The organism is Aliarcobacter skirrowii CCUG 10374, from assembly GCF_003544835.1.
Lineage (GTDB): Bacteria > Campylobacterota > Campylobacteria > Campylobacterales > Arcobacteraceae > Aliarcobacter > Aliarcobacter skirrowii.
The window spans coordinates 57,672-519,044 of record NZ_CP032099.1 but is presented as its reverse complement, the minus strand read 5'-3'; the positions used below and the strand labels follow the sequence as shown (position 1 = coordinate 519,044).

Below are 461,373 nucleotides of genomic sequence, written 5' to 3'. Positions count from 1 at the left end.
CCTTTGTTAATTCAACTAAATATTGCATAGCTTCAATAGCCATTTGAATTATCTCATCATCACTTTTTTGAAAAACAACTCTTCTTTGAAACTCATTTGTTGGATTATATAAGTGAAAAATCCCATTTTTTACATTTTTCATAGCTTCTACACTTTTTTTAATCCACTCTTTTTTTGCAGGAATTAAAATCTGAATAGCCACATCATCTGGCACTAAATCCTCTTTTATTAATTTTCTAGTAAAGTTAAAATCAGTTTGACTAGCACTTGGATAACTAACCTCTATTTGTTTAAAGCCCATTTTTACTAAAGCTTTAAAATACTCCAATTTTTGCTCAACCGTTAAAGGATTTATCAAAGCTTGATTTCCATCTCTTAAATCTACACTACAATAAATTGGTGCTTTGGTTATAGTTTTATCTGCCCACTCTCTTTTGAAATTTTGCACAATAGGATATTGTTGATATTTTTTGAAACTCATGGTTTACTCCGTTATAATTTTTATTTTTTGATTTGTTTTTTTATGTTTTAAGTATTAGAAAGTTTTGAGGCAGAGGAGAGAAAAAGAGATAATTTGTTTTATAATATTTACATCCATGATAAACTCCTTTTTAAATTTTGCAAATTATAACTTTTACAAAAAATAAAATCTTGTACAAAATTAACATTTTGAAAAAATATTTTTTTGATACTCTTTTGGTGTAATTTGAAATATTCTTTTAAAACTTCTATTTAAGTGGCTTTGGTCAAAAAAACCACTATTTTGTGCTATTTGAGAAATAGAGATATTTGAAGATAATAACTCTTTTGCAAGATGAACTTTTTTATTTAAAATATATGAGTGAATTGGAAGTCCAAACTCTTTTTTAAATACTCGTATTAGATGAACAACTGTTAAATCAAACTTCAAAGCTAATTCATCTAATATAAACTCTTCAAGATAATTTTCATCTAAATATTTTTTTATATTCATTGCTAAAGTTGATTCTTCTTTATAGTTTTGTTCTGTTTGTTCAAAAGAAAAAAATGCAAGACAAAATAGATAAAGGTTTTCCTCTTTTTCTATCAAAGAGATTTTAATATCAAGTAAACAATCACATAATTTTATAAAACTTTTATAGATGTTTCTATTTTTGATTAACTCAAAAGCTGATGAGAAATTAAAATCTAAATTCTTTAAATAATCTTTTTTCAAGTATAAAATATATCCATCTTTTGATTTTTCATTTGTTGTTGCACTATGGGGAATTTGACTATTTATGATAGCTATTTCATTTGGTTTTACTGTTATTGAAGTGTCATTAAAAATAAGATTTAATGAACCTTTTTTTATTGCAGTGATTGTAAGTTCTTCATGTAGATGCATCTTTACACAATCTTTTATATCTTCTACATATCGTAATTCGATAAAGTCTAATTTTGGATTTTTAAAGATATCTGATTTCATGTATGAAAAAGTATGGAAAATCCATACTTTTAAGAAATTATGCTAATTTACTAGCAACTACTTCCCAGTTTACAAGTTTCCAGAAATTTTCTAAAAATTTTGGTCTTGCATTTCTTGTATCAATATAGTAAGCATGTTCCCAAACATCACATGTTAAAACTGGAGTTAAACCATCAGTGATAGGACATCCAGCATTTGAAGTTGTAACGATTTTTAAAGCACCACTTGCATCTTTTACTAGCCAAGCCCATCCTGAACCAAATTGTCCTATAGCTTTAGCTGTAAACTCCTCTTTAAATTTTTCAACGCTTCCAAAAGCTTTTGTTAAAGCTGCTTCAACAGAAGCTGGAATTGATCCTTGAGTTGGAGTTAAACCATTAAAGAAGAAGTCATGGTTAAATACTTGAGCAGCATTATTAAATAATCCACCTTCAGAATTTTTAATAATATCTTCAAGACTCATATCTTCAAATTTTGTACCAGCAATTAGGTTATTTAAATTTGTAACATAAGTATTGTGGTGTTTTCCATGATGATATTCTAAAGTCTCATCAGACATTAGTGGCGCTAAACTTGCATATGGTAATTTCATTAATTCGTGTTTCATAATAATTCCTTTTTAATAAATTTGAACTTTAGAGGATACAATATTTTATCTTTGTTTATAGTTAAAACTATTTTTATCCATATTGATATGGTTTTATATCAAATTCACCTAAAACAGAGTAGATATGGTCAAAAATATCTGATTGAATATTTTCATAATCTACCCAAACTGTTGTAGATGTAAAACAGTAAATCTCTAAAGGTATTCCATACTCATTTGGAGATAGTTGTCGCACCATTATTGTCATATCTTTATTTATATTTGGATGATTTTTTAAATATGTCAAAATATACGCTCTTAAAGTTCCAATATTTGTAAGTCTTCTTCCATTTATAGATACACTTAAATCAAATTTATTTGATTCGTTATAACTTTTTATCTCATTTACTTTCTCTTTTAAATATGGGGCTAATAGATTTGCTTTTTCAAGCCTTTTTATATCATCTTCATTCAAAAATTTAATACTATGAAGATCTATCTTAATTGCTCTTTTTATTCTTCTTCCACCTGATTCTCTCATTCCTCGCCAGTTTTTAAAAGAGTCAGATACAAGCGCATAAGTTGGAATCGTTGTGATTGTTTTATCAAAGTTTCTAACCTTTACAACATTTAAACCAATATCTATAACATCTCCATCAGCACCATATTTTGGCATCTCTATCCAATCTCCAAGCTGAACCATTTTATTAGTTGATAGTTGTAATCCTGCACTAAATCCTAAAATTGTATCTTTAAATACCAACATTAAAACAGCAGACATTGCTCCAAGACCACTTAAAATAGCAACTGGAGATTTATCTGCTAAAATAGCAACAATATAAATAACACAAACAATTCCAAAAACTAATTTTACACCTTGAATAACTGTTCTCATAGCAAAAAATGGTGTTTGTGTTGCTAAGTGAAGTGAACTAAATATTTTATCAATAATTGAATAAATCACCAACAAAGTAAAAATAGATATCCAAACCAGTGATAAAGTCATTAAAGTTTCATAAATATAACCACTTTCAACCCAAATTTTTGTCTGCCAATTTACAACTAAACCTTGAAATAGAAGTGATAATCTTTGGTATAAATTCTCTTCTAAAAGAGTAGATGTTATTAAATTTTGTTTTCTTTGATTAAATTTTATAATCGCTTTTAAAATAATTTTATGTAGTAATATATGAATAATAAGTGCTGTTATAGAGATAATTATTAAAATAGCTATGCTCATTACCAAAAATGTTGGTTCTATTCCAAAATCTCTTAAAAAATCTACTAAATATTTTTTCATTTTTTCTCCTAAAGGTAGTATTAAATATAAAGCCTTTAGGCTTTATATTTTAAGCAAATGCTGGTTCTAAGAAAGGAATAATCTGTTTTTTTCTACTTAAACATCCATCTAACCAAACTTTTCCATCTTCAAGTTTACAATTAAATGCTTTTTCAAAAATTGAAGTATCATTTGATGCAACCAATACTTCACTTCCCTCTTTCATAATATCAGTTAATAAAAGTGCAACTGTATGAAGATTTTGTTCATCTTTTACTTTTTTTATATCTGCCATTAAATCATCTTTGATTTTATCAAATACAGAACCATCTACAACTTCAAGTTGCCCTACTCCCACTTTAGATCCATGCATATCAAAGTTTTTGTAATCTCTCATTACTAAATCTCTTATTGGTGTACCTTCAACTTCAGATTTAACTTTAAACATCTCCATACCAAGTGCACCAAAATCTTCAATTCCACAAATTTTTGATAACTCTTTAACAACTTGAATATCAAGTGGTGTACAAGTTGGTGATTTAAAAATTACTGTATCACTTAAAATTGCACACATCATAATAGCAGCAATATTTGCAGGTATTTCAACTTTATGATAATCATACATCTCTTTTACAATAGTATTTGTACAACCAACTGGTCTAATCCAACACTCTAGTGGAGCTGAAGTTGTAATGTCGCCAAGTTTATGATGATCAACAATTCCAACAATAGTTGTTTTATCCAAATCTTGTGGAGCTTGAGCAATATCTGAATAATCTGTAATAAAAAGCTCATCACCTGCAAAAGATGTTTTTAAAACTGGCGCTTCAAATCCAAACTTATCTAAAATAAATTTTGTCTCTGGATTTAACTCTCCTTGTCGTGCAGGAGTTGCTGCTCTTCCAATTTTATTTAATAGATATGCTAAAGAGATAGCTGAACAAACTGAATCAGAATCTGGAATAATATGTCCACATGTATATAATGCCATAGGTTGTATCCTTTTTTTTATATTTTTTAATTTTAAGGCTAGATTTTATCTAAAAAGAGGTAAATTTCTTTTAAAATTAAAACTTTAATAATTTTAGACAGATTAATTTAACTATTTGTAATAAAAAGGAGTATTTTGAAACTTAATGTAAACTCTTTATGCCCTTGTGGAAGTTTAAAAAAATATAAAAAGTGCTGTAAAATTTTTCATGATAATATAAAAAACCCTTCAAACTCTTTGGAGCTTATGAAATCAAGATTTAGTGCCTTTGCTTTTTTAAGAAGTGCTTATATTATGAAAACAACTCATCAGCAAAACTGCGATTTCTCTTTAGATACTTTATCATGGAGAGATGATATTGAACAATTTTGTAAAAATACAATTTTTGAAAAGTTAGAAATTTTAGATTTTATTGATAGTGATTTTGAAAGCTTTGTTACATTTAAAGCAACTTTATCTCAAAACAAAAAAGATGTATCATTTATTGAAAAAAGCAGATTTTTAAGAGAGAATAATATTTGGCTTTATGTAGATGGAGAATTTTTATAAAATAGTACCTATTAGTTAAATATTATATTTTATCTTTTTGAAATATTTCAATTTTTCTTCTAAGTTCATGTAAATCGAATAATATTTCACCTATAATTTTATCTTCTTTTATATTTACACTCTTTTGTTTATTTTTGCTTGATATATTTTCAAGCTTTAAAATAAGCTTTTTTAAATTTTTATATGCCCTATTTAATACCATAATATATACTCTATTTTAATTTATTTTATCCTATAGGATAAAGACTTATGAATATTATCTTAATAAAGTTTAATATTTATTTAACCTATAGGATAATTTTTTGTTAGATGTAGATTTTAGTAACAGTTCAAAAGAAGAGATTGATAATTTTTATAAAACAATTTCTAATAATGTGAGAAAACATAGACTAGAAAAAGGGTTATCTCAAGAAAAAATAGCACTTGATATAGGTATAAAATCAATAGCTTTTTATTCTAATTGCGAGAATAATAAATATAATAAAAGATTTAATTTAGAGCATCTATATAAGATTGCAAAAGCTCTAAATATTAGAATAGAAGAGTTATTTAGTTATTAAAATTAAATATTTAGGAACTTCCCTAGCTCTCTATTTTTTATAAGTTTTTTATAGTTTTTAACACTTCCATGCATTGATATATAGATACCATTTTCACACTTTGAGTTTAAAAAGCCAATTGCTTGTGAAAAATTCAGAGTTGCTTCTATTTTGTTTATAGAAATTGGAAGCATAGCTCCTGTTAAAATTATAGTTTTATCTTTTATCTTTTCATCTAAATATTTTGCCGTTAAATCCATAGTATCTGTTCCATGAACTATAATGATATTTTCATTTTTAATGTTTTTTATAGTTCTTACTATAAGTTCTCTATCAACATCACTCATCTCTAAACTATCTTTAGAGATGATATTTAAAACATCAAAATCTATGTTATAGCAGTAACTTACAATATCATCTAAAGCAATACTGTCTTTTGGAACTTCTAACTCTCCAGTTATAGGATTGTACCTTTTATTAAAAGTACCTCCTGTGTTTATAACTGTGATTTTAGATTTTGTCATAGTTGTGAACCATATTTTTTGGTTGAAGAAGTTCTTCTAACTCCTCTTTTGTAAATAATTTTTGCTCCAACAAAATATCATAAACTCTTTTTCCAGTTCTTAAAGCCTCTTTTGCAACACTAGAGCTTTTTTCATATCCTAAGATTGGATTTAAAGAAGTAACCAAAGTGGCTGAATTTAAAACATTATTCATACAAACTTCAGGATTTGCTGTAATTCCCTTGATACACTTTTCAGCTAAACTCTCAAATGCTCTTCTCATCATATTTATAGATATAAATAGTTTATATGCAATAATTGGCTCAAACACATTTAATTGAAGTTGTCCATGCTCACTTGCCATTGATATTGTAACATCAGCTCCAATTACATCAAAAGCAACTTGATTTACAACTTCTGGCATAACAGGATTTACTTTTCCAGGCATTATTGAACTTCCTGGTTGCATTGGAGGAAGATTTATCTCATTTAATCCAGCACGAGGACCACTACTTAAAAGTCTTAAATCATTACAAATTTTTGATACTTTTATAGCAATAGATTTAAATCTTCCAGATATATGTACAAATGTACTTGTATCTTGAGTTGCTTCAATCATATCTCTTGCCATATAATAATCAGTTCCAGTTACAACTCTTAGATTTTTGATAACCAGTTCCTGATACTCTGGTTTTGTATTTATTCCAGTTCCAATTGCTGTTGCTCCAAGATTTACCTCTCTTAAAAGCTCTTGAGCTCTTGAAAGTCTTAAAATATCATCATCAATCATTGTTGCGTAAGTTTTAAACTCTTGCCCCAAAGTCATAGGAACTGCATCTTGAAGTTGTGTTCTTCCCATTTTTAAAATATCTTTAAATTCAACAGCTTTTTCATAAAAAGAGTCTCTTAAAATTTTTAAACTATCTTGCAACTTAAAAATTAGTTCATAAAGTGTAAGTTTAATTGCAGTTGGATAAGCATCGTTTGTAGATTGACTCATATTTACATGGTTATTTGGATGAATAATTTCATATGAACCTTTTTTATGCCCTAAAATCTCTAAAGCTATATTTGCAATAACTTCATTTGCATTCATATTTGTAGATGTACCTGCTCCTCCTTGAATTGGGTCAACTATAAACTGATCATGAAATTCACCAGCAATAATTCTATCACAAGCTTGAACAATAGCATCTTTTTGGATTTGTGTTAAATCTCCCAACTCAAAGTTTGTTAAAGCACAAGCTTTTTTAACTTTTGCAAGTGAGATAATAAAATTTGGGAAAAGGTTAATTCCAATTGTAGTAATATTGAAATTTTCTTTTGCTCTTAAAGTTTGAATACCATAATATTTATCATTTTCGATCTCTTTTTCACCTAAGAAATCTTTCTCTACTCTGTGTAAGTTATCCATTATAATCCTTTAAAAAATTTAAAGGATTATAGAATAATCCTACACAAAATAGTATTAAACTACTTTGTAATTAATTCATCAACAATTTTTACTAAATAGTTACTTGATATTTTTGCACTGCTATTTAAAAACTCATCAAAATCAAAATTTGCTTCACCATTAGCACTATCACTAATTGCTCTTAAAATAAAAAAAGGAACATTTAATGAATCACAAACAACTGCAACACTTGCACCTTCCATCTCTAAAGCATCAGCTTTAAAAGTAGTTTCAATAAACTCTTTTCTCTCATTTGAATGAACAAATTGATCACCTGTTGCAATGATTCCTTCAATAACTTTTAGATTTTGATTAAGTGCAACTTTTTTTGCAATATCTAAAAGCTCTTTTGAACTATCAACAAAAACTTTTCCACCTGGAACAAAACCATTAGGATGTCCAAAAGCTGTTATATCCAAATCGTGTTGGCAAAGTTTTGTAGCAACTATCATATCACCAATATTAAGTTTTGGATTTATTGCACCTGCAACACCTGAGAAAAGAAGAGTATCACAAGAGAATTTTTGAATTAAAGTGCTTGCTGTTAAACTTGCAAATACTTTTCCAATTTTAGAGTGTGCAATTACAATATCTAAGCCTTTATAATTTACCTCATAATACTTATTATCTGCATACTCAATTGTTTTATAATCTTTAAAGAACTCTAAAAGAGGGTCAATCTCCTCTTGCATAGCTCCCATAATTGCTAATTTAGTCATTTAAAGCCTCAATAGTTTCATTTAAAGTTTTCATGTCAGATACATTTAAAGTTGGTTTTTCAGAGCTTTTTTTATTTAAACCTTTTAAAACAGCCCCATTTCCAAACTCAATATATAAATCAACTTTGCTATCATGAGCCTTTATTGATTGTTTATATTTTACAGGGCTAATTAGTTGAGAAGCTAATAGTTCAATTGCCTCATCTTTTGTATTATAAACTTCAGCACTTACATTTGAAATAACATCTAAAAACTCATCATTTAAATACTCAAATAAGTAAGGTTTTAGATTTTCAACAGCACTTTGAAGTAGTTCACAGTGACTTGCAACGCTCATATCTAAAACTAATGCTCTTTTTGCACCAGCAGCTTTAAAAGTATCAACCAAAGACTCTAAATCAGCTTTAAGACCAGCAAGTACAAGTTGCCCATCCATATTGTAATTTGCTGGCCAAACTTTTTTTCCAGCTTCTCTTTGCTCTTTACAAATAGTCTCAACCGTTTCATCATCTAAACCTAATAGTGCCATCATTCCAGCACCACCACCACTGCAAGCCTCAGTCATAAAAGTACCTCTTTTATTTACAAGCTCAATTGCATCTAAATAATCAATTGCACCAGCAGCAACTAAAGCTGAAAACTCACCAAGAGAGTGACCTAAAACAAACTCTGGTTCAATCTTACATTTCTCTTTAAAAACTGCAAGAGCAATTGAACTAACTAATAAAATAGCAGGTTGAGTAAACTCAGTTTTTCCTAAATTATCATTCTCTTCAAATAGAAGTTTTTCAAAATCTATATTTAATCTTTCACTTGCTTTTTTTACCATATCTTTTGCAATATCACTATTTTCAAAAAAATCTCTTCCCATTCCAATTGTTTGACTTCCTTGACCTGGGAAAATAAAAGCTACCTTTTTCATTCTAATCCTCTTTAAAAAATTTAAATTTCAAAACTATTTTTTAAAACTAATTGAGTTCTAAAAAATAGTTTTGCCCAAATGCATCTCAACACTTGGGCAAAAAATATAGTTTATCTAATCTTTGTGATTAGTGACAACCACATCCACCGTGTCCGCCACCAGTTCCACATCCACCACCGTGTGAATGTCCATGATCGTGTTCATCTGTACCACAGCTTCCACCACCACAACATCCGCCACCCATAGCAGCAAATCCACCAACAACACCTGATTGAATCTCTTCATCAGTTGCATCTCTTAAACTTAAAATTGCTACGCTAAACATTAAAGTTCTTCCAGCCATTGGATGATTATAATCAATTGTAACATTTGCATCATCAAAAGATTTAACAACTACTTGAATAGTCTCTCCATGCTCACCTTGACCATAAAGACTCATACCTTCAACTAACTCAATTCCTGCAAATTGCTCTCTTGGTAGAGTTTGAACTGCTTCAGAGTTATACTCACCATATCCATCTTTTGGCTCAACTAAAACATCTGCTTCTTCATTAGCAGACATTTTTACTAACTTATCTTCTAAACCAGGAATAATTTGACCTTTACCAGAAACAAACTCTAAAGGAGCTTGTCCAACATTTGTATCTAATTGTTCACCAGTTTTTGCATCTTTTAGAGTATACTCTATACCTATAACTTTATTTGCCATTTTAAATATCCTTTTATAATTTGTTTAAATTTATTTTTGCCTCTTTTGCTTCTTGACTATTTGGATAAAAATCAATTAAAGTATTATAAAAACTTTTTGCATTAACCTTATCATTTAAGTTCTCAAAAGAGATTGCACAGTGTAAAAGTAACACTGGCATATAACTTGCCTTATCATACAATATTGCAGACTTTTTAAAATATGAGATAGCATCTTCATACTTTTTTCTCTTAAACCACATCTCTCCTAAATAAAAATTACTTTCAGCTGGTTTATAATTTAATTCAACCAACTTCTCAAATTTAGGAATAGCGTAAGTATACATTTTTTCACCAAAATCTTTCTTTGCATCTTCCATTAACTTTGCTTTTTCTTCTGCAGTTTTTGGTTCAATTATTGAATTACTATTTTTATTTTGAACTGTTTTTTTATTGTCATTTAGTCCTAAAGCCTTTTTTAAAGCCTCATACTCTTCTTTTGTAACAAATTGATTCATATTATTTTTAAATTCGTTTGATGATACATATTCAGAATTTATCTTATTTAAAAGTTCTGTTAAACTTTTTATACTCTCTTTTAAACTCTCTATATCACTTTGATTTTGAGTTAAAGATAAAGATGTAGTATTTAATTTTTTAGAGTCACCTTCGTAAACAGAACTCAATCCATCTAATTTATTAGATAGAGTCTCTAAGGTAGTATTTAATTCTTCAACTTTTGAAGTTAGTTCACTTATATTTGATTGATTTTTTAAAATATGTTTTTCTGTGTTTGTAAGCCCATAAGTGCTACTTTTAGTCGCCTCATAAACCGAAACCTCTTGGGCTACGGTTATTGAAGCTATTAAAGTAAGTAATAGAAATTTTATTTTCATATAGCTCTTATTTTTCTAACTCTTGCTCAACTCTTCTGTTTTTTGACCAACAAGATTCAGTTTGTTCTGTACAAACTGGATTACTTTCACCTAATGATTTAATAGTAATATTAGCTTTTACACCATTATTTACTAAAATATTTTTAACTGCATTTGCTCTTTTTAAAGCTAAAGCATAGTTATACTCATCACTTCCTCTTTCATCAGCATTTCCATAAACAACAACTGTTGTTCCTGCTTCTACTTTAGAAAGTTTTTTTGCATTGTTTACAGCTTTTTCTCTATTTTCATTTGTTAAAGTAAATTTATCATAATCAAAATACACATTCTCTATAAATACTCTCTCTCCAGCAATATTATAATAACTACCTTTTTCAGATTTCTCTAAAATAGTTCCCTCTTTTACACCATCTGTTGAAGTTGTTTGTGCAGAATCTTCAGATCCTTTTGCACTATTATTTGCATCTACTTCTTTTTGGCTACATCCAGCAGTAAATAGTAGTCCAATAACTAATAACGAATAAAGTCCCAGTTTTTTCATAATTTGTTCCTTAAAATAAATTTGACACAACATTCTACATAAAAAAACTTAATTTAAACTTGATTTCTACCAATCAATTGATTGAATTCTATTCCCTTTTAAAGGGAATAAATATGTTTTATCAAGGTTCAATCTTAGTATTCCAAGATAGCTTGAGTTATCAATTGTTCTTAAAAATAAAAGACTCTCTCCATCTTTTGAAAACTTTGGAAACTGATTTACTCCAGTTGCTGTTAATCTTTTTAAATCATTTGATTTAGTTGATGATAAATATAGATTAAAACTCTTTTTTTGGAACTGATTTTGTGAATCCCTACTAGAAAAAACTACTTTATCTTCGTATGTTGCAACTGAAGAGTTATTGTTACTATGAAAAACAAATCTCTCAACAGCACTCTCTCCTATTTTTTGAACAAAAATATTTGGATTACCTAATCTATCAGATACAAATGCAATTTTTTTATCACTATCTAAAAATTGACCACCAACATCTATTCCTGCATGAGTCGTAACTTTTGTTCTTTGTTTTGTTTTTAAATCATATAAAAATATATCAGCTTGCCCTTCAGGAGCTGCTGTTATTAAAATTTTATCTTCATTTTGATTGACATCAGAACAAACAATCATACCATCTGAGTCCATTATAAACTCTTTTGTACCTTTATATATATTTAATTTTACTAGTGTTGGTTTTTTGTAGTTGTATGTTGTATAAAATATTGTATCTTGTTTTGCATTTGCCCACTTTGGAAATAGATTTAAACCTCCACTTACAACTCTTGTTTTATAAGTTAAAGTATAATCTCCTATCATAATATTTGCTTTATTTGCACCATCATAAGCAGAAAAAACTACAAATTTTTCCATCCAATTTATACTTGGTGCTTTTATATAATCATTTGTTGCTATTGAAGTTTTATGTGCTAAAAAGATATATCTATCTTCTAAATCTGTTGTATAATTTTTTTCTAAAACTAAAATATTTTTATTAACATCATATAGTTTTGTCATTAAAACATAATTTCCATTTTGCTCTTTTTTAGAGCTTAAATTTAAAAATAGATCAATACCATTATTCTTTAATTCAATATAATTTGGATTACTTGAATAAGCAATAGAAGTTTCAAATGCACTAACTTCAAAGTTTCCACTTATATTTAAATCATCCACTACACCTTTTTTTATTTTACTTAAAATTAATCTCTCTTGAGTAGAAGTATCAATAGATATAGAAATTTTTGGTTTAGATGCAATTTGTTTTACTATTTGAAGTTTTGCATCAACTGCCCATAGTGTATTTGCCATTAAAAATATTGTAAAAATTATTTTAATCATTTTTATCCTTTTGTTTAAATTCAACTTCGATTCGAATATTACCCTTTTTTGGTTTCGGATAGTTAATGGTTTTTTGAGTATCTAAAAATTTTTTTAAAGAGTTATCAAAAATCTCATTATTTGAAAATCTTAAAAAACTATAATCAAAAGTTCCATTTGAATCTATAGATATAATTACAACAGCTTTTAACTCTTTAGATTCACTTATAGGAGTCCATTTTGATAAAAGATTATTTATCTCTTTCATATACTCATCATCTTCTTGATTATCTCCACTTGATGAGCTATTTAAACTTGTTGATGTTTTATTATTTTCAAAAACTCTATCTAAAGATATTGGTTCTCTTTTCTCTTTTATAAACTCAGGTCCTTTGAATCTTTTTGGATCAATAGATTTTTTAATATTATTAATCTTTTCATCTTCTGTTTTTTTAGCAGTTTCACTAAAATTTGCAAATAGTGATTTTGCATCAAATTCTTTATTTGAAACAGAAGCTTCTTGTTGTTTTATAATTTCTGGCTCTTTTTTAATCTCTTGTTTTACAATTTTAGAAGTTTCTATTTTTGAAGATTTGGTTTCAAACATTTGTAAATCAATCTGTATAGATGTATCTTTAAAACTATAAACTTTTGTATCTGAAGAAGTTACATAAAATGATACAAATATTATAGTTATAAAATAGAGAGAAAATGCAATAAGACCACTAAGAAAAAAAGTTGAACTATTTTTCATTTTATCCATCAGTTACCAAAGAGACTTTAGTAAAACCAGCCTCTTTCACAGATTTTAAAACAAAAATAACATCATCATATTTTAAATTTTTGTCAGCTCTTATAGATACTATACTCTTTTGATCTTTGTTTTTTGAAAATAATAAAAAATCATCAGCAAAAGTCTTAATATCGTAGTTTTTTTTATTTAATACAATCTTTCTATCTTTTGTTATTGTAATAGTAATATTTGAAATATCTTGAATATGTTTTGATTTGCTTCCTTGTGGAAGATTTATTGGTTCTTCAAACTCCATTACAGGAGCTGTTACCATAAGAATTGCTAGTAAAACTAACATAATATCAACTAAAGGTGTAATATTTAAGTCTGGTTTTTGGTTATAATCAAACAAATATTACCCTTTTGCTATTAGAATTTCAGATTGTGCTTTTAAATATACATTTAATTCATAAACTTTTCTAGATATTATTTGATGAAATGTGTAAGCAAATATTGCTACAAATATTCCAGCCGCTGTAGCAACTAAGGCTTCACTAATAGCTGGTGCAATAATAGAAAATGCAACTTTTGACTCATTTGTAAATTTAGCAAATGACTCTAAAATACCAACAACCGTTCCAAAAAGTCCAATAAATGGAGAAGTTGAAGAAATAATTGAAAGCCACGATAAGCCAACACTTGCATCTTTTATAGCATTTATTTCACATGCATTTAAAATCTCTTTTATATTATTTCCACCTGAACACTGATTTAATAATGATAGTGATGTAAATCTATTTTGTCCAGAAGTAAGTCCCTCTAAAACTCTTTTTTCATTTTCAATGATTCTGTTTAGAGTGCTATTTCTATATAAAAATATCCAAAAAACAACAATTAAGTATATTGACAGCAGTGCTAATACTATCAAAGTAATAGCACTACTATTTGTCAAATAATTTAGTAATGTAGAAATCATATTTTTTTAAAGTGCAAAAGAGTTAATTTTTGCCTCAACTGCAGCAACTGAAACATTAGAGTCTTTAACAGAGTTAATTAACTCTTTAGCAGCTTCAATATTTTTTGCAATCTCAGAATCTTTTCCACTTGTTAATGCAATAGCACCATCTACTAGAACATCAACACTATTCTCATCTACTTTTACATGTCCCCAATTAATAGCGACAGCTTCAGTAGAATCAATTTTTTCAATAATAATCACACCCACAGTTAAAGTAGATACCAGTGACGAGTGCATTGGAAGAACTCCAAACTCACCCTCTTTTCCAGGAAGAGTTACACTCTTAACGTCACCACTAAAAATACTACCACTTGGAGTAACTATTGATAATTTAATTGTATCCATATTAGACCCTTATGGTTTATTTCATTTTTTCAGCTTTTGCTAAAACCTCATCAATTCCACCAACCATATAGAATGCCATTTCAGGAACATGGTCATATTTACCATCTAAAATTCCTTGGAAACCTTCAATTGTATCTTTAAGCTCAACATATTTCCCAGGACTTCCTGTAAATACTTCAGCAACGAAGAATGGTTGAGATAAGAATCTCTCGATTTTTCTTGCACGTGCTACAACAAGTTTATCAGACTCTGATAACTCATCCATACCAAGAATTGCAATAATATCTTGTAAATCTTTATACTTTTGTAGAACTGATTGAACACCTCTAGCAGTGTTATAGTGCTCTTGTCCAATAATATCTGCACTTAAAATTCTTGAAGTAGAATCTAGTGGATCAACTGCTGGATAGATACCTTTTTCTGCAATTTTTCTATTTAAAACTGTAGTTGCATCTAAGTGAGCAAAAACTGAAGCAGGAGCTGGGTCAGTTAAGTCATCCGCTGGAACGTAAACAGCTTGAACAGAAGTAATAGAACCTTTAGAAGTAGATGTAATTCTCTCTTGTAGTTTTCCCATCTCACTTGCAAGTGTTGGTTGGTATCCAACAGCTGAAGGAATTCTTCCTAAAAGTGCTGACATCTCAGATCCAGATTGTGCAAATCTAAAGATGTTATCAATAAACATAAGAACATCAAGACCTTTTTCATCTCTAAAGTATTCAGCCATTGTAAGACCTGTAAGTGCAATTCTATTTCTAGCACCTGGTGGTTCACTCATTTGACCATAGCACAGAGCAACTTTGTCAAGAACGTTTGAGTCTTTCATCTCATGGTAAAGGTCATTTCCTTCTCTTGTTCTCTCTCCAACTCCAGCAAATACAGAGTATCCTGAGTGTTTAAATGCAACGTTATGGATTAATTCCATAATAATAACTGTTTTACCAACTCCAGCTCCACCAAATAGTCCTACTTTTCCACCTTTTGAATATGGTGCTAAAAGGTCAACTACTTTGATACCTGTTTCAAACATCTCTGTTTTTGTTGATTGCTCATCAAAAGCTGGTGCAGATCTATGAATTGACCATCTTTCAACATCTGCAGGAATTGCAGCACCTTCATCAACTGGATCACCAATAACATTGAAAATTCTTCCTAAAACTGCTTCACCAACAGGAACTTTAATAGGACCTCCAGTAGCAGTACACTCTTGACCTCTTACAAGTCCATCTGTCATATCCATAGCAATAGTTCTTACTCTACTATCACCAATATGTGCAGCAACTTCTAATACTAGTCTATCTTTAGTTTTGTCATCTAAAGTAACATCAATAGCTTCATTAATCTCTGGTAAATATCCGTCGAACTCAACGTCAACAACCGGACCCATTACCTGAATAATCTTACCTTTCATATAGGGCATCTCCTTCTTAAATTATTTTAATGCTTCAACACCACTGATAATCTCTATCAGCTCTGTTGTAATTGCAGCTTGTCTTGCTTTATTATACTCAACTGTTAAACTATTTACTTTCTCTTTTGCATTTTTACTAGCAGCTTCCATTGCTTGCATTCTAGCACTGTGTTCTGCAGCTAAAGAGTCAATTAGTGCATAATACATATTGAAATCAATATATTTATCAGTTAATTCTCTTAAAACTTCGTCATCATCATCTGGCTCAATATTCAGCATAGATGTAGTTTCAGTTATTTCAACTTTTTCTAAACTAATTGGTAAAAGTTCTCTTACTCTAATCTCTTGAGTAAGCATATTTAAAAATCCATTGTAAACAATGATTACTTTGTCAGTAACTTCATTTTTAAAATCTTCTACTGCAGCTTTTATGAAATCAGAAGCTTTTTCATAAGTTGGAGCCGATGATAATTCAATAGATTTTTGCTCTATGTTCTTACCTTGGAATGAGAAGAATTCAACTCCTTTTTTCCCAGCAGCTCTTAATCTTACATTTGCACCTAAAGATTCATAATCACTAATCATTTTACTTACAGTTTTAATAGTATGCATATTAAAACCACCACAAAGTCCCTTGTCAGCTGTTACAAAAACTATATCAACTGTTTTTGGAGTTGCATTTTGAACAAATGCTCTTCCTAGATTTCCATCTTCTTGAACTTTGCTAACTCGTGCTGCAATATCAGATAAAACTTCATTTATCTTAGCTGCATAACTTCTTGACTGTTCAGATAACTGTCTAGTTCTTGTAAGTTTTGCAGAAGATACAAGCTTCATAGCTTTTGTAGTTTTTTCTGTATTTTTAACACTTCCAATTTTTAATTTTATCTCTTTTAAGTTAGCCATAGACTAATCCTTAATTTGCATTAAATACAGTTTTAAACTCTTCTAATGCAGCTTTTAATTTTGACTCTGTGTTTTCATCAAGTTTTTGACTTGATTTAATTGCACTTAAAATATCTGAATATTTTTGCTCAATAAACAGATGTAACTCGTTTTCAAATCTTACAACATCTTTAACCGCAACATCATTTAAGTACCCTTTAGTACCAGCATAAATAATCACAATTTGTTTTTCAATAACAAGTGGTTTATTAACACCTTGTTTTAAAACTTCAACCATTCTTTGACCAAGTTCTAACTCTCTTCTTGTAGCTTCATCAAGATCTGATGCAAATTGTGCAAACGCTTCAAGTTCTCTATATTGAGCAAGTGAAAGTTTTAATGTACCAGCAACTTGTTTTGTAGCTTTAATTTGAGCAGCTCCTCCAACTCTTGAAACTGATAAACCAACGTTAATTGCAGGTCTAATACCTGAGTTAAATAGGTTTGTTTCTAAGAAAATTTGTCCATCAGTAATTGAAATTACGTTTGTTGGAATATATGCAGCAACGTCTCCAGCTTGAGTTTCGATAATTGGTAATGCTGTCATAGATCCAGCACCTTTTTCATCACTCATTTTTGCAGCTCTCTCAAGTAATCTTGAGTGTAGGTAGAATACATCTCCTGGGTATGCTTCTCTTCCTGGAGGTCTTCTTAAAATTAATGACATCTCTCTATATGCAACAGCATGTTTTGATAAATCATCATAAATAATCAGTGCGTGTTTTCCATTATCTCTAAAGAATTCACCCATTGTAACACCTGTATATGGTGCTAAGAATTGTAATGTTGCAGAATCAGCAGCTGATGCATTTACAACAATTGTATAATCCATAGCTCCAGCATCTTCTAATGTTCTAACAACAGAAGCAACTGAAGATGATTTTTGTCCAATTGCAACATAAATACAAACAACATTTTCACCTTTTTGATTTAATATTGTATCAATAGCAACTGTAGTTTTACCAGTTTGTCTATCTCCAATAATTAACTCTCTTTGTCCTCTACCAATTGGAACTAATGCATCAATTGCTTTAATACCAGTTTGTAATGGCTCGTGAACAGATTTTCTTGACATAATACCAGGAGCTTTCTCTTCAACATATCTTGTTTCAGTTGCGTTAATAGCACCTTTACCATCAATTGGTTCACCAAGTGCATTTACAACTCTTCCAACTAGTGCTTCACCAACTGGAACCTCAAGAAGTTCACCTAATCTTTTACAAGAAGTACCTTCTCTAAGACCTAAACCTTTTCCAAGAACAACGATACCAACTGAAGACTCTTCTAAGTTTGCAGCCATACCTTTTTCACCGTTCTCAAACTCAACCATTTCACCAGCCATAACATTTTTAAGACCGTAAACTTGAGCAATACCATCTGCATAAGATATAATCTTACCAGTTTCGTTTACATCTACATTTAATTCAAAGTTATCAATTCTCTCTTTAATAATTGAACTGATTTCATCTGCTTGAATTTTTGCACCCATTCAAATTTCTCCTTTATAAGTTCTAAACTGCTTTTAAAATATGATCGATTAACTGAGTTTTTAATCTATCTTTAGAGAAAGATATTTCAACACCTAGTCCATCTATATCAACTTTAATTCCATCATAATCACAAACATTTTGAGATAATGAAAGTTTCACATCAAATTTCTTACTAAATTGTTCTTCAATTGAACTAACACTTTTAGCTGGAAGCTCTTTATTTGTATAAATAACTCCAATAAAACTATTATTTAGTTTTGCAATTTGATTTTTTAATTCTGCTGCAACAAATGGAATAATATCTAATCTTCTCTTTTCACCAAGAAGTTTGATAAAGTTTTCCAAAGATTTTTCAGGTTTTTCAACCATCGATAAAATAAACTCTACTTTAGCTGTTTCATTTACAGTTGAAGATGCTATTATAGATTTAAACTTATCATTTAAAAAAGCTTTTGCAACACCATCTAGCTTTTCACTAAAACTCGTAATTTCACCAAGATCTCTTGCTTCAAGCAATGCTTTTACATATCTTTTTGCTATTAAATCCTTCATTATGCTACCTTTTTAAGAACAATGTTTACTAACTCATCTTGTGATAAATTAATAGTATCTGAATTTAATAGCTCTTCAAGAATTGAAGCTACAACATCTTTTTTTACTCTTGAAAGTTCAACTTTCATCATTTCATCAAAATTTTTATTTAAATTTGCAATTTCTGCTTCAACAGCAACTAAAACTTTTTGTTTTATCGCTTCTACATCAGATTTTGCACCTTCAACAATCTCAGCTGCAATTCTTTTTGCATCTTCTGATTTTTTAATTGCTTCTTGTTTTTTCTCTTCTGAAGCTCTTTTAGTATCTTGAACTTTATCAAGTTCAGCTTGGATACTCAAAGTTCTATTTGAGAAAAATGCTTTAATTCTATGAGCAAGTAAATACCATAAAATCGCTGCGAATATAACAAAGTTAACGGTTCTTTGAACTATATCATAGTTCGTTTCCGCACCTTCACTTGCAAACAATGCAACTGGAACCATAGCCATAGCTAATAATAATCCTTTTATCATTATCACTTCCTAAATCGAGTTTAGCTTGTTTTTCAAGCTATTATTAAATTGAGGCATTGATGACAATAAAGAGGCTTTTAAATTCTCTGCTTCACTTTGTAAGCTATTTTTAAATTCAGCTACTTTTGTATCTAAATTTAATTTTTCACTTGCAAGTTTAACATCAGCACTATCTTTAGCTTCTTTGTAAGCTTGCTCTCTAATAGCTGCTGCTTCTCTTTTAGCTTTTGAGATAATCTCATTAGCTTCCACTAAAAGCTCATCAACATCACTACTGTTTGATTTTGCTTCTTCTAAATCACTTTTAATTTGAGCTGATCTCTCATCCATGTGATTTAATAGTGGTTTGAATAGACAACTATTAAGTCTAGCAACAACTAAAAGAAAGATGATAGCTGTGCTAAGCATTAGTATAGGACTTATGTCTAACATTCATTCCTCCATATTTTTACAGTTTAGTTTAACTAAAACGCTTAAATTCTATCAGAATATTCTATAAGGAAATATTAAAAGTGTAAAAATTTATATTTTTTTTGTATTATTGTAGATTTAAGTAACTAATTATTCTATCAATATCATCTTGGGAATTAAAAGTTATTTTAATTGAGTTTTTATCAAGCTTTGCTTTTATTTTGTCATTTTTTAAAACTTCCAAGAAATTATTTAAAACCTCAGTATTGTAACTATTAGTAACATTTTTTTTCTCATTTATATCTTTACTAATTTTTTCTTCTTTTATATCTTTTATTAATTTCTCAACCTCTCTAACAGACAAATCTTCACTAATTATTTTATCGCAAAGTTGTTTTTGAATATTAGGATCTAAGCCTATCATTACTTTTGCATGACCAGCGCTTAATTTTCCAGAAGATAAAAATTGTTGAACATATGAACTTAACTGTAAAAGTCTTAAAGTATTTGTAATTGAAGCTCTACTTTTAAATACTTTTTTTGATAACTCTTCATGTGTAATATTATGTTCATTTATAAGTTGTGCATAACAAAAAGCTAACTCTATTACATTTAAATCCTCTCTTTGAATATTCTCTATTAAAGCATGCTCTCTTAATTTTAACTCATCAATGTTTGTAATAATCGCACTAATCTCTTCCAAAGATGCTAATTTGTGAGCTCTAAGTCTTCTCTCACCTGCAATTAAAGTATATCTTCCATTATCATTTTCAACAACAACAATGGGCTGTAAAAGTCCATGCTCTTTTATAGAGTCACTTAACTCTTGAAGTTTTGTCTCATCAAAGACTTTTCTTGGTTGATTTGGATTTGCATCAATTAATGCTACTTCAATCTTTTTAACACCACTACTATTTGAGTTTGAATTTGAATTTTCATAAGCAGTTTCAACTTCTCCTAAAAGCTCACCTAAGCCTCTTCCTAGTGCCATTTTACCACCTAATTTCATTTTTTCTATCCTATTATTGCTTTCGCTAAATTTTCATAAGCTTTAGTTCCAATACTTGTTACATCATAAAGCATGATTGGTTTTCCAAAACTTGGACTCTCTGCTAATTTTATATTTCTTGGAATTACAATATAAGAATCATCTCCTAGCTTAAATAACTTGCTTTCAAAATGTTGTGCCAAATCAGCAAAAACCTGTTTTGAAAGGTTGTTTTGCGAACTATACATTGTTGGTAAAAAACCTTTTATTTCAAGATTTTTATTTATAGTTTGTCTAACTAATTTTATTGTATTTAATAGCTGTGCTAAACCTTCAAGTGCAAAAAATTCACACTGGATTGGTATTAATACAGATGTTGAAGCACCTAAAGTATTTATTGTAATTGGTCCTAAAGCTGGAGGTGAATCTATTATTATATAATCGTATTCATCTTTTATAGTATCTATTTTTCTTTTTAATACAAGCTCTCTCTCTTTTGTATTTTTATAAAACTCTTTTTCAATACCAACAAGACCAATATTAGATGGAGCAACTTTTAAATTATCTATTTCAGAGTCTAAAATTATTTCAGAAAGCTCTTTTGTTCCAAGCATAACATGATATATATTATACTCATAAGTATCTCTATGAAAGCCTAAAGATGTTGTTGCATTTGCTTGTGGATCTGCATCAATTAATAACACTTTTTTCCCATCCAGTGCAAGTGCTGCACTAAGATTAACAGCTGTAGTAGTTTTACCTACTCCACCTTTTTGATTTGCTATTGAAATAATCTCTGTCATCTTAAACTAAATACCTTTTTATCGTTAATTTGTATAGAACCATCACCATTTAAAATTGCATTTTCAAGTGAAACTTTGATACCATCAATTGTTGCTTGAAATTTTTTTGAATGTCTAAATTCTACCTTAAAAAGACTAAAAATTTCCTTCCATTCAATTTTTTTAGAAATATTTTCAAAATACTCATTTAAAAGTTCTTCAATATCTATTTTTATATCCAATTTTCCAAAATCACTATTTGGTTCTTTTAAATTGATTCCAATACCACAAAAAAGAAGATCTTTTGTTGTTGAAGTAATTGCTCCACCAATTTTTTTATTTTCTATATAAAAATCATTTGGCCACTTTAAAAAAACTCTTGAACCTTGTTGTGCAAATAACTCTTTTAAAACATATGTAAAATATATACTAGCACTTTGCAAAGGTAAATCGTTTGGTAAATCGTTTTTATTTAAAACAAAAGAGAAAAATAGATTTCCAATAGCTCCTTGCCAACTATTTCCTCTACTTCCTATTCCATTAGTTTGTATATCTGCAACAACACAAATAGGCTCTTTGTAACCATTTTTGCTAACATAATCTTTTAAATAAAGTTGTGTTGAATTAACTGTTTTTAATCGTATAAATTTCATTTGCAAATTATATATAATTTTATTAAAAGAGTATATTAATTATAATCAAAACTTTTAAAGGAGAATTTTAATGCTAGACCCTGTTTTACCGATTGCTTTATATTTGTTATTTGGTTACTTATATAAAATATTTTTTCAAGATAATTCAAAACAACTTGTAGATTTTATTATCTATTTTTCTCTTCCTGCAATTGTTTTTTCAAAAATTTATCCTTTGGATTTAAATTTTGATCATTTACTTCTAATTTTAATGTTTAATGCAATTATTCTATTTAATTTATTACTATCTTTTTTAATTGGTAAACTTCTTAAATTAGAAAAAATTTATCTTGCTACTTTTATGATTATGGCAACTTTTGGAAATACCTCTTTTATAGGTTTTTCTTATATTGATGCTTTTTATGGACAAGATTTTATAGTTTATGGACTTATTTATGATATTTTTGGTTCATTTTTACTTTTAGTTTCTATTGGTATGTTTATAATTACTTGGGGAAGTGGAAGAAAAAATAGTATCTTTACTATTTCAAAATCAATCTTTTTATTTCCTCCTATGATAATATTTTTTGTAACTTTAATTGCAAAAAACTTTGAAATTCCAAATTTTTTAATACATACAACAGATAATTTAGGCTCAACTTTAGTTCCTATTGCAATGATTGCTATTGGAATGAAACTTCAATTAAAAAACATATTCTCAAAACTTCATATTGTAACAATAGCTGTAATTTTAAAGATGATTTTTGTTCCTATAGTTGTCTTATTTTTATTTAACTATTTTTATAATTTAGATGAAACTTGGATTAAAGTTACAATTATTGAAGTTGCAATGCCACCAATGACTATGGCAGCAGTTTTAGCTATAAAAGGTGGCTTGGATGAGAAAATTGCTATAAATAGCTTAGTATTAGGTGTTATTTTAAGTCTTCTAACAATTACACTATTCACAACGCATTTAGCATAAATTACAAAAGCATTTATATGCTTTTGTAATTACTCTAAAATATCTCCAACTTCCAATCTTTGACCTCTAATATACTCAACAGCATTTATAGCTTTTTTAGATGGAGCTTGAATTGTTTTAATTTTTAATGTTCCAGTCAAACATGCAACAATAATATAATCTTTTGATATCTCTAAAATTTTTCCAGCTTCATTTTTTGAACTCTCTTCAATAAGCTCAATATCCTTTATTTTTAGATCAGATTTTAAAAATATTGTTGGCCAAAAAGAGTAAGCTTTATATTTCAAAAATAGTTTTTTTGCATCAAAAAAATCTACTAATCCATCCTCTTTTTTTATTTTTTTACAAAAACTAGCTTCACAGTTGTTTTGTTTTAATGGTCTTATATTTTCAAAATTATTTAAAGTTGTAATTGTAAGTTTAGCTGCTAAAATTGATAGTTTTTCAAATGCTTCATCTACAAGTAAATTACTATTTCTTAAATATGAAAATCCCAAAATATCTCCACAATCAAGTCCCTCTTCCATAAACATAGAAGTAACTCCTAGATATTTATCATCATTTAAAATACCCTCTTGAATAGGACTAGCTCCCCTATAATTTGGTAAAATTGAAGCATGAAGATTTATACAAGGAGCAATATTTAAAATATCTTTTGGAAGAATTTGTCCATAAGCTGCAACAACAATAAAATCTGGTTTTAAATCCAAAATTGATAAATACGCAACTAAATTATCTTTTAGTTTTTTTGGTTGAAAAATAGGTATATCTAAAGAGTTATCGATACAAAACTGTTTTATATGAGGAGGTGTAAGAAGTTGTTTTCTACCTACTGGTTTATCCTCTTGAGTGAAAATTCCAACAACTTCATACTTACTTGCTAAAAGCTCTTTTAAAATCTCAGTAGCATAAGATGGTGTTCCCATAAATAAAACTTTTTTGCTCAAAATATATCCTTATTTTTTAAATAGTGTTCCACTATTATGTATATTATTTAATAAAAAATCATAAGCATTTTTTAAATCAAATCCACTACTTAGATACATAGGAATATTTTTTTGCATTAAAAAATCTGCTGCTTTTAGTTTTGTTACAATTCCACCTGTTGCAAATTTTGAATTAGCACTTGGTTTTTTATCAAGCTCTTCAGAGCTTATTTCATTTACAATTTTTTGAAGTTGTGCATCACTAAACTCTCTTGGATTTTTATTATAATATCCATCAATATCTGTTAAAATTGCAAGCATATCGGCTTTAAAATAGTGTGTTACATAAGCTGCTAATTGGTCATTATCCCCTATTAACTCTTCTGTTGAGATAACATCATTTTCATTTATTATTGGCAAAACACTGTTTTGAAGCAATATTTCCATAACATTTTTTGCATTTTGACTTCTTTTTCTTGAATCAAAATCATCTGCGATAAATAGCATTTGAGCAGCTATTATATTATATTTTGAAAACATCTCTTGATAAGTTTTCATCAATTTTGGCTGACCAATTGCTGCAAGAGTTTGTTTATTTGCTAAAACTGTTTTATCAAGTTTTAACTCTGTATAACCAGCTCCAACAGCACCTGAACTTACCAATATTACCTCTAAATTTTTCTCTATTTTTAATTTTGCAATAAGCTCAACTAAATTTTGCATTCTTTGAATTGCTAATTCATTATCTTGAGTTAAAACAGCAGTTCCAACTTTAATAACTAACCTTTTCATCTACTTTCCTTGCATTCCATATAGTGCAAATGTTAGAGCTTTTATATTTGTCTTATTTAAAGATGATATTGGTAAAACAAAATATGGTTTACTACTATCATACTTTGAGAATATTAAATCTTGCACAAAATATGGTAACTCTTCATCAAATTTAAACTCATTTTTATTACTAGCTTCTAAATTTAACTCATTTAAAAAGTTTTTAATATCCTCTTTTAAATCTTCTCCATAATAAGCATCTATTTTACTTAAAGCTATAGCAAAGTTTCTTTGTGACAACTCTTTGGAAAATTTTTGCAACTCCTCTTTTAACACTCTATATTGATCAATCATTGTTCTATAGTTTGCAACATCAATTACAAACAGAAGTGTTTTTGTTCTTTCAATATGTCTTAAGAACTCTAATCCAAGCCCTTTTCCTTCGCTAGCACCATCAATAATTCCTGGAATATCAGCCATAACAAATGAGCTATAATCTCCAACATTTACAACTCCTAGTTTTGGAGTTAAAGTTGTAAACTCATAGTTTGCAACCTCTGGAGTAGCATTTGAAGTTACAGATATTAAAGTAGATTTTCCAACATTTGGATAACCTACAAGTCCAACATCAGCAATTAATTTAAGCTCTAATCTTATATTTCTAGTAACTCCTGGAAGTCCTGGTTGAAAATATGTAGGTGCTTGATTTCTCGAATTTTTAAAGTGAACATTTCCAAGTCCACCTTTTCCACCCTCTAAAAAAAGAACCTTCTCTCCAGTTTCAAGCAAATCAAATAAAACTTCATTTGTGTCATCATCAATTACCTGTGTTCCTGGAGGAACAATTAAAACTAAGGGTTCAGCAGATTTTCCTGTTTTTTGTCTTCCCATTCCAGGTTGACCTTTGTCGGCTTTAAAAACTCTTCTTCCTTTATAAAAAGATAGAGTATCTGTATTATTATCTACTAAAAAGTAAACATCTCCACCTTTTCCACCATCTCCACCATCAGGACCACCCTGAACTATAAACTTCTCTCTTCTAAAAGATGCACAACCTTGCCCACCTTTTCCACTACTTACACTAAATCTTGCACTATCTATAAACATAGTTTTCCTTTATAAATAAAAAAAGGGTGTATGGCAAAGCATACACCCTTTTTCAAAAAGCTAAATCTCTTATTTACGAAGCAGCGTAAACAGAAACTTTTTTTCTTTTTTTATCTTTAATTTCAAATTTAACAACACCGTCAATTAAAGAGTAGATTGTATGATCTTTACCCATTCCAACATTGTTACCTAAATGAACTTTTGTTCCTCTTTGTCTAATAATGATGTTTCCAGCACTTACAACTTCTCCACCATATTTTTTAACTCCAAGTCTTCTACCAGCTGAGTCTCTATTATTTTGAGTACTACCTTGACCTTTTTTGTGAGCCATTTTATTTCTCCTTAAATTTGATTATTGCTTAAGCAGCAATTTTTGTAATTCTAATTTTTGTGAAGCTTTGTCTAAAACCTCTTTTAAGCTTAGAGTCTTTTCTTCTTCTTTTTTTATAAATTACAACTTTTTTCGCTCTGTTTACACCAGTTCCATCAAGAACTACTACTGCTTCAACTTTAGCATTAGATACTGCATCTCCAGTTTTTAATTCACCGTTATTTACAGCTATAACATCAGTTATCTCTAAAGTCTCTTTTGCAGCTTTTCCAGTGTAATCAATATCTAAAATATCACCTTCAGATACTTTGTATTGTTTCCCACCACATTTGATAATTGCGTACATCTTCTTTTCCTCTTATTTTTTACAAGCATAATTTTGGCTTAATTTATACTATCTTTTTAATTTAGAACGGGAATATTAGCTAAGATTTTATTAAAGTTAGTTTAATTTATAAATTAAATTTTGTAAGTTTTCCCTGTTTTAATTCATACAAATTATCTTTAATTTTTTTGATTAAATTGACTTTTTCTTTAAAATCAATATTTGTTTCATATGATAGGCTAAGAAGTTTATTTGAATAAAATTTATATAAAAGAACCAATAACTCTTTGTTTAATCTCTCATCATCGTAAACTTCAAGTTTATCATTTAATAAAATTTTATTTAATGAAACATCATTTATATCATTTAAAAGTGCTTTAAACTCATCTTCGTGATGTTCAAACATAGAGGGTGTTACTAAATCCAAAACCATATCTAATCTTTTTGGATTATCTAAAATCGATTTTATAATACATAGTTCTCCTATATCATAAGCTGTTAAATTTTGTTGATTTTTTCTAGTTACATTTTTTGAAGTAAAAATCATACTCTCTTTTATATTTAGTTTTTGAGCAATATATCTTTTATACTCCTCTTGAAACAAAATATCTAAGGTATTTAAATAATCATTTGAATCTTTTAGCGCTTTTTTCTTCTCAATTGGATTTGAGATATCATATGAATCTATTATATAATCTAAAACAAAAACTATAAAAGGTTTTGGCTCTAAAAACTTTTTCTCAAGCTCATTTATTTTATTATCTTTTACCATATCAGCTGGATCATTTCCATCTTCGAAAACTGCAACCCCTCCATCAAATCCACTTTGACTAAGCATCAAAGAGGCTTTAAAAGCAGCATTTAATCCAGCTTTATCTCCATCATAAGCTAAAATAATTTTTGGTTCACCTCTTCTTAAAAGTGGAAGATGATCTTTTGTAAGAGCTGTTCCTAAAGTTGCAACTGCATTTGAAAAACCTGCTTGATGAAGCATAATTACATCCAAATAACCTTCACAAACTATTAATTTATTTGTTTTATAGATTTTCTCTTTTGCTAAATGATAACCATATAAAAGTTTTGATTTATTAAATATTGGTGTTTGAGGTGAGTTTACATATTTTGCACCATGATTTGTTAAAGTTCTACCACCAAATCCTACAAGTTTACCATTTATAGAGTATATTGGAAAAATTACTCTATCTATAAATCTTGCATATAATCCACTATCTCCTTGACTAATAACTCCTAACTCAATAGCATCATTTAGGTTGTAGTGATTTTGTTTTAAAAAATCTATAGTTGAGATTGAACTAGATGCGTAACCTATTTCAAACTTCTCTATAAATGATTCAAAAACACCTCTTTGTTTTAAATAATCTTTTATTGAATCATTTGCAATAAACTGTTTTTGGTAAAAATTTTTAATAGCATCAATTACTTTTGTATCAGTTTGTTTAACACTACTCTCTTCATATTGAAGAGTAAAATTTGTAAGATTTGCTAACTTTTCAATAGCTTCTGGATAACTAAGCTTCTCATACTCCATTACAAATTTAATACTATCTCCACCAACTTGACAACCAAAACAGTGATATATCTGTTTTGATGGACTTACAACAAATGATGGTGTATCTTCATTGTGAAATGGACAACAAGCCTTAAAATTTGCTCCATTTTTTTTTAACTCAATATATTGCGAAACTATATCTACAATATCTAATTGATTTTTTAAACTCTCTATTGACTCTTTTTTTATCATGGTGCGAATTATACTCTTTTATTTTTTTATATGTACTTTTATGATAATATGATTTTTTAAAATTTAAAGAGGACTTCAATGGATAGTTTAATTTTGGGATATAGAGATCCAATCGTTGGTGTTATTTTTTTCTTTTTTCTTATTTTTTTAATATCATTTATAACTTACTCTTATGGACTTTATAAAGAGAGAGAGGGAAGAAAAGAGTATAGAAAACTATCAAAAAGATTTGAGCTTGGTAAATTAAAAGAGAATGACTATGTTAATTTATACAAAACTTATAATCTTCCTTTTGACTCTATTTTACTTTTAGCAAATACATTTTTACACAAAGGTGATTTAAACAGAGCAATTAGTGTATATTTAGCACTATTAGAGGTTGTTCAAGATAGAGTAAAAAAAGAGGAGCTACTTGAAGTTTTAGGAGCTACATATTTAAAAGGTGGTTTTTTACAAAGATCAAACGATATTTTTCTTCAAATTTTAAAATTCTCTCCAAGAAATAAAAATGCATTAACTAACCTTATTTTAGTAAATGAGAAGATGAAAAACTATACAAAAGCTAAAGAGATATGTAACTCTTTAGAGGAGTTAGAGGTTGATTTAAGTTTAGAAAAAATCTATTTTGATTATATGATTATTTTAAATGACCCTGTTTTAACAAATGAAAAAAGAACAAAAAAACTCTATGAATTATACTTAGATAACAAAGTTTTAGAGAGAGTTTTTCTAAATTTTATAATAAATTTTAATAAAGAGTTTTTTTATAAAAATATAAATGAGTTTAATTTTGAAGATATAATTGATATTTTATGGTATTTGCCAAAAGATGAAATTGATTTTAAAGCTATAGAAAACATACCATTTTTACAAGAACTTTATACCTCTAAAGGGTATATAAATAGTGTCGATTCTAGTTTAGATTTTGATTTAGATTTATTGATTTTAATAAATAGACATAAAGATAGAAAAAAAGGTGATTTAAATTTTGAATTTATATGTAGTTCATGTAAACAATCATCTCCATTTTATGATACAAGATGCCCAAACTGTCACTCTATTTTATCTTTAAAAGTTAAACACCATTTAGTAAAAGGTTTCATTAATACAAACCAATCACTACAATAAAAATAGTATATTTTTGATATACTTACAAAAATTTTAAAAGGAGCAATATGAGCGATTATTCAAAACTTGAAAAGTGTTTGGATTATCAGTTTAAAAATAAAAACCTGATAATCGAAGCACTTACACATAAAAGTTTCAAAAAACCATACAATAATGAAAGACTGGAGTTTTTAGGAGATGCTGTTTTAAACCTTATAGTTGGAGAGTATTTATACACAAAATTTCCAAACTCAAATGAGGGAGAGCTTTCTAAAATAAGAGCTAGTTTAGTAAATGAAACTGGATTTACAAGATTAGCAAATGAGATAAATTTGGGTGATTTTATCTTTATTTCGAATGCAGAAGAGAGAAATAAAGGTAGAACAAAATCATCTATACTTTCAGATGCTTTTGAAGCTATTATGGGAGCAATATACTTAGAGAGTGGCTTAGAGACACTAAAACCAATTATTTTAAATCTTCTTGAAAAATCTTACGATAAGATAAATTTAGATGTTTTATTTAGTGATTATAAAACAGCCCTACAAGAGATAACTCAAGCAAAATTTGCATCAATTCCTGAATATGTTATTGAAGGATCTTATGGACCTGATCACAAGAAAGAGTTTGAAGTATCTATTTGGATAGATGGTAAGAATTTTGGAAAAGCTAGTGGAAAAAGTAAAAAATTAGCACAACAAGCAGCTGCAAAAATTGCTATAGAAAAACTAAAAGAGGATTAATATTGAATACATTTGGACATAGATTTAGATTTACAACTTTTGGTGAATCACATGGAAAAGCCCTTGGTTGTATAGTTGATGGTGTTCCAGCTGGAATAAAAATTGATGAAGAGTTTATTCAAGGTGAAATGAATAGAAGAAAACCAGGTCAAAATGAGTTTGCAACAAAAAGATCTGAAGGTGATGTTGTTGAGATTTTAAGTGGTGTTTTTGAAGGTTATTCAACAGGAACTTCAATTGCAATGATTATTTTTAATGAAAATCAAAAATCAAGTGACTACTCAAATATAAAAGATCTATTCAGACCAGGACATGCTGATTTTACATATTTTAATAAATATGGGATTAGAGATTATAGAGGTGGAGGAAGAAGCTCAGCTCGTGAAACAGCAGCTAGAGTTGCAGCTGGAGCTATTGCAAAACTTCTATTAAATGAATTAAACATTGATGTAAAAAGTGGAATTTGTGAGATAGATGATATAAAAGCAGATAATTTGAACTTTGAAAATGCTAGAAATTCAGAAATTTTTGCACTTGATTCAAATGTTGAAGATGCTCAAAAAAATGCTATATTAAAAGCCAAAAACTCTCACAATAGTGTTGGTGGGGTTGCACTTATTAATGTAAAAAATTGTCCAGTTGGGCTAGGTGAGCCAATTTATCATAAATTAGATGCACAAATAGCAAATGCAATGATGAGTATAAATGCTGTAAAAGCTGTTGAAATTGGTGATGGAATATTGGCTTCAAGAGTTTTGGGATTTGATAACAATGACCAAATAAGAAAATCTGGATTTAAAACAAACCATAGTGGTGGAATTTTGGGAGGAATCTCAAATGGTGATGATATAAATGTAAAGGTATACTTCAAAGCAACTCCATCTATTTTTATAGAGCAAGATACAGTTGATATTTACGGAAATGAAGTAGAGTGTAAACTAAAAGGAAGACACGATCCTTGTGTTGCTATAAGAGGAAGTGTTGTTGCTGAATCCATGATGGCATTAGTTCTTGCTGATATGCTTTTATTAAATATGTCATCAAAAGTAGAAAATATTAAAAAAGTGTATAAAAACTAATTTATACACTTTTTATGTTTTATATTAAACCTTGAGTTATCCCAGCTTTTTTCTTGTAATCCATAATTTCTAACTCTCTATTTGCTGTAATTACGATATCTTTATCTACTTCATAATCAAGTCTAGGATCTCTTCCTTCATAATCAACAGAGTTTAAAATAACTTTTATTGAGTTAAGTCTTGCTAAAAATTTTGTATCACTTCTTATGATTGTCCATGGAGATTTTTCAGTATTTGTTCTTTTTAGCATATCATATTTTTTTTGAGTAAACTCTTCCCATCGACTTTGCATTTGTAAATCAATCTCACTTAATTTCCACTGCTTTAGAGGATTCTCTTCTCTCTCTTCAAACCTTCTTGCTTGCTCCTCTTTTGAAACAGATAGATAAATTTTTAAAAAGTGAATACCATGATCAATCAAATCCTCTTCAAATCTTTGAACACTATTCATAAATACTTCATACTCTTTTTGTGTACAAAATCCAAAAACAGGCTCTACCATAGCTCTATTGTACCAGCTTCTATCAAATATTACTATCTCTCCACCTTTTGGAAATTGCTCTACATATCTTTGAAAATACCATTGTGTTTTTTGAACATCTGAAGGTTTACCAAGTGCAACCACTCTATAATGTTTCTCATTCATATATCTAGTAATTCTTCTAATAGCTCCACCTTTTCCAGAAGCATCTCTTCCTTCCATAAGTATAATCATCTTTTCATTATGTTTTTCAAGATGCTCTTGAAGTTTAATTAACTCTACTTGATATGGTTTTAATATCTCATCTTTTGTTCTATATATAAATTTTGAATGTATTTCACTTAAAAAACTTCCATTTCCCTCTTCTAATTTTGCTTTAAACTCATCTAAACTCATATTTGCATTTAATCTACGACTCTTTTCATAAAACTTGTCAAATGACATAATTTCCCCTTTTTAAAATTTTTTTATTATACTAAAACTATTTAGAAACTTCCCCTATATGCTTCTCTACCGATTTTATTTTACTCTCTATTCTATTTTCTCCACTACTTCTTATATCAAAATTAAGAGTCGCATAAACTCTACTACATCCTAACTCTTCAAGTTTTAAATAACAAAGATTTACCAAATCTAAAAGCTCTTTTAATGTTTTTGCTTCAACTATTGTATTCATTGATGTTAATTGATATTTTAATCCACTATTTTTTATTATATTTAAAACTTCTGAAACCTCTTTACTTTTACTTCCAACTGTGTTTGTTGGAAACATTGCTAAACTCATTAAAACTGACATTAAGCATCCTTTAAATTAATATTTTAAATTGTTTTGCTAGTATATAAAAATTTCAATAAAAAGGATCTCTATGCAACTAGACGTAACAGCTGAAGTTATATTATCACAACTTGGATACTCAAATAATGAAGGGGCTTTAAAACAGGCTCAAAAAGCAATTGATGTTACAAAAGGTTATGAAAAATTTGCAAAACATATTTTAACTTTAAATGACCAATTAAAAAAACTAAATGCTTATGTTGGGTTATCAAATAAAACTGACTATTTTAAAATAAAATGTGATGAAGCTGATTCAAACGAGATTTTAGAAGAGTTTCACGATGTAGTTTGGAAGTGGGCAAAAAAATATAATGTAGATATAGAGAGATTGGATAAAAAACCAATCTACTATATCTTAGGTGTTAGTAACTAAAAAACTTTCTTATAAGCGTGACAATAAGGGAGTTTTCCTGTTTTATTATAGTAATTTTGATGATAATTTTCAGCTTTATAAAAAGTTACTTCAGGGTATAAAGTGGTTGTTACTTTGTACCCTTTTTTTTGTAAAGTAGCTATCAAATTTTGTGATATTCTTTTTTGTTCTTCATTGCAATAAAATATCGCCGAAAGATATTGAGAACCTATATCTGGACCTTGACCATTTGTTTGAGTAAAATCATGTATTTCAAAAAATAGCTTTGCTAAAGTTTCAAAATCAACAACACTCTCATCATAAATAAGCTCAACAGTTTCTAAATGACCACTAAATCCACTTGAAACAATCTCATATGTTGGATTATCTACAAATCCTCCCATATAACCAGAAACTACACTTTTCACACCATTTTGTTTTTGGAAATAGTACTCTACTCCCCAAAAACAGCCGCCTGCAAAATATGCTTTTGATTCTTTCATACTAAATCCTTTTTAATCTTGTTTTACAATAATATTTACAACTCTTCTTACATTTGGAGCAACAAAAACTATAATAGGAATTGCACAAATTGCAGCTTTAAAAAAAGCTTCCATCCATCTATAAAAAAACCCATCTACTAATCCTAAATTTATAAATGTAATAACAAAGCTCATAATGAAGCTCATTACAGTTCCCATAATTAAAGCAAATATATATTTATCATATTTTTTATCTATCATTAAAAATCCTTATATTCTATTTTTTAATAAATTTTAGTGACAAAGAATTAACACAGTGTCTAATATTTTTTGAAGTAAATCCTTCGTTTTCAAAAACATGTCCTAAATGTCCACCACAAGATGCACAAATAATCTCAACCCTTCTTCCATCGGCATCTAAAACTCTTTTTATAGCGCCTTCTACCTCATCATCAAAACTTGGCCAACCACAAGATGATTTAAATTTATCTTCGCTTCTATAAAGTTGTGCATCACACTTTTTACATAGATATACTCCATCTTCATAAAAATCGTTGTAAACTCCACTAAAAGGATACTCTGTTCCTTTTTGTTCTATTACATATCTCTCTTCATCATTTAATTGATTATATTTCATCTATTATTTTCCTTTTAAATAGTATTATATTTATTTAAAAAAATATTATAACTTTATCAATTTAAGGAGAAGGTAAAATGCAAAAAGAGAACCTACTAATAGTATGGTCAAATGCAGATATTGAAGTTGCAACTAATTTTCCACTTTTATACTCAAGTGTAGTTTTAGAGCGAAATTATTTCAAAACTGCTCATTTAATGCTTTGGGGTCCATCAATTTTACTTGTAAAAGATACTTTTATTCAAGAGAAACTAAAATATATCTTAAGTACAGGTGTAAAAATGAGTGCTTGTATTGTTTGTGTTGAGGATTATGGGGCGACAGAGGAGCTAGAAACACTAGGAATTGAGATAACTCACACAGGTGAGCTTTTAACAAATGCTCTAAAAGATGAGAGTTATTGCGTTTTAACTGTATAAAGTAAGCAAATATTTTGCTTACTTACTAGAGTTTTTTCTAATATTAGTGATACTTTTTCCACCAATTCCATAATTATCACAAGATACCTCTTCAATAATTACAACTGCACTTTTTGCACCTCTTCCATCAAAAGTATCTGCAAATAGTTTTGTGATTCCCTCTATTAATCTCTCTTTTTGCTCTTTTGTAGCTCCACCATCTTCATGTGTCATTTTAATATTTATAACTGGCATTTCAAACCTCCTTAAACCTATCTATTTTTTATCTCTAAATATTTTATAGCATCAATCATAGTATTAGTTATTTTAAATAACTCTTTTTTTGTAATTGTATAAGAAATAATTGAGTAAAAAAGTTTTCCAAAAGGACGAAGCCAAACACCATTTTGAACACAAAAATCTTGTAAAATTGAAGCATATTCACTACTTTTTAGCTCAATAACAGCAATAGAGCCAATAACTCTTACATCATAAACTATAGAACTATCTTTTAATACATTCAACTCTTTTTTAAAATGCTTCTCTATTTTTTCTACTCTTTTTTTCCAAGGTGAGTTTAAAAGTTCATCAATACTAGCACTTGCGACACTGCATGCAAGTGGATTTGCCATAAATGTTGGTCCATGCATTAATACACCAATAGAGCTTGAAGAGATTGTATCACTTATAGTTTTACTTGTAAGCATAGCAGCCATTGTTAAAGTTCCACCTGTAAGACCTTTTCCAATAGTTAAAATATCTGGTTTTATATTTGTATGATTAAATGCAAACATCTCTCCTGTATGCCCAAAACCTGTTGCTATCTCATCAAAAATCAATAAAATATCATATTTTTCACAAAGTTTTTTTGCCTCTTCAAGATATTTTGGATTATAAATTCTCATTCCACCAGCTCCTTGAACAACTGGTTCGACTATAAAAGCAGCTAATTCATCTTTATGTTTTTCTAATTTATCTTCTAAATCTTTTAAAGCTTCACTAAAATCTGATTCAAAACCTAAAGCTGGAGATGATGCAAAAATATTAGAACTTAGATAATCTCCATATAAAGAGTGCATAGAGTTTTTTGGATCACAAACACTCATTGCTCCTAATGTATCTCCATGATATGAATTTTCAAGAGCTAAAAACTTATATCTATCTTTACCTTTTGCTTTTTGATATAAAATAGCTGTTTTTAAAGCGACCTCAACACAAACACTTCCACTATCACAAAGAAAAACAGAGTTAAAACCTGTAAGTTCAACTAATTTTTGTGCTAAAGTAGTTGCTGGTTCGTGAGTTAATCCACCAAACATAATATGAGGCATAATTTTTGCCTGTTTTTTTAAAGCTTTATATATTTTTTTGTTATTATAACCATGAATTGCACTCCACCAAGAGCTCATTGCATCAACTAAAACTCTTCCATCTTCTAAAAAAATCTTACAGTTTTTTGTCTTTTTAACAGCCCAAATAGGAGTTTTTGATGGTAAAGAGTTATATGGATGCCAAATGTGATTTTTATCTATTTCTAAATTAGTTTTCATCTTTTTGCAATATCCAAAACAATTGTAAGTTTTGCTCCTTTATAAAGTTGTTGTTCATATGTAAAATCACAATTTACCATAAATATACTACCTTTCATATGTTTTGTAATAATTTCGCTTGACATATAAAGCCCTATTCCTGTCCCATTGTATTGATGTTTAGTTGTAAAATATGGTTCAAATATCTTATTTATTATCATTTCAGGAACACCTAAAGCATTATCTAAAAATTCAATATGCACTCTATCTTTTATAATTTTTAGATTTATTAATATCAATTTATCTTTAATATCTTTTTCAAAAAAAGCATCTTTTGAATTATTTATTGCATTTATGAAAACTTGAATAAGCTCTGTTTCATAACCATAAATATTGATTTCTCGCTCTTTAAATATCACTTTTATATCATTTTGTTCTAAGCTTAATTTTGTAAGCTCAATACTTTTTTGTATAGCCAAACTCAAAGAAAAAATTGCCTTCTCTTTTTGTGGTTTAAAAAAATATCTAAAGTCATCAATTGTTTGAGATAGATAGTTAGAAGTACTAACAATCTGTTCTAAAGCCTCATTTAGCTCTTTATTCTCTAGCATATTTAAATCATTTTTGAGCTTCAAAGTACTTGCTCTTGTACTAATTATAGATAGTGGTTGTCTCCATTGATGAGCGATATTCTCTATCATTTGACCCATAGAGATCATCTTTTGCTGTTGAGCTAGAATTCTATCTTTTTCTAAATTTATCTCTAACTCTTTTTTTATTTTATTTGCTAACTTTTTATTTACATCATGCAATCTTTTTGTTTTTAGTTTAACTAAACTTTTTAATCTTTTATTTGCATTTTTTAGAAGATATTGTCTATAAAAAATTACAAAAAATATTATAGAAACAATAAATAAAAATTTAAAAAGAGATGATAAATTATAATAGTCACCAAAATTTAAAATAAACCACTCATTTAGTTTATTACTATTTTTAAAAGCAATAAACTCTTCTACTTTAAACTCTTTTTGAATAAATCCCATAATATTGTATAAATCATATATTCTTTGTACTTTTTCCTCTTTTATATCTCCCAAAATATTATTATTTAAATATGCCAATTTTTTTAACTCATTTGCCTCAAAAATCAACTCTTCTAATCTTAAATCTTGAGTATTATACTTTGTAAATATAAGTCTGGCTGTCTCTTCGATATTATTAAATGCCTCTTCCCAACCTTTTAAACTAGCATTTCTAAATTTTAATGCAATATCTGGTTTAAAATCTATCATGCTTTTATTTGTATATAAAAAATCACTATACATATCAAATCCATAATCTCTAGGAGCAAAAGTTATGTACTCTATACCATGTTGATTTAACCAATATGGAGATTTTGAACTATATGCCGTCATTAAATCAACTTTATCATCTATTAAATCTTGAATATTATGAGAGTGAGGAATTAACTTTATATTTTTTATATCAATTTTTCTTGAAGTTAACATAGCTTTAAAAGAGACCTCAATAGAGTCATCACTTGTTATCATTAGTTTTCTATTTTTAAAATCTTCTAAAGATTTTATATTTGAACTTTTTTTAGCAATTATTTGAATAGGTGAGGCTTGAAAAAGTGCCATTAATACAACAATATTTTCATAGTTTGATTTATCTAAAATAAGGTTTTCTCTACCTATTGCAAACTCTATTCTCTCATCATTTACACTTTTTACAATATTTTTATCAAATGAAAATGGTAAAATTTCAACATCTAATCCAACTTCTTCATAAAACCCTTTCTCTTTTGCAACATAATATCCAGCATATTGAAACTGATTAAACCACGCTAGTTGTAATTTAACTTTTGTTAAATCTTTTGAAAAAAGAGTTGTATGAAGAAGTGTTATTAAAAATATAAAAAAACTAAAATTTTTCAAAATATACCTCATTTTTAATCTATACCAAAATTGGTATAGATTTTAGTGTAAAAAGTGTCTAATTCCTGAGAAATATAGAGCCATACCATACTCATTTGCAGCCTCTATAATCTCGTCATCTCTAATACTTCCCCCTGGCTCAATTACACATTTAACACCAGCTTTTTGTGCCTCATCAATACTATCTCTAAATGGGAAAAATGCTTCAGATGCTAGTACTGCTCCATTTACATCTAATCCCATATCACTAGCTTTTCTAAGTGCTGCTTTGCTTGCATCAACTCTGCTTGTCATTCCCATTCCAACAGCAACCATTGCAGAGTTTTTAACATACACAACACAGTTTGATTTTGTCAAACTTGCTATTTTGTAAGCTATTTCCATATCTTTTATCTCTTGAAGAGTTGCAGCTCTTGAAGACATAAGTTTAGAGTTTCTAACCTCATCATCTGCAACTTTATCAGCCTCTTGATATACAAAACCACCATCAACTCTTTTGAAATCAAAACTATCATTTGCTAGTTCTAAATATTTTGTTCCTTGTGAGAATAGTTTGATTCTTTTTTTAGTTTCAAAAACTTCAACAGCATCTGCAGTGAAATCTGCTGCAAAAACAACTTCAAGGAAAATTTCATTCATTTTTTCTGCTAACTCTTTATCAACTACTCCATTTACAGCAACAACTCCACCAAATGCACTAACTGGGTCGCATTTTAAAGCTTCAACATAAGAGTTTAATAGTGTATCTTTTATAGCAAATCCACATGGATTTCCATGCTTAACTATACAAACAGCATTATCTGTTCCAAAAGATGCAGCAATTCTAGCAGCTCCACTAATATCACCCATATTATTAAAACTTGGCTCTCCTTTGATTACTTTGAATTTATTTGAAAATTGAGATTCAAACTCATATAAAGCACCTTTTTGATGAGGATTCTCTCCATATCTTGTATCAAATACTTTAGTTCCAACAATAAACTGTTTTGCTCCAAAACCATTGTTAAATCTCTTATTCATATAGTTTGCAATCATAGAGTCATAAGAAGCTGTGTGCTCATAAGCTTTTATCATTAAATCTCTTCTAAACTCGTATGTATTTGTATTGTTTTTAAGATTATTTAGTACTAAATCATAATCAGCAACATCTGTTACAATAATTACACTATCAAAGTTTTTAGCAGCACTTCTAACCATTGCTGGTCCACCAATATCAATATTTTCAATAATCTCTTCAAAATTAGTAGTTTTTTCTATTGTTGCTTTAAATGGATATAGATTTACACAAACTAAATCAATACCTTCAACCCCTAACTCACGTGCTTGATCAAGATGAGATTGTTTATCTCGTCTATGTAAAATTCCACCATGAATATATGGATTTAAAGTTTTTACTCTACCTTCAAAACACTCTGGAAATTTTGTAACCTCATTTGCTTCAATTACAGCTATTCCCTCTTCTTTTAACTTACTATATGTTCCACCTGTTGAAATAATCTCATATCCAAGTTTTACAAGCTCTTTTGCAAAATTTACAACACCACTTTTATCACTTACACTAATTAATGCTCTCATAATACTCCTTCTTCTAATCTAATTTAAATAAAAAAAGCCAAACCTATTTTAGGTTTGGCTTTTTTAGAACTAATCTTTTTATTGATCTTGCTCTATAACTTCTTTGAATCTATTAAAATAGATTTTACTTAAATCACTAATATTTTTGTAAATATCATTTATAATAAATTTATCTGTTCCTGTTTTTCCAATAGCTACATAAGAAACTCTGTTTTTAGAAGCTAATTTTTCAAACTCTTCACAATTTTTTGGATTTACTTCAACTATTGCTCTACTTAATGATTCACTAAAAATATCTTTAGAATCATTTAAAGATATATTAGCTTCAACTCCAATATTTCCTACAACTGCCATTTTTGCTAAAGATATAGCAATTCCACCAAGATTTACATCTTTGGCACTTTTTAAAAGTTTTGCTCTGTTTGCTTCAATTACTGTATTCCATAAAGCTAACTCTTTTTCAAAATCAACTTTTGGATGAACTCCAGCAACTTTTCCATAAAGTTTTTTTAGATATAAACTTCCACCAAATTCACTATAAGTATCACCTAAAAGATATAGTACATTTCCACTTTCTTGAAGTTTTGAAGGAAGTACATTTTGTGCATCTTCATTTACTCCAACCATTGCAATTGATGGTGTTGGGAAAACACTAACTCCATTTGTTTCATTGTATAAAGATACATTTCCACCAATTACAGGAGTGTTTAATGCTTTACAAGCATTTTTAATACCTTCACAACTCTCTTTAAATTGCCACATAACCTCTGGATTTTGAGGATTTCCAAAATTTAGACAATCTGTAATAGCTTTTGGAACAGCACCAGTCATAGCAACATTTCTACCACTCTCCATAACAGCAGCTGCTGCTCCTAATTGTGGATTTATATAACAAAATCTTGTGTTACAATCAGCACTCATAGATAAAGCTTTACCAGTCTCTTTAATTCTAATTGTAGAACCATCCAAACTTCCTGGGCCTTTTATAGTATTTGTTTGAACCATTGAGTCAAATTGAGAGTAAATCCAAGATTTATCTACAACTTCCATATCACTAAACAACTCATCAAAAGCAATTTGATTTGAAATTTGTTTATCCATAGTTACATTTGCAATAGTTTTTAAATACTCAGGCTCACTTACAGGTCTATCTAAAACTGGTGCCTCTTCTGATACTGGTTGAACTGGAATATCAGCTACTTTTTCACCATGCCAAAATAGTTCCATGTTACCAGTATTTGTAACTTCTCCAATAACAGCAACATCTAGCTCCCATTTTTGGAAAATATCAATTATTTGTTGCTCACAACCTTTTTTAGCACAAATAAGCATTCTTTCTTGAGACTCCGAAAGCATAAAATCATAAGGAGTCATACCCTCTTCTCGTGCAGGAACTTTATCTAAGTGCATAATCATTCCACTACCACTTCTTCCAGCCATCTCAAATGAAGATGATGTAAGCCCAGCAGCTCCCATATCTTGAATACCAACAATTAAATCAGCTTTAAATAGTTCTAAACAAGCCTCTAAAAGTAGTTTTTCAGTAAATGGATCTCCAACTTGAACAGTTGGTCTTTTGCTTTCACTATCTTCTGTAAAAGAGGCACTTGACATAACAGCACCACCAAGACCATCTCTTCCTGTTTTACTTCCAACATAAATAACTGGATTTCCAATTCCCTCAGCTCGTCCATAAAAAATCTCATCAGTTTTTGCAAGACCTAAAGTAAATGCATTTACTAGATTATTTCCAGCATAACACTCTTCAAAACTTGTCTCTCCACCAATAGTTGGAACTCCCATACAGTTTCCATATCCACCAATTCCAGCAACAACACCTTTTAAAAGGTATCTATGTTTTTTTGCAGTTTCACTATTTCCTTCAATTGAAGCAAATCTAATTGAGTTCATACTTGCAACTGGTCTTGCACCCATTGTAAATACATCTCTTAAAATACCACCAACTCCAGTTGCAGCTCCTTGATAAGGCTCAATAAAGCTTGGATGATTGTGAGATTCCATTTTAAATACAGCAGCGTATCCATCACCAATATCTATTACTCCAGCATTTTCACCAGGTCCTTGAATAACCCATGGTGCTTTTGTTGGAAATCCACTTAAATATTTTTTACTTGATTTATAAGAGCAGTGCTCGCTCCACATTGCAGAGAAGATACCAATTTCAACATAGTTTGGCTCTCTTCCTAATATTTTTTTTATATTTTCAAACTCATCTTTTGTTAAAGAGTGTGCTAAAGCTATCTCTTCAATATTCATCTCTTTTTTTTGCATTTTTCGCCTTAATTTTTACAAATTTAAAGGCGATTATATCTAAAGTAGTATTAAAATAGTTTTTAATCCTCTGATAAAATCTCAACTTTTCCGTTTATAAGCTCTATATAAAGCTCTTTTTTACCAATAAATCTAACAGATGGACTAAAATACTCCTCATCCATTAAAATTTTATACATATTTTTACCCAAAGAGTTTGGATATGGTGAGATATCTATATTAAAAAGATTAATTACTTTCTCTTCATTTTTAGCAAATATTCTTCTTTTTTGGTTTGAAAAAGTTGAAAAATCACTTCTATCAGCTCTTTTAAAATCTTTTGAATAAAATGATAAATAAGTCTCTATATCAGAATCCTTCCAAGCATCTTTCCATTTAAAAATTGTACTTAAAACTATTGCTAGCTCCTCTTTAGGAACTTCAGGAACTGCTTTACTACTTGTAATTAAAATAGTGTTTTTATAATCAATACTTTTATCTAATAACTCTAATCTATCGTTTGAAATAGCTAAGCAACCCTCTGTATAAAGCTCTCTATCGCCATTTAAAGGCATTCCATGAATCCAAATTCCATGACCTGTTTTATTTAAACTTTTGTCAAATGTATCAGGATATTGAGTTACAAGTGCAAGGGGTCCATAAAAAGCTGGTAGAGAAATTCTTCTTTGTATAAGCTCATAAGATCCTTCTGGTGTTTTTTTGTCACCTTCTAATAGTTTATCACCAAGATTTTCACCAATTATCATACTATCGCTTGAAATTTTGATAAAATTTTTATCCTCTTTTTTATATAAAGCCATAGTTTTATCATTTTTATCAGCAACAATAATAAATTTTTTTGTCTCATAATAACCAAATCTAGTATCATGATTTTGTAAATATTTAAGCCAAGACTCTTTTTGTCTAAACTCTAATTTCAACTCATTTTCAACACTTTTTATCCCCTCATTTTTATAAATAGTAAAATAATCTTTTGCAAAAAGGTTTAGTGATAAAAAAATAAATAATAAAATTTTATTCAATAGTATCTCCGTAAATTTAAGTATCGGGATTGTATAATACTTGTCCTAATTTTTTGATAAAAGAAGAGTCTATTATATGCTTAAAAAAAAACTTATTATATTTTTATTACTTTTTAACTCACTTTTTGCATCTCAAGTGGAAGAGTTACTTTGGCCAAGAGGTGATACATTTTTAAACTTTTTAGAGAAACAAAATATTCCTTTAACTCTTTTTTACAATTTAGAAAGAGAAGACAAAGAGCTTTGTAGTGAGATTCAATCAAATACTAGATACTACTTATATACCAATAAAGATAAAGAGTTTGAACAAGTTTTAATTCCAATATCTTCTGATATTCAAATTCATATATATAAAGATGATGATAACTTTAAATTCCAAACTTTGCCAATTGCTTACACTGAAAAAAATGAGTTATTAGCTGTTCAAATAAACGAATCTTTATCAAGTGATTTACAAAAAGCAACAGGAGATATTGCAATTCCTGCACTAATAACAAACCTGTTTAAGCATAGCCCTGTTGATTTTAGAAAGATGAAAAAAGGTGATTATGTTGTTGTTGAATACTCACAAAAAGTCTATTTAGGAAAACTTCTTGGTCTTCCAAATATAAAATCTGTAATGGTTCAAATAAATGGAAAACCAAATTATAGGTTTAAGAATGAAAAAGATGAAAAATATTACGATGAAAAAGGTATATCTTATACAAAAACTTATCCATTTCAAATTCCTTTAAACTACTCAAGAATTTCAAGTCACTTTTCAAATAAAAGATATCATCCTGTATTAAAAAGATATAGAGCACATCTTGGAACTGATTTTGCAGCTCCTATTGGAAGAAATGTTTATGCTGCCGCTGATGGAAGAGTTACTTTTGTTGGAAATAGAGGTGGTTATGGTAAAACAGTAATTATTAGCCATGCTGATGGATATAGAACTTTATATGCTCATTTAAATAAATTTGCTTCAAATGCTGTTGTTGGAAGAACAGTTAAAAAAGGTACTTTAATTGCTTATGTTGGATCAACTGGAGTTAGCACAGGTCCTCATTTGCATCTTGGATTATATAAAAATGGTGTTGCTGTTGATCCTATGAAGACATTAAGAAAACCTAAAGTTGAAGGTTTAAGTAAAAAAGATAAGGCTACATTTATGGCTAATAGCAAAAAGACTATTGAGCTATTTAATAGTAAAATTGAATCAAACGATTCAATAAATCCAGATAAGTTAGATCGAATTTTTGATAGAAGCATTGTAAATATTTTTTAACTTACAATTTAATTTTTATTAACATTGTTCTAAAGTTATTTTTGTAGAATTTAATATTTATTTACAAGAAATTATTATATTAAAAAAGGTTAAAATGAAATATCTTCCAAAGTTAATCGATATTGCTACTAAAGCGGTTACTACTGTTTATGATACACAAAGTATTAATGACGCTATAGCTTTAATGTATAAAGAGAATCATAGAGAGATTATTATTTTATCAAATACAAAAAAAGGTTTTGGAATTATAAAAGCAAATGATTTAATTCGTTTAAAATCTGATAATATAGATTTCAACACAAAATTAAAAGATATAAAATATGATAAAATTTTCTCAACTCACTATAAAACTTCAATACCAGACGCTATTGAAGAGATTGGATTTAATGGAAACTCTCTTTGTCTTGTAGATGACGATGACAAACTTTGTGGATTTGTATCTTATCATGACATTATTTCAAGTGTTGATCCACAATTAATGCTTGAAAAACAGACTTTAAGCGATATGCTACTTAGTTCATTTGTGAAAAAAGCAGATATTAATGATTTAACAAAAGATGTTATTGAACTAATGGATGATACTATTTATGATTGTGTAATTATTTTTGATAAGAGCAACAGTGTTGGAATATTAACTACTAAAGATATTATTAAACTTTTTGGAGAATCTAAAGATTTAAATCTACCTGTATCAAACTATATGAGATCTCCTTTAGTAAAAGTAAAACATACTACAACAGTCTCTCAAGCTTTAGAATTTATTCAACAACAAAAATTTAAGCGTTTAATTATTGAAGATTTTGCTGGTAATGTTATAGGTCAAATAACTCAAAAAGAGTTACTAGCAAGAGTTTATTCAAAATGGGCAGATTTTCTAAGAGATAAAACAGTGCATCTGTCATCAATAAATTCAAAACTACAATCAAAAACTACACAGCTTGAACAACTTGCATCTACTGATAATTTAACATCTTTATATAATCGTGCAAAATTTGAACAAAAATTAAAATATGAGATTTCAAGAGCAACTAGATATGAAAATCAAGAGTTTTCTATTGTACTATTTGATGTTGATAATTTTAAAATTATTAATGATACATATGGACATTTAGCTGGTGATATGGTTCTTAAAAAAATTGCTGATGTTGTAAAAAATACAATCAGATCAACTGATTTTGCATGTAGATGGGGAGGAGAAGAGTTTTTTATTATATACCCTTCAACTAATCTAAAACAAGCTTTTGAGGCATCTGAAAAACTAAGAATTCTTATAAATAAGCTAGAATTTGATGATATAAAAAATATAAGTTGTAGTTTTGGAGTAACAAAATTCAACAAAAGTGATTCAATGCAATCAATTTTAGCAAGAGCTGATAAAGCTATGTATAAAGCCAAAAATAATGGAAAAAATAGAGTAGAAATAGAAGAGTAAAATTAATGTGATATAAAAATCACATTAATTTTTTGGAAGTAACTTTACAGGAACTATCTGAATATTTTCATAATCCCAAACATTTCCAATAACATAAGGATCATTTTCAAGCCAAGCTTCCAACTCATCATCATTTTCAAACTCAACAAAAAGTGTTGAACCAACCATTTTATCATTTTCAATTAATGCACCAGCAGTTATTATGTTACCTTTTTCCATAAACTCTTTTGCCATTTTAACATGTTCATCTCTAACTTTAACTCTTCTTTCATAAGCATCATCATAATCATATGCTATTATTAAATATTGCATTTTTTTCCTTTTTTAAAATTTTTTAGAAATTACTTGTTGCTAATAAAAAAGATGATGGATAGATAAATAGATTTAAATATCGAAAAATCATAGTTATATTTGCATCAAATGGAATTATACTACTTAGTTCATAATTTTTAGATAGTTTTTTCATAATCGATAACTTAAATGATATATCAACAAATTTTAAAATAACAATAAAACTCATCCAAAATCCAAAATTATTAAGAGTAATAGCTAAATAAATTGAGTAGAAAAATGATGGATGAAGTATAAAATATAAGAAAATATTTTTTTGGTAAACTTTGAAATTATTCTCTAATATTCCATATAATGTTGGTGCTTTTTGCCAATTTGTTTCAAAAAGTTCAATTGCAATAAAAAAGATAAATAGATAAAAAATTGTCATTTAAAAAAATAGGGCAAAGCCCTATTCCTTACTCAACTTCTGTAAATTTTACTTTTTGATCTTTATATAGACCTGTTCCAACAGGAATTGTTCTTCCTATTACAACATTCTCTTTAAGATCTTCAAGCATATCCATTTTTGCACTAATTGCAGCTTCTGTTAATACTTTTGTTGTCTCTTGGAATGATGCAGCTGAAATGATACTATCACTTGTAACAGCAGCTCTTGTAATACCAAGCAATAAAGGCTCAGCAATAGCTGGTCTACCACCCATTCTTACAATTTTTTCATTCTCAATTTTAAATCTCTTTTTAGAGATCATATCACCAACAATAAATTTAGTATCTCCACCATCAAGAATTGATACTTGTCTTAACATTTGAGATAAAATTACCTCTATATGTTTATCTGCAATATTAACCCCTTGAGATCTATAAACTTGTTGTACTTCAGATACAATAAAGTAATGAAGTGCTTTTTCACCCATAATTCTTAATACATCATGAGGCGATACTTGACCATCCGTTAATGCTTCACCAGCGTGTACAAATTCACCTTCATGAACAAGGATTTGTTTTCCTTTTTCAATTAAGTACTCTGTTTGTCCACCCATAATATCAGAGATTATTAATCTTTGTTTATTTCTTAGTGGTTTTCCAAAACTTACAGTTCCATCAAATGAAGCTAATACAGCTATACTTTTTGGTCGTCTTGCTTCAAATAACTCAGATACTCTTGGAAGACCTCCAGTAATATCTTTTGATTTTTGAGTAGCTTTTGGAGTTTTAGCAATAATATCTGCAACCTCTACTTTGCTTCCCTCTTGAATATTTAAAGATGCTTTTGACTCTAGTACATATCTAATAATCTCACCTGAAGCTGTTGCTAATAATACTGTTGGTTTATATCCACTTGGAATATACTCATTAACAACTAGCTTAGATGTTCCTGTTAACTCATCAAATTGCTCTGAAACAGTAACACCTGGAATAATATCTTCAAAAGTTACAACTCCAGACTCTTCAGCAATAATTGGGTTAGCATATGGATCCCACTCAGCTATAACAGTTTGTTCAGAAACTGTTGGTGAAGAAATTTGAGTACCTTTTTCAACTTCACTATTATCATTTAAAATTATTGATGAACCTCTTGAGATATAGTATCTTGCAGCTTCTCTATCTTCTTTATCTGCAACTACTGCAAAAAGACCTTTTTCTACAACTTTATCACCAGATTTAATATCATGTCTTCTCTCTAAATAGTCACCTATTAATTTATAATATTTAACAATACCTTTAGCTGCTGAAACAACTTTAGATGTAATTGGTGCTCCATCTTCAACTTTTAATTCAGCTGCAAATGGGATTCTATTTGGTACATTCCATCCATCTTTAATAATTTCAACTATAGAGTCATTATTATCTACTTCTTGACCATTTGCATGAGGAATATAAAGTTTTCCTTCAATTTTTCCAGAAATTCCTGCAAGCTCATTTACTTTTGCAACATCACTTTTTCTTAAGAAATACTCTTTTTTATCTTTACCATTTGATATTGTTAATACAATCTCATCATGAACTGTTTCAACTGTAACTTTACCTTTAAATGGTGCATTAATTTTTGGTTCAACTAATAAAATTCCAGCATTTCTTCTATTTGCAACAATAGTTTTTCCATCTTTTGTTTCATATTTTTTGATATTGTAGTATCTAATGAAACCTTCTTTATCAGCTTTTAACTCTCTTTCAGTTTGAGTAGCACTTGCAGTTCCTCCAACGTGGAAAGTTCTAAGTGTTAGCTGAGTTCCTGGTTCTCCAATTGATTGAGCAGCAACAACTCCAACAGCTTCACCTGGTTTTGCTTTTCTTTGCTCACCAAGGTTTAGTCCATAACATTTTGAACAAAGTCCATTTTCTGTTTTACAAGTAAGCGGAGTTCTAATAATTACAGATTTAACCTCAGACTCTTTTACTATTTTTGCAAACTCTTCAGTTATTAAAGTTCCTTCATTAAATAAAATCTCATTAGAGATTGGATCAATAATATCTTCAGCAATAACTCTTCCTGTAATTCTCTCATCTAAAGACTCGATTAACTCATTTCCAGATGTAATATCAGTAATTTCAATACCTTCATGAGTTCCGCAATCCTCTTCTGTAATTCTTACATTTTGAGAAACGTCAATAAGCTTTCTTGTTAAATATCCAGCATTTGCTGTTTTTAAAGCTGTATCCGCAAGTCCTTTTCTAGCTCCGTGAGTAGAGATAAAATACTCAAGAACGTTAAGACCCTCTTTAAAGTTAGAGATAATTGGTGTTTCAATAATACTTCCATCAGGTTTAGCCATAAGACCCCTCATACCTGAAAGCTGTCTAATTTGAGTTGCACTACCTCTTGCTCCTGAATCTGCCATCATATAAATAGAGTTAAACCCATCTTTATCTGCTTTAACTAAATCCATCATCTCAAGTCCAAGTTTATTATTAGCTTCAGTCCAGATATCAATAGTTTTATTATATCTCTCTTGCTCAGTTAATAGACCTTGAGAGAACTGTTTTTGTACCTCAATAACATCTTTTTTAGATTTTGTAATATGAGAAACTTTACTATCTGGAACAATAATATCATCAATTGATATTGAAATACCAGCAGTAGTTGCATATTTAAATCCTAGATTTTTTAAGTTATCTAAGAATCTTGGAGTTACTTCATAACCAGCTTCTTTATAGATATAATCTACTAATGCACCGATATCTTTTTTCTTTAAAACTTTATTCCATAAACTCATTGGAACAAAAGATGGTAGAATTTCGTGAATTATTAATCTTCCAACTGTTGTTTTTACAATTTTTCCATCAATTTTTGTTCTAATTTTTGCATGTAAATCAATTTGATTCATATCTAATGCAATTTTTACCTCATTTACATCAGTAAATAGCTTATGAGAACCTTTTACACCCTCTTTCTCTAATGATAGATAATATATACCTAAAATCATATCTTGAGATGGAACTGCAATTGCTCTACCACTTGCTGGTAATAAAATATTCATTGAGCTCATCATTAAAATCTTAGCTTCAGCAATCGCCTCTTGAGAAAGTGGTACGTGAACAGCCATTTGATCCCCATCGAAGTCAGCATTAAATGCAGCACAAACAAGCGGATGTAATCTAATAGCTTTTCCATCAATTAAAACAGGGTGGAAAGCTTGAATAGATAATTTATGAAGCGTTGGAGCTCTATTTAATAAAATTGGATACTCATCAACAATCTCATTTAAACATTCCCAAACTTCATTTGTTTCAGATTCAATTAATCTTTTTGCAGCTTTTAAAGTTGTTGCGTAACCTTTTTCCTCTAATTTTGCCATTAAATGTGGTTTAAATAGTTCAAGTGCCATTTTCTTTGGAATACCACATTGATCCATATTTAAATTTGGTCCAACAACAATAACAGATCTTCCTGAGAAGTCAACCCTTTTTCCAAGTAAGTTTTGTCTGAATCGTCCTTGTTTTCCTTTGATAATCTCACTTAAAGATTTTAAAGGTCTTTTATTTGCACCTTTAACAGCATTTGCTGTTTTACCATTATCAAATAAAGCATCAACAGCTTCTTGAAGCATTCTTTTTTCATTTCTAATAATAATTTCAGGAGCATCAAGTTCTGTTAATCTTTTTAATCTGTTATTTCTATTAATTACTCTTCTATAAAGGTCATTTACATCTGAAACAGCAAATTTTCCACCATCAAGTGAAACAAGTGGTCTTAAATCTGGTGGTAAAACTGGAAGCATTGTAAGCATCATCCACTCAGGTCTATTTCCACTATTTATAAAGTTTTCAACAACTTTTAATCTTTTGATTATTGTTTTTCTTTTTGCATCTGATTTAGTTGTTTGCATCTCATCTTTTAATAAAGTTAATAGCTCAAACAGATCAAGCTCAGCTAAAAGATCTCTAATAATCTCTCCACCCATTTTTGCTTCAAAACCAGTATGTTCAAATAGATCTGCAACAGTTCTATATTGCTCTTCATTTAAAATATCATATTTTTCAATTTTTTTAGTTCTTTCACCATCATAAAATGCTTCACCAGCACTATTTACAATGTATGCTTCATAATATAGAACTCTTTCTAAATCTTTTAATTTAACACCTAAAAGTGTTCCAATTCTTGAAGGAAGAGATGATACCATCCAAATATGAGCAACAGGAGATACTAATTCAATATGTCCCATTCTGTGTCTTCTAACTTTTGATGAAGTTACTTCAACTCCACATTTTTCACAAACAACACCTTTGTATCTCATCTTTTTATATTTACCACATAGACACTCATAATCTTTTACAGGTCCAAAGATTTTTGCACAAAACAGTCCATCTCTCTCTGGTTTTAGTGTTCTATAGTTAATAGTTTCAGGTTTTTTAACCTCTCCACAAGACCAAGATAGAATTTTCTCTGGACTTGCTAACTTTAATTGAAAAGCAGAAAAATCTTGTGGTCTTTCTAACTCTTTTATATCTATTGGTGATAACACTTTTTCATTATTACTCATCGTTTTCTACCTCTTCAAAAATCTCTACGTCTAAAGCTAAAGCTTTTAACTCTTTTGTTAAAACAAAGAATGTTTCAGGAACACCAGAAGCTGGAACATTTTCACCATTTGCAATAGCTCTATATGCTCTTGTTCTTCCTTCAACGTCATCTGATTTAGTTGTAAGCATCTCTTTTAGTACATTTGTTGCACCATAAGCTTCTAATGCCCAAACCTCCATCTCTCCAAATCTTTGTCCTCCAAATAGAGCTTTTCCTCCAACTGGTTGTTGTGTTACTAGTGAGTATGGGCCTGTACTTCTTGCGTGAACTTTCTCATCAACTAAGTGGTGAAGTTTTAGCATATACATGTAACCAACATTTACTCTCTCTTTCATTTTTTCACCAGTTTTTCCATCATATAAGATACATTTACCATCTGAGTCTATCTTAGCCATTTCAAACAGTTTTTCAAAGTCATAAGCTTCAACACCATCAAAAATTTGTGTTGCAAATTTAACACCTTTTGACCAATCTCTAGCATAATTTAACAACTCATCGTCACTTAATTTTTCAATAAATGATTTAGCATTCATAAGTTTTGCAACTCCTGCAATCTCAATCATTTTTGCTCTTAAATCTGAAATATATTCACCTTTTTTTGCATCATAGATTTGTTGGATCTGTTTTCCAAGTCTTCTACCTACAAGTCCTAAGTGAACTTCCATAATTTGTCCAATATTCATCCTTGAAGGAACCCCAAGTGGATTTAAAATAATATCAACTGTTGTTCCATCTTCTAAATATGGCATATCAACTCTTGGAACGATATTAGAAACAATACCTTTGTTTCCATGTCGTCCAGCCATTTTATCCCCAACTTTTATCTTTCTTTTTGTTGCAATATAAACTTTAACTTGTTTAATTACACCACTTGATAAAATATCATCATGCTCAAGAATATCAAGTTTCTCTTCATGCTCTTTTCTTAACTCTGCTTTTTGTTTAATAAAGTGCTCTTTAATATCATTATAAGTCTTTTCAATATCTTTGCTATATGAAGAAACAACTTTTTTCATAGCAAATCTATTTACACTTACTAAAACATCAAGTGTTAATGTATCACCTTTTTTATATGTAACACCATCAAGCTCTAACTCTTTTTCAAGTTTAGCTTTTGATAATAGATTATTAATTTTTAAAGCCTCTTCTCTATCAAGCATTAAAAGTTTATCAAGGTGTTTTTGATTTAGTTCATTTTTCTCTAATTCAATTTCAGCTTTGGCTCTTTCACACTTCTCATAACCTTTTTTAGTGAATACTTTAACATCAACAACTGTACCTTCCATCGATGTTGGACAATATAAAGATTTATTTATAACATGTCCTGCTTTATCACCAAAAATGGCTCTTAAAAGTCTCTCTTCAGGAGTTGGTTTAATTTCACCTTTTGGAGTTACTTTTCCAACTAAAATCATTCCAGAAGTTACATAAGTTCCAACTTTAACAATTCCAGAAGCATCTAAATGAGTAATTGACTCCTCTTTAACACCTGGTAAATCTCTAGTAATCTCTTCATTACCATGTTTTAACTCTCTACAATCAATCTCTTTTTCATAGATATGAACTGAAGTAAATGCATCTTTTTTAATTAATCTTTCACTTAAAATAATAGCATCCTCATAGTTGTATCCATTCCATGGCATAAACGCAACCATAGCATTAATTCCAACTGCAAGTTCACCTTTATCCATTGAAGGACCATCAGCAATTACTTGTCCAGCTTCAATAACATCACCCTCTTTTATAGCAACTCTTTGACCAAAAGATGTGTTATTATTTGTTTTAACATTTTTATTTACTTCATAGTGATCAATGAAAGCACCATTTTCATCTTCACCACTAATATAGATATTTTTAGAGTCAGCTTTCTCAACAACTCCACCTCTTAAAGCTTTAATTGCTTCCCAAGCATCTCTTGCAACAGTTTTTTCAAGTCCTGTTCCAACGATTGGAGCTGTTGGATTAATTAAAGGAACTGCTTGTCTCATCATATTTGAACCCATAAGTGCTCTATTGGCATCGTTGTGTTCTAAGAATGGAATAAGTGAAGCTGCAACACCCATAACCATTTGTGAAGAGATATCAATTAAATCAACTTTATTTCTCTCCATTAAAATAATTTCACCATTTAATCTAACTTCAATTAATGGCTCAACAATTTTTCCATTTTCATCAACTTTAGTTGATCCTGGAGCAATTACAAGACCCTCTTCTTGAGTTGCTGTATAATAAGTAATCTCATTTGAAACTACACCATCAACAACTTTTTTGTATGGAGCTTCAATAAATCCTAAATCATTAACTTTAGAGAAAGTTGATAAAGTATTAATAAGTCCAATATTTTGTCCCTCAGGAGTTTCAACTGGACAGATTCTTCCATAGTGAGTTGGGTGAACATCTCTTACTTCAAATCCTGCTCTCTCTTTTACTAAACCACCCTCTCCAAGAGCTGATAATCTTCTTTTGTGAGTAACTTCAGATAGTGGATTTGTTTGGTCCATAAATTGTGAAAGTTGCCCACTTGTAAAGAACTCAGTAATTGTTGATGTAATCATTTTTGAGTTGATTAAATCATGTGGCATAATATCTTCTAAAGTTCCACTTAGAGTTGTCATTTTATCTCTAATTGTTTTTTGCATTTTGATAAGTCCAGCGTGTAACTCATTTGCTAATAACTCACCAATAGCTCTAATTCTTCTATTTCCTAAATGATCTCTATCATCAATATGTCCATAACCAGCTTTAACTTTTACTAAATATTGAACAGTTTTAATAACATCTTCATAAGTAAGTGTTGTAACATATTCTGGAACATTTACACCTAATTTATGATTCATCTTCATTCTTCCAACTTTTGTTAAGTCGTATCTTTCTGGATCAAAGAATAGTTTTTTTATAAACTCTTTTGCAGCTTCTTTAGTTACAGGTTCACCTGGTCTCATAACTTTATAAATTCTAATAGCAGCTAAATCATTTTCATCATCAATTTGCTCTGTCTGTTTTAGAAGTTTTAAAGACTCTGCATCTGCTTTAAATGCATTAATAATAGATGCATCAGCACTACTTGATAAATCATTTGCAATTTCAAATGAATCAAATTTCAAATCAAGAAGTTTTTTAAGTTTTAACTCATCAAGATTTGTTAAAGCATCAAATAAAACCTCTCCTGATTCTGGATCATAAATTGTACTAGCCGTATGTCTATCCATTAAAAGCTCAAGTGGATACTCAATTAATTTTAATCCACCTTCAATTAATGCTTTTGCTTTTCTAGTTGTTAATCTTTTTCCAGCAGCAATAACTAAATTACCTTTATCATCTTTAATATCATAATCAATTCTTCCCATAAAATCATCAGGGTTGAACTCTGTTAAAAATTTATTATTTTTAATTTTAATATTAATTATTGGATAAAATAGTTTTACGATATCCTCTTTTGAATATCCTAATGCTCTAAATAGAATTGTAATTGGAACTTTTCTTCTTTTATTAATTCTTACATATAATATATCTTTTGCATCATATTCAAAATATAACCATGAACCTCTATCTGGAATAATTTGACCTGTATATAGAAGTTTGCTCTCAGTTGTATTTGATTCATCTTCTTTGAAAATAACACCTGGAGATCTGTGTAGTTGATTTACAACAACTCTTTCAACACCATTTACAATAAATGATGTTCTATCTGTCATTAGAGGAATCTCTCTTACATATAAAGATTGCTCTTTTATATCTTTAACACCAATTTTTTCACCAGTTTTCTCATCAATATCCCAAAGAGTTAATCTAACATTAATTTTTAAAGGAATTGAGTATGTAAGACCTCTAATCATTGTCTCTCTTACATCATATCTTGGTTTTCCAACTTCACTTCCTAAATAGTCTAAAGTTAGTCTATTTTGAGCATCATGAATAGGAAATATTGTTTTAAATACTTTTTCAATACCAGCTGATGATCTATCTTTTTTATTTACCATTAAAAAAGATTCATACGAATTTTGTTGTAGTTGTAATAAGTTAGGAATTTCGATTTTTTGTGGGTTTTTCGCAAAATCTACTCTGAGTCTATTACCAGATTTTAAAGAGTTTAACATTTGACACCTTGTTATAAAATTTGGTTTGTTTGCTTTATTCTATAAAGCACAAAAGCATCCATAAAGGATAAGGTTAAAATTCTTATAAATTTTAACCTTAGCCCTCAAAGATGCGGTACTATATATAGGGATAGAATCCCTATATAACGATATAAAAAGTTAAATTATTTAACTTCTACTTTAGCTCCAGCAGCTTCTAACTGAGCTTTAATTGCTTCAGCGTCAGCTTTAGAGATTCCTTCTTTAATTGTTGAAGGAGTTTGCTCAGCAGCATCTTTAGCCTCTTTTAATCCAAGACCAGTAATTGCTCTGATTTCTTTAATAACATTGATTTTTTTATCTCCTGAATCAACGATAATTACGTCAAACTCAGTTTTTTCTTCAGCAGCTTCAACAGCAGCAACTGCTCCACCAGCAACTGCAACAGGTTGTGCAGATACACCAAATTTTTCTTCAAACTCTTTTACTAACTCTGATAGTTCAAGAACTGATAAACCAGAGATAAATTCTAAAACATCTTCTTTAGAAATTGCCATAATTTTTCCTTTTTAATTTCTTATTTTATATATTATTATTGCTTAAATAATTAAGCCGCCTCTTCTTCTTTTTTTCTTCTAAGAGCATCAAGACCAATAGTAAAGTTTCTAACTGGTCCCATCCATACAGATGCAAGCATTCCAAGAAGCTCTTCTCTTGATGGTAATTTAGCAAACGCATTAACTCTAGAAGCATCACAGATTTCACCTTCGATGATACCAGATTTAATTGAGAATTTATCTTTTGTAGAAGATGCAAACTTATCAGCTACTTTACAAGCTGAAATTTGATCTTCTGACCATAAATAGATATTTGTTCCATTTAAATCAACATCACCAAGTTCTGCTGCTTTTACAGCTTTAGTTACTAAACTGTTTTTTACAACTTGAACTTTTGTATTATTTGCTTTAGCATCTTTTCTTAGAACTTCTAGTTCTTTATGAGTAAGACCTTTATAGTCGCAAACTACAACAGCCAAAGAGTTTTTGAACTCAGCAGCTAAGAAATCAATAATCTCTGATTTTTTATTTCTAGTCATTATATTTCCTCCTTTCAAAACATCATCCTAGGCGGGACTTACAAAAAGACGAGGAGTCTTTTTACCAGCTGTCTTCAGTTTTATTTCAGTGCTTTGAACACTCAAAAATATTGAACCAATTCAACACTTTTGAATGCAAAAAAGATAAGGAGAACCTTATCTAATTTCTAATAATTCCATATTATCTAAAATAACTGATGGACTCATAGTTAAACTAATAGCTGCATTAGTAATATATCTTCCTTTTGCAGTTGAAGGTTTTGCTCTATTAATAGCTCCAATGAAAGCTTCAGCATTCTCTTTTATAGCTTGCGCTGAGAATGAAACTTTTCCAATAGCAGCTTGCATATTACCTTTTTTATCAACTCTATAAGTTACTTGACCACCTTTTGCATCATTAACAGCTTTTGTAACATCCATAGTTACAGTTCCTGTTTTTGGATTTGGCATTAAACCTTTTGGTCCAAGAATTCTTCCAACTTTTCCTACAATTCCCATACAATCAGGAGTTGCAACTAAAACATCGAAATTAATATTTCCAGCTTGAATAGCTTCTGCTAAATCATCATTTCCTACAATATCAGCACCAGCAGCTTTAGCTTCATCCATTTTTGCACCTTTTGCAAAAACAGCAACTCTAACAGTTTTACCAGTACCATTTGGAAGAACAACAGCTCCTCTAATCATTTGATCTGCATGTCTTGGATCAACATTTAAATTTAGTGCAATTTCAACACTCTCATCAAATTTAGCAGATTTTAAATCTTTTACTAAATTACAAGCTTCTTCTAAAGAGTATTTTCTCTCTTCAACTTTAGAAGCTAATGCTTTATATCTTTTTGAAACTTTTGCCATATTTACTCCGCAATGTTAAATTTTTTGCTTCCACTTTTTTTAAGTCTTGTGGTTAGACTAGTTTTTTATAACTCTACATCAATTCCTATTGATCTAGCACTTCCAGCAACTATTTTTGCAGCTACTTCTTTATCGTCTGTATTTAAATCTTTAATTTTCATATCAACAATTTCCATAACTTGTGCTTTTGATAGTTTTCCAACTTTATTTTTAAGTGGATTATCGCTACCTTTTTTTACACCAGATATTTTTTTAATTAACTCTGTCATTGGAGGTTGTTTTACTTCAAATGTAAAGCTTTTATCTGTATAAATTGTAAGAACAACTGGTAATCTATAACCAGCTTTATCTTTTGTTTTTTCGTTAAATGCTTTACAGAATTCCATAATATTAACACCTCTTTGTCCAAGAGCTGGTCCAACTGGAGGTGATGGATTTGCTGCACCCGCAGGTATTTGTAGTTTTAAATAACCTTGAATTTTCTTAGCCATGCTATTCCTTTATTAAATTTTTAATGCTCAATGATTAGACATTAGGCAAAAAAACTCTAAAAGAAGCTAGTTTCTTTGCCTAATGCCTAAAATATATAATTATACGATTCTCTCTACTTGAGTATAAGAGATTTCAACAGGAGTATTTCTTCCAAAAATAGATACATTTAATTTTAATATACCTGAAACTAAATCAAAATCTTCAACTATACCATTAAAGTTAGCAAAAGGTCCTTCATTTATTCTAACCATTTCACCCTCATCAAAAGAGATTTTAGGTTTAGCTGCTGCTTTATTTTTAGCTTTTTCTAATATAAGATTTATATCTTTATCACTTAAAGCTGTTGGTTTTTTTGACTCTCCAATAAATCTTCCAACTTTTGGCATTGATTGGATTCTATGCCATAATGCTGTATCTAAATCAATTTTAGCGAAAGCATAAGCTGGATAAAGTGGTCTTTCAATAATTACTTTTTTACCTTTTTTTACTTCAATTAAATCTTCCGTTGGAACTAAAACTTCTAAAATTCTATCATCAGCCATTTCATCTTTTAACTTTAAAATAGCTTTTTTCACAGATAACTCACTACCTGAATAAGTTTGTATTGCATACCATTTATGTGCCATATTTTTCTTCCTTAGTTAATTATCATTGATAAACCAAGAGACATAGCACCATCAATTAAAGCTAGAAACAAGGCTATTACTGTAACAACAATAAATACTGAAATATAAGCAGTTCTTATCTGCTCTTTAATTGGAAATATTACTTTAGATAATTCAGCTTTTACACTGTTAAAATAGTTACTAGCTTTACTCAAAATAGACTTCCTCTTTATATAATTTATCTTTAACTCTCTAAAAAGAGAAGAACTCTCTTTAAAAAATCAAAAGTGGCAGGCCAGGAGGGACTCGAACCCCCATCACTCGGATTTGGAATCCGATGCTCTACCATTGGAGCTACTGACCTATGTAAAAAGCTTGAGATTTCTCTCAAGCTTTAATGACTAAGATTTTAACTTCACTTCTTTATGAATAGTGTGTTTTTTTAATCTTGGACAATATTTTTTAACTTCAAACTTTTCAGTATGAGTTTTTGGATTTTTCCAAGTAGTGTAGTTAATATCTCCACTCTCTTGGCATTTTAATCCTATTTTAATTCTTATTGCTGCCATAAAGAATCCTTATTTAATGATTTCTGAAACAACTCCAGCACCAACAGTTCTTCCACCTTCTCTAATAGCAAACTTTGTTCCTTTTTCAAGAGCAATTGGAGCAACTAATTCAACAGTCATCTCTACGTTATCACCTGGCATAACCATTTCAGTACCTTCCATTAAAGTACAAGAACCTGTAACATCTGTTGTTCTAACATAGAATTGTGGTCTATATCCACTAAAGAATGGAGTATGTCTTCCACCCTCTTCTTTTGAAAGAATATAAACTTCACATTTAAATGATGTATGTGGTTTAATTGTTCCTGGCTTACAAAGAACTTGTCCTCTTTCAACCTCTTCTTTTTTGATTCCTCTTAAAAGAATACCACAGTTATCACCCGCTTGACCTTGATCCATCTCTTTTCTAAACATCTCAACACCAGTAACAGTAGTTTTTCTAGTGTCTCCAAATCCTACGATTTCGATCTCTTCACCAACTTTAATTGTTCCTAGTTCAATTCTTCCAGTAACAACAGTTCCTCTTCCAGAAATTGAGAATACGTCCTCAACTGGCATTAAGAAAGGTTTATCAGTATCTCTTTCAGGAGTTGGGATATACTCATCAACTGCATTCATTAATGCAACAATTTTTTCTCCCCATGGTCCAACTGAACCTTTTTTAGCTTCTTCTAAAGCTTGGAATGCAGAACCAGCAACGATTGGAGTATCATCACCTGGGAAATCATAAGTAGAAAGTAATTCTCTAATTTCCATTTCAACTAACTCTAACATCTCATCTTTATCAGCTGGATCTAATTGATCTTCTTTGTTTAAGAATACAACAATATATGGAACCCCAACTTGTTTTGAAAGAAGGATATGCTCTCTTGTTTGAGCCATTGGTCCATCTGTTGAAGCGATAACTAAGATAGCTCCATCCATTTGAGCAGCACCTGTAATCATGTTTTTAACATAATCCGCGTGACCTGGACAATCTACGTGAGCATAGTGTCTTTTATCAGTTTCATACTCAATATGAGAAGTAGCAATAGTAATTCCTCTTTCTCTCTCTTCTGGAGCGTTATCGATTTGATCATAATCTCTCATCTCTCCACCATATTTTAAAGCTAATACAGCTGAAATTGCAGCAGTTGTAGTAGTTTTACCGTGGTCAACGTGTCCGATTGTACCAATGTTTACGTGCGGCTTATTTCTTGAAAACTTTTCTTTTGCCATAGTGTTGTTCCTCTTCTAAAATTATTTTATTGCTTATTGCCCTCTGAGTAGATAAGCCTTTTGGCTTCTCTATTCAGAGGGGATTTGCACAAAATGTGCCAAGTATTATATACTGTAAATACTAAAAACTAAATTAATGGGATTAAATATATTAATGAGTTATAAATATATGTGCAAATATAACTCAGCTCCCAGTAATCAATAAAAATGGAGCGGGAGACGAGACTCGAACTCGCGACAGTCTGCTTGGAAGGCAGAAGCTCTAGCCAACTGAGCTACTCCCGCAACATTAAACGTGGTGGTGAGAGAAGGATTTGAACCTTCGAAGCCGTAGGCGGCGGATTTACAGTCCGCAGGATTTGACCACTCTCCAACCTCACCTTATAAAAATTATTGCTCTGGTCAAGCGCTGTTTTTGAAAACTTACGCACGACAAAAATGGAGCTGGTGAAGGGAGTCGAACCCCCGACCTGCTGATTACAAATCAGCTGCTCTAGCCAACTGAGCTACACCAGCATCCATAAAATGGTGGTTCGAGACAGAATCGAACTGTCGACACAAGGATTTTCAATCCTTTGCTCTACCGACTGAGCTATCGAACCACTGAAATTGGAGTGAGATTATACTACCTAATATATTAATATTAACTTAAATTTTTTACAAATTCTTTGAATATTTCACCTCTTTGTGCATATGACTTAAACTGATCTAAAGATGCAGCTGCTGGGGATAAAATAGCAATACTATCATCTTTCATATTTTTATCTATCTTTTGAACTGCTATTTCTAAATATAGGCATTCAAATACTTTTATACTATTTTCTTTGCAAAAATCTACTATTTTTTTTGTATTACTACCTATTGCATAAACTACAATATCAAAATGTTTTATATTTTCAAATAGAGGGGAAAGATTTGCACCCTTATCATCTCCACCCAAAATTATATGTATATTTCTATTTTGAAAAGGAACTAAAGCATTTATTGTTGCATCAACATTTGTTGCTTTACTATCATCTATCCATACTCTATTTTTTTTATCTTTAAACTCTTCAACTTTGTGTTTATCGATTTTAAAACTATTTATTAAATCATAATCTACTTCATCAAATAGTATTTTACTTGTTGATAGAGCCATTATTGAATCTATTAAAAATGGTTCATTAAAATTGATTTTAGATTTATCTATTTTAAACTCTTCACATAAATCATCACTACAGCTATAATAAATAGTATGTGCTTTTGTTTTAATGTTTTCAAACTCTCTTGGTAAAATTACAATATCATTCTCAAACATAAGTTCAAGTGGTTTTAATTTTGCCTTTTTATACTCTTCATAAGTTCCATGCCAAGTAATATGATCTTCACTTATTGGTAAAAGTATATATATATTTGGTTTTGCTTTTTGTGTATAGTGAAGCGTAAATGATGAAGTTTCAAGTATCCATATTTTTTTAGATTTATCTAGTTTACTTAATGGAACTCCAATATTTCCACCACAAACAGAGTTATGTTTTTGTAATATATATTGACACATTTGAGTAGTAGTTGTTTTACCATTTGTTCCACTAATCCAAATTGAAAAAGGCATATCATCATAAAACAGATCATAATCACTAATTATATTTTTAGAAGCCTGTACCAGTTTATTATGTGGTGGAATTCCAGGGCTTACAACAGTAAGAGTATCTGACTCTTTATCATATATATCAAAATCGCTATCATCATAAATTTGTGATTCTGGAAATCTATTTTTTAAAGCTAATGCTGTTTTACCTTTACCTAATATTCTAAATTTTTTCATTTATCTAATCTTTAAACTTAATAGTGCAATTAAATTGGCCATAAAAGATATTATCCAAAAACGAACAATAATCTTATTCTCTTTCCAGCCTTTTTGCTCAAAGTGATGATGTATTGGTGCCATAAGAAAAACTCTTTTATGTCTTAATTTATAAGATCCTACTTGAAGCATAACAGAAACAGTTTCCAATACAAAAATAAAACCAATAGCTAAAAGCAAAATTTCAGATTTTGAAACTATTGCAAAAAATCCCATTAAAGCTCCCAAAGGAAGAGATCCGCTATCACCCATAAAAACTTCAGCTGGATAAGCATTAAACCATAAAAATCCAATCAATGATCCAACAATTGCGGCTCCTAAAATTGCCAACTCTCCAGCCTGAGATATACTTGGAAGCAGTAAATAGTTTGAAAAAACTATATGCCCTACTGTATATACCAAAATTGATAGAGTTGTAAATGCTAAAATTGATGGAACAGTTGCTAAGCCATCAAGTCCATCTGTAAGATTTACGGCATTTGATGAGCCAACTATTATAAACATCCAAAAAACAATTGCAAAAACTCCCATTTCAAATAGTGGATATTTATAAAATGGTATGTACAAATCACTTGTATGTCCAAAATAGAATATTAAACTTACAACTATAGCTGCACTTAAAAATTGTAAAACTAGTTTCATTTTAGCACTCAAACCCTCGCTATTGTTTGCTTTAGTAATTTTCTTATAATCATCTCTAATTCCAATTAGTGAGAATAAAGCTAGTGTTAAAAGTCCTCCAAAAACATAAAAATTATTTAATTTTGCTGTTAAAATTGTTGCAATTATTGCAGAAAATATAAAAACAACTCCACCCATAGTTGGAGTTCCTGCTTTTTGTTTATGAGCTTCTGGTGCTAAATCATAAATTGGCTGAGAAGCATTTTTACTCTTTGCCCATTTTATAAATTTTGGCAATAAATACATAGTTAAAACAAAAGCTACAAAAAAACTTATTCCTGCACGAATTGAAATATATTGGAAGATATTAATCTCAAGGTGTCTATAAAACCAGTAAAACAATTTAAACCTTTTTTGGATAAGATTGTGGGATTATATTATATAAAATATTTTAAAAGGTTTAAATAGATGAGTAATAAAACACTATTAATAATAACTGACGGAATTGGACATAATAGCTCTTGCAATTTTAATGCTTTTTGTAATGCAAAAAAACCAACATATGACTATCTTTTTAAAAATGTTCCTTATAGTTTAATTCATACATATGGGGAGTATGTTGGGTTACCAGATAATCAAATGGGGAATAGTGAAGTTGGACATATGACTATTGGAAGTGGAAGAGTTTTATATCAAGATTTAGTAAAAATTCATTTAGCTATCAAAAATGATACACTTAAAGATAATGTTATTGTAAAAAATACAATTGAAAAATCAAACAATATTCATCTAATTGGACTTGCTAGTGATGGTGGAGTTCACTCTCATATTGATCACATTATTGCTTTGGCAAAAATAGCTCAAAATAAAAATAAAAAAGTTTGGCTTCACCTTATAACTGATGGTAGAGATGTTGCGCCTGATTGCGCAAAAATCTATATTGAAAAAGTTATAAATATTTGCAATGAGAATATAAAAATTGCAACAATCGGCGGAAGATATTATGCAATGGACAGAGATAATAGATGGGATAGAGTAGAACTTGCTTATAATGCAATTGCAAATGCAACTCCTAAAACCAAGGATAATATTTTAGATTTTATAGATAACTCTTACAAAAATGAGATATTTGATGAGTTTTTAATTCCAACTGCACTAGATGGTTATGATGGAATTAAAGATGGTGATGGAGTTATTTTTTGCAATTTTAGAAGCGATAGAGCAAGAGAGCTTTCAAGTGTATTTGCAAAAAATGATTTTAAAGAGTTTGAGAAAAAAATATTAAATATTCAAATTGCGAGTATGACTTTATATGATAAAAATATTCCAATTCCTGTAATATTTGAAAAAGATAATCCAACAAATACTTTAGCGCAAGTTATTTCAGATGCTGGCTTAACTCAACTTCATACAGCAGAAACTGAAAAATATGCTCATGTAACATTTTTCTTTAATGGTGGAGTTGAAGAGCCATTTTTAAATGAAACAAGAGTTTTAATACCTTCACCAAATGTTGCAACTTATGATTTACAACCCCAAATGTCAGCTCCAAAAGTAGCAGAAGCTGTAAAACTTGCTATGAAAAATCAAACAGATTTTATTGTTGTAAATTTTGCAAACGGTGATATGGTTGGTCATACTGGAGTTTATGAAGCAGCTATAAAAGCTGTTGAAGCTGTTGATTATGAACTTGGGCTTATTTTAGAAGAGGCAAAAAATAGCAACTATAATATAGTATTAACATCTGACCATGGAAATTGTGAGATGATGAGAGATGAAAATGGAAATACTCTTACAAATCATACAGTTGGAGATGTTTATTGTTTTGTGATTGCACCAAATGTTAAAGAGGTAAAAACTGGAAGTTTAAATAACATTGCACCAACAGTTTTAAAACTTATGGGACTTGATATACCAAAAGAGATGGATGAGCCTTTAATATAATGATTGATATTAAAAAATTAAAAATCTCTTACGAGAATATTTCATTAGTTGATATATCATTTAAAATAAATAGTTCAATAGCTTTAGTAGGAGAGAGTGGAAGCGGTAAATCTCTTACTTTAAAAGCTCTTTTAAATATGCTTCCTACTAATTTAAGAGTTGAAAAAGAGATAGAGTATGAGTTTGAACTTGATTCAAATACAATTGGTTTTATTCCTCAAAATCCATTTTTATCACTCTCTACTATGACAAAAATAAAAGATCAAATGTTTTGTGAATTTAGTAAAGTAGAAGAAGTTTTTAAACTTTTAAACCTATCTTTGGATATTTTAGAAAAATATCCTTCACAAATTAGTGGTGGTCAAGTTCAAAGAGTTGTAATTGCAATAGCAATTAGCAGAGATATTAAACTTTTACTTTTAGATGAACCAACTACTGCTTTAGATTTTGAAAATAAAACAAATATTATAAACATAGTAAATAGTTTAAAAGAGCAACTTGGAATTAAAATTCTTTTTGTAACTCACGATATAGCAACAATAGAGAATATTTGTGATGATATAATGATTTTAAAAAATGGAAAAATTATTGAATCTGGTACAACAAAAGAGATTTTAGAAAATCCTCAAACAGCTTACACAAAACTTTTAATAAGTTCTAGCTTTAAAAATAAAGAATTTAGGAAATAAAATGTTAAAAAAATTTACAAAGATTATTTTTATACTATCTATATTTTTAGGTATTGCAATATTTGTTTTTTTGTATGATTTATATCAAACAATAAAAGATGATATAGATAAAGTTGTAAACTATAAACCAAAACTTAGCACTCAATTTTATGATAACAAAGGAAGACTTCTAGCAAATACATTTAAAGATGAAAATCGTGAATATGTAATTTATGATGATATTCCAGCTCGTGTAATTGAAGGATTAGTTGCTATTGAAGATACACAGTTTTTTGAACATTATGGAATAAATCCTGATGCAATTAGCAGAGCCATGATTAAGAATATTCAATCGGGTGGATATAGTGAAGGAGCTAGTACTTTAACTCAACAATTAATTAAAGTATTAGTTTTAACTAGAGAAAAAACTCTTTTAAGAAAGGTAAAAGAGGCTTTATTATCTTTAAGGCTTGAAACAATTTTAACAAAAGAGCAGATTCTAGAGAGATATTTAAATGAGGTATATTTTGGTCATGGTTATTATGGAATACAAACAGCTGCAAAAGGATATTTTAATAAAAATCTATATGAGTTAACTTTGAAAGAGATTGCAATTTTAGTTGGACTTCCAAGAGCTCCAAGTTTTTATGATCCAACAAAAAATCTTCAAATATCACTAACTAGAGCAAATCAAGTTGTATCAAGAATGCATACTCTTGGCTGGATTAATGATGAGCAATATGAAGAGGCTTTAAGTGAAACACCTGAAGTATTTAATCAAACACTTACACAAAATGTTGCTCCTTGGGCAATTGATTATGCTGTAAATGAGCTATCAACTCAATATCCAGATATTTTATATGGTGGATATAAAGTCTATTTAACTTTAGATTTAGATTTACAAAATATTGCTATTGATGCTTTAAATAAATCATATAATTTAGCAATAAATAGAAATGCAAACTATATTAAAGAGTTAGAGGAAAAAGATTGGATAAAAAATCCTCCAGCAGATGTAGAGTTAGATTATATTGATGATGAATTATTCAAAAAAGAGTTAAATGGTGCTTTACTTTCAATGGAAAATAGCACAGGTAAAATTTTGGCAATTGTAGGTGGAGTTGATTATAGTAAATCTATGTTTCATAGAGCCTATCAATCAAAAAGACAAGCTGGAAGCGCTATAAAACCATTCTTTTATCAAACAGCTTTAAACGAAGGGTATAATCCAGCTACACAACTTTTTGATATAAGTAGAACATACACATTTGAAGTTGATGGTGTTGAGCAAAGATGGTCACCAAGAAATTATGGAGAAAATTTTAAAGGTGTTGTAACTTTAAGAGAGTCTTTAATGCAGTCAAGAAATCTCTCAACACTAAATTTAGTAACAGATGTTGGAGTTGCAAGAGTTACAAGAGATTTAAAAAGATATGGATTTCAAAATATTGTAAATGATTTATCTATAACTTTAGGTTCTATGAGTGTAAATTTAGTGGAATTTTCTAGTGCTTTTTCAATCTTTTCAAATTATGGAACTCAAGTTAAGCCTTATATAGTTGATAAAATAGTTGATAGAAGCAATCAAACTGTAAATTTTGAACCACAAATAACTTTCCAAAATAGTGAAGAACAGGCATATTTATTAAGTTCAATTTTAAAAGATACAGTTGATAGCGGAACAGGAAGAAGAGCAAAAGTAGCTGGAATTGAACTAGCTGGGAAAACTGGTACAACAAATGATAATATGGATGCTTGGTTTTGTGGATATTCACCAACAGTTCAAACTATAGTTTGGTTTGGAAATGATAGCAATATGCCAATGAGAAAAACTGAAACAGGAAGTACAATAGCAGCACCCGCTTTTGCACATTTTTATAGAAAATATTTAGAAATTCATCCTGAAACACAAAGAACATTTATAAAACCACAAGGTGTTTATTCTACAATATATAAAGGGAAAGAGGAGTATTATACAAAAACTTCACCTCTTCCTGATGGTGATTCTGTAATAACTATAGATCCAAATAACCAAAATCAAATAGAGTTTTAATTCTATTTGATTTTAAATCTATTCAAATAGATTTTCAATAGCTTCTAAAGACTCTTTTTGCATCTCTAAATCCATATGAGCTGCATTTTTAACTTCTACTAATTCAACATTTAAACCTTTTTTCTTTGCAAGATTATAAAAATCTTTACTCATTTTAGGAGTTGAAACTTTATCATCACTACCATATATTAAAACTATTTTTGTATCTTTTGAGATTTTATCAATAACATCAACTGCTGAAATTAGACCTTTTTGTGGACTCTTTTTATGAATATCATAAACTCCTCCAGCACAAACTAAATTATCAACTAAATCTGGTTTAATCCCAATAGCAGTTGCACTTAGCATACAACCAGCACTATGAGCAATTATTGTAGTTTTAGTTGATTCAAACTCTTTTTTCAACTCTTCAACCAAAGCAATAAAAAAATCAACATATTTTTTTGTAGCTGCAAGGTTTTTCTGCTCTTTATTTCCAATAGCTTTATAGTTTTCACTTGTACTTTCAGAGTAACCAGGAAGCGCTAAGGCTATTGTTGAAACATCTGTTCTCATAGATATATCCTCAGCAAAAGGAGAGTATCTAGCAATAATGTCAGTTCCCTCGTCCCAAGTTCCATGAACAATTATATTAAGAGCATCTTCATCTGTAACAAAAGCTTTATAGTTTATACACTCATTTTTTACAAATACAAAATCTTCACCTTTTTTTAAACATTCACTTTTAGTAATTGCAAATAAATTTGAAGATAAGAACAGAATAAAAACAAAAATATTTTTTAACATAATTTATCCTTTTTAAATATTTTAATAAGCTACAATCCCTATATAGCCATCAACTTTTCTCTCAATAAGCTCAACAATTCCAGCTTGAGTATATGAAATACCATCCATAAAATCATCTTCAGTCCAATTCATACTTTGCATAGTATTTTTACATCCAATAAACTCTACATCATACTGCATTAAAGATTTAATTCTTGCTTGAGTATCTTTATCATAATCATTTTTTAAAACTCTCATTCCTTTACCATAAACAACAACCACAACTTTTAAACTCTCACTTGGATACTCTTTTAAAATATTATAAATAGAACCAATAGTTTGATTTACAGTATCTAAATCATTTACATATAAAGAGTATACAACCTTTCTTGGATTATCAAAACTTGGTTGCGGGTTACCAAAACTACTTTGCGAAAATGCAAAAACAAAAAAACAAAAAAATATAACTATTTTTTTTAACATATATACTCCTCTACTTTCATATTATTTAAAATAACTCCAGAGTTTAAAATTCTACAATAAACTCCTCTATGTTCTTTTAAAAGTTTGGGTAAATTATCATTAAATATAGCTAAATGGTTACAAACCGTACAAATTTGAGTTATTTGTATTATAGCCTCAGCTATTTTAAAACAAGTTCCAACTTCAAATTCATGTGGATCAAAATCTAATAAAACATTCTCACCCAAACTTCCATACTCTAAAAAAACACCATTATTTTTTGCTATCTCATAAGATTTAATACCAACTATCAAAACAGTTTGATCAAGCTTTTTACCAGCAAATTTATCAAACTCTATTCCATAATCTTTTATTAAATTTAAAGATTTAACCTTTGGTCTTGGAAGAGAACTTTGCTCTTTTGTTGCACTAAAAGTATCTATTACTTTTCCTAAAATTCTCATCTATTATCCATTAATAGTTTTAAAAAATCATCTTTTTTCCAAGCTCCTGGATATTGTGATAAAAGCTTTTTATTACTATTTATAAAGAAAAAGCTAGGAGTTATTCTTTTATACTCTTTTTGTAGATCAAAAGGTAAAGATGAACTATCCATATCAATCTCTAAAAATATATAGTTAGCATCTAATATCTTTTTTATACTAGAATCAGAAAAAACTTCTCTATCCATTTTTTTACAAAAATAACAACTATTTGAAGTTGCATAAACTATAATTTTTTTACCCTCTTTTTTTGCTTTTGTTAAAATAGTATCTTCATCTTTTTGTGAATACTTTGGCTCTTTATAGATATCTTCTTCTTTTATATTATCTTTAAATTCCATAAAATAAGTTGTTAAATTAAGGTAATCATCTTCACTTAATTCACCTTTCATACTACTTTTATTTTCATAATGTCCCAAAGCACTATCATCACAAATTGAGTTAAATCTATCTGGATTTTCTAAATATGACTTTAAATATATTCCTATCTCAATCTCTTGAAACTCTTTATCATTTTCATCACCAATTTTTTTTGAGCTATCGAACATTGCCCAAACCATTAAGTTTGCACTAGGAGCTTTTAAATTTAAAAGTGTATTATTTTTTTCAAAGAAGTTTTCTTTTAATAAGTTCATAGGAATATACTCTTTATGACAAGTAGCACACTTAGCATCAAAAACTTTTTTACCATCTTCAAAACTTGCAAATAAACTTATAGTCACTGCAAATAGAACAAATATTATTTTCATAATCTCTCCATAAATTTTTTAAACAAAACAATAAAACTATTGCTTTATTTAAAAAACATAAAGAAAAATCTTTATGTTTTCTATTTTAGATAATTCCAGGATTACCTTTTATTCCAACAATATCAGGAGTATCAATTTTTACTTTACTAATATGTTTAATATTTTTTAAATATTTCTCAACAGTTTCCCAAACTGGTTCACCCTCACTTTTTGCTCCAACAGTTGACCAACCAGAAACTCTGTAAGATTTATTAGCATCAATTTTTTTACCTGTTTTGCTTAAAACTATATTTGAAATTCTCTCTCCAATTTTTGCTTTTGGATCAATTTTATATGAAATTCCACCTGTTCTAACCATATCTCCACCTTGTTGTAAAAATGGATCTTCATTAAACAAGTTATCAGCAACATCTTCTAATATAAGTTTTAGTTCACTTCCTTTTATATCTCTAACATATGTTTCAGGATATGTCATAGCTGTTTGTGTCATTAAATCATCAAAAGTAATTGTTTGATTTGGCATAACTGAAGTTCCCCATCTAAATCCTGGAGATAGTGAAATTTGTGCATCATTTATCTCAATCAAAGCATCACAAATAATTTGATCCCAAGAACCATTGAAGTTACCTCTTCTAAATAGCGTCTCTTCAGTTGTAGCAATTGGTCTTGTAAGCTCTTTTAAATAAGGAAGTCTTACATCTTCAATATATTTTTTCATTTTTTTATCTTCAGGAATTAAATCTGAGAATATTGGAAGAAGTGTAAATTTAAAATCTTTGATTTTTCCATTTTGAATATCTAAATCTAAAACATTTAAGAATTTACCATTGCTTCCTGCATTACAAACATAAGTTGTACCTGATGAGTTTTTAACAGGATAAGCTTCTGGAACACCATCGTGTGTATGACCACCCATAATAAAATCAATTCCAGTTACAACCTCTGCCATTTTTTTATCTGTATCAAAACCATTGTGAGATAGAACGATAATAGCATCTGGTTTCTCATCTTCTTTAATTTGATCAACTAACTCTTGCATGCTATTTTCATTTATTCCAAATGTCCAATCAGGAATAAATCTTTGAGGATTTGCAATTGTTGTATAAGGGAAAGCTTGTCCAATAATAGCAACTCTAGCATCACCCATTTTTTTAATTGTATATGGTTTAAACGCGTGTCCACTATCTTCATCATAAGCTTCAGCACCATTCATCATAGCATCTTCTTTTACAAAAACATTTTGTGCTAAGAATTCTGCATTTAACTCTTTAACATTTTCAAGAATCTCTTTAGCTTCATATGTAAACTCCCAGTGCCCAACACAAACATCAACTCCAAGTAAATTTAAAGCTCCAACCATATCTTTACCTCTAGTCCATAAAGCTGTTGCACTTCCTTGCCAAGTATCTCCACCATCTAAAAATAGAGTTTTATCTTTTCCAAAACTATCTCTTAAAAAATCAACTACTGTTTTTATTTGTGCAAAACCACCTGTTTTACCCATAACTTTTGCATGCTCTTCAAAATTTACACATGAAAATGCATATTCAAGTCTTTTATTTCCTTTTATTCCATAGTAATCTAAAAATTTTTCACCAACAATATGTGGTGGTTTTCCTAAATTTCCATAAAATCCTAAATTAACACTTGGTTCTCTAAAATAAACAGGTAATAACTGTGCATGACAATCTGTCATATGTATAAATCTTGCATTACCAAATGGTTTTAATTTATAGTAATCTTCTAATTTTTTAGATGTTTCTACCATTCTTGTATGAGAGTTTGCAAATATAGGAGTTGCTCCTAAAGCTGCCATCATATATACAAACTCTCTTCTACTTAATTTACTCATTTAATATTCCTTTTATAAATAAAAAAAGTCAAGATAAAATCTTGACTTTTTAAAATTGGCTTTTTATAAATTTTTAATATTTATATCCATCACTAGGACTTGCTAATCGCCAAGTTTTCTTAGCTTCAGCCTCTTGAGTTAAAGCACTAATAGCAAAGCTACAAGCTCTCCAAGATGCAAACTCTATTGAAACTTTTTCCCCTGTTGCTTTTGCTTTGTTATCAACAATATCTATTTGATTTGAACCACTTTTTAAAGCTTTTTGAACAGCATCTATATATTGACTAGCTTTCATTCCAAATCTCATAAACTCAACACCATGATCAATAGCAACTTTATTGTATTTTTCAGCAGTTTGTATAACTTTCTCAACTCCATTTAATTTAACATCACACTCTTTTTTTACATCAAGCAAAGAGTAATCCTCTTTTGCTTGTGTTGATTGTGCTACTGTTTGTATCTCTTTTGGTGTAAGAAAAAAGTATATAGCAACTAACACTATAACCAATATTAAAAATAAAATCTTTTTCATATATTCTTCCTTATTTTCTTACATCAGGACCATCAACTGGCATCTCATTTGACATATAAGCTAAAAAGTATAGTAGTTCAATCATAGTTTGACTCTCATCTTTTGGTGGAACTTGACCTTGATCTACAACACAACCTGAAATTCTTCTCTCTAAAGTACCAATTTCTGCCCATCTAAGCCTGAAAACTGGAAAATGAGTAACTTGTCCAACAAGTGGAGATAAAACCTCATTTCTTACTCTATTACCAGAACCGTGAATATGACATGTTGCACAAGATAGTTTTAAATAACCTCTTTGATAATAGTAATACTCTTTTCCTCTTTCATAAGCATCTTTCTCTTCTTGACTATTAATTTGAATATCAAAAACTTTTCCAGCCTCTTTACTCTCATTTACAAAATAGGCTTGAAATTCGGCCATAGCACCTTTTTTTGTATTCCACTCTTTTTCACCATTTGCTCTTAAACAATCATTTACAGCTTTTGTTAAAGAGATTAACTCTTTTTTCTCTTTATCATAGTATGGAAATGTTCCAGCAATTGTTAAATCAGGAAAACAAGTCTGTAATGAGTTACCATTTGCAAATTTTTTTGTATATAACTCTTCACCTTTTTCAATAGCATCTTCGTAAGGAGGCATCTCTTTTAATGCCTCATATTGTAATCTTCCATCTTTTGAATATGCATAGCTTCCAATATTAAAATCCATATGTTTTAGATTTTTATCATATCTCTCTTCTAGCTCTTCTTGAGTAAAATAAGGAAAGAATTTACCATAATTTTTTGCTGGGTCTTCAAACTTAGCTTCAAAATATTTAATTGCAGCAACTCTATCTTTTTCTGCACCTTCATTAAAATTTGAACCACTTAAGTAAGAAGAAGATAAAAATAGAATTATAGTTGATCTTAGTAATTTACTAAACATATTATCTCTCTCCTTTATATAATCTTTTTATTTAATTTTTTCAACAGTTGTATCACTATTTCCTTTTAAATCTTTCCAAGATATAGTTATCTCATCTCCAGATTTTGCACCTTTAAATGAAAATTTAAAGTAAGGATCTTTTGATAAAAATTGACTAGAACTTACTTCATATACAACTTTATCTCCAATTTTAGCAACTAAATATGTAATAAAATTTGCCTCTTTTTTTGCTCTTTCAGCCTCTTGATAACTTAACATCTCATGTGATGCTAAAGCTCTAACTTCACAAATACCATTTTTATTTAATTTTGCTCTTATTTTTGTTGTTCCTGACATTTTATATCCTTTATATTTTATTTATTATTTTTATATATTTATAGCTTTGGTTGATTTAAATCACCCACCACATCCACCAATTGTAACTTTAATCTCTTTTGATGCTGAATATAGTTGACCACCTACATCTGCAATTACAGTAACAGTACCTGATTTTTGCATTTTAATTCTAAATGCATAGTCTAAAACCATATTGTCATTTACTGTAAACACAGCAACCGTACTCTCTGGATTTGCATCTTGGAATACTGCAATTTTACTTGCTTTTAAATCTGTTTTAAAAGAGATTGGAATAACTGCACCATTTTCAGCAATATCAGGAGCTGTTAATGAAATTCCACTTTGAGTTGTAGCAGTTTTTCCAAAAAGTTCTTTAACTGCTTCATCAAATTTTGTTGCAGTCCAAGCTTTTGGTTTTGTAGCTCTAAAATCTTCTGCACTTAAATGTGCTGGAACAGTTGCAACTGCAATTGCACCTAATCCTAATCCTAAAAATTTTCTTCTATTTAACATAATTTTTCCTTTATTTTAATTTATTGTTTTTAAATAAGCGACAACTGCTTTTATCTCATCATCACTTAACCAACCGTTTCTTCCAAATGCTGGCATTGCAGTTATAGGATCTCCTGGGTTTGTTGGATCAAAAATTTTACTATACAATGCCTCTTCTGGCCAAAGTGCTAAAAATTGCAATTTTGGACCCAAAGTTCCAGGCCCATCTAATGTTTTACCATTAGCATCATGACAAGCTATACAATTACCTTTTGTATTTGTCTTATATATAACTTCACCTTTTTTAATCAAATCAGTATTTTCTACTGAATTTGCATTTAAAATAGTTAAAAATCCAACAGATAAAACAGCTGCAATTTTTTTAATTAAATACATATTTCAACCTTATATTTTATTTGCTTGAATCAACCATATAATCTATAATTATCTTTAGCTCTTCATCGCTTAAATCTGTTCCACCCCTTGGTGGCATACTATTTATACCATTTATTCCATTATAATAAACTTGCTCAATTCCATTTTTAAGAAGTTTTTCCCAAGCATCTTTATCTCCAAGAACTGGTGCACCAATCGCTGCATTTGCATGACAAGCCGAACAACCAGCATTTTCATACTCAATTTGTCCTCTTTTCACTAAAGATTTATTAACTTTTGGTAGCTCTTTAACTGTTGAAAGAGGCTCATTTGCAGTTTTTGTTAAATCTTCATTTATTCTCATTACAAGATCCTCAACATCTCCTTCAATACAGTTACTCATACATCTTGTACCTTTACCATAAAGAGTTGGATCTGATAAAAACTTAGTCATATTCTCAACACCCTCTTTTGGGTTATGAGGAGTATTTGTTTCAGGATAGAATCCATTTACATTTGGCATAACAATTTTCAAAAACTTCTCTTTGTCTAAAACATAATCATCATCTAATGACTCACCATCTATTTCAATATTATTTATTGATAATAAATATGCAGTTAAAGCATAAGTTTCACTATTTGTTAAACTTTTTGGATGATTAAACGGCATAGACTCTTGAATATACCAAAAAAGAGTACTTGCATATGGCCAGAATGTTCCAATTGTTTTTTCAGGATTTTCTGGATTTGGATGCTCATCTGCTGGATTTAATCTCTGTTTTGTTAAAGATGTAATAGAACCACCAGCAAGTGCAGGATATCCACTTCCACCATATCCAAAATCACCATGACACATAACACATTGTGACTCATACAGATCCATACCCTCTTCAACACTACCTTGAGCTTTTTTTGGATTTCCATCTTCATCTAAAACAACTTCACCATGTTTCATATCAAACTCTGGTAAACCTGTTCCATCATACATTACATCTAAATCCCAAGCAGCAATCTCTTTCTTTGTAGCTTCTCTTCCTAAATTAAAACCTTCAAAACTTTGAGTATTTACATAGTACTGTGAATATTTTCCATCTTTTATTGGATATTTAACAGCACCATCTACAGAACTTTCATGCTTAGTTTCACTCTCACCACAAGCAACAAGAGCAAATGCTAAACCAACAGCTAAAAGAGAACTTTTAAGCTTTGTGATGTTTTCTAATTTGAACATTATTACACTCTCCTTTTTCTGTGATTTCCCAAGTTACTATTGCATTTCTGTGATAAACTGACTCAACTCCAACTGCACTTGTCTCTTCATCAATTGTAGGTTGAATATTTCCAAAATCATCATAAGCTCGGCTTGATAATAATAGAGGTTTTCCATCCCATTTATAAATATAACTAAATCTAGTCCAAGATTTTGGTAAAACTAAACCTTTAAGTTTTGCTTCAACCCAATTATCTCCACCATCAAAAGATATATCAACACCTTTAATTGTTCCATGACCACTCCAAGCAAGTCCTTCAATCTCAACCATATCACCTTTTTTCAAGCTTGTCCAAGGCTTTTCAGGACATGGTTTTGTAATTACAGAGTTTACTTCATTTACCCAGAAAAATCTAATTGCTTTTCCTGATTTTTGAAGCATTGTATATTTTGAAGTCTCCTCTTTTGCATGCCATGGTTTATCGCTAAACTCTAATCTATTTAGCCATTTAGTATTTAAATTTCCTTCCCATCCTGGAACAACAAGTCTTATTGGATAACCTTGTTCAGGTCTTAAAGCCTCACCATTTTGTCCCCACACAACCATAACATCATCAAGTGCTTTTTCAACTGGAATTGTTCTTGGATTTGATGCATTATCACTTCCAACAGCCAACATCCAAACAGCATCTTTTTCTAAACCAATATCATCTAAAATAGTTTTAAGCATAACTCCAGTCCATTGGGCACTACTCATCATACCTTTCATAAATTGTAAACTATTAAATTGTGGTCCTCTCCATTCAGGGCTTCCATTTGCTGGACACTCTATAAAATAAGTTCTTGTTTCACTTGGATATCTTTTAATATCCTCTAAAGTTAAAACAACTTCTCTTTTTACTTTACCATGAATCATCAATCTAAATTGATTTGGATCAACATGCGCTGTTCCTCCATGATTTCTTGTAAAGAATAGTCCATTTGGAGTTATTATTCCTTCACTTTCATGAATTGGACACATAGAAATTGATGCATAAGCATCACCTGAAGATAGAAGATTATGAGTTCTTCTAATATTATTATGCTCATACGGAGAAGGAAGACCATATAGATTTTTGTCTACTGGATCTCCTAGTTTTTGTCCCCATGGTGCTTCATTTATTATTGCGGGATCATCTGCTTTTAAAGAAACAGGTGACAATACACTAGCAGCACTTAAAGCTCCAGCAGAGTATATAGCAGTCTTTTTAAAAAAATCCCTTCTACTAGTAGTGGCACTAGTAGTTATAGATTTTTTATTTGTATCTAAAACTTCACTATTTTTCAAGCCAACCTCCTAAGAAATATTGAATATATTTAAAAATATTCAGAACATTGATTATATTTATTATAAGGTAAAAAAAAACTTAAATTATTAAATATTCTTATAGGAAAAAAATTAACAAACAATAATAAATAGCTTATAAATAGCATCTATAACTCATTGTTATATAGCTTATTTTATTTAATTATAATGCTATCTATTAATTACAATTTCTTCCTCATCAATTTTAAAAAATCTATATAATTTTCTTATAATTATCATTAAAAGTAATCCATCTAATAAACTTGCAATAATAAAAGAGAAGTATTCAGCTTGATTAATAAGTCCATAATTATATGAGATCATTGCAATTGCAACCATAAATGTAAGTGGCATTGAATCACTTAATGCAAAAAGAAGTGTATTTTTTGGTTTTAAATACTTTACAAAAACTAAATATGAACTTATTAATCTAATTGCTACAATTGCACTCATAATAAATATTGAATGAAGAAGTATATCAAAAGTGATCATATCAAGTTTTACAGTTGAACCTGTATATATAAAAAATATAGGTGCAAAAAAACCAAATCCAAAAGACTCTATTTTATGTAGCAACTCTTCTCTTTGATAAAAAAACATCTTAAAGAATAATCCAGCTGTAAAGGCTCCTAAAACAACATCGATTTTAAGAAGCAACATAATTGAAACCATAATTAGCAATAAAGATAAAGAGAATCTAATATCTTGGTCATGTTTATCTTTTTCACTATCTGGAATCAAATACTGTTTTAGCTCAGGAAACCACCAAAAAATCATATATGAAAATCTAAGAAGTAAAATTGTAACTACAACTACGGCAAAAATTGTAAAAATTGAAGTTACAAATCTTCCACTTAAACCAAACTCTGTCCATCCACTAAAAAGTGTAATTGCTAAGATGCTAACAACCTCTCCAACAACCCCAATAGATAGTGCTAAATTTAACCAAGGTTGCTCTTTTCCATACTCTTTTATAAGCATCATAAGCATTCCAAGTGAAAATATAGGAAGTGCTACAAAATAAGTTAATCCTAAATCAAACAACCAACAAATAAGACCTGATAGTGAGTATAATAGAACAAAATACATAACTACATTTGTTGCTAATGTTGCTTTTATTACATTTACAAGTTTGAAATTTATCTCTAAACCAGCTAAAAACATAAGATAAATAAATCCAAATTTTGCAATAAGTTGTAAAATCTCATCATCATAAATAAGACCTAAATATCCACACAACAATCCTAAACCTATCTCAATAACAACAACTGGTATTTTTAAAATCTTTGCAAATACAGGAGCTGTCATTATTATTGTACAAATTGTTATTATTAAAAGAATTTTCTCCATACTTTAAACCTACTTCTTATCCTCTTTTGTCTGCATTCCAGCCTCTATTAAAAACGGACTTACTGCAAAAGAGATTTTCTTAATTTTGTCATATTTTGCATAAGATAGATATAAAATATCTTTTGCTCTTGTCACTGCAACATAAAATAGTCTTCTCTCCTCTTCCAAGCTTCCACCCTTGCTCATAAGCTTTCTATTTGGAAATCTTCCATCCATTAAATCAATTACATAAACCTCTTTAAACTCTAAACCTTTACTTGCATGAATTGATAATAAATTTACACCATCACCTTCACTAAGCTCGCTTCCACCTAAAATCATAGCATTTAAAAATCTTGATAAATCGTTATAGTTTTTTGATAAATTTTTTAAAAGTGCTACTTTTTGGTTTATTTTAGCTATTGATTTTATCTTTACCATCTCATTTATGGTTCCATCTTTTTGTGTAGCTCTTTTTGTACATAGTTGCTCTTTTATTCTTGAGTACGCCATTGATGAACTAATTGATGTAATTTGGCTTTGCGGATTTTTTACTCTTTTTAACTGTTTTAAAAGTAGATATATTTCATAAATATATTTGGCTCCATCAACTGTTAATTTTGGATGTTTTAAAATAGGATTTCCTAAAAATGTCTCATCAAAACCACAAGTAACAAACTTTGCAACACTTCCAAGCTCTATAAAATCATCAAAAAGTCCTAATTGTTGACTCTTTCTTTTTGTTTCAAAAGGATTATTTATGCTATTTATTGGATTCAATAATCCTTGAATAACATTACCTTCTCCTAGTTTTAAAAGAGCATCAAAAATATCTTTTGCAACAGCTTTTCCAATACCTTTTCCATACTCTAAAATGTGAATAAATGCCATCATATCATTATTTGAAACTTGAAGAACTAATAAATCTAAAATATACTTTACTTCAATAGAATCAAAAAAACTATGTCCACCTTTTCTTTTAGCAGCAATTCCAATCTCTCTTAAATTTGCCTCAATTCCATCAGCACTTGAGTTATTTCTATATATTATTGCTATATCGTTGTGTGGAGTTTGCGTTTTTGAAATTAGCTGTGCAATATACTCATATTGAGAAAAAAGCTCATCAAAAACTAAGAGTTTTGGCTGATAAATATTTTCTGTTCGTACAACTTCAAGTTTTTTAGGATATATTCTATCATTGTACTCAATAACTTTTGTTGCTAAATCTAAAATTGGTTTTGTAGATCTATAATTTTTTCTAAGAGTAAAAACCTTAGCATCTTTATATCTATTTATAAAATTTGAGATTATTTTTATATCAGAGCCATTAAAAGCATATATACTTTGATCATAATCTCCTACACAAAATAGTGATTTTGACTTAAATGCATCAAGTAATCTTCCTTGTAAAGGGTTTGTATCTTGATACTCATCTACTAAAATCTCTTGGAAATTAAAACTGTGTTCTTGTAAAACTTCCAACATATTTGTAAGTAAATCATCAAAATTTAGATAACCAAACTCTTTTTTAAGAGTATTAAACTCATCAATTACATCTTCATAGATTAGTGAATAAATCTCATGCGCAGGACTTTTTTCATTTAACCAAGTTATAAAGTCTTCACTATTATTTGAATTTAAATATAAAGAGTATAAATCATATAAATATCCACCATCATATGGACTTGCTTCATCACTAGCTTCTACAAAAACTCTTTTTTCATATATTGATTTAAATAGAGTTTTTAGCTCATTTGGCTGTTTTAAAGTTATATTTAAATCTAAACTCTTTAGAAGTTTAAATGAAACAGAGTGAAAAGTTCCAGCCATAATCTCTTGAGCAATCTCTTTTGAAAAAATCTTTGCAACACGATTTATCATCTCACTTGCTGCTTTATTTGTAAATGTTAAAAGTAAAATCTCATTTGGTTTTATTCCACTATTTATTAAGTGTGAAATTCTTCCAACAATAGTTGAAGTCTTACCAGTTCCAGCACTAGCAATTACAAGATTGTTTCCAAAATTACAAATTGCTGCTTCTTTTTGTTCTTGATTAAGTGTTGATAAGGGCATTTAGAAAGCTTATATTTTTTGTTTATTTAGTAATGTCATTTTGAAATAGTATCATAAAAGATATTAAGGTTGATTTTTTTTGGCATAAAAAAAGCCCGCCTAGGGGAAGCGGGCTTTCTACACAAGGAAACATAAAAAAATTATCTATTTAAGAAACTTATCTTAAAATACATAAGCAAGTCTGTTTTTAACTTACCTACAAAAGAATTATAATTAAAAAAAGTTAACAAAAGATTAATTCAGACTTAATTTATGCTTTCCAATTAGATTTTTTTTCAACTTTTTTTTCATTTTCAACTAAAATAGTTATATACTTTAAAGACCAAATAACTAATGCAACTATCAATAAAAAGGCACTTAGCTCAATAAAAAATATATAATTAAAATCAAAATTTGAACTTATTGATGTAAAAACTCTAATTAATGCTAAAAATTGAACTGCAATAAATATTATCAATGCAAAAAGTTTTGTCTCAATTTTTCTTCCAGAGTGACCAAGTATTACTCTAGTTCCAAAGCCAACTAAAACTGTAACAAAATATCCAATAGCTAAAGTATGAATAACAATTTTTTCAAAATAAAAATTTGGATTTATAAAAGCAAAAACTGATTCAATAATAGATATGAAAAATGCAATAACTATCCAATACAAACCTAAGTGCAAAATCCAAACTATTGGTGGAGTTTTAAATGTTGGAAGTTTCCAAATAAAAAGTTCTCTTAAAATAAATAAAAATATTGGTATATCTATAAATAGATTTAATCTTGTATCTTCAAAACTCAAAACTAATACTTTTATTAAAAGTAATACAAAAAATATATCAAGCAATTTATTGCTTCTATTTATTTTATATTCTGGAACCATAACTCTTGTAAAAAAAGGTATCATTCTTTGAGATATTGTAAAAATTATCATAAATAAGAATAGATAAAATCCACTGTTTATTGCTATTTTTGAAAACAGATATGAGTATTTTAAATCAAATTGTGAAACTATAAAAAGTAGTTGGGATATCAAACCTGTACTAAAAGCTATTAAAACCCATTTTGTATCGTTTTTATCTTTTAATGTACTTTTTTTATGAATAGAATATAGAAGAAAAAAACTCATAGCTTGTGCAAATAAGATAAGAACTTGAAATAAAATAGTAAATTTGGAATAAAAAATTAAAGATAATAAAATTCCAATACTAGCTATAAAATAGATATAAAATTGTCTCATATAATCTTTTGATTCAATCTCTGCTTGCATCAAAAATTTTGGAAAAACAACAAATAAAAAACCTAAAAAAAACTGTATAAAAACAACAAAAATAAGTGTATAAGCATGATATGTTAAAACTGTTGAGTTAATATCTATTATATTTTTGTAAGAAAAAACAAAAAGTGTCATAAAAAGTATAAAAAAAATCATACCATTTGTAAAAAAAGGTTGATGTGGTTGAGAGATGAATTTTTTGTACCAAAGATTCATAAAAACTCCTAAATTTAAAATATAAACTATTTTAACTATTTATTAGAAGTTTTATCTTGATTTTAAGCAAGAAAATCTTGCTTAAAATTTTTAGTGACAACTTCCACAACAAGAAGTTGTACTTGAATCTTTTATTGCTTCTAAAACCTCATCATAGTTTGGTTCACTTGTAATTTCTGGAACAATTTGTTTATAAGTTACTTTACCAGATGCATTAATTATAAATATAGCACGTGCTGTTAAACCAGCTAAAGGTCCATTTGCTTGTAAAACTCCATAAGATTTTGCAAAAGCTTTTGCTCTAAAATCAGATGCAACTTTAAGATTTTCTATTCCTTCTGTTGTACAAAATCTTTTCATTGCAAATGGTAAATCCATAGATACAATAACAACTTCTACATTCTCTAGCTTTGCTGCTTCAACATTGAATCTTCTAGCTTCTGCTGCACAAACACCTGTATCAAGAGATGGAACAGCAACAACTACTTGAACTTTTCCTTGTTTACCACCAATTTGAATATCACTTAAATTTTCAGCAACTGCTGTTACAACTGGAGCTAAATCTCCAACATTAAGCTCTGCTCCACTTAAATTTACCTCTAAATCATTTTTAAATTTTACTGTTGCCATTTTATTTCCTTTATTAAATTTTAAATTTCATAGAAATTATATTAAAATAGGATAAGATTTATCTTAATTTATATCAAGCAAATTTTATCTTCTTCTAATCTTATCTTTTTATCATCAATTAGCTTTGTTAAAGTGGCTTTAAATGCTTTTTTACTCATAGCAAAAACATCTTTTATATTTTCAGCATCACTTTTATATGTAAAGTTTAAACTTCCACCATTTGCCTTTAAAATATCTAAAACTTTTTCTGTATCAACTTTTTGACCTATTTTTTGCAAACTAATATCTAGCTTTTCATCATCTCTAAGATTTTTTACATAAGCTCTTTTTTTATCACCTATTTTTAAATTTTCAAAAATTTCAGAGTGAAAAATCATACCCTCGTAACTATTATTTACAATAACTTTAAATCCTAGTGGTGTTTTTGAGTATAAAATTATCTCTACCTCATCACCTTGTTTTAAATCTTTTGGCTCATTTTCTAAAAAGTATTTTTCACTTGCAATTAATCTATTTGTTCTTTCATCAAATTGCATTTGTAAAACTTTATATGAACCAATATTATAAGTTCCTTTTTGTCTATTTTTTGGAACTAGCAAATCTTTTGCTAAACCAATATCTACAAAATAACCAAATTTTGCACTATCAACAATCTTTAAATTTGCAAATTCATTTAAATACAAATATGGTTTTAAAGTAGTTGCAACTAATCTATCTTCACTATCTGTATATATAAAAACATCTAGTAAACTATCAATAGCCATCTCTTTTTTTACATAAGCATTTGGTAATAAAACTTCCGTTTCATCTGCGCTTATTAGGTAAATTCCAGGTTCACTAACTCTATTTACTCTTAAAGTGTTTACAACACCTTGTTTTATTTTTTCATCTATTTTTTTCATTGGTTTTTCCGTTCTTTCTTTTTTATTTTCTATATTTTATTAGCTTTACAACTCCTAAAGCAACAACTGCGACCATTATTATACTAGCTCCTGAACTTATGTCAAAAATGTATGAAACTATAAGTCCACATAGTGTGAATATTGTAGCTAAAATTGAACTAATAATCATCATAGTTGAAAGTTTAGAAGAAAAAGCCTCGGCTAAATATGTTGGAATTGTAAGAAGTGCAATTACCAAAATAAGTCCAACAGCTTTTATAGCAGCAACTACGCAAAGTGCTGATAATATTAAAATTAGTGTATAAAAAAACTTAACATTTATTCCTCTTAAGCTTGCAAACTCACTATCATATGATACAGATAAAATCTCTTTATAAAAATATACAACAATTGCTATAATAAAAATATCTAAAAGAGTCATATAAATAATATCTTCACTTGAAACAGCAATAATACTTCCAAACAAATAGCTCATTAAATCTACATTGTATCCAGGAGTTAAATCCACAAATATAATTCCAATAGCCATTCCACTTGCCCACATCATACCAATTATTGCATCAATTCTGCTTCTATTTTTTAAAGTAATAATAGCGATTATTATTGCAGTTATTACAGCAAAAATAGTTGCCCCAAATAAAACTGGTATTCCTAAAAATATTGCTATTCCTATTCCTCCATAAGCGCTGTGAGCTATTCCACCTGTTAAAAAAGTAATTTTATTTACTACTACCAAAGTTCCAATTATTCCAGCTGCAATAGAGATTAAAACTCCAGCTATTAAAGCATTTTGAATAAAGCTATATTGTAAAATTTCTAACATTTTTTTCCTTCAAAAATGTCCCATTTTTTAAGGGAGAATTTATTTTAGTGTACATGGTTACAACACATTTGAGTTTTACCTAAAGCTGAAAGTAGTTCAACCTCACACAAATGATCATCAGCTAAAGTAACATTTTTTTGAACCTCTGCAAGGCTGTGATAAACTAATTTTCTATTTACATGAGCAACATTTTGTGCATAATTTAAAAGAATTGATAAATCGTGACTCACAACAACAATACAAATAGATTTATTTAGCTCTTTTAAAAGTTCATAAATCTCTTGTTGTCCTTGTACATCAATACTTGCAGTTGGTTCATCTAAAAGCATTATTTTTGGATTTGAACAAAGTGCACGTGCTATAAAAACTCTTTGCCTTTGACCTCCACTTAAATCACCTATCTTTTTATTTGCATAATCTTTCATTCCAACTTGATTTAAAGACTCTAATGCACAAGAGATTTCATCTTTTGAATATCCAAAAATTCTCTTTTTTGAGCTAACATGCCCCATTAAAACAACTTCTAAAGCAGTAATTGGAAAATCTATATTTAAATTTGTATTTTGTGGAACATATCCTATTTGACTATTTTTTATATATTTCTCTATTTTTCCACTTTGAAGTGGTAAAAGACCAAGAATTAGTTTTAAAAGAGTTGATTTTCCACCACCATTTGGTCCAATTATTGCTAAAAAATCATCATCTTTAATTGTTAAATTTACATTCTCTAAAATATCTGTTTTTTGATACTTAAAAAATAGATTTTTAATCTTTATTAAATCCACTTAAAACCTTTATTTGCAACTTTGTTGCAATAGTATCAAATATTGGATTAATTCTTTTAAATATCACCTTTAATATATGAATAAAAAATTCCTAAATATTCATGAAAGGCTAGTTCAACTTTTTTTATATTTGTTGCATTAAAATAAGATGAGGGATATGAACTTACAAAATATTTATGATTTGTTGGACTCTCTATAATATTTAAACCCTCTTTTTTAAATAAAAGCGAAGCTCTTTTCATATGACTAGCACTTGTAACTAAAATTAGTTTCTCATTTTTAACAATTTTTTTAGCTTCAATAGCCTCCTCTTTTGTATCTTTTGGAGTATCTAAAGTGATTATATCTTCAGCTTCAACACCTAAATTTATAGCTAATTTTTTTTGCATTTTTGCATGTGTATTTGGATCATCATAAGCATAACCACTTAAAATTAGTTTTATATTTTTATTACTCTCTTTTAGATTTTTATAGTGTCTTATTCCTTCAACTAATCTATTAATTGCTGTTGTATTAAGCTCTGAAGTGATTGCAAAATTTTCATTTGTTTTATGACCATTTCCTAACACTAAAATATATTTAGCATCATTTGGAGTATTGATTAGGGCTTTGTGTGAATTTTCAAGTGGAGCAATTATCATATTTGAGATAGTTTGATTTGAAATAAGCAAAAACCAAAAAATAGCCAAAAACAGAAAGATTTTTGCTCTTTTTTGTGAGTTTTTTAGCAAAAAAAATAAAGCTATAAGTAATAAAAAAACTCCAATTGGAATGGGAAGTAAAAAAGCTGAAACTATTTTTTTAAGTACAAACATCATCTATCTCTTTTTATATAATTTTAAAATATTATCTAAATAGAGGTTAGATTTACTTCTAATAATCTTTATTTTTAATTTTTGAAGATGATGTAATTTCTAGTAATTTATCTGATAGATTTGATACTTCATTTGATAAAGAGTCTATATTTGATGCAGTTTGCGCATTTTTTTGTGTAGTTTCATCAAGATTTGCTAGAGTTTGATTAATTTTTGATATTGCTAACTCTTGATCTTTACTAAAAATTGTAACATTTTCAATAATCTCTTTTGTAGAAGATATTTTTGAAGATAATTTTTCATACCCTTTTATCATATCATCTGCAATATTTTTCCCATCAGTTGCTTCAATATTTGCACTCTCTACTAGATTTTTTATGCTATTTGCAGCCTCTGAACTCTTAGAGGCTAAATTTCGCACCTCACCAGCAACAACTGCAAAACCTTTTCCAGCCTCACCAGCAGTTGCTGCTTCAACTGCAGCGTTTAGGCTTAAAATATTTGTTTGAAATGCTATTTGATCAATAATAACAATTGCTTCATTTATAGCTTTTACTTTTTTACTTATCTCATCCATTGAAACAAATGTCTGTTTAGCAGCTTTGTTTCCAATTTGTGCAGCACTACTTAACTCATCTGAAATTTGATTCATTTTACTAATATTTTCATTGTTGTGTTTTATATTTTGTGTTATTTGATCAAGCGAGGATGATGTTTGTTTCAAAGATATAGCTTGATTTGAAGATGATATTGCAAGCTCATTTGAAGAGTTAGCTAAGATTTTTGTATTTTTTTCAAGATTTTCTCCTGCATTTTCAATCATAGATATTAAAGAAGATATAGTTTTTGCTAAAAAAGTAGTAGATTTATAGAGTATTCCAAAATCTCCTTGCATAGTTTTTGTTTGATAATCTTCTAATTTAAACTCATAATTACCCCTACTATATTGATTTAATAAAAGATTTATACTATCAAGTTTAACTCTTGTGCTTTCTAACATTTTATTTATAATCTCAACTAAAGTTTGAAGCTCTTTTGTAGATGATTTTGCCTCTATTGAAACATTAAAATATCCCAAATTTACTCTTTGCATAACTTCTGTAATTTTTAAAATTACTTCTTTATCATTTTTTGTAATCTTATCAATTTTTAAAATCTGCTCATTCATATTTTTTGTCATTAAAGCAAACTCATCTTTTCCACTAATTTGATTTAATTTAATCTCATCTTTCTCTTTCATTGAGTAAAAGAAAAATTGATTTAAATTATTCTCAAATTTTTTAATAGCTTTTGTGATGTTACTTGTCATTAATAAAATTACTATAAAAATAGTTAAAATAAAAGCTATTAAAAATATTATAAATAAAATTATCTGTTTATCAAGTTTGATAGTTTTGTTTTCAATATATTTAAGAGTATCTTCTAATACTCTATTTTGTAATCCCATAAAAACCAAAATCTTCTCATTTGAACTATCTATCCATACTTTTAAATCAGATCCATAAATATTTTTTGATAAAAAATCAAAAGCATCTAAAGTTTTTTTATCAATACTTTTTGTATCACTTATATAATCACTCATAAAAGCTCTTTCCATGTATAAATCAATACTATTTTGAATATCTGCTAAAAACTTTTTCTCATCATCTTGTAAGGCAAATTTTCTATACTCTCTTATTGCTCTTAATATTTTTGTGTGATCACTTTGAATTTTATTTAAGATATTTTCATCATTTGTCAAAATCAAATTATTGTAGTGATAAATTAATCCACCAAAGCCAAAGCCTTGTATCATGATATTTATAAGCTCATCTTTTTTTGCTTTTAAAAATATAACTTCTCTTAAATTTTCTATATTTAAAAATGCTTTATTTTTAGTTTGTAAATTATAAAAATCCAATTGATTTTGTGTTAAATTTTTTTCCAACTCTTTAATATTTTCATCTTGAAAAGTAAGTAGTGAGATAAATCTATTATAATCATCATTTAAAATCTTTTTATATTTAAAAATATTACTAACCAAACTCTTCTCTTGATATATTTTTTCTATAATCTTAACGCTCAAAATATATGTTTGAGATGCGTTTAAAAGATCTTTACTATTTGAATATACTATTAACTCATCGAAAAAAGAGATTAAATCTAAAATTATTTCATTATAAAAAGTTTCAATAGCTTTACTATCAATACTCTGTTTAAATATATTCTCTCTCTTTTCTTTCAACAAAGTTAAACTATTTTTCAAAATCTCAATTTTTTCTAAAAGATGAGAATCATTTTTTGCTAAATTAAAATTATTTATAAAATCTTCCAGTTCTTTTTCACTATTTAAACTAAGATTTATCTGCTTATCTAAAACCTCTTTATTTGCTCCATAGCTATTTAAATATGAAATTGCAACTTCTCTTTCAATTTGTAGATTTTTTAAAACTTTTAATATCTCAACCGTAAAATTTATATATTTTGATGTTTTTTTCATATTTGAAACATTTTCTATTTTTTCAACAATTAAAAAAGATGTAAGAGTCAAAATCGCAATCATTGGAAGAACTAAAATTAAAAATATTTTGTTTCTTAATTTTAAATTTTTCATATACTTTTCCTAAAATTCTAATTTTTGGAAAATATATCCTAAAGATTTTAAACTAGCTTGATAAAAAATGAGTTGTAATCAAGATGTTATTAAATGGTAACCATCTTGTAATTTTAAGATTATTTGTAAATTATTCTTTTGTAAAAATTGCACTTGTATATCCTACCACTTTCGTTTTATCATTTGAGATATCAGCACTTGTACAGTAGTGTAGAAGTTTGGATTTTAAATTTTGTTTTATTCCTAATTTTATTATTGCTTCAATTGCAGTTTTTCCACAAGCCTCACAAAACTCTAAAGATTTTAAATCAAAATTTTTAACTGCATTTAAACAATTTATATCAAGTTTCATAGCATCATTTAAAGAGTAAAAGTGGCTTAAATCTGAGCTAATTACCAAAAGATTATTGCTATCTTTTAGTATATATTCATAAAGTTTTACTAAATCATCACTTGAGATATCACCATAAATTATCTCTACTATTTTTGCACTATTAAAATAGTATTTACAAAATGGAGCTTGAACCTCTGTTGAGTGTTCAAAACTACACTCCTCTTCAAAAGTTAAAAAATCAAAAGTTTTTAATAACTCTTTTGAATACTCTAAATCTACTTTTAAATTTCCAAATGGTGTCTCATAAAAATCATATAAAGATATACTTGCACCTTTGAACCAAACTTTATGAGAAGGTCCAATAATAACAACTTTTTTATAGTTTTTTAAAGATGCTACTTTAAAAGCTTTATTAGCTGTAAAACCACTATAAATATATCCAGCGTGTGGAACTAATATTGCAGATATATCTTTTAAATTTAAATCACTACTCTTTTCTTGATTAAACTTTTCAAAATATTTTAGTAACTCTTTTTTTTCATTTGGATAAAAGCTTCCACTAACTACACTTTTTCTAATACTCATTTTATCTTCTCAACCTCATAAATATAGATATCTGGTCTGAAATTTTCATCAACTTCAAAACCACCTTTATAACACAATTGTGAGAAAAAATCATCAAAATTTGGTAACTGTTGCCAAACTTGTGGTAAAAAAGTGCTTCTTTTAGCTTTAAATTCTAAAATAACACCATGTTTATTTGGAATAATTTGTTTTTTTAAATCATTTAAATCAAGATAATCAATCTTTTTAGGTTTTGTTAAAAGTGATATCTCTATATCTACTTTTTGAAACTCTTCAGCTCTTAGCTCAAAAAATCTAGGATCTTCAAATGCAGCCATGTAAGAGTTTGAAATTAAATCATCAAGTAAAGTTTTAGTTGCAACTAAACTTCCAATACACCCTCTTAACTCACCATTTAAAGTTAAGGTTACAAAAGTTGCTCTTTTTTCATTTAAAAAGCTAAACTCTTTTAAAAGTTTTTCTTTATCTATTTTAATTTTATTATCAAATTTACTTTTTATAGATTTTTTTGCAATATCTTTTAGTAACTCTTTATTCATATAAGCTCTTTTATTTTTTATTTTAAGTTTAATCAAATATCTCTTTAAGTTCTATTTTGATAAAAGTCTATCTTCAGAAATATTTATAATATTTATAAGATTTTATTAAGGTAATAGATGAGTAAAGTATATTTAACAGGTGCTGGTCCTGGTGATATTGAGCTTTTAACTATGAAAGCACACAATATTATAAAAAAAGCAGATGTAATAATTTATGATAAATTAGCAAATAAAGAGATTTTAAAACTTGCAAAAAAAGATGCTAAACTTATTTTTGTAGGAAAAGAGTTTGGAAATCATTTAAACTCACAAGATGAGATAAATGAGATAATTTATCAAGCTAGTAAAAAATATGAAATAGTAGTTAGATTAAAAGGTGGTGACCCTTTTGTTTTTGGAAGAGGTGGAGAAGAGGCTTTATACTTAAAAGAGCGTGGTGTAGCTTTTGAGATAATTCCAGGAATTACTTCAAGTATAAGTGTACCTGCATATGCTGGAATTCCAGTAACTCAAAGAGGTCTTACTTGCTCTTTTAGAGTGGTTACTGGTCATGAAGCACAAAACAAATCAAACTGCTTTATTGATTGGAGTAGTTTTAAAAGTAATGAAACTATAGTTTTTTTGATGGGTTTGCATAATATTGAGTTAATTAGTAAAAAATTAATCGAGATTGGAAAAGATAAAAATACACCTTGTGCGGTTATTTCAAATGGAACAACAAAAAATCAAAAAGTTGTAACTGGAGATATAGAAAATATTGTTTTAAAAGCAAAAGATATGCCAACTCCAGCGATAATTATTGTAGGAGATGTTGTAAATTTAAGAGAAGATTTAAATTGGTTTATGTAGTTTAATCTAGTTTATCTCTCTCTAAACAAGATTTTTCATAACCATTTTCACAAGATTTTTCAAACATTATTTTTGCTTTTTCTATATCTTTTTTTACGCCAAGAGCTAAAAGATAAATTTGTCCAACATAAAATTGAGCCAAACTATCCTCTTGTAAACTAGCTTTTTCATACCAAAAAAGGGCTTTTTTATAATCTTTTGAAACTTTTTTTCCATAAAAATAGATATATCCCAACATATTTTGAGCCTCTAAGTTACCACTTTTAGCAGACACATCAAAAAAAGATATTGCTTTGTTTATATCTTTTTTCTTTCCCAAACCATCGTAATAAATCATTCCTAAATTAAACTGTGCAAAACTATTTTTATATTTTGCATATTTTGAAAATATCTCAAATGCTTTTTTATAATCTTTTTTATCTAATGCATAAACAGCATCATCAACACCTTTTGAAAATAGTGTTAATGTACAAATAATAGTTATAAAAATAGCTTTTTTCATCTACTCTCTTTTGACTTTAAAAAATCTTTTACTTTCTTATCTAAAAATCTCATTCTCTCTTTTCCTTTTGGCATTGTAGTTCGTAGCTCTTTTAGCTCTTTTAAGAACTCTTCAATACCACTTGGAATTAAATTTTTTATATACTCTTTGAAATTTTTTGCAAAAGCTGGAGAAGTTCCACTTGTTGAAATTGCAATTGTTAAATCACCCTGTTTTATATATGCTGGAAAGATAAAATCGCAATACTGTTTATAATCTACACAGTTACAAAGAATTTTATAATCTCTTGTTTCAAAATATATGCTCTCTTGCAGTGCTTTATCATCAACTGCCGCTATTACAATATCAAAATCTTTTATATCACCTTTTTCATACTCTTTTACTGCAAATTTAAGATTTTGCTCATCAACTATTTGTTTAACTTCACTATTAAACTCTTTTGCTATTAAAGTTATATTTTTTGAAAAATTTAAAAGATGCTCCAACTTTTCTAATGCAATATTTCCTCCTCCAACTATTAAAACTCTTTTATCATCAAACTTTATGAAAGCTGGGAAATATGACACAATGTACCACCCTTAATTTTAAATTTAAGTTTGATTTTAACCAATAATTATTTATTAAATCTTAATTTACAAATAAAAATTTCAAAAAACTTTGAAAAAATAGATTTATATACTATAATGTTTTGTTTGAAAATTGGGGTAATCAAATAGATATTAAAGGATTGTAAAATGTTATTTTTAGAATTAGAAGCTCCTTATATTGCTATGTCAATTTTTATTTTATTTGTTATAGCTGTTATTACAACTAGAAAATTCTCTCCAAAAAATAGTTTTAAAATCTTTTTCCCTCTAGCTTTTATTATCTTTTCTATAGCAATATTTGCAAACTATAAGATGGTTACAAAAAGAATGTATGAAGTTGAAAAACTATTTTTAAATGAAAAGGCAATAATTTGTGAAAATAGAACAAATAAACTATTTTTAAAAAATGTTCTAGTTCAGATGAAAGATGGTTGGAGTTTAAGAGATCATATATTTGAAAATCCTGAATATTTTAAAAGTTTTCATAGTGCAAGATGTTTTGAATTTATTGAAAATATTGAAGAAAGTAGCATAAAATAAATTTTATAATTTTTTTATTAAATAAAATTTAGATAATATTCCCTTTATTTGACCTTTAAGGAAAAAAATGAGATCTAACACAAAAATAACACTTATAATCTTTTCAATTGTTGTATTATTAACTTCCATTATCGTTGTTTTAGTTGCAATTGGTTCTAGACAGATTGGATATGATGGTGTTAAGAAGAAAGCCTATTTGACTGCTGATATAGTTAAAAACTCTCTTACATCTCACATGGTAAATGGTAATATGTCTCAAAGAGATGTCTTCTTAGATAGTATAAGCCAACTAAAAAATGTACAATCTTTATGGCTAGTTAGATCAAAAAGTGTTAGTGAACAGTTTGGAAACTCTTCTTTGGCAAATGAAAACCCAAGAGATGATATTGACTTAGAAGTTTTAAAAACAGGTGTTGAAAAGATTGTAATAGAGGAGTCTTTATATACTGCAAATCTTAGAATTACAATTCCATATACAGCATCATCATTAGATAAACCAAACTGCCTTTCATGTCACAATGCAAAAGAGGGAGAGGTTTTAGGAGCTATATCTTTAAGCTTTGATATAAGCGAAGATAGAGGTTCAAATATAATGGTTTTATTATATATTATTGGAACAATATCTATATTTTTAATTATTTTTTTAATTTTTATTAGAAAAAGAATAACTCCATATACAAACTCTTTTGACTCTTTAGCAAATGTATTAAAAAAAGTTCACGAAGGTGATTACTCAATTCGTGCAAATGCTGGTGTATTAAAAGAGGATAAAGAGGTATCAAATTGGTTAAATGAACTAATTGAAAAACTTGAAACTGTACTAACAGGAATTGAAAAAAACTTAACTTCATTTGTTCACAACAGAGCTTCAAATATAAATCATGATAAGTTAATAAGTGCAAAAGAGATTATTGAAGATATTAGTGAAATTTATCACTATAAGAAAACTATTGAAAATGATTTAACTATTGATGATATCTATCATAGATTGGTTTTAGTTTTAAAAGAGAGATTAGAGATTGAGAATTTTTTAATATTTGAAACTGATTTAATAAAAGATATTAGAAAAACTATTTTTGCAACAGAAGGTATGATTGCTTGTTGTGATTTAAAACAAAATATAAAAGATGTTTGTAGAGCTGAAAGATTAAACAATATAGTTGCATCTGAAAATTTCCCTCAAATTTGTAGAGTTGCAAAATGTAAAAATAGCAATGAGAGTTATGTTTGTATTCCATTTTATATAAATGAGCAAAGAAATCTTGTAATACAAATTATCTCTAAAGATGAGGAGCAATCAAACTCTTTAAAGTATAAAATTGGAATTATTAAAAAATATCTTGAAGAGACAAAACCAATTTTAGAGAGTAAGATTTTAATGGAAGCATTAAGACAAAAAAATCTAACAGACTCTTTAACAGGACTTTATAATAGAAAATATCTTGATGAAATTGTAGAAAAAGAGCTATCTTCTGATATTAAAGATGGTGTTGTTTATGCAATTATGTTTTTAGATATTGACTACTTTAAAATGGTAAATGATACTTATGGACACGATGTTGGAGATGACATATTAAGAAAACTTGCAATTACAATGAAAAAATCAATAGGAGCAAATGAGACATTAATTAGATACGGAGGAGAGGAGTTTTTAATCTTAATGAAAAATGCAACTCAAGAGAGTGCAAAAGATTTAGCAGATAAAATAAATAAAGATTTCTCAAAAATTATATTTAATTATGGGGCTGATAACTTCTCTAAAACTGTAAGTATTGGATACTCATTCTTTCCAACAGATACAGATCAATTTTGGAAATGTATAAAATATGCTGATATATCTTTATATGAGGCAAAAGCAACTGGAAGAAATAAAGTTGTTAGATTTTCAAAAGAGATTTTAAAAAATGGTGATAAAACAGAGTATTAAAAAGTAATAAGACGAGATAGATTAAATCTATTTTGTCTCTATTTATACTCAATACTATTTATAAGTAATTTTTTATTTATAAATGGATCAACAATAGCTTCTATCTCATTTAAATTATATTTTAATGGGAAACCAATTTTAGAATTAGTTGCAGTTGTCTCTAAAATATAAAATCTTCTTCCATTTATATATAAAGCTTTTTTATTATTTAAGGCTTCTAAATTTACAACTACAAAGATATGTTTTGGAACCAAAACAAAATATGCTTCATAAGTTTTTGCTTTTAGTAGTGAAATCAAAAGATTTGATTTATCATCACAATCTCCAAAATTTTGCTCTACAACCTTTTTTGGACTTTTTGCAACATTTTCATTTATTTTATATGGAATATTTGTAACAAAATCAAGCATTGATTGCACTTCACAAATGCTACTTTTGCAATCTTTTGTTAAAAATTGTGCCAACTCTTTTGTAAAATCATCAACTCTTACTTGATTTACATAAGTAGAGTTTCCAATATCTATAAACTGATTTTTAACTATAAAAAAAGAGTTATATATTAGATAAAATAGATATATTAAAAATATTGTTGATATAAAAAATGATAAATTTTTTAAGATTTTACTATTTATTAACACTACAATCCTAATGAACCTTTTATTCCATCAAACATTAGTTGAGCAGACAAAGCTGCTAAAAAAAGTCCTGTAATTTTTGAGATAATTAATAAACCATCTTTTCCTATAAACTTCTCTATTAAACTTGATAAATATAGCATTGAACCTATTAATAATATTGCAGATAAAAGTGCTAAACTTCCTGTAAGAAGTTTTGAAAATTTATCAAACTCAGCACCCATAACAAGCAAAACTCCAATTGATCCAGGTCCAATAATAATAGGTAGTGCTAAAGGAACAACTGCTAAATCAGATAGATTTTTATCTGTTGGTTTTTGTCCATCTTTATTTCCATAAATAAGTCCAACTGCTGTTAAAAATAGCAAAGCTCCAGCTCCTATTTTAAAAGCATCTAAAGTAATACCAAAAACTTTAAAGATATGTTGTCCAAAAAATAAGAGTATCAAAGCTATAACAACAACAGAGAAAGTAACTTTTATGGCTAATTTTCTTTTTTCATTTATAGTAGCTTCACTTGTAATTGTTAAAAATACGCTAAGTACAAAAAAAGGTGTCATAATAAAAAACATCTTTAAAAAAGTGGCAATGAAAAAGTCCATTTAATTTTCCTAAAATAAGCTAAATTGTTAAATTTTGGCTTATTCTAGCTTTTATAATATGAAAGAGTGTTTAATCTTTTTTTATAAATTTTAAGAAAAATACTAAAAAGATTGAAAGAATAAATCCTGTTACAAATGCAACTGCAACTATTAGTTTTTTCTTAGGTTGATTTATAGGAGTATCTAAGATTGAAACACCTCCCCCTATTTGTTTTGTCATAATTTTATTTTGATAAAAAGTAGTTTCATTTTGATGTTTTTCTATAATAAAATCTTTTACTTTTTCTAAAGTTGAAATAATCTCATCTTTATTTTCATTTGAGTATTTAACTTGTAATAAAGATTGAGTTCCTTTAACCAAACTTGCATTAACTGGAAACTCTAAACCAATAATATAAGCTAAATTTTGAGGAGCTTCTATGATTTTATCTCCAAAATTTTCACTTTGAATTTTTCCAATCTAATTCCCCTTTGATCTATTTGAAGTTTGGATTCTATCTAAATACTAATTAAAACTTAATCTACTCTTCAATCATTGTATAGTGAAGCTCAAGTCCTTTTGAAGTTGCTACAAAACCATTTACATTTATCTTTCCATCATGAACCATTTTGTGATGAAGTTTACAAAGAGGAATTAGGTTGTATTTATGATTTGCATTTATATGACCTATAAATCCATCTTTATTTGCTTTTGCTTGTTCAGCTATATGATGAACCTCATCACAAGCTCGACCACAAATTATACAAGTGCTTGTGTAGAGATTGCTATTATATTTTGAAGATTGTTTTTGAGAAATTCTTTCAACTTTTGTGTAATCATCTGCCAATCTTTTTCTAATATCATTTGCAACACTTAAAAACTCTCTATCCATATGTAAAGATTTTGCAAACTCTAAACCATAAATTGATGAACCACTTCCATAATTTAACTTTCTATTAAAAATAAGTTTATCTTCATCATCAACATACATAACAGCCAAATGAAGGCAGATTATATTTTTGAGTTTTTCAATCTCAGGAATTGTAGGAAGTTGATGAAGATGAGTTGCAAACACAAACAAAGCTTCAAGTTTAGCCAATTTTAAAATAGAGCTTGCAACAATACTTAATCCACTTAAAGTCTCAGTGCTATGACTTATCTCATCACCTAAAATTAGTGATTTTTTATTTGCTCGATTAAATATATTTTTTAAATCCATCATCTCAACTGCAAAACTTGATAATCCTTTTGCAATATTATCAGCTCCACTAATTCTTGTAAAAATAGAGTCAAAAATTGAAAATCTCATAGATTTACAAGGTACAAAAAATCCAGCTTGAGCTAAAATCACACTTATTCCAATTGCTTTCATAAGTGATGATTTTCCTGAGCTATTTATTCCAAAAAGAAGTATTCCATGCATTTTATTGTTTTGTAAATTTATTGGGTTTGAGTTTTTATATATTAGATTTTCTAAATTATCTTTTGAAGTGTATGAGAGCTCTCCTAGTAAAATATCATTTGGAACATAAACTCCATAATCTTCATTTGCCTCAATTATTGGATGTCTTAAGTCAATTAACTCCAAAAAGTTCTCATCATCTTTTGTTTTAACTATTTTTGGGCAAGTGTAGTTATGTTTTTTTGCTGTTTTTATATTTGAAACTGTTACATCTATTTCAGCAATAAACAGAACTAACTCCTCTAAAAGTGTTGCAAATTTTTTCTCAAACTCCTCTATTTTCTCTTTAAAAACAAGCTTATTTATCTCAACAATTTTTCTAATATTATGAACATATTTATCAGATATATCATTCATAAATTCACAAGAGATTTTTATATTATTTGTTTGTGTTTTAATAGAGAAATCTTTAAAAAGTAAAAGTTTATCATCTATTATTAGGTGTGATTTTAAAAGTTCCTCTTTTATAAGATTGTATCTATTTTTTGTAATTGATATAAAAAAACCCTCTTTATCAAGACGATTTATTGTTACAAAACTCTTCTCATCTGTTTTAAAAAAACTTAATATATGAGTTTGTAAAAGTTCAAGTTTAAAAAATAGCTCTTCGTTTTCTTTATTTAACTCATCTATTAAAGAGTTTATACCACTTGTTATCATATTTGTATCAACATCTTTTAACATAAATCTAGCACTTACACTTAAATCAAATGTGCTATTAATTGAGTTTAAAAATATATTTATCTCTTCACTGCTACAAGGTGGGGTTACAAATTTATAATTCTCCATAAATTTAACTAACTCTTTTATACTAAGTAGTGAGTCATATAAATAGTTTAACTCAAATGGATGAAGCCTATTTAACTTGATTCTTCTTGTAAGCCTTTCAATATCATAGATATTTGCTAATTCATTTTCAATTGGATTGTGATAATCATATAAATCAAGTGATAGTTTATATCTTCGTAAAAGCTCTTTTGTATCTTTGATTGGATTTGTAACTCTCTCTTTTAAAACTCTTTTTCCCATTGCTGTTGAAGTATTGTTTATAAGTTTTATTAAACTTGGATTATGGCTTGTGTCTATAATATTTAGTTGCTCTAGGGCATTATTTCCAAGATATATATATCGACTTACATCAAGTTTTATTGGAGTTGAGAGTTTTTGAATAATTGCACTATCATGTGCTAATACAAAATCAATTAAAATAGCCAAAGATTCGCTTGAAAGTGGACTTAACTCCATATTTAAATGCTCAATTGGAGTTAAAAGTGATTCAATATTAAACACATTTTTAAAAAGTTCATTTTGATATGATATCTTTGGTCTATAAGTTCTTAAATGGTAACTTTTAAAGCTTAATTCTAAATAATCAATTATCTCTTTTTGATTTATATTTTTATCTACAATTGTAACTATTACTTCACTAGTTTTATGCATATTCATATAGTTAAATATCTCATCAAGTGCAAAAAATTTATCTTCATTCGTTCCAAAAACTTCATTGTAGTAGCACTTTGCTGTTGTTACATCGATTGCACTATAACCTATTAAGTAGTTTCCTCTTATTTGATCAACTACAATTGAAGTTATAAAATTCTCATCTTGATCAATTACAAAATCAAAATTTGTTCCAGGACTTACAACCACATCTAAGTATCTACTTACATTTGGAGGTATTCCTTTTTGTCTAATAATTGCAATAGTATATTTTTGCTCAGCAATAATTCTTGCTAAATGTTTCTCAAAAGATATTGCAGGAACTCCTGCCATAATAGGATTCTCTTTTGAGTTTTCTAGGATATTTTTATTTTTTCTAGTTAATTGAATATTTAAAAGCTCTGCTATCTCTTTTGCTTTTCCAATTTTTTCTTCATCATTATTTACTTCATAAACTTCAAAAAATGTACCTATCTCCATAAGTACTAAAGCATTATTTCCATACTTCTCTTCAAAAAGTTTTTGAAGTTTGAAATATGTAACTGTTAAAAGTTCGCTTCTATTTTCTAATAGTTCACTAACTTCTTCTCTCACTATCTTCGAACTCCAGTCCAATCTCTAATCATAGTTCTCTCTTCTTTTGTAAGATCCGCATCTTTATGAACTAATGTATATGCAGGAAGTGGCATAGATGCATGAACTGTTCTATAGATAGCTTTTAGCTTCTCTTCTTTCCTAATATAATTATAATCTTCCCAATTAGAAAAATTTAAAGCTCTAACTCCATTTGTAGTGTGTCTTATGACAACCCAAGAAAAAGGTGCAATATTTGAATACCATGGATACTCTATTTTATTTGAGTGACAATCAAAACAAGCTTTCACTAAAATATCTTTTATCTCTTTTGAAGCAACTATCTCTTTGCTACTATCTTCAATAAATTCAACTTTTTGTGGTCTTATAAACTGCATTAATACAAAAAGTATCAAACAAATCATTAAAAATCTAATCATTTTCAAAAACCATATTATATAACCTTCTTATTTCACTATTAAAAATATCTAAACTTATATTTCTGTTATATCTTTTAAACTCTTTGCCTTCAAAAAAAACCAATATTGTTGGACTTGAAAAGATATTAAAAAAAGATGCTAACTCTAAATTTGAATTACTATTTACTACTATTTTCTCAATTTTTGGAAAATTTCTTGAGATATTCTCTTCTATTTTTGGTTTTAAAACCTCACAAACCGAGCAGTTTTCTGCTTTAAAATATAAAACAACTGCTTGATTTTTTTTTAATATATCTAAAATCTTTTCTTTACTACTTAGTTCTCTCATAGTTTAGAAATTTTATATTTGATGACCACAATTTTTAGTAAGTCTATTTTTTTGCGATAAATATGAGTTTAAAGCTCCAATATATGCTTTTGCAGTTGCAAGCATTGTATCAATACTTAATCCATGACCTACAAAAGAGTTGTTTTTATCTTCAAAAGTAACTCTAACTGTAACTTTTGCTAAAGCATCTTTACCTTCACTAACAGATACAACTTTATAATCTTTTAACTCCCCTGCAAAACCAGTGATTCTATCTATTGTTTTAAAAATAGCATCCATAGTTCCATCACCTAAACCAGCATCTTTAATAATTTTATCTTCAAACTTAATTGAAACAGCAGCCATTGGTAAACCATCTGAGCAATCACTTATTTGTAAACCTACTAAGTCATAAATCTTGTCGTGATTTAAAGCTTCATCAGTGATTAACATTCTAACATCATCATCTGTTATATCTTTTTTCTTATCAGCTAATGCTTTAAACCTTTCAAATGCACTATTTAACTCATCATCGCTAACACTATCAAAACCTAATTGTGCAATTTTATCTTTAAATGCAGCTCGACCTGAATGTTTTCCTAATATTAAAGTGCTATCTTTGATAACTCCAACATCTTCTGGTCGCATAATCTCATATGTCTCTTGATGTTTTAAAACACCATCTTGGTGAATTCCACTCTCATGTGCAAATGCATTTTTACCAACAATTGCTTTATTTTGTTGTGGTTCAACTCCTGTAATTGTTGCAATTAATCTTGAAGTTGCATAAATCTCTGGAGTATTAATAGATGTATATAAATCACCAAAAACATCTTTTCTCACTTTTATTGCCATAACAGCCTCTTCTAAAGCTGAGTTTCCAGCTCTCTCACCTAATCCATTTATTGTAACTTCAATTTGTCTAGCTCCATTTAAAACAGCTGCTAAAGTATTTGCAGTTGCTAATCCTAAATCGTTGTGATTATGAACTGAAATTATTGCTCTATTATTTGCAAATTCGCTTAACTCTTTAACCATTGCACCCAACTCTGTTGGTAATCTATACCCAACAGTATCTGGTAAGTTAATTGTTCTAGCACCTGCACTAATAACCGCATCCATTACCTCTTTCATAAAAGGAATTTCACTTCTTCCAGCATCTTCTAAAGAGAACTCAACATCATCTACAAAAGTTCTTGCATACTCTACAGCTCTAACAGCTCTTTTTATAACCTCATCTGGAGACATTTTTAATTTATATTTCATATGAATTGGGCTTGTAGCTATAAATGTATGAATTCTATGTTTTTTAGCATGAGAAACAGCCATACCAGCCTGTTTTATATCATTTTCAATAGCACGGCTTAATGAACAGATGCTTGAATTTTTAATTGTTTTTGCAATTTGAGTAACTGCATCAAAATCTCCAGGACTTGCTGCTGCAAAACCAGCTTCAATAACATCAACTCCCAATTTTTCTAACTGTAAAGCAACTCTTAATTTCTCTTCTGTGTTCATAGAACAACCAGGGCTTTGCTCTCCATCTCTTAAAGTAGTATCAAATACAATAATTTTATTTTTATCCATAATATTTACCTTTTAAATTAACTTTTGATTATATCTTTTTTTAAATAAAAAAAGAAAAACAGATTTTTTAGAAACTTATTTAATTTTAAATTAAAATTTGAGTAGATTTAAGAGTAGTAAAGAAGAGTTTACACTTTTTAGAAAATTGCTTTTTGAAATAATAAATATTTTCATTTTACTCTCCTTTTTTTATTAAGTTTGGAAGTATAATTTATTTTTTTAATTTTGTCAAGGATAATTTTTATTATTTAGTAAAATTATTTATATTAGAGGAAAAACCTCTAATATTTAACTCTTTTATTTATTATTAGTTGAACTTTCATCTGAATCAATATTTGATTTTGTTTTTGAATCTTTATTTACTTCTGCACTATCCTTATTCAAAGCATCACTATGCAAATCTTCATCCTCGAAAACTTTTCCACCATGTTCTTTTATAATCTCTCTAACTCTTTCACCTGTAAGTACCTCTATTTCAAGTAGCTCAGAAGTCATTTGTTCAATTGCATCTTTGTTATCTCTTAAAGCTTGCAACACAACTTGATATCTTTCATTTAAAGTAGTTTTTACATGATCATCTAAATCTTTTGCCATAGCATCTGAGAAATCTTTTTGAGTTTGTCCACCTAAGAACTGATTTGTTCTTCTTTCTAATACCATAAGCCCAGCTATATCACTCATTCCATAAATAGTTGCCATAGACTTAATAATATTTGTAGCTCTCTCTAAATCATTTCCAGCACCTGTACTAATCTCTCCTATAAATACCTCTTCAGCAGCTCTTCCACCAAGTAAAACATCAACTTCAGCTATTAGCTCATGTTTTTGCATTAAATATTTATTCTCTTCAGGAGTATTTAGTGTATATCCAAGCGCTGCAAGTCCTCTTGGAACAATAGATACTTTATTTACTTTTTTAGCACCTTTTGTAATTTCAGCCATAACTGCATGTCCACTTTCATGATATGCAACTATTTTTCGCTCTTTTGGAGATATTCTTCTTGATTTTTTTTCAAGTCCAGCTATTTGTCTCTCAACAGCCTCTTTAAAATCACTTGGTTCTACTTGATCTTTGTTTGCCCTACCTGCTAAAAGTGCAGCTTCATTTATAATATTTGCTAAATCAGCACCAGCTAGACCTGCTGTCATTTTAGCAACCTCTTTTAAATCTACATCTTTTGCTACTTTTACATCTTTTATATGTACATTTAAAATCTCAATTCTTCCTTCATAATCAGGTTTATCAACTAAAACTTGTCTATCAAATCTTCCTGGTCTTAAAAGTGCTGGATCTAAAACTTCTGGTCTATTTGTAGCTGCAAGAACTATTACAGGAGCTGTTTCAGTAGAAAATCCATCCATCTCTGCTAAAAGTTGATTTAAAGTCTGCTCTCTCTCATCATTTCCACCCATTGGTCCGCCACTAGCTCTGCTTTTACCAATAGCATCAATCTCATCAATAAAAATAATAGCAGGAGCTACTTTTTTTGCTTGTTCAAATAAATCTCGCACTCTACTTGCACCTACTCCAACAAACATCTCAATAAATGCAGATCCAGAAACTGATAAGAACTGAACATCAGCCTCTCCAGCAACTGCTTTTGCTAAAAGTGTTTTACCTGTACCTGGAGGACCTACAAGTAATACACCTTTTGGAATTTGAGCACCAAGTCTTACATATCTTTCTGGGTCTTTTAAGAAATCAACTACTTCTCTTACCTCTTCTTTTGCCTCTTTATTTCCAGCCATATCATCAAATTTTACATTTGGTTTTTCAGAGTTAATCATCTTCTTTGAACTTCCAATTCCAAGAATTCCTCCGCTTCCACCACCCATAGATTTTTGCATTCTTTTAACCAAAAACATCCAAATTGCAAAGAATAAAAATATAGGTAAAACCCATCCAAAAAGAATATCAGATAAAACATTCTCTTCATTTATTCCACCATATGAAATACCCTTTTTCTCTAATTCACTAATTAGTGTCTCATCTGGAACAACTCTTCTAGCTGTATATGTAACTCTTTGCATACCATCATTTTTGCTAATAGCTCTAATTTGAGTATTTCCAATACCTACATACTCTATTTTTCCACTAGAAATTAATTTTTTAAGTTCTGAATATGGAACAGTTTTATTAGAACTACTTCCATAAGATTGCATTTGTGAATTTGTTGCACCTGATTCACTATCAGGGAAAATTGTTTTAAACACAAAAATTGTGATTAAAGAGAATGCAACAAAAATCAAAAGTGGGTTATTGTTAAAAAAATTGTTGTTATTGTTATTGTTGTTACTATTTTGATTTTTGTTTGAGTTGTTATTTTGTTGTTTATTCATAAATTAGATCTCCTTACTATTTTGTAGAATAAGTGTTATCCACTCATTTTTTTGAACTACTTTTAAAACTTTTAAATCGCTAAAACTACTTTTTACTCTACCTTCATACTTGTCTAATATTCCAGATAAAATTAAAATTCCATCTTCTTTTAATTTTGATTTTAAATCACTTGAAATCATAACTAAAATATCTGCAATAATATTTGCTACTACAACATCATACTTTTTATTTGTAATATTTACAGAACCTATCCATGAATCATTTATTTTTTCACCGTTTAAAGTAAAATTTGATTGAGTACTCTCTATACAAATCTCATCAGTATCACAAACATCAACAACTGCACCTTTTTTTGCTGCTGCAATTGCTAAAATACCACTTCCTGTTCCAACATCAAGTAATGTATCATCTTTTTTTACAAACTCATCAATTGCCAAAATACATGATGAAGTTGTTTCGTGATGACCTGAACCAAATGCAAGTGCTGGGTCTATTAGAATATCTATTTTTCCATCTTTTTTCTCTACCCAAGATGGTCTTACATAAAAATTACCAACCTCAACTGGATTTATAGAGTCTTGATATTTTTTTATCCAATCAACTGCATCTTTTTTTTCGTAAAAGATTTGGCACTCTACATCTATGGCTTTACTAAACTTTTCTATAGCCTCTTTTATATCTTCTAAACTATCTTCACTTCTAATAATAATTGATTTTTCACTCTCTTCAATAGCATCTTCAACTATACTCTCTACTAAATCTAAAAAAACATCATAATTTTTTTGAGGGAAAATCTCTAATTCAAAATATTGCTGTGTCAAAAATTTTTTTCCTTTTAAATTTTTTATTGTAAAAATGCGATATTTTATCTAAATAACTTTTTAATCAAATTAAATTTTAAAAAAGCTCTCTATTAAATCTCTCATTATATTTTTATCGCTTACTTGATTTACTAAATCTCTAAACTCATTTGCTCCTGTATAACCTTTTGAATAAGCGTGTAACAATTTTCTAAAAATTATAGCACCATAATCTCCGTGAAACTCAAGCATTTTGTCATAGTGTTCTAAAATAATCTCTTTTTTAATAGAGTTGTCAATATCTTCAAGCTCATGTTTTAATTGATAAAAAACCCAAGGTTTACCAATAGCACCTCGTCCTATCATAACACCATCTGCTTTTGTGTACTCTAAAACCTCTTTTGCTTTTTTATAATCTTTTATATCGCCATTTGCAATAACAGGAATTGAAATAGCCTCTTTCATCTGTTTAATTGCATCATAATCTACAGGGGCTTTATATTTTCCAGCTCTTGTTCTTCCATGAACTGATACAAAATCAACTCCACAAGCTTCAACTACTTTTCCTATTTCAACTGGAATTTTTTCATTAACTCCAAGCCTTACTTTTGCACTTGTATACTCTTTTTTTGAGTATTTTTTAATAGTACTTAAAATCTCTTCAAGCTTTTTTAAATCACCAAGTAAGTTTGAACCACTTCCATGATTAAAAACTTTTGGAGCAGGACAACCGCAGTTTAAATCAATTCCATCAATTCCATCAACATCATTTAAAATCTCAACTGCAGCTTTAACTAAATCAACACTATTTCCAGCAATTTGAACAAAATATGGATCTTCACTAGGAGCTTTTTCTACCATTTTAAGTGTTCTTGCACTTTTATAAACCAAAGCATTTGAGCTTATCATCTCTGAAATAGTAAGATCTGCTCCAAACTTTTTAACAACACTTCTAAAAGGTAAATCTGTATAACCAGCAAGTGGTGCTAAAACCACTAGAGGTTTTGAAAAATCAAGTTTTTTTTTCATTATTTATAAGAGATATTATCTAAATTGTAGTGTTTCCCTGCATCTTTTAAATCTAAAAGTGCCTTAAATGCTACATACTCATCTTCAGCAGAACCAACTAAAAACTCTCTTAATTTATCTATCATCTCAAATTTATTTAAAATATATAAGTAAGCTTCTGTTGCATCTTCATTTTGGCTTGAAAGTTTTTCAAAAAGCATTATTAAAGTATCTGGTTTTTCACTATCTTCATAAAGTTTTGCAAATTTAATATACTCATCTTTAGATAAATTTAAATCTTTTAATATCTTTATAATCTCTTCATATCCTAAAGAGAAATCATCTGTTTGAACATCTTTTTTCAAAATTGCACAAGCTAACTCTTTATCTAATTTAACTTCATTATAAACTTTTTTAACAGTTGTTAAACTCTTATCTGAAATAACTTTTAAAAGAGCCTCTTTTTGTAGTTCATAACCATATTTATCTTTTCTTTTTACAACTTCAAGAGCAAAATCAGCATCATTTGCAATTCTGTTTTTTATATTTTTTTCAAATAGTTTTGAACCTTTTGTGCTTTTTAAATCTTTTACATATAGACCATTTTCAATCTCATTTATAGTATGCAATATATCTTTTATATCTTCATTTGAAGCGTTTAATGTTGTTGTTTTTAGTTCAAAATCAACATTATGTAAAACATTTGATAACTCTTTAAAATCTTTTGTGATAAATGATACTTTTTTATCATCTTGAATTAATTTTGATTTTATTAAATCAAATGTAGATTTTATATCTTGTCTTACAAATCTATTTTTAAAGCTAATAACAATTGCATAAAAAATAATATGCAAATAGGTCATAACAGATAAAAATAGTATTGGAACAACAATCCAAAGCGAAACTGGTAGAGTTAAAGAGTTTCCAAACATTGTAAGAGTATATTCCCCTAATTCTAGGCTATGTACAAAGCCATATACAATAACCATAAACAAAATTGTAGCAATGATATAATTTTTAAGACCCATAGGTTCTCTTCCTTTTCTTTATTTTTAGATGTTTATTATACTTAAAACTTTATAAATTACTTATGATATGGATGATTGTTTATAATAGTTAATCCTCTAAATATCTGCTCACTTAAAACCAAAGTTGCCAATTTATGAGCAAATGTTAAATTACTAAGTTTAATTGTAGTATCACAAAGATCTAAAAACTCTCTTTGAAAACCGTATGCACCACCAATAAAAAAGTTTATTTGCATTTTATTTTCTAAAAGATTTGAAAAGGCGAAAGTATCGATATTTTTTCCTAAAACATCAAGAGCAACATTATAACCTTTTAAATATGGTTGATAAGTTTTTGTGTAGATTTTTTGTGCCTCTTCTTGACTTATATTTTGAGCTTTTGATATCTCATTATTAAAAATATAGTGAATATTTATCTTTGAGTATTTACTTGACATCTTTATGAAATCATTTATTAATTTATCAAAATCATCATTTGATGCCTTTGCAATCATATAAATATCTATTTTCAATTTAAAAAACCACTTCCAACACAGTTAAATCTAACATTTTCTATCTTATCTTCAACATTAACTCCACCAATTGCACAAACTGGGTGTTTTGATATTTTTGCAAGATAACTTAATTTTTCACCTAAAATATTTGATATATCTTTTGTGTTTGTAGTTTTGTAAGCTCCAAGTCCAATCATATCAAGTTCAAGATTGTTTGCCTCTAAAATTTCAAATTCATTATGAGTTGAAAGCCCTAAAAGTTTATCTTTTATTTTTGCTCTTAAAAGTTTAACAGCTATTTTTTTATCTTTATTAATTAAAGAGATATCCTCTTGTCCTATATGAAGACCATCTGCATAATCAATTAAGTCTAGTTTATCATTTATAATTATTGGAATATTTAGATTCTGTTTTAAATATATTAAGTTCTTTTTTTGAATATCTAAACTTGAATTTTTATCTCTATATTGCAAAAGAACTGCTTTGCTATTTTTTACTTTTTTAACAAAATCTTCTAAGCTTAATTTTTTTTTAATCAATGTTTCATAATCGCATAAAAGATAAAGCAAGTTAAAATCTTTGAGTTCATAACCCAAAGATTTTTCTAAATTTGAGAGCATTTTAGCTAATTTTCTTTTGTCCAAAAATTGTAAGAAGATCTGAAATAGTCTTTTTCATATCTTTTCTATTTACAACCATATCAATTGAACCTTTTTCTAATAAAAATTCAGCTCTTTGGAAACCTTCAGGCAGATCAGCACCAATAGTTTGCTTAATAACTCTTTGACCAGCAAATCCAATAAGAGCACCTGGCTCTGCCATAATAATATCACCCAAAAATGCAAATGAAGCAGAAACTCCACCCATTGTAGGATCTGTTAAAATTGAGATATAAGGAAGTTTTTCGCTATCAAGTCTTTTTAAAGCTGCACTTGTTTTTGCCATTTGCATTAAAGAAAAAGTTGACTCCTGCATTCTAGCACCACCTGATGCTGATACAATTATAACAGCCTCTCTTTTTTCAATAGCTCTATTTACGGCTCTTACAATTTTTTCACCCTCAACACTACCTAAACTTCCACCCATAAATGCAAAATCAAAAACTACAAGCTGAACAGGAATTGAGTTAATTGTACACTCACCACTAATAACACTTGAAACTCTTCCTGTTTTTGCAAGTCCATCTTCAACTCTTTTTTTGTATGAAAGTTTATCTACAAATTTTAAAGGATCATTTGGTTTTAGATTCGAATCAAACTCTACAAAGCTATTTTCATCTGCTAAAATCTCTATTCTTCTTTTTGCACCAACTCTTAAATGAAAACCACATTTTGGGCAAACATTATCTTGATTTTCTATCTCTTTGATAAACATTAAAGCGTTACAACTAGAACATTTTATCCAGTGACTTGGAGCTTCACTCTTTTTTGCTTGCTCTTTATCTTTATTATCAAATGAAATTTTACTAAATAGGTTTTTTAAATCCACAACCCTCTCCTTATTTTTCTAAAGCGATATTATATTCAAATATTACTAAATATTTTTAAATTTCTCAATTTCGTCAAGTTTTTCCCATGGATAATCAGGCTGTCCAACTTGTCCACGCGCAGCTACATCTGCATATAAAAAACTATCTTTTGATGGTTTATCTAATTTAAATTTTTCTGTAATCCATCTTGGAGTTAAAGGGAAATTTTCCATTACAAATGAAGATAAGATATCATCATTATATTTTGTATATGTTCCCATTGTATCAACAGCAACTGAAGTAGGACGTGCTACACCAATTGCATAAGATATTTGTACAATTGCTTTTTTAGCTAAATTTGCAGCAACTATATGTTTTGCAATCCATCGTGCTGCATAAAGTCCACTTCTATCAACTTTTGTATAATCTTTTGAAGATTGTGCTCCACCACCAATTGGTGCATATCCTCCAAAACTATCAACAATTAGTTTTCTTCCAGTTAATCCACTATCATGAAGTGAACTATGATTTACATATCTTCCTGTTGGGTTAATATGAATAATTGTGCTATTTTTATCATAAAGCTTATCAGGCAGACCAGAGTTATCAATTAACTCTTGAATAATTGCTCTTACCTCTTCGATTTTTAAGCTCTCATTTGATGGGGCTGAAACTACAATTGTATGAATTTTTTGAGGTTTACAATTTTCAAAATTCTCTTTTGTTCCATAATCAACTGTAACTTGAGTTTTGATATCAACACCAAATTTATCTTTATGCTCTAAAGCATATTTATAAACTGTATCGCAAAGTCTTCTTGCATAAACAATTGCTGAAGGCATAAATTCAGCAGCTTCACAAGAGGCAAATCCAAACATAATACCTTGATCTCCAGCACCTATCTCTCCAGTTGTTTGATCAACACCTTGACTTATATCAGGACTTTGTTGATTTAATAAAACTTGAACTTTTACATCATCTGGATGAAGTGCTTGCTCTTTTGTAAAGGCACTTTTTCCATCGTATCCAATTTTTGCTAATGCATCTTTTACAATCTTTTCATAATCATTTTGTGATAATTTTGCATTTGATTTTACTTCACCACCAATAACAACATGCTTTCCAGCTACAAAAACTTCACTTGCAACTCTACTGTTACTATCTTCAATAATTAATCTATCAACTATTGAGTCTGCAATAATATCAGCACATTTATCAGGGTGTCCAGGGCTTACTACTTCACTTGTAAATAAGTATTGTGATTTTTTTTCCATTTTTGTTTTCCATCCTTTGTTTTCCACAAGCTTTGCTTGAGTTGTTTTCCATCTTTTGTTTTCCATTTTGTCTTTTATAAGAATTAAAATAAAAATTTAAAGAGTTCGATTTGCTACAAATAGCAAAAAGTTTAGAATTTTAGCTAAATATTTCTTTTATCTACTTTTTTCTTTTAACTGTTTTCTAAAATTCTTTAATATATTTAGCTCATCTTTTAACTTTAATCTTCTCCTAACTCTTTAATAGTTAAATCTTGAATCCATAAAACTTTTGATACGCTTATTAATCGACTAATTATTAAATTAGCATGATAACTATCATTTAAAAGACTTGTTGCCATCTTTTTATCAATTCTTTTCTCTCTAATTAATATATCAATTCTTCTAGTTGCTATTACATCTAACCCTTTTAAATACTCTTTTAATAGCTCTGATTTTGATAAAACATCTATATCATCTTTACTATTTTTCATCTCATTTATAGTGTTTATACTCTTTGCTATTGCTTCTCTAATAAAGTTATATTCATCTTTTATATAGCTATTATTACTTGATATATACTTTCTTACATTTTTTTGAAGCTCTTTTGTATTTTTTACAGATTCAGCTATATCTCTACAAGCATTTCTTAAATCATTCAAATATAGTTTTTTTTCATCATCAAGCTCACTTATAAAATATGTAGAGTAATCTATAATATCACTATATAAAGATTTTATTCTACTTTCATAAAACTCATCTATATTTAAATCAATAATATCAGATGACTCTTTTACAATTTTATCAATATCTTTTTTCCCTAAATATCTATGTCTATGAAGCATAATTGCGTGACTTAAAACTTCACTTGCATTATCATATAAATGAATAGTCTCTTTTCTTGTAGCTTTCAGCGCTGCAAATGGTACTGCAACTACTTCCATATCAAGAAATTTTGGTTTAGTAATATAGCTCTCTTTCTCTTCAACAAATAGTTTTTTAAGAAAAATTACCAGCTTTGGAATAAAAAATGAGAAAATCAAAAGACCAACTAAATTAAATAAAGTATGAAAAACTGCTAATTTCATAGCCCAGTCATCACTTTTTATTCCCAAATATTTTGATATATAATCAACAAAATCAATCATAAGATATAAAGAGGCTAAAGTAATAACAGCGGTGATTCCTTTAAATATAAACAATCCAACTGCCATTCTTTTGCTATTTGCATTTGAAACTATAGCTCCTAAAGCTGCAGTTGTTGCTGTTCCTATATTTGCTCCAACTGCTATTGCCATAGCATTTATATATACAATTTGACCCGTTACCAAAGCTGTTACAGTTAGTGCCATTGTTGCACTACTTGATTGAATAATAACTGTTGCAACAGCTCCAATAAGAGTATAAACTATAATTCCAGCATATCCATCAATTGCAAATTGAGCTAAATTTATTCCTTGTTTTAAATCCTCAAATCCATCTTTCATATATCCAATACCCAAAAAGATAAATCCAAGACCTAAAAGAATATTTCCAAATCCTTGAAAATTTCTATTTTTATAAAATCTAAAAATTACACCAAAAATTATCATAGGAAGAGCAAAAGCAGCTATATCAATCTTAACACCAAGTGTTGAGACAATCCAAGTTGTAGCAGTTGTTCCAACTGCTGATCCAAATACAACTCCTAGTGCACCTGCAAGTGAGATGATTTTTGCAGATAAAAATGAGATTACAATAATTGCAATTAAAGATGAGCTTTGTAAAATTGCGGTTGCAGTTATTCCCAAAAAGATGGCTTTTGAGTTTGTATTTGTGCTATTTGCTATTAGTTTTTCTAAAATTCCACCACTAAAAAATTTAAATCCATCCTCCATAAATTGCATACCAATTATAAAAACGGCAACTCCAGCAACTATATACTTAGAGTCCTCATTTACATAAAGCAAATATGCCAATGAGATTAGAAGTATGTAGGAGAGATATTTTTTCATCTACTCAACTGTTACTGATTTTGCAAGGTTTCTTGGCATATCTACATCATTTTTAAGTCTTATTGATATCTCCATAGATAAAAGTTGAAGAACAATTAACATCTCAAAGAACTCAAGCATATAGTGTTCACAATCATCTATTTTTATAAAATCATCTGCTAGTTCAAAATCTTGTGAAGATATTGCACAAATTGTACTATCTCTTGCACTTAGCTCTTCAACATTTGATTTTATTTTGTCATATAACATATTTTTTGGCATAAGTGCAATTGTAAATAGTTCAGGATCTGCAAGAGCAATTGGTCCATGTTTCATCTCACCAGCTGCATAACCCTCAGCGTGTAGATATGAGATCTCTTTAAGTTTTAATGCACCCTCAAGAGCCAAAGGATAGAATACATCTCTTCCTATAAAGAAAAATCCATGACCATGAAGATATCTTTTTGATAATCTTTTTGCTTTTTCATGAATATTTTCATGAACTTTTAAAGATTTTGGAACCTCTCTTAAAGTATTAACCTCATTTTCAAGCTTATCTTTTGATATTGTTTTTCTAATTTGAGCAAAATATAGACTTAACATCCATAAAACAACTGTTTGAGTAGAGAATGCTTTAGTTGAAGCTACTCCTTTTTCTATTCCAGCTCTTGTTAAAATTGTAAAATCTGCAACTCTTGTCATTGAAGAGTTATCAACATTACAAACAACCAATGTTTTAAGTCCAGCTTTTTTTGCCATTTTTAAAGCTTCCAAAGTATCTGCTGTCTCACCACTTTGAGAAACTACAACAAAAAGTGTATCTTTTGTTAAAAGTGGATCTTTATACCTAAATTCACTTGCAACTTCAACACTACATTTTATTTTTGAAACTCTTTCAAAAAGATATGAAGATGTAAGTCCTGCATGATATGAAGTTCCACAAGCACAAATTTTAATCTCATTTATACCATCTAATATTTTTGAGTCTATCTCATCAAAATTTATCTCATTATCTTTCACACGACCTAACATACAATCACTTACAACAACACTTTGTTCATAAATCTCTTTTTCCATAAAATATCTAAAACCATCTTTTTGAGCAAACTGTTTTGATGTAGGAAGTTTTGACCAAACAACATTTTTACAAAAAAACTCTATTCCATTTTTTGAAGCAACTCCTCCAACTTTATCATCAAGATATACAACATCACTTGCAAATCCTATAAGTGCAGAATCAGAAGATGCAAATAAAACTTCATCTTTTTCTATTCCATGCCCAACAATCATTGGACTTCCAAGTTTATAAAAAAATATTTTCTCAGGCTCATCTTTTGTGATTAATAAAATAGCATATGCTCCTTCAAGCCTTTTTATAGTCTCTTGAAACGATTTTTTTGGATCTTTTAATTTATTGTTGTAGTGCTCAAAAAGATGAACAATAACCTCTGTATCTGTTTGAGATACAAATTTATGTCCCAAAGATATAAGCTCCTCTTTTAACTCTTTGTAGTTTTCTATAATTCCATTATGAACAACATAAGAGTATTGCCCCAAATGAGGATGAGCATTTACTTCTGTTGGCTTACCATGAGTTGCCCATCTAGTATGTCCAATTCCAAGGTTATATCTATCTTTTTTACTCTCATTAACTTTATCTTCAAGATTTACAAGTTTACCAACTGCTTTAAAAACATCAATTCCATTATCATTTAAAACAGCAATTCCAGCACTATCATAACCTCTATACTCTAACTCTTTTAATCCATCCAATAAAATTTTACAAGTATCATACTTTCCTATATAACCAACTATTCCACACATAAAAAATCCTTAAATCATTTTTAAAAATATAAGATTTTAGCCAAAAGTAGCTAAATATCTAGTTTGCTTAAAAGCCTATCGTGAATTTTTCCATTTGTTGCAACTATATATTTATCCTTAAACATATCATAAGTTGTCCCAGCAATATTTGAAACAGTTCCACCAGCTTCACTTAAAATTATAATCCCAGCACTAACATCCCAAGGTTTTAAATTCATCTCATAATAACCCTCATAAACACCTTTTGCAACCATACATAAATCAATAGATGCACTTCCAAGTCTTCTTAAATCTTGACACTCTGGTAAGATATTCTCAATTTTTTTTATCACATCTTTTAAATCTTTTGTATTCTCACCACTACTATATGGAAATCCTGTAGCTAGAAGTGATTTTTGTAAATCATCTTCAATACTAACTTTAATTTTTTTACCATTTAAAAATGCACCTTTTTTATTTTTAGCAAAATATAACTCATCTAAAATAGGATTATAAACAACTCCAATATAAGGTTTTTTATCTTTATAAACTCCAACTGAAATTGCAGTATGAGGTACTTTATTTACAAAATTTGTTGTTCCATCTATTGGGTCTATTATAATTGAACTACCAAATTCAACTAAGCTATTATCTGACTCTTCAGCAATAATATTAAACTCTTTAAAATATTTATTAAACTCTTTTTTTAAAAACTCTTCAACTGCCAAATCATATTTTGTAACTAAATCTTTTTTAGCTTTAAAGTTTACATCTTTTTTTGAATAGTAACCATCTTTTAGTATTTTTCCAGCCTCTTTTATAATTTTTACAAGTCGCTTTTCCATAATATTCCTAAAAATTTTTGGTCTATTATATCCAAAATATTTTTTTTGCCAATAAATAAAAAAGCATCCCAAAAATTGAGATGCTTAAAAAATTGATATAAAATATTCCCCGAAAACTATTTATATAGATAATTTCTCCTGTGTGGCGGATATTATATAAAAGAAATGTAAGAAAAATGTAAGATTTTTAAAATATTTAAATTTTTTTAAAAATATATCTAAATATATTTTGTCCTTTTTTATAATAAACATCATATCTAATACTATTTTTAATACATATATTGCTAACCATAAAAAGACCTAAACCAAGACCTCTTTTCGCTTCATCTTCTCGATGATTTTTATTAAATATAATATCTTTATTTTTTATCTCATTCCCAAAACTTCTAAACTCTAAAATAGCCTCTTTTTCATTTTCTAATAAAACTACATCTACTCTCTTATCTTTATAACCATATTTTATAGCATTTGATAAGTTATTATCTATAATTCTTTCAAGCTCTATATCATTTATATAAACATAAATAGATTTATCAATTTGTGCTTGAATTTTTTTAAAATTTACTTTACTAATTGTTGAAAAGAAATTTATTCTCTCAATTAATGAAGCTTTTAAATCTACTTTTTTAGGTTTATATGAGATTGTATCCGAAGTTAAAAGATATGATAAATCTTCATAAGAGTTTGAAAGCATATTTATAGATGCATCAATTTGCTCAATAAATGTATTCATACTACTATCTTTTTGAAACTTTTTTATCATCTCACTATTCATTAAAATATTTGTCAAAGGAGTTCTGATTTGATGTACTGTATCTGCAATAAATTTTTTATTCTCTCTTAAAAGATTACTATTTTGTTCCAACTCATTTGTAAATTTATCATATAAAACATTGTATTTTTTTGCAATTTTTGATAACTCATTATTGTAAGTTAATAACTCCTCTTCTACTTTTTTAGACTCTTTAATACTTTTTAAAATAGTCTCTATTGGTTTTGTAAATCTATTTTGAACAAATATAAAAATTAGAAAAAGTATAAAAACAATTACAAAAAGTGAACCTATATAGAGATTTTTTATATCTTTTAAAAACTCAACTCTATTACTTAAATCAATTTCAAGCTCCATAACAACATTTTCAAAACCTAAAAATTGAAACATATTTTTATCAAATATTGGGGCTGTTATAGTTAAAAGATTAGATTCTAAATTTTGAGTATGTGCAAAGTTTATGGCTGAATTTACAATTGCAGAGCTTGAAATATTACTATTTTCAATAATATCTAAAGAGTCATACAAACTTTTTTTTGTCTCATCTTCTAATTTTTTTAATAAATTATAGTATGAGTAGCCATCTTTATTTTTAAAAACTCTATATACTCTTACACTATTATTTGATTGAAGATTTTCAACAACAAAAGAGATTGAACTATTTTTAATTTGAGTATTTATAAAAGATAATTCCAAAAACTTATCTTTAGATAGTGAAGCATAAGCATATAATCTATACTCTAAATTTATTGGGTCACTATTTATAAACTTAGAAAAATATATATTTCCATCTAAACTCTTATTCATAAGAGCTTTAGCATCGCTTATATTTGTTAAATCCAAATTTAAATCTTTTAAATCAGTTGTTTTATAAATCACATAAGATCTATCTATTAAATATAGTTCAAAATCATAATTTTGTAAATTGTACTTTTTTTTCAAAAAAAGCTTTAGCTCATCTAAATCTCTACTGTTATCTTTTTTTAATAAAGTTAAAGCATCATTTGCAATATTAAGAAAAAGATCTCCTGCATCATTAAACTCAATACTTCTATTTAAAATAGAGTTTGATATAGCTTTTTTATGAAGTCTTACTTCACTATTTACAAATCTTTTTAAATCCTCATCATATTGATTTTTATAAGAGATATAATTTATAGTTAAAACAAAAAACAAAATTGCTGATAAAAATAGTATAAAAATATATAGTTGATATCTTAATTTCATTTTAAATCTTTTTTTATCTCAAATCTATATCCAACACCCGTTTGTGAGAAAATAAATTTCTCATCACTATTAAAATATTTTCTCAATCCATTTACAAGCTGTCTTAAAGGATAAATATCTTTTATATCATTCTCCCAAACATAATTTTCTAAAATCTCTGTTGGTACTGTTTTATTCAGATTTTTAAGCAAAATAGTTAAAAGTCTTCTCTCTTTTCTTCTAATTCTAACAAGTTTTGAATCTATTGTAAGCTCTTCTGAAATAAGATTATAAGATATATTTTTAGATATTTTAATAATATTATTATCTTCAATTTTTCCATAAATTTTATCAATTTTTATCTCTAACTCTTCAAGATAAAATGGTTTTTTTATATACTCATCACAACCATTTTTATAAGCTGTTTTAATATTATCTAACTCTAAAGATGCTGTTATTATTATAATAGCACTTTTTATATCTTTAGTTCTTATATATTTTAATATCTCTAGACCAGAAACTTTTGGAATATTAATATCTAAAATATATAAATCATAAAAATTTTTATCAATATAATCAAGCGCCTCTTTACCATCTTCTAAAGAGTCAACTTCATAACCTTTATATTTTAAAAAATTAGTAATAGTAGTATTTAATTGAATATCATCTTCTATAATTAAAATTTTCATTCTAGTATTCTATCCAACAATATATTTAAAGACAAAATAGATAAAATCTTTTATGAAAAATTTTATAAAAATAGAAGATAGTGTAGTAGATTTTGGTGATTGTAAAAATTGTGAAGCTAGATGTTGCAAAGGAGCTTTTGGTTCATTATTTTCACAAATACTAAAAGAAGAGTTTGAAGTTCTTTATCAAAACTTTCCAATACTATTTATTTTTGGTTCTAAAGGTTTTATAAAACCTATTATCTTAATATCAAATGGTTATGATTCATGCCCTTATCTAAAAGATAATCTCTGCTCAATTTACGAAAAAAGACCTAGTGTTTGTAAAATCTATCCATTAAGTCCAAATCTTGATAACTCAATTTATACAGATAGCTCTTGTCCTGAAGTTTTTAAAGGAACAAATAGTTTAGATATAGAAGTTGATTTTTTTTCAAATTATCAAAAAAGCTACTTAGATACTCACTTTGAGTTTGATAATCTAAAAATTGATGATTTTGAAGAGTTACTTTTTATAAAAAATATGAGATTTTTTAAATATATTGGAAAAGAGAGTTCAAAATATTTAGATTTTCACAAACTTTCCCTTGAAAATCTTAAAAATTATAGTTTCTATAAATAAAAAAAGAGAGTGAAAATTCACTCTCTTTAAAAACTATTATTTGATGATTACATCATTCCAGGCATTCCGCCCATTCCACCCATACCGCTCATATCAGGCATGCTAGGTTTATCTTCTTTAATATCTGTAACAGTTGCTTCTGTTGTTAAAAGTAGTGATGCTACTGAAACAGCATTTTGCATTGCAATTCTTTCAACTTTTGCAGGATCTACAATTCCAGCCTCAAACATATCTACATACTCACCGCTTGCAGCATTAAATCCTAAGTTCTCATTTGAAGATTTTTCAACCTCATTTGCAACAACTCCAGCATCATATCCAGCATTTAAAGCAATCTGTTTTAATGGTGCTTTAATAGCTCTTAAAACAATAGCAGCTCCGATTTGCTCATCACCACAAAGATCAAGTTTTACTTTAGCAGCTGCTCTAATTAATGCAGCTCCTCCACCAATTACAATTCCCTCTTCAACAGCAGCTCTTGTTGCACTTAAAGCATCATCAACTCTATCTTTTTTCTCTTTCATTTCAGTCTCTGTTGCAGCTCCAACTTTAATTACAGCAACTCCACCACTTAATTTTGCAAGTCTCTCTTGAAGTTTTTCTCTATCATAATCGCTTGTTGTATTTGCAATCTCTGCTTTAATTTGGTTTACTCTTGCAAGAACTGCATCTTTACTTCCACTTCCATCAACAATAGTTGTATTATCTTTATCAATTACAATTTTTGAAGCAGTTCCAAGTGCACTTAAATCTGTAGTTTCAAGTTTCATTCCCATCTCTTCAGATACAACAGTTGCACCTGTTAACACAGCAATATCTTCAAGCATAGCTTTTCTTCTATCACCAAATCCTGGAGCTTTAACAGCAGCAATTTGTAATGCACCTCTTAATCTATTTACAACTAAAGTTGCTAATGCTTCACCATCAACATCTTCAGCAATAATTAAAAGTGGACGTCCTGCTTTATTTACACCTTCTAGTATTGGTAAAAGCTCTTTTAGTGAAGAGATTTTTTTATCATATAGTAGAATAAATGGATTATTAAACTCTGTTGTCATTTTTTCAGGATTTGTAACAAAATATGGACTTAAATATCCTCTATCAAACTGCATTCCCTCTACAACATCTAGCTCATCCGAAATTCCTTTTGCTTCTTCAACAGTAATAACACCATCTTTTCCAACTTTTTCCATAGCTTCAGCAATCATTTTTCCAATTGCACTATCTGAGTTTGCTGAAATTGTTGCAACTTGCTCTATTTCTGTTTTATTTGCAACAACTTTTGAAGATTTTTTAAGCTCTACTAAAATAGCTTCACAAGCTTTGTCCATTCCTCTTTTTAAAGAGATTGGGTTTGCTCCTGCTGTTACATTTCTAAGACCCTCTTTGAAAATTGAGTGAGCTAAAACAGTTGCTGTTGTTGTTCCATCTCCAGCCTCATCAGCAGTCTTACTTGCAACCTCTTTTACAAGTTGAGCTCCCATATTTTCTAAAGTATCAGCAAGTTCAATCTCTCTTGCAACACTTACACCATCTTTTGTAATTGTAGGAGCTCCAAAAGATTTTTGTAGTAAAACATTTCTTCCTCTTGGACCCATCGTAACTTTTACAGCATCTGCTAGTTTTTCAACTCCAGCGAACAGTCTATTTCTTGCATTATCACTAAATATAATCTCTTTTGCCATCTTACATAACTCCTATAATATTTTCAATATTTAATACTAGATAATCTTTACCTTCTAGTTTAATTTCAGTTCCTCTATATTGTTCAAACACAACTACATCTCCAACTTTTACATCTTCAACTTTGCTTCCAATAGCAACTACTTTTGCAGTTTGAGGTTTCTCTTTTGCATTATCAGGAATAATTATCCCACTTGCAGTTTTGTTCTCAACCTCAGTTCTCTCAACTAGAACTCTTTCACCTAGTGGTTTAAAATTCATTTTCTTTCCTTTTATATATGATTTAAATTTTATTATTAGCTTAAAACTTAGCACTTACTAGTTTTAAGTGCCAAATTTTATACAATTTTTTCTTTTTTGTCAATAAACCTTTAGTCAATTTAACTAAGAGTTGTATTTTTTGTGTCTATTTATATAGTTTGTTAAAAGTTCTAAAAGAGAATCTTGTAGATTTTTATCAAAGTTATTTAGGTTTTGAAAACACTTATCTGCCAATTTATCAGCACTATTCATAGCCTCTTTAAGCCCTAAAAGATTTACAAAAGAGTTTTTAAAACTATCATTTTGTGTAGTTTTACCAGCAACTTCACTACTTTCAAGCTCATCTATAATATCATCTTGAATTTGAAACAAAAGTCCTAAATCTATTCCAAAATCATATAACTCATCTTGAGTTTGCTCACTATATGAGGCAATTATTGCGCCCATTTTAAGAGATGCTGCTATTAATTTAGCAGTCTTATTTATATGTAAAAACTCTAATTTTTCAAGCTCTATTTTTTGTTTTTCAAAAAAACAATCTATTGCTTGACCAATTATCATACCATTTAAGCCACCATTATGTCCTAAAAGTTTTATTAACTCAATTTTTATATCATTGTGAAGTGAAGCATTTGCTATTAGATTAAAAGCTTCACTATTTAAAGCATCTCCAACTAATATAGCAGTTACCTCATCATATTTTATATGAAGAGTTTGAAATCCTCTTCGCAAACTTGCATTATCCATTGAAGGTAAATCATCGTGAATTAGTGAGTATGTATGTAAAAACTCAACAGCAAGTGCCACTTTTAAACTATTATCAACTAAAAGTGGTTTTTTTGAGTTTACAACACTTAAAAGAAGCATTGGTCGAAATCTTTTTCCACCAGCTTTTAACATTTCACCCATAGCCTCTTCAAAGTGTGGATGAAAACTTTTTATAGTTGGGAGGTTAGATAGAAGATAATCTTCAAATTTATTTAATAAATCTTTCATCTATTTTTGACCTAAATTTCCTAATCCACCTAAATTACCCATCAAATTCATAGCCACTCTTTTTTTATTCTCTTCGCTTTGTTTTATAATATCATTCATACAAGAGATTAAAAGTATTTGCAAAGAGTCTTTATCTTCAAGAAGTGAGTCATCAATTTTTAAATCAACAACTTCAGAATTACCATTGATTGAAATTTCAACCATTCCACCACCTGCTTTTGCAGTAAATAGATTTTGTGCATTTTTTGCTTCTTGCTCTTTTGCCATATCTTGGAATTTATTTATCATATCTCCAAGATTTAGATTTTTTAAATCAATACCATCAAACATAGTTACCACCTACTAAATCATTTGTAATAAGTTCAATACTATTTTTATCATCTACTAGCACAACAGTTGGTTTATAATTTTTTAACTCTTCTTGGCTATATGTTGCATAAGCTATTACAATTATCTTATCTCCAACAGATACTTTTCTAGCAGCTGCTCCATTTAGACACATATCTCTTTTTCCAAACTCACCTTTGATTACATAAGTTTGAAATCTCTCACCATTATTAATATTTACAACATCAACTTTTTGACCAACTCTTAGATTACTAGCTTGCATAAGCTCTTCATCAATAGTAATTGAACCAACATAATTTAAATTTGCATCGCTTACAGTTGCTCTATGAATCTTACTGTATAACATCTCAAATGTCATATCATTTAATCCTTTTCATCTAATTTTCAAAGCTTATATATTATACTAAATTTCTAAAAAATCTTATTAAAGGAATAAAGTGAAAAAAGTTTTATTAATATCTTTACTTTGTACAATTTTATTTGCAAAAGATCCTATTGCAATAATAGATACAAATATGGGAATAATCAAAGTTGAATTAAAACCACAACTTGCTCCAAAAGCAGTTGAAAACTTTGTAACTCACTCAAAAAATGGTTACTACAATAATCAAATTTTTCATAGAGTTATAAAAAATTTTATGATTCAAGGGGGAGATCCAACAGGAACTGGAACTGGTGGAGAATCTATTTGGAAAAAAGATTTTGAAGATGAGTTTTCATCAAAAGCTATCTTTGATAAACCTTTTATTTTAGCTATGGCAAATAGAGGTCCAAATACAAATGGAAGTCAATTTTTCATAACAACAACTGCAACTTATTGGTTAAATGGTTACCACACAATATTTGGATATGTAGTTGATGGTTTTGATGTTGTAAGAAGTATTGAAAATGTAAAAACAAATGGAAGATATGGTGGAGATAAACCTATTAGTGATGTTAAAATAAATAGTATAAAAATAGAGGAGTAAAGAAGATATTAATCTTCTAACTCTTCTTTGCTAACAACTCTTTCAATATCCATAATAACAAGCATTTGATGATCTTCTACTCTAACATAACCTTTTAAATATTTAGAAGGAATAGCAGAACCCATTTCAGCAACAGGCGCAAGCATACTTGTATCAATTTTTTGTGTATCATCAACCAAATCTACAACAATTCCAACCATTCTTTTATCTTCAGTGATTACAATAATAATAGATGTATTTACATCATATACAATAGGACCTGTGTTAAATTTAATTCTAATATCTAAAATTGGAACAACTTCCCCTCTTGAATTAATCAAACCTTTTACCCAATCAGATGTATTTGGTAAAGTTGTAATATGATCAGGATAAGTTAAAATCTCTTTTATTTTTGGAAGTTCAATAGCATATTTCATTTTTCCTAATTCAAATGTCATAAACTCAGTAACATTTGAGCTACTTTTTTCTCTTGAGTTCTTGTTTTCCATCTTCTATCCTTGTTTAAATATTTTTGCAAAATTGCAATATTATACTTTTTGTTCACTTAAACTAATAATTTTTGCTATTGCTTTTGTTTTAGCTGTTTGAAGTTCTATATTGTCATCAATTTTTAAATCATCCAAAGAGACAATTTTATTATCTTTAGAGAGTTGAACAAAACCTATTTTATCTTTTTTTTCTGGATTATTCATTAAAAAAGATTGCTTTAAATTATCTAAGATATTTGAGAAAATATCTAATCTTGAAGTTAAAGTTCTTTTAAAACTATCTTCCAAAAGCTTAATTTGTGCATCAAAAAATGTTAGTTTTGACTCTATTGAGTTTTGTTTAAACAAAGATTTTAAATTTATTAACTCTTGCTCTTTTCTTTGAAGAGTGTTTTTTAATTTTGATTTTAAATCATTTACTAAACTATCAATATATAAAAGATGCTCATTTGTATCAGGAAGTGCAATCTCTATTGCATTTGATGGAGTTGCAGCTCTAAAATCTGCTACAAAATCGCTTATTAAATAATCTATTTCATGTCCAACAGCTGAAATTATTGGTGTTTTTGCTTCATAAATTGCATTGGCAACAAGTTCACTATTAAAAGACCATAAATCTTCAATACTTCCACCACCTCTTCCAACAATCATAATATCACAATTTAAACTATCAGCAAATTTTATATTTTTTGCTATATCTTCAATACTTCCATTTCCTTGAACAAGAGTGGGAATAAGTATTAACTCAACTAAATTCCATCTAACACTTGCAACTTTTTTCATATCTTCAATAGCAGCTCCAGTAGCACTTGTAACAATTGCTATTTTTTTTGGATATTTTGGCAAAGCTTTTTTAATACTTTGCTCAAAATAACCTTTTGCTTGAAGCTTTGTTTTTAGTTGCTCATAAGCTAAAGCCAAACTTCCAATTCCACTTGGCTCAATTTTTGTACAAAGAAGTTGATAGTTTCCTCTTGGAACAAAAACTGTTATATTTGCAGTAATTACAACTTTTAATCCATTTTCAAGTTGAAATTTTAGATATTTTGTATTTCCTTTAAACATAACACAAGATATCGTTGAGCTATCATCTTTAATTGAAAAATATATGTGTCCAGAGCTATGATTTACTAAATTTGAAATCTCTCCCTCTACTAGAACTTGCATAAAAGTAGTCTCTAGTAGAGATTTTATTTGAGTATTTAAAGTAGTTACACTAATAGGATTCATTAAACTTTTTTAGCAATTATTAGTGTTGAAATTTTCATAGAGAAAGCTTTTGTATAAATAGGCTCTAATCCAGCTTGTTTTAACTCTTTTTGTAAATTTTCTGTTGTTAAAAACTCATCAATAGAGTCTGGTAAGTATCTATAAGCCTCTTTATTTTTAGATATTAATCCACCAATAACAGGTAAAATCTTATCCATATAAAATGCTGTTAGATGATCAAGCAAACTCTCTTTTTTATTCTTAGTAAACTCACTAATTACAACTAATCCACCCTTTTTTAAAACTCTTGCAAACTCTACAAAAGCCTCTTGTCTTTGAACAACATTTCTAATTCCATAAGATATTGATACTATATCAGCACTCTCATTTTCTAGTGGCATTTTTGTAGCAAATGCCTCTATAAACTCAACTTCTGGAAGCTTCTTTTTACCAAACTCCATCATACCAACACTTGGATCTATTCCAACAATATTTTTTAAAGTAATATTTTTTTTAGCTGCATTTTGTTTCCAAAAAATTATCATATCACCTGTTCCACAAGCAACATCAACAATCTTTTCAATCTCTTGTTTTCCATAAAGTTCAAAAGTTTTATTACAAGCTTTATCTCTCCAACTTTTATCAATTCCCATTGACATAACTCTATTTGCTTTATCATAAGTTGGTGCAATGTTATTAAACATTGATACTATTTTTTCTTGTTTTTCCAAAATATTATCCTCTTTTTATATTTTATATTAGATATTTTCCAATAAAAATACCCAAAATTAAACCTATGTTTAATGAAACTGCAATTTTCATAATTGATAGCTTCTTATCAACATAAGGAATTCTATTTACTATCTCCTCTTGAACTTTTAAACTAGCTTCAAAGTTGATTGAAGCTTTATCTAAATTATCAACTGCTTTTTTTATTGCAAGTTCGCTAAACTCCATTCTCTCAACTAGCTCTTTTGCTTGTTTAAAGCTCATTTCACTCATTTTTTAATCTCTATCCATCTATCTAAATCACAAAAAATTTTGTTTAAAGTATTAAGCACATAATCTTTTGCTTCAGTTTGAATTCTTCTAAAAAATAGATACTTTCTAGCACTCTCAACATCACCTAACTCTTTTGCCTCAATAGCTTTTTTAGCAAAATCTGTATTATTGTAAGCCATCTCCCAAACTGTACTTCCTAAGTATCTACTCATAGTAATAATTTTGTCATTTTGAACTGGAAAATATTTTGGATCTTTTACAAAATCACAAATCACTGAGTTTGAGTCAAGATATTTGTGCCCAAAGAAGTTTATAAACTGCTCACTATAATAATCCTCATGCATAGATATAGCTCGTGTAAGAGCAAATATAATATTCTCTTCTGGATTTTTCTCTATTTTTCTAATTTTTTTCATAGTTGCAATTGCATTTTTTCCATCAAGTTCGCCATCACCTAAGGGTATAATCCACTTAACATTTCCAAAGCTTCCAACTTTTTTTATCTCATCAAGAACTAGTGCTGAAGTCTTATTTCCACCAACATCAACTATAACTTGATGATTATCATCCATTAAAATCAACTCATCAAGTTCATTGATTCTATTAGTTCCTAGCATTCTTTTTTCTACTATTTCAGTTCTTGTAAAAGATCTTGAATCGTTATTCTCATCATCTATTTCAATATAAGTTATCTTTTTGCCATGTTTTTTATACAAATATGGAGCAATTACCTGCATAGCAACAGTAGATTTTCCTACACCACCTTTTGTTTGTGGAATTATAATCATCTTATTTATCCTTTTGTAATACTTTTTTTAAATAATTTCTTTGAAAAAATGCTTTTGATTTTATCCAAAATATGATTAAACAACTATTGCATCTGTTTGGTAAATTTTACTACTATTACAAAACTTTTTAAGTTTAAAACTATTTGTTGCAACTCCATTTTCAATATCCACAACCATCATTTGCAATATTGCTTTACAAGAGTTTGGAACATCAAAGTGGCTACCAATTCCAGTTGTTGCTCTTTGAATTGGAGCTTTCTCATCCATTCCTATTACATTATCATAACAGCCTGTTAATCCTATATCTGTTAAATATGCAGTATTTTGAAAAATTTGCAAATCATCTGTTCCTACATGAGTGTGTGTTCCACAAATAGCACTAACTTGATTTTTAAACATCATAAGCATTACTCTTTTTTCACTTGTTGCTTCACCATGAAAATCTACAAATATATTTTTAACACCTTTTTTTATTAAATCATCAACAACTTTTTTAGCAAGATTAAATGGATTTTCAACAAGTGGCATTGAGTATTGTCCCATAAGATTTAAAACAGCAATTGTCTCAATATCTTCTTCAACTTGAACATCTTTTATTAATAATCCTGTTCCAACTACTCCATCTGGATAGTTATGAGGTCTTAAAATATTTTTATTTTCAAGTAAAACTTGCAAATCTTTTTTCTTGTCAAAACTATGGTTACCACCTGTGATTACATCAACTCCTGATGAAAAAAGCTCTTTTGCACTATCAACTGTAAGTCCAAAACCATGACTTGCATTTTCACCATTTGCTATTACTAAATCCAATTTATACTCAGCTCTTAAATGTTTTAAACCCTCTTTAATTATCTTTCTTCCAGGACGACCAACTATATCTCCTATAAATCCTATTCTCAAACTATATCCTCTTTTAAAATTTTTAATCTTATCTCAAAAATTGCACCAAATTCACCATTATAAGCATCTATTAATCCACCATTCTCTTCAATAATATTTTTAGCAATAGATAGACCTATTCCCATTCCACCTTTCTCTTTTTGACTATTAAACGGTTCAAATAGTTTTTTCATAGCTTCATTTTTTATTCCACCAGCACTATCTTTAAATCTAATAATAATATCTTTTTCAAAAGTTGAAACCTCTATTTTTAGCCATCTTTTATCATAATCTTCAATTTTTTCAAGTTCATCTAAAGCATTATTTATAATAATAATCCAAACCTGCTCAATTTTTTGTTTTTGACCATAAAAATAGAAGGTTTTATTAAATATTGTTTTATCATCCAAATCAAATAAAGTATCATTTAAATAGATTTTGCTTATATGTTTTGCTCTATTCTGTGCGATTGTAAGAGCTGTTTGAATTGTTTGATAGATATTTATCTTCTCTTTATTTGAAGCTTTTGAGTGCGTAACTTCTCTCATAGATTCAACAATATTTGCAATTCTATCTATTCCATCTTTTATTTTTTTACTATCTTGTAGCATTCTTTCTTTTATTTTTGTATCTTCTAAATCATTTATATCATAAGTCATTAACTCAAGATTTCCTTTTACATAAGTTAAAGGTGTATTTATCTCATGAGTAATTCCAGCTGCTAAACTTCCAATGTAGCTTAGTTTTGCACTTTTTATCTGCTCTTCAAGATGGATTTTCTCTTTTGCTTTACTCTTTGCTAACTCCTGTTTTATTCTTGTTTCAAGGTTTAAATTTAACTCTTGTAAAACTCTTTTATCTTCAAGTGAATTTACAATAAAAATAATCTGCTCTTTCTCTCTTAAAAGTCTTAAACTAAGCTCTAAATGAATTTTTGAACCATCTTTTTTTATAAAAATTTTCTCTATTTTTTGAACTTTTATTAAATCACTCATAGCATTTAATAATTTTTTTAACTCTTTTTTTGAATCTGATAATATTAAATTCAAAGGTGATAATCTAATTAACTCTATCTCTTCATAGCCCAAAAACTCACAAAGCTGACTATTTACTTTTATAAATTTAAAATCTTTATTTAAAAGTGCAATTCCACTATGTACATTTTCAAAAATACTATTATATATCTGAACTTGGTTATTTAAATTAAAATATAGATCTTCAATCTTCATCTTATCAGTGCTATCTACACAGATAATATCTAAATATTGTTCAAACTCATCATTTATAACCTCTACAAAAATATCTACAAAAAACCTATCGCCATTTTTCTTAAAACCCTGAATATTTTTTAGACTCAAACTCTTTTTTTCATATGATTTTTCTACAGTTTTTTTAATGACTTTTTTCAAATTTCTATTTATTAATCTTTTATACTTATGACCCAGAAGCTCACTTTTTGAATAACCCAAAAAGCTAGAAAATGCTGAACTAATATTTCTTATAACTCCATCAAAATCTACTCTTATAAATAGAATATATCTATCCATAATCTCACTATTTTTATTCAAAATGTCATTATACTCTTGATTTGAAATATCAAGTTCTTCTTTTTTTGTCTCTATTTTCTTATTATTTTCAGCAATTAATAAAGTAGTTATAACTAAAAATATAAGTGATAAAAAAAGCGTAACATATAGAAGATTTGAAAAATTATTAAATAGAAAATATTTATAACTCTCTTTATCTTTTTTTACTAAAAATAGATAAAAATCACTATCATTTAAATCTATTTTTTTATAGATAAAATCATTTAAATCTATTGATTCTTGAATCTCATATCTATTTAAAAAGATTAATTTTTCATTTTGATTAGTAAAGAAATCTCTCATATCAATTTTGAGAATAAAAAACTCTTTTTTTGCTCTAATTGCAAAATTTAAAATATTTTTATTATTTTCATCCAAAAATATATACTCTTCATTTAAATTTAGAGTTCTTAATGTTTTAAAATACTCTTTATTGTAGTTTGTCTGTAATTTTAAATTGCTACTTTGATTATTTTGTAATATATATCTATCTTTAGAGTTAAATCCCAATGACTTAAACTCTAAAATATTTTTATCATTTAAAACTCTATTTTTTATAAAATTAAAGATATCATCTTGAGTTTTTAAAGAGTCAATAGTTGACTCTACAATAGATATTTTTTGTCTATAAACATCTAAAAAATTTAAAAGTTTATCTTCTTGATTTTCTAAAATTGTCTTTGAAATTTGTTGATTATTTGTTTGAATATAACTGCTATGGTAGTTATAAAATGAGTTTAAAAAAAATGCAAATAAAAAGAGAAAAAATATCAAAAATGTAAAAAATATCTTAATGTAGAAAGCTAATCGCATTATTTCGCTTTTTTAATTTTTATATAATATGTTGTCTCTTTTTCACTATTTTTACACCAAAAAATAGCTCTATTTTTATCAATTAACAGCTTTGCCAAATGTATTTGTGAATCTAAATAAGTATCATCTATCTTATTTAAAATATCATCAAGAAACTCCCTTTTAGCTTCATTTTCAATATCTTCAGTAATTTTAATTGTAATCTCATCTAAAATTATTGTTGTAGAAATTTTTATATTTGCTTTTTTTATATCATAAGTATTTATCTGATCTAATATAAATAAAATTATATTTTGAATAATAGATTTTAGTTCAAAAGAGCTAATTTGTAAATCAATACTCTCATCAATATCAAAAGATAAATTTGTATTTAAATTTTTAAGATTCTGTTTTAAATTGTGATTAATACTAGTTAAAACTGAACTTAAATTTGCTCTTCTCTCACTTGAGAAGTTAAATATTTTTTTTGTATCATTTAATATAAAAGATAGATTATGAAGCTCTTTTTTTACTCTACTTTGTAAAATTTCAATTGAATTCTCATCAAAATTTTTCTCATCGCTAGCTCTATCTAATTCATAAGATATTTTCGATATTGACTGTTGCCACTGATGAGAGATAGAGTCCATAATTTTTGATAAAAATGATATCTTTGCATCATCTTTTATATCTTTATCAAGAAGTCTTAACTCATTTAATCTATTTGATAAATCCTCTTTTAAAAGTTTATTCATCTTTTCAAGTTGTTTTGTATCTGTAATATCTGTTCTAATTGAACTATAACCAATATGCCTATTTTTAATATCATATATAGAGAAAATTTTCAATCTTACCCAGTAGGTATTTCCAAATTTATCTCTATTTTTAATCTCACCTTGCCAAGTATGAAGTATCTCTAAATCTTTTTTTAACTTTTTATAAAAATTTTCAGATACATCATCATGTCTTAAAAGATCAATATTTTTTCCAATTATCTCATCCTTTGAGTAACCAGAACTTTTGCAAAATGCTTTTGAAGCACTTGTTATTTTTCCATCTAAATCAAAATCTATTTTTAAAATATGGTTATCAATAATATTTGAAAGCTCATCATATTTTAGTTGCAAAATATCTTTTTTTCTTTTTATTTGTAATAAATATGCCAAAATGAAAATCAAAATAACAACAAATATACTAAAAGAGATAAGTAAGTAGCCATAAAAATCATCTATCTTTGCAATTTTTTTATCTGATTTATTATAATAAACCAAATACAAAGAGTCTTGATAAAACTCTAAATATGATACAAATGCAAAAGTTAAAACATTTTTATTGCCATCTTTTTTAACAACAAATGTCTTATTTTCTCTATTTTCAAAAGCTTTTTCTAATTTTTTTATACTATTTTTATTTGTTAAATATAAAGAGAAATCTTCTTCTTGTAGTTTAGATGCAAATAGTTTTTTAAATTTAAATTGTGATGAGTTTTGTTCAAGTTTTTCCAAAACCAAATCTAAATCAAACTCTATGTTCATTATAGATATGAGGTTTAAATTTTTATCAAATATTGGTTTTGAAAAGACCAAATATCCCTCATCTGAGATATTTTTATATGCTTTTTGCTCTTTTTTACTATTTATAACTTTCTCAATTAGTGAAATAGTAAGTGGATCTTTGAAATTTAAAATTTGAACACCATCAACACTATAAAAACTAATATCAAAAACTCCCAAAGTAGTATAATATGAGTATTCAGCTTCAATTGCATCATAAAGAAGATTTTTAAGCCTCATCTCATTTTTTTCACTACTTATAATATCAACAATTTTATTACTTTTAATAATCTCTGTAAAATAGACAAATTCAGCGGTATCTTCAAGCTCTTTTAATAGAAGTTCATAATCTTTTAATATCTTATCTTTGATTTGTAAATTTACTTTTTCAAAATCACTATTTTTTAAATAGTTTAATGAAAATATAATTGTAATTACTACTAAAAAAAAGAGTATCACATACCTTATTTTATTCATTAATTAATTCTCATTTAGTATTTCTAATACTTGTTTCTCCAAAGCTTCAAGAGAACTAAATGGTTTCATTATATAGTGAGTTGCCCCCTCTTTATGAGATTTTAGAACTTTATCTAAAGTTGAATATGCTGTCATCATAATAACTTTTTGATCTTCGCCTTTGTCTCTAATTTTTTCTAAAACATCAATTCCATTCATTTGTGGCATCATAATATCTAAAAGCACTAAATCATATTTTGAACTATCATTGCTAGTTAAAAATGTAAGAGGATTTGAAAAAGATGAAACTTTGAATTTTGGATTTCTACTTAAAAATCTATTTAAAAGATCTAAAATCTCTGTTTCATCATCAACTATTGCTATACTAAATTTTCTATTTTCCATTTTTTGCTCCTTTATTAAATAATTTTGTTGCAGCATCTTTCATAACTGCATTGTTTTTCTCTTCCAAAATTTTATCTAAATATACAAACACTTTTTCACTAGCATTTTCAACTAACTCTATCTTCTCTTCAATTAGTTCTTTTGAACAAGATATCTCATTTCCTGAACACTCTTTTGCTAAAATATTTGCCTCTTTGTGTACAACTGCGTGAGGATTATCTAAACCTTTATATGAAGCCACAAAGCTAAACTCTTGTTTTCCAAGTCCTGTATTATACCATTGACCTAATCTACACTGCGTATGATCAACTGCTTTAAAGTTATTTGGATTTCCAAAAATCAATTGATATAGATTGTTTTTATAAATAACATGATCTAGTTTTGCAAGATTTATAAATATCTTATTTGAAATACTCTCAACTTCATAAACCGCTCTATTTGAATTTTTTTGGAAATTATTCATTAAACCACTTAGAGTATCAATTCTAGTTTTTGTCTCATTTACAACATTTATAACAACATCTGAACTAGTTTTTATCTTCTCTGTTTCATGCTGAATTGTTGTAACAACATCTTTTATCTGTTTAGCAGCATCAGCACTTCTACTAGCTAGATTTCGTACCTCTTGAGCAACAACAGCAAAACCTTTTCCAGCTTCACCAGCAGTTGCTGCTTCAACAGCAGCATTAAGAGATAAAATATTTGTTTGGAAAGCTATTTCTTGAATAATATTTATAACAGAAGCTATATCTTGACTCTTTACAACAAGTGAATTTACAACTTCATTTTCGCTTTCAATTTCACTGTGAAGATTGTCTGTATATGAAACTATCTCTTTAATAAGATTTAAACCTTTTGTTGAACCATATGCTGTCTCATTTGACTCTTTTTGCATAGATTGTAACTCTTCTAAAAGACTTAAATATGTAGTTTGAGTATCGCTTAAAGATTTTGTAACATTTTTATTGTGTCTTGCTAAAAGCCCACCCTCTTTATTGTCGTGAATTGATGTTTTTCTCAAAGCAACGAGTGTATAGTTTTTGAATTTTTTAGCAACAGCTTCAGCTTCGCACTCTTGTAAAATAACTCTATCTTCTCCTCTTTTAACTGCTTCAATAATAGGAGAAAAATCACTTAAATTTGTTTTAGTAACACTATTTGCAAAGAAAAGTTTATCATTTTCATCAAATACAGCCATTCCCTCTTCTATTGAAAGTGTTGATATTTTTTTAAAAAGTTCAATCTCTTCATCTTTTTTATTAAGTGCATTATCAAACTCTTTTTTAAGTTTATCAAACTCTTTTGTAACTAGCTCATCTTTTTGGATAAGTTCAGTTTTTAAAGCTCTTATTTCAAGTTCTAAGTTTTTAATTTTTTCATCTTTTTCTTTGTTGTTAAAAAACATCTCTTCTCCTAGGCTCTATTAAATTCTAAAGAGTAGCTAAAATATACTTAAAAATTATTTTGCTCTTTTGCGCATAAATAAGCTTGGGAAAATACAATTTGAAAATTAAATCCACCCAACTCTCCCGTTAAATTCAAACACTCTCCTATAAAATACAAATCTTTTTGTTTTAAACTCTCAAATGTTTTATGATCTATCTCATCTGTACAGATGCCACCTTTTGTAACTTCTGCTTTTGTATATCCAAAATTCCCAGCAGGAGCAAAACTATATTTTTTTAATATTTTCAAACTCTCAATCTCCTCTTTGTCTAATTTTGAACAAGGTTTATCATCTAAATTTATCGATTTTAAAAACTCTTGAGTAAACCTTTTTGGCAAAGGCAAGGCTGTTGATATATTTTTATTTCCCATTAAAAGTTTTTCAATATTAATATTTGGTAAAAAATCAATTGCTATTTTTCCCTTTTTCCAATACAAAGAGCTACTTAAAACAGCTGGTCCACTAAAACCTTTATGAGCAAAAAGTAGATTTCCCTCTATTTTTTTATCTTCAACAAATATATTTACAAATATTGAAAGTCCTGATAAATCTTTAAACCAAAACTGCTCTTTTTGAACTGTAAAACCTACAAGTGCTGGATTTAAATCAACTATTGTATGATCAAACTTTTTTGCAATATCAAAAGCGATAGTTGAAGCCCCCAAAGAGGCGTAAGATAAGCCTCCACTAGCAACTACAACTTTTTTTGCTTCAATAATAGCTTTATTTGTAGTTATTGTAAAAAAATTATTGTATGAAATATCCAAAACCTTTGTAGAGAGAAACTTTTTTATATGAGTTGTTAAAAGATTAAACATATCTATAACATCTTGACTAGAGTTGCAAAAATATGTACCCTTTACTATTTTTGGATTTATTTTTGGAAAGAGTTGATTTTTATTCAAAAATCTAAGCAAATCATCTTTTGAAAATCTTTTTAAAATATCTTTAGCAAAATCTCTATCTCCTAAATAGTTATTTTCACTTACAAACTCATTTGTAATATTGCACTTTGCCCCACCTGAAACTTTTATTTTTTGCCCTATTTTATCATTTGAATCTATTAAACAAATATTTTTAAATTTTTTCTTATCTAAATTTGAAGCAAACATCAAACCACTTGCACCTGCTCCAACTATTGCTATGTCGTAAATTTTATATCCTTTTTTATAGTAAAAATATTTTTACCATCTATATAATCATAAAGCAGATTATACCCGTTTGCTTTTAAAATATTAAATACAATATAAAGTCCCAAACCAAAAGATTCATTTGAAGTTTTTATAGAAAATGGCTCTAAATATTTTTGAAAATCACCTTTTAACTTCTCACCATCATTTATAAATAAAATATCATCGCCAATAGTTTTTATCTCAAGAGATTTGCTATTTGAGTATTTTATTGCATTATCAATTAGATTTTTTATAGCAATACTAAAGAGCCTAAAGTTTACAAAAAGCTTTATATTTTCGTAAGAGTTTTTTACCAAACTATCTTCAAGCATCAAAATATCTTTTGCCTCATCTAATAAATCTTCTAAAAAATAGCTCTTTTTTTCTAAAATTTTATTTTGAGATATTAACTCTTCAATAGTTGCAAACTCATTTATTAAGGCCTCTAAACGATTGAAAACCATTTTTAGTTTTTCACTATTCTCTTCATTTTGTTCAAGCTGTAAAAGAATTTTTCCTTTTGTGATTGGAGTTTTAAGTTCATGCATAATATTTCGTATAAATACATTTCTTGACTCTTTTATATTTTTTAATTTTTTTGCACTATTTTTAAACTCTTTTGTCAAAATTGTTATCTCATCATTTTTGCCACTACTTTTTATCTCAAAATCAAACTTCTCATCTCCAAGATTTATAACCTTATCTTTTAAAATTTTAAGAGGTAAAAGCTGTTTTAATGTTCTTATATATAAAAAAGTTAAAACAAAAAATAGAATAAAAAAGACAAAAACAAGATAGTAACTATTTGAAAAACTACTACTTTCAATATCTTTTATTAAAAAACTAACTTTTGGTCTTTCAAAAAGCAGATAGTTTTTGCCATCTATTACAAATATTTTAAAAACCTCTTTTCCTCTATTTCTTAAAAATATAAGTTTTTTATTTTTATTTTTTAAAATAGGTTTTATATCTTTATCAAAATATAACTCATAGTTCATATCTTTTAAAAAACTTTTAAAATTTTCATCTATATTGTGTCTTTGTTTTTCAACTACTTTAAAAAGTGGTCTATATTTATCTATTAACTCTTTATCTTTAAGATAGTTCTCATTTGTAAGTAGAAATATAAATGAAAAAACAAGAAGTAAAATTGTAATAACATAGTTTAAAGTGCTTGAGAATATTATTGAATCTTTATTCATTGTATAAATTTATACCCCATTCCTCTAATAGTTTGAAGATATTTTGGCTCTTTTGGATTGCTTTCTATTTTATGTCTAATTCTATTTATTATAACTGCAAGTGAACCACTACTTTCATAATCACTATTTAAAACATCTGAGTTTTCAAAAATATCATCACGGCTTACTATAAAACCCTCTCTTTTTATAAACAGACTTAATATTTCAAACTCAGCAGCTGTTAATTTAATATACTCACCATCTTTTGTAATCTCTTTTTTCTCCTCATTTAAAAGAAATGTTTTTTTGATATTTGGTTCATCTATTTGTATTGATTTATTAAATCTTCGCAAAATTGTTCTAATACGAACCTCTAACTCTCTTGGATCATAAGGTTTTGGTAAATAGTCATCAGCTCCTAATTTTAAAGCAGTAACCTTATCTGTAATATCACTTCTTGCACTTGAAATTATAATTGGTATATCAAATTTATTAACAAGCTCTTTGCAAACATCTAATCCATCCATACCAGGAAGTGTTAAATCTAAAATTATCAAATCAAATTTTTCTAGTTTTAAACTAGAAAGAGCCAAAAATGGCTCTTCAAAATTTACTACTTGAATATTAAACTGCTTTAAATAGCTACTTAAAACATTTGCTAACTCTAAATCATCCTCTATCATTGCAATTTTTATCATAGTTTAATCTTCAAATCTTTGTTTCATTTTCTCTTTTCTTAAATCAAGCAAAGTTCTTAACTGCTCTTTTTGTTTTGAATCTAAAACTTTATAAGCTTTCTCTATTATATTGGCATGTAACTCTTGATTTTTCTCTCTTTTATCTTTCATAATTTTAATAAATTTCTCTTTATCAAAACTATCTTTTGAAAAAGCATCACAAGGAAACTCTTGATTTTTTTTGCTATCTTTTATAATTTCATCAATCTTTGTTTTTTGATCTTTTGTTAAATTTAACTCATAAAAGATTCCCAAAATACCACTTTGTTGTTTTGACATTTTTTTACCATCTTTTTTATTTATTGGACAGTTTTGACTATCTTTTCTAAAATCACAATTTGCTCCACCTTGTTGTGCATAAAGCCCACTTACCAAAATTGAAGCTAAAGCTAAACTTGATACGATTTTTCTCATTTTTAATCCTTTTTTTAAGATAATGAAATTATTACATAACAACTTTAATGAATCTTAAATTTTATATTAACGAAACCTTACAATAAACAAATAATAATATCTGTTTTGATACAATCAAACGATTTAAAAAACAATTAAATAAAGAGAAACAATGAAACTATCATATATTAAAATTTTTGAACCTTTTGATTGGCATATTGGTACAGGAGAGTATTTAGATGAGCAAAAAGATCTGGAAGAAATCGTGTGGTTTTAAAATAATGTTGATTAAAGTTGCTACTTTTAATCTATTTCAATTTTGTTCAAATAACTACTCTTTTTATACAAAAAAAGATAGATTTACAAAAAGTGATTGGGAAGAGAAAAAATCTTGGATAAAAAAACAACTTCTAAAAATGGATTGCGATATTGTAGGTTTTCAAGAGGTTTTTTCGCAAGATGAGTTAAAAGAGTTGTGTTTGGAGCTTAGATTCAAAGATTTTGTAGTAGTTCAAACTCCTAAACTAGAAGAGAAAAACCAAGTTTTCAAATCTACAACAGTAGCATTAGCTAGTAAATTTCCAATTAAAAATATAGAAAAAGTAGAGACAAAAGATAGTTTCTCTTTTTCAAGAGAGCCTATAAAAGCATCTATAAAACTTGATAATGATTTAGAAATTGTTGTTTATGTAGCTCATTTAAAATCAAATAGATTAAATGAGTTTGAGTATAGATTTACAAAAGATTCAACACTTGAAGAGAAAAAAAGCAAACTTGATATTGCTTTAAAAAACAACTACTCTCTTTCACTAAAACAACGCCTTAATGAGGCAAAAACTCTTCACTTTGATATTAAAAAACAAAAAAGTGCATCTATTTTGCTTTGTGATTTAAACGATAGAGAGCATTCAATAACTATTGATGCACTTACAAACAGAAGGTTTTATATAAAAGAGCTTTTAAAAGATGATTTAGTTTTGTTTGATAGCTATGATTTTGCTTTAAAAAAAGTTTATAATCCTCATCCAGAGTTCAAAGGTTTTAAAAGAACACCAACAAGCTATTTTATAGGTAAAGGAAACACTCTTGATTTTATTTTTGTAAATAGATTTTTAAAAGATAAAATCAAAGATTTTAAAGTTTTTGATGAGCATTTACAAAAGAATCAAAATGGAAGTTTAAAAACAAGTGACCATGCACAAGTGGTTTGTGAAATAGAAGTTTAAATATAGAAATTAAAAAATCAAGGGGATAAAAAATTGTCAATGTTTCAAAAAACAGTTTTAAAAAGTATTAATCAAGATGAGAGTTTAATTGCTCTTCGTTGGGCTTCATTTCAAAAGTTTTTAGCAAAAGTTGAATATATAAAAACAGTAAAAGAGGAGAAGTATCAAGATGGTTTTTTGGTAGATATTTTTGAAAACTGCTTAGGCTATACTCTTGATATGACAAATCCAAAATCTTTTAATCTTGAGAGAGAAAAGAAAAACGAAACAGATGGCAAAAAAGCAGATGGAGTGATTTATGTAGATGAAAAAGTTGTAGGAGTAATTGAGTTAAAAGGACAAGATACAAAAAATCTTGACAAAATAGAGACTCAAGCATTTAACTATCACGCTTCGCACTCAAACTCAAAATATATAATAATCTCAAACTTTGATGAGCTAAGATTTTATGTAGATAAAAAGACAGCTTATGAGAAGTTTAATCTTTTTACTCTAAATTATGAAGAGTTTAAAAAGCTTCATCTTTTAATCTCTTATGAGAGTATAAAAGATGATATTCCTTTAAAACTAAAAGAGAAATCAAACAGCTTTGAGCAAAATATCTCAAAACAGTTGTATAAAGATTTTTCAAACTTTAGAACACTTCTTTTTGAAAATATTGTAAAAAATAATCCAACTATTGATAAACAAACACTTCTAAGACTCACTCAAAAACTTTGCGATAGAGTTGTTTTTATGCTATTTGCAGAGGATAGAAGACTTATAAATATAAATACGATAAATGAGATTATAGAAAAACACAATCAAGATATACATGGTTTTAGTCTATATCACTATTTTAAAATATATTTTGATGCAATAAATAAAGGAAATGATAAATTAAATATTCCACACTACAACGGTGGACTCTTTGCAGAGGATAAAACTCTTGATGATTTGATTATTGATGATGCTGTTTTAAAATCTCATCTTCCTATTTTATCTAACTACGATTTTGCAAGTGAAATATCTGTAAATATTTTGGGACATATTTTTGAGCAGAGTCTTACAGACCTTGAAGAGCTTCAAGCAAATATAGATAATGTAAACTTTGATAAAACAAAATCAAAAAGAAAAAAAGATGGTGTATTTTATACACCTGAATATATCACAAGATATATTGTAGAAAATACTTTAGGAAAAATGTGTAGTGAGAAAAGAAAAGAACTCTTAATCGGAAATGGGATTTTAATCCCATCAAACCCAAAAAAACTAACAAAACAAGAGCAACAAACAAAAGATAACTTGCAAGAGTATAAAAACTGGCTTCTAAATCTAAAAATCCTAGACCCAGCTTGTGGAAGTGGAGCTTTTTTAAATCAAGCTTTGGAATATTTGATAAATGAACACAAAAATCTACAAAATGACTTAGCTTTGATGGGCGATTTGTTTGCTTCATATATGGTAGAAGAGGAGATTTTGGAACACAATCTTTATGGTGTGGATATAAATGAAGATGCCGTGGAGATAGCAAAGCTAAGTTTGTGGCTACGAACTGCAAAAAGAGGAAGAGCACTTACAAAACTAGCAGACAAGATAGTTTGTGCAAACTCACTTTTAAATATGCCATTTAGTGAAAATAGTTTTGATGTGGTTATTGGAAATCCGCCTTATGTAAATGCAAGAAATATGGACAAAGAACAAAGATTACAAATTTCTATTAAATATCCTTTGTTAAGTGGTGCTTATGATTTATATTTACCATTTCTTTTACAAGGATTTGATTTAATAAAGGATAATGGATTATATGGATGGATAATTCCAAATAAGCTTTTAATATCAGAATATTCAAAAGTTTCACTTGACTATTTAAAATCAAATTCTTTACATACAATTATAAATATTTCAAAATTGCCTATATTTCAGAATGTAGGTGTATATCCTATAATTACTATTGGTGAAAAAGTTATAAATAATAATGAAACAAGACAATATGAAATTTCTAATATTGAAGATTTAGAAAATTTACAGCAATTTAGAAAAACAGAAAATATATTTAAAAGATATAGAACTATTAAAGATTTTGATATTTTATTAAATTCAGGAACTACTGGATTTGAAGCTCAAAAAATAATTCCATTGATTAATGAAGATAAAAAAGGAGTGAAATTTATTGTTAGTGGAACGGTTGACCCATATATAATTTTAGAACAAAATGTTCCATATATGAAAAATGTGTATAAAAATCCTTATATAAAATTTGATGAAGATATAATTGCTAAATCTAAATTTGATTTTTGGAATAAACCAAAAATTATTATTGCTGGAATGACTAAAAGGATTGAAGCAGTTTATATTGAGAATCCAACTGCCTTAGGAGTTGGAATATATGGTATATATGATTTTAAAAATTTTAACCCAAAATTTTTACTTTCTTTATTAAATTCTAAGTTTTTGACTTATTATCTAAATATAGAATTTAAAGATAAACATTTAGCAGGAGGTTATTTAGCAATTAATAAATCAACTATTGAAGAATTACCAATTGTTTATACCTATGAACAAGAACCATTTATTCAAAAAGCTGATTTAATGCTTGAATTAAATAAAAAACTACAAGAGCTAAAACAAAATTTTATAAACGAACTAAATCTTGAAAAAGTCCCTACAAAGCTACAAAAATTTGAAGAGTTAGATTTTGATGATTTTGTAAAAGAGTATGCAAAAGCAAAAAAATTAAAATTTGCTGATAAATTAGAAGAGAGAAATTTTAAAAACGAGTGGCAAAGACTTTTTGAAAATGATAAAAAAGAAGTCCTAGAAATCCAAAATCAAATCAATATTACAGATAAAGAAATCGACCAAATGGTTTATAAACTTTACGATTTAACTCCTGATGAGATTAAAATTGTGGAGGGAATTTGATTGAAAATAGAAGTTACATTTGATGATTGGGAACAATCTTTAAAAGAATCAATTCTAGAAAACTATAATAATTCTCAAATGATAGAATACAAAGATAGTAATGCTACTGAACTATTAGAAAAAGCTTTACAAATATTAAGAAAAAATCAACAAAGACTTGGCAAAAAAAAAGTTTTTTTATCAAAAGAAATTTTAGAAAATCCTCTATATGAAAAGTTTAAAAATATAATTGAAGAAATACAAATTAATTTTGAAAATGGCATTTTTGATAATATTTACCCAAGATTATCAAATAAACACAAAGAAAATATTTTTTACAATGATAATATGCTAAATATTTTAAATGTAGAACATTTTCATTTAGATGAAGATTCAAAAGCTAAAGAAATAGATGAACTTTTATTTGTTAAATATAATGAAAATAGAGTTTATTTTATAGATATTTTCAATCATAAAAATTTTTTAGATAAAGAGATAGTAGAAATTTTATACAATAATTGGAATGATGAAATTGAAGATTTGAATGTTTTTTCTTGTGAGAATAATAATATATCTGAAAAAATATCAAATAAAGAAAGATACGCTATTAATAAAAATAATGTAAATGTTCCATATGAAATATTTGATAAAAATAAAAATTGCAAAGTTTTAATTCGTATATCTGGAATTATGAGCAATGGAAAATCAAATAATGAATATATAAATATCATGTTTATTAAAAGAAAAATAAATTCTTTTGTTGAAAATATAGATTATTTTTCAAACTATTTTTTTAAATTCATTCAAGATAATGATAAAAACACTCTCACTAGCTTAATTTTCTCTGTTATTTGGTTAGATAGCTATGGAGTTTGTTTTTTTGAAAAAAATAGTAATATTAAATTTGATGTTTTAGAAGATGGATTTAGAATTTTTCATAATTAAACAAAAAGCTTAAAATATAAAAATCAAAATTTAATTACAAATTGCAATATTTCTTTATTTTTTTACTCTCTTTTGCTAAGATTTAAAAAATCTTTCAAGCAAGGAAACAAAATGCAAGATTTATCAAATTTAGTGGTTTACAATGATGGAGAACTAGAACTTAAAGTTTCGGTTGATAGTGAAACAATTTGGCTAACACAATTACAAATGTCTCAGTTATTTGATACAAGTACAGATAATGTTGGTTTGCACTTAAAGAATATATATTTAGAAAAAGAGCTAGATGAGAATTCAACTACCGAGTTTTTCTCGGTAGTTCGAAAAGAAGGAAATAGATTAGTAAAAAGAGAACTTAAGCATTATAATTTGGATGTAATTATTTGTGTTGGTTATAGAGTAAGCTCTTTAAGAGCTACAAAATTCAGACAATGGGCAACATCTGTGTTAAAAAACTATATTCAAAATGGATATGTTATAAATGGTGAAAAAATTACAAATGATAGATTTGTATCTTTAGAAAATGATGTAAATATTTTAAAATCTCAAATGAATAAAATTAATTCTAAAATAAAAGAAAATAGCTTGGAATTTAATCAAAACATATTTTTTGATGGGCAAATTTACGATTCTTACAGTTTTGTAAATGATTTGATAAAAGTAGCAAAGAGTGAAATCGTTTTGATAGATAACTATATAGATGATACAGTTTTTACTTTGTTTAGTAAGTATCCAAATATAAATTTTACAATTTACACTTCAACAATTTCAAAACAGCTAAAACTAGATTTCGAAAAATATTCAAAACAATACAAAAATATATCTCTAAAAACTTTTAAATCTAGCCACGATAGATTTTTGATTATTGATAAAAAAGAGATTTATCATTTGGGAGCAAGCTTAAAAGATTTGGGTAAAAAATGGTTTGCATTTTCAAAGATGAGTTTGAACTCTTTAAATTTAGATGACATTTTAGGTAAGCTAGAAGTGTGAAGATATACTAACTTAAAACTAATCTATAGTTTTTCTCAAAACCAAAAGTTTTAACTCTTCATTTGTAAGTGGTGACCAGTAAGAAGATTTTGGAAACTCAATAAACCTATTTGTATTTTGGTAACCTCTTCTAATATAGTAATCTCTTAGCTCAACTCTATTTGATATCACTTCCATCACAAAGCTTGATTTTTTCCAAAGTTTTTTAGAGCTCTCTTCAGCAAAAGCTAAAAGCTTTTTTCCCACTCCAAAACTTTGAAAATCTGGATGAACTGCAAAAAGCCCAATATGAATATCTTTATCTTCTAGCTTTGTTTGAATTGTTGCTACAATTTTTTCATCCAATAAAGCAATATATGTAACTATATTTTTATTTTTTAAAATCTCATTTAGCATATCTTCATTTACTCTAATTCCACTAAGCAAGTGAGCTTCACTTGTCCAAGAGTTTGGATTTTTTTCTCTATATGCTTTGTTTATTAGTTCTACAACTGCTTTTATATCATCTTTTTTTAATACTCTAAATTTTAAATCTTGTATATTTATTTCAGAATAAAAATCTAAAAGGTAGTGATATATAACTACATCTTTTTCATTCTGAATTCTTACTTCTTTTAATAATTTAATTTTTGTTGGTGTTGTTTCAATATTTTCAAAACAATGTTCTTTAATAATTCCTATTTTATCAAAGCCATTATAATCAAAGGTTTTCAAATAATCTTCATAAGAAGAACAAAGTTGAACAAAATCATTATGATATGTATAAACCATAACAATCATTAGTTTTGAACCATTTGCATTATATCCATTTAGTTTCTTCATATGAGTTTCAATAGTCGTTGTATCACAATTAAATAGTCTAAAAGCTTCAAATAAAAATAATTTAGTATCATTTTTATCATATACAATAATATCCCTTTCTCCAACATTACCCTTTAAATTTTCTCCACCCCTTGATTCGGGTAAAACTTTCCAAGATAAAAAATTCATTCTTTGATTAAGTAAAGAGCCAACCCAATCATTAATTATATTTTCAATTTCAAGGGAATCATTCTTTTCTTTATTTCTAAAAATATTTACTTTTCTTTCCAAAAGTTCACTTGATATTTGTTCCATAATATAAATAATAAATTCTTCACTATCAGGTTTATTAGAAAATATTTGAGATTGTTTATCTAATTCCATATTTTGAATTAGATTCCAATATTTTTTAGCTTCTGTTAAACCTAAAGTTAAAGAATCAAAACTTATTTTTACTTCAAAATTATTTTCCATCTCCATTCTTGTATGAGAATTTAATTCTTCCTCTAACTCTTTGACCTTTTTTAAAACCTTTTTATTATTTATATAAAAATTTTTAAATTCTTCTAAATATTTTTTTGCCTTAAACTCTTGATTATTATCTTTGAAAAACTCATATTTATATTTAAAAATATCAAAATCCATATCATATTGCTTTGGCATATCTTTTATTAACTGTGATAATTTACTAATATTTTTAGTTATTGTATATCCATAAATTAAAACTTGATATTCGTATATTGAATTTATATAAGATTGAAATGATTTCTGTTTTGATTCAAATATATTTAAGATATATTCAAATTTTGCTACTTTATTTTCATCTTCTTTATGTAAATTAAAATATGAATTAACCATATTTATTAAATAATTTGTTGTTAATTCTTTTTCACATAAAGTATTTAATATATCATATGCTTTATCATATTTTCCACTATCAAAGAAAATTAAAGCTCTTATAAACTCTTTAAAATTCTCACATTTTAAATATTTTGATTCAGTTCCCCAATTTTTATCATCTATAGGTATTTTATAGTTATTTAATTTTACAAATTTTTCTTTTGTTTCTAAATCTTTGTCATTTAATATTTCTAATAAATCTTTTTTGCAAACTACTTCATTAAACTCTTTTTGAAATTTTTTCATAAAACTATTATTAGATGTATTAAACTTTTTATTAAAAATCTCTTCTAACAAGTTAGCAAGTTTCAAATAATCATTATCAATAGCATATAACATTCCTATTTTTAAATCATTAAAACTTAATTTATCAGATTCAATTCCTTTTTGTATCATTACATTTAATTTATTATTTATAAACTCTTTTCTCTCTTCTAAAATAGTAGAACTTAATAGTTGAAGTAATATTCTTAGTTCATAAGAATCACATAATTTATTTACGAATGATTCAAAGTATTCTTTAGCAAATAAGTTTAAAAGCTCTAAATATTCATTCAATATTTCAAACTTATCATCAAATCTTATTATTGAAGATTCTACTTCAAATCCTAATTTTATAATTAATTTATTTATATACTTTTCTACTTCTTTATCTTGTGTTTTTTTATAAATTTGAAATAAAATTTTAAGATAAAATTTTGATAAATGTTCATAAATATAAACATCTGTACTATTAAGTCCATTTATAACAGAATTTAAATCAAATATATCTAACCATTTTCCATCATTTTTTGATGAATTAAAAAATAGAGAGAAATCTATATTTTTTAAAAAAAGGAAATCTATATACACTCTTTTATCATTTGTAATATTTGAGAAAGATTTTTTCAAATTATCTAAAATACTATTGCTTATTTTCTCTTTATAATTAAGACCATCAAAATTTTTAACTTTTATTAATCTATCAATACCTTTTAAGTAATATGATAATAAAAAATAATTCTTTTTATCGAAGTTTTCTTTTTTTTCAAAGTCCAATAATTGTTTTTTAATCAAATCTTTAATTACAATTGAAAAAATCTCTTCTTTTTGATAATTTGAAGTTTGTATTTCACTTTCTAATAGTTTCTTCAAAAATAACTCAAAAGTATAAAGTAATCCATATAAATGAGTTCTATCATAATAATTGACATATTTATCACAAATAAAATTTAATATAAAATATATTTTATTTGCTAAATCATTTTGATAAAAGGGGTTTTGTAAATGAGTAAAAACAATATCTAATAATTGCTGTGATAAGAGTTCTAAAAACTCTTTTGCATAACTTTCATCAATATTTAATCTATCCAACATATAAAAGTTGCAAAAACCAAAAATAGAATATTCATTATTTTTAAGTAAATAGCAATTTAACTTAATATTATTACTTGTTAATATCTCACCTATAGTGATATAATCATTTTTACACTCTTCCAAAAGTCTAATGATTCTATTTTTTTCAACTAAATTCGTATTAAATGTTTCCCAATTGATAATTTGATGTAATAAATTTTTAATAATAGGATTTCCTATCATCATTAAATTTTCATAATACTCATTTTCTTTTAACCAAAAATATAAATCTTCATTTGTTTCAAAACAATGAGGTACATTATCAACTTTTTTAAGCCAACGATATGTTTCATAATCTATATTTTCAAACTCTTCTTTCCAAGCATTATTTTGATTAGCTACGATATATTCTACAGAAGCATTTAAAAAATTATCTCTTATGAATGAACTATCAAAATCAATACTTAACCAAGCATAAATTTCTGAGAAAATATTTTTTTTAATTATTTCAATGTACTTATCAAATGTATCAATACCAAATTTATCAAATAATTTTTTATAAACATAACTTCCTAATAAACTAAATTGATGATGTTTAAAATCCAATTTTTTTTCTTTTATATCTATGTTATATTTAAAATAGTTTTCTAATCTATTAATTAAATATTCAAAAGGTAAATCATTTTCATTTATTATAATATCTGCTAAAACTTCATAATAATTTTCATTTAATGAAGTTAATTCTTTTGAATTATTAATAGAAGAATAAAGTAGAAGTTTTTTTTCATAATCATCTATTATTCTATTTAGATTATATCTATTCATATTCTCCTCTTTTTAAACTATTTCTCTCGCAAACTCAATAGCATTAGAAACAGCTTTTTTAGCTTGTGGAGAGTTTTTCCAGCAACTACTTCCTAAAATATCTGAAACTATATCTGTTATCTCTTCTACACTACTATTTGAAAGTTTTTCTAAAGAGTCAATTCCTATTTGTTCAAATCTCTTTATTACAGTTTCACCCACAAACTTTACTTTTAAAAGTTCTTCTTTTTCTTCTTTTGAAAATGCCATATTTTATCCTTTAAAAATCATTTATATAACTTGTATAATTTTCCATTTTTTATATTAAAATCATCATTGCACTTATAACCCAACTTTTTTAACAGTCCAATCAATACTTTTAAATACAATCCATGAGATATTATTAAAATAGTTTCATTTTTTTCATTTTCTATTTTAGATACAAATTTCATTGCTCTACTTTTTGTGTCTTTTTTTGTTTCATTTTTAGTAAAGTTAAAAAACCAAAGTATTCTTGATATAACTAACCAAAAGAATTTTGAAAATCTTAGTTTCGTTTTAGTAAAAGCAAAAGCTTCAACTTCAACTAACAAATCACTTATTTCATAATCAAGTTTTAAATAATTTGCTGTTTTAATAGCCCTATTTTGTGAACTAACATAGATTTTATCAAATTTTGGTAGATTTAGGTTTAAATATTCTAAATCAAAATTATCATACTCTTCTATCCAATGTGTAAATTCATTTGAATTTAATCTTTTATTTGTACTATCTTTTACTTTGAAATGCCGAATTATGTAAATAGTTTTCATATTTACTATTTATTTTTCCGATAAAAATGAAACATCAGGAAAAACATCTATCATTTCATCATAAGTTTTATTTTTTTCAAAGCTTCAATTACAACATCTAAAGGTTTAGAATAAATATATGGTAAATCAAACTCATCTTTTTCTAGTTTAAAAGCAAGTTGTTCCAAAGGTGGAGTAAACTGTGCATTTACACCTTTTTTATTTCCTCTTGCATCAACTTTATACCAACCAAATTCTTTTAGATAAATTGCATTTAATCCATGTAAACAATAAATATCTTTTTTATATTCACTACAAGATAATCTTTGATAGCAAAATCCCGTAGGAATACCATTTGCTCTTAAAAGTGCAGACAAAAGATGGGATTTTGCATAACACCAACCCGTTTTGTATTTCAAAACATCACTTGCTTTATAAGTTGTAATTTCATCTTTGAAATCACCACTATGATGAATATTATCTCGTACATACAAAAAACAGTTTTTTGCTATTTCTTCATCACTTTTACAATCTTTTGCCAACTCTTGTGCGAGACTAAAAACTTCTTTATTTTTAAAGTCAATTATTTGCGTCTCTTCTAAAAACTCTTTCATTTTAGATTTTCAAACTCTTTCATCTCAAGGTTTATAAAACTATCAATCATCGTTCTATAAACATTTTCAACAACTTCTTCATTTGCACCAGTTATTTTTGCTAAATTTTTTACTTTAGAAATAACCTCTTCCACCCTTGTTGGTGCTTTTACAGAATCGCTATCTTTTTTAAACTTTGCTGCTTGTTTTACAAAACTACCTCTTAAAGCAATTAGTTTTACTATTTGCTCATCAATATTATTTATGTTATTTCTTACTTCTCGTATATTTTTACAAATCATTTTCTGCTCTTTTTTTTAATTCTTCATTCATTTTTTCAAAACCTTTTATTGTATTTATAAAAGTTTTTCCAAAAAATGGAATTAGAATTCCATTAAATTTTTCCCCTTGAGTAAAAGTACAAGTACCATCATTATTCTCTTTTATTAAAAAATAATGAAGTCCATCAAAAATCCCACTTACAAAAACTTTACCTAACCAACAAAGTTCATTATTTTCTTTAACTTTTAAAATCTTTGGTTTAAAACTCATCATTTTATAATCATCTACCTTTATTGTGATTTTTAAATTTTTATTTATTTCAGCTTGCCCATTTGCAGAAATTATAAAAGAATTCCAATTTTCATACTCTTCAAAATTTATAAGTACATTCCAAATTTTATTTGCTGAAGCATTTATATTTATAGTTGTTTCTATCTCTTTTCTAAACATTTTAAAACCTTATTTATATATTTAAACTAAATTCTACTATGTTGCATATAAATTAAACATTTTAAAAGTTTAAAAATGATAAAAAATATTATGCTAATCAGAAAAATTTTAAAATCAGATATAAAAAATTGTGCGGAACTTTACAAAGAAATATTTAACCAATCATTATGGGAAGAGTCTTGGACTTATGAAGAAGCAAATAATAGATTAAATTATATTTTTGAATCAAAAGGTTTTGTAGGATTTATTGCAACTTATGAAAATTTAATTTGGGGTTTTGTATTAGGAAATATTGAACCTTATACAAAAGGGAATGCATTTTATCTTAGAGAAATGTGTGTAAAAACTCAAAAACAAAATAAAGGTATAGGAAAAGAACTAATTTCGCATCTTCATCATGAATTAAAAAATTTAAAAATAGTGAGAAGTTATTTAATAACTCAACAAAATAGCCCTGCTTCAGATTTTTATCTAAGAAATGGCTACTTTTATCAAAAAGAAGATGGAGTTTATGAGAGTTTTTTTTTAATTAAAAACTCTTAAGCTTTTAATATAATTATTAAATTGTATTTATATTAATCGTCTATTTTATTGAAACAAAAATCTCTACTTCATCTTCTTTTGCATATTTTTCAAAATCTATTTCAAAAGCTCTTTCATATTCGCTATTTTTTTCAAAATAAGCCCAAATCTCTTCCCACAATTCAACTACAACCATTGGAAGTTCACCCTGTTTTGTAAAAACTAAATATTTTTTATCTTCAATAACAATGGCATTTTTTGGTTTTGTAACTTCAACACCAACGGTTACTTTATAGTTCCCACTTGCATCTGATTCGTAGTTACTATAAACTCCATACATAAAATCACTATTTGCTTTGTCAAAAGTCTTTTTATAAATATCTTTTTGAAAATATTCTTCCCAAAGTCCAGCTATTTTGCCATTTTCTTCACTCATTTCAAACTCATTATTTGTAACTACACTTATTCCTGAAATCATTAATTTTTTGATTCTTGTAACTTTCATTTTTACTTTTTGTGTTTTTATTTGCATTTTTATTTTTCAACTCTTTTTTTCAACTCTTCATTCATAGCTTCAAAATTCTTTTTTGTATCTAAAATCATTTTTTTAAAAAATGGAATCAAAATTCCACTAAAATTTTCACCATGTATAAAAGTAGTTGTTCCATCTAAATTATCTTTTACTATAAAATAGTGCTCTCCATCAAATATTTTTGGAATAAATAATTTACCCAACCATCTAAGTTCACTATTTTCTTTATACTTTAAAATCTTTGGTTTAAACACCATTTGTGAACCATTTGCATTTACAACGATTTTTATAATTTCATTCTCTTTTAAATTGCCAGTAACTTCATAAATAGCTGGATTCCAGTTCTTATACTCTTCAAAATTTATAAATTCTTTCCAAACATTTTCTATATTTGATTCTATTAATATTTTTGTTTCAATACTATTTTTAAACATAATATTCCCCCCTAAAAATCTATTTTCTTAAATACTGTAAAGTCGCACTTATAATATCGTCATCATCTTTGCTTCTTGATTTTATTGTCTCTTTTATACCATCTTTTACAAATGTAACATTCATCTCATAAGAGCTTATTTGTTCAACTCCTTTTGACATAGCCAAAATTTTTATCAAAATCAGATCCATAAACTGTTTTGTAGGAGTATCAAGTTTTCCAAATCTATCTTCCATCTCCTCTTCAATAGCATAAAGGCTAGATGTATCATTTACACGGCTTAATCTTCTATAAAGTTCAAGTCTAATTCTATCTTCAACTATATAATCACTACTAATAAATGCACTAATAGCAAGTTTAATATCAACACTCTTCTTCTCATCTTTTTGCTCACCACTTAAAACTGCCAAAGTATCTTCAAGCATCTTAAGATACAGACCATAACCAATTTGCTTTATATGTCCACTTTGCTCAGCACCTATAATATTTCCACCACCTCTTATTTCTAAATCTTGGTGAGCAAGTGCTGTTCCACTTCCTAAATATGAGTTAGACTCTAATGCAACTAATCTTTTTATAGCTTCAGGTGTTATTTTGCTCTTATCTTCAACAACATAGTAACAATACCCCTCTTTGTTGCTTCGTCCAACTCTTCCTCTTAGTTGGTGTAAATCTGCAATTCCAAATCTATCTGCTCCATCAATTATTATTGAGTTTGCATTTGGTAGATGGATTCCTGATTCAACTATTGAAGTTGCAAGTAAAATATCAAACTCTTTATTTTCAAAAGCTTCAATTATTTTTTCAGCATCTACTGATTTTATTTGAGAGTGGATAATATCTACTTTGATATTTGGAATAAGCTTCTCTAAATCTTTTTTCTTAGCTTCAATAGAGGCTATGTTATTGTGAACATAAAATAGCTGTCCACCTCTTCTTTTCTCTCTTAAAACTATCTCTTTTATTAAACCATCACTATACTCTTTTACAAAAGTTCGCACTCCTAATCTCTCACTTGGAGGTGTTAAAAGAGTGCTCATTCCTTTTAGTTTTGATAAGGCTAGATTTAGAGTTCTTGGAATTGGTGTTGCACTCATAGAAAAAATATGAACATCTTCTCTAAGTCCTTTTAATTTCTCTTTTTGTTTAACTCCAAACTTATGCTCCTCATCAATTATCACAAGTGCAAGATTAGAAGTTTTTATATCAAGTAAAGAGTGCGTTCCTATTACAAATTTAACACTTCCATCTTCAAGACCTTTTTTAATACTGCTTTTCTCTTTTGCACTACTTTTTCCATCTAGCCTATAAACATCTATTCCAAACTCTTTAAATCTTTTTGAAATTGAGTGGTAGTGTTGAGATGCTAAAAGTGTTGTAGGACATACAAATATAGCTTGGTAACCACTATTTATAACTGCAAGTAGTGCATTCATAGCAACTTCTGTTTTTCCAAAACCAACATCACCACTTAAAAGCCTATCCATAACTTTACCACTACTAATATCAGCAAAAATCTCATTTATACTTCTAGTTTGATCTTTTGTATAAGAAAATCCTGCTTTACTTTGAAACTCACTAATCAAAAACTCATCTATATCTATTTTAATACCATTTACAAGCTCTCTTGCAGCTGCTAGTTTTATAATATCATTTGCAATTTCAAATAATCTATCTTTTACTTTCTCTTTTAGTTTTGCAAAACTTCCCTTCCCAAGTTTATCAACAATTGCATAACTCTCGCCATCTGCAACATATCTGTCAATAGTATCTAAATTTTCAACAGGTATTAAAAGTCTATCTTCTCCTTGATAGTTTATTACTACAAAATCTCTTTTAGCCCCCATAATAGTAACAGGTTCAATTCCTTTGTAAACTCCAATTCCATGTTTTTCATGAACTACAAAATCATTTAAAACCAACTCATCAATTACAAATTTAACCCGTTTTTTTCGCTTCTTTTTAATCTCTTTGTTTAATGAGATAATTACCTCATCACTACTTAAAAGATTTATTATCTCATGGCTAAAAATGTATTTTATATCTTTATCATCTAAGCTTAAATCAACAGCTTTTACTCTAGCTTCACTACTTGAAATAAGTGTGATTTTTTTATCTTTGTGAAAAGTTATAAACTCTTTTATATTTGATGGGCTTATCTCTTTGTATCTATCATCTTCAATAATTTTTGGAAGTGTTAGAAACTTATCTTTGTTTAATCTTTTCTCTTCAAAAATATATGCTTCATCAAGTTCACTTAAAGCATTTAAAGTTATAAAACTACTCATATTTTGTGGTAAATAAATTGCCATATCATCTAAATACCAAAATCCTAAAGAGTGAATATCTTTTATAAACGCATCACTAGAAATTGTCTCTATTTTTTCATTTAAATTTTCATAAGTAGCTGAATTTAGAGCCAAAAATGCAGGTTTTATAGTAAAACTCTCAATCTCATCTTTAAAAGATTTTTGATCTTCTATATCAAATTTTCTAATACTCTCAACCTCATCATCAAACAAACTTACACGATATCCAAACTCACTTCCCAAAGAAGCTATATCAAAAATATCCCCTCTTAAAGATACCTCTCCTTCACTTGTTACAATATCTACAAAGTAGTATCCCCAGTTGTAAAGTTTCTCTTTTAACTCTTGTAAATCTAGTTTATCTGCAAAGTTGATTGTAAAGCTATCAAAACACTCTTTTTTTGGAAGAGGAAAACTAATAGTTCTTATTGGAGAGATTAAGATTTTATTCTCTTTTTTGTACTCATAAAAACTACTTAAAGTTTTTGTTATATCTTGAAGCTCCTCTTTAAAAGAGAGTAAATCATCTTTGAAATTTGCTCTAAAATCTGGAAGTGTAAAAGGAGAAAAACCTAAAAATGAGATAATATCAGATGCTATTTTTGCCTCTTTATCATCATTTACAACTAAAAGTTCACACTCTTTTAATCTTTTTTGCTCTTTTAAATTTTTTAAATAGCTATAAATATTTTTCACTATTTTGCTTCACTTAATTCAAAATCATCTGTATTTTTGTCATATTTGTATGGAGGATATGGTGTTTCATTTAATAAAAAAACCAAAGAAGCATCTTCAAAACCACTTTTTTGTAAACCTTTTTTAAATACTTCCAAGATATAAGCTTTTGTAGCAAAAGTTGTAGTTGTTGAGTTTCCTGTATATACAAACTCCTCATTTTCTACTTTTATAAAACCCTCTTTTTTAACATGCTTCTCAAATTTCTCTCTATCTTGTAAACCTTTTATATCTAATAACACTAAAACATCTATTGTAATCATCATAAACCTTGCAAAAAAATTCCGAAATTTTAACATAATATAGATTTATGCTAAATTACTAATTTTTATTGTACAATTTAAGCCATCTTTACTTAAGGATTTTATATGAACTATGAACTTTTAAGCCGAGTTGCTATGCAAGATGCACAAAGATTAAAAAGTGAAAATGTAATCTTAATGAAAAAAAATCTGCTTTTAGAGCAAGAAAATAACAATTTAAAAGAGATGAATAATATTCTTGATAGAGAAAAAGATGCTTACAAACAAAGAGCTAGAGAGTTAAAAAAAGAGTTAAATGATTTAGCACTACAAAAAGATTTGCTTTTAAAAGAGAATAGTAAACTAGAAGATAAACTTGAAGAGCTAGTTGCTAAACTTGAACTTGAGAAACAAAAACCAAAAGATAATCAACAAAATAGAAGAAAAATATATATAGATAAGGATGATGAGCCACAAGAGAGCAATTCAGATGCAAGAAGAGCTGCTAGATTAAAATCTGTTGAGTTCTACTCTTAATAACTAAAAATGTAACCAATTTGCAACCTAAATCATCTAATATTCCTACATTTTGTAGGAGAAAAAGATGGTTAATATTCAAAAAGAGATTGAAAATAAGTTCCCAAATATAAAAACAAAAAATAGTCTGTTAAAAAAATCTTTGCTTAAAGTAGCAAAAAAAATAGTTCATGAAGATAGAATAAATAAGTTCTTATCACAAAATTCACACCTAAAGGGTTTTGATTTTGTTGATGCTGTTTTAGACTATTTTGACTTTGATTATACAGTTTCAAGCAACGATTTACAAAATATTCCAACAACTGGAAAAGTTGTAATTATTGCAAATCACCCTTTAGGTGGTCTTGATGCTTTGTGTTTACTAAAACTTGTAGGAAGTGTTAGAAAAGATGTAAAAATCTTAGCAAACGATTTTTTAAGTAGTTTTGAGGCTTTAAATTCGCTTTTAATCCCAATTGATAACTTCAAAGATAAACAGACAAAAGAGAGCATAAAAAGAGTTTATGAATCTTTAAATAACAATGAAGCACTTATAATTTTTCCAGCTGGAGAAGTAAGTCGTGCTACACCTAAAGGAGTAGTTGATAAAGCTTGGAGTAAAGGTTTTTTAAATTTTGCAAAAAATAGCAATGCACCAATTTTACCAATATATTTAGATGCAAAAAACTCTAAAACTTTTTATACAATCTCTTTGCTAAATAAGACTTTTTCAACTCTTTTATTATCAAATGAAATGTTTAACAAAAAATCAAAAAGTATAAATATAAAGATTGGAAAAATTATTCCAAATGAGAATATTATTCCAAAAGGTTTAAATAAAAAATTTATAGTAAATTTATATAAAAAACATCTTTATGCTTTAAATAAAGGCAAAAAATCATATTTTCAAACTCAAAATGCAATTGCTCATCCTGTAAGTAGAATTGATTTACTAAACGAACTAAAAAAATCTCAACTCCTTGGTCAAACAAATGATGGAAAAAGAATATATCTGTATGATTATGTTGAAGACTCTATAGTTTTAAAAGAGATTGGAAGATTAAGAGAGCTATCTTTTAGAAAAGTTGGTGAGGGTGTAAATAAAAAAAGAGATACTGATAAATATGATATTTACTATCAACACATTATTTTATATGATAAAAGTGAACTTGAGATTGTAGGAGCATATAGAATTGCAAATGCAAATTTGGTTTTTGAAAAATATGGCGTAAAAGGTTTTTACTCAAACTCTTTATTTAAATTTAATGATGATTTTATCTTTTATCTTCAAAATTCAATTGAACTTGGGCGTAGTTTTGTTCAACCAAAATATTGGGGAACTAGAGCTTTAGATTATCTTTGGTTTGGAATTGGTGCATATTTAAAAGCAAATCCAAATATAAAATATATGTTTGGACCTGTATCAATTCCAGCTTCTTTTCCCTCTATTGCAAAAGATTTAATGACTCTTTATTATAGCCACTACTACAGAAGCGAAAAAGAGTTAGTTCAAGCAAAAGATCCATACTTTTATACAAATCGTCTAAGCGATATAAAGGATTTTTTTGTTTTAGATGATAAAAAACAGGATTTTAAAGTTTTAAAATCTGCTTTAACAAATATGGGTGTTACAATTCCACCTTTATATAAACAATATAGTGAATTAACTATTGATGATGGTGTAAGATTTTTAGATTTTAGTGTTGATAAAGATTTTAATGATTGTATTGATGGATTTATTTTAGTTGAAATTGAAAAGATAAAAGAGCATATAAAGATGAGATATATAGTTTAGAAGTAGAAAATCTCTTTTCTACTTTTAAAACTATTTTTTACAATGTTCAGCGTAGTAGTTACCAAACTTTGTTTTAGTTCCATCTTTATGCTCGCCTGCACTATATTTTGTAACAACAGGATTACACTCATCAATCCATCTATTTATCTCATAAATCTTTACAGTTTTAAATCCCATTTGTTTAAAAGCTTGAGCTTCAATAGCTGCTCTTGATGCTGTGTTACAAACTACAACTAAATTCTGCTTTACAAAATTTTCATCATCGTCTAAAACAATATTTTCTAAAGCTTTTTCAGGTGCTTCTCTTCCAACTCTATAACTTCCTTTTATAGAAGCACCTGCCCACTCTTCCATAGTTCTTACATCAACAACTGCCCAATCTTTAGCTTTTAGAGCATCTTTTACCTCTTTAGTTGTTGCCATCATTCCTGATTTTTTTGCGTCACTTTTTAATTTTTTGCTTAGCTCATCATAGCTTACAAACTCAGCACTAAAAGCTGAAGTTAAAAGTATTGAAGCAAATACCAAAATTTTTAATAGTTTCATAGTTTCTCCTTATTTGAAATATTAAGAAGTTTATAGAAACTTTAGTTAAATTATAATAAAAAGTTATATTAGATTAATTAATAATATTTATAAAAAATATTATTTATAATGCATCTGTTTATAACCTTCAAGCCTTTTTTTATAAGTTGAGTTCAAAATTGGATTTTGGCTATCTAAAAAATCAATAGCCAAGCACTTTTGATTTCCCCTTCCAATTCTTCCAAGATATTGAATTAATCTTCCATAAAAAGATATTGGAGTTGCAAAAATAATTGTATTTAGATGAGGAAAATCTATTCCTTCTCCAAAAAATGAGCTTGTTGCAAGTATAAGTGAACTTGTTTTTACTTTTTGCATATTTTCTACTTGCTCTTTTTTATTTTGACTTCCATGAACACTTACAAAATCAATTTTTTGCTCTTTTAAAATATTCTCTAAAAGATTTAAGTGTTCAATTCTATCACTAAGCAAAAGAGTTTTTCTATCTTTATGCTCTTTTATTACATCAACAATTTGTCTATTTCTATTCTCATTTGTTACAAGCTCTCCTATTATTGTTGAGTAGTTATCGCTACTACTTACAAAATCTGTTTTTATAACTTTTAATATATTTGTATGTGTTTTTGGTTTTTTATACTCATAAGATATATCTCCTAATTGTTGGTATAAAATTGGATCTAACTCATCTTTTCTTCTAGGAGTTGCACTAAGCCCTAAAATATAAGTTCCTTTGAAATTTTTTACTATCTGCTCAAATGTAAGTGCTGGAATATGGTGACACTCATCTACAATTACTTGAGTATAGTTTTTGATTAAATCTGGAGAGTTATTTAAGCTTTGCATTGTTGCAACATCAATATTACTATTTAGTTTGTTTTGACCTTTTCCTAAATATCCAATATCACTCTTTTTATATCCAAAATAGTCAACAAATCTGCTAATCCACTGATCAAGTAGCATATTTTTATTTACAATAATCAAAGTTTTTACAGCTCTTAACTCAAATATTTTTGCTCCCAAAAGAGTTTTACCAAAACCAGGAGGAGCAACACAAATTGACTCTTGTGATTTTAAAATCTCTTTTATAGCATCCTCTTGCTCTGGTCTTAGAGTATATTTCACACTTTTTGTCTCAATTTTTTCAAAAACTCTCTCATCTTTTATTGAAAAATCTAATAAATTCTCTTTAAAATATTCAAATAAACTAATCTTTACACCTCTTGGAAGTGTTAAATAATCACTACTCTCTTCATACCCTTTTAGATATTTTGGAGTGTTGTAAAGTGGTTTTCTAAGTTGTGTTAGAAGTTTTACTTGAGGATTTAAAAAAGTAGCAAATGATTTTAGCTTACTAATAAAACTCTTTGATAAGTTTTTAATTGGAATCTCTATTCCACTATTTAAAACTATTTCAAATTTATTTATTGGAAAATTTATATGCTTTAAATCTTTTTGAATATTTTTTGCACTTAAAACCTGTGCAAAACTATAAATTTGCTCTTTTGTTGCTTTTTTAACACTTGATAGATATGACCATTGATCTTCATATATTTTCTTTGTATTTATATCTAAAAAAACTGTTCTGTTTTTTCTTCTATGCTCTAATTGTAAAGGCAACTCTATAAAGTTTCCTAATTTTTCATTTGTACAAAACTCACTATTTGGATAGATTTTAGCACTTATATTTGCTTTTTTTTGCAAAAAATATAAGAAAGAGAAAGATATTTTTGAAGCAATTTTCTCTTTAAAAAATATCCATGCAAAAACAGAGTTATAAGAGCTTAAACTATAAGAGGCTTCTATATTTAACTCTTGTAAAGCTCTTTGAAGTTTAAAAACATCTTCACTATTTAACTCTAAAGCAACATAAGAGCACTCTTGATTTTTATTTATTAAATATGATGCTAAAAAAAGATTTCCTCTTAAATGCTCCTCTAACTCTTTGTTTGTAAGTGGCAAAAAATCTTCACCCATAAAAGTGGCAGTTACAGCACTAAATCCCTCTTTAGCTCCATCACGACTTCGCCATTTTTTAGCATATATATCAGCTCTTGCAACAAATAATTCTCTAAAAAGTGAAATTTTTTCATCTTTTGAGAACTCTTTTTTTATATTTTGATTTTTTAAACTCTCAAGTTGTGCAATTCGCTCTTCAATATTTGATTTTTCTAAATATAGTTTTTCTAGCTCTTCTTCAAGGTTTTTCATAAGAAATTAGCTCCAAAAATCTCTCAACAACTAAAAATGAACCAAAAGCAAGATAGATTTTTTTATTATCAAACTCTAAACTCTTTATCTCTTTAATATCAAGTGATTTTAAACAACTTTCCAAAATCTCTTTTTTTACAACTCTCTTATCTTCCAAAGGTACAATATATACCTCATCTATAATTGGTTTTAAAATTGTCAAAACCTCTTTGTAATCTTTATCATCATAAGAGTTGTAAATCAAAGTTAATTTTTTATTTTTAAACTCTTCAAAAATCACTTTTGCAGCCAAAGGATTGTGTCCAACATCTATAAATATATTATCTTTTATCTTTTGACATCTTCCAAAAATTGGAGTTGAGTTGAAAATTTCAAGATTTATATCAATTTTTAACTCTTTTAAACATTTTAAAACAAGTGCTAAATTTCTTTTTAAATATGATGCAAATGTAAAGTTATAATCTATATTAAAATCTTCAACTCTTAAAATCTCTATATCTTTATTAAACTCATCTTTTAACTCAAGCTTAACACTATTTGCAACATCATAAACACTAGCAAACTCTTGATAACCAATAATCATCTTTGTATCAACCGAACGCATCTTTGTTCTTGCAATTTTCTCTACACTATCTCCTAAAAAAGATGTATGATCAAGTCCAATTGTTGTAATAAGGCTAAGATCATTTTTTACAACATTTGTTGCATCAAACTCTCCACCAAGCCCAGCTTCTAAAATTAAATAGTCACAATCTTTACTAATATAAAATGCCAAAAGTGTTGTGTATTCAAAATATGTAAGTTTTTCTAAAAGCTCTTCATCTAAAATATTTTGCAAAAACTTATGAGCTATTTCTAAACTCTCATCATCTATATCAAAACCATTTAACCAGACTCTTTCATTAAATTTTTTTATATGAGGAGAGCTATAGTGTAGAGTTTTAAATCCAATTTTATACAGATAGTGAGCTAAAAATCTTCCAGTTGTACCTTTTCCATTTGTTCCTACAATATGAATAGTAAAAGGAAGATTTATATGATTTAATAAAATATCAGCAGATTTTTTTATGTAGCTGTAATCAATTTTGTCATAATAAAGAGTTTTATGCTCTAAAAACCCTTTTAAGTCTAAAGTTTTTAAAGACATATTTTACTCAAAAGATGCAACTGCAACTCTTGATAAAATCTCAGTTACAGCCATATCACTTGCTTTACTAATTGCTTCAAATCTATGAGTATCATTTATCTCTCCACCTATATCAACAGCGAAATCATACTCTCCAGAAACTGTAAAACTTTTTGTTTTTGATTTCTCTTTATCAAAATACTTTACATTTATATTAACTTTTGCTTTGTAAAGTTTATTGTAACCATCTTTATCATATTGTAAAACCCCAAAGCTAACACTTCCAATGCTTAAATCCATTATTATTTCAGCTTCAAATTGATTATCTACAAGATTTGAATCTAATCTTTGAGATAATATTTTTGTTACAGCATCTTTAACTAAAACAGAGTTTCTAGGATCACTAGCTCTTATATCTGTTTTTACAAATATATTTTTACCTAGCTCCTCTTTTGCTAATTGTGCTGTTGGTCTATATCCACAAGAGCTTAGAATTAAAACTATTACAATATAAAAAGAGATTTTTTTAAGCACATTAGCCCTTTATTACAATATTTACAAGTTTATTTGGTACAACAATCTCTTTAACAATTGTTGCATTTTCTAACCATTTTTTAGCAGCTACTTTTGCAAGTTCTAAAATCTCTTCATTTGTAGCATTTATAGCAACTTCTATTTCGCATCTTTTTTTACCATTTATTGTAACCGCTAAAACTATACTATCTTTTGAAAAAACCTCATCTTTTACTTCAATACTCTTATCAAAATTTGATAAAGCAAAAAATTTATTAGCTAATTCCCAAGCTGTATGAGGAATAATTGGCTCTAATATATTTGTCAAAATATAGTAACCTTCAGCCCAAATTGCTTCGTTTTCTTGAGATGATAAAGCATTCATAGCCTCCATACAAGATGCAATTAAAGTATTAAATGCATAAGTTTTTGTTAAAACCTCATTTGATTTAATTAAAGCTTCATAAACTTTTAATCTAGCCTCTTTCTCTTTATCATTTAAAGAGCTTTGATCTATTTTAAAAATATTTTCTACACCATTTTGTGTAACATTAATAGATCTTTCATAAAATCTTTTTATAAATTTATAAGCACCTTCAACAGCACTATCATTCCACTCCAACTCTTTTGTTGGAGGAGCTGCAAAAAGAATAAACAATCTTGCTGTATCTGCTCCATATTTTTCAATAATTAAATCAGGATCAACAACATTTCCTTTAGATTTACTCATTTTTGCACCATCTTTTAAAACCATACCTTGAGTAAGTAGATTTTTAAAAGGCTCATTTGAATCTGTATATCCTAAATCTTTTAGAACTTTTGTAAAGAATCTTGCATATAAAAGGTGTAAAATTGCATGTTCTATTCCACCAATATATTGATCAACATCCATCCAATAGTTGCTATCTTCTTTATTTATAGCCTCTGTTTGCCACTTTTTATAGTTAGTTGCATATCTTAAAAAATACCAAGAAGATTGGACAAATGTATCTAAAGTATCAGTTTCTCTAATTGCTTTTTCTCCACATTTTGGACAAGAGCAGTCTTTCCATGTTGGATGATTTGCCAAAGGATTTCCCTCTCCAGTTATTTCAACATCATCTGGAAGTGCTATTGGAAGATTCTCTATTTTTTCAGGAACTAATCCACATTTTGGACAGTGAACAAAAGGAATTGGAGCTCCCCAATATCTTTGTCTTGAAACTCCCCAATCTCTTAGTTTATAGTTTACTTTTTTATTTCCTAAAGAGTTTTGTTCAAAGTGATAAATAATTGCTTGTTTTGCTTGAGTTGTAGTTAATCCACTAAAACTTTCACAATCAACCAAAATTCCATCTTCAACAAATGCCTCTTTTAGTTTTTCATCACTATGTTTTCCATCTTTTGAAATAACTTGCTTTATTGGTAAATCATAATTTTTTGCAAACTCAAAATCTCTTTGATCATGTGCTGGAACACTCATAACAGCACCTTCACCATAAGAGCTTAAAACAAAATTTGCCATCCAAACTGGAACTTTTTGTCCAGTTAAAGGATGAATTACCTCTATTTCTAAATCAACACCCTCTTTTTCTAAAGTTGCTCTATCTTTTTCAGCAACTTTTTGAACTCTTTTAATAATGTTTAGTTTATTTTTTGGTAAAAGCTCTTGCTCAACCATATATTTTACAATCTCATGCTCAGGTGCAATTGCAACATAAGTTACACCATAAATAGTATCTGGTCTTGTTGTAAACACTTTAAAACTTGAAAACATCTTATCAAGTTTTGCTCTAGTCTCTTTTGTTAAATCAAATTTAAACTCTAAACCTTCACTTCTTCCAATCCAGTTCTCTTGCATTGTTAAAACTTGTGATGGCCATGAGTTCTCTAAAGTTTTTAAATCATCTAAAAGTTTTTGTGCATATTTTGTAATTGCAATATAATATCCTGGCATCTCTTTTTGAACAACTTCGTTATCACATCTCCAACAACATCCATCTTCAACCTGCTCATTTGCTAAAACTGTTTGACACTCATTACACCAATTTAAATGTGCACTTTTTTGATAAACAATACCAGCTTCATACATTTTTATAAAAATCTCTTGTTCAAATTTTGTATATAGCTCATCACTTGTTGCAAACTCTTGGTTTTTACTAAAAGATAGCCCTAAACTTCTAAGCTCTTCTCTCATATAATCAATATTTTCATAAGTCCATTTTTTTGGATGAAGTCTATTTTTAATTGCTGCATTTTCTGCTGGCATTCCAAAACTATCCCAACCTATTGGATGAAGAACATTAAAACCATTTTTTCTAAAGTGTCTTGCAAAGGCATCACCAATACAATAGTTTCTAACATGTCCCATATGAATTCTTCCACTTGGATATGGGAACATGCTTAATATATATTTTTTTGGTAATTCATAACCATCTTTTGGTTCAAAAGAGTTGTTTTCTTTCCAATACTCTTGCCATTTTTTTTCTAATTCTTTACTAGAATATTGCATTTTTAATAATCTTCCTTTTCACTACTTTTTGCACTCTCAATTAAAGATAGTGCAATTGATACAATATTTGCTATAACAGCTCCAATAGCTAAGGCTATTGCAAGTTGTATGTCACCACTAAACACAACTACTAAAAAAGCAGGTATTAAATGTAAATCTGCAACTAGTGAACTAGCTAAGAGTTCAGCTGCTAAAAGATTTTTTACACCAATTTTTATAATTGTAGATATTAAGTTTACGCTAGCAGCTATAAAAAGAGCTATAGTATTTGGCTCATAAATAAATCCAGCTGTTGTAGTAAGCGACATTAAAGATAGGAAAATATAGGTTACTTTGCCCCAGTCCATTTTAATCCTTTTATTATATTGATAATTTAAAATCAAATATAGTATCAAAAAAAGGATAAAAAACTAATTTTAGAGATATTTTATAATACAGCTTATTTTTAATTTCTTTTAGATATTATTAAAACAATTTTTTTTTAGGAAAATAAATGGATTTATCTGTACTAATTGGTTTAATAGGAGCTTTAACTTCTATCTCTGTTGGGGTTACTCTTGAGGGTGGAAATCCTGCTGGAGTTCTTCATATAGCATCTTTTATAATTGTTATTCCAACTTCTATGTTAGCTGCTGTTACAGCTACTGAAAGTTCTTTGGTAAAGGCTGCATTTAAGGAGTTTAAAACAATATTTAAAAAATCTCCTGTAAATTTTGAAGCTAGAATTGATGAGCTTGTTGAATATGCAATTACTGTAAAAAAACAGGGTGTTTTAGCATTAGAAAAAGATATTCAAAATATTGACCACGCATTCTTGAAAGAGGCTTTAAGTATGGTTGTTGATGGTAGTAAAGAGGAGCAACTAGAGGAGCAACTAGAACCTGTTATTGAAGCTACTGAAGAGTATTATCACGGGGCTAGTCACTTTTGGCTTCATGCAGGTGAAACTTCACCTACAATTGGTCTTGTTGGGGCTGTTTTTGGTCTTATTCTTGCTCTTCAACAACTTGACAATCCACCAGCAATGGCAGCTGGAATTGCTGGAGCATTTACAGCAACTGTTATGGGAATTGCTGGATCTTATATTTTCTTAGGACCTTGGGGAGTTAAATTAAAAGCAAAAGGGCATTTAGTAATAAAAGAGCAATACTTGATTTTGGCAGCTTGTAAAGCAATAGCAAGGGGAGATGCACCAGGTGAGCTTAAATTGAAGCTTACAAAAATGGTAACTCCTATGCCTCTTTAAGGATATAAATGGCTAAGAAAAAAAAGGTAGAGTGTCCAGCTGGTGAAAAATGGGCCGTGCCTTATGCTGACTTTTTGAGTCTTTTACTTGCACTTTTTATTGCACTTTATGCACTGGCTTCTATAAATGTGGAGAAACAAAAAGCTTTAAAAGAGGAGTTTATAAAAATCTATAATTTTCCAACTGCAAATATTATAGAAGAAGAGACAAAAAAAGAGAAAGCTATGACTGATCAAGCTGATCCTGAAAATGTAGAGGGTAGAAAAGTTATTGTTCATACACTAGAGAATCAACAAGAAGCAGAACAAAATAGAAATAAAGGTGCAAATTTAATAGAGCTTCCAGATGGTTCTGTTTTAAGTGTTCCAGCTCATTTAGTTTTTGATAGTGGAAAAGCAGAAGCTAGTTCTATATTTGCAAAAGATTTCTTAGAAAATCTTGCAACTTTAATTCAAGCAATGCCTGAAGATACAGAAGTAAATGTAAAGGGTTATGCTGAGGATAGTGAAGTTAGAAACTCTAAATACAAAGATGCTCTTGATTTATCAACTGCAAGAGCTAATAATGTAATTAGAGAGCTTGTTAAATATAAAGTTAATCCTAAAAAACTATTCTCAAGTGGTTATGGAAGCAATAAAGAGTCAACTTTAAAAGATAAAAGAGTTGTTGTATTTGAACTTAGAACTACAGGTGAACCAATATCTGAAGAGGATATGGATTTAGAATCAATCTTTAAAAAGATGAATTAATTTTTAAATATGAAGCAAAATAAGAAAGATGATTTTTTAGAAATAGAGGATAAAAAATCATCTTGTTGCTTTTTAAAGAGTATTCTAACTTTATCAAATTTAGCTAGTTTTGGCTCTTTAGCTACTCTTCTTTTTTTAATCTTTTTTCAAATATATACACTTTCAATTGGCTTTAGCAATTTTGCATATATATCTATAATTTTTAATATATTTTTTATAGTTATTGTTTTACAAAAGATTAAAGTTTTAAATTTTGAAATATTAACAAAGATTGTTAATCCTACATTGAAGTTTTTAATGTTTTTATATATTTTAAATGCTGTTTTATCACTATTTCTTGATGATATTTTATATAATTTTGTTATATCACCTTTAAATATATTTGGTGCATATTTTATATTTTTACTTCTAAAAAGAGACTCTATTTAATACCAAAAGCCTCTTTTATAGCCTCTCTTTTCTCTTTAATTGTTGAATTCTTTGGTGTTGTATCTACTTTTTTTTCAACAACTTCCTCTTTTTTTTCATCTTTTGAATTGATATTTTTTTCTAAAAAGAAGAGATATACTACTGCACAAAGTGTGATTAGTAATATTAAAAAAACTACTACTAATCTTTTCATTTGTTAAACTCTTCCTTGTTCATACATAGCTCTTAACTTCTCTTTCTCTTTTCTTTTTTGCTCTTTAATAGCCTCTTTACTTCTATAGTTATCAATTTTAAATCCTAAGAATTTTAAAAATGGAGAAACAACAAAAATTGAAGAGTAAGTTCCAATTATAATTCCTACAAAAAGTGTAAATGAGAATGGATAGATAATCTCTCCACCAAATAGAAGCATTGTAGCCACAACAAAAAGTGTTGTTGAAGATGTAAGAATTGTTCTTGAAAGAGTTTGACTAACTGAGTTATTTATTAAAATATCTAAATCTTTCTCTTTACCATTTGTTAAATTCTCTCTTATTCTGTCATTTACAATAATCTTATCATTTATTGTATATCCAACAACTGTAAGAATTGCAGCTATCATATCAAGATTTACATCTATGCTAAATAGACTTATTAATCCTAAAGTTATAATAACATCATGAACAAGTCCAATAACTGTAGCAACAGCAAATCTCCACTCAAATCTAATAGCAATATAGATTAATAGTATAACTAAGGCTAAAGATAGAGCCATAATACCTTTTTCTCTAAGCTCTGCTCCAACTTTTGCTCCAACCATATCAATTTTTCTAATCTCAAAATCTCCTGTTGGAACTAAAATTTTATTCATATCATCACTAATATCATTTGTAAGATCACTTGAACTTCCTGTAAATCTAATAATTACCTCATTTGGTGATCCAAACTCAGTAACAGTTGAACTTGAATATCTTGTATCCTTTAAAACTTCTCTAATTTTATCAAGAGGTGCAGTTTGTTCATATTTAACTTGAACAGTAGTACCTCCTAAAAAATCAATTCCATAGTTTAAACCTTTTGTAAATAAAAGAACAAATGAAGCAACTATTAATATAGTTGATAATCCCAAAAATGAGATCTTTTTTGACATAAAATTATATGTTTTGTTGTTGTTAAAAATTTCCATTATGCCACTCCAAACCATTTTTTATTATTTTTATCTTTTGAAATCTTTGGTAAAAGTGCTTTATAAATACCATGAGTTCCAACAATTGATGTAAGCATTGAAGTTAATATTCCAATAGAAATTGTTACAGCAAAACCTTTTATTGCTCCACTTCCATAAGCATATAAAACAATTGCAACTAAAAGTGTTGTAACATTTGCATCAATAATAGCTCTTAGTGCATTTGAGTAACCATCTTCAATAGCTTTTTGCACACTAGCTCCTGCTCTTAAAGCCTCTCTTATTCTTTCATTTATAATAACATTTGAGTCAATTGCCATACCCATTGTTAAAATAATACCAGCCATTCCAGGAAGTGTTAATGTTGCTCCAAAAAGTGCAATTACAGCTAAAAGAATAAATATATTTGCAATTAAAGCAATATTTGCAATCATTCCAGCTCTTCTATAATATAGCATCATAAATAGAAAAATTAGAACTGTTCCAGATATTAAAGCAATCATAGATGCTTTTATACTATCAGCTCCAAGTGATGGTCCAACACTTCTTTTCTCTAGCATATTAATACTTGCAAGTAATGCTCCACTTCTTAGTGCAATAGCAACATTTCCAGCCTCTTGTACTGTAAATCCACCACTAATTTGTCCACTTCCACCACCAATTCTTTCGTTTATATTTGGCGCTGAGTAAACTTTTCCATCAAGTACAATTGCAAGTCTTTTTCCTACATTTTTTGCTGTAAAATCTGCAAAAATTCTAGCTCCACTTGAGTTTAGTGTAAAGTTAATAATTGGTTGATTTGATTGATTAAAAGCAACTTGAGCATCAACAATTTGGTTACCATCTAAAATTGGTATCTCTTTTACAAGATATTTTATATTTGGATTTTTTGTATCCTCTAAAATAATATCTCCATATAAAGATGCCTCTTTATTTGTCATTTTATAAACTTGATCTGCTCTATTTTCATCTATTGCCATAAGCTCAAGATTTGCTGGTTTTGAGATTAACTCTCTAGCATCTTTCTCTTGCTCTGCTGTTTTAATTCCTGGAAGTTGAACAATAATATCACTCTCACCTTGTCTTAAAACAGTTGGTTCACTAAGTCCAAATTGATCAAGTCTATTTCTAATAGTCTCAACAGCTTGTGCAACTGAGTAATCTTTTGTTTGAATTACCTCTTCTTGTGTTAGCTCTACTTTATACTCTAAATTATCTTTAGTAATTGATAGACCTTTTATCTCTTCAAGCATTTTATCCATTTTTGCAACATCATCTTTATCCAACAAAGAGAAAATAATATTGTCATTTACAACAGTTAATCCATCTATTAAAACCTCTTCATCATCTGTAAAGTGTTTTATAGCTGTTGCGATAGATCTCATTTTTGAAGTTACTGCTTCGTGTGTATTTACACCTAAAAGCATATGAAGTCCACCTTGTAAATCAAGTCCTAGATTTACCTTTTTTCCAGACTCTGTTTGAAACAAAGATGGAAAAGAAAAAACAATTCCAAATATAAAAGCTACTAAAAAAATTGTTAGTTTAAAATTTAAAAATTTCAATATTTATCCTTAAAAGATTTTAAGATATGAAAACTCATATCTTAAAACTAAAATTATTCAGCTAAAAGTCTAGCTACGAACTCTTTTGCTAATTTCATCTCAGAGTTATCACTATTTTTTACAACAAAATATGTCTCTTCAACTTTTACAACCTCAACCATTAAGCCACCATTTGTTACAATCTTGTCACCTTTTTTAAGAGCCGCAATCATATCTTTATGAGCTTTAGCTTGTTTTTGTTGTGGTCTTATAATTAAGAAGTAGAATATTGCAAATAGTGCAACCAAAGGTAGTAATGATGTTAATAAATCACCTTGCATTTAATTTCCTTTTACGTAAGAGTCAGATATGTTTTTTTTAAAAACCCAATATTTTAGCAAAAAGATTATAATAGAGAGCTTGATTATTTCAACTCTTTTGAGTGCTTTTATCTATTTAGCACACTTTAATATTGAGCTTAAAATAGTTGATTCTATTATTGCTGTTTTAGGAGTTTTTTTACTTTTAAAAGCTTCAAGAGCTGTTATGTTTTTTTCTGGATTTTTCATAGGAATATTTTGGTTTTGGTGGTTTGCTATTAGTTTGCAATACTATGATTTAAGCTATTTAGCTCCTATTATAATTTTTGGATTAGCTATATCATATGGACTGTCATTTTTAGCTCTTGGAGTATTTAAGAATCTATATTTAAAAGCTATTTTAATATTTTTGTATCTATTTTTTGCACCTTTTGGATTTGATTGGTTAAAACTAAATTTAGCTTTTATAAACTCTTACTTCTCAAGCTCTTATTTGGCTTTTGCACTTATTTTAATTGCTTGTTTAATTGTTTTAGAGGCTAGATTAAAAAATTTAAGAGTTGTTGCGATTTTACCTTTGATTTTTGCACTAAATATTTTTGAAAAAGAGCATATTGTTGAAGATAGTGATATAAAAATATATTTAAGCCAATTTAATATAAGCCAAGATTTAAGATGGCAAAAAGAGAATTTTGCACAAATAAATAAAAAGATATTTGAAAAAATAGATTATGCAATAGAAAACAACTATGATGTAGTAGTTCTTCCTGAAACTATTTTTACTTTAGTTTTAAATGAAAACTATATTTTAATGGATAGATTACTAAATTTATCAAACAAAATTGATATTATTGCTGGTTCTATTTATAAAGATGAATTTGGATATTTCAATGCTTCATATTTTTTTAGTAAAAACCAATTTGAAGTTGCAAAAAAAGTTGTGCTTGTTCCTTTTGGAGAGGAGATTCCATTGCCTCGATTTTTTGTTGATTTAATTAATAATCTATTTTATGGTGGTGCTAGTGATTACTCAAAAGCCGATAAACCAACAGATTTTTTAATAAAAGATAGTCTATTTAGAAATGCTATTTGCTATGAAGGAACAAATAAAAAGATTTTTGAAAATCTAAATGGTGTTAAAAATATGATTATGATTTCAAATAACGCTTGGTTTACACCTTCACATGAGCCAACACTACAAGCTTTACTTTTAAAGTATTATGCAAAAAAATATGGCGTTACAATTTACCATGTAGCAAATGGAAGCAAGAATATGGTTATAAAACCTAATTAAGGTACAAAATAGAACATTAAACCAAATTTGAAAATGTCTTGTTTTGATGATAAATCATTGTTTTGATACTTTAAGCTCAAAGATAGATCTTTTACAAGTTTTATAGTAGAAAATGCTTCAAATTTTTTATTCTCAAAACCTTTATCATATTTTGCATATCTATAATCAACTCCTAGCTTTATATCTTTGAAGTAGTTTGTAACAGCTCCAACTCTAGCACCTATTGAGTAGTCTTGATTGTCTGAAAGAAAATATGCATTAGTATCTAAAAGTGTATATAAAAATCCATACTCTTCTCCAAAAGTAGCACCAAAACTAGGATTTATTTTAAAAGAGTCTTTATCATCTATAAACTTCTCATATCCTGTATCTATAGTCCAAGTAAGTGGTTTAAAGATTTTATCTCTAGGAGAGAATGACTCTATTTTTAAAAGTGTTATCTTATCAACTTTTATATCTTCATCTTTTTTCTTTTGTAAACTAAACTCAAAAAAGTCTATATAAGCACCTTGTAAGTAACCATCTTCTAAATCATAAATATTATGATAGGCTGGTTTAATTGTAAAATTAACACTATCATTTGTATCATAGTATAAAGAAGCTCTTGCAGAACCGTGAGATTGTAGAGGGTTTGTTGGAGTTTGCACATCAAAAAAAGATGGTTTATTGTATTGGCTTCTTTGTTTTAAAATATTTAAATAGTTTTTTACATACTCATCTTTTTTTGTACCCTTTTCACTTCTTAAATATTGTGTATAGGCTATTTTAAAATCAAGATATGAGATTTTGTCATCAAGTGATAAATTATCATTTAATGGTAGATTTTTGTTTATATAATCATCTATAAAATCTTTGTTTTCTATCTTTTCATTTAAAATATATTTCATCTTTTTAAGATTTGAGTATCTATAGTTTGAACCACTTATTAAACCATTTTTTTCAACTAGTTTAATAGTATCAAGAGGTATTGCTTTAAAAGTAAAATTATCTGTTAACTCTAAAGATGGTCTTGCAATTTCTAAAAGCCACAAAAGAGCATAAGAGCAGTTCTCTTTAAAGAAAAAATAATCAGCATATGAGTCTTTTAACTCCCATGCGTGAAGAACTAAAACATCTATCTCTTCTTGATTAAAATTTAAATCATACTCCCAAACATCTCTTTGCTCAATATTGTTATATGTTTTTAACTTCTCATAATATGGCAATATAGAGTATTGCCCTTCATATCCCCCAAAAACACCTTTAAAAGCAAAAACTAAACCATTTTTCTCATCTGTTTTTGCTGCATAGTTTAAAGCATTTGATAAAAGAGGTGCATCTTTTTTGCTTGATAGTTGTAAAAAAGTGTGCCCATACATAGATGCTGGTGAGTTTATATGAGAGCTTGGAAATACCAAAGTAATATGTTTAGCCTCTAACTCTTTTTTGTACTCATTTAACTCTTTACACTCATAATATTTTATTTGCTCTTTTAAATTTGGTATAGTTTTTTCCAACCAAGATACTCTTAGTGGAAATCTACACAAAACATCTTTTTCGCCACTTTTTAGTGCATCTATAGTTTCAAATAACTCCTCTTTTAAATCATATTTTCCATTTTTTGATATAAAAAAGTTAGTTGAATCTATTTCGCTACTACTTCCTTTGTAGTGAAGAAGTTTTTTAAAGTAGTTATCTTCATAAACTCTATTTTCTAAAATATACTCTTGAATTTGATCTGATGATTGTAGTGATAAAGTAAAAAAGCAACAAAATATAAAAATATTTGTTGCTTTTTTTAAAAAATTAGATAAGTTTTGCAATATTGTCAATAACTTCCGCTGAACTTACATTTTCACCTGAATAAATTGTAGTGAAATTTGCTTGTAATTTAGAAGCAAAAGTTGCTCTATCTTCAATATTCATTAAAGTTGCAACAGTGTTTAAAGTCTCACCATTTCCAACTGAAATATCCATTGCTAATTCATCCATGTTTTCATTAATAAATCTGTGTAATTTATCATTTGATACAAATGATGCTGGTTGTTTACAATTTAATGTACCACTTGTAATACCAAATGTTTGGTTTCCAGAAGTTCCATTTGTTGTTGCTGCAAGAACTTGCATAATTGTTGTACTTTGGTCTTTAATAACTATTGTACCAAGTCCACACCCCGTATTTGTATTGTTTGCATATAATGAACTTGCCATTAAAACTGAAGCTGCCGCTAAAACTACTTTTTTCATATTTTCTCCTTTTTTAAAGTTCTAAATCATATTAGAATTATTCTTTATTAATTCTTATAAATTTTATTTTATATCTTAAATATTTTAAATTTATAAAATCAAAATTTAATTTACAATGCTCACTGTATAAAAGTATATGGTAACTAATTAATTAACTAGCACTTTTAATAAAAGTGCTAGTTATATTTATTGAATATCTTTTCAATTATCTTATCTTTACTCATATTATTTTCTATTTGTAAATTCAAAGAAAAGTCTAAAATCTCTTTAAACTCTTTTGACTCTTTAAATCCCAAAGATATTAAATCTTTTCCTTGTACAAAAATTTCTAAAGGTTTATCAGAAATATCCAGTTTTTTAGATAGTTTTTCTATTTTTTTAATATCTTTTTTCTCTAAACTTTTTTCTATTAAAATCAAATCCTGCAATTTTAAAACCAAAGATAGTTTTTTTAACTCTTTTTCATCTAGTTTTGTTCTATTTTTGCAAAGAGTTAAAATATTTTTAATTAGATTTTTATCATCTGTAATATTTTGCAAAAAATTTAAAATATCATCTTCTTTTTGATTTTTTAAAATAAGTGAGAAAAATAGATATATTTTTCTAAACTCATCAAAACTGTTTTTGTTTAAATATTTTGCCAACTTATCAACAGCTTTATAAGAGGATTTAAAAGAGATAAAAAATATTTTAAACTCATCAAAAAGTTTCAAAGCAATACTTGGTTTTTTTGATTTTAGAAAAATCTTTTTAAACTCATCAAATACTCTTTGCTTTGGCAGATGCTCTAGCTCTTTATTTTCTACTATTTTTTTACAAAGTTTTTTTGTTTTTTTTGATATTTTGAAATTAAATCTAGAAGCAAAACCCAAAGCTCTATAGACTCTTAAACTATCTTCTATAAAAGTTTTATCATCTATATGTTTTATCTCTCTTTTTTTTAAATCTTTTATTCCACCAAATGGATCTAAAAATCTATTTTCAAAGTAGTCATAACCAATAGAGTTAATAGTAAAATCTCTTCTTCTACTAGCCTCTTTGTAGCTTAAATTTGAGTCTAAAAAGACTTTAAAATCTGTATGTTTAAAGCCAGTTTTTATTTCAGTTCTAGGAAGTGAAAAATCAAAATCAAAGTCATTTATACTTAATTTTAAAACTCCAAATGATTTTCCAACAAGTTTTGGCTCTTTATATTTTGAGATAACATTTTTTAAACTATCTATTGAGTCTATATTATAAACTTCAATATCATAATCTTTAATCTCTTTATTTAAAAAACTATCTCTCACACAGCCACCCACAACAATAGGTTTGGCTTGTGCTGATTTTAAATCTTCAAAAATATTTTCTAATATTTTTGGTATTTTAATCTTTGTTATAGTGATGAACATCTTGTTGTGGATATGGAATCGTAATTCCCTCTTTATCAAATACCAATTTGATATTTTCTATTAAGAAAAATCTAACTTCCCAATAATCAGGTGTATTAACCCAAGCTCTAACAACAAAATTTACAGAACTATCTGCAAGTTCCGAAACAGCAACTGTAATGCCTTTGTCAACTAATATTTTCTCATGTGATGTAAGAAGATTTGTTAATAAATATTTTACTTTTTTAATATCATCATCATAAGATATACCAACAACTAAATCTACTCTTCTTGTATCAAAAGCATTTACATTTGTAATCGAACCACTTGTAATTGAACTATTTGGCACAACAATTCTTTGATTATCTCCTGTTACAAAAACTGAGTTAAAAATACCAACTTCACTAACACTTCCAGTTACTCCACCAGCAGTTACAAAATCTCCGACTCTAAATGGTTTAAATATTATAATCATAACACCAGAAGCAAAATTTCCTAAAGAGTCTTTTAAAGCTAAACCAACAGCCAAACCAGCGGCTCCAAGTATTGCTAAAAACGATGTTGTAGTAATTCCAAGTTTATTTAAAGCGGCAAGAATAACAGCTGTAATTAAAGAATAATAAGCAATATTTTCCAAAAATTTAACTAAAATCTCATCAATTCCATCAATTTTTCTTAACAACTTACCTAAAACTTTAACAACTCTATTTACAATCCACTTTCCAACAAAAAATATTAAAAGTGCCAAAAAAATAGACCATGAGTACTCTAAAGCAGTATCTAATATATTTTGAGGAATAAAAGATAAAAAATCTTTTTTTATAATCTCAACACCATTTTCTATACTTGACATCTCCATAAAAAAACTCCTATTTTGTAAGTTCTAAAATTTTTGCAACAATTTCTTCTACTTTTACATCAACTTTTTCTAAAGTTTTTCGATTTACTAACTCAACTAAACCATCACTTAGTTTTTTTCCAATAATAACAGCATATGGAAAACCTAAAAGCTCAAAATCGCCCATTTTAAATCCAAATCTAGCATTTACTCTATCATCTAAAATAGTCTCTATTCCTAATTTTTTTAGGCTTTGATAAATATCTTCACCAACTTTTGCCTCATCTTCATTTTTTGAATTTGAAACAATAATATCTACCATAAAAGGAGTTGTACTTTTTGTCCAGATACATCCTTTTTCATCATGATTTTGTTCAATCACAGCAGCAACTAATCTTGAAACTCCAATTCCATAACATCCCATAATAAATGGTTTTGCTTTTCCATTTTCATCTAAAAAGTTTGCATTCATAGCTTTTGAATATTTTGTTCCAAGTTGGAAAATATGTCCAGCTTCAATTCCTTTTGTATATGAGAGTTTTCCGCCACAACAAGAGCAAGTATCTTCTTCTTGAACAGTTATTAAATCAGCATATTTTATATTTTCAATTGCAGTTAAATCAACATTTACCAAATGATAATTCTCTTCATTTGCTCCACACACCATAGCTTTTGAATCTTTTAACTCACTATCAACAACAAAAATTGTATCTTTTGGTAAATCAACTAATCCACAATATCCAGCAACTAAACCACTCTCTTTTATCTCATCTTCAACAGTATCAATAAGCTCCAAAGCATCTATACTATTTTGTGCTTTTGTCTCTTCAAGCTCATCACTTCCTCGCACGAAAAAGACTACAATTTTAGCTTTTTCTTTAAAAATTGCTTTTTTTATAACTGCTTTTATAGTTTGCTCTTTTTTTACATTTAAAAAATTTGCAAGATCTTCAATTGTTGTGCAGTTTGGAGTCTCTATTTTTTTTAATTCTCCAGCTTCAAAATCATATTTTTTTGCTTCTCTTTTTGCAGCTTCAATATTTGCAGCATAAGAGCAAGAGTCACAAACAACAATTGTATCCTCTCCACTGTTTGCAAGAACATGAAACTCTTTACTTCCACTTCCTCCAATAGCTCCACTATCAGCCTCAACAACTCTAAAATCTAAACCTAATTTTGTATAGATTTTTTTATAAACCTCTTCCATAAGATTGAACTCTCTTACTAAATCATCTTCACTAGAGTGAAAAGAGTAACCATCTTTCATTAAAAACTCTCTTCCTCTCATAAGTCCAAATCTAGGTCGTGCTTCATCTCTAAATTTTGTGTTGATTTGATACAGATGAAGTGGTAAATCTTTGTATGATGTAACTCTATTTTTTACCATATTTACAACAGACTCTTCATTTGTTGGGCTTAAAACAAAACTTCCACCTTTTCTATCTTTAAATCTCAACATCTCACTTCCCATAGTAAGGTCTCTTCCTGACTCTTCCCAAAGTGTTAAAGGTGTTACAAATCCAAATTGAACCTCTAAAGCTCCTGCTTCATCCATCTCCTCTTTTACAATTTTCTTAATCTTTTCTAAAACAATTTTTCCTAATGGCATAAAATCATAAATTCCAGAACCATTTTGAGATATAAAACCGCCTTTGATTAAATATTGGTGAGATGGCAGTGTTGCATCACTTGGAGTCTCTTTTGTTGTTGGTATAAAAAGTTTGCTAAATTTCATCTAATTTTTTCCTATAATTTATATATTTTTATTTAAGTGTTCGCATTTTAAATCTATATCTTGCACATTTTGAGAAAACATATTTTGAACTGAACTAACAACCAAATCACAATGTTTTGTTCTTGATATAGTTTTAAGTTGTTTTGCTGGATTGTGTAGATATTCAGTTATAACAGTTTGACAAAGTTTTCTAATATTATCTTCATAATCTTTTGGTACATAACCTTTTTTTATAGCATTATGAAGTTTTTTATCAATTATTTTTTCACCTTTTAGATACAAATCTTTAATTAGTGGCTCTAAATCTAAACTTTTTAACCAATCAAAAAACTCTAAAGTTGATTGACCAACAATCGTATAAGCCTCTTTTGCTTGAGCTGATCTTTGTGTCATATTTGAGTTTACAATCTCTTGTAAATCATCAACACTGAAAATTTCTAAATCAAACATTGAGATATCCTCATCAATATCTCTTGGAACGGCAATATCAAACCAATATCTATTTATATCTGAGCTTGGAGTGTTATCTTGAGTAATTATTGGATAAGGAGCACTTGTTGCTGTTATCATAACAGGCATAATCTCAAGAAGTTCCTCAAGTTTAGAGTAAGGCTCTACTTCTATATTCTCTTCAAAAGTTGAAGCTAGATTTTTAGCTTTTTTAATATCTCTGCTAACTATTGTAACGCTAAATCCTGAAGCTAAAAGATGTTTTACAGCCAATTCACTCATAGTTCCAGCACCAATTACAAGTGCTTTTACACCTTTTGTATCTCCAACTAGCTCTTTTGCTTTTGCAACAGCAGTTGAAGCAACAGATACAGAACCTGTTCCTAAACTTGTAGCAGTTCGCACCTGAGCAGCACACTTAAAAGCATAGTGCATAACTCTTGAAATACCTTGATCACAGTAATTTCTAACTTGTGAAAATCTAAAAGCATCTTTTAACTGTCCTACAATTTGAGTCTCACCAATTACCAGTGAATCAAGTGCTGATGCAACAGAAAATAGATGGTGAACTGCAACATCATTATCATAAATATCAGCTCTATCATATAAAAATTCATAATTTAATTTTGAATAATCTGCTAAGTTTTCAATTATATTTTTACTACTTTGTTTTACATTTGAACTTTTTACAATAATCTCAACTCTATTGCAAGTTGATAAAAGTACCAACTCTTTTGTAGATTCAAAATCCAAAAGTTTTTTTATAAATCTATCTTTCTCTTCATCACTATTAAATGCTAGTTTCTCTCTTTGTTTAATATCTAAATTTTTATGTGAAAAACTAATTACTAAATAACTCATATTAAAAATCTCTTTCTATCATAGCTTTCATAATATTTATTAACTCTTCGCTATTTTTTTCATCTTTTATAGATGAAATAGCTAGAAGCCCTGTCTGTTTTGCCTCTTTTATTGCATCATTTAAAGCATTTGTATTTTGCATTTGAATTTTTATCCAATTTAACTCATCTTCATTTAAAGATTTTTTATATAAAGATTTTAAATACTCTTTATCTTCAACTCTTTCATATAAATATAGATAAGGAATTGTTACTTTACCTTCAACAAAATCAAGCATTGCTGGTTTTCCAAGTGTTTTACTATCAGAAGTTATATCTAAAATATCATCAATCATTTGAAAAGCAAGTCCAAGATTTTTACCATATAATGCATATTTTTCACTATCAAGACCAGCTATTATTGCTGCACTTCTAGCACTTGCTTCTATTAAAGAGGCTGTTTTTTTATAGATCATTGTTAAGTATTTATCGTATGAGTTATTAAATGATTGCGTTAAATCAACATCCATCATCTCTCCAATACTTAGTTCAGTTACTGCATTTGAAACATAATATGCAACTTTTTTATCCATTTGTGATAGTTCTGTAAAAGCTCTTGAGTATAAAATATCTCCAAACATAATTGAAGTTTTATTATCATACAAAGCATTAATAGATGGTTTTCCTCTTCTTGTATCTGCTTCATCTATTACATCATCATGCAAAAGTGATGCTGCATGAATCATCTCCACAACTGCACAAAGCTTTATAGTTTCACTATTAATCCCAGCAATTTTAAGTATAAGTTTACTTCTTAACATCTTTCCAGTTGCTAATTTTTCTAATAAATCCAAAGCCTTTGGATAAGAGCAAACTTCTAAAAATACTTTTATCTGATTTTTTACTTCTTCTAAAACTTCCATTTAACTATCCAATCTACTAATAATATCTCCAGAAACTTCCATATAAAGCCCTTTTTTAGCAGAGTTAACTTCTGAGAGATTATCTAATTTAAACTCATTTATATATGAGTTTATATCAAAATCTTCATCTTTATCTTTGCTTACAATCAACTCTAAAATAGCAAGTTTTTCAAAAACTTTATCTATCTCATCTTCAACTAAATCTCTGTGAGTCTGCTCTAAAATATCAAAAAATTTTGATTTTGGGCTACCAAAAAATATATCATCTTCATCTTCAGTAAACCAATCTTTAAATTTACTCATTATTTGTTTTCCAATCGCACTCTAACACTTTTTGCGTGAGCTGTTAAACCTTCTGTATCTGCTAGAAGCGCACAAGGTTCACCTAAATCATTTATAGCTTTTCTTGAAAAACTAATAATTGAGCTTTTTTTAAGAAAATTCTCAACATTTAAAGGACTATAAAATCTAGCTGTTCCACCTGTTGGTAGAGTGTGATTTGGTCCTGCTATATAATCTCCAATTGGTTCAGGAGTATTTTCACCTAAGAAAATTGCTCCAGCGTGTTTTATAAAAGGAAGTAGTTCAAATGGATTTTTTGTCATAACTTCCAAGTGCTCAGGCGCTATCTTATTCATAAGTTCAACTGCTTCTTCCATATTTGAAGCAACAATTATAACACCTCGTTCATCTATTGATTTTTTAGCAATCTCATATCTGCTTAAATTTGCTAAAAAATTATCAACCTCTTTGCTTGTATTTTTTGCTAAATCTTCACAAGTAGTTATCAAAATTGAACTAGCCATCTCATCGTGTTCTGCTTGAGATAGTAAATCTATTGCAATATAGTTTGCTTTTGCATCACCATCTGCTAAAATCCCTATTTCACTAGGTCCTGCAATCATATCAATATTAACTTCACCAAAAACAAGCTTTTTAGCAGTTGCTACAAAGATATTTCCAGGTCCAGTTATCACATCTACTTTAGGAATTGTTTGTGTTCCATAAGCCATAGCTGCAATTGCACTTGCTCCTCCAACTTTATAAACTTTTGAAACATTACAAAGGTGACAAGCTGCAAGAAGTAGTTCATTTACTTCATTATTTGGAGTTGGTGTACAAACAACTATCTCTTTAACCCCAGCAACCAGTGCTGGAATTGCATTCATTAATAAAGAGCTTGGATATGCAGCTTTCCCTCCTGGTATATAAAGCCCAGCTTTGTCAACAGCAGTTACTTTTTGTCCCAAAATTGTCCCATTTTCTTCAAAATCTATCCATGATTTTGGAAGCTGTTTTTCGTGATATGATTTGATTCTTTCATATGCTGTGTGAAGTGATTTTTTTAAACTCTCATCTAAATTATCATAAGCTTTTTTCATATCTTTTTGAGAAATTAAAAGTTCATCATCACTTTTAACGCTCCATTTATCAAATTTTTCAATATGCTTTTTTAAAGCCTCATTGCCATCTTCAATAATCTCATCAATAATATTTGAAACTATTTTTGAAACACCTTTTATATCACTTTTTGCTCTTTGTAAAATATTTTCAAACTCAATATTAAAGTTTGAATCTTTTGTATTAATTATTTTCATTTTATCTGTCCTAAAATATCTATTACTATATCTTTTAAATCTCTATTTTCAACATCAATTACAATATCAGCAACTCTTTCATACTCTTTAACTCTTGTATCATAAAGCTTTAAAGCCTCTTTTTTATCTTGTAGAAGTGGTCGTTTTTTTAACTTGTTTTTTGCATTAGGAGCTTTTTTTATTCTTTTTAAAATTCCATCAAATGATGACTTAAGATATATTACAGTTCCTATATTTTTAAGATTTTCTTGCTTATAAAATCCACCACCAGTTGAAATAATAGTGTTATCAACACTATTTTCAAGCCACAAAGCAGTCTTTTTTTCTAAGTTTCTAAAAAAAGCTTCACCATCATTTGCAAAAATCTTTTTAATAGCTCTATTCTCCATACTCTCTATTAAATCATCTGTATCAATTGCGTACATTGAAGACTCTTTAACTAAGGCTCTTGCAACTGTGCCTTTTCCAACACCCATAAATCCAATTAGTATAATATTATTCTTTTTCATAGTCGAAGATTATATCTAAATATTGGTAAATTTATATCTATAACGCTCTATCATTGTCTCATTTCCAATTAAACCACCTTGATGAATATATAAAAAAACCCAATCATCTTTTTGTTTACAATTTTTCACATAATTTTCAAAAACAATCCAACCTAAACTATCATAAAGCAGATCAAACTCAATATTTGTCTGTTTTAAAAGCTCTAAATGTTTTAAATAAAACTCTTTATAAAGCTTTCCAAAATGGTATTTTTTATCTTTTTTTAAAATTGTTGGATGATTTTTATCTTCCAAAGCAAAAAACTGTTTTGTTAAATAATCATCATCTGCTACACATGAATTTGTAAGAACTTCAAATGGCAAATAGTGTTGCAAATATAAAGCTGTTGTTCCAGTACCACTTGGTAAAAATATTTTCAGTTTTTTAGCCTCTATATTTTGCTCTTTTGCCCAAATTTTTATCTCATTTGCTAAAATCTCTATTCCATATTTTGCCTCTTTTAAGGCTCCACCTTCTGCTATAAAAAGCTCATTTTCTTGAAAACTTGTAGGAACTTCACCAATAATTAAATTCATACCATTTTCTAAAGCTTTTTTATAATTTCCACTTGGATTTGTTTTTAAAAAATCTGGAATGTGTGATATATAATAATCAAATTTTAGATTTTTTAATTTGCATAAAACAGATAAAGAGTACATAGCATTTGATTGATTTGAGCCATGAGAAATAATTTTTTTTATACCTTTTAAATCACTATTTAAAAAGTAGTAAAATTTTCTAGCCTTATTTCCACTAAAATCACAATCAAGCTTGTCATCTCTTTTTACAAAATATTTTTGATTATTTAAAATAATTTCATCTATTGGTGAGTTTATATAGTTCATAAAAGTAATTCTATCATCAATTAACAAAAAATTTTGTACAATACAAGAAAAATGAAAAAGGCTATTTATGAACTTAATGGAGTATATTGATAAAGGTGGAGCAATTGTTTATATATTAATTTTTTTAAATATTATTGGTTTTACAATAATTATTTGGAAATTTACAACTCTTCCTCAAGTAAATAAAATTATCTCAAAAATCGCTCAAAATCTTGATTTAAATGGTTCAATTTCTGCACAAATTGAGTATGAGATTAAAAAGTTAGAATCTGGACTTACAATTATAAAAAATATTGCTATTGTAGCTCCACTTCTTGGACTTTTGGGAACTGTAATTGGAATTTACACATCTTTTGAAGATATTACACAAAAAGGTTTAGGAGATCCTACAATTTTTTCAGGTGGAATTGCCATTGCACTAATTACTACAATTGCTGGAATTATTGTTTCAATTCCTCATCAAATTGCATATAATCACTTCATATCTTTAGTTGATAAAATCGAAATAAAAGCAAAAAAAGAGCTAATAAAAGAGTCTAAATGAAAAGAAGAGAGCCTTTAGGACTTGATTTAACACCTATTATTGATGTTGTTTTTATTCTTTTAATCTTCTTTTTGGTTACAAGTGTTTTTAAAAAAGAGGAACTTGCACTCATGCTTGATTTGCCAAAAGCCAATGCAAAAGAGCTAGCGGTAAAAAAAGAGCAAATTTTTATAGAGCTTAGTGTTGATAAACTTGCTATTAAAGGTATTGAAGTATCTTTTGAATCTTTAGAGGATAATTTAAAAGCCATTGAAAATAAAAATGATGCAGTAATTGTGCGAATTGATAAAAAAGTACCTTATGAAAGAGTTGTAAAAGTTTTAGATTTGCTTCAAAAATATAGTTTGAATAATTTGGCTTTGGTTACGAATGAGGAGAAAAGATAACTAAAATTAGTTATCTTTTATTTATACAAATTTCTTGATTTTCTTTACATAATATATCAAGTTTTTCTTTAATATTTTTTGCCATTTCTTTGTTAGAAGATTTAGCACAAGATGTCCAATACTTATAAGATTTTTCTTTATCTACTTTTGTACCTTCACCTTTATAGTACATAATTCCTAAATTATAATAATTATGGCAAGAATCAACTTTTTTATATGTTTCAATAGCTTTTTTATAATCTTGTTTTACTCCAGTTCCATAATAATACATATCACCAAGATTTTGACTACTTTCAATAGATATATCTGATTTTTCATACCAATAAACTGCTTTTATATAATCTTGCTTTACACCCAAACCTTTTTGATACATTTCACCAATTTTACTTCTAGAATTGCTAATAATATATTTTTCACCAATATATCGATTTGCTATATCTTCAAAAATTTTAAATGCTTTTTCATAATTTTGTTTTACAATTTTTCCTTCAAAATAGACTTCACCCAATAGCTCTTTTGCTTTTAAATATCCGTCCTCTACTGATTTTTCAAGCCATTTTATAGCCTCAACATTATCTTGTTTTACACCTTTTCCATCTTTATAGAAAAAATACAACTCATATTGTGCTACAACATTACCTTTGCCTGCTTTCTCTTTAACTATCAAATACTCAGTATTATCAGCTTTATTAAACCATTTTAATGCTTCAGAAAAATCTTGTTTTACACCTTTTCCATTGTAATAAAAAATTGCTAAGTTTCTTTGAGCTCTAACATCACCCTTATTTGCTAACTCTTTAAGAATTTTAAAAGAATCTTCATAATTACCAGATTCATATTTAGATACAGCAACTTGATTTGTAGCACATGAACTTAATGTAAATATTAATAAAAAAATTAAAAATAAATTTCTCATTTTGTTTCCTTGTTTTAATTCTTATATTCTATCAATACAAATTTTAAATTTTGATTCAAAATAAAAAAAGCCCATATACATATGGGCTTTAATATTAAGATTTAACAAGAGATTAAAAAAATCCTAAAGCTTTTGTATTAAATGAAGTTAAAATATTTTTTGTATGTCTATAGTTATTTAACATCATCATATGAGTCTCTCTTCCAATTCCAGATTTCTTATACCCACCAAAAGAGGCATGAGCTGGATAAACATGATAACAATTTACCCAAATTCTTCCAGCTTGAATAGCTCTTGATACTCTATGAATTTGGTGTGCATCCCTTGACCAAACTCCAGCACCCAATCCATAAATAGTATCATTTGCAATTTCAATAGCCTCTTTCTCATCTTTAAAAGTAGTTACAGATAAAACAGGTCCAAAAATCTCCTCTTGGAAAATTCTCATTTTATTATGACCTTTATAAATCGTTGGCTCTATATAAAATCCATCTGGATTTATAGAAGAGTGATAAATATCTCCACCAACTAAACACTCTGCCCCATCCTCTTTTGCAATTTTTAGATATTTTGCAATTTTCTCTTTTTGGTTAAAAGAGTTTTGAGCACCCATTGTATTTTCTGTATCAAGAGGATTTCCAAGTTTTATAGCTTTTACTCTTTCAATTACTCTTTTCATAAATGGTTCATAAATTGACTCTTCAATTAAAGCTCTTGATGGACAAGTACAAACCTCTCCACTATTAAATGCAAATAGTACAAGCCCTTCAATTGCCTTATCAAAGAACTCATCATCAGCATCCATTATAGATTTAAAGAAGACATTTGGAGATTTTCCACCAAGTTCTAGAGTTGATGGAATTATATTTTCAGTTGCATATCTCATAATCTCTTGACCTGTACTTGTCTCTCCTGTAAATGCAACTTTTTTAACATCTCTATGAGTTACAAGATGTTTACCTATTTTCCCACCTGCTCCATTTACAACATTTATAACACCTTTTGGTAAAACATCTTTTATTAAATCTAAAAATAGAAGTATTGAAAGTGGAGTTGAACTAGCTGGTTTTAAAACAACACAATTTCCAGCAGCAATTGCAGGTGCTAGTTTCCAAGCTGCCATTAGAAGTGGAAAATTCCAAGGAATAATTTGAGCAACAACTCCATAAGGCTCATAAATCTCTTGAGATATAGTGTTCTCATCCAAATCAGAAATTGTCCCAGATTCAGCTCTTATAACAGATGCAAAATACCTAAAATGGTCAATAAACAGAGGTAAATCTGCATTTAAAGTCTCTCTTACAGCTTTTCCATTATCAAGTGTTTCAGCAACTGCCAAAGTCTCTAAATTTGCCTCTACTATATCTGCAATTTTGTTTAATAAAGCACTTCTTTGAGTTACAGATGTATGCTTAAACTCTTCAAAACCTTTTTTTGCAGCTTCAACTGCTAAATCAACATCTTTTTCATTTGATCTTGGGATTTTTGTATAAATTTTAATTAATTTTTGTTACTAAAATACACAATATTCTATTTAAAATTTATCTTTAATCTTATCTATTAGATTTTTTACAGAGTTTACAGATTTAGCAAATTCATCTTTTTCTTTGTTTGTAAGTTCAAGCTCTACAATTTTCTCAACACCATTTTTACCTAAAACAACAGGAACTCCAGTAACCACATTTGAGTAACCATACTCACCATTTAATAATACAGCACAAGGATAGATTGTTTTTTTATCTTTTAAAATAGATTCCAGCATCAAAAATGTAGATTGAGCTGGTGCAAAATATGCTGAACCTGTTTTTAAAAGTTCAACTATTTGAAGTCCACCTTTTCTTGTTTTTTCAACAATATCTTCAATCTCATTTTCATCTAAAAGCTCATCTAAAGCTATATTATCAACTTTTGTATGTTTTATAAGTGGTACCATATCATCTCCATGTCCACCTAAAACCATAGCTTCAATATCTTTGTTTCCTAGTTTCTCTTTTATAAAATATGACATCCTAGAGCTATCTAAAATTCCAGCCATTCCTAAAACTCTCTGTTTTGGAAAGTTTGAAGTTTTTAAAGCTTGATATACCATTGCATCAAGAGGATTTGAAACAACTATTAAAATAGAGTTTGGATTGTATTTTGCAATATTTTTAACAATAGAGTTCATAATATTAGCATTTGTAAATAGAAGATCATCTCTACTCATATCAGGTTTTCTAGCAATTCCAGCAGTAACCACTACAATATCACAATCTTTGAAATCTTCATCCAAAGAGATAGCTTTTATTGTAGTTTTTATATTTTTATAACTTATTGCTTGAGAGATATCCAAAGCAATAGCTTTGGTAAAATCTTCTCTAATATCTTTTAATAAAATCTCATCACAAAGCTCTTGAAATGCTAATTTATAGGCAATTGATGAACCAACATTTCCAACACCAACAATCCCAACTCTTCTTTTATTCAAAATATATCCTAAAAAAATTAGTTTTTATTAAGTGCTAATAGATCACTAAATGCAACTTCAAGTCTAGCTATCATAGCCTCTTGACCAGCTCTTAACCATTTTCTTGGGTCATAGTAGTTTTTATTTGGTTTATCTTCACCTTCAGGATTTCCAATTTGTCCTTGCAAATACCCTTTGTATTTTGCTTCATAAGCTCTAACTCCATCCCAAAATGCCCACTGTGTATCTGTATCAATATTCATTTTAATAACACCATACGAAATAGCATCTCTAATATCTTGAAGCTCTGAACCGCTTCCTCCGTGGAATACAAAATCAACAGGTTTTGAAGCTGTTTTAAACTTATCTTCAATATATTTTTGTGAATTATCTAGAATTTTTGGACTTAATACAACATTTCCTGGCTTATAAACTCCATGAACATTTCCAAAACTTGCAGCAATTGTAAAGTTCTCTCCAACTTTACTTAAACTCTCATAAGCAAATGCAACTTCACTTGGTTGTGTATATAAAAGTGAATTATCTACATTTGTATTATCAACTCCATCCTCTTCTCCACCTGTAATTCCAAGCTCTATTTCAATCATCATATCAAGTGTATCCATTTTCTTAAAATACTCAACACAAATTTCAATATTCTCTTCTAAACTCTCTTCACTTAAATCTAACATATGAGATGTAAATAGTGGTCTTTTTGTTTTTGCAAAATGCTCAATTCCAGCATCAAGTAAGCCATCAATCCAAGGAAGAAGTTTTTTTGCTGCATGGTCTGTATGTAAAATAACTGGTATTCCATAAGCTTTTGCCATAGTGTGAACATGATTTGCACCACTAATAGCTCCTAAAATAGCCGCATTGCTAGTTTTTAAACCTTTTCCTGCAAAAAAACCAGCTCCACCATTTGAAAATTGAATAATAACTGGCGATTTAACTTTTGCAGCAACTTCTAAAACAGCATTAATAGAGTCTGTTCCTACAACATTTACAGCTGGAATAGCAAATCCCTCTTTCTTTGCATAAGCAAATAGTTTTTTAGCTTCACTTCCAGTTAATACTCCAGCATTTACAACATCTAATACACCCATTCTTCTCATCCTTATTTAATTACTATTTTTGCTTTTTTTCTAAGATCTGAAACTAACTGTTCAATATCTTTATTTAATTTTTCACTCTTCATTATTCTTTCAATATTATCTTTAACTTCATCGTAACTTAACTCTTTTGAAGGAGTTTTATCAATTAAAAAAATCACATGATAACCAAACTCTGTTTTTACAGGAGTTTTTGAATAAGTTCCTTTTTTAAGAGCTTTAATTGCATTTGAGAAATCAGGAACCATATCATTTGCTGAAAACTTACCTAAGTATCCCTCATTTTGTCCTGCACCATCTTTTGATTTAGCTTTAGCCAGCTCTTTAAATTTTGCCTCTTTATTTACAGCTTTATCAAGCTCTTTTACAACATCTTTAGCATCTTTTTCACTATCAACTAAAATATGTCTAGCTTCAAAATTTTCAGGAATAATGAATTTCTCTTTGTTTTTGTTATAAAACTCTTTTTTCTCTTTTTCGCTAAATTTTATACTATCAACTTTCTGTTTTTGCCAAACTTGAAGAGCAACATCTTCTTTGATTCTATTCATAGCATCAATATATTCAGCATCTTTTTCAACACCACTATCTAAAGCATTTTTTGCAAGAAGTTTTCTATTAATTGCACCATCAATAATCTGTTTTTTCATCTCATCTGGAAGTTGATTAAAATCGACTCTTGGATCTTGTATTAAAAGATTTATATCTTGTTTTGTTATTTTATCCCCATTTACAGTTGCATAATAATCATTTGCTACTAAATTTGTAGCAAGAAAAAACAAAGATGCAGTAGTTAGCACTATTTTTTTCATTACATTCCTTTTATAGTTAATTTCAAATAAATGGTGCATTCTACTATATTTTCCTTTATTTTTATATTTTTAGTTTAAACTCTATTTAAAAAAACTTTTTTTTATGATATACTTCCGCAAAATTAAAATTAACTTAAGTTTAAGGATAGAAATGAGAATTTTGATTATTGAAGATGAAATAACATTAAATAGAACACTGCAAGAAGGATTAGTTGATTTTGGTTACCAAGTTGATAGCGCTGAAAACTACAAAGATGCTGAGTACTTTATTGATATTAGAAATTATGATTTAGTTTTAACAGACTGGATGCTACCTGATGGTGATGGTATTGAACTGTGTAAAATTGTTAAAAACAGAAGTTCAAGAACTGCTGTTGTAATTATCTCTGCAAGAGATGATAAAGAGAGTGAAATTGAAGCACTAAGATCAGGTGCTGATGATTTTATTAAAAAACCATTTGATTTTGATATTTTACTTGCTAGAATTGAAGCAAGATTAAGATTTGGTGGAACAAATATTATAGAAATTGATGATTTAATTATCAATCCTGATGAAGAAAAAATAGAATATGCTGGAGAAGAGATAGAGTTAAAAGGTAAACCTTTTGAAGTTTTAACTCACCTTGCACGTCATAGAGATCAAATTGTTTCAAAAGAGCAACTGCTTGATGCTATTTGGGAAGAGCCTGAGCTTGTAACTCCAAATGTTATTGAGGTTGCAATAAATCAAATTAGACAAAAAATGGATAAACCATTAAATATTTCAACTATTGAAACAATTAGAAGAAGAGGTTATAGATTTTGTTATCCAAACCAAGTTTCTGAGGAAAAATAGTATTTAAATTATGAAAATTAAGAGTATCTATAAACAGTTTTATACAAAACTAATTATAGCTACCTCTTTTTTTCTAATTATTCTCTCATTTATATTTTATGAATATGCAAAAAGCTCTTTTTATAGTAATATTGAAAAAAATCTTTTAAAGCAAGCTAAACATATTGAAAAATCTTACATATCTTTTGATAAATTTAAAAATATCTTTAATGAAACACAAAAGATTGAAGTAGTTTTTTTAGAAAATAATCAAAAAGATATTAAATTTATAAAATTTTTCCAAGATGATAAAACATTTGCAAAATTAATTTTTCCTATGAATGATGATGCATTTTTACAAATCACAAAAGATATAACTCTTGAAAGAGATATTTTAAATTCAATTATTTTTAAAAACTTCTTCTCTTTGGCAATTCCTGGTTTTATTTTAATGCTCATTTACTCTTTGGTAGTTGCTAAATCTCTTTTAAAACCTATTGTTGAAATAAATAAAAAATTATCAAATATGGATGAAAACTCTTTATCACAAATTGATACAAAAAATCTTCCAACAGAGTTTACAACACTTGCAAACTCTATAAACTCTTTAACAAATCGTATAGGTACATACCTTAAATTTAAAAAAGAGTTATACATAGGAATTGCGCATGAACTTAAAACTCCTCTTGCTGTTATGAAACTTAAAAATGAGCTTATGCTTAAAAAACCAAGAGAAAAAAGTGAATATGAAGATGCTATAAAATTAACTATTAGTGAAATAAATAGCATGAATATTATGATTAGCTCAATTTTAGATATTGGAAGAACTGAAGGCGCTCAATTTGAACAGTCAAAAAATATTGAGCTTGTATCTTTTATAAATAAAAAAGTTGAAGATTATAAGATGTTAGCTTTAAAAAAAGAGATAAATATGAGATTTATTACAAACACCTCTAGCTTTGAGCTAAATATTCAAGAGACTCTTTTTATGCAGATACTTCAAAATTTTGTACAAAATGCTATCAAATTTACTCCAAATGGAAAAAATATTGAAGTATATTTCAAAAAAATAGATAATACAATTATTTTAAGTGTAGTAGATGAAGGAGTTGGAATAGATGAAAAAATAGATGTTTTTGCTCCATTTAAAAAAGTTGGAGATAAAAGTGGAGTTGGATTAGGTCTTTATCTTGCAAAAATAGCTGCTGATGCTTTAAATGCTGAAATATCTATAAAAAATAGAAGTGATGGGAAGAGTGGAGCTATTGCTAAATTTGAATTAAAACTTATAACAATTGAGGATTAGAAAAATCTAATCCTATTCATAAATAGCTTTATGCTCTATTTTTGTACACTTATTTTGTACAACTTTTAATCCATTTTCAACTGCTTTTTGAGCCGCTTCATTATTTGCAAGTCCTAATTGAAACCAAACAGATTTTATATTTTTTGAATCTTTTAATCTAATAGCTTCATCAACAACTTTTGCTATTGCATCTGGTTTTCTAAAAATATCAACCATATCAATATCAAATGGAATCTCTTCTAAACTTCGATAAACTTTTTCTCCTAAAATCTCATCCTCTTTTGGATATATAGGAACTATCTTAAAACCTTTGCTTTGTAAATATGAAGCAACTCTAAAAGATGCCTTTTCACTATCTGGAGAAAGACCTACAATCGCAATTGTTTTAGTGTTATCAAAAATCTCTTTTATCTCATCTTTATTTGAATTAACAGTTGGAAATTCGCACTCCATTTTCACTCCTTTTTTAAGATTAATCTATACTATCTAATTTTCTTTGAATATAACTTCTTACATCTTGTAAATTTATACTATCAACAAAATCATCAAATTTACACCCACTTGCATTTACATGCCCACCACCATTTGCTAACTTTGAAGCAAGTATTGCTACATCAACTTTTCCATCAGCTCTAAAAGATGCATTTCCTTTTTTATTTATATCTATAAAAAAATCATAATCCCTATTTGCTCTTAAAAAACTATTTGCCGGAATAGATATTCCTCCCAAACAGTAAGTCATAAGACCTTTATGCTCTTTATAAAAAATAGTTAAATCCTCTTTTATATTATCAAGAGATTTTACTAAATAGTTTGCACTTAAGTTATCTAAAGTATCATCAACACTCTCTTTTAAAAACTCTTTTTTTATCTTATGAATTTCATTATCAAAGATTATATGTCTATTTTCTAAATTTAGATATTCAACTGCTTTTTCAAGCAGATAAAATTTGTACTCTCTATCTAAAGAGCTAAAAAGTATAGAGTTTATCTCTCTTGCTTTTGAAATTGAACTCATTAAAACTTTACCAAACTCAAAATTATCTCTTTGTTTTTCAAGCCAAATATCAACAGCATTTATAGTATCAACCAACTCTTTATAAGAAGATATAGCTTTATCAAAATTTTCAAACAAATAGTCATACACTATTTTTGTAGCACATCTTTTATCATCCAAATAATACCAAGAGTATTTTTCTGAACTCTTTTTACCAGTTATATGGTGATCTAATAGCTGTAAAGTTATATCAAAACCACTATTTTTTAAACTATTTATCTCACTATCAAGCTCAAAGCTCTCATCTTGTGTTAAATTCAAATCACTTATTATAAAAAGTAATTTATCATCTTTATAATTTTTTATATCACTAATTGCCTGCTTTAATGCTTGTTTTACTTCCAAACCATAATTTGCATTATAAAAAGTAGCATTTTTAAAAAGTTTATTTGTTAAAAATTGACAACCATAACCATCTAAATCTGTATGTGAAATATGAAAAAGTCTCATAATATATCTTTCAAAGTAAGTTGAGATAAAAAATCATTTACTTTAAATTGTAAATTATTTAATAAAGGCCAAATAAAACACAATTTTGCTTTATTATTTGGACAAGATGTTATAGATTCAGAACACTCAAAAACAGCTGGATTTCTCTCTTCTGCTGATACAACTATCTCTAAAATTGTAAGCTCATCTATTGATTTATTAAGTGTAAAACCACCATTTACACCTCTGTGAGAAGTCACTAATCCATCTTTTGCTAAACTTTGCATAATTTTTGCCAAAAATGATTTTGAAATCTCTAACTCTTTTGATAAAAAATCAACATTTATAGGCTCTTCTTGTTTTGAGATATAAATTAGTGATAATAAAGCATATTCACTCTTTTTTGTTAATAACATTTTAAATCCATTTCAATTTTTGATTATATTGTACAAAAGATATTATTAAAAAGAGTGGATATAAAAAAAGGGAAGAGCAAAAACTCTTCCCTTTTTAAAAATTAAGCTAAAAAACTATTTTGCTCTAATTCCTAAGTTTTCAACTAATGCTGTAAATCTAGCATAATCTGTTCTTTTTAAGTATGCTAAAAGTTTTTTTCTTTTTCCAACCATTTTTAAAAGACCTAATCTTGAAGAGTGATCTTTTTTAAACACTTTTAAATGCTCAGTTAAGATTTTCACTTGCTCTGTTAATAGTGCAATTTGAACCTCAGCAGAACCTGTATCATTCTCTTTTCTTCCGTATTTTGCAATAATACTTGCTTTTACTTCCTGATCTAAAGCCATTTTGACCTCCTAATAGGTATATGTTAATTTAATCTATTTTTAAAATAGGGGCGAATTGTATAAAAAATTTGCTTTAATTTTACTTATCCACCTGTCTCATAAAATGCTCTACTTGAAATTTCATTATCACTTTTTGTTGACCATCTATTTTTTTCAGGTTTATTTTGTAAAACTTTTTTTAATATTTCACTTGCTTTTTCTATATCATTTGCTCTAACTGCATCTTTTATACTCATAGCATCTTCAAAATATAAGCAAGGTATTAAAAAGCCTTCAGCTGTTAATCTAATACGATTACAAGAGGCACAAAAATCATCTTTATGAGGCTCAATTATTCCAAACTCATATCCATCTTCTAATTTATAGTATTGAGCTGGAGAGCTTGTATCTCTTGCTACTTTTTCAATATTTTTATATTTTGTTTTTATAATCTCTAAAATCTCATCAGAGTTTAGACCCTTTGCGCTATTTTTTGCAAATGAGTTCTCCATAAACTCAATAAATCTAACAGTAAAACCCTCTTTTTTACAAAAATCTAAAATATCTAAAATATCAATATCATTAATACCTTTTAGTGGAACGCAATTTATTTTAACTTTAAGTCCAAGCTCTTTTGCTTTTGAAATTCCCTCTAAAACTCTTTGTAAAACATCTTTTTGAGCAATTTTTGAAGCTCTATCTTTATTTAAGCTATCCAAAGAGATATTAATTCTTTTTAGTCCAGCATCTTTTAATTTTTGTGCCATTTGAGAAAGTAGATAACCATTTGTTGTAAGAGCTAAATCTATATCTTTTTTATAATCACTAATCATTTTTATAAATTTATCTAAATCATCTCTTAAAAGTGGCTCTCCTCCAGTGATTCTTACCTTTTTTATTCCCTCATCAATACCTATTTTTATAAACTTAAACATATCTTCATATGATAATAAATTCTCTTTTGGAACCCAAGAGAATGGTTTTTCTGGCATACAATAGTGACATCTAAAGTTACATCTTTCAGTAACTGAAACTCTTAAATAATCGTGTTTTCTTCCAAATTTATCAATTAACATACAAAACCTTATTTTTTTTATTAAATATTCTATCTTCTTAAAATATAATACTCTTTGACTTTTATCAATACTTTTAATTTTAATTATTCAAAAACTTAAATAATTTAATTAATATTTTTACAAGCATAATATACAATCACTTAAACAAAACATTTGAGGGATTTTTATGACACTTTTTGAAAGCCTTGGAAATTTAAGCTTTTTTAAAAACTTAGATGAAAAAAATCTTGAACTTTTATCATCTTTCTCTTTTATATCAAAATATAAAAAAGAGTCTATTCTTTTTTATGAAACTGATTTAAATAACAATATTATTTTTTTGGTTTCTGGAATGATAAAAGTTTATAAATATGATAAATTTGATAATGAAATTTTTCTATATCATATCTATGAAGACTCTTTAGTGAGTGAACTAAGCTCTATAAGTAACACTGAAATAAACTGTTTTTCTAATGCATCTTTTGTTGAGGATTCAATAGTACTATTTATTAATTTCAAAAAATTAAAAGAGCATTTTTTTGATAAAAATTTATTAGTAAATGAGTTAGTAGAAGCTCTTTTTAAAAAAAATCATAAACTTCAATGTTTAATAAATAGAGAGCTTGTATTTGATGCAACTGCAAAAGTTGCATTCATGATATCTAGCGATTTAAAAATGTTTAATAGCTTAAAAAGACAAGATGTGAGTTTTATGTTACACATTCAACCTGAAACTCTCTCTAGAGTTTTAAAGAAGTTATCAAGAGATGGAATTATTGAAATAGAGAATCAAAAAATAGAGATTAAAGATAAAATAGCATTAAATTCAATTTTTAAAGGAGTAGGAGAATGAAAAAAAATAGTATTAGCACAAAAATAAAGATTATTGGAATCTTATTTACACTTTTATTGCTAAGTATTGTTACTACCACAATATATTTAAATGATAAAAATCACAAAGATGCAACAATTATAAATATAGCTGGTAAACAAAGAATGCTTTCTCAAAATATTTCAAAAAATATCTTCTACTTAAATCAAAACAAAACTGCTTCAAAAGATGAACTAAACAGTAGTATTAAAGAGTTTATATACAATTTAAATAGCTTAAAAGGAGAGAATAGTCTAAAAAAAATTCCAACATTTCAAATAGAGAATCAACTACTTAAAGTTGAATTTTTATGGAATGATTTTTATAAAAATATAGAACAATTTAAATCTTTGTTGCAAAAAAATAAAGAAGATATAGAGCTAAAAAAGATTGTTGATTTAATATACTCAAAAAATATAAAATTATTAAACGAGATAGATGCTTTAGTATCTTTATATACAATTAATAGTGAAAAAAAAGTTAATTTTTTAAAAAATACTCAATATTTTTTTGCAATTTTAATTATCTTTCTAATACTTTATAGCTTTTTAGAATTAAAAAATATGAAAAAAAATGCATTAAAGTTTATTAAAGAGTCTAAAAAAGCGATGGAGCAAAATTTTGCAAATCCTTTAAAACCAATAGAGATTGAGGCTGAAAATGAGTTTGTTGATGCTAGCAATGTATTAAATAATTTTTTAAAAAAGATAAATAGTGCAATAATTGATTCAAACAGTGCATTAGAGCAATCTAAAAATGCCTCAGTTAAACTTGAAGAGATCACAAATGAGTTTGATGAAATTATAAATGAGTTACAAAATAAAAGTGAGATATCTCTTCAACTAAACAGAAGTGAAGATATTGCTATAGAGACTCAAGAGCAACTTTTGCACTCTGCAAAAAGATTAGCCGAACTAAAAAATGAACTTGAAAAAATAATATTATTTTGTGAAAAAAGAGTTAAAAATTAACTCTTTTTTATAAATATCTCTTTAAATACTTAAATAATCTTGATTAACATCAAATCTACTTCACACCTTTTTCGTTAACATCTTATTGTTTATAAATTTATTTCAAAGGAGAAGAGATGTCGCTTTCACGAAGAGATTTTCTAAAAAGTTCAGCAGCCGCAAGTGCAGCAGCAGCTATTGGTATGAGTGTACCAACAGATTTAAAAGCACAAGCAAATGTTGCTGAGAGTGGTTGGCGTTGGGATAAAGCAGCCTGTAGATTTTGTGGTACAGGGTGTGGAATTATGCTTGCAACAAAAGAGGGAAAAATTGTTGCTGTTAAAGGTGATCCAGCAGCTCCAGTTAACAGAGGGCTTAACTGTATTAAAGGGTACTTTAATGCAAAAATTATGTATGGAGCAGATAGACTTAAAACTCCTTTGCTAAGAGTAAATAAAAAAGGTGAATTTGATAAAAAAGGTAACTTTGCACCTATTTCTTGGGAAAGAGCTTTTGATGAGATGGAAAAACATATCAAAGCTGCTTTAAAAGAGAAAGGTCCTGAAGGAATTGGTGTATTTGGAAGTGGACAATACACAATTATGGAAGGTTATGCAGCACTTAAAATGATGAAAGCTGGATTTAGATCAAACGGAATTGATCCAAATGCAAGACACTGTATGGCAAGTGCGGTTGTTGGTTTTTATCAAACATTTGGTATTGATGAGCCAAGTGGTTGTTATGATGATATTGAACTAACAGACACAGTTGTTTGTTGGGGTTCAAATATGGCAGAGATGCACCCAATTTTATGGTCAAGAGTTACAGATAGAAAACTTAGTAATCCAGAGAAAGTTAAAGTGATAAATCTATCAACTTATAGACATAGAACATCTGATATTGCTGATTTAGAGATTATCTTTACTCCAAATACAGATTTAGCTTTATGGAACTATATAGCAAGAGAGATTGTTTACAATCGTCCAGAAGCTATTGATTGGGATTTTGTAAAAGAGCATATTGTTTTTGCAGCAAGTCCTGTTAATATTGGTTATGGAATGAGAAAATCTGATGAAAAATCAATCAAAGAAGGAAAATACTCTAAAGCTGAAATGGAAACTATAAGCAAAGAGATGGAGAAAATTGTATCTGAAACTGAGGCTCCTGCGCTTGCTCCTTATGGATATAAAGCTGGTGATAAAATGACTAATAAAGATAGTGGTCTTGCTCACTGGGAGATTAGTTTTGAAGAGTATAAAAAGTTTTTAGAGCCTTATACTTTAGATTATGTTGCAAAAATTTCTAAAGGAGATCCTGATGAGGATATTGAGGAGTTTAAGAAAAAACTTCAACAACTTGCTGACTGGTATATTGAAAAAGATAGAAAAGTTGTAAGTTTTTGGACTATGGGAATGAATCAACACACAAGAGGAACTTGGGTAAATACACTTTCATATAATGTTCACTTTTTACTAAATAAACAGGCAAAACCAGGAAGTGGTGCATTTAGTTTAACTGGTCAACCAAGTGCTTGTGGAACAGCAAGAGAAGTTGGAACATTTACACATAGACTTCCAGCTGATATGATGAATGAAAATCCAAAACATAGAGAAATTACTGAAAAAGCATGGAATGTACCACTTGGAACTATAAATCCAAAGGGAACTCAAACTTTTATGAAGATTATGAGAGATTTAGAAGATGGAAATACTAAATTTGCTTGGGTAAATGTAAACAATCCATGGCAAAATACTGCAAGTGCAACTCACTGGGTAAAAGCAGCTAGAGAGATGGATAATTTCATTGTTACAAGCGAAGCATACCCTGGAATTAGTGCAAAAGTATCAGATTTAATTCTACCATCTGCTATGATTTATGAAAAATGGGGTGGATATGGAAATGCTGAAAGAAGAACACAACTTTGGAGACAGCAAGTTCTTCCTGTTGGTGATGCTATGAGTGATACATGGCAGTGGGTTGAACTTTCAAAAAGATTTACAGTTAAAGATTTATGGGGTGAACAAGAAGTTCAAAGTTCAAAAGGTGAATTAAAACTTCCAAGTATTATTGAAGCTGCAAAAGCTATGGGCTACAATGAAGATACAACTATGTATGAGATTTTATTTGCAAATGAAAAAGCCAAATCATACAAAGCTGATTTAAATGATGAAATTCAAGCTGGATATGACAATACTGAAGCATTTGGTGATAATAGAAATGTAATAGGTAGCGATGGAAAACCATGGAAAGGTTATGGTTTCTTTATACAAAAATATCTATTTGAAGAGTATGCAAATTTTGGAAGAGGACATGCTCACGATTTAGCTGATTTTGACACTTATCATAGAGTTAGAGGACTAAAATGGCCAGTTGTAGATGGGAAAGAGACATCTTGGAGATTTAATACAAAATATGATCCATATGCAAAAAAAGCAAATCCAAATAGTGATTTTGCCTTCTATGGAACATTAGCAAAAGAGTTAGCTCAAGGTGATTTACTAGGGGTTAAAGATCAAACTAAAAAATCTCTAAAAAATAAAGCAAAAATATTTGCAAGACCATATATGGATCCACCTGAAATTCCAAATGAAGAGTATCCAGTTTGGCTTAGTACTGGAAGAGTACTAGAACACTGGCATAGTGGAACTATGACTATGAGAGTTCCAGAACTTTATAGGGCAGTTCCAGAAGCACTTTGCTATATGCACCCTGAAGATGCAAATAAGTATGGTGTAAAACAAGGGGAGCTTTGTTGGGTTGAATCAAGAAGAGGAAAAGTAAAAGCAAGAGTTGAAACAAGAGGAAGAAATAGACCAAGCAGAGGTTTAGTATTTGTTCCTTGGTTTGATGAAAAGGTATTTATAAACAAAGTTTGTTTAGATGCAACTTGTCCACAATCAGGGCAAACTGACTTTAAAAAATGTGCTGTAAAAATTTATAAAGCATAAGGATTAAAGATGAATATAGTTGAAAACTATCAAGAAAATAGAAGAAAATTTATTCTAAAAAGTGCTAGAACTATTGGTCTGGTTATTCTTGGTAGTTTAACATGGAGTGCATATTTAAGTGAGGTAAAAGCTAGTAACTTAATACTTCGACCACCAGCAGCTCTAAAAGAGGATGACTTTTTGGCTACTTGTATAAAATGTGGACTTTGTGTAGAGGCATGCCCTTTTGATACACTAAAATTGGCAAAACCAGGGGATAATTTACCTTTGGGAACTCCATATTTTGTACCAAGAGATATTCCTTGTTATATGTGTGTTGATATTCCTTGTGTTCCTATTTGTCCAACAGATGCACTTGATGAAAAACTTGTAAAAGATTCAAATAATGCATTTGAGATAAGACAAATGGAGATGGGAGTTGCAGTTGTAGACGTAAAATCTTGTGTAGCTTTTTGGGGAATTCAATGCGATGCTTGCTATAGAGCTTGTCCACTTTTAGGTGAGGCTATAAATATAGTATATGAAAAAAATGAAAGAACAGGTAAACATGCATTTTTAAAACCTGTTGTAGATAGTGATATTTGTACAGGTTGTGGACTTTGTGAAAAAGCTTGTATTACTGAAAAACCAGCAATTTTTGTACTTCCACGAGAAATTGCACTTGGAAAAGTTGGTGACCACTACATAAAAGGTTGGGATGAATCAGATGAGCAAAGATTAAAAAATGCAACATCAGAAAAGACAAAAACAAACATAAGCAAAGAGAGTGCAATTGACTCATTAAATAAAGGGACACAGGAGTTACTAAATGATTAAAAAATATAGATTTTTAATTGCTAGAAGATTTACACAACTCTCTATTATAGCTTTATATATTTTGGCAAATATTTATGGAATTAACTATTTAATGGGGAATTTAAGTAGCTCTTTGGTTTTAGAAACAATTCCTTTAAGTGATCCGTTTGCAGTTTTACAAATGATTTTTGCAGGAGCAGTTATATCTTTTGATATAGCATTGGGTGCTTTAATTATTTCAATTTTCTACTTTACTCTTGGAGGAAGAGCGTTTTGCTCTTGGGTTTGCCCTGTAAATATAATTACAGATAGTGCAAACTTTTTAAGAAGAGTTTTGAAATTTGATGAAGTACAAAAAAAACAACCAGCAACTAGAAATTTAAGATATTGGCTAATTTTAATTAGTTTTATAATCTCTTATTTTATGGGCGTTGCAGCTTTTGAGTTGATTTCTCCTGTATCAATGGTTCATAGAGGTTTGATATTTGGACTTGGATTTGGATTTGCAACAATAATTGTAATATTTTTGTTTGATCTGTTTGTTTTAAAAAATGGTTGGTGTGGACATATTTGTCCTCTTGGTGGATTTTATTCACTAATTGGAAGATTTAGTCTAATAAGGGTTCATCATAATCACAATAGATGTACAAACTGTATGAAGTGTAAGGTTGTATGCCCTGAAATACAAGTTTTACATATGATAAATAAAAGTAGTGAAGCTGTAGTTGATGAGTGTACAAATTGTGGAAGATGTGTAGAAGTGTGCGAAGATGATGCACTAAATTTCGATTTAAGAAAATATATAAAGGAGAAAAAATGAAATTAGTAAAATTTGCTTTAATTTTAATTATTGCAGGAACTTTTACTGCTTGTTTTAATAGTGACAATAGTCAAACTAAATCTCAAGAGAATAAAAGTTTTGGACTAAGAGATGCTGATTTACTTGATGAGACTAAAGTTGTATCAGATGAGACTAAATATTTGACTGATCCAGCAGGAGCAAGTACAAAAATTAAAAGAGCTTTTGAGAATGCTCCACCAATGATCTCTCACGATGTAGAAGGAATGCTTCCAATTACAATTGATAATAATCAATGTATCATGTGCCATGATCCAATGTTAGCTGAGTCTATGGGAGCAACTGCTATTCCAAAATCTCATTTTACTAACTTTAGAGAAGATGTAAATATAGATAAAAAAGGTCAACTTCAAAGAGATGGAAAAATAGTAGAAAATAGTAGTGATATAAAAACTGTTGTAAAACCACTTGATCACTTATCAAATGCTAGATTTAACTGTTCAGCTTGTCACGCTCCTCAGTCTCAAAGTGAAATTGTACCTGAGAATAATTTTGTAACAGAGTTTAGAAGTAGTGATTTAAATGATAAATCAAATCTACTTGATGTAATAGAAGAAGGCGTTAAATAAATATGAATAGAAGAGAGCTTTTTAGCTCTCTTGCTAAACCTTTTAAAAAAGAGCAAGAGAGTATTATTAGACCTCCTTATTATAAAAATAGAGATATTTTTTTCACAAATTGCATAAAATGCTTAGAAAAAAGTTGTAGTGAAGCTTGTGAAGAGAATATTATTTATATTTTAGAAGACCAAACTCCTAGTTTAAACTTTTCAAACTCAGGTTGTACATATTGCGATCTTTGTGCAAAAGCTTGCAATATGGAAGTTTTAGATATAAAGTATAAATCAAATATAGATGCAAAAATTCAAATAGATACTAAAACTTGTCTATCTTGGAATCAAACTATGTGCTTTTCATGCAAAGATCCTTGTTTAGAAAATGCAATAAGTTTTGAGGGTATTTTTAAACCTATTATAAATGACAACTGTACAAGTTGTGGATTTTGCATAAAAGTTTGTCCAACTAACTCTATAAAGGTTTTAAATGTTTAAATTTTTTATATTTTTCACTCTTGTTATCTTTTTAAATTCAAAAGAGTTAAAGCCAGAATTTTTTTTAGAAATTGATGGAATGGCAACTGATTTTGTTGTTGAAAAAGAGAGAATATTTATTGCGAGCTCTAAAGGAAAGGTAGATATTTTTGATATAAGCAAAAAAGAGTTTCAACAATCTATAAAAGTTCCAAATATTAAAGATTTTATGCAAGAGATTATTGAGTCAAAAATTTATAGCGTTGATTTTTTAAATGAAAAAGTATTAATACTATCTCAAGGAGAAAATGGTGGAAGAGATATATTTATTTATGAAAATGGAAAATTAAACAATATTGTAAGTTCAAAAAATAGACTTTTTATTGCAAAAGCAAAATTTTTGGATGATAATCATATTATTTATGCACTTTTATCAAATCAAATATTTTTATATGATATAAAAAACAGTAAAATACTCAAACAGACTCAAGTTTCTCAATCATCTTTTTCAGATTTTACTCTAAGCAGTGATAAAAAAAGTTTTGTTACTACAGATGAAAGTGGTGTAATAACACAATTTGAATCAAAAAGTTTGAAAAAACTAAAAGAGTTTAAAGGTCAAAATGTAGATAGAGTTTTTCAAGTTGATATTAAAAAAGATACTATTTTAGGAACTGGACAAGATAGAAGAGCATCTTTTTATTTTACAAACTCTAAAAAATCTTTTTATAAATCATTTGATTTTTTAGTTTATACAGGAGCTTTAAGTCCTAGTTCTAAACTAGCTTGTATCTTACTTAATGAAAATAATGATGCTGTTGTTTTTGACATAGAATCAAAAGAGGATAAATTTATCTTGACAGAAAATAGAGCAATTTTAACAAAAATTCTATTTTTAAATGAGAATCAAATTGTTATCTCAAGTGATGATTCTAGAATAAATTTTTATAATCTTAATTAAAGGAAGAAAAAATGAATATCTCAAGTATAGTTGTAACAACTTTACCAAAAAATTTAGAAAGTGTGATTGAAAATCTTAAAAAATCAGGTGTTTGCGACTATCATATGCATGATGAGAAAGGAAGAGTTATAATTACAATAGAGGGTGAAAATGTTGAAGATGAACTTAAAAAACTAAAAGTCATTGAAGCAATTCCAAATGTAATAACTGCTGATATGCAGATGAGTTATAGTGAAGAAGAGCTTAGCCGTCATATGCAAGTTTTAGAAAATTCAGATGCAGTTCCAAAAGTTTTAAATAATAAAGATATCAATGTTGAAGATATTGTTTATAGAGGCGATTTAAAAAGAAAAGATTTAATAGGTTTTGCAAAAGAGTTTGATAAAAAAGAGCTTTAAATTAAAAAAACTTTTGGAAAAATTTTAAATTTTGGAAGAAAAGTAGCATTAAAATAGCAAACTTTAAGTTTTGTAAGAGTATTATTTCACTGATCAAGAGATTTTACCAAACTTATCTCTCCTTAGTTAAAATGTAGCAATTTTAAGGTAAGGTCTCTTAAAAAGGTCGTTCTATTAAAATCTTAGGTTATGAAAAAGTATTATAGAATTTAAAACCTAAGTATCCAAAAGGGGTCTCTCTCAAGCCCCTTTTTTCTCCAAAGAAATTAAAGAAGATTTTATTTTTAAGAGCAACTCCTAAGCTCTTAAAAAACTGTACATTTTTTATCTTATTTTAAATATGGTTTTAATACCTCAGGAATTTTCACACTTCCATCAGCTTGTTGATAATTTTCCATAATAGCAACCAAAGTTCTTCCAACTGCTAAACTTGAACCATTTAAAGTGTGTGCTAATATATTTTTTTTATCATCTTTGTATCTAATTTTTGCCCTTCTAGCTTGAAAATCTCTTGTATTTGAGATTGATGAGATCTCTCTATATCTATTTTGTCCTGGAAGCCAAACTTCCAAATCTATAGTAACAGCTGCTCCAAAACCTAAATCTCCACTACAAAGTTTAACTTTTTGGTGAGCTAAACCTAAAGAGCTTAATAAATCACTAGCACACTGAACCATCTCTTGAAAAACTTCATCTGATTGCTCTTGTGATGTAATAGCAACCATCTCAACCTTATCAAATTGATGTTGTCTAATCAATCCTCTTGTATCTCGCCCTGCACTTCCTGCCTCTTTTCTAAAACAAGGAGTGTAAGAAGTAAGTAAAAGTGGTAGTTCACTTTTATCAATAATTTCATCATTATATAAATTTGTAAGACTAACCTCAGCAGTTGGAATTAAATATAGATCTTCACCCTCTATTTTGAATAGATCTTCTTCAAATTTTGGAAGCTGTCCAGTTCCTATAAGCATATTTGAATTTACCATAAATGGAACATACCACTCATTAAATCCTCTTGCTCTATTAAAATCAAGCATATAGTTTATTAAAGCTCGCTCAAGTCTAGCACCATCACCTTTTAAGGCTGTAAATCTTGATTTTGCTAGTTTTACACCTCTTTGAAAATCCAACCAATCACATGATAAATCCCAATGCTCTTTTGGCTCAAAACAGAAGCTTGGTCTCTCTCCAACTACTTCTAAAATAACATTTTCATTCTCATCAACTCCAAAAGGAACATCCTCATCAGGAAAATTTGGAACTGTTAAAGCAAGTGCAGATAACTCATCCTCTAAAACTCTAACTTCATCTTCAAGCTCTTGTTTTTTTAACTTTAAACTATTTATCTCTTCTTGAAGTTTTGTAGTATCAAGATTCTCTTTTTTATATCTTGGAAACTCTTTTGACAAAACATTTTGTTTTGCTGTTGTCTCTTCTTGCTCTTGTCTTTTTATCTTTGTTTTTTGTGCTAAAACTTTAAGAGATTCTAAAATATCTTTAGAAACTCCTTTTTTCTCTAAAAGTTGGCTACTTTTTTCAAAATCATTTTGTAATAGTTTTATATCAATCATATAGGCTCTTTTTTTAATTTTTGGGCAATTATATCCAAGTTTAATAAAAAAAAGCTACCACTCAAACTGAAAAGTTGTGTGAACTATTTTAAATTTCTCTTTTAAATTATGATTTATATTTTTCAAAATTTCTTCATAATTTTCTAAATCTTTTTTATCAATTTTAACATGTGCGGTCATATTATACATATCTTGAGTTATCTCCCAGATATGAATATCGTGTAGTTCTACTACTTTATCATTTTTTTCAATAAAATTTTTAACTCTATTTATATCAACAGGTGATGCTTCAAGTAGTGTATTTATAGAACTTTTAAGAATATCAATAGCCCACTTTAAAATCACAAATGCAACTAAAATTGCTAAAATAATATCTACAAAATACCAAGATGTATAATAAATAACTATATATCCAATAATTATTGCAACAGAAGATAAAGCATCGCTTAACATATGAATAAATGCAGATTTTAAATTTATATTATCTCTATCACCTTGCATTAAAATAACACCAGTAATAATATTTACAACAAGTCCGATAACTGCAACTATCATAGCCATTTTAATATCAATAATCTGAGGATTAATAAATCTTTCATAAGCTTCATAAACTATCCAAACTATTGATAAAACTATTGTTATACCATTTACAAAAGCCGCTAGTACCTCTATTCTATAGTATCCAAATGTTTTAGATATAGGTGCAATTTTACTAGCAATAATTATTGCTACAAGTGATATAATCAAAGCAAAAGAGTGTGTAAACATATGAATTGCATCTGAAATTAGTGCTAAAGAGTTTGATAAAACTCCATAAAAAAACTCTGCAAACATTGTTACAATAGTAATCAATAAAGCAATTTTTAGCACTTTTTTATCTGCTGTTCTATGATTATGAGAGTGCGAGTGTTCGTGATGATGTCCACTACAACTACCATGATTTTCAGATGTGTGTTTATGATGATGATTATCCTCTTTATTTAAAAAAGGCTTATGTTCGCTTAAACCAAATTTACAATTTTCCATTTTATTTCTCCTATTTTCCATATACTTTAATAATCTCTAGTAAATTATCAATTTGTGCAACCGCTTCTGCATTGCTTCCGTTTTTGATATTTTCTATCATATGTCCTTTTGCAAAGTGTTCAATATATGAGTTTGTCATACCACTTACTGCACCTTTTATAGCTGTTAATTGTCTTATAATCTCATATGGATCCTCTTCTAATTTAAAATTTTCATCATTAAATTTGTTTTTTAAAGAGTGTATTTGTCCATATATTCGACTTATTCTATTTTGTAACTTTTTTCTTTCTACATCGCAACAATATGCCATTTTAATCCTTTTTAATATTTATACTATAGGGGGGTATAGTATATTATTTAAACTTAAAAGAATTTTATATGATAAATATTTATTTACTTTTGACTAACAAACTATAAAGTAAGTTACTTAGTCAAAGAGTAGTAGTAACTTCTACTTTTCATAACATCTTTTGGACGAACACCAAAAAAGTGGATAAAAGCATTAGTAAAACTTTGTTGATATTTATATCCAACAAAGTTTGCAATTTCCAAAATAGAAAATTCACTACTTTCAAGTAAAGCTTTTGCATAAATCATCTTATGCTCAAGAATCATTTTTCCAACAGTAGTATTAAAAAGTTTTTTAAATCCAAATTTTAGTTTAAATTCATTTATTGCTACTTTCCTAGCAAGTGTTGATAAGTCAGGAAAATCATGTGTTAAAAGAATAATATCTCTTGCTTTATATAAAGCTTGTATATCTTCATTTGAAAGTTTTATTTTTTCGCAATTAAACTCTTTTTTACAAAAACATTTCTCAAACTCTTTAAATTGATTATAAATTATTTCTAATACTTTACTTTGTAGATAGATATTATGTAATTCATTTGTAAAAGGTGAATTAAAAAGTTCATTTGCTAATTTTATATTAAGAGAGTTATCTACTCTATGTATAAAAGAGGAAGAAGTTTTTATCCTATCAAGTAAATACGAATAAGTTGATAATTGCTTTTCTAAAAAGTCATTCTTTATAGATATTGCAAGCCCTTTAGAAAAAGAGTTTTTATCTAATGCTGTTATAGAATCAGCTTCATCTATATATTTTATATAAGTATCATTTTTTTTAAAAATTTCTATTTTATCATCAGTATTTGACTGATATTGAACTTTTCCATCAAGTATTATATTTATAAATAAACTGTCAACTTTCAAATTTGTTTGTATCGAAAAATCTTTATTTGCTTGAGCATGAGTTTTAAATAAATATATATCATCACTTACTATCTCTTTTTTACAATTCATATAACCAAAATTATCTGGAAAAGTTAAACTAAGCTTTTTATTTGAGAAAGAAGTAATAAATTCACTCACATCTCCTATTATAAAATTATGAGACATTTTTATCCTTTTATATTAAAAAAAAATCCATATATATTAAATTTACTATTGAAGTCAATAATAGCTATCATTATAATTCAGACTTATTTAAACTTTGATGAAAAGGAAATAAAATGCTAAGCAAGAAAATGTTGTTTTTATCTTTAATTGCAAGTTCTCTATTATTTGCAGAAGAAACAACTAAAATTGAAAAAATAACAGTTAGTGCAAATAAAATGGAAGAAAATATACAAGATGTTCCACAAAGTATAACTGTGATTGATGAAGAGACAATAAAACAAAAAGGAATTAAAACTATTCAGGATGTAATAAAAGAGGTTCCAAATATGAATGGACAAAATGGACTTAGTGGAGGCACGAGTTCATTTAGAGGTTTAAATGCTTCTATGTTTACAAATAATAATCCTGTTGTTATTTATGTAGATGGAATTCCATATTATGATAGATTTGACTATGACCCAAGTTTAGTAGATGCTGAACAAATAGAAGTTTTAAGAGGACCTCAAGGAACACTTTATGGAAAAGACGCAATTGGTGCGGTTATAAATATAACTACAAAATCACCTACAAATGAGTGGCATGGAAGCATAGGGGCAGAGTATGGAAATGATAATACTTTTAATACAAAACTAAATACAAGTGGAGCCATAATAAATAATAAATTATTTGCTGGAATAAATGGTTCTTTTTATCATACAGATGGCTGGATAGAAAACCACTATGCTGGTATAGATAAAGATGCAAATAAAAAAAATAATAGAAAAACAAGTGGTTTTTTACTTTATAAACCAACAGATAATTTATCTGCAAAATTAACTATTGCAAACAATTATAGTCAAAAAAACTTTTTTGATGGGATGACTACTGATGGTACAATAGCAATTAATAATTTATCAAGAGATAATGCAAAAAATGCAAATTTTGATGTACCAACAATAGAAAAATCAAAGGTAAATTCTCAAGTTTTAAATTTAACTTATGAACTTGAAAAAGTTAAATTTGATTCAACAACAACTCATAAAAAAGCTGATATTGATGGAGATTATGATTCAGATTATATTTCTCAAACTGCTTCTGATGGTTTAAATCAATATAACTATACAGATTTAGAAACTTATACGCAAGAGTTTAAATTATCTAGTAAAAATCAAGATATAAAATGGGTAACTGGACTATATTTTGATAAAGAAGATAGACAACAAGGTCCTTATGGTCAAGATATGAGTTATATGGGTGGAGTTTATAGTGCAAATGTAAATTCTGATGCAAATAATAAAACACATGCTGTTTTTGGACAAGTTATGATTCCTTTTTTAGAAGATTTTGAATTAACTTTAGGAGGAAGATACCAAAAAATTAAAAAAGATATAAATGGAATTGCAACTACTACTTGGAATGGTTCTCCAATGGGAACAAATGGTTCATTTGGAAAATGGGAAAAAACTTGGAATACTTTTTTACCAAAAGCTGCTCTTTCATATAAAATAAATGATAATTTAACAACTTATGCCTCAATATCAAAAGGGTATATGCCAGGTGGATTTAACTATTTTGTAAATGATTTAAATAATAAAGAAGCTAATATGTTTGATCCTCAAACTTCAATAAATTATGAAATTGGAACGAAATATATAGGAGATAGTTTTGCTTTAAACACAGCTATTTTTCGAATGGACATAGAAGATATTCATATTTATAAAACTGTAGGTGTAAATTTTATAACAGATAATGCAAAAAAAGCTCATACACAAGGAGTAGAGTTTGATGGAACATACTTTTTAACTGAGAATTTGAGTATTTCAGGAAGCTTAGGATTAATTCAAGCCAAATATGATGATTATGATAATGGAAATAGAAAATATAATGGAGAAAAGATAGAAAATACTCCTTCTTATACAGCAAGTTTAGGAGTTTCATATTTAGCTGATAGTGGACTTTATGGAAGAGTAGATTTTAATGCTAGAGGAAAAACTAATTATTTCGATGGAGCAAATGAAAAAATGGTTGAAGCTGATGGAGCAATAATTTCAAATGCCAAAATTGGATATAAACTAAAAAATTTGGATATTTATAGTTATATAACGAATATTACAGATGAAGAGTATGTGACATTTTACCAATCAAAGCAAGGTTTAGCTATGGCTGGCTTTAATGAACCAAGAAGATTTGGTGTAGGTGCCATTTATAAATTCTAAAATTGACTCAATAAAAAACTTTAACATAAAAATAGATATTAATATAAACAATTAGTATCTATTTTTTTATTTAAAATTATTAGGAAAATATATGAATAAACAAACAAATAAAAAGAGCTTATGGTCTATCATAGCCCCTGTTAATAGTTATATAAGATTAGCGATGGTGATTTCTGCTCTTAGTGGGATATTATCAGTTATAGGACTTGTCTTTTTAGCTTATGTTATAGGACTTATTATGGGTGGAACTATCAATTTATTTGGTTTTAAACTTGGATTTCAAGAAGCATTGATACTTTTAGCTTCCATCACGATTCTTTCGTTTTTAACCAAATTTTACTCTTTTGTGATTTCTCATTTGGGTGCTTTTAAGCTGGAACAAACTTTAAGAACAGAGATTACTACTCATTTAGCTCAAATTCCCTTAGGGCATATTATTACTCTTGGAACGGGTGCTATTAAAAAAGTTCTTCTTGATGATGTGAAAAATCTTCATGCTTTTGTAGCAGATACTACACCTATGCTTGCTAAGGCAATTGTAGCTCCACTTGCTTCGATGATTGCACTTTTTGTGATTGATTATCGTTTGGGACTAGTTGCTATTGCTATTTTATTAGTGGGTGCTGTGCTTATGCGTTCTGTGATGAAAGATTCTGTGATGCATAGGGAAAACTATGAGCAAAGTCAAGGTGAAATAAACAAAGCTGTTATTGAATTTGTCCAAGCGATGCCAGTGGTACGAACTTTTGATGATGGAACAACTTCTTTTAAAAGATATAATGATGCTTTGGCAAAATATAGAATAAATCTTAAAGCTTGGTTTGAAGCAACTAGTACCCCTGCAAAAATAGCTATGACTGTTCTTAGTCCAATGCCCACACTTCTTGCAGTTACTATAACAGGACTCTTTTTTTTAATAGATGGGAGCTTGTCATTTTCACCATTTATTGCAGCACTACTTGTAAGTACAGGGATGGCTGATGCACTAATGCCACTAATGTGGATGAGTAATTTTGTTAAAAAGTCAAGTGCAGCAGCTATAAGAATACAAGAAATTATGGATATACCAGTTCTTAATATCTCAAAGGCACATAAAAAGATAGAAGCTACTGATATAGTGTTTGAGAATGTTGATTTTAAATATAACGAAAAAGACAACTATGCCCTAAAAAATATCAATTTTGAAGTCAAAGCAAATACTGTTACTGCACTTGTAGGACCAAGTGGAGCTGGGAAAAGTACAGTGGCAAAACTGATACCAAGATTTTGGGATGTGACAAATGGAAGTATCAAAATAGGTGGTGTAGATATCAAAGATGCTGATTCACAAAGCTTGATGGATACGGTTTCATTTGTATTTCAAGATACTTTTTTGTTTAATGATACTTTATCAAACAATATAAAAATGGCAAATTCAACAGCAACAGATGAAGATATGATAGAAGCTTGTAAAGCAGCTCAAATTCACGATTTTATTCTAAGTTTGCCTGATGCTTATGAAACAATGGCTGGAGATAGAGGAGCAAATCTTTCAGGTGGACAAAAACAAAGAATCACTATTGCAAGAGCTATTCTAAGAAATACTCCTATTATAGTACTTGATGAAGCTACAGCATTTGCAGACCCAGAAAATGAAGAAGAGATTATTAAAGCTTTAGCAAATTTGATGAAAAATAAAACAGTTATAGTAATAGCACACAGACTTTCAACTATTAAAGATGTGGATCAAATATTAGTATTTGATAATGCAGAAGTTAAAGAAAAAGGAAAACACGAAGAACTTTTAGCAATACAAGACGGTATTTATGCAAAACTTTGGAGCAATTATGAAAAAGCACAAAATTGGGATATTCATCATATAGGAGGTGTAAAATGAGAAAAAATCAATTTGCCTCTATGTACACAATCTACAAATTAAGTGTTGAATTAGCAGGTGAGTACAGCAGTGGCTTTAAAAAAAGTTTAATTTATTTTACTTTGGCATTTGTCGCTCAAGGTCTAGCTTTTGGTATGTTTTATCCACTACTCTTAGCAATGTTTGCAGATACTCCTATCATGTCTGATATCCTCTTTTATCTTGGTTTGATGGTGCTTTTTAGCATCTTCTCTTTTTGGGCAAAATGGAAAGGGCATGATTTTGATTATAATGGGAAAATTGTAGATGTTACTCATGAACTTAGAACAAAACTTGGAAAGGCTCTAAGAGAGATGCCCTTAGAAAAACTTGCTACTTATAAAACAGGAGAACTTAACTCTACTTTTTCAAGCAATGTAGATGAATCGGTACTCCATATGGGAATGGTAGCTTCGATGTTTTTGCAAATTGTAGTTGTACCTTTTACTATTATCGTAGTTACCTTTTTTGTGGATTGGCGACTTGCACTTCTTATGCTTGCAATGCTTCCTTTAGCACTTCCACTGTATAGTTGGAAAAGAAAAGGTTCGCACGAAGAAAAAAGTGAATATAACCAAGCTAATGGGATATTAGAATCAGATTTTGTAGAGTATATCCAAGGCTTACCAGTACTAAAAGCTGTAAATAAAGTAGGAATAAATGCTAAAAAATTACAAGATTCGATAGCTTATGTTAAAGAGGTACAAAAAGAAGGACTTTATAAAGGACAAATACCATTTGTACTTATGGGAGTTTTGATAGAAGTAACTTTGTTAGCAATCGTATTTATCGGAGCATTTTTTGTTCTTGATAATACCTTGTCGTTTATCACTCTAGCTGCTGCTGTAATTGTCGTATCACGACTTGCAGAACCTTTGTCAATATTCTTAGGAGTGGTATCGGTATTTGATTTAATGGATTCAGCATTTAAAAGAATCAAATCTATATTTTCAACTGAGCCATTGAAAATTTATGAACCAAAAAATAAAGCTAATGATTTTGATATAACTTTCGAAAATGTAAGTTTTTCATATAAAAACCAACCAACAAAAGCACTACAAAATATAAGTTTTTTTATACCAAATAAAACAATGACCGCACTTGTAGGACACTCTGGTTGCGGGAAAACAACTATTACTAAAATGATTATGAGATATGCTGATCCACAAAGTGGAAATATCAAAATCGGTGGAGTAAATATCAAAAATATGACGCCTGAAGATTTGATGAAAAATATTTCAGTGGTGTTTCAAGACGTCTATTTATTTGATGATACCATCATAAACAATATTCGTATGGCAAATCCAAAAGCAACAGATAAAGAGGTAGAAAATGCGGCACAAAGTGCCTATTGCCATGAATTTATCACAAGATTGCCAAATGGATACAATACAAAAATAGGCGATATCGGAGGAAGTTTAAGTGGAGGGGAGCGACAAAGAATCTCTATAGCAAGAGCCATACTTAAAAATGCTCCGATTGTAATCCTTGATGAGCCAACAGCTGCGCTTGATACGCAAAGTGAAGTAGCAGTTCAAAGTGCTATAGATAAGCTTGTGGAAAATAAAACTGTAATTGTAATAGCTCATAGACTATCAACAATTGCAGGAGCTGATACTATTCTTGTAGTTGATAAGGGTGAAATCATAGAAAAAGGTACACATGATGAATTGGTAAAAGAAAAAGGTAGATATTTTAGTATGTGGCAAGCACAACAAAGGGTTAAAGATTGGAATATAAATGAATAAATGTTCTTGTTTAACTCCTCAATCTATTTTATTATTAGCTAGTTTATATGTTACTCAGTATGTAGGATTCTCTTTTTTTTCAGTAGCAATTATTGCAATTTGGAGAAAAAGTGGAATGCCCCTTGAACAATTGGGTTTTTTTTCTTTGATTAGTTTGGTTTGGGTAATAAAATTTTTATGGGCACCTTGGGTAGACAAATATGTTACTAGACATCAGGGAAATTATTCTGGTTTTCTTAAAATAATTCAATTCTTATTGATAGGTTCAATTATTTTTAGCTCTTTTTTTGATGTAATGGAAGATAAATTAATCATAATCACTGCTTTGATTTTAGTGGGACTTTTAGCGGCTACTCAAGATATAGCAACTGAGGGATTAGCCTTTAAGCTTTTAACAAAAAGTGAAAGAGGATTAGGAGGAACACTTAAAAGCTCTGGAGGAATAATTGGAAATATTTTAGGAGTAGGAGCAGCTTTAACTATTTATGAATATTTTGGTTGGAGTATTACGGTTTTACTTTTAGCATTTATTACAACTATTACTTTTATTCAATTATTACTTTATAAAGAGTCAAAATGTGTAGTTGAACATACTATTCATGATATATCATGGAAACTTATTTTTCAATTTTGGAATAAAAAAGGGAGAGTTTTACTGCTTGTTTTATTAATTCTTTATCCAATAGGAATGTGCATTTCTTATGCTTTATTAAGTCCTATATTGGTTGATATAGGTTATGGCTTAGATAAAATTGGCTTTATAAATGGTGTAGTTGGAAGTATTTTAGGAATTATTGCTTCTATAATTAGTGGATATTTACTAAAAATATTTTCAAGAAAAACTATGCTTATTGGAATTAGTATTTTTGAATGTTTAGGATTTTTAACTCTATTATTTTTAGTTAATGGATATACAAATATTTTATTTGCTTCTTTATCTATGAGTATTATTTTTATAAGTTATAGTGCATCTATGCCAATTATTCATGCTTTGATGATGGATCAATTATCAACAAAATCTCCAAGTACAGAATACGCTTTGCAATTTTTTCCCTTTATGTTAATGGGAGTTCTAGCTAGTGCTTTTGGAGTATCTTTATCAGGAACTTTTGGTTATAGCACTATGATTATAATTGCTTCTTTGTTTTCATTTATTTCAATGTTGTATGTATTATTATTTTTTAAAGGAATTGAATATGAAAGAGATTAAACCTTTGATGCTTGTAAATATACTATGTGCAACGGCTGGTATGGCGTTTATGCCAGTGGTTGGACCAATAGTTAGAAATTTTGGATTGCAAGAGTGGCATGCAGGATTTACAGTAACTTTTGGAGCAATTGCTTGGGTGTTTTTTGCAAGATTTTGGGGTAAGAAAAGCGATCAAATAGGAAGAAAACCTGTATTAATAATAGGTATTTTAGGGATAGCTATCTCTTATTTAGTATTAGCAATTTTTGTAGATTTTGCCCTAGAGAATCCTCCTTTGATTATTATATCTTTGCTTATTCTTATTTTAACAAGAGGAGCTATTAGTATATTTTATTCTGCTATTTCACCAGTTTCTGCTGCATTTGTAGCTGATAAAGTAGAACCTAAACAAAGGTCAAATTATATGGCAAAACTAGGAGCAGCAAATGGTATGGGAATGATTTTTGGTCCTATTGCAGGTGGAGCATTGGCTATTTATGGTCTTGAAGCACCACTTTATACTTTTGCAATATTGCCTTTTATAGCTGCTATTGTTTTATATTTTAGTATTGAAAGGGCTCCAAAAATACATATCGAAAAAGAGATTGAAACAAAGTTTTTTGATAAAAGACTCTTTATTCCTATATTTTCTACTTTTTTAACTATGTTTGCTTTTATGACTATCAATTCTTGTTTGGGATTTTTCGCACTTGATATTTTTAGATTAGATGATTTAGAAGCTGCAAAAGTTACAGGATATATTTTAGGAAGTATAGGTTTTACCCTTATATTAGCTCAAATAATTGTCACAAAAATAACAACAATTACTCCTAAAACTTTTATGAAATTAGGAACTATTCTTTCTGCACTGGGCATGATAGGGATGGCATATTCTTTAGATGTTTGGAGTTCTTTATTATTTTCTTCATTTTTTGGTTTTGGAATGGGCTTTTTGTTTCCTTCTATTATGTCAATCACTGCAAACTCTGTAGAAACTCATGAACAAGGATATGCAGCAGGGACAGTTTCATCAGCTAAAGGGGTAGGAATGATTTTTGGTCCATTGGTAAGCACTAGCTTATATGGATTTTCTAGTTCACTTCCTTTTGTATTTAGTGGTTTATTATTTTTTATATTATTGATATTAATTTATGGGAAGTTAGATGTTTGAAATTTTAATATTATCATTGGCATTATCTATGGATGCCTTTGCAGTTTCAATTGGACTTGGCATAAAAGAGAATCAAAATATAAAAGTTTTAGCTTTAAAAGTAGCTTTATTTTTTGGAATATTCCAAGCCTTTATGCCATTTATTGGTTATATAGGAGGTATTGGCTTACAAGAATATATTTATGGATTTGATAAAATAATTGCGTTTGCTTTATTACTTTTAATTGGAGCAAAAATGATATTTGAAGCTGTAAATGAAAATGTTGAAGAAGAGATAACTAAAATTTCCAATAAAATTCTATTAACATTGGCAATTGCAACAAGTATAGATGCAATGGCTGCTGGATTTACTTTACATTTATTTGAATTGAATCCTTATATTTCCTTATTGATTATTGGGATTAGTACATTTATTATCAGTTATATTGGGGTTTATGTAGGAAGTCGCGGGGGAGAAAAATATGAAAGTAAAGCTGAAATTTTAGGTGGGATTGTTTTAATATTAATAGGTCTTAAAATTTTACTTTTTTAAAATATCTTTAGGTCGTATTTTAAACTCTTTATAAAAAGCATTAGTGAAATTATTTGCAAACTTATAACCAACTTGCAAAGCTATTTCATTGATGTTGTATTCACCTCTTTCAAGCATATTTTTTGCAAGGTTCATTTTATGAGATACTAAAAGTTGATAAGGAGAAGTTTTATAAATCTGTTTAAAACCTCTTTTCAATTTTACCTCACTTAAATGAACCATTTTAGCAAGAGTAACAATCGACGGAGGATTTTGCAAGTTATTCAATAATATCTCTTTTGCTTTCAAAATTGCACTTCTATCATAATCATCTAAAAAAATATCATCTTCATTTTTTTGTAGCTTTGAAATTTCTAAAGATAATAACTCAAAAATTTTACCTTGTTTGTATATGTTAGCTAACTCACCAACAAGAGTGCAATTTAATATATCATTTAATAGAAATTGAGATTGAATAGAAGTTAATCTAAAATCTATCAACTGCAAATTTTGTTTATTAAAAAAATATTTTTCAACTAAGCTTTTTTGAAAATTTCTTCTTAAAAAACTTTCACTTAATATTAATCTAATTTGATTTATCTGTTTATCTTTAAACTCTCTAAAACCTTGTGTATTTTCAAAGAGTGATATTGTAGTAAACCCTTCTTTGAAAGGTATGATTTTTTTATTCCCACTATTTATATATGTAGTGTTTCCTTTGAGTGATATAGTGATTACAAATTTTCGCTCTTCTTGTTTTGCTTCTAAAAAGATAGGTTTTTCTATATTGTAATTTGTTTTTGAAAATAAAAATCCATCTTGAATATATATCTTTTCCATATAATCAGTTCCTATCTCAAGTGGAAAACTATTTTTTATGATATTTTTTTTGCTATTTAGATTTGAACTAATCAAATCCTTTAAATAATATTTAGTCATTTTTACCTTTTAGAATAGAAATAAAACCTTTTAGAATATTTTTGATATTGACTATCACTTTTTTGAAGTATATACTAGAGCAAATAAATTTTATATTAAAGGAAATACAGCATAATGATAAAATCAAAAACTATTAACCTATCTTTTTTAGCTTTTATATTATTAACAAATAACCTAGTAGCAAAAGAAGAAACTACAACTTTAGAGGCAATCACTGTAACAGCTCAAAAAAAAGAAGAAAATGTACAAAAAGTACCTATTTCTGTCTCTGTTTTTGATGAAATGTCAATAGAAGATAAATCTATTGATAGTTTGGAAGATATTGCAAAATATACTCCCAACTTGATGCTTTACAATACTGGACAAGAAGGCTTAATAGTTCCTTCTATTAGAGGAATAAGTGGAAATGTTTTATCTTATTCAACTCCTGTTGGTCTGTATGTTGATGGAGTTCCTACTACTAGTGCCTTTGGTTTTGATGATGCAATTGGTGATATTGAAAGAATAGAAGTTTTAAGAGGACCACAAGGAACTTTATATGGTAAAAATAGCGAAGCAGGAGTTATAAATATCATAACAAAACAACCAAATAATGAAACAAAAGGAAAAATTTTCTCAACAATAGGTAATGAAGGAAGAAAAGATATTGGATTAAATGTAAGTGGTCCAATAATAAAGGATAAATTTTATGCAGGAGTAGCTTATAAACATAAAGAAAAGGATGGATTTATAAAAAATACAGTTACAAATAAATATATAAATGACAAGAAAAGTGATTATGCAAAACTCATTTTAAGAGCTACACCAACAGATAATTTAGATGTATCACTAATATCTTCAATTAACAAAGAAGATAATGGTGACCATAATTGGGTGAGTTCAACAAACAACAAAAAAGAAGTTACTTCAAATTTAAAAAGAAGTTCTAGTCCAAAAGATACAACTTTTGCTTTAAATGTAAATTATAATATTGATGAAAACTCTAAAATAAAATCAATAACTACAAAAAAAGAGTACAAAGATAAAGCGATAGTAGATGCCGATTTTACTCCTTTGACTTTAAGACATATTTATAAAAATAATGAATTAAACACAATCTCTCAAGAATTTAGATATGAAACTATATTTAATAAAACAGAACTAATTTCAGGAATTTATTTAGATAAAAAAGATGATGACTTATATACAAGAATATTTGCACCTTTTAATCCAACAGGATTTGCAAATCCACAAGATATGAGTTCTAGAAGTATAGGGATTTTTACAAATATCATTCATCCTTTAAATGATTTTTGGGTTTTGAATGCAGGAATTAGATATGACAAAGAGAAAAAAGAGATGGAAGTTAAAAACACAACTATTGACTTAGAAAATAGTTATAGCAGTGTTTCTCCAAAAATCGGAATTCAATACAATATAAATGAAAATCAAATGAGCTATTTTACAATAGCAAAAGGTTATAGAAGTGGAGGATTTAATCCTTTTGCTACATCAAACGCACAAGCATATGATGAAGAAAATTTAATCTCTTATGAACTTGGATATAAAGGAATGTTTTTTGATAATCGTTTAAAATTTAACACAAATATCTATTTTATGGATATAAAAGATATGCAAGTAGAAGAAACACCAATGCTTGGTACTACTTATATGGTAAATGCAGCAACTGCAACTTCAAAAGGTTTTGAAGTAGAAATAGAAGGTGTAATTAGTGATGAAATAAGCTTATTTGCAAGTGCAGGAGTAAATGAAACAACTTTTGATGATTTTAAAGATTTGGCTGGTGATTATAGTGGAAATTATAACCCTCTTGCTCCAAAATATAACTTCAATATTGGAACTTTATATAGAGCAAACAATGGTTTATATGCAAGAGTCGATTTTAATGGTTATGGAAAAACATATTTTGACAAGGCAAATACAACTTCACAAAAAGCTTATAGTTTAGTTGATACAAAAATTGGTTATGAAGCAAATGATTTTGATATATATTTTTATGTAAATAATTTATTTGATAAAGATTATGATGCAATAGGTGCATATTTTAGTGGAACAACAACTATTTTAAGACTAGAACAAGAGTTTGGTATCAAATTAGCTTATAGATTTTAAGGATTTTAAATGCAAAATATAAACAACTATTTATCACTACTGTTAGCTCAACAAAAAACCGAGATTTTAGAACTAGCTTTGGAGTTAAAAATCTTTAAATTAATAGAAGAGAATATAAATACAATTTTTATAATCTCTTCAAAAATAAATATAAATGAACATAAAACAAAAATATTATTAGATAGTTTAGTTTTTATGGAACTTTTGGACATAAATCAAGATAAATATCTCAATACAAAATTTGCTAAAGAATCTTTTATTTATGGAACTTCTTCATATTGTGGTGATGTTTTTTTACATAGAAAACAGCTAGCTGGAAATGGTAAAAAAATGATGAAATCAATGTTTGAAGAAAAAAAAGAGTTAGAAGAAATAAAAATACCAAAACTTTGGGCAGATGCTTCAAAAAAGTTTTTAAAACAAGAACAAAAAAATTTAATCGCTCCAATGGCAGTTGATATTATAAAAAATCTAAAAGAGTTTTCTAGCTTAAATAACATGTTAGATCTTGGTTGTTCTTCTGGAGTTATTGGTTTAGAAATTACAAAAAATCATCCAAATGTAAAAACGACTTTATTTGATTATGAAGAGGTTACAAACATAACAAAAGAACATATAAATGAGTACAACTTGCAAAATAGAGTTTTTGTTTTAAGTGGAGATATTGAAAAAAATGACATTGGGAAAAACTATGATTTAATTTGGTGTAGTAATATTTTCTATTTCTTTAAAGACAAAAAAGAGGTAATAAAAAAGATTTATGATGCTTTAAATCCAAACGGTATATTAGTAAGTTGTCATGTTGAAATCGATACAAAAAATAGTCTTGATGAGAATAGTTTTTTTACTTTTTATCTTTAAATTTACAAGGTAAAAATATCTTAAAACCTATGGAATTATCTGATATATTTCAAGAAGTTGGGTTTAAATCAATAAATTCATACACAACATATAAAACACCTATGACACCAAGTCAAATTCATATTTGTAAGAAGTAAATTATGAATCAACTAACTAAAAAAAATATTCTGTTTTCAATTTTATTTACAGCAATTTTAACTCCTATGATTTTTTTTGTCATGGGACTTCCTATGATTTTGCAAATAAAAGGTTTTGATGCATCATTAATTGGAATTTTTCAATTAGCAGGTTTACCAATGATATTTAAGTTTTTAATGTCTCCACCAATAGATAAAATAGTATTTGAAAAAAAACACTATAAAAAATGGACATTTTATATAGGAATATTATATATTTTACTTCTAACTATAATTAGTTTTTTATCTTTAGAAAATAGTATTTATCCTGTTTTTATAGCTATTTTGATAACTGCATTTATTTCAACTTTTATGGATATTCCACTTAATGCTTTGGCTATAAAAACTTTCACAAAAGAGCAAAGTTTAAGTGCAGGAAGTTATAAAATAAGTGCTTATAGTATGGCATCACTATTAGGTGGAGGAATCTTTTTACTTGTTTTTAATCATCTTGGTTGGAACTTAACTTTTATTTTAATGGCTCTTTTGGTTCTATTTTCATTATTTGCTTTGTATTTTATAGAAGAAAATGATGAAATAATATATGTAGAAAAAATCTCTTCAAAAAATATAATCACTTTTTTCAAACAAAAAGATATTGGTATTTGGATTTTTATTTTAAGTTTTTATTTTGTCTCAATAAGTGCTCTTTGGGTATTTATGAAACCATATTTGATTCACAAAGGTGTAAAACCAGATGATGTAGCTATTTGGGTTGGAATTTATGGAAGTTTTATAGCTATTTTAGGAGGAGCTTTAAGTAACTATATTGGGAAAAAGTTTTCAAAAAAAAGTCTACTTATTATTTTTATGTTTTTTAATATTTTTAGTACAAGCCTTTTGATTTTTATTGAACAATATAATCTAACATTTTATTATCTAATCATAAGTGTTACTTTTATAGCTTTAGCTATTGCTTTATCATCAGCTATAATTTTTTCTATGATTATGGATTATTCAAGAAAAAAATCACGAGCTATTGATTATTCAGTTCAATCAAGTATTTTTTCATTTACTAGAATAATTTCTGCTGTAATTGCAGGAATAATTGTTTCAAATTTTGGTTTTGACAAAATGTTTATTTTTGAACTATTTTGTTTAGTTTTAGTCACTTTTGTTATCTATAAAATATATTAAATTTTAATTAAGTTAGATTAAAAAACGATTCTTAAATCTCATAAGATGCAACTAAGTTGCAAAAAAGTATTATTCCAATTTGCAACTTAGTTGCAATAATATTTACATATAAAAGGAATATAATGAAATCTAATATTAAAGCTACAATAACTCTATCATTTATATTAGCTTCTGATTTAGCTTTTGCACAAAATATCGCTTTGCAAAAAGTTACAATAGAGGAGAAAAAAGAGATAGAGACCAACACTATGCAAATAAATATGCAACAAGTTGAACAAAGTCAAGCAAACTCTTTTAAAGAGATACTAAACAACAACTCCTCTATTGAGATTGGTGGTGGTGCTATAAATGTACAAAGAGTCTATTTAAGAGGAATTGAAAGCTCTAATTTAAACATATCACTAGATGGTGCAAAACAGGGTAAAAATATGTTTCAACACAGAAGCAATGAGCTTGGAATAAATCCTGATTTACTAAAAGTTGTGGATATAAAAACATCAAACGATGCTTCAAAAAGTCAAGCTCTTGGTGGAAGTATACAGATGAGTACAAAAGATGCACAAGATTTTGTAAAAGGTGATAAAAAAAGTGGTGCAATTTTAAAAATAGGATATAACACAAATGCAAATCAAAAACATGGATCTCTTATAGCCTACTCTGTTTTTGAGAATAATTTGGGAGCTTATGTTAGTGTTAGTGGATTAAATAGTGATGATTATAAAGATGGTAAAAAAAATAAAGAGATAGCAACAGCCTATAAAGATAGAGATTATCTATTTAAGCTTAGTTTATTAGATTCAAATAATCATGATTTAAGATTAACTATAAATCAAAATGAGAATAGTGGTAATACAAGATGGAGAGGAACAGAGTATAGACCAAAACCTGAAGAGCTTGAAAAAATAGTTTCAACTACTACAAATTACACTTTAAATCACACATATAATCCAAACAATTTAGTAAATTTAAATACAAATCTAAATCTTACAGATATAAGTTTAAAAAGAGAAGAGCCAAAAAATAATTTAAACATTAGATTAGATGGAACAAGAGAGTATGAAAATAGAAATATTGGATTAAAAGTTCAAAATCACTTTGATTTTGATATATCTTCGACAACAAATAGAGTATCTATTGGGGCTGATTATCAAAAAGAGCATGGAAAAGGTAGTTTTGAACCACATAATTTAGATAAAGTTGTTACAAAATACTCTAATTTAGATTCAGAAAACAAAGCTTTATTTTTTCAAAATAGAACTACAATTGGTTCTTTAGGCTTTGATTATGGTTTAAGATATGACTACTATACTTTTGAAACAGGACTTGGAAAACAAAGTGATGATACATTTTCTCCAAATATTGGTATTGATTATGAAGCTACACAAAACTCTTTGATTTATGCAAACTATGGAAAAGCTAGTAGAATGAGTAGTATAATTCCATTTACTTGGGCACTAAACACAAAAATTGGTTCAACTTACTCAAAAGATTTAAAAGCTGAAAAATCAAATAGATATGAACTTGGTTATAAATATAGTAAAAAAGATACTTTTTTAAGTGATGATTATCTATCTTTTAATGCAAATATTTTTCAAACAAATATTAAAGATTTGATTGTATCGGGTGCAATTGGTGGTGGAAGTGGAGAAGGTGGAAGAACTTTAGAAGATATTTACAACAAAAACGATGAGTTTAAATCAAAAGGTTTTGAACTAAAACTTATATACAACTACGATATTTTTTCAACATCATTTGCTTATACACAAATTGATACCAATGCAAAAAATATGGATACAAATGGAACAATTTATAATGAAGATCAAAATATAAGAAGAGTTGGTGGATACGATAGCAAAAAATTTGTTTTTAATGGTGGGGTTGAAATAATAGAGAATTTAAATATTAACTATATTTTAAATGCAGTTGCCAAAACTGATGTTTTAGATAGCAATAATAATGAGATAAGAAGAGCTGGTTATACAACTCATGATATAAATTTAGAGTATAAATTAAAAGATTGGACTCTATTCTTTGCTATTAATAACTTAACAAATAAACAATACGCAAAAGCAACAACAATATCTACAAAAAATCAAGCAGATGTTTATAGATATGAGATGGGAAGAGATTATAGATTTGCTCTTAAATATGAGTTTTAAATTGTTTGAGACATATAAGAGGTCAATTTATTTGCCTCTTTAATTTTATCATTTAAATAATTTTTATCATTTGTATCTTCGGATAATTAAGCAATATTTTCATTTATAATCAATGCCATTTGTTTAAATTCATCATTACTTGAAAGTTCTATTTTATTTACTTTTGTTTTTTTATCATTTAAATATTTAAAAATACTTCAAGTTTTACCTCTTTTGTCTGCACAATTGCATCTGTATATGCAACCGTAGAGTTATTTAATATAGTTTTATACCCTAAAATAAAAATTGTATCTATAAAAAATAGCAAAAAAATCGATTTATCTAAAAAGTAACAAAGGAACCTTTGATTTTAAAATCATATTTGTTGTAAAACTTCCAAAAATTGCACTTCTAAATCTATTATGGCTATATGCTCCCATAGCTATAATATCAGCGTTTATGCTTTGTTGATAATTTAAAATAGCTTCTAATTTATCTCCACTTAAAGATAATATTTCAGAATCTATATTTGCATTTTTGAATATCAAACTAGCTTCATTTAAAACTCTATTTGAATCATTTTTATCACTATTTACATTTACAATATATCTTTTTGTATTTGGAAATATTGGATTTTTTACGGCAATATCAATAGATTTTTTAGCATAAAGACTCCCATCATATGCCATTAAAATAGATTTTATAGGTTTAAATTCACTATTTACAAGCAAGATTGGAATATTTAAAGTTCTAATCAGCTCCTCAACATTAGATCCAATATCTTTACTATTTTCGCCATTTAAACCAATAATTGCAATTTTTAAATCACTTCCTAACTCATCCAAAGTTTCATATAAAGTTCCATGTCTTTGAAGAGTTGTAAAATTTGAGAAATTTTTTGATTTAACATACTCTTGCATCTGTTTTAAAATAACTTTACCTTTTAAAATCTCCTCTTGACTTCTTTTAGCATCTTCATCAACTAACATCTCAAGTAGTACATCTTTTGCACCAAAACCAATATTTCCTGAAAAATCAACTAGATTTGAAATTTTTGAATGTTCAACTACATTTAGTAAAACAAGAGGTAAATTAAGATTTTTTGCTATAAAAACTCCATAATCACAAACTGCTTTTGAAAAATCTGAACCATCAATGCAAACTAATACTTTATTCATTTACTCTCCTTTAATTACTTTTTCTATCATTTTTGCTTTATCATGAACACCAAATCTATCAATTATAGTTTTACTTGCTTCATTTTGTCCAACAACTTCAACAATAGCACCTTCTCGTCTTAGTTTTATTACTACTTTATCAAGTGCATAAACAGCAGAAATATCCCAAAAATGAGCTTTAGAAACATCAATAATTACTCTATCTAAAACCTCTTTAAAATTAATGCTTTCATAAAATCTATCGGCACTATTAAAAAATATTTGTCCTACAAACTTATAGGTTTTAACACTTTTATCTTCATTATATGAAGTTTCACAAGACATAAAGTGTGAAATCTTATTTGCAAAAAATAGTGAGGCAAAAAGAACTCCTGTTATTACCCCATAAGCTAAGTTGTGAGTATAAACAGTTACTATAACAGTTGAAAGCATTACAATATTTGTAGAGAGTGGTAGAGTTTTTAGATTTTTTATTGAAGCCCAATCAAATGTTCCAATAGAGACCATAATCATAACTGAAACCAAAGCAGCCATAGGAATAATAGAGATAATATCACTTAAAAATACAACCATTATAAGTAAGAAAAAACCAGCTATAAATGTAGATAACCTTCCTCTTCCTCCTGATTTTACATTTATAATTGATTGTCCAATCATTGCACATCCAGCCATTCCTCCAATACAACCAGATGCAATATTTGCAACTCCTTGACCTCTTGCTTCTTTTGTCTTATCCCCTTTTGTATCAGTTAGTTCATCAACTATTGTTGTTGTCATAAAAGTCTCTAGTAATCCAACAACTGCTAAAGAGAGAGAGTAAGGCAATATAATCCATAAAGTTTCTAAATTAAAAGGAACATCAGGCCATAAAAATATAGGTAAAGTATCAGGAAGTTCTCCCATATCCCCTACAGTTCTTACATCCCAAGCTACAAAATATACAAAAATAGTTAAAACAACAATTGTAAGCAAGGCAGATGGAACTATTTTTCCTATTTTTGGAATATATGGAAATAAGTATATTATTCCAAGACCTGCAATTGTTAAAGCATAAACATGCCAAGTTACATTTGTTAGTTCTTGAAGTTGAGCCATAAATATTAAAATTGCTAAAGCATTTACAAAACCAATTACAACAGCTCGTGCGACAAAACTCATAAGCTTAGCAACTTGCATATATGCCAAAATTATTTGAATAACACCTGTCAAAATTGTAGCTGCAAGTAAATATTGAAGACCGTGTTCTTTTACAAGAGTAACCATTAAAAGTGCCATTGCTCCAGTTGCAGCACTAATCATTGCAGGTCTTCCACCAACAAAAGATATAACAACTGCAATACAAAATGAAGCATAAAGTCCAACTTTAGGATCAACTCCTGCTATAATTGAAAAAGCAATTGCTTCAGGTATTAGTGCAAGAGCTACTACAAGACCTGAAAGAGTATCACCTTTTATATTTGAAAACCATTCATTTTTGTTGAAATATCTTTTTATCATATAGTTCCTTATCGATTTAAATTAAATGAAAGTTAATTTTATTGAAATAAATAAAAGGCAAGAATTGTACTAAAAAAAAATTAAGCCCCCTTTAATAGATTTACTAATGCTTTTAGCTACTTTTGATATAATCGCTTCAAATAAAATAAATTTTTAACTATTTAAAAGGATTTAATTTGAGAATTTTATCAGGAATTCAACCCTCAGGAACAATTCATATAGGAAACTACTTTGGTATGATAAAAAAGATGATAGAGTCACAAAATGATGGTGAACTATTTGCTTTTATAGCTTCATATCATGCATTAACTAGTGTAAAAGATAAAGAGTTTTTAGAGAAAAACTCTTATGAAGCAGCAATTAACTTTTTATCTTTAGGAATGGATATTGAGAAATCAACTTTTTGGATACAACACGATGTTAAAGAGGTACTTGAACTTTACTGGATTTTATCAAATCATACTTCTATGGGATTATTAGAGAGAGCTCACTCATATAAAGATAAAACTTCAAGAGGAATTAGTGCAAATCATGGACTTTTTTCATATCCAGTTTTGATGGCTGCTGATATTTTACTATTTGATTCAAATATTGTTCCAGTAGGACGTGATCAAATACAACATGTTGAGATGACAAGAGATATTGCAATATCGTTTAATCATGCATACAAAAAAGATATTTTTGTTTTACCAACTGCAAAAGTTGATGAAAATGTTGCAACAGTTTTAGGAACAGATGGGGCTAAAATGAGTAAATCATATAACAATACAATTGATATGTTTACAACTTCTAAAGAGCGAAAAAAACAGGTTATGAAAATAGTAACTGATTCAAAAGAGCTTGATGAGCCAAAAGAGTGGCAAAACTGCAATATTTATAATATTTCAAAACTATTTATGTCTACAGATGAACTAAAAAATTTACAAAAAAGATATGAAACACCAGGCGAAGGTTATGGTCACTTTAAACTTACACTTCTTGAGAAGATAAATGAATATTTTAAACCTTATGAAGAAAAAAGAGCAAAACTTTTAGAAAATCCAAAAGAAGTGAGAGATATTCTATCTTTTGGAGCAAGTAAAGCAAGAAAAATAGCAAGTGAAAAAATAAGAGAAATTAGAGATATAGTTGGCTTAATTTAAAACTATAGTTTTTTAATCTATTATTTCAAAAAATTTTTTAAAGGAGCTTTATGTATCATAGAATTAAAAATATCGTAGATAGTTCATTTTTCTCAAAGTTTATTATCTATTTGATAGTTTTAAATGGTATTACAATGGGTTTAGAGACTTCAAAAACTTTTATGCAAAGTTATGGAGCTTTTACAACTTTATTTAATCAAATTGTTATTACGATTTTTACAATTGAGATTGCTTTGAGAATTTATGTTCACAGAGTATCTTTTTTCAAAGATCCTTGGAGTCTGTTTGATTTTTTTGTTGTAGCAATATCTTTAGTTCCAACAAGCTCAGGATTTGAAATACTAAGGGTTTTAAGAGTTTTAAGGCTATTTAGACTTATAACTGCTGTTCCTCAGATGAGAAAAATAGTTTCAGCACTAATTAGTGTAATTCCAGGAATGTTATCTGTAATTGCTTTAATGACGCTATTTTTTTATATTTTTGCAATTATGTCAACACAACTTTTTGGAGAGAAATTTCCACAGTGGTTTGGAACATTAGGTGAGTCATTTTATACTCTATTTCAAATTATGACTTTGGAATCTTGGTCTATGGGAATTGTACGACCTGTAATGGATGTTTATCCTTATGCTTGGGTTTTCTTTGTTCCTTTTATATTTGTAGTAACTTTTGTAATGATAAATTTAGTTGTAGCAATAATTGTTGATGCTATGGCTATTTTAAATAAAGAAGAGGAACAAAATATAATAGATGAGATACAATCTCAAGACAATAACATAAACAAAGAGATTAAAGAGTTAAAAAATGAGATTAGTGAACTTAAACTTTTACTAAAAAATCATTTAGAAAAATAAAAGGATAAACAGATGATGGATGCAATAAATTTAAAAAACTATTTTTTCTATTTTGCTAGTTTTGTAATAATTATTGCTGGAGTTAAAATGGCAAGCGAAGTAGTAGTTATACTATTTTTAGCTATTTTTATATCTTCTATATTCTCATCTGTTTTAAACCTATTAAAAAAGAGAAAAATACCAAAAATAATCTCATATTTACTTTTAGCTTTGATTGTTTTAATAGTTGGATTTATGTTTGTTTATGTAGTAAATATATCTTTAAAAGATTTTTTAACAAATCTTCCACTATATGAGGAGAAATTAAAAAATTTAATTTTAAACTCTATACATCTTATGCAAAATTATGGATTTGAAATAGAGATTGATAGAGCAAAAATAATGGAAGCCCTAAATTTTGGCTCTTTTTTTGGTCTTACTAAAAATGTTATTGGAAGCATAGGAGCTTTTTTATCTCAATTTTTATTGGTAATTATTGGAGTTGCATTTATTCTTGCAGAGTCAAAATCTTTTCAAACAAAACTAAAAGTAATATTTAGAAATAATGCAAAAAATCTTGAACACTTTAATCTCTTCTCATATAACATTCAAAAATATTTTGTAGTTAAATCTTTTACAAGTTTTCTTACAGGATTTATAGTTACTTTGATGCTAATGTTTTTTGGAGTTGATTATCCAATATTGTGGGGAGTTATAGCTATGCTATTTAATTTTGTTCCAGTTATTGGTTCAATAATAGCTTCAATTCCAGCAATACTTTTAGCTTTGATGAATCTTGATATTGCATCAACTATATGGGTAATTGTACTTTATATGGTAATTAATATATCTATTAGCAATATTTTAGAGCCAAAACTTATGGGAAAAGAGCTTGGATTATCACCTTTAGTAATATTTTTCTCTTTAATTTTTTGGGGTTATATTTTGGGAATTGTTGGAATGTTTTTGGCAGTTCCAATTACTATGACTCTAAAAATAGCTTTTGATTCAAACTCAAATAGCCGTTGGCTTGGTATTTTAATGTCTAATTTATCAAGAAAAAAATCTAAATCTAAATCTTAATATAAAATAGTTTATTTTAACTATTTTATATAATAACCTTGATCTAAATTTGTAAAAATAATATCTTTAGGGAGTTTCTTTCTAAGTCTTTTTACTAAACTTCTTATAGCATCAATAGTTTTATACTCTCTATCATAAACTACATCTTCAATTAAACTATAATTAACTATTGAACCTCGATTATCTACTAAAAGATTTAAAAACTGTTTCTCTTTTTTTGTAAGCTCTATATCTATATTTTTATATGTTAATTTTTTTAATTTTAAATCAAAAAATAGTTCATCTTCAAGCTTAAATAATTCACCACTTTTATTATATTTTTTCAATTTAAAAAGTAGCTCTTGAGTATTAAAAGGTTTTTTAATATAGTCATCACAACCCTTTTTATAAGCCTCCTCAATTGTACTTATATCAATATTTGCACTCATAATAAATACAATAGAGTTTGAATTCTCTTTTTTTATTCTATACATAAGCTCAATTCCATTTAAATTTGGAACAAATATATCTAAAATAAATAGGTCATAATTACTATTTATACTATCTAAAGCAACCTTTCCATCATAGAAACAATCAACTAAAAAAGATTCACTCTCAAGCATATCTTTTATTGATTCATTTAAAGAAAAATCATCTTCTAATAAAAAAACTCTCATTTTAATTCCCCTAAAAATTAATATTCGTTGAAAATATATCTAAATATATTTACATCTTTACTCTCAACCTCTATCGTAAAATTATACTTTTTACAAATATCACTTACAATTGCTAATCCCAAACCATGACCTCCAGTCGTTCTGTTCTCTCTATTATATTTTTTAAAAATATTTTTAGGATTCTCTATTTTTTGTCCAATAGAGTGAAACTCCAAAATATTTCCTTTTAATACTATTTTAATAATACTTCCAACTAAAGAGTACTTTATTGCATTTGAAATATTATTATCAATCAATCTATTTAACTCTATTCTTCCCATCTTTAAATATAAATTATTATAAACAATCAGTTCTATTTTTCTATTTTGACTATTTGCAATGGTATCAAAATATTTTACTCTACTTTCTAAAGCTCTTTGAAGATTATTCTCTACTATTTCATACTCTATTTTATCTTTGGTGTGCAAAAAAGTCATATCTTCATATGAGTTTTCAAGAGTTTTTAAAGCTCCATTTATCTTTAAAGAGTATTTATCACTTCCATAAAGTTTCTCTCTTAATTGTGTATTAATTGTAATAATTGAAAGTGGTGTATTAATTTCATGAATAGAGTGTGCTATGAATTTATCTTTATAGCTTAAAAGAAGCTCAGTATTTCTTAAACTATATATTAAATAAATTGCAAAAGTTCCTATTATAAATGAGAGAAAAGATACAACTCTTAGATAAAAAATCTTCTCTAAATAGACTTTTTCATCAAAAACTATACAATATAAAATCTTTGCATCATCATATATTGGACTTGTTTGAACTAAATTATAAACTTTAAACTTTTTATCTTCATCTATCTTTTCAAAAGTAACAAAACTTTTATCTCCCAAAGTGTTTAAAAGCTCTCCACCTTTTTGAAATCTTTGTTGCAAATCCATAATTGTCTGTTTATAAGAGGGGATAGATTTAAATGCAAAATTACCTACATAATCATTTGATATTATATAAGCTATTGAGCTTGTTAAACTATCTTCACCATTAATTAACTCTTGAATTGCTTTAAGCTCTTCTATAAATCCATCATAAAAATATATTATTGTAAAATATCTTCCATCATCAAGTTTTGATACTGTATAACTTATAAATTGCAAAAACTCATTTGAATATTCAGGTATTACAACTCCTATTTTGTTACTCTTTAAATAGTTTAAAAAACCATTTTTTGCTATTGATAAATTTGTACCAATATCATAAAAAAGTGAGCTATCCTCTATTTTAAAACTACTATCTAAAATATAGACTTCATATCTTGAACTATTTTTTTCATCTAAAATATTTTTTATATCTATAACATCTAAACCTTTTTTAAATAATTTTAAAGCATCTTCATGACTACTTTTTATTGAATCTTTTTTTATATGATACTCATTTAAAATTTTTGTTAATAAAGATGAACTTTTATCTTTGATTTGAAAAAAAATTATCTCCTGATTTTTATTATTATTTATCTGAAAGTTCTGAAAAATTATAAAATAACCGACCATAGTAATGATTAGAAAAATCAAAATGTTTAAAAAAAGGACTGTCGATGGTTTTGGCAGTTTTAAATTCATATTTCCTCCTGAAAGTTCAAAATTCTACAAAAATAGAGCTTTAAATGAGATTTTGACATTAGTTTGACATAACTGTTTGTTATTATTCATCTGCCAAAATATTAATAGACAAGGAAATAGCTTTGGAAAACTTATTATTTTTTGACAACTCAGTTACTTTTTTTAGGTCGGGGCTAAAAATTATTATTTCATTTATTGAAGAAGAGTTTGATGAAGATGATGGCGACGGTTGGATAAAGCTTTAATATTTAATTAATTGAGGCATACCTTATTCTATATTCATCTAATTATAAAAGTGGCTTGAATGCCACTTTTTTTATTCTATTTTATCTTATTAAGCGCAGTTTGAAGTCTTTTAAATCCTTCATCAATCTCATTTTTAGATATTGTTAAAGCTGGAAGAAGTCTTAATGTATTTTTACCTGCTTTTAAAACCATAACTCCAGACTCAAATGCTGTTTTGATTAAAAGTGACAAAGTATCACCATCTTTTACTCTTAATCCTCTCATAAGCCCTAGTCCAATGTTTGATATAAAAATCTCTTTATTATTCTCATATAACTCATCTAATTTTTTTGTATAGTAAATAATAGTTTCATCTAAAGTTCCACTATCTTTTAAATCCTCTAAAATATCTAAAACCTCTAAAGCAGCTGTTGTTACAAGATAGTTTCCACCAAAAGTGCTTCCATGATCACCAGCACTCCATATATCTTTATGTTTTGTTAAAACTGCTCCTATTGGAACTCCACCACCTAAACCTTTTGCTAAAGTTATAATATCTGGTTCTATTTCATATAAATTTGAAGCCAAGAACTCTCCTGTTCTATAAACTCCAGTTTGTACCTCATCTATTATTAGTAAAATATCATTTTGTTTTAAAAACTTCGCTAACTCTTGAATTTTATCTTTTGGAAAAGGAAAAACTCCACCCTCACCTTGAACAAGCTCAATCATCACTGCAACTGTTTCATCATCAATAGAGTTATAAATATCATCAATAGCACTATTATATGAGAAGCCTTCTGGGTATGGAGCAAATTTACTTTGGTGCATTGAACTTTGTCCTGTTGCTTTTACAGTTGTGATTGTTCTTCCATGAAATGAGTGCTCTAAAGTTATAATTTTATATCTTTTTTTCTCAAATTTCTCTCCATAAGTTCTAGCAATTTTTATAGCACCTTCATTTGCTTCTGCTCCACTATTTGAGAAAAATGTTCTAATATCATAACCACTTAACTCTTTAATCTTTTTTGCTAATTTAGCTTGTGGTTCTATTGCATATAAATTTGAAGTATGAGTTAAATTTAAAACTTGTTCATATATTTTATCTGCAACTCTTTTATTTCCATGACCTACACTACAAACAGCAATTCCTGAAGTAAAATCTATATAATCTCTGTTTTCATCATCATATAAAGTTGCATTTACACCTTTTTTAAAATTAACATAATTTCTTGCATATGTATGAAGAACATACTCTTTATCTAATTTTTCTATCTCTTTCATATCTTTCCTAATTTTTTACAATCTAAAGTTCTATTATATCTTTATTGCTATTAATTTTTGCTCCGTTTTCTCTTTAAACTTTTTCTTTTATATCTTTGATAATATTTTTTATAATGGCTTTTATAATTTTGTGGATATGTTCTATTTTTTGGTATATTATTGACTATAAATGCTATTAAAAATAAGATTATAGTTCCACTTAAAACTGGAACCAATAGATACAAATATCCTAAATCATGAACTTGAGAAGTCCCAACTACAGCAATAAGTGCAGTTGCACCTCCTGGTGGATGTAAGGTAAAAGTTAATTGCATAAATAAAATGGAAGTGGCAACTGCAATTGAAGATGCCAAAAGTAAATCTCCAGAAAAAAGTTTATAACAACTAACTCCTACAAAAGCACTAATTAAATGTCCACCTATTAAATTTTTTGGTTGTGCTAGAGGTGAGTTTACAGCTCCATATATTAAAACAGCACTTGCTCCAAAAGATCCTAAAACCAAGCTTAAATCTAAATCATCTAAAAAGTTTTTGTGAAAAAATGCAATTGCTAATAGTCCCAAAAAAGAGCCTATCCAAGACCAAAAAAGATTTGATTTATCAAATAGCTCTTTATTGTTTTTTGCAAATAATTTATAAAAATATTTCATAATATAACCTCTAATTTTAAAAATCGTAATGGTAACAAAATTTTTACCATTTTTTTATGATTTATATCAACTATGGTACAATTTGGACATTATTTAAAAAGGATAGACTTTATGGGAATTTTAGAAGATTTAATAAAAAGAGCTGAAAATTCATGTGAGCTTTGTAAAAATCAAGAGAATTTAGACATTTTTGAGGTAAGCCCAAGTGATGGAAGTTTAGAAACATCTGCTTTATTATGTGAAAAATGTAAAAATCAGTTTGAGCAAAGTTGCGAACTTGATTCAAATCATTGGTACTGTTTAAGTGAATCTATGTGGAGTACAGTTCCAGCAGTTCAAGTTTTATCATATAGAATGTTAAAAAAACTTGATAATCAAGAGTTACTTGATATGATATATTTAGATGAAGAGACTTTAGAGTGGGCAAATAAAGGTCTTGAAAGCTTTGATGATAGTGTTGTTCAAAAAGATTGTAATGGTGTTGTTTTAAGTGCTGGAGATACAGTTACTCTTATAAAAGATTTAGATGTAAAAGGAGCTGGTTTTACTGCTAAAAGAGGAACAGCAGTTAGAAATATAACTCTTGGAAGAGAAGAGGGACAAATTGAAGGTAGAGTTAATGGTGTAAAAATTGTAATTTTAACTCAATTTGTAAAGAAAAACTAAAGAGAAATCTTTGGTTTTTCAATAATATAAAAATCAATCATAGCATTTAAAAGTGCTATTTTTGAAGCATTTTTTAACATCTCTAATGTAATATCTTTTTCAAAAATCTTTTTATCTTCAATCAATCTTGCTCTTGTAGTTCCATTTAGTAAACACTGTTTTGAAGTTATCCAAACTCCTTCATAAAATATAGCAATATTAGCAATACTTGTATCTGTTACAATACCATTTTTCAAAATAATTATCTCTTCACAACTATCTTTTTGTGAAAACAGATAATCCAATCTCTCTCTATTTAAATACTTTTTTGAATAATCTATACCATCATCAAAAATTACTTTAAAACTATTTATCTGCTTTTTTTTATAGGGGAAATATTGTACATCTAAAACCTCATTCTCATCATAAATGATTTTACATCTAAGAAGTTCATTACTAATTGGATTTATATACTCTTGAAGATTTAAATTTTTTCCAATAGTAAAAGCAACTCTTTTATTATGATAATCTAAATTAAAAATCTCAAAATCTTCACACTTTATTGTTTCAAAAAACATAATTATCCTTTAAAATGGCAAATAGATTTTATCTATTAACTCTTTATATTCATCCTCAACCCTACTATCAGATGTTATTCCTCCACCACTTTTATAAAAAAGTTCTCCATCAATTTTTTCTATAAATCTAATTAAAACAAAACTTTGAAGATTTTTTCCATCAAAAACTCCAAAAATTCCTGTATAAAAACCTCTATTATAATTTTCTACTTTTTTTAAAATATCAATAGTTGATTTTTTTGGAGTTCCTGTAATACTTCCAGCTGGAAGAAGAGCTAATAAAATATCACCTAAATTATCACTCCAATTATCATCTAACTTTCCAGATATTTTTGAGCTTGTTTGAAGCAATGTTTTTTTATTGGTTTTAATCTCATCAATAAATCTAAACTCTTCAACTTCTATACTTTTTGCAACTTTTCCCAAATCATTTCTTAGTAAATCTACAATCATAGTGTGTTCTGCTAACTCTTTTGTACTATTTAAAAGAAGCTCTTTTGAATCTTTTATAGATTTATCAATAGTTCCTTTCATAGGATAAGTATAGATTTTATCATCAACTATTTCTATAAACTTTTCAGGACTAAAGCAGACAAAATTTGTTTTTTTTAGTTTGACTCTCAATTTTAAAAGTGAATTTGAAGTTTTATAAATATGATTTAAACTTAAATTTGTATCTATTTTTGTTTGAGAACTTAGATTTGCAAGATATGTATTTCCAGCTCTTATTTGCTCTTGAATAGTTTTAAATTTCTTATTATAACTCTCAAAATCTATTGGATATTTTTTAAAAAAATATTTTTTACTATTTTTTTGATTTTTAATTTTTGAAGAGATTTTATATCTAATTTTTTTTGATTTTTTATCTAATTTTTCAATATGAAGTTTTTTTAAATCATAAGATATCAAAAAAAGAAATGGCTCTTTACAAGAGCCATAAAGATTTAGTTTTTTTTTAATTTTTTCTATTTTCACTTAAGATTTTAAAATTAGTTTTTTCAAAATAGAAGCTCTTATTGCAACTCCATTTGTAACTTGCTCTAAAACTTTACATCTTGGGTGCTTTAAAACATCATCTGTAATATCAATATTTCTATTAACAGGACCTGGATGAAGAAGTAAAAACTCTTTTCTATTCATCAACTCACTTGTAATACAAAAATCTTTTGCATACTCTTGAAGTGACTCAAAGTATGTTATATTGTGACGTTCAAGTTGACTTCTTAAACTCATAACAATATCCATATCATCTATTACTTCTTGAATTGTATTAAACTGTTTAAACTCATCTCCCTCATATTTAAAACAATCAGGAGCTACTAAATTTACATCAATTCCAAATCTAGGAAGTAATCTTCTATTACTTCCAGCAACTCTTGAGTTTTTAACATCTCCAACAATTGCTATTTTTTTACCTTCAGTTTCTCCACCAAAATATTCATTAATTGTAAAAAGGTCTAAAAAAGCTTGAGTTGGGTGTGAGTGTCTTCCATCTCCTGCATTGATAATAGGACAATCTACATACCCTATTAAGCTCTCTGGAAGTCCATGAACACTGTGTCTTATTACTATTGCATCTGGATTCATCGCATTTAAGTTTGAAACTGTATCGTACATAGTTTCACCTTTTTTTTGAGATGAAGTTCCAACATCTAAATTTACAACCTCAGCTCCAAGCCTTTTTGCAGCAATTTCAAAAGATGTTCTTGTTCTTGTAGAGTTTTCAAAAAATAGTGTTACAATAATTTTGCCTTCTAAAACTTTACTAAGCTTTCCCTCTTTAAATGCTCTAGCATCTTCAAAAATAGCCAAGATTTCGTCTTTAGTGAAGTCGGAAGTTCTTATTAGGTGTTGCATTTTTTTCCTTTGGTTTTAGTTTGGAATATTAGCAAAAAGCTCTTTAAACAAAATTGAGTATAATCATAATATTTTATTATGGAGTTAATAATTGAAACTACAATTTATATTTATAATTTTATTTACATTTTTATTTTTTGGTTGTTCTTCAAAACCTTTAGATCCTGTTGTTTTTGATAGAGTTGATAAAAAAATATCATATACAAAAGATATAAAACCAATTTTTGATAGTCGTTGTGTATCTTGTCACTCATGCTACAACTCACCTTGTCAATTAAAAATGGAGAGTTTTGCAGGACTTGATAGAGGAGTTACAAAAGCTTTAGTTTATGATACTAGAATAAATGCGAGTTCTCCTACAAGATTATATGTTGATGCAAAAGATACAAATGAGTGGAGAGAAAAAGGTTTCACATCTGTTTTAGATAAAGATTTAGATAATAATGAATCAATTATGATGCAATTTTTATTTCAAAAAGAGTTAAATCCACAAATTGTTGGTAACTACTCTCCTGAAACAGATAAATTAACTTGCTCTCAAAATCAAGATGAGCTTGAAGAGTATTTTGAAAAAAATCCACACAAAGCTATGCCTTATGGTTTTCCAGCCATTAGTAAAGATGAGTATAACCTAATAATGACTTGGCTTGATGAGAATGCAATTGATGATACAAAAGTATCTATAACAAATTTTGAAAAAAAACAGATAAAAAAGCTTGAAGATTTTTTAAACAACTCTTCAATAAAACATCAAGTAACTGCTAGATATATCTATGAACATCTATTTTTAGCAGATATCTATTTTGAAGAGAAAAGTGGTAATTTTTTTGAGTTAATTCGTTCAAAAACTGCATCTCCTTTTGAACCTGAAATTATTCCTACAACATTTCCTTACGATAAAATAGATGAACCATACTATTATAGAGTTAGAATTAGTGAGCAAACAAGAGTTCATAAAACTCATATGCCATATAAAATTGATGATAAAAAATTAGCACTTTTTAATAATTTATTTATAAAAGCAAAATGGAATGAAAAACCATATATGCCAAGTTTTGATAAAACTAAAGCACCAAATGCACTTGAGGTGTTTAAACAAATTCCTGCAAAAAGTAGATATCAATTTTTATTAGAAGATGTATATTTTTTTGTAAATACATTTATTAAAGGTCCTGTTTGTAAAGGTCAAATTGCACTCAATGTTATTCAAGACCATTTTTGGGTTGCATTTATGGATCCAAAATATGATTTAAGTGTAGTAGATAAAGAGTTCTTAGAGCAAAATTTAAAAAACTTAGAGATTCCAAATCAACTAGGAGAAGATCCTACTTTATATTCAACATTCAAAAATTTAGGGCACAAAGATGAAGTTTTAGCATATTTTAAAAATAAAAATGAAGTTTATAATAAACACTACAAAGATGGATTAAAACTAGAGTATTTAAGAAAGAGTAAAAAAGATGATTCTATTTTAACAGTTTATAGACACTTTGATACAGCATCACTTCACAAAGGTGCTTTAGGGAATACTCCAAAAAATATGTGGGTTATAGATTTTCCACTATTAGAGAGAATTTATTACTCTTTGGTTGCTGGTTTTGATGTTTATGGAAATACAGCACATCAACTTCTTGTAAGAACTCATATGGATAGATTAAGAGTTGAGGGTGAGAGTATGTTTTTAGAGTTTTTACCAAAAGCAACAAGAGATGGATATTTTAACTCTTGGTATTTAGGTTGGTTGGCTCAATATCTTACAACTTATCTTCCATCACAAAATGAGACAGCTATTGATTTTTATACTAAAGATTACAAAAAAGAGTTAATTTCTAAAATTTTAACATATACAAATACTCCAATAGATTCTATAAACTATACTTATGAAAAATATACTCCAAGTGAAATAAGAAGTAGTTATAAAAACAAAAAAGAGATTGAAGAGGGATTTAAAGCTCTATCACTACCAAATAGTCAAAATTTTACAAAATATTTTACAGGTTCTGACACAAATGCAACTTTAATTAGAATAAAACTAAATGATGGTTCAAATTTAGTTTACTCTATGGTTATAAATAGATGGCATGATAATGTAGCTTTGATGTTTAAAGAGGAGTCAAGATTAGATCCTTCAAAAGATGATATAGATTTTGTTGAAGGATTTGTAAGTACCTATCCAAATATGTTTTTTATAATAAATCAAGATGATATTCCAAGTTTCTTTAACTCTTTAAAAAATTTTAAAAATAGCACTGAGTGTGTAAAAAACATATCAAGATTTGCAATAAATAGAGCAAATCCAAGTTTTTGGGAACACTATGATTGGTTTACAAAAGAGTTTGAAAAATCAAATCCAATTGAGTTTGGATTATTTGATCTAAATAGATACTATCACAAAGCTATTAATGAAAATATTGATTAAAAGAGGCTTATTCAGCCTCTTCTACACTTCCTACTGGTTCTAAAATTGCTAAATAATCTTTGAATCTTTTTTGTCCAAGACTATTTTGTTTGTAATCATTTATTAATTGTCCTACATAATCAACAACTTGTGTTGCTGGAATTTTAACACCAACTTTTCTTGCTATTCTACTTTTAGTTGTTCCTTCTAAATTTCCACCTAATAAAACTTCATAACCTTCAATTCTCTCACCTTCGTGTCTCATCATACAACCAACAAAACCAATATCAGCAATTTGTGGATGAGAGCATGTATTTCCACAACCAGCAATTGCAATACTTAAATCTTCAACAAAATCTGGGAATTTTTGTTCCAACTCAAGCACAACTTTTTTTGCATACTCTTTAGTTTCTGTTATTCCAAATTTACAGAACTCTTTTCCTGTACATGATTGCAATCTTGCTCTAAATGGATTTGGTTTATATGGATATCCTAAGGCTTGAAACTCATCTGCTAAAGCTTGAACTACATCATCTTTTACATCATAAACTATAAAGTTTTGAGTTCCAGTTAATGCAACTCCACCAGCACTATATTTTTTACAAATCTCATAGAATTTTACAAAATCATCACCTGCAACTCTTCCTGAGTTTGTTGCAAAACCAACATAAAAAAGATCTTTTTGTTTTTGTCTGTTTATTCCAAAATGGTTTCTATTTTCATAAGATGCAACAATTGGAGCTTCTAAACCATCTTGAAGTTTATATCCGATTACTTTCTCAATCTCTTCAACAAACTTCTCTATTCCCCAATCATTTAAAAGATGTCTAACTCTTGCTTTATTTCTATTATCTCTATTTCCATGATCTCTAAAAATCTCTGCACAAGCAACAGCAACATCTAAAACTTGATTTGGTTTAACATACTTATTTGCTCTAGTTGCTATCTGCTTAGATTTTGATAATCCACCACCAATAGTTAAATCAAAATCAACCTCACCATCTTTTGTCTTAATAGCTGTAAAAGCAGCATCTTGAATCTCATGAGCAGCACAATGACATTTACAACCACTAATTCCTATTTTATACTTTCTTGGAAAGTTACAAAATCTATCGTCATTTTTATCAAAATAGCTATCAACCTCTTTTAATAAATTTTGAACATCATAAATCTCACCCTCATCAATTCCACTAACAGGACAAGTCATAATAGGTCTTGGTCCATCACCTGATGCCATTCTTGAAGTTAAATTTACTTCACCCAACATATCAAAAATAGCTGGTATATCTTTAATCTCTATATAATGAAACTGTACATTTTGTCTTGTTGTAAAATCTACTAAACCTTTTGCATACTTTACCCCAATTTCACTCATAACTCTTAGTTGCTCTAAATTCATTCTAGCATCAACTAATTTTATTCTTTTCATAAAATATTTTTTATCTTCTAATCCATCTTTGTTTACATGGGGATACATTCCATACCATTTAAGTAAACCAATATATTCATCTTTTAAAGGGATTCCTTCAAGTGCCTCTTTATATAAATCATCTATTACTCTAAGAGGATTTCTTGATGCTTTTAACTTCTCAAGTTCTGATAACTCTGCCATTTAATATTCCTAATTTAAAATTAAAATTATGAAAGTATATCAATCATACTTTAAATATAGATTAATATAATCTTGATTAATTTAATAAACAATTCTATTCAAAAAATATTTAAGCAAATTTTTAGGATAAAAACTAATTTTTTAGTCTATAATTCCACCCATAGAGTAGTTTTATCTATTCTAAAAATTTCTAGGAGATACCCTTGAATGCTTCATTTTTAAATGAGCAAAAAAATTTTAATCTATTTTTAGATTTACTAAAACAACTTATTCGTGTTCCTTCTGTTACAGGTGCTGAGCACTCATTTTTACTATATTTAAAAAGAGAACTTGATGAACTTGGTGTTAAAACAGAGCACTATGACGGTCTTTTAGTAGCCATTGGTAAAGAGCCAGAAAATGGATTTTTAAGCGCTCATATTGATAGGCACGGGGTTATTTGTACAGGTCCAAATGAGTTTCAATTTGCAGCTTTTTTGGCAAAAAATCGATCTGACTTAAGAGGAAACTCTCTTTCTGAACAAACTTTTCAACAAATCTCAAAACGATATATAAATCAAGGTGTTCACGCATATGATCCTTTTAGTGGTTCATATTTAGGAACTGGTAAAATAAAAGATGCCTTTTTAAAAGAGGAGATAAACAACTTAATCTTTGAAATAGATGGACTTTCACATCTTCTTCCAGGAACTCCAATTGCATTTATAGATAAACTAAAACAAGATGGCAATCTAATCTCAGCTCAACTTGATAATGTTATTAGTGCTGCAATTATTCTTTTTTTATATCAAAATGGTTATGAAGGCACAGCTTTTTTTACAGCTCAAGAGGAGGCTGGAAAGAGTTGGAGATATATAAATGAGTGGTTTAAAAAGAATAAAGTATCAACTGATAAATTAATTGTTTTGGATACAAGTCCTTATGAATCAAGACAAGAAGCCGATAAACAAATGGTTGTATTAAGAAACAAAGATGTAAATGCAAGATTTAAATCACCACTTTTAGATGAGATAAAAAAGTTTTGCAAAAAAAATAAAATAACATTTTCTTGTAAAGATAAATTTATAACTGAAAAGAATAAAAAAAGAGTTCAAGAGGGATTAAAACCAATTAGTATTGGAAGTACAGAACTAGGAAGAATTATTATGGAGTCTAATAAAAAGATTCAGGGTACAACTTTGCAAATACCCACAACTGGTTACCATACTGTTGATGAAACAGCAAATATTTTGTCTGTTAAATCTATCATTTTTATTTTAAGCAGTTTTTACATAAAAACTAAAAATATTTAAACAAGAAGGAAAAAATGAATTTAGCTATTATTTATGAATTAAGAGCAAACGATGTAAAAGAAGAGGACATTGAACTTATTATGAATAGAGTAAAAAATAGATTAAGCGAAGAGAATATTGATAAAGAGCTTGTAAAACTTGGTTACCCAAAAATATTTACAGTTGATTATGATGACTATGATAATTACGATTATGCTGATGATAGCTACTCTCCTAGCTCTAAGGGAAGTTTTGACGAAGATTAATTTAATAGATATTTTAGAAAAAAAGACGCTACTTAGTAAAAATATTATTGAAAATATAATAAAACTTTTGGATGAGGGGTGTACAATTCCCTTTATCGCAAGATATAGAAAAGAGTTTACAAATAGTGCAACAGATGAACAGCTTAGAGATTTTGAAGAGATTTTTGAATACTCAAAAAAACTCTTAAATAAAAAAGAGGATATAAAAAATCTCTTAAAAGAGAGAAATTTTTTAAATGAAAATATAGAAAAAAGTTTAGATGAAGCTACAAGCTTACAAGCTTTAGAAGATATTTACTCACCATTTAAAGATAAAAAATCATCAAGAACTTCAAATGCTATTGAAAATGGTCTTGAACCATTAGCAAATATAATTCAAAGTATGAGATATAGCAAACTTGAGTGTGAACAAAAAGCAAAACAGTTTTTAAATAAAAATATAAAAACTACTCAAGATGCTATAAGTGGTGCAAAAGATATAATTGCCCAAAGATATGCTGATGATTTTAGATCTAAAGATATTGTTAGAAATTTAATAAATAATTGGGGAATTTTAGAAGTAACTGCTGCAAAAGAGTTTGATAAAAGTGGTCTTTATGCCTCTTTTGCAAATACAAGTGAAAAAATAAAATATATAAAACCTCATAGAGTTTTAGCAATTTTAAGAGCTGTAAACGAAAAACAACTAAATATAAAAGTTGAAATAGATGAGAACTATATTTTAGAAAATATAAAAAAGTATAAAATAAAACCAGATGCACAAGATTCAAAAGAGTTAGTATTTGAAGGTTTTAAAGATGGACTAAAAAGATTACTCCTTCCAACACTAAAAAGAGAAGCAATAACAAATTTAAAAGAAAAAGCAAGCAAAGAGGCAATTGAGCTTTTTGGGAAAAATCTAAAAGAGCTACTTCTAACTGCACCTCTTCTAAATCAAGTAATTCTTGGAGTTGATCCTGGATATAAAAGCGGATGTAAATTAGCAGTTATAAACGAAGATGGTCAATTTTTAGATAGTAGTGTTATTTATCCAACAAAACCAAAAGAGGATTTAATAAACTCATCAAAAATAGTTTTAGATTTAATCAATAGATATAAAATCACAAGCATAGCTATTGGAAATGGAACAGCAAGTAAAGAGACAGCAACTTTTATTGACAATCTAATAAAAGAGAATAGATTAGATGTTAATTATGCAGTTGTAAGTGAGATTGGAGCTAGTGTTTATTCAGCTTCAAAAATTGCATCTTTGGAGTATCCAAACCTTGATGTAACAATTAAAGGTGCTATATCTATTGCTCAAAGATTAAGAGATCCAATGGCAGCATTGGTAAAAATTGATCCAAAATCTCTTGGAATTGGTCAATACCAACACGATGTAAATCAAAAAGAGTTAGAGAAAAAACTTGAAAATATTACTATTGATTTAGTAAATAAAGTTGGAGTTGATTTAAACTCTGCTTCATACAAACTACTCTCTTTTGTATCTGGAATTAGTGAAAAATTGGCTTTAAATATTATTGAACATAGAGAAAAAATCAAAAAATTTAGCTCTAAAAAAGAGCTTTTAAATGTAAAAGGTATTGGAGCAAAAGTTTATGAACAGTGTGTTGGATTTTTAAGAATAAAAGATGGCTTATCAATTTTAGATAATACCTCTATTCATCCAGAAGATTATGAAATTGCTTTAAAACTTCAAAAAAATTATGATATTAAAGATATAAAAGAGTTTGAAGATATTGCAAAAAGCTTAAATATTTCAACTATAAAATTAAAAGATATTGTAAAAGAGCTCTTAAATCCAGGACTTGATGTAAGATTTGAGTTTAATAGTGTTAAATTTTCAAATGATATTTTAGATATAAATGATTTAAAAGAGGGGTTTATTTTAAGTGGAGTTGTAAGAAATATTACAGATTTTGGAGCATTTGTAGATATTGGAATAAAAAATGATGCCCTACTTCATATATCACAAATTAGCGAAAAAAGAGTATCTCATCCAAGTGATGTTTTAAGTATAAATCAAAATTTAGAAAATTTAAAAGTAATAGCTGTAGATTTAGAGAAACAAAGAGTATCTTTGAGTTTAAAATGAATTGATTTTTGTTAAGATAAATACCTTTTTTATTAATTATAATTCTATTAAAAAAGGATATTTATGGAGTATCTATTAGTCCAAACAGTTCATCTATTATGTGCAATAATTTTTGTAGGTTTTATTTTTGCAGATATATTTATATTTCCAGCAGTTAAAAAAAAGTTTGGTCAAGAGGCTTATGATAACATGATAAGTGCTATTGTTGGTCGTGGAATTATAATCTATCCCTTAGTTGTAATTATACTAATATCAAGTGGTATATATATGTTTACAAACTATATTAATAAAGAAGTTGGGTATTTTAATAGCTCTTTACAAATACTTTTATGGATAAAACTCTTTTTTGTTTTACTAATAATTTTGGGAGTAGTTTATACAATTTTTTGTAAACTAGCAAAAATTGAACCAGTTTCGTTTATGAAACATTTTCACGCTTATGCTTTGCTTCTCTCAATTGCTATTGTTGTGATTGCAAAACTTATGTTTTTTTTATAAATTTTACTCATCAAATAGTATTTGAACACCATACTGGGGGTGAAGGATTACTTTTTTAAAGTAATCCTTTCTCTCTTTTTGTCCAAATCTTTTTTGAGTTTTAAATTTTAATTCAAGCTCTTCATTGTTTAATAAAGCTCTTATTTCACTATGTTTTAAATAGTGTCCATATCTACTTAAGGCATTTTGCCAAATTCTAAACGAACACTTTGAAGAGCTTGAGAGTTCAAAAAACTCTCCATCTTCGGTAATCCAAGAGGCGTTTGAACAAGCATAAAGCTCTACTTTTTTGCCTCTTACCTCTTTTTTTCTAATCTCTATTTGTCCATCATCACAATATGGACATTTTCCTAAAAACATATTTAGTTTTTAAAAGCTATTACTTCTACTTCAACTAAAACATTTTTTGGTAATGTTTTTACGGCAACTGTACTTCTAGCTGGTGCTGATAAAACTTGAAAATACTCTCCATAAACTTCGTTGAAAGCAACAAAATTATCCATATCTGATAAAAAACAAGTTGTTTTAATAACATTATCAAAAGAGCTTCCAGCCTCTTGTAAAATAGCTTTTAAATTCTCCATAACTTGTCTTGTTTGCTCTTTTATTCCACCACTTACAACTTCCATTGTAGTTGGATTTAATGCTATTTGTCCCGATGTAAAAATCAACTCTCCAAAATTAACTGCTTGATTGTATGGTCCAATTGCACTTGGAGCTTTTGTTGTACTTATAATATGTTTCATATTTCTATCCTTTAATTTTTAAAGTGTCTATTATATTTAGTTTTTGCTTTCTTTTACAAAAAACAACTCAAACTGATTTTTCAAATGAGATAAAATTTCATCTTCACTTTTATATAATCCTTGACCACTCAATGCTGATTTTACAATAGTTTTTGTGTAATCATGAATATCATCTCTTTTAAACATCTCATCAAGATCCAACCAAATAGCTTCACTAATCTCCTCTTTATCTTTTACATCTATTTTTAAACTTTTTGGCTTTGCAAGACATAAAACATATAGATTTGATTTATGAAATTGATGTGGATAAAAATGTCCTATAGATACAATTTTTTCAAAATCTACAACAACACCAGTCTCTTCAAAAACTTCTCGACTCAAAGCTTGAGAAATCATTTCAGCATCATCAATATGTCCACCTGGAAGCTTATAATACTCATTTCTAATTATCTCTTTAATTAATAAAATCTCATTTTTACTATTTATTACAACAGCACCTACTCCCAAAGTATGATTTGCCAAATTTGGAACTATTGCATTCTCTTTTAAAACTTTCACAAGTAGTATATAATCACTATTGCAAGAGTGAAAAGTAAAACCAAACTTTGTAGCAATTGGAATAAAATCTGATTTTTTTATATCTATATAGATCCAAATTAAATTTTTATTATCTTTTACATTTTGTATTAAATCTTTTAAATTCTGTTCAAATTCCAAAATATCTTTTGGCAAATCTTCACTTAAAATTGTAATTCCATTGTATGGGTCAAGACTTGTTTTAAAATTTGCTATATATTCAATACTACTTTTCATAATAATTTCCTTATACTTTAAACATATTTTATTGGAAGATAAAAATCCAAAATAAACTCACCATCTAAACTTAAAAAATGATTCTTCTCATAAATCGTATAAGATGGATTTGTTGTTGTTTCATAACCACTATCTATTAACCAAACATGATAAACCCACTGTATTAATTTTATTACATCTCCATACTTTCCACTTAAACTAAACTTTGCATAAATTCCCTTTGGAATATCCAAAGTTGGAAGGGATAAATCTTTTAACTCTTCATTTTCATCCAAAACTGCAATTGCAATATATTGGCAATCTTCAAGTGGAGTAATAATTGGATTATCATGATGCAAAGCCATTTGTTTATAAGATTTTATATCATTTGTATAAATCCAAGTTTGAAGCTTTGCCCATGTTTTTTTAATAGATTTATCATAACCTTTATGCCTAATATAATATCCTCTCATCTGTGGCATTTTAACAATTGTTGGCTCAATATTTGAGAAATCTAAATCATTGCTAATTGATATTTTCTCAATTATTTTATTTGAATACTCTTTATATCCACCATTTTTCCACTCTTTTGGTGTCATAGAAAACCTTTGTTTAAAGGCTCTTAAAAAAGATGTTTGTGAACTATATCCAGTCATATTTGAAATATTAGTGATTGTTGAAAACTTATTTGTAATTAATAGGTTTGCAGCTTTTTCAAGTCGTATTGACTTAATGCTTTCATAAATATTTTTTCCAAACTCCTCTTTAAAAACTCTATGAAGATGAAACTTACTAATATTTAATTGTAAACTTAAATCATCTATATTTATATTTGTATCAATATATTTATAAATGTAGTTCATTACATCATTTGCAATTTTTGCTCTTTTTTCATAAGTAGATTTTTTCATAAAGTATTATATCAATAAATGTATATGTTTTTAGCAATAATTGATAATTATAAAAGCATTTTTTGTAAAGTATAAATATTTTTATTGATGTAAAATTTTAAAAATATTAATGGTTTCTTTTTAAATTGCAAACCATTTAAAAGGAGATTTTATGAAAAGATCATTTATTAGAGAGATACTTGAAGCTATTGATGAAGAGACTATCTCATTTGCAGGTGGACTTCCAAGTGAAAATCTATTTCCAACGCAAGATTTAAAAGAAGCAACTTTAAAAGCAATAGAAAATCCAAAAGTTTATCAATACACAATAAGTAATGGAATAAATGAATTAAGAGAGCAAATTGCTTTAAGATATACAAATGAAGGATTTGCTACAACAAAAGAGAATATCTTAATTACAACAGGAAGCCAGCAAGCAATGTATATTTTGGCTAAATTTTTTGAAAACAAAGATATTACAATCGAAGAGCCTTCATATTTAGGAGCTATGAATATTTTTAGACTAAATAATTTAAAAATGCAAGGTGTAAAACTTGAAGATGATGGAGTAAACATTGAAGAGTTTGAGAAAAGTTTTAAAAAGACAAAACTTACATACTTAATTCCAGATTTTCAAAATCCAAGTGCTACAACATATAGTAGTGAGAAAAGAGAAGCAGTTTGTAATATAGTAAAAAAATATGATGGAATTTTAATAGAAGATAGCCCATATAGTGAGCTTTATTTTGATAAAAAAAGTAAATATATAAGTGCTAGTTTACCAAATAACTCTTTTCATTTAGGAAGTTTTTCTAAAACTTTAGTTCCAAGTTTACGAATTGGTTGGATACGAGCAGATGAAGAGAAGATAAAATCTCTTCTTATTATAAAAGAGAGTATTGATCTTCACTCTTGTGGGCTTTCACAATATATTTTAGCTGAGTATTTAAAAGATGAAGTAAAATATGAAAAACATCTTCAAGAAATAAGAGATGATTATCAAGCAAAAGCTCAATTTTTCTCAAAAGCTTTAAAAACTATAATGCCTGAATTTAAGCACCAAACACCAAAAGGTGGAATGTTTTTGTATGGTGGATTTGAAGATAAAAAAATTGATACATTTGCACTTGTTCAAGAGTGCTTGAAGAAAAAAGTTGTATATGTTCCAGCAAATCAGTTTTACATAGATAAAGTTCCAAATAGTGAGATAAGATTTAACTACACTCACTCAAGTTTTGAACAGATTGAAAAAGGGCTTAAACTTATAAAAAGTTGTCTATAAAAAATAGACAACTTAAATTTTTCTTCTATTTTTTCTTTTTGTAAATTTATAATACAGATAACTAAAAACAACGATTAAGACTAAAAGAGCAATAATAATTTGATGCAAATACTCTTTTATTAGCTCTTCATTTCCACCTAAGTAATATCCTAAAAATGCTAATATAGCAACCCAAATTCCAGCACCTAAACTTGTAAATAATGAAAATACAAAAAGATTCATTCGAGAGAGTCCTGCTGGTAAAGATATATATTGTCTTACAACTGGAATTAATCTTCCAAAAAATGTTGAGATATGACCATGTTTATTAAAAAACTCTTCCATTTTTAATATTGTATCTTCGCTAATCAAGATATATTTTCCATATCTCATTAAAAATCTTCTTCCGAGCTTTAAAGCAAAATAGTAATTAAATACTCCTCCAGCAAGTGAACCTAAAATCCCAAAGAAAATTACAAAATAGATATTCATCTCACCTTTATAGGCTAAATATCCAGCTGGTATCATTACAACTTCTGATGGAAATGGAAAAAAAGAACTCTCTAAAAACATCATTATGAAAATACCTGCATAACCAAGTTGTCCAACAGTTTCTACAATGAAGTTAATTATTTGTGATAACAAAGTTTTCCTTTTTTAAAAAAGTAAAAAAAATTTGAAGTTTTTAGAGAGTTTATTTTTAGAAGAAATTAAGGCAAAGAGCCTTAATTATTATCTTTTTAGCTCTTTAATTTTTGCAGCTTTACCTTTTAATGCTCTTAAATAGTTAAGTTTAGCTCTTCTTACATCACCTTTTCTTAACACTTCAATAGTTTTTAAAGATTCGCAATATAAAGGGAAGATTCTCTCTACACCAATACTATTTGCTCCAAGTTTTCTAATAGTAAAAGTAGCATCAACACCGTTTCCGCTTCTTCCAATTACTACACCTTCGAAAGTTTGAACTCTTTTTTTCTCACCCTCTTTAATCTCAACACCAAGTCTTAGTGTATCTCCTGCTCTAAATGCTGGAACTTCTTTAGAAGCTATTTGTGCTGCTTCAAAGCTTGCTATATATCTGTTTTTCATCGTTTTTCCTTACTAGGTCTATAATATTTTGTCTTACAAATTGACATCTGGAATTTTAAGTCGCAAATTTTACTATGGTTTCCCTTTAAAAATTCTTTAACGACACTAATATTTTCATAATTTTCTGGTTTTGTAAAAGATGGAGCTTCTAAAAGATTATTTTCATAACTCTCAATTTCAAGCGAAGCCTCATTTCCAAGCACTCCTTGAACATTTCTAGATATTGCATCTGCCATAACTAAAGATGGAAGCTCACCACCTGTTAGGATATACTCTCCAATACTAAAAACCTCATTAGCATATTTTTCAATAACTCTCTCATCAATTCCCTCATATCTTCCACTAACCATTACAATATTTTTTTTCTTTGCAAGTCTTTTTGCATCATTTTGCCTAAAAGGTTTAGCAGCAGCAAGTGGAAAAATAATATAAGCATCTTTATCTTTTCTTTTTATCTCATCTAAACAATCAAAAAGTGGTTGACAAAAAAGAAGCATTCCAGCTCCTCCACCAACCATAGCATCATCAACTTTTTTGTGCTTGTTTGTTGTAAAATCTCTGGGATTATAGAACTCATAGCTTATAAAGTTTGATTCAACTGCTCTATTTAAAATAGAATCTTTTAAATATGGTTCAATCAAATTGGGAAAAAGTGTAACAAAAGTAAACTTCAAAATAAAATTCCAATCAATTTTTTTGTCTGAAATCTTATCATAAATTTTTTTATATATTATTAAGTATAAATAGTATAGATTTCGCATCTAATAATATAAGGAGTAAATTTTTGAAAATTAAAGGCTTTGGAAAAAAATATTTTACATTAGCTTCAATTCAAGCGTATGCAACACAATCAAAATTGCATGCAAAATTTACTGCACTAAAAACTAATATAAATGAAAAATTAAAAATCTCTTCAAATAGTGATGAAGAGGATGAGTTACCCTGTGATATTGAACAGAGTTTATTATCTTGTAGTATAGTAAACTCTAAACCATGTCATTGTGATTGCTTTTTTAAAAGAAAAACAGCACTTGCTGTAAGACTTTTTCAATTTATTCCTAGATGTCCATACTATACAACATATTTTGCATTTAGAAGAACTGGCGTACATCCACCACAATTATCATTTTAATAATCGTTAGAAAATTAATATTAAATCGTTTTTAAGTCCGAAAAAGACAATTTTACCCGATTGGTAAAAATCTATGATTTTTGGTACCAATCGTGTGTAAACTCTTGTCGTAAGAGGATTTAAAATAAGATTTTTATTTTTTCATATTTATCAAGTTTTGTTATCTACATTTTTTGTAGAGAATTAAATATTTTTATTAAAAGGATTAATAATATGTCAAAAAATTATGTAATAGGTTTCCCAAGAATTGGAGAAAAAAGAGAACTAAAAAAGGTTTTAGAAGATTATTGGGCAAAAAAAGTTGATTTTAGTGAAGTTAAATATGTAGCAGAAAATTTGAGAAAAAGACACTGGACTTATCAAAAAGAGGCAAAAATAGATTTTATAGCTTCAAATGATTTTTCACTATATGATAATATGTTAGATAGTTCTATTTTATTAGGAGCAATTCCAAAAAGATTTCAACACCTAAAAGATGAAGAGTTATATTTTGCAATGGCAAGAGGAAATCAAGATTGTGTAGCAATGGAGATGACAAAGTGGTTTAATACAAACTATCACTACATTGTTCCAGAAATTTCTAAAGATACAACATTTAAACTAAACTCTAAAAAAGTTATAGAGGAGTATAAAGAGGCACTTGAGCTTGGAATTAATACAAAAATAAATTTAATTGGTGCAATTACTTATTTAGGATTATCAAAAAGTGTCGATAATAGTGATGCTTTTACACATATTTCTAGTGTTGTAAAAGTTTATAAAGAGCTTCTAGAAGAGATTTCAAAATTAAACAGTGAAGTTGTTGTTCAATTTGATGAACCTTTGTTTGTAAAAGATTTAGAACCAAAAGTTCTATCACTTTTAAAACCAGTTTATGATGAGCTCTCATCTGTTTCAAAAAATATAAAAATCGTTGTAACTACTTACTTTGAACACTCAAATGAAGCTACAAAAATTTTAGTAAACACTCCTATTTGGGCCTTAGGACTAGATTTTATTCATGGAGTTAAAAATTTAGAGAGTTTAGAATTTATTAAAAATTCAAATAAAGTTTTAATTGCTGGAGTTATTGATGGTAGAAACATTTGGAAGAGTAATTTTGAAGATAAATTAAATCTTTTAAACAGAATCTCAAATGTAGTTTCAAAAGATAATATTATAGTTGGAACTTCTTGTTCACTTTTACATGTACCTTTTACATTAAGTTATGAAGATAATTTAGATAAAGAGATTAAATCGTGGTTAGCATTTGCAAATGAAAAATTAAAAGAGTTAAACCTTGTTTCAAAACAGTTTTTTGGCTCAAAACTATCACTTGAAGATATTGCAAATATTGAGAAAAATCGACAAGATAATATTCAAAGAAAAGTATCTACTAAAATTCATAATCAAAAGATTCAAGAAGAGATTAAAAATCTAAAAAAATTTGAAAGAGAAGATAAGTTTGAAGATAGAATAAAAGCTCAAAGAGAGTTTTTTAAATATGATGCATTAACAACTACAACTATTGGATCATTTCCTCAAACTCCAGAAATTAGAGAGAATAGAAAGAATTATAAAGCAAATTTAATTTCAAAAGAAGAGTATGAAACTCAAATAAAAAAATATATTGATGATTGTGTAGCATTTCAAGAAGAAATCGGACTTGATGTTTTAGTTCACGGAGAGCCTGAAAGAAATGATATGGTTGAATATTTTGGACAATTATTGGAAGGTTTTGCATTCACTTCTAATGCTTGGGTTCAATCATATGGAAGTAGATGTGTAAAACCACCTGTTATTTTTGGAGATGTTTCAAGACCAAATGCTATGACAGTTCTTTGGATTAAATATGCTCAAAGTAAAACAAAAAAAGTTATGAAAGGTATGTTAACAGGGCCTGTTACAATTTTAAATTGGTCATTTGTAAGAGATGATATTCCAAGAAATGAAGTAACAAAACAAATTGCACTTTGTATTAATAAAGAAGTAGATGATTTACAAAATGCTGGAATTAAAATGATTCAAGTTGATGAAGCTGCATTTAAAGAGGGTTATCCTTTAAGAGCTGAAAATATAAAAGCTTATGAAAATTGGGCAGTTGAAAACTTCCGTTTAAGTGTAAGTAGCGCAAAAGCTAATACTCAAATTCACACACATATGTGTTATAGTGAATTTAATGATATTATAAAAACTATTGAAGCTATGGATGCTGATGTTATCTCTATTGAAACAGCACGTAGTGGAAATAGACTTTTAAAAATCTTTAAAGATGTAAACTATAAACAAGAAATAGGACCTGGAATTTATGATATTCATAGTCCTAGAGTTCCAAGTGTGCAAGAGATGGTAAATCAAATTAAAGCATTAATTGAAGTTTTACCAAAAGAGCAGTTATGGATAAATCCAGATTGTGGATTAAAAACTCGAAAATGGCCAGAAGTTAAAGAGAGTCTTAAAAATATGGTTGAAGCTGTAAAAATTGTAAAAAATAGCTAAAAATAAAAAATAGAGTCGATTTGACTCTATTTTTATATATATTTTAAATAATACTATCTATGTAAAAACTACTCTTTAATCAAATTTCGTTAGAATTTGCACAAAATTTTAAAAAAAGATGCCAAATGATTACACTAAACGATATAAAAGATGCCAAAAAAAGGCTAGAAAATACAATATCAAAAACACCACTTATGAAAGCTCCAATTTTAAGCAAAGAAAAAAATGCTCAAATATATTTAAAAGAGGATAACCTTCAAATTACTGGAAGCTTTAAATTAAGAGGTGCATTTAACAAAGTTGCAATGCTTGATAGTGCAAAAAGAGAAGCTGGTGTTGTAGCTGCAAGTGCTGGAAATCATGCTCAAGGATTAGCTTTTGCAGCTCAATATTTTGGTTGTGTTGCAACTATTTTTATGCCAGAAGCAACACCTCTTACAAAAGTGATAGGAGTTAAATCTTATGGAGCAAATGTTGTTTTAACAGGTGAGAATTTTGATGAGGCATACGCAAGTGCTATAAAATTTGCAAAAGATAATAACAAAGAGTTTGTTCATCCATTTGCTGATGATGAAGTCATTGCTGGTCAAGGAACTATTGCCTTAGAGATTTTAGAATCAATAGAAAATATTGATCAAATTATTGTACCAATTGGTGGTGGTGGATTGATTTCTGGTATTGCAATTGCAGCAAAAAGTATAAATCCAAATATAAAAATAACAGGAGTTGTTGCAAGCGGTGCAAAAGGAATGAAAGAGTCTTTTGAAGCTAGAATGCCAATTGATTCAAGTAGTGTTAGAACAATTGCTGATGGAATTGCCGTAAGAGATGTAACTCCAAAACTTCTTGATATTATATTGGAATATGTTGATGAGATAATTGAAGTTAGTGATAATGAGACTGCAAATGCAATTTTATTTTTACTTGAAAAACATAAATTGATGGTTGAAGGTGCAGGAGCTGTTAGTGTTGCAGCAATTATGCATGATAAAGTTGATATAGCTGGAAAAAAAGTTTGTGCAGTTGTTAGTGGTGGAAATATTGATGTTACAATGCTTTCACTAATCATTGAAAAAGGTTTAATAAAATCTCATAGAAAAATGAATCTAATCGTTACACTTATGGACAAACCAGGTGCTTTAATGAAACTAACAGAACTATTTACAAAATGTTCTGCAAATATAGTTCAAATTGATTTTGATAGAAACTCTTTAAAATTAGAGTTTGGTGAAGCACATGTAACAATTGCCTTAGAGACAAAAGGAAAAGAGCATCAAGAGCAAATAAGTGAAAAATTGAAACAAGAGGGATTTAGATTTAAACAAATTTAGATTAATTTTTTATATTTATAAAGATTTTAGAAAACAAATATTATAATCCTCGCATAATTTAGTAATTGTAGAAAAGAAAAAAGGAAAAAAATGGAAGGAAGACTGTTTACATTTTTAGGTTCTATCGGTGGACACGACCAAGTGTGGATAATTTTATCTCACTTTGTTTTAGTTATTCTAATTGTATTTGGAGTTTCAAGATTTGCTACTAGAAAACTTCAATTAGTTCCAACTGGTAGTCAAAATGTTATGGAAGCATTTGTTGGTGGTATTGTTGCTATGGGTAGAGACTCTATGGGAGATAAAAATGCAAGAATTTATATGCCACTAATTGGTTCTTTAGCATTAATCATCTTTGTTAGTAATATGATTGGAGTAATCCCAGGATTTGAAGCTCCTACAAGTAACATTAACTTTACAGCTGCTTTGGCTTTAATTGTTTTTGTTTATTACAACTATTTGGGGATTAAGAAAAATGGTTTTGTAAACTATTTTAAACACTTTATGGGACCTATGCCAATATTAGCTCCTTTAATGTTCCCAATTGAGATTATTTCTCACTTCTCAAGAATTGTTTCTCTATCTTTCAGGTTATTTGGTTCTGTAAGAGGAGATGATATGTTCTTAATGGTTCTATTAATGCTTACTCCATGGATAGTGCCAATCTCTGGTTTCTTCCTTTTAACAATAATGGGTGTTTTACAAGCATTTATTTTTAGTATCCTAACTTATGTTTATATAGCTGGATCTATTATGATGGAAGAAGAGCACTAAGATTTTTTCTTAGTCTACAAAAAAGGTAAGATAGTTTCTATCTTACCTTTTTTTATGCAATTAAACCTCTATTAAATCTATACCACTCTCTTTTAAGTATACTAAATAAGCTTTTACATTTTCTGTCTTAAAAATATCACTAATAGCCTTTTTATAATAGTTTACTTGTATTTTATGACTTGATAAAATATCACTCGTAGTTTTATAATCTATAATTGTGTAAAAACCATCTTTATATAATAATAAATCTACTATTTTTAACTCATTTTTGTACATTAAAGATTGTTCGTGAACTTTTAAAGAGTTATTTACTAAGTTCAAAAATTGACTATTTTGTATTAAAAGCTCAACTCTTTTTTCAATAATTTTAAAATCTTCTATAGATAAGTAAGTTAAATATCTACTTTTTGATAGTTGTAATGAGTAATCTAAATCATCTTTTGTAAAATCATTCATCATCTCTAAAGTGTAGTGAGTTGCCAATCCTAAATATTTTGCTTTTAAATAATCATCTCCTAAATTTAAATCCACTTTAATTTTTTGCTCTTGTTTACCAAGAAATAAAGCAGAATACTCTATTTTTTCAACACTTTTATCAACTTTTTTCTCGCTACTTTTTTCTAAAGTTCCATCTTTGTAAGATTTTAAATTTAAAATATCAAATACAGATGATTTTGTTTTCTTAAATACAATTAAATTTGATTTAGCTCTAGTTAATGCTACATATAAAACATTTTTTTCATCATCCAAAGATAGACTTTTCTCTTTTTCTAAAGCCTTTTCATACTCTTTATCAAAACTCTCTAAACCAGCAATTTTATAAAAAACTTTATCTATTTGCATATTTTTATAACTAAATAAAAATGAACTTCTATCATGATTTTTTCTTTTTATTCTATCTAGTAAAATAACAGTTTGAAACTCTAAACCTTTTGATTTAAAGATTGTTAATATTTGTACTCCACTATTTTCACTATTTTCAATACTACTTTCAAGCTTGTCAATTCCATAAATAAATTCAACTATATTTTTGAATTTAGTTGTATCTTGCATTAGTTTTACTACATTATCATCTAACAACTCAAAAGAGTTTGCTAGGAAAAAAATAATCTCTTCAACACTCTTTTCTTTAAATTCAAAATTTGTATCCAAAGAGCTATTAATATTTTTCCCAATAATTGCATTAAAATTCTCTTTGTAAATCTCCTCTTTAAAATAGAGATATTTTATTAAGTTTATTACTGCTTTTACATTTTGTGCATTTATAAGTTTTGAACTCATATCTGTACTTATTTTTATATTTGGTAAAACCTTTTTTAAATAGTAATATAGATTTAAAACATCACTATTTGTATAACATAAAATTGCAATATCACTTTGATTTATTCCACTATCTAAAAGTTCTTCAATCTTTTTTGATATATTTAAAAATTTATCATCAAGTTCTAAACTATCATCTTCAATAACCTCAACAAAGCCACCATCTTTTATACTATTTTGAACTTCATAATCAAAGTTATCCAATTTTGTAAAAACAGAGTTTACAAAATCAACTACAACTTTGTTTGATCTATAGTTTGTATTTAAACTATTTAAAGATATTTGACTATTTTGTTTTAATACATAATCAAAAAGCTCTTTATTTCCACCTCTAAATCTATAAATACTCTGTTTTGGATCTCCAACATAAAAAAATGTCTTAAATTTTTCGCTACTTCCTGAAATTATCTCTTCTATTAGTGGTTTTAATATTTTATATTGCAAAATTGATGTATCTTGAAACTCATCTATTAATATGTGATTATAGCTACTATCGAGTCTAAAATATAAAAAGTCTCTATCTATTTTTGAATTTAAAAGCATATAAACCATATTTGAAATATCGTTAAATTCATAGTAGTTTTTTCTTTTATTAAATTCAAATTTAAACTCTTTAAACTTATTAAAAAGTTTAAAAATTTTACTTAAGCTATAACTAGCTCTTACTTTGTAATATTTAAAGAAAAGCTCTTTTAAATTTAAAAACTCATTATTTATAGTCTCATTTGCACACTTTTTAAAATACGAGTAATCAAATAAACTATCTTTTTGTATCCAAGTTTTTAAAAATAGCTCTTCAAAGTTTGTAAAATCAACTGCCTTTATTGCACTACTACTAGCTTCACTACAATTTAAAAAATGCTCTTTTATTTTAAAAGAGCATTTTAAAATCTCATCTTTTAGTAAATCAATTAAAGAGGCATCAATATCTAAAGTATCAAACTCTTCATTTTTTTCTATTAAGCTTTTAAACAAAGTAAATAAAGAGTTAAATTTTTTACCCTCATATAGTGAAAAATCAACCAAATCTTTAAAACTACTCTCATCTAAAGAGTTTAAAAAGTTATAACCTAAAAGCTCCTCATCATCACTTAAAATCTCAAAATCATCACTAACTCCAGCATAACCACCAAACTCTTTTAAAATCTTATTTACAAATTTATCAATTGTATATATACTTAAACTAGAGTTTGAAAATAGATTTAATAGATTGCTTTTTTTACTTAAAATCTCATCTTCACTCAAGTTTGAAACTCTTGAAATCTCACCTAAATAAGATTTGTCATCTCCTAAAGTTTGCAAAGTATTTAAAACTCTTTGACTCATTTCAGCTGCAGCTTTATTTGTAAAAGTCAAAGTTAAAATCTCATTTGGTTTTGCACCCAATAAAAGTAGTGTAATGTATCGAACAGTTAGTGCAAAAGTTTTTCCACTTCCTGCACTTGCTTTTAATGCTAAATATTTTTCCATAAATAGATTTTACTATAATTCTTTTTTAAAAGCGATTTTAAGATATAATCAAAGCTTTAAAATCTCTAAGGAGTAAAAATTGGCTCAATCAAATCAAAAAGTTCAAACTCTAATTGATGCTATTCCATACTTTAAAAAATTTTATGGAAAAGTTGTTGTAATTAAATATGGTGGAAGTGCACAAACAAGTGATGATTTAAAAGATAAATTTGCACAAGATATTGTTTTATTAACACTTTTAGGAATAAAACCTATTGTTGTTCACGGTGGAGGAGCAAGAATTACAGAGCTTTTAACAAAACTTGAAATTCCATCATCTTTTAAAGATGGATATAGAGTTACTTGTAAAGATAGCATGAGAGTTGTTGAGATGGTTTTAAGTGGAGAGATAAATAAAAATATCTCTTCGCTATTAAACTATCACGGTGCAAAAGCAATTGGAATATCAGGAAAAGATTCAAATCTTATTAGTGCTGTTGCAAAAGATAATGGAGCTTTAGGATACACTGGAGATATAACTTCAGTTAATGGTGAAATGCTTTTTAAACTAATAAATGAGGGGTTTATTCCAGTAATTGCTCCAATAGCAAATAGTGATGAGCCAAATCACCCTGGATATAATATAAATGCCGATGTAGCTGCTTGTAAAATTGCAATGGCAGTTAAAGCTCAAAAAGTAATATTTTTAACAGATACTATTGGTGTTTTAAATAAAAGTGGTGAGCTAATACAAACTTTAGATAAGCAAAGTGTTGAGATATTTAAAAAAGATGGAACAATTGCAGGTGGAATGATTCCAAAGGTTGATTCTTGTATAGAGGCTATTCATAATGGTGTAAATAAAGCACATATTATAGATGGTAGAGTTGAGCACTCAATATTACTTGAACTATTTACAAGTGATGGAATAGGAACACAGTTTATTAGAGTTGATAATCCAAATAATGGCGTAGATATTAAAAAATTGTTAGATAATTAAAAGGAATAGAGTAATGAATTTTATAGAGACTAGAGGAAATGATGGAGTAAAACCACTAGAAGTTAGTTTTAGTGAAGCTATTTTAAATCCAAGTAGCTCTTTTGGAGGACTTTATGTACCAAAAGATTTACCAAAATTAGATAAAAATTTTATTGAAAATCACTTAAACAAAAGCTATAAAGAGCTTGCATTTGATATTTTAAAAGCTTTTGAAATAGATATTGATGATAGTGAAATACAAAAAGCACTTGATTTATATGATAATTTTGATAATCCTTTAAATCCAAGTCCTGTTGTAAAAGTTAAAGATGATTTATATGTAAATGAACAGTATCATGGTCCAACAAGGGCTTTTAAAGATATGGCACTTCAACCTTTTGGAAGTATTTTTAGCTCTATTGCACAAAAAAGAGGTGAAAACTACCTAATACTAGCAGCAACATCTGGAGATACAGGACCAGCTGCTTTAAATACTTTTAGAAATAAAAAGAATATTCAAGTTGTTTGTCTATATCCAGATGGAGGAACTTCTGATGTTCAAAGGCTTCAAATGGTTTGTGAAGATGGAGAAAATCTAAAAGTTTTAGGAATAAAAGGAAACTTTGATGATGCACAGAATGCTCTAAAATCTCTTTTAGCTTCAAGTAGTTTTAAAGCAGAGTTGGAAAAAGATGATATTAAATTAAGTGCTGCAAATAGTGTTAATTTTGGAAGAATTATTTTTCAAATAATCTATCACTTCTGGTCATATTTAGAACTTATTCGTCAAAATGCTATTAAAAATGGTGAAAAAATTTATTTAGTAGTTCCAAGTGGTAATTTTGGAAATGTTCTTGGAGCATACTATGCACAAAAAATGGGGCTTTGTATAGAGAAACTTTTAGTTGCATCAAATGAAAATAATATTTTAACACAATGGATAAACACAGGTATTTATGATATCAGAGATAAAGCTCTAAAACTTACAAAATCTCCAGCTATGGATATCTTAAAATCTTCAAACATAGAAAGAGTAATTTTTGATCTATTTGGTAGCTTGAGAACAAAAGAGTTAATGGAAGATTTAAATAAAAATAATATATTTACAATGACTCAAAATGAGACAAAAGAGCTACAAAAATATTTTAGTGCTACTTTTAGTAATGATTCATTTGGTAACAAAACTATAAAAGAGTTTTTAGATGCTGGATATTTAATGGATCCTCATACAGCAACTTGTATAAAAGCTTACAATGACCTAAGAGAAAAACCACTAAAAACTGTAATATACTCAACAGCAGAGTGGACAAAATTTTCACCAACGGTTTTAAATGCTTTAAAGCAAGACTCTCATAAATATAGTGATAAAGAGGCCTTAGAAGAGATTAGTACAAAATTTGGTGCTAATTTACCTCAATCTATTAAAAATCTTTTTAATGCCAAAATAAATCACTCTTTAGTAATAAATAAAGAGAATATTGAATCTGAAATAATAAAGTTTATTAGAAAATCATAAGATTTTCTAATAATTATAAAAAATAAAATAATCTTACTTTTCTACACATTTCGTTAATCTTTCATTTAAAATTTTGATACAAATCAATAACTCTTAAGATTCTTTATACTAAAATCTAGCCTGATTCTAATTTTAAAAAAAGGAAGCCAAATATGTCTAACAATACAAATAGACGAGATTTTATTGGTTACTCATTTGTAGCAGTTGCTGCAGTGGGTGGAGCCGCGTCTCTTTATGGTATGAAAAAGGTGTGGGATCCACTTCCTAGCGTTTTAGCTGGTGGATTCACAAAAATTGATTTGAGTGCATTAAAAGCAGGAGAACCAGAAACATTTACTTGGAGAGGGAAACCTATCTTTGTTTTGAAAAAAACTGCAGATATGGAAGATAATAAAAGAGATTTAGTAGTAGGAAATGATAGATTTACTGTTGCTATAGGTCTTTGTACTCATCTTGGATGTATTCCTGCATGGAAAAAAAATGAGTGGAAATGTGCATGTCATGGTGGAGTGTTTAATGCAAGTGGACAACAAACTTTTGGACCACCACCAAGACCACTTGATTTACCACCATTTGAAGTTGAGGGAAATACTTTAGTTCTTGGAAATGAAGGACCTGAATATAAAAAAATCGCTGAAGCGATGATGGCATAAGGAGCAATAGATGGCAAAATTTGAAAAAGCTAACTCTGTTGGTGAGTGGTTAGACCAAAGATTAAATGTAAAAGCTATTAACAAAGTTATGATGACTGAGTATTGGATTCCAAAAGATATTAACTTCTTATGGGCAATGGGAGTTTTATTAGCTACTACATTTACTATTTTAGTTGTTTCTGGATTATTCTTAATGATGTACTACAAGCCTGACATCAATTTAGCATTTGATTCAGTAAACTATACAATTATGCAAGAAGTTGCTTTTGGTTGGCTATTTAGACATATTCATGGTGTTGCAGCTTCTGTTGTATTTCTACTTATATATATTCATATGCTTACAGGTATCTACTACGGTTCATATAAACAAGGTAGAGAGATGATTTGGATTTCAGGAATGCTACTATTTGTTACATTTAGTGCTGCTGGATTCTCTGGATATATGCTTCCTTGGGGACAAATGTCTTATTGGGCTGCTATGGTTATTACAAACTTATTTGGTGGAGTTCCTGTTATTGGAGATGCACTAGTTGTTTGGATTAGAGGAGACTTTAATGTTGCTGATGCAACACTTACAAGATTCTTTATGTTACATGTATTCTTATTACCAATAGTTATTATGGGTTTAATTGGTTTACACTTCTATACACTAAGAATTCCTCACGTAAATAATCAATCATCTGATGAGATTGATTTTGATGCTGAAGCTGAAAAATATTTAGCTGGAAATAAAAAAGAGTCAAAAGTTATTCCTTTCTGGCCAATCTTTATATCAAAAGATTTAGCAGTTCTTGGAGTATTCTTAATATTCTACTTCTACTTAGTATTCTTCCACTATAGCTTTGCAATGGATCCAGTAAACTTTGATCCAGCTGATCCAATGGTAACACCAGCTCATATCTATCCAGAGTGGTATTTCTTATGGTCGTATGAAGTTTTAAGAGGATTCTTCTTTGATATTGCTGGAATTAAAGCATTTGACCTTGGTTTAATTGCATTTGCATTTGCAAATGGTATTTTCTTTGTACTTCCTTGGTTAGATAGAGATAATAAAATTTTACCAGCTCACAAAAGACCACTATTCTTCATTTGGTTCTGGATTTTAGTTGCAGATTTAATTGTATTAACAGTTTATGGAAAACTTCCTCCAACAGGTGCTAATGCATGGGTAGGATTCTTCGCAGCTGTTATATTTATATTACTGTTTATTCTACTTCCAGTAATTACAAAACTAGATCAAAAAAGAAGAGGATAAGACATGAGAGAATTAAAAATATTAGCAGTAGTAGTAGTATTAACTCTTATTACTTACTGGGGAGTTGAGCCTTTTGCTCACTCACAAATGCATCCAGCTGTATCAAATCCTAATTTTGATTTAGTTCAAGCAGATGCACAGACTTCAAAAGAGTCAATAGAAAAAGCTCAAAAAGCTTTAGATGAAGCTGTTAAAGGTGGAGACGAAAAAGCTATAAATGGTGCAAAAGCTGATTTAGCAAAAGCTATTGAATTTGAGAAAACAATAAATGAATTTTGGGCAAGTAGCAAAGAGGCTATTGAAGCAAAAGGAGATGTTGCAAATGGTCAAATTCTTGTAACTTCAAACTGTACAGCTTGTCATAGTATTGAATCTCAAGGTTTCCCTCAAATTATGGATAATGCAACAACAGCAGCAGCTTATGGTGTTGCAACTCCTGATTTAGGAAGCTCTGGAAAAATTTATACAAAAGAGTTTTTAGTAGGATTTATCAAAAATCCAGCACTTGCATCTAAAGTTTCACATAAATTTGAAGATGGAAAAGTTCATCCAATGCCAGGATATGACTGGATGAGTTCTCAAGAGATTGCTGATATGGTTGCATATTTACAATCAATTGCTCCAAAAGAGATGACAAACAAAGAGGTTTTTGTTGATTCTTGTCAAAGATGTCATGGTTTAAAATATGCTGATATGCAAAATGGAACTATGAGTGCATTTACACCAGATGAAAATATTAAAAACTATATGGGAAAACTTCCTCCTGATTTATCTCAATATATAATTAGTAGAGGACCTGATTATTTAGGTAAATTTATCAATGATCCTCAAAAACTACTTGAAGGTACAGCAATGCCAAGAGTTGGTTTAACACAAGAGGCTCAAGATCAAGTTATTAAGTATATGGAAGAGATTGGTGCATCTAAAAAAGCAGAAAGAGAAGAGTTAGGACCTAAATTTTTAATCTATTTTGTAATTTTTGCAATTATTGCATTCTTATGGAAAGCAAAACTATGGAGAGATGTTCATTAAGAACATCCTTCTAAATTAGGAGAGAGTAAATGAAATTATTAAAACTACTATTTATTGCGACTTTTGTTACTACATTTTTAAATGCTAGTGATCCAATGCAAAAATCAATGTCAGTTATGGAAAAAGGTATGAACCTAATTCAAAAAGGTTTTTTAAATAATAATCTTGATTTAATTAAAGAGGGAAATAAACTTGTAAAAGAGGGAAATGACCTTTTTTCTGATAAAAAATTAATTGCTAAGTATCTACCAGAAAACAAAAAACATATGGTAAATATTGCAGAAAATGCATCAAAAAGAATTGCTTTAGATGTTGTTGAACTTGAAGAGAGTTTAAAAAATAAAGCTTATATTAAAGCTGCAAACTCTTATTCAGATATGCTAAATGCATGTTCTAACTGTCACTCAATAGTTAGAAATTGGTAAAAATTATAAAAGAGTAGAGATACTCTTTTATAACAATATTTTTGATGTTGCGCTTACAATTGCAGTTTCTGATCTTAAAATCAAATTAGAATTAAAACCTACAACAAAATCTTTATTAAAATTACTTTTTTCTCTTTTTGAAAATCCACCTTCACAACCAATAACTAAAGTATCTATCTCATCTTTTTTATCATCTATAAAGTTATTTGAGAAATCAAGAATATATGATTTTGGATTTTGTCTTAAAAAACTATCTAGTGTTTTAGAGATTTCAAGTTTTACAATACTACTTCTACCACATTGACTTGATGAGTTAATTAATATTTTATTTAATTTTTCAATATTTATTTTAAAATTCTTCTGAGAAAAATCACTATATACAAAAGTTATCTTATCAACACCTATTTCATTTAGTGAAGCTATGCTTTTTTCAACTGTTTTTGGATCAACAACACACCAAACTAAGTGGAGTTTTCTGCTATTTTCTATAACTTTTTTTTCACTATTTACTAAAGTTAAAGTTGCACTTTTTTTATTTAACTCTACAATTTTATACAAATATATAAAATCATCTTCTAAGTTTCTAAAATATATCTCATCACCTATTTTATGTCTTCTTGCTTTTATTATATAGTTGTAGTTTTCATCAACTAGCTCTAAGATCTCATTTTTAGAAGATTTATCATAAACAAACTGCATTAAAATACTTTGCTAATAGTATAGACAGCTAATAAAACTGCAATTTCAATAATATAAATCTTCTTTGCATAAATATAAAAATCTTCTTGAAGTTTTATATCTGCAACTTTTATAACCCTTTGTTTCTTATATCTTTTTATCTCAATTACAAGCAAAAAGATTGAAGCTGGAATCATTAAAGCAATTGTAACACTAAAATGATGAGCATAAAAAGCAACTATTGTTCCTGTGTAAATTACAATTGCATTGCTCAAATGATATATTGGTGTCATAAATTTTAATTTTTTTGCCAAAGATATAAAATCTTTTTTTGTCATAACAGAGTATAAATTAAATAACATTATTCCTAAAAAAATATATATCGCATAAATATGTGTTGTAATTGCACTTTGCATCAATTCCATATAGGTTTATCTCACTTTTAAAAATTTTTGCTATTATATCCAACTTATAATAAGTTTATATTTCCAATACTTCATACATTTTTTAGAAATAAAAGGATTTTTTAATATATGAATAATAATTTAAAGAAAAAAGCAGTTGTAATTTTAAGTGGAGGAATGGACTCAACACTTAGCTCTTATATAGCAAAAAACAGTAATTATGATTTAATTGCAGTTCATTTTAATTATGGACAAAGAACTCAAGATAGAGAATTAAAGGCATTTAGAGATATTTGTAAAGAGTTAAATGTTTTAAATAAATATGAGATTGATATTCCATTTTTTTCTCAAATTGGAGCTAGTGCTTTAACTGATAAAACAATAGATGTACCAGTAGATGGGATTGAAAAAGGTGTTGTTCCAATTACTTATGTTCCATTTAGAAATGGTATTTTTTTAAGTATCGCAAGTGCAATTGCTGAAAAAGAAGAAGCAAGTGCCATGTATATTGGAGTTGTGCAAGAGGATAGTTCTGGTTATCCAGATTGTAGTGATAGTTTTATTCAAAAAATGCAAAATGCTATAAATGAAGGGACAAAAGAGGATACAAAAATAGAGATAATAACTCCTCTTGTTCATTTAAGTAAAGCTCAAATTGTAGAAGAAGCTATAAAATTAAATGTTCCACTAGAACTTACTTGGTCTTGCTACAAAGAAGAAGATAAAGCTTGTGGAGTTTGTGACTCTTGTAGGCTTCGATTAAATGGATTTAAAGAGGCAAATCAAAAAGATTTAATACCATACAAGGAGAGTTAAATGTGGGAAATTTCAAAAGAGTTTGACTTTTGTTATGGTCATAGAGTTTGGTCTCAAGCTTTAAATGTTGAATTCTCACTTGATAGCTGTTTAATGTGTAGGCATCTTCATGGACACCAAGGAAAAGCAATTGTATATTTAAAGTCTGATAATCTAAAAAGTGGAATGGTTACAGATTTTAAACACTTAAATTGGTTTAAAAAATTTTTAGATGATGTTATTGATCATAAGTTTATAATAGATATAAATGATCCACTATTTAAAACTCTACTTCCAAATATAGATAAAAAAGATTTAATAAGTTTTAAAGAAGGCTACAAAACAGTAGATTTAACAAATTTTAAAAATGAATTATTAGAGCTTTATGAGAGTTATATTATTGTTGATTTTGTTCCAACAAGTGAAAATATTTCAGCTTGGTTGCTAAAAATTGTTCAGAATAAAATGGATAAATTAAATATAAAAGTTTCAAAAATAGAGTTTTTGGAAACTCCAAAGAGTAAAAGTACATTTTATGCTAGAAGTTAATGAGATTTTTGGACCAACTATTCAAGGAGAGGGAAAATTAATTGGCTCTCCTTCAATATTTATTAGATTTGGAAAATGTAATTTTAAATGTGTTGGATTTAATGTTTTATATGAAACTCCAAGTGGAGTTAAAAAGTGTGCTTGTGACTCATACTATGCTGTTGATATGGAGTTTAAAGATAGTTGGAAAAGTTATGAAAATCATCTTGATATAGTAAATGTTACTAATAAACTTCTTGAAAATTATAGTTATAAAAATAGTGTTGATGTAGTAATTACAGGCGGTGAGCCACTTTTATATTGGAATAATCAAGAGTTTCAAAATCTGATAAAACATTATATTAATAAAAATCAAAGAGTTACAATTGAGACAAATGGATCTTTAAATATAGATTTCAAAGAGGATTATCAAAAAAAAATTATATTTTCAATGAGTGTAAAACTAAGCAACTCTTTAGAACCTTTAAAGAAAAGAGTTAATAAATCTACATTAACAAAAATTTTAACAAATACAAAAGAGTCTTATTTGAAATTTGTTATTGGAGATGATTTTTTAGAAAAAGCAATAGATGAGATAGAGGATATTTTAAAAGATATTCCAAAGTGTGAAGTATATTTAATGCCACTTGGTGATAGTTCTAAAGCCATTGATAAAAATTCAAAAAATGTTGTAAATCTTGCAATTAAATATGGATTTAAATATTCAGATAGATTACATATTAGATTGTGGGATAATAAAAGAGGAGTTTAATATAAACTAAATATTGTTATAATAATCGATTATGTAAAAAATTAAAAGGATAAAAATATGAAATTTAGTGGAAAAAATGTTTTAATAACAGGTGCAAGCAAAGGTATAGGTGCCCAAATTGCAAAGAATTTAGCAAGCTATGGTTTAAAAGTTTGGATAAATTATAGAAGTAAAATTGAAGAAGCTGAAGCTGTAAAAGAGGCTATTGAAAAAGCTGGTGGAACAGCAGCAATTATAAAAGCTGATGTTAGTATTGAAGATGAGTTTGTAAATGCTATAAAAACTATTATTGATAGCGATGGTGAACTAGCATACTTAGTAAATAATGCTGGAATTACAAAAGATAAATTAGCTCTTAGAATGAGTGTTGAAGATTTTACATCTGTAATTGATGCAAATCTTACTTCAGCTTTTATAGGGTGTAGAGAGTCTTTAAAAGTTATGGGTAAAAAAAGATTTGGTGCTGTTGTGAATATATCTTCAATTGTAGGAGAGATGGGAAATGCTGGTCAAACAAACTATTCAGCTTCAAAAGGTGGATTAAATGCAATGACTAAATCATTTGCAAAAGAGGCAGCTAGTAGAAATATAAGATACAATGCAATAACTCCTGGATTTATTCAAACAGATATGACAGATTTATTAAAAGCTGAAGTAAAAGCAGAGTATGAAAAAAATATTCCTCTTTCAAGATTTGGAAATCCAAGTGAAATTGCAGATGCGGTAGCATTTTTACTAAGTGATCACTCATCATATATCACAGGTGAAATATTAAAAGTAAATGGTGGTTTATACGTTTAAAATATTTTATTTGAACTTATTTTTCTGTTTTAAAAGTTTTTTTAAACTTTTTTGGTATAATTTTGGGACAATTTTAAAAAAGGAATAAAAAATGGCATTAATTGATGATGTAAAAGCAGTTGTTGTTGAGCAATTAGATTGCGATCCAGCAGAGGTTAAAGAGGATTCAAAATTCATTGAAGATTTAGGAGCAGATTCACTAGATGTAGTAGAACTTGTAATGGCTCTTGAAGAGAAATTCGATATCGAAATTCCAGATGAAGAAGCTGAGAAAATTTTAACTGTTGGTGATGCAATAGCATACATCGAAAACAACGCATAATTTTTGCGTTGTTAGGAAGATGAAAGAGAAATCTTTCATTTTTTTATTATTGAGTTTTTTAAACTTAAAAGATTGAATAATTTAAAATCAAAAAATGGAGCATATTTTATGAAGAGAGTTGTAATTACAGGACTTGGTACTATAAATTCTACAGGACACAGTGTAAATGAGTCTTTTGAAGCTATAAAAAATGGTGTTTGTGGTATTGACACAATAACACTATTTGATGCAAGTGATTTTACAGTACAAATTGCAGGAGAGGTTAAAAACTTTGATCCTGAAACTGTAATGGATAAAAAAGAGGTAAAAAAAGCTGATAGATTTATTCAACTAGGTATTAAAGCTGCTCTTGAAGCTATGATTGATAGTGGTTTTGTTACTAGTGAAAACAAAAAAGTAGATGAATCTATAGCAAATAGATTTGGAATAATTTCAGGTTCTGGAATTGGTGGTTTAAGTACAATTCAAAAAAATTCTACAATTTGTGACACAAGAGGTTCAAGAAAAATATCTCCATTTTTTATACCATCTTCATTAGCTAATATGTTAAGTGGATTTATATCTATTGAACATAACTTAAAAGGTCCATCTTTAGGACATGTTACAGCTTGTGCTGCATCAACTCATGCAATTTGTGATGCTTATAAAACAATTGCATTAAATGGTGCTGATAGAATATTAGTTGTTGGAGCTGAAAGTGCAGTTTGTGGAGCTGGAGTTGGTGGATTTGCTGCTATGAAAGCACTATCTACAAGAAATGATGAACCTAAAAAATCTTCAAGACCGTTTGATACTGGTAGAGATGGTTTTGTTATGGGAGAAGGTGCTGGTGCATTAGTTATTGAATCACTTGATAGTGCACTACAAAGAGGTGCAAAAATATATTGTGAAATTATTGGATTTGGAGAGAGTGGTGATGCAAATCATATAACTTCACCTGTTATTGATGGTCCTTTAAGAGCTATGCAAGCTGCATTTGAGATGGTAAAAGCAAACAGCGGAGAATATCCAAAAATAGACTATATTAATACTCATGGAACTTCAACTCCTGTTGGGGATAAAAATGAAACAGCAGCAATAAAAGAGCTATTTGGTGGAAAAGAGAAAAGTCCACTTGTATCTTCAATTAAAGGACAAATTGGTCACTGCTTAGGTGCAGCTGGAGCGATTGAAGCAATTATGACAATAAAAGCATTAAATGAAGGGATTATTCCTCCAACTATAAATGTTGAAAACCAAGATCCTGAATGTGATTTAGATGTTGTACCAAATGTAGCTAGAAAAGTTGAGTTAACTACTGTTATGTCAAATAACTTTGGTTTTGGTGGAACAAATGCTTCTGTAATTTTTAAAAAGTTTACAAAGTAAAATAAAAATTTAAAAGTAGACACTTTTTTAAGGAAAAAATATTGGCAACATATCTGGAATTTGAAGAAAAAATTAGAAAAATCGAAGAGGAGATAGTAATCGCTAGAACAAAAGCTGATGAACCTGCTATTGAGATTTTAGAAAAAAAACTTGAAAAAGAGGTTGAAAAGACTTTTAAAAATTTAAATGACTACCAAAAACTTCAACTTGCAAGGCATCCTGATAGACCATATGCTCTTGATTATATAAATGGACTTTTAACAGATGCTTATGAAGTTCATGGAGATAGACACTATGTTGATGATCATGCAATTGTTTGCTATTTTGGATTTATTGATAATCAAAAAGTTTTAATTATCGGTGAACAAAAAGGTAGAGGAACTAAAGAAAAGTTAAAAAGAAACTTTGGTATGCCTAGTCCTGAGGGATATAGAAAAGCTCTAAGAGCTGCTTTAATGGCAGAGAAGTTTCAAGTTCCAATTTTGATGCTAGTTGACACTCCAGGTGCATATCCAGGTCTTGGAGCTGAAGAGAGAAATCAAAGTGAAGCAATTGCTAAAAATCTTTTTGAATTTGCAAATTTAACTACTCCAACTGTTTCAGTTGTAATTGGAGAAGGTGGTAGTGGTGGAGCATTAGCTATTTCTGTTGCTGATAAATTAGCTATGATGAGATACTCTGTTTATGCAGTTATCTCACCTGAAGGGTGTAGTGCAATATTATGGAATGATCCATCAAAAGTTGAAACAGCAGCTCAGGCTTTAAGAATTACTTCAGATAATTTAAAACAACAAAATTTAATAGATGATGTTGTAAATGAGCCTTTAATTGGTGCTCATAGAAAAAAAGATGAGGCTATTATGGCTTTAAAAGAGTATTTTTTAAGTTCAGTTGAAGAGCTTAAAAAGCTATCACCAAAAGAGAGACAAGAGAGAAAATATCAAAAAATTATGAATCTTGGTTCATTTGAAGAGTAGATTTTATATCTACTCTTTTTTATGCTTAAAATCTAAGCATTAATCCTGCATAAATACCTTTAAAATCTAAATCTGTTTTTAAATCTGAAAGTCTATCTACTTCAACTTTTTGTACTCTATACCCTATCTCAATAGCTGGTTTAATTAAAGGCGTTATATCAAATGTATAATCTATTTTAGCTTTTACATCATAAGCTAAATTATCACTATATTTTATATATTTAGCATCTGCTTCAATTCCAATACCACTGAATGGAACCTCAACTCTAGCTCTTGCATATCCCATTGGAAGTGGAATAGTTTTTGAAATTTTACTAGCTGGTTTACCATTAACACTATACTCTGCATCAATAATTTTTATATCAACTCCAACATCTAAAGTAATCCAAAAAGTGTTATCCAAAAGATTATAGTATGGAATAACATCTAACTGTTTCATCATTAAATTTGAAGACTCTCCTGAAGTTGTATATCCACTAAAACTTCCAGTTGCTAAACCAATACTCTCAACTTTTGAATACTCTACTTTTAAGTTTGGAACTACTGGTACAAAGTGCTTAAACAAAGCCCACGCATACATATTTGTTTTTGTTTTCTCTTTTGATGAGTCAATTCCAGACAAACCTGAACTATCTGCTTTTATATTACCACTTGATTTTGAAAACCAAGCACCAGCTCCAACTTCAGCTCTTAAAAAATCTGCATTTGCAACACTTAACAGTAAAGTTGAGCTAATAGCTGCTACTTTTAAAACTCTTTTCATCTTTTTTCCTTATATAAATTTATAAATCGTTTTTATCTCTAACTAATCTTCCAACTTTTTCACCGCCAATTATGTGAAAATGTAAGTGAGGAACCTCTTGACCACCATCAATCCCAATATTTGTAATCATTCTATAACCACTTTTTGAAATATTTAAACTCTTTGTAACTTTTTTTATAAAAATAGTTAAATCACACATAATTTCTGGTGGCACATCTTCAAATGATTCATAGTGAGCTTTGGGAATAACTAAAACATGAATTTTTCTAGTAGGGTTTATATCATGAAAAGCTAAAAAGTTATCATCTTCTAAAACAACACTACTTGGTATCTCTTTATTAACAATTTTGCAAAAAATACACATATACTCTCCTTAAAATAGACCTTAAGATTATAACCAAACTCTAATAAATTTTTAGATACAATCGCAAGCTTATAAGAAAATTATAGATTATTTGAATAGGAAAAAAATTGGAACTTTGGATAAAAAAAATTGAGTCTTCAAAGAGTATTGAAGAGTTAGAATCTGTTAGAGTTGAGCTTTTAGGTAAAAAAGGTGTTCTTACTTTGGAATTTGCAAAGATGAAGGATATTCCAAATGAAGAGAAAAAAAGTTTTGCCCAAAACCTAAATCTTCAAAAAGAGCAAGTAACAAATGCTTTAGATAGCAAAAAAGAGTTATTAGAGTTTGAACTTTTAAATAAAAAATTGGAACTTGAAAAAATAGATGTAACAAAATTTAACAACACTATTAGTTCAGGCTCTGTTCATCCTGTTTCTGAAACTATGAATAGAATTATAAACTACTTTTTAAATCTAAATTTTGCTGTTGAAGAGGGTCCTTTGGTTGAAGATGATTTTCATAACTTCCAAGCTTTAAATCTCCCTGAATATCATCCAGCAAGAGATATGGCTGATACATTTTATAATAAAGATTATACACTATTAAGAACTCACACTTCACCTGTTCAAATAAGAACAATGTTAAGTCAAAAATCTCCAATTAGAATGATAGCTCCAGGAACTGTTTTTAGAAGAGATTTTGATATAACTCACACTCCAATGTTTCATCAAATAGAGGGATTGGTTGTAGATGATGCTGATAAAATTTCATTTGCAAATTTAAAACATGTTATGGTTGAATTTTTACAACATATGTTTGGAGAGGTTGAAGTTAGATTTAGACCATCATATTTCCCATTTACAGAGCCTAGTGCTGAAGTTGATATATCTTGCGTATTTTGTAAAGGTAGTGGTTGCCGTGTATGTTCACAAACTGGTTGGCTTGAAGTTTTAGGTTGTGGAGTTGTAGATCAAAATGTTTTTGATGCTGTTAACTATAAAGATAAATCAGGATATGCATTTGGTTTAGGAATTGAGAGATTTGCTATGCTAATTCATAATATTGGAGATTTAAGATCACTATTTGAAAGCGATACAAGATTATTAGGACAATTTAAATGATAGTTACAAAAAAATGGTTAGAAGAGTTTGTTAATATCTCAAAAATTAGCACTGATGAGATATGTAAAACTTTAAATAGTATTGGTTTAGAGGTTGATAGCGTTGAAAAAAGAAGTGTTGCTTCTAAAGTTGTTGTTGGAAAAGTTATAAAAAAAGAGAAACATCCTGATGCAGATAAATTAAATATTTGTCAAGTTGATATAGGTTCAAAAGTTGAGCAAATAGTTTGTGGAGCTTCAAATGTAGATGAGAATCAATTTGTTGCTGTTGCAACAGTTGGTGCAGTTCTTGGTGATGATTTTAAAATAAAAGCAGCAAAACTAAGAGGTGTTGAATCAAATGGAATGATATGCTCTTCAACAGAACTTGGTCTTCCAAAATTAAATGATGGAATAATGGTTTTAGATAACTCAATTGGAGAGTTAGTTTTAGGAAAAGAGTTAAAAGATTATCCACTTATAAATGATGATGTAATTGAGATTGGTCTTACTCCAAACAGAGGTGATTGTCTAAGTATTCTTGGAGTTGCAAGAGAACTTAGTGCATATTATAATATTCCACTAAATATTTTTGAAAAACAATCAAATTTTGAAGGTTTAAGTATAGGTCAAAAATTCTCTATAGATGTTTCTAAAATAGACTCTAATCTTATTTATAAAGGTATTGAGATAAAAACTCTTAAGTTAGATCTACTATCAAATTTAAGAGTTGCAACAATATCAAAGTATAAAGAAAACTTTGAGATGAAAAATTCATTAGAGTATGCAAGTCACTCTATTGGTGCAATTTTAAATGTATATAATAGTAAAGATGCAAAAGTTAAAAATGATTTGTACTCATTTGAAATCAAAAAAAATAAAAATGGTTTTGATAGTTTATATGCTAATGAGATTGAGCTTAGTACAATTGGTGTTGAACACAAAGATATAAAAGATTGCAGTGGAGATTTTTTAATTGAAGCATCTTATCAAAATCCTGATTATATCTCTAAACTTGTATTTGACAAAAAGATAAAAACAGGCGATGTTTTTTATAAAACTTCAAGAGGAAGTAATCCAGATATTGAGTTAGCAATGGATTATTATTGCGACTATTTAGCTAAATTTGGAGTTACAATTTATGCTGGTTCTAAAGAGTTTTTAGATGATTTCGAGAAAACAACAATTAGTACTAATATAAAAAAAATAAACTCTATAATTGGGCAAGATATAGATAAATTAGAGATTGAGAGAGTTTTATCATCTTTAGGATTTGAGATTAAGGACTCTGTAGACAATCTTGTTTTAGTAAAAGTTCCTTTATATAGACACGATATTAAAAATATTGCAGATATTGCTGAAGAGGTTATTAGAATGATTGGTATTGATAATATTAAATCAAAACCTTTAGCAATTGATGAAGTTAACAGAGTAAATAAGACTTCAAAAGATATTTTAAAGAAAAATAAAATTAGATACAAAGCTATTGAAAATGGTTTTTTTGAGACTTTAACTTATGTATTTACATCTAAAGAGAGCTTGTTAAAATATGGTTTTAAAACTGTAAAAGATGAGCTAGAACTCATAAATCCAATTGTAAAAGAGTTAAATACTTATAGAACAACTCTTCTTTTAAATTTAGTAGAAGCTTGTTCAAATAATTTTAAAACTGGTGCTAGAAGTGCAAGTTTTTTTGAAATTGGAACTATTTTTGATGAGAATAGAGTTGAGAGTAAAAAAGTTGCATTTATATTTAGTGGAGCAGCTGAACAAGAGTCTGTTTTAAATGCTGGTAAACCAAAAAACATTGACTTCTTTTCATTTGCTAAAAAAGTTTTAAATAGTGTTGGTGAGTTTGAGCTTGAAACTATGACAAATATTGATAATAAATTTATTCATCCATATCAAAGTGCAAATATTGTAATTGATGAAAAAGTTGTTGGATTTATATCAAAACTTCATCCAAGTGTTGCAACTGATTATGATTTAAGTGATACTTTTTTTGCACAAATTGATTTTGATGCAATAAAAAATGAAATAATAAAAGTATCTTCATACTCAAAATTTCAAACTTCAAGAAAAGATTTAAGCATAATTGCACCAAAAAATATGGAATTTAAATTAATAAAAGATGTTATTAAATCTTTGAATAATCCACTAATTAAACAGTTTAATTTAATAGATATTTATAGTGATGAGAAGCTAGGAGAGTTTGAGAGTTTAACAATAAGATTTACTCTTCAAAGTGATGATAAAACACTTGAAGATGATGATATAAATGGTGTTATGAACTCAATTTTAGATATTTTAAAAGAGAAATTAAATATTACTTTAAGATAAGGAATAAAAAGTGAAAAATTTTTGTATCAATAGATTATCAAAGCCTTTTAATGTAGTTATAGACAATATAGCAAGTGATAAATCAATATCACACAGATGTGCGATGTTTTCACTTTTTTCTGATAAAACTTCGTATGTAAAAAACTATCTTTTAGCTGAAGATACTCTACACACCTTAAAAATTGTAGAGCAACTTGGTGCAAAAATTGTTCAAGATGGAAGCAGCATCGAAATTACTCCTGTAAAAAAACTAAGTGAACCTGATGATGTACTTGATTGTGGGAACTCTGGAACAGCTATGAGACTATTTTGTGGTCTATTAGCAAGCGTAGAGGGAAGTTTTGTTTTAAGTGGAGATAAATATTTAAGAAGCAGACCTATGAAAAGAGTTGCTGATCCACTAAGAAGCATTGGAGCAAAAATTGATGGAAGAGAGAATGGTAATAAAGCACCACTATTTATTAGAGGTGAAAAAAATCTTCAACCGTTTACTTACTCTTCTCCAGTTGATTCAGCTCAAGTTAAATCAGCTATGATTTTAGCAGCTTTAAGAGCTACTAATGTAAGTCGTTATAAAGAGAATGAATTAACAAGAGATCATACTGAGAGAATGTTAAAAGGTATGGGAGCTGAAATTTTTACTGATAGTGAAGGATTTATTAATATAAAACCTTTAACTAACTATTTAAAACCTTTGAATATAACAGTACCTGCAGATCCATCAAGTGGATTTTTCTTTGCAGTTGCAGCTGCTATTAATAAAAATTCAAGAGTTGTAATAAAAAATGTATCTTTAAATCCAACAAGAATTGAGGCTTATGAAGTTTTAAAAAGAATGGGTGCAATAGTAAATTATATTGAAAAAGAGAATATTTATGAACCAATTGGGGATATTGAAGTAATTGGAAATGAGTTAAATGGTGTTGAAGTAAGCCAAAAGATATCTTGGCTTATAGATGAACTTCCAGCGCTTAGCATTGCAATGAGTTTAGCAAATGGTAAATCGCTTGTAAAAAATGCAAAAGAGTTAAGAGTAAAAGAGAGTGATAGAATAAAAGCTGTAGTTGATAATTTAGCTCTTTGTGGTGTAAATTATACAGAGTTTGAAGATGGTTATGAGATTGTTGGAGGAGAACTTAAAGCTGCAACAATTGACTCATTTGGAGATCATAGAATTGCTATGAGTTTTGCTATTGCTGGACTTGTTTGTGGAATGAATATAGAAGATATAGAGTGCATAAATGCTTCATTCCCAAATTTTAAAGAGATTTTAGACTCTTTATACTAAGGATAAATTTTGAAAATTGAGTTAGCTAGTAGTTATGGTTTTTGTTTTGGCGTTAAAAGAGCTATAAATATTGCACAAAAATATGAAAATAGCGCTACTATGGGTCCATTAATTCACAATGAAGATGAGATTAATAGGTTAAAAAAAGATTTCAATGTTGGACTTTACTCAAACTTAAGTGATGTAAAACCTGAAGATACTGTAATTATTAGAACTCATGGAATTCCAAAAGATGAGTTAAAAGAGCTTAAAAAAACTACAAAAAAAGTTATAAATGCAACTTGTCCATTTGTAACAACTCCACAAAATATTGTAAAAAATATGTCAAAAGAGGGCTACTCAATAGTTATTTTTGGAGATATAAATCATCCTGAAGTTAAAGGTGTTATGTCTTATGCAACAGATATTGAAGATGTTCATATAATTCTTTGCAAAGAAGATTTAAAAAATTTAAAATTCAAAAAGAGTAAAATTGCTTGTGTTGCTCAAACTACAAAGAAAAAAGAGACATATTTAGAAATAGTAAATGAACTAATACTTAAAAATAAAGAGGTTAGAGTATTTAATACAATTTGTGATGCAACTTTTGAAAACCAAGATGCGGCTAGAGATATTTCAATAAAAGCTGATGTTATGATTGTAATTGGTGGAAAAAGTTCATCAAATACAAAACAGCTTCACTCTATTTGTTTAGAAAATTGCAAAGATTCATATTTAATAGAAAATGAACAAGATCTTGAAATTTCTTGGTTTAAAGATAAAAAATTTTGTGGAATCACTGCAGGTGCCAGCACTCCTGATTGGGTTATTCAAAAAGTTATCAATAAAATAGAGGGCTTTAAACTATAATTTAAGCCTTTTTTTTGTACAATCTTCCTATTTTAAAAAAAACTGGTAAACAAGAAGGTACAAAATGCGTATGGAAGATATAGATTTAGGTGAAGACTTTGATTTTGAGCAAATGCTTAATGAGTCTTTTGAACAAGCAGAGAATAACTCTGTAGTTGATGGTGTGATTGTTGAAATTACTGATGATAGAGTTTTAGTTGATGTTGGTCAAAAAATAGAGGGACTTTTATCTTTAAATGAAATTACTGTAAATGGTGAGTTAAAATATAAAGTTGGAGATACAATTCCTGTTATGCTTATGGGAAATAGAGGTGAAAGACCAAATATTTCACATAGAAAAGTGCTTCAAAGAGAGAAATTTGACAACTTCATAAAAGCTCATGGTGAAAATTTTGAAGATGTAGTTATTGAAGGAAAAGTAACAGCTGTAAAACCTAAAGGTGGTTTTACTATTGAAGATGAAAATGGTTGTGAATACTTTATGCCAATGGCTCAATCTTTTATGAAAAGTATTGGAGCAATCGGAAAAAGCGTAAAAGCTAAAGTTATTAAAGTAAATAAAAACCAAGGTTCAATAATAGTTTCAAGAAAAAAACTAATTGAAGAGAGCAAAAACTTAAAAGATGAAAAAGTTGCAAAAATCTTAGAAAATAAAGATGCAATTGATGGAGTTGTTAAAAAAATAACTTCTTATGGAATGTTTGTTGATTTAGGTGGAATTGATGGACTTGTAAACTACAATGAAATCTCTTATAAAGGTCCTGTTAATCCTGCAAACTACTACAATGAAGGTGACACAGTTTCTGTTGTAGTTCTATCTTATGATAAATCAAAACAACACTTAAGCCTATCAATCAAAGCAGCTCTTTCAAATCCATGGGAAGAGATTAAAGATAAATTAGAAGTTGGAGATACAATTACTGTTACAGTTTCTAACTTTGAATCTTATGGTGCATTTGTTGATTTAGGAAATGATATAGAGGGTCTTTTACATATCTCTGAACTTTCATGGAACAAAAACATTAAAAATCCAAAAGATATTTTAACTATTGGTGATGAGATTAATGTTGAAGTTATTGAGCTTGATATTGATAAAAAAAGATTAAGAGTAAGTTTAAAAAATCTTCAAGAAAAACCATTTAATAAATTTATTAAAACACACAAAGTTGGAGATGTTTTAAAAGGTAAAGTTTCAACTCTAACTGAATTTGGAGCATTTGTTACTTTAGGTGATGTTGATGGATTATTGCACAATGAAGAAGCATCTTGGGAACCAAATAATAAGTGTAAAAACCTATTCAAAAAAGGTGATGAAGTTGAAGTAAAAATTATCAAAATTGATAAAGAGAAAGAGAATATCTCACTTTCAATTAAAGAGATAGCTGAATCTCCTGCAAAAAAATTCCAAGATAACTATAAACTTGGTGATATTGTAAAAGGAAGCGTTAAAGATAAAAAAGATTTTGGAGTATTTATAAAACTTGAAAATAATCTTGACGGACTTATTAGAACAGAAGATTTTGGACCAGTTAATATTGAAGAGATTAAAATTGGTGATGAACTTGAAGCAGTAGTAATAAATATTGATACAAAGAAAAATAGAGTAAGACTATCTATTAAAAGATTAGAGCAACAACAAGAAAGAGAGATGCTAAAGTCTGTAAATGATGATATGTCTATGACTCTTGGTGATATTTTAAAAGATCAAATAAAATAATAGGAATTTTTTAATGAGTAAACATACAATTGTAGTTTGTGACCATATTCACGAAGCTGGATTAAATATTTTACAAAACACTGAAGATGTTAATTATGTTTATGCAGCTGATATTGACAAGGTTAAACTATTAGATATTATTAAAGATGCTGATGTTGCAATTACAAGATCTTCAACAGATGTTGATGAGAAGTTCTTAAATGCAGCAACAAACTTAAAAGCTATTATTAGAGCTGGTGTTGGTTATGATAATGTTGATATAGATGGTTGTAGTAAAAGAGGAATTATTGCTATGAATGTTCCAACTGCAAACACTATAGCTGCAGTTGAGCTTACAATGGCACATATGTTATCTTGTATGAGAAAGTTTCCATACGCTCATAACCAATTAAAAATTGATAGAGTTTGGAAAAGAGAAGATTGGTATGGAAATGAGCTTTATGGTAAAAAACTAGGTGTTATTGGTTTTGGAAATATTGGTCATAGAGTTGCACTTAGAGCAAAAGCATTTGAGATGGATGTAATTACTTATGACCCTTATATTCCAAGCACTAAAGCAACTGATTTAGGAATTAAATATACAACTAATTTTGATGATATTTTAGCTTGTGACATTATTACAATTCACACTCCAAAAAACAAAGAGACTATCGATATGATTAGTTTTGATGAGATTAAAAAGATGAAAGATGGTGTTGTATTAATAAACTGTGCTAGAGGTGGATTATATAATGAAGAAGCATTAGTAGAAAACCTAAAAAATGGAAAAATTGCAATGGCTGGAATTGATGTATTCAAAAAAGAGCCTGCAACTTCTCATCCACTATTAGATTTACCAAATGTTACAGTAACTGCTCACTTAGGAGCAAATACAAAAGAGAGTCAAAAAGAGATCTCTATTCAAAGTGCAAACAATGCAATAGAGAGTGCTAGAGGAATCTCTTATCCAAATGCATTAAATCTTCCAATTGATGAGAGCAAAATACCTTCATTTGTAAAACCATATATAGAATTAACACAAAAAATGGCATTTTTATTAGCACAAATTAGTAAAAGTGAAATTAGAGCTATTGAAGTAAGTGCTGAGGGTGAACTATCTGAATTTGTTGACTCTTTACAAACTTTTGCAAGTGTTGGAGTGTTAAGTGTTAGCTCTGGAAGTAGTGTAAACTATGTAAATGCAAACTTTATTGCAAAAGAGAAAGGTATTGATCTTTCAACTAAAGCTTTAACAAATAGTAGCGGATATAAAAATAAAGTTACTATTAAAATAACTACTTCAAAAGGTGTTAAATCAATCTCTGGAACTGTATTTGGTGAAGATGTTCAAAGAGTTGTTGAGCTTGATGGATTCAAAATTGATGTTGAGCCTAAAGGTAAAATGATTATTATGAAAAACAAAGATATCCCTGGAGTTGTAGGAAAAGTTGGAAATATATTAGGTCAAAATGGAATTAATATATCTGATTTTAGACTAAGTCGTGGAAAAGAGGGAACTGCATTAGCAGTTATTCTAATAGATGAAAAAGCAAACTCAAAAGTAATAAGTGAGCTTGATAGCCTTGAAGCATCAATTGCTGTTGCTTATGCTGAAATATAAGGAGAGATTATGGCAATTGGTATGAGTGAATTAAAAAAAGGTTTAAAAATCGAAGTTGATGGAATTCCATATAAAATCGTAGAGTATCAACATGTTAAACCTGGTAAAGGTGCTGCATTTGTTAGAGCAAAAATTAAGTCATTTTTAAATGGAAAAACTATTGAAAAAACTTTCCATGCAGGTGATAAGTGTGAAACTCCAAATCTTGTTCAAAAGCAGATGCAATTTTTGTATGATGATGGTGAGCTACTTCAATTTATGGATGTAAATACATATGAGCAAGAAGGACTTACTTATGATCAAGTGGGAGATGCTAAAGATTGGATAATAGATGGAATGCAAGTAGATATGATGTATTTCAATGGTAAAGCTATTACAGTTGAGCCTCCAATGGTAGTTGAACTTAAAATTATAGAGACTCCACCAAACTTTAAAGGTGACTCTCAAGGTGGTAGAAAACCTGCTACTTTAGAAAGTGGAGCTGTTGTGCAAATACCTTTTCATATACTTGAAGGTGATGTAATAAAAGTAGATACTAGAACAGGTGAATACTTAGAAAAAGTAAAATAATAAATAAGCTAGAGAAATCTAGCTTTTTATTAAAATATGAAAAATAATTAATCTCTCTTCTTTAAAAAAACAATCTTCTCATCACCTAAATAGTTTTCATGAAGTATCTCAAAATCAATATTTAAAGAGTTTGTAGCATTTATACCATCTCTTATCTTTGGACTTACTATTAAAACTACAAAATCTATCTTATCTTTTAAAATATCAAGTAAGTTATAAACACCTTCAACCATAATAAACTTATAATCAAGTATTTTAAACAAATCATCACTTATTATTACTTTTCTATTTGGTACACTAAATAGTGGTATATTTTGGCTAAAAACCTTATTTTTACTATATATAAATATATCTGGATTTTTACCTTTTACATACCTAGTGTCAAGTGTAGGTTTATCAACTCTTACGCTATTTCCACCAATTAAAAGTAAATCTATCTTATCTCTAAGCATATGAAGATACAATTTAGCTCTTTGAGAGCTAACCGACCCATCAATCATACCATTTAGTGTTTGTGCCATTTTAAAGAAGATACAGCTCTTATTTTGCCAAGATTTAAAAGGTAGAAGAAGATTATCACACTCTTTTTTTAAAACTTTTGTTGTAACTTTGATATTAGATTCTTCCAAAGTTTTAATTCCACCACTTGCTACTTTATTTGTATCAATTGAACCAATAATTACTCTTTGTGGTTTTAAAATAGATAAAAGTTTTGCACAAGATGGAGTTTTTCCTTCATGATTACAAGGCTCTAAAGTAGTATATATTTCACAATCATTAAAAAAATTATTATGATTTTTTATTAAATATTCATGTATATCAGAACTATTTTCTAATATTTTTAGTAAAGAGTTAGGCTCTTTGCTAAGAAGTGCTGTTTTTAAAGCATTTACTTCTGCATGTGGCAATCCTGCTTCTTTGTGAGCCTCTATTGCCAAAAGCTTTCCATCTTTTACAACAACACATCCAACAGCAGGATTTGGATATGTTAAAAGTTGATATTTCCAAGCCTCATCAATGGCTAATTTCATATAGAAATTATCATCAATTTTCATTGTTTTATATTTTTACCACTCAAAATAAGTTGCTGCACTTAAAATATCATTATGAGCAATCTCTACTTCTAAATTATCTGTTTTAACAACTATTTTGTTCTCATCAGCAAAAATTAACTCACCTTTAAAAACTTCTGTATCTATATTTTTTACTTTAACTTTTTCACCAACACTTGCAATAAAGTGTTCTATTTTTTTTAATTTTCTCTCAATTCCAGGAGAACTAACCTCAAGGTTATATTTTCCACCCATTGGTTCTTCTACATCTAAAAGAGGAGAGATAACTCTTGAAATCTCAGCACATTTATCTAAATTTACACCATCTTTTGAAGTTACAATAACTCTAAATATATTTCTATCATGCTCTTTAGTTGTAACAATATCATATAAGTTAAGTCCACTATTTTCAACTATTAGTTTAATTTGCTCTTCTAAATTCATTCTTCATCACTCTTTTTTGTTTTCTTTATTTTTGCAAATAGATCTTCTATATTTTTTGAATTCTCTAAGCTTGTATCAACTTCAAATCTAAAATTTGGGCATTTATACCATCCAGTTGCACTTAGAATTTCACTTTTTAATCTACCATTTGCTTTAATTAAATTTTTGATTATCTCATCATTTTGCTCTTTGCTAAAATCACTTCCATCAAAATATACTATTGCATCATATTTACCCTTTTTGCAATTAACTCCTGTAATTGCTAAAGAGTTTATAAGATCATTACTTAAAGATGATAGAGCTTGAGGAATAAGCTCCATTAGTAGTGATTCTGTTCTTTGAAGATTTATACTTTTCATATTAGTTATCTATAGAAACCTTCTCTTCAATTTGAATAAATGTTTCTATGAAATCTCCAACTTTTATATCATTAAATTTTTCAAACATAATTCCACACTCAAACCCATTTGCTACCTCTTTAACATCATCTTTAAATCGTTTTAAAGATGATATTTTTCCAGTATATGTAACAACTCCATCTCTAATAATTCTAGCGTGACCACCTCTGATTACTTTACCATCTGTTACCATACATCCAGCAACAGTTCCAATTTTTGGAACAACAAATGTATCTCTAACTTCTGCTTGTCCAGTATTCTCTTCTCTAATAACTGCACTCATCATTCCAGATAGTGCATCTTTTACATCATCAAGTAAATCATAAATAATTGAGTAAGTTTTAATATCAACACCATCAGTTTTTGCTTTTGCTTTAACTGCACCTGTAGGTCTTACATTAAATCCTAAAATTATACAACCTTCACTAGCACTTGCTAAAACAATATCACTTTCAGTAATTCCACCAACAGCAGAGTGAACAACTTTTACTTTAACTTCATCATTAGCAATTTTCTCTAAAGAGCCTTTAATAGCCTCTAAAGTTCCACCAACATCAGCTTTAATAATAACTGGAAGTTGTTTTATCTTACCTTCAGCTATTAATCCACTCATCTCTTCAAGTGAAACTTTTGTAGATTTTGACAACTCTTTTAATCTTGCATGCTCAGCTCTTGTCATTGCAATCTCTCGAACCTCTTTTTCACTATCCATTGCAACCATACTTGAACCTGTACTTGGAACTTCATTCAGTCCTAAAACTGTTCCTGTTTCACTAAGTCCTAACTCTTTTACAAGCTCTCCCATATCATTTGTAATAGCCTTTACTCTACCAAATGTTGTATCACAAACAATATTATCTCCAACTCTTAAAGTACCATTTTGAACTATAATATTAGCAACTGGTCCTCTTCCTTTTTCTAAAGATGATTCAATTACTGTAGCTTTTGCTTTTGCTGTTGGATCAGCTTTTAACTCTAAAAGTTCAGCTTGAATTAAAATATTCTCAAGTAAATCTTCAATTCCATCACCTGTTCTTGCAGATACTCCAATAAATTCAATATCTCCACCCCAATCAACAGGAGTTAAGTTTTTTTCAGCCATTTGTGCTTTTACCATATCAGGATTAGCACTCTCTTTATCCATTTTATTCATAGCAACTATTATTGGGCAACCACTTGCTTTTGCATGTGAAATAACCTCTTCTGTTTGAGCTTTAACTCCATCATCAGCTGCAACAACTATTATTATAATATCTGTAACATTAGCCCCTCTTGTTCTCATTGCACTAAATGCTTCGTGACCTGGAGTATCAACAAATGTAATTTTTTGACCATTTTTTGTAATTGTATAAGAAGCTATATGTTGAGTAATTCCACCAGCTTCACCTGATGCAACTTTTGAACTTCTAATTTTATCTAGAAGTGAAGTTTTACCATGATCAACATGCCCCATAATTGTAACAACAGGAGGTCTTGTTATAAATGAACTTGTATCAACTTCTAATTCATCATAACTCTCCTCATAATTTACATCTTCTAAGGCATCCTTTACAGTTACCTCTATTCCAAACTCTTCACCAAGAATCTCTAACTCATCTTGTTTTAAAAAGTCATTTTTTGTAACCATCATTCCAAGGCTAAACAAAACTTTTATAACCTCAGCTGGAGATTTTCCACAAGCTTCAGCAAACTCATAAACTCTAATATCTTCAGGAATTGTAACAGAAGTTATTTCAGCTTTCTCTTGAACTCTTACAACTCTTTTTTTTCTTTTCCCTCTTTTAAGTCCTGTTGGTGCATTTCCAAAAGCGGCTGGTTTTGAACTTCTTGAATGATTTGCACTATTAACTGGCTTTGGTTCATCAAAGATTTTGTATGTATCAGATAAATCCATATCAAATAAAACAACCTCTTCTCCTAATAAAGAGTCATCACTACTTTTAAACTCTTTATCATCACTTATAACTTCGATTTTTTTACCATGTTCTTGAGCTTTTATAGGAGTTTTTTTCTTCTCTTTTTTTACTTTTGAAGATGCAATATCAGCTTTTTTACTATTTTGATTTTCAAAGTTTTTATTTCCACTATCATCGCTGAATATCTCACTTAGAGATTTTTGAGATTTCTTTTGAACAACACTCTCTTTTTCAGGAGTTTTATTGTCAATCTCAGTATCTCTTTTTTTCTTAATAATTACAAGACCTTTTCTTTTTGGAACAACTTTCACAGCAGATACTTCAACTTCTTTATCATCAATAGGAATATCTAAATCTTTTTTTGTAGCTTTTTTTATTGTAGTCTCTTGTTTTATAGGTTCAATTTTTTCCTCTTTAGACTCTTCTTTTTTTACTTCAATTTTTTTTGGTTTTTCTATAGGCTCTTTAATCTTAGAACTTTTTCCTGTAAGAATATATTGCATAATCTCTTCTGCATCTTCAAAAGATACAGCAGCCTGAGCTGTTTTTAACTCTATTCCTAACTCTTTTGCTTTTTGCATTACCTCAGCGCTTGTTGATCCAGCCTCTTCAGCAATTTCAAAAACTTTTACTTTATCTGACATCTAATAAAATCTCCTTAAGTTGTTTAACATGGTTTTCTTTATCTTTGCACTCTTTTTGGAGCACTTTTTCTAATCTTTTACTATCTTTTATACTAAGATCATCTTTTAGCTTTATTGTGCAAGGTTCACACAGATAAAAGCTTCTGCCAAATTTATTATAATATAGCAAACTACCGTTTTGATATACAAATCTCAAAAGCTCTTTTTGTTCTATTTTTGATCTACAAAAAATACAAGTTCTTAAGATTTTTTTCAAATTAGCCAAACATTATATCCAATTTTTCTTAAAATATGATTTTTAAAGTTCAACTCTAACTCCAACATTATCAAAATCTACACTTAGAACTTTAAAATGAGGAAACTTCTCTTTTAAAATAGTAGTTAATTTATTACTATCTTCATTTAAACAAATGCTTAACATTGTAGAACCTGAGCCTGAAAGTGTACTCATTAAAGCACCATTTAAAAGTGCTATTTTTTGAACTTCAAAAAGCTCTGGCATATGTTTCATTCTATATTTTTGATGAAACATATCTTGTGAAGCATACTTTAACATATCCCAGTTTTCACTCATAAAAGATGCTGTTAGAAGCGATGAGTGTGAAATATTAAAAATTGCATCCTCTTTTGAGTATTTGTATGGAAGAGTTTTTCTTGATAGTTGAGTTGAGATTGCTCTATTTGGTATTACAACAACAGCTTTTAAAGTTTTTGGCATAGATTTATTTATATATTTAACTTCATTCTCTTGAACACTTGCAACACAAAAACCACCCATCACTGCAGGTGTTATATTATCTGGATGATTTTCATAAGCTAAAGCTAAATTCAATAATTTATCTTTTTCAAGTTTTATTCCCTCAATTGCATAAGCACTTGCAATTGCAGATACTATAACAGCAGATGAACTTCCTAAACCTCTTGATAGTGGAATTTCATTAAAAAATTCAAATCTAAAATGTCTCTTTCTTGAAGTTAAATTGTTATAAAAATCATTAAAAATAGAGATAAACATATTATTGTCTTTTAAAACAGGGTTATTAGAACCCTCACCTTTTAGTGAAACACTGTGAAATTTTGATGGTTTTATAATGACTTGATTTTTAAGATTTACTGCTAATCCTAAACAATCAAATCCTGGCCCTAAATTTGCACTAGTTGCTGGTACACTTACTCTCAAATATTCTCCTTTTAGACTGCTGGTAAATTATATATTGGAAGAGTATCTTTAGAAAACTCCAAAGTTTCTAAACCATTTGGTAATTTAAAATCCGAGATTTTACAACCTTTTTCTAAAAAATCTACTTTAAGACCATCTTTTGTATTTATGAAATATTTTTTTCCTAAAGCTTTTATTGGACTATTTTCATTAAATTTAAATCCATCAACTGCACAAAACTCTATATTTTTAATCATTGTAATAGTTTTTAGGAATATATAAGCAATTTTTATTGACATAAAAGAACCAGGAGTATTTACATAAGATACCCTTTTTATATCAAACTCTTCAAATATCTCTTTAAACTTTATTGGAAGCAAATCAGATGTAAGACCATCTAATCTATACTCCTTAATCAATTTTTTATTTTCATAAATTCCAACTAAAAGTGGATTTGATATAGTTATAACTAAAGCTTCTGTCAAATTTACCTCTAATTTAACTCTTTAGCATAAGCTAATTCAAAGGCACTTGCCTCCTCTTTTGCCTCTTCTAAATCAATTATTTCATAATTCTCTTTATCTTCATAAAGTTTTTTTGTTAAAAGATGATTTAGATGATGACTTCCAGCAACTGCTTCATACTCACCAATCATTGTGTACTCTAAAAGTGCCATATCACCAATTGCATCTAAAATCTTATGTCTTACAAACTCATTTTCATATCTAAGACCTTCTGGATTTAATATTTTAGTTTCATCCAAAACTATTGCGTTTTCCATACTTCCACCAAGAGCAAGTCCTATACTTCTTAAATATTGAACTTCATGCAAAAATCCAAATGTTCTTGCTTTTGCAATACTCTCTTTGTACTCCTCTATTGAGTAATCAAAATGATAATTTTGAGTTCCTATTGCTGGATGTTCAAATTTTATTTCAAAATCATAAACTATTTTATTTGATGGTTTTAAAGCTACTCTTTTTCCATCAGGAGTCTCGACAACAACCTCTTTTTTAATTTTAATTGCTTTTTTGGGTTGATCTTGCTCTTCTATTCCAGCCTCATCTATTAACATACAATATCCAGAAGAACTTCCATCTAAAATTGGTATCTCATCATTATCTAAAACAATTCTTAAATTATCTATTCCATAAGCATATATTGCACTTAAAAGATGCTCAATAGTTGAAACTACTACTCCATCTTTTCCTAAAACTGTTGCCATTTTTGTATCCACAACAAACTCTTTTTTAAGAGGTATTGTAACACCTGCATCGCTTCTATAAATTATAATTCCACTATTTGAAGGAAGTGGTTCTAACCTCATTTTTACAGGTACACCCTTATGTAAACCAATTCCAACTATCTCTACACTTTTTTGTAAAGTTCTTTGTTTCATTCTATGCCCTTTATAATATCTTTCGCATTATATATTATATTTACAATATTTTCATCAATCCACTTAGCATCTAACCACTCGCTAGGATTTGCCTCTATTCCTTGTATTAATATTCCAAAGTGTAAATGATCCCCAAAAACTGCACCAGTTGAACCTGTATTTGCTATATATGTTCCAGCTTCAACCATATCACCAACTTCAACTTTTTGACTACTTGTATGTGCATATAAAGATGATAAACCTAATCCATGATCAATTATTATACTCTCTCCATAAATACCTAAATAATCTTTAAATATTACTCTTCCACTATTTGATGTATATACATTTGCATGTTTTACACTAGCCCAATCTATTCCTAAATGCCAAGCCTCATCTATTTTTACATCATTATAATAGTAGTGTCTTCTCTCTCCAAATCTTGCAAAAGTTTTTGCACCTTTCATTCTTAGAAATGGTTTTATATCAAATAAGACTGGCTCTTGATTAAAGTTCTCTATTACAACATTTCTAATTGTTTTTAGATTGTTCTCTCTTAGCTCTTTATTTGTTTTTATAAAAATCTCTTCAGCACTATTTGGAACTTGCAAGTTACTCATCTCTAAAACATTTTTAGAGACACTGTATATAAATGAGTCACTAATCTTTAGTTTATCAATTTTTGGTTCATAAGATTGAATATAATAAGGAACTCTTTGAATTGTTTTATTTCCAGCCTTATCCATACTTACAATATTGAACCCTTTAAACTCTTTTAAATCAATTGGCCAAGTTACAATTGATACAAAATAACCCTCTTTTTCAAATGGAAATAGTTCAAATATAACATCATCATTAAAAGTTACATAATAATCTTTTAAATTAGCATCTTCAATTTTTGCAACAACAACAGCACTACCACCTTGTTTTATAGAGTAAGAGTTTGATAAAACTTCTACTTTTGGATATGTTCTATCTATAACAATATCAACATTTTTTGTTGATTCCTCTTTTAATAAATGGTTTATTTTATTATCATCCATTGCAGTAACTTCTAAAATTAAATTCGATGATGAATTTAAATTATTTGTTTTTGGTGGAAAAATTAAATATGTATGAACTTGTGAATCTAAATCCTCTTTTAAAATTTTACTATCAAGTTCTATTAGGTTTTCACCATCTTTTAAAACTGCTTTAAAATTTGCAATTTTTCTTTTACTAACTATATCAACAGCTAACTCTTTTCTAAGATTCCAATAAATTTTCTCTTCATTTGTCTCTAATTGAAAATATATATCTGGTTTACTTTTACCTAATAAAAAAATATATGAACCTAAACCTACAATAGCTAATAAAACAACAATAATTATAATATTTGAATAACCTTTTTTACGCATAAATCTTCTTTACTTCCTTTAACACTAAATTTTTTACTTCAACTACATCACCAATTTGTATTGTGCATCCAGAGGCATTAAAATGACCTCCACCATCAAAAATCTTTGCTATTTTCGATACATCAATATCACCTTTACTTCTTAAAGATACTCTGCAACTTCCATTTATATATCTAACAAAAAGAGCTATTTTTACAATACTCATACTCATAACCATATCAAGAGCATCTTCACAATCTCTACTATGAGCTCCTGTTTGTTTAAACCACTCACCAAGAGCATAAATTGTTGCTATCTCTCCACTTTGATGAAGCTCTAAACTATCTAAGACTTTTGGAATAATTCTATATTTTGCCAAAGAGTCTCTTCGTAAAAGCTTACTTGCAATAAATGAAGGATTAGCTCCACACTCAACTAAAAAGTTTATTTTTTTAAATGTTTTCTCATCACATCTTGGAAGAGAAAAAGCTAAAGTATCATCATAAATACCACTATATAGTGCAATAGCACTATTTTTTGATATATTTAAACCATTATATTTAAAAAACTCAAACACAAGTTCAGCTGTGCTACTTTTATATGGATCTACTATATTTATAGTTCCAAAATTCTCATTTGAAGCATGATGATCAAAATTTATCAAAGGTATATCTTTTGGCACTTCAAATCCAAGTCGTTTATAAGTTCCACAATCAAAACTTATAGCTAAGTCATAAAATGGTGGAAAAATATCTGTTATTTTTTCAAATCTACTTAAAAAATCTAAGTTTTGTGGCAAATCAGAGCTAATATTAAAAACCTTATGTTTTATCTTATTTTCATACAAAAGGTTTGAAATAGCTAAAGCAGACCCAATAGAATCTGGATCTGGATTTACATGAGTTATTAATAAAATATATCTACTATTTTTTATTAGCTCTAAAGCCTCTTGATATAAATTTGTATCAACTTGATTTTTAAAAGTAAAATCTTTTTTCATAATTTATTAATCAACTCTCATTGAAAAATCAAGCCATGTTGCTTGATGAATTATACTTCCACTACTAACAGCATCAACACCTGTTTTTGCATAATCGCAAATAGTATCAAGATTTATATTTCCACTTGCTTCAATTAAAACATGAGGATATGAGCTATCTTTAAACATTACAACTTCTCTTATTTGATCCAAAGTCATATTATCACACATAATAATATCAGCACCAGCACTCATAGCTTTAATAACTTGTTCCATTGTCTCACACTCTATCTCTATTTTTGTAACCCAAGAGATTCTTTTTCTAGCTATTTTTACAAACTCACAAAGATCATCAATAGTTCTTAAGTGAGTATCTTTTAACATCAAACAATCATCAAGTCCAAGCCTATGATTTATAGCTCCTCCAACTCTTGAAGCATACTTTTCAAAATCTCTTAAATGTGGTCGTGTTTTTCTAGTATCAAGTAAAACAACTTTGTAACCTTCAAGTTTTTTTACATACCTATTTGCCATTGTTGCAATTCCACTTGCGTGTTGAAGCATATTTAAAAGTGTTCTCTCGCATGATAGAAGTTTTGCAGCTCTTCCTTCAAGTGTTGCTAAAATATCACCAGCAAGAATTTTATCTCCATCTTTTTTTAAAAAATTTATCTTTATTTTTTCTGTTTGAGCCAAAATCTCTGCATACTTAACACCTGCTAAAATTCCTTCACTTTTTGAAATTATTTTTGCTGTAAATTTACCTTCAGGAGCAATATCATAAAACAGATCCCCTCTTCCATTATCTTCATTGATTGCATGTTTTACAAATCTTTTTATATTTATCATATCTCAAACATCCTTTGTAGAGCTATTTTCGCCCATTTTATAGTATCTTCATCTACTGTTATCTCTGTTAGTGGAGATATTTTGTTATCTTTTATAGATTTTAAAGTTGCATATAAATGCTCTAAAGTTGTCTCATTCATAGTTGGACACTCTGGTTTTGTTGAACTTAAAATATATGTATTTTTCTCTCTTAAACGATTTACCATATTAAACTCTGTTCCAACAACAACTTTTTGCTCAATTGGTAAATTTTTTATATATGTTATAAGTTGTGAAGTTGATCCAATAAAATCAGCTTTTTCACAAACTTTTGGATCACACTCAGGATGAACTGCAACCAAAATACCTGGATATTTAGCTCTATAAAAATCTATATCATCAACATTGAATTGTTGATGTACGCTACAAAATCCATTGTAACAGATAATATCTGCATCTTTTAAATTAGTTCCATCTCCAACAACTGCTGATTTAAGGTTTAAACTTTTAGCAAAATTTTGTCCCAAACAACGATCTGGAACAAAAAATATTTTTTTACCAGATTCTAATCCTTTTTCTATAATTCTGTAAGCATTTGATGATGTACAAACCATTCCACCCATCATTCCAACTCTTGCTTTTACTCTTGCACTTGAGTTAATATATGTGATTGGTAAAATATTTTCATTTGAAATTCCAGCTTCATTTATTAATTTTAAATTCTCTTCAAAATAACCCTCATCTATCATTCTTGCCATTGCACAACAAGCAATTCTTGGCATTAGAACTATTTTTTCGGGGCTCATTATTTTTACACTCTCTCCCATAAAACCAACACCACAAAAGACTACATATTTTGTTTTAGTATCCATAACTTTTTTAGCAAGCTCTAAACTATCACCTGTAATATCAGCTAATTCAAAAACTTCATCTCTTTGATAAAAATGGGCTACAACAGTAACATCTAACTCTTTTTTTAGTTTTAAAATCTCTTCTTTTAAATTCAATAGTAGTACCTTCTAAATTTTTATTAAGTGGGAATATATCAAAAATTTAGTTATAATCTCATTTAATTTTAAAAAACAACAAAGGTATTTGATGGATTTTCTGACAAATCAAAATATAATTTTCTATATATTAGCCTATTTATCTGGTTCTATTCCTTTTGGTCTTATTTTGGCAAAAATTTTTGCAGGTGTTAATGTAAAAGAGTCTGGAAGCAAAAGTATTGGAGCTACAAATGTTTTAAGAGTTGTAAAAGAGAAAGACCCAAAGTTGGCAAAAAAACTAGGTCTTGCAACAGTTATTTTAGATGCAATTAAAGTTACTATTACTCTTTTAATTGCTATTAGCTTTAATGTAAGCCAAGAGACACTATGGATGATTGCAGTTTTAGGAGTTTTAGGTCATTGCTACTCAATATTTTTAGGATTTGAAGGTGGAAAAGGTGTAGCAACAGGACTTGGTGCTTACATAGTTTTAATTCCATATGCTACTATTATTGGTGCTATTGTTTGGGCATTTTGCGCAAAAGTTTTAAAAATATCATCTTTATCTTCTTTAATTGCACTAATAGCTGTTTTAGTAAGTGCAAATTTTATATATGATGGTTTAAATGTTGGATCAAACGTACCAATGTATTTAATAGCTTTTATAGTTTTTTATAAACATATCCCAAATATTATTAGACTTGTAAAAGGTGAAGAGAAAAAAGTTGTATGAAAATAGAGATTGAAAATCTATCTTTTAAAACAATTATTGGAATACTTGATTTTGAAAGAGTAAAAAAGCAGAAAGTTATAATTAATATATCTTTTGAGTATGAGTTTAAAAATGGCGAATTTATAGATTATGCTGAAGTTTCTAAGCTAATCAAAAATAGAGTAAAACAGATGAAATATTTTTTACTTGAAGATGCTTTAGAAGATTTAAAACAAATTTTAAATGAAAATTATGATATTTTTAATCTTAAACTAAAAATTACTAAACCTACAATTATGAAAGATTGTATTGTTAGTCTATCTATTTAAAAGGAATTATTATGAAAATAAGAGTTTTATTGGCTATTTCACTTTTAGCTACAGTTGTATCTGCAAGTACAACAATGTGTTTTAAAGAGAATCATAAATCTTTATCAACAATTGAGACAGTAGCACTTGATGGTGGTGAGTGTGCTGGAAAACATTCAGTTAATGATATGAAAAAAATGGGTTATATTGTTTCAGATATAAAAATAAATGGAAATAACTATATTTATATATTTAAAAAAGAGCAACAAAACAGTAACTCTAATCAAAATATTGCTCAAATGGATTTAGATGCTATTAGTGCTTCGGTTTTAGCAAAACAAAAACAGAAAGAGGACTTAAAAAAAGAGCAAGAAGCAAAGGTTAGAGTTGAAGATGCAAAAACTATCTATATCTCAAAATGTCAAAACTGTCATGGAGAAAAAGGTGAGAGCTATATTGGTGGTTCAAGACTAAATAAACTTAGCGAAGATGATATGTTAGCTGGTTATAAAGAGTATGTTCATGGAGTTGGAAATAAATCAAGTTCAGTATATTCAAGTTTTCATATAAATAATTTAAATGATAAAACTGTAAAAGATATTAAAAAATATTTAGATTCAATTAACTAATAATTAAAATAAGGATTAAGCATATATGGATGCGTACGAATATTCGGAATTACTAAAATTACTAAATACAAAACTAAGTAATATAAAAGGTATTTTAAAACCAGATGAGTTAAATGCTAGATTAAAAGAGATAATTGAGCTTGAAGCTAGTCAAGATTTTTGGAATGATGTTGAAAATGCCACAAAAATTGGAATAGAAAAAAATAGAATTTTAGGAAAATTAAATAAGTTTAATAAAGCTTATGACTCTTTAAATGGTACAAATGAACTTTATGAAATGGCGTATAGTGAAAAAGATGAAGATACATTACAGCTTTTATATGAAGAGGCTGAAGATTTAGAAGATTTAATTAAATCAACTGAAATATCTGTAATGCTTTCAAATCCTGATGATGCACTAAATGCTATTGTTACAATTCATCCAGGAGCTGGTGGAACAGAGTCTCAAGATTGGGCGAGTATATTGTACAGAATGTATTTAAGATGGGCTGAAAGAAATGATTTTAAAGTTGAAATCTTAGATTATCAAGCTGGAGATGAGGCTGGAATAAAAGATGTAAGCTTTGTAATACGAGGTGAAAATGCTTATGGATACATGAAGACTGAAAATGGAATTCACAGACTTGTGCGAATCTCTCCATTTGATTCAAATGCAAAAAGACACACATCTTTTACATCTGTAATGGTGAGTCCTGAAATTGATGATAATATTGATATTGTAATTGAAGATAAAGATATTAGAATTGATACATACAGAGCCAGTGGTGCTGGTGGTCAGCACGTAAATAAAACAGAGAGTGCTATTAGAATCACTCATATTCCATCTGGAATTGTTGTTCAGTGTCAAAATGATAGATCTCAACACAAAAACAAAGATAGTGCATTTAAAATGCTAAAATCAAAACTATATGAGCTTGAACTTGAAAAACAAAGAGATAGTAAAAATAGTGGTGATAAGAGTGAGATTGGTTGGGGACATCAAATTAGATCTTATGTTTTACAACCATATCAACAAATAAAAGATAGTAGAAGTAACATTGGATATTCAAATGTAGATGCAATTTTGGATGGTGATATTACAAAAATGATGGAAGATGTTTTAATAGCTACAAATACAAACTAAAAATTAATTTTAAATTAAAAAATTTGAAAAATTATCTATTTTTGGATAATATAATTTTTAAATAAATTTTACATAAGGAAATAAAATGAAAAAACTTTTGCTTATTGGTACTTTATCTTCTATGATTTTAACAAATTCTATGGCTGATACCAAGACTTATTTAGGCTTACAATATGGTGCAGCTGTAACTCAATTCAAGGAAAAAAATAGCGGTGTATCAGATTCAGAAAATGCTAATGCATACAAAATTTTAGTAGGACAAGGATTAGGTGACAATAACTATCTTCAACTATATTATGAACGTGCAAAATATAAAGATTTTTCAATAAATGCATTAGATGATGATTTTAAACAAAAAGAGTTTGGTCTTGAGTGGATTAAAAAAGAAAAGGTAGTAAATAATCTCTACCCTTTTGCAAAATTAGGGCTTGGTATTGCAAATATAAGTTTAGACAATAAATTCCAAGAAAGTGATGTATCTGCTCTATCTTTAACTCTTGGAGCTGGTGTTGATTTAAAAACAACTGATGATTTATCTTTTTATATAGGAATAGATTACAACTATAAAAAATGGGAAAAAATTAAATATGAAGATAACACTTCTACTACTTATGAATATAAGATTACTCAAAATAGTATTAAACCATATATTGGTCTAAATCTAAAATTCTAATCTAAAATTTTTACAAAATAACTTCATAAAGTGCCAAGAAATGGCACTTTACACAAAATTCATTTTTTCTTATTTTATCAACTGCAAAACCTTAAAATAGTAGTATAATTCGCAAAATTCTAAAGGAGTAAATCTTGTCAACTTTGACAATAAACAGTGTACCATTAATTCCATTTGATATAAAAGCAAAAGATCAAATGAAAAAATATTTAAAAGAGATAAATGTCGATTTAAGCGACTATACATTTGCACAAAACTATATTTGGTTAAGCTCTTCTAGCGGTTTTTATTGCATTATAGAAGATACTTTTTGCTTTTTTGTTTTAAGTGGTGGAGAGTTATCTATGCTTCTTCCACCTTTGGGTAAAAAAGAGAGTGTTCATAAAGCAATTTTTAAATGCTTTGAGATTATGAATGCAAATAATAGCAACAAATACTACTCAAAAATTGAGTATGTTCACGAAGAGATGCTAGAAGGATTTATAAATCATCTTGAAGAGGGTACATTAATCTTTGAGGCTTTAGAAGATTTTTTAATTGAGAAAAAACTGGTAGATTATATTTATAAAATTGATGACTTAATTGAGCTAAAAGGTGATGCTTATAAATCAAAAAGAAATGAGATAAATAAGTTTAAAAAAGCTTATCCAAACTATAGAATTGAGATTCTTGATACAAAAGTTCACTCTACTTTAATTTTAAATCTATTTAATAAATGGGTTAGTGATAGAACAAAATATATGCCAAAAGAGGAAGTTGAAATTTTTATGGATGGTATCTATTTTGAGAGATTTGCAGTTAAAAAGATTCTAAGCGAATATGATAAATTGGATATTGTTGGAATTGTTATTTTTATTGATGATGAGTTAAAAGGTTTTACAGTTGGTGAGAAGATAAATGATCATACATCAAGTGTAATTTTAGAGAAGACTGATTTTGAAGTTTTAGGTTGTGCTCAGTTTATATTTAGGGAGTTTTCAAAACTTTTAAAAGATGAGTATAATAGTACATATATAAATGTTGGTGATGACATGGGGTTTGAAAATCTAAAAAAAGTAAAAATGTCATATAGACCTGATAAACTTGTACCAAAATATACAATTTATCAAAAATAAGGCTAAAAAATGTTAAGTATTGCATCAAAAAATGATATAGAACAACTTATGTTTATTGAAAACTCTATGTTTGAAGATAGTATCTATTTTAAGCTAAGTTTTGAAGAGTTTTATAAACTTTTAAATAAAAAAAGCACTATTGTTTTTACTTGGATTGAAGATTTTAAAATTGTTGGTTACTCTTTGGGTGTAATTATAAATAAAAAACATATTTGGTTTAACTCTTTGGCTGTTTTAAAAGAGTATCAAGGAACAGCTGCAGCTAAAGCACTTTTTGATGCTATTGAGAATTATGCTTTAGAAAATAGTTTTGAAACTGTTATTTTGGAAGTTAGAGAGGATAATAAAGCTCTTAGAAGAAGATATAAAGGTTTTAAATATTGTGAGTGGAAAACAATTTTAAACTACTATCCAGATGGTTGTAGTGCTATTAGAATGTTAAAAAAGCTTAAATAGCTTTTTTAACTAATCTTTGTTGCAGATAGTTTTATAAGGACAAAATTCACACTTTGAACTATCTTCTGTTTTACAAAAATCTATTTGTGATTTACTTTGATTTTTAAAATCATCAAAAATAGCTTTTAAAAGTTCCAACTTTGGCTCTAAAGCAATCTCCTCTTTTAGTAAATTTTCATAAATATCATAATAAAAAGCTCTTATTTGTTGTGGTTCATATAGAGTTTTAATAGCTAAAAAATAGAACTCCAATTGAAAATCAGAACTTTTTTCATAATTTTTTTCTGTATCAACTTTTAAATTTCTTGAAGTTTTATAGTCAATTACTTCATAGCAATCTTTATATCTATCAACTCTATCAATTACTCCTGTAATTTTGAAATCATTAAAATCAACAATAAAACTCTTCTCTAACTCTACAATCTCTCTATCTTCTAATCTTTTCTTATCAAACTCTATAAAAGATTTAACTTTTTGTTTATAAATCTCTAAATCTAAAGTTAAAAATGGATTATTTGCTCTATATTTTATAAACAGATCATCAATATTTGTATTACTGCTTTTATAATACTCTTCTAAAATTTTATGAACTATATTTCCAAGTTCAAAACTCTTTGGCAAATTTGAAATTGTATGCTCTTTTATTTTTAAAATATAGTTTAAATACCACTTTCTTTTACACTCTAAATATGTTTTTAAAGCACTTGCAGACCAAGTAAATTGTTTTAAATCTATATTTTGAACTATATTTTCATTACTATGTTCAAACTTTATATTTGTATATAAAATATCTTTGTACTCTGTATCAAAAAGTTTATCTTGCTTATAATCAAAAAGCTCATAGGCAAATCTTGATATTGAGCTATCTTTTGAGTTTACATAAGATATAAAAACCTCTTTTGAATTATCAACTAATCTTTTGTAGTAGTATCTTTGAAGATTTTCTCTATCTTTTGTTGTAGGTAAAGAGGCTAATTTTTTTATTTTTGAAGATAAAAACTTATCTTTTATAGATATTTTCGGAATAAACTCCTCATTAAAATCGCAAATTATAACAGCATCAAAATTTATTGCTCTGGTTTCTAAAAGTCCCATAACTGTAATTTTTCCAGAGTTAATATCATCTAATTTAATACTTGCTAAATTTTGTAAAAATATTTTATAAGCATCTTTAATTCTTAAATAAGTCTCATTTGTAAAAAATAGAGATTCTAAAAAATATACCATCTCATCGTATTTCTCTAATAACTCTTTATTTGTTTCGTTCTCTTTTATAAAGTTAGTTATAAATCTAAAATTATCAATATTTAGTCTATTATTCCATACTTTTTTAATATTTTCATCAATATTTTTTTTATCTATTTGAAAAAACTCTAAACTTTTTATATTTTTTATATCATCCTCATTTATATAGTTTGATACAACATACGCTTTTTGGTACAAATTTTTATTTAAAATATCATTTCCCATTGCAAAGTTAAAATACTCTTCTTTATCATTTAACTTTAATGTTTTTGCAAAATCTTCATTTGGTAATACAACAGCAATATTAGAAGCATCAACTCCACGATTTACTAAATTAACGATAGTTGATTTTATAAAAGCAACTTGATTTACTCTATTTGCAAATCCTTTGATATTTATATTGTTGTTTTTATCAACTCTATGTTCACTTATTAGCTCTTTTTTTGATAAATTTATTAAGTACTTACAATCATCTTTAAATTCAAAATTAAAATCACTAAATATCTCTATAGATTTATTATTATAAATATTTTTATAAAACTCTATTTCTAAATCAATAAAATCTGAAATTTTTGAGATGATTTCAAACTCCTGTTTTGTGAAATATCCTTCAAATTTAATGATTATTTTCTCAAATCTACTTAAAAATTTACTATTTATTGTGTAGTTTTTATTTAAATTTATCTTATTTACACAGCTATTTTTTTCTAAAATTGATAGATAATTTTTTAAAATCTCATCTAATATTTCAAGATGTTCATTATAAAACATATATGTATCAGCTCTTTTAATATCATCTATTCTTCTATTTTCACTACTTAACTCTAAAAAAAATCTATATATATAATCACTTTGTTTTAAAAATTGTGCAAAGTTTTTTGAGAAACCAAGTTTATTTAAATCTACATTTTTTATAGCTTCATTTAAAAATATAACTCTTTGCTCTTTTGATTCATATTTTTTACTATTTAAATTTATAGATTTTTTTAAAAGTTCATCAATTGTAATTGCTGAAGGAAGAAGAGTATCTTTAGCTTTAAAACCAAAGATAAACTCTCTTATTGATCTACTTGTAGGAAAAACATATAATGTTTTTTTATCGTGCATTTGTCTTTATAAGTATATAACCTGTTTCATTTTCAACTTCAAACTTACCTGTTATTATCCAGTTAGTCTCCTCTTTTAAATTGAAATTTGTCTCATATACTCTATTTGTCTCTTTAAAATTATCATTTTTTAACTCAATATCACTCTCATCTGACATTGTTTTTGTAACCAAAAGATCAATATTGGCTACTTTTTTTTCATTTGATTTATTGTCCAAAATCTCAACTTTTAAACTATTTTCACCTATTTTCAAAATATTTTTATGATTTGAAAATTTTTCTAAAACTCTTTGACCAAACTTTATATCATCTGTTGTAAGTGGAAATCTAGTTCCATTTAAATCAAAATTTAGAGTATATTTATTTAAAAATCTCATATTTGATTCCATAATAGAGTTATAATTCTCATCAACATATTGATACTTATTTATAAAGCTTTTATCTTCAATAACAGGAGCTTTTAAAGCTTGAGTGACAGTCCATATTATCATTGAAAAAACAAAGCTAAATATGCCTATAAAAAATAGTGGCCAATAATTTCTTTTTTTCATATTATTTTCTCTTTCTTAAAACTGCATAAGTATATGCTAACAAACCTGAAATAACCAAGAAATAGATAAATACTCTCCAAATAGTGCTTGATACTTTTCCTTCACTACCAATACTGCTTTCAAGTTTTATTTTTTGTGACTCAGCTAATGTATCTGCTATTGCCGCATATCCATTTAATGTAGCAGCACTAACTTTTGAAGCTAATGTATTTTTGTCTTTTGAAGCTAAAAGTGGTACTACATAACCATTTAAAATATCATCTTTATCTATTATATTTTTTAAACTATCACTAAAATATAAGTTAACATGCATCTGTTCCATTGCAATTGTTAATAAAACATAAGGTTGTTCTAAATTTTTTAAAATATTATCTTCATATTTTTTAATAAGATTTAATCTATCTTTTGTAGGAAGTTTTGGATCAATATTTAAATCAACTTTTGAATCCAAATAGATATTTACACCTAATTTTGATTTTACTTCATTACCCATTTGTAAAATCTTCTCTTTTGCTCTAATATCAACTAAATCTCCATTTAATAAGAAATTTTGAGCAAAACCGTTTGTATATAAAAAAAGTAGAAGTGATAAAATCACCCCTACTTTTAAAGAATTTAATCTTTTCATTTAACCAACATATACTTTTGCAGCATCAAAAAATGCATAGTATGCAGTCATAACAGCAGCAACTAAAAGTAAAATACCTATAATTTTCTCCATACTCTACTCCTTATTTCTCATTACCAATTAATTGGTAATGTTTATGGTTTTCAGGACTATTTGCTTTTAAACCTTGTAAATCTTGGTTTATAGAGTAATAGTTTGTAGCCTCTCTTTGTTGAACTAAAACAGCACTTGTAACTAAAACAGCTAAAATAGTTAGTAATAAAACAACAGCTATTAGCATTCCAGAAATACCATTTAGTTTAAAGATTCCTCTCTCATTTTCATTCATTTGTGTATTATTTGCCATTATTTATCTCCTATACTTCTAATATATGAAGCTAAAGCTCTCTCTTGAGTCTCATTTAATCTTCCATTAAAATGAGGCATCTCTCCTAGAAGACCTTTTTTACCTTGTTTTAATACAGCAAGTACAATACCATCATCATAAGATTTAATATTTGGACCTACAAATGGCATACCTTCTCCGTTATCACCGTGACAAGTAGCACAAGTTGCATAAGCAGCTGGAGCTTCACCTTTGAATCCACTTGCGATATATTCAGCTACATCAGATATCTCTTTTTCATCTTGTAACATCATAGGAGGCATTCCACCTGGGAAAGCTTCTGTTAAATTGTTTGCACCATTTTTAATTACATAAACAATTTGATCTTTACTCATTCTTTTTGTTAAGTCTTGTGCTTTACCATCAATTCCCTCTGCATCAACTCCATGACAAGGAGCACATTGAACTAAGAAAAGTGATTGACCCATTGCATTCAAAGTTGACTCATTTGGATTTACCCATTTTTGTTCAAACTTCGCATTATATGCATTTGTCTCTTCATTCCATTGACCAATTTGAGAGAATCCATTAATTGGGTAACCAATTGTAAAATACCAAAACATCCAAAGAATTGTTCCAATAAATGCTAGTGCCCAACCTGTTGGAACAGGATTTTTATACTCACCAATTCCATCCCAATTCTCATCAGCAAGATCACCACCTGCTCTGTCATTTTTCATCTGATTAACATATTTTAGAACAACAAATGTACTAATTGTAATAATAGCAGCTGCCCCTAAAAATGTTAAAGCATTGATATAATCATCCGTATTAAAAGCGTCACCTGCAACATAGTAAGTTCCTGCCATTAATGCGATGATAAGAATTATTCCACCTATAACCATAGATTTCATCTTATTTCTCCTTATTACCTATAACTTTTTCTTTCTCTTCTCTTTTTTCAAGAGGTTCTGAAACACTTGAGTCATCATGTACAAGTTTAGAGTACTTCTCAAAATCTCTTTCCCCTTTTCTATCTCTTCTGTAAATAGAGAAAGCATAAGAGTAAAATAGTACAAATACTATTAAGATAAGAAAGAATTTAACATAACCTTGTAAATTTACTAGTGCTTCATAATCCATCTTAAGCCTTTTATTTTAAAGAATTTAAATATGCAATTAATGCAACTATTTCAGGAACTTCACCATTTGCAACAGCTTGTTTAACTTTTTCATTTCTCATTGAGTTTGCTATCTCTTGTGCCTCAGCTAAAGCAGCTTTTTTAGCTTCTTCCCAAGTTCCAAGTTTTGGCATACCATCTTGATCATATGGTGTGTTAAACACTTTTTTAATTGTTATAGCTTCTGCATACGCAGTCTCTATATCAGCTATATTTGTAAATTGATGTTTATATGCTGGCATAATACTTCCAGGAACAACAGCTACTGGATCCCACATATGATTTTCATGCCAATCTGTAGTTCTATAATTTCCAACTCTCATTAAATCTGGTCCAGTTCTTTTTGATCCCCATAAAAATGGTCTATCGTAAGCATACTCACCACTTAAAGAGTACATACCATATCTATCAGTTTCTGATTTAAATGGTCTAATTAACTGTGAGTGACAAGCATTACATGAATCTTTAATATATACATGTCTTCCTGCAAGTTCCAATACAGAGTAAGGTTTTGTACCAACTGTTGGTCTACTTTGTTTTGCAAAATCTGGAATTACTTCGATAATACCCGCAAATGAAATAAATATAAATACTAGTACCGCAAAGAAAAACGGTCTTTGTTCAAACCAATGAAACATTTTTTCTCCTTTCTTAAGCAGCTACTGGAGTTGCATTTACTGGTTCTTTATCTAGTACTCTTCCACATTTAATTGTTTTATAAATGTTATATGCGAACATAAAGAATCCTATTAGATATAATAACCCACCAACTGCTCTGATTGTATAGTATGGATGTAATACAGTAACTGTATCAATGAATGAGTATACTAATGAACCATATTCATCATAAGCTCTCCACATCATACCTTGTGTAATACCAGCAATCCACATAGAAGTAAAGTATAGAACAATACCTACTGTTTGTAACCAGAATTGTGTTTCCATTAGAGACTTAGAGTATAACTCTCTTTTAAACATTCTTGGAACCATATGGAATAGTGCTGCCATAATCATAAATACAACCCATCCTAAAACTCCATCATGAACGTGTCCTGGAATCCAATCTGTAAAGTGTGCAATAGCATTTACTGATTTAATTGATTGAATTGGTCCTTCAATTGTACTTAACATATAGAATGTTGAAGCTAAAATCATAAATTTAATTAATGTATTTGTTTGTAACTGATTCCACTCACCTTTCATAGTTAAAAGCATATTAATTGCAGATCCCCATGATGGTAAAATTAGAACAACTGACATAACAGAACCCATAGTTTGCATCCAATCTGGAACAGTACTATAAATTAAGTGGTGTCCACCAGCCCATAAATAAACAAATAATAGACCCCAGAATGCTAAGATAGAAAGTTTATAAGAATAAACATTTTGTCCTGATTCTTTTGGTAAGAAATAATAAATCATTGCAATAATTGGAGTAGTAAATACGAATGCAACAGCATTATGTCCATACCACCATTGAACTAAAGCATCATTTGTTCCTGAATACATAGAAACAGAGTGAATCCATGAACCATATCCACCAGAAGCAAAATAAGTTGGAACTTCCATATTATTGAATAGATATAACATAGCAACAGCAATAAATGTTGCAATATAATACCAAATAGAGATATATAGTGTTCTTTCTCTTCTAATTCCTATAATTCCAAAAATAGAAATACCCCATAAAACCCACCAAACAACAACTAGAATATCTAGTGGCCATTCAAGTTCTGCATACTCTTTTGATGTTGTAATACCCATAAAAAGTGTAACAACAGCTAAAAGAATTGTTATGAAATATAACCAAAAGTGTAATTTAGCGATTACCATTAAAAAAGGTGACTCTTTTAATGAAACTTTTAAAACTCTTTGTGATACATAATACCAAGTTGCGAAAATACCACTTAAAGCAAATCCAAACGCAACACCATTTGTGTGTAAAGGTCTTAATCTACTAAATGTACCGTACTCACCTGCTAGATAGTTTAGCTCTGGAAAAGCTAATTGAAAAGCAAGTACAACACCTATTGTCATACCTATGATACCAAACAATATTGTAGCAAACGTAAAATACTTAGCAACCGAGTAGTCATACTCAATTTGTGCACCGTTTTGCATCAATTTCCTCCTACAAAATTTATATACAAGTCACAAAATGTCACTCATTGAGCAAAATAATATCCAAGTGAAACTTAAAATTAACAAAAAAATTAACAATAAATTAACGATTAGAAGGATTTTTGAAGAAAAAAATCAAGAGAAAAGTTATCTTATTTATAGGCTTTTAAAGCTTGTTCTGTTTCTCTTTTCATACTTTTTGCTTTTAAATCTTCTCTCTTATCATGTAACTTTTTACCTTGAGCTGTTGCTACTTCAACTTTTATCATATTTTTATCATTAAAATAGAGTTTTGTACATATTAATGTTATTCCATCTTTTGTAACTTTTTCATACATTTTTGATATCTGTTTTGAGTGAAGTAGTAGTTTTCTAGCTCTTCTTTCATCAGGTCTATATGTAAAGTGTGTTGTACCTAGGTGAGATATATGAGCATTTAATAAAAAAACTTCACCTTTTATAATTCTTACAAAACTATCTTTTAAGTTTACTCTTCCTTCTCTAATAGCTTTTACTTCACTACCTTCAAGCATAATTCCAGCCTCAAGGCTGTCTAAAATTGTAAAGTCATGAAATGCTTTTTTATTTTTAAAAACTAAACTCTTTTTTGCTTCTTTTTTTGCCAAACCTTATCCTTATAAAACTTTAAAAAATGAGCTTCCACTTCCACTAAAATACCAATTTTCTTTTGCATAATCTTCTAGTTTTTTCTCTAAAAACAGAGCAGGAAGATATAAATCATTAGCATTTTTTATATCAAATTTTTTTAAAATATCTTTTGAATTTGTAGCAAAAAGCTCTTTAACTTCATCTTTATTTAGCTCTTTATAAAAATTTTCTCTAAATGTTTTATATATTTTTGCTGTATCGCAAGATATTTTTGGAGTAAAAACTTCAATATTTAACATATCTTCATCAAACTTTTCAACTATCTCTCCAACTCCACTAACATTTGCACTATCATATTCATATATAAAAAAAGCTACATCTGCACCAATTTTTGAGCCAATTTTTGCTAAATCATCTTTTGATAAATTTAAATTACAATATCTATTTACCATATTTATAAATGTTGCTGCATTTGAACTTCCACCACCAAGCCCAGCAAACTCTGGAATTTTTTTATCTATTTTTACAATATGAGATTTAAAAAAATCTTTTACACAACTAAAACTTTCTAGCTCTTTATAGGCTTTATAAACTGTATTTTTCTCTAATAAACATGAAAAATCACCCTCTAAAGTAAAGTTTTCAACATCTTTTTTTGTAAATGAAATAGTATCGAAAAGATTTTTTACCCTTACAAATCTTGATGCTATTAGATGGTAGTTATCTTTTATTCCAACTATTTTTAAAAATATATTTATTTTTGCATATGATTTTTCAATCATTATTTTCCTTTAATTTTGGAATTTTATTTAAAATATATTTTACTTCATTTTCAACTATTTCAATAATTGAAAAAAAGTCATCAAGCTCTATTATATATTTTCCACTCTTCTTTTTTTCTAAATATTCAATGCTAATTTTTTTACCAAACTCTAACCACTCTTGAGTACCACTATATATGTTTTTTTCTAAATCTAAATACTCAAGTGGATTTAACTCTTTATGATTTTCAAATTTAAATTGACCCTCACTAACTCTTTTTAAATATGATAAAGTTCCAATTGAAGAGATGTTTTCTAAAAATATTTGAGCTAATGATCTAATATAAGAGCCCTCACTAACACTTACTTCAAAACTAATAAAAGGGTGGTTGTATTTTAAAAATTTAATATCAAATACTTCCATAGTTGATTTTTTTAATTCAAAATCTTCATTTTGTCTTGCTAATTCATAAGCTTTCATTCCGTTTATTTTTTTTGCACTAAATTTTGGTGGAATATAATCAATTTTTCCTTTTAGTTTTTTAAGCTCATTTTTTAAGAAATTTTCATCAAATCTATCTACAAAATTTATATCAAAAATTCGTTCTATATCATAAGATTCAGAAGTAACTCCTAGCCAAATTACAGCTTGATATCTTTTTGGAGTTTTTTTTAGATATTGAAATAGTTTTGCATATTGACCAAAAGCAACAATTAAACATCCAGTTGCAAAGGGATCAAGCGTTCCACTAAATCCAGCTTTTTTATTTTTAAAAGCTCTTTTAAATCTGTTTAAATAGAAGTTTGAACTAATAAACATGGGTTTATCTACTACAAAAAGTCTATTTAATTCACCCTTTTCATAAACTCTTTTTTGCAAAAAAAATCCTTAAGCTTTTTCTACAAATGATGAGAGAATATCTCTTTTTTGTCCACCAAAATTAATTGTTAGTTTATAATCTTTTCCAGCATTTACAGCTTTTTCAACTCTTCCTTGACCAAAAATTTTATGGTTTACCATATCACCTTTTTTAAATCCAGAACTTTTTTCTATTACTAAACTACCTTTTACTAAACCACTCTCAATCAAAAATCTACTTTTGTTTAATTGAGTTCTTTTCCCTTTATAAAATCTTGAATGAACAAATGATAAGGTTAAATTATCCATAGCTCTTGTAAATGCTACATAACCTAAACGTCTCTCCTCTTCTAAATCAGTTCCATCTCCAATAATTGGGAAAAATCCCTCTTCTAATCCAATTATAAATAGGTGCTTAAATTCCAAACCTTTTGAAGCATGAATACTCATCATACTCACAGCTTCAGTTGAGTACTCATCATTTTGGCTCTCAAGTGCTATTTCATTTAAAAAATCTTTTAAATCTAAATGTGGATTTTGAATGAAAAAATCTCTAATATATCCATAAAACTCATCAATATTTGCTTGTCTCTCAAATCCATCTGGAAGATTATCATAAGATGCTCTATAATCAAAAGTATCTTCAAAACTATCAAGAAATCTCATTTTTGATTCATTCATCTGCTCTCTTAAATCTAAAATTGATGCTTCAAAAACTTTGATAGTTCTTGCATTTTTTTTACCAACAATTGCACTTAATTCATCTGAACTTAAATTTTGAATCATGTCAAATATAGGTAACTTTAGCTCATTTGCCTTTGCTTCAAGTTTATCTATTGTTGTAGCACCTATTCCTCTTTTTGGTTTATTTATAACTCTTTTAATTGAGAAGTTATCACTTAAGTTTGTCAAAATTCTAAAATATGCAATTAAATCTTTAATCTCAGATCTTTCATAAAACTTCATTCCACCAACAAGTTTATAGTTAAGTCCTACTTTATTAAATCCCTCTTCAAGAGATCTTGAAAGTGCATTTACACGAAATAGTATTGCTATATCTTTTGCATTTTCACCTCTACTTAAAAGCTCTTTTATATCTTCAGTTATTTTTCTAGTTTCATCATTCTCATCATTTGATTCATAAACTTTTATTGAACTCCCTTTATCTTTTGTTCCTACAAGTTTTTTCCCAAGTCTGTCACGATTGTGTTCAATTAAAAGATTTGCATGTTGTAAAATTGTATCAGTTGATCTATAGTTTTTCTCTAGTTTTACAACTTTTGTATCATTAAAATGTTCATTAAAATTTAAAATGTTTTTAATTGTTGCTCCTCGCCATCCATAAATACTTTGATCATCATCTCCAACAACACAAATATTGTTATGATTTGTGCAAAGTAGTCTTAAAAGCCTATATTGAAGTTCATTTGTATCTTGATACTCATCAACCATTATATATTGGTATTTTTTACTAGTTTCTAAAGCTAGTTTTTCATTGTTTTTTAAAATATTATAAGGAAGCAAAAGTAAATCATCAAAATCTACAAGATTGTTTTTTAATAGATGCTCTTCATAAGATGCATATATATCTGCTATTTCACTATAAAGTTTTCCTTGAGCTTGTGCTTTTGCCTCTATTGGAGTTATTATTGAGTTTTTATATTTTGAAATTTCACTTGATAATAGTGCTGTTGGAATCTCTTTATTTATTGATTTTAAAACTCTTCTTTTATCATCACTATCAATAATTATAAAGTTGTTTTTCCTACCTAATTCACCTATATGAAATTTTAAGAAAAGAAGACCAAACTTATGAAAAGTACAAAGAAGTGGAGGTGTATTTAAACTATTTGAATCAAGCATGCAAAATGCTCTATCTCTCATCTCATTTGCAGCTTTATTTGTAAAAGTTAAAGTTAAAATAGATTTTGGATCTATTCCAATTGATATTAAATAAGCAAGCCTAGTTGTAATCGTTTTTGTTTTTCCACTTCCAGCTCCAGCTAAAATTAAAAGTGGTCCATCTATATGTTGTGCTGCACTTTGTTGTGACTCATTAAGTGATATTAATAAATTTTCAGACATTTTTTTCTCCAATAAACTTAGATTATACCATAAAATTTATAAAATTATTATATCTCTTAATTATTCTATTTATAAATAAATGTTATTATTGTGCCAATTTATTTTTGGAGAAAAAAATGCTTAAAGATTTTGCTAAATTAGAGACTTTTTTAACTGTAGTTAGAGAGAAGTCTTTTTCAAAAGCATCTGCAAAACTAGGGATTTCACAACCTGCTGTAACTCAACAAATGAAGTTTATAGAAGATTATTTAGATGTTCAAATTGTTGATAGAAAGAAAAATGGTATAAGGCTTACAAAAGAGGGTCAAATGCTTCACGCAATAGCCCTTAAAATAGAGAAGTGCGTAACTAATGCAGAAAAAGATTTGTTAAAAATAATGAATAAAAACACGGCATTTATTTTTGGTGCTAGTTTTATAATTGGAAATTATATTCTTCCTAGATTTTTAAATAATTTAAAAGATAATATTAGAAATGATGTATCTATAAATGTATCAGTTTCTCATGAGGCAATTGAAGATTTATTAGACAAAAAAATAGATATTGCTTTAGTTGAAAACTATATTGCAAATGAAGATATTATTTATAGAGAGTGGATGGAAGATGAGATTGTTATATTTTCAAATCAAAAACTACCTCCAAAAGCAAAAGCTGAGGATTTAATATCATATAGATGGGTTTGTAGAACTCCTGGTTCTGATACTGGAACTATTTTTAAAGAGAGCCTTCAAAAAGCAAACTATCCAGATTGTGATACTTTTAATGTTACAAGTGAAGTTACAAGCGCTACAACAATAGTTCAAACTGTTTTACACTCAGATAAAAATGATATACCAACCGTTTCAATTGTTTCAAGAAATGCTATTGAGTCACTACTTAAATCGGGTGCTTTATATGAATCAAGAATTGGCAACAATAAAATGCTTAGAAAACTATATATTGCATACAGAAAAGATAGAAAAAGTGATGCATTTATAGAAAATGTTGTTGATTATTTATTAAAAGTAAAACCTTAAAAGCTAGAGTTCTAGCTTTTAAAATTAATATCGTAATTGATAAGTTATATCTCCAGCTCCAACTCCTAAAAATATCCCCTCATCATAAGTTTTTATGATTTTATCATCTTTGATAAGCTCAATTTTTCCTTTGTAAGATACTACTCTATCTGCAAAAATTGGATTATAAGAGGCAAACTCTTTTTCTAAATTTAAATCAAGTTTTTTCTCACCAGCAACTTTCCAAATAGGTAAAATTATCAACTCATCACATCTTCTAAAGCACTTTTTAAAACCTTCTAGATTATCAGCAGTTCTACTATATTTATGTGGTTGCCAAAGAACTATTCTATTGTTAAAATTTGTTAAGTTGTCATATAACTCAACTGATTTCATAGTTGCTTCAATCTCTGTTGGATGATGAGCATAATCATCAATAACTACAAATTTATCATTTGATTGAACAATATCAAATCTCTTTTTAATACCTTTATAGTTTAAAAGATTTTTTCTAATTGTCTCAATATCAAGCTCATTTAAAGCAGCCAAAATTGCCAAAGAGGCATTTGAAGCTATATGAAATCCAAATCCCCAAACCTCAAATTCTCCATAATCTTTTAGAGTAAATTTTGTACAGGGTTCTCCATTTTTAATTGTATAACATAGATTTTTTATATCTTTTGATGGATAAAGATATGTTGCATCCTCAATTTTTAATTTTTGAATATCTTTATCTTCACCATTTACAACTCTTTTTTTTGCTAAACTCAAAAAAGTTTCATAAGATTCATAAAATTTATCATAATCATAGTGATAATACTCCATATGCTCAGGCTCAGCATTTGTAACAATTGCACAATATGGATTTGAGAGTAAAAAAGATGCATCACTCTCATCTGCTTCAAATACAACAGTTTTATCTACATATCTAAAATTACTTCCAAACTCTTTTGAAATTGCTCCAATTAAAGTGCTACTTTGAAGTATTGTTGCTAAAATTGCAGTTGTAGTTGATTTTCCATGAGCTCCTGCAACACAATAGTTTTTCTTATCCCCTAAAATAATTGGTAGTGCCTCTTTTCTACTTAAAGTTCTTATTTGTTTAAGTCTTGCCTCTATAAGCTCTGGATTTTCATCTGTTACTGCTGCTGAATAAATTACTAAATCCAAATCTTTTGTTATATTTTTAGCATCTTGCGGACAAGATATTTTAATACCCTCATTTATTAGCTCTTTTATAATTGGTGAACTTTTAACATCACTTCCACTAACACTATGCCCATCAAAATTTAAAAATCTAGCTAAGGCAGAAAGACCAATTCCTCCAATTCCAATAAAATGAACTCTCATATTTTCCCCTCTTAATCTTCTGAAATAGGTATTAAAATTTGATTAAATTTATACATATCAAATGCCACTAAATCACTATTTGTATAGATAATTTTAAAGAAATTTCTCTTTTTAAACATAATATCTTTTAAAGGAAGTACTTGTAAAATATTTTTCTGTTTTCTTAACTCTCTAATTGGATTCTTATCACCACTTTCTATTTCAACTTTTTCATTAAATACTTTTGCAATATTCTCAAAATGGTTTAATAAATTCTCTTGATTATCTTTTTGTCCAATTGGATCGTGATTAAATACTTTTGCTTTTAATTTTAATTGACTAGCTAAATCAAAAACAATTGGAGCAATCTGTTCATAAGATAGATAATCATTTAAAACAACTCCAATATTTTTTGATGATTTTAAATTCTCTTCACCTTTTTTATACATTGGAAGTTTTATACAATCTAATTTTTTAAGCATCTTTTTGTCTTTAAACATAGAAGGGCTTGGTGCAATAAGTCCAATATTATACTTTCTACTATCCTCTTTAAACAGATCTTCAAAACCTTTATTTGCATAATCTATATGCAAAACTATTGTAGGAAAATTTCTTAATTCATTTTTTACAAGAGTCATTATTTTTGGTGTAGTTGGTCTTGTAACTCTTACAATTAATAGAGAGTTTTTTAATTTTTCATTTAAAAATTTAGTATCTCTTAAAATATGTTTTACACTAAGTTCATCTTCTAAATATAGATCAAGATACAGATATATATTATTTCCAAAAGGCATTGGAAATTGACCTTGAGTTTTTCCAATTACATTGTAAATATTCATCAATACAGATGGTTTTCCAATTACAAGGATTATATCGTTTGGTTTTAAAACTAAACTTCTTTTTAATTCTACTAATTTTTGATTTCTATAAAGACCAAAAATTCTCCAATCTTTTTGCTCTAAAGTAGCAATTGATTTATAAGCATACGAGCTTCCAAATGGAATTTTAATCTCCATAATTTCACCCTGCTTTAGTCCAATATTTTGAGCAAGAACAGGAATATTTGGTAATCTTTCAACCATTCCATTAGCAAGTACATCTATACCTTTATAGATGTGAACCATTGGATCTTTTAAGCTAATTCCCCAATAATCCAATATTGTGATTTGAAGATTCTTTTTATACTCTCTAATTATTTTTATAGTACTTAGCATCTCATCTTTTGAGTTTAATGCCATCAAAACTTCACTATGAATATCTTTATCTAAAACCATTGATAATTTAGAGCTAGAAGTTGGATCAAACTTATAAAATGTAAAATTTGTAGGCTTATGAATTGGTAAAATTACATCATTCATATATACAACATCATAGCTATTATCGCCTGTATTTGACTCTACAATTCTTTGTAAAAGCTTCTTCGCAACAATACCATCAAGTATAATTAATATTTTTTTCATGGGCAAAATTATATCTTAAAAAGTTTAATAGTAGATTTTTGATAGAATCTATTTTTTATTAATTTAAAACAAAATCCTAATTTACAAAAAGGTTTATAATATTTATGGAATTTAAAATCGATGCAACTTCACAAGGCGCAAGAGCTTGTACAATCAAAACAGCCAACAGCACTATCTTAACTCCTGTTTTTATGCCAGTTGGTACTCAAGGAACTGTAAAAGCTCTTGATGCAAACGATATGCTAGAACTTGGAGCAAAAATAATCTTAGGAAATACTTATCACTTATATTTAAGACCTGGAAGCAAACTAATAAAAAAATTTGGTGGACTTCATGGTTTTTCAAAATTTCCAAACTCATTTTTAACAGATAGTGGAGGATTTCAAGCTTTTTCACTAAGCGATAATAGTAAACCTGATGAAAATGGAATAATGTTTAAATCTCATATTGATGGAAGCCGTCACTACTTTACACCAAAAAGTGTACTTGATACACAATATGATTTAAACTCTGATATTATGATGATTTTAGATGATTTAGTAGCACTTCCAAATACAAAAGAGAGAATTGCTAAATCAATTGAAAGAACTACAAAATGGGCAAAAGAAGCTATTACTTATCACATGGAGCAAAAATCTCGTGGTATTGGAACACATCAGAATATTTTTGCAATTATTCAAGGTGGAACAGATAAAGAGTTTAGAAAACAAAGTGCCGAACAACTTTGTAGTTTAACAGATTATGATGGTTTTGCAATTGGTGGATTAAGCGTTGGTGAACCAAACCAAGATATGTACGAAACTGTTGAGTGGACAACACAATTTATGCCAAAAGAAAAGCCCCGATATTTAATGGGAGTTGGAACACCTGAGGATTTAATAGAAAATATAGAGCGTGGTGTTGATATGTTTGATTGTGTAATGCCTACAAGAAATGCAAGAAATGGAACACTATTTACTAGTTTTGGAAGATTGAATATCAAAAAAGCAGAGTTTAAAGAGGATATTAAACCAATAGATGAGAGTTGTTCTTGTTATACTTGTAGAAATTTCACAAGAGCTTACTTAAACCATCTTTTAAGAGCTGGTGAAATAACCTATTTTAGACTTGCTTCAATTCATAATATTCACTACTATTTAGATTTAATGAGACAAGCAAGAGAGGCTATTTTAAAAGATAATTGGGTGGAATTTAAAAAAGATTTTTATGCTAAAAGAGGCAAATAAACTTTTTTTTGATAGAATACTTACTTTAAGATAAAGGAAAAATATGTCAAATATTATTGTAGATGATAATTTAATAACAAGATTAGAAAAACTCTCTAGTGTGAAAATAGAAGATGATAAAAAAGAGCAGTTAAAAAGTGATATATCTCAAATGCTTGAATTTGTAAACAACTTAAATGAAGTTGATGTTTCAAATGTAGAGGCAATTGCAAGTGTAATTGAGGGTGGAACACCTTTTAGAGAAGATGTTGCAGTTTCAAGTAAAGAGATATCTGATAATATTTTAAAAAATGCACCAAAAAGTGAAGACAACTACTTTGTAGTTCCAAAAATTATAGAGTAAAAAATGATAAAAGTTTATGGAATAAAAACTTGCGGAAGTGTGCGAAATGCTTTGAAGTTTTTCAAAGACCACAACATAGAGATTGATTTTGTAGATTTTAAAACTACAAAAGTAGATTTAGAAACTGTTAAAAAATGGTCACAAGAAGTTGATATTAATATACTTTTTAATTCAAAAGGTACTAAATACAAAACTATGAATTTAAAAGAGTTAAATCTTGATGAACAAGCTAAAAAAGAGTATCTTGCAAATGAACCTATGCTTTTTAAAAGACCTGTTATAGAGTATGGTGATAAACTTGTAGTTGCTTGGAATGAGGAAGAGTATAAGAAGATTTTTTTATAAATCTTTCTTAAGTTATCAAACAACACTTGACAGCTGAAATTTATAATTTAAAACTTATACCCTAAACTAAAATAGTGACCAAATCCAGTAGTATTAGTTCTTTTACCGTTTAATTCTTGATTATTTTTCCATTGGGTCATATTTTTATATGCTTTTAATCCATAACCAAAAAGCCAATGTTTATCATGATAATAAAGCCCAAAATAACCTTGTAAAGAGTCAGATGTTCTGTAATATCTTTCAAAACTATCTGCTTTTAATTTACTTCCAAACTCGTAGTCAATATATCCTTGAAAAGATAGAAAACGATTTTTACCAAAAAAATGGATTGGCTTAAACCAATTAATATGAGCAACATAACCATCAAAGCTATGTTCATTACTAGCTCCATAATTTTCATCTATATATCTAGTATAAAAATTGACTCCACTTTTTCCTAAAAAAGGAAGTTCTATATCACTTCCAATTCCTATCCAAAGAATATTTAAACCTTTTGCATTTGGCTCATCAGAATAATAGTAATCAAATGCTAAATATAACTCTTTTAAAGCTTTATAAGATAAATCTTTGTCAAGTAAATAATCAATAGAAATTCTAGGCTCAATATCTACAAAGAAATTATTGCCACCGTGCTTATCGCTACTTTTACTATTCATTACATCTATAAAATCAACATATCCATATAAGTCCAACCATTCATATCTTCCACCAAATTCAAATTCAAGATAAGTATCATCAAAGGCATATGGTCCACCTCTTTGATTTATACCTTTCATTAAAATTAAATTTGCCCATTTTTTATTTTCCACTTCATCTGGCTTTTGTGCAAACAATGAATTGCTTATTAAAATTATTATAAAAACGATATTTAAAAAAATGTATTTATTCATTAAATTGTATAAGAAAAGATAAAACCTTCTCTTATTTTCTGGCCTCTTTTAGAGTTTCAGCTATCATAAATGATAACTCTAAAGCTTGATCAGCATTTAATCTTGGATCACATTGCGTATGATATCTACTAGCTAAATCACTTTGTTTAATTGCAGATGATCTACTTCCAGTACACTCTGTTACATTTTGCCCAGTCATCTCAAGATGAATTCCGCCAGCGTATGATCCTTGAGCTTTATGAATTTGGAAGAACTGTTTTACTTCACCTAAAATAGCTTCAAAATCTCTTGTTTTATATCCATTTTCAGCTTTTATAGTATTTCCATGCATTGGATCACTTGACCATAAAACTTTTTTACCCTCTTTTTCAACTCTTGCTAAAAGTTTTGGGAAGTGTTCAGAAATTTTTTCATTACCCATTCTAACAATTAAGTTTAATCTTCCAGCTTCATTGTCTGGATTTAAAGCATCAATTAATTTAATTAGCTCATCCTCTTTCATTGATGGACCAACTTTACAACCAATTGGATTTTTAATTCCTCTAAAATACTCAATATGAGCACCATCAAGCTCTCTTGTTCTATCTCCAATCCAAAGCATATGAGCAGAGCAGTTAAACCAATCACCTGTGATTGAATCTCTTCTTGTAAGTGCCTCTTCATAGTTCAGTAATAGTGCTTCATGAGATGTAAATAGTGTTGTTTGATTTAGTTGTGGAGTATTTTCACTTGTTATTCCACAAGCTTTCATAAATGCCAAACTCTCACTAATTTTATTTGCTATCTCTTCATATTTTGCACCTAAAGTATTGTCTTTAACAAAATCTAAATTCCATAAGTGCACTTGATTTAAATCAGCCATTCCACCTCTTGAGAATGCTCTTAAAAGGTTCATTGTAGCAGCACTTTGATTATATGCTTTTAAAAGTTTTTTTGCTTTTGGTTCTCTTGCATCGAGAGTAAAATCCATATCATTTATGATATCTCCTCTATATGATGGAAGACTAAGACCATTTATCTCTTCAAAATCTGCACTTCTTGGCTTTGCAAATTGTCCAGCAACCCTTCCAACTTTTACAACAGGGCAACCACCTGAAAATGTTAATACAACTGCCATTTGCATCATTACTTTAAACAGATCTTTGATATTTTGTGCATTAAAAGAGCTAAAACTCTCAGCACAATCTCCACCTTGAAGTAAAAATGCCTCACCATTTACAACTTTTGCAAGCTGTTTTTTCAAACTTAATGCTTCACCAGCAAAAATTAAAGGAGGATAGCTAGCTAACTCTTGTTCAACCTCTTTTAAAGTTTTTATATCATTATATGTTGGTTGTTGTTTTATAGGGAACTCTCTCCAGCTACTTGGGCTCCAATTTTTCATATTTGCTACCTTTTCTTATTTTTTATTAATGGAAAAATTTTATCCAATATATCTTAATATTAAATTAATTTTTAACTTTTTCTAAAAGCTCTTTAAATGATATTTTAAAAGCTTCAAGCCCATCATTTAAAAGTTTGTTAGATATTTTATCTACATTGAAACCATTTTTATCTAAAAGATCTAAAAATGTATCACATTCAGCTTCAGATATTACAACTGAAGGCTCTTTTTTACCAATTTCAAGCCATGCTTCAATAGTAGAAAGTGGTGCTGTGTTTATACTATTTGGATAGATTAAATTATCAACATAGTAGCTAGGGCTTAGTTCATTACCTTTTACACCTGTACTTGCAAAAAGAGTTCTAATATTTTTATTTTCAAACTTTTCAACTATATGGTAACACTTTGTTGCATTTATAATTCCAAGTTTTGAGTGTGGTAAACCTTTTATGATTAAGTCACCATCAATTTCTCTATCAAATCTTGAAACAAATACAGAAATAACAGCTTTTATATCTTTATTTGAAGCTTTTATTCCCTCATCAAGTGCCATTGCACACATTTTTGCTTGTTCTTGTGAAAAAACCAAAGTAGCATTCACATGAATTCCTCTACTTGTAAGTTCTCTCATTGCAATATAACCAGCTTGTGTTGCTGGTATTTTTATCATAACATTATCAGAGTGTAAAGATTTGTGAATTCTTAATCCCTCTTCAATAGTTAAAGAAGCATCATCACACAAAAGTGGGTCAACCTCTATTGATATAAATCCATTGTTATTGTTTTTTTTATAAAGTGGTTCTAAAAGTTCAGCTGCTCTTTTGATATCTGTAAAAGCAAGCTCTTCATAAATTGCTTTATTCTCATTTGCTTGAAGCATTAAAAGTTGTTGTTTATATGCGCTTGAACTTTTAATTGATGATTCAAAAATAGCTGGATTTGATGTTGCACCTTTTATTGTTCCATCATTTATAATCTCTTGAAATCTATTTTCTAAAAAATCTCTTTCAATAAAATCACACCAAATTGAGTAATTTATCTCTTCAAACTCTTTCATCTCTTAAGCCTTTATATAATCTAAAATTTTTGTTAAATCTTTTGTATCAACAATTATATTTGCCTCTTTTTTAAGTATATCCTTTGCACAAAAAGCAACTCTTGTATCAGCTTTTTCAAACATACTTAAATCATTTGCACCATCTCCACAAACCAATGTATCCTCTTTTGATATTTTTAAAAGACCTTGAAGTCTTTGTATCATATCACCTTTTGAGTAGCCAAACATCATATCACCACCAACAAGTCCTGTTAAAACTCCATCTTTTTGGTGTAAAATATTTGAAAAATCTGCATCAAGTCCCAATTTATATTTAGCAGGTGATGTTCCTAATCTAAATCCACCACTAAAACAAACAACTTTATAATTCATTTTTTGTAACTCTTTTACAATCTCTTTTGAACCTGTCATTAAAGGAAGATTTGCACAAATATCAACTACTTTTTTATAATCCATTCCCTTTAAAAGTGCTACTCTTTGAATTAAAGATTCAAAAAAATCCAATCTTCCACTCATAGCCTCTTCTGTTATTTTTTTTACTTCACTTCCAATTCCAAACTCATCTGCAAGAAAATCTATAGTTTCTCCATCCATAAGTGTTGAATCAAAATCAAAAACTGCTAATTTCATAAATATCCTAAAACTTTAAATATTAAAGGGTATAATATTAGCCAAATTTAACTAAATAGTTTAAAAAGGAAAGCTTTTTTATGTTTGAAACACTAATTTCTAAACTTCAAGATGGTAAATACTTAACACTTGAAACAACACCTCAACACGAACCATCAATGCACAATATTGTAGAAAAAATTAAAAAATTTAAAATAGATTCAAAAGTTGATGGCTTTACTTGTACAGATAATCCTTTGGCAAAATTAAAATATAACTCACTTTTTGCTGCTTTAAAACTTCAAACAGAGTTTAAAAAACCAGTAATTGCAACAATGACAATGAGAGATAGAAATAAAATTGCTTTACAATCTGATTTACTAGGAGCAAATGATTTTGATATTAGAGCAATTTTAGCTCTTACAGGAGATCCTGCAAAAATGAGTGATCAACCAAATAGTAAAGGTGTTTTTGAAGCAAACTCTTTAATGCTTTTAAAGATGATTAAATCTTTTAACTATGGTATGGATTTTGCTGGACGTCCTTTTAAAATTGAACCAAAACAGATATTTCCATTTGCAGTTGTAAATGCATATGCTAAAAATTTTGGGAGTTTGGAAAAAAAGATGAATTTAAAGATTCAAAACGGTGCTGTTGGAGTTATAACTCAACCTGTTTTTGACATTGAAAATGTAAAAAAACTACTTGAAAGCTTTGAAATTGCAAAAGAGAATGTAGAAGGTGATAAGAAAAAATCACAACTAATACTTGGGCTATTTCCTATTACAAAACTAAGAACTGCACTATTTTTATCTGCACAAGTTCCAGGAATTCATGTCCCTCAATTTTGGATAGATGAACTTGAACGAGCTCATAGTATTAGTGAAGAAGAGGAGTATAAAGTTGGAATGCAATTGAGCAAAAATCTATTTAAAGAGATTAATAAAATTCATCCAAAAATTCATCTAATGACTGCAAACAATAAATTTGAAGTTGCAAGTGAGATTTTAGATTGAGATTAGCTTCAATTGATGTTGGTCTAAAAAGAGTTGGGGTTGCAATCTCTCTTATGAGTGATATTGTAACTCCACAAAATGCTATTATTAGGAAAAATAGAAATCAAGCTGCTCTTGAAGTAACCAATTTTTTAAAAGAGTGGCAAATTGAAAAACTAATTATTGGACTTCCAAGCTCAAATATAGATACTCAAAACAGAATAAAACACTTTACAAACCTACTAGAACTTAAAATTCCTTTTGAATTTTGTGAAGAAAATCTTAGCTCAATAGAGGCAAAAGAGCTTATGAAAGGTGAAGTAAAACAAGTAAGAGATGGAAGAATTGACTCAATTGCTGCAAAAATAATTTTAGAAAGATATATAAATTTAAGTAAAAAATAATAAATAGTTTAAAAAGGAGAACTTATGAATTTCACATTTAATGCCTACTATACACTAATTGCAGCTGTTATAGTTTTGCTTATTGGTAAATTTTTAGTAAATAAAATTGAGTTTTTAAGAAGATATAATATACCAGAACCTGTTGCTGGTGGTCTTGTGGCAGCTACTATTTCTACTTTTGTATATAATTTTTGGGGTCATAGTATAACAACTAGTAGCGAACTTCAAACAAGTTTTATGCTTATATTTTTTATATCAATTGGACTTAGTGCAAATTTTGCAAAACTAAAAGAGGGTGGGAAATCTCTTTTTATTTTTCTTTTTGTAGTTTCTGGTTTTATTATAATTCAAAACTTTGTTGGAATATCTCTTGCTACACTATTAGGAATTGATCCACTTATTGGTCTTATAGCTGGTTCTGTTTCACTAACTGGTGGACATGGAACAGCTGGAGCTTGGGGAGAAATTTTAGAGACAAAATATGCAATTGAAGGCGCTATGGCTTTAGGAATGGCAGCTGCAACTTTTGGTCTTGTAATGGGTGGACTTATTGGTGGACCTTTAGCAAAATTTTTAATAAATAGATATAAGCTTGCTAGTGAAAAATCTAGAAAAGAAGATGACTTAAAAAATGAGAAAGTAATTGATGAATTTGTTCCTTTTGAGTATCCTCAAGAGGTAAGATTAATTACTACAAATAGTGCAATATCAACTTTAGCTCTATTTGCAGCTTGTTTAGCATTTGCTGATTTTATGACAAACTTTGCAAAAGGAAGTGCACTTGAACTACCTACTTTTGTCTGGGCACTTGCAGGTGGTGTAATTTTAAGAAATTTTTTAGAAAATATATTAAAAATTGAGATTTTTGATAGAGCAATTGATGTTTTTGGAAATGCTTCATTATCTTTATATTTAGCAATGGCTCTACTTTCACTTAAACTTTGGCAACTATCAAATCTAGCTGGTGCTTTAACTGTGATTTTAGTTTCACAAGTTTTAATTATGATTTTATATGCATATTTTGTAACATTTAGAACTATGGGTAAAAATTATGATGCAAGTGTTTTAGCAACTGGTCATTGTGGTTTTGGTTTAGGAGCAACTCCTACAGCAGTTGCAAATATGCAAGCAATTACAAATATGTATGGATCTTCTCATAAAGCATTTTTAATAGTTCCTCTTTGTGGAGCATTTTTTGTAGATTTAATAAATGCTACAGTTATACAAACAGTTTTAAAGTTTTTTGAGTAATTATTTAAACCTAAAGAACTTTTACAAGCTCTTTAGGTTTTTGTTTATTCTTGAAATTACATCTTCTAAACTACTATATCCAATAGATATATTTACTTTTTGTTTTTTATTTAAAAGAATTAAACTAGGGAAAGAGCTACTTAAATTTCTTCCAAATATAAACTCATTTTGAAGTTTTTTATCCAAAGATTTATCTTTAAATAGCTTAGAAAACTCTTCAAAATCAAGACTTAAATCTTCACAAATTTCTTTATAAAACTCTAATTTTTTTGTATCTTGTGAATTTGCATAAAATTTTTCTTGAATTTTAGAAAAAAACTCTAAAACTATTTTACTATTATTAAAACTTAAAATCTTTGCAATCAAAACAGCCTTACAAGCTGGTGTTGTATCATAATCAAAATTTAATAAATCAAGTATTTCAAAAGAGAACTTTTTGCCTGTTTTGTTTGAAATATTTGTCCATTCATGTTTTAAAAAGCCTTTAAATCTTTTATCCCATAAAACTTGACCACTAGCTCTTAGCCCTGCAACAATAGTTTGGAATTTTATACCATTTTTAGCACAGTACTCTTGAGTATCTTTTAAAATATCGCTCATTCCATAACACCAAGAACACATAGGATCGCCAATATAAAATAGTGTTGGTTGTTCTAGTTCCAACTCATCTTTTAAATCAACTTCCACAACAGAGCAAACTCCTAATTTTTCATCACAAACTATCATTTTTATATTTTAAAACTCTCTTAATTATTTATTATCAACTTTACTACATCATCTTTATATTTTAATAAAATCTCACTAACTCTTTTTTGCCAAGCAGCTCCAAAAGTTTCAAGCTCCTCTTTTGTTGCAACTCCTTGAAGTCCTTTTTGCATTAAACTTCCATCAAAACCACTCAAAGAGATATTTGACAAATCATACATAACTTCAACTTTTTCTTGATTATCAACTCTTGTAAATCTCATATCACCTTTTATTGGTGCTTCATATTTAAGTAGATTATTTCTAAAGTATTGCCCTTGAAGTCCTTTAAATCCATCTTCCTCTTTTGCTCCTGTTATAAATGAAGCTACATTTGCTAAAACTCCAGTTGTTCCAGAACTTTTTGAATCTCTTAGCTCAACTCTTATTTCACCACGAACTGGTAACTCATCTTTGTATAACTCTTTTAAAGCTTTTATAGTCATAAGATAAGCTCCAGCAACTGTTGGACAAGAATGACCACTTAGTTTTACAACATCTTGAAAAGTATATACAAAATCCTCATCAACACCAAGAAATCTTCCTAATTTATCTTTTAAAATAATTGTTTCAACATCTTGAAAAAAATCTATATTCATATAATTTACCTTATTTTGATTTTTATAATTTAATAGAACAAAAATTGTACGGTGGACTAATCAGGAGAGATTTCGGGGCAAGTCCACTCGTACTAGCTCTATGTTAGAGTAAAGAAATTCTAATATATTATTTAGACTCTTTTGTTGATTTATATCAAACTTTATTTTTTTAAACTATTTACTACAACTGCTATTGCAAAACCACCATCGTGAGTGACACTCAAAGATGATTTTTTTATCTTAAATTTTTTTCTTAAATCTTTACTATACTTTATCTTTGGAGCACCATTTTCATCTTTTTTTATTTTTATATCATAAAATGAACAAATCTCTCCAATTCCAGTACCAATAGCTTTACTAGCTGCCTCTTTTGCAGCCCAAAAACCAGCTGCAGTTTGAGGAGATTTTACAAGTTTTTTTTCATCTTCACATAAAAATCTATCATAAAACTTATCACCAAACTTTTCGTACATCTTTTTTATTCTATCAATACTAACTATATCAATACCTATCATTTAATCCTATCTTTTGTATAATCTATGTTATGAATCTATTTTTAAAAAAATTATTATACATTATTATTATGCTATTTATTATTAGCCTAATCTCATTTATTGCAATAAATTTAGCTCCTAACTCATTTTTTGCAAGTGGTGAGCTAAATCCAAATATAACACCTGAAGCAATTGAAGAGTTGAAAAAAATTTATGGCTTGGATAAACCACTATATATTCAATTTTTTTCGTGGGTTTACTCAATTTTACAACTAGATTTTGGAATATCTTTTTCAAGTGGATCTACTGTAAAAGATGAGATTTTAAGCAGAATTCCAATTACTTTAACAATAAACATAATCTCTATGATTTTAGTATTTTTAATAAGTTTATATCTTGGAATAAAAGCTGCTATGAAAAAAGAGTCAATTTTTGATAGGTTTACAAAACAGCTATCACTTTTAAGTTTTTCAATGCCATCTTTTTATTTAGCACTTATTTTAGTTTTAATTTTTTCTATACAATTTGAACTTTTTCCAATAGCTGGACTTCATAGTGTACCAAATGATGGGAGTTTAAATTACTATTTAGATTTTGCTTGGCATTTAGTATTACCTATTTTTATAATAGTTTTTGGTGGAATTGGAAGTTTGATTTTATATATAAGAGCATTAACTATTGAAATTTTAAAAAGTGATTATATATTTTTTGCTAAAGCTAGAGGATTAGATAATAAAAAAATCTTAAGATACTATATTTTACCAAACTTATATCCACCTGTAATAACTCTTCTGGGGCTATCTCTTCCAGGAGTTATTGGTGGAAGTGTAATTTTAGAGACAATATTTTCAATAGATGGAATGGGATTGCTATTTTATCAAAGTGCTTTAAGCCATGATTATCCAGTAATTATGGGAATACTTATAATTGGAGCATTTCTAACACTTATTGGAAATATGATTGCTGATTTAGTATTATTAAAACTAAATCCAAACTACAATGAAAAATAAAATCATAAAAAGGAAATAGTATTGCAAATAGTTAAAACTGTTGAAGAGCTGAAAAATATTAGAAAAAACTTAAATGGAAAAATTGGATTTGTTCCAACAATGGGTGCTTTACACGATGGACATATCTCTTTAATAAAAAATGCAAGAGATAATAACGATATAGTTATAGTATCCATTTTTGTAAATCCTACACAATTTTTAAAAGGTGAAGATTTAGATAAATATCCAAGGAAAGAGGAAGCTGATATCAAAATTTGCCAAATGTGTAAAGTTGATTATCTTTTTATGCCAAATATTGAAACTATGTATGAAGATGATGAAGTTTTAATTAAAGCTCCACAAAATAGTTATGTCTTAGAAGGATTTACAAGACCTGGACATTTTGATGGGGTTTTACAAGTAGTATTAAAACTATTCAATTTAACTCAACCTACAAATGCATATTTTGGCAAAAAAGATGCTCAGCAATTAACACTAATTCAACAGATGGTAAAAAATCTATTCTTACCTATAAATATAGTTCCTTGCGATATTGTAAGAGAAAATAGTGGATTAGCTCTTAGTTCTAGAAATGTATATTTAACTCCTGAACAAAAAGAGGAAGCTCTTAAAATTTCAAAATCTATTTATATGGCTGGAAACTTAATTGCAAAAGGAGAGCGAGATTCTAAAATAATAAAAGATAAAATTTATGAAGTTTTAAATGGTCTTGATGTTGAATATGTAAAAGTTGTTGATAGAAATTTTAATGAAATAGAGATAATTGAACAATCAAATACAATTATTTTAGTAGTTGTAAGATTTGGAAGTATCAGACTTCTTGATAATATTTGGATGTGAGATTCAACAACAAACTAAAAGAGTAGTAGTTCTACTCTTTTATAAATTTTGTTCAGTTTCCATATTTTGACACATCATCATAGTACTTCCAACTTTACTAATATGTAATATATTTTTATCTAATTTATATCTAGCAAAAAAATTATTACAACCTAAATTACCAAAAACTTTTAAATCTCTATCAAATTTTATAAAAGCATATTTTGAAGATTTATTTATATTTCTCCTTATCTTAAAAATCTTATGATACAACTTTTTAACTTATTAATTTGTATAAATGCTCTTATATGTTAAAATCCAAAAAATTATAAAATATTGGATAAATATATATGAAATTTAGTGAAAAAAAACCTACAAAAAAGCTTCATATGGTAAGCCTTGGTTGTACAAAAAATCTTGTAGATAGTGAAGTAATGCTAGGTCGGCTTAGAGATTATGAAATAACAGATGATGCACAAAATGCCGATTTAATTATAGTAAATACATGTGGATTTATAGATAGTGCAAAAGAAGAGAGTTTAAATACAATTTTAAATCTACACGAAGATAGAAAAAAAGAGTCTGTTTTAGTTATGGCTGGATGTTTAAGCCAAAGATATCAAGGAGAACTTCAAAAAGAGTTACCTGAAATTGATATTTTTACAGGTGTTGGAGATTATGACAAAATTGATAAATTGGTAAATGAAAAAAGAAGTAGCTTTTCAAATGAGGTGTTTTTAGCAAGCGATGAGGATGAAAGAGTAATAACTGGATCATCTTTTCACGCTTTTGTAAAACTAAGCGAAGGTTGCAACCAAACATGTTCTTTTTGTGCAATTCCATCATTTAAAGGAAAACTTCACTCAAGAACTTTAGAATCACTTGTAAAAGAGGTAACAAATCTTGTTAAAAAAGGTTTTAAAGATTTCTCTTTTGTATCACAAGACTCATCATCATATTTAAGAGATTTAGGTTTTAATGATGGATTAGAGAAGTTAATTGATGTAGTTGAAAAAATAGATGGTGTTAAAACAGCTAGAATCTTATATCTATATCCAAGTACAACTACTTTTAATCTAATTGATAAAATTGCAAGCTCAAAAGTTTTTGTAAACTACTTTGACATGCCTCTTCAACACATATCACAAAATATGTTAAAGATTATGAAAAGAGGAAAAGGTGCAGAAAAATTAAGAGAACTTATGGAGTATATGAGATCAAAACCAAACTCATTTGTAAGAACTACATTTATTGCTGGACATCCTGGAGAGAGTGAAGAAGATTTTGAAGAGCTTTGTGAGTTTGTTGAAAACTTTGGATTTGATAGATCAAATGTATTTTCTTATTCAGATGAAGAGGGAACAACTGCGCAAACAAGAGCTGATAAGATAGCACAAGAGTTAATAGATGAAAGAGCTGAAATTTTAGGAGAAATTATCTCTAATACAACTTTAAAATCTTTAAAAAATGATATTGGTAAAACTTTTGAAGTGTATATAAGTGGTGAAAGTGATGAACATGAATATCTACTAAGTGCTAGAAAAACTATTTGGGCTCCTGAAATTGATGGGGAAATATATATAAATGATAATGAAAATGAAGAGAAAATTGTATTTGGTGATATTTATGAAGTTTTAATAACTGATATAGCTGGTGATAAATTACTAGCTAAAATAATTAAAAAAGTATGAATTTAGATTTTTCAGAAATTAAAAGTAGTAAAAATCTTCTTGCATTTTCTGCAGGAATTGATTCTACTGCACTTTTTTTTCTTCTTTTGAACTCAAATATATCTTTTGATATTGCTATTGTTGATTACAATATAAGAGAGCAATCAAAAGAGGAAGTTGCACACGCAAAAAACTTAGCAAAAAAGTTTAATAAAAAAATATATAAAAAAGATATATTTTTAGAAAATTTATCAAATTTTGAAAAACAAGCTAGAGATATAAGATACAATTTTTTTGAAGAGATTATTAAAAAAAACTCTTATGATTTTCTAATCACAGCTCATCAATTAAATGATAAATTTGAGTGGTTTTTGATGCAGCTATCAAAGGGGGCTGGATTAATTGAACTTTTAGGAATGAGTGAAATTGAAGATAAAGAATTTTATAAAATCTATAGACCTCTATTAAATTTCTCAAAAGATGAGTTAATATCTTATCTTGAAAATAAAAATATAAAATATTTTGTAGATGAATCAAATATAGATGAAAAATATAAAAGAAACTACTTTAGAAACAGTTTTTCAAACTCTTTTTTAAAAGAGTTCAAAGAGGGTGTAAAAAGTAGTTTTAACTTTTTACATAATGATTTAAACTCACTAAATATAGATTTTTATCCAATTAAAAAAATTGAAGAATTAGAAATTTTTAAAAACCAAAATGATAACAATTTAAATTTAAGAGTTATTGATAAATCTTTAAAAAAAAGAGGTATTTTACTATCATCTTTACAAAGAGAGGAGATAATAAAACAAAAAGAGCTTACAATAGCCCATAAAATAAATATTGCTATTACAGAAAATTATATTTTTATAGCTCCAAAAATAAAAATAAATATGCCAAAAGATTTTAAAGAAAAATGTAGAGTTAAAAAGTTACCAAAAAATATTAGAGAGTATATTTTTATTAAAAATATAGATTTTAAAGATTTAGTTTTTTAAAAAATTTTTCATTTTTTTAAGATTATTCAAATCTTGTCTAGCTATCTCTTTTTGCTCTTTTAAAAAATTAAGATTTATAAAAAAAAGCTCTTCAAATCTTTTTAAATCATCAAGCTTTAAATCTAAATCTTCTATTTTATTATTTGTAAAGTTATCTTGATACCAAGCTACTATAGCATCAGCTTTTTCATAAGAATCAAGTGAATTAATGTAGTTTAATTCACTCAAAAGTTTTAAAGACCAGTCTCTTCTTTCCATGCGTCAATCATTCCTTGAACAACTTTTATAACTTGATTGATTTTATTTATATTATCATCAACTCCAGCACTAAATAGCGTCTCTATTTGGTATAAATATAATCCATCTAAGTAGTAAGCAACCTCACCACCATCAAAATCAAGTACATTTCTAAGTTCATCAAAAATTGCAATAGATTTATTTATATATGTAAATTTTTTCTCAATATCTCCATCATTTATAGCACTTTTTGCAAATGATAAATATTTTATTATTCCTTCATACAGCTTTAATACAAGTGCATATGGATCATCTGTTACAGCATTTTGTTGATTATATAATTCAATCCCCATAAATTTTAACTCCAGCTAACAATTTTTTTGAGTATATTATATCTTTGCTTAAATAGAGGATGTTAAACTATCCTCTATTTTGAAGCAATTGATTGTTGTATCATCATTTTTAAACCTGAAAACGATGCTTCCATTTGATTTATAATAACTCCATAAGATGCAAACTGCTGTGCCATTGTTGCATACCTACTTTCAAGAGTTTTTTCAGCAGCCTCTTTATCTTTTTTAAGAGTCTCTTCTCTTGAAATCATATTTATTTCATAATCAATCAAACTTTTTTTAACACCACTAATACTAATTACCTCATCAATAGATGTTGCTATACCTTTTTTATCAGGAGTTCCTGCAAAAAGTGCTTCTAAATCAGCTGTTCCATTTTTTGTTGAATTTTCGAAATCTTTTTGATTAAAAAGTAGATTTCCATTTTTTTCATCAAGAGAGAATCCAAAACTAAATATTGAGCTTGAACCAGCTCCTGAACCAAATAGTTCATTTTTAATATTTGCTAATATATCTCTTAAAGCACCTTTGTTATCAATACTAGATTCACTACTATAAATCTCATTTTCAATTGCAGCTCTTAAATCATTATATTTATCTGCAAAATCTTTCATTTGTGTAGCCAAAGATGAAGTATCATTCTCAATATTTATTGTTGAATCACCAGTTTCTTTTGTAGCTGTTATTTTTAATCCATCAATTGTAACTGTATTTGAACTAGATGAATAATCAACTCCATCTGCTTTTAATTGCATATCTTGAGCTTGTAATACATTATTAGCTGTTTTATCAAATCCAAAATGTTCTAATGCACTAGTATCTGAGCCGGTAAAATTTATTTTATTTGCAGATCCAGTTTCAGTACTTTTTATTGATAATCTAAAATTTCCAGCAGAATCTTCTACTAAAGATGCTTGTACTCCACTTATTTTATTTATCTCTTCAGTTAACTTTGTATATGACATTGTACTTGTATCAATGTTTGTACCATTTATTGTAATTATTCCAGCATTTACAGTATCAGTTTTTGAACCACTTATTGGAGGATTTGATTGCCAAACATCTTTTTGCGCTAATTTTTGTACTTGAACTCTCATACTTCCAGTTTTTAATGAACTTAAATCATCTGAATCAAAAACAACCCCATCTCCCATTACACTTGCACTCTTTTGATTAAAAGCATTAACAGAAGTTGTTTGATTTAAAGAGAACAATTTAATGGCAGATAAAAGATCTTCAACTTTTGTAGATATATTTGTTATAGCTTCTCGCTCTAAATCAAATTTCTCTAATTTTTTTTCAATTGGTTCAACTGTTGCTTTTCTATCAACAGCTTTTAATTTTTCAAGCATATCATTATTTAATGCTCCTGCTTGTCCTTGTCCTAATCCTAAAATTCCTTCAGCCATTTTAAACTCCTTTTATTGGGTTATCTCTTCATACCAAGAAGAGTTTGTATCATACTATCAACTGCAGTAATTACTTGTGCATTTGCACTAAAAGAGGCTTGAAATCTCATTAAATCAAGCATCTGCTCATCACTATCAACCTTTACAACTTTGTTATAAGCTTCTCCTAAATTTTGAGCTATTGAATCTTGAACTTCAAAAGAGTAAGCAGCTTCTTCTTTGCTTGTTGATAATCCAACTTTTAACGTTCTATAAAACTCAACAAATGATGTAGAGTTATCATTATTTGGATCTTGAGCTCCACCATTAAAAGATATATCACTTTTCCATTGTAAAGTAGCAAGATAGTCAACATTTTGTTGATTTAGATAATTAACTTGGTTAGTGTTAAATTTTAAATCTTTTACACTGCTTCCACTAAATAGATTTAAGTTTATAATATCTCCACCATTTTGTGGAAATGGTGGATTATTATAAGCATCAGAAGCATCTTTACCATAAATATAATCTTCACTTCCAACTCTTATATATGCTGAATAAGTATCAGATAAAGTTTGCGCTATTGAGTCAAGTTTATCTAAATAACTTTGGAATTTATTATTTGGATTTGAACTTGCTAAATTTTCAATTTGAGCTTTCATACTTCCACTTTTTAACTCTAGTTTATCTTCATAAATAGTTAAAATTGTATCACTAACAGCATTTTGACTAGTTTTATCGTTATTATAAATTACCTCTCTAGCAGTTATATCGGCACCTGCTTTTCTCTCTACACTAAATCTTCCTTCAAACTCTCCTGCAAGTCCATCAATATTTGATTCAATCCTTAGATAATTATCACTGTTTGGATACATTGGAACACTTTTTCCATTTTCATCTTTTACATATTCACCATTATATGCTGTTACTAGTTTACTCATATTTTCATCTTGATTTATCTTCACCATAAATGCTCTAGTTATATTATCATTTGTAACAACCATTGCAGTTGGAACACCGTTTGGATCACCATCCCAATTTCCTAAAATAGTTTCACCAATTCTAACACTAACTGAAAATTCATTATTTAACTTATAAGTTACAACATCATCTACACCATAAGGTGCTTTAGGAGTAAAATCAGAATTATATTTTAAAGAGTCATAAACAGTAGTTGAACCATCACTATTTTGTTTTATATAATTAAATCTATCTATTTGTTTTTCGTGAATATCGCTTACATTAATCTCTTTTTCAAATACATCATTACTAAGTGCTACAACTCCACCTATTTTTATCTCATAAAATCCAGAATCTCTACTTATATCTGCATCAACAAATTGTACTAATTTTGATTCAAGGTGATCTCTTTTGTCTAACAAATCATTCACAGAGCCTGAGTATTTTGATATTTTACTATTTATATCAGCTATCTCTTTTAAAATAGAATTTACCTCTTTAGCATCTGTTTTTAACTCTTGCTTCTCAATTACAGCTTGTTTTTCAACACTTGAATATAAATTTTTTAAATCTTCAACAATTGCAACTCCTTGAGTCTGCATATGGTTTTTATAAACTTCAGAATTAGGATTTGTTCTTAAATTTTCAACAGATTGAAAATATTTATTCAAACTTATTGAAAATCCACTAGTATCTGTTTCAGTAAAGATTTTTTCTACTCCACCAAGCATATTAGATAATTTATCATAATAACTTACTTTTGTATTTTCATTTAAAAATTTATCATACATATATTGAGATGTTGTTCTACTTATTCCATCAAAACTAACACCTTGCCCTGTTAAATGAACTCCATTAATTCTAACTTCACTTAAATCAGCAACTCTTTTTTTATAACCAGGAGTATTTGCATTAGCTTGATTATTACCAACATTCTCAATACCATATTTTGAAGCATTAAGTCCAGATTGAGAAACATATAATGTTGAAAACATTTTTACTCCTTTAAATTAGCTTATTATCGCATTACATTTCTTAAAATTAGATTAAAATGGCCAAATTGCTCTTATAATTCTTGTTCCCCAAGGAGTCGTTAAAACATCTGCTTCTACACCATCTTTTTTGTATAAAAGCTTTAGATTTGCAACTTGTCCAGAGCTTATAGAGTTTTCAGGAGTTATATCATAAGGTCTTATAACTCCTGTTATTATTATCTCTTGTTTTTGACCATCAAGCAAAATCTCTTTTGTTCCTCTTATAAAATAATTTCCATTTTGATAAACCTCTTCTATGATTGCTGAAATATCTGTATCAAAATTCTCTTTTACTTCAGTTTTAACTTTTCCCTTATCACTATCATTACTTTGAGTACCAAAATTTACACCTAAATTTGCATTAAATTTATCAGTTGCACTTCCCACTGTTCCACCAAGAGTATTTCCACCCATTGCTGTAAACATTCCTCCACCAAAATCATTTTGTCTATTGCTTGTTAACTCTCTTTTATTATCACTTTTTTGTTGAAGACCTTCGCTTATCTTTACTTGAATAATATCTCCAATTTGTAAATCTTTTTTATCAGCAAATAGTGAACTTCCTTGAACTGAATATAAAGATCCCTTATTTCTTTTAGGTTTTGGATTCTCTCTTGCTACTTGAAGTTCAGGTTTTGTGAACTCTATTTCTGGTTTTGAAACAGCGCTACATGATAAAAATATAAAAGGAATAAATGCATATAAAAAATATTTAATCATTTAATTTTTCCTTTCAATATATTTTCTAAATCAATAACAACAACAATCTCTTTAAAACTTCTTTTTACTAAAGCAAAACTTCCATATCTTATTGTTATTGCATCTATATTTGTATTCGGTTTTAAAATGTAAACTAATTTATTTTTATATACTTTAATATCATCAATATATTTTTGCCCTATTAAATCAACTACTCTAGAACTCTCTTCTAGTATAATAAATTCAATTTCTGCTTTTTGCTTTTCTAATCTCTCTTTCTGTAATTGAAGCAAAATCTCTTGCTCTTCTTGAGCTTTTAACTCTTCATTTTTTAAAAGTAATTTATTATAAAAACCAAAACCAACAGCAAACAAAATAAATAAAAGAGAAATTAATACTACTTTTTTAATAAGTAACTCTATTTTTCTCTTTTTTTTAATTGCTAAAATCATATTTTATCTTATTATAAACTCTGTAAAAAATATATTGTTTACAATATTACCATTACTAGTTCTTGCATAATTCATAACACCATTTAATTCACTAACTAACTCATCTTTTAATATATTTTTTCCAGCAACAGTGAGTAACTCATCACTACTTCTTGAGCTTACTTGAGTTATTACAATATCAGTAATTTCAGGAAGATGATTCTCAACTATTTGTTGAATAGTTGGCTCTGAACTTCTTATTGAAAAAGATAGTTTTAAAATTTTCTCTCTTCCTCTAGTATCTGTTAAATTTAATACTAATTCAGTTACATCTGCTTTGAATTTTGCATCAGAACCAACAGAAGATTTCACATTCTCAACTTTTTCTTGATTTTCAGGACTACTTATAGTTGAATTCGTTCCAATATTACTAAATAAAAAAAATGTTGCTACAGCTACTGCTACAATTAATAAAATTACAAACGCAATAAGAATTATTATTAAACCTTTACCATCTGAAGATTTTTTAATTTCACCATTTTCTTCTGCCATACTACTCCCCTTTTATTTCATTTGTTTTAAAATTTTCTAACATAAAAGTCAAAATTGAAGCACTCTCTACACTCAAAGACCTCATAATTACAGAAACATTTGACTCTTTTAATCTAATGATTATATCAAAAACTTCTTCAATTTTACCTTCTAATATCATCTGATCAAACACTAAAGCAGCTACTTTTGGTTTCATTTGTTCATAAATTTTTGTTGTTTTGCTAACAATTTGACCTCTAATCTCTTTTAATAACTCTTCATTTTGCTCTTTTATTAAATTTATACTATTTTTCTCATCTTCTATTTTTTTAAGAATATCTTCAATCTCTTTTTTTCTTGCTAAATCTTCTTCTTCTCTTTTTTTATAAAATTGTGTTAAATCCTCTTTTAGCTGAAGTATCTCTAATCTTTGTTTTGTTAAAGCGCTACTATCTTCATTTGAAAATAGAGATATTGGAAATATTATTAGTATTAAAAATCTAAAAATCAAATATAACCCCTTATATATGAACTTTGTATAAATTCTTCATTTTGTAGCATCTCATCGTGCATCTTAGCTTTTCTTCTCTCTTCTTTCTCTTCTTCTAAAATATATTTATACTGCTCACTCTCTTTTTGAAGTTCAATTATCTCTAAAAATAGTGCTTCTACTTTTTTTAAAAGTTCGTTTTTTCTTTTTATAAGTTTCGTTATCTCATATCTAATAGAATTTTTATGCATAGATAAAACCATAAAGTCAGATATTGATCCAAGCTTTTGAACAGTTGCTGTATTTATATCTTGTGTAAATTTTTCAACGCTTTCGTCTATTTGATATATCTCTTGTTGTAAACTAGCTTTTTCTATGAGTTTTTGTTCTATTTGACTCTTTTTCAAATTATAAAGTTTTTCTATCAAATTATTGTCCAAAAACCAAAATTAGATTCCATAAATCAGATGCAAATCCACCTATTTGTTCACCAATCCAAGGGAGAGAAAAAAGGATAAAAGTTGATACAATAATCATCTTAGGAACAAATGAAAGTGAAGCATCGTTTACTTGAGTTACGGCTGAAAATATAGAGATTATAAGTCCTATAATCATGCTTACAACTAATGATGGAAGACCTATTAGTAATATAATTTTTACAGTATTTTGTGAAATTGCTAATAAATCCATACTACTCTTTTATTTTAATTGACAACTCTACACTCTTATTTTTCAAAAGTTTTGAAAGTAAAGCAGTAACATCATCAATATTTGAAGCATTTAAATCTATACTACTTGCTTTAAAATTATCACTTGAATCATCTATATTATTTCCACTATTCAAAGATGAGTTCATTTCAACTTTTGAATTATCAAGTCCTAAAGCATCTAGAATATCAGCTTCACTAATACTATCTATATCTAAAAAATTATTCATATTTTTATCTTCCTTTTGGATACTTAAATTAGAATTTTCTTCTTTTACAACATCATTTTCTGCACTATTATACTCTTTTTTGATTTGATTATCTTCTTGAGTCTCCTCTTTTAAATCAACTTCATCTAAATCTAAACTCTCTTCTAATTGTTTTTCAATATCTCCTAAAAATATCTCTTCTTGATTATTATCTTCATCTAAATTTTCAATATCAAAATTTGAATCTAAAGAGTTTTCTGGTGTATTTATAAAAACTTTCTCTTTGTTGTTATCAAACAACTCTTCATTTTTATTTTTATCTTCACTTTCAGTAATATTTTTATCATCACTATCTAAAAGCATCTCATCAATTGAATTTAAATCAAAATCTTCATCTAATTTAAAATCATTCATATCAAAATCTTCAGAGATAAAACTATCTAAATTTAGAATATCTTCTTCATTTTTCATACTCTCAATAGCTTCACTTTTATCAGTTAAAGAGTCCTTATCGTCATAGTCTAGCTCTATATTGTTCAAACCAAAATCTTCTTCAAAATTATCTGTATGTTCATCTTTTGTATTATCTTCTTTTTTTTCAGTATCTACAATATCATCTTCTAAAAAAGATTGATTTGAGTCTACATTCAAATCTTTTTCCTCATCTTTTGCTAAAACTAAATTATCAAGATCATCCTCATTTATAATTTCACTATCACTAGGCTCTTTTTTAAAATTTAATCTATCATATTTTCTTGTAATATAGTTTGGAATCTCTTCAAAAGAGTCAATAGATAGCTCACTAACTCCACATTGAAGTAAAAACTCCTCTTCTATTGCATCTTTTGCTTTTAAAAATCCAAATTTAGACTTTTTAAATATTTTTTCATCATCAATTAAAAAAACATCATCTGGATTTGAGGCAATCTGCTCTTTCAAATCTTCTAAATTTAAAATTTCGGCAATAGATATATTTTGTAGTTTTTCATCTATTTTAGATTCACCTAAAATTCTCTTTATATCTTTTCTGAAATCATCTTTTCCATATATAAAAATATTCAATCTTGAGCCCTAATAGTTTAAAATTTTACTTTGATTATACCTTTTTTTATTAAATTTTTGATAAAATGTAAACTTAAATTTTATAAAGGATTTATTTGAGAATTTTATTTTTTTCAATTTTGCTTATTTCATCACTTTTTGGTCAAAAAATAAAAGATGTTTCAAATATTATAGGAATAAGGGAGAACCAACTAATAGGTTATGGTCTTATTGTAGGACTTCCAGGAACTGGAGATAAATCTAAATTTACAATGCAAAGTCTTCAAAACCTACTTACAAACTCTTATATAAAAATTCCACAAGGCTCTATTAATTCAAAAAATATAGCAGCTGTTATGGTAACAGCAGATTTACCACCATTTGCAAGGCAAGGTGATAAAATAAAAGTTACAGTTTCAACTATTGGTGATTCAAAATCTATTGATTATGGTGAACTTTTAATGACTCAATTAAAAGGGGTTGATGGAAATGTTTATGCGGTTGCTCAAGGAACTGTTGTAGCAAACGCAAATAATAAAACAACTGGATTTATTTATGAGGGTGCAACAGTTGAAGGAGAGATTGATTTTAATTTACAAGATGAAAAATCAATTCAACTAAGTCTTTATAAAAATTCAGCAAAAACTGCACACTTAATAGAGCAAAAAATAAATGAAAAATTTGAAAATAATATAGCAAAAGCTATAGATACAAGAACAATTGATGTTATAAAACCTTCTGATATGTCTATTGTAGAGTTTATAGCTTTAGTTGAAAATATAGAACTAGAGACAAATGTGAAGAAAAAACTTATTATTGATATAAATAGAGAAGCTGTTATTGCTGGAGGTGATATTCCAATTACTCCAATTACTATATCAAGAGATAGTTTTACTCTTAGAATAGATAAAACAAATTTAGATGATGTAGATTGGAATAATCCGACAATTAACAAAGGTGTTGATGTTGGAGATGGAATTAAAATAGCTGATAAACCTGTGGTTGATATAAATAACTCTATGATAAATACAAAAAAAGATCCTACAGTTTCAGATTTGGTTCGTTCAATGAAAGTTATGAAACTCCCAATGAGCGAAATAATTGATACTCTTCAAATGCTTAAGCAAATGGGTGCTATTGATGTTGATATTGAATTAAGAGGTTAAATAATGGCAGAATTTTTAAGTCAAGATGAGATAGATGCTCTTTTAGATATTGCTGAGCAAGGTGATGATATTGATGGAACAAATCCTCTTGATAAGTTTGCAGCAAAAGAGAAAAGTTTTACTATTTATGATTTCAAAAAACCAAATAGAGTTACTCTTGATCAGTTAAAAGCTCTTACAACAATGCATGATAAGATGTTAAGAGAGTTTACAAATGATTTAAGCTCAATGCTTAGAAAAATGGTTGATGTTAAACTGATGTCAATAGAACAGATGACTTATGGAGAGTTTATCTTATCTATTCCACAAGTTACATCTTTAAGTACTCTTTCAATGAAACCACTTGATGGAAGAATTGTAATTGAGTGCAACCCTACAATTTCACATAAAGTAATTGCTGATTTATTAGGAAGTGGTGCTGTTAATACTATGGATAGTATTGATAGAGAACTTACAGAAATAGAGATAAAAATTTTAGAGCATTTTTATAGAATGTTTATAAAAATTTTATATAAAACTTGGAGTGATGTTTCTAGCTTAAATTTTAAAATTGAATCAAGTGATACAAATGCAAATGCTATTCAAATAGTTTCAGATCACGATATCGTTTTACTTGTTGTTTTTGAAATAACTATTGATGAGGATTCAGGATTTTTATCTATTTGTTATCCAATCTCTTATATTGAACCACTTTTAAATAAAATTGTTGACAAAATATTTAGTGAAGGTAAAAATACAAAACTAAGTAGAAAACAGGATATTAAAACCTTAATTTCTGGTGCTAGAATGAAAATTGAGCCAATTATGGCAGAGACAGAGATGAGCACTTTAGAGATATTAAACCTTAAAGAGGGCGATATTATAGTATTTAATAAAAATGCTGAATCAAATGAGAGTATAGTTTATGTAAATAAAAAAGAGAAATTTTTAGCAAGTTGTGGTATTTCAAATAATAGAAAAGCTATAGAGTTATTATCAAATCTTGATAAAGAGAAACAAGAGACTCTTGAAACACTAAGATTAATGAGAGAAGAGAGAGAACAAAAAGCAAAAGAGAATGCTGAAAATATTAAAAAACTTCTAAGCGAAAGAAAAAGCTCAAATCCAACAATAAGCTAAAAAAATTTAGCTTATTTTGTAATCTCTTCAATACTCCAAGATATAGTTTTTCCTGCATACATTGGTACAACTTTTTCATCTTTATATTCATAAATAGCTGGAACTATAAAATCTTTTTTAACTAATTTTATAGTTTTATCTTCTAAATTTAATCCATAAATTTTTTGTGCATTATTTGATACAAAATTATTTAAATTTTCTAAGGCATTGTGTTTTTCAAAAAGTTCCACTAATACTTGCAAAGCAATAGGCGATGTGAAAACTCCTGCTGCACAACCACAACACTCTTTTTTATGTTTTGGATGAGGAGCGCTATCACTTCCAAACATAAGTTTTGGATGAGCTTTTAAAGCTGCATTTAAAAGTGCATTTCTATCCTCTGGTCTTTTTGCAATTGGCTTACAAAAAAGATGAGGATCTAGCATTCCACCTGCTACATCATCTAAAGTTATTAATAGATGATGTAAAGTTACAGTTGCATATAAATTTGGATATTTATCTAGAAGCTCTACAGCATCTTTTGTTGTAATATGCTCCATTACTATTTTTAAATTAGGAAAAGCAATAGCCAAACTCTCATAAATTGGCATAAACTCTTTTTCTCTATCCATTACAAAACCATTTGTTTCCCCATGAATACAAAGAGGAATTCCAAGATGGCTCATATTTTCTAAAGTAGGTCTTAAAACTTCAATATCCATAGAAGAAACTCCAGTTTCAGAGTTTGTAGTAATTCCTGCTGGATAAAGTTTGATTCCAATTATCTCATCTTTAATATCTTCTAAAAACTCAAAACTATAGTTATTTTGAAAAAATAGTGTCATATATGGAGTAAAATTATCATCTTTACAAGCTTCTAAAATTCTACTTTTATAAGATAATAAAGCATCTTTTGAAGTAATAGGAGGAACTAAATTTGGCATTATTAAAGCTCCACTAAAACTATTTGAAGTTAGTGGACCCACTAACTTCAACATATCATTATCTCTTAAATGTAAGTGCATATCCAAAGGTTTATTTAAAACAAATATTTTACTCATTTAAATAGCTTCCTCATCCAACTCACCTGTTCTAATTCTTATAATTTTTTCAATTGGTGAAACAAATATTTTACCATCTCCAATTTTACCTGTTTTCGCAGCATCAATTATAGCAGTTGTTATACGTTCAACATCTTCATCTGCAACAATTAACTCTATTTTAATTTTTGGTAAAAAATCAACAACATACTCAGCTCCTCTGTAAAGCTCGCTATGACCCTGCTGTCTTCCATAGCCTTTTACATCAGATACAGTCATACCAGCAACTCCAGCTTTTGCTAAGGCCTCTTTTACATCTTCAAATTTAAATGGTTTGATTATAGCTTCTATTCTTTTCAATATTAATCCTTTTTTTAGTTCAATTATTTTAACGAAATTTTATTAAACTAATATTATTAAAATGCTCGTTTAAATTCTGGATATGCTTCCATTCCGCACTCTTCAACATCAAGTCCTTGTAGTTGTTGATCTCTTCTAGCTCTTAAAGGTATAATTTTATTTATTAAATACAACACAATAAATGAGCTAATAAAAGCAAAAACCGCTACTACAAATACTCCTTTTAATTGACCTAAAAGTGTTATGTCATCACCATTTGAAGCAAAAATTCCAACTGCAATTGTACCCCAAATACCATTTAATAAGTGAACAGATAAAGCTCCAACAGGATCATCAATTCTTAGTTTATCAAACATAAAAACTCCACCAACTACTAATATCCCACCAATAGAACCTATTAGTATAGGTGTATAAATATCATATAAATTTGGACCAGCAGTAATTGCAACTAATCCTCCCAAAGCACCATTTAAAATCATTGTTATATCAAATTTTCTATACATTATCTGCATGATAATTGCAACCATAATTGCACCACTTAAACCAGCAGTATTTGTATTTAATATTGTAAGAGCTACTAAATTTGCATTTTCCTGTGAAGTTATTGAGCCTACACTTCCTCCATTAAATCCAAACCAACCAATCCATAATAAAAAAGCTCCAAGAGTTACAAGAGGAATATTAGAAGCTGGTATTGCTTTAATTGTTCCATCCTCCAAATATCTCCCCTCTCTTGAACCAATTATTAAAATAGCTGCAAGTAGTGCCCATCCTCCAGTGCTATGAATTACCGTAGAACCTGCTAAATCATACATTGATAAATCTAAAAAAGTTTCTTCTAAAAAGTTTGAACCCCATGTTATGTTTACAACAGTTGGATATAGAAGTGAAGCCATTATTACAGTAAAAATCATCAAAGGGATTACCTTTGCTCTTTCACTAACACCACCACTCATAATATTAATAACCTTTCCAACAAAAGCCATTTGAAATAATAAAACTGCATATTTACTCACAGTATCGCTTCCTAAGTCGCCAAAAGCAAGTGAATAACCAAAAAGAAGAAAAGATAAAGATGCGATTGCATAAATAAGAATATTTATAGTTAAGACAGCGGTAACATTTTTTGTTCTTACAATTCCAGCTTCTAGCATAGCAAAACCAGGAACCATAAAAATGATTAATGTCATTGCAAACAATACGTAAAGTGTGTCAATAATGAAGGATAGAGAATCCATATGTTTGTCCTTTTTTGAGTATAAACTCCAGCGCTGGACGCGAAAATTATACCAAAAAAAAATAAAACTAACATAAAAAAATCTTACTTTTTACTTAAAATCATATTTTTTTATTTTTAAAAAAACAAATTGTTTCTTTTTGTTACACTTATTCTTTTTTAATAGAAATTAACTTGAAAATTATTTATATTACTATATAATTTATACTTAATTTTAAACAATAGGAATGATATGCTAGAATTTTTATCTAATTTTAATAGATATTCAGATGAAGATTTTATTAAAGAGCTACTCAATCCAAATATAAATAAAGAAAATCTAGATAAAATTTATAAAAAATCAGATATTAACTTAAACAAACTATTTGTTGATGATGAACCTATACTAATAGTTTGTCTCAAAAAAAATCTTTTAAACAGCGCCTTATGGTTAATTCAAAATGATATTAATACTGAATTAAAAAATAGTTTAGATGAAACAGCAATATTTTATGCAATCTATAGTGATGATAAAAAAATACTAGAATCACTTTTGAAAAAAAATGCAAATATAGATCATCTTAATAACAATAAAAGAACTGCTCTTCAAGAGTCTATTTTTAATGCTAATAGCAAAATAACTAGATTTTTATTAAAAAAAACAATATCTTTGAAAAATAGTGATATAAATGGAAATAATGTTTTATTTGATGCTGTAAATAGTGGGAATCTAGTATTAATTGAAGAGATTTTAAAACTTGAAAAAATAGATTTAAATCATAAAAATAAAGAGCAAAATAGCGTAATACATCTTTCTAATGCTTTAGAAAATTTAGATATTGGAAGCTTATTAATAGATTATGGTGCTGATCCTATTGGACAAAATAGTAATGGAATAAGTTATATTTTTCATCTTGCAACAAAAGGCGAAAAAGCCTATAAGATTTTGAAAAAAATAGAAGAAAAAGGTTATAACCTAAATTTAAAAAATAGTGATGGTAAAAATATATTGATGTATGCAATAGAGTTTTTACAAACTATTAAAGATAGTGAAAGCATAGAATCTCAAGTAAATTTAATAAAAAGAATGTTCCAATTAAATATAGATAAAGATAGTTTAAACAATGAATCAGAAACATTTATTTTTGAAATAGCAAGAAGTGCAAATATAGATTTAATAAATTTTGTTTTTAATAATTTAGAGAAGCAAAATCTAAATAAACAGAATAAAAAAGGATTGACTCCACTATTTTTTCTAATTTTTGGTGCTTATGAAAATATTAATCAAATAGATTTATTTATTGAAAATGGTGCAAATATTAACTATAAAAATAGATATAATCTAGGAGTTGCTGAAATTTTAATCAACTCTATTTTATATTTTGAAAATAATAAAAATATAGATGAAAATATAAAAAAATATTTAGATGAGAAGTATGATTATAAAACTCTCTTAAAAATATTTATAGAAAAATATGATTTAAGTTTAGATGATTTGAACTCAAAAGATGAGCCACTATTTTTCTCTTCAATTTTAAATTTTAATTTTTCTCTATTTAAAATTTTAAGATTATCAAAAATAGATTTTAATAAAAAAGATAGCCAAGAAAATACAATTTTACATAAATTAGTTATGAAAAATTGTTCAAACAATCAAAAATGTATGGATACAGTTGAAAAAATTATAATAAATTTAATTAAAATTGGTATAAATATTGATGAACGAAATAGTGATGGTCAAACAGCTTTATCAATTTGTATGATAAATAAAAAAGATAGTTTAGTAAAACTTCTTATTGAAAATGGTGCTTCTGTAAATATATTAGATAAAAGTGGTAAAACTTTAATTCATACAGCAATATTTAATGATGCAGAAAAATATATTGATTTAATACATAAAAAAGATAGTGAAATTTTAAATAAAATAGATAACTTTGGAGTTACTGCTTTAAATTATTGTGCATTTATGGGTAAAATTGATTTAACTTTAAAACTAATTTCACTTGGAGCGAAGATAGAAAATGATGCACCTAAATCTATTAAAATTTTAGAATATTTAAAGAAATTTCATAAAAACATTCTTGCAATAAATTTTAAAATAACAGACACAAAAGAGAAAGTTGCACTTAGTAAACTAGCATCTAATATGATTGTTGAATTTAATATAGATATATCAAAAAGATAAATAATACTAAACTATTTTCTCTTTTTTAGTAGATTTTTTGCACAATTTCCCATAAAATCTTCTAGTTGTGTATCTGCTTTATGTGCTAATAAACACTCCATGCTTCTTTTTTTGTTATATAAAATAGAGTAAATAAGTGCTGAACACCCCAACTCATCAACATCATTTATATCAAATCCAGATTTTATTAAAGCTTCAATAGCTCTAACATCATCTAAACAAACAGCAAAATTAAGTGCACTTAAATTAAAATTTACTTTTAAATTAATACCTAAATCAATAAGAGGCTTTATATATTCATATTTTTTATTAGCAATAGCATAATATAAAATATTTCTACCTCTACAATCTCTGTAGTTAATATCTGCAACTCCTAGATTTAAAATCTGAATAATTTTATCCCAATCATTTTTTAAAATTAATCCTTCTAAAAGCTCTTTTGATTTCATGTTATAGACTCTACTTTTTAAAACAAAATTACTGCACATACTCTATCCTTATATTAATGATAATTGATATCATAATATAGTTAATATTAAAGTTTGCTAAGCTTTATTAGATTTTCGATAAAATAAAATAAAAAAAGGATTTTTAATGGAAATAAATCTATTTCTAAGTTTTCTAGGATTTTTCTTCACAGCTCTTATTTTAATAGTTGCATTTCTTTATCTTTATGCAATCGTAACTCCATATGATGATTATAAACTTATATTTGAAGAGAAAAATGTTGCAGCGGCTTTAGGATTTTCAGGTGCAATTATTGGTGTTTCAATACCTTTATATAGTGCTTTATCAAACTCTATATCATATATAGATTTTGCTATTTGGGGAGTTGTTGCTATTGTTATTCAACTTATTTTTGCATTTATTGTTACAAGAGTGAATGGTAAATTTTCATTTACAGAAAAAATCTCTCAAGGTGTTATTCCTGTTGGAATATTAATGGCTGGTTTATCAATCTCTATTGGTTTGTTAAATGCAGGTTCAATGAGTTACTAAAACTCATTGATTCTAAAGTAAAAAATCTTTTATTAAAAAAATAGCTACAAAAACAAAGATAATATAAAAAATATTAACTTTTAAATATCTAATCAAAACAAATCCACAAATTACAACTAAGATATCAAATAAAGAGTAAATTGCACTTGGAATAATTGTGTTTATTAATGTTGCAAATAATAAAGCTACAACTGCAGCATTTATTGCTTTTATAACTCTTGATAACTTATCATTTTGTGAAAAACTTTCATAACTTTTATAAAAAGTAAGTATTAGTAAAAATCCACCTAAAAATATTCCAAAAGTTGCAATAATTGCTCCTAAAAGTGGACTTTGCTTTATAATATCAGCTCCTAAATAAGTTGCTATTGTAAACATAGGACCACTTACTGTTTGAGCTAATGAGTATGCAATTAAAAATGTATCATTTATAACTTTTTCACCTAAACTCTCTTGCAATATTGGTAAAACAACATGACCACCACCAAAAACTAAGCTACCACTTTTATAAAAATTAAAAAATAGATTTATTAGCTCATTTTTAAATTGAAATGTAAATGCTAAAAATAGAAGAGCTAAAAATATGAATAATATTAAAAAATTTGGAAGAGTAATTTTTTCATTAGTTTTATCTTCACTTTTAATAAATAAAAAACCAAAAACTGCACATAAAACTAAAATAAAAATTTGATTAAAAAATGAGCTAAAAAAGATAAGTAAAATAGATGCGAAAAAGAAGATAGATATTGTAATTTTATCTTTACAAAAGCTTTTAAACATACTAATTGTTGCATCAAGTACAATTACAACGGCAAAAAGTTTTAATGCATAAATAATAGAATTTACATAAGCACTATCATTTTGTAATGCTCCAAAGTACCAAATAAGATATAAAAAGATAAATGATGGAAGAGTAAAAGCTATAAAAGCTAAAATTGCTCCAACTATTCCGCCTCTTTTTAATCCTATTGTAAATCCAACTTGAGAAGAGCTAGGTCCTGGTAAAAATTGACTAAGAGCTACAATTTTTGTGTAACTCTCATCATCAAGCCATTTTAATCTATCTACAAAAGTTTTCTTAAAGTAAGCTATATGAGCTATTGGTCCACCAAAACTAAAAAGTCCTAATATTAGAAATCTGTAAAAAATATCTATTAAATTTAACATAATTTATTTTGATAAAATTTTTACAATTTCATCAACACTTAGTAATTTTCCAACCGATTTAACTTCACCATCAACTACAAGTGCTGGTGTACTCATAACACCATAGTTCATAATCTCAACTATATCTTCTACTTTTTTAACTTCATGAAATCCACCAATTTGAGCAACTGCTTTTTTTACAGCCTCTTCCAAAGCCTTACATTTTGTACAACCTGTTCCTAAAATCTCTATTTTCATCTTTTATCCTAATAAATAATTAAATAAATAACCAGCTAAAAGTATAGCCAGACCCACTACTGTAAAAAAGATTGCTATTAACTTCAAGCTTAAAACTCTTTTTAAAATCAAAGCTTCTGGAAGACTTAAAGCAACAACTGCCATCATAAATGATAGTGCAGTTCCAATTAACATACCTTTTTGTGTTAAAACCTCTACAAGTGGTAAAATTCCAGCTGCATTTGAATACATAGGAATTCCTATAACAACTGCAACTATTGGTGCATACCAAACATCTCCACCTGCATATTTACTTATAAACTCAGTTGGAATATATCCATGAATAAATGCTCCAATTGCAATACCAACAATTACATATAGATATATTTTTAGAAATATATCCTTTGTATATTCCCACGATTCTTTTAATCTTGAAGATATTAAAGTTGTATCTTCATTTGAATTTCCACAGCAACTATTTATTGGTTTTACCTCTATTAAAACCTCTTTTTCTAAATTTAAAGCTCCTATTACTAAACCTGCAACAATTGCTATTAACAGAGCAAAACCTACATAAAGTAAAGTAATTTTCCAACCAAAAAGTGAAATTAGTAAAGCAATAACAACCGCATCACTAAGTGGTGCTGAAATTAGATATGAAAAAGTAACTCCCAAAGGAATTCTAGCTTGTAAAAAACCTAAAAAAAGTGGAATTGCACTACAAGAACAAAAAGGTGTTAGCATTCCAAAAAATGCTGCAAAAATATGTCCAAAGATTTTATGTTTTCCAACTAAATAATCTCTTATTTTCTCAACAGGAAAATAACTTCGTAAAAATGTAACTAAAAAAATAATTGTAATTAAAAGTATAAATATTTTTATAGTGTCATAAATAAAAAAGTGTAAAGCCTCACCTATGTGGCTTCCTTTTTCTAATCCTAAAATATCAAATACAAATACCGCACTTAAATTAACTAACCAATCAAACATATAATTTATCCTTTAAATTGCTAATAGCACTATAAATAAAACAGGTGGTGTGATGATCAAACCAAATTTGCTGTATTGTGCAAATGAGATTTTTACACCTTTTTTTGCTAAAACATGAAGCCATAATAGAGTTGCAAGACTACCAAATGGTGTCATTTTTGGTCCAAGATTACATCCAACAATATTTGCATAAATCATAGCTTGATTTCCAATATCAGCTAATGCTATATCCATAATCATAATTGTTGGCATATTATTCATAATAGCACTTAAAAATGCGGCTATAAAACCTGTTCCTAAAACTGCAATTGTCTCACCTCTAAGAGCCAAATCTTTTAAAATTATTGCTAAATAATCTGTAAGTCCTGCATTTTTTAGACCATAAACAACAATATAAAGTCCAATACTAAACCACACAACTTGCCAAGGCGCTTCTTTTATAATTTTCAAAGGTTCAACAGATTTTGAAATAGTTGCAATAATTAAAAATATAGTTGCTCCACCTAATGCAAAAATTGAAATAGGTAAATCATAAGCATCTCCTAAAAAATAAGCACATAAAAGAAATGCTAAAAATACCCATGAAAAATAGAAGAGTTTCATATTTTTTATTACACTTTTTGGCTCTTTTAATAAAGTTATATCAACTTTTTTTGGAATATCTTTTCTCAAAATTAGCCATAAAAAAATTGTTGAAGCTATAACACTTACAATAAATGGAATTATCATATCAAAGAAATATTGTGCAAAACCTATACTAAAATAGTTTGCAGTTACTATATTTGTAAGATTTGAAAATACAAAAGGTAGTGATGCACTATCACTTATAAATCCACCTGCTAGTAAAAAAGCGATAATTGTTTTTAGGTTTAGTTGCAATATTCTCATTTTTGCTAATAATATTGGAGTTAAAATCAAAGCTGCTCCATCATTTGCAAAAAGAGCTGAAACAAATGCTCCAAGCAAAATTGAGTAGATAAACATTTTTATTCCACTACCATTTGAAAACTTTGCCATTTTCAAAGCTGCCCACTCAAAAAAACCAATCTCATCTAAAACTAAAGATAAAATAATAATTCCAATAAATGCTAAAGTTGCATCCCAAACTATATTTGTAACATCCAAAACATCACTAAAAGTTACAACTCCAAATATAAGTGCAATAAAAGCTCCAAAAATAGCACTTGTTCCAATTTGAATATTTTTTGGCTGAACAATCACAAAAGTTAAAGTTATAATAAATATTAAACTAGCAATTAGCATATATCACACTCTTTTTTTAAAATTGGAATATCAAGTTGTAAATAACTTATCTCTTTTAAAATAGATTCTCTAAAAATATCTAAAGGTGTTCTAATACTATAATAAGCCCATCGACCTTTTCTATCTACTTTTAAAAACCCTGCATCTTTTAAAATTTTAAGATGTCTTGATACCCTTGATTGTATCATTGAAAAAGAGTTTTCAATATCACAAACACAAACTTCACCATGAATATTTATAAAATTCAGTATCTTAACTCTAGTTTCATCATTTATAGCACCTATTGTTTGTAAAAAATTATCCATATCATCTCTTCTATTTTAAAGCTTCAACTACTTTGGGTAAAAGTATCTCTTCTATCTGTTTATATGTAGCTTCAAATGCTTCAAAACCTTTTCCATCTGGATCTTCAAAACCTACATGAATAACTTTTACAGCTTTTGGAAACATTGGACAAGTTTGGGAAGCATGGTCACAAACAGTTACAACTAAATCATACTCATTGTTTATTACTTTATCAATAGTTTTTGAATGATACTCCTCTTTCCAAATTCCTTTATCTTCTAAAAGTTTTTTAGCATTTAAATTTACTCTTCCACTAGCTCTTACTCCTGAACTATCGGCACTAATTCCATCTAATTTTGCATTTATTAAAGCTTCAGCGATAATACTTCTACAAGAGTTTCCTGTACATAAAATTAAAACTTTTTTGCTCATTTTTATCCTTTATTTTAAAAAAAGAATATTATCATATTAAATATTATATATCAAGATATATTGATATATAATATTTAATAAAAGAGAAAATAGAAATATCTATCTTCTCTTGCTACTTATTTTTTAAAGTCAGCTACGATTTTTGCTTTTAATTTATCAATTGTAAATCCAAACTCTTCAAAAAGTTTATCAGCTGGTCCACTTGCACCAAATGTATCCATTCCAAATACAACATCTGCAAATTTATAATACTCTAAAGCTCTTGAGGCTTCAACAGCATAAACTCTTGTTTTTGGATCAATAACTTTATTAATATAATCTTCACTTTGCTCTAAAAGTAAATCAAAACAAGGAACAGAAACTATATTTGCAACTATTCCCTCTTTCTCAAGCGCACAAGCTGTTTGAAGAGCAAGCATTACTTCACTTCCACTTGCCATTATTGTAATATTTGCATTTTCTCTTTGTTTTAATAAATATCCACCATTGCAAACATCTCCATAGGCTTTTTCATCTTTTAAAACTCTTAAACCTTGTCTTGAACAAACAAATGCTGTTGGAGCTTTCATTTTAAGTGCTACTTTCCAAGACTCTACATTTTCAGTTGCATCTGCTGGTCTAAATGTATAGAAATTTGGTAACGCTCTAAATTGTCCTAAATGTTCAATTGGTTGATGAGTTGGTCCATCTTCTCCAACACCAATACTATCATGTGTCCAAATAAAATGGTGTGGAATTGAAGCCAGTGCTGCTATTCTTGCACTTGGTTTTAAATAATCACTAAATACAAAGAATGTTGCACTATAAACTCTAAACAATCCATACAGATTCATTGCATTTGTAATAGCTGCCATAGCGTGTTCTTTTATTCCAAAATGAATATTTTTTCCATTTGGAAAATCACCCATTCCTTTTAATTCAGTTTTATTTGATGGAGCTAAATCTGCACTTCCACCTAAAAATCCTGGAATTGCACTTGCAATTGCATTTAAAATCTTATGATTTGAATCTCTTGTAGCAACACTTGAATCTGCTTCAAAAGTAGGATAAACAATTTTTGAAAAATCTGGATTTCTTAGTTCTTCAATTTTTTGTTTAATCTCTTTACTTAAAGCTTCACTCCACTCATTTTGAGCTGTACTTCCAACTATTAATTTATCAAAAGCACCTTTTACATCAGCAGCTACAAAGAACTCATCATCAGGATTAAATCCAGCTTTTATTTTTGCTTGTTTAATCTCTTCAGCACCTAAAGGAGCTCCATGAGAATGGTGACTTCCCTCAAGAGTAACAGCACCTTTTGCAATAACCGTTTTTGCAATAATCAAAACTGGCTGTGTTGAAGATTTTGCAGATATTAAAGCCTTATCAATTTGATCAAAATTATGTCCATCAATCTCTATTACTTCAAAATCAATAGCTTGAAATCTTTTTTTAACATTTTCACTCCAAGCAATACTTGTATCACCCTCAATTGTTATTGAATTACTATCATAAATTATTACAAGATTATCTAGTTTTAAATGCCCTGCAGTTGCAGTTGCCTCATAAGAGATTCCCTCTTGTAAATCTCCATCTCCACATAAACAGTAAACTTTATGATTTATTACATCTTTTCCCAATAAATTTTGAGCATATTTTCCTGCCATTGCAAAACCAACAGCATTTGCAATTCCTTGTCCAAGTGGTCCAGTTGTAATTTCAATTCCATGAGTATGTCCATATTCAGGATGCCCAGGAGTTTTTGAATTAAGTTGTCTAAAATTTTTTAAGTCATTTATTGATACATCAAATCCCCAAAGATGAAGCAAAGAGTAAACAAGTCCTGTTGCATGACCACCTGAAAATACTAATCTATCTCTATTTATCCACTTTTCATCTGCTGGATTTATATTTAAATGTTTACTTAAAACCGTTGCAATATCAGCCATTCCCATAGGAGCTCCAGGATGTCCTGAATTTGCTCTTTGTACCATATCAGCAGCTAAAAATCTAATAGTATCTGCTTGTTTTTGTAATAGTTGTTTTGACATAATTATCCTATATTCTAATGTTTTTTTGAAATTTTAAACGATTATATCTAAACTATGTTTAAGATATTTTCTCTAATTTTTTTTAAGAATTTGTAAATTTAAGCAAAAATGTTGATATAATTTAAAATTCTTGTTAAAAAAGAGAGTTTATATGAAATTTTTAATTTATACCATTTTACTTTCTACAACACTATTCTCAAATAATATCATTCTTACTCAAGAAGAGGAAGATTTTATAAAAGATAAAACTTTTAAAATTTCTATCACTACAAATTGGGAACCTTTTAGTTTTAAAGAGAAATCAGATGAACCTATGGGAATATCTTATGAGTATTGGAAACTAATTGTTGAAAAATTAAATCTTAAAACCCAAAATATATTTTTTACAAATTTTAATAAACAATTATTTAGTATCAAACAAAAAGAGAGTGATATAATTTTTAGTGCTGGAGAGACTTCACAAAGAAAAGATTATGCTCTTTTTTCAAATAAATATTTAACTTTTCCAATATCTATTGTTACAAAAAAAGATGAAAATTTTATAGAAAATATTGATGAAATAATTGATAGAAAAATTGCAGTAGGAAATAATTTTACAGCTCATAATCTTCTAAAAGAGAAATATCCAAACCTTAGTTTAACTCCAGTAGCTAGTGTAAAAGAGGGCTTAGAACTAGTTTCAAAAGATAAAGTTTTTGCATTTATTGATATAAAACCTGTATTAAACTTTAATATAGCTAAATATGGTTTTAAAGATTTAAAAATAACTGGAAATAGTGGTTTAGATTATGAGCTTAAATTTATGATAAGAGATGATTGTGAAATTTTAATTCCAATTTTAAATAAAGCAATAGATAATATAGATGAATCTTCTGTACTAGATATTGTAAATAGATGGAATAATGTACAATTTCAAACTAATTTTGACTATACAATTATTTGGTTACTTTTAGCTGCTATATTTTTAATTACTTTTGCATTTTTATATAGAAACTATATTTTAAAAAATTTAAATAACAAACTAAAAAATTTGGTTAATGAAAAAACAAAATCTCTTCATGAAATAAATAAAAATCTTGAAATTCTTGTTGAAAAAAAGAGTAGAGATTTAATTGAAAAAGAGAATCTTTTAAATCATCAAGCAAAAATGGCAGCGATGGGCGAAATGCTTGAAAATATTGCTCATCAATGGAGACAACCACTATCTGTAATCTCAACAATGGCAACCTCTTTAAAATTAAAACAAGAGATGAAAATTTTAGAAGATAAAGAGTTTTTTCAATCATTAGATATTATAAATAATGCTTCTCAACACCTTTCAAATACAATAGATGATTTTAGGAATTTTTTCTCATCTGAAAAAGAGATTAATAAGTTTTTAATATCAAATACAATAAAAAAATCAATTTTGCTTTTAAAAAGTAGCATAGATAAACACAATATAACTATAGTAGAAGATATTGAAGATAGTGAATTACTAAGTTATGAGAGTGAATTGATGCAAGTAATCTTAAATATAATTTCAAATTCAATTGATATTTTAAAAGATAAAAATATAGATTCAAGATATATATATTTTAAAACTAAGATTTTAAATAATAATCTTATTATTACAATTTCTGATAGCGGTGGTGGAATAGATAAAAAGATTTTAAATAGAGTTTTTGAACCATACTTTACAACAAAACACAAGAGCCAAGGAACGGGAATTGGTCTTTATATGTCGCTACAAATTGTTACAAAACATCTACATGGAAAATTATCCGTAAAAAATAGTAGTTTCTTACAAAATGGTGTTGAATACTTTGGTGCAGAGTTCTCTATAAATATACCAATATCTATTGATAAGTAGGTTTGTTAAATATTTTATCTTGATTTAGTTATAATATAAAACTTTATTTTAAGGGGAATTTATGTCTGTAAAAAGTAGATTAATATCTTTATCATTAGTGTTTATTTTATCACTATTGACTATTTCAACTGTTTCATATTTTAACTCAAAAAGTACATCTAATGATTTAGTAAATATTTCAGATGAAAGAATACCTATTCTTCTAGCAATTACCGATTTAGATACTTTAAGATACAAAATAAGAGCTGTGACTCAAGAGTTATTTTCGGTTAATGTTGATGAAAACTACAAAAAAAATCTTCAAGATATTAAAGAATATAGAGATTCAACTTGGGAACAAATTGATAAAAATTGGAAATTCTTTGCAAGCACACCAAGACAAACTGAGGCTGGTAAAAAGGCTTTTAATACTTTAGAAGCTACATTTAATGAGTGGAAAAAATCACATCAACCAATTGATGATAATCTAAAAAAATTAATCAACAATCAAGATGAGAGTAAAATAGAATCTTTGATGTTAAGCTATGAAAATAGTGTAAATAATATGATTCCAGTTTCTGTTAATTTTGGAAAGCTTTTAGATGAGCAAAAAACAAGAACTATAAATTATGCAACTAATATGGTTAAAAATTCAGTATCATCTTCAAGCAAAGCTTTAACAATTATCGTTATTCTTACAATTATTGTTATGGCTATTAGTTTGGCATTTACATTAGTAACTATAAACTTTATTATAAAATCTTTAAGTAGTGTTAGAGATGGAATTTTAGATTTTTTTGCTTTCTTAAATGAAGAGAGTAAAAGCGCTACACTAATTGATTTAAAAAATAGTGATGAATTTGGTGAGATTGCAAAAGTAATTAATCACAATATTATAAAAACTGAAAACTCTATAAAAAAAGATGATGAGTTTATTAATGCAACAGAAAATTTCGTAAAAGAGCTTTCAAGCGGAAATATGCTTGCAAAAATTGAAAAAGAGCCTGATACATCAAATTTAAAAGCTTTAAAAACACTTCTTTTAGAACTTCAATATTATTTAGAACATACAATCGCAAGAGATATAAATATGCTTCTTAAAGTTATAGATAGCTTTAAAAAATATGATTTTACTGCAAGATTTCCAAACCCTTATGCAAAAATTGCTGTCGCTATGAATGAACTTGGAGATGAAATTTCTGCTTTACTAAGACAATCTTACTCTACAGGTTTAAATCTTGAGCTTGCTTCAAATGAACTTCTTAACAATGTTGAAGTTTTAAATCAAAGTTCAAATGCCGCTGCTGCTTCTTTAGAAGAGACAGCCGCTGCTCTTGAAGAGATTACTTCAACTGTAATTAGCAATGCAAACAATGTTGAACTTATGTCTAAATTTTCAAATGAAGTTAGTAACTCAGCTAAAAAAGGTCAAGCTTTAGCAAATCAAACAACAACTGCAATGGATGAGATAAATAGTCAAGTAAATAAAATTAATGAAGCAATTTCAGTGATTGATAATATTGCATTCCAAACAAATATTTTATCTCTTAATGCAGCTGTTGAAGCAGCAACTGCTGGTGAAGCTGGAAAAGGTTTTGCTGTTGTTGCTCAAGAGGTGCGAAACTTAGCAAGTAGAAGTGCAGAAGCAGCTAGAGAGATTAAACTAATAGTTGAAAATGCAACTTTAAAAGCAAATGAGGGTAAAAATATTAGCTTTGAAATGATTGAAGGATATACAGAATTACTTGAAAATATTGATAAACAGACTCAAACTATAAATGAAATTGCATTAGCAAGTAAAGAGCAAGAAGCTGGTATTACTCAGATAAATGATGCTGTAACAGGTCTTGATCAACAAACTCAAAATAATGCAAGTATTGCTGCTCATACTAAATCAATTGCAACAAATGCTGATATGGTTGCTAAAAAAATTGTATCTGACTCAAAAAGTAAAGAGTTTATTGGAAAGCAAGAGATTGAAAACGAGTATAAAAAATCTAATGTAAAGATTGAAAAACCTGAAAATAAAAAATCTGAAAATAAAAATGAATCTATTAAAAAAACAGATGAGAAAAAAGAGAAAAAAGATGAGAAAGAGCTTCCTAAAAAAGATATCAAACTAAAAGAGATAAAACCTTCTAAATCTAGTGATGATGAATGGGAAAGTTTCTAATATAACTAGAGAAGCTTTCTCTAGTTGTAAAATAACGTAAACATATGCCTCAAAACTTACTATATGAAATAAATTCAAACCATCTAAAAAATATTGATATATTAAATCAAATATATGAAAACGAAGAAGACAACTACTATGTAAGTTTAGATTTTTCAAAAGAGTTTTATATTTTACAAGCTAGGGCTGGATTTATTTCTACTTCAATAAAATTAAACAATATATTTTATCTATTATGTGAAATTCAATTTGAATATGCCATTTTAGATTTTAAAAATCTTCATATTAGTAAGAAAGTAAAATCTCTTATAAAAAAAGATGATTTTATTTTTAGAGTAAATCATAATATTGAACTCTTTTTTAAACAATTAAATTTATACCACAAAAATAATTGGCTTATAGATAAATATGAGAAATTAATAAAAGATATCTTTTATAATTACAAAAGTGATGATTTTAAGATTTTAACCTTTGAAGTTTATGATAAAAATGATAATTTAATATCAGCAGAGATTGGATATAAAATAGAAAAGATATATACATCTTTAAGTGGATTTTGTTCAAAAGATAAAAAATACAACAACTATGGAAAACTTCAATTAACTCTTACAGCAAATTATTTACAAAATAATAAATTTCTATTTTGGAACTTAGGACATCCATATATGAACTATAAGTTTGATTTAGGTGCCACCCTTTTAACTCGTAAAGAGTTTTTAAAAAGATGGCTTAGTAGCTTAAATGTAAATTATTCACCATAAACAGTAACACACTGCTTAAAGTTATCTCTAGTTGGTGAAAAAAGTCCACTTTGTTCTGTGTATTCACTATGAATATCAACATGTTTTACTTTTGATATTCCACCATTTTTCGCAGCTTCAGCAACAGAGTTGCTTCCAACATAACCTTTTCCAATAACAAACTCTTTACAAATAGTAGCTTTTTTATAGCTATCAAGCTTTGAATAATCTGTATTTGTTCCATCATATTTCATTAAAGACGATGTATCTTCACTTTTTACCTTAATTGTGCTACAAGCTGTAAAAAAAGTAGCAATAAGAACTGTTGATGCTAATAATATTTTTTTCATATTTTCTCCTTTATTTTAATCGTAATTATAACAAAAATTTATGAAATAATTGCTAAAACTGCACCCTCTTCTACAGCCTTATTTGTTTCTGTTAAAATTTTTGAAACTGTTCCTGATACAGGCGCAACAACATCAATTTCCATTTTCATAGCTTCAAGAATCATAATTTGTTGATCTTTTTCAACTCTATCACCCTCTTTAACAAGAATCTTCCAAACATTACCATTTACAGGAGCTGTTGCTTCAGTTCCAGAGTAATTTACTTTTGATGCTGTTGTTTGAACAGGTGCTTGGTTAATTGGTGCTTGAACAACTTGTTGAACTGGAGCTGCTACTTGAATATTTTGAACATCTCCTTCAAAAACCGATACATTAAATCTTTGACCATCTACAACTACTGTATAATTTCCATTTGCCATTTTTTCTCCTATATTTATCTATTTATTTGTGTGATGTTTTATAGCTGCCATAATTGCCGCTACTTTTTTTAAATCAATTTGAGCATTTTGTGATATAACATTGTTATAAACAATATTTTGAGGAACAATCTGCTCATTTTTTGGAAAAAACTCAACAAAAGTCACACCTCTTGCTTTTAGTAAAAATCCAACAATTAATAAAATAGTAGATACTACTCCCATAACTATAAAAAAGTTTGCTAATAAAGTTTGCAAATTTCTCCTTTTTCCTTTTTTGATTTGATATTCTATGAAAAATAAATAAAATCTTCTTCTTTTTAAGTGCTTTATAAATTGTTGTATAGTGCTAAATTTATATATATTTTGCTATCATATCATTATGAAAAAAGAGACTTTAGAAAAAAGAACAAATATTGCAAACGATATTATGTATTATATCTATACACATATAGACACAAATATTGATATTGAAGAGTTAAGTATTGATTTGGGAATTAGTAAATTTCATATGCATAGAGTTTTTAAAGAGATTTTTGGAAGAAATATTTATGAAAGTATAAAATCAATTAGACTTCAAAAAGCTTCAAATTTACTATTAACAAATAAATACTCAACAATTTCTAGTATTGTAAACTCATGTGGTTATTCATCACAATCATCTTTTATTAAAATATTTAAAGAGAGATTTGGAATGAGTCCAAAAGAGTGGAAAAATGGTGGTTATAAAGAGTATTCAAATAATATTATCAACCAATCAAAATTTTCATTAAAATCTAAAACTAACTTTGACTCAATAGTTCCAACTATTGTTAAAAATCCAGCTATTGAGAGTTATTATATTAGAAATAGAGGTTATGATAAGAATATTGAATTAACTTGGCAAAAGTTAGAGACTTGGCTTTTAACAAACAATATAAAACAGTATAAAAAAGCATCCTTATTTCATGATAATCCTACAATCACTCCACTTGAAGAGTGCCAATATATTGCTTGTATAATAGTTGAAGATGATTGTGATGTTAAAAGTGACAGAATTCCAAAATTTAATATTGCAGAGGGTGTTTATGCAAGATTTGATTTAAAATGCAAAAATGAAGATTTATTACCTTTTATTCAATGGGTTTATCATGAATGGTTACCAAAAAGTGAATATGAAACTACTACAAAACCATCTTATGCAATATATGAAAATCTTGATTTTGTAAATGATAATTTGGAGTTTAGTTTTTTTGTTTCAATTGATTTTTAGTGATTTTAAAAGTGGAGCGGGAGACGAGACTCGAACTCGCGACAGTCTGCTTGGAAGGCAGAAGCTCTAGCCAACTGAGCTACTCCCGCAACAATAAAAGAATCTAAAATATAATTTTAGATGGTGCGGATGGAGAGACTCGAACTCTCACACCGTGAGGCACCAGATCCTAAGTCTGGCGTGTATACCAATTTCACCACATCCGCATAAAATAAATTTAAAATTTAGTTGGTATTCTAAACCAAAATGGTACTCCCAGTACGATTCGAACGTACGGCCTACGCCTTAGAAGGGCGTTGCTCTATCCAGCTGAGCTATGGAAGCATTTAATACTAATTGAAAAATGGGGTAGATAATGGGGCTCGAACCCACGACCCTCGGAACCACAACCCGATGCTCTAACCAACTGAGCTATACCTACCATAAATTTTAAGTCCTAATGGTCGGGGCGAGAGGATTCGAACCTCCGGCCCCCTGGTCCCAAACCAGGTGCGCTAACCAGACTGCGCTACGCCCCGATAAACACATTTAATTCAAAAAGTGGACGGAATTATATTATATAAAAAACTTTTTGTCAAGTACTTTTTGAATATTTTTTGTTTTTTTTCCTAAAATGTGTTTTTTTCTATAAATTTTTTGTAATTTTCACTAATGTTTGTTATTTCAAGCTCAATTATTTGTGGGACTTCATAACTATGTAGTTCTAAGATTCTATCTTTTACTTGTGAAAATAAACTTTTTTTTGTTTTTATACTTAGAAGAATCTCTTTATCTTCACAAAGCTTATTATTCCAAAAATAGATTGATTTAATCTTTTGCATCTGTACACAAGCAGCTAGTTTATCTTTTATTAAACTTTTTGATATATTTTCAGCCTCTTTTTTATCTTTACAGGTTGTTTTAACAATTGTAATATTCATAATATCTTAACTCCTTCTATTATATCTCTAGGAGTCATAGAGTAGCTTCTTTTTTTATAACGCTTTGCTGATAGTGTATGTGCTAAACTTCCACTAATTGTTGCATCTAAACTACTATAACCTTGTGCTAAAAGTGAAGCTATAAGTCCACTTAAAACATCTCCACTTCCACCCTTACTTAATTTTGAACTCCCAAATATATTTACAAAAATATTATTATTTTTTGCAACAATAACATTTGCACCTTTTAACAAAATTGTAACTTTTGGATATTTTTGAGTAAATTTTTCAACATAAAAAAATCTTCTTTTTTGAAGCTCTTCTATAGATATATCTGCTAAATTTGTAAGTTTTAACAAAGAGATAAACTCTTTTGGATGTGGAGTTAAAACACAATCTTGATCTAAAAATTGAAGCACTTTTTTATTATAAAAAATATCTGCATCTAAAAGTTTTGGTAATTTTAAAGCAACTATTTTATCTAATAAACTATCTTCAATAAAACCTAAACCCATTCCAAATGCTACTGCTGTGCAATTTTTGCTAAAATCTTTGCTTTGCATTAAAAAACTTGGTGTTAAAATTTTATTTTTTCTAATCACAGTTACAAGACCAACTCCAAAAGCAAAAGCAGCCTCTGAAGAGATTATAGAAGCACCCTCTTTTTCACCACAAATTATGTTTAAATGTCCAAAACTACCCTTATTTGAATTTTTAGACTCTCTATTTGGAAGTTTTAAATCACTTTTTGAAAGAAGATATTTATTACTAGAAGTTTGAAAAAAATCACTATGAATTCCTAAATTAGCAACTTTTATTTTTCCAACAAAATCTTTTACTAAATCGCCAAATAGTGAAGTTTTATATGCACCCATTGTAATAGTTACATTAGCTTTAAAGCATATCTCTTTAATTAAACCATCTTTATTAATTCCACTTGGAATATCACATGCTATTTTGTAAGCATCTAATTTATTCATCTCTTTTAATAAAGTTTTTGCCTCAAAAGATATATCTTTATTTAATCCTGTTCCAAAAATTGCATCAACTAAGATATCACACTTTTCTAATTTTGTAACAAATTCAACACCTATGGCTTTTGCTCTTTTTTCTTGAATTTTTGCCATAGGTGATTTTGCTTTTATATATTGTAAAACTTTTACTTTGTAGCTATTTTGTAGTAATCTTGCTAATGCTAAGCCATCAGCTCCATTGTTTCCGCCGCCACAAACAATTAAAACAGATTTATCTTTTTTAAAATTTTTTTTAATAAAATTAAATATTGATAAGGCTGCATTCTCCATTAAAATATCTTCGCTTAGAAAATATTTTTCAACAGCTCTTTTATCTAAACTTTGAACCTCATCAAATATTTTTTTCATATTTAACCTTTAGTTTTTAAATTTCCATCCATTATCAACTAAAATTACTCTTATTTTATCTTTTAAATCACCTTGAATCTCAATAGTTTCACCTTTTATAGAACCACCACAAGCAAGATTAGTTTTTAAAAGTTTTAAAATCTCTTTTATTCTCTCATCTTCAATTTGAAATTTTCCAACAGTTGTTATAGGTTTTCCATTTCTTTTCTCAAATCCAAAAACTAATTGATGTTGTACCTTTGGTAAAATAGTTTTTGAACTCTTTTTTGAAACTTTTTTATCCTCTTTTTTTGTATCTAAAACATTTCCCTCTAGTTTTGCACCTAAACCAAAAGTTAATTTTTCAACAATACCCATTTTAATACTCCTTAACTCTTGTTTGAACATCAAGATTCTCTAATTTTGTAAAATCTTGTTGTTTAAATTGCTCAACTGCAACTCTTCCAATCATCGCTGCATTATCAGAGCAATATTTTAAAGGACTTAAATATAAATTTGTATTATATTTTTCACAAAGCTTCTCTATTTCGCTTCTTAAAAACAAATTTGCACTAGCCCCACCAACAATAGCAAAATTTTTTATACTCTTTTGCTTAAATAGTTTTCTTAATTTCTGCATTATATGTTCAACTGCAGTTTTTTGAAAACTAGCACTTATATCATATTTATCTTGCTGTGTTAAAGTGGTGCGTTCAAGATTCTCTATTTGTAATCTAACTGCATTTTTAAGTCCTGAGTAACTAAACTCTATTTTAGGACTTTGAGAAAGTGGAATTGGAAAATCAAATCTATTCATATCTCCTTTTAAAGAGTACTCTTGAACAATAGGTCCTCCTGGATAACCAAGATTTAGCATTTTTGAAACCTTATCAAAACTCTCTCCAAAACTATCATCAAGTGTTCTTGCTAACAGACTCATTTGTGTCAAACTTTGTGCTTCAACAATTTGAGTATGCCCACCTGAAACTAAAAGTACAGTTATTGGAAAAATAGCATCTTTTTCTATAAAAAGTGAATAGATATGACCTTTTAAATGATTAACTGCAATAATTGGTATATTTAAAGCAATACTTATTGCTTTTGCCATAGCAACACCCTCTGTTAAAGTTACACTTAATCCTGGTGCATTTGTAACTGCAACTGCTTTTAAATCTTTAAAATACTCTTTGCACTCTTCAAGTATTTTTGGTAAGGCTTCGATATGAAGTCTTGCTGCTAGTTCTGGAACAACTCCTCCATAGATGCTATGTTGTAACTCTTGAGAAATCTTTTTATGAAAAACTAACTCTAGCGTATCAATTTTTGTAATTGAAATTGAGCTGTCATCACAAGATGATTCAATAGCTAAAATCATAGATTTTCCTCACACTGCTCAACTCTTTTTATCCAATCTAATGCACAATCAAGCTTTCCAAAACCAGAACTTGAATTTATATGTCCAGCATCTTCCATAATTTTCATACCAACATTTAACTTACTTTGTAGCTCTATAGCCTCTTCTAAACTCATATATGGATCATTTGTAGATGCTGCTATTATAATCTCTTTTGCTTTTAATTCTTTAGCAATTGGATATGGAAAAAAACTTTTTGCCTCTTCTAAAGGTTTATTTCTAACAGGAGCAACTAACATTAACTTATCAAGCTTAATATCAAGTTCATCGCAAGTGTGAAACCATAAAATATTTGCCAAAGAGTGACAAACTACAATATTTGGTTTGAAGTGCTTAATCTCCTCTTTTAAAAAGTTTTTCCACTCATTTAAAGATGGGCTATTTTTATTTGGTAACTCTGGAAAAGATACTATATATCTCTCTTTTATTAAATCACTTGCTAAGTGTGCTTGCCAATGAGGAAAATCACTTCCACTAAGTCCATGTAATATTAAAACTCTTTTACTCATCTTTAGCTCCATACTCTTTTATTTCAAATTTTGCTCTTTTTAAGCTATCTTCAATACTCTTATCAAAATACTCTATAGAAAATTTATAATCTTTTTTAAAAACAAGAGCTACAAACTCTTTACTACTCTCTACTTTTTCTTTATTACTAGAAGAGTGTTTTTTCCACTCTTCTAATTTATTTTCATAAATAGTTATAATATTTTTTTCAAATCTATTTCTTGAATAGATTAAATAAATTGTTAAACCTATTAAAAATCCAAATGGTATTAGTAAATCAAGACTCATAATAACTTCTAACCTCTTTATCAATTAAAAAAACATCATCAATATTTGAAGCTTTTAAATTTGAAAATCTATTAACTGCATCCAAACTAATTTTAGAAATATCTAAAAAACCAATTTTATTACTTAAAAATTTTGATACAGCAACTTCATTTGCTGCATTTAAAATAACTCCTAAATCAAGATTATTTAATACATCATTTTTAATTTTCCAAATTGGGTATCTACTCTCTTCTATCTTTTTAAACTCTAAATTAGATATCTCCAAAAGATTTACAGGTTCTAATATTTCACTATCTATTTTTCCTAAAATTGCATAAGCAATTGGTAGTTGCATAGAAGCATTTGCAAGATGTGCTGTTGTGCTTCCATCTTTGAAATTTATAAATGCATGAACTAAAGATTTTGGCTCAATAACAGCATCAATTTTTTTTGTATTAAATAGCCAAGCAGCTTCTATTAGCTCAAACATCTTATTTGTCATAGTTGCACTATCTATAGTTATTTTATTCCCCATATTCCAATTTGGATGGTTAAGTGCCTCTTTTACTGTTACATTTTTTAACTTTTCAAGTGAATAATCTCTAAATGAACCTCCACTTGCAGTTATAGTCATTGAATCAATTTTTTTATCTTGAAGCAAATACCAAAGCCCAAAATGCTCACTATCAATTGCACTTAAATTTTTTTGATCAATAAATTTTCCAGCAACAACCAAGGACTCTTTATTTGCCAAAGCTAATTTTTTGCCACACTCTATTGTTTTTAAACTTGGTTTTAATCCTAAAAATCCAACCAAAGCATTTACAACAATATTTGAACTACTCTCTTCTATCGCTTCTAAAATTGCATCTTCTCCAAAATATACATTATGATGATTTACTCTATGTAAATCATCTTTTGAAGAGATAACTACTCTTTTTGGATTAAACTCTTTTATTTGAATATTTAGTAAATCAATATTTTTTCCAGCAACTAAAATCTCAACATCTAAATTGAATCTTTTAGCAACCTTTAATGTATTTACTCCTATGGATCCTGTGCTTCCAAGAATAATCAAATAATTATCCTTAACATAACAAGCATTACAACCGATCCAAACAGATATCCATCAACTCTATCTAAAACTCCACCATGACCTGGGAAAATATTTCCACTATCTTTTACCTCAGCAGCTCTTTTTAAATAACTTTCAAACAGATCTCCAAATACTGAAGATAAAGATACAACAGCTGAAACTAAAACTGCTCCAAAAAATGAGATATCACTTATAGAAGTTAGTGTTCCTAAAACAATTGCAAAAGCCATACCACCAAAAACACCCTCTAAAGTCTTATTTGGACTTGTTTCAGAAAATGGAGTTTTTCCAAAAGTTTTTCCTACAAAATATGCTCCAATATCAGTTGCAGCAACTATAACTAAAAGCCAGAATAGAACCATTACACCAAATTCGCTATAAAGTGTCATTAAAAATACAAAAGAGGCTGTTGGATAAAGAAGTGGTAGAATCATCTTTTTATCAAGCTTTCTTTTATAAGCAATTTGAGAGGCATATCCAATAGCAACAATAAATATTAAATCAATTGGTGATGGATAAAAATATATTGCTATCCAAAGAAGTAAAACATAAATATAGATACTTTTATTTTCAAGTTTATATAAGTTTTTAGCCTCACTTACTGCAATCATTAGTAAAGTTCCAAAAAATAACCAAAATAGAAAATATGAGTCTATAATTCCTATAAATAGTACAAAAATTGTTAAAACTATTCCAGTTTTAACCCTAGTTGATAAATTTCCAATAATTTCTAACATAGCAGACTAACCTTATATTTTAAAATGCTAATATGATACTAAAAATAAGCTTTAACTTCTTAATCAAATTTTCACAACAACTGTACTATAAGGATTATAAAGTACATTCGCACCATACTGTATTTTTACATTTCTTCTTTGAGTAAAATCTACTTCAAAAACACCACCACCATCTGAACTAAATTTTGCACAAAGTGTTGCCGCTTTTTCAATAACAATTTGTGGCAACTCTTTTTTACTATTTTGAACAATCACATGACAAGATGGTCTATCTTTTAGATGAAACCAAAAATCACTAGCTTTTGAGTTTTCAAGAAGATAGATATTCTCTCTTTCATTACTTCCAAGCATTATTTTAAAACCTTCAAAAAAGAAACTCTCATAATTTTTCTCTTTTTTAGTTTTTGTCTGATTTTTCTCTTTTTTTGGATATAAAAATTCACACTCATCAATACTCTTTGCAAGATTCAAATTTTGATGCAATCTTTTTAAAAACTCTAGTTTCTCTTTTATATTTTGCTCTTCAATAACAATATTTTGACTTTTTTGTTTTAATCTTTTTGCTTTTTTAAATAACTCATTTGTATATTTTGAAGGATTATTTATGCTACTTAAATCTATTTCTACACTATTTTCTTCAAAATCTTTTAAAATAACGCTTTTTTGATATGGTGAAATATTGTGAAGGTTTGCTAAAAGTAAGTTCGCTTTATTATATAAATTTGTTGATTCAAGCTCCAACTCCTCTTTTTTTGGTAGAGATTTTAGAAGATTTTGTAATTTTTTTATATTTTTTAATACTAAATCGATTTTCTGTTTTTTTACTACTTGTAGATTATTTTGCTCTTTTTGCTCATAAATAGTATATAAATACTCTTCAATATCATCTATATTTTCACTTTTTGCTACAAAATCTTTTTTTGGAATCTCTTCTAGTTTCACTCCAACTTTTACAACTCTAAAAGATGACTCTTCATCAATATGCCTTAAAGCTTCCAAAACAACTCTATTTTCATCTAAAATTATAATATTTGTATATTTTCCAGTAAATTCCAATTGCAATATAGAGATCTGTTTTTTATATGAACTGCTTGAATTTACAGCTATATTTATAATTTTATCATCGTTATAAAGTTCAATTTTTTCAATTTTTGAGTTATTAAATCTTTTTTGCAAAACAACATCAAAAGGGGCATTAAAATCTTTTTTTGATGAAATTAGCTCTTTTGTCTTATAAATTAAGCTATTATTTTTTGATAAATCAAAATATATAATATTTTTATTATTAAATTCAATTATAATAGTATTATTCTCAACTCTTCTTATGTTCTTTATATTTTGGGCATTTACTCTTAAATACTCTACAAAAAGTTTTAGTAAAAAATATCTCATTTATATCCATTCATTTTCAATTTTATCTATATTTTAGAAGATTTTTATATCTAATAGATATAATTGTAGCTAAATTTTATTTAGGAGAATAGTATGAAAATATTAAATATATTTATGGCTTCAATTTTAGCTTTAAGTTTAACAGCAACTGCATCTTTTGCAGATTCAGCAAGAGGTCAAAAAGCTTTTATTAAGTTTTTAAAAGAGCCTTGTGGAATGGATGGTGCAAAATTTGCATTAAAACATACTCAAGATGAGTGGAAACAGATAAAAGCTGATGGAAAAGCAGAAGAGGAGATTAAAAAAATTTGCCCAAACTATGAGATGGGAAGTGTAAAACCAAATCTTATAAATAGTATTATGGATTTCTCTATAGAGTTTGCAAGTGATTCAGGAAATGTTCCTTCTTGCTAAATTTCAATTAAGTATAAAGGATTAACTCCTTTATACCACAAAATTATCAAATTTTAAAATAGTATCTTCAGCTAAATCAATCATCTTTATATTAATGTTTCTATACTCAAGATTATCAATATTTATTAAAAACTTATCATAAATATTTGCATATGGATAGAGAATAAAAAATATATACTCCTTACTTCGACTCTCTTTATTTAACTCATTAAACCAAAGAGCTAAAAATGAAAAATAGAGCATTGAAGGATTAAATTTCTCATTTGCTTTTAATCTATTTGAAACTTGTTTATTTAGATAATTATATGCTTTAAATATTGCTTTGATTCTAAAATTACTCTGATTTTGTATATAATAACTACTTGGCTTTAAAACAGAATTTAACTCTTTATAGATATTTTCATTTATATTTAAAAACTCTTCTTCTAGCTCTTTATTAATACCAAAATCAAATTTAACATCTTTATATGAATCAATTAAGTCTCTACAAAATAGTAAAAGTGCTTCTGTTTTTATCTTTGAAATGTTTATAATCATAAGAAATTGTAACTTATTTTTATTAAATATCTATATATATTATAAGATTAAGTTTTTTTAAGATAAAATAATTGCATTTTAATAAAAACAGAAAGAAGGAAATCATTGGAACAAATTGGTTTATTAAAAGATGGTCAAATATATGACCTTCAGACTGCTGAAGCTTTAAGTATCACTGGTGATATTATTAAAGCAGATGACTCAAAAGAGTCATTAGAGATTTTAAGACACTCAACTGCTCACCTTATGGCTCAAGCTATTAAGGAGTTATATCCAGAAGCTAAATTTTTTGTTGGTCCTGTTGTAAATGAAGGTTTTTACTATGATTTTAAAGTTAATAGTAAAATTTCAGATGAGGATTTACCTGCAATCGAAAAGAAAATGAAAGAGCTTGCAGATAGAAAACTTCCTATTACAAGACATGAGACTACAAAAGAGGAGTTTTATGAAAAATTCAAAGATGATGAATTAAAACAAGCTGTTTTAAAAAATATCAAAGATAATACCTTAACTATTTATAAACAAGGTGATTTTGAAGATTTATGTAGAGGTCCTCACTTACCAAATACAAGAATGATTAGAAGTTTTAAACTTACACGAGTTGCAGGTGCTTATCTTGGTGGAGATGAGAAAAATGAGATGATTACAAGAATTTATGGTATCTCATTTTTTGATAAAAAAGCTCTAAATGACTATGTAACTATGATTGAAGAAGCTAAAAAAAGAGATCATAGAAAACTTGGAACTGAGCTTGGATTGTTTACTTTTAATGATGATGTTGGAGCTGGTCTTCCTATGTGGCTTCCAAATGGAGCAAGACTTAGAAGTAAATTAGAGCATCTTTTATATAAAGCTCATAGAACAAGAGGTTATGAACCAGTTCGAGGTCCTGAGATATTAAAATCTGAAATGTGGAAAATCTCAGGGCATTACGCAAACTATAAAGAGAATATGTATTTTACAACTATTGATGAGCAAGAGTATGGAATAAAACCTATGAACTGTGTTGGTCATATTCAGATTTTTAAAAATGATTTAGTTTCGTATAAAGATTTACCACTTAAATTTTTTGAATATGGTGTTGTTCATAGACATGAGATGAGTGGAGCTATGCATGGACTTTTTAGAGTAAGAGAGTTTACTCAAGATGATGCACATATTTTCTGTACACAAACTCAAGTTAAAGATGTAATATTTGAAGTTTTAGAGTTTGTTGATTCTCTTTTAAAACTGTTTGACTTTAAATATGAGATTGAAGTCTCTACAAAACCAGAAAAAGCAATTGGTGATGATATTTTCTGGGAAAAAACAACAAAAGCAATTATGGATGCACTTGATGAAAAAAGTATATCTTATGGAATTGATGAAGGTGGAGGAGCATTTTATGGTCCAAAAATAGATATAAAAATTCTAGATGCTATTGGAAGAAAATGGCAATGTGGAACTGTTCAAATTGATATGAACCTACCATCAAGATTTAAAACTGAATTTATAAATGATAAAGGTGAAAAAGAGCAGCCTGTAATGATTCATAGAGCAATTTTAGGTTCTTTTGAAAGGTTTATTGGAATTTTAACTGAACACTGTGCTGGAGAGTTTCCATTTGCAATTGCTCCAACTCAAGTTATATTTGTACCAATTGCAGAGCCTCATGTTGCTTATGCAAAAGAGTTAAAAAAAGAGCTTTTAGAAAATAGTATTGATTCAAGCATTTATGATATGAATGAGAGTCTAAACAAAAGAATTAGAATGGCTGAAAAGCAAAGAGTTCCTATGATTGTTGTAATTGGAGATGAAGAAGTTGCAAACAATATGATAGCTTTAAGAGATAGAAGAAAAAGAGAGCAATCAAATATAAGCAAAGATGAGTTTATAAGTAATCTAAATAAAATACTAAAAGGAAGTAAAATTTGAGTAAAGATAGAAGAAAAGACGATGTAATTATGAATGAGGACATCACAGCAAAAGAGCTTAGATGTACAAGTGATAGTGGTGAAAACTATGGAATTATTCCAACTTCACAAGCTCTTTCGCTTGCAGATGAACTTGGACTAGATTTAGTTTTAATAGCTCCAGATGCAACTCCTCCTGTTGCAAAAATCATGGACTATAGCAAATTTAAATATCAACAAGAGAAAAAGAAAAAAGAGGCTAAAAAAAATCAGAAAGTTATTGTTGTTAAAGAGATAAAACTATCTGTTAAAATTGCTGAAAATGATATTAGCTATAAAGTAAAACATGCTAGAGAGTTTTTAGAAGAAGGAAATCATGTTAAATTTAGAGTTTTTCTAAAAGGTAGAGAGATGTCAAATCCTGATGCTGGAGTTGAAGTTTTAAATAAAATTTGGACAATGGTTGAAGATATTGCAGTTATGGATAAAGAACCAAAACTAGAAGGAAGATACGTAAATCTTCTAGTAACTCCTAAAAAAGACTAAACTATTTCTAAATATAAAAGAGATTTCCTCTCTTTTATATTATTCTATTTTTAAACTTTTATTAATATATTTTTAAGTATAATGCAAAACTTTTTCATTATGAAAATGCAAATTTATATGAAAGGATTTCTTTATGCCAAAGATGAAAAGTGTTAAAGGTGCTGTTAAAAGATTCAAAGTAAAGAAAAATGGAACTATCAAAAGAGGTTCTGCTTTTAGAAGCCACATTTTAACTAAAAAAACTCAAAAAAGAAAAAGAAATTTGAGAGGACCACAAACTGTACATAGTACAAACTTAAATGGTGTTCTTTCAACTTTATGTTTAGCGTAATTACTAAAATTATTTAGTAATTTTGTCCCTCCAATTTATTGGACAAGTTCAGCAAATGCTGACACCTTATTAAAAATAACGGTAAAGAAAGGAAAAATATGCCAAGAGTAAAAACTGGTGTTGTAAGAAGAAGAAGACACAAAAAAGTATTAAAATTAGCAAGAGGTTTTTATAGTGCTAGAAGAAAACACTTTAGAAAAGCTAAAGAGCAATTAGAAAGAAGCCTTGTTTATGCTTATAGAGATAGAAGACAGAAAAAAAGAGATATTAGAAAGCTTTGGATTATAAGAATCAATGCAGCTTGTAGATTAAATGATATTAGCTACTCAAGATTTATAAATGGTCTTAGATTAGCTGGAATTGAACTAGATAGAAAAATTTTAGCAAACTTTGCTATGAATGATTCTGCTGCATTTGCAACTTTAGTTTCTCAAGCTAAAGCAGCTCTTAAATAATAAATTTGCAATAAATAATAAAAAAGGGAGGGTTTTAAAATCCTCCCTTTTTTTATATCTATTTTATAAATAAGCCCTTACTCTAAAGGCTCATTTACATCAATTTTACAACTATTTCCACTACACATAACATTTGCATCAAAATATAAGATTTCACTCATATCAATACCTGCTTTTTGTAATTTCATCCAAGCCTCCAAAGATCTTGATCCTGCAGTACAATGAAATACAACAGTTTTACCCTTTGGTAATTTTGCTAAAAGCTCTTTTGCACTCAATTTTTCAGCTTCAATATTTATTGAACCTTTAATATTTCCCTTTTTGAAATCTTTAGCTGGTAAAACATTTACTATTTGAATATTTTTTGGAACTTTATTTTCTAAAATAAGTGCTTTTAACCACTCACCATCAATAGTACCCTCATCACTTCCAAGTTTTGCTCCATTTTTACTAAACTCTTTTTTCTCTTTTTTAGGTTTATTATCAATATTTTTAGAAGCACTTGCTGTTGTTGGAAGAGACTCTTTTTTCCATTGAGGAACTCCACCTGCATAAACAACTACATTTTTATAATCCAAATCATAAAGCTTTGATGCGACAATATGAGATTTTTCACAAACAAATCCTGAGCAAAATACTAATATTTTTTCACTCTTATTTATAGGAAATCTTCCAACTAACTTATCAAAAGATGTGTCAGGAATTGAGATACTTCCAGGAATTGTCTCTTTTAAAAACATTGTGTATGGTCTTGCATCTACTAAAAGAGCGCTATTATTTTCATAATATGTTTTTGCAACAATAGTTCCAACTTCTAAATAACTTTTTTTAGACCACTCAGGTTCACCAGCACTATAAACTTTAACATTTTTATGCCCCTTATTTTTTAATAAGTTTGCTACTATTGGACTTTTTGTACAGTTATAACCTCCACAAAAAACAATTAGCTCTTTGTTTTTATCTAAAGTTGATATCTGTTTATAATCCTCTTCAAAATTACTATCTTGAATATTTAAACTTGATGGAATTGTTCCTCTTTCATATTTTGCAGTTGGTCTTGCATCAATTAAAACTGCATCAACAGAACCTCTATTCCCAACTCCAATAGCTTTTTTTACATAAGTAAAATCAACTTCTTTGAGTTTATACTTTTGTATTAACTCTTTTACTTCACTTGTAGGCTCTTTTAAAGCACCAACTTCATTTGCATTTAAAAATACAAACATACTTAAAAACAATAGTGCACTCAATAATTTTCTCATTTTAAATCCTTTTTTTTAATTCTATTTTTAAGCTCTACCGCTTAACATACCATATTGTGTCATTGGTTTTAACATATACACTTTTAGTAGCCACCATATCCATCTCTCTTGAGTTGGATCTAATGGAAACGATGGTGCTGGTTTTGCACTCCAATTAAACTCAGCAAGCATAACTTTTCCAATATCCGTAATCAATGGACAAACTGTATAGCCATCAAATTTAGAGCTTAACTCTTTTCCTTCCATTGCAGATATTAAGTTATCCACTAAAACTTTATACTGTTTTCTTACAGTTCCACCTGTTTTTCCCATAGGAACAGCAGCAATATCACCAAGTGAGAATATATTTTTATACTTAACATGTTGCAAAGTCTCTTTATCTACTGGAACCCAACCTCTAGCAGATCCAATTGCAGATTTTCCTATCTCATCAGGTGCTTTTTGTGGTGGTGTTATATGTAAAAAGTCATAAGAAACTTCAATCTTTTGACTCTTTTTAATAACTTCATGCTCTTCTAAATCAGGATCGTAAGCACCTTTTTCTTCCCAATGTTTATTAAAAATTGCTATTTTATTTGCTACATTTACCTCAACTAAATTATGATTTAAATGCCAATTCATATCTCTTGCTATAAACTGTTTTTCAATAGCATCAGCATACTCTTTAACACCAAATAATCTTCCACTATCATCATAATAATCTAATGAAACATTTGCTCTTGCTTTTGCTTCATTTAGTCTTGAATTCATAAGATACATAACTTTTTTTGGTGCTCCACCGCATTTTACAGCTGTATTTGGAGCTGTATAAACTGCTTTTAAATTCTCACCACTTTTTGCTCTTTGAATAAATTTTTGTGTCTCTTTCCACATATTTTCAGCAGTTTGAATATTGTAAACTGAAGTTATTGAATTATTATTAAAAACATTCAATATTTTTGAAGCATCACCATTTGTATAAGCTTCTCCAATATCTTCCAATCCTTTTATTGCAGCAAAATCAAGTTTAACTCCAGCAGCAACAACTAAAAAATCATATTTCAGAACTTCACCTGAAGACAAAGTAAGCTCATTTGAATCTGGATTAAAATCTACAGCAATATCAGAAATAAGTTTTACACCTTTTGGAAAAAAATCTTTAGTTTCATAAATTAAATCATCTTGTGAATCATAAACTCCTGATGCCAAAAGTGTAGTTCCAGCTTGATATGATACAGATTTAGGATTTGGTTCAATCACTGTAATATCAGGATCTGTTAAACTATTCGCTAATCTAGCAGCAGTAGAAACACCAGCTAATCCTCCACCAACAATTACAATTTTTCCTTTTGCTTCACTAGCGCTTGCAACAGTTGCGGCACTAGCTTGTGTTCCTCCAACTAAAAATGCTGCTCCACCAAGACCTGCTAATTTAAACGCCTCTCTTCTTGAAATTCCAGCTTTTTTTAGTTCACTGTCAATTACTTCAAATGCTTTTTCAAACTCTTTATTTCTCATTTAATTCTCCCTTAAAAAATATAATGATGATATCCAATAAATTATAATAAATTACTTACTAATTATAAGTTATTTTTAATCTTATTTATTTGATTACCTTATAGTTACAAGCTTTTTCATACTCATTTTTATTATTTATATTTATAAACTCATTATCATCATCAAAATTTATAATTTGATATTTTGAATTTTTTACTAAATAGTTTATTTTGTGAATATCGTTTTTGATCATTTTTTCAATAATTTCATTTAAATTATTTGAAAATACTCCACAAAGATTGTGAGTTCTTTGAGATGTTTGAGCAATTGTAATATCAAAATTATTTGAATTTTTTAGAAGTTTTTTTATTGAAGATATTTTAATTAAAGGTGTATCAACTGTTATTATAAAAACTTTATCAAATTTTTCAAGTATTGTTTGGAGTGCAAGAATTGGAGAGTAGATATCTTGATTTTTATCTAAAATTAGTTTTGATTTATCTTTTAAAAAATCAAATTTATCATTTTTTGAAGAGATATAGATATCTTTAAAATATGGTTTTAATCTATTAAATTGAAACTCTATTAAAGAGTTTGAAGAAGAAAATGGAAGAAGAGATTTATCTTCCCCCATACGAGAGCTTTTCCCTCCACTTAAAATAACACAAGGTATTTCAAATGGATTTATATTCATAATTATAAACTTCTTGGGTCTGTAATATATCCAGAAATTGCACTTGCAGCTGCAACAGCACTATTTGCTAAATATATTTTAGAACTTCTACTTCCCATTCTTCCAACAAAATTTCTATTTGTTGTAGAGATACAAACTTCACCATCTCCTAAAATTCCCATATATCCACCTAAACATGCACCACAAGTTGGATTTGAAACAACTGCTCCTGCATCAACTAAAGTATCAATATATCCAAGTTTTGTAGCATCTCTTAGAATTTTTTGAGTACCAGGAGTTAAAATAAGTCTTACATGTCGTGCAACTTTTTTACCTTTTAAAATCTCAGCAGCAACTTTAAAATCACTCAATCTTCCATTTGTACAGCTTCCAATAAATACTTGATCAACTCTTATATTATCACTAACTGCTTGAGAAACTGAGTGACCATTTGATGGTAAAAATGGATATGCAATTACAGGTTCAAGTTTTTCAACATCTATCTCTATTACTTGACAATAGTTTGCATCTTCATCACTATAGTGAATTTTTGGCTCTGCTCTTAAGCCATTGTTATTTTTAGCAACTGTATCTAAAAACTCTTTTGTAATCTCATCATATGCAACAATTCCATTCTTTGCACCTGCTTCAATAGCCATATTACATAAAGAGAATCTGTCATCCATGCTTAAATATTTAATTGTATCGCCTGTAAACTCTAAAGCTTTATATAATGCTCCATCAACACCTAAAATCCTAATAATTTCAAGTATTAAATCTTTTCCAGTTACATATTGTGATGGTTTTCCTTTGAATACAACTTTGATTGATTCAGGAACTTTAAACCAGTTTCCACCTGTAATCATTCCAAAAGAGATATCTGTACTTCCCATACCTGTAGAAAATGCTCCTAAAGCACCATGAGTACATGTATGAGAATCAGCTCCAATAATAACATCACCAGGTATTACTAAACCTTTTTCAGGTAAAAGTGCATGCTCAATTCCCATATCTTTTTCATCAAAAAAGTTTTTAAGATTGTGTTTATAAGCAAAATCTCTTGAAATTTTTGCTTGGTTTGCACTTGCAATATCTTTTGCTGGAATAAAGTGGTCTAAAACTATTGCAAAACCATCTGGATTTGCAAGTTTTTCAAAGCCACCATCTTCGAAAGCTTTTATTGAAATTGGAGTTGTAATATCATTTCCAATTACCATATCAATTTTGCTTCTTACAATCTCTCCAGCAAAAACTTTTTTTCCTACATGCTCACTAAATATCTTCTCTGTTATTGTTTGACCCATTTTTTTATCCTAATTATTTTTTATTTTTTTGAAAATTTAGCATCGATTATAACTAAATTTATTTAAGCTTTTTCTTTTAGCTTCTTCTCTTTTATGCTTTCCATAATTTGCATATAAATTATAATTGCAACAGATAAATTAATCATTACATCAGCAAAATTAAAAATTGCAAATTCAAAACCATAGTGCCAGTAAAAATAGTCAACAACAGCACCATAAGTAAATCTATCCAAAATATTTGATAATCCACCAGCTGCTAATAGTGCAATTGATATGTAATATTTATAAAAAATATCTCTATTTTTTAATAAATATATAACTCCAATCAAAACTATAAAAAGTTGAATATATTTTAAATATGTATCTAAAAAAGAGAACATAGAGAATGCAACTCCATAGTTATATGCTAACTTTAGACTCATCACACTTCCATTTGCATCCCATCCAAAATTTGCAAAACCAAATTTAACAATTTGATCAATTATAAAAACTGTTATGAAAATAGTAAGAGCTACTTTTATCTCTTTTCTCATTTTATAACTCTTTTTTAAAAAACTCAACTAAAAGATTCATTGAGCTCTCAACATCTTTTTTATTTTTACCTTCAAGTAAAAGTCTAATTTTGTTCTCTGTTCCAGAGTATCTAATAAGATCTCTTATCCCTTTTTCTCTTATTGGTTTTAAAATCTCTTCTAAACCTTTAATATCTTTAAGTGGAATTTTCTCATTTACTTTTAAATTTACTAAAATCTGAGGATATAGAGAAAATGGATTTAAAACTTCACTAGCTTTTTTCTTAGATTTAATAATCAAAGCTAAAACTTGAAGTGCAGAGGCTAATCCATCTCCTGTTTTTGCTGCATCTGAAAAGATTATATGTCCACTTTGTTCTCCACCAAAATTTAAACTATTCTCTTTCATCAATTCAAGTACATATTTATCTCCAACATCGCTTCTTAAAAGTTTAATTTGGTTTTGATTTAAATAATCCTCTAAAGCTTTATTTGACATAACAGTTGCAACACAAGCATCACCTTTTAGAAGTTTCTCATTTTTTAAATATACACTTAATGCACCTATTAATTTATCACCATCAACAATATCTCCATTTTCATCAACAACAACTAATCTATCAGCATCCCCATCAAGTGCAAGTCCAATATCAGCTCTATACTCTTGAACTTGCTTTGCAACATTTTCAGGATGCATAGCTCCACAATTATCATTTATATTAAATCCATTTGGTTTATTATTAATTGTAATTACATCAGCACCAAGCTCTTCTAAAATTGTAGGTGCAACTTTATATGCAGCACCATTTGCACAATCAAGAACAATTCTAAGACCTTTTAGTGTTAAATCTTTAGGAAAAGAGCTCTTAATTGAAACAATGTATCTTCCAATAACATCATCTATTCTCTTTGAAGAACCAATATTTTTTCCTGTTGCTTGATTTGATTGTAATTGTTCACACTTATTAAAAATCTCTTCAATAGATTTTTCTGCTTCAACACTTAGTTTATCTCCATGATTATCAAAAAATTTAATTCCATTGTCTTCAAATGGATTATGTGAAGCACTTATCATGATACCAGCATCACATCTCATGCTCTCTGTTAAATAAGCAATTGCAGGAGTTGGCATAGGTCCAATTTGAATAACATCATATCCAACCGATGTAAGACCACTTACAAGTGCATTTTCAATCATATAACCACTTCTTCTAGTATCTTTTCCTACAAGTATCTTATTTGTAGTTGAGTGCTTTCTAAAATGAATTCCAGCAGCTTGTGCAAGTTTTATAACAGTAATTACATCTAAAAACTCTCCAGCTTTTCCTCTAACTCCGTCTGTTCCAAATAGTTTCATTAAATCTTCCTAAAATTAAACTCAATTTAAGTTATTTTAGGTAGTATTCTATCCTTTAAAAATTTACAAAGAGGTTAAAAAAATGGCAAATCATAAATCTTCTGAGAAGAGAGCTAGACAAACATTAGTAAAGACTGAAAGAAACAGATTTTACAAAACAAGAATTAAAAATATCACTAAAGATGTTTTAAGTGCAGTAGAGAGTGCAGATAAAGAGAAAGCTGTTGAAGCTATGAAAACTGCAAACAAATATATTCACCACTGCGTTTCTAAAGGTATTTTAGCAAAAGGTACAGCAGCTAGAAAAGTAAGTAGACTTCAATTAAAAGTAAACGCTATATAATTTATGCTAAAAGACAAACTCCAACCATTTATTGCTAGATTTGATGAGATAACTCAATCTTTAATGAGTCCTGATATAACTAGCGATATTAAAAGAATGACATCTTTATCAAAAGAGCAATCAAGTATTGAACCAATTGTAGAAAAAGCAAAAGAGTACATAAAGGTTCTTGAAGATATTGAAGAGAACAGATTGATGCTTGATGATAGTGAACTTGGAGATTTGGCAAAAGAAGAGTTAAAAGAGCTTGAGCTAAAAAAACCAGTTTTAGAAGAAGAGATAAAAGTTTTAATGATTCCAAAAGATCCAAATGATGATAGAAATATCTATTTGGAGTTAAGAGCTGGAACAGGTGGAGATGAAGCTGCACTTTTTGTTGCTGATTTGTTTAGAGGCTATTTAAGATATGCTGAAAACAACAATTGGAAAGTTGAAATTATGAGCTCAAGCGATAGTGAAGCTGGTGGTTACAAAGAGATTGTAATCTTAGTAAAAGGTGATCATGTTTACTCAAAACTAAAATTTGAAGGTGGAACTCACAGAGTTCAAAGAGTTCCAGCAACAGAGTCTCAAGGAAGAGTTCACACATCTGCTATAACAGTTGCTGTTATGCCAGAAGTTGATGATGTTGAAGTTGAGATAAATGAGAGTGATTTAAAAATCGATGTAATGAGAGCTAGTGGAAACGGTGGTCAATCTGTAAATACTACAGATTCTGCTGTGAGAATTACTCATATTCCTTCTGGTATTGTTGTAACAAACCAAGACCAAAAATCTCAACACAAAAATAAAGAGAGAGCTATGAAGGTTCTTAAAGCAAAGCTTTTTGAAATTGAGATGCAAAAAAAGATGGAAGTTGAGGGTGCAAACCGAAAAGAGCAAGTTGGAACTGGTGATAGAAGTGGAAGAATTAGAACATATAATTTTCCACAAAATAGATTAACTGATCATAGAATCAACTTAACTCTTTACAGACTTGATTACATATTGCAAGATGGTTTGTTTGATGAAGTGATTGATCCTCTTATTGCTGATCATCAATCAAGACTAATTGAAGCAAACGGTTTATAAATAAAGGCTATTTTACTCTATTTTAGAGTATAGATAGTTTTTGTTTTTTAAGCATAAAAAAAGCCCAACTCCTAGGAGCTGGGCTTTTTTATTGGAAATAACAAATCTTACAATCTTGATTCGTATCTTCTTAGCATATATAATTTTTTAAGCATTTTCTTTCTAGCAGAAATTTTTTGTTTCTTTCTAATCTCTGTCATAGGCTCGAAATATCTTCTTGCTCTAGTTTCAGTTACGATTAGGTTTCTGTCGCATTGCTTTTTAAATCTTCTATACGCTTCGTCAAACGATTCGTTATCTTTAACTTTAATGCCTGGCACTAAAATCACCCTCTTTCTTTTTAAATTTGAGCTTTGATTATATTTAAAAAAATCTTAATATCTATTTAACCTATCTTAATATAAAATAATTCTTTTAAATAAAAGGAATATATTTTGAATTTAACACATATTGATGAGAATAATAGACCAAAAATGGTAGATGTTTCCAATAAAAATGATACAAAAAGAGTTGCAGTTGCAAGTGGAAAGATAACTATGAGCAAAGAGGCATTTGATGCAATTAAAAATAATATTGTAAAAAAAGGTCCAGTTCTTCAAACAGCAGTTGTTGCTGCTATTATGGCAACAAAAAAAACAAGTGAATTAATACCTATGTGTCACCCTCTTTTATTAACAGGAATAAATTGCGACATCGAAGAGTTTGAAAGTGAGCATAGCTTCAAACTATTTGTAACTGCAAAACTAAATGGTCAAACAGGAGTTGAAATGGAAGCATTAACAGGTGTTAGTGTTGGGCTTTTAACAATTTATGATATGGTAAAAGCTATTGATAAATCAATGATAATTTCAGATATTCAGCTTGAGAGTAAAAGCGGTGGTAAAAGTGGAGATTTTGTAAGATGATAGATTTAAGCAATAAAAAATTAGAACTAAATTATCCATGCTCTTGGGAGTATAAACTTGTTGTTTTAGAGAGTTGCAATATTAAAAAATGTGTAAAAGAGATAGTTTTAGAAAGAGAACACACTATTAAAACATCAAAAACTAGTGCAAAAGGTAAATTTAAAAGCTACAACTTAGAGCTTATTGTTCACAATGAGGATGATAGAGTTGAACTTTTTAGACTTCTTGGTGAGCATAGTGATATAAAAATGGTTTTATAAAAATATACCAATTGATAAAATAACTCTACAAAAAAGCCTTTTTATATTATAAAATATAAGAAAAAAAGGCTTTATTATGAATTTGGGAGTTTCTTCTTGCTTATTAGGAAATATGTGCAGATATGATGGTCATGGTGCAAAGGATGATTTTGTATTTAATAGTTTAAAAGAGTATTTTAATATTTTGCCATATTGCCCTGAGAACTCTATTTGGAGTGCTCCAAGAGATGCTATTAGACAAGTTTCAATTGATGGTGAAGTTAAAATATTTACCTCAACTAAAAATCCAATAGATGTAACGACTATTTTAGAAGAAGCTTGTGAAAAGATGGCTTTAAAAGTTTGTAATGATGATTTGTGCGGATTTGTTTTAAAATCAGCATCTCCATCTTGTGGAATGGAGAGAGTTAAAGTTTATCAACCTTTAAATGCTCCTTCAATTAAAAATGGAGTTGGTATTTTTGCAAAAAAGTTAAAAGAAAAATTACCAAATCTTCCAATAGAAGAAGAGGGGAGATTAAATGATACTTGGCTTAGAGAGAACTTCTTAATGCAAGTTTACGCATATAGTGATTTAAAAAATTTCCTAAAAAAAGAGAAAAAAATTTCAAATTTAGTTGAGTTTCACACATCATATAAATATTTAATATACTCAAAATCACAAAACTCTTATAAGCTCTTGGGCAAAATTGTTGCAAATAGCGAAAAAAAAGATATTGGAGAGCTTTATAAAGATTATGAAAATGAATTTTTAAAAGCAATAGCTACAAAGTCAACATTAAATAAAACTTACAATATTCTACTTCATATTTTTGGATATTTCAAAAAACATATAACAAAAGAGGAAAAAGTTGATATTTTAGAGAGTATGTACGATTTTAAAAATAGAGTAATTCCTTTAATTAGTGTTATTAAGATTTTTAATATCTATATAAACAGATTTGATATAGTTTATTTGAAAAATCAAAAATTTTTAAATCCATATCCACCAAAACTTGCACTTAGAAGTGATTTAAAGGCTTATAGATGAGACAAGTTTTGTGGTTTCGAAGAGATTTAAGAGTAGTTGATAGTGAGATTTTAGCAAATGCAAAAGGTGAAGTCTTACCAATATTTATTTTTGATAAAAATATTTTAGAAAATCTTCCAAAAGATGATAAAAGAGTTACATTTATATATAAAAGTGTAATTGATTTAAAAGAGAGTTTAAAAAAAATTGGTCTTGATTTAGCAATATTTTTTGATACCCCAAAAAATGTCTTTACAAAATTAAAAGAGTATAAGTTTGATGAGATTTTAGCATCTGTTGATTTTGATTTTTATGCAAAAAAAAGAGATGAAGAGATTGAAAAAATAATTCCTCTTAGAAGATTTTTGGACTCATATTTAATTAATCCAAAAGATATTTTAAAAAGTGATAAAACTCCATATAAAGTCTTTACCCCTTTTTATAACTACATATCACCACTTCATCAATCAAATCATATAAAAGAGTTTGAAGTTTCAAAAGAGATAAAAAAACTAGATTTTGATTATAGTTTTATTCCTAGCTTAGATGAATTGGGATTTAAAAAACAGAATTTACCAAATTTCTTATATAAAAGTGCAGATGAATTAATAGATATTTTTTCAAAAAAAATAGAGAATTATCAAAAAAATAGAGACTATTTTTATTTAGATGCAAGTTCAAATTTAAGTGTTTTTTTAAGATTTGGACTTGTATCTGCTAAAATGGTTTTTAATAGAGTAAAAGAGCTAAAAGCTTCAAAAAAAGAGATTGATTTTTTTATAAGAGAGCTTATTTGGAGAGAGTTTTACAACTATATTTTATACCATTTTCCAAAATCGCAATTTGAAAATCTAAATGGCATAAATGTAAATTGGAATGAAAATGAAGAGGATTTTAAAAAGTGGTGCGAAGGAAACACAGGAGTTGCAATAATTGATGCTAGCATGAGATATTTAAATCAAACAGGTCTTATGCATAATCGTTTAAGAATGGTTACCTCTTCATATCTTACAAAAAACCTTTTAATAGATTGGAGAAAAGGTGAAGAGTATTTTGCACTAAAACTTCTTGATTATGAAGCAAGTTCAAATATAGGTTCATGGCAATGGGCAGCTAGTACTGGAGTTGATGCTGTTCCATATTTTAGAGTTTTCAACCCCTATTTGCAATCAAAAAAATTTGATAGTGAAGCCTTATTTATAAAAAGCGTTTTAAAAGAGTTAAAAGATGTAGAGCCAAAAAAAATACACACAGAGAATGCTCTTCAAGAAGATATTTTTTTAAATTATCCCAAACAAATTGTAACAATTGATTACTCAAGGAACAGAGCAATAATGGAGTTTAAAAGGGCAAATAGTGAATAAAATTGATTTAGCTGTAATTGGAAGTGGAATTGGTGGAAGTTTAATCTCAATTTTAAATAAAGATAAAAATTTAGTTCTATTTGAAAAAGATAAAAACCTTGGTGGAACTGCATCTACATTTAAAAGATTTGGAAACTATTTTAATAGTGGGGCTACAACTTTTGTTGGTTATGAAGATAATCACATTTTAAAAGATATATTTGATATTGCAAATTTTACCCCTGATTTAATAGAGAGTTCTTATGCATATAGAACTATTATAGATGGAAAAATTATTGATAGAAAAAGAGACTTTGAAGAGTTTTTAGAGAGTTTAAATAGTGTTTTTTATCATAAAAATAATAGATATTTTTGGCAAACTTTAAAAGATATTGATGAGAGATTTTGGAGATTAAAAGATATATATTTTGCAAAATATAGTTTAAATTCATATTTAAAAACCCTAAAAACAGTTGAGATACTTTTTAAAGAGTATAAATTTTTAATGTTTAAAAGTGCCAAAAGTTTTATAAAAGAGGTTTTAGGTGATATTTCAAAAGAGTATGAAGATTTTATAGATGCTCAACTTCAAATTACACTTCAATCAAGTTCAAAAGATATTCCACTCTTATCTTTTGCAATTGCTTTATCTTACCCTTTTCATAAGATTTTTTATGCAAATGGTGGAATGGGAAAACTTTTTGATGATATGCTAAAAGATATAGATGTAAGAAAAAGTGAAGAGATCAAATATATAAAAAAAGAACAAGATTTTTATAGGCTAATATCATCAAAAGATGAATATTTAGCTTCAAAAGTTGTTTTAAATGTTCCTGTTTTTGAGTGTAGTGAAATTTTTTTAGATGAAGATATTAAAAATTACTATAAAAAATTTGAGTTTTATGATCAAAGTGCTTTTGTAATTTATTTAAAGATAGAGTCAAAAAAAGAGTTTTTAAATCACTATCAAATTATATTAAAAGATACTATTCCAAATAGTGTATCAAAAAGTTTTTTTGTATCTTTTAGCCACAAAGATGATGAAAAGCTATCAAAAAATGGCTACTCTGTTACAATTTCATGTCATACAAAGGCTCTATTTTGGAGTAATCTTTCAAAAGAAGATTATGAAAAACAAAAAGAGTTTACAAAAAAATTTATAATAGATGAGCTATTAAAAAATATTTCTGATATTAAAAAAGAGGATATTAAAATAGAGTTTTGTGCTACAAGTAAGACATTTAAAAGATATATAAATAGATTTAATTGCGGAGCAACCCCTTTGAATCTTAAAAATATTTTTAAAATTCCAAGCTCTACAACTCCATTTAAAAATCTTTACAATATAGGAGATTCTGTTTTTGCTGGACAAGGATGGCCTGGAGTTGCTTTAGGGGTTAAAGTTTTAAGCCAAAACTTAATTTAGATAAAATAGCTTAAATATAAAAAGGTTTAAAATGATAAAAGATGAACTTAAAATATCATCAAAAGATTGGTTAAATATCTTAATAATTGGAATACTATTTGGATTTTTTCAATCTTTGATTTTCTATTTTTTAAATAAAGATTTACAAACAATTTCAACAATTATTTTTAGCATAAGCACAGCTTTTTTTATAGCTATTTTTGCAATGATTTTAATAAGCTCTTCAAATAGGTTTATTCTTCCAAAAATAGATAAAAAATTTTGGACGGTTTTAAGTCTATTTTTCTCTTTTTTATCAGGATTTCTAGGATTTTTACTCACTTTTTTTATATATTTTAATAGTGATTTTGAAGTTGTTGCAATAGTAAGCTCTTTTTGGTTTAGTATTGCAGTTGTTGTTGGTTTTTTAACACTTCTAATAGCTTTGATACTTCATCAATTTGTATCTTTAAAAAATAAAAATAGTCAAATAGCAAAAGAGATTTTAGAGTCAAAACTAAAATCACTTGAAAATGAGTTAAATCCACATTTTCTATTTAACGCACTAAACTCTGTTTCACAACTAATCTATAGCGATAAAAAAAAGGCAGAAGATGCCGTTTTGAAATTATCAAAATTTTTAAGAAATGCTATAAATAAAGAGAGTTTAGTTACACTTGAAAATGAGATTTTAATGGTTCAAACTTATGTTGGAATTGAAAATATTAGATTTGATAATAAAATTGTTTTAAAAATAGATGATTACTCAAATTTACAACTAGAAAAAATACCAAAATTTTCAATTCAACTTTTGGTTGAAAATGGTATAAAACATGGATATTTGGGAAAAGAGTTAAATATTTATATTAAATTTGACAAAAACTCTATAACAGTTTCAAATGATGGTAAAAAGAGTTCAAATATCAAGTTTAAAACAGGTTTATCAAATTTAGAAAATAGATTAAAAATATTAAATATAGGAAAACTTGAATATATTTCAGATAGTGAAAATATGGCTTTTTCTATTATTTTAAAGGATAAAAATTGAAAGTATTAATAGTAGATGATGAGAGTTTGGCACTTGCAAGATTAAAAAGAGTTTTAAATGATAATAATATTTTTGATGTAGTTCAATTTAGTGACCCTTTAGAAGCTATAAAAGAGATTTCAAAAACAAAATTTGATGCTGCTTTTTTGGATATCTCTATGCCAAATTTTAGTGGTTTAGAACTAGCTGAACTAATACTTAATATTGAGCCAAAAACTTTTATAGTGTTTCAAACAGCTTATGAAGAGTATGCTTTGGATGCCTTTAAAAAAGGTGGGATGGGTTATTTGCTAAAACCTGTTGAAAATATTGAACTAAAAAAAACTTTACAAAAAATATCTTTGTATAAAGAGGAAAAAGTTAATCGTTCAAAAAAAATTTTAGGAAAGGTTTCTGATAAAATCTATTTAGTTGAGATAGATGATATTTTTTATATAAAAGCTGATTTAGATGAGATTATTATACGAACTAAAGAGAATTTTGTTTATGCAAAAAAGAAGATTGGAGATTTAGAGGAGATATTAAAAGATAAAAACTTTTTTAGAGTTCACAGATCTTATATTGTAAATGTTGATAAGATAAAATCTATAAAAAGTGTAGAACAATCAAAGCTTGAGATATATTTTAGTGGTATTGATGAGTTTATTGTAAGCTCAAAAGATGGGGCAAAAGAGTTTAGAGAGTATTTAGATAAAAAAAGTATATAAAGAGTCACAAAATTAGTACCAAAATCTTAAAAAATTTACTAAAATTTAAAAAATAAAGGAGTAATAATGCCAACAGGTTCTTGCATTAAGTGTCAAACTCTACCAATTTTAAATGATAGTAGTTCAAAACTTATTATTGCTTTTGAAGTTTTAGAGTTATCAAAAAAATTTATAAACTATTTGGAAGATGAAAATATAAATTATAAAAAAGAGGATAATTTAACTATTATTATTCAAACATCTTCACTTTTTACTTTTTTAAGTAAGCTTCTTTCAAAAGATATTTTTAAAAAACATGAAAGAGAAGCTATTTATATTCTTAGTTTAAGTGAAAATGAAAAGCTCGATTACTCAAAAATTAGAGAAGTTAAAAGTTTAGAGAAGTTTAAAAATCAAATCTCAGCTCAAGAGTTATCATCTTTACTCTCAAAAGGTGGTTTAACAGCACATTTTCAACCAATTTTAGATGTAAAAACTAATACAATTTATGGTTATGAAACTCTTGCAAGAGGTGTAAATGAGGATGGAACATTAGTCTATCCAGATAAACTTTTTACTTGGGCAAAAGATGGAGATATGCTTTTTTATTTAGATAGAGCTTGTAGAGAGAGTTCACTAAAAACTGCTGCTATTAAAAATATTAGAGCAAAAGTTTTTATAAACTTTATTCCAACAGCAATTTATGATCCTAATCACTGTTTACAATCAACAGTTAAATGGGCAAACTCTTTAGAGTTTGATCCAAAAAATGTAATATTTGAAGTTGTTGAGAGTGAAAATATAGAAGATATTGAACACTTGAAAAATATTTTGAATTTTTATAAATCAAAAGGTTTTATGGTAGCTTTGGATGATGTTGGAAGTGGATACTCATCTTTAAATATGATTGTTCAACTTCTACCTGATATTGTAAAAGTTGATAGAGAAATAATAAAAGATATTGATAAAAATAGAGCAAATCAATCTGTTTTTGCAGCTATAGTAAATATTGCAAAAGAGAATAATATTACAGTATTAGCAGAAGGAATTGAGACTAAGGAGGAGTATTTATACTTAAAAGACAACGGTGCTTCATTGGTGCAAGGTTACTACTTTGCAAAGCCATCTTCGGAGCCAATTAGAAAAATTAAATTTTAAGGAGTTTTCATGTTAAAAGAGATTTTATTTACAGGACTTGGTGGAGCATTACTTTTAAAAGAGCGAGTTGAAGAGGAGTTAAAAACTCTACAGGAGAAAGGAAAAATCAAAACTAGCGATGCAAAGAGCTTTTTAGAATCTTTAGAACAAAAAGGAAAAGATGAAGATGAGCGAATTAAAGCCAAGATAAAAGATATGTTTAAAGAGGTTTTAGATGAACTAGGAGTTGCTACAAAAGCTGATTTAGAGAAGTTAAAAGAGGATTTAAAATAAAAACTTTTTATATCTATCTTAAACTTTTCTCACCTTTTAGAGTCTATTTAATATTTAGATTCTTACTATCTCTTTTTTTACTTATTAAAAAAAGGGATAGTTTTTTGTTCCTTAAAGCTTTAAAGCCAAAAAAACTAAAAGAGACAATATTTTATTTGGGAGCTAGTTTTATAAAACTTGCACAAGTTTTGGCAACTAGATCTGATTTTTTCTCAAAAGAGTATTTAGATGAGTTAAAAGAGCTACACGACAAACTTCCAAAAATGTCTAAATCTGATTTTGAAAATGTTTTTAAAGAGTCTTTCAAGCAAGAGTGTTTTAAAAAGTTTGAAAATGAGCCAATAGCTAGTGCTTCAATTGGTCAAGTTCATATTGCATATTTGCAAGATGATACAAAAGTTGCAGTTAAATTAAGAAGAAAAAATATTGAAAAACAAGTAAGAGTTGATATAAAAATATTAAATTTCTTCAACAAACTTTTTAGACCACTTTTTTCATATTACACAAAAAATTCAATAGATGCTGTTATAAATGAGTTTTCATCTATGATAAAAGATGAGACAAACCTCACAATTGAGCTTGAAAATTTAAAAAAGTTCTCTGCTACATATAAAGATAGTGGAGTTTTATTTCCAAAACCTTTTGAAGAGTTTTGCTCAAATAGTGCCATAGTTATGAGTTTTATGGATGGTTTTAGATTTGATGATAAAACTTCTTTAGAAAAATATGATATTGATTTTAAACAAATTATCTCAAAACTTGTAAACTTCTACACAGAGCAGATGTTAATAAATGGATATTTTCATGCAGACCCACACCCTGGAAACTTGCTTGTAAACGCAAATGGAGAGCTAATTTTACTTGATTTTGGAATGGTTAAAAATATACCAAATGATTCAAGAGTTGCGATAATTGAGCTAATTGATGGTGCAAATAGAGGTGATTTTGAAACTTTTGTAAGAGCAAACAAAAAACTTGGAACTATTAGCTATGAAGCACCTGAAGCTTTGATGGCCCAGTTTAGTCAAAAGATGTTTGAAATTTTTTCAAACGATAATTTATCTAGTGAATCTATGCAAAAACTAGCATTTGAAGTTTTAGAAAGTACAAGAGATTTACCATTTAAACTTCCAAGCGATGCTGTTTATATTTTAAGAGTTAGTGCAATAATAGAGGGTTTAGGAACAACTTATATAGAAAATTTTAATGGTGTAAAAGATATTTTACCAATTTTAAAAGATAATCTTCCAAAAGCATTAGGAGTTAAAACTACAATTTCACAAATAGTTTTAGATGAGTTAGAGTCATTTCCTAAATTTATAAAAAATCTAAAACAACTAGTTGCAAAAGGTTCAAAAGGTGAACTTGAAGTACAAATAAACAAAGAGCAACTAGAGTTTATAAAAAAAGATTTAAAAGAGTATTTTGGCTCACACTTAAAATCTCTATCATTTATTCTATTTGGAATATTTTTAATCTTTTTTGATGATAGTTTAAAAAATCTTGCTTTGATTTTGGTCTCTTTAGGTTTCATAAGAGTTTGGTTTATAAAATAGTTTAATTTTTAAATTCACTCATATAAGTTCTATATAAAAGTGGCACCATTTGAGTTTGAAGCTTTAAATTAGTTCTTTCATTTATAGTAACACCGCTAAAAAAACTTTTCCATAGTTTTTGAAATTTCTCTTCATTTGGTGAATAATTTGGTTCATCAAAAAAAGCAACCTCTTTTATTGAGTAATCATTTTGCATTTTTAAAAAAGCAATTTTTCTATTTATGTCGTGGATTATGAAATTTTGGTTGTTGAATCTTTTTAGAAAATGTCTTCCTAAAAAATAGACAACATTGAATTTGGATTCAATTTTTGCATATAAAGTTTTATCTTCTAACTCTTCAAATCTTATAAATCCAGTTAATTTATGAGTCACTCTAAACAACTCTTTTTCAAGATTATTTAGATAAAAAACGCAAGAGTTGTTTATATTGTATAGCTGTTTTGAATCTTTAAAACCAATAACAATATACTCCAAAAGAGCCATTTCAAACTCCTTTGAATCGCACATAAAAATATTTAAAATTTTCTCTAAAATCTCTTTTGGAAATTTTGTTTTTATGGCATTTAAAACTTTTATTCCACTCTCTTTTGAACTGTTTATCTCTAAAATCTCTTCAAATAAGATCTCATTTGGAAGAGTTTTATATATTTTTGTAGGTTTTAATTTTTTATAATAAACCTCATAAACCAAAGATAAAAATCCCTCAAAAGTTCCATCATAAAGTAAAATCATATCTCACCTGTAATTGAGCTAACATCAAAAAGTGAAGGTTGTATTAGCTTTTTTGGTTCAGGTTTTGTAAGTGCAAGCTTGAGATTTTCTTTGTAAAATGGAACTTGCCTTTGAAACTCTTTGTTGCAAGTGATAAAATATTTTGCTTTTTTGATTGATATTTTTAATTTTTTCAAATCATCAAAAGTGAGTTTTTTAAATCTTCTTGCACTTAAAATCTTCATAACACCTCTTGCTCCAACTCCTGGAATTCTTAATAACTCCTCTTTTGAAGCTGTGTTTATCTCCATAGGAAAATATTTTAGATTGTTTAATGCCCAAAAAGTTTTTGGGTCCAACTCCTCATCTAAATTTGGAAATTCATCTGTAACTATCTCATCATAAGAGAAGTTATAAAATCTAAGTAACCAATCAGCTTGATAAAGTCTATGCTCTCTTAGAAGCGGTGGTTTTGTAACAACTGAAGGAAGATTTTTGTCATTATTTACTGGAATATAAGCACTATAATAAACCCTTTTCAATAGTGCTTTATCATACAAAGCGGAGCTAAGTTTAAGTATATCTCTATCGCTTTCAGGAGTTGCTCCAACTATTAGTTGCGTACTCATTCCTATTGGTTTTTGCTCCTTTTTTAAACTTAAATCTCGTGCAAATTTTAGTGGTTGTAAAACCTTCTCTTTTGTCTTATTTGGTGCTAAAAGTTTGAGTGATTTATCACTTGGAAGCTCTATATTTGAACTTACTCTATTTGCTAATTTAACTATTTCTTCAACTAACTCCATACTACTTCCAGGAATTAATTTTATGTGAATATAACCATTGAATTTATACTCATATCGCAAAATCTTTAAAGCTTTTAAAATCAAAGTCATAGTATGGTCTTCATCTTTTACAATTCCAGAGCTTAAAAACAACCCCTCTATATAGTTTCTTTTGTAAAAATTGATTGTGATGTCTGCTAGTTCTCTTGGAGAAAAAACAGCTCTTGGAATATCATTTGAAACACGATTTATGCAATATGCACAATCATAGATACAAATATTTGTAAGTAACACTTTTAGAAGCGATACGCATCTTCCATCAGGTGTGAAAGTGTGACAAATTCCACTTGTGTGAGTTGCTCCAAGTTCCCCTTTTTTGTATGAAGTTTCAACTCCACTTGAAGAGCAAGATACATCATATTTTGCACTATTTGCTAAAATTTCCATTTTTTCATAAATATCATTTTTCATTTTGTAATTTTACTTTAAATAAATTTTTTTATTCAAAAATATTTCAATTTGTAATAAAAATATCATCTATAAACTTTTTCGCAACTAAAAGATGATTTTCTAACTTCTCTTTTGGCATTTTATTTAAAAGTGTTATTTGCATCTTCATTCTTGGATTTTTGTAAAACTTAAAAGAGTATTTATGTAAAAATCTCCAGTAAAGTGCATCTAAAATTTCATACTAGCTCTATGTAAAATTAGCTTTTGAATATGAAAATCATATTGAGTAAAAAATAGTGGCTCTTCAATTAAAAGCATTTTTTTATTCATAAAATTTGAGATATTTTTAAATAGTTGATTTGGATATAGAATAAATATTTTCATAAATTGATTTTATTTATTTTAACTGTATATTTGTAGCTTTTTACTGTCTGTTTATCTATTAATTAACATTTAAATTATACAAATAAAATATTTATTGATATATAATCTATTTTCAATTATTTAGAATAAAAAGGGGTTTATATGAAAAAATATTTAAATATTTTGGTATTTTTAATCGTTTCACTATTTTTTGTATCTTGTGCAACAAAAGAGCCAACAGATTTAAAAACTGTGCAAAAAGTAGATTTACAAAAATATCTTGGAGATTGGTATGAGATTGCTAGATATGAGCACTCTTTTCAAAAAGATTGTAAAAATGTAAAAGCAAACTACTCTTTAAGAGATGATAACAAAATTCAAGTTGTAAATAGTTGTACAAAAATAACTACAAATGAGTTTAAAGATGCTAAAGCTGTTGCTTATAGTGTTGATGAGACAAATAGTAAGTTAAAGGTTAGTTTTTTTAGACCATTTTATGGAGATTATTGGATTTTGGATTTAGATGAAAATTATAAATATGCAATTGTTGGAACTCCTTCAAAAGAGTATTTATGGATTTTATCAAGAGAAAAATCTATGGATAAAAAAACTTTAAATATCTTGCTAGAAAAAATTACAAATATGGGATTTGATAAAACAAAACTTATCTACACAATTCAGGAGTAGTTTATGTATTTTGATAAACAAAAAGCAGTTGAGTTTAACAAAAATAGAAAAAAAAGTAAGAAAAAAGTAGCTCAATTCTCTTTTAGTGAGTCTGATAAAAATAGACTCATAGAGATGGCTTGGCAAGATAGAGTTTCATTTGATACTATTAAAGAGCTTTATGGGTTTAGTGAAAATGAAGTAAAAAATATGATGAGGGATCTTTTAAAAAGAAGTAGTTTTAAAATGTGGAGAAAACGAGTTCAAGGTAGAGCTACAAAACACAAACTAAAAGTAAACTACAAAACAACTAGATTTCAATAAACAAAAGAGTTATTTCCAATTTTGGAAATAACTCTAATTAAAACTCAACAAGCTCTTTTTTAAATAGTTCTTGATTTAATTTTTTAATTGTTGTTTGATAAGCTTTTTTTATTTTTTCACTATCATCCTCTTTAACAAGAGATTTTATCTCATCTATAGTTTTACCCTCTTCAAAAGCAACAAATATTTTATACTCTTTTTTTGTAAACTTTCTTTTTAATACCTCTTGAAGCTCCTCTTCACTCTTTAAAGCTCCTACAAGTTTTTTTACATGTTTTTTTATTGAATTTTCAAAATTCATAATTTTGTTTTCCTTTTTTTAATTTATCCATTTTTTTAAATTTTCTATATCTTTATGAGAAGTCATATCAAGCATAACAGGGGTAATAGATACATAACCATCTTTTATTGCTTCAAAATCACAAGATGCATCAGGACTTGCTCTCCAAATAAGAGGATGAAGTCCAATCCAATAGTACTCTTCTCCTCTTGGATTTATGTGTCTATGAGCATCATTTCCATACTCTCTATATCCAGCTTTTGTAATTTTTATTCCTTTACATTCATTAGCTTTTAGTGGTGGAATATTAACATTTAAAAACTTTCTTTCATCTAGTGGGAAAGAGCCATTTTTTATTTTAGAAACAAGCTCTAAAATTACCTTACAAGCTAGCTCAAAATTCCAATCAACAACAATACTTCTACACATATCTTTACAAACTTGAGATACCGCAATTGCTGGAACACCATGTATTACAGCCTCCATAGCAGCACTACAAGTTCCACTATAAGTAATATCTTCTCCCATATTTGCGCCAATATTTATACCACTTATTACTAAATCTGGTCTGTAACCATTTTTAAAAAGGTGACCTAAAGATAAGTATATACAATCTGTTGGTGTTGCATCATCTATTTTATAAAACTCATCATCAAGACTAATTAATCTTAATGGTCTATCCAATGTCAAAGAGTGACCACATGCAGATTTGTTTTTTGCAGGTGCCACAACCATAATTTTTGCAATAGGAGATAATGCTTTTATTAAAGCTTTAAGTCCTACTGCATCATATCCATCATCATTTGTTAGAAGAATTTTCAACATCTATTATATAAACTCCTTTTACTTTTAAAATCTCTTTTTCTAAATTATCATTTACCTTTATTCCGCTCTCCAATTCAATATCAGCCAATTTTGATTTTACTAAAATCTTTAGCTCTCTTTTACCTTGATTATTTACTACTATATCAAATAGTTTGTGCATTATAGACTCATCATCACTAAGAGGAACTGCAATAGTTAAAGGTAAAACTGGCTCCTCTTTTTGTTTAATTTTAACCTTCTCTTTTTGTGCTTCATAAATTGTCTCTATTTTTAAAACATTCATTCTTGTAAATTGCTCTGTTTTTGAAATTCGAACCTTAAAAGCTATTGGTTCATTTAAATCAAAACTCTCTTTTAGCTCTTTTAATTTATCTTCAAATAGCATAAATTCAACTGTTCCATGGAAATCTAAAATTGATACAATTCCAAATTTACTACCTTTTTTTGAGATTTTTTCAACAATCTCCTCTATTTTTCCAACTATTAAAATCTGGCTACCATCTGCTAAATCATCAATTTGTGAAGATAAAGTATAGTTAATCTTATCAATTTTATCTTTGTACTCATCAAGAGGGTGTCCTGAAACATAAAAACCTAAACTAGCTTTTTCAAGCTCCAATATCTCTTTTTGTGAATATTCAGGAAGTCTATCAAGCTCTATATCTATTGTTGTAAGTTCACTACTATCACCAAATAGTGATCCAAAAGCCATTTTTTTTGCACTTGAGGCTTTATTTGTTGCATCTAAAATTTTCTCTATTTGACTTAAAATTGCATTTCTTGAGTAACCAAAACTATCAAAAACTCCAGCTTTTGCCAATGATTCAATTACTCTTTTATTTACCTTACTTGAGTCAATTCTTGAAATAAAATCTGCTAAATCTTTAAAATCACCCTCTTCTCTTGCTTTTAAAATAGATTTAATGGCTACATCACCAGCACCTTTAATAGCACCCATTCCAAACATAACAACCTCTTTGCCATCTATGTTTGTAGCTGAAAAAACTAGGTCTGATTTATTTATATCAGGTGCAAATAACTCTAATCCTAACCTTTTTACCTCATCAACATATCTTACAACCTTATCTGTATTATCTTTTTCAAGTGTTAATAAAGCTGCCATAAACTCAGCTGGATAATAACACTTTAAATATGAAGTATAAAAAGTAACTAAAGCATAAGCAGCAGAGTGAGATTTATTAAACCCATATCCAGCAAACTTTACAATTAAATCAAAAAGCTCTTCTGCATAAGCTCTTGTAAATCCTTTTTCTTGGGCTCCATCTGCAAATTGACCTTTTAGCTTATCCATCTCCTCTTTAATCTTTTTACCCATTGCTCGTCTTACTAAATCGGCTCCTCCAAGCGAAAAACCTCCAACACTTTGAACAATTTGCATAACCTGTTCTTGATAAACAATTACTCCATAAGTATTTTCAAGTATTGGTTTTAAAACCTCTTCAAGCTCATCATGGAAGTAATCAATTTTTGCTCTTCCGTGCTTTCTTTCAATAAAATCATCAAGCATTCCAGACTCCATAGGTCCTGGTCTATAAAGTGCTAAAACGGCAACAATATCCTCAAAATTTGATGGTTTTAATCTTTTACATAAATCCTGCATTCCATCAGACTCTATTTGAAATAGTCCTAATGTATCTCCTGTTTGAATTAAATCATAAACACCTTTATCATTTACATCTATGGTTTTAAAATCTATTGTTTTTTGATGTCTTTGCTCTATTAATTTTATAGCCTCATCAATTACAGTTAAAGTTTTAAGTCCAAGAAAGTCAAATTTAATTAAATCCACATCTTCAATATATTTTCCATTGTATTGAGTAGCTATTGTATCAAGTCCACTTGGTTTAAATAGTGGTGTTTTATTCCAAAGTGGTTCATTTGAGATAACCACTCCAGCTGCATGAGTTCCAGCATTTCTATTTAATCCTTCAAGAGCCAAGGCATACTCCCAAACTCTTGCAGCTTGAGGATCTGCTTCACATAGCTCTTTTATTTTTGGCTCTTTCTCCCAAGATGAAGATAAATTTATTCCCAACTCATCTGGAATTAATTTTGCCATAGCATCAGCTTTTGCATAAGGCATATCTAAAACTCTTGCAACATCTCTAATCACCCCTTTTGCTAAAAGCTTACCAAAAGTGATAATTTGAGCAACGTTAGCTCGACCATACTGTTGAACAACATAATCAATTATTTCTCCACGTCTACTTTGACAAAAATCCATATCAATATCGGGCATTGAAACCCTCTCTGGATTTAGAAATCTCTCAAAAAGTAATCCATAAGGAATTGGGTCAATATCTGTAATTTTTAAACTATATGCAACTAAACTTCCAGCAGCCGATCCTCTTCCTGGACCAACTGGAATTTGCATATCTTTTGCAACTTTCACAAAATCCCAAACAATTAACATATATCCAGGGAATTTCATATTATTTATAATATTTATCTCTGTTTCTAATCTAGCCCTATACTCTTCATGCTTTTCAAGAGGTACAAGTTTTAATCTATCTTCTAAACCTTTTCTACACTCAAATGCAAACAGAACTTTATCATTTTCTAGTGAATACTCATTTTCTGGTTCTGGGATTTCAATATTAAGTTCTTTTAATTTATCTCTTGTAAATTTAAAGTTTGGTGGAGTTGGATTTCCTAGTTTTATTGTAAGATTACATTTATTTGCAATCTCTTGAGTTGCTTCGATGGCTTCAGGAATATCTGCATAAAGTTTATAAATTTGCTCAGGAGATTTTAAATAAAACTCATGAACACTATGTCTTAATCTATTTGGATCATCATAGAGTTTATTCATTGCAATGCACATAAATGCTTCATGTGCATCAGCATCTTTTTGCTCTAAGTAGTGAGTATCATTTGTTGCAACTACTTTTATTCCAGTCTCAGCAGAGATTCTTAAAATCTGGTCATCAACAAAAAGTTGATCACTAATTCCATGTCTCATAATCTCTAAATAAAAATCATCTCCAAATATCTCTTTATATTCAAGTGCTACTCTTTTTGCCTCTTCATAACCCTTTGAACCATTTTTTACATTTCGTTCATTTTGAGTATTTAAATGCCAATTAACTTCACCTTGTAAACAAGCAGCACTACAAACAAGACCAGAACTATGTTCTTTTAAAAGCTGTTTATTGATTCGGGGATAGTAATAAAAACCTTCCATATATGCTTTTGAACTAAGATACATAAGATTTTTGTATCCCTCTTCATCTTTTGCATAAAGGCATAAGTGAAATCTTTGTCTATTTGTTTTATCACTCAAATCTTCACTATTATGAATATAAGCCTCCATTCCAATTATTGGCTTTATTCCTTCAGCTTTCATAGCGTTGTAAAAATCTATTGTTCCAAACATATTTCCATGGTCAGTCATAGCAACGCTTGTCATTCCAAGCTCTTTAATCTTTTTAGCTAGTGGTTTTATTTTGTTTGCACCATCAAGTAGTGAATACTCTGTATGCAGATGTAAATGTGTAAATTGTGGTATTTTTGACATATTCTATAAATCTTCTATTTTATTTTTTAAGTAAAGATTTTATCTAAAATTTTATTGAGAAGATATTAATATAATACAAGCCCTAAGAGAGCTTATATTAATTATGCTAAAAGTCCTGTTTTAACTTGAAAATAAATATCATCACCTTTTAAAGTTTTTACTATCTCCAAAGCAAAATCAACAGCAGTTGCTGGTCCTCTTGAAGTTATTACATTATTATCAGTAACAACATTTTTATCATCACGATAACCATCATCTTTTATCTTTTTTTCAAAACTAGGATAGCAAGTATAGTTTTCGTTTAAAACTCCTGCTTTGTGCAGTGCATAAGGCGCTGCACAAATAGCTGCTATTTTTTTGTTTTTCTCTTTAAACTCTTTTAAAAGTCTTTGAACGTCTTTATCTTCTGCTAAAGTAAAAGCATTTGGAAGACCACCTGGAAGAACTATCATATCAAAATCACTTGAATCTACTTCAGTTATTTTTTTATCCATCTCTATTTTAATATTATGAGCACCAACTAAGTTTTTACCTTCAACTCCAGCAGTTATAACTTCAATTCCCGCGCGACGGCAAATATCAATTATACTAACAGCTTCTATCTCTTCAAAACCATTTGAAATTGCTACTAAAATTTTCGACATAAAATCTCCTTTTTAAATTTTCTAAAATATTATATATAAAATTGTTTATAGTAGCTTATATAAAGTTGTTGTAAGTATATTTTAAATAAAATCTTAAGAATTTATAAAGAGGATAGCATATGTCTAAAAAGTTTTTAAGATTTTCAATTCTTTTGGTAGTTATTTCTGTATTTGCAGGGTGTAGCCATAAAAATAAAGATACTAAATCAGAGTATGATAAAGTTAAATCTATGAGTGATGGTATGAACATTGCAAACTTTAAACAAAATAAAGTTGTAGTGCAAAACACTCTTGAAGCAACTATAGCTTCTTTGGCTACTCAGATGGTAACTAATAGAAAAGTTGATACAAACAAATCAATTATTGTAACTTCTTTTGTACAACTTGATAAGTTTAAACAAACTTCAGAGTTTGGAAGAGTTATAGGGGAGAGTATGATTGATGAGCTTTCAAATAAAGGCTTTAGTGTTACAGAGTTTAGGGGACAATTAGCAGTTTCTGTAAATGATAAGGGTGAATATTTTCTATCAAGAGAGAGAAAAGATTTAAAAAGTGAAATTCCTAGCAACTATGTTGTTGTTGGAACATACTCAAGACAGCTTGGAAAGATAATTCTAAATGCAAGAATTATTGATAATATCACTGGAAAAGTAATCTCAAGTGCAAGAGCTACATATAATCACAATTATGCAAATGATTGTGTTATATTTGGTGATTGTCCACCTTTAAGAACAATTAAAATAGTTGATGAGAAGAGATAAGATGCCTCAACTATTTTTAAAGAAGCTAGGGCTAATTTTAGCTCTAGCTTTTTTTTCTTTTTTTCTTGTATCTTGTTCATACAAAAACCCAATTACAAAAGCTACAAATTTTCACTTAATGATTACAAATATGGTTGATAAACCATCTTTAAATTTAAGTAGACATATCTATTTGGATGATGTTGTTTTAGTTTCAGATTTTGTAAATGTTGATAACTTAAAAAATCGTTCAGAACTTGGTTTTTTATTATCAAATATGTTAAAAGATACATTAGCTTCAAAAAATATTATTACTAGAGAAGTTGAACTTACAAAAGAGTTTGAGTTTGGTAAAAGTGGTCTGAATGTTTTAACAAGAGAGCATAAAAAGATATTATCAGATGAAGTTGATTCAAGATATGCACTTGTTGGCTCTTACTCAATTACAAGTAAAACTTTAAATATTTTTATAAAATTAATAGAGCTTAGAAGTGGAAATATTGTAGGTAGTGCATTTGAGAGAACTCAAATTGATGATGAGATTTTAAATCTTGAAGGATTTCTTAATCCAGAAAATCAAAAAGAGCTTGAAAAAGAGAAGTTCTTAAGAGAGAATACTAGGAGACCTTTGGTTTTATAGTATCTCTTGAATTAGAAATTGAGGTTTAACAACTCCTCTAAACTCATTTTTTGATATTGACAAAATCAAATCTAAACTCTCTTTTAAATCTAAACTCTTTTCGTTAAATTTAATTGCTTCAAATAAATATCCATCACTATTTAAAATCAACTTTAAATGATTTTTATCTCTTCCAATTAGTTCATATTTAATTAAATTTGCATTTGAAACTTTAAATATAGGTCTTTCATTCTCTAAACCATATGGTTCAAAACTCTCAATAATATCTAAGAACTCTAAATCAACACTTTGAACATCTAACTCACCCAAAGTTTCAAGCTCATCGTGAAGATTATCTTCAAAGTTATCTAAACTCTTATTTATAATATCTTTAAACTCTTCAAGTTTTAAAGCATTCAAAGATAATCCAGCTGCATTTTTATGACCACCAAAACCATTTAAAATATCTTTTGCATTTGAGATTAAATCATAAAGATTTATTGAAGAGTTTGCTCTAGCACTACCTTTTGCAAGATTATCTTTTATTGAGAATATAAAGGCTGGTTTTTTATATTTATTTGATAATTTTGAAGCAACTATTCCTATTACTCCTTCATGCCAATCTTCACCCCAAACAACAATCGCTCTATCTTCATTTTTAATCTGACTTTGTGCTTTTAAAGTAATCTCTTCTTGTAGTGCTTTTCTATAATTATTTAACTCATCCAATAAAGCTAAACTCTCATAAGCACTATTTTGTGATTTTGATAATAAAAACTCTAAAGCAATAGATGCATCATCCATTCTTCCAGCACTATTTATCTTTGGTGCTATCATAAATCCAACATCATCAGATGCCAAAATATCTTTTGCTAAGCTTTGATTTAATAGTTTAAAAGCCTCTCTTGAAGAGAGTTTCATCTTCTTTAAACCCTGTTTTACCATTGTATAATTAAGAGTTGTCATTGGCATAATATCTGCAATTATTGCCAAAGATAGAAGATCTAAAAAACTTGACATATCAACATTTAAATTCATCTGCTTTTTTATTGCAGCACAAAAATACCAAGCTACTTGAGCTCCACAAATCTCTTTAAACTCAAAATTGCAATCTTTTTGTTTTGGATTAATAATTGCAAGAGCAACTGGGAGTTTATCTCCTACAGTGTGGTGATCTGTTATGATTAAATCAATATTTTTATCTTTTAAAATGATAGATGCTTCATAAGCACTTATTCCATTATCAACTGTAATTACTAAGCCACTATCTATCATATTTGCAATTTTAGGAGATAAGCCATATCCATGTTCAAATCTATTTGGAATTATATAATCAACTTTTACACCAATAAAGTCAAAAAACTCTAACATAATTGTAGTTGATACAACTCCATCAACATCATAGTCACCAACTATAGTTATTTTTTCCTTGTTTTCTATAGCCTCTTTAACTCGTTTTGATGCAATATCTATATCTTTAAAACTGTTTGGAGATGGTATTGATGCAAGCTTTGAATATGGATTATTCAAATGTCTTGCATTTAAGATTTCAAAAAGCTTCTGCTTTGTAATTTTCGACATTATTTTGGTTTATTAGCCTGTTTTACAAACTCTAAAATAATTGGATTTGGTGTCTCTAAGTGAGATGTAAACTCTGGATGGAACTGTACTCCAACAAACCAAGGATGATCTCTTAGTTCAACCACCTCAATAAGCCCATTTGACTCTCCACTTACAATCATTCCAGCCTTCTCTAAAGCCTCTTTATATTTTGGATTTGCTTCATATCTATGTCTATGTCTTTCAAAATATTGATCTTTGTCTCCATAAGCTTTTTGTAATTTTGAGCCTTTTAGTGGAGTAAATGGATACTCTCCTAATCTCATAGTTCCACCCATTGGTGATTTGCTAGTTCTTAATTGTTTATGTCCACTTTGATCTATAAACTCATCAATTAAATATATCATTGGATTTGTTGTGTTCTCATCAAATTCAACAGAGTTTGCATCTTCAAGTCCTAAAACATTTCTTCCAAACTCAACAATTGATAGTTGCATTCCAAGACAAATTCCTAAAAATACAATATTATTCTCTCTTGCATATTGAATAGCTTTTAATTTACCTTCAACACCTCGTGCTCCAAATCCACCAGCAACTAAAATTGCATCAACATTTCCAATAACTTCATAAACACCTAAATCTTCAATTCTTTCACTATCACACCAATGAATATTTATTTTTGTATTTAAGTGAGCTCCAGCGTGAATTAGTGACTCAACTAAAGATTTGTATGACTCTTTTAAATCAAGATATTTACCAACTAAAGCAATATTAACCTCATCTTGAGGAACTAAAATATTTTTAACTAAAGTATCCCATTTTTCCATATTTGGTTTAATTTTAATATTAAAATGCTCTTGAAGAGGGTTTAAAATACCATCTTTTATAAAATGTAGTGGCATTTGATAAATAGATTGAGCATCACCAGCTTCAATAACTGCATTTCTATCAATATCACAAGATAGTGCTAATTTATCTTTTAAGGCTTTTGGTAACTCTTTTTCTGTTCTACAAACTAACATATGAGGAGTAATTCCAATTCTTCTTAACTCTTGAACTGAGTGTTGAGTTGGTTTTGTTTTAAGCTCACCAGCTGCTTTAATATAAGGAACTAAACTAACATGAATATTCATTGTATTTGTTTTTGGAAGTTCATGTCTTATTGATCTAATTGCCTCTAAAAATGGAAGACTCTCTATATCACCAACTGTTCCACCAATTTCAATAATTAAAAACTCATTCCCTTCAGCAGCAGCAAAAATTCTACTTTTTATCTCATCAACAACATGAGGAATAACTTGAATAGTTTTACCAAGATATCCACCTTCCCTCTCTCTTTTAATTACACTTTGATAAACCTGACCAGTTGTAAAACTATTTATTTTTGTTAAAGTTCTATCAATAAATCTCTCATAATTTCCTAAGTCTAAATCTGTTTCAGCGCCATCAGCAGTAACAAAAACTTCTCCATGCTCTAATGGACTCATAGTTCCAGGATCCACATTTAAGTACGGGTCAATTTTTAACATACTTACCTTAAAACCAGACTGTTTTAAAATTGCAGCAATGGATGCAGAAGTTATTCCTTTTCCTAAAGAACTTAAAACACCACCCGTTACAAAAATGAATTTTGTCATAAAAATACTCCGTTAAATTTAATAAGTTTGAAAAATATATAAGCTGTGATTTTATCTAAATATTGATAAGAAGTTATTTAAAATATAAGATAGCAAGTTAATCTTGCTATCTTTTTATTTAAGTTTATCTGATCTTGGGAAGAAGAAAGTTGCTTTTCTAAATACTACAACTTTTTCAGGATTCTCTTGCGCATAAGCCTTAATTGTAATACTTATTGGAGTATCTTTTGTTTTATCATCTACTAAAAGTTTATCTGTTTCTAAAATAAGAACTTTTTTAGCCATTTTTTTAGGGCTTAAAGTAAATGGAGTAAATCTTTTAATCTCTATACCAGGATTATCAACTATCTCTATATTATATGTTAAAGGAACAGATTCTGTATTTTGAAACAATAGCGTATAGTTATTTGCTACTATATTATCTTCTTTAATTTTATAAAGTTCAGTATCTTTATTTACATTTAAAAGCATATACTCTTTCTCTCTACTCATAGCAAACAATAAAACTAAAACTAAAGTTAAAGCTACCATATACATAATTGTTGTTTTTCTAAACACTTTTGTTGGTTTATTTTCAACAATAGTATTTGTGCTTGACCATTGAACTAAAGATGGTTTTCCAAGTTTCCCCATAACAGTAGTACATGCATCAACACACTCTAAACAGTTTATACACTCAAGTTGTAAACCTTTTCTAATATCAATATGAGTTGGACAAACAGTTACACAAGCTTCACAAGCTGTACACTCACTATTTGGATCTTTAAAATCTTTTATATTAAATATTGTTTTCTCTTTTTTATCATTATAAATAGCTCCACCTCTTTGATTTGAGTAGATTGCATGAAGAGTATTATTATCATATAAAACAGATTGAACTCTTGAGTATGGACATATATATACACAAAAATCCTCTTTTAAAATGATTACATCATAGATTAAAAATCCTGCAATTGCCAAAACAAATCCTATTAAAAACATATGCTCTAATGGATTTTGAATATAAGCAAAAAAGTCTTGTGGAGGAACAAAATACCACATAAAGTTTGAAGCAGCAACTAAAGCTAAGATAGACCATAAAACTACACCAACAGCTTTTTTAACTCTGTTTGAATTTTTACTTAAATCAATATCTTTTTGTTTGTTTTTTATTCTTCTAAGTTTTAAAAGTGTTGATTCAATTAAATCTCTATAAATTACTCTAAAAATTGTTTGAGGACATGCCCAACCACACCAAGCTCTTCCTCCAATTGCTGTAACAGCAAAAATTCCTATAAATAACAACATTAATAAAAATGGCATTAAATATAACTCTTGCATATCAAAAGCTGTTCCTAAAAGATGAAGTTGTTTTTTATCAAAAGATAGTAGGAAGATTTGATTTCCATTTATTTGAATAAATGGTAAAGACAAAGATACAATAGAAGCAATAATATAAGCAATATATCTTTTTTTTCTATAAGGCATCTGTTTTAAATTTTCATTTTTTTCACTCATTTTGCAACCTTTTTTAGTGAATTATTATAGTTTAATATAAAACAAACTTATAATATTTCTAAATTTTAAATAAGATTTTATTATAAATTTGGTCTATAAAAACTTTAGAGAAAATTTTATCATTTATAGAATAAAAATAAGATTTATATTTAAATTTGTGCCAATACTCTTTCAACTTCTTTTTGTAAATGTTTTAAATCTTTTGAATTATCTATTACAAAAGTGGCTTTTGTTTTTTTATCTTCGATATCCATTTGATTTGATATTTTTAAAATAGCCTCTTTTTCATCTATATTATCTCTTTTTTGCAATCTTTGAATTTGTATATCTTTTGGAGTATAAACAACAAGCACTTTAGAAATTGGGTAATTCATCTTTTCAAAAAATAGTGGAATATCTACAAAATAAGCTCTATTTTGCTCTTCACAAATTTTTGCCTCTTTTAAAATCTCCTCTTTGATTAAAGGGTGAAGCAAAGCTTCTAATTTTAACTTATTTTCTTCATTTGAAAATATTATTTTTCCAAGCTCTTTTCTTAAAACTTTTTTATTTTCAACATATTTGCTGCCAAACATATTTTCAATCTCTTGATAATTTTCATCCAAAACTCTATGAGCAATTTTGTCTGCATCTATAATAAAAAAACCATGTAGCTTTAAAAGATTACAAACTGTACTTTTGCCTGTTGCTATTCCTCCTGTTAGTGCAATAGCATTTTTAAAACTGCTCATTTTTGATACTCCTTAAGATTTAATGATTTTTGGTTATAATACCCAAAAAAATTTTAAGAGCAATAAAGCGAAGGATAGATTATGGCAAAGGTAAGTTACAAAGATGCAGGAGTTGATATTGATGCAGGAAATCAGTTTGTAGAGAATATCAAACCTTATGTAAAATCTACAATGATTCCTGGAGTTCTTGGAGGAATTGGCTCTTTTGCTGGTGCTTTTGAACTTCCAAGTGGTTACAAAAAACCTGTTATTTTAGCTGGAACAGATGGTGTTGGAACAAAATTAAAATTAGCAATTGATGCAAAAAAATTTGACACTGTTGGTATTGATTTAGTTGCTATGTGTACAAATGATCTGCTTTGTAACTTTGGAGAGCCACTATTTTTCCTTGATTATTATGCAACTGCAAAACTTGAAGTTGAAGAAGCAACTCAAGTTGTAAAAGGAATTGCGCAAGGTTGTATTAGAAGTGAGTGTGCACTAATTGGTGGAGAAACAGCTGAGATGCCAGGTATGTATAAAGAGGGTGATTTTGATTTAGCTGGTTTTTGTGTAGGAATAGCTGAAAAAGATGAGCTTGATAGAGTTGAAAGAGTAAGTGCTGGGGATGTTTTAATTGCACTTCCAAGCTCAGGAGTTCACTCAAATGGATTTTCACTTGTGCGAAAACTTCTTTTAGAAAAACTTGGTATGAGTTTAGAGGATGATTTTTTAGGTAAAAAATTAAAAGATGTTCTGCTTGAACCTACAAGAATTTATGTAAAAGAGTTTAAAGCTAACAAAGATAAAATAAATGCGTTAGCACACATCACTGGTGGTGGAATTACTGAAAATCTTCCAAGAGTTCTACCAGAAAATTTAACAGCTGTTGTAGATAGAAGTAAAATCAAAGTTTTACCAATATTTGAGTTTATGAGTAAGCATGTAGAGCTTGAAGAGATGTATAGAACATTTAATATGGGTGTTGGAATGATTCTTGTAGTAAATCCTTCAAATGTAGATGTAATTTTAGCTTCAACTGATGGTTATGTAATTGGTGAGTTAAAAGAGGGGAAAAGAGAAGTAGAGTTTATATAAAAACTCTTTTTTAAAAATCAAAAGGCTGGATTTTTTATCTAGCCTTTTTTTATATCTATATATTTTAAAATCTGAACAACTTTTGAAGCATATCCCCACTCATTGTCATACCAAAGCAAAAGTTTTATCATATTATTTTTAACTTCCAAAAATCTATGGTCTATTATTGTTGTAAACTTCTCTTTTTTAAAATCACTTGAAACAAGTGCTTCAAAATTGTTTAAAACAATTGGAAATTTTTGATTTTTTTCAAACTCTAAAAAAAGATTTTTTATCTCATCTTTGCTTGAAATCTCTTTTGTAAAAAGTGTTACATTTATAGCTCCAACAGTATCTGTTGGAACTCTAAGAGAGTTTGAGCTTATTAAATTTGAATTAAATTTTTCTAAAACATAAGAGCAAGCTTTTATAGTAGTTGTTTGACTTGGAATTATATTTTGAGTTGAACTTCTTCCAAACTCAAAATTTAAATCAACATCTCTAGTAGCACTTTGAACGAAGCTTCCATCTAAAACTCTTTGATGATTTAAAAGCGGATGAATAGTTACAATATCTCCACAAAGAATCTCTTTTTTATCATCAATTATTTTTAAAGCAGGTAACAGAGCTGTTGCATTACAAGAACTTGTAGATATTATTTTATGATTTTTTAAATCAATTTTTTCTTCATTTACACCCAAAACTATATTTATATCGGCATCTTTTTGAGGATGAGTTAAAATTATTTTATCTACTTTTAAATTTCTTAATATATTTAAATCAGTTTTTTGACCACTTGCATCAATTAAAATATCAACTCCATCTAAATTTAACTCTGATATATCTTTATAGTTTGTAATTTTTATTTTTGATTTTTGATTTTGTATAAAACTATTCTCTATAACTTTAAATTTATCATTTAATTTTCCATAAGTTGAATCATAGTTTATAGAGTAAACTATATTTTCAACAGATGGATTTATCTCATTGATTGCTACAATTTCAAAATTCTCGTCATTTAAAAGCTGTTTTAAAATTGATTTACCAATTCTACCAGCTCCATTTAAAACAATTTTTATACTCATAATTTAATCTTTTTTTTAAAGTATTTGCTGAACACGACCAACATCTCCATTTTGTAATCTTACTTTTATTCCATGTGGATGAGTTGGTGAATTTGTTAAAATATCTTTTACAACTCCTTGAGTTAGTTTACCTGTTCTTTGATCTGCTTTTAATACAATATTTACTTTTAAACCTACTTTTACATCAAACCTTTTTTTCGGATCCATTTTTACTTCTTTCCATATAAAATGCAAAATTTTATTGAAGTATAGTAAAAAATATATTATTTTTTCATTTCTATAAACAAAATATGGCTTTTTGAAATAGGATTGATTACTATTTTATCTTCATTTGTAATCTCCATAGCATCGCCAAAATCCAATGCTACTCCATTTACAGTTGAACTTCCTTCAATTTGTACAAAATAGATTTGTCTATTCTCTTTAATCTCATATTCAAGTAGTTTATCAAATTCGCTTACATAAATATTTACATCTTGATAGATTTTAATAGTACTATCTCCATCTTGACTTGATACAATATTTAATAATTTGTTATATCTATCTTCTTCTTTAAACTTATGTGACCCATAAAGTCGTGGAAGTCCTTTTTGTGGTGGGAAAACCCAAATTTGAAGCAATCTTAAAATCTTATCACTCTCATTTTTTTCACTATGATATATTCCATCTCCAGCACTAAGATACTGAACTTCACCTCTTTTTAAAGTTTCACTATTTCCCATAGAGTCTTTATGAGTAATCTCTCCATCAACAATATATGAGATAATCTCCATATTTTCATGAGGATGCATCTCAAAGCCAGTTTTTGCCTCAACTAAATCATCATTTAAAACTCTTAAAACTCCAAAATGTACATTTTTAGGATTTCTATACTCTGCAAAACTAAAGTGAAAACGACTTTGTAACCAACCTAAATTTGATTTTCCCATATTCTGTTTTGGTAATTTTTTTAACATTTTACACCTCTTTTTCATCAAAAATAAAACTTCTCATTGAGATATTTGAATATATCATCTCACTATTAAAAGATCTTCCTTTTTTATTAAAAGCACTTCCAAAAGCTATAAGCAAAGGAATAAAATGCTCAAGAGTAGGATGATTTTTATAAAAATTTTTATCTTTTGTAATATTTTTCAAATCCTCTTCATTTGCATTTTCTATAATATTTGTTAATCTCTCATCAAACTCTTTTGCATAATCTTTAACTTCAAAACTGCTACTTGCATCTATTAAATTGTGAGTTGCACTTCCACTACAAATTATTAATGCTTCATCTTTAAATTTTTTTAATTTTTCACCTAAATTTATGAAATCTTCTAAAGAGTAACTACTAGAAATGCTAAGTTGTAAAACTGGAATATCTAACTTCTCATACATCATAGATAAAATAGTCCAAACTCCGTGATCATAACTAACTCTTGATTTATCAATTTCAATATTTATTGAATCTCTTTTCAAACTATCTATTAAATTTTTGGTTAAATTTTCACTACTATTAATAGAATACTTAAAATCATAAAGCTCTTTTTCAAAACCATAAAAATCGTACATAATCTCATTTGCTAAAGGATTTATAACCTTTAAATCTCTTGTCATATAGTGAGCTGAAACTATAATAATATATTTTGGTTTAGCTATTTTTTTTGCAATATTTTTAATATTATCTTTACTTTTTAAATCACTAAAAATAATATTTGGAGCTCCATGAGATATAAATAGAGTTGGATTCATATTTTTAAATTTGGTTAAATATTATTTAACCAAATCTCCTTCAATATCAATTATCAGCTTAACGTCATCTCCAACAGCAACAGCTCCAGCTTCTAAAACTTTATTCCAAGTAATTCCAAAATCACTTCTTTTTATTAAACCACTTAAAGAAAATCCTGATTTAAGAGCAAATGCTCCACCATTTTCAAGTTTTAATTCAATATTTTTTGTAACACCTTTTATAGTAATATCTCCAAAAACTCTATTTTTTTGAACTTTTGTTGTCTTAAAAGTAATATTTGGATATTTTTTTGAATCAAAAAAATCATCACCTTTTAAATGACCATCTCTTTTTGAATTTGAAGTATCAATTGATGCAACTTTTAATTCACCTTTTAGTGAAACTAAACTGTTACTCTTCTCATCATAAACAAATGTTCCAGAAAAATCATTAAACTTTCCAACAACATTTGAAACCATCATATGTTTTACACTAAATCCTACATTTGAGTGAGAAGAGTCAACTACATAATCACCTGCAAACAAAGATGAACATAAGAGAACTGACAATAATCCTAATTTTAAATTTTTCATAACTAATCCTTTTTATTTGTTTTATATAACTTATCTAATAAATCGTATAGAGTATTTAATTCCTCATCACTTAATATTTTCATAAAATCATCAAGATTTTCAGAGTGCTTTGGAAAAACCTCTTCTATTGACTCTTTACCTTTTTTTGTAATTGACAATATCGAAGCTCTTGCATCTTTTTCATCTTTTTTTGATTCAATAAATCCATCTCTCTTTAGGTTTCGTACAACAACTGTTGTATTCCCTGGTGTGCTTGAAGTAAGTTTTGTAATTGAACCTATATTTAAATCACCTAAATGGTACAAAACTTCCAATACTTTAAATTGATTAAATGTTAGATTATATTTACTTAAATGGTTTTCTGTAATATTATTTATTCTATTAAAAATCCTATCTAATCTAACAACAGTTTTCATTGATTTTTGAACTCTTGCACTATATGATTTTATATCTGACACTCTAAACCTTTGAATAAATAATTGACTATAAAAAATAGCTTGGCAAAATTATATTACTAATTAGTAATAATGTCAAGCTATTTTTTTGTTTTTTTCTTTTAACCAAAAAATAATCTAATTTTGACTATAATTTACAGCTTTAATTGAATTTTATATTTTATAAGGATAAAGAATATGTTATTAACTCCAGGTCCAACTCCTGTACCAGAATTCGCAAGAAAAGCTATGAGTGATATTACAATTCACCATAGAACAAAAGAGTTTGAAGAAATTTTTGAAAAGACTAGAAATCTTCTATTAGAAATTTACGATATGAGTGAAGTTTTAATGTTAGCATCAAGTGGAACAGGTGCTATGGAGGCTTGTATTACAAACCTAACTAGAAAAAAAGCATTAACAATCAACTCTGGAAAATTCGGAGAGAGATTTGGAAAAATATGTAAAGCTTTCAATATTGATTATATTGAGTTAAAAAATGAGTGGAACACTCCTGTAAACGTTGAAGATGTTATAAATGAAATCAAAAATGATTCAAATATTGATGCAATATTTATTCAAGTTTGTGAGAGTGCTGGAGGATTAAGACATCCTGTTGAAGAAATAGCAAAAGAAGTTAAAAAAATAAATCCAGAAATCATGATAGTAGCAGATGCAATTACAGCTTTAGGTGTTGAAAAAATCGATGTAACAAATATTGATGCACTTATTACTGGAAGTCAAAAAGCATTTATGCTTCCTCCAGGTCTTGCAATGATTGGATTGTCAAATAAAGCAGTTGCAAAAATTGAAGAAAAACCAGCTGGTTACTACTTTAATTTAGCAACAGAGTTAAAAAATCAAAGAAAAAATACAACTGCTTGGACAGCTGCTACAACTTTGATTATGGGATTACAAGCAATTTTAGAAAAGTTTAAAGAGATTGGATTTGAAAATCTTTATAAACAAACAGCTTTAAGAGCAAAAGCTACTCAAGAAGCTTTAAAAGCAATAGGATTTGAAATTTATCCAAAAAATCCTGCAAATGCTATGACAACTGTTTATACAGAACAATCAAATGAGATTAGAAAACTTTTAAAAACAAAATACAATGTTGATATTGCAGGTGGTCAAGATCACTTAGCTGGAAAAATATTTAGAATTAATCATATGGGATTAGTTGAAGATTTTGAAGCATCTTGGGCTGTTAATGCTATTGAGCTGGTTATGGATGAGTTAAAAATTAGAACATTTGATGGAACTGCAAACAGAGTTTTTGCACAGACATTTTATAAAGGAAATTAATCAATTATGATTTTTGAACACGAAATTCCAAAAGGTAGCCGTCTTTATTTTGGTAAAACAGCAAAAGCAAAAAGAGTTTTAGAAAATAGAGTTTGTGATATTTTGGAAGATAATGGTTTTGAAGAGATTCTAACACCAAATTTTTCATATTCGCAACATCAATCAATAACAGATGAAAAAAAACTAATTAAATTTTCAGATGAAGAGAATGAGCAAGTATCTTTAAGAGCTGACTCAACTTTAGATGTTGTAAGAATTATTACAAAAAGATTAGGAAGAACTACAAAACAAAAAAAATGGTTCTATATCCAACCTGTTTTTTCATATCCTAGTTGTGAGGATTATCAAATAGGTTGCGAGTGGATAGAACACGATAATATAAGTGATATACTAAATTTAACAGCTAATATTTTAAAAGCTTTAAATATAGAGCCAATTTTACAAATATCAAATATAAAAATTCCAAGAATTTTAGCAAAAGAGTTAAATATTGATATTGAACTTCTTAAAAATGGTGATATCTCTAAGCTATTAGAGTTAAAAATATCTTGGCTTGATAAACTTTTAAGAGTTCAAGATATAAAAAGTTTAGAAGAGGCTATAAAATTAGTTCCAGATATTTTAAAAGATGAGTTACAAAAACTTTTAAAAAAATCTTTAGAGGTAGATTACTCAAATATAATAATAGCTCCATTATATTATGGAAGCTTAAAATATTATAATGATATTTATTACAGAGTAATAGAGAAAAATTTTGTTTTATGTAGAGGTGGAATGTATGAAGCTGATGGAATTAGCTCATTAGGTTTTGCACTATACACAGATAATTTATTAAAAATGATAGAAGGATAGTTATGAAGGCAGATGTTATTGTTGGAATTCAATGGGGAGATGAAGGCAAGGGTAAAATTGTTGATATGCTTGCACAAAAGTATGATATGGTTTGTAGAAGCCAAGGTGGACACAATGCAGGACATACAATTTGGGTTGATGGAGTTAGATATGCGCTTCAACTTATTCCTTCAGGAATTTTAAATAAAAAAGCTATAAATATTATAGGAAATGGGGTTGTTGTTTCTCCACTTAATATTTTAAAAGAGATGAGCCAATTTGATAACTTAGAAGGAAGATTGTACATCTCTGATAAAGCTCATTTAAATTTGCCTTTTCATGCTTTAATTGATCAAGCAAAAGAGAGATTAAAAGGTGATAAAGCTATTGGAACAACTGGAAAAGGAATTGGACCAACTTATGCTGAGAAAGTAAGCCGTAATGGATTTAGAGCAGGTGATTTATTAAATCCAGCAAAACTTTGTGATGATATTTTAGATTATTTTGAACAAAATAGAGCTATTTTTGATGTTTTAGAGATTAAAACTCCAGAGAAAAAAGAGCTTTTAAATGAGCTTGAAACTTATAGCTCTAATTTAGCACCATATATAACAAACACTACAAATATGGTTTGGAAAGCTATTGAAGATAATAAAAGAGTTTTACTTGAGGGTGCTCAAGGAACACTTTTAGATATTGACCATGGAACTTATCCATATGTTACATCTTCAAGTACAGTTAGTGCAGGAGCTTGTACAGGTCTTGGACTTAATCCAAAAGATATAGGTGAAATTACAGGAATTGTAAAAGCTTATTGTACAAGAGTTGGAAATGGACCATTTCCTAGTGAAGATTTCACAGATTATGGAAAAACTATGGGTGAAGTTGGAAAAGAGTTTGGAACAGTTACAGGAAGAAAGAGAAGATGTGGTTGGTTTGATGCTGTTGCAGTTAGATATGCAAGTAGATTAAATGGTTGTGATAAATTAGCTTTAATGAAACTAGATGTTTTAGATGGCTTTGATAAAATTAAAATTTGTGTAGCATATAATTATAATGGAAACAGAATTGATTATATGCCTTCAAATATGGATAGTGTTGAAGCTATTTATGAAGAGATTGATGGTTGGGATAGTGTTGTTGGAATTAGAAAATATGAAGATTTACCAATAAATGCAAAAAAATATATAGAAAAAATTGAAGAGATAACAAATGTAAAAGTTGGAATTATTTCAACTTCACCAGAACGAGACGATACTATTTTAAGGGGCTAATAATGAGATTAAGATTACATCATACAGCGTATGTTGCCAAAAGAATTACAAGAGATTTAGTATCTTGTGACTTTATAGAAGTAAGAAAAGATAAAGCTAGTATTGAAGAACAAATTGAGAGAATTTTAGATGAAGATATAGAAAAAGAGATGGCTTTAAATGAAAAAGTTGAAGAGATTTTAGATGCTCAAGAGGAAGAGATTGAGTATTTAAATGCTGATAGACGGCAACTTTTTTGGATGACTAAAAAAAGGCTTGCAAATGATTTTGGTGTAATTTTAGATAACGAAGATAGATTTTCTGATATTGCTCACAAAATTATTGATTTTTTATGGGAGGAGGATTATATTCATTTTACATGTTCAGACAACCAAGTTAAAAATGTGATATTTGGTTCGATGGATGACTTTATAAAAGGGTTTGAAAGAGCAGATAGTGAGGTTTTAAGTAAACTTAAAAACTACAAAAGAAAATTGATTCCTGGAACAGATGAGTATGATATGGTATATCATAGACTCTATGAAGAGGAGCTAATTAAAAGAGGATTAATCTAATGCAAAAAATTTATATATATTTAGAAAATGGTGTTTTTTTAGAAGCAAAATCATTTGGTGCAGATAAAACTGCTATTGGTAAGCTGGTTTACAATAATACAACTTTTGGACATCAAGAGTTAATAACAGACCCATCTAATGCTGGATTATTTATCAATTTTACATCTACTGAAGTAGGAAACTCTGGAACAAACAGTGCAGATATGGAGAGCTCTAAAGCTCATTGTATTGGTGTAATTGCTAGAAATTATCATGATGAATACTCAAACTACAGAGCTAATAAAAGCTTAAAAGAGTTTTTAGTTGAGCAAGATGTAATTGGAATTTGTGATATTGATACAAGATTCTTAACTCATACTGTAAGAGATGAAGGTAGTTTAATGATGATTGCATCAACAAAGATATCTTCAAAAGATGAATTAGCAAAACTTTTAAGCCAAGCTAAAAAATATGATGAGATTAATTTTATCAAAGATAGTTCAACAAAAGAGCCATATGTTCACAAGTCTGGTGCTTGGAATGATGAACTTCAAGATTATAACAAAGCTGTTATGAGTGATAAAAAAGTTGTTGTTATTGATTTTGGAGTTAAAAAATCATTCTTAAACGAACTAGTTGAAGCAGAGCTTGAAGTTGAAGTGGTACCTTATAATACAAACCCTGATGAGATAATCAAAAAATATCAAGATAAACAAATTGGTGGAGTTGTTTTAAGTAGTGGTGCTGGAAATCCAAATATATATCAAGATGAGATTAAAAATATTGAAAAGCTAATAAATGCAAATATTCCAATTTTTGCTGTTGGATTAGGACACTATTTACTTGCTCTTGCAAGTGGTGCAAAACTTGAAAAGATAAAATCTATTAAATCTGGAAGCCACCCTATAAAAGGTGTAAAGAATGTTGAAATATACGCAATTAACACTGAGTATTCTCTAAAAGATTTTGAAAATCTTGCAGAAGCTATCTCTTTAAAACTTTTTAATAATAGTGCTGTAGCTTTAAAATATAAAAACAAGGATATTTTAAGTAGTGAATTTACTCCAATTTCAAACTCTTTAATATACAAAGAGTTTGCAAAACTTGTAAAATAGTAAAAATATTGAGCTAAGAGTAAAATCTTTGCTCAATATAATTTTTATATAAAATTATCTTTTAGAATCCATAAACATTTACATAAAACTCATCTTTTTTATCAGTAGATTCAACTGTGTAAGTTATAGGTAATGTACTAGTATCATTCTCTCCAGTCATTATAAAATTTGCAGCACACTCATATCTATCAATATTTTTATCATATTTAGTAGTTCTGATTGTATCTACTTCAAATTTTAAAAGTGGAATTAAATAACTCATTCCTTGAGAAGTTAATTCATCTTTTGCAATATCAATAACCAAATTTTTAGTAATCTCATCTGAACACTTTGGTGTACCACCACTGCAAGCAACAAAAACAAAAGCTGTCGCCACTAAAACTAAAGAACCAAATTTTAACATCTTCTCAAACCTTTCTTTTTAATAATTATTTTGTTTTGCAACAATAATAGCAATTTTAACTAAATATTTTATATTTTATATCTTAAATTTATAAAATAAACATATTAATCAGTTGCCATGTTCCTGCTGTACAAATACCTGCAAAAACTCCAGCAACAATATCATCTCCCATAACTCCTAAACCACCCTTTACATCTCTATCAATTCTTCCAATAATTGATGGTTTCCAAATATCAAATATTCTAAAATATATAAATGCAAGTGGTGCTAAAATATATGCATTTTCACTATTTATTCCACAAATAGATAGGGTTAACCACATACCAGCTAACTCATCAATAACAATCTCACTGCTATCATGAACTCCTAACTCTTTTTCATATTTATTTATCTCTTTAATTGCAACAATAGTTACAAGTATTGATAATAAAAACAGAGTTGAAACATGCAAGAATTCAAGTAATATTAAACCTAATAAAAGTGAAACAAATGTTCCAACTGTTCCAGGTGCTTTTGGACTTAAACCACTATAGCCAACTGTTAAAAAAAATCTTCTCATGCTCATTATTTTTTCTTCTCTATCTCTAATTTTTTTCTCTTTTCCCAAAGAGATTTTCTTGAAATTCCCAATCTTTTAGATAACTCTGTATCTGGATATTTATTTTGATAAGTGCTTACTATCATCTTTACATAATCATTTATAGACATAATCATATTTGAGTCACTTGCTTTATTTTCATTATTAAAAACTATTTTTTTATTATTATATTCATCACAACTCTCTAAAGAGCAGATTAAAACATTTTTATCTGAGATTTGTTTATTTAGTTGCTCTTTTAAACCCTTTTTTAGAAGATGATAATCTGTAATATATAAAATTGTTCTATTATCTAAATTTGCCAATTTTCTTTGCCAAGAGTTTGATAAAAAACTATCAAAAGTTAAACTCATATTTACTTTTTTTGCAATCTCAAAAGCAACTTTATCTGCATATCTTTGATAATTTGTCTCTATCATTAGAGGGAATGATAGAGGTAAAATAAGTTCACTTGTATCAATATCACTTGTTGAAAATTCAAAATACTCTTTTAAAATTGCAAGCTCTTTTCTTGTTGCTCTACACTCTTTGTAGTGATAAATTTTTCGTACTAACTCATCCATTAAAAATGGTTTCATAATATAATCTTTTGCACCATCTTTTATTAAATCAGTTACCGTTTCATCTGAAATATATGAAACCAAAAGCAAGATTATTGCATTTTTAGAGTATTTTTTAATTATTGCTTTGCAAACACTACTTGGAAGAGTTGTTGATAACAAAACAGTATCATACTCTTTTGTAAGATTATCAACATTAACACTCTCTACATAATCACAATTATGACCATCATCAAGAAGTCTTAATACAATTTTTTGTGCTAAATAACTCTCATTCTCTACTATTAATATATTCATTTTTTGTCCCATTCATAATATTTTACATTTGCTACACATTGAACTACAACACCCTCTTTTCTTCCTATACTTCCTATTTTTTCAGAAGTTGTCGCTTTTACATTTATAAACTGCTTTGGAAGATTTAAAAGTTGGCTTAGACTATTTTTTATCTCTATTTTATGTGGATTTATTTTTGGTTGCTCTGCAATTATTGTAATATCTACATTTACAATCTCATATCCAACATTTTTTACAAATCTAACAATATACTCTAAAAGTTTTTTTGAATCAATATTTTTAAATCTCTCATCAGTATCAGGAAAAAACTCTCCAATATCTCCAGCACCAATAGCTCCTAGTAAAGCATCAATTAAAGAGTGAATTAAAACATCACCATCGCTGTGAGCTTTAAACCCATAAGAGTATGGAAGCTCTACTCCACCTAAAAACATTGGTTTATTATCTTCAAAACTATGTAAATCAAAACCAAAGCCTGTAAAGAAATTTTTTGATGGAGATTTTAGACAAGGAATTTCATCTAAATCATCTAAAAATGTTAGTTTTTTTGCTTTAATGCAACCTTTTACATAAGAGATTTCATAACCACTATTTTTAATAGCACTACTTTCATCTGTAAACTCAATATTTGTATTTAATGCTTTTTTTAAAACATCTGTAAGTGATAGTTGTGGAGTTTGTATTAGCTTTACCTCATCTCTATTTATTGTATTTTTCTCATAAATAACAGTATCACTAACACCTAAAACAGGAACTACACAAGTTGCTTTATCTTTTAGCTCTAATATTCTATCTATCATATCTTTAGATATACAAGCTCTTGCAACATCGCTTATCATAACATATTTAGTATCTACAAAATTCAAAGCATTTTTAATAGAGTTTTGTCTTGTCTCTCCACCTTTAACATATAAAAAATCATTATTGAAATTTTGCATATATCTTAACTCATCTTCATGAGAGACAACAATAGTTTTTTTAAAATTTGAGTATGAGTTTAGTCTTGAAGTAACATTTAACCATAAAGGCTCATTTTCAACTCTTAACCACTGTTTCTTGCATACATTTTCAAATCTAGTAGAATTTCCTGCACACAACACCACTAATGTAACATCTTCCAATTATCTGTTCCTTTGAATTTGAGTAAAAAAGTTACAGATTCTAGCTCTTTTTTTCTTATAAACTATTTAATTACTTGAAAAATGCTACTTTTTATCTCATTAAAACTCTCTTTAAAAAAATTTGTATCAAATTCATACTCGTTTAATATAACTAGACTTTTATCAAAATCTAAACTATTTAAAGGCTCTTTTGGATTTGTTATATTATTAACAACATTTAAAATCATAGATTTTATTTTAAAAGCCTCAGGAGCATTTTGTAAATCTTCAAAAAATGCAATTGGTAAAATTATATTTGGGCTTAATTTCCAATGTTTAAGTATATTTGCAGATACTCTTGAACTTTTGTATCCTGTAAATTTCTCTTCACCTGCTATTACACTACTTCTATTTATCTCACTAATAAACTGTTCTGCTAATTTATGCTCACTAATAGCTTTTGAAATAATTGGTTTTGAGATATTTTTTAAAAATGCTGGTATTAAAAGTGAACTTTTTAAACTATTATCAAATTTTGATAACCACCTATTGATAAAGTAGATACTTAAAGTATTTGAGTATAAGAACTCATCACTTCTAATTGTATAAGCAAAAAGATTTTTAGGTAGAGTGTTAGATATTAATAAAGCTGTACATAATGCTGTCATAAATTCAAGATTTGTAATTTTTATAAGATTTATAATTGTTCTTTTATTGTTTTTAAAATCAAAAAAATTAAACTCTACAATTTTTAATAGTTCAGCTTGTAGATTTTTATCTTCTGCAATAATTTTTAGTAACTCTTTTGGATTTTCAAAAGAGGATTTTCTAAAATTGTCTAAATCTACTATAGTTTTTGGTAATTTTTCATCTATTTGTAAATATTTGTTAAAGTTTTTAATCATTTTATTATATCCTTTGAAATTGGAAAAAAATTATATGAAATAGTAACTTATAATCTTAAAATTTATCTATAAATAATTTAAGACAAAAATTATCCTATTTAAACTATAATTTTACCTAGAGTTTTAAAAAAGGATTAAAATGAGTATAGAAGATATTAAAAAATCATTAGAAAATGTAAAATATCCAGGCTTTTCAAAATCAATTATTGATTTTGGATTTGTAAAAGATATTAAATTAGATGCAAACTCTTGCACAATACTATTAGATATTACTTCAACAGCAAAAGAGGTTGAAGATGAGTTAAGAAGAGAGATTCCAAAAGCTCTTCCAAGTTTAAATGTTAATTTGGTTTTTAATAAACCAAAAGAGGAGCAACAAAGAAGCAATAGCGTAAGTGGTCAAAATATTGCACCACAAATCAAAGATATTGTAATGGTAAGCTCAGGAAAAGGTGGAGTTGGAAAATCAACTACAACTGTAAACCTTGCAATTGCAGCAGCTATGCAAGGTAAAAAAGTTGGTATTTTAGATGCTGATATTTATGGACCAAATATTCCAAGAATGATGGGAGTAAATGGAAAAGAGGTTGAAGTAATAGGAAATAAAGCAAAACCTTTAAATGCTTATGGCGTAGATATTATGTCTATGGGAATTTTAATGAAAGAGGGAGAAGCTGTTATTTGGAGAGGTGCTATGATTATGAAGGCAATCCAACAGCTTTTAAGAGATATTTTATGGGAAGAGTTAGATATTTTATTTATTGATATGCCTCCAGGAACAGGAGATGCTCAATTAACTCTTGCTCAAAGTGTTCCTGTTAGTGCTGGAATCAATGTAACAACTCCTCAACATGTAGCTTTAGATGATAGTAGAAGATCTTTAGATATGTTCTCTAAGCTTCATATTCCAGTTGCTGGAATAGTTGAAAATATGAGTGGATTTATCTGTCCATCATGTAACACAGAGTCTGATATTTTTGGAACAGGAACATGTGATGAGTTAGCTAAACAGTACAATACTCAAGTTTTAGCTCATCTTCCAATTGAACCTGCTATTAGAGTTGGTGGGGATAGTGGAAAACCAATAGTTTATTTTGAACCTGAATCAATAAGTGCAAAAAGATATATGATGGCTGCAAGTAAACTTATATCTATGCTTGAAAATCAAGGTGAAGTTTCAAATGAGGCTATTCAGCCAATTATGCCAGCGGGGGTTAGTGCATGTTCTACTGAAGGACAAAAAATAAAAGCTGAGCATGAAGCTAAAAAAAGTGGTGGTTGTGGCTCTGGATGTGGTTGCCACTAAAAATTTTTGAATAAAAGAGAAGCATAACTTCTCTTTTATAAAATATTATCTATCAATACTTGAACCCTCTTTTGAGAAGTATGATCTAAAAAAGTTAAATTTTACTAAACTATTAAAATAATCCTTATCTAATCTAGGCTTATCTAAATATATATTTTCATAACTCTCATCATATTTTTTTATCAAATCTGTAGAGTAAATACCACTATAATCAATCATTAGTTTATCTTCAAAAACTGTGTATTTATCTATAATATTTACATAAAACTCTTCATCTACTAAATAAGTAAGAACTTCAATATTTTTAAACTCTTTTTTCTCTACAAGCTTATAAGATTTTGCTTTAATTGTATCCATAAAAAGTGATACAAAATATCCTCTAGCAACTCCATTCCACTTGCAAGAGCTATCAAGATTTATATACTCTGTAAATATCTTTTTATATTTTATATCATTACTTAAACTAATATATGAGAAGTTTGCACAAGCATCATAACTGTTTTGTTTTTTTTCATTTTCAAATTCACTTTGAATCAAATTTGATTTAGTGCCACATGAAACTAAAAATATGAAGATTATACAAATGTATATAAACCTTAACATTTTAAACTCCTAAGATAATTAGAATTTTACTATTTTTAATCTATTAATTACTTTTTAGTGGAGTAAAATCTTTTAAAGCCAAAAAATCTGCTCTTGGTTTTGATGCTCTAAATGGTTTTAAAGGAGTATTTTCTACACTATTAAACACATAAAAAACATTTGTTCTATCATAGGGTGAGATATTATCACTACTTCCGTGTAAAATATTTCCATCATGAATTACCATAGTACCCTCTTCTCCCAAAGCAGCAACTAAATCATCTGGAGTTGTAAGGCTTTGTATTGCTTCTAAACTAGGAACTCCATACTCTTGTTTTTTTAAAGATTGTTTATAGTTATCAAGAGGTGTTTCTCCAGCACAAGAGATAAACTTTTTATGGCTACCTTTTATTAAATAAAGAGGTCCATTAAATTGTGTATTATCACTTAACATTACCCAAGCTGACAAACATCTACATCTTGGTAATCCATCTTCACAATGCCATGTTTCAAAATCACTATGCCAAGGAAAAGATTTTCCTTTATATGCATGTTTGATATTTATTCTTCCATGATGAATATAAACATCACTTCCCAAAATTTGTCTAACTTTATCTAAAATTCTAGGATCTTTTGATAGTTTATCAAATAGTTTACTATAAAGATGTTGATTAAATATTGTTCTTAATTCATTGCTATCAGGTTCACTAATAAACTCATCTTTTTTTCTAAGTTCAATATTTGATTCTAAGCTTTTTAATTCCTCTTTAAAAGATTTGATCTCATCTTTAGAGAAAAGCTTAGGAAAAACTATAAAACCATTTCTCTCATAACTATCTAACTGCTCTTTATTTAAAGAGTGCTCTGTTATCATCTTTTTAGAATAGACAACAGGATCAACTCTATTTATAATATTTTCATCTTCCAATCTACTTGGATATAAATCTTGCACTAACTAAACCTCCTTTTTATTAATCAACAAGCGGATAAACGCCATTTTCATCGTGATTTTCAGTTCCTTTAATTGGTGGATTAAATACACAAATTAGCCTCATATCTTCACTTCCACCATATAAATTGTGTTCATCATGATTATTTAAAGCGTACATTACACCATCATAAATTTCATGAACAACTCCTGTTTTTAAATCCTCGATTTTTCCATTTCCAGCAACACAATAAACAGCTTCAAGATGATTTTGGTAGTGAATGTGTGTTTTTGTGTTTGCTTTTATAATTGTTTCATGAAAAGAAAATCCCATTCCATCATCTTTTAAAAGCATTCTTCTACTAAGCCATTGACCATCTTTTGCAAAAACCTCTTTAGAAGTTCCTATTACATCTTTTTTTATATCTCTTACTATCATTAGTACTCTCCTTTTAAGTGTTCACTTCTCTCTTCTATTAACTTATCAACTGCTATTTCAAATCTTTTTAATCCCTCTTTTAAAAGCTCTTCTTCAATTAAAAGTGGTGGTAAAAATTTAACAACTTGTCCTTCGCTTCCACATGTCTCTACGATTAATCCCTCTTGAAATGCTTTTTTAGAAATTTCACCTGCCATTGATTTATCATTTTTTATCTCAAAACCATAAACCAAACCTCTACCTCTTACATCAATATCATAAACATCTTTGTGCTTATTTGCAATTTGAGTTAAACTATCTTTTAAAATTTTCTCTTTATATTTTACAGCTTTTGATAAATTATCATTTTGCCAATAGTTATCAAGAGATACTTTTGAAGCAACAAAGGCTAAATTATTTCCTCTAAAAGTTCCTGTATGCTCACCTGGTTTCCATTGGTCTAAATGTGGTTTAAACAGTAAAAGTGCCATTGGTAAACCACCACCAATTGATTTTGACAAGGTTACCATATCAGGATTTATTCCAGCAAATTCAAAAGAGAAAAACTCTCCACTTCTTCCATTTCCAACTTGAATATCATCAACAATTAGTAACATATCAAACTCTCTACAAATGCCTTCAAGTTCTTGTAGCCACTCTTTTGAAGCTACATTTATTCCACCTTCACCTTGAATAGTCTCAAGTATAACAGCAGCTGGCAAATCAACTCCACTACTTCCATCTTCTAAAAACTTTCTAAAATATTTAAGTGTATTCATATCATCAAAATAACCATCAAAAGGCATAAAAGTTGCATTTGTTCTACTTATATAACTCTCATCTCTATACTCATTATTTCCAGTTACTGCAAGTGAGCCTTGAGATAAGCCATGGTAACCATTTGTAAATGCCACAACATTACTTCGTCCTTTTACAAGTCTTGCTAATTTTAAAGCTGTTTCAACAGCATTTGTTCCTGTTGGTCCTGTAAATTGTAATTTATATTCAAGATTTCTTGGTTTTAAAATCAAGTTTTCAAAAGATTGCAAAAACTCTTTTTTTGCAGTTGTTGCCATATCAAGCCCATGAACTATCCCATCTTCTTGCAAATACTCAATTAAAGCTTTGCTTATATGTTCATTATTGTGTCCATAATTTAAAGTTCCAGCTCCAGCAAAAAAATCAATATATTCAACTCCTTGCTCATCTGTTAAAATAGACCCTTTTGCTTTTTTAAATATTGTTGGGAAACTTCTTATATATCCTCTTACTTCTGATTCTAATTTTTCAAATATTCTCATTTTTTCTCCTTATTTTATTGGTCCAATTTTAAATTGAACTTCCTCTTCGTGCGAATTAACAAAATCTTCTATAAAAAATAGTGTGCTTTTTTCTATATTTGCTTCATATTTTTTTGCAAACTTCTCAAAAACTCTTTGAGATGAGATGTTTGAAGGTGATACAGTTGAGATTAAATATTTTATATTTTTTCTTGAAACTATATTATCTATTAAATTTAAAGCTAGATTTTTTCCTCTATGATTTTCATCAACAGCTACTTGCCAAATAAAAAGTGTGTCATTTTCATTTGGTAAATAATATCCTGAAACAAAACCAACAATCTGGTTTTCAAATAGAGCAACACTACAGCTATTTTTAAAGTGAGTTGTTTGAAGAAGGTACAAATAGTGCGAGTTTAAGTCTAAGACTTTGCTTTTTTTCACTAAGTCATATATTTGTTTAGCGTCATTTTTTTCTGGTTCTCTTATGGTGTATCTGGATTCCATAATGCTCCTTTTTAGTATAAATTATGTAATTTTTTTACAAATTTTATGTAAAATATTTACAAACTAAGAGTACAATTTATACCATTTTAAAATAAGATATAGCTTAATGAGCAAAATATTTTTAAACTATTTGTTGCAATAAATATCGATTTATAGGGGATTGTAAGAAATTTGTTAAATTTAGAAGTTATCTAGTTTTTCAGAATCAGAACTTGATAGAGTTTCAAGCTTTTTATCAATAATTTTCAAAAACTCCTCTTTATGTTTTGAATCCATATTATCTTCTAATATCTCTAAAATATAAGAGATTCCGTTTGAGTTTATTTTTTTGATTGTTGCTAAATAGTGAACAAATGCTATCATTTTGATATCATCTATTGAGTATAGTTTTTTGATAGTTTTATCTTTTTCCAAAGGTAGAAGTTTTTTCTCTTCATACATTTTTAAAGTTCTAGTTTTAGTATTTAGAAGTTCTGAAATACTACTAAGTGGTAAGATATTTTTTTGATTATTTAAAAGTGCCATGGTTTATCTAAAAAGAAGTGTGGATTTATCCACACTTATAATACTCTTGGAATAATTCTTCTACTTTTTCTATTACTAACTCTTCATGCCAATTATGTCTTTTAGCAAAAGTTTTGATTTCATACTCTTTCTCTTCTTCTGTACAAAAAAAGTATAATTTTTTTACAAAAGGTTTTGGTACAGAGATTGCTATTTTTTGGAAAAAGTTCTCTTTGCACATAGGTGAGCAAAAAACCTTTGAAATTGGTATTTTTTTAGAGCAGTGTTGACAACTATTTGTCATATTAACTCCTTTTACATAAATTAAGTCCGTGCATTATAACAAGCAATTATTAAATGCAACTTAGTTGTATAAGAAAATTTAATAATTTTTATTTTTTTCTAGAATTTTTTTCTTCAATTCCCGAGATAGAAAATCTTCTTTTCAACTCTTGTTTTACTCTATCAGGATCTATATTTAAACTAGCCATTGCAACTAAAATATGGTATGTAATATCGGCTGCTTCGTATATAGCCTCATCTTTATTTTTATCTTTTATAGCAAAACAAAACTCTCCTGCTTCTTCAACAATTTTTTTAAGCATAGAGTTTGTATCACCTTTTAAAAGTTTTGCTGTGTACGATTTTGTCGTATCTTCGTTTTTTCTCTCTTGAATTGTGTGATATAAACTATCTATTACACTATAAGTTTTTGAAGTATCAACTAAAACATCTTCAACAATTTTCTCATTTTGTATATTTGTAAAAAAGCAAGATTTTCTTCCTGTATGACAAGCAACTCCTTCTTGAATTACCTTAAACAAAAGTGTGTCATTATCACAATCAAGAAAAATATCTACAATTTTTTGAGTATGATTTGAGCTCTCACCCTTTTTCCAAATTCTTTGTTTGCTTCTGCTAAAATAGTGTGCAAAACCAGTTTTTAAAGTTAATTCAAGTGCCTCTTTATTTACATAAGCCAACATCAAAACTTCATTTGAAGAGCTATCTTGTGTAATAACTGGAATTAAATCATCCATTTTTTCCCACTCTATTTTTTCTAAAATTTTCATCAATCTATTCCTTTAAAAACTGCTTCTACATCTAATTTTAATTTTTCTAATGTTTTCTCTTCTTGATTAACATCCACATCAACTCCTACATCATAAGAGTTTTTTTTCTTCTCTTTTGATTCTATCTTTTGAGGAATATTTGTATTATATCTTTGCGAAGGAGTATAATCTATTTTTGGTTCTAAATCTATCTTTATATCTTGATTTAACTGTTTGTCATTTGAGAGTAAAAGAGAGAAGAGTCCTATAAATAGGATAGTTTTAATTATTTTCATTCTCTTCTCTTTTTTAAATTATTTTTGATTTATAGCTGTATCTCTATTTTTATCTTTTGTATCAACCCAGATATTTGGAGTTGATCCACCAGGAGTTAAAAAGATTTTTGCATCTTTGTTCTCTCTTAAAGCATCATTGAATCTACCTTGAACTTCAATTTGTTGCATTTGTAAAAGATGTGGTGTAAGTGATTTTGAAATCTCTTTATTAGCAGCAGCTTGTGCTTTTGCTTCAATTGTAACAGCATCTGCTCTACCTTGAGCTTCAATTCTTTTAGCTTCAGCCTCTCCACTTGCAAGTGCAGCTCTTTTTTCAGCCTCTTGTTTAGCTCTTTGAACTTCGTATCTTACTCTTTCGGCTTCTTGATTTGCTATTTGAACTTTTTCAATTTGCTCTTTAATTTTTTCAGGAAGAACTATCTCTTTTAACTGAACAGATTCAACTACAACTGCCTGCTTAGATCTTTCAGCAACTTTCTCTTTTATTAATCTATCAAGTCTTTCTGCAACTTCATTTCTTTTCATAGGAAGAACTTCAGCATTGTATCCACCAAGAACACTTCTTGAAACCTCTCCAACAACTTGATTTACAATTTTATCTTCCCAAGATGGTCCCCAAGTTGCAATTGTTTCAGGAACTCCATTAGCAATAATATTATATTGAACTGTTAACTCAATAGATATTGGTAAACCTCTTGAATCAAGAACATTTATTGCAGGGTTATTTTTAATACTTTGATCAAAAGAACCAATACTTTGAGTGTTCATATATGTTAAAAGTCTAACTTTTGTATCAACAACAATAACTCTTTGAATTACTGGAATATAGAAGTGAAATCCTGGATTTAAAGGCTCTTTATCATATTTTCCTGTTGTTGCTTTAATACCAACTTGTCCTGATTCAATAATAACAAATGGTTTAAACAAAAATAGTGCACCAATTATTATAATTACAAGATATAGCAATCCTGCTTTTTTACCAAAGTTTTTGAAAAACTCAGGCGTTTCAAATGGAGGTTGAAAATTTCCACCACCATTTCCACCGTTTGGCTTATTACCTTGTTGTCTGTTTTTAAAATAGTCGTTATCTATTGGCATGCTCTTCCTTATATTTTTTTAGTTTAATATACTATTTAAAATTAGTTAATATATGTTAAATACTTTGTATATTTTGGATTTTTTCCAGTTACTACATCAAAATATGCAGATTGGATTTTTTCTGTGATTTCTCCTCTACATCCAGCTCCAATAACTCTTGCATCAACTTCTCTAATTGGAGTTATTTCAGCTGCTGTTCCTGTAAAGAAAGCCTCATCTGCTACATAAATCTCTTCTCTAGTAATTCTTCTTCTAACAACCTCAATTCCCATATCTTTTGCTAAATCAATTGCAGTTGCTTGAGTAATAGATTCAAGTGAGTTATCATTTGGAGGAGATATTAATTTTCCATCTTTAACAATGAAAAAACATGCCCCTGAAGCTTCTGCAATATAACCTTGGTCATCTCTTAAAAGTGCTTCATCATATCCAGCTTCAACAGCTTCAAATTTTGCCATTTGAGAGTTCATATAGTTTGCAACTGATTTTGCTTTTCCCATACCTGAAGTATTTGGAGTTCTTGTAAATGATGAGATTTTTACTCTAACACCTTTTTTAAGACCCTCTTCTCCTAAATAAGCACCCCATTCCCAAGCTGAAATAGATACTTTTACAGGAGCATCTTTATGATAAAGTCCCATAACTCCATACCCTAAATATACAAGTGGTCTAATATATGCACCATTTGTTAGTTCATTTTTTTGTAGCAACTCTACTTGAGCTTTATTTAGCTCTTCAAGAGTAAAAGGAACATTCATTAAAGTCATTTTTGAAGAGTTTAAAAGTCTTTGAGTGTGTTCATTTAGTTTAAATATTGCACATCTTCCATCAACAGTTTTGTATGCTTTTGTACCTTCAATTGCACCATTTCCATAATGTAATGTGTGACTTAGTACATGAACTTTTGCATCTTGCCAAGGAGTAAACTCTCCATCCATCCAAATATATTTTGATTCAGTCATCTTAATTTATTTCCTACACTTAAATTTTTAGCAATTATTCTATCAAAATGTTGATAAAACTATCTGTATAAACTAAGTTCTAAGAAGAAAAAATGTAATATTAAACTTTAAAAAATATTTGGATGAATAATGATAAAAAACTTAATTTTTATTTTTGTTACACTTTTTTTCACAGCTTGTTCTGTAAAATTTGATATGCCTTTTTCAAAAGAACCAAATAGTGAACTAAAAAAAGAGATTACAAAAGTTTTGTATCTTATGAAAAAAGATGATTTAGAGAGCTTAAATAGCAACTACATAAATAAAGATTTTGGATTTTATGAGTTTAGATTAGATAGAGAGTTTAATTTAATTACTGAACATAAATTTACCCTTGAAGAGGTTGATAAATTTATAGAGATTTTTGAAATTTCAAGCAAACCTGTAGAATTTGATTGTAGTTTTGATTTAGATACTGGTTATGGATGGAAAGAAGATGGGGTTTTTGTCATAAAAAATAGAGTTAATTATTTTGATAACTATAAATTCAAAGATGAAAAAGAGAAAAAATTTATTAATAATATTTTAAAAAATGGCTATGAGGTAATTACTCTTTCTCAAATGATTTTTTATATGTCAAGATTTGAGGGCAAATATTATATTGTCTTAATTGACAATGTTAAAACAGATTGTAGAAAAAAATTTGAAATTGAGTCAAAAAATTTATAAAAGAGAGTAAATGCAAAAATTAATAGAAGATTTAATACAAAAGAGAGTTTTAATAATTGACGGAGCTATGGGAACACAGCTTCAAGCAGTTGATATAGAGAGTAAATTTTGGCAATATGAAAACAAAGATTTAGAAGGGTGTAATGAGCTTTTAAATCTTACAGCTCCACATATTTTGGAGACAATTTATGAAAACTACGCCATTTCTGGGGCAAATTTTATTAGCACAAATACATTTGGAAGTATGCCATGGGTTTTAGATGAGTATGAAATAGGTCATTTAAGTTATGAGTTATCAAAACTAGCAGCTAGCAGTGCTAAAAAGATTTGTGAAAAATATAGCACAAAAGAGGATCCAAAATTTGTTTTAGCATCTATTGGACCTGGAACAAAACTTCCATCTTTAGGACATATTACTTATGATAGTATGTATGAAGGTTATAAAACTATGGCTTCTGGTTTAGTTGATGGAGGAACAGATGTTTTTTTACTTGAAACTTGCCAAGATCCACTTCAAATAAAAGCAGCACTTCATGCACTAAATGATGTAGCACCAAATATTCCAATTATGGTTTCAGTTACAATTGAGTTAAATGGAACAATGCTAATTGGAACAGATGCTTTAACAATTGCTGCGATTTTAAAACCATTTAATATCTTATCTTTAGGTTTTAACTGTGGAACTGGACCAATTCAAGTTCAAAAACATGTAAAAGCTTTAAGTGAAGTATCAAGATTTCCAATCTCAGTTCATGCAAATGCTGGGCTTCCTCAAAACAAAGGTGGAAAAACTTTTTATCCTATGGGTCCAGATGAGTTTACAGCTTTACAAAAAGAGTTTTTAAATATTAATGGTGTTGCATTTTTAGGTGGATGTTGTGGAACTACACCTGAACATATAAAGGCTTTAAGTGACGCAGTAAAAGGAGCAATTCCCAAAAAACCTAGTGGATTTTTAAAAGCTTCACTTGCATCTTTATTTAATGTTGTTCCTCTAAAACAAGAACCAGCACCACTACTTATTGGTGAAAGAAGTAATGCAACTGGAAGTAAAGCTTTTAGAGAACTTTTAAAAGCAAATGATTATGAAGGAACTTTAAGTGTTGCTCAACAACAAGTTCGTGCAGGAGCTCATGTAATTGATGTGAGTGTTGGTTTTGCAGGTCGTGATGAGACTGGCGATATGAATAAAGTTGTATCTTTATACTCTCAAAAAATATCACTTCCGCTAATGCCTGATTCTACTCAAATAAAAGCACTAGAAGCTGCTTTAAAACAAATTGGTGGAAGATGTATTATAAACTCTGTTAATCTTGAAGATAGCGAAGAGAAGTTTGATGAAGTTTGTAAATTAGCAAAAAAATTTGGAGCAGCACTTGTTTGCCTTGTGATTGATGAGATTGGAATGGCAAAAACAAAAGAGAGAAAACTCGAAGTTGCAGAACGAATTTATAATTTATGTGTAAATAGACATGGATTTGACCCAGCTGATTTAGTTTTTGATATGCTTACATTTACTATTGGTTCAGGTGATGATGAGTATAGAACTGCTGGAATTGAGACTATGGAAGCTATTAGAGAGTTTCAAACTCTTCATCCTGAAGTTGGAACAACTTTAGGTCTTTCAAATATCTCATTTGGTTTATCTCAAAATGCAAGAATTTATCTAAACTCAATATATTTAGATCACTGTGTAAAAGCAGGACTTACAACTGCTATTGTAAATGTTAAACATATTATTCCACTAAATAAAATAAGCCCTGAAGATAAAAAAGCTTGTGATGATTTGATATTTAACAACCAAGAAAATGGTGACCCACTATTTAAATTTATAGAACACTTCTCAAATGTTGAATCTCAAGATGAACAAAGTGATGAAGAGTATCAAAAAATGGAACCTATTGAAAAGGTTAAAAAACTTTTATTAGATGGTGACAAAGAGAGAATGATTCCTTTAGTTTTAGAGCTAAAAGATACTATAGCTCCTGAATTAATTGTAAATGAGTGGCTAATTGATGGAATGAAAATAATTGGAGAGCTATTTGGAAGTGGTCAAATGCAACTTCCATTTGTTCTTCAAAGTGCTGAAACTATGAAAGCAACTGTTGATGCTTTAAATCCATATTTACCAAAACAAGAAAAAAGTACTGAAACTACAGTTGTAATTGGTACAGTTAAAGGTGATGTTCACGATGTTGGTAAAAATCTAGTTGATATTATTTTAAGTAACAATGGATTTAAAGTAGTAAATATTGGAATAAAAGCTGATTTAAATCAATTTTTAGAAGCTGCAAAAGAGCACAACGCAGATGCTATTGGAATGAGTGGACTACTTGTAAAGAGTACAGCTGTAATGAAAGATAATCTTGAAGAGATGCAAAGACTTGGAATAAAAATTCCAGTTATGCTTGGTGGTGCTGCACTAACAAAAAACTTTGTTGATGATTATTGCAGACCAATTTATGATGGAGCTATTTTTTATTGTAGAGATGCTTTTGATGGTGTTGTATCTATGCAAAGAATTGAAAAAGGTGGAGAGCTTGATACAAAACTAGCTGCTGATTTAATTGAAAAAATTGATACAAGTGATAGAGTTGAAAAAGAGGAGGCTGTAATTCCTCCTTATGAAGAGATCTCTATGCCAAAAAGAGAGTTTATAGTTCCTCCATATTGGAATAAAGTTGCAAAAACTGGAGATGAGCTAGATAAAGAGTTGATATTTTCTTGGATAAATCACAGAGTTTTATTTAGACAAAGATGGGGATATAAAAGAGGAAAACAGACTCCTGAAGCATTTATGAAGTATGAAAAAGATGTTGTTGAGCCACTTTATTACTCTTTAAAAGATGAGTTAATCTCAAAAAATATATTTGAACCAATTGCTATTTATGAGTATTATCCTTGTATATCTCATGACAATAAGCTATATATTTTTGATAAAAAATATATTTACAACAATCTTGAAGAGGCAAAAAATGTTCCACCTTTAAGTGAAGCTATAAAAGTGATGGAGTTTCCAAGACAAAAAAGAAAACCTTTTAGATGTATAGCTGACTTTTTTGCAAATGATAGATTAGATGTTGTAGGATTTACACTTGCAAGTGCTGGACTTAAAATAAGTGATTATGAAAGAGAGTTTTATGATCGTGGAGAGTTTACAAAATATTATCAAATTCACGGTCTTGGAGTTGAACTAGCTGAAGCTTTAGCTGAAGTTTTACATAAGCAAATAAGACTTGATTGGGATATTGTTCCTAAAGAGGGGCATAAATTAAGTGATGTTCAAATGAAACAATATGTTGGTTGTAGATACTCTCCAGGTTACGCAGCTTGTCCTGAATTATCACAAAATAGAGATATTTTTGATCTACTTAATCCTGAAAAATATGGAATAGAACTTAGTGAAACATTCCAAATGCACCCTGAGCAAACTACATGTGCAATTGTTGTTCACAACAAAGAGGCAAACTACTATAATGTTTGATTAAACTGGGAAATTCCCAGTTTTTATTAATTTATGATTTAATACTAATTTTTCCAGACCCAATAAACATAATTGCAATTGATCCTAAAAGATACATTAATGCTAATTCAATTACTGGACCACCAGTTCTTCCTAAAGCAAAAATTTCATGACTATGAGCTAAAAATATTGCAACAACCATAGTTATAGCAACAAATAAAGCAGATGTTCTTACAAAAATCCCTAAAACAATCATAAGTGGAAATAAAATTTCACCTAAATAAACCCCGTAAGCAAAAAACTCAGGAAAACCTGCTTTTGCAACCATAGCCTTAATTCCACCAATACCATTTACCACTTTTGCCCAACCGTGAAACAGCATAAGTCCACCAATTGTTAGCCTTAAGATTAATTTTCCTATATCAGCATTTAATACCGATAATTTATTTTCGATGCATTTCATAAAATATCCTTATATAAAAAATTTCCGTGATTGTAACAATAAAAATATAATGTTAAGGTTAGTTAATAAAGCTTCATTTCAATAAACTAAGCTAAAATATCAAATTAATTTTAGGAAAAAATATGAGAGAAAAAAACATTTTAAGTATGATTTTAAATTTTGTTTACTCAAAATCAAAGCAGCCTGTACTTTTAAAAGATTTGTTAGTAGCTTCAACTCAACAAAGCAATGGAATGGAAGTAGATAGCACAAGATTAGGTTTTAGACTAAGACTTACAAGAGCATATTTTGTATATATTGCTTTGGTTTTAGCAGTTTTGGTTCCTATATCACTTCTTACTCATAAACCATTAGCAAAAATAGACCCACATATATCTATCATTGGTGCAATGATTATAACAGCACTTATATTTATGGGATTTAACTACTTTTTGGCATTTCTTAAAAATAGTATGACGAAACAGAGTCTAAAAAAAGCATGGAGTGTTCATTTTCCATTTTTCTCATATAGTGAGTATCAACTAAAAGTAAATAAGATTTTTGAACAAGCTATGAGAGAAGAGATTTCAAAAAGAGATTTACAAAAATATATTCTTGAAAGGTTAGCTACTTTATAAGCTATCTTTCAAAGATTTTGCATCTTTATTTCTACTTTTTTTCAACTCCATATCAATATATTCTCCAATAACTTCTTGTCTGTTTTTAAAAGCTAGAGTTATTTTTCTTTTTGTTGGTCTTGTTTCATAGATATAAAATCCAGCTTCATACATAGAGAGTCTTATATTTGTAGAGATTGCATAAGTTGTTAAAATAGAGTCTTCTTTTGAAATCTTGTAAATATCAAGAAAATACTCTTTTGTCCAAAGCTCTTTATTTACATCACTTGAAAAAGCATCTTGATAAACTATGTCAAAAAAATCTTCTGGAAAAGTTTTTAAATACTCTCTTGCATCGCCTATAAAAAGCTCTATTTTTATCTTCTCATCTTCATATTTTTGATTGCGTGATAGTTGATTTACAATATTTTTAAACTTTTCAAACTCTTTTGGATATGAGAAATTTTGTAAAGATTTTATTAAATCAAAATCAAGCTCTGGAGAGTATATATTTATTTTAATATCAAGTCTGTTTTCTAAAATATAAAAGATAGTTGCAAAACTATTGTAACCCAAACCAAAACAAATATCTAAAATATTTAACTCTTTTTTATTATAAGAGTGCGAAAATGCTGGAATAATATGCTTATGCAAAGCTTCACTAAATCCACCATCTTCAGTATTGTGGAAGTGTTGATTATACTTTAAAGAGAAAAGTGTATGGCTACCATCATTTGTGGTAACCAGTTTATCTTCTAGCAAACTAGTTTCCTAAGCTCTCTAATTTCTCTTCACTTAAAAATAGTTTCTCATTTGACATAACTCCAATATTTGAAGCTAAAATATCTCTTGCTATATCTTTTGCTTCAGGAAGTGAGTGCATAGCACAAGTTCCACATTGGAAAATATTTAGCTCTGGAATATCGCTTTGTTTCTCAACTTTTAAGACATCTTCCATAGATTTTTTCCAAGCAAGAGCTACCTCTTCTTCTTTTGGAGTTCCTATTAAACTCATATAAAATCCAGTTCTACAACCCATTGGAGAAACATCAATTATTTCAACTGTAGGAGAGTTTAAATGGTTTCTAATAAATCCAGCAAACAGATGCTCTAAAGTATGAATACCTTTTTCGCTTAGCATCTTTTCATTTGGTTTACAAAATCTTAAATCAAAAACTGTAATAGCATCTCCTTTTGGTGTTTGCATAACTTTTGCAACTCGTACAGCAGGGGCTGGCATAATTGTGTGATCAACTCTAAAACTATCTAATAGTGGCATATTTATTCCTCATATTTTTTATATTTAATATTTAAATCTTTTTTAAATAGGTATTAATTGTATCTAATTTTTAATGAATAAGATTTGATATAAAATCAAATTTAGATAAAATCTTAAACTACAAAAAATAAAAGGATTGTTTTATGAATAACTATTTTAAAATAGAAAATAATCAAAACAACTCTTTTTATATCAAGCTATTTAGCTCTTGGAGTAAAGATAATTTAAATGAAATTATCAAAGAGTTAGGAAATTTAAATATCTCAAAAAACTCATATATTCAAATAGATTTTAAAAATTTAAAAGATATTGATAGTATTTGCATCATTTATTTAATATCTTTTTTAAAAAACTTCAAAGAAGAGAATATCTCTTTTTCAAACTTTGAAAAATATGAGACAAAATATAAATTCTATAAAAAACATTATCAAAATAAGGGTTTGCAAAAAGAGAAAAAAGATAACATCTTTGAGAATATTGGTAAAAAAAGTTATGAGATATATAGCTCTTTTAAACTATTTTTGATATTTATAGGCGAAGTTTTCTACTTCTTTGCATACTCTATTTTACATCCAAAAAAGATTAGATTTAAAGCTACTTTAAAATATATTGAAACATCCGCTGTAAATGCTTTGTTGATAGTTGTTGTAAGCTCATTTTTGGTTGGAGTTGTAATAGCCTATCAAGGAGCTGTTCAGCTTGAAAAATTTGGAGCAAACATATTTATTGTTGAGATGGTAGCAATTACAATGTTAAGAGAAATAGCACCTCTTATAACTGCAATTGTAATAGCTGGAAGAAGTGCAAGTAGCTACACAGCAGAAATTGGAGCTATGAAAATAACAGAAGAGCTAGATGCTATGAAAACTATGAATTTTGAGCCAACACTTTTTTTAACTCTTCCTAGAGTTTTTGCATTAAGTGTTGCTCTTCCTTTGCTTGTTTTTTTAGCAGATATTGTTGGAATTATTGGTGGAATGGTTATTGCTTATACATATTTGGATATTACTTTTATAGAGTTTATTACAAGGCTTCACAATGAAGTTGCAGTAAAACATCTTTTAATTGGTATTTTCAAATCGGTTATTTTTGGTTGTTTTATAGCAATTATTGGTTGTTTTAGAGGTTTTCAAGTACAGAACAATACTACAAGTATTGGAAAATATACAACAATAAGCGTTGTAAATGCTATATTTGTAGTTATCTTTTTGGATGCTATTTTTTCAATAATTTTTACACAAATAGGAATATAAAATGTCAATTATAAAAGTTGAAAATCTTTGTACATCTTTTGGGAAAAATATAATACACAACAACATCTCTTTTGATGTAAATGAGGGTGAAATATTTGGAGTATTAGGCGGAAGTGGTAGTGGAAAAACTGTTTTAGTAAAACAGCTTGTTATGCTAAATCCTATTCAAAAAGGGAGTGTGAAAATATTTGATAAAGATATTACAAACTTATCAATAGATGAGATAGATAAATTAAAATTAGATTTTTCATATTTGTTTCAATTTGGTGCTTTGTACTCTTTTTTAAATGTGATTGAAAATATTAGTGTGATGCTAAAAGAGTACACAAATTTGCCAAAAGATTTAATAGAAAAAATAGCTTATACAAATTTGGATATTGTAGGTCTTCCAAAAAGAGTTGCAACACTATATCCAAATGAACTAAGCGGTGGAATGAAAAAAAGAGTTGCATTTGCAAGAAGTTTAGCAATGCAACCAAAAATTCTATTTTTGGATGAGCCTACAAGTGGACTTGATCCTGCAAGTACAGATCAGATAAATGAACTTTTATTATATTTGAAAAAACATTTAAATATAACAACAGTTATAATAACTCACGATTTAGAGACTATTAAAACTGTACTTGATAGGTTTATAATAATAAAAAAAGAGAAGATATTTGATGGAACTATAAATGAGGCTTTAAAATCAGGAGATAGTTTTATTCAAGATTTTTTATCAATAAAAAGGGTTAGTTAATGGATACTAGGATTGATTTTTTAAAAATAGGTTTATTTGTTAGTTTACTATCTACACTTCTTATTTTTTCAATATTTTGGCTTGGTAAATTTGGATTAGAGAGTAAAAAATATGATACATACTTTACATTTTTTGATGATTCTATAAATGGTTTAAATATTGGCTCTTCTATAAAATACAAAGGCTTAGATATTGGTGTTGTAAAAAATATATCAATAAATCCAAAAAATTCTGAAGAGATAAAAATAGAGTTAGAGATTCAAAAAGGAACGCCCATAAAACATGATAACTACGCTATTTTAGGAAGTTTAGGAATTACAGGGCTTAAATATATTGAGCTTAAAGGTGGCAGTAACGAATCCCCACTTTTGGAAGATAATAAGTTTGGAGAAAAAGTTATAGAGTCTAAAAAATCAACCTTAAGCAATATAGTAACATCAACCGAAGATGTAATGAGAGAGGTTTTGGTAATTCTTAAATCTTTTGAAAAAGTTTTAAACCAAGAAAACATCTCAAACTTTGCACAGCTTTTAGAAAATAGTGAAAAAAGTATGGCTAACTTTAATGAACTTTTATTTGATATCAAAAACTTTACAGATGTTGGAAGTTCTAGTTTTAAAAGTGTTAAAACTTCAGCAGATAGCTTTAATATTACAATGAAAAAATTAGAAGAAGAGCTAGAAAAAGGGAGTTTTGATATAAAAAATTTAACTCAAGATAGTTTAAATAATTTAGAATCTGCCTTAACAAATATGAATGAAACTTTAATTACTATGCAAGAGTTAATTAAAAATTTAAATGAAAGCCCAAGTGATTTGTTGTTTAAACAAAAATCTATAAATTTTGGTCCAGGAGAGAAAAATGAGAAGTAGTATTTTAATTTTTTTAACACTAATTTTATTTAGTGCTTGTAGTTTCAAACAAGAGAAAATCTCAATAAATCATTATGGAATAGATTTTCAAACAAAAGCTTTAGAAACTAAAGCAAAATTTGACTCAATTTTTATTGAAGAACCAAATATAAATAGAGCTTTTAATTCACAAGCAATTTTTTATAGTAAGAAAGAGTTTCAATTTGAAGAGTATGCAAAAAATAGATGGATAAGCTTTCCGTCAAATATGGTTTATACTCAAATAGTTGACTCTTTTATATCTAGTAATATTTTTGCAAATGTATTAAAAGATAAGAAGATAAAAAGCCAATATAGATTAAAAACAGAAGTTTTTAAGATGTATCAAAATTTTGAAGATGATAAATCTTATGCAGTTTTGAAAATAAAATTTGATTTACTAAAAGATGAAAAGATAGTAAAATCTTTTAATTTTAATCAAAAAACTCTTTGTGATACAAATGATGCTTACGGTTTTGTAAAGGCTTTAAATAGTAGTTTTGAAAAGAGTTTAAATAGTTTGTTAAAGGATTTATCAATCCTTTAACCTTTTAGCAATAATTGGTGCGATATTCATAACCAAAAATAGTCTTACAATATGGTGCAAAGTTATATAAGGTAAATTTGCACCAACCAAAAGTGCTATTAAATTTATCTCAGTTTGACCACCTGGTCCAAAAGCAAGTAATATATCTAAAGTAGCAAAACCAAAAAAGTGGTGAATAATAAAAATAAAAATTCCACACAAGATTATTAAAATAACAAAATGTCCCAAAGTAGCAACTAAAGTATTAAAAATAGTTTTTAAATCAACATTTTTAAATGTAAATCCTATAATTGAGCCAAAAACAACTTGAATAAATTTTAATAACTCATCTGGTATATGTGTAGTTACAAATCCACTTGAATATAAAATAATACTTATAATCATAGGACCAATCAAATATGCAGCTGTTAGTTTTATCTTTTTTGCAAATAGTGCTGCAAAAACTGCTAAAACATAGATATATAAAAACTCTAAAATATCTATATCTTTTATAGGTGTTGTTAAAAGCTGGTTACCTCTTATATCTATTTGAAAAATATATTGAATAATAAAAGGCAAAGATACAACTACAAAAAATAGTCTTGAACTTTGCATTAAAGTTATCTTTGCTGTATTTGCTTTTAGCTCTTGCCCAATTATTACCATCTCAATAACACCACCTGGCATTGAGCCTAAATAAGAGGTTTTTAAATCATATTTTAAAACTTTATAGTAATAGAATGTTCCAAAAAATATAACCAAAATGGTAAATGGAACAACCAAAAGTAAACTAATAGTGTATTGTGGAATATAGTTTAAAATTGCTGGAGTAAAGGCACTTCCAATTGCTAAACCAATTAATATTCTAGCAGGTGCTGAAAATATTTTTGGGCTTTGTATTGGAATTTTTTGAAATCTTATTAATATGCTTGTAGCAAAAATACTTCCTAAAAGCCAAGGAAGTGGAAGATGCAAATATATAAAAATAAGTGAACCACAAAAAGCTACTAGTAAAGCTAGTAGCATTTGAAAAATATTTTTTATCATTTAAAGTAGTGAAATATGTTTTACAGCTTCTAAAGAGTCTTTTTTTACAATATTAGTATATTTTAAAAGTTCCTCTTCATTTGAGTAACCACATAGTACTCCAACTGAGTTTATAGAGGCATTTGAAGCAGAGATTAAATCAAGTTTTGTATCTCCTACCATAAATGCTTGATGTTTTTTATCATCATATTTAAAAGCATCTAAAGCCTTTAGAATTGGCTCTTTATGAGGTTTTGGGTTTTGCACATCTTCTCTTCCAATTATTACTTCAAAATGTTTTAAAATATCAAAGTTTTCTAATATTGGAGTTGAGTAGATTCTTGTTTTTGTAGTAACCACTCCAAGCCTTGCAAATTTTGAAGCTAAGGTTACTGCTTCAAAAGCATTTTCCAAAAGTAGTGTTTGAGCAACTGAAATATCTTTATATCGCATTTTATAACTATCTACAAAATCCCAAACTATTTTTCTATCCACACCCAAATTTTCAAACATAATATCAAGTGGATAACCAATTTGAACCTTTATATCTTCAATAGTTCCTTTAAAATCAAAATTATGTTTTGAAAAGGCGTGTAAAAATGTACTTGTAATTGCATCTGTTGAGTCAATTAGTGTTCCATCTAAATCAAATAAAATAATCTTCTCTTTTTTGTTCATAAAAATCTTCCTTACTCTTTTATTTCCCAATCTTTTTGATTGTGCATTATTCCTATAATTGATGGTTCTATATTTTTTATCTTTTTATTTACAACTGTAATTGAGTCTGGAATATATAAAAATAGATATGGTAAATCGTTTGAAATAATTTTAAAAATCTCTTTATATATTTTGCTTAGCTCATCTTTATTTACAGTTGTAATTCCTTTTTCAATCAACTCATCAACTCTTTTGTTTTTATAATTTACTAGGTTAAAACCACCTAATTTTGAACTTGAACTATGCCATAAAGGGTAAGCATCTGGCATCAAAGCCAAAGACCATCCTAAAAGTACAGTTTCAAATTTTCGTGGATGAACAACCGTATTTAAAAAAGCTTGCCACTCCATAACTTTGATTTTCATATTTACACCAACTTTTGCTAGTTGGTATTGTAAAATCAAAGCTGTATTTACTCTTATATCATTTCCTGTATTTGTAACAAGTTCAAATGTTAAAGGATTTTTCTCATCATACCCAGCCTCTTTTAATAAAGCTTTTGCTTTTTTTAAATCTTGAACAACTGGTTTTACCTCATCATTATAAGCAAATGAATCTGGCATAAAAGGTCCGTTGCAAACCTTTGCATAACCAAAAAACAAAATATCTATTAACTCTTGCCTATTTATAGCCAAAGATAGAGCTTCTCTAACTTTTATATCACTAAATTTTGGATTTTTTAAGTTAAATCCTAAATAAGAAAAACCGTTACTAGCCTTTGTTAAAATATCAAAACTATTTTTAAACTCATCATCTATTTGTCTTGAAACTTGCATAGCAGTAAGGCTTCCAATATCGAGTTTGTTTTGTTTTAGATACAAAAAAGATGTATTTGTATCTGGTAAAAATTTATATAAAATCCTATCAATTTTTGGACGACCTTCAAAAAAATAATCATTTGCAATAAGTTCAATATCACTTGCTGTTTTAAACTCTTTTAATTTATAAGAGCCTGTTCCTATTGGATTTTTATTAAAACTGCTTGTCATAAGATTTTGTTCATCTTTTAAAATATGGTATGGTAAAAGACCAACCATCCAAATTTCTAAGGCTTTAAAATATGGTTTTTTATACTCAATCTCAACTGTTAAATCATCAAGAGCTTTTACACTTTTTACCTCATTAAAGTTTGATTTTATAGAGTTAAAAACTTTTGGACTTATTATTTGCTCATAAGTAAAAACTACATCTTTTGCAGATAATTTTACACCATCGTGCCAAAGCACATTATCTTTTAATCCAATTATTAATTTTGTAGGAGTTTCAAATTTGTAATATGAAGCGATACTAGTTGTAACATTTCCATCTTTATCATACTTCAAAAGCCCATCAAATAGCCAATCGCTAATCTCACTACTTGCAGAATCATTTGCTAAAATAGGATTTAATCTACTAGGACTTGAACTCATAGACAAAGTAAGAGTTGAGGCACTTAGAGATAGAAAAAATATTATATTTATTATTAAAAATTTCATGGCGTATTGTATTGTTTTTTATATAAATTGGCTTTTAAACTCTATTTGTGATACAATTATTTTTTTTATTGCGGGGGAACACTTAAATGTGTTGAGAAGGTAAAACCTGACCCTTTGAACCTGTTGGTTAATACCAGTGTAGGAAGCAAATTTTAAAAATTAAAATTTAGAACTTAATAACAAATAACTAAAATTTAATTAAAAAAGGTGCTTTCTTGTGAAGGCACCTTTTTTTTTGCCCAAAATAAAAGAAAAAATATTAAAAAAAGGATTGTTATGAAAAAAGTTTTAACCATTGCAGGATCAGACTGTATTGGTGGAGCTGGAATACAAGCTGATTTAAAAACTTTTAGTTCATTTGGAACTTATGGTATGAGTGTAGTAACTGCTGTTGTGGCTGAAAATACATTTAGTGTTATAGAGATTCAAGATGTAACTTCCAATATGATTCAAAAACAACTTGAAGCTGTTTTTGATGATATTGTTCCAGATGTTATAAAAATTGGAATGCTTGGAAATATTGATGCAATGAGAGTTGTAAGTGAGTTTTTACAAAAAGCAAAACAAAACTACAAAGATTTAAAAGTTGTTGTAGATCCTGTTATGTATGCAAAAAATGGTGCAGCTTTAATGGATATAAAAAATATGAATAGCTTAATTGAGCTAATTTTACCTATTGCAGACCTAATAACACCAAATATAGCAGAAGCTCAACACTTAGCAAATATCAAAATAGAGTCAAAAGATGATATAAAAAAGGCTTGTAAAATTATATTTGATAAAGCTTGTAAAAATGTACTTATAAAAGGTGGAGATAGTTTTGATGCTTTGGATATTTTATTTGATGGAAACAGTTTCTTTGAATTTACATCACCAAAAATAAAAACTACAAATACTCACGGAACTGGTTGCACATTCTCATCTGCAATTGCAGCAAACTTAGCTTTAGGAAACTCTTTAAAAGATTCTATTCAAATATCAAAAGAGTATATTTATGAAGCTATAAAAAATGCACCAAATCTAGGAAAAGGAAATGGTCCAACAAACCATTTTCATAAATTTTTTAAAGGAGAGTAGATGATAGATATTTTAGTAGATATATTAAAAGATACAAAAGAAAAAAATCCTTTAATTCATCAAATTACAAACTATGTAACTGTAAATGATTGTGCAAATGTAACTTTAGCAATAGGTGCTAGTCCTGTTATGGCTGATGAGATTGATGAAGTTGAAGATTTTGTAGATATTGCATCATCTTTACTTTTAAATATTGGAACAATAAATAAAAGAGTAAAAAAATCTATAAAAAAAGCATCTTCAAAAGCAAAAAGTATAAATACTCCAGTAATTCTAGACCCAGTTGGAGTTGGAGCTAGTAAGATTAGAACTTCTATTGTAAAAGAGCTTTTAAAAGAGTCAAAAGTTGATGTTTTAAGAGGAAATATATCTGAGATAAAATCAATCTTGAAAATTAGCTCAAATACAAAAGGTGTTGATGCTTCAAAAGATGATTTTGACTCAATAGAAAATCTTAGCTTCATTGCTAAAAAATTATCAAAAAAGTATAAAAATATTGTTGCAATAACAGGTGAAGTTGATATTATTAGTGATGGAAAAAGAGCTGTTGCTATTAAAAATGGGAATGATCTTTTACCAAAAATTACAGGAACTGGTTGTATGTGTTCATCTTTAATCGCTAGTTTTTGTGGAACTTCAAATGATAAACTATTTGAAGCAACTGTTTTGGGTATATTGGTTATGGGTATTGCTGGTGAAATTGCATCTATAAATGCAAATAAAAAAAATCTTGGAACTTTTCATAAAGAGCTATTTAATGTAATAGGAAACTTCAATGAAGAGATTTTAAGAAGTATGGCAAAAATTAAAGTTTTGTCTTAAATTAAACAAAGGAAAAATATGAATAACAACAAAATATTTGCAGAGATGATGATAAATATTCCACTTTGCACTCACTATGAAGCTAAAGAGGTTTTAGTTTTAGGAACTATTGATGATGCTATTGTAAATGAAGCAAAAAAGCACTCAGATGAATCAAATATAACATTCTCAAATCTTGATATTCTTAAACAAAAAGAGGAAAAGAGTGTTGATACAATTATCTTAACAGATATCAAACTTGATTTTCAAACTCTTTCAGATATTTTTAGAGTTTTAAAATCTGATGGAATTTTAACTTTTAGTTCTAGCTTTTACTCTAAAGATATTGAAGCTTTAAAAAATGATTTAGAAGTTGCTGGAAAACTATTTTGGATTGTTATGCCTTTTAGTTTTGGTCACACAACTTCAATTATTGCTTCAAAAAAATATCATCCAACTGCTGATTTAAATCTAAATAGAGCTGAGTTTTTGGAAGATATGGATTATTATAGTGCAGAGATTCACTCTGCATCTTTTGTTTTTCCTGCAAAGGTTCATAAAGAGTTAACTGGTATTGCTAAAAGATAAGGAGATAAAGAAAATGCAAAATATACAAAAATGGTTAGAAGAACACAAAAACGATGAAGTAAGAACGCAAATGTATTATGCTAAAAAGGGCATTATTACTCCTCATATGGAGTTTGTAGCAAAAAAAGAGAACTTAAAACCTGAATTTATTAGAAGTGAAATTGCAAGAGGAAGACTTATTATTCCTGCAAATGTGAATCATATAAATCAAGAACCAATGGCAATAGGAATTGCAAGCTCTTGTAAAATAAATGCAAATATTGGAAGTTCTGCAATTGTTAGCGATGTTCAAGGAGAGTTAGAAAAAGTTGATGTTTGTTTAAAATATGGTGCTGATACAATTATGGATTTAAGTACAGGTGGAGATTTAGATCTTATACGAAAAGCTGTAATAGCTCACTCTACAGTTCCAATTGGAACAGTTCCTATTTATCAAATTTTACATGATGTAAAAGATAAAATAGAGGATTTAACAATTGAGAAAATGCTTGAAGTAATTCAAAGACAAGCAGAGCAAGGTGTTTCATACTTCACAATTCATGCTGGATTTTTACTGGAGTTTATGCCTCATATTGCAAAAAGAAAGATGGGAATAGTTTCAAGAGGTGGAAGTTTAATGGCAGCTTGGATGATGCATTATCACAAAGAGAATCCTTTTTATACAGCATTTGACAAAATTTTAGATATTTGTAGAAAGTATGATGTCTCTTTATCTTTGGGAGATAGTTTAAGACCTGGATGTTTAGCAGATGCAAGTGATGAAGCACAACTAAGAGAGTTAAAAGTTCTTGGAGATTTAACTTTAAGAGCTTGGGAAAAAGATGTACAAGTTATGATAGAAGGTCCAGGACATGTGCCTTTAAATCAAATTGAGAGAAATATGAAAATAGAAAAAGAGTATTGTCATGAAGCTCCATTTTATATCTTAGGACCATTAACTACTGATATTGGTGCTGGGTATGATCATATCTCAAGTGCAATTGGTGCTGCTGTTGGTGGATGGCATGGAGCATCAATGCTTTGTTATGTTACTCCAAAAGAGCATTTAGGTTTACCAAATGCTGAAGATGTTAGAAATGGAATTATTGCGTATAAAATTGCTGCTCATAGTGCTGATATTGCTAGAAATAGAAAAGGAGCTAGAGATATTGATGATGCAATGAGTGATGCAAGATATGCTTTTGATTGGAACAAACAGTTTGAACTAGCACTTGATCCTGACCGTGCTAGAGAGTATCACGATGAGACTTTACCTCAAGATGTATTTAAAGAAGCAGAGTTTTGCTCTATGTGTGGACCAAAATTTTGTTCATATAAAATAACTCAAAAAATCATGAAAGATCATGCAGATAAGATAGCTTAAGGAATTAAGATGAGAGTAAATAATGAAGAGATTTTTATAGAAAAAGAGATAAGTTTGTATGAACTACTTATCTCTAAAAATTTTGAACCATCTAAAGTTGCTGTTGAATTAAATCAAAAAATTGTTCCAAAAATTGAGTATGAGACTACTTTTTTAAAAAATAGCGATGTTTTAGAGATAGTTTGGTTTGTTGGTGGCGGATGATAAATATAGAGCTAAACGGCAAAAATATTCAAACAGAGCATAAATCTGCTTTTTCTTTAAGAGATAGTTTAAATAAAAATGCAATTATTATATTAAATGGTTTTATTTTAGAAAAAGATTTACAAATAAATAGTGGTGACTCTTTGGTGATTATTGAAAAAGGAAAAATGCCATCAAGTGATGAGTTGGAAGCTACAATGGTGTCAAGACACACTCCAAAAGTTCATCAAAAAGTAAAAAATAGCAAAGTTGCTATTGCTGGACTTGGTGGACTTGGCTCTAATATTGCTGTTATGTTAGCAAGAATTGGTGTTGGAGAGCTTTTATTAATAGATTTTGATATTGTAGAGCCTAGCAATTTAAATAGGCAAAGCTACTATATAAAGCACTTAGGTATGAATAAAACAGATGCACTAAAAGAGCAGTTAAAAGAGATTAACCCATTTATAAAAATTATTACAAAAAATATAAAAATAGATAAATCAAATCTAAAAGAGCTTTTTGCCTCTTACGATATTGTTTGTGAGGCTTTTGATAAAGCAGATCAAAAAGCAATGCTTATAAATGGTATTTTGCAAAATTTTCCAGATAAAAAGATAGTCTCTGGTTCTGGAATGGCTGGATACGATAGTTCAAACAAAATTTCTACAAAAAAAGCACTAAAAAATCTATTTATTTGTGGTGATTTAGAAGCAGAAGCAAAAGTTGGAATGGGACTTATGGCTCCAAGAGTAACTATTTGTGCTGCTCATCAAGCAAATATGATTTTAAGGCTTATTTTAGATATTTACGATGTATAAAAATAGGAAAATATTATGAATGATATATTAAAAATAGGAAAATATGAGTTTAATTCAAGATTTATTTTAGGTTCTGGAAAATTTTCACTTCCACTTTTAGAAGCTGTTATAAAAAATGGTGAAGCTCAAATTATTACTTTGGCTTTAAGAAGAGCAAATAGTGGTGGTGTTGAGAATATTTTAGATTATATTCCAAAAAATATAACTCTGCTTCCAAACACTTCAGGAGCTATCAATAGCGATGAGGCTTTAAGAGTTGCAAGGCTTTCAAGAGAGCTTGGGTGTGGAGATTTAGTAAAACTAGAGATTATTAAAGACTCTAAATATCTTCTACCTGATAACTATGAGACAATAAAAGCAACTGAAAAATTAGCAAATGAAGGTTTTACAGTTTTACCATATTGTTATCCTGATTTGTATGTAGCAAGAGATTTAGTAAATGCAGGAGCAGCTGCAGTTATGCCTTTGGGTTCTTTAATAGGAAGCAATAAAGGGCTTTTAACAAAAGAGTTTATTCAAATCTTAGTAGATGAGATAGACTTACCAATTATTGTTGATGCTGGAATTGGAAGACCATCGCAAGCTTGTGAAGCTATGGAGATGGGTGTTGATGCTGTTATGCTAAATACTGCTGTTGCAACAGCAAATGATATTGTTTTGATGTCAGAGGCTTTTAAAAATGCGATAAAAGCTGGAAGAGCTGCTTATTTATCAGGTCTTGGAAGAGTTTTAGATAAAGCCGAAGCTTCAAGTCCATTAACAGGTTTTTTGGGAGATGATAATTGAAAGAGATAAATCATCAACTCTTTTATAAAGATATGGAGGATATTGAATCTGATATTGAATCAATTATCACATCATCTATGCAAAATTTTGATTATTCAAAATATAGTAGCGATGATGTTAAAAGAGCCCTAAAAAAAGATAGATTAGATTTAGAAGATTTTAAAGCCCTACTTTCACCAAATGCAGAAGAGTTTTTAGAGATTATGGCACAAAGAGCAAAAGAGAAGACTAGAAAAAATTTTGGTAACTCTATTTTGCTTTTTACACCTTTGTATATTGCAAACTATTGTGAAAATGAGTGTACATATTGTGGTTTTAAAGCAACAAACAAAATAAAAAGAGCAACACTTACAACACAAGAGCTTGAAAATGAGTTACAAACTATTGCAAAAACTGGTTTAAAAGAGATTTTACTTTTAACAGGAGAAGCCAGAAGAAAATCAAGTGTTAGTTATATTGCAAGTGCTGTTAAACTTGCAAGAAAATATTTCTCAACTGTTGCTCTTGAGGTTTATCCTGTAAATTTAGATGAGTATAAACTACTTCATGAAAGTGGAGCTGATTTTGTAGCTGTTTATCAAGAGACTTACAATAGAAAAAAATATGAAGATGTTCATCTTTGGGGTTCAAAAAGAAACTTCTCTTATAGAATAAATGCTCAAGAAAGAGCCTTAAAAGCTGGATTTAGAGGGGTTGCTTTTGGAGCCTTATTAGGACTTGATGATTTTAGAAAAGATGCTTTTGCTGTTGCACTTCACGCAACACTAATTCAACAAAGATATCCTCATGCAGAGATTAGTTTTTCAGTTCCAAGATTAAGACCATATATAAACAATAAAAACAACAACTCAAATGATGTTTATGAGAAGCAACTTCTGCAAGTTATGTGTGCATATAGAATTTTTATGCCTTATGCAACAATCACAATATCAACAAGAGAGCGAGATGTTTTTAGAGATAATGTTGTTGGTCTTGTTGCAAATAAGATTTCAGCAGGAGTTAGTGTTGGTGTTGGAGGTCATGATGAAGAGAAAAAAGGTGATGAACAGTTTGAAATATCTGATGAAAGAAGTGTAGAAGATGTTCACACTATGATTTTAAATAAGAGCTTACAACCTGTTTATTCAAATTTTATAAGAGTTTAAAATGGCAATTATTGTAACAAATCGAAAACTTTGTTGTGATGATTTTTTAAGAAGAGTTGAACTACTTGCTAGTTCAAAACCAAATGCAATAATTTTAAGAGAGAAAGATTTAGAAAATTGTGATTATGAATCTCTTGCAATAGAGGTTAAAAAGATTTGCCAAAAGTATGGTGTGGATTTTTTTGTAAATAGCTTTATAGGTGTAGCAATAAAATTGAATATAAAAAATATTCAACTCTCTTTTGATGATTTTTTAAATTATCAAGATAGATTAAATAGCTTTTCAAATATCTATGTATCTATTCACTCACTAACTGAAGGAAAAACTGCCCAAAATTTAGGTGCAGATGCAATTATTGCTGGACATATTTTTGAAACTTCTTGTAAAGAGGGTTTAAAACCAAGAGGTTTGGCTTTTTTAAAAGAGCTTTATGAAAATATTGATATTTCTATTATTGCAATTGGTGGGATAAATGAGAAAAATTTTAAAGATGTTTTAAAAAATGGTGCAAAAGATTTTTGTATTATGAGTGAAGGTATGAAAACAGATAATCCAGAATCTTTTTGCGATAAATTTAAATTATAAAAGGAGTTAAAATGTCATTTTCAAGACAATTAAAACAAAAAGCTATAAAAGTTTGGGAAGATGGTTATAACCACCCATTTGTACAAGAGTTGGGAGCTGGGACTTTAGAAAAAGAGAAGTTCAAGTTTTATTTACTACAAGATTATTTGTATCTTTTAGAGTATGCAAAAGTATTTGCAATGGCCATGACAAAAGCAGATGATGAAAAGATGCTTGGAAATCTTAGTGCTATTACAAAAGCAACTTTAGTTGATGAGATGAAACTTCACCATCTGTATATGAAAGAGTTTGGTATTAGTGATGAAGAGGTTAAAAATGTAAGAGCTAGTTTGTTTAACAGAACTTACACAGCAAATATGCTTGCAACTTCTTTAAAAGGTGATTTAGCACACACTTTAGCAACTGTATTTCCTTGTGCTTGGACATATTGTGATTATGGTAAAAGATTAAAAGAGCAATATAAAGATACTTTAGAAAATAATTTCTATAAATCTTGGATAGAAACTTACTCAGGAGTTGAGTTTGAAGAGTCATTTGAGTGGTTTTATGATGCACTTGATGAGCTTGTAAAAAACAGAACAGAAGCTGAAAAAAAAGTGGTTGAAGATATTTTTATTTCAAGTGTTGAGTTTGAGTATATGTTTTGGGATATGGCTTATAATAAACAGATGAGTTATGTGAAAAACTAATTTTACTAGAGATATCATTCTCTAGTATTATATAATTACAAAGAGAAATAATAATCTTTGATTTTAAGTGCCATTAATTTTCTTCTTTCATGTAAAAAGTCTTCATAATCAGAAAATTTACTATTTATTATACTTCTTGGAATACAGTGCATCTCAAAATTTTTAATAAGTTCTTCATGATTTTTTATACCACTAAATTTATTTTTATTATTTGTAAAATTTTCAATTAAAAGCGATAAATAAGTATCTGGAGCTTTATTCCCTACTTTTATATTAATTTCTTGTTGCATATAAACATAGTTTGCTATTTGATTATATTTATTTCTTTCAAAACCATTTCGTTTCAAATAATCTTTTGGGAAAAGATGGTGGATATCACCTCTTAGTAAAATTAAGTCACTTACCAAAACATCTTTTGATAAAAAACCTTTATCATTTGCTTTTACCTGAGAAGCTAAATAAATATGAAAATAAGGACTACTTGCAACAGAAGTATCTAAACTTCTTGGAAGAGAAGCATTCCAGAACGCATCAGAAAGTTCAGCATCCTCTTTTTCTTTTAAATATTCAGACATAGATTTATGGCTTATTTGTTTTATATCAAAATCAAACATACTTTCAGGAGAACCAGAATATCTTCCAGTTAAGACAGAATACACAAACCAACGCTTTACAAATTTTTCTATATCAACTGAATTAACATTTAAATCTCTTAATTTTAAATATAAAATATATGCAAAATTTAGTGCATTTTGAGATCTTATAAGCTTATTGTCAATAAATCCCGCAGATTTTATAATCATCAAGAACTTTTTGAAATTTGTTTCATTTGTAAAATTAATTACACCTTTTTTTAACTTTTCAAATGATTTCTCAGCAATTTCTGTTTCAAATGTTCTTGTTTCAAAATTACGTCCAGATAGTAAACTAACTAAATCAGATAATTTTCCTCTATTAAATTGAGAAGTAAAAGCAACTCTAATTAAATCATTATAATCTGGATCATAAAGATCTTCTTTTTCATTTTTAAGCCACTTAATTTTATTATATAAATCTGTTTGTGCAAATTTTTTATCATTATCTTCAATATGTTTATGAAATTCTGGAGCAATAGCTAAATGGCAGAAGTAATCTATTAATTTTCTAAGTTCATCTCCACCATATTCAGTATTTGAAGATATTTTACTCATTGCGAAATCTGCTTGGCTAAGAACTACTCCTTTTGAATTAATTCTAATAAATATCTCTGTTACAGTTTCTATATCCAAATCCGAAGCAAGTTCAATAAGCCCTATTTGTTTTTTTGGAATATTAATTAAATTGGAAAAAGCATTTCTTACACTCTTTTTATCAACATCAGGATTTAATTCAAAATATTTATCAGCAATTTCAAATAAATCACCATTTATAGCCTCAGAAATATCATGAAGCCAAGTTTTATCTTTTAAAATTGCAGGATTTTGAACTTCAAACTTTTCAGTTATTGGATTAAATGATATTTTTATCTTTATTCTTTTATATGTTTTATCAATAACATATTGACCTAAAATTGCAGCTGTTAATGCAGTAATTCTTTGTTGTCCATCAATAAGGATTTTTTTACCTTCACTTGTACTTCCATCTTTAAGTCTTACATTTGGATTTCTCCATGCAATAATATAACCAATTGGATAGCCTTGATATAAACTATCCATAAGATCTCTTACTTTAGAAGCATCCCAAACAAATGGTCTTTGTATTTCAGGGATTGCAATTTCGCCAGATCTAACCCAAGCTAAAATAGTTTCTATTAAGTGTTGATTAACTGAATATTTCTGCATTTTATTTATTTCCTATAAATGTTATTAATTATTTAACTCTAAAAAAATTTTATAAATATATTATGTGAAATTTTAATTATTAAGTTGATAAATTCATATTATCAAATATATGTATCAATTTTGTAATATCTTATAAATTTATTTTTATATAGTTTATATATGTTACTAATTTAAACTTGTTTAATTAAATAATAGAAGCTACACTTACATAAGAACTATTTTTTATAAAAATTATTTACATCTCAAATAACGATATGTAAAACTTGATTTTACGTATCACTTTAGATAAACTTACTTCATGAAGAAACAAAAATGGATATGGGAATATGATGAGTATCCCAATTTTAAATACAACAAAGAGAAACTAGAACCACTGTTAAGAGATATTGCTTATGAACAAGGCAAACTAAAATCTTTTATGCTTTTAATGGATAAAGAAAGCTCAAAATATTCACTTGCTCAAACTTTGGAAAATGAAATAATAGCAAGTTGTGAAATAGAGGGTGAAATATTAAATAGAGAAAGTGTTCGCTCATCTATTAAACAAAAACTTGGGCTAGAATCAGCAGAACACTACAAAGTTATAAAAAAAGAGGATAACTATGTAGATATTCTTATTGATGCCAACACAAACTATGATGAGGACTTAACTCTCGGTAAACTATTTGGCTGGCACAATGCGATGTTTGAAAAAGGGTATAGTGGATTTTCAAAAATTAAAGAAGCACAGTTTAGAGGTGATGGAGCTATGCAAGTAGTTTCAGGTGACTATGGTAAAGAAAAAATTCACTATGAAGCACCTCCACATGATACACTTGAAAATGAAATGAATATTTTTATAAAATGGTTCAATGAAACTCCTACAACACTAGAAAAAGCTAGCTTAACTCACCTTTGGTTTGTAATCATCCACCCATTTGATGATGGTAATGGAAGAATAACAAGAGCACTAACCGATAGAGTACTATCAAAACTTGAACAATCCTCTTTTTCTAAAATCTATACAATGTCAAAGAGTATATATGAACATAGAAAGGCTTATTATGAAGCTTTGGATAAAACAACAGGAAGATTTCAAAAAGATGATCCTCTTGATATTACTTACTGGATGGAGTGGTTTTTTAAAACATTGCACCATGCACTATTAGATGCTCAAAAACAGTTAAACTATATTGTAGAAAAAACAAAGTTTTGGTATGCACATAGATTTGATGAACTGAACTCAAGACAAATAAAAGTTTTAAATAAGCTTCTTGATATTGGAAGTGAAAACTTTAAAGGTGATCTTACAAAAGCTAAATATGTAAAAATTGCGAATACAGCAGAAGCTAATGCTTCAAGAGATATTGCAGATTTGTTAAATAAAGGGTGCATAAAAAAAATAGAAGGCACAACAGGAAGAGGAACTAAATATACTATAAATCATCTTTATTAATAATCTTTTTAATAGTTTGAAAATATATGACTAAAAATATCAAAAATTTATATGTACTATAAATAAAAAAAGGAAGCGATTTTTCGCTTCCTTTTGGGGAAAATAAAGAAAAATACCAATTATCTTTTTGAGAATTGAGAAGATTTTCTTGCTTTTTTCTTTCCGTATTTTTTTCTCTCTACAGATCTTGCATCTCTTGTTAATAAACCATGTGGTTTTAAGATAGTTCTAAATTGCTCATCGAAAGCAACTAATGCTCTAGAGATTCCGTGTCTTACAGCATCTGCTTGAGCTGAATATCCACCACCTAGAGTTTGTACTACTACATTTACACTTGTCTCTTGTTTTGCTACATTTAATGGTTGCATAACTCTTTTTTTAATTGACTCATGTCCACCTAACCAAGCATCAAGAGTTTGACCATTGATTGTTAGTTGTCCATTTCCATTTTCTAACCACACTTTTGCTATTGCAGTTTTTCTTCTTCCAGTTGCATATACTTTTGCCATTACTATTATCCTTTAATTTGAGCCGTATGAGGATGTTCACTTCCTGCATATACTTTTAATTTTTTTAACATAGCTTTACCAAGAGTAGTTTTTGGAAGCATACCTCTAGTAGCTAATTTATACAATTTTTCAGGGTTTTTTTCAAACATTTCTGACATTTTGTGAGTTTTTGTACTTCCAAAATAACCTGAGTGTGTATAGTAGTTTTTATCATCTAATTTTGCACCTGTAAATTTAGCTTTACTTGCATTAATTATTACTACATAGTCACCACAATCAACATTTGGTGTAAAACAAGGTTTATTTTTACCTCTTAAAATTGTAGCAACTTCAGTAATAATTCTTCCGAATACTTTACCTTCTGCATCAACTACAACCCAAGATCTTTCGATTTCGTTGGCTTTTGCCATTTGAGTAAATTTCATTTATTAACTCCCTTTCTTTAATGAGTTGGAATCATATTTAAGTTATACTTATAATTAACTTAAATTAAGTATAAATTAATAATATATTTTAAAAGTTGAACCAACTCCCAAAGTTGACTCTATTTTTAGCTCAAAATTATGAATATTTAAGATAGATTTCACAATAAACAATCCTAAACCTAAAGAGTTATTCCACTCATTGTTGTTTGCTCTGTAATACTTTTTAAATATATTTTCCAAATTCTCTTTTGATATTCCAATTCCCTTATCTATAACAGCTAAATAATTATTTGTAATCTCTATTGTAATATCATCTTGAGAGTATTTTAGAGCATTTTCTATTAGATTTGTAATAGCAATAGATATTAAAACCTCATCAGCTTTTATCTCTTTATCTTCACCTAAAATATTTATATCTTGATTCTTATACTTTACTTTTAAATCACTAATTATATTTTCTAAAACTCTTTTTATTGATATATTATTCAAAGCAATTGTGTTGTTACTATCTTGAAGTTTTAATGCAAGTCTCAATTTATCAATAATTTGTGACATCTTATTTGAGTTTGAGAAGATTTTATTTAAAAACTTCTTTTTCATATCTTTTGATAAGTTCTCATCTTCAATCAAAGTTTGACTATAACCAGAGATTACAGCGATTGGGTTTTTAAACTCATGAGAAATAGCAGAGATAATATCATCTTTTTGTCTATTTGCAAGAGTTAGTTTTGCAGTATGTTTTACTTTTTCTTGCTCTCTTTTTGATAGCTTTAAAGATACTTTGTTTAATAACTTTGCAATCTTATAAAACTCAAAAGTGTAGTTTGATTTTAGAGGTATTGGAGTTTTTTTATTTTTTATATCTTTTAAAAAATCAAGTATTAAATCTGTCTCTTTTTTTATTTTTAGACTAATAAAATAGGTTGCCAAAAAAGCTAAAAATAGAAACAGTAAAATATATATAAAAATCTCAATTGTGAGTGATTTAAAATTATCTGTTATTTTATTTGTATAGTCAGCCATTCTTATGTAGTAAGTTTTACCTTCTATTTCAATCTTTCTTGCAATATATAGTAAATCTTTTCCTAAGGTTTCAGAGACTCTTGTATCTTTTCCAATACCAATATTTTTTGCCTCTATAATTTCTACTCTATTTGAATGGTTTTTTATATCATCCAAATTTTTATGACTCTCTGCTATTACATCTCCAAGTTCATCTATTACAGATACCCTTAAAGCTAAAACTTGACTCAAGTTTAAAACCACACTATTTAAACTATTTATATCTTTACTATTTTGTAAAACAACAGCTAATGTATCCAAATTTTGTATTAGATTTTTCTCAATTTGATTTATATACAGATTTTTTGCCCAAAAATATGTAGCTAGTGTTAGAGTGATTAAAATAGCAATAAATATTGCTAGATAAGTTCGTAAAAATAGTTGATGAATCTTTAACAAAAAATATATCCCTCTCCACGAACAGCTTTTATATAGTTCTTTTTAGCTTTTGGATCTATTTTTGATTTTAATCTTTTTATTGCAACATTTACAGTCTTCTCTTTTTTATCTAAAGAGTCCTTCCAAACTTTTTCAAGAAGATAATCTCTTGAAAGAAGAATATCTTGATTATTTATAAACTCAAACAACAAAGAGCTCTCAAGTTGAGTTAGTTCAATCTCTTTATTTTCAATATAAAACTTTTTGTTTGCAAAGTTATAAACAATATCTTTTGCCTTTATAAACTCAAGCTCTTTTGAAGTTCTTTTTATTACAGCTTTTACTCTAGCAATTAGCTCTTTTAGATTAAAAGGTTTAGTAATATAATCATCTGCAAATGCCTCAAATCCTTCTAAAACATCATTCTCTTTATCTTTTGCAGTTATGTAAATAACTGGATTAGAGTAACCACTTACTCTTAACTCTTTTATAAATGTAGTTCCTTCAATATTTGGAAGATTTCTATCCATTAAGATTAAATCTATGTTCTCCTCATCCAAAACTTTTCTTACATTTTTATCCACATTTAAAAATCCAATAGTATCATAACCCTCTTTTTGTAGTGTGTACTCAAGAAGCTCAAGCATATCCTCTTCATCTTCAACTATAAGAATTAATTTTTTCATTTTATCTCATCTGCTTTTTTATCATTTATTGGTGAAAATTTTATAGATAATATTCTAAACACAAAGAAGACAAATATTACAAATAGTAAGAATACTATATCAAAGTAGTCTCTATTTTTATTTGCTGATAAAATTATAACTTCTCTTATTAGAAATATTATAAAAATATCAATAACATATCTAAGTCTTAATGTCTCTTTTTTTATAAAATCAGAAATCATCTTAACAACTTCCATAATCACAATAAACTCAAGCATAAGTATAATTGCTCTATAAAAGTCGTGTCCAGCTATGAATATCACTAAAAATATAACAGTAGCAACCAAAACTTCAAAGTTTGAACTAAAATAGTCCGAGATTTTTTGTATAGCTTTTTTCATGCAAAAATTATATCATAAGAATTATGATTGAACCATATCTCCACCTAGTTTTGCAAACTGTAGTAAACTAGCTATTGATACAGATCTATCTGCAATTTTCTCTAATCTTCTTAAACTACTTAAAATATCAAAATACTCTTTTGATAAATCAAGATTTTTTGTAATTAGTTTTAAAATATTTTTCTCAATCATCAAGTATAAATCATCTGTTTTACTCTCTTCTACAACAACTCTTTGATACTTTTGCTCAACTTGTTTTAAATCATGTTCATCTATTATAGATACAGCTGTTTTTGTAGATAATAAAGCCGATTTTAAAAGAGGAATTGTGTACTCTAAAATAGTATTTGTATCTAAATCTTCACTATAAGATCTTCTAAACATTTTTGCAAAATCTTTTGTATTTGCAGCTGTTCTTACTATCTCATTTGTGATTTTTAAGAATGCTACCATTCTTCTTAAATCTCTAGCTTCTGGTGTATATAAAGCTAGAGTTGTGATAATAATATTATCTAGTTCATTTGATTTTGCAAGAAATTTTTTCTCACTAATTTCAACATTTTTTAGATTCTCTATCTTTCTTTCATTTAAAGATTTTAAACAAATCTCTAAAGCTTCAACAACATCTAATCCTAGTTTTTCTACTTCACTTTTTATAAGTTTTAATTTCTCTTCATAAGGTTTTAACATTATCCAAATCTCCCTGTAATATAATCTTCTGTTTTTTTATTTGTTGGATTAACAAAGATAGTCTCTGTTACATCATACTCTATTAATTTTCCTAAGTGAAAAAATGCCGTATAATCAGCAACTCGTGCTGCTTGTTGCATATTGTGAGTTACAGTTATAATTGTATAATCTTGTTTTAATTCAAGCATCAAAGACTCAATTTTTTCTGTACTTATTGGATCAAGTGCAGATGTTGGCTCATCCATTAAAATAACCTCTGGTTTAATTGCAATTGTTCTTGCAATACAAAGTCTTTGTTGCTGACCACCTGAAAGTGAAGTTCCTGGATTTTGTAACTTATCTTTTACCTCATTCCAAAGACCTGATTTTATTAGTGAAGTTTCAACCAACTCATCACACTCTTTCCCTTTTTTTACCATTCCATGTTTTAGTGGTGCATAAGCAACATTATCATAAATAGATTTTGGAAAAGGATTTGGTTGTTGAAATACCATTCCAACTCTTTTTCTAACACTTACCTCATCAACATCTTTATCATAAATATTTTTTTTGTCAATTACAATTTTTCCATCAATTTTAACACTTGGAATTAAATCATTCATTCTATTTATACATCTTAAAAATGTAGATTTTCCACAACCAGATGGTCCAATTAGTGCTGTTATTTTATTTTGATACAAATTTACATTAATATCAAATAGTGCTTGATTTGAACCATAATACAAATTTAAGTTTTTTACATCTATTTTTGTTTTATTATCTGTACTCATTTTTTTCCTTTTACCATTTTACTTCAAATTTTTTTCGTAAATATATAGCTATTGCATTTAGTGAAATTAATATTGACAATAGAACCAAAATTCCAGCTGCTGTTTTTTCTATATACATACCCTCAGGCATTCCAGCCCAAGTAAATAGTTGTGCTGGCATCACAGTTGCCGCTTGTGTAACCATTGAAGGAGCATCTGGAATAAAGGCAATCATTCCAATGATGATTAAAGGTGCTGTCTCTCCCATAGCTTGAGCTAAACCAATAATTGAACCTGTCATTATCCCTGGAAACGCTAAAGGTAAAACATGATCTCGTGTCACTTGAATTTTATTTAATCCCAAACCATATCCAGCTTGTCTTATATTATCTGGAACAGCTCTTAATGCTGCTCTTGAACTTACAATTATAATAGGAAGTGTCATAAGAGCTAAAGTTAATCCACCAACTAAAGGTGAACTTCTAGGCATTCCAAAAAGGTTTATAAAAATTGCCAGACCTAAAAGTCCAAATAAAATAGATGGAATTGCTGCAAGATTATTGATGTTTATTTCAATAAATCTTGTAAATTTATTATCCCCAGCAAACTCTTCAAGATAAATTGCTGTCATAACTCCAATTGGAAATGCAACTGCCATTGTTATAATCAAAGTTAAAACAGACCCAACAATTGCAGAAAAAAGACCTGCATATTCTGGAATCTTTGAGTCACCGTTTATAAAGAATATTGCATTAAATCTCTTTTCAATTAAACCTTGATTATAAAGTTCATCAACTTTTGCTCTATCTTTACTCTTCAAAGTATTGTGATGCTCTTTTAGATATTGATCAACTTGACTATTTGCTAAAACCCAAAGAGTTTGTGTTGTATTCAAATACTCTGGATTTTTTTCTAAAAGTTTTGGAATATCTCTTAACCAAGCTCTTGAAACCAAAGTTCTATAATCTCTTGATACTGCTAATCTTGTATCCTCTAAAGTTTTTTGATTAAATGTAACTTCTGTTTTTATGTAAGCCACATTAAATGCAGGAACTCCTTTTGCAATCATATCAAATAGGAAAAATGCTAAAAATGCTATTGAGAAGATTAAAGAAGTTAAGGTAAACTTTTTAAATCTTTTTGCACTTTTATGCCTACTTTTTAAAGTTGGATCATAAAATGGGTTATATTGTTTATTTCTCTTTTTTCTTTTAATCATAATGTATTCACTTTATATTTTTCTTTAAATTTTCTAATTAGAGATAGTGAGATCATATTAAGTATTAAAGTAACAATAAACAACATTAATCCCAATGCAAATGCTGAAAGTGTTTCAGGCGAATTAAATTCAAAATCTCCAACTAAACTATTTACTATTGTAACTGTAACCGTTGTCATATCTTCAAGTGGATTCCATGAAAGATTTGGTCTTAAACCTGCTGCCATAACAACAATCATAGTCTCTCCTAAAGCCCTTGATAGTGCAAGAAGTGATGCTGATATAATTCCAGGCATTGCACTTGGAATTACAATATTTTTAATAGTCTCTGATTGTGTCATTCCAAGAGCAAAAGCTGCTTTTCTTTGAGAGTCTGGAACAGCTCTTATAACATCATCACTTAAAGAAGATACTAAAGGAATAATCATAATTCCCATAACAACTCCAGATGCTAAGGCACTATTAAATGCTGCATCAACTCCAAAATATCCTGCAATTTCAACAATTATTGGAGCAACTGTAATAGCTGCAAAGAATCCATAAACAACAGTTGGAATACCAGCAAGAACTTCTAAAATAGGTTTTAAATAATCCCTAAAAGTAGAAGTTGCATATTCACTCATATAAATTGCACTTCCAAGTCCAATTGGAATTGCTACAAGTAGTGCTATTGCTGTGATTACAAATGTTCCTGCAAATATTGGTAATGCACCAAACTGGCTACCAGCAGTTCCTGGTGTCCACTGTGTTCCTGTAAGAAAATACCAAAAACTTCTTAGTTTAAAGAACTCTATTGCTTCAAATAATATTGAAAACAAAATCCCAAAAGTAGTTAAAATAGAGATAACAGCTGCAAGTATTAATGCAGATTTTATAAGTTTCTCATTTAACTCTCTTTGTTTTTTTCTTGATTCAAAAGTACTCAACACTTTTACCTTCTATTAAATTTTGTGTATTATATTTGTAATCGATTACAAAATGATTACAATATTTTATCTTTACAAAACTCTATATATTGGCTTTTTTGAACTCTTTGACTCTTTTTTTAGCTCACTTAAAACCTGATCAAAATCATCTATTTTTGAGCTACTATCTACTTTCACAATTGCACTTGATACAGATAGAAGTTTAAACTCTCTTGTTGTTCCAAATCTATCTTTTGCAACAATATAAGCTCTTTGTTTATCCTCATTTGAGTACAAATTTTTTACACTATTTTCAAACTCATTTTGAACCTCTAAAGTTAGTTCAAATATATCTTTTTTATTATCTTTTTTTAATCCTACAAAAAAATCATCGCCACCAATATGTGCTATAAATGAATCTTTTGGATACTTTTTTTGTAGAATTTCTGAAAATATTAGTATTGCTCTATCCCCTTGTCTAAATCCACAAACATCATTAAATGGTTTAAAATCATTAAAATCAAAATATATAATATGCCTACCATCTTCTATATGTCTATTCTCAAAAGTATCACTTATAAACTTCTCTATTTGATTATTTCCAGGAAGTTTTGTAAGTGGATTTTGATTTGCAACTATTTGAAGATTTCTTTGATATGAGAGATTTAATAAAGAGTTTAAGTTTATAAACCCTTTATATTTTTCACCTTCTGTTATAAATATTCCCAAAGAGTTATTGAAATTTAAATTATACATCTCTAAGATTTTATCAATTCCCCAAGATACCTCAACGCTTAAAGCAGGTTTTATATATTTTAATAGCGTTGAAGAGAATGTCTTATTTTGTGCAAGTGCAAAACCATATTGTGAGTATGAAATCTCTTTGATATCACTTTCGTTTATAACTCCTAAAAAATATCCAAACTCATCTACAATTGGTACAAAATTGTGTTTAGTTCCTTTTTTAAAGTGTAAAAACAGATCATGCAAAGATGTGTTTACATCTAAAGCATCTATTTTATCTATATATTTATCATCAATATGATTATTCTGTTTTACTCTTTGATCCTCTTGTATTAAATCTTGGATATTTTTATAAACATCTAAAATCTCATCAATATTTTTTGTTGGTTTTTGGACTAAATATCCTTGCATAAAATCAGCACCAATATCTTTGCAAGTATAAAACTCTTGAACTGTTTCAATTCCCTCTGCAATAACTTTCATTCCCATAATATGAGCCATCTCTATAATTGAAGAGCAAAAGAGTTTTTTCTTTGAATCTTGGTCAATATTTGATATAAAAAATCTATCAAGTTTTATAATATGTGCTTCACTAAAATATAGTAACTTTAAACCAGAAACCCCTATTCCAAAATCATCTATGGCTATTTTATAACCACTTGATTTATATCTTTGTAGCATTGATGATAAAGCATTTTGCTCAATTGGTGTTCCCTTTTCACTCAACTCAAAAAAAATTCTATCTTTTGTTAAGTTATATTTTTTTAAAATTCTTTCAGTGTTTCCTTGAGAGTAGTTTTTATTATAAATTATTCTATTATCTAAATTGTAAAATAGTTTTAAATTTTTGATATCTATCTTTGCAAACTTCTCTATAGCTTTTTCTCTTAACTCTAAATCAAACTCATATAAGTAGTTTTCATTAAATACTAAATCAAACAAATCATCAATTGTGCTTACCTTTGGAATATTTTGAACATCTCTTAAAAGTGCTTCTACTGCATAAGTTTTGCCATTATGTGCGTAAACAATGGGTTGAAAAGCATAATCTAGCTTATCAATAATATTACTACAATTTGGCATATATTGGATTTCCTATTTTTATTTGAAAGATTGTAAAAAGGGAAAAATCCCTTTTTTTATTAAATTATTTTAGCTCTTTAGCTGTAAGTTTTGTACTATTTAATACTTTATCTCTAGCTTTAGTTCTTAAATCGTCTGCTAATGGAATAAGTCCAAGTTCACTTAAAATTCCATCTTCACCAATCATCTTTTCACTCATAAATAGTTTTGTGTACTCTTTTAAAGATGGAACACTTTTTGAGTGTTGATTTTTGATATAAAAATACATAGATCTTGCAACTGGATAGCTACCATTTGCAATAGTTTCAACTGTTGGTAAAGTATTATCAATACTTAATCCCATAACTTTATCTCTGTTTTCAGCTAAAAATGAGTAACCAAAAATTCCAATAGCAGCTTCATTTCTTGTTAATCTTTGAACGATTAGGTTATCGTTTTCACCAGATTCAACATAAGCACCATCTGTTCTAATTACTGAATAAGCTTTATATTTTTTATTTGCTTTTTCATCTTTTTTATATAAATCTGTATATGCTGATACTTTTTTAAATACATCTTGTAATACTAACTCTTCAAATGAATCTCTAGTACCTGATGATTTTGGTGGTCCATATACTGTAATCTCTCTATTTGGTAAAGATGCATCTATATCTGACCATTTTTTATATGGGTTTGCAATTAAAGATTTTCCATCTTTTGAAGGAACTTCTGCAGCAACTGCTAAAGCTAACTGTTTTTTTGTGATATTAAAGCTTTTTACTTTTGAACTTTGAGCTATTGCAATACCATCAAATCCAATTAGTGCTTCAGTGATATCTGTTACACCATTTTCTTGACACATTTTAAACTCACTAGCTTTCATCTGTCTTGAAGCATTTGCAATATCAGGAGTGTTTATATCTATTCCACTACAAAATAGTTTCATTCCTCCACCTGTTCCTGTTGATTCAACTACTGGAGTTGGGAATTTTGTAGTAGCTCCAAACTCTTCAGCAACTGAAGATGAAAAAGGATAAACTGTTGATGAACCAACAATTTTGATTTGATCTCTAGCACTCAAAGTTGTAGCGATTAGGGTACTTGCTATTAAAGCAATTGATGTTCTTTTTAAACTCATTTTTTCTCCATTAAATTTATTTACAATGGAAGTTTAAAATTTGTTGATTACAAAATGGTTACTAAATTTATATAAAAAGCTAAATAGAAATTTAAGATTGTATTTTTAAAATATTAAGAGTTTATATTAGAAAATGGTACGCCTGGTAGGAGTCGAACCCACAACCCCTCGGGTCGAAACCGAGTATTCTATCCAGTTGAACTACAGACGCACTTTAAAATTAGGATTGAAGTTTATCCTAATTTTGCTTAAAATTTTTAGAAGAAGATATTATCTAAAACGATTAAAAAGAAGAATACAATCCCCAAGTATCCATTTACAGTAAAAAATGCTCTATCTATTTTTCTAAAATCTTTATTTACTAAATAGTGTTCATAACTAAGCATCAAAGCACTTATAACAACTGCGAAATATGCAAAATATGAACCAGATGAATAAATCACAAACAAAAGCCAAAATAAAACTGTGAAAAAGTGAAAAACTTTTGAAAATAGCATTGTCTTTTTTGCACCAAATTTTGAAGGAATAGAGTGAAGTCCTAGTTTTTTATCCACATCAATATCTTGTAGTGAGTAAAGTAAATCAAACCCAGCAACCCAAAACATAACTCCAATACTTAAAAGTATCACCCAAAAAGGAATAGATTCACTAACAGCAACAACTCCAGCAATTGGTGCAAGAGCCAAAGATATTCCCAAAATTATATGTGCTAAATATGAAAATCTTTTAAAGTATGAGTATGAACCAATAATTACTAAAATTGGAACAGATAAAATAAGTGCCAAACTATTTACAAGGTATGCTACAACAATAAATGCTATTGCATTAAAAATAACAAATGCCAACATTGAGTTTGCACTAATTCTTCCATCTACATTTGGACGATTTGAAGTTCTTGGATTTAAACCATCGATATCTCTATCCATGTATCTATTAAATCCCATTGCAAAGTTTCTTGCAAATATTGCACACAAAGTTCCCAAAACCAAAAGCTTAAACCCAAACCAAGGTGTCTGATTTATCTGTGAAGATGATACAACCATTGCTATAAATATAAATGGCAAAGCAAAAACAGAGTGCTGAAACACTACAAGTTCACTAAAATCTTTTATTTTTTTTATTAATTTTTCCATGGGCAAAATATTATCTAATAATGATTAAATTAATGCTTTTTCGTTATAATCCAAGCAAAAAAGGCAAATTTATGAAAAAATATCTTACTTTAACTCTTTTTATACTTTTTTTCACATCTTGTGCAACAAAAATTGAAAATGAACAAAATGCTACAAACAAAAAGACAAACTCTGAACTAATAAAAATTTTAGTTGAAAAAGAGAAAGAGATAAATAGCCTAAAACTTGAGATTGAAACTTATAAAAAAGTTGATTAAAAAATGAAAGAGATTGCAATTATTGGAACAACAGCATCTGGTAAAACAGCTCTATCACTTGAACTTGCAGACAAAACAAACTCAATAATACTCTCGCTTGACTCTCTTTGTGTATATAAAGAGATAGATATTGCAAGTGCAAAACCAACAAAAAAAGAGCGAGGTGATATAGTTCATTTTGGGATAGATGAAGTTTTTCCAAATGAGAAGTTTGATGTTGTTGAGTTTTTAAATTTGTATCAAAATGCAAAAAAATTTGCACAAGAGAACTTAAAAAATCTAATAATTGTTGGTGGAACTGGTTTTTACTTAAAAGCTTTAACAGATGGTTTAAGCCTTGGTTTTAACTCAAATGTAGAGTTAGATATGAGTTTAAATGATACTTATAATTTGCTTTATAGTTTAGATAAAGAGTATATGCAAAAAATTGATCCAAATGATAGATATAGAGTTCAAAAAGCCTACTCTATTTATAAACAAAGTGGTTTAATCCCAAGTCAATACTTCAAAGAGAATCCAAAAGTTACACTAAGTGCAGATTTAAAAATATTTGAGATTTTATGGGAAAAAGAAGACCTTGCAAGTAGAGTTGCATTGAGAACAAAAGCTATGATAGAAGCTGGCTTAATTGATGAGATTATATATTTAGAGAAAAAATATACAAGATTGCCAAATTGTATGTCTAGTATTGGAATTGTTGAAACTTTACAATATCTTGATGGAAAAATTGATAAAAAAAGGCTTGAAGATAAAATTATTCAAAATACCTTAAAACTTGCAAAACGACAAAACACTTTTAATAAAGGTCAATTTGAAAATAGAGTTTCAAACATAATTTCTAGCTTAAATTCAGAGATTATTAAGTATTTTAAGATATAATCGCAAGTTCAAAAGTTTGGTAAAGGACTTGCAAGGACTTGATCTTTTTCCAAACGCTTAATTTTAAAAAGGAAAATGGAATGAAAAAAGATATTCATCCAGATTACAAAGTATGTCAAGTTTCTTGTGCATGCGGAAATAGCTTTGAGACAAAATCAAATACTGAAACTCTAAGAGTTGATATTTGTTCTTCTTGTCACCCATTCTTCACAGGAGAGCAAAAACTTGTTGATGCTGCTGGAAGAGTTGAGAAATTCAAAGCTAAATATAATATGGCAAAATAGTTCTATATTATGTTGCGCTTAGTTCCAACACCAATAGGAAATCTTGATGATATTTCAAAAAGATCTCTTGATGCACTATTGGAAGCGGAACTAATTTTTTGTGAAGATACAAGAGTCACAAAAAAACTTCTAAATCTTCTAAGTGAAAAATATAACTTAGATTTTTCAAATAAAGAGTTCAAATCTTTTCACTCTCACAATGAAGCTGATGTTTTAAAAACTATTTCAAAAGATACTTTTTCTAAAAATGTTGTTTATTGTAGTGATGCTGGAATGCCTTGTATTAGTGATCCTGGTTCAACTTTGGTTGAGTGGTGTATAAAAAATGGTGTTTCTTATGAAGTAATTGCTGGAGCAAATGCACTTTTAACAGCTTTTGCTATGAGCGGATTTTCAAGTAGTGAGTTTACATTTTTTGGTTTTTTAGATCACAAAGGTGCAAGTAGGGCATCAAAACTAGAAGAGGTTTTAAGAAGTCCTAGAGTATCAATTTTGTATGAATCTCCACATAGACTTTTAAAACTACTTGAAGAGTTAAATACAAAAGAGCCAGATAGAACAATATTTTTAGTAAAAGAGATTAGTAAGTTTTATGAAAAAAGCTATAAAAATAGTGCTAAAAAGCTATATGAAGAGCTAAAAAACTGTGAGATAAAAGGTGAATGGGTTGTTGTAATTGAAGCCAAAGAGAAAGTTGGTTTTAATTTAGACTTAGATGATATTCTTCCACTTGAAATTGCTCCAAAAATAAAAGCAAAGCTAATTGCAAAGCTTACAGGAGCAAGTGTAAAAGAGGTTTATCAAGAAATATTGGATAAAATCCAAAATTAATTTAAACGAGACAAAATGATAATTTACGGAAAACAGATAGTTTTATATGTACTAGAAAAACATCAAGATTTAATAGAAGAGATTTTTTTATCAAAAGAGATTGATAGTAAACTTTTTTCAAGATTTGCAAAACTAAATAAAAAAATTCATAGAGTTGATAATCAAAAAGCTCAAGCTTTGGCAAAAGGTGGAAATCATCAAGGGCTTATTTTAAAACTTAGTGATTATGTTTATACACCTCTAAAAGATATAAAAAATATGAATTTTATAGTTGTTTTAGATGGTCTAACTGATGTTGGAAATATTGGAGCAATTGCAAGAACTGCTTACTCTTTAGGAGTGCAAGGTTTAATTGCTTCAAATATAAAAACAGTAAATAACTCTGGAACAATAAGAACAAGCGCTGGAGCACTTCTTGATTTACCATTTTGTATTCATCCAAGAAGTGTTGATTTAGCAAGTGAATTAATAGATGCTGGATTTACACTAATTGGTGCAACAATGGATGGAGTTGATCTAAAAAAATATGGAAAAATAGAGCAAACAGATAAAGTTGCACTATTTTTAGGAAATGAGGGTGAAGGAATAAGTCCAAAAGTTGCAAAAAAATTAGACCTTAAAGTTTCAATAAAAATGGAGCATGAGTTTGACTCACTAAATGTAAGTTCAGCTGCTGCTATTTTAATTTATAACCTAAAAAGATAGGAAGATTTATTATGAAAAAAATACTATTTACGATTATTCTAGCACTAAGTTTAAAAGCAGATGTAAACCAAGCTATTTATAATATGATAGATAGTGAAGATTATAATACTCATCTAAACCTAATTAATCATATATTCAAAGATCAAAGCAACTTTTATAAAGATGGAAATATTGATTATATAAAAATTAGTGAAGAGTTAGATAAAAATGGACTTTTAAAACTAAATTATGATGAGATTAAAGATATTGAAGTAACTTTCACATTTAACTCAAGTCCAAAAAAATCGTTTAAAAATATAACTGATATCTTAAAAGCTATTGGAAATCAACATTTTATAACAAAAAATCAAGCAACAAATGGTGAACAACTTTTTTGGAGTATAAAGTTAAAAACCGCAGCCGCCATTAATCCTCTTAGATTATCTTTAGAGCTTCAAAATGCAAATTGTAGAGTTTTAAAAATAAGAAGAGAGGCTGAGGATAAGTGGAGTTATTTTATAGATTCAAGTAACTCAACACTATATAAGGTTGAAGATTTAGTAAATAATAGCTCTTTATCATTAAGAAAGCCAACAAAGCCATATATGATTGAGCTTTCAAACTCAGAGATTTTATCTATAGAGACAAACAACGGAACAATTTGGCATCCAAATGTTGTTTTCTATGATGATGAATTAAATATTTTAAGAGTTTTTGAAAAAGAGAAAAGATATTCTAATTTAAGATTAAATGTTCCTAGTGAGGCTAGGTTTGTAAAAATTGATGATTTTTATGCCCTAACAAATATAAGAAATGGGCTTAATATTACTAAGGAGTAATAAGATGTTTGACGAAATTGAATTTGAAAGAATGAAAAGACTTCCAAACTATGTATTTGCAGAAGTTAATGCTATTAAAATGGAAGCTAGACGTGCTGGTGTTGATGTTATAGATTTTTCTATGGGAAATCCAGATGGAGAGACTCCAAAACATATTGTTGATAAATTAAAAGATGCAGCTAGTAAACCAAAAAACTATGGGTATAGTGCTAGTATTGGAATATATAAATTAAGACTTGCTATTTGCAACTGGTACAAAAGAAAATATAATGTAGATTTCTTAGACCCAGATAAACACGCTTGTGCAACAATGGGTTCAAAAGAGGGTTATGTTCATTTAGTTCAAGCTATTGTAAATGTTGGAGATGTTGCTGTTGTTCCAGATCCTACTTATCCAATTCACTCTTATGCTTTTATGTTAAATGGTGCAGCTATTCATAAATTTGAGTTAGTATTTGATAATGAGTTTAAAGTAGATGAAGAGTTGTTTTTTAAAAATCTTCAAAAAACAATTGATGAGTCAATTCCAAAAGTAAAATATGTAGTTGTAAACTTCCCACACAATCCATCTTGTGCAACTGTAACTCCTGAGTTTTATACAAAACTTGTAGCTATGGCTAAAAAAGAGAGATTTTATATAATCTCTGATATTGCTTATGCTGATATTACATTTGATGGATATAAAACTCCTTCAATTTTCCAAGCCAAGGGTGCTTTAGATGTTGCTGTTGAGTGCTTTACTTTAAGTAAATCATACAATATGGCAGGATGGAGAGTTGGTTTTGTTGTTGGAAATGAAAAACTTGTAGGTGCTTTAAAAAGAATAAAATCATGGCTTGATTATGGAATGTTTGCTCCAATTCAGATTGCTGCAACTGTTGCACTTGATGGTCCACAAGATTGTGTTGATGAGATAGTTGCTAAATATGAAAAAAGAAGAGATGTTATGATTCAAGCATTTGCAGAAGCTGGTTGGGTTATGGATAAACCAAATGCATCTATGTTTATTTGGGCGAAAATTCCTGAAAAAGCACAACATTTAGGAAGCTTAGAGTTCTCTAAACAACTTCTAAGAGAGGCTCAAGTTGCAGTTAGTC

486 protein-coding genes, 11 tRNA genes, 1 pseudogene and 1 riboswitch (2 of these 499 running past the window's edge) are annotated in these 461,373 nt (G+C 28.0%); of the genes and pseudogenes, 167 read left to right on the top strand and 331 right to left on the bottom strand.

The genetic code is table 11. The annotated features are described in order from the left end of the window. The 5 genes from ASKIR_RS02745 to ASKIR_RS02725 form a co-directional block, all read right to left on the bottom strand. On the bottom strand, nucleotides 1–481 hold the 5' portion of the coding sequence (locus ASKIR_RS02745; protein WP_066350593.1) for a 2-isopropylmalate synthase. Its footprint begins 821 nt before the window's first position; only the first 481 of its 1,302 coding nucleotides appear in the window; the start codon lies at nucleotides 479–481; the stop codon falls past the left edge of the window. Nucleotides 482–661: 180 nt separating this feature from the next. Further along, nucleotides 662–1,447, bottom strand: coding sequence for an AraC family transcriptional regulator (locus ASKIR_RS02740; protein ID WP_066350591.1), 786 nt, complete (start codon nucleotides 1,445–1,447; stop codon nucleotides 662–664). A 37-nt stretch (nucleotides 1,448–1,484) separates the two neighbouring features. Beyond that, complete coding sequence (locus ASKIR_RS02735) at nucleotides 1,485–2,054, bottom strand: superoxide dismutase (RefSeq protein ID WP_066159808.1); 570 nt, start codon at nucleotides 2,052–2,054, stop codon at nucleotides 1,485–1,487. Between the two features lie 73 nt (nucleotides 2,055–2,127). Beyond that, entirely contained in the window at nucleotides 2,128–3,333 is a 1,206-nt protein-coding gene (locus ASKIR_RS02730; protein ID WP_066350585.1) for a mechanosensitive ion channel family protein, read from the bottom strand. 49 nt (nucleotides 3,334–3,382) lie between these two features. Continuing rightward, complete coding sequence (locus tag ASKIR_RS02725) at nucleotides 3,383–4,303, bottom strand: manganese-dependent inorganic pyrophosphatase (protein WP_066350583.1); 921 nt, start codon at nucleotides 4,301–4,303, stop codon at nucleotides 3,383–3,385. A 135-nt stretch (nucleotides 4,304–4,438) separates the two neighbouring features. Here ASKIR_RS02725 and ASKIR_RS02720 point away from each other — a divergent pair, with 135 nt between their 5' ends. Further along, the gene (locus tag ASKIR_RS02720) at nucleotides 4,439–4,852 is read left to right on the top strand and encodes a YchJ family protein (protein WP_066350582.1); all 414 of its coding nucleotides are present in this window, start codon (nucleotides 4,439–4,441) and stop codon (nucleotides 4,850–4,852) included. A 22-nt stretch (nucleotides 4,853–4,874) separates the two neighbouring features. On the opposite strand, the gene ASKIR_RS02715 is transcribed toward ASKIR_RS02720, so the two are convergent. Then, complete coding sequence (locus ASKIR_RS02715) at nucleotides 4,875–5,054, bottom strand: hypothetical protein (protein ID WP_066350581.1); 180 nt, start codon at nucleotides 5,052–5,054, stop codon at nucleotides 4,875–4,877. Nucleotides 5,055–5,154: 100 nt separating this feature from the next. Here ASKIR_RS02715 and ASKIR_RS02710 point away from each other — a divergent pair, with 100 nt between their 5' ends. Further along, the gene (locus tag ASKIR_RS02710; protein ID WP_066350579.1) at nucleotides 5,155–5,412 is read left to right on the top strand and encodes a helix-turn-helix transcriptional regulator; all 258 of its coding nucleotides are present in this window, start codon (nucleotides 5,155–5,157) and stop codon (nucleotides 5,410–5,412) included. A 2-nt stretch (nucleotides 5,413–5,414) separates the two neighbouring features. Here the strand turns inward: ASKIR_RS02710 and ASKIR_RS02705 are convergent, their stop codons facing one another. The 21 genes from ASKIR_RS02705 to ASKIR_RS02605 all read right to left on the bottom strand — a co-directional run bounded on the left by ASKIR_RS02705 (nucleotide 5,415) and on the right by ASKIR_RS02605 (nucleotide 22,269). Continuing rightward, the gene (locus ASKIR_RS02705) at nucleotides 5,415–5,915 is read right to left on the bottom strand and encodes an asparaginase domain-containing protein (RefSeq protein WP_066350577.1); all 501 of its coding nucleotides are present in this window, start codon (nucleotides 5,913–5,915) and stop codon (nucleotides 5,415–5,417) included. Continuing rightward, the gene (gene aspA, locus ASKIR_RS02700; protein ID WP_066350573.1) at nucleotides 5,902–7,308 is read right to left on the bottom strand and encodes an aspartate ammonia-lyase; all 1,407 of its coding nucleotides are present in this window, start codon (nucleotides 7,306–7,308) and stop codon (nucleotides 5,902–5,904) included. Before aspA ends, ASKIR_RS02705 begins: the two co-directional genes overlap by 14 nt. A 59-nt stretch (nucleotides 7,309–7,367) precedes the next feature. Continuing rightward, nucleotides 7,368–8,066, bottom strand: coding sequence for a 5'-methylthioadenosine/adenosylhomocysteine nucleosidase (locus ASKIR_RS02695; protein ID WP_066350567.1), 699 nt, complete (start codon nucleotides 8,064–8,066; stop codon nucleotides 7,368–7,370). Further along, nucleotides 8,059–8,988: an ACP S-malonyltransferase gene (fabD, locus tag ASKIR_RS02690; protein ID WP_066350564.1), complete on the bottom strand. Its 930-nt coding sequence runs from the start codon at nucleotides 8,986–8,988 to the stop codon at nucleotides 8,059–8,061. Before fabD ends, ASKIR_RS02695 begins: the two co-directional genes overlap by 8 nt. Nucleotides 8,989–9,115: 127 nt before the next feature. Continuing rightward, nucleotides 9,116–9,697: an FKBP-type peptidyl-prolyl cis-trans isomerase gene (locus ASKIR_RS02685; protein ID WP_066159827.1), complete on the bottom strand. Its 582-nt coding sequence runs from the start codon at nucleotides 9,695–9,697 to the stop codon at nucleotides 9,116–9,118. A gap of 13 nt (nucleotides 9,698–9,710) precedes the next feature. Further along, nucleotides 9,711–10,571, bottom strand: a complete 861-nt coding sequence (locus ASKIR_RS02680) for a tetratricopeptide repeat protein (RefSeq protein WP_066159831.1) — start codon at nucleotides 10,569–10,571, stop codon at nucleotides 9,711–9,713. A 7-nt stretch (nucleotides 10,572–10,578) separates the two neighbouring features. Next, a complete protein-coding gene (locus ASKIR_RS02675) occupies nucleotides 10,579–11,112 on the bottom strand; it encodes an OmpA family protein (RefSeq protein ID WP_115588441.1) in 534 nt (177 codons plus the stop codon). A gap of 66 nt (nucleotides 11,113–11,178) precedes the next feature. Next, nucleotides 11,179–12,447 carry a Tol-Pal system protein TolB gene (gene tolB, locus ASKIR_RS02670; protein ID WP_066350558.1) on the bottom strand — a complete coding sequence of 423 codons (1,269 nt, stop codon included), beginning with the start codon at nucleotides 12,445–12,447 and terminating at the stop codon, nucleotides 11,179–11,181. After that, nucleotides 12,440–13,189, bottom strand: coding sequence for a TonB C-terminal domain-containing protein (locus ASKIR_RS02665; protein ID WP_082946367.1), 750 nt, complete (start codon nucleotides 13,187–13,189; stop codon nucleotides 12,440–12,442). Before ASKIR_RS02665 ends, tolB begins: the two co-directional genes overlap by 8 nt. Further along, on the bottom strand, nucleotides 13,182–13,571 hold the full coding sequence (locus ASKIR_RS02660) for a biopolymer transporter ExbD (RefSeq protein ID WP_066350552.1): 390 nt from the start codon (nucleotides 13,569–13,571) through the stop codon (nucleotides 13,182–13,184). Before ASKIR_RS02660 ends, ASKIR_RS02665 begins: the two co-directional genes overlap by 8 nt. Nucleotides 13,572–13,574: 3 nt before the next feature. After that, nucleotides 13,575–14,135 (bottom strand): MotA/TolQ/ExbB proton channel family protein, encoded by a 561-nt coding sequence (locus ASKIR_RS02655; RefSeq protein WP_066159847.1) that lies wholly within the window; start codon nucleotides 14,133–14,135, stop codon nucleotides 13,575–13,577. 6 nt (nucleotides 14,136–14,141) lie between these two features. Then, nucleotides 14,142–14,522, bottom strand: coding sequence for an ATP synthase F1 subunit epsilon (gene atpC / locus ASKIR_RS02650; protein ID WP_066159851.1), 381 nt, complete (start codon nucleotides 14,520–14,522; stop codon nucleotides 14,142–14,144). Between the two features lie 16 nt (nucleotides 14,523–14,538). After that, nucleotides 14,539–15,933, bottom strand: a complete 1,395-nt coding sequence (gene atpD, locus ASKIR_RS02645; protein ID WP_066159853.1) for a F0F1 ATP synthase subunit beta — start codon at nucleotides 15,931–15,933, stop codon at nucleotides 14,539–14,541. Between the two features lie 21 nt (nucleotides 15,934–15,954). After that, on the bottom strand, nucleotides 15,955–16,839 hold the full coding sequence (gene atpG, locus ASKIR_RS02640; protein ID WP_066159855.1) for an ATP synthase F1 subunit gamma: 885 nt from the start codon (nucleotides 16,837–16,839) through the stop codon (nucleotides 15,955–15,957). Nucleotides 16,840–16,849: 10 nt separating this feature from the next. Then, on the bottom strand, nucleotides 16,850–18,367 hold the full coding sequence (gene atpA / locus ASKIR_RS02635; protein WP_066159858.1) for a F0F1 ATP synthase subunit alpha: 1,518 nt from the start codon (nucleotides 18,365–18,367) through the stop codon (nucleotides 16,850–16,852). A gap of 22 nt (nucleotides 18,368–18,389) precedes the next feature. Continuing rightward, nucleotides 18,390–18,920 carry a F0F1 ATP synthase subunit delta gene (locus ASKIR_RS02630; RefSeq protein WP_066159862.1) on the bottom strand — a complete coding sequence of 177 codons (531 nt, stop codon included), beginning with the start codon at nucleotides 18,918–18,920 and terminating at the stop codon, nucleotides 18,390–18,392. Then, on the bottom strand, nucleotides 18,920–19,435 hold the full coding sequence (locus ASKIR_RS02625; RefSeq protein WP_066159865.1) for a F0F1 ATP synthase subunit B: 516 nt from the start codon (nucleotides 19,433–19,435) through the stop codon (nucleotides 18,920–18,922). The genes ASKIR_RS02630 and ASKIR_RS02625 overlap by 1 nt, the downstream gene beginning before the upstream one ends. A gap of 9 nt (nucleotides 19,436–19,444) precedes the next feature. After that, nucleotides 19,445–19,867, bottom strand: a complete 423-nt coding sequence (locus ASKIR_RS02620; RefSeq protein ID WP_066159868.1) for a F0F1 ATP synthase subunit B family protein — start codon at nucleotides 19,865–19,867, stop codon at nucleotides 19,445–19,447. 106 nt (nucleotides 19,868–19,973) lie between these two features. After that, nucleotides 19,974–20,837, bottom strand: a complete 864-nt coding sequence (locus ASKIR_RS02615) for a ParB/RepB/Spo0J family partition protein (RefSeq protein ID WP_066159909.1) — start codon at nucleotides 20,835–20,837, stop codon at nucleotides 19,974–19,976. A 23-nt stretch (nucleotides 20,838–20,860) separates the two neighbouring features. Then, complete coding sequence (locus ASKIR_RS02610; RefSeq protein ID WP_066159871.1) at nucleotides 20,861–21,637, bottom strand: ParA family protein; 777 nt, start codon at nucleotides 21,635–21,637, stop codon at nucleotides 20,861–20,863. Then, nucleotides 21,634–22,269 (bottom strand): biotin--[acetyl-CoA-carboxylase] ligase, encoded by a 636-nt coding sequence (locus ASKIR_RS02605; RefSeq protein ID WP_066350550.1) that lies wholly within the window; start codon nucleotides 22,267–22,269, stop codon nucleotides 21,634–21,636. Before ASKIR_RS02605 ends, ASKIR_RS02610 begins: the two co-directional genes overlap by 4 nt. 70 nt (nucleotides 22,270–22,339) lie before the next feature. Here ASKIR_RS02605 and ASKIR_RS02600 point away from each other — a divergent pair, with 70 nt between their 5' ends. Continuing rightward, on the top strand, nucleotides 22,340–23,233 hold the full coding sequence (locus ASKIR_RS02600; RefSeq protein WP_066350548.1) for an AEC family transporter: 894 nt from the start codon (nucleotides 22,340–22,342) through the stop codon (nucleotides 23,231–23,233). Between the two features lie 29 nt (nucleotides 23,234–23,262). On the opposite strand, the gene fmt is transcribed toward ASKIR_RS02600, so the two are convergent. The 6 genes from fmt to dnaG all read right to left on the bottom strand — a co-directional run bounded on the left by fmt (nucleotide 23,263) and on the right by dnaG (nucleotide 28,455). Beyond that, nucleotides 23,263–24,180 carry a methionyl-tRNA formyltransferase gene (gene fmt, locus ASKIR_RS02595; protein ID WP_082946366.1) on the bottom strand — a complete coding sequence of 306 codons (918 nt, stop codon included), beginning with the start codon at nucleotides 24,178–24,180 and terminating at the stop codon, nucleotides 23,263–23,265. 9 nt (nucleotides 24,181–24,189) lie between these two features. Next, nucleotides 24,190–24,951, bottom strand: a complete 762-nt coding sequence (proB, locus tag ASKIR_RS02590) for a glutamate 5-kinase (RefSeq protein WP_066350546.1) — start codon at nucleotides 24,949–24,951, stop codon at nucleotides 24,190–24,192. Continuing rightward, the gene (obgE, locus tag ASKIR_RS02585) at nucleotides 24,952–26,037 is read right to left on the bottom strand and encodes a GTPase ObgE (RefSeq protein WP_066350544.1); all 1,086 of its coding nucleotides are present in this window, start codon (nucleotides 26,035–26,037) and stop codon (nucleotides 24,952–24,954) included. Nucleotides 26,038–26,110: 73 nt separating this feature from the next. After that, nucleotides 26,111–26,368 (bottom strand): 50S ribosomal protein L27, encoded by a 258-nt coding sequence (gene rpmA / locus ASKIR_RS02580; RefSeq protein ID WP_066159888.1) that lies wholly within the window; start codon nucleotides 26,366–26,368, stop codon nucleotides 26,111–26,113. A gap of 28 nt (nucleotides 26,369–26,396) precedes the next feature. After that, nucleotides 26,397–26,714, bottom strand: a complete 318-nt coding sequence (gene rplU / locus ASKIR_RS02575; protein WP_066159891.1) for a 50S ribosomal protein L21 — start codon at nucleotides 26,712–26,714, stop codon at nucleotides 26,397–26,399. 106 nt (nucleotides 26,715–26,820) lie between these two features. After that, entirely contained in the window at nucleotides 26,821–28,455 is a 1,635-nt protein-coding gene (gene dnaG, locus ASKIR_RS02570) for a DNA primase (RefSeq protein ID WP_066350542.1), read from the bottom strand. 78 nt (nucleotides 28,456–28,533) lie between these two features. On the opposite strand from dnaG, the gene ASKIR_RS02565 reads away from it, so the two are divergent. From ASKIR_RS02565 to aroC, 3 genes are read left to right on the top strand one after another with little or no spacing between them, the layout of a single operon-like run. Continuing rightward, nucleotides 28,534–29,583 carry a tetratricopeptide repeat protein gene (locus tag ASKIR_RS02565; RefSeq protein ID WP_066350540.1) on the top strand — a complete coding sequence of 350 codons (1,050 nt, stop codon included), beginning with the start codon at nucleotides 28,534–28,536 and terminating at the stop codon, nucleotides 29,581–29,583. 47 nt (nucleotides 29,584–29,630) lie between these two features. Beyond that, complete coding sequence (gene rnc / locus ASKIR_RS02560; RefSeq protein WP_066159900.1) at nucleotides 29,631–30,305, top strand: ribonuclease III; 675 nt, start codon at nucleotides 29,631–29,633, stop codon at nucleotides 30,303–30,305. Nucleotides 30,306–30,307: 2 nt separating this feature from the next. Continuing rightward, a complete protein-coding gene (gene aroC, locus ASKIR_RS02555; protein ID WP_066350538.1) occupies nucleotides 30,308–31,384 on the top strand; it encodes a chorismate synthase in 1,077 nt (358 codons plus the stop codon). Between the two features lie 19 nt (nucleotides 31,385–31,403). On the opposite strand, the gene ppk2 is transcribed toward aroC, so the two are convergent. Continuing rightward, entirely contained in the window at nucleotides 31,404–32,309 is a 906-nt protein-coding gene (gene ppk2, locus ASKIR_RS02550) for a polyphosphate kinase 2 (RefSeq protein WP_066350534.1), read from the bottom strand. Nucleotides 32,310–32,346: 37 nt separating this feature from the next. Continuing rightward, entirely contained in the window at nucleotides 32,347–32,661 is a 315-nt protein-coding gene (locus ASKIR_RS02545) for an MTH1187 family thiamine-binding protein (protein ID WP_066159118.1), read from the bottom strand. Nucleotides 32,662–32,731: 70 nt separating this feature from the next. Between ASKIR_RS02545 and ASKIR_RS02540 the strand changes: the two genes are divergently transcribed. Then, nucleotides 32,732–33,073 carry a hypothetical protein gene (locus ASKIR_RS02540; protein ID WP_066350533.1) on the top strand — a complete coding sequence of 114 codons (342 nt, stop codon included), beginning with the start codon at nucleotides 32,732–32,734 and terminating at the stop codon, nucleotides 33,071–33,073. Here ASKIR_RS02540 and msrA read toward each other — a convergent pair. Genes msrA through ASKIR_RS02525 form a run of 3 tightly spaced genes read right to left on the bottom strand, consistent with a single transcriptional unit; the run spans nucleotide 33,070 to nucleotide 34,171 of the window. Continuing rightward, on the bottom strand, nucleotides 33,070–33,555 hold the full coding sequence (gene msrA / locus ASKIR_RS02535) for a peptide-methionine (S)-S-oxide reductase MsrA (RefSeq protein ID WP_115588440.1): 486 nt from the start codon (nucleotides 33,553–33,555) through the stop codon (nucleotides 33,070–33,072). The genes ASKIR_RS02540 and msrA overlap by 4 nt on opposite strands. 12 nt (nucleotides 33,556–33,567) lie before the next feature. After that, nucleotides 33,568–33,795: a DUF2798 domain-containing protein gene (locus ASKIR_RS02530; protein WP_066159129.1), complete on the bottom strand. Its 228-nt coding sequence runs from the start codon at nucleotides 33,793–33,795 to the stop codon at nucleotides 33,568–33,570. Nucleotides 33,796–33,811: 16 nt separating this feature from the next. Further along, the gene (locus ASKIR_RS02525) at nucleotides 33,812–34,171 is read right to left on the bottom strand and encodes a methionine-R-sulfoxide reductase (protein ID WP_066356161.1); all 360 of its coding nucleotides are present in this window, start codon (nucleotides 34,169–34,171) and stop codon (nucleotides 33,812–33,814) included. Between the two features lie 77 nt (nucleotides 34,172–34,248). Between ASKIR_RS02525 and ASKIR_RS02520 the strand changes: the two genes are divergently transcribed. Further along, on the top strand, nucleotides 34,249–34,590 hold the full coding sequence (locus ASKIR_RS02520) for a DsrE family protein (protein WP_115588439.1): 342 nt from the start codon (nucleotides 34,249–34,251) through the stop codon (nucleotides 34,588–34,590). A gap of 18 nt (nucleotides 34,591–34,608) precedes the next feature. Here the strand turns inward: ASKIR_RS02520 and ASKIR_RS02515 are convergent, their stop codons facing one another. The 6 genes from ASKIR_RS02515 to ASKIR_RS02490 all read right to left on the bottom strand — a co-directional run bounded on the left by ASKIR_RS02515 (nucleotide 34,609) and on the right by ASKIR_RS02490 (nucleotide 42,924). Further along, nucleotides 34,609–34,824 (bottom strand): tautomerase family protein, encoded by a 216-nt coding sequence (locus ASKIR_RS02515; protein WP_066159138.1) that lies wholly within the window; start codon nucleotides 34,822–34,824, stop codon nucleotides 34,609–34,611. A gap of 17 nt (nucleotides 34,825–34,841) precedes the next feature. Beyond that, on the bottom strand, nucleotides 34,842–36,119 hold the full coding sequence (locus ASKIR_RS02510; protein WP_115588438.1) for an adenosylmethionine--8-amino-7-oxononanoate transaminase: 1,278 nt from the start codon (nucleotides 36,117–36,119) through the stop codon (nucleotides 34,842–34,844). Further along, the gene (locus tag ASKIR_RS02505; protein ID WP_228254650.1) at nucleotides 36,116–38,035 is read right to left on the bottom strand and encodes an ABC transporter substrate-binding protein; all 1,920 of its coding nucleotides are present in this window, start codon (nucleotides 38,033–38,035) and stop codon (nucleotides 36,116–36,118) included. The genes ASKIR_RS02510 and ASKIR_RS02505 overlap by 4 nt, the downstream gene beginning before the upstream one ends. A 42-nt stretch (nucleotides 38,036–38,077) precedes the next feature. Beyond that, a complete protein-coding gene (purH, locus tag ASKIR_RS02500; RefSeq protein WP_115588436.1) occupies nucleotides 38,078–39,610 on the bottom strand; it encodes a bifunctional phosphoribosylaminoimidazolecarboxamide formyltransferase/IMP cyclohydrolase in 1,533 nt (510 codons plus the stop codon). A 78-nt stretch (nucleotides 39,611–39,688) separates the two neighbouring features. Further along, a complete protein-coding gene (purL, locus tag ASKIR_RS02495) occupies nucleotides 39,689–41,902 on the bottom strand; it encodes a phosphoribosylformylglycinamidine synthase subunit PurL (RefSeq protein WP_115588435.1) in 2,214 nt (737 codons plus the stop codon). Nucleotides 41,903–41,964: 62 nt separating this feature from the next. After that, complete coding sequence (locus tag ASKIR_RS02490) at nucleotides 41,965–42,924, bottom strand: L,D-transpeptidase family protein (protein ID WP_115588434.1); 960 nt, start codon at nucleotides 42,922–42,924, stop codon at nucleotides 41,965–41,967. A 76-nt stretch (nucleotides 42,925–43,000) separates the two neighbouring features. Between ASKIR_RS02490 and ASKIR_RS02485 the strand changes: the two genes are divergently transcribed. Continuing rightward, nucleotides 43,001–44,191 (top strand): peptidoglycan DD-metalloendopeptidase family protein, encoded by a 1,191-nt coding sequence (locus tag ASKIR_RS02485; RefSeq protein ID WP_066159157.1) that lies wholly within the window; start codon nucleotides 43,001–43,003, stop codon nucleotides 44,189–44,191. A gap of 94 nt (nucleotides 44,192–44,285) precedes the next feature. After that, the gene (locus tag ASKIR_RS02480; protein ID WP_066350512.1) at nucleotides 44,286–45,623 is read left to right on the top strand and encodes a diguanylate cyclase; all 1,338 of its coding nucleotides are present in this window, start codon (nucleotides 44,286–44,288) and stop codon (nucleotides 45,621–45,623) included. Nucleotides 45,624–45,647: 24 nt separating this feature from the next. On the opposite strand, the gene ASKIR_RS02475 is transcribed toward ASKIR_RS02480, so the two are convergent. The 19 genes from ASKIR_RS02475 to mraY form a co-directional block, all read right to left on the bottom strand. After that, nucleotides 45,648–45,935 (bottom strand): YciI family protein, encoded by a 288-nt coding sequence (locus tag ASKIR_RS02475; protein ID WP_066350508.1) that lies wholly within the window; start codon nucleotides 45,933–45,935, stop codon nucleotides 45,648–45,650. Between the two features lie 22 nt (nucleotides 45,936–45,957). Further along, nucleotides 45,958–46,344 (bottom strand): hypothetical protein, encoded by a 387-nt coding sequence (locus ASKIR_RS02470; RefSeq protein WP_066159164.1) that lies wholly within the window; start codon nucleotides 46,342–46,344, stop codon nucleotides 45,958–45,960. 28 nt (nucleotides 46,345–46,372) lie between these two features. After that, nucleotides 46,373–50,899, bottom strand: a complete 4,527-nt coding sequence (rpoC, locus tag ASKIR_RS02465; RefSeq protein WP_118868761.1) for a DNA-directed RNA polymerase subunit beta' — start codon at nucleotides 50,897–50,899, stop codon at nucleotides 46,373–46,375. Continuing rightward, nucleotides 50,892–55,037: a DNA-directed RNA polymerase subunit beta gene (rpoB, locus tag ASKIR_RS02460; RefSeq protein ID WP_066350503.1), complete on the bottom strand. Its 4,146-nt coding sequence runs from the start codon at nucleotides 55,035–55,037 to the stop codon at nucleotides 50,892–50,894. The genes rpoC and rpoB overlap by 8 nt, the downstream gene beginning before the upstream one ends. A gap of 164 nt (nucleotides 55,038–55,201) precedes the next feature. Continuing rightward, on the bottom strand, nucleotides 55,202–55,573 hold the full coding sequence (rplL, locus tag ASKIR_RS02455) for a 50S ribosomal protein L7/L12 (RefSeq protein ID WP_066159173.1): 372 nt from the start codon (nucleotides 55,571–55,573) through the stop codon (nucleotides 55,202–55,204). 50 nt (nucleotides 55,574–55,623) lie between these two features. Next, nucleotides 55,624–56,112: a 50S ribosomal protein L10 gene (rplJ, locus tag ASKIR_RS02450; RefSeq protein WP_066159189.1), complete on the bottom strand. Its 489-nt coding sequence runs from the start codon at nucleotides 56,110–56,112 to the stop codon at nucleotides 55,624–55,626. 156 nt (nucleotides 56,113–56,268) lie between these two features. Then, on the bottom strand, nucleotides 56,269–56,967 hold the full coding sequence (rplA, locus tag ASKIR_RS02445) for a 50S ribosomal protein L1 (protein WP_066350501.1): 699 nt from the start codon (nucleotides 56,965–56,967) through the stop codon (nucleotides 56,269–56,271). A 65-nt stretch (nucleotides 56,968–57,032) separates the two neighbouring features. Further along, nucleotides 57,033–57,458, bottom strand: coding sequence for a 50S ribosomal protein L11 (gene rplK, locus ASKIR_RS02440; protein WP_066159180.1), 426 nt, complete (start codon nucleotides 57,456–57,458; stop codon nucleotides 57,033–57,035). A 99-nt stretch (nucleotides 57,459–57,557) separates the two neighbouring features. Then, on the bottom strand, nucleotides 57,558–58,085 hold the full coding sequence (nusG, locus tag ASKIR_RS02435; protein ID WP_066159183.1) for a transcription termination/antitermination protein NusG: 528 nt from the start codon (nucleotides 58,083–58,085) through the stop codon (nucleotides 57,558–57,560). Nucleotides 58,086–58,096: 11 nt separating this feature from the next. Beyond that, the gene (gene secE / locus ASKIR_RS02430; RefSeq protein ID WP_066159185.1) at nucleotides 58,097–58,279 is read right to left on the bottom strand and encodes a preprotein translocase subunit SecE; all 183 of its coding nucleotides are present in this window, start codon (nucleotides 58,277–58,279) and stop codon (nucleotides 58,097–58,099) included. 73 nt (nucleotides 58,280–58,352) lie between these two features. Continuing rightward, nucleotides 58,353–58,428, bottom strand: a tRNA-Trp gene (locus ASKIR_RS02425). A gap of 37 nt (nucleotides 58,429–58,465) precedes the next feature. Further along, nucleotides 58,466–58,624, bottom strand: a complete 159-nt coding sequence (gene rpmG, locus ASKIR_RS02420; RefSeq protein WP_066159193.1) for a 50S ribosomal protein L33 — start codon at nucleotides 58,622–58,624, stop codon at nucleotides 58,466–58,468. An 18-nt stretch (nucleotides 58,625–58,642) separates the two neighbouring features. Next, nucleotides 58,643–59,851, bottom strand: a complete 1,209-nt coding sequence (tuf, locus tag ASKIR_RS02415) for an elongation factor Tu (RefSeq protein WP_066350498.1) — start codon at nucleotides 59,849–59,851, stop codon at nucleotides 58,643–58,645. Between the two features lie 208 nt (nucleotides 59,852–60,059). Beyond that, nucleotides 60,060–60,136 (bottom strand) — tRNA-Gly (locus tag ASKIR_RS02410). 11 nt (nucleotides 60,137–60,147) lie between these two features. After that, a tRNA-Tyr gene (locus ASKIR_RS02405) sits at nucleotides 60,148–60,232 on the bottom strand. A 58-nt stretch (nucleotides 60,233–60,290) separates the two neighbouring features. Next, nucleotides 60,291–60,367 (bottom strand) — tRNA-Thr (locus tag ASKIR_RS02400). Between the two features lie 10 nt (nucleotides 60,368–60,377). Continuing rightward, nucleotides 60,378–60,453, bottom strand: a tRNA-Phe gene (locus ASKIR_RS02395). A gap of 41 nt (nucleotides 60,454–60,494) precedes the next feature. Then, nucleotides 60,495–61,655 carry a UDP-N-acetylmuramoyl-L-alanine--D-glutamate ligase gene (murD, locus tag ASKIR_RS02390; RefSeq protein ID WP_066352326.1) on the bottom strand — a complete coding sequence of 387 codons (1,161 nt, stop codon included), beginning with the start codon at nucleotides 61,653–61,655 and terminating at the stop codon, nucleotides 60,495–60,497. Next, nucleotides 61,656–62,717: a phospho-N-acetylmuramoyl-pentapeptide-transferase gene (mraY, locus tag ASKIR_RS02385; RefSeq protein WP_066352329.1), complete on the bottom strand. Its 1,062-nt coding sequence runs from the start codon at nucleotides 62,715–62,717 to the stop codon at nucleotides 61,656–61,658. It lies immediately after the preceding gene. A 66-nt stretch (nucleotides 62,718–62,783) separates the two neighbouring features. Between mraY and gpmI the strand changes: the two genes are divergently transcribed. The 3 genes from gpmI to ASKIR_RS02370 are packed head-to-tail and all read left to right on the top strand — an operon-like array spanning nucleotide 62,784 to nucleotide 66,980. After that, a complete protein-coding gene (gene gpmI, locus ASKIR_RS02380) occupies nucleotides 62,784–64,259 on the top strand; it encodes a 2,3-bisphosphoglycerate-independent phosphoglycerate mutase (protein WP_115588433.1) in 1,476 nt (491 codons plus the stop codon). Further along, nucleotides 64,259–64,948, top strand: a complete 690-nt coding sequence (locus ASKIR_RS02375; protein ID WP_066162287.1) for an ATP-binding cassette domain-containing protein — start codon at nucleotides 64,259–64,261, stop codon at nucleotides 64,946–64,948. The genes gpmI and ASKIR_RS02375 overlap by 1 nt, the downstream gene beginning before the upstream one ends. A gap of 1 nt (nucleotide 64,949) precedes the next feature. Beyond that, on the top strand, nucleotides 64,950–66,980 hold the full coding sequence (locus ASKIR_RS02370; RefSeq protein ID WP_066352339.1) for a penicillin-binding protein 1A: 2,031 nt from the start codon (nucleotides 64,950–64,952) through the stop codon (nucleotides 66,978–66,980). 18 nt (nucleotides 66,981–66,998) lie between these two features. Here the strand turns inward: ASKIR_RS02370 and ASKIR_RS02365 are convergent, their stop codons facing one another. The 23 genes from ASKIR_RS02365 to amrA all read right to left on the bottom strand — a co-directional run bounded on the left by ASKIR_RS02365 (nucleotide 66,999) and on the right by amrA (nucleotide 89,408). Further along, on the bottom strand, nucleotides 66,999–67,766 hold the full coding sequence (locus ASKIR_RS02365) for an alpha/beta hydrolase (protein ID WP_228198776.1): 768 nt from the start codon (nucleotides 67,764–67,766) through the stop codon (nucleotides 66,999–67,001). Nucleotides 67,767–67,787: 21 nt separating this feature from the next. Then, on the bottom strand, nucleotides 67,788–68,228 hold the full coding sequence (locus ASKIR_RS02360) for a DsrE family protein (protein ID WP_066352342.1): 441 nt from the start codon (nucleotides 68,226–68,228) through the stop codon (nucleotides 67,788–67,790). Continuing rightward, entirely contained in the window at nucleotides 68,222–68,671 is a 450-nt protein-coding gene (locus ASKIR_RS02355; RefSeq protein ID WP_066352346.1) for an MOSC domain-containing protein, read from the bottom strand. Before ASKIR_RS02355 ends, ASKIR_RS02360 begins: the two co-directional genes overlap by 7 nt. Further along, nucleotides 68,668–69,459 carry a thioredoxin family protein gene (locus ASKIR_RS02350; RefSeq protein WP_066352353.1) on the bottom strand — a complete coding sequence of 264 codons (792 nt, stop codon included), beginning with the start codon at nucleotides 69,457–69,459 and terminating at the stop codon, nucleotides 68,668–68,670. Before ASKIR_RS02350 ends, ASKIR_RS02355 begins: the two co-directional genes overlap by 4 nt. Nucleotides 69,460–69,544: 85 nt before the next feature. Beyond that, on the bottom strand, nucleotides 69,545–71,311 hold the full coding sequence (gene soxB / locus ASKIR_RS02345; RefSeq protein WP_066352355.1) for a thiosulfohydrolase SoxB: 1,767 nt from the start codon (nucleotides 71,309–71,311) through the stop codon (nucleotides 69,545–69,547). Between the two features lie 73 nt (nucleotides 71,312–71,384). Continuing rightward, the gene (locus ASKIR_RS02340; RefSeq protein WP_170256913.1) at nucleotides 71,385–71,843 is read right to left on the bottom strand and encodes a hypothetical protein; all 459 of its coding nucleotides are present in this window, start codon (nucleotides 71,841–71,843) and stop codon (nucleotides 71,385–71,387) included. Nucleotides 71,844–71,853: 10 nt separating this feature from the next. Next, nucleotides 71,854–72,768 carry a sulfur oxidation c-type cytochrome SoxA gene (gene soxA / locus ASKIR_RS02335; RefSeq protein WP_115588431.1) on the bottom strand — a complete coding sequence of 305 codons (915 nt, stop codon included), beginning with the start codon at nucleotides 72,766–72,768 and terminating at the stop codon, nucleotides 71,854–71,856. 27 nt (nucleotides 72,769–72,795) lie between these two features. Continuing rightward, nucleotides 72,796–73,104, bottom strand: a complete 309-nt coding sequence (soxZ, locus tag ASKIR_RS02330) for a thiosulfate oxidation carrier complex protein SoxZ (protein ID WP_066162313.1) — start codon at nucleotides 73,102–73,104, stop codon at nucleotides 72,796–72,798. Between the two features lie 60 nt (nucleotides 73,105–73,164). After that, nucleotides 73,165–73,617: a thiosulfate oxidation carrier protein SoxY gene (soxY, locus tag ASKIR_RS02325; protein ID WP_066162316.1), complete on the bottom strand. Its 453-nt coding sequence runs from the start codon at nucleotides 73,615–73,617 to the stop codon at nucleotides 73,165–73,167. A gap of 15 nt (nucleotides 73,618–73,632) precedes the next feature. Next, nucleotides 73,633–73,992 carry a sulfur oxidation c-type cytochrome SoxX gene (gene soxX, locus ASKIR_RS02320; protein ID WP_066162319.1) on the bottom strand — a complete coding sequence of 120 codons (360 nt, stop codon included), beginning with the start codon at nucleotides 73,990–73,992 and terminating at the stop codon, nucleotides 73,633–73,635. A gap of 16 nt (nucleotides 73,993–74,008) precedes the next feature. Continuing rightward, entirely contained in the window at nucleotides 74,009–75,202 is a 1,194-nt protein-coding gene (locus ASKIR_RS02315) for a c-type cytochrome (protein ID WP_115588430.1), read from the bottom strand. Next, a complete protein-coding gene (gene soxC / locus ASKIR_RS02310; protein WP_066162325.1) occupies nucleotides 75,171–76,508 on the bottom strand; it encodes a sulfite dehydrogenase in 1,338 nt (445 codons plus the stop codon). Before soxC ends, ASKIR_RS02315 begins: the two co-directional genes overlap by 32 nt. Before the next feature lie 189 nt (nucleotides 76,509–76,697). After that, entirely contained in the window at nucleotides 76,698–77,876 is a 1,179-nt protein-coding gene (locus ASKIR_RS02305; RefSeq protein WP_066352361.1) for a cation:proton antiporter, read from the bottom strand. Between the two features lie 9 nt (nucleotides 77,877–77,885). Beyond that, a complete protein-coding gene (locus ASKIR_RS02300; protein ID WP_066352363.1) occupies nucleotides 77,886–79,928 on the bottom strand; it encodes an ATP-dependent helicase in 2,043 nt (680 codons plus the stop codon). Between the two features lie 250 nt (nucleotides 79,929–80,178). Then, nucleotides 80,179–81,402, bottom strand: a complete 1,224-nt coding sequence (locus ASKIR_RS02295; protein WP_066352368.1) for an NnrS family protein — start codon at nucleotides 81,400–81,402, stop codon at nucleotides 80,179–80,181. Nucleotides 81,403–81,492: 90 nt separating this feature from the next. After that, nucleotides 81,493–82,032 carry a thiol peroxidase Prx-SUH gene (gene prx-suh / locus ASKIR_RS02290; RefSeq protein WP_066162335.1) on the bottom strand — a complete coding sequence of 180 codons (540 nt, stop codon included), beginning with the start codon at nucleotides 82,030–82,032 and terminating at the stop codon, nucleotides 81,493–81,495. Nucleotides 82,033–82,100: 68 nt separating this feature from the next. Further along, a complete protein-coding gene (locus ASKIR_RS02285) occupies nucleotides 82,101–82,925 on the bottom strand; it encodes a CvfB family protein (RefSeq protein WP_066352907.1) in 825 nt (274 codons plus the stop codon). Nucleotides 82,926–82,956: 31 nt separating this feature from the next. Continuing rightward, nucleotides 82,957–83,757 carry a metal ABC transporter permease gene (locus ASKIR_RS02280; protein ID WP_066352369.1) on the bottom strand — a complete coding sequence of 267 codons (801 nt, stop codon included), beginning with the start codon at nucleotides 83,755–83,757 and terminating at the stop codon, nucleotides 82,957–82,959. Between the two features lie 44 nt (nucleotides 83,758–83,801). Further along, entirely contained in the window at nucleotides 83,802–84,542 is a 741-nt protein-coding gene (locus ASKIR_RS02275; protein ID WP_066352370.1) for a metal ABC transporter ATP-binding protein, read from the bottom strand. A 56-nt stretch (nucleotides 84,543–84,598) separates the two neighbouring features. Next, on the bottom strand, nucleotides 84,599–85,360 hold the full coding sequence (locus ASKIR_RS02270) for an ElyC/SanA/YdcF family protein (protein WP_170256921.1): 762 nt from the start codon (nucleotides 85,358–85,360) through the stop codon (nucleotides 84,599–84,601). A gap of 55 nt (nucleotides 85,361–85,415) precedes the next feature. Then, the gene (locus ASKIR_RS02265; protein WP_066352372.1) at nucleotides 85,416–87,950 is read right to left on the bottom strand and encodes a methyl-accepting chemotaxis protein; all 2,535 of its coding nucleotides are present in this window, start codon (nucleotides 87,948–87,950) and stop codon (nucleotides 85,416–85,418) included. Nucleotides 87,951–88,080: 130 nt separating this feature from the next. Beyond that, nucleotides 88,081–88,869, bottom strand: a complete 789-nt coding sequence (gene amrB, locus ASKIR_RS02260; RefSeq protein WP_066352377.1) for an AmmeMemoRadiSam system protein B — start codon at nucleotides 88,867–88,869, stop codon at nucleotides 88,081–88,083. Beyond that, nucleotides 88,866–89,408 (bottom strand): AmmeMemoRadiSam system protein A, encoded by a 543-nt coding sequence (gene amrA, locus ASKIR_RS02255; RefSeq protein ID WP_066352911.1) that lies wholly within the window; start codon nucleotides 89,406–89,408, stop codon nucleotides 88,866–88,868. The genes amrB and amrA overlap by 4 nt, the downstream gene beginning before the upstream one ends. A 117-nt stretch (nucleotides 89,409–89,525) precedes the next feature. Here amrA and cobA point away from each other — a divergent pair, with 117 nt between their 5' ends. Further along, nucleotides 89,526–90,257, top strand: a complete 732-nt coding sequence (gene cobA, locus ASKIR_RS02250; protein ID WP_066162350.1) for a uroporphyrinogen-III C-methyltransferase — start codon at nucleotides 89,526–89,528, stop codon at nucleotides 90,255–90,257. Nucleotide 90,258: 1 nt separating this feature from the next. Here cobA and ASKIR_RS02245 read toward each other — a convergent pair whose 3' ends face one another. Beyond that, nucleotides 90,259–90,759, bottom strand: coding sequence for a tetratricopeptide repeat protein (locus tag ASKIR_RS02245; protein ID WP_066352379.1), 501 nt, complete (start codon nucleotides 90,757–90,759; stop codon nucleotides 90,259–90,261). After that, complete coding sequence (locus tag ASKIR_RS02240; RefSeq protein WP_066352386.1) at nucleotides 90,756–91,325, bottom strand: precorrin-2 dehydrogenase/sirohydrochlorin ferrochelatase family protein; 570 nt, start codon at nucleotides 91,323–91,325, stop codon at nucleotides 90,756–90,758. Before ASKIR_RS02240 ends, ASKIR_RS02245 begins: the two co-directional genes overlap by 4 nt. Nucleotides 91,326–91,493: 168 nt before the next feature. Here ASKIR_RS02240 and ASKIR_RS02235 point away from each other — a divergent pair, with 168 nt between their 5' ends. Both ASKIR_RS02235 and ASKIR_RS02230 read left to right on the top strand, forming a co-directional pair. Then, nucleotides 91,494–91,886, top strand: coding sequence for a hypothetical protein (locus ASKIR_RS02235; RefSeq protein ID WP_066352388.1), 393 nt, complete (start codon nucleotides 91,494–91,496; stop codon nucleotides 91,884–91,886). Nucleotides 91,887–91,953: 67 nt separating this feature from the next. Further along, entirely contained in the window at nucleotides 91,954–93,813 is a 1,860-nt protein-coding gene (locus ASKIR_RS02230) for a GGDEF domain-containing protein (RefSeq protein ID WP_066352397.1), read from the top strand. 38 nt (nucleotides 93,814–93,851) lie between these two features. Here ASKIR_RS02230 and ASKIR_RS02225 read toward each other — a convergent pair whose 3' ends face one another. The 20 genes from ASKIR_RS02225 to ASKIR_RS02130 form a co-directional block, all read right to left on the bottom strand. Then, complete coding sequence (locus ASKIR_RS02225; RefSeq protein ID WP_066352399.1) at nucleotides 93,852–94,451, bottom strand: transglutaminase-like domain-containing protein; 600 nt, start codon at nucleotides 94,449–94,451, stop codon at nucleotides 93,852–93,854. Next, nucleotides 94,451–95,050 carry a MarC family protein gene (locus ASKIR_RS02220; RefSeq protein WP_066352401.1) on the bottom strand — a complete coding sequence of 200 codons (600 nt, stop codon included), beginning with the start codon at nucleotides 95,048–95,050 and terminating at the stop codon, nucleotides 94,451–94,453. Before ASKIR_RS02220 ends, ASKIR_RS02225 begins: the two co-directional genes overlap by 1 nt. A gap of 70 nt (nucleotides 95,051–95,120) precedes the next feature. Further along, nucleotides 95,121–95,411 carry a GumC domain-containing protein gene (locus ASKIR_RS10230; RefSeq protein ID WP_066352407.1) on the bottom strand — a complete coding sequence of 97 codons (291 nt, stop codon included), beginning with the start codon at nucleotides 95,409–95,411 and terminating at the stop codon, nucleotides 95,121–95,123. Nucleotides 95,412–95,571: 160 nt separating this feature from the next. After that, the gene (locus tag ASKIR_RS02210) at nucleotides 95,572–98,526 is read right to left on the bottom strand and encodes a MutS-related protein (protein ID WP_115588429.1); all 2,955 of its coding nucleotides are present in this window, start codon (nucleotides 98,524–98,526) and stop codon (nucleotides 95,572–95,574) included. Further along, on the bottom strand, nucleotides 98,526–98,945 hold the full coding sequence (locus tag ASKIR_RS02205) for a heme-binding domain-containing protein (RefSeq protein ID WP_066355872.1): 420 nt from the start codon (nucleotides 98,943–98,945) through the stop codon (nucleotides 98,526–98,528). Before ASKIR_RS02205 ends, ASKIR_RS02210 begins: the two co-directional genes overlap by 1 nt. After that, nucleotides 98,938–99,273 (bottom strand): thioredoxin family protein, encoded by a 336-nt coding sequence (locus ASKIR_RS02200; RefSeq protein ID WP_066352413.1) that lies wholly within the window; start codon nucleotides 99,271–99,273, stop codon nucleotides 98,938–98,940. Before ASKIR_RS02200 ends, ASKIR_RS02205 begins: the two co-directional genes overlap by 8 nt. A gap of 12 nt (nucleotides 99,274–99,285) precedes the next feature. Next, complete coding sequence (locus tag ASKIR_RS02195) at nucleotides 99,286–100,839, bottom strand: 2-isopropylmalate synthase (protein ID WP_115588428.1); 1,554 nt, start codon at nucleotides 100,837–100,839, stop codon at nucleotides 99,286–99,288. Nucleotides 100,840–101,136: 297 nt separating this feature from the next. After that, nucleotides 101,137–103,179, bottom strand: a complete 2,043-nt coding sequence (gene ftsH / locus ASKIR_RS02190) for an ATP-dependent zinc metalloprotease FtsH (protein WP_066352418.1) — start codon at nucleotides 103,177–103,179, stop codon at nucleotides 101,137–101,139. Nucleotides 103,180–103,182: 3 nt separating this feature from the next. Continuing rightward, on the bottom strand, nucleotides 103,183–104,001 hold the full coding sequence (locus ASKIR_RS02185) for a 50S ribosomal protein L11 methyltransferase (RefSeq protein WP_066352420.1): 819 nt from the start codon (nucleotides 103,999–104,001) through the stop codon (nucleotides 103,183–103,185). Between the two features lie 69 nt (nucleotides 104,002–104,070). Next, nucleotides 104,071–105,009, bottom strand: a complete 939-nt coding sequence (locus tag ASKIR_RS02180) for a tRNA dihydrouridine synthase (protein WP_066162395.1) — start codon at nucleotides 105,007–105,009, stop codon at nucleotides 104,071–104,073. After that, the gene (locus ASKIR_RS02175) at nucleotides 105,009–106,016 is read right to left on the bottom strand and encodes a hypothetical protein (RefSeq protein ID WP_066162398.1); all 1,008 of its coding nucleotides are present in this window, start codon (nucleotides 106,014–106,016) and stop codon (nucleotides 105,009–105,011) included. Before ASKIR_RS02175 ends, ASKIR_RS02180 begins: the two co-directional genes overlap by 1 nt. 56 nt (nucleotides 106,017–106,072) lie before the next feature. Further along, nucleotides 106,073–106,528, bottom strand: a complete 456-nt coding sequence (locus ASKIR_RS02170) for a 23S rRNA (pseudouridine(1915)-N(3))-methyltransferase RlmH (RefSeq protein ID WP_066352422.1) — start codon at nucleotides 106,526–106,528, stop codon at nucleotides 106,073–106,075. Continuing rightward, nucleotides 106,525–107,130, bottom strand: a complete 606-nt coding sequence (locus ASKIR_RS02165) for a thiamine phosphate synthase (RefSeq protein WP_066352912.1) — start codon at nucleotides 107,128–107,130, stop codon at nucleotides 106,525–106,527. Before ASKIR_RS02165 ends, ASKIR_RS02170 begins: the two co-directional genes overlap by 4 nt. A gap of 1 nt (nucleotide 107,131) precedes the next feature. Next, nucleotides 107,132–107,998 carry an acetyl-CoA carboxylase, carboxyltransferase subunit beta gene (accD, locus tag ASKIR_RS02160; RefSeq protein WP_066352424.1) on the bottom strand — a complete coding sequence of 289 codons (867 nt, stop codon included), beginning with the start codon at nucleotides 107,996–107,998 and terminating at the stop codon, nucleotides 107,132–107,134. A 45-nt stretch (nucleotides 107,999–108,043) separates the two neighbouring features. Then, complete coding sequence (gene metK / locus ASKIR_RS02155; RefSeq protein ID WP_066352914.1) at nucleotides 108,044–109,252, bottom strand: methionine adenosyltransferase; 1,209 nt, start codon at nucleotides 109,250–109,252, stop codon at nucleotides 108,044–108,046. Between the two features lie 221 nt (nucleotides 109,253–109,473). Then, complete coding sequence (locus tag ASKIR_RS02150) at nucleotides 109,474–111,225, bottom strand: Na/Pi cotransporter family protein (protein WP_066352426.1); 1,752 nt, start codon at nucleotides 111,223–111,225, stop codon at nucleotides 109,474–109,476. After that, nucleotides 111,226–113,028 (bottom strand): glutamine--fructose-6-phosphate transaminase (isomerizing), encoded by a 1,803-nt coding sequence (glmS, locus tag ASKIR_RS02145; RefSeq protein WP_066352429.1) that lies wholly within the window; start codon nucleotides 113,026–113,028, stop codon nucleotides 111,226–111,228. Nucleotides 113,029–113,078: 50 nt separating this feature from the next. After that, nucleotides 113,079–113,852, bottom strand: a complete 774-nt coding sequence (locus ASKIR_RS02140; protein WP_066352431.1) for an inositol monophosphatase family protein — start codon at nucleotides 113,850–113,852, stop codon at nucleotides 113,079–113,081. A 196-nt stretch (nucleotides 113,853–114,048) separates the two neighbouring features. Beyond that, nucleotides 114,049–115,851 (bottom strand): sensor histidine kinase, encoded by a 1,803-nt coding sequence (locus ASKIR_RS02135; RefSeq protein WP_066352433.1) that lies wholly within the window; start codon nucleotides 115,849–115,851, stop codon nucleotides 114,049–114,051. Next, nucleotides 115,848–116,519, bottom strand: coding sequence for a response regulator transcription factor (locus ASKIR_RS02130; protein WP_066162419.1), 672 nt, complete (start codon nucleotides 116,517–116,519; stop codon nucleotides 115,848–115,850). The genes ASKIR_RS02135 and ASKIR_RS02130 overlap by 4 nt, the downstream gene beginning before the upstream one ends. 52 nt (nucleotides 116,520–116,571) lie before the next feature. Here ASKIR_RS02130 and ASKIR_RS02125 point away from each other — a divergent pair, with 52 nt between their 5' ends. Continuing rightward, entirely contained in the window at nucleotides 116,572–117,141 is a 570-nt protein-coding gene (locus ASKIR_RS02125) for a YkgJ family cysteine cluster protein (RefSeq protein WP_066352436.1), read from the top strand. 47 nt (nucleotides 117,142–117,188) lie between these two features. Here the strand turns inward: ASKIR_RS02125 and groL are convergent, their stop codons facing one another. From groL to panD, 5 genes are all read right to left on the bottom strand, one after another. Next, a complete protein-coding gene (gene groL / locus ASKIR_RS02120) occupies nucleotides 117,189–118,826 on the bottom strand; it encodes a chaperonin GroEL (RefSeq protein ID WP_066352437.1) in 1,638 nt (545 codons plus the stop codon). A gap of 1 nt (nucleotide 118,827) precedes the next feature. Further along, nucleotides 118,828–119,085, bottom strand: coding sequence for a co-chaperone GroES (gene groES / locus ASKIR_RS02115; RefSeq protein WP_066352439.1), 258 nt, complete (start codon nucleotides 119,083–119,085; stop codon nucleotides 118,828–118,830). Nucleotides 119,086–119,208: 123 nt separating this feature from the next. Next, on the bottom strand, nucleotides 119,209–120,081 hold the full coding sequence (locus ASKIR_RS02110) for a polyprenyl synthetase family protein (RefSeq protein ID WP_066352445.1): 873 nt from the start codon (nucleotides 120,079–120,081) through the stop codon (nucleotides 119,209–119,211). After that, the gene (locus ASKIR_RS02105; RefSeq protein WP_066162435.1) at nucleotides 120,082–120,411 is read right to left on the bottom strand and encodes a YbaB/EbfC family nucleoid-associated protein; all 330 of its coding nucleotides are present in this window, start codon (nucleotides 120,409–120,411) and stop codon (nucleotides 120,082–120,084) included. Further along, nucleotides 120,404–120,787, bottom strand: coding sequence for an aspartate 1-decarboxylase (gene panD / locus ASKIR_RS02100; RefSeq protein ID WP_066352447.1), 384 nt, complete (start codon nucleotides 120,785–120,787; stop codon nucleotides 120,404–120,406). Before panD ends, ASKIR_RS02105 begins: the two co-directional genes overlap by 8 nt. Before the next feature lie 79 nt (nucleotides 120,788–120,866). Here panD and ASKIR_RS02095 point away from each other — a divergent pair, with 79 nt between their 5' ends. Then, complete coding sequence (locus ASKIR_RS02095) at nucleotides 120,867–121,397, top strand: peptidylprolyl isomerase (RefSeq protein ID WP_066352450.1); 531 nt, start codon at nucleotides 120,867–120,869, stop codon at nucleotides 121,395–121,397. An 8-nt stretch (nucleotides 121,398–121,405) separates the two neighbouring features. Here ASKIR_RS02095 and ASKIR_RS02090 read toward each other — a convergent pair whose 3' ends face one another. The 15 genes and pseudogenes from ASKIR_RS02090 to ASKIR_RS02025 all read right to left on the bottom strand — a co-directional run bounded on the left by ASKIR_RS02090 (nucleotide 121,406) and on the right by ASKIR_RS02025 (nucleotide 135,506). After that, nucleotides 121,406–121,885 carry a chemotaxis protein CheW gene (locus tag ASKIR_RS02090; protein WP_066162443.1) on the bottom strand — a complete coding sequence of 160 codons (480 nt, stop codon included), beginning with the start codon at nucleotides 121,883–121,885 and terminating at the stop codon, nucleotides 121,406–121,408. A gap of 39 nt (nucleotides 121,886–121,924) precedes the next feature. After that, entirely contained in the window at nucleotides 121,925–123,115 is a 1,191-nt protein-coding gene (gene xseA / locus ASKIR_RS02085; protein WP_066352453.1) for an exodeoxyribonuclease VII large subunit, read from the bottom strand. Continuing rightward, nucleotides 123,115–123,825 carry a bifunctional demethylmenaquinone methyltransferase/2-methoxy-6-polyprenyl-1,4-benzoquinol methylase UbiE gene (ubiE, locus tag ASKIR_RS02080; RefSeq protein WP_066352454.1) on the bottom strand — a complete coding sequence of 237 codons (711 nt, stop codon included), beginning with the start codon at nucleotides 123,823–123,825 and terminating at the stop codon, nucleotides 123,115–123,117. Before ubiE ends, xseA begins: the two co-directional genes overlap by 1 nt. Nucleotides 123,826–123,847: 22 nt before the next feature. After that, on the bottom strand, nucleotides 123,848–124,096 hold the full coding sequence (locus ASKIR_RS02075; protein ID WP_066162453.1) for a hypothetical protein: 249 nt from the start codon (nucleotides 124,094–124,096) through the stop codon (nucleotides 123,848–123,850). Further along, complete coding sequence (locus ASKIR_RS02070; RefSeq protein ID WP_066162456.1) at nucleotides 124,093–124,884, bottom strand: P-loop NTPase family protein; 792 nt, start codon at nucleotides 124,882–124,884, stop codon at nucleotides 124,093–124,095. The genes ASKIR_RS02075 and ASKIR_RS02070 overlap by 4 nt, the downstream gene beginning before the upstream one ends. Nucleotides 124,885–124,959: 75 nt before the next feature. Beyond that, nucleotides 124,960–125,784, bottom strand: coding sequence for a TIGR00282 family metallophosphoesterase (locus ASKIR_RS02065; RefSeq protein ID WP_066352456.1), 825 nt, complete (start codon nucleotides 125,782–125,784; stop codon nucleotides 124,960–124,962). Further along, nucleotides 125,781–128,162, bottom strand: a complete 2,382-nt coding sequence (locus tag ASKIR_RS02060) for a PAS domain-containing sensor histidine kinase (RefSeq protein WP_115588427.1) — start codon at nucleotides 128,160–128,162, stop codon at nucleotides 125,781–125,783. Before ASKIR_RS02060 ends, ASKIR_RS02065 begins: the two co-directional genes overlap by 4 nt. Beyond that, nucleotides 128,162–130,171, bottom strand: a complete 2,010-nt coding sequence (locus tag ASKIR_RS02055; RefSeq protein WP_118868760.1) for a PAS domain-containing protein — start codon at nucleotides 130,169–130,171, stop codon at nucleotides 128,162–128,164. The genes ASKIR_RS02060 and ASKIR_RS02055 overlap by 1 nt, the downstream gene beginning before the upstream one ends. 3 nt (nucleotides 130,172–130,174) lie before the next feature. Continuing rightward, on the bottom strand, nucleotides 130,175–130,555 hold the full coding sequence (locus tag ASKIR_RS02050; RefSeq protein WP_066162468.1) for a response regulator: 381 nt from the start codon (nucleotides 130,553–130,555) through the stop codon (nucleotides 130,175–130,177). Next, a complete protein-coding gene (locus ASKIR_RS10450; RefSeq protein WP_404801450.1) occupies nucleotides 130,545–130,922 on the bottom strand; it encodes a CZB domain-containing protein in 378 nt (125 codons plus the stop codon). Before ASKIR_RS10450 ends, ASKIR_RS02050 begins: the two co-directional genes overlap by 11 nt. Before the next feature lie 42 nt (nucleotides 130,923–130,964). After that, a pseudogene (locus tag ASKIR_RS10445) lies at nucleotides 130,965–131,450 on the bottom strand (methyl-accepting chemotaxis protein); the annotation flags it as partial. Between the two features lie 557 nt (nucleotides 131,451–132,007). Next, nucleotides 132,008–133,141: a BaiN/RdsA family NAD(P)/FAD-dependent oxidoreductase gene (locus ASKIR_RS02040; RefSeq protein ID WP_228255681.1), complete on the bottom strand. Its 1,134-nt coding sequence runs from the start codon at nucleotides 133,139–133,141 to the stop codon at nucleotides 132,008–132,010. Nucleotides 133,142–133,143: 2 nt separating this feature from the next. Next, entirely contained in the window at nucleotides 133,144–134,376 is a 1,233-nt protein-coding gene (locus tag ASKIR_RS02035) for an ArsS family sensor histidine kinase (protein ID WP_066355911.1), read from the bottom strand. Then, nucleotides 134,373–135,053, bottom strand: a complete 681-nt coding sequence (locus ASKIR_RS02030) for a response regulator transcription factor (RefSeq protein ID WP_066162480.1) — start codon at nucleotides 135,051–135,053, stop codon at nucleotides 134,373–134,375. The genes ASKIR_RS02035 and ASKIR_RS02030 overlap by 4 nt, the downstream gene beginning before the upstream one ends. 3 nt (nucleotides 135,054–135,056) lie before the next feature. Continuing rightward, on the bottom strand, nucleotides 135,057–135,506 hold the full coding sequence (locus tag ASKIR_RS02025) for a Spy/CpxP family protein refolding chaperone (protein WP_115588423.1): 450 nt from the start codon (nucleotides 135,504–135,506) through the stop codon (nucleotides 135,057–135,059). A 151-nt stretch (nucleotides 135,507–135,657) separates the two neighbouring features. Between ASKIR_RS02025 and ASKIR_RS02020 the strand changes: the two genes are divergently transcribed. The 5 genes from ASKIR_RS02020 to ASKIR_RS02000 all read left to right on the top strand — a co-directional run bounded on the left by ASKIR_RS02020 (nucleotide 135,658) and on the right by ASKIR_RS02000 (nucleotide 141,529). Beyond that, nucleotides 135,658–135,762, top strand: coding sequence for a cache domain-containing protein (locus ASKIR_RS02020; RefSeq protein ID WP_115588422.1), 105 nt, complete (start codon nucleotides 135,658–135,660; stop codon nucleotides 135,760–135,762). 4 nt (nucleotides 135,763–135,766) lie between these two features. Beyond that, the gene (locus ASKIR_RS02015) at nucleotides 135,767–136,711 is read left to right on the top strand and encodes an endonuclease/exonuclease/phosphatase family protein (RefSeq protein WP_115588421.1); all 945 of its coding nucleotides are present in this window, start codon (nucleotides 135,767–135,769) and stop codon (nucleotides 136,709–136,711) included. A 39-nt stretch (nucleotides 136,712–136,750) separates the two neighbouring features. Continuing rightward, entirely contained in the window at nucleotides 136,751–139,615 is a 2,865-nt protein-coding gene (locus ASKIR_RS02010) for an Eco57I restriction-modification methylase domain-containing protein (RefSeq protein WP_128994492.1), read from the top strand. Continuing rightward, nucleotides 139,616–140,539, top strand: coding sequence for a hypothetical protein (locus ASKIR_RS02005; protein ID WP_115588419.1), 924 nt, complete (start codon nucleotides 139,616–139,618; stop codon nucleotides 140,537–140,539). 111 nt (nucleotides 140,540–140,650) lie between these two features. Beyond that, nucleotides 140,651–141,529 carry a RhuM family protein gene (locus ASKIR_RS02000; protein ID WP_115588418.1) on the top strand — a complete coding sequence of 293 codons (879 nt, stop codon included), beginning with the start codon at nucleotides 140,651–140,653 and terminating at the stop codon, nucleotides 141,527–141,529. 18 nt (nucleotides 141,530–141,547) lie between these two features. Here ASKIR_RS02000 and ASKIR_RS10330 read toward each other — a convergent pair whose 3' ends face one another. From ASKIR_RS10330 to ASKIR_RS01970, 6 genes are read right to left on the bottom strand one after another with little or no spacing between them, the layout of a single operon-like run. Next, a complete protein-coding gene (locus tag ASKIR_RS10330; protein WP_228254651.1) occupies nucleotides 141,548–145,390 on the bottom strand; it encodes a GNAT family N-acetyltransferase in 3,843 nt (1,280 codons plus the stop codon). A gap of 12 nt (nucleotides 145,391–145,402) precedes the next feature. Further along, nucleotides 145,403–145,639, bottom strand: a complete 237-nt coding sequence (locus ASKIR_RS01990) for a helix-hairpin-helix domain-containing protein (protein ID WP_115588417.1) — start codon at nucleotides 145,637–145,639, stop codon at nucleotides 145,403–145,405. Nucleotides 145,640–145,656: 17 nt separating this feature from the next. Further along, nucleotides 145,657–146,181: a phosphoglycerate mutase family protein gene (locus ASKIR_RS01985; RefSeq protein WP_115588416.1), complete on the bottom strand. Its 525-nt coding sequence runs from the start codon at nucleotides 146,179–146,181 to the stop codon at nucleotides 145,657–145,659. Nucleotides 146,182–146,231: 50 nt separating this feature from the next. Continuing rightward, on the bottom strand, nucleotides 146,232–146,774 hold the full coding sequence (locus tag ASKIR_RS01980) for a transglutaminase-like domain-containing protein (RefSeq protein ID WP_228254652.1): 543 nt from the start codon (nucleotides 146,772–146,774) through the stop codon (nucleotides 146,232–146,234). Continuing rightward, nucleotides 146,771–147,055, bottom strand: coding sequence for a chorismate mutase (locus tag ASKIR_RS01975; protein WP_115588415.1), 285 nt, complete (start codon nucleotides 147,053–147,055; stop codon nucleotides 146,771–146,773). The genes ASKIR_RS01980 and ASKIR_RS01975 overlap by 4 nt, the downstream gene beginning before the upstream one ends. Further along, nucleotides 147,045–147,485, bottom strand: a complete 441-nt coding sequence (locus ASKIR_RS01970) for an SRPBCC domain-containing protein (RefSeq protein WP_115588414.1) — start codon at nucleotides 147,483–147,485, stop codon at nucleotides 147,045–147,047. The genes ASKIR_RS01975 and ASKIR_RS01970 overlap by 11 nt, the downstream gene beginning before the upstream one ends. A gap of 75 nt (nucleotides 147,486–147,560) precedes the next feature. Between ASKIR_RS01970 and ASKIR_RS01965 the strand changes: the two genes are divergently transcribed. Further along, entirely contained in the window at nucleotides 147,561–148,028 is a 468-nt protein-coding gene (locus ASKIR_RS01965) for a GNAT family N-acetyltransferase (RefSeq protein WP_115588413.1), read from the top strand. A gap of 40 nt (nucleotides 148,029–148,068) precedes the next feature. Here ASKIR_RS01965 and ASKIR_RS01960 read toward each other — a convergent pair whose 3' ends face one another. Genes ASKIR_RS01960 through ASKIR_RS01945 form a run of 4 tightly spaced genes read right to left on the bottom strand, consistent with a single transcriptional unit; the run spans nucleotide 148,069 to nucleotide 152,279 of the window. Continuing rightward, entirely contained in the window at nucleotides 148,069–148,539 is a 471-nt protein-coding gene (locus tag ASKIR_RS01960) for a GyrI-like domain-containing protein (RefSeq protein WP_228254653.1), read from the bottom strand. A gap of 2 nt (nucleotides 148,540–148,541) precedes the next feature. Then, nucleotides 148,542–148,973 carry an SRPBCC domain-containing protein gene (locus tag ASKIR_RS01955; RefSeq protein ID WP_115588412.1) on the bottom strand — a complete coding sequence of 144 codons (432 nt, stop codon included), beginning with the start codon at nucleotides 148,971–148,973 and terminating at the stop codon, nucleotides 148,542–148,544. A gap of 19 nt (nucleotides 148,974–148,992) precedes the next feature. Beyond that, the gene (gene mfd, locus ASKIR_RS01950; protein WP_115588411.1) at nucleotides 148,993–151,977 is read right to left on the bottom strand and encodes a transcription-repair coupling factor; all 2,985 of its coding nucleotides are present in this window, start codon (nucleotides 151,975–151,977) and stop codon (nucleotides 148,993–148,995) included. Then, nucleotides 151,977–152,279, bottom strand: coding sequence for a hypothetical protein (locus ASKIR_RS01945; RefSeq protein WP_066162497.1), 303 nt, complete (start codon nucleotides 152,277–152,279; stop codon nucleotides 151,977–151,979). Before ASKIR_RS01945 ends, mfd begins: the two co-directional genes overlap by 1 nt. A gap of 105 nt (nucleotides 152,280–152,384) precedes the next feature. On the opposite strand from ASKIR_RS01945, the gene ASKIR_RS01940 reads away from it, so the two are divergent. Both ASKIR_RS01940 and olsF read left to right on the top strand, forming a co-directional pair. Then, a complete protein-coding gene (locus ASKIR_RS01940; protein ID WP_066352520.1) occupies nucleotides 152,385–152,795 on the top strand; it encodes a hypothetical protein in 411 nt (136 codons plus the stop codon). Between the two features lie 67 nt (nucleotides 152,796–152,862). After that, nucleotides 152,863–154,569, top strand: a complete 1,707-nt coding sequence (gene olsF, locus ASKIR_RS01935; RefSeq protein ID WP_066352522.1) for a bifunctional ornithine lipid synthase OlsF — start codon at nucleotides 152,863–152,865, stop codon at nucleotides 154,567–154,569. A 30-nt stretch (nucleotides 154,570–154,599) separates the two neighbouring features. Here olsF and ASKIR_RS01930 read toward each other — a convergent pair whose 3' ends face one another. The 6 genes from ASKIR_RS01930 to ASKIR_RS01905 form a co-directional block, all read right to left on the bottom strand. Then, nucleotides 154,600–155,115 carry a rhodanese-like domain-containing protein gene (locus tag ASKIR_RS01930; RefSeq protein ID WP_066352523.1) on the bottom strand — a complete coding sequence of 172 codons (516 nt, stop codon included), beginning with the start codon at nucleotides 155,113–155,115 and terminating at the stop codon, nucleotides 154,600–154,602. A gap of 99 nt (nucleotides 155,116–155,214) precedes the next feature. After that, nucleotides 155,215–157,323: a DEAD/DEAH box helicase gene (locus tag ASKIR_RS01925; protein ID WP_066352526.1), complete on the bottom strand. Its 2,109-nt coding sequence runs from the start codon at nucleotides 157,321–157,323 to the stop codon at nucleotides 155,215–155,217. Beyond that, complete coding sequence (locus tag ASKIR_RS01920) at nucleotides 157,310–158,470, bottom strand: bifunctional folylpolyglutamate synthase/dihydrofolate synthase (RefSeq protein WP_066352528.1); 1,161 nt, start codon at nucleotides 158,468–158,470, stop codon at nucleotides 157,310–157,312. Before ASKIR_RS01920 ends, ASKIR_RS01925 begins: the two co-directional genes overlap by 14 nt. Nucleotides 158,471–158,473: 3 nt before the next feature. Beyond that, the gene (gene lptE, locus ASKIR_RS01915; protein ID WP_066352530.1) at nucleotides 158,474–158,983 is read right to left on the bottom strand and encodes an LPS assembly lipoprotein LptE; all 510 of its coding nucleotides are present in this window, start codon (nucleotides 158,981–158,983) and stop codon (nucleotides 158,474–158,476) included. A gap of 1 nt (nucleotide 158,984) precedes the next feature. Then, nucleotides 158,985–161,453, bottom strand: a complete 2,469-nt coding sequence (gene leuS, locus ASKIR_RS01910; protein ID WP_115588410.1) for a leucine--tRNA ligase — start codon at nucleotides 161,451–161,453, stop codon at nucleotides 158,985–158,987. A 2-nt stretch (nucleotides 161,454–161,455) separates the two neighbouring features. Continuing rightward, on the bottom strand, nucleotides 161,456–161,800 hold the full coding sequence (locus ASKIR_RS01905) for a DUF6394 family protein (protein ID WP_066352534.1): 345 nt from the start codon (nucleotides 161,798–161,800) through the stop codon (nucleotides 161,456–161,458). A 146-nt stretch (nucleotides 161,801–161,946) separates the two neighbouring features. On the opposite strand from ASKIR_RS01905, the gene motA reads away from it, so the two are divergent. The 3 genes from motA to ASKIR_RS01890 are packed head-to-tail and all read left to right on the top strand — an operon-like array spanning nucleotide 161,947 to nucleotide 163,877. Further along, nucleotides 161,947–162,699: a flagellar motor stator protein MotA gene (motA, locus tag ASKIR_RS01900; protein ID WP_115588409.1), complete on the top strand. Its 753-nt coding sequence runs from the start codon at nucleotides 161,947–161,949 to the stop codon at nucleotides 162,697–162,699. Nucleotides 162,700–162,707: 8 nt separating this feature from the next. Further along, entirely contained in the window at nucleotides 162,708–163,448 is a 741-nt protein-coding gene (motB, locus tag ASKIR_RS01895; protein WP_066352537.1) for a flagellar motor protein MotB, read from the top strand. Between the two features lie 9 nt (nucleotides 163,449–163,457). Next, nucleotides 163,458–163,877 carry a hypothetical protein gene (locus tag ASKIR_RS01890; RefSeq protein ID WP_066162533.1) on the top strand — a complete coding sequence of 140 codons (420 nt, stop codon included), beginning with the start codon at nucleotides 163,458–163,460 and terminating at the stop codon, nucleotides 163,875–163,877. On the opposite strand, the gene ASKIR_RS01885 is transcribed toward ASKIR_RS01890, so the two are convergent. Genes ASKIR_RS01885 through yajC form a run of 4 tightly spaced genes read right to left on the bottom strand, consistent with a single transcriptional unit; the run spans nucleotide 163,870 to nucleotide 166,927 of the window. Continuing rightward, entirely contained in the window at nucleotides 163,870–164,070 is a 201-nt protein-coding gene (locus tag ASKIR_RS01885; protein ID WP_066354563.1) for a hypothetical protein, read from the bottom strand. The two genes, ASKIR_RS01890 and ASKIR_RS01885, sit on opposite strands and share 8 nt — an antisense overlap. 3 nt (nucleotides 164,071–164,073) lie before the next feature. Further along, complete coding sequence (gene secF, locus ASKIR_RS01880; protein WP_115588408.1) at nucleotides 164,074–165,042, bottom strand: protein translocase subunit SecF; 969 nt, start codon at nucleotides 165,040–165,042, stop codon at nucleotides 164,074–164,076. After that, nucleotides 165,042–166,607: a protein translocase subunit SecD gene (gene secD, locus ASKIR_RS01875; RefSeq protein ID WP_115588407.1), complete on the bottom strand. Its 1,566-nt coding sequence runs from the start codon at nucleotides 166,605–166,607 to the stop codon at nucleotides 165,042–165,044. The genes secF and secD overlap by 1 nt, the downstream gene beginning before the upstream one ends. A gap of 53 nt (nucleotides 166,608–166,660) precedes the next feature. Continuing rightward, entirely contained in the window at nucleotides 166,661–166,927 is a 267-nt protein-coding gene (gene yajC / locus ASKIR_RS01870) for a preprotein translocase subunit YajC (RefSeq protein ID WP_066162545.1), read from the bottom strand. A 28-nt stretch (nucleotides 166,928–166,955) separates the two neighbouring features. Between yajC and ASKIR_RS01865 the strand changes: the two genes are divergently transcribed. Continuing rightward, on the top strand, nucleotides 166,956–168,200 hold the full coding sequence (locus ASKIR_RS01865; protein ID WP_115588406.1) for an apolipoprotein N-acyltransferase: 1,245 nt from the start codon (nucleotides 166,956–166,958) through the stop codon (nucleotides 168,198–168,200). Here ASKIR_RS01865 and ASKIR_RS01860 read toward each other — a convergent pair. The 11 genes from ASKIR_RS01860 to ASKIR_RS01810 form a co-directional block, all read right to left on the bottom strand. After that, nucleotides 168,197–170,011, bottom strand: a complete 1,815-nt coding sequence (locus ASKIR_RS01860) for an Lnb N-terminal periplasmic domain-containing protein (RefSeq protein WP_228254654.1) — start codon at nucleotides 170,009–170,011, stop codon at nucleotides 168,197–168,199. The two genes, ASKIR_RS01865 and ASKIR_RS01860, sit on opposite strands and share 4 nt — an antisense overlap. Next, a complete protein-coding gene (locus ASKIR_RS01855) occupies nucleotides 169,986–170,426 on the bottom strand; it encodes a DUF3015 family protein (RefSeq protein WP_109065849.1) in 441 nt (146 codons plus the stop codon). The genes ASKIR_RS01860 and ASKIR_RS01855 overlap by 26 nt, the downstream gene beginning before the upstream one ends. A 176-nt stretch (nucleotides 170,427–170,602) precedes the next feature. Beyond that, nucleotides 170,603–171,817, bottom strand: a complete 1,215-nt coding sequence (locus ASKIR_RS01850) for a tRNA nucleotidyltransferase/poly(A) polymerase-related protein (RefSeq protein WP_115588405.1) — start codon at nucleotides 171,815–171,817, stop codon at nucleotides 170,603–170,605. Beyond that, nucleotides 171,792–172,655: a mechanosensitive ion channel family protein gene (locus ASKIR_RS01845; RefSeq protein WP_115588404.1), complete on the bottom strand. Its 864-nt coding sequence runs from the start codon at nucleotides 172,653–172,655 to the stop codon at nucleotides 171,792–171,794. Before ASKIR_RS01845 ends, ASKIR_RS01850 begins: the two co-directional genes overlap by 26 nt. 10 nt (nucleotides 172,656–172,665) lie before the next feature. Next, nucleotides 172,666–174,369 carry a proline--tRNA ligase gene (locus tag ASKIR_RS01840; RefSeq protein WP_115588403.1) on the bottom strand — a complete coding sequence of 568 codons (1,704 nt, stop codon included), beginning with the start codon at nucleotides 174,367–174,369 and terminating at the stop codon, nucleotides 172,666–172,668. An 18-nt stretch (nucleotides 174,370–174,387) separates the two neighbouring features. Then, nucleotides 174,388–175,680, bottom strand: coding sequence for a glutamyl-tRNA reductase (gene hemA, locus ASKIR_RS01835; protein ID WP_115588402.1), 1,293 nt, complete (start codon nucleotides 175,678–175,680; stop codon nucleotides 174,388–174,390). A gap of 1 nt (nucleotide 175,681) precedes the next feature. Next, nucleotides 175,682–176,581, bottom strand: coding sequence for a polyprenyl synthetase family protein (locus tag ASKIR_RS01830; RefSeq protein ID WP_115588401.1), 900 nt, complete (start codon nucleotides 176,579–176,581; stop codon nucleotides 175,682–175,684). Continuing rightward, nucleotides 176,582–176,884, bottom strand: coding sequence for a DUF2018 family protein (locus tag ASKIR_RS01825; protein WP_066355188.1), 303 nt, complete (start codon nucleotides 176,882–176,884; stop codon nucleotides 176,582–176,584). Next, the gene (hisD, locus tag ASKIR_RS01820) at nucleotides 176,884–178,179 is read right to left on the bottom strand and encodes a histidinol dehydrogenase (protein WP_115588400.1); all 1,296 of its coding nucleotides are present in this window, start codon (nucleotides 178,177–178,179) and stop codon (nucleotides 176,884–176,886) included. Before hisD ends, ASKIR_RS01825 begins: the two co-directional genes overlap by 1 nt. Then, entirely contained in the window at nucleotides 178,176–178,688 is a 513-nt protein-coding gene (locus tag ASKIR_RS01815; RefSeq protein WP_082946466.1) for a shikimate kinase, read from the bottom strand. Before ASKIR_RS01815 ends, hisD begins: the two co-directional genes overlap by 4 nt. A gap of 15 nt (nucleotides 178,689–178,703) precedes the next feature. Then, complete coding sequence (locus ASKIR_RS01810; protein WP_115588399.1) at nucleotides 178,704–179,573, bottom strand: 1-aminocyclopropane-1-carboxylate deaminase; 870 nt, start codon at nucleotides 179,571–179,573, stop codon at nucleotides 178,704–178,706. 67 nt (nucleotides 179,574–179,640) lie between these two features. On the opposite strand from ASKIR_RS01810, the gene ASKIR_RS01805 reads away from it, so the two are divergent. Both ASKIR_RS01805 and ASKIR_RS01800 read left to right on the top strand, forming a co-directional pair. Further along, nucleotides 179,641–180,117, top strand: a complete 477-nt coding sequence (locus ASKIR_RS01805; RefSeq protein WP_066355196.1) for a MotA/TolQ/ExbB proton channel family protein — start codon at nucleotides 179,641–179,643, stop codon at nucleotides 180,115–180,117. After that, nucleotides 180,114–180,503 (top strand): ExbD/TolR family protein, encoded by a 390-nt coding sequence (locus ASKIR_RS01800; protein ID WP_066352571.1) that lies wholly within the window; start codon nucleotides 180,114–180,116, stop codon nucleotides 180,501–180,503. The genes ASKIR_RS01805 and ASKIR_RS01800 overlap by 4 nt, the downstream gene beginning before the upstream one ends. 10 nt (nucleotides 180,504–180,513) lie before the next feature. Here the strand turns inward: ASKIR_RS01800 and ASKIR_RS01795 are convergent, their stop codons facing one another. The 5 genes from ASKIR_RS01795 to ASKIR_RS01775 all read right to left on the bottom strand — a co-directional run bounded on the left by ASKIR_RS01795 (nucleotide 180,514) and on the right by ASKIR_RS01775 (nucleotide 185,789). Then, nucleotides 180,514–181,419 (bottom strand): SEL1-like repeat protein, encoded by a 906-nt coding sequence (locus ASKIR_RS01795; RefSeq protein ID WP_115588398.1) that lies wholly within the window; start codon nucleotides 181,417–181,419, stop codon nucleotides 180,514–180,516. Nucleotides 181,420–181,531: 112 nt separating this feature from the next. Beyond that, nucleotides 181,532–182,902, bottom strand: coding sequence for an aldehyde dehydrogenase family protein (locus ASKIR_RS01790; protein WP_272865747.1), 1,371 nt, complete (start codon nucleotides 182,900–182,902; stop codon nucleotides 181,532–181,534). Nucleotides 182,903–182,953: 51 nt separating this feature from the next. Further along, entirely contained in the window at nucleotides 182,954–183,886 is a 933-nt protein-coding gene (locus tag ASKIR_RS01785; protein WP_115588396.1) for a malate dehydrogenase, read from the bottom strand. A 17-nt stretch (nucleotides 183,887–183,903) separates the two neighbouring features. Further along, the gene (fbaA, locus tag ASKIR_RS01780; protein ID WP_115588395.1) at nucleotides 183,904–184,971 is read right to left on the bottom strand and encodes a class II fructose-bisphosphate aldolase; all 1,068 of its coding nucleotides are present in this window, start codon (nucleotides 184,969–184,971) and stop codon (nucleotides 183,904–183,906) included. A gap of 11 nt (nucleotides 184,972–184,982) precedes the next feature. After that, nucleotides 184,983–185,789: a peptidylprolyl isomerase gene (locus ASKIR_RS01775; RefSeq protein ID WP_066162586.1), complete on the bottom strand. Its 807-nt coding sequence runs from the start codon at nucleotides 185,787–185,789 to the stop codon at nucleotides 184,983–184,985. A 151-nt stretch (nucleotides 185,790–185,940) separates the two neighbouring features. Here ASKIR_RS01775 and hsrA point away from each other — a divergent pair, with 151 nt between their 5' ends. After that, the gene (hsrA, locus tag ASKIR_RS01770) at nucleotides 185,941–186,624 is read left to right on the top strand and encodes a homeostatic response regulator transcription factor HsrA (RefSeq protein ID WP_066162590.1); all 684 of its coding nucleotides are present in this window, start codon (nucleotides 185,941–185,943) and stop codon (nucleotides 186,622–186,624) included. Nucleotides 186,625–186,634: 10 nt separating this feature from the next. Then, nucleotides 186,635–187,909, top strand: coding sequence for a sensor histidine kinase (locus ASKIR_RS01765; protein WP_066162593.1), 1,275 nt, complete (start codon nucleotides 186,635–186,637; stop codon nucleotides 187,907–187,909). Between the two features lie 12 nt (nucleotides 187,910–187,921). Here the strand turns inward: ASKIR_RS01765 and ASKIR_RS01760 are convergent, their stop codons facing one another. The 5 genes from ASKIR_RS01760 to moaA form a co-directional block, all read right to left on the bottom strand. Further along, nucleotides 187,922–188,362, bottom strand: a complete 441-nt coding sequence (locus ASKIR_RS01760; RefSeq protein WP_066162596.1) for a CoA-binding protein — start codon at nucleotides 188,360–188,362, stop codon at nucleotides 187,922–187,924. A 19-nt stretch (nucleotides 188,363–188,381) separates the two neighbouring features. After that, a complete protein-coding gene (locus ASKIR_RS01755; protein ID WP_115588394.1) occupies nucleotides 188,382–189,416 on the bottom strand; it encodes a DHH family phosphoesterase in 1,035 nt (344 codons plus the stop codon). Continuing rightward, nucleotides 189,413–189,811 carry an RrF2 family transcriptional regulator gene (locus tag ASKIR_RS01750; RefSeq protein ID WP_066162601.1) on the bottom strand — a complete coding sequence of 133 codons (399 nt, stop codon included), beginning with the start codon at nucleotides 189,809–189,811 and terminating at the stop codon, nucleotides 189,413–189,415. The genes ASKIR_RS01755 and ASKIR_RS01750 overlap by 4 nt, the downstream gene beginning before the upstream one ends. 114 nt (nucleotides 189,812–189,925) lie before the next feature. Next, nucleotides 189,926–190,198, bottom strand: a complete 273-nt coding sequence (rpsO, locus tag ASKIR_RS01745; protein WP_066352599.1) for a 30S ribosomal protein S15 — start codon at nucleotides 190,196–190,198, stop codon at nucleotides 189,926–189,928. Nucleotides 190,199–190,281: 83 nt separating this feature from the next. Beyond that, nucleotides 190,282–191,253 carry a GTP 3',8-cyclase MoaA gene (moaA, locus tag ASKIR_RS01740; protein ID WP_066162607.1) on the bottom strand — a complete coding sequence of 324 codons (972 nt, stop codon included), beginning with the start codon at nucleotides 191,251–191,253 and terminating at the stop codon, nucleotides 190,282–190,284. Nucleotides 191,254–191,419: 166 nt separating this feature from the next. On the opposite strand from moaA, the gene ASKIR_RS01735 reads away from it, so the two are divergent. From ASKIR_RS01735 to ASKIR_RS01695, 9 genes are all read left to right on the top strand, one after another. Next, nucleotides 191,420–192,085: a Crp/Fnr family transcriptional regulator gene (locus tag ASKIR_RS01735; protein ID WP_066352602.1), complete on the top strand. Its 666-nt coding sequence runs from the start codon at nucleotides 191,420–191,422 to the stop codon at nucleotides 192,083–192,085. Then, entirely contained in the window at nucleotides 192,082–193,074 is a 993-nt protein-coding gene (locus ASKIR_RS01730; RefSeq protein WP_115588393.1) for a type IV pili methyl-accepting chemotaxis transducer N-terminal domain-containing protein, read from the top strand. Before ASKIR_RS01735 ends, ASKIR_RS01730 begins: the two co-directional genes overlap by 4 nt. Nucleotides 193,075–193,190: 116 nt before the next feature. Then, a complete protein-coding gene (gene napA, locus ASKIR_RS01725) occupies nucleotides 193,191–196,001 on the top strand; it encodes a nitrate reductase catalytic subunit NapA (RefSeq protein ID WP_115588392.1) in 2,811 nt (936 codons plus the stop codon). 9 nt (nucleotides 196,002–196,010) lie between these two features. Beyond that, nucleotides 196,011–196,817: a ferredoxin-type protein NapG gene (gene napG / locus ASKIR_RS01720; protein WP_115588391.1), complete on the top strand. Its 807-nt coding sequence runs from the start codon at nucleotides 196,011–196,013 to the stop codon at nucleotides 196,815–196,817. After that, on the top strand, nucleotides 196,810–197,616 hold the full coding sequence (gene napH / locus ASKIR_RS01715) for a quinol dehydrogenase ferredoxin subunit NapH (RefSeq protein ID WP_115588390.1): 807 nt from the start codon (nucleotides 196,810–196,812) through the stop codon (nucleotides 197,614–197,616). The genes napG and napH overlap by 8 nt, the downstream gene beginning before the upstream one ends. Further along, on the top strand, nucleotides 197,613–198,224 hold the full coding sequence (locus ASKIR_RS01710; RefSeq protein ID WP_066352611.1) for a nitrate reductase cytochrome c-type subunit: 612 nt from the start codon (nucleotides 197,613–197,615) through the stop codon (nucleotides 198,222–198,224). Before napH ends, ASKIR_RS01710 begins: the two co-directional genes overlap by 4 nt. A gap of 2 nt (nucleotides 198,225–198,226) precedes the next feature. Beyond that, entirely contained in the window at nucleotides 198,227–198,706 is a 480-nt protein-coding gene (locus tag ASKIR_RS01705) for a ferredoxin-type protein NapF (protein WP_066162624.1), read from the top strand. Next, nucleotides 198,699–199,646 (top strand): WD40 repeat domain-containing protein, encoded by a 948-nt coding sequence (locus ASKIR_RS01700; RefSeq protein ID WP_066352615.1) that lies wholly within the window; start codon nucleotides 198,699–198,701, stop codon nucleotides 199,644–199,646. The genes ASKIR_RS01705 and ASKIR_RS01700 overlap by 8 nt, the downstream gene beginning before the upstream one ends. A gap of 11 nt (nucleotides 199,647–199,657) precedes the next feature. Continuing rightward, nucleotides 199,658–200,044, top strand: a complete 387-nt coding sequence (locus ASKIR_RS01695) for a chaperone NapD (protein ID WP_066162630.1) — start codon at nucleotides 199,658–199,660, stop codon at nucleotides 200,042–200,044. Between the two features lie 329 nt (nucleotides 200,045–200,373). Here the strand turns inward: ASKIR_RS01695 and serS are convergent, their stop codons facing one another. The 4 genes from serS to ASKIR_RS01675 form a co-directional block, all read right to left on the bottom strand. After that, complete coding sequence (gene serS, locus ASKIR_RS01690; protein ID WP_066352618.1) at nucleotides 200,374–201,615, bottom strand: serine--tRNA ligase; 1,242 nt, start codon at nucleotides 201,613–201,615, stop codon at nucleotides 200,374–200,376. A gap of 54 nt (nucleotides 201,616–201,669) precedes the next feature. Further along, nucleotides 201,670–202,641, bottom strand: a complete 972-nt coding sequence (locus tag ASKIR_RS01685; RefSeq protein ID WP_066352626.1) for a cation diffusion facilitator family transporter — start codon at nucleotides 202,639–202,641, stop codon at nucleotides 201,670–201,672. 10 nt (nucleotides 202,642–202,651) lie between these two features. Further along, the gene (locus ASKIR_RS01680; protein ID WP_066352627.1) at nucleotides 202,652–202,951 is read right to left on the bottom strand and encodes a metal/formaldehyde-sensitive transcriptional repressor; all 300 of its coding nucleotides are present in this window, start codon (nucleotides 202,949–202,951) and stop codon (nucleotides 202,652–202,654) included. 113 nt (nucleotides 202,952–203,064) lie between these two features. Beyond that, nucleotides 203,065–204,039, bottom strand: a complete 975-nt coding sequence (locus tag ASKIR_RS01675) for a helix-turn-helix domain-containing protein (RefSeq protein WP_066352630.1) — start codon at nucleotides 204,037–204,039, stop codon at nucleotides 203,065–203,067. Between the two features lie 113 nt (nucleotides 204,040–204,152). Here ASKIR_RS01675 and ASKIR_RS01670 point away from each other — a divergent pair, with 113 nt between their 5' ends. From ASKIR_RS01670 to ASKIR_RS01645, 6 genes are all read left to right on the top strand, one after another. After that, nucleotides 204,153–206,234: a TonB-dependent receptor gene (locus tag ASKIR_RS01670; protein ID WP_115588389.1), complete on the top strand. Its 2,082-nt coding sequence runs from the start codon at nucleotides 204,153–204,155 to the stop codon at nucleotides 206,232–206,234. A 91-nt stretch (nucleotides 206,235–206,325) separates the two neighbouring features. Beyond that, the gene (locus ASKIR_RS01665) at nucleotides 206,326–208,110 is read left to right on the top strand and encodes an ABC transporter ATP-binding protein (RefSeq protein ID WP_066352635.1); all 1,785 of its coding nucleotides are present in this window, start codon (nucleotides 206,326–206,328) and stop codon (nucleotides 208,108–208,110) included. Next, complete coding sequence (locus tag ASKIR_RS01660; protein ID WP_066352644.1) at nucleotides 208,107–209,876, top strand: ABC transporter ATP-binding protein; 1,770 nt, start codon at nucleotides 208,107–208,109, stop codon at nucleotides 209,874–209,876. Before ASKIR_RS01665 ends, ASKIR_RS01660 begins: the two co-directional genes overlap by 4 nt. After that, nucleotides 209,869–211,086, top strand: a complete 1,218-nt coding sequence (locus ASKIR_RS01655; RefSeq protein ID WP_066352647.1) for an MFS transporter — start codon at nucleotides 209,869–209,871, stop codon at nucleotides 211,084–211,086. The genes ASKIR_RS01660 and ASKIR_RS01655 overlap by 8 nt, the downstream gene beginning before the upstream one ends. Further along, nucleotides 211,073–212,236: an MFS transporter gene (locus ASKIR_RS01650; protein WP_066352648.1), complete on the top strand. Its 1,164-nt coding sequence runs from the start codon at nucleotides 211,073–211,075 to the stop codon at nucleotides 212,234–212,236. The genes ASKIR_RS01655 and ASKIR_RS01650 overlap by 14 nt, the downstream gene beginning before the upstream one ends. After that, entirely contained in the window at nucleotides 212,229–212,768 is a 540-nt protein-coding gene (locus tag ASKIR_RS01645; protein WP_066352652.1) for a manganese efflux pump MntP, read from the top strand. Before ASKIR_RS01650 ends, ASKIR_RS01645 begins: the two co-directional genes overlap by 8 nt. Here ASKIR_RS01645 and ASKIR_RS01640 read toward each other — a convergent pair. Then, a complete protein-coding gene (locus ASKIR_RS01640) occupies nucleotides 212,757–213,686 on the bottom strand; it encodes a helix-turn-helix domain-containing protein (protein WP_066352655.1) in 930 nt (309 codons plus the stop codon). The genes ASKIR_RS01645 and ASKIR_RS01640 overlap by 12 nt on opposite strands. A gap of 114 nt (nucleotides 213,687–213,800) precedes the next feature. Between ASKIR_RS01640 and ASKIR_RS01635 the strand changes: the two genes are divergently transcribed. The 4 genes from ASKIR_RS01635 to ASKIR_RS01620 all read left to right on the top strand — a co-directional run bounded on the left by ASKIR_RS01635 (nucleotide 213,801) and on the right by ASKIR_RS01620 (nucleotide 220,131). Continuing rightward, entirely contained in the window at nucleotides 213,801–215,798 is a 1,998-nt protein-coding gene (locus ASKIR_RS01635) for a TonB-dependent receptor (protein ID WP_115588388.1), read from the top strand. Nucleotides 215,799–215,807: 9 nt separating this feature from the next. Further along, complete coding sequence (locus ASKIR_RS01630; protein WP_170256923.1) at nucleotides 215,808–216,659, top strand: class I SAM-dependent methyltransferase; 852 nt, start codon at nucleotides 215,808–215,810, stop codon at nucleotides 216,657–216,659. Between the two features lie 140 nt (nucleotides 216,660–216,799). After that, entirely contained in the window at nucleotides 216,800–217,972 is a 1,173-nt protein-coding gene (locus tag ASKIR_RS01625; protein WP_066352665.1) for an MFS transporter, read from the top strand. Nucleotides 217,973–218,094: 122 nt separating this feature from the next. After that, nucleotides 218,095–220,131: a TonB-dependent receptor domain-containing protein gene (locus ASKIR_RS01620; RefSeq protein WP_115588387.1), complete on the top strand. Its 2,037-nt coding sequence runs from the start codon at nucleotides 218,095–218,097 to the stop codon at nucleotides 220,129–220,131. Between the two features lie 178 nt (nucleotides 220,132–220,309). On the opposite strand, the gene ASKIR_RS10375 is transcribed toward ASKIR_RS01620, so the two are convergent. From ASKIR_RS10375 to ASKIR_RS01610, 3 genes are read right to left on the bottom strand one after another with little or no spacing between them, the layout of a single operon-like run. Further along, nucleotides 220,310–220,438, bottom strand: a complete 129-nt coding sequence (locus tag ASKIR_RS10375; RefSeq protein ID WP_257122386.1) for a hypothetical protein — start codon at nucleotides 220,436–220,438, stop codon at nucleotides 220,310–220,312. Between the two features lie 10 nt (nucleotides 220,439–220,448). Then, nucleotides 220,449–221,288: a universal stress protein gene (locus tag ASKIR_RS01615; RefSeq protein WP_066162640.1), complete on the bottom strand. Its 840-nt coding sequence runs from the start codon at nucleotides 221,286–221,288 to the stop codon at nucleotides 220,449–220,451. Beyond that, nucleotides 221,289–222,785: a SulP family inorganic anion transporter gene (locus tag ASKIR_RS01610; RefSeq protein WP_115588386.1), complete on the bottom strand. Its 1,497-nt coding sequence runs from the start codon at nucleotides 222,783–222,785 to the stop codon at nucleotides 221,289–221,291. It lies immediately after the preceding gene. A 176-nt stretch (nucleotides 222,786–222,961) separates the two neighbouring features. On the opposite strand from ASKIR_RS01610, the gene trpS reads away from it, so the two are divergent. From trpS to ASKIR_RS01595, 3 genes are read left to right on the top strand one after another with little or no spacing between them, the layout of a single operon-like run. Beyond that, nucleotides 222,962–223,927 carry a tryptophan--tRNA ligase gene (gene trpS / locus ASKIR_RS01605; RefSeq protein WP_066352684.1) on the top strand — a complete coding sequence of 322 codons (966 nt, stop codon included), beginning with the start codon at nucleotides 222,962–222,964 and terminating at the stop codon, nucleotides 223,925–223,927. A gap of 50 nt (nucleotides 223,928–223,977) precedes the next feature. Beyond that, nucleotides 223,978–224,781 carry an ion transporter gene (locus tag ASKIR_RS01600; RefSeq protein ID WP_066352685.1) on the top strand — a complete coding sequence of 268 codons (804 nt, stop codon included), beginning with the start codon at nucleotides 223,978–223,980 and terminating at the stop codon, nucleotides 224,779–224,781. Between the two features lie 12 nt (nucleotides 224,782–224,793). Beyond that, the gene (locus tag ASKIR_RS01595) at nucleotides 224,794–225,843 is read left to right on the top strand and encodes an AI-2E family transporter (protein WP_228137911.1); all 1,050 of its coding nucleotides are present in this window, start codon (nucleotides 224,794–224,796) and stop codon (nucleotides 225,841–225,843) included. Nucleotides 225,844–225,863: 20 nt separating this feature from the next. Here the strand turns inward: ASKIR_RS01595 and ASKIR_RS01590 are convergent, their stop codons facing one another. Together ASKIR_RS01590 and ASKIR_RS01585 are read right to left on the bottom strand one after the other, a co-directional pair. Then, nucleotides 225,864–226,499 carry a response regulator transcription factor gene (locus ASKIR_RS01590; RefSeq protein WP_066352688.1) on the bottom strand — a complete coding sequence of 212 codons (636 nt, stop codon included), beginning with the start codon at nucleotides 226,497–226,499 and terminating at the stop codon, nucleotides 225,864–225,866. A 17-nt stretch (nucleotides 226,500–226,516) separates the two neighbouring features. Then, the gene (locus tag ASKIR_RS01585; protein WP_164966860.1) at nucleotides 226,517–228,034 is read right to left on the bottom strand and encodes a sensor histidine kinase; all 1,518 of its coding nucleotides are present in this window, start codon (nucleotides 228,032–228,034) and stop codon (nucleotides 226,517–226,519) included. 191 nt (nucleotides 228,035–228,225) lie between these two features. Between ASKIR_RS01585 and ASKIR_RS10370 the strand changes: the two genes are divergently transcribed. After that, nucleotides 228,226–228,348 (top strand): hypothetical protein, encoded by a 123-nt coding sequence (locus ASKIR_RS10370; RefSeq protein ID WP_257122387.1) that lies wholly within the window; start codon nucleotides 228,226–228,228, stop codon nucleotides 228,346–228,348. Nucleotides 228,349–228,424: 76 nt separating this feature from the next. Here the strand turns inward: ASKIR_RS10370 and ASKIR_RS01580 are convergent, their stop codons facing one another. Together ASKIR_RS01580 and ASKIR_RS01575 are read right to left on the bottom strand one after the other, a co-directional pair. After that, nucleotides 228,425–229,612 carry an aspartate aminotransferase family protein gene (locus ASKIR_RS01580; RefSeq protein WP_066162657.1) on the bottom strand — a complete coding sequence of 396 codons (1,188 nt, stop codon included), beginning with the start codon at nucleotides 229,610–229,612 and terminating at the stop codon, nucleotides 228,425–228,427. Between the two features lie 50 nt (nucleotides 229,613–229,662). Next, the gene (locus tag ASKIR_RS01575) at nucleotides 229,663–230,262 is read right to left on the bottom strand and encodes an HPP family protein (protein WP_066352691.1); all 600 of its coding nucleotides are present in this window, start codon (nucleotides 230,260–230,262) and stop codon (nucleotides 229,663–229,665) included. Between the two features lie 111 nt (nucleotides 230,263–230,373). Between ASKIR_RS01575 and ASKIR_RS01570 the strand changes: the two genes are divergently transcribed. Continuing rightward, the gene (locus tag ASKIR_RS01570) at nucleotides 230,374–230,928 is read left to right on the top strand and encodes a PhnA domain-containing protein (protein WP_066162662.1); all 555 of its coding nucleotides are present in this window, start codon (nucleotides 230,374–230,376) and stop codon (nucleotides 230,926–230,928) included. Here ASKIR_RS01570 and ASKIR_RS01565 read toward each other — a convergent pair. Genes ASKIR_RS01565 through ASKIR_RS01555 form a run of 3 tightly spaced genes read right to left on the bottom strand, consistent with a single transcriptional unit; the run spans nucleotide 230,925 to nucleotide 233,342 of the window. Further along, nucleotides 230,925–231,485, bottom strand: coding sequence for an aminotransferase class IV family protein (locus tag ASKIR_RS01565; protein WP_066162665.1), 561 nt, complete (start codon nucleotides 231,483–231,485; stop codon nucleotides 230,925–230,927). The two genes, ASKIR_RS01570 and ASKIR_RS01565, sit on opposite strands and share 4 nt — an antisense overlap. A 9-nt stretch (nucleotides 231,486–231,494) precedes the next feature. Further along, nucleotides 231,495–232,460, bottom strand: a complete 966-nt coding sequence (locus tag ASKIR_RS01560; RefSeq protein WP_082946415.1) for an aminodeoxychorismate synthase component I — start codon at nucleotides 232,458–232,460, stop codon at nucleotides 231,495–231,497. Further along, nucleotides 232,461–233,342, bottom strand: coding sequence for an aspartate carbamoyltransferase catalytic subunit (locus ASKIR_RS01555; protein WP_066352693.1), 882 nt, complete (start codon nucleotides 233,340–233,342; stop codon nucleotides 232,461–232,463). It lies immediately after the preceding gene. A gap of 91 nt (nucleotides 233,343–233,433) precedes the next feature. Between ASKIR_RS01555 and ASKIR_RS01550 the strand changes: the two genes are divergently transcribed. After that, nucleotides 233,434–235,761 carry a fatty acid cis/trans isomerase gene (locus ASKIR_RS01550; RefSeq protein WP_066352695.1) on the top strand — a complete coding sequence of 776 codons (2,328 nt, stop codon included), beginning with the start codon at nucleotides 233,434–233,436 and terminating at the stop codon, nucleotides 235,759–235,761. 7 nt (nucleotides 235,762–235,768) lie between these two features. On the opposite strand, the gene ASKIR_RS01545 is transcribed toward ASKIR_RS01550, so the two are convergent. Then, on the bottom strand, nucleotides 235,769–237,352 hold the full coding sequence (locus ASKIR_RS01545) for a nitrite/sulfite reductase (RefSeq protein ID WP_066352697.1): 1,584 nt from the start codon (nucleotides 237,350–237,352) through the stop codon (nucleotides 235,769–235,771). A gap of 203 nt (nucleotides 237,353–237,555) precedes the next feature. Between ASKIR_RS01545 and ASKIR_RS01540 the strand changes: the two genes are divergently transcribed. The 4 genes from ASKIR_RS01540 to ASKIR_RS01525 all read left to right on the top strand — a co-directional run bounded on the left by ASKIR_RS01540 (nucleotide 237,556) and on the right by ASKIR_RS01525 (nucleotide 241,482). Further along, nucleotides 237,556–238,644, top strand: a complete 1,089-nt coding sequence (locus ASKIR_RS01540; protein WP_066162674.1) for a peptidase M42 — start codon at nucleotides 237,556–237,558, stop codon at nucleotides 238,642–238,644. A 14-nt stretch (nucleotides 238,645–238,658) separates the two neighbouring features. After that, nucleotides 238,659–238,889, top strand: coding sequence for a hypothetical protein (locus ASKIR_RS01535; RefSeq protein ID WP_066162677.1), 231 nt, complete (start codon nucleotides 238,659–238,661; stop codon nucleotides 238,887–238,889). Next, entirely contained in the window at nucleotides 238,876–240,984 is a 2,109-nt protein-coding gene (locus tag ASKIR_RS01530; protein ID WP_306459140.1) for a helix-hairpin-helix domain-containing protein, read from the top strand. The genes ASKIR_RS01535 and ASKIR_RS01530 overlap by 14 nt, the downstream gene beginning before the upstream one ends. Nucleotides 240,985–241,047: 63 nt before the next feature. Continuing rightward, nucleotides 241,048–241,482, top strand: a complete 435-nt coding sequence (locus tag ASKIR_RS01525) for a hypothetical protein (protein WP_066352700.1) — start codon at nucleotides 241,048–241,050, stop codon at nucleotides 241,480–241,482. 3 nt (nucleotides 241,483–241,485) lie between these two features. On the opposite strand, the gene ASKIR_RS01520 is transcribed toward ASKIR_RS01525, so the two are convergent. Genes ASKIR_RS01520 through ASKIR_RS01505 form a run of 4 tightly spaced genes read right to left on the bottom strand, consistent with a single transcriptional unit; the run spans nucleotide 241,486 to nucleotide 243,931 of the window. After that, the gene (locus tag ASKIR_RS01520; protein WP_066162685.1) at nucleotides 241,486–241,842 is read right to left on the bottom strand and encodes a hypothetical protein; all 357 of its coding nucleotides are present in this window, start codon (nucleotides 241,840–241,842) and stop codon (nucleotides 241,486–241,488) included. 2 nt (nucleotides 241,843–241,844) lie between these two features. Beyond that, entirely contained in the window at nucleotides 241,845–242,228 is a 384-nt protein-coding gene (locus ASKIR_RS01515) for a RidA family protein (protein ID WP_066162688.1), read from the bottom strand. Between the two features lie 36 nt (nucleotides 242,229–242,264). Further along, complete coding sequence (locus tag ASKIR_RS01510; protein WP_066352701.1) at nucleotides 242,265–243,041, bottom strand: NUDIX hydrolase; 777 nt, start codon at nucleotides 243,039–243,041, stop codon at nucleotides 242,265–242,267. Nucleotides 243,042–243,058: 17 nt separating this feature from the next. Continuing rightward, the gene (locus ASKIR_RS01505; protein ID WP_066162695.1) at nucleotides 243,059–243,931 is read right to left on the bottom strand and encodes an AraC family transcriptional regulator; all 873 of its coding nucleotides are present in this window, start codon (nucleotides 243,929–243,931) and stop codon (nucleotides 243,059–243,061) included. A 151-nt stretch (nucleotides 243,932–244,082) separates the two neighbouring features. Between ASKIR_RS01505 and ASKIR_RS01500 the strand changes: the two genes are divergently transcribed. Continuing rightward, nucleotides 244,083–245,192, top strand: coding sequence for an aminotransferase-like domain-containing protein (locus tag ASKIR_RS01500; protein ID WP_066352703.1), 1,110 nt, complete (start codon nucleotides 244,083–244,085; stop codon nucleotides 245,190–245,192). Between the two features lie 12 nt (nucleotides 245,193–245,204). On the opposite strand, the gene ASKIR_RS01495 is transcribed toward ASKIR_RS01500, so the two are convergent. The 3 genes from ASKIR_RS01495 to trmD all read right to left on the bottom strand — a co-directional run bounded on the left by ASKIR_RS01495 (nucleotide 245,205) and on the right by trmD (nucleotide 246,934). Further along, nucleotides 245,205–245,816: a DedA family protein gene (locus tag ASKIR_RS01495; RefSeq protein ID WP_066352706.1), complete on the bottom strand. Its 612-nt coding sequence runs from the start codon at nucleotides 245,814–245,816 to the stop codon at nucleotides 245,205–245,207. 87 nt (nucleotides 245,817–245,903) lie between these two features. Next, nucleotides 245,904–246,260, bottom strand: coding sequence for a 50S ribosomal protein L19 (gene rplS / locus ASKIR_RS01490; protein ID WP_066352708.1), 357 nt, complete (start codon nucleotides 246,258–246,260; stop codon nucleotides 245,904–245,906). Then, nucleotides 246,257–246,934, bottom strand: coding sequence for a tRNA (guanosine(37)-N1)-methyltransferase TrmD (gene trmD / locus ASKIR_RS01485; RefSeq protein ID WP_066352710.1), 678 nt, complete (start codon nucleotides 246,932–246,934; stop codon nucleotides 246,257–246,259). Before trmD ends, rplS begins: the two co-directional genes overlap by 4 nt. Before the next feature lie 110 nt (nucleotides 246,935–247,044). On the opposite strand from trmD, the gene ASKIR_RS01480 reads away from it, so the two are divergent. From ASKIR_RS01480 to ASKIR_RS01465, 4 genes are all read left to right on the top strand, one after another. Further along, nucleotides 247,045–247,392, top strand: a complete 348-nt coding sequence (locus ASKIR_RS01480) for a hypothetical protein (RefSeq protein ID WP_066352713.1) — start codon at nucleotides 247,045–247,047, stop codon at nucleotides 247,390–247,392. 213 nt (nucleotides 247,393–247,605) lie between these two features. Next, nucleotides 247,606–249,870, top strand: coding sequence for a 5-methyltetrahydropteroyltriglutamate--homocysteine S-methyltransferase (metE, locus tag ASKIR_RS01475; RefSeq protein ID WP_066352716.1), 2,265 nt, complete (start codon nucleotides 247,606–247,608; stop codon nucleotides 249,868–249,870). Between the two features lie 125 nt (nucleotides 249,871–249,995). Next, a complete protein-coding gene (ilvA, locus tag ASKIR_RS01470) occupies nucleotides 249,996–251,201 on the top strand; it encodes a threonine ammonia-lyase (RefSeq protein ID WP_066162713.1) in 1,206 nt (401 codons plus the stop codon). Nucleotides 251,202–251,291: 90 nt separating this feature from the next. Further along, entirely contained in the window at nucleotides 251,292–251,975 is a 684-nt protein-coding gene (locus tag ASKIR_RS01465; RefSeq protein ID WP_066162718.1) for a F0F1 ATP synthase subunit A, read from the top strand. Nucleotides 251,976–252,035: 60 nt separating this feature from the next. On the opposite strand, the gene ASKIR_RS01460 is transcribed toward ASKIR_RS01465, so the two are convergent. After that, the gene (locus ASKIR_RS01460; RefSeq protein WP_066352718.1) at nucleotides 252,036–254,765 is read right to left on the bottom strand and encodes a RecB-like helicase; all 2,730 of its coding nucleotides are present in this window, start codon (nucleotides 254,763–254,765) and stop codon (nucleotides 252,036–252,038) included. A gap of 79 nt (nucleotides 254,766–254,844) precedes the next feature. On the opposite strand from ASKIR_RS01460, the gene argB reads away from it, so the two are divergent. The 6 genes from argB to ASKIR_RS01430 all read left to right on the top strand — a co-directional run bounded on the left by argB (nucleotide 254,845) and on the right by ASKIR_RS01430 (nucleotide 260,604). Beyond that, nucleotides 254,845–255,744, top strand: a complete 900-nt coding sequence (argB, locus tag ASKIR_RS01455) for an acetylglutamate kinase (protein WP_066352720.1) — start codon at nucleotides 254,845–254,847, stop codon at nucleotides 255,742–255,744. A gap of 13 nt (nucleotides 255,745–255,757) precedes the next feature. Further along, nucleotides 255,758–257,239 carry a threonine synthase gene (gene thrC, locus ASKIR_RS01450; RefSeq protein WP_066352727.1) on the top strand — a complete coding sequence of 494 codons (1,482 nt, stop codon included), beginning with the start codon at nucleotides 255,758–255,760 and terminating at the stop codon, nucleotides 257,237–257,239. A 152-nt stretch (nucleotides 257,240–257,391) separates the two neighbouring features. Further along, entirely contained in the window at nucleotides 257,392–257,892 is a 501-nt protein-coding gene (locus ASKIR_RS01445) for a Rieske 2Fe-2S domain-containing protein (protein ID WP_066162731.1), read from the top strand. 10 nt (nucleotides 257,893–257,902) lie between these two features. After that, nucleotides 257,903–259,147, top strand: coding sequence for a cytochrome b (locus ASKIR_RS01440; protein ID WP_066352730.1), 1,245 nt, complete (start codon nucleotides 257,903–257,905; stop codon nucleotides 259,145–259,147). A gap of 3 nt (nucleotides 259,148–259,150) precedes the next feature. Continuing rightward, nucleotides 259,151–260,179, top strand: a complete 1,029-nt coding sequence (locus tag ASKIR_RS01435; RefSeq protein ID WP_066352731.1) for a c-type cytochrome — start codon at nucleotides 259,151–259,153, stop codon at nucleotides 260,177–260,179. 29 nt (nucleotides 260,180–260,208) lie between these two features. Beyond that, entirely contained in the window at nucleotides 260,209–260,604 is a 396-nt protein-coding gene (locus ASKIR_RS01430; protein ID WP_066162742.1) for a hypothetical protein, read from the top strand. Between the two features lie 27 nt (nucleotides 260,605–260,631). Here the strand turns inward: ASKIR_RS01430 and ASKIR_RS01425 are convergent, their stop codons facing one another. Continuing rightward, a complete protein-coding gene (locus ASKIR_RS01425) occupies nucleotides 260,632–261,303 on the bottom strand; it encodes a 16S rRNA (uracil(1498)-N(3))-methyltransferase (protein ID WP_066352734.1) in 672 nt (223 codons plus the stop codon). Next, complete coding sequence (locus tag ASKIR_RS01420) at nucleotides 261,303–261,707, bottom strand: hypothetical protein (protein ID WP_066162747.1); 405 nt, start codon at nucleotides 261,705–261,707, stop codon at nucleotides 261,303–261,305. The genes ASKIR_RS01425 and ASKIR_RS01420 overlap by 1 nt, the downstream gene beginning before the upstream one ends. 108 nt (nucleotides 261,708–261,815) lie before the next feature. Here ASKIR_RS01420 and queC point away from each other — a divergent pair, with 108 nt between their 5' ends. From queC to accA, 7 genes are all read left to right on the top strand, one after another. After that, nucleotides 261,816–262,502, top strand: a complete 687-nt coding sequence (gene queC, locus ASKIR_RS01415) for a 7-cyano-7-deazaguanine synthase QueC (RefSeq protein ID WP_066352737.1) — start codon at nucleotides 261,816–261,818, stop codon at nucleotides 262,500–262,502. After that, nucleotides 262,503–263,030, top strand: a complete 528-nt coding sequence (locus ASKIR_RS01410) for a 6-carboxytetrahydropterin synthase (protein WP_066352742.1) — start codon at nucleotides 262,503–262,505, stop codon at nucleotides 263,028–263,030. After that, nucleotides 263,017–263,781: a 7-carboxy-7-deazaguanine synthase QueE gene (locus ASKIR_RS01405; RefSeq protein ID WP_066352745.1), complete on the top strand. Its 765-nt coding sequence runs from the start codon at nucleotides 263,017–263,019 to the stop codon at nucleotides 263,779–263,781. Before ASKIR_RS01410 ends, ASKIR_RS01405 begins: the two co-directional genes overlap by 14 nt. Nucleotides 263,782–263,838: 57 nt before the next feature. Further along, a complete protein-coding gene (gene fabG, locus ASKIR_RS01400; protein WP_066162757.1) occupies nucleotides 263,839–264,582 on the top strand; it encodes a 3-oxoacyl-ACP reductase FabG in 744 nt (247 codons plus the stop codon). Between the two features lie 91 nt (nucleotides 264,583–264,673). Next, nucleotides 264,674–264,904, top strand: a complete 231-nt coding sequence (gene acpP / locus ASKIR_RS01395) for an acyl carrier protein (protein ID WP_066162759.1) — start codon at nucleotides 264,674–264,676, stop codon at nucleotides 264,902–264,904. A 108-nt stretch (nucleotides 264,905–265,012) separates the two neighbouring features. Beyond that, nucleotides 265,013–266,272 carry a beta-ketoacyl-ACP synthase II gene (locus ASKIR_RS01390; protein WP_066352748.1) on the top strand — a complete coding sequence of 420 codons (1,260 nt, stop codon included), beginning with the start codon at nucleotides 265,013–265,015 and terminating at the stop codon, nucleotides 266,270–266,272. A 41-nt stretch (nucleotides 266,273–266,313) separates the two neighbouring features. Then, entirely contained in the window at nucleotides 266,314–267,249 is a 936-nt protein-coding gene (gene accA, locus ASKIR_RS01385; protein WP_066352751.1) for an acetyl-CoA carboxylase carboxyl transferase subunit alpha, read from the top strand. Nucleotides 267,250–267,274: 25 nt separating this feature from the next. Here the strand turns inward: accA and ASKIR_RS01380 are convergent, their stop codons facing one another. Together ASKIR_RS01380 and ASKIR_RS01375 are read right to left on the bottom strand one after the other, a co-directional pair. Further along, the gene (locus ASKIR_RS01380; RefSeq protein ID WP_066352753.1) at nucleotides 267,275–268,012 is read right to left on the bottom strand and encodes a TIGR04219 family outer membrane beta-barrel protein; all 738 of its coding nucleotides are present in this window, start codon (nucleotides 268,010–268,012) and stop codon (nucleotides 267,275–267,277) included. A gap of 19 nt (nucleotides 268,013–268,031) precedes the next feature. Further along, nucleotides 268,032–268,376, bottom strand: coding sequence for a histidine triad nucleotide-binding protein (locus ASKIR_RS01375; RefSeq protein ID WP_066162773.1), 345 nt, complete (start codon nucleotides 268,374–268,376; stop codon nucleotides 268,032–268,034). A gap of 107 nt (nucleotides 268,377–268,483) precedes the next feature. Between ASKIR_RS01375 and pheS the strand changes: the two genes are divergently transcribed. The 7 genes from pheS to efp all read left to right on the top strand — a co-directional run bounded on the left by pheS (nucleotide 268,484) and on the right by efp (nucleotide 277,818). Next, nucleotides 268,484–269,476 carry a phenylalanine--tRNA ligase subunit alpha gene (pheS, locus tag ASKIR_RS01370; protein WP_066352755.1) on the top strand — a complete coding sequence of 331 codons (993 nt, stop codon included), beginning with the start codon at nucleotides 268,484–268,486 and terminating at the stop codon, nucleotides 269,474–269,476. After that, nucleotides 269,473–271,794: a phenylalanine--tRNA ligase subunit beta gene (gene pheT, locus ASKIR_RS01365; protein ID WP_066352757.1), complete on the top strand. Its 2,322-nt coding sequence runs from the start codon at nucleotides 269,473–269,475 to the stop codon at nucleotides 271,792–271,794. Before pheS ends, pheT begins: the two co-directional genes overlap by 4 nt. A 10-nt stretch (nucleotides 271,795–271,804) precedes the next feature. Next, nucleotides 271,805–273,082: a 3-phosphoshikimate 1-carboxyvinyltransferase gene (aroA, locus tag ASKIR_RS01360; protein ID WP_066352764.1), complete on the top strand. Its 1,278-nt coding sequence runs from the start codon at nucleotides 271,805–271,807 to the stop codon at nucleotides 273,080–273,082. A gap of 9 nt (nucleotides 273,083–273,091) precedes the next feature. After that, the gene (locus ASKIR_RS01355; RefSeq protein WP_066352766.1) at nucleotides 273,092–273,931 is read left to right on the top strand and encodes a 4-hydroxy-3-methylbut-2-enyl diphosphate reductase; all 840 of its coding nucleotides are present in this window, start codon (nucleotides 273,092–273,094) and stop codon (nucleotides 273,929–273,931) included. Between the two features lie 64 nt (nucleotides 273,932–273,995). Continuing rightward, a complete protein-coding gene (locus ASKIR_RS01350; RefSeq protein ID WP_066352768.1) occupies nucleotides 273,996–275,648 on the top strand; it encodes a 30S ribosomal protein S1 in 1,653 nt (550 codons plus the stop codon). Between the two features lie 13 nt (nucleotides 275,649–275,661). Continuing rightward, nucleotides 275,662–277,248, top strand: a complete 1,587-nt coding sequence (gene serA / locus ASKIR_RS01345) for a phosphoglycerate dehydrogenase (RefSeq protein ID WP_066352771.1) — start codon at nucleotides 275,662–275,664, stop codon at nucleotides 277,246–277,248. A 9-nt stretch (nucleotides 277,249–277,257) separates the two neighbouring features. Beyond that, nucleotides 277,258–277,818 carry an elongation factor P gene (gene efp / locus ASKIR_RS01340; RefSeq protein ID WP_066162793.1) on the top strand — a complete coding sequence of 187 codons (561 nt, stop codon included), beginning with the start codon at nucleotides 277,258–277,260 and terminating at the stop codon, nucleotides 277,816–277,818. Nucleotides 277,819–277,865: 47 nt separating this feature from the next. Here the strand turns inward: efp and ribD are convergent, their stop codons facing one another. Genes ribD through nadA form a run of 12 tightly spaced genes read right to left on the bottom strand, consistent with a single transcriptional unit; the run spans nucleotide 277,866 to nucleotide 288,999 of the window. Next, complete coding sequence (ribD, locus tag ASKIR_RS01335; protein WP_066352773.1) at nucleotides 277,866–278,873, bottom strand: bifunctional diaminohydroxyphosphoribosylaminopyrimidine deaminase/5-amino-6-(5-phosphoribosylamino)uracil reductase RibD; 1,008 nt, start codon at nucleotides 278,871–278,873, stop codon at nucleotides 277,866–277,868. A 12-nt stretch (nucleotides 278,874–278,885) separates the two neighbouring features. Next, nucleotides 278,886–279,314 (bottom strand): ribosome maturation factor RimP, encoded by a 429-nt coding sequence (gene rimP / locus ASKIR_RS01330; protein WP_066162799.1) that lies wholly within the window; start codon nucleotides 279,312–279,314, stop codon nucleotides 278,886–278,888. Then, entirely contained in the window at nucleotides 279,311–279,673 is a 363-nt protein-coding gene (gene rbfA / locus ASKIR_RS01325) for a 30S ribosome-binding factor RbfA (RefSeq protein ID WP_066162801.1), read from the bottom strand. The genes rimP and rbfA overlap by 4 nt, the downstream gene beginning before the upstream one ends. A 1-nt stretch (nucleotide 279,674) precedes the next feature. Continuing rightward, entirely contained in the window at nucleotides 279,675–282,272 is a 2,598-nt protein-coding gene (infB, locus tag ASKIR_RS01320; RefSeq protein WP_066352774.1) for a translation initiation factor IF-2, read from the bottom strand. After that, nucleotides 282,262–282,528 (bottom strand): DUF448 domain-containing protein, encoded by a 267-nt coding sequence (locus ASKIR_RS10440; RefSeq protein ID WP_167540781.1) that lies wholly within the window; start codon nucleotides 282,526–282,528, stop codon nucleotides 282,262–282,264. The genes infB and ASKIR_RS10440 overlap by 11 nt, the downstream gene beginning before the upstream one ends. 42 nt (nucleotides 282,529–282,570) lie before the next feature. Then, on the bottom strand, nucleotides 282,571–283,452 hold the full coding sequence (thrB, locus tag ASKIR_RS01310; protein ID WP_066162807.1) for a homoserine kinase: 882 nt from the start codon (nucleotides 283,450–283,452) through the stop codon (nucleotides 282,571–282,573). 11 nt (nucleotides 283,453–283,463) lie between these two features. Beyond that, a complete protein-coding gene (locus tag ASKIR_RS01305; RefSeq protein ID WP_066162810.1) occupies nucleotides 283,464–283,916 on the bottom strand; it encodes a hypothetical protein in 453 nt (150 codons plus the stop codon). Between the two features lie 8 nt (nucleotides 283,917–283,924). Next, nucleotides 283,925–284,830, bottom strand: a complete 906-nt coding sequence (lpxC, locus tag ASKIR_RS01300) for a UDP-3-O-acyl-N-acetylglucosamine deacetylase (protein ID WP_066352775.1) — start codon at nucleotides 284,828–284,830, stop codon at nucleotides 283,925–283,927. Further along, nucleotides 284,827–286,206 (bottom strand): M23 family metallopeptidase, encoded by a 1,380-nt coding sequence (locus tag ASKIR_RS01295; protein WP_066352777.1) that lies wholly within the window; start codon nucleotides 286,204–286,206, stop codon nucleotides 284,827–284,829. The genes lpxC and ASKIR_RS01295 overlap by 4 nt, the downstream gene beginning before the upstream one ends. Next, entirely contained in the window at nucleotides 286,199–287,185 is a 987-nt protein-coding gene (locus ASKIR_RS01290; RefSeq protein WP_066162819.1) for a DHH family phosphoesterase, read from the bottom strand. The genes ASKIR_RS01295 and ASKIR_RS01290 overlap by 8 nt, the downstream gene beginning before the upstream one ends. A gap of 6 nt (nucleotides 287,186–287,191) precedes the next feature. After that, nucleotides 287,192–288,013 carry a carboxylating nicotinate-nucleotide diphosphorylase gene (gene nadC / locus ASKIR_RS01285; RefSeq protein WP_066162822.1) on the bottom strand — a complete coding sequence of 274 codons (822 nt, stop codon included), beginning with the start codon at nucleotides 288,011–288,013 and terminating at the stop codon, nucleotides 287,192–287,194. Further along, entirely contained in the window at nucleotides 288,010–288,999 is a 990-nt protein-coding gene (nadA, locus tag ASKIR_RS01280) for a quinolinate synthase NadA (RefSeq protein WP_066352781.1), read from the bottom strand. The genes nadC and nadA overlap by 4 nt, the downstream gene beginning before the upstream one ends. Before the next feature lie 91 nt (nucleotides 289,000–289,090). On the opposite strand from nadA, the gene plsY reads away from it, so the two are divergent. The 7 genes from plsY (at nucleotide 289,091) to ASKIR_RS01245 (ending at nucleotide 293,997) form a co-directional block, all read left to right on the top strand. Further along, nucleotides 289,091–289,714, top strand: a complete 624-nt coding sequence (plsY, locus tag ASKIR_RS01275; RefSeq protein ID WP_066352782.1) for a glycerol-3-phosphate 1-O-acyltransferase PlsY — start codon at nucleotides 289,091–289,093, stop codon at nucleotides 289,712–289,714. After that, the gene (locus ASKIR_RS01270) at nucleotides 289,711–290,022 is read left to right on the top strand and encodes a dihydroneopterin aldolase (RefSeq protein WP_066352784.1); all 312 of its coding nucleotides are present in this window, start codon (nucleotides 289,711–289,713) and stop codon (nucleotides 290,020–290,022) included. The genes plsY and ASKIR_RS01270 overlap by 4 nt, the downstream gene beginning before the upstream one ends. Before the next feature lie 11 nt (nucleotides 290,023–290,033). Then, on the top strand, nucleotides 290,034–290,630 hold the full coding sequence (locus ASKIR_RS01265) for a c-type cytochrome (protein WP_066352786.1): 597 nt from the start codon (nucleotides 290,034–290,036) through the stop codon (nucleotides 290,628–290,630). A gap of 25 nt (nucleotides 290,631–290,655) precedes the next feature. Further along, nucleotides 290,656–291,753: a peptide chain release factor 2 gene (gene prfB / locus ASKIR_RS01260; RefSeq protein WP_066352789.1), complete on the top strand. Its 1,098-nt coding sequence runs from the start codon at nucleotides 290,656–290,658 to the stop codon at nucleotides 291,751–291,753. Nucleotides 291,754–291,838: 85 nt separating this feature from the next. Next, on the top strand, nucleotides 291,839–292,426 hold the full coding sequence (locus ASKIR_RS01255) for an outer membrane beta-barrel protein (protein WP_066352792.1): 588 nt from the start codon (nucleotides 291,839–291,841) through the stop codon (nucleotides 292,424–292,426). A 134-nt stretch (nucleotides 292,427–292,560) separates the two neighbouring features. Then, complete coding sequence (locus ASKIR_RS01250; RefSeq protein WP_066352801.1) at nucleotides 292,561–293,541, top strand: DUF2156 domain-containing protein; 981 nt, start codon at nucleotides 292,561–292,563, stop codon at nucleotides 293,539–293,541. A gap of 9 nt (nucleotides 293,542–293,550) precedes the next feature. Then, nucleotides 293,551–293,997: a GNAT family N-acetyltransferase gene (locus tag ASKIR_RS01245; RefSeq protein WP_066352803.1), complete on the top strand. Its 447-nt coding sequence runs from the start codon at nucleotides 293,551–293,553 to the stop codon at nucleotides 293,995–293,997. Nucleotides 293,998–294,006: 9 nt separating this feature from the next. Here the strand turns inward: ASKIR_RS01245 and ASKIR_RS01240 are convergent, their stop codons facing one another. The 12 genes from ASKIR_RS01240 to ASKIR_RS01185 form a co-directional block, all read right to left on the bottom strand. Further along, the gene (locus ASKIR_RS01240) at nucleotides 294,007–296,349 is read right to left on the bottom strand and encodes a PD-(D/E)XK nuclease family protein (RefSeq protein ID WP_115588384.1); all 2,343 of its coding nucleotides are present in this window, start codon (nucleotides 296,347–296,349) and stop codon (nucleotides 294,007–294,009) included. Beyond that, a complete protein-coding gene (locus ASKIR_RS01235; RefSeq protein ID WP_066352808.1) occupies nucleotides 296,339–296,899 on the bottom strand; it encodes a hypothetical protein in 561 nt (186 codons plus the stop codon). Before ASKIR_RS01235 ends, ASKIR_RS01240 begins: the two co-directional genes overlap by 11 nt. 1 nt (nucleotide 296,900) lies before the next feature. Then, complete coding sequence (locus tag ASKIR_RS01230) at nucleotides 296,901–297,527, bottom strand: hypothetical protein (protein WP_066352810.1); 627 nt, start codon at nucleotides 297,525–297,527, stop codon at nucleotides 296,901–296,903. A gap of 103 nt (nucleotides 297,528–297,630) precedes the next feature. Next, nucleotides 297,631–297,873 carry a DUF4006 family protein gene (locus tag ASKIR_RS01225; RefSeq protein ID WP_066352815.1) on the bottom strand — a complete coding sequence of 81 codons (243 nt, stop codon included), beginning with the start codon at nucleotides 297,871–297,873 and terminating at the stop codon, nucleotides 297,631–297,633. Then, nucleotides 297,873–298,766, bottom strand: coding sequence for a c-type cytochrome (locus ASKIR_RS01220; protein ID WP_066352819.1), 894 nt, complete (start codon nucleotides 298,764–298,766; stop codon nucleotides 297,873–297,875). The genes ASKIR_RS01225 and ASKIR_RS01220 overlap by 1 nt, the downstream gene beginning before the upstream one ends. Before the next feature lies 1 nt (nucleotide 298,767). Then, a complete protein-coding gene (locus ASKIR_RS01215; RefSeq protein ID WP_066162867.1) occupies nucleotides 298,768–298,995 on the bottom strand; it encodes a CcoQ/FixQ family Cbb3-type cytochrome c oxidase assembly chaperone in 228 nt (75 codons plus the stop codon). A 10-nt stretch (nucleotides 298,996–299,005) separates the two neighbouring features. Beyond that, nucleotides 299,006–299,671 carry a cytochrome-c oxidase, cbb3-type subunit II gene (gene ccoO / locus ASKIR_RS01210; protein ID WP_066352821.1) on the bottom strand — a complete coding sequence of 222 codons (666 nt, stop codon included), beginning with the start codon at nucleotides 299,669–299,671 and terminating at the stop codon, nucleotides 299,006–299,008. A gap of 13 nt (nucleotides 299,672–299,684) precedes the next feature. Next, nucleotides 299,685–301,154 carry a cytochrome-c oxidase, cbb3-type subunit I gene (gene ccoN / locus ASKIR_RS01205; protein WP_066162873.1) on the bottom strand — a complete coding sequence of 490 codons (1,470 nt, stop codon included), beginning with the start codon at nucleotides 301,152–301,154 and terminating at the stop codon, nucleotides 299,685–299,687. A gap of 152 nt (nucleotides 301,155–301,306) precedes the next feature. Next, on the bottom strand, nucleotides 301,307–301,780 hold the full coding sequence (gene smpB, locus ASKIR_RS01200) for an SsrA-binding protein SmpB (RefSeq protein ID WP_066162874.1): 474 nt from the start codon (nucleotides 301,778–301,780) through the stop codon (nucleotides 301,307–301,309). A gap of 9 nt (nucleotides 301,781–301,789) precedes the next feature. Continuing rightward, entirely contained in the window at nucleotides 301,790–302,545 is a 756-nt protein-coding gene (locus ASKIR_RS01195; protein ID WP_066352824.1) for a 4-(cytidine 5'-diphospho)-2-C-methyl-D-erythritol kinase, read from the bottom strand. Then, the gene (truB, locus tag ASKIR_RS01190) at nucleotides 302,538–303,404 is read right to left on the bottom strand and encodes a tRNA pseudouridine(55) synthase TruB (RefSeq protein WP_082946417.1); all 867 of its coding nucleotides are present in this window, start codon (nucleotides 303,402–303,404) and stop codon (nucleotides 302,538–302,540) included. Before truB ends, ASKIR_RS01195 begins: the two co-directional genes overlap by 8 nt. Before the next feature lie 9 nt (nucleotides 303,405–303,413). Beyond that, entirely contained in the window at nucleotides 303,414–305,468 is a 2,055-nt protein-coding gene (locus ASKIR_RS01185; protein ID WP_066352826.1) for an ATP-dependent helicase, read from the bottom strand. Between the two features lie 116 nt (nucleotides 305,469–305,584). On the opposite strand from ASKIR_RS01185, the gene ASKIR_RS01180 reads away from it, so the two are divergent. Further along, the gene (locus tag ASKIR_RS01180) at nucleotides 305,585–306,484 is read left to right on the top strand and encodes a LysR family transcriptional regulator (protein WP_066352828.1); all 900 of its coding nucleotides are present in this window, start codon (nucleotides 305,585–305,587) and stop codon (nucleotides 306,482–306,484) included. A gap of 24 nt (nucleotides 306,485–306,508) precedes the next feature. Here ASKIR_RS01180 and murC read toward each other — a convergent pair whose 3' ends face one another. Both murC and ASKIR_RS01170 read right to left on the bottom strand, forming a co-directional pair. Next, a complete protein-coding gene (gene murC, locus ASKIR_RS01175) occupies nucleotides 306,509–307,813 on the bottom strand; it encodes a UDP-N-acetylmuramate--L-alanine ligase (RefSeq protein WP_066352830.1) in 1,305 nt (434 codons plus the stop codon). 11 nt (nucleotides 307,814–307,824) lie between these two features. Beyond that, the gene (locus tag ASKIR_RS01170; RefSeq protein ID WP_228137912.1) at nucleotides 307,825–309,252 is read right to left on the bottom strand and encodes a COG3400 family protein; all 1,428 of its coding nucleotides are present in this window, start codon (nucleotides 309,250–309,252) and stop codon (nucleotides 307,825–307,827) included. Nucleotides 309,253–309,356: 104 nt separating this feature from the next. Between ASKIR_RS01170 and tgt the strand changes: the two genes are divergently transcribed. From tgt to ASKIR_RS01155, 3 genes are read left to right on the top strand one after another with little or no spacing between them, the layout of a single operon-like run. Beyond that, nucleotides 309,357–310,478: a tRNA guanosine(34) transglycosylase Tgt gene (gene tgt / locus ASKIR_RS01165; protein ID WP_115588013.1), complete on the top strand. Its 1,122-nt coding sequence runs from the start codon at nucleotides 309,357–309,359 to the stop codon at nucleotides 310,476–310,478. A gap of 52 nt (nucleotides 310,479–310,530) precedes the next feature. Beyond that, entirely contained in the window at nucleotides 310,531–310,821 is a 291-nt protein-coding gene (gene gatC / locus ASKIR_RS01160) for an Asp-tRNA(Asn)/Glu-tRNA(Gln) amidotransferase subunit GatC (RefSeq protein ID WP_066352926.1), read from the top strand. A gap of 3 nt (nucleotides 310,822–310,824) precedes the next feature. Beyond that, nucleotides 310,825–311,166, top strand: a complete 342-nt coding sequence (locus ASKIR_RS01155; protein ID WP_066352835.1) for an arsenate reductase family protein — start codon at nucleotides 310,825–310,827, stop codon at nucleotides 311,164–311,166. 47 nt (nucleotides 311,167–311,213) lie between these two features. On the opposite strand, the gene ASKIR_RS01150 is transcribed toward ASKIR_RS01155, so the two are convergent. The 4 genes from ASKIR_RS01150 to serB all read right to left on the bottom strand — a co-directional run bounded on the left by ASKIR_RS01150 (nucleotide 311,214) and on the right by serB (nucleotide 315,127). Next, nucleotides 311,214–311,999 (bottom strand): nucleoside-specific channel-forming Tsx family protein, encoded by a 786-nt coding sequence (locus tag ASKIR_RS01150; protein WP_228137777.1) that lies wholly within the window; start codon nucleotides 311,997–311,999, stop codon nucleotides 311,214–311,216. 88 nt (nucleotides 312,000–312,087) lie between these two features. After that, a complete protein-coding gene (locus ASKIR_RS01145) occupies nucleotides 312,088–313,440 on the bottom strand; it encodes a class II 3-deoxy-7-phosphoheptulonate synthase (protein WP_066352837.1) in 1,353 nt (450 codons plus the stop codon). Nucleotides 313,441–313,504: 64 nt separating this feature from the next. Further along, a complete protein-coding gene (locus tag ASKIR_RS01140) occupies nucleotides 313,505–314,497 on the bottom strand; it encodes a transaldolase (protein ID WP_066352838.1) in 993 nt (330 codons plus the stop codon). A gap of 3 nt (nucleotides 314,498–314,500) precedes the next feature. Beyond that, nucleotides 314,501–315,127 carry a phosphoserine phosphatase SerB gene (serB, locus tag ASKIR_RS01135; RefSeq protein ID WP_115588014.1) on the bottom strand — a complete coding sequence of 209 codons (627 nt, stop codon included), beginning with the start codon at nucleotides 315,125–315,127 and terminating at the stop codon, nucleotides 314,501–314,503. A gap of 80 nt (nucleotides 315,128–315,207) precedes the next feature. On the opposite strand from serB, the gene ASKIR_RS01130 reads away from it, so the two are divergent. From ASKIR_RS01130 to gltS, 3 genes are read left to right on the top strand one after another with little or no spacing between them, the layout of a single operon-like run. Further along, on the top strand, nucleotides 315,208–316,122 hold the full coding sequence (locus tag ASKIR_RS01130; protein WP_115588015.1) for a methylenetetrahydrofolate reductase: 915 nt from the start codon (nucleotides 315,208–315,210) through the stop codon (nucleotides 316,120–316,122). Further along, nucleotides 316,119–316,505 (top strand): Holliday junction resolvase RuvX, encoded by a 387-nt coding sequence (gene ruvX / locus ASKIR_RS01125; protein ID WP_066352840.1) that lies wholly within the window; start codon nucleotides 316,119–316,121, stop codon nucleotides 316,503–316,505. The genes ASKIR_RS01130 and ruvX overlap by 4 nt, the downstream gene beginning before the upstream one ends. Before the next feature lie 24 nt (nucleotides 316,506–316,529). Continuing rightward, complete coding sequence (gene gltS / locus ASKIR_RS01120; RefSeq protein WP_115588016.1) at nucleotides 316,530–317,756, top strand: sodium/glutamate symporter; 1,227 nt, start codon at nucleotides 316,530–316,532, stop codon at nucleotides 317,754–317,756. A 21-nt stretch (nucleotides 317,757–317,777) separates the two neighbouring features. On the opposite strand, the gene ASKIR_RS01115 is transcribed toward gltS, so the two are convergent. The 3 genes from ASKIR_RS01115 to acpS all read right to left on the bottom strand — a co-directional run bounded on the left by ASKIR_RS01115 (nucleotide 317,778) and on the right by acpS (nucleotide 319,614). After that, complete coding sequence (locus ASKIR_RS01115; RefSeq protein ID WP_066352845.1) at nucleotides 317,778–318,482, bottom strand: DsbA family protein; 705 nt, start codon at nucleotides 318,480–318,482, stop codon at nucleotides 317,778–317,780. A 20-nt stretch (nucleotides 318,483–318,502) separates the two neighbouring features. Continuing rightward, entirely contained in the window at nucleotides 318,503–319,099 is a 597-nt protein-coding gene (locus ASKIR_RS01110) for an ML domain-containing protein (protein ID WP_066352848.1), read from the bottom strand. 161 nt (nucleotides 319,100–319,260) lie between these two features. Further along, a complete protein-coding gene (gene acpS / locus ASKIR_RS01105) occupies nucleotides 319,261–319,614 on the bottom strand; it encodes a holo-ACP synthase (protein WP_066352851.1) in 354 nt (117 codons plus the stop codon). Between the two features lie 29 nt (nucleotides 319,615–319,643). Here acpS and ASKIR_RS01100 point away from each other — a divergent pair, with 29 nt between their 5' ends. Together ASKIR_RS01100 and panC are read left to right on the top strand one after the other, a co-directional pair. Further along, nucleotides 319,644–320,603 (top strand): ABC transporter permease, encoded by a 960-nt coding sequence (locus tag ASKIR_RS01100; RefSeq protein WP_066162921.1) that lies wholly within the window; start codon nucleotides 319,644–319,646, stop codon nucleotides 320,601–320,603. Between the two features lie 21 nt (nucleotides 320,604–320,624). Then, nucleotides 320,625–321,443 (top strand): pantoate--beta-alanine ligase, encoded by an 819-nt coding sequence (panC, locus tag ASKIR_RS01095; protein ID WP_066162923.1) that lies wholly within the window; start codon nucleotides 320,625–320,627, stop codon nucleotides 321,441–321,443. A 39-nt stretch (nucleotides 321,444–321,482) separates the two neighbouring features. Here panC and ASKIR_RS01090 read toward each other — a convergent pair whose 3' ends face one another. Next, nucleotides 321,483–321,695, bottom strand: coding sequence for an META domain-containing protein (locus ASKIR_RS01090; RefSeq protein WP_066352855.1), 213 nt, complete (start codon nucleotides 321,693–321,695; stop codon nucleotides 321,483–321,485). Nucleotides 321,696–321,772: 77 nt separating this feature from the next. Here ASKIR_RS01090 and rimO point away from each other — a divergent pair, with 77 nt between their 5' ends. After that, entirely contained in the window at nucleotides 321,773–323,113 is a 1,341-nt protein-coding gene (gene rimO, locus ASKIR_RS01085) for a 30S ribosomal protein S12 methylthiotransferase RimO (protein ID WP_066352858.1), read from the top strand. Continuing rightward, on the top strand, nucleotides 323,110–324,090 hold the full coding sequence (gene tilS, locus ASKIR_RS01080; protein ID WP_066352860.1) for a tRNA lysidine(34) synthetase TilS: 981 nt from the start codon (nucleotides 323,110–323,112) through the stop codon (nucleotides 324,088–324,090). The genes rimO and tilS overlap by 4 nt, the downstream gene beginning before the upstream one ends. On the opposite strand, the gene ASKIR_RS01075 is transcribed toward tilS, so the two are convergent. The 11 genes from ASKIR_RS01075 to ASKIR_RS01025 all read right to left on the bottom strand — a co-directional run bounded on the left by ASKIR_RS01075 (nucleotide 324,079) and on the right by ASKIR_RS01025 (nucleotide 332,191). Next, a complete protein-coding gene (locus ASKIR_RS01075) occupies nucleotides 324,079–324,348 on the bottom strand; it encodes a hypothetical protein (RefSeq protein ID WP_066162932.1) in 270 nt (89 codons plus the stop codon). The two genes, tilS and ASKIR_RS01075, sit on opposite strands and share 12 nt — an antisense overlap. Continuing rightward, complete coding sequence (fliS, locus tag ASKIR_RS01070) at nucleotides 324,324–324,680, bottom strand: flagellar export chaperone FliS (RefSeq protein WP_066162934.1); 357 nt, start codon at nucleotides 324,678–324,680, stop codon at nucleotides 324,324–324,326. Before fliS ends, ASKIR_RS01075 begins: the two co-directional genes overlap by 25 nt. 74 nt (nucleotides 324,681–324,754) lie before the next feature. Next, nucleotides 324,755–326,089 (bottom strand): flagellar filament capping protein FliD, encoded by a 1,335-nt coding sequence (gene fliD / locus ASKIR_RS01065; protein ID WP_066352861.1) that lies wholly within the window; start codon nucleotides 326,087–326,089, stop codon nucleotides 324,755–324,757. A 20-nt stretch (nucleotides 326,090–326,109) separates the two neighbouring features. Then, a complete protein-coding gene (locus ASKIR_RS01060) occupies nucleotides 326,110–328,023 on the bottom strand; it encodes a FlgK family flagellar hook-associated protein (RefSeq protein WP_066352862.1) in 1,914 nt (637 codons plus the stop codon). A 51-nt stretch (nucleotides 328,024–328,074) separates the two neighbouring features. Next, nucleotides 328,075–328,782 (bottom strand): flagellar basal body L-ring protein FlgH, encoded by a 708-nt coding sequence (locus ASKIR_RS01055; RefSeq protein ID WP_115588017.1) that lies wholly within the window; start codon nucleotides 328,780–328,782, stop codon nucleotides 328,075–328,077. Further along, entirely contained in the window at nucleotides 328,779–329,213 is a 435-nt protein-coding gene (locus ASKIR_RS01050) for a hypothetical protein (RefSeq protein ID WP_066162941.1), read from the bottom strand. Before ASKIR_RS01050 ends, ASKIR_RS01055 begins: the two co-directional genes overlap by 4 nt. Before the next feature lie 3 nt (nucleotides 329,214–329,216). Next, nucleotides 329,217–329,744: a flagellar basal body-associated FliL family protein gene (locus ASKIR_RS01045; protein ID WP_066162943.1), complete on the bottom strand. Its 528-nt coding sequence runs from the start codon at nucleotides 329,742–329,744 to the stop codon at nucleotides 329,217–329,219. Nucleotide 329,745: 1 nt separating this feature from the next. Further along, entirely contained in the window at nucleotides 329,746–330,234 is a 489-nt protein-coding gene (locus tag ASKIR_RS01040) for a MotE family protein (RefSeq protein ID WP_066162945.1), read from the bottom strand. After that, nucleotides 330,231–330,641: a hypothetical protein gene (locus tag ASKIR_RS01035; protein ID WP_066352863.1), complete on the bottom strand. Its 411-nt coding sequence runs from the start codon at nucleotides 330,639–330,641 to the stop codon at nucleotides 330,231–330,233. The genes ASKIR_RS01040 and ASKIR_RS01035 overlap by 4 nt, the downstream gene beginning before the upstream one ends. A gap of 1 nt (nucleotide 330,642) precedes the next feature. Next, on the bottom strand, nucleotides 330,643–330,903 hold the full coding sequence (locus ASKIR_RS01030) for a flagellar biosynthetic protein FliQ (RefSeq protein ID WP_066352865.1): 261 nt from the start codon (nucleotides 330,901–330,903) through the stop codon (nucleotides 330,643–330,645). A gap of 1 nt (nucleotide 330,904) precedes the next feature. Beyond that, complete coding sequence (locus ASKIR_RS01025) at nucleotides 330,905–332,191, bottom strand: hypothetical protein (RefSeq protein ID WP_066352867.1); 1,287 nt, start codon at nucleotides 332,189–332,191, stop codon at nucleotides 330,905–330,907. A 95-nt stretch (nucleotides 332,192–332,286) separates the two neighbouring features. On the opposite strand from ASKIR_RS01025, the gene ASKIR_RS01020 reads away from it, so the two are divergent. Continuing rightward, nucleotides 332,287–333,336 carry a flagellar basal body P-ring protein FlgI gene (locus ASKIR_RS01020; protein ID WP_066352870.1) on the top strand — a complete coding sequence of 350 codons (1,050 nt, stop codon included), beginning with the start codon at nucleotides 332,287–332,289 and terminating at the stop codon, nucleotides 333,334–333,336. A 3-nt stretch (nucleotides 333,337–333,339) separates the two neighbouring features. Further along, nucleotides 333,340–334,455, top strand: a complete 1,116-nt coding sequence (gene fliM, locus ASKIR_RS01015; protein WP_066352873.1) for a flagellar motor switch protein FliM — start codon at nucleotides 333,340–333,342, stop codon at nucleotides 334,453–334,455. An 11-nt stretch (nucleotides 334,456–334,466) separates the two neighbouring features. On the opposite strand, the gene pyrC is transcribed toward fliM, so the two are convergent. From pyrC to ASKIR_RS01000, 3 genes are read right to left on the bottom strand one after another with little or no spacing between them, the layout of a single operon-like run. Continuing rightward, a complete protein-coding gene (pyrC, locus tag ASKIR_RS01010) occupies nucleotides 334,467–335,495 on the bottom strand; it encodes a dihydroorotase (protein ID WP_066352875.1) in 1,029 nt (342 codons plus the stop codon). Further along, on the bottom strand, nucleotides 335,496–335,834 hold the full coding sequence (locus ASKIR_RS01005) for a P-II family nitrogen regulator (protein WP_066162964.1): 339 nt from the start codon (nucleotides 335,832–335,834) through the stop codon (nucleotides 335,496–335,498). 56 nt (nucleotides 335,835–335,890) lie between these two features. Then, nucleotides 335,891–337,024, bottom strand: a complete 1,134-nt coding sequence (locus ASKIR_RS01000; RefSeq protein WP_322897529.1) for an ammonium transporter — start codon at nucleotides 337,022–337,024, stop codon at nucleotides 335,891–335,893. Nucleotides 337,025–337,303: 279 nt separating this feature from the next. Here ASKIR_RS01000 and ASKIR_RS00995 point away from each other — a divergent pair, with 279 nt between their 5' ends. After that, nucleotides 337,304–339,235: an ankyrin repeat domain-containing protein gene (locus ASKIR_RS00995; RefSeq protein WP_115588018.1), complete on the top strand. Its 1,932-nt coding sequence runs from the start codon at nucleotides 337,304–337,306 to the stop codon at nucleotides 339,233–339,235. 11 nt (nucleotides 339,236–339,246) lie between these two features. On the opposite strand, the gene ASKIR_RS00990 is transcribed toward ASKIR_RS00995, so the two are convergent. Next, nucleotides 339,247–339,723, bottom strand: coding sequence for an ankyrin repeat domain-containing protein (locus ASKIR_RS00990; RefSeq protein ID WP_066352880.1), 477 nt, complete (start codon nucleotides 339,721–339,723; stop codon nucleotides 339,247–339,249). Between the two features lie 106 nt (nucleotides 339,724–339,829). Here ASKIR_RS00990 and ASKIR_RS00985 point away from each other — a divergent pair, with 106 nt between their 5' ends. Further along, nucleotides 339,830–340,234, top strand: a complete 405-nt coding sequence (locus ASKIR_RS00985) for a DUF350 domain-containing protein (RefSeq protein WP_066162979.1) — start codon at nucleotides 339,830–339,832, stop codon at nucleotides 340,232–340,234. Nucleotides 340,235–340,246: 12 nt separating this feature from the next. Here the strand turns inward: ASKIR_RS00985 and chrA are convergent, their stop codons facing one another. From chrA to tkt, 7 genes are all read right to left on the bottom strand, one after another. Continuing rightward, nucleotides 340,247–341,401 (bottom strand): chromate efflux transporter, encoded by a 1,155-nt coding sequence (gene chrA / locus ASKIR_RS00980; RefSeq protein WP_066352883.1) that lies wholly within the window; start codon nucleotides 341,399–341,401, stop codon nucleotides 340,247–340,249. A gap of 3 nt (nucleotides 341,402–341,404) precedes the next feature. Next, a complete protein-coding gene (locus tag ASKIR_RS00975; protein ID WP_066352885.1) occupies nucleotides 341,405–341,638 on the bottom strand; it encodes a thioredoxin family protein in 234 nt (77 codons plus the stop codon). 3 nt (nucleotides 341,639–341,641) lie between these two features. Then, nucleotides 341,642–342,607, bottom strand: a complete 966-nt coding sequence (locus ASKIR_RS00970) for a permease (RefSeq protein ID WP_066352887.1) — start codon at nucleotides 342,605–342,607, stop codon at nucleotides 341,642–341,644. A gap of 12 nt (nucleotides 342,608–342,619) precedes the next feature. After that, nucleotides 342,620–343,870: an arsenic transporter gene (locus ASKIR_RS00965; RefSeq protein WP_066352889.1), complete on the bottom strand. Its 1,251-nt coding sequence runs from the start codon at nucleotides 343,868–343,870 to the stop codon at nucleotides 342,620–342,622. Further along, a complete protein-coding gene (locus ASKIR_RS00960) occupies nucleotides 343,864–344,175 on the bottom strand; it encodes an ArsR/SmtB family transcription factor (RefSeq protein ID WP_066347080.1) in 312 nt (103 codons plus the stop codon). The genes ASKIR_RS00965 and ASKIR_RS00960 overlap by 7 nt, the downstream gene beginning before the upstream one ends. A gap of 10 nt (nucleotides 344,176–344,185) precedes the next feature. Continuing rightward, nucleotides 344,186–344,587 (bottom strand): arsenate reductase ArsC, encoded by a 402-nt coding sequence (locus ASKIR_RS00955; protein WP_066352891.1) that lies wholly within the window; start codon nucleotides 344,585–344,587, stop codon nucleotides 344,186–344,188. A gap of 116 nt (nucleotides 344,588–344,703) precedes the next feature. After that, nucleotides 344,704–346,620, bottom strand: a complete 1,917-nt coding sequence (gene tkt, locus ASKIR_RS00950) for a transketolase (RefSeq protein WP_066352898.1) — start codon at nucleotides 346,618–346,620, stop codon at nucleotides 344,704–344,706. 151 nt (nucleotides 346,621–346,771) lie between these two features. Between tkt and ASKIR_RS00945 the strand changes: the two genes are divergently transcribed. From ASKIR_RS00945 to ASKIR_RS00935, 3 genes are all read left to right on the top strand, one after another. Beyond that, nucleotides 346,772–348,472: an ATP-binding protein gene (locus ASKIR_RS00945; protein ID WP_066352900.1), complete on the top strand. Its 1,701-nt coding sequence runs from the start codon at nucleotides 346,772–346,774 to the stop codon at nucleotides 348,470–348,472. Between the two features lie 61 nt (nucleotides 348,473–348,533). Then, nucleotides 348,534–350,624, top strand: coding sequence for a HAMP domain-containing methyl-accepting chemotaxis protein (locus ASKIR_RS00940; protein ID WP_115588019.1), 2,091 nt, complete (start codon nucleotides 348,534–348,536; stop codon nucleotides 350,622–350,624). Nucleotides 350,625–350,668: 44 nt separating this feature from the next. Then, the gene (locus ASKIR_RS00935) at nucleotides 350,669–351,385 is read left to right on the top strand and encodes a hypothetical protein (RefSeq protein WP_115588020.1); all 717 of its coding nucleotides are present in this window, start codon (nucleotides 350,669–350,671) and stop codon (nucleotides 351,383–351,385) included. Here the strand turns inward: ASKIR_RS00935 and ASKIR_RS00930 are convergent. From ASKIR_RS00930 to ASKIR_RS00920, 3 genes are read right to left on the bottom strand one after another with little or no spacing between them, the layout of a single operon-like run. After that, on the bottom strand, nucleotides 351,373–351,714 hold the full coding sequence (locus tag ASKIR_RS00930) for a TRL domain-containing protein (RefSeq protein WP_066349840.1): 342 nt from the start codon (nucleotides 351,712–351,714) through the stop codon (nucleotides 351,373–351,375). The two genes, ASKIR_RS00935 and ASKIR_RS00930, sit on opposite strands and share 13 nt — an antisense overlap. Before the next feature lie 38 nt (nucleotides 351,715–351,752). Beyond that, nucleotides 351,753–352,133, bottom strand: a complete 381-nt coding sequence (locus ASKIR_RS00925) for a biotin/lipoyl-containing protein (protein ID WP_115588021.1) — start codon at nucleotides 352,131–352,133, stop codon at nucleotides 351,753–351,755. A gap of 18 nt (nucleotides 352,134–352,151) precedes the next feature. Further along, nucleotides 352,152–352,388, bottom strand: a complete 237-nt coding sequence (locus tag ASKIR_RS00920; protein WP_167540780.1) for an OadG family protein — start codon at nucleotides 352,386–352,388, stop codon at nucleotides 352,152–352,154. A gap of 124 nt (nucleotides 352,389–352,512) precedes the next feature. Here ASKIR_RS00920 and ASKIR_RS00915 point away from each other — a divergent pair, with 124 nt between their 5' ends. Beyond that, the gene (locus ASKIR_RS00915) at nucleotides 352,513–353,382 is read left to right on the top strand and encodes an AraC family transcriptional regulator (RefSeq protein ID WP_066349842.1); all 870 of its coding nucleotides are present in this window, start codon (nucleotides 352,513–352,515) and stop codon (nucleotides 353,380–353,382) included. Between the two features lie 12 nt (nucleotides 353,383–353,394). Here the strand turns inward: ASKIR_RS00915 and ASKIR_RS00910 are convergent. The 14 genes from ASKIR_RS00910 to ASKIR_RS00845 form a co-directional block, all read right to left on the bottom strand. Continuing rightward, nucleotides 353,395–353,471 (bottom strand) — tRNA-Gly (locus ASKIR_RS00910). 32 nt (nucleotides 353,472–353,503) lie between these two features. Beyond that, nucleotides 353,504–353,588, bottom strand: a tRNA-Leu gene (locus ASKIR_RS00905). A gap of 41 nt (nucleotides 353,589–353,629) precedes the next feature. After that, a tRNA-Arg gene (locus ASKIR_RS00900) sits at nucleotides 353,630–353,706 on the bottom strand. Between the two features lie 20 nt (nucleotides 353,707–353,726). Continuing rightward, nucleotides 353,727–353,803, bottom strand: a tRNA-His gene (locus ASKIR_RS00895). A gap of 19 nt (nucleotides 353,804–353,822) precedes the next feature. Next, nucleotides 353,823–353,900, bottom strand: a tRNA-Pro gene (locus tag ASKIR_RS00890). Nucleotides 353,901–353,990: 90 nt separating this feature from the next. Continuing rightward, nucleotides 353,991–354,302: a divalent-cation tolerance protein CutA gene (cutA, locus tag ASKIR_RS00885; RefSeq protein ID WP_066159284.1), complete on the bottom strand. Its 312-nt coding sequence runs from the start codon at nucleotides 354,300–354,302 to the stop codon at nucleotides 353,991–353,993. Beyond that, nucleotides 354,299–355,684: an NAD(P)H-hydrate dehydratase gene (locus ASKIR_RS00880; RefSeq protein ID WP_115588022.1), complete on the bottom strand. Its 1,386-nt coding sequence runs from the start codon at nucleotides 355,682–355,684 to the stop codon at nucleotides 354,299–354,301. Before ASKIR_RS00880 ends, cutA begins: the two co-directional genes overlap by 4 nt. Before the next feature lie 9 nt (nucleotides 355,685–355,693). Beyond that, nucleotides 355,694–356,041: a translation initiation factor gene (locus ASKIR_RS00875; RefSeq protein WP_066159290.1), complete on the bottom strand. Its 348-nt coding sequence runs from the start codon at nucleotides 356,039–356,041 to the stop codon at nucleotides 355,694–355,696. Nucleotide 356,042: 1 nt separating this feature from the next. Next, complete coding sequence (gene tsaD, locus ASKIR_RS00870) at nucleotides 356,043–357,038, bottom strand: tRNA (adenosine(37)-N6)-threonylcarbamoyltransferase complex transferase subunit TsaD (protein ID WP_115588023.1); 996 nt, start codon at nucleotides 357,036–357,038, stop codon at nucleotides 356,043–356,045. Then, nucleotides 357,035–357,586, bottom strand: coding sequence for an RBBP9/YdeN family alpha/beta hydrolase (locus ASKIR_RS00865; RefSeq protein WP_115588024.1), 552 nt, complete (start codon nucleotides 357,584–357,586; stop codon nucleotides 357,035–357,037). The genes tsaD and ASKIR_RS00865 overlap by 4 nt, the downstream gene beginning before the upstream one ends. Continuing rightward, nucleotides 357,579–357,872: a hypothetical protein gene (locus ASKIR_RS00860; protein ID WP_115588025.1), complete on the bottom strand. Its 294-nt coding sequence runs from the start codon at nucleotides 357,870–357,872 to the stop codon at nucleotides 357,579–357,581. Before ASKIR_RS00860 ends, ASKIR_RS00865 begins: the two co-directional genes overlap by 8 nt. Further along, nucleotides 357,862–358,929 (bottom strand): 1-deoxy-D-xylulose-5-phosphate reductoisomerase, encoded by a 1,068-nt coding sequence (gene dxr, locus ASKIR_RS00855; protein WP_115588026.1) that lies wholly within the window; start codon nucleotides 358,927–358,929, stop codon nucleotides 357,862–357,864. Before dxr ends, ASKIR_RS00860 begins: the two co-directional genes overlap by 11 nt. After that, a complete protein-coding gene (locus ASKIR_RS00850; RefSeq protein ID WP_115588027.1) occupies nucleotides 358,926–359,684 on the bottom strand; it encodes a phosphatidate cytidylyltransferase in 759 nt (252 codons plus the stop codon). The genes dxr and ASKIR_RS00850 overlap by 4 nt, the downstream gene beginning before the upstream one ends. Before the next feature lie 63 nt (nucleotides 359,685–359,747). Further along, nucleotides 359,748–361,076, bottom strand: coding sequence for an NFACT RNA binding domain-containing protein (locus ASKIR_RS00845; protein ID WP_066159307.1), 1,329 nt, complete (start codon nucleotides 361,074–361,076; stop codon nucleotides 359,748–359,750). A gap of 93 nt (nucleotides 361,077–361,169) precedes the next feature. On the opposite strand from ASKIR_RS00845, the gene ASKIR_RS00840 reads away from it, so the two are divergent. Further along, a complete protein-coding gene (locus tag ASKIR_RS00840; protein ID WP_115588028.1) occupies nucleotides 361,170–361,490 on the top strand; it encodes a cytochrome C in 321 nt (106 codons plus the stop codon). Nucleotides 361,491–361,520: 30 nt separating this feature from the next. Here ASKIR_RS00840 and ASKIR_RS00835 read toward each other — a convergent pair whose 3' ends face one another. Then, nucleotides 361,521–362,027: a hypothetical protein gene (locus ASKIR_RS00835; RefSeq protein ID WP_066351886.1), complete on the bottom strand. Its 507-nt coding sequence runs from the start codon at nucleotides 362,025–362,027 to the stop codon at nucleotides 361,521–361,523. Nucleotides 362,028–362,132: 105 nt separating this feature from the next. On the opposite strand from ASKIR_RS00835, the gene thrS reads away from it, so the two are divergent. From thrS to rplT, 4 genes are all read left to right on the top strand, one after another. Continuing rightward, nucleotides 362,133–363,941, top strand: a complete 1,809-nt coding sequence (gene thrS / locus ASKIR_RS00830; RefSeq protein WP_066159316.1) for a threonine--tRNA ligase — start codon at nucleotides 362,133–362,135, stop codon at nucleotides 363,939–363,941. Between the two features lie 29 nt (nucleotides 363,942–363,970). After that, on the top strand, nucleotides 363,971–364,465 hold the full coding sequence (gene infC / locus ASKIR_RS00825; protein ID WP_371317584.1) for a translation initiation factor IF-3: 495 nt from the start codon (nucleotides 363,971–363,973) through the stop codon (nucleotides 364,463–364,465). A 133-nt stretch (nucleotides 364,466–364,598) separates the two neighbouring features. Then, nucleotides 364,599–364,796: a 50S ribosomal protein L35 gene (gene rpmI / locus ASKIR_RS00820; RefSeq protein WP_066157004.1), complete on the top strand. Its 198-nt coding sequence runs from the start codon at nucleotides 364,599–364,601 to the stop codon at nucleotides 364,794–364,796. Between the two features lie 98 nt (nucleotides 364,797–364,894). After that, complete coding sequence (gene rplT / locus ASKIR_RS00815) at nucleotides 364,895–365,251, top strand: 50S ribosomal protein L20 (RefSeq protein ID WP_066159323.1); 357 nt, start codon at nucleotides 364,895–364,897, stop codon at nucleotides 365,249–365,251. 77 nt (nucleotides 365,252–365,328) lie between these two features. Here the strand turns inward: rplT and ASKIR_RS00810 are convergent, their stop codons facing one another. The 6 genes from ASKIR_RS00810 to glmM all read right to left on the bottom strand — a co-directional run bounded on the left by ASKIR_RS00810 (nucleotide 365,329) and on the right by glmM (nucleotide 371,835). Beyond that, a complete protein-coding gene (locus tag ASKIR_RS00810) occupies nucleotides 365,329–366,513 on the bottom strand; it encodes a rhodanese-like domain-containing protein (RefSeq protein WP_066351891.1) in 1,185 nt (394 codons plus the stop codon). A 27-nt stretch (nucleotides 366,514–366,540) separates the two neighbouring features. Beyond that, nucleotides 366,541–368,010 carry an NAD(P)/FAD-dependent oxidoreductase gene (locus ASKIR_RS00805; protein ID WP_066351893.1) on the bottom strand — a complete coding sequence of 490 codons (1,470 nt, stop codon included), beginning with the start codon at nucleotides 368,008–368,010 and terminating at the stop codon, nucleotides 366,541–366,543. 85 nt (nucleotides 368,011–368,095) lie between these two features. Then, on the bottom strand, nucleotides 368,096–368,683 hold the full coding sequence (gene mobA, locus ASKIR_RS00800; RefSeq protein ID WP_066351896.1) for a molybdenum cofactor guanylyltransferase MobA: 588 nt from the start codon (nucleotides 368,681–368,683) through the stop codon (nucleotides 368,096–368,098). Nucleotides 368,684–368,685: 2 nt separating this feature from the next. Next, the gene (gene leuC, locus ASKIR_RS00795) at nucleotides 368,686–369,966 is read right to left on the bottom strand and encodes a 3-isopropylmalate dehydratase large subunit (protein WP_066351898.1); all 1,281 of its coding nucleotides are present in this window, start codon (nucleotides 369,964–369,966) and stop codon (nucleotides 368,686–368,688) included. Between the two features lie 62 nt (nucleotides 369,967–370,028). Beyond that, nucleotides 370,029–370,499: a signal peptidase II gene (lspA, locus tag ASKIR_RS00790; protein WP_066351900.1), complete on the bottom strand. Its 471-nt coding sequence runs from the start codon at nucleotides 370,497–370,499 to the stop codon at nucleotides 370,029–370,031. A 1-nt stretch (nucleotide 370,500) separates the two neighbouring features. Continuing rightward, nucleotides 370,501–371,835: a phosphoglucosamine mutase gene (gene glmM / locus ASKIR_RS00785; RefSeq protein ID WP_066351902.1), complete on the bottom strand. Its 1,335-nt coding sequence runs from the start codon at nucleotides 371,833–371,835 to the stop codon at nucleotides 370,501–370,503. An 82-nt stretch (nucleotides 371,836–371,917) separates the two neighbouring features. Between glmM and rpsT the strand changes: the two genes are divergently transcribed. Both rpsT and prfA read left to right on the top strand, forming a co-directional pair. After that, nucleotides 371,918–372,178, top strand: a complete 261-nt coding sequence (gene rpsT, locus ASKIR_RS00780; RefSeq protein ID WP_066159343.1) for a 30S ribosomal protein S20 — start codon at nucleotides 371,918–371,920, stop codon at nucleotides 372,176–372,178. Between the two features lie 3 nt (nucleotides 372,179–372,181). Continuing rightward, a complete protein-coding gene (gene prfA, locus ASKIR_RS00775; protein WP_066351903.1) occupies nucleotides 372,182–373,249 on the top strand; it encodes a peptide chain release factor 1 in 1,068 nt (355 codons plus the stop codon). A 107-nt stretch (nucleotides 373,250–373,356) separates the two neighbouring features. Here the strand turns inward: prfA and rpsU are convergent, their stop codons facing one another. Continuing rightward, entirely contained in the window at nucleotides 373,357–373,569 is a 213-nt protein-coding gene (gene rpsU / locus ASKIR_RS00770; protein WP_004511155.1) for a 30S ribosomal protein S21, read from the bottom strand. Between the two features lie 114 nt (nucleotides 373,570–373,683). Between rpsU and moaC the strand changes: the two genes are divergently transcribed. The 10 genes from moaC to ASKIR_RS00720 all read left to right on the top strand — a co-directional run bounded on the left by moaC (nucleotide 373,684) and on the right by ASKIR_RS00720 (nucleotide 382,892). Then, complete coding sequence (moaC, locus tag ASKIR_RS00765; protein ID WP_066159347.1) at nucleotides 373,684–374,154, top strand: cyclic pyranopterin monophosphate synthase MoaC; 471 nt, start codon at nucleotides 373,684–373,686, stop codon at nucleotides 374,152–374,154. Then, on the top strand, nucleotides 374,151–374,414 hold the full coding sequence (locus tag ASKIR_RS00760) for an HP0495 family protein (protein WP_066159351.1): 264 nt from the start codon (nucleotides 374,151–374,153) through the stop codon (nucleotides 374,412–374,414). The genes moaC and ASKIR_RS00760 overlap by 4 nt, the downstream gene beginning before the upstream one ends. Before the next feature lie 76 nt (nucleotides 374,415–374,490). Continuing rightward, nucleotides 374,491–375,444, top strand: coding sequence for a YbgA family protein (locus ASKIR_RS00755; RefSeq protein ID WP_066351906.1), 954 nt, complete (start codon nucleotides 374,491–374,493; stop codon nucleotides 375,442–375,444). Further along, nucleotides 375,441–376,787, top strand: coding sequence for a cryptochrome/photolyase family protein (locus ASKIR_RS00750; protein WP_115588029.1), 1,347 nt, complete (start codon nucleotides 375,441–375,443; stop codon nucleotides 376,785–376,787). Before ASKIR_RS00755 ends, ASKIR_RS00750 begins: the two co-directional genes overlap by 4 nt. After that, a complete protein-coding gene (locus tag ASKIR_RS00745; RefSeq protein ID WP_066351910.1) occupies nucleotides 376,780–378,192 on the top strand; it encodes a phytoene desaturase family protein in 1,413 nt (470 codons plus the stop codon). Before ASKIR_RS00750 ends, ASKIR_RS00745 begins: the two co-directional genes overlap by 8 nt. A gap of 31 nt (nucleotides 378,193–378,223) precedes the next feature. Then, nucleotides 378,224–379,219: a sensor histidine kinase gene (locus ASKIR_RS00740; protein WP_066351912.1), complete on the top strand. Its 996-nt coding sequence runs from the start codon at nucleotides 378,224–378,226 to the stop codon at nucleotides 379,217–379,219. Next, complete coding sequence (locus ASKIR_RS00735) at nucleotides 379,216–379,926, top strand: LytR/AlgR family response regulator transcription factor (protein WP_066351914.1); 711 nt, start codon at nucleotides 379,216–379,218, stop codon at nucleotides 379,924–379,926. Before ASKIR_RS00740 ends, ASKIR_RS00735 begins: the two co-directional genes overlap by 4 nt. 66 nt (nucleotides 379,927–379,992) lie before the next feature. Continuing rightward, nucleotides 379,993–381,063 carry an EAL domain-containing protein gene (locus tag ASKIR_RS00730; protein ID WP_066351916.1) on the top strand — a complete coding sequence of 357 codons (1,071 nt, stop codon included), beginning with the start codon at nucleotides 379,993–379,995 and terminating at the stop codon, nucleotides 381,061–381,063. A gap of 9 nt (nucleotides 381,064–381,072) precedes the next feature. Beyond that, nucleotides 381,073–381,336, top strand: coding sequence for a hypothetical protein (locus tag ASKIR_RS00725; RefSeq protein ID WP_066170653.1), 264 nt, complete (start codon nucleotides 381,073–381,075; stop codon nucleotides 381,334–381,336). A gap of 188 nt (nucleotides 381,337–381,524) precedes the next feature. Then, on the top strand, nucleotides 381,525–382,892 hold the full coding sequence (locus tag ASKIR_RS00720; RefSeq protein WP_257122391.1) for an ABC1 kinase family protein: 1,368 nt from the start codon (nucleotides 381,525–381,527) through the stop codon (nucleotides 382,890–382,892). 1 nt (nucleotide 382,893) lies between these two features. Here ASKIR_RS00720 and ASKIR_RS00715 read toward each other — a convergent pair whose 3' ends face one another. From ASKIR_RS00715 to ASKIR_RS00705, 3 genes are all read right to left on the bottom strand, one after another. Beyond that, a complete protein-coding gene (locus tag ASKIR_RS00715; protein ID WP_066351920.1) occupies nucleotides 382,894–383,625 on the bottom strand; it encodes a TIGR03915 family putative DNA repair protein in 732 nt (243 codons plus the stop codon). Continuing rightward, nucleotides 383,622–384,857 (bottom strand): putative DNA modification/repair radical SAM protein, encoded by a 1,236-nt coding sequence (locus ASKIR_RS00710; RefSeq protein WP_066351923.1) that lies wholly within the window; start codon nucleotides 384,855–384,857, stop codon nucleotides 383,622–383,624. The genes ASKIR_RS00715 and ASKIR_RS00710 overlap by 4 nt, the downstream gene beginning before the upstream one ends. A gap of 207 nt (nucleotides 384,858–385,064) precedes the next feature. Further along, nucleotides 385,065–385,220 (bottom strand): cryptochrome/photolyase family protein, encoded by a 156-nt coding sequence (locus ASKIR_RS00705; protein WP_115588030.1) that lies wholly within the window; start codon nucleotides 385,218–385,220, stop codon nucleotides 385,065–385,067. 141 nt (nucleotides 385,221–385,361) lie between these two features. Here ASKIR_RS00705 and ASKIR_RS00700 point away from each other — a divergent pair, with 141 nt between their 5' ends. Both ASKIR_RS00700 and ASKIR_RS00695 read left to right on the top strand, forming a co-directional pair. Next, nucleotides 385,362–385,886, top strand: coding sequence for a lipocalin family protein (locus tag ASKIR_RS00700; RefSeq protein WP_066351927.1), 525 nt, complete (start codon nucleotides 385,362–385,364; stop codon nucleotides 385,884–385,886). A gap of 3 nt (nucleotides 385,887–385,889) precedes the next feature. Next, entirely contained in the window at nucleotides 385,890–386,189 is a 300-nt protein-coding gene (locus tag ASKIR_RS00695) for a TIGR03643 family protein (RefSeq protein ID WP_066351930.1), read from the top strand. Between the two features lie 37 nt (nucleotides 386,190–386,226). On the opposite strand, the gene ASKIR_RS00690 is transcribed toward ASKIR_RS00695, so the two are convergent. The 4 genes from ASKIR_RS00690 to ASKIR_RS00675 all read right to left on the bottom strand — a co-directional run bounded on the left by ASKIR_RS00690 (nucleotide 386,227) and on the right by ASKIR_RS00675 (nucleotide 391,476). Further along, nucleotides 386,227–386,490, bottom strand: coding sequence for a hypothetical protein (locus ASKIR_RS00690; RefSeq protein ID WP_066351933.1), 264 nt, complete (start codon nucleotides 386,488–386,490; stop codon nucleotides 386,227–386,229). 18 nt (nucleotides 386,491–386,508) lie between these two features. Next, nucleotides 386,509–387,294, bottom strand: a complete 786-nt coding sequence (gene surE / locus ASKIR_RS00685) for a 5'/3'-nucleotidase SurE (protein WP_066351935.1) — start codon at nucleotides 387,292–387,294, stop codon at nucleotides 386,509–386,511. After that, nucleotides 387,269–390,832, bottom strand: a complete 3,564-nt coding sequence (gene dnaE / locus ASKIR_RS00680) for a DNA polymerase III subunit alpha (protein ID WP_066351937.1) — start codon at nucleotides 390,830–390,832, stop codon at nucleotides 387,269–387,271. Before dnaE ends, surE begins: the two co-directional genes overlap by 26 nt. A 101-nt stretch (nucleotides 390,833–390,933) precedes the next feature. Continuing rightward, entirely contained in the window at nucleotides 390,934–391,476 is a 543-nt protein-coding gene (locus ASKIR_RS00675; RefSeq protein WP_066159363.1) for a DJ-1 family glyoxalase III, read from the bottom strand. A gap of 119 nt (nucleotides 391,477–391,595) precedes the next feature. Between ASKIR_RS00675 and ASKIR_RS00670 the strand changes: the two genes are divergently transcribed. Then, complete coding sequence (locus ASKIR_RS00670; RefSeq protein WP_066159366.1) at nucleotides 391,596–392,237, top strand: FlgO family outer membrane protein; 642 nt, start codon at nucleotides 391,596–391,598, stop codon at nucleotides 392,235–392,237. 1 nt (nucleotide 392,238) lies between these two features. After that, complete coding sequence (locus tag ASKIR_RS00665) at nucleotides 392,239–392,856, top strand: FlgO family outer membrane protein (protein WP_164698902.1); 618 nt, start codon at nucleotides 392,239–392,241, stop codon at nucleotides 392,854–392,856. Here ASKIR_RS00665 and recJ read toward each other — a convergent pair. The 4 genes from recJ to coaE form a co-directional block, all read right to left on the bottom strand. Further along, entirely contained in the window at nucleotides 392,851–394,416 is a 1,566-nt protein-coding gene (gene recJ / locus ASKIR_RS00660) for a single-stranded-DNA-specific exonuclease RecJ (protein ID WP_066351952.1), read from the bottom strand. The two genes, ASKIR_RS00665 and recJ, sit on opposite strands and share 6 nt — an antisense overlap. Next, a complete protein-coding gene (locus ASKIR_RS00655) occupies nucleotides 394,416–396,032 on the bottom strand; it encodes a CTP synthase (protein ID WP_066351959.1) in 1,617 nt (538 codons plus the stop codon). Before ASKIR_RS00655 ends, recJ begins: the two co-directional genes overlap by 1 nt. Before the next feature lie 114 nt (nucleotides 396,033–396,146). Further along, nucleotides 396,147–397,529, bottom strand: a complete 1,383-nt coding sequence (gene ccoG, locus ASKIR_RS00650; protein ID WP_109066004.1) for a cytochrome c oxidase accessory protein CcoG — start codon at nucleotides 397,527–397,529, stop codon at nucleotides 396,147–396,149. 149 nt (nucleotides 397,530–397,678) lie between these two features. After that, nucleotides 397,679–398,260: a dephospho-CoA kinase gene (gene coaE, locus ASKIR_RS00645; RefSeq protein WP_066160367.1), complete on the bottom strand. Its 582-nt coding sequence runs from the start codon at nucleotides 398,258–398,260 to the stop codon at nucleotides 397,679–397,681. 81 nt (nucleotides 398,261–398,341) lie between these two features. On the opposite strand from coaE, the gene purM reads away from it, so the two are divergent. Continuing rightward, nucleotides 398,342–399,337 carry a phosphoribosylformylglycinamidine cyclo-ligase gene (purM, locus tag ASKIR_RS00640; protein WP_115588031.1) on the top strand — a complete coding sequence of 332 codons (996 nt, stop codon included), beginning with the start codon at nucleotides 398,342–398,344 and terminating at the stop codon, nucleotides 399,335–399,337. Nucleotides 399,338–399,375: 38 nt separating this feature from the next. Here purM and ASKIR_RS00635 read toward each other — a convergent pair whose 3' ends face one another. From ASKIR_RS00635 to ASKIR_RS00610, 6 genes are read right to left on the bottom strand one after another with little or no spacing between them, the layout of a single operon-like run. Further along, on the bottom strand, nucleotides 399,376–400,401 hold the full coding sequence (locus ASKIR_RS00635) for a glyceraldehyde 3-phosphate dehydrogenase NAD-binding domain-containing protein (RefSeq protein WP_115588032.1): 1,026 nt from the start codon (nucleotides 400,399–400,401) through the stop codon (nucleotides 399,376–399,378). 15 nt (nucleotides 400,402–400,416) lie between these two features. After that, a complete protein-coding gene (locus tag ASKIR_RS00630) occupies nucleotides 400,417–400,608 on the bottom strand; it encodes a YwbE family protein (protein WP_066156723.1) in 192 nt (63 codons plus the stop codon). Between the two features lie 56 nt (nucleotides 400,609–400,664). Beyond that, complete coding sequence (locus ASKIR_RS00625) at nucleotides 400,665–401,357, bottom strand: pirin family protein (RefSeq protein ID WP_066351971.1); 693 nt, start codon at nucleotides 401,355–401,357, stop codon at nucleotides 400,665–400,667. Nucleotide 401,358: 1 nt separating this feature from the next. After that, nucleotides 401,359–402,132 carry a DODA-type extradiol aromatic ring-opening family dioxygenase gene (locus tag ASKIR_RS00620; protein WP_066351973.1) on the bottom strand — a complete coding sequence of 258 codons (774 nt, stop codon included), beginning with the start codon at nucleotides 402,130–402,132 and terminating at the stop codon, nucleotides 401,359–401,361. Nucleotides 402,133–402,153: 21 nt separating this feature from the next. Continuing rightward, the gene (locus ASKIR_RS00615) at nucleotides 402,154–402,705 is read right to left on the bottom strand and encodes a YceI family protein (RefSeq protein ID WP_066160355.1); all 552 of its coding nucleotides are present in this window, start codon (nucleotides 402,703–402,705) and stop codon (nucleotides 402,154–402,156) included. Nucleotides 402,706–402,707: 2 nt separating this feature from the next. After that, nucleotides 402,708–403,163 carry a MarR family winged helix-turn-helix transcriptional regulator gene (locus ASKIR_RS00610; RefSeq protein WP_228137905.1) on the bottom strand — a complete coding sequence of 152 codons (456 nt, stop codon included), beginning with the start codon at nucleotides 403,161–403,163 and terminating at the stop codon, nucleotides 402,708–402,710. 174 nt (nucleotides 403,164–403,337) lie between these two features. Between ASKIR_RS00610 and ASKIR_RS00605 the strand changes: the two genes are divergently transcribed. The 5 genes from ASKIR_RS00605 to ASKIR_RS00585 are packed head-to-tail and all read left to right on the top strand — an operon-like array spanning nucleotide 403,338 to nucleotide 408,197. Further along, nucleotides 403,338–404,444 (top strand): pyridoxal-phosphate-dependent aminotransferase family protein, encoded by a 1,107-nt coding sequence (locus ASKIR_RS00605; RefSeq protein ID WP_066351983.1) that lies wholly within the window; start codon nucleotides 403,338–403,340, stop codon nucleotides 404,442–404,444. A gap of 6 nt (nucleotides 404,445–404,450) precedes the next feature. Continuing rightward, the gene (locus ASKIR_RS00600; protein ID WP_066160349.1) at nucleotides 404,451–405,296 is read left to right on the top strand and encodes an ATP phosphoribosyltransferase regulatory subunit; all 846 of its coding nucleotides are present in this window, start codon (nucleotides 404,451–404,453) and stop codon (nucleotides 405,294–405,296) included. Nucleotides 405,297–405,298: 2 nt separating this feature from the next. Continuing rightward, nucleotides 405,299–406,549 (top strand): adenylosuccinate synthase, encoded by a 1,251-nt coding sequence (locus tag ASKIR_RS00595; protein ID WP_066351984.1) that lies wholly within the window; start codon nucleotides 405,299–405,301, stop codon nucleotides 406,547–406,549. Nucleotides 406,550–406,551: 2 nt separating this feature from the next. Further along, nucleotides 406,552–407,103: a DUF507 family protein gene (locus ASKIR_RS00590; protein ID WP_066160342.1), complete on the top strand. Its 552-nt coding sequence runs from the start codon at nucleotides 406,552–406,554 to the stop codon at nucleotides 407,101–407,103. Then, nucleotides 407,103–408,197: a carbamoyl phosphate synthase small subunit gene (locus ASKIR_RS00585; RefSeq protein WP_066351985.1), complete on the top strand. Its 1,095-nt coding sequence runs from the start codon at nucleotides 407,103–407,105 to the stop codon at nucleotides 408,195–408,197. The genes ASKIR_RS00590 and ASKIR_RS00585 overlap by 1 nt, the downstream gene beginning before the upstream one ends. A 61-nt stretch (nucleotides 408,198–408,258) precedes the next feature. On the opposite strand, the gene ASKIR_RS00580 is transcribed toward ASKIR_RS00585, so the two are convergent. From ASKIR_RS00580 to ASKIR_RS00560, 5 genes are all read right to left on the bottom strand, one after another. Beyond that, nucleotides 408,259–408,600, bottom strand: a complete 342-nt coding sequence (locus ASKIR_RS00580) for a hypothetical protein (protein WP_066160336.1) — start codon at nucleotides 408,598–408,600, stop codon at nucleotides 408,259–408,261. A gap of 88 nt (nucleotides 408,601–408,688) precedes the next feature. After that, nucleotides 408,689–409,165, bottom strand: coding sequence for a phosphatidylglycerophosphatase A family protein (locus ASKIR_RS00575; RefSeq protein WP_082946405.1), 477 nt, complete (start codon nucleotides 409,163–409,165; stop codon nucleotides 408,689–408,691). Then, a complete protein-coding gene (locus ASKIR_RS00570; protein WP_066351990.1) occupies nucleotides 409,165–410,055 on the bottom strand; it encodes a DNA-binding transcriptional response regulator in 891 nt (296 codons plus the stop codon). The genes ASKIR_RS00575 and ASKIR_RS00570 overlap by 1 nt, the downstream gene beginning before the upstream one ends. Beyond that, on the bottom strand, nucleotides 410,052–411,176 hold the full coding sequence (locus ASKIR_RS00565) for a bifunctional 2-C-methyl-D-erythritol 4-phosphate cytidylyltransferase/2-C-methyl-D-erythritol 2,4-cyclodiphosphate synthase (RefSeq protein WP_066351992.1): 1,125 nt from the start codon (nucleotides 411,174–411,176) through the stop codon (nucleotides 410,052–410,054). The genes ASKIR_RS00570 and ASKIR_RS00565 overlap by 4 nt, the downstream gene beginning before the upstream one ends. Before the next feature lie 62 nt (nucleotides 411,177–411,238). After that, nucleotides 411,239–412,060, bottom strand: coding sequence for an HDOD domain-containing protein (locus ASKIR_RS00560; protein WP_066160325.1), 822 nt, complete (start codon nucleotides 412,058–412,060; stop codon nucleotides 411,239–411,241). A gap of 139 nt (nucleotides 412,061–412,199) precedes the next feature. Here ASKIR_RS00560 and ASKIR_RS00555 point away from each other — a divergent pair, with 139 nt between their 5' ends. After that, nucleotides 412,200–413,366: an Mrp/NBP35 family ATP-binding protein gene (locus ASKIR_RS00555; protein ID WP_115588033.1), complete on the top strand. Its 1,167-nt coding sequence runs from the start codon at nucleotides 412,200–412,202 to the stop codon at nucleotides 413,364–413,366. A 45-nt stretch (nucleotides 413,367–413,411) separates the two neighbouring features. On the opposite strand, the gene ASKIR_RS00550 is transcribed toward ASKIR_RS00555, so the two are convergent. The 11 genes from ASKIR_RS00550 to ASKIR_RS00500 all read right to left on the bottom strand — a co-directional run bounded on the left by ASKIR_RS00550 (nucleotide 413,412) and on the right by ASKIR_RS00500 (nucleotide 420,993). Beyond that, entirely contained in the window at nucleotides 413,412–413,969 is a 558-nt protein-coding gene (locus ASKIR_RS00550) for a hypothetical protein (RefSeq protein ID WP_115588034.1), read from the bottom strand. 43 nt (nucleotides 413,970–414,012) lie between these two features. Next, complete coding sequence (locus ASKIR_RS00545; RefSeq protein ID WP_206731233.1) at nucleotides 414,013–414,900, bottom strand: phytanoyl-CoA dioxygenase family protein; 888 nt, start codon at nucleotides 414,898–414,900, stop codon at nucleotides 414,013–414,015. Nucleotides 414,901–414,919: 19 nt separating this feature from the next. After that, on the bottom strand, nucleotides 414,920–415,315 hold the full coding sequence (locus ASKIR_RS00540; protein ID WP_066160313.1) for an ectoine synthase: 396 nt from the start codon (nucleotides 415,313–415,315) through the stop codon (nucleotides 414,920–414,922). Further along, the gene (gene ectB / locus ASKIR_RS00535) at nucleotides 415,315–416,595 is read right to left on the bottom strand and encodes a diaminobutyrate--2-oxoglutarate transaminase (protein WP_115588035.1); all 1,281 of its coding nucleotides are present in this window, start codon (nucleotides 416,593–416,595) and stop codon (nucleotides 415,315–415,317) included. The genes ASKIR_RS00540 and ectB overlap by 1 nt, the downstream gene beginning before the upstream one ends. Before the next feature lie 9 nt (nucleotides 416,596–416,604). Further along, nucleotides 416,605–417,081, bottom strand: a complete 477-nt coding sequence (gene ectA / locus ASKIR_RS00530; protein ID WP_066160308.1) for a diaminobutyrate acetyltransferase — start codon at nucleotides 417,079–417,081, stop codon at nucleotides 416,605–416,607. 180 nt (nucleotides 417,082–417,261) lie between these two features. Then, nucleotides 417,262–417,606 (bottom strand): MerR family transcriptional regulator, encoded by a 345-nt coding sequence (locus ASKIR_RS00525; RefSeq protein WP_066160306.1) that lies wholly within the window; start codon nucleotides 417,604–417,606, stop codon nucleotides 417,262–417,264. Between the two features lie 25 nt (nucleotides 417,607–417,631). Continuing rightward, the gene (locus ASKIR_RS00520; protein WP_066160303.1) at nucleotides 417,632–417,889 is read right to left on the bottom strand and encodes a hypothetical protein; all 258 of its coding nucleotides are present in this window, start codon (nucleotides 417,887–417,889) and stop codon (nucleotides 417,632–417,634) included. 88 nt (nucleotides 417,890–417,977) lie between these two features. After that, the gene (gene hisIE / locus ASKIR_RS00515; RefSeq protein WP_066160301.1) at nucleotides 417,978–418,658 is read right to left on the bottom strand and encodes a bifunctional phosphoribosyl-AMP cyclohydrolase/phosphoribosyl-ATP diphosphatase HisIE; all 681 of its coding nucleotides are present in this window, start codon (nucleotides 418,656–418,658) and stop codon (nucleotides 417,978–417,980) included. Next, nucleotides 418,658–418,933: a hypothetical protein gene (locus ASKIR_RS00510; RefSeq protein WP_066160298.1), complete on the bottom strand. Its 276-nt coding sequence runs from the start codon at nucleotides 418,931–418,933 to the stop codon at nucleotides 418,658–418,660. Before ASKIR_RS00510 ends, hisIE begins: the two co-directional genes overlap by 1 nt. 18 nt (nucleotides 418,934–418,951) lie before the next feature. Beyond that, nucleotides 418,952–420,031: an SPFH domain-containing protein gene (locus tag ASKIR_RS00505; RefSeq protein ID WP_115588036.1), complete on the bottom strand. Its 1,080-nt coding sequence runs from the start codon at nucleotides 420,029–420,031 to the stop codon at nucleotides 418,952–418,954. A 41-nt stretch (nucleotides 420,032–420,072) separates the two neighbouring features. Continuing rightward, nucleotides 420,073–420,993, bottom strand: a complete 921-nt coding sequence (locus ASKIR_RS00500) for a branched-chain amino acid transaminase (protein ID WP_066160292.1) — start codon at nucleotides 420,991–420,993, stop codon at nucleotides 420,073–420,075. A gap of 129 nt (nucleotides 420,994–421,122) precedes the next feature. Between ASKIR_RS00500 and ASKIR_RS00495 the strand changes: the two genes are divergently transcribed. Continuing rightward, nucleotides 421,123–421,701 (top strand): hypothetical protein, encoded by a 579-nt coding sequence (locus ASKIR_RS00495; protein WP_115588037.1) that lies wholly within the window; start codon nucleotides 421,123–421,125, stop codon nucleotides 421,699–421,701. Between the two features lie 10 nt (nucleotides 421,702–421,711). Then, entirely contained in the window at nucleotides 421,712–425,185 is a 3,474-nt protein-coding gene (gene metH / locus ASKIR_RS00490) for a methionine synthase (RefSeq protein WP_115588038.1), read from the top strand. Nucleotides 425,186–425,216: 31 nt separating this feature from the next. On the opposite strand, the gene ASKIR_RS00485 is transcribed toward metH, so the two are convergent. Next, nucleotides 425,217–425,627 carry a DoxX family protein gene (locus ASKIR_RS00485; RefSeq protein ID WP_066160283.1) on the bottom strand — a complete coding sequence of 137 codons (411 nt, stop codon included), beginning with the start codon at nucleotides 425,625–425,627 and terminating at the stop codon, nucleotides 425,217–425,219. 122 nt (nucleotides 425,628–425,749) lie between these two features. Here ASKIR_RS00485 and ASKIR_RS00480 point away from each other — a divergent pair, with 122 nt between their 5' ends. Beyond that, a complete protein-coding gene (locus ASKIR_RS00480; protein ID WP_115588039.1) occupies nucleotides 425,750–426,244 on the top strand; it encodes a hypothetical protein in 495 nt (164 codons plus the stop codon). Here ASKIR_RS00480 and ASKIR_RS00475 read toward each other — a convergent pair. Next, nucleotides 426,239–426,985, bottom strand: a complete 747-nt coding sequence (locus ASKIR_RS00475; protein ID WP_115588040.1) for a tRNA (5-methylaminomethyl-2-thiouridine)(34)-methyltransferase MnmD — start codon at nucleotides 426,983–426,985, stop codon at nucleotides 426,239–426,241. The genes ASKIR_RS00480 and ASKIR_RS00475 overlap by 6 nt on opposite strands. A 1-nt stretch (nucleotide 426,986) precedes the next feature. Beyond that, entirely contained in the window at nucleotides 426,987–427,502 is a 516-nt protein-coding gene (gene luxS / locus ASKIR_RS00470) for an S-ribosylhomocysteine lyase (RefSeq protein WP_081560608.1), read from the bottom strand. 143 nt (nucleotides 427,503–427,645) lie between these two features. Here luxS and ASKIR_RS00465 point away from each other — a divergent pair, with 143 nt between their 5' ends. Genes ASKIR_RS00465 through ASKIR_RS00450 form a run of 4 tightly spaced genes read left to right on the top strand, consistent with a single transcriptional unit; the run spans nucleotide 427,646 to nucleotide 430,931 of the window. After that, nucleotides 427,646–428,755, top strand: a complete 1,110-nt coding sequence (locus ASKIR_RS00465; RefSeq protein WP_115588041.1) for an MlaE family ABC transporter permease — start codon at nucleotides 427,646–427,648, stop codon at nucleotides 428,753–428,755. Nucleotide 428,756: 1 nt separating this feature from the next. Next, nucleotides 428,757–429,494: an ABC transporter ATP-binding protein gene (locus tag ASKIR_RS00460; RefSeq protein WP_115588042.1), complete on the top strand. Its 738-nt coding sequence runs from the start codon at nucleotides 428,757–428,759 to the stop codon at nucleotides 429,492–429,494. Then, nucleotides 429,494–430,366, top strand: coding sequence for an MlaD family protein (locus ASKIR_RS00455; RefSeq protein WP_115588043.1), 873 nt, complete (start codon nucleotides 429,494–429,496; stop codon nucleotides 430,364–430,366). The genes ASKIR_RS00460 and ASKIR_RS00455 overlap by 1 nt, the downstream gene beginning before the upstream one ends. Continuing rightward, on the top strand, nucleotides 430,356–430,931 hold the full coding sequence (locus ASKIR_RS00450; protein ID WP_115588044.1) for an ABC-type transport auxiliary lipoprotein family protein: 576 nt from the start codon (nucleotides 430,356–430,358) through the stop codon (nucleotides 430,929–430,931). Before ASKIR_RS00455 ends, ASKIR_RS00450 begins: the two co-directional genes overlap by 11 nt. Here the strand turns inward: ASKIR_RS00450 and ASKIR_RS00445 are convergent. Genes ASKIR_RS00445 through ASKIR_RS00435 form a run of 3 tightly spaced genes read right to left on the bottom strand, consistent with a single transcriptional unit; the run spans nucleotide 430,920 to nucleotide 434,128 of the window. Further along, nucleotides 430,920–431,936, bottom strand: coding sequence for an AbrB family transcriptional regulator (locus tag ASKIR_RS00445; RefSeq protein ID WP_228254655.1), 1,017 nt, complete (start codon nucleotides 431,934–431,936; stop codon nucleotides 430,920–430,922). The two genes, ASKIR_RS00450 and ASKIR_RS00445, sit on opposite strands and share 12 nt — an antisense overlap. 21 nt (nucleotides 431,937–431,957) lie before the next feature. Continuing rightward, a complete protein-coding gene (locus tag ASKIR_RS00440; protein WP_115588045.1) occupies nucleotides 431,958–432,614 on the bottom strand; it encodes an HAD family hydrolase in 657 nt (218 codons plus the stop codon). 11 nt (nucleotides 432,615–432,625) lie between these two features. Then, entirely contained in the window at nucleotides 432,626–434,128 is a 1,503-nt protein-coding gene (locus ASKIR_RS00435) for a peptide-binding protein (protein ID WP_115588046.1), read from the bottom strand. Between the two features lie 62 nt (nucleotides 434,129–434,190). Beyond that, a riboswitch (TPP riboswitch) is annotated at nucleotides 434,191–434,290 on the top strand. 114 nt (nucleotides 434,291–434,404) lie between these two features. Here ASKIR_RS00435 and thiD point away from each other — a divergent pair. From thiD to tenA, 10 genes are read left to right on the top strand one after another with little or no spacing between them, the layout of a single operon-like run. Next, on the top strand, nucleotides 434,405–435,205 hold the full coding sequence (gene thiD, locus ASKIR_RS00430) for a bifunctional hydroxymethylpyrimidine kinase/phosphomethylpyrimidine kinase (protein ID WP_115588047.1): 801 nt from the start codon (nucleotides 434,405–434,407) through the stop codon (nucleotides 435,203–435,205). Further along, entirely contained in the window at nucleotides 435,206–436,027 is an 822-nt protein-coding gene (gene thiM / locus ASKIR_RS00425) for a hydroxyethylthiazole kinase (protein WP_066160260.1), read from the top strand. A gap of 18 nt (nucleotides 436,028–436,045) precedes the next feature. After that, nucleotides 436,046–436,594, top strand: coding sequence for a spermine/spermidine synthase domain-containing protein (locus tag ASKIR_RS00420; RefSeq protein WP_066160257.1), 549 nt, complete (start codon nucleotides 436,046–436,048; stop codon nucleotides 436,592–436,594). Between the two features lie 13 nt (nucleotides 436,595–436,607). After that, nucleotides 436,608–437,957 (top strand): phosphomethylpyrimidine synthase ThiC, encoded by a 1,350-nt coding sequence (thiC, locus tag ASKIR_RS00415; protein WP_066409450.1) that lies wholly within the window; start codon nucleotides 436,608–436,610, stop codon nucleotides 437,955–437,957. Between the two features lie 9 nt (nucleotides 437,958–437,966). Continuing rightward, nucleotides 437,967–438,161, top strand: coding sequence for a sulfur carrier protein ThiS (gene thiS, locus ASKIR_RS00410; protein ID WP_066160251.1), 195 nt, complete (start codon nucleotides 437,967–437,969; stop codon nucleotides 438,159–438,161). Beyond that, on the top strand, nucleotides 438,161–438,961 hold the full coding sequence (gene thiF, locus ASKIR_RS10225; RefSeq protein WP_115588376.1) for a sulfur carrier protein ThiS adenylyltransferase ThiF: 801 nt from the start codon (nucleotides 438,161–438,163) through the stop codon (nucleotides 438,959–438,961). The genes thiS and thiF overlap by 1 nt, the downstream gene beginning before the upstream one ends. A gap of 15 nt (nucleotides 438,962–438,976) precedes the next feature. Next, a complete protein-coding gene (locus tag ASKIR_RS10220; protein WP_066160249.1) occupies nucleotides 438,977–439,747 on the top strand; it encodes a thiazole synthase in 771 nt (256 codons plus the stop codon). A gap of 32 nt (nucleotides 439,748–439,779) precedes the next feature. Next, entirely contained in the window at nucleotides 439,780–440,892 is a 1,113-nt protein-coding gene (gene thiH / locus ASKIR_RS00400; protein WP_066352297.1) for a 2-iminoacetate synthase ThiH, read from the top strand. Nucleotide 440,893: 1 nt separating this feature from the next. Further along, nucleotides 440,894–441,478: a thiamine phosphate synthase gene (locus ASKIR_RS00395; protein ID WP_066352065.1), complete on the top strand. Its 585-nt coding sequence runs from the start codon at nucleotides 440,894–440,896 to the stop codon at nucleotides 441,476–441,478. A gap of 11 nt (nucleotides 441,479–441,489) precedes the next feature. Beyond that, entirely contained in the window at nucleotides 441,490–442,167 is a 678-nt protein-coding gene (tenA, locus tag ASKIR_RS00390; protein ID WP_066352068.1) for a thiaminase II, read from the top strand. A gap of 35 nt (nucleotides 442,168–442,202) precedes the next feature. Here the strand turns inward: tenA and ASKIR_RS00385 are convergent, their stop codons facing one another. Next, on the bottom strand, nucleotides 442,203–443,987 hold the full coding sequence (locus tag ASKIR_RS00385; RefSeq protein ID WP_066352070.1) for a GmrSD restriction endonuclease domain-containing protein: 1,785 nt from the start codon (nucleotides 443,985–443,987) through the stop codon (nucleotides 442,203–442,205). Between the two features lie 298 nt (nucleotides 443,988–444,285). Between ASKIR_RS00385 and ASKIR_RS00380 the strand changes: the two genes are divergently transcribed. After that, on the top strand, nucleotides 444,286–445,422 hold the full coding sequence (locus ASKIR_RS00380) for a Fic family protein (protein ID WP_066352072.1): 1,137 nt from the start codon (nucleotides 444,286–444,288) through the stop codon (nucleotides 445,420–445,422). 119 nt (nucleotides 445,423–445,541) lie between these two features. Here ASKIR_RS00380 and rpsI read toward each other — a convergent pair whose 3' ends face one another. The 13 genes from rpsI to mqnP form a co-directional block, all read right to left on the bottom strand. Next, nucleotides 445,542–445,931: a 30S ribosomal protein S9 gene (gene rpsI / locus ASKIR_RS00375; RefSeq protein WP_066160240.1), complete on the bottom strand. Its 390-nt coding sequence runs from the start codon at nucleotides 445,929–445,931 to the stop codon at nucleotides 445,542–445,544. A gap of 5 nt (nucleotides 445,932–445,936) precedes the next feature. Continuing rightward, nucleotides 445,937–446,356, bottom strand: a complete 420-nt coding sequence (gene rplM / locus ASKIR_RS00370; protein WP_066160236.1) for a 50S ribosomal protein L13 — start codon at nucleotides 446,354–446,356, stop codon at nucleotides 445,937–445,939. A 75-nt stretch (nucleotides 446,357–446,431) separates the two neighbouring features. Then, nucleotides 446,432–447,817 carry a sensor histidine kinase gene (locus ASKIR_RS00365; protein WP_066352074.1) on the bottom strand — a complete coding sequence of 462 codons (1,386 nt, stop codon included), beginning with the start codon at nucleotides 447,815–447,817 and terminating at the stop codon, nucleotides 446,432–446,434. Then, nucleotides 447,811–448,482: a response regulator transcription factor gene (locus ASKIR_RS00360; protein ID WP_066352076.1), complete on the bottom strand. Its 672-nt coding sequence runs from the start codon at nucleotides 448,480–448,482 to the stop codon at nucleotides 447,811–447,813. Before ASKIR_RS00360 ends, ASKIR_RS00365 begins: the two co-directional genes overlap by 7 nt. Beyond that, complete coding sequence (locus ASKIR_RS00355) at nucleotides 448,479–448,862, bottom strand: phosphate-starvation-inducible PsiE family protein (protein WP_066160227.1); 384 nt, start codon at nucleotides 448,860–448,862, stop codon at nucleotides 448,479–448,481. Before ASKIR_RS00355 ends, ASKIR_RS00360 begins: the two co-directional genes overlap by 4 nt. Nucleotides 448,863–448,883: 21 nt before the next feature. Further along, nucleotides 448,884–449,552, bottom strand: coding sequence for a phosphate signaling complex PhoU family protein (locus ASKIR_RS00350; RefSeq protein WP_066352077.1), 669 nt, complete (start codon nucleotides 449,550–449,552; stop codon nucleotides 448,884–448,886). Continuing rightward, nucleotides 449,552–450,322, bottom strand: a complete 771-nt coding sequence (gene pstB / locus ASKIR_RS00345; RefSeq protein WP_066352078.1) for a phosphate ABC transporter ATP-binding protein PstB — start codon at nucleotides 450,320–450,322, stop codon at nucleotides 449,552–449,554. Before pstB ends, ASKIR_RS00350 begins: the two co-directional genes overlap by 1 nt. Before the next feature lie 10 nt (nucleotides 450,323–450,332). Continuing rightward, nucleotides 450,333–451,520 (bottom strand): phosphate ABC transporter permease PstA, encoded by a 1,188-nt coding sequence (gene pstA, locus ASKIR_RS00340; protein WP_066352080.1) that lies wholly within the window; start codon nucleotides 451,518–451,520, stop codon nucleotides 450,333–450,335. Further along, complete coding sequence (gene pstC / locus ASKIR_RS00335; protein ID WP_066352082.1) at nucleotides 451,517–452,446, bottom strand: phosphate ABC transporter permease subunit PstC; 930 nt, start codon at nucleotides 452,444–452,446, stop codon at nucleotides 451,517–451,519. Before pstC ends, pstA begins: the two co-directional genes overlap by 4 nt. A gap of 72 nt (nucleotides 452,447–452,518) precedes the next feature. Continuing rightward, a complete protein-coding gene (locus ASKIR_RS00330; protein ID WP_066352083.1) occupies nucleotides 452,519–454,252 on the bottom strand; it encodes an EAL domain-containing protein in 1,734 nt (577 codons plus the stop codon). A gap of 64 nt (nucleotides 454,253–454,316) precedes the next feature. Continuing rightward, the gene (locus ASKIR_RS00325) at nucleotides 454,317–455,369 is read right to left on the bottom strand and encodes a substrate-binding domain-containing protein (RefSeq protein ID WP_066352085.1); all 1,053 of its coding nucleotides are present in this window, start codon (nucleotides 455,367–455,369) and stop codon (nucleotides 454,317–454,319) included. 134 nt (nucleotides 455,370–455,503) lie between these two features. Next, nucleotides 455,504–455,580, bottom strand: a tRNA-Arg gene (locus ASKIR_RS00320). Nucleotides 455,581–455,626: 46 nt separating this feature from the next. After that, nucleotides 455,627–456,502, bottom strand: coding sequence for a menaquinone biosynthesis prenyltransferase MqnP (gene mqnP / locus ASKIR_RS00315; RefSeq protein ID WP_066352088.1), 876 nt, complete (start codon nucleotides 456,500–456,502; stop codon nucleotides 455,627–455,629). A 71-nt stretch (nucleotides 456,503–456,573) separates the two neighbouring features. Between mqnP and ASKIR_RS00310 the strand changes: the two genes are divergently transcribed. The 7 genes from ASKIR_RS00310 to ASKIR_RS00280 all read left to right on the top strand — a co-directional run. Next, nucleotides 456,574–456,759, top strand: coding sequence for a hypothetical protein (locus ASKIR_RS00310; RefSeq protein ID WP_066352090.1), 186 nt, complete (start codon nucleotides 456,574–456,576; stop codon nucleotides 456,757–456,759). Nucleotides 456,760–456,762: 3 nt separating this feature from the next. Then, nucleotides 456,763–457,638: a tRNA (adenosine(37)-N6)-dimethylallyltransferase MiaA gene (gene miaA / locus ASKIR_RS00305; protein ID WP_066352092.1), complete on the top strand. Its 876-nt coding sequence runs from the start codon at nucleotides 456,763–456,765 to the stop codon at nucleotides 457,636–457,638. A gap of 80 nt (nucleotides 457,639–457,718) precedes the next feature. Continuing rightward, complete coding sequence (gene rpmE, locus ASKIR_RS00300; protein WP_066160748.1) at nucleotides 457,719–457,922, top strand: 50S ribosomal protein L31; 204 nt, start codon at nucleotides 457,719–457,721, stop codon at nucleotides 457,920–457,922. A 9-nt stretch (nucleotides 457,923–457,931) separates the two neighbouring features. Continuing rightward, entirely contained in the window at nucleotides 457,932–458,753 is an 822-nt protein-coding gene (gene rsmI / locus ASKIR_RS00295) for a 16S rRNA (cytidine(1402)-2'-O)-methyltransferase (RefSeq protein WP_066352095.1), read from the top strand. Nucleotides 458,754–458,768: 15 nt separating this feature from the next. After that, nucleotides 458,769–459,458: a 23S rRNA (guanosine(2251)-2'-O)-methyltransferase RlmB gene (gene rlmB / locus ASKIR_RS00290; RefSeq protein WP_115588048.1), complete on the top strand. Its 690-nt coding sequence runs from the start codon at nucleotides 458,769–458,771 to the stop codon at nucleotides 459,456–459,458. Nucleotides 459,459–459,469: 11 nt separating this feature from the next. Next, the gene (locus ASKIR_RS00285) at nucleotides 459,470–460,276 is read left to right on the top strand and encodes a hypothetical protein (protein ID WP_170256926.1); all 807 of its coding nucleotides are present in this window, start codon (nucleotides 459,470–459,472) and stop codon (nucleotides 460,274–460,276) included. Between the two features lie 4 nt (nucleotides 460,277–460,280). Next, nucleotides 460,281–461,373 carry the 5' portion of an LL-diaminopimelate aminotransferase gene (locus ASKIR_RS00280; protein WP_066352102.1) on the top strand. The gene runs 119 nt beyond the window's last position, so the window shows 1,093 of its 1,212 coding nt (coding positions 1–1,093); it begins with the start codon at nucleotides 460,281–460,283; its stop codon lies beyond the right edge, outside the window.

Coding starts and splice junctions, on each gene's coding strand:
- ASKIR_RS02015 (WP_115588421.1), top strand. CDS start 135,767: ATGTTGATTAAAGTTGCTACTTTTAATCTATTTCAATTTTGTTCAAAT.
- ASKIR_RS00480 (WP_115588039.1), top strand. CDS start 425,750: ATGAGAGAAAAAAACATTTTAAGTATGATTTTAAATTTTGTTTACTCA.
- ASKIR_RS02140 (WP_066352431.1), bottom strand. CDS start 113,852: ATGGAAAAGCGACTTGTAAAAATTATAAAAGAGGCTGGAAAAATACTA.
- ASKIR_RS01265 (WP_066352786.1), top strand. CDS start 290,034: ATGAAAATAAGAGTTTTATTGGCTATTTCACTTTTAGCTACAGTTGTA.
- ASKIR_RS01380 (WP_066352753.1), bottom strand. CDS start 268,012: ATGAAAAGAGTTTTAAAAGTAGCAGCTATTAGCTCAACTTTACTGTTA.
- ASKIR_RS01645 (WP_066352652.1), top strand. CDS start 212,229: ATGTTTGAAATTTTAATATTATCATTGGCATTATCTATGGATGCCTTT.
- thiM (WP_066160260.1), top strand. CDS start 435,206: ATGATAGATATTTTAGTAGATATATTAAAAGATACAAAAGAAAAAAAT.
- ASKIR_RS00655 (WP_066351959.1), bottom strand. CDS start 396,032: ATGACAAAATTCATTTTTGTAACGGGTGGTGTTTTAAGTTCTTTAGGA.
- tuf (WP_066350498.1), bottom strand. CDS start 59,851: ATGGCAAAAGAAAAGTTTTCAAGAAATAAGCCGCACGTAAACATTGGT.
- ASKIR_RS01245 (WP_066352803.1), top strand. CDS start 293,551: ATGTTAAGTATTGCATCAAAAAATGATATAGAACAACTTATGTTTATT.
- ASKIR_RS00705 (WP_115588030.1), bottom strand. CDS start 385,220: ATGAAAATATTTATTCTATATCCAAATCAACTATTTAAAAATATCTCA.
- ASKIR_RS00600 (WP_066160349.1), top strand. CDS start 404,451: ATGATTTTTGAACACGAAATTCCAAAAGGTAGCCGTCTTTATTTTGGT.
- ASKIR_RS01295 (WP_066352777.1), bottom strand. CDS start 286,206: ATGCGTAAAAAAGGTTATTCAAATATTATAATTATTGTTGTTTTATTA.
- purM (WP_115588031.1), top strand. CDS start 398,342: ATGGCAAAGGTAAGTTACAAAGATGCAGGAGTTGATATTGATGCAGGA.
- ASKIR_RS02205 (WP_066355872.1), bottom strand. CDS start 98,945: ATGATTAGATTTTTAATGATTTGTTTGATACTTTTTGTATTAATGCAG.
- rpmI (WP_066157004.1), top strand. CDS start 364,599: ATGCCAAAGATGAAAAGTGTTAAAGGTGCTGTTAAAAGATTCAAAGTA.
- pheT (WP_066352757.1), top strand. CDS start 269,473: ATGATAGTTACAAAAAAATGGTTAGAAGAGTTTGTTAATATCTCAAAA.
- amrA (WP_066352911.1), bottom strand. CDS start 89,408: ATGAATAAAGAGTTACTAAAAGATATTGCAAAAAAATCTATAAAAAGT.
- ASKIR_RS00850 (WP_115588027.1), bottom strand. CDS start 359,684: ATGTTAGAAATTATTGGAAATTTATCAACTAGGGTTAAAACTGGAATA.
- ASKIR_RS02480 (WP_066350512.1), top strand. CDS start 44,286: ATGAAATATCTTCCAAAGTTAATCGATATTGCTACTAAAGCGGTTACT.
- dnaE (WP_066351937.1), bottom strand. CDS start 390,832: ATGTCAAAAATACCACAATTTACACATTTACATCTGCATACAGAGTAT.
- ASKIR_RS01680 (WP_066352627.1), bottom strand. CDS start 202,951: ATGGCATATTGTTGCGATGTAGAAAGAAAAAAGTTACAAAATAGAATA.
- groL (WP_066352437.1), bottom strand. CDS start 118,826: ATGGCAAAAGAGATTATATTTAGTGATAATGCAAGAAATAGACTGTTC.
- rnc (WP_066159900.1), top strand. CDS start 29,631: ATGAGCGATTATTCAAAACTTGAAAAGTGTTTGGATTATCAGTTTAAA.
- recJ (WP_066351952.1), bottom strand. CDS start 394,416: ATGTCGAAAATTACAAAGCAGAAGCTTTTTGAAATCTTAAATGCAAGA.
- ASKIR_RS00805 (WP_066351893.1), bottom strand. CDS start 368,010: ATGAGAAATAAAGAGTTTGAAAAAGCATTTGAAGTAATTGACAGTGAA.
- tolB (WP_066350558.1), bottom strand. CDS start 12,447: ATGATTAAAATAATTTTTACAATATTTTTAATGGCAAATACACTATGG.
- ASKIR_RS00835 (WP_066351886.1), bottom strand. CDS start 362,027: ATGATTATAAACATTTCAAAGATAAAAACAGAAGCACTTTTACTATTT.
- rplT (WP_066159323.1), top strand. CDS start 364,895: ATGCCAAGAGTAAAAACTGGTGTTGTAAGAAGAAGAAGACACAAAAAA.
- ASKIR_RS02220 (WP_066352401.1), bottom strand. CDS start 95,050: ATGGACTTTTTCATTGCCACTTTTTTAAAGATGTTTTTTATTATGACA.
- ASKIR_RS01625 (WP_066352665.1), top strand. CDS start 216,800: ATGAATCAACTAACTAAAAAAAATATTCTGTTTTCAATTTTATTTACA.
- atpA (WP_066159858.1), bottom strand. CDS start 18,367: ATGGGTGCAAAAATTCAAGCAGATGAAATCAGTTCAATTATTAAAGAG.
- thrC (WP_066352727.1), top strand. CDS start 255,758: ATGAATTTTATAGAGACTAGAGGAAATGATGGAGTAAAACCACTAGAA.
- ASKIR_RS00350 (WP_066352077.1), bottom strand. CDS start 449,552: ATGTTAAAACCTTATGAAGAGAAATTAAAACTTATAAAAAGTGAAGTA.
- acpS (WP_066352851.1), bottom strand. CDS start 319,614: ATGATAGGTATTGATATAGTTAGTATTGATAGAATAAAAAAGATGTAC.
- ASKIR_RS00540 (WP_066160313.1), bottom strand. CDS start 415,315: ATGATAGTAAGAGATATAAAAAAAGATGTAATAGGAACTTCTAAAGAG.
- ASKIR_RS00285 (WP_170256926.1), top strand. CDS start 459,470: ATGAAAAAAATACTATTTACGATTATTCTAGCACTAAGTTTAAAAGCA.
- ASKIR_RS01750 (WP_066162601.1), bottom strand. CDS start 189,811: ATGTTATTAACAAAAAAGAGTGAATATGCTTTATTATCACTAATTTAT.
- ASKIR_RS01425 (WP_066352734.1), bottom strand. CDS start 261,303: ATGCAGTTTGTTTATGATAAATCTTCTAAAAATGAGATCTTAGAGCTA.
- purL (WP_115588435.1), bottom strand. CDS start 41,902: ATGCAAAAAAAAGAGATGAATATTGAAGAGATAGCTTTAGCACACTCT.
- ASKIR_RS01215 (WP_066162867.1), bottom strand. CDS start 298,995: ATGGATTATGAAGCACTAGTAAATTTACAAGGTTATGTTAAATTCTTT.
- ASKIR_RS00595 (WP_066351984.1), top strand. CDS start 405,299: ATGAAGGCAGATGTTATTGTTGGAATTCAATGGGGAGATGAAGGCAAG.
- ASKIR_RS01975 (WP_115588415.1), bottom strand. CDS start 147,055: ATGATTTGTAAAAATATACGAGAAGTAAGAAATAACATAAATAATATT.
- hisD (WP_115588400.1), bottom strand. CDS start 178,179: ATGAAAATAATTAATACAAAAGATTCAAACTTTAATATTGAGTTTGAA.
- ASKIR_RS02680 (WP_066159831.1), bottom strand. CDS start 10,571: ATGAAAATAAAATTTCTATTACTTACTTTAATAGCTTCAATAACCGTA.
- ASKIR_RS01805 (WP_066355196.1), top strand. CDS start 179,641: ATGAACTTAATGGAGTATATTGATAAAGGTGGAGCAATTGTTTATATA.
- ASKIR_RS01925 (WP_066352526.1), bottom strand. CDS start 157,323: ATGAAAAACCTTGAAGAAGAGCTAGAAAAACTATATTTAGAAAAATCA.
- rplS (WP_066352708.1), bottom strand. CDS start 246,260: ATGAAAAACAGATATATAGCAAGCTTTGAAGCAGCACAAATAGCTTCT.
- atpD (WP_066159853.1), bottom strand. CDS start 15,933: ATGAAAGGTAAGATTATTCAGGTAATGGGTCCGGTTGTTGACGTTGAG.
- ASKIR_RS00505 (WP_115588036.1), bottom strand. CDS start 420,031: ATGCCAATAGATAACGACTATTTTAAAAACAGACAACAAGGTAATAAG.
- ASKIR_RS01145 (WP_066352837.1), bottom strand. CDS start 313,440: ATGAAAAATTGGAGCCCAAGTAGCTGGAGAGAGTTCCCTATAAAACAA.
- metK (WP_066352914.1), bottom strand. CDS start 109,252: ATGGAAAAAAAATCACAATACTTATTTACAAGTGAAGTAGTAAGCCCT.
- ASKIR_RS00455 (WP_115588043.1), top strand. CDS start 429,494: ATGGATACTAGGATTGATTTTTTAAAAATAGGTTTATTTGTTAGTTTA.
- serS (WP_066352618.1), bottom strand. CDS start 201,615: ATGATTGATATAAAACTATTACAAAATGATTTTGAAAAAAGTAGCCAA.
- fliM (WP_066352873.1), top strand. CDS start 333,340: ATGGCAGAATTTTTAAGTCAAGATGAGATAGATGCTCTTTTAGATATT.
- ASKIR_RS01140 (WP_066352838.1), bottom strand. CDS start 314,497: ATGAAAGAGTTTGAAGAGATAAATTACTCAATTTGGTGTGATTTTATT.
- ASKIR_RS01570 (WP_066162662.1), top strand. CDS start 230,374: ATGGGAATTTTAGAAGATTTAATAAAAAGAGCTGAAAATTCATGTGAG.
- ASKIR_RS01445 (WP_066162731.1), top strand. CDS start 257,392: ATGTCTAACAATACAAATAGACGAGATTTTATTGGTTACTCATTTGTA.
- ASKIR_RS02705 (WP_066350577.1), bottom strand. CDS start 5,915: ATGACAAAATCTAAAATCACAGTTATAAACACAGGAGGTACTTTTAAT.
- ASKIR_RS02715 (WP_066350581.1), bottom strand. CDS start 5,054: ATGGTATTAAATAGGGCATATAAAAATTTAAAAAAGCTTATTTTAAAG.
- ppk2 (WP_066350534.1), bottom strand. CDS start 32,309: ATGTCATTTGACAAGTTTTATGAAAAGAGTCGTAGATTAAATGCAAAT.
- ASKIR_RS02740 (WP_066350591.1), bottom strand. CDS start 1,447: ATGAAATCAGATATCTTTAAAAATCCAAAATTAGACTTTATCGAATTA.
- ASKIR_RS02365 (WP_228198776.1), bottom strand. CDS start 67,766: ATGTTAAAAAATATTTTTGTTTTTATTCTGTTCTTATCTTCAAATTTA.
- ASKIR_RS00675 (WP_066159363.1), bottom strand. CDS start 391,476: ATGTCGAAAATTTTAGTAGCAATTTCAAATGGTTTTGAAGAGATAGAA.
- ASKIR_RS01565 (WP_066162665.1), bottom strand. CDS start 231,485: ATGTTTTTTGAAACAATAAAGTGTGAAGATTTTGAGATTTTTAATTTA.
- gpmI (WP_115588433.1), top strand. CDS start 62,784: ATGAGTAATAAAACACTATTAATAATAACTGACGGAATTGGACATAAT.
- ASKIR_RS01675 (WP_066352630.1), bottom strand. CDS start 204,039: ATGTCTCATAATTTTATAATAGGAGATGTGAGTGAATTTATTACTTCT.
- ASKIR_RS00450 (WP_115588044.1), top strand. CDS start 430,356: ATGAGAAGTAGTATTTTAATTTTTTTAACACTAATTTTATTTAGTGCT.
- ASKIR_RS00995 (WP_115588018.1), top strand. CDS start 337,304: ATGCTAGAATTTTTATCTAATTTTAATAGATATTCAGATGAAGATTTT.
- ASKIR_RS01940 (WP_066352520.1), top strand. CDS start 152,385: ATGAACTATGAACTTTTAAGCCGAGTTGCTATGCAAGATGCACAAAGA.
- leuC (WP_066351898.1), bottom strand. CDS start 369,966: ATGGGTCAAACAATAACAGAGAAGATATTTAGTGAGCATGTAGGAAAA.
- ASKIR_RS01965 (WP_115588413.1), top strand. CDS start 147,561: ATGATAAAAAATATTATGCTAATCAGAAAAATTTTAAAATCAGATATA.
- ASKIR_RS01170 (WP_228137912.1), bottom strand. CDS start 309,252: ATGAAAAAAATATTAATTATACTTGATGGTATTGTTGCGAAGAAGCTT.
- ASKIR_RS00385 (WP_066352070.1), bottom strand. CDS start 443,987: ATGCAGAAATATTCAGTTAATCAACACTTAATAGAAACTATTTTAGCT.
- lpxC (WP_066352775.1), bottom strand. CDS start 284,830: ATGAAACAAAGAACTTTACAAAAAAGTGTAGAGATAGTTGGAATTGGT.
- ASKIR_RS00625 (WP_066351971.1), bottom strand. CDS start 401,357: ATGTTAAAAAAATTACCAAAACAGAATATGGGAAAATCAAATTTAGGT.
- ASKIR_RS01405 (WP_066352745.1), top strand. CDS start 263,017: ATGCTAGAAGTTAATGAGATTTTTGGACCAACTATTCAAGGAGAGGGA.
- motB (WP_066352537.1), top strand. CDS start 162,708: ATGGCTAAGAAAAAAAAGGTAGAGTGTCCAGCTGGTGAAAAATGGGCC.
- napG (WP_115588391.1), top strand. CDS start 196,011: ATGAATATAGTTGAAAACTATCAAGAAAATAGAAGAAAATTTATTCTA.
- ASKIR_RS00760 (WP_066159351.1), top strand. CDS start 374,151: ATGATAGATTTAAGCAATAAAAAATTAGAACTAAATTATCCATGCTCT.
- ASKIR_RS01225 (WP_066352815.1), bottom strand. CDS start 297,873: ATGGCAAATAATACACAAATGAATGAAAATGAGAGAGGAATCTTTAAA.
- infB (WP_066352774.1), bottom strand. CDS start 282,272: ATGTCAGATAAAGTAAAAGTTTTTGAAATTGCTGAAGAGGCTGGATCA.
- ASKIR_RS02730 (WP_066350585.1), bottom strand. CDS start 3,333: ATGAAAAAATATTTAGTAGATTTTTTAAGAGATTTTGGAATAGAACCA.
- ASKIR_RS02025 (WP_115588423.1), bottom strand. CDS start 135,506: ATGAGAAAAATCGTATCAAGTTTAGCTTTAGCTTCAATTTTGGTAAGT.
- purH (WP_115588436.1), bottom strand. CDS start 39,610: ATGAGAGCATTAATTAGTGTAAGTGATAAAAGTGGTGTTGTAAATTTT.
- ASKIR_RS00810 (WP_066351891.1), bottom strand. CDS start 366,513: ATGAGAAAATTATTGAGTGCACTATTGTTTTTAAGTATGTTTGTATTT.
- ASKIR_RS02470 (WP_066159164.1), bottom strand. CDS start 46,344: ATGACAATTTTTTATCTATTTATCTTTTTTATTGCAATTGAACTTTTT.
- ASKIR_RS02075 (WP_066162453.1), bottom strand. CDS start 124,096: ATGAGTGAAATGAGCTTTAAACAAGCAAAAGAGCTAGTTGAGAGAATG.
- ASKIR_RS01585 (WP_164966860.1), bottom strand. CDS start 228,034: ATGGTCGGTTATTTTATAATTTTTCAGAACTTTCAGATAAATAATAAT.
- xseA (WP_066352453.1), bottom strand. CDS start 123,115: ATGAATCCTATTAGTGTAACTACTTTAAATACTCAAATAAAATCTCTA.
- ASKIR_RS00465 (WP_115588041.1), top strand. CDS start 427,646: ATGAATAACTATTTTAAAATAGAAAATAATCAAAACAACTCTTTTTAT.
- ASKIR_RS02655 (WP_066159847.1), bottom strand. CDS start 14,135: ATGATTTCTACATTACTAAATTATTTGACAAATAGTAGTGCTATTACT.
- ASKIR_RS01775 (WP_066162586.1), bottom strand. CDS start 185,789: ATGAAAAAAATAGTGCTAACTACTGCATCTTTGTTTTTTCTTGCTACA.
- serA (WP_066352771.1), top strand. CDS start 275,662: ATGAGTAAACATACAATTGTAGTTTGTGACCATATTCACGAAGCTGGA.
- ASKIR_RS00875 (WP_066159290.1), bottom strand. CDS start 356,041: ATGGGTATTGTTGAAAAATTAACTTTTGGTTTAGGTGCAAAACTAGAG.
- ASKIR_RS00695 (WP_066351930.1), top strand. CDS start 385,890: ATGTATTTTGATAAACAAAAAGCAGTTGAGTTTAACAAAAATAGAAAA.
- ASKIR_RS01235 (WP_066352808.1), bottom strand. CDS start 296,899: ATGAAAAAAAGAAATTATTGGCCACTATTTTTTATAGGCATATTTAGC.
- ASKIR_RS02515 (WP_066159138.1), bottom strand. CDS start 34,824: ATGCCAGTTATAAATATTAAAATGACACATGAAGATGGTGGAGCTACA.
- ASKIR_RS01845 (WP_115588404.1), bottom strand. CDS start 172,655: ATGGAGATGTCAAGTATAGAAAATGGTGTTGAGATTATAAAAAAAGAT.
- ASKIR_RS00880 (WP_115588022.1), bottom strand. CDS start 355,684: ATGAAAAAAATATTTGATGAGGTTCAAAGTTTAGATAAAAGAGCTGTT.
- ASKIR_RS01815 (WP_082946466.1), bottom strand. CDS start 178,688: ATGAAAAAGAATAATATTATACTAATTGGATTTATGGGTGTTGGAAAA.
- ASKIR_RS01800 (WP_066352571.1), top strand. CDS start 180,114: ATGAAAAGAAGAGAGCCTTTAGGACTTGATTTAACACCTATTATTGAT.
- hemA (WP_115588402.1), bottom strand. CDS start 175,680: ATGAGTTATTTAGTAATTAGTTTTTCACATAAAAATTTAGATATTAAA.
- ASKIR_RS01990 (WP_115588417.1), bottom strand. CDS start 145,639: ATGGCATTTTCAAAAGAAGAAAAAGAAGAACTTTTAAAAGTAAAGTTT.
- thiH (WP_066352297.1), top strand. CDS start 439,780: ATGGAGGATATTGAATCTGATATTGAATCAATTATCACATCATCTATG.
- ASKIR_RS00495 (WP_115588037.1), top strand. CDS start 421,123: ATGATAAAAAACTTAATTTTTATTTTTGTTACACTTTTTTTCACAGCT.
- ASKIR_RS02180 (WP_066162395.1), bottom strand. CDS start 105,009: ATGAAAAAAAAACTTGATTTTTCAAAACCTCTAGTGGTTTTAGCACCA.
- ASKIR_RS01985 (WP_115588416.1), bottom strand. CDS start 146,181: ATGAAAACTATTTACATAATTCGGCATTTCAAAGTAAAAGATAGTACA.
- ASKIR_RS00525 (WP_066160306.1), bottom strand. CDS start 417,606: ATGGCACTTTTAAATAATCAAAAAAATATCTTACCACTTAGTAGTATT.
- ASKIR_RS01865 (WP_115588406.1), top strand. CDS start 166,956: ATGTTTTTTTTAAAAACCCAATATTTTAGCAAAAAGATTATAATAGAG.
- ASKIR_RS00590 (WP_066160342.1), top strand. CDS start 406,552: ATGAGATTAAGATTACATCATACAGCGTATGTTGCCAAAAGAATTACA.
- ASKIR_RS01505 (WP_066162695.1), bottom strand. CDS start 243,931: ATGAAAAAATCTACTTATGAAAAAAGAGCAAAAATTGCAAATGATGTA.
- panD (WP_066352447.1), bottom strand. CDS start 120,787: ATGACATTTGAGATGTTATACAGTAAGATTCATAGAGCAACTGTAAGC.
- ASKIR_RS01185 (WP_066352826.1), bottom strand. CDS start 305,468: ATGTCTGAAAATTTATTAATATCACTTAATGAGTCACAACAAAGTGCA.
- ASKIR_RS01795 (WP_115588398.1), bottom strand. CDS start 181,419: ATGAGAAATTTATTTTTAATTTTTTTATTAATATTTACATTAAGTTCA.
- soxX (WP_066162319.1), bottom strand. CDS start 73,992: ATGTATTTAATTAAAAAAATTGCAGCTGTTTTATCTGTTGGATTTTTA.
- ASKIR_RS01885 (WP_066354563.1), bottom strand. CDS start 164,070: ATGAAAAGATTAGTAGTAGTTTTTTTAATATTACTAATCACACTTTGT.
- ASKIR_RS00570 (WP_066351990.1), bottom strand. CDS start 410,055: ATGAATATATTAATAGTAGAGAATGAGAGTTATTTAGCACAAAAAATT.
- ASKIR_RS02165 (WP_066352912.1), bottom strand. CDS start 107,130: ATGCTCTCAAATTTAGAAAAATCTTTGGGTTATGAACTCAAAGATTTT.
- tsaD (WP_115588023.1), bottom strand. CDS start 357,038: ATGATTTTAGCTATTGAATCATCTTGTGATGACAGCTCAATTTCAATT.
- ASKIR_RS00975 (WP_066352885.1), bottom strand. CDS start 341,638: ATGAAAATAGAGATTTTAGGAACAGGTTGTACAAAATGTAAGGCTTTG.
- ASKIR_RS00395 (WP_066352065.1), top strand. CDS start 440,894: ATGGCAATTATTGTAACAAATCGAAAACTTTGTTGTGATGATTTTTTA.
- ASKIR_RS01155 (WP_066352835.1), top strand. CDS start 310,825: ATGATAAAAGTTTATGGAATAAAAACTTGCGGAAGTGTGCGAAATGCT.
- atpG (WP_066159855.1), bottom strand. CDS start 16,839: ATGGCTAACTTAAAAGAGATAAAATTAAAAATTGGAAGTGTTAAAAAT.
- ASKIR_RS01630 (WP_170256923.1), top strand. CDS start 215,808: ATGCAAAATATAAACAACTATTTATCACTACTGTTAGCTCAACAAAAA.
- ASKIR_RS01180 (WP_066352828.1), top strand. CDS start 305,585: ATGCTTAAAGATTTTGCTAAATTAGAGACTTTTTTAACTGTAGTTAGA.
- ASKIR_RS01945 (WP_066162497.1), bottom strand. CDS start 152,279: ATGATTACAATAGATGTTTTAGTGTTATTAGATATAAAAGGTTTACAA.
- ASKIR_RS02545 (WP_066159118.1), bottom strand. CDS start 32,661: ATGTCAGTTTTAATGAGTTTAGCAATGTTTCCAACAAACACAGTTGGA.
- ASKIR_RS01890 (WP_066162533.1), top strand. CDS start 163,458: ATGAAGCAAAATAAGAAAGATGATTTTTTAGAAATAGAGGATAAAAAA.
- ASKIR_RS02060 (WP_115588427.1), bottom strand. CDS start 128,162: ATGCGATTAGCTTTCTACATTAAGATATTTTTTACATTTTTGATATTT.
- thiS (WP_066160251.1), top strand. CDS start 437,967: ATGAGAGTAAATAATGAAGAGATTTTTATAGAAAAAGAGATAAGTTTG.
- cutA (WP_066159284.1), bottom strand. CDS start 354,302: ATGAATATTACAATTGTTAAAACAACCTGTAAAGATAAAAAAGAGGCT.
- ASKIR_RS00925 (WP_115588021.1), bottom strand. CDS start 352,133: ATGGCAAATGGAAATTATACAGTAGTTGTAGATGGTCAAAGATTTAAT.
- ASKIR_RS02230 (WP_066352397.1), top strand. CDS start 91,954: ATGAGATCTAACACAAAAATAACACTTATAATCTTTTCAATTGTTGTA.
- chrA (WP_066352883.1), bottom strand. CDS start 341,401: ATGTTAAATTTAATAGATATTTTTTACAGATTTCTAATATTAGGACTT.
- ASKIR_RS02195 (WP_115588428.1), bottom strand. CDS start 100,839: ATGGATAAAAATAAAATTATTGTATTTGATACTACTTTAAGAGATGGA.
- ccoG (WP_109066004.1), bottom strand. CDS start 397,529: ATGAGTGAAAAAAATGAAAATTTAAAACAGATGCCTTATAGAAAAAAA.
- rpmE (WP_066160748.1), top strand. CDS start 457,719: ATGAAAAAAGATATTCATCCAGATTACAAAGTATGTCAAGTTTCTTGT.
- ASKIR_RS01410 (WP_066352742.1), top strand. CDS start 262,503: ATGTGGGAAATTTCAAAAGAGTTTGACTTTTGTTATGGTCATAGAGTT.
- queC (WP_066352737.1), top strand. CDS start 261,816: ATGAATAATAATTTAAAGAAAAAAGCAGTTGTAATTTTAAGTGGAGGA.
- ASKIR_RS01615 (WP_066162640.1), bottom strand. CDS start 221,288: ATGAATAAAGTATTAGTTTGCATTGATGGTTCAGATTTTTCAAAAGCA.
- lspA (WP_066351900.1), bottom strand. CDS start 370,499: ATGAGAAAAGAGATAAAAGTAGCTCTTACTATTTTCATAACAGTTTTT.
- ASKIR_RS01290 (WP_066162819.1), bottom strand. CDS start 287,185: ATGAAAAAAGATTTTACTTTTAAAAATCAAGTTGATACAAATTTATAT.
- ASKIR_RS01705 (WP_066162624.1), top strand. CDS start 198,227: ATGAATAGAAGAGAGCTTTTTAGCTCTCTTGCTAAACCTTTTAAAAAA.
- ASKIR_RS00445 (WP_228254655.1), bottom strand. CDS start 431,936: ATGCTACTAGCTTTACTAGTAGCTTTTTGTGGTTCACTTATTTTTATA.
- ASKIR_RS01510 (WP_066352701.1), bottom strand. CDS start 243,041: ATGAAAAGTAGTATTGAATATATAGCAAATTTTAAAACAAGTCTTGAC.
- ASKIR_RS00500 (WP_066160292.1), bottom strand. CDS start 420,993: ATGACTGAATCAAAATATATTTGGATGGATGGAGAGTTTACTCCTTGG.
- rbfA (WP_066162801.1), bottom strand. CDS start 279,673: ATGAAAAGTATAAATCTTCAAAGAACAGAATCACTACTAATGGAGCTT.
- rpoC (WP_118868761.1), bottom strand. CDS start 50,899: ATGAGTAATAATGAAAAAGTGTTATCACCAATAGATATAAAAGAGTTA.
- ASKIR_RS02565 (WP_066350540.1), top strand. CDS start 28,534: ATGGATAGTTTAATTTTGGGATATAGAGATCCAATCGTTGGTGTTATT.
- ASKIR_RS01240 (WP_115588384.1), bottom strand. CDS start 296,349: ATGCACGATAAAAAAACATTATATGTTTTTCCTACAAGTAGATCAATA.
- ASKIR_RS01850 (WP_115588405.1), bottom strand. CDS start 171,817: ATGTTCATCACTATAACAAAGATTAAAATACCAAAAATATTAGAAAAT.
- ASKIR_RS00560 (WP_066160325.1), bottom strand. CDS start 412,060: ATGATTAAAAACTTTAACAAATATTTACAAATAGATGAAAAATTACCA.
- mqnP (WP_066352088.1), bottom strand. CDS start 456,502: ATGGAAAAATTAATAAAAAAAATAAAAGATTTTAGTGAACTTGTAGTG.
- motA (WP_115588409.1), top strand. CDS start 161,947: ATGGATTTATCTGTACTAATTGGTTTAATAGGAGCTTTAACTTCTATC.
- ASKIR_RS00605 (WP_066351983.1), top strand. CDS start 403,338: ATGTTATTAACTCCAGGTCCAACTCCTGTACCAGAATTCGCAAGAAAA.
- ASKIR_RS01600 (WP_066352685.1), top strand. CDS start 223,978: ATGTATCATAGAATTAAAAATATCGTAGATAGTTCATTTTTCTCAAAG.
- ASKIR_RS00945 (WP_066352900.1), top strand. CDS start 346,772: ATGAAATTTTTAATTTATACCATTTTACTTTCTACAACACTATTCTCA.
- ASKIR_RS01650 (WP_066352648.1), top strand. CDS start 211,073: ATGAAAGAGATTAAACCTTTGATGCTTGTAAATATACTATGTGCAACG.
- ASKIR_RS01440 (WP_066352730.1), top strand. CDS start 257,903: ATGGCAAAATTTGAAAAAGCTAACTCTGTTGGTGAGTGGTTAGACCAA.
- ASKIR_RS02150 (WP_066352426.1), bottom strand. CDS start 111,225: ATGAAAAAATATCTCTCCTACATACTTCTAATCTCATTGGCATATTTG.
- ASKIR_RS01110 (WP_066352848.1), bottom strand. CDS start 319,099: ATGAATATAGATTTTTTTCAAGATGTTGAAACAATTATTTTAAAAGAT.
- rplA (WP_066350501.1), bottom strand. CDS start 56,967: ATGGCAAAAGTTTCAAAAAGATATAAAGCATTAGCTTCTAAAGTTGAA.
- ASKIR_RS01610 (WP_115588386.1), bottom strand. CDS start 222,785: ATGATAAAAAGATATTTCAACAAAAATGAATGGTTTTCAAATATAAAA.
- tenA (WP_066352068.1), top strand. CDS start 441,490: ATGTCATTTTCAAGACAATTAAAACAAAAAGCTATAAAAGTTTGGGAA.
- ASKIR_RS01810 (WP_115588399.1), bottom strand. CDS start 179,573: ATGAACTATATAAACTCACCAATAGATGAAATTATTTTAAATAATCAA.
- ASKIR_RS02135 (WP_066352433.1), bottom strand. CDS start 115,851: ATGAAATTAAGATATCAACTATATATTTTTATACTATTTTTATCAGCA.
- ASKIR_RS00955 (WP_066352891.1), bottom strand. CDS start 344,587: ATGAGCAAAAAAGTTTTAATTTTATGTACAGGAAACTCTTGTAGAAGT.
- ASKIR_RS00750 (WP_115588029.1), top strand. CDS start 375,441: ATGAGACAAGTTTTGTGGTTTCGAAGAGATTTAAGAGTAGTTGATAGT.
- ectA (WP_066160308.1), bottom strand. CDS start 417,081: ATGGAATCCAGATACACCATAAGAGAACCAGAAAAAAATGACGCTAAA.
- ASKIR_RS00440 (WP_115588045.1), bottom strand. CDS start 432,614: ATGAACAAAAAAGAGAAGATTATTTTATTTGATTTAGATGGAACACTA.
- ASKIR_RS02070 (WP_066162456.1), bottom strand. CDS start 124,884: ATGATTATAATTCCACAAACAAAAGGTGGTGTAGGAAAATCTACTGTT.
- ASKIR_RS02235 (WP_066352388.1), top strand. CDS start 91,494: ATGTTATTTTTAGAATTAGAAGCTCCTTATATTGCTATGTCAATTTTT.
- ASKIR_RS01535 (WP_066162677.1), top strand. CDS start 238,659: ATGAATTTAGCTATTATTTATGAATTAAGAGCAAACGATGTAAAAGAA.
- ASKIR_RS02350 (WP_066352353.1), bottom strand. CDS start 69,459: ATGAAAATAATATTTGTTCTATTTGCAGTGACTATAAGTTTATTTGCA.
- ASKIR_RS00575 (WP_082946405.1), bottom strand. CDS start 409,165: ATGAGCATGAGAAGATTTTTTTTAACAGTTGGCTATAGTGGTTTAAGT.
- fabG (WP_066162757.1), top strand. CDS start 263,839: ATGAAATTTAGTGGAAAAAATGTTTTAATAACAGGTGCAAGCAAAGGT.
- ASKIR_RS02315 (WP_115588430.1), bottom strand. CDS start 75,202: ATGTTCAAATTAGAAAACATCACAAAGCTTAAAAGTTCTCTTTTAGCT.
- ASKIR_RS00665 (WP_164698902.1), top strand. CDS start 392,239: ATGCCTCAACTATTTTTAAAGAAGCTAGGGCTAATTTTAGCTCTAGCT.
- yajC (WP_066162545.1), bottom strand. CDS start 166,927: ATGCAAGGTGATTTATTAACATCATTACTACCTTTGGTTGCACTATTT.
- ASKIR_RS00960 (WP_066347080.1), bottom strand. CDS start 344,175: ATGGATAATTTTTTACAAACAATAGGTGCTATAAATGATGAAACTAGA.
- rpsI (WP_066160240.1), bottom strand. CDS start 445,931: ATGGCAAAAGTATATGCAACTGGAAGAAGAAAAACTGCAATAGCAAAA.
- nusG (WP_066159183.1), bottom strand. CDS start 58,085: ATGGCACATAAATGGTATGCAATACAAACTTATTCAGGTAGTGAGTTA.
- soxZ (WP_066162313.1), bottom strand. CDS start 73,104: ATGTCAGGAACAACAAAAATAAGAGCAAAATTAAATAAAAATGGTATT.
- ilvA (WP_066162713.1), top strand. CDS start 249,996: ATGATTACACTAAACGATATAAAAGATGCCAAAAAAAGGCTAGAAAAT.
- ASKIR_RS02540 (WP_066350533.1), top strand. CDS start 32,732: ATGCAACTAGACGTAACAGCTGAAGTTATATTATCACAACTTGGATAC.
- ASKIR_RS02245 (WP_066352379.1), bottom strand. CDS start 90,759: ATGAAAAAAGCTATTTTTATAACTATTATTTGTACATTAACACTATTT.
- murC (WP_066352830.1), bottom strand. CDS start 307,813: ATGAGAGTTCATTTTATTGGAATTGGAGGAATTGGTCTTTCTGCCTTA.
- ASKIR_RS00580 (WP_066160336.1), bottom strand. CDS start 408,600: ATGTTAAAATTTGGTTCTTTAGTTTTAGTGGCGACAGCTTTTGTTTTT.
- ASKIR_RS00985 (WP_066162979.1), top strand. CDS start 339,830: ATGGAAATAAATCTATTTCTAAGTTTTCTAGGATTTTTCTTCACAGCT.
- ASKIR_RS01060 (WP_066352862.1), bottom strand. CDS start 328,023: ATGTTTTCAACATTATATGTTTCTCAATCTGGACTTAATGCTTCAAAA.
- ASKIR_RS02295 (WP_066352368.1), bottom strand. CDS start 81,402: ATGAATCTTTGGTACAAAAAATTCATCTCTCAACCACATCAACCTTTT.
- ASKIR_RS01435 (WP_066352731.1), top strand. CDS start 259,151: ATGAGAGAATTAAAAATATTAGCAGTAGTAGTAGTATTAACTCTTATT.
- ASKIR_RS02725 (WP_066350583.1), bottom strand. CDS start 4,303: ATGGCATTATATACATGTGGACATATTATTCCAGATTCTGATTCAGTT.
- ASKIR_RS01710 (WP_066352611.1), top strand. CDS start 197,613: ATGAAATTAGTAAAATTTGCTTTAATTTTAATTATTGCAGGAACTTTT.
- obgE (WP_066350544.1), bottom strand. CDS start 26,037: ATGTTTATAGATAGTGCAAGATTTAGTGTAAGTAGTGGAAAAGGTGGG.
- ASKIR_RS01055 (WP_115588017.1), bottom strand. CDS start 328,782: ATGATTAAATATTTTTTATATGCATTTATTCCTTTTATATTTTTATCA.
- rpmA (WP_066159888.1), bottom strand. CDS start 26,368: ATGGCTCACAAAAAAGGTCAAGGTAGTACTCAAAATAATAGAGACTCA.
- ASKIR_RS01760 (WP_066162596.1), bottom strand. CDS start 188,362: ATGGAGTGCGAATTTCCAACTGTTAATTCAAATAAAGATGAGATAAAA.
- fliD (WP_066352861.1), bottom strand. CDS start 326,089: ATGGCTGAAGGAATTTTAGGATTAGGACAAGGACAAGCAGGAGCATTA.
- hisIE (WP_066160301.1), bottom strand. CDS start 418,658: ATGAAAATTTTAGAAAAAATAGAGTGGGAAAAAATGGATGATTTAATT.
- ASKIR_RS01050 (WP_066162941.1), bottom strand. CDS start 329,213: ATGATTTTAGCAATTAAAAAAAAGAGAAAAATAGAGTTACTTATTAAA.
- tkt (WP_066352898.1), bottom strand. CDS start 346,620: ATGTCAAAACAACTATTACAAAAACAAGCAGATACTATTAGATTTTTA.
- dnaG (WP_066350542.1), bottom strand. CDS start 28,455: ATGATAAAAAAAGAGTCAATAGAGAGTTTAAAAAATCAATTAGATATT.
- ASKIR_RS01230 (WP_066352810.1), bottom strand. CDS start 297,527: ATGAAAAGATTAAATTCTTTAAAAGTAGGGGTGATTTTATCACTTCTA.
- soxB (WP_066352355.1), bottom strand. CDS start 71,311: ATGAGTAAATTAAGTAGAAGAGAGTTTGTATATATGATGGCAGCTTTA.
- ftsH (WP_066352418.1), bottom strand. CDS start 103,179: ATGAATAAACAACAAAATAACAACTCAAACAAAAATCAAAATAGTAAC.
- ASKIR_RS01500 (WP_066352703.1), top strand. CDS start 244,083: ATGAAAAGATCATTTATTAGAGAGATACTTGAAGCTATTGATGAAGAG.
- luxS (WP_081560608.1), bottom strand. CDS start 427,502: ATGCCACTATTAGATAGTTTTAGAGTTGATCACACAATTATGCCAGCC.
- ASKIR_RS01375 (WP_066162773.1), bottom strand. CDS start 268,376: ATGTGTATTTTTTGCAAAATTGTTAATAAAGAGATACCAAGTAGTGTT.
- ASKIR_RS01700 (WP_066352615.1), top strand. CDS start 198,699: ATGTTTAAATTTTTTATATTTTTCACTCTTGTTATCTTTTTAAATTCA.
- ASKIR_RS01555 (WP_066352693.1), bottom strand. CDS start 233,342: ATGCAACACCTAATAAGAACTTCCGACTTCACTAAAGACGAAATCTTG.
- ASKIR_RS00380 (WP_066352072.1), top strand. CDS start 444,286: ATGAAGAAACAAAAATGGATATGGGAATATGATGAGTATCCCAATTTT.
- ASKIR_RS00725 (WP_066170653.1), top strand. CDS start 381,073: ATGTTAAAAGAGATTTTATTTACAGGACTTGGTGGAGCATTACTTTTA.
- ASKIR_RS01635 (WP_115588388.1), top strand. CDS start 213,801: ATGATAAAATCAAAAACTATTAACCTATCTTTTTTAGCTTTTATATTA.
- aspA (WP_066350573.1), bottom strand. CDS start 7,308: ATGGATAACTTACACAGAGTAGAGAAAGATTTCTTAGGTGAAAAAGAG.
- ASKIR_RS00555 (WP_115588033.1), top strand. CDS start 412,200: ATGAGTATAGAAGATATTAAAAAATCATTAGAAAATGTAAAATATCCA.
- ASKIR_RS02105 (WP_066162435.1), bottom strand. CDS start 120,411: ATGTTTGATGGTATTGATTTAAAAAATCTAAATCTTGGAGATATGATA.
- ASKIR_RS02010 (WP_128994492.1), top strand. CDS start 136,751: ATGTTTCAAAAAACAGTTTTAAAAAGTATTAATCAAGATGAGAGTTTA.
- ASKIR_RS01695 (WP_066162630.1), top strand. CDS start 199,658: ATGAATATCTCAAGTATAGTTGTAACAACTTTACCAAAAAATTTAGAA.
- miaA (WP_066352092.1), top strand. CDS start 456,763: ATGAAAGAGATTGCAATTATTGGAACAACAGCATCTGGTAAAACAGCT.
- metH (WP_115588038.1), top strand. CDS start 421,712: ATGCAAAAATTAATAGAAGATTTAATACAAAAGAGAGTTTTAATAATT.
- ASKIR_RS01000 (WP_322897529.1), bottom strand. CDS start 337,024: ATGACATTAATCATTTTTATGGTTCCTGGTTTTGCTATGCTAGAAGCT.
- ASKIR_RS02665 (WP_082946367.1), bottom strand. CDS start 13,189: ATGGATAAAATGAAAAATAGTTCAACTTTTTTTCTTAGTGGTCTTATT.
- ASKIR_RS01930 (WP_066352523.1), bottom strand. CDS start 155,115: ATGAAACTATTAAAAATTTTGGTATTTGCTTCAATACTTTTAACTTCA.
- ASKIR_RS02360 (WP_066352342.1), bottom strand. CDS start 68,228: ATGTTAAAAAAAATAGTTATATTTTTTTGTTTTTTTGTTTTTGCATTT.
- rimO (WP_066352858.1), top strand. CDS start 321,773: ATGAAATTTAGTGAAAAAAAACCTACAAAAAAGCTTCATATGGTAAGC.
- thiD (WP_115588047.1), top strand. CDS start 434,405: ATGAAAAAAGTTTTAACCATTGCAGGATCAGACTGTATTGGTGGAGCT.
- ASKIR_RS00360 (WP_066352076.1), bottom strand. CDS start 448,482: ATGAAAAAATTAATTCTTATAGTTGAAGATGAAGAGGATATGCTTGAG.
- thiC (WP_066409450.1), top strand. CDS start 436,608: ATGCAAAATATACAAAAATGGTTAGAAGAACACAAAAACGATGAAGTA.
- ASKIR_RS00420 (WP_066160257.1), top strand. CDS start 436,046: ATGAATAACAACAAAATATTTGCAGAGATGATGATAAATATTCCACTT.
- ASKIR_RS00935 (WP_115588020.1), top strand. CDS start 350,669: ATGCCTCAAAACTTACTATATGAAATAAATTCAAACCATCTAAAAAAT.
- ASKIR_RS00435 (WP_115588046.1), bottom strand. CDS start 434,128: ATGAAATTTTTAATAATAAATATAATATTTTTTCTATCTCTAAGTGCC.
- prx-suh (WP_066162335.1), bottom strand. CDS start 82,032: ATGGCAACAGTAAAATTTAAAAATGATTTAGAGGTAAATTTAAGTGGA.
- ASKIR_RS02265 (WP_066352372.1), bottom strand. CDS start 87,950: ATGAAAAATTTAAAATTAAGAAACAAAATATTTTTAATTTTAGTTCTT.
- ASKIR_RS01465 (WP_066162718.1), top strand. CDS start 251,292: ATGGAAGGAAGACTGTTTACATTTTTAGGTTCTATCGGTGGACACGAC.
- secF (WP_115588408.1), bottom strand. CDS start 165,042: ATGGAAATTTTTAACAACAACAAAACATATAATTTTATGTCAAAAAAG.
- ASKIR_RS02035 (WP_066355911.1), bottom strand. CDS start 134,376: ATGAATAAAGATTCAATAATATTCTCAAGCACTTTAAACTATGTTATT.
- ASKIR_RS01045 (WP_066162943.1), bottom strand. CDS start 329,744: ATGGCAGAAGAAAATGGTGAAATTAAAAAATCTTCAGATGGTAAAGGT.
- ASKIR_RS02055 (WP_118868760.1), bottom strand. CDS start 130,171: ATGAATAAAATAAGGTATGTGATACTCTTTTTTTTAGTAGTAATTACA.
- ASKIR_RS00730 (WP_066351916.1), top strand. CDS start 379,993: ATGCCAACAGGTTCTTGCATTAAGTGTCAAACTCTACCAATTTTAAAT.
- ASKIR_RS02485 (WP_066159157.1), top strand. CDS start 43,001: ATGCTTAAAAAAAAACTTATTATATTTTTATTACTTTTTAACTCACTT.
- ASKIR_RS02695 (WP_066350567.1), bottom strand. CDS start 8,066: ATGACTAAATTAGCAATTATGGGAGCTATGCAAGAGGAGATTGACCCT.
- ASKIR_RS01525 (WP_066352700.1), top strand. CDS start 241,048: ATGGAGTATCTATTAGTCCAAACAGTTCATCTATTATGTGCAATAATT.
- ASKIR_RS01115 (WP_066352845.1), bottom strand. CDS start 318,482: ATGATAGTTTGTGATGAAAAATTAGGAGTTTGCTCTGTTGTGGAAGTT.
- napH (WP_115588390.1), top strand. CDS start 196,810: ATGATTAAAAAATATAGATTTTTAATTGCTAGAAGATTTACACAACTC.
- ASKIR_RS01515 (WP_066162688.1), bottom strand. CDS start 242,228: ATGAAACATATTATAAGTACAACAAAAGCTCCAAGTGCAATTGGACCA.
- ASKIR_RS01390 (WP_066352748.1), top strand. CDS start 265,013: ATGAAGAGAGTTGTAATTACAGGACTTGGTACTATAAATTCTACAGGA.
- ASKIR_RS02370 (WP_066352339.1), top strand. CDS start 64,950: ATGTTAAAAAAATTTACAAAGATTATTTTTATACTATCTATATTTTTA.
- ASKIR_RS02305 (WP_066352361.1), bottom strand. CDS start 77,876: ATGGAGAAAATTCTTTTAATAATAACAATTTGTACAATAATAATGACA.
- ASKIR_RS02620 (WP_066159868.1), bottom strand. CDS start 19,867: ATGTTAGACATAAGTCCTATACTAATGCTTAGCACAGCTATCATCTTT.
- ASKIR_RS01640 (WP_066352655.1), bottom strand. CDS start 213,686: ATGACTAAATATTATTTAAAGGATTTGATTAGTTCAAATCTAAATAGC.
- rpsT (WP_066159343.1), top strand. CDS start 371,918: ATGGCAAATCATAAATCTTCTGAGAAGAGAGCTAGACAAACATTAGTA.
- ASKIR_RS01545 (WP_066352697.1), bottom strand. CDS start 237,352: ATGGCAGAGTTATCAGAACTTGAGAAGTTAAAAGCATCAAGAAATCCT.
- fabD (WP_066350564.1), bottom strand. CDS start 8,988: ATGAAAAAGGTAGCTTTTATTTTCCCAGGTCAAGGAAGTCAAACAATT.
- ASKIR_RS01670 (WP_115588389.1), top strand. CDS start 204,153: ATGCTAAGCAAGAAAATGTTGTTTTTATCTTTAATTGCAAGTTCTCTA.
- cobA (WP_066162350.1), top strand. CDS start 89,526: ATGAGTAAAGTATATTTAACAGGTGCTGGTCCTGGTGATATTGAGCTT.
- ASKIR_RS02675 (WP_115588441.1), bottom strand. CDS start 11,112: ATGAAAAAACTGGGACTTTATTCGTTATTAGTTATTGGACTACTATTT.
- ASKIR_RS01730 (WP_115588393.1), top strand. CDS start 192,082: ATGAAAAAAAATAGTATTAGCACAAAAATAAAGATTATTGGAATCTTA.
- ASKIR_RS02605 (WP_066350550.1), bottom strand. CDS start 22,269: ATGAAATTTATACGATTAAAAACAGTTAATTCAACACAACTTTATTTA.
- olsF (WP_066352522.1), top strand. CDS start 152,863: ATGGTTAATATTCAAAAAGAGATTGAAAATAAGTTCCCAAATATAAAA.
- ASKIR_RS02600 (WP_066350548.1), top strand. CDS start 22,340: ATGCTAGACCCTGTTTTACCGATTGCTTTATATTTGTTATTTGGTTAC.
- ASKIR_RS00550 (WP_115588034.1), bottom strand. CDS start 413,969: ATGTTAAGGTTTATATACATTTGTATAATCTTCATATTTTTAGTTTCA.
- coaE (WP_066160367.1), bottom strand. CDS start 398,260: ATGAGCAGTTTTAAAAATGCTATTGCACTAACAGGAGGAATAGCAACA.
- ASKIR_RS00620 (WP_066351973.1), bottom strand. CDS start 402,132: ATGAATCCAACTCTATTTATATCTCATGGAGCTCCAAATATTATTTTT.
- ASKIR_RS02625 (WP_066159865.1), bottom strand. CDS start 19,435: ATGATAAAAGGATTATTATTAGCTATGGCTATGGTTCCAGTTGCATTG.
- glmS (WP_066352429.1), bottom strand. CDS start 113,028: ATGTGTGGAATAGTTGGTTATATAGGAAAGTATGATACTTGTAAAATT.
- msrA (WP_115588440.1), bottom strand. CDS start 33,555: ATGAAAGAATCAAAAGCATATTTTGCAGGCGGCTGTTTTTGGGGAGTA.
- ASKIR_RS02340 (WP_170256913.1), bottom strand. CDS start 71,843: ATGAAAAAGATTTTATTTTTAATATTGGTTATAGTGTTAGTTGCTATA.
- ASKIR_RS00860 (WP_115588025.1), bottom strand. CDS start 357,872: ATGAGTCTTGATTTACTAATACCATTTGGATTTTTAATAGGTTTAACA.
- ASKIR_RS00460 (WP_115588042.1), top strand. CDS start 428,757: ATGTCAATTATAAAAGTTGAAAATCTTTGTACATCTTTTGGGAAAAAT.
- ASKIR_RS01905 (WP_066352534.1), bottom strand. CDS start 161,800: ATGGACTGGGGCAAAGTAACCTATATTTTCCTATCTTTAATGTCGCTT.
- ASKIR_RS02000 (WP_115588418.1), top strand. CDS start 140,651: ATGCAAGATTTATCAAATTTAGTGGTTTACAATGATGGAGAACTAGAA.
- ASKIR_RS01580 (WP_066162657.1), bottom strand. CDS start 229,612: ATGAAAGAGATAGAAAAATTAGATAAAGAGTATGTTCTTCATACATAT.
- ASKIR_RS01220 (WP_066352819.1), bottom strand. CDS start 298,766: ATGAAATCTATGGTTATAGGTGGAATAATTCTTATCATCGCATTAATG.
- surE (WP_066351935.1), bottom strand. CDS start 387,294: ATGTTGAAAATTCTTCTAACAAATGATGATGGATATGATGCAGTAGGA.
- ASKIR_RS02110 (WP_066352445.1), bottom strand. CDS start 120,081: ATGAAAGATTTATTAAATAAATTTGAAGATTATCTTCTATCTAACCTC.
- glmM (WP_066351902.1), bottom strand. CDS start 371,835: ATGAAACTATTTGGAACAGACGGAGTTAGAGGAAAAGCTGGAGAGTTT.
- nadC (WP_066162822.1), bottom strand. CDS start 288,013: ATGATAAATATAAAAAGATTTGTAAAACATGCAATCAATGAAGATAAT.
- ASKIR_RS00715 (WP_066351920.1), bottom strand. CDS start 383,625: ATGATTTTACTTTATGATGGAACTTTTGAGGGATTTTTATCTTTGGTT.
- ASKIR_RS00740 (WP_066351912.1), top strand. CDS start 378,224: ATGATAAAAGATGAACTTAAAATATCATCAAAAGATTGGTTAAATATC.
- ASKIR_RS01270 (WP_066352784.1), top strand. CDS start 289,711: ATGAAAATAGAGATTGAAAATCTATCTTTTAAAACAATTATTGGAATA.
- ASKIR_RS01420 (WP_066162747.1), bottom strand. CDS start 261,707: ATGGAATTGATGCAAAGTGCAATTACAACACATATTTATGCGATATAT.
- ASKIR_RS02355 (WP_066352346.1), bottom strand. CDS start 68,671: ATGAGAATTTTAGGAAAAGTAATAGATACTTTTAGTGCAACAAAAGAG.
- ASKIR_RS01590 (WP_066352688.1), bottom strand. CDS start 226,499: ATGAGAGTTTTTTTATTAGAAGATGATTTTTCTTTAAATGAATCAATA.
- ASKIR_RS02020 (WP_115588422.1), top strand. CDS start 135,658: ATGAAACTATCATATATTAAAATTTTTGAACCTTTTGATTGGCATATT.
- napA (WP_115588392.1), top strand. CDS start 193,191: ATGTCGCTTTCACGAAGAGATTTTCTAAAAAGTTCAGCAGCCGCAAGT.
- ASKIR_RS02125 (WP_066352436.1), top strand. CDS start 116,572: ATGAAAAATTTTATAAAAATAGAAGATAGTGTAGTAGATTTTGGTGAT.
- ASKIR_RS01430 (WP_066162742.1), top strand. CDS start 260,209: ATGAAATTATTAAAACTACTATTTATTGCGACTTTTGTTACTACATTT.
- ASKIR_RS01855 (WP_109065849.1), bottom strand. CDS start 170,426: ATGAAAAAAGTAGTTTTAGCGGCAGCTTCAGTTTTAATGGCAAGTTCA.
- pstB (WP_066352078.1), bottom strand. CDS start 450,322: ATGAGTACAGATAATAAAACAAAAATAGATGTAAAAAACTTAAATTTG.
- ASKIR_RS01960 (WP_228254653.1), bottom strand. CDS start 148,539: ATGCAAATAAAAACACAAAAAGTAAAAATGAAAGTTACAAGAATCAAA.
- ASKIR_RS02520 (WP_115588439.1), top strand. CDS start 34,249: ATGCAAAAAGAGAACCTACTAATAGTATGGTCAAATGCAGATATTGAA.
- ASKIR_RS00990 (WP_066352880.1), bottom strand. CDS start 339,723: ATGTGCAGTAATTTTGTTTTAAAAAGTAGAGTCTATAACATGAAATCA.
- metE (WP_066352716.1), top strand. CDS start 247,606: ATGTCAAAAAATTATGTAATAGGTTTCCCAAGAATTGGAGAAAAAAGA.
- proB (WP_066350546.1), bottom strand. CDS start 24,951: ATGAAAAGGTTAGTTATTAAAGTTGGAACTGCTGTTTTAACTCAAGAT.
- rpsO (WP_066352599.1), bottom strand. CDS start 190,198: ATGGCTTTAGATCAGGAAGTAAAAGCAAGTATTATTGCAAAATACGGA.
- ASKIR_RS02050 (WP_066162468.1), bottom strand. CDS start 130,555: ATGGAAAATAGAAAATTTAGTATAGCAATAGTTGATGATGAAACAGAG.
- ASKIR_RS02200 (WP_066352413.1), bottom strand. CDS start 99,273: ATGAGAGAACTAAGTAGTAAAGAAAAGATTTTAGATATATTAAAAAAA.
- rplM (WP_066160236.1), bottom strand. CDS start 446,356: ATGAAATTTACTCAAATGGCAAAAGCCAACGAAATCGAAAGATCTTGG.
- ASKIR_RS01660 (WP_066352644.1), top strand. CDS start 208,107: ATGAGAAAAAATCAATTTGCCTCTATGTACACAATCTACAAATTAAGT.
- rplJ (WP_066159189.1), bottom strand. CDS start 56,112: ATGACTAGAAATAAAAAATCAGAGATTATTGATTTCTTAGCTGCTGAG.
- ASKIR_RS01595 (WP_228137911.1), top strand. CDS start 224,794: ATGATGGATGCAATAAATTTAAAAAACTATTTTTTCTATTTTGCTAGT.
- ASKIR_RS01520 (WP_066162685.1), bottom strand. CDS start 241,842: ATGTTTTTAGGAAAATGTCCATATTGTGATGATGGACAAATAGAGATT.
- leuS (WP_115588410.1), bottom strand. CDS start 161,453: ATGCAATATTCTAGTAAAGAATTAGAAAAAAAATGGCAAGAGTATTGG.
- ASKIR_RS00630 (WP_066156723.1), bottom strand. CDS start 400,608: ATGGATCCGAAAAAAAGGTTTGATGTAAAAGTAGGTTTAAAAGTAAAT.
- ASKIR_RS01830 (WP_115588401.1), bottom strand. CDS start 176,581: ATGGAAGTTTTAGAAGAAGTAAAAAATCAGATAAAAGTATTTTTAGAA.
- ASKIR_RS00700 (WP_066351927.1), top strand. CDS start 385,362: ATGAAAAAATATTTAAATATTTTGGTATTTTTAATCGTTTCACTATTT.
- ASKIR_RS01735 (WP_066352602.1), top strand. CDS start 191,420: ATGACACTTTTTGAAAGCCTTGGAAATTTAAGCTTTTTTAAAAACTTA.
- pyrC (WP_066352875.1), bottom strand. CDS start 335,495: ATGAGTAAAATATTTGTTTTAAATAAACCTTTGGATATGCACTTACAT.
- ASKIR_RS02685 (WP_066159827.1), bottom strand. CDS start 9,697: ATGGCAAATAAAGTTATAGGTATAGAGTATACTCTAAAAGATGCAAAA.
- ASKIR_RS01685 (WP_066352626.1), bottom strand. CDS start 202,641: ATGGAAAATTGTAAATTTGGTTTAAGCGAACATAAGCCTTTTTTAAAT.
- ASKIR_RS01195 (WP_066352824.1), bottom strand. CDS start 302,545: ATGATTGAAAAATCATATGCAAAAATAAATATATTTTTAAAAATAGTT.
- ASKIR_RS02610 (WP_066159871.1), bottom strand. CDS start 21,637: ATGACAGAGATTATTTCAATAGCAAATCAAAAAGGTGGAGTAGGTAAA.
- moaA (WP_066162607.1), bottom strand. CDS start 191,253: ATGTTAATTGATAAATTTGGAAGAAAACACGATTATTTAAGAGTTTCA.
- ASKIR_RS01575 (WP_066352691.1), bottom strand. CDS start 230,262: ATGAAATATTTTTATAAATTATTTGCAAAAAACAATAAAGAGCTATTT.
- ASKIR_RS02735 (WP_066159808.1), bottom strand. CDS start 2,054: ATGAAACACGAATTAATGAAATTACCATATGCAAGTTTAGCGCCACTA.
- mobA (WP_066351896.1), bottom strand. CDS start 368,683: ATGAATATAAATCCATTTGAAATACCTTGTGTTATTTTAAGTGGAGGG.
- ASKIR_RS00710 (WP_066351923.1), bottom strand. CDS start 384,857: ATGAAAAATGATATTTATGAAAAAATGGAAATTTTAGCAAATAGTGCA.
- soxY (WP_066162316.1), bottom strand. CDS start 73,617: ATGTTAAATAGAAGAAAATTTTTAGGATTAGGATTAGGTGCAATTGCA.
- ASKIR_RS02525 (WP_066356161.1), bottom strand. CDS start 34,171: ATGAAATATAATCAATTAAATGATGAAGAGAGATATGTAATAGAACAA.
- ASKIR_RS01665 (WP_066352635.1), top strand. CDS start 206,326: ATGAATAAACAAACAAATAAAAAGAGCTTATGGTCTATCATAGCCCCT.
- ASKIR_RS00940 (WP_115588019.1), top strand. CDS start 348,534: ATGTCTGTAAAAAGTAGATTAATATCTTTATCATTAGTGTTTATTTTA.
- gltS (WP_115588016.1), top strand. CDS start 316,530: ATGAATTTCACATTTAATGCCTACTATACACTAATTGCAGCTGTTATA.
- ASKIR_RS00840 (WP_115588028.1), top strand. CDS start 361,170: ATGAAAATATTAAATATATTTATGGCTTCAATTTTAGCTTTAAGTTTA.
- ASKIR_RS00585 (WP_066351985.1), top strand. CDS start 407,103: ATGCAAAAAATTTATATATATTTAGAAAATGGTGTTTTTTTAGAAGCA.
- ASKIR_RS02530 (WP_066159129.1), bottom strand. CDS start 33,795: ATGATAGATAAAAAATATGATAAATATATATTTGCTTTAATTATGGGA.
- efp (WP_066162793.1), top strand. CDS start 277,258: ATGGCAATTGGTATGAGTGAATTAAAAAAAGGTTTAAAAATCGAAGTT.
- atpC (WP_066159851.1), bottom strand. CDS start 14,522: ATGGATACAATTAAATTATCAATAGTTACTCCAAGTGGTAGTATTTTT.
- ASKIR_RS01130 (WP_115588015.1), top strand. CDS start 315,208: ATGTTTGAAACACTAATTTCTAAACTTCAAGATGGTAAATACTTAACA.
- amrB (WP_066352377.1), bottom strand. CDS start 88,869: ATGAGTATTAGAAAAAGTGTAGTTAGTGGAAGCTTTTATCCAAATGAA.
- infC (WP_371317584.1), top strand. CDS start 363,971: ATGAATGAGGACATCACAGCAAAAGAGCTTAGATGTACAAGTGATAGT.
- rplK (WP_066159180.1), bottom strand. CDS start 57,458: ATGGCTAAGAAAATTCAAGGTTATTTAAAACTACAAATACCTGCGGGT.
- ASKIR_RS01620 (WP_115588387.1), top strand. CDS start 218,095: ATGAAATCTAATATTAAAGCTACAATAACTCTATCATTTATATTAGCT.
- ASKIR_RS01030 (WP_066352865.1), bottom strand. CDS start 330,903: ATGGATTTATTAGCAATTTCACAAAATACTGTAAAAATTATATTACTA.
- ASKIR_RS01980 (WP_228254652.1), bottom strand. CDS start 146,774: ATGAAAGAGTTTTTAGAAGAGACGCAAATAATTGACTTTAAAAATAAA.
- ASKIR_RS00615 (WP_066160355.1), bottom strand. CDS start 402,705: ATGAAAAATTTAAAATTAGGATTATTGTCAGTTCTCTTATGTTCATCT.
- ASKIR_RS02090 (WP_066162443.1), bottom strand. CDS start 121,885: ATGGAAAACAAGAACTCAAGAGAAAAAAGTAGCTCAAATGTTACTGAG.
- rsmI (WP_066352095.1), top strand. CDS start 457,932: ATGTTGCGCTTAGTTCCAACACCAATAGGAAATCTTGATGATATTTCA.
- ASKIR_RS00965 (WP_066352889.1), bottom strand. CDS start 343,870: ATGCTAATTGCTAGTTTAATATTTATTATAACTTTAACTTTTGTGATT.
- ASKIR_RS00865 (WP_115588024.1), bottom strand. CDS start 357,586: ATGAGTAAAAGAGTTTTAATATTACATGGACTTAGTGGAAGTGATTTT.
- ASKIR_RS00330 (WP_066352083.1), bottom strand. CDS start 454,252: ATGCCAAATTGTAGTAATATTATTGATAAGCTAGATTATGCTTTTCAA.
- fliS (WP_066162934.1), bottom strand. CDS start 324,680: ATGGGGATTGAATTATATAATCAACAAAATGCTGTAACAGATGATCCA.
- ASKIR_RS01920 (WP_066352528.1), bottom strand. CDS start 158,470: ATGTCTTTAAAAACTTTAGACTTAAAAGGGTTTTTAGAGCATAAAACT.
- ccoN (WP_066162873.1), bottom strand. CDS start 301,154: ATGCAAAACGGTGCACAAATTGAGTATGACTACTCGGTTGCTAAGTAT.
- serB (WP_115588014.1), bottom strand. CDS start 315,127: ATGAAATTAGCAGTTTTTGATTTTGATTCAACACTTATGGATGGAGAA.
- rplU (WP_066159891.1), bottom strand. CDS start 26,714: ATGTACGCAATTATCAAATGTGGTGGGAAACAATACAAAGTATCTGAA.
- ASKIR_RS02300 (WP_066352363.1), bottom strand. CDS start 79,928: ATGCCCTTATCAACACTTAATCAAGAACAAAAAGAAGCAGCAATTTGT.
- rimP (WP_066162799.1), bottom strand. CDS start 279,314: ATGAATTTAGAAGAGCAAATTAAACTAATAGTTGAAAATAGTGGACTT.
- ASKIR_RS02280 (WP_066352369.1), bottom strand. CDS start 83,757: ATGTTAGAAATTTTACAATATAGCTTTATTCAAAATGCTTTAATAGCT.
- ASKIR_RS00485 (WP_066160283.1), bottom strand. CDS start 425,627: ATGAAATGCATCGAAAATAAATTATCGGTATTAAATGCTGATATAGGA.
- ASKIR_RS01255 (WP_066352792.1), top strand. CDS start 291,839: ATGAAAAAACTTTTGCTTATTGGTACTTTATCTTCTATGATTTTAACA.
- tgt (WP_115588013.1), top strand. CDS start 309,357: ATGGAATTTAAAATCGATGCAACTTCACAAGGCGCAAGAGCTTGTACA.
- ASKIR_RS01075 (WP_066162932.1), bottom strand. CDS start 324,348: ATGGAAAGAAGAGACTGGTCTTTAAAACTTTTGAGTGAATTAAACTAC.
- ASKIR_RS01655 (WP_066352647.1), top strand. CDS start 209,869: ATGAATAAATGTTCTTGTTTAACTCCTCAATCTATTTTATTATTAGCT.
- ASKIR_RS00845 (WP_066159307.1), bottom strand. CDS start 361,076: ATGAGATATTTTTTACTAAAACTTTTTGTAGAGTATTTAAGAGTAAAT.
- murD (WP_066352326.1), bottom strand. CDS start 61,655: ATGAAAAAATTTAGAATATTAGGTAAAGGTAAAACAGCATTAGCTTTA.
- ASKIR_RS01755 (WP_115588394.1), bottom strand. CDS start 189,416: ATGAGACTTTTTCATATTTCACATACAGATTTAGATGGTTATGGTTGT.
- ASKIR_RS00690 (WP_066351933.1), bottom strand. CDS start 386,490: ATGAATTTTGAAAATTCAATAAAAAAACATGTAAAAAAACTTGTAGGA.
- ASKIR_RS00755 (WP_066351906.1), top strand. CDS start 374,491: ATGAATTTGGGAGTTTCTTCTTGCTTATTAGGAAATATGTGCAGATAT.
- ASKIR_RS00520 (WP_066160303.1), bottom strand. CDS start 417,889: ATGACAAATAGTTGTCAACACTGCTCTAAAAAAATACCAATTTCAAAG.
- ribD (WP_066352773.1), bottom strand. CDS start 278,873: ATGAAAATTGATGATAATTTCTATATGAAATTAGCCATTGATGAGGCT.
- ASKIR_RS00310 (WP_066352090.1), top strand. CDS start 456,574: ATGAAAAAATATCTTACTTTAACTCTTTTTATACTTTTTTTCACATCT.
- hsrA (WP_066162590.1), top strand. CDS start 185,941: ATGAGAATTTTGATTATTGAAGATGAAATAACATTAAATAGAACACTG.
- fbaA (WP_115588395.1), bottom strand. CDS start 184,971: ATGGGTGTATTAGATGTTGTAAATGCTGGAGTATTAACTGGAAGTGAA.
- rpoB (WP_066350503.1), bottom strand. CDS start 55,037: ATGTTAAACTCTTTAAAATCTGGTAATAGACTCAGAGTAGATTTTGCG.
- rlmB (WP_115588048.1), top strand. CDS start 458,769: ATGATAATTTACGGAAAACAGATAGTTTTATATGTACTAGAAAAACAT.
- ASKIR_RS01825 (WP_066355188.1), bottom strand. CDS start 176,884: ATGAGTAAATTTAAAGATTGGTTTACTGAAGATGAAGATGATATATTT.
- ASKIR_RS00325 (WP_066352085.1), bottom strand. CDS start 455,369: ATGAGTTTAAAAAGAACATCAATTGCTTTAATAGCAAGTACCCTAATC.
- ASKIR_RS02270 (WP_170256921.1), bottom strand. CDS start 85,360: ATGATGTTTGTACTTAAAAAAATAGTTTCAGCTTTTTTACTTCCCATT.
- ASKIR_RS00510 (WP_066160298.1), bottom strand. CDS start 418,933: ATGAAAATAATTAAAACTATCCTATTTATAGGACTCTTCTCTCTTTTA.
- ASKIR_RS01955 (WP_115588412.1), bottom strand. CDS start 148,973: ATGTTTAAAAATAGTATTGAAACAAAAATATTAATAGAATCAAATATA.
- ASKIR_RS02475 (WP_066350508.1), bottom strand. CDS start 45,935: ATGCAATATTTAATAATAGCATATGATTATGATGATGCTTATGAAAGA.
- ASKIR_RS10330 (WP_228254651.1), bottom strand. CDS start 145,390: ATGAATAGATATAATCTAAATAGAATAATAGATGATTATGAAAAAAAA.
- plsY (WP_066352782.1), top strand. CDS start 289,091: ATGGATTTTCTGACAAATCAAAATATAATTTTCTATATATTAGCCTAT.
- ASKIR_RS00970 (WP_066352887.1), bottom strand. CDS start 342,607: ATGTTTGATTGGTTAGTTAATTTAAGTGCGGTATTTGTATTTGATATT.
- ASKIR_RS02030 (WP_066162480.1), bottom strand. CDS start 135,053: ATGATAAAAATTGCAATGATAGAGGATGATTTAGAGTTAGCAAATGTT.
- ccoO (WP_066352821.1), bottom strand. CDS start 299,671: ATGTTTCATTGGTTTGAACAAAGACCGTTTTTCTTTGCGGTACTAGTA.
- ASKIR_RS01840 (WP_115588403.1), bottom strand. CDS start 174,369: ATGAAATTTAGCAAACTTTTTATACCAACAACAAAAGAGACTCCAAGT.
- prfA (WP_066351903.1), top strand. CDS start 372,182: ATGCTAAAAGACAAACTCCAACCATTTATTGCTAGATTTGATGAGATA.
- ASKIR_RS01765 (WP_066162593.1), top strand. CDS start 186,635: ATGAAAATTAAGAGTATCTATAAACAGTTTTATACAAAACTAATTATA.
- ASKIR_RS00635 (WP_115588032.1), bottom strand. CDS start 400,401: ATGAGTATAAAAATTGTTTTAAATGGAGCTGGTAGAATTGGTAAATCA.
- soxA (WP_115588431.1), bottom strand. CDS start 72,768: ATGTTTAGTAAATTACTAAGATCAACTATAATTCTATTTTTATCTTCT.
- ASKIR_RS02630 (WP_066159862.1), bottom strand. CDS start 18,920: ATGAAGGATTTAATAGCAAAAAGATATGTAAAAGCATTGCTTGAAGCA.
- ASKIR_RS10220 (WP_066160249.1), top strand. CDS start 438,977: ATGAATGATATATTAAAAATAGGAAAATATGAGTTTAATTCAAGATTT.
- acpP (WP_066162759.1), top strand. CDS start 264,674: ATGGCATTAATTGATGATGTAAAAGCAGTTGTTGTTGAGCAATTAGAT.
- prfB (WP_066352789.1), top strand. CDS start 290,656: ATGGATGCGTACGAATATTCGGAATTACTAAAATTACTAAATACAAAA.
- rplL (WP_066159173.1), bottom strand. CDS start 55,573: ATGGCAATTTCTAAAGAAGATGTTTTAGAATTTATCTCTGGTTTATCA.
- ASKIR_RS01460 (WP_066352718.1), bottom strand. CDS start 254,765: ATGGAAAAATATTTAGCATTAAAAGCAAGTGCAGGAAGTGGAAAAACT.
- ASKIR_RS01350 (WP_066352768.1), top strand. CDS start 273,996: ATGCGTATGGAAGATATAGATTTAGGTGAAGACTTTGATTTTGAGCAA.
- ectB (WP_115588035.1), bottom strand. CDS start 416,595: ATGAGAATATTTGAAAAATTAGAATCAGAAGTAAGAGGATATATAAGA.
- groES (WP_066352439.1), bottom strand. CDS start 119,085: ATGAATTTTAAACCACTAGGTGAAAGAGTTCTAGTTGAGAGAACTGAG.
- ASKIR_RS00355 (WP_066160227.1), bottom strand. CDS start 448,862: ATGAAAAAAGCTATACAAAAAATCTCGGACTATTTTAGTTCAAACTTT.
- ASKIR_RS00670 (WP_066159366.1), top strand. CDS start 391,596: ATGTCTAAAAAGTTTTTAAGATTTTCAATTCTTTTGGTAGTTATTTCT.
- ASKIR_RS00915 (WP_066349842.1), top strand. CDS start 352,513: ATGAAAAAAGAGACTTTAGAAAAAAGAACAAATATTGCAAACGATATT.
- ASKIR_RS01970 (WP_115588414.1), bottom strand. CDS start 147,485: ATGTTTAGAAAAGAGATAGAAACAACTATAAATATAAATGCTTCAGCA.
- pstA (WP_066352080.1), bottom strand. CDS start 451,520: ATGATTAAAAGAAAAAAGAGAAATAAACAATATAACCCATTTTATGAT.
- ASKIR_RS02510 (WP_115588438.1), bottom strand. CDS start 36,119: ATGAAAACTAATTTAGAAATAGATAAAAATCACATTTGGCATCCATAT.
- ASKIR_RS02175 (WP_066162398.1), bottom strand. CDS start 106,016: ATGGGTCTTAAAAATTATATCATTGCTACAATTTTGTTTATGGTTATT.
- ASKIR_RS00930 (WP_066349840.1), bottom strand. CDS start 351,714: ATGAAAAAAATATTATTAGCATCAACAGTTCTTATTGCTACTTTTTTT.
- ASKIR_RS02615 (WP_066159909.1), bottom strand. CDS start 20,837: ATGGCACTAGGAAGAGGCTTAGGTGAGCTTTTAGGAGAAGTTGAAACT.
- ASKIR_RS02375 (WP_066162287.1), top strand. CDS start 64,259: ATGATTGATATTAAAAAATTAAAAATCTCTTACGAGAATATTTCATTA.
- ASKIR_RS01100 (WP_066162921.1), top strand. CDS start 319,644: ATGAATCTATTTTTAAAAAAATTATTATACATTATTATTATGCTATTT.
- tilS (WP_066352860.1), top strand. CDS start 323,110: ATGAATTTAGATTTTTCAGAAATTAAAAGTAGTAAAAATCTTCTTGCA.
- ASKIR_RS02130 (WP_066162419.1), bottom strand. CDS start 116,519: ATGAAAATTTTAATTATAGAAGATGATATTCAATTAAATACTACTATT.